This window comes from Shewanella morhuae, from assembly GCF_003028295.1.
GTDB lineage: Bacteria > Pseudomonadota > Gammaproteobacteria > Enterobacterales > Shewanellaceae > Shewanella > Shewanella morhuae.
Genome location: NZ_PYSG01000002.1, coordinates 749,731 through 1,211,103, shown reverse-complemented (window position 1 = coordinate 1,211,103; position 461,373 = coordinate 749,731). Strand labels below are relative to the sequence as shown.

378 protein-coding genes, 36 tRNA genes, 1 other RNA gene, 3 pseudogenes and 1 riboswitch (1 of these 419 only partly in view) are annotated in these 461,373 nt (G+C 43.6%); of the genes and pseudogenes, 153 read left to right on the top strand and 265 right to left on the bottom strand.

Annotated elements, in window-relative coordinates; translation table 11 throughout:
* Positions 1 to 11: 11 nt before the first annotated feature.
* The 6 genes and pseudogenes from fadD to tsaB all read right to left on the bottom strand — a co-directional run bounded on the left by fadD (position 12) and on the right by tsaB (position 5,638).
* A pseudogene (gene fadD, locus C9I43_RS05885) lies at positions 12 to 1,684 on the bottom strand (long-chain-fatty-acid--CoA ligase FadD).
* Between the two features lie 204 nt (positions 1,685 to 1,888).
* On the bottom strand, positions 1,889 to 2,752 hold the full coding sequence (locus C9I43_RS05880) for an alpha/beta hydrolase (RefSeq protein ID WP_076500214.1): 864 nt from the start codon (positions 2,750 to 2,752) through the stop codon (positions 1,889 to 1,891).
* A 21-nt stretch (positions 2,753 to 2,773) separates the two neighbouring features.
* Positions 2,774 to 3,586 (bottom strand): class I SAM-dependent methyltransferase, encoded by an 813-nt coding sequence (locus C9I43_RS05875; RefSeq protein ID WP_107882697.1) that lies wholly within the window; start codon positions 3,584 to 3,586, stop codon positions 2,774 to 2,776.
* A 211-nt stretch (positions 3,587 to 3,797) separates the two neighbouring features.
* Positions 3,798 to 4,523, bottom strand: coding sequence for a M50 family metallopeptidase (locus C9I43_RS05870; RefSeq protein WP_076500218.1), 726 nt, complete (start codon positions 4,521 to 4,523; stop codon positions 3,798 to 3,800).
* Positions 4,516 to 4,821: a hypothetical protein gene (locus C9I43_RS05865; RefSeq protein WP_107882695.1), complete on the bottom strand. Its 306-nt coding sequence runs from the start codon at positions 4,819 to 4,821 to the stop codon at positions 4,516 to 4,518. Before C9I43_RS05865 ends, C9I43_RS05870 begins: the two co-directional genes overlap by 8 nt.
* Before the next feature lie 103 nt (positions 4,822 to 4,924).
* Positions 4,925 to 5,638 (bottom strand): tRNA (adenosine(37)-N6)-threonylcarbamoyltransferase complex dimerization subunit type 1 TsaB, encoded by a 714-nt coding sequence (tsaB, locus tag C9I43_RS05860; RefSeq protein ID WP_107882693.1) that lies wholly within the window; start codon positions 5,636 to 5,638, stop codon positions 4,925 to 4,927.
* Between the two features lie 338 nt (positions 5,639 to 5,976).
* Between tsaB and hemB the strand changes: the two genes are divergently transcribed.
* Positions 5,977 to 6,960, top strand: a complete 984-nt coding sequence (gene hemB / locus C9I43_RS05855; protein WP_076500224.1) for a porphobilinogen synthase — start codon at positions 5,977 to 5,979, stop codon at positions 6,958 to 6,960.
* An 84-nt stretch (positions 6,961 to 7,044) separates the two neighbouring features.
* Here hemB and C9I43_RS05850 read toward each other — a convergent pair whose 3' ends face one another.
* Entirely contained in the window at positions 7,045 to 7,950 is a 906-nt protein-coding gene (locus tag C9I43_RS05850) for a bifunctional methionine sulfoxide reductase B/A protein (RefSeq protein ID WP_107882690.1), read from the bottom strand.
* A gap of 362 nt (positions 7,951 to 8,312) precedes the next feature.
* Here C9I43_RS05850 and C9I43_RS05845 point away from each other — a divergent pair, with 362 nt between their 5' ends.
* Together C9I43_RS05845 and ylqF are read left to right on the top strand one after the other, a co-directional pair.
* Positions 8,313 to 9,152: an isopenicillin N synthase family dioxygenase gene (locus tag C9I43_RS05845; protein WP_107882687.1), complete on the top strand. Its 840-nt coding sequence runs from the start codon at positions 8,313 to 8,315 to the stop codon at positions 9,150 to 9,152.
* Positions 9,153 to 9,300: 148 nt separating this feature from the next.
* Positions 9,301 to 10,239, top strand: a complete 939-nt coding sequence (ylqF, locus tag C9I43_RS05840) for a ribosome biogenesis GTPase YlqF (protein ID WP_076500230.1) — start codon at positions 9,301 to 9,303, stop codon at positions 10,237 to 10,239.
* Positions 10,240 to 10,381: 142 nt separating this feature from the next.
* On the opposite strand, the gene C9I43_RS05835 is transcribed toward ylqF, so the two are convergent.
* Together C9I43_RS05835 and C9I43_RS05830 are read right to left on the bottom strand one after the other, a co-directional pair.
* Positions 10,382 to 10,864: a low molecular weight protein-tyrosine-phosphatase gene (locus tag C9I43_RS05835; protein ID WP_107882685.1), complete on the bottom strand. Its 483-nt coding sequence runs from the start codon at positions 10,862 to 10,864 to the stop codon at positions 10,382 to 10,384.
* A 151-nt stretch (positions 10,865 to 11,015) separates the two neighbouring features.
* Positions 11,016 to 11,933 carry a DNA ligase gene (locus tag C9I43_RS05830; RefSeq protein WP_107882683.1) on the bottom strand — a complete coding sequence of 306 codons (918 nt, stop codon included), beginning with the start codon at positions 11,931 to 11,933 and terminating at the stop codon, positions 11,016 to 11,018.
* 278 nt (positions 11,934 to 12,211) lie between these two features.
* Here C9I43_RS05830 and C9I43_RS05825 point away from each other — a divergent pair, with 278 nt between their 5' ends.
* Positions 12,212 to 12,583 carry a diacylglycerol kinase gene (locus C9I43_RS05825; RefSeq protein ID WP_107882681.1) on the top strand — a complete coding sequence of 124 codons (372 nt, stop codon included), beginning with the start codon at positions 12,212 to 12,214 and terminating at the stop codon, positions 12,581 to 12,583.
* 21 nt (positions 12,584 to 12,604) lie between these two features.
* On the opposite strand, the gene hdfR is transcribed toward C9I43_RS05825, so the two are convergent.
* Positions 12,605 to 13,474 carry an HTH-type transcriptional regulator HdfR gene (gene hdfR / locus C9I43_RS05820; RefSeq protein ID WP_107882679.1) on the bottom strand — a complete coding sequence of 290 codons (870 nt, stop codon included), beginning with the start codon at positions 13,472 to 13,474 and terminating at the stop codon, positions 12,605 to 12,607.
* Between the two features lie 108 nt (positions 13,475 to 13,582).
* Here hdfR and C9I43_RS05815 point away from each other — a divergent pair, with 108 nt between their 5' ends.
* From C9I43_RS05815 to C9I43_RS05805, 3 genes are all read left to right on the top strand, one after another.
* A complete protein-coding gene (locus tag C9I43_RS05815; protein WP_107882677.1) occupies positions 13,583 to 14,038 on the top strand; it encodes a MaoP family protein in 456 nt (151 codons plus the stop codon).
* Positions 14,039 to 14,058: 20 nt separating this feature from the next.
* Entirely contained in the window at positions 14,059 to 15,054 is a 996-nt protein-coding gene (locus C9I43_RS05810; RefSeq protein WP_107882675.1) for an ATP-grasp domain-containing protein, read from the top strand.
* 430 nt (positions 15,055 to 15,484) lie between these two features.
* Positions 15,485 to 16,348: a hypothetical protein gene (locus C9I43_RS05805; protein WP_107882673.1), complete on the top strand. Its 864-nt coding sequence runs from the start codon at positions 15,485 to 15,487 to the stop codon at positions 16,346 to 16,348.
* A gap of 94 nt (positions 16,349 to 16,442) precedes the next feature.
* Here C9I43_RS05805 and C9I43_RS05800 read toward each other — a convergent pair whose 3' ends face one another.
* Positions 16,443 to 18,065 (bottom strand): M28 family metallopeptidase, encoded by a 1,623-nt coding sequence (locus C9I43_RS05800; RefSeq protein ID WP_181317854.1) that lies wholly within the window; start codon positions 18,063 to 18,065, stop codon positions 16,443 to 16,445.
* Positions 18,066 to 18,256: 191 nt separating this feature from the next.
* On the opposite strand from C9I43_RS05800, the gene C9I43_RS05795 reads away from it, so the two are divergent.
* Positions 18,257 to 19,282 carry a GGDEF domain-containing protein gene (locus C9I43_RS05795; protein ID WP_076500243.1) on the top strand — a complete coding sequence of 342 codons (1,026 nt, stop codon included), beginning with the start codon at positions 18,257 to 18,259 and terminating at the stop codon, positions 19,280 to 19,282.
* 58 nt (positions 19,283 to 19,340) lie between these two features.
* Here the strand turns inward: C9I43_RS05795 and C9I43_RS05790 are convergent, their stop codons facing one another.
* From C9I43_RS05790 to pdsO, 3 genes are all read right to left on the bottom strand, one after another.
* The gene (locus tag C9I43_RS05790) at positions 19,341 to 20,042 is read right to left on the bottom strand and encodes a class GN sortase (protein ID WP_107882669.1); all 702 of its coding nucleotides are present in this window, start codon (positions 20,040 to 20,042) and stop codon (positions 19,341 to 19,343) included.
* 10 nt (positions 20,043 to 20,052) lie between these two features.
* Positions 20,053 to 22,353: a marine proteobacterial sortase target protein gene (locus C9I43_RS05785; protein ID WP_107882667.1), complete on the bottom strand. Its 2,301-nt coding sequence runs from the start codon at positions 22,351 to 22,353 to the stop codon at positions 20,053 to 20,055.
* Between the two features lie 76 nt (positions 22,354 to 22,429).
* On the bottom strand, positions 22,430 to 23,260 hold the full coding sequence (pdsO, locus tag C9I43_RS05780; RefSeq protein ID WP_107882665.1) for a sortase-associated OmpA-like protein PdsO: 831 nt from the start codon (positions 23,258 to 23,260) through the stop codon (positions 22,430 to 22,432).
* Positions 23,261 to 23,515: 255 nt separating this feature from the next.
* Between pdsO and pdsR the strand changes: the two genes are divergently transcribed.
* The 3 genes from pdsR (at position 23,516) to C9I43_RS05765 (ending at position 27,995) form a co-directional block, all read left to right on the top strand.
* Positions 23,516 to 24,208, top strand: a complete 693-nt coding sequence (gene pdsR / locus C9I43_RS05775; RefSeq protein ID WP_076500247.1) for a proteobacterial dedicated sortase system response regulator — start codon at positions 23,516 to 23,518, stop codon at positions 24,206 to 24,208.
* A gap of 116 nt (positions 24,209 to 24,324) precedes the next feature.
* A complete protein-coding gene (gene pdsS / locus C9I43_RS05770) occupies positions 24,325 to 26,484 on the top strand; it encodes a proteobacterial dedicated sortase system histidine kinase (protein ID WP_076500272.1) in 2,160 nt (719 codons plus the stop codon).
* A gap of 311 nt (positions 26,485 to 26,795) precedes the next feature.
* Positions 26,796 to 27,995, top strand: a complete 1,200-nt coding sequence (locus C9I43_RS05765; RefSeq protein WP_076500248.1) for a cystathionine beta-lyase — start codon at positions 26,796 to 26,798, stop codon at positions 27,993 to 27,995.
* A 199-nt stretch (positions 27,996 to 28,194) separates the two neighbouring features.
* Here the strand turns inward: C9I43_RS05765 and C9I43_RS05760 are convergent, their stop codons facing one another.
* The gene (locus C9I43_RS05760) at positions 28,195 to 28,680 is read right to left on the bottom strand and encodes a CreA family protein (protein WP_076500249.1); all 486 of its coding nucleotides are present in this window, start codon (positions 28,678 to 28,680) and stop codon (positions 28,195 to 28,197) included.
* Positions 28,681 to 28,728: 48 nt separating this feature from the next.
* Positions 28,729 to 30,189 carry a molecular chaperone gene (gene yegD, locus C9I43_RS05755; protein WP_107882663.1) on the bottom strand — a complete coding sequence of 487 codons (1,461 nt, stop codon included), beginning with the start codon at positions 30,187 to 30,189 and terminating at the stop codon, positions 28,729 to 28,731.
* 226 nt (positions 30,190 to 30,415) lie between these two features.
* Here yegD and ppk1 point away from each other — a divergent pair, with 226 nt between their 5' ends.
* The 6 genes from ppk1 (at position 30,416) to atcC (ending at position 36,923) form a co-directional block, all read left to right on the top strand.
* On the top strand, positions 30,416 to 32,587 hold the full coding sequence (gene ppk1, locus C9I43_RS05750; protein ID WP_181317853.1) for a polyphosphate kinase 1: 2,172 nt from the start codon (positions 30,416 to 30,418) through the stop codon (positions 32,585 to 32,587).
* A 42-nt stretch (positions 32,588 to 32,629) separates the two neighbouring features.
* Positions 32,630 to 34,165, top strand: a complete 1,536-nt coding sequence (gene ppx, locus C9I43_RS05745) for an exopolyphosphatase (protein WP_373455338.1) — start codon at positions 32,630 to 32,632, stop codon at positions 34,163 to 34,165.
* Between the two features lie 257 nt (positions 34,166 to 34,422).
* Entirely contained in the window at positions 34,423 to 34,707 is a 285-nt protein-coding gene (gene atcJ / locus C9I43_RS05735; protein ID WP_076500256.1) for a cold adaptation protein ActJcold adaptation protein ActJ, read from the top strand.
* A gap of 22 nt (positions 34,708 to 34,729) precedes the next feature.
* Positions 34,730 to 35,257 carry a cold adaptation protein AtcA gene (gene atcA, locus C9I43_RS05730; RefSeq protein WP_107882661.1) on the top strand — a complete coding sequence of 176 codons (528 nt, stop codon included), beginning with the start codon at positions 34,730 to 34,732 and terminating at the stop codon, positions 35,255 to 35,257.
* Complete coding sequence (gene atcB / locus C9I43_RS05725; RefSeq protein ID WP_107882659.1) at positions 35,257 to 36,015, top strand: cold adaptation protein AtcB; 759 nt, start codon at positions 35,257 to 35,259, stop codon at positions 36,013 to 36,015. Before atcA ends, atcB begins: the two co-directional genes overlap by 1 nt.
* 11 nt (positions 36,016 to 36,026) lie before the next feature.
* Positions 36,027 to 36,923 carry a cold adaptation protein AtcC gene (atcC, locus tag C9I43_RS05720; RefSeq protein ID WP_107882657.1) on the top strand — a complete coding sequence of 299 codons (897 nt, stop codon included), beginning with the start codon at positions 36,027 to 36,029 and terminating at the stop codon, positions 36,921 to 36,923.
* Positions 36,924 to 37,816: 893 nt separating this feature from the next.
* Here atcC and C9I43_RS05715 read toward each other — a convergent pair.
* The 5 genes from C9I43_RS05715 to C9I43_RS05690 all read right to left on the bottom strand — a co-directional run bounded on the left by C9I43_RS05715 (position 37,817) and on the right by C9I43_RS05690 (position 46,921).
* A complete protein-coding gene (locus C9I43_RS05715) occupies positions 37,817 to 40,129 on the bottom strand; it encodes a sigma factor-like helix-turn-helix DNA-binding protein (RefSeq protein ID WP_181317852.1) in 2,313 nt (770 codons plus the stop codon).
* A 797-nt stretch (positions 40,130 to 40,926) separates the two neighbouring features.
* Entirely contained in the window at positions 40,927 to 43,761 is a 2,835-nt protein-coding gene (locus C9I43_RS05705; protein ID WP_107882653.1) for an ExeM/NucH family extracellular endonuclease, read from the bottom strand.
* Positions 43,762 to 44,113: 352 nt separating this feature from the next.
* Positions 44,114 to 44,629 (bottom strand): GDYXXLXY domain-containing protein, encoded by a 516-nt coding sequence (locus C9I43_RS05700; RefSeq protein WP_076501885.1) that lies wholly within the window; start codon positions 44,627 to 44,629, stop codon positions 44,114 to 44,116.
* Complete coding sequence (locus C9I43_RS05695) at positions 44,629 to 45,804, bottom strand: DUF4401 domain-containing protein (protein ID WP_107882651.1); 1,176 nt, start codon at positions 45,802 to 45,804, stop codon at positions 44,629 to 44,631. Before C9I43_RS05695 ends, C9I43_RS05700 begins: the two co-directional genes overlap by 1 nt.
* Complete coding sequence (locus C9I43_RS05690; protein ID WP_107882649.1) at positions 45,791 to 46,921, bottom strand: DUF2157 domain-containing protein; 1,131 nt, start codon at positions 46,919 to 46,921, stop codon at positions 45,791 to 45,793. The genes C9I43_RS05695 and C9I43_RS05690 overlap by 14 nt, the downstream gene beginning before the upstream one ends.
* A gap of 147 nt (positions 46,922 to 47,068) precedes the next feature.
* Here C9I43_RS05690 and C9I43_RS05685 point away from each other — a divergent pair, with 147 nt between their 5' ends.
* Complete coding sequence (locus C9I43_RS05685) at positions 47,069 to 47,893, top strand: substrate-binding periplasmic protein (protein ID WP_107882647.1); 825 nt, start codon at positions 47,069 to 47,071, stop codon at positions 47,891 to 47,893.
* A 262-nt stretch (positions 47,894 to 48,155) separates the two neighbouring features.
* Here C9I43_RS05685 and C9I43_RS05680 read toward each other — a convergent pair whose 3' ends face one another.
* The 11 genes and pseudogenes from C9I43_RS05680 to C9I43_RS05630 all read right to left on the bottom strand — a co-directional run bounded on the left by C9I43_RS05680 (position 48,156) and on the right by C9I43_RS05630 (position 57,612).
* On the bottom strand, positions 48,156 to 48,560 hold the full coding sequence (locus C9I43_RS05680) for a hypothetical protein (protein ID WP_107882645.1): 405 nt from the start codon (positions 48,558 to 48,560) through the stop codon (positions 48,156 to 48,158).
* Between the two features lie 33 nt (positions 48,561 to 48,593).
* Positions 48,594 to 49,057, bottom strand: a pseudogene (locus C9I43_RS05675) (GNAT family N-acetyltransferase).
* A 19-nt stretch (positions 49,058 to 49,076) separates the two neighbouring features.
* Positions 49,077 to 49,682, bottom strand: coding sequence for a GNAT family N-acetyltransferase (locus C9I43_RS05670; protein ID WP_107882641.1), 606 nt, complete (start codon positions 49,680 to 49,682; stop codon positions 49,077 to 49,079).
* A gap of 324 nt (positions 49,683 to 50,006) precedes the next feature.
* Positions 50,007 to 50,630: a 2OG-Fe(II) oxygenase gene (locus C9I43_RS05665; protein ID WP_107882639.1), complete on the bottom strand. Its 624-nt coding sequence runs from the start codon at positions 50,628 to 50,630 to the stop codon at positions 50,007 to 50,009.
* 195 nt (positions 50,631 to 50,825) lie between these two features.
* Positions 50,826 to 51,323 carry a GNAT family N-acetyltransferase gene (locus C9I43_RS05660; protein ID WP_107882637.1) on the bottom strand — a complete coding sequence of 166 codons (498 nt, stop codon included), beginning with the start codon at positions 51,321 to 51,323 and terminating at the stop codon, positions 50,826 to 50,828.
* Between the two features lie 34 nt (positions 51,324 to 51,357).
* Positions 51,358 to 51,906 (bottom strand): NAD(P)H nitroreductase, encoded by a 549-nt coding sequence (locus tag C9I43_RS05655; protein WP_107882635.1) that lies wholly within the window; start codon positions 51,904 to 51,906, stop codon positions 51,358 to 51,360.
* A gap of 201 nt (positions 51,907 to 52,107) precedes the next feature.
* On the bottom strand, positions 52,108 to 52,965 hold the full coding sequence (locus C9I43_RS05650) for a DUF6279 family lipoprotein (protein ID WP_107882633.1): 858 nt from the start codon (positions 52,963 to 52,965) through the stop codon (positions 52,108 to 52,110).
* A gap of 130 nt (positions 52,966 to 53,095) precedes the next feature.
* Complete coding sequence (locus C9I43_RS05645) at positions 53,096 to 54,298, bottom strand: phosphotransferase (protein WP_107882631.1); 1,203 nt, start codon at positions 54,296 to 54,298, stop codon at positions 53,096 to 53,098.
* Entirely contained in the window at positions 54,298 to 55,005 is a 708-nt protein-coding gene (gene pnuC, locus C9I43_RS05640) for a nicotinamide riboside transporter PnuC (protein WP_258191716.1), read from the bottom strand. Before pnuC ends, C9I43_RS05645 begins: the two co-directional genes overlap by 1 nt.
* 43 nt (positions 55,006 to 55,048) lie before the next feature.
* Positions 55,049 to 55,309: a hypothetical protein gene (locus C9I43_RS05635; RefSeq protein WP_076501862.1), complete on the bottom strand. Its 261-nt coding sequence runs from the start codon at positions 55,307 to 55,309 to the stop codon at positions 55,049 to 55,051.
* Positions 55,310 to 55,407: 98 nt separating this feature from the next.
* Complete coding sequence (locus tag C9I43_RS05630; protein WP_107882629.1) at positions 55,408 to 57,612, bottom strand: TonB-dependent receptor; 2,205 nt, start codon at positions 57,610 to 57,612, stop codon at positions 55,408 to 55,410.
* A 54-nt stretch (positions 57,613 to 57,666) separates the two neighbouring features.
* Positions 57,667 to 57,801: riboswitch (TPP riboswitch) on the bottom strand.
* A 196-nt stretch (positions 57,802 to 57,997) separates the two neighbouring features.
* On the opposite strand from C9I43_RS05630, the gene C9I43_RS05625 reads away from it, so the two are divergent.
* The gene (locus C9I43_RS05625) at positions 57,998 to 58,678 is read left to right on the top strand and encodes a Crp/Fnr family transcriptional regulator (RefSeq protein WP_076501858.1); all 681 of its coding nucleotides are present in this window, start codon (positions 57,998 to 58,000) and stop codon (positions 58,676 to 58,678) included.
* Between the two features lie 61 nt (positions 58,679 to 58,739).
* On the opposite strand, the gene tsgA is transcribed toward C9I43_RS05625, so the two are convergent.
* The 5 genes from tsgA to hinT all read right to left on the bottom strand — a co-directional run bounded on the left by tsgA (position 58,740) and on the right by hinT (position 62,855).
* Entirely contained in the window at positions 58,740 to 59,897 is a 1,158-nt protein-coding gene (tsgA, locus tag C9I43_RS05620) for an MFS transporter TsgA (RefSeq protein ID WP_076501856.1), read from the bottom strand.
* Positions 59,898 to 59,958: 61 nt separating this feature from the next.
* Positions 59,959 to 60,663, bottom strand: coding sequence for a purine-nucleoside phosphorylase (deoD, locus tag C9I43_RS05615; RefSeq protein ID WP_076501854.1), 705 nt, complete (start codon positions 60,661 to 60,663; stop codon positions 59,959 to 59,961).
* A gap of 255 nt (positions 60,664 to 60,918) precedes the next feature.
* Positions 60,919 to 61,314, bottom strand: coding sequence for a YcfL family putative periplasmic lipoprotein (locus C9I43_RS05610; protein WP_107882627.1), 396 nt, complete (start codon positions 61,312 to 61,314; stop codon positions 60,919 to 60,921).
* Positions 61,315 to 61,494: 180 nt separating this feature from the next.
* The gene (locus C9I43_RS19205) at positions 61,495 to 62,502 is read right to left on the bottom strand and encodes a PaaI family thioesterase (protein WP_107882625.1); all 1,008 of its coding nucleotides are present in this window, start codon (positions 62,500 to 62,502) and stop codon (positions 61,495 to 61,497) included.
* A complete protein-coding gene (hinT, locus tag C9I43_RS05600) occupies positions 62,502 to 62,855 on the bottom strand; it encodes a purine nucleoside phosphoramidase (protein WP_076501849.1) in 354 nt (117 codons plus the stop codon). The genes C9I43_RS19205 and hinT overlap by 1 nt, the downstream gene beginning before the upstream one ends.
* A gap of 277 nt (positions 62,856 to 63,132) precedes the next feature.
* On the opposite strand from hinT, the gene C9I43_RS05595 reads away from it, so the two are divergent.
* Complete coding sequence (locus C9I43_RS05595; RefSeq protein ID WP_107882623.1) at positions 63,133 to 64,899, top strand: M61 family metallopeptidase; 1,767 nt, start codon at positions 63,133 to 63,135, stop codon at positions 64,897 to 64,899.
* Between the two features lie 104 nt (positions 64,900 to 65,003).
* On the opposite strand, the gene C9I43_RS05590 is transcribed toward C9I43_RS05595, so the two are convergent.
* The gene (locus C9I43_RS05590) at positions 65,004 to 65,639 is read right to left on the bottom strand and encodes a LuxR C-terminal-related transcriptional regulator (RefSeq protein WP_107882621.1); all 636 of its coding nucleotides are present in this window, start codon (positions 65,637 to 65,639) and stop codon (positions 65,004 to 65,006) included.
* Positions 65,640 to 65,929: 290 nt separating this feature from the next.
* Between C9I43_RS05590 and C9I43_RS05585 the strand changes: the two genes are divergently transcribed.
* Entirely contained in the window at positions 65,930 to 66,676 is a 747-nt protein-coding gene (locus C9I43_RS05585; protein ID WP_107882619.1) for a cytochrome b/b6 domain-containing protein, read from the top strand.
* A gap of 106 nt (positions 66,677 to 66,782) precedes the next feature.
* On the opposite strand, the gene cctA is transcribed toward C9I43_RS05585, so the two are convergent.
* The 3 genes from cctA to C9I43_RS05570 form a co-directional block, all read right to left on the bottom strand.
* Positions 66,783 to 67,133: a tetraheme c-type cytochrome CctA gene (gene cctA, locus C9I43_RS05580; RefSeq protein WP_107882617.1), complete on the bottom strand. Its 351-nt coding sequence runs from the start codon at positions 67,131 to 67,133 to the stop codon at positions 66,783 to 66,785.
* 498 nt (positions 67,134 to 67,631) lie between these two features.
* Positions 67,632 to 68,717 carry an AI-2E family transporter gene (locus tag C9I43_RS05575; RefSeq protein ID WP_107882615.1) on the bottom strand — a complete coding sequence of 362 codons (1,086 nt, stop codon included), beginning with the start codon at positions 68,715 to 68,717 and terminating at the stop codon, positions 67,632 to 67,634.
* A 211-nt stretch (positions 68,718 to 68,928) separates the two neighbouring features.
* Complete coding sequence (locus tag C9I43_RS05570; protein WP_107882613.1) at positions 68,929 to 69,162, bottom strand: sulfurtransferase TusA family protein; 234 nt, start codon at positions 69,160 to 69,162, stop codon at positions 68,929 to 68,931.
* 116 nt (positions 69,163 to 69,278) lie between these two features.
* Between C9I43_RS05570 and bepA the strand changes: the two genes are divergently transcribed.
* The 4 genes from bepA (at position 69,279) to C9I43_RS05550 (ending at position 73,893) form a co-directional block, all read left to right on the top strand.
* Positions 69,279 to 70,748 (top strand): beta-barrel assembly-enhancing protease, encoded by a 1,470-nt coding sequence (bepA, locus tag C9I43_RS05565; RefSeq protein WP_107882611.1) that lies wholly within the window; start codon positions 69,279 to 69,281, stop codon positions 70,746 to 70,748.
* Positions 70,749 to 70,874: 126 nt separating this feature from the next.
* The gene (arsC, locus tag C9I43_RS05560; RefSeq protein ID WP_107882609.1) at positions 70,875 to 71,225 is read left to right on the top strand and encodes an arsenate reductase (glutaredoxin); all 351 of its coding nucleotides are present in this window, start codon (positions 70,875 to 70,877) and stop codon (positions 71,223 to 71,225) included.
* A gap of 35 nt (positions 71,226 to 71,260) precedes the next feature.
* Positions 71,261 to 71,635, top strand: a complete 375-nt coding sequence (locus tag C9I43_RS05555; RefSeq protein WP_076501829.1) for a DUF2069 domain-containing protein — start codon at positions 71,261 to 71,263, stop codon at positions 71,633 to 71,635.
* A 299-nt stretch (positions 71,636 to 71,934) separates the two neighbouring features.
* On the top strand, positions 71,935 to 73,893 hold the full coding sequence (locus tag C9I43_RS05550; protein ID WP_107882600.1) for a hypothetical protein: 1,959 nt from the start codon (positions 71,935 to 71,937) through the stop codon (positions 73,891 to 73,893).
* Positions 73,894 to 74,136: 243 nt separating this feature from the next.
* On the opposite strand, the gene htpX is transcribed toward C9I43_RS05550, so the two are convergent.
* A complete protein-coding gene (gene htpX / locus C9I43_RS05545) occupies positions 74,137 to 75,000 on the bottom strand; it encodes a protease HtpX (protein WP_107882598.1) in 864 nt (287 codons plus the stop codon).
* Positions 75,001 to 75,288: 288 nt separating this feature from the next.
* On the opposite strand from htpX, the gene pepE reads away from it, so the two are divergent.
* Positions 75,289 to 75,999 (top strand): dipeptidase PepE, encoded by a 711-nt coding sequence (pepE, locus tag C9I43_RS05540; protein WP_107882596.1) that lies wholly within the window; start codon positions 75,289 to 75,291, stop codon positions 75,997 to 75,999.
* Between the two features lie 358 nt (positions 76,000 to 76,357).
* On the top strand, positions 76,358 to 77,965 hold the full coding sequence (locus C9I43_RS05535) for a glucan biosynthesis protein G (protein ID WP_181317851.1): 1,608 nt from the start codon (positions 76,358 to 76,360) through the stop codon (positions 77,963 to 77,965).
* 723 nt (positions 77,966 to 78,688) lie between these two features.
* Here C9I43_RS05535 and C9I43_RS05525 read toward each other — a convergent pair.
* From C9I43_RS05525 to C9I43_RS05490, 8 genes are all read right to left on the bottom strand, one after another.
* A tRNA-Leu gene (locus C9I43_RS05525) sits at positions 78,689 to 78,774 on the bottom strand.
* 126 nt (positions 78,775 to 78,900) lie between these two features.
* A tRNA-Leu gene (locus C9I43_RS05520) sits at positions 78,901 to 78,986 on the bottom strand.
* Between the two features lie 49 nt (positions 78,987 to 79,035).
* Positions 79,036 to 79,109: transfer RNA gene (locus C9I43_RS05515), tRNA-Cys, on the bottom strand.
* Positions 79,110 to 79,150: 41 nt separating this feature from the next.
* Positions 79,151 to 79,226: transfer RNA gene (locus C9I43_RS05510), tRNA-Gly, on the bottom strand.
* A gap of 212 nt (positions 79,227 to 79,438) precedes the next feature.
* Complete coding sequence (pgsA, locus tag C9I43_RS05505; protein WP_076501816.1) at positions 79,439 to 79,987, bottom strand: CDP-diacylglycerol--glycerol-3-phosphate 3-phosphatidyltransferase; 549 nt, start codon at positions 79,985 to 79,987, stop codon at positions 79,439 to 79,441.
* A 47-nt stretch (positions 79,988 to 80,034) separates the two neighbouring features.
* A complete protein-coding gene (uvrC, locus tag C9I43_RS05500; protein ID WP_107882590.1) occupies positions 80,035 to 81,864 on the bottom strand; it encodes an excinuclease ABC subunit UvrC in 1,830 nt (609 codons plus the stop codon).
* Positions 81,865 to 81,941: 77 nt separating this feature from the next.
* Positions 81,942 to 82,586 carry a UvrY/SirA/GacA family response regulator transcription factor gene (gene uvrY / locus C9I43_RS05495; RefSeq protein WP_076501810.1) on the bottom strand — a complete coding sequence of 215 codons (645 nt, stop codon included), beginning with the start codon at positions 82,584 to 82,586 and terminating at the stop codon, positions 81,942 to 81,944.
* Positions 82,587 to 82,980: 394 nt separating this feature from the next.
* Positions 82,981 to 83,071, bottom strand: a tRNA-Ser gene (locus C9I43_RS05490).
* Between the two features lie 328 nt (positions 83,072 to 83,399).
* On the opposite strand from C9I43_RS05490, the gene C9I43_RS05485 reads away from it, so the two are divergent.
* The 3 genes from C9I43_RS05485 (at position 83,400) to norR (ending at position 86,246) form a co-directional block, all read left to right on the top strand.
* Positions 83,400 to 84,008 carry a cytochrome c oxidase subunit 3 family protein gene (locus tag C9I43_RS05485; RefSeq protein ID WP_076501807.1) on the top strand — a complete coding sequence of 203 codons (609 nt, stop codon included), beginning with the start codon at positions 83,400 to 83,402 and terminating at the stop codon, positions 84,006 to 84,008.
* A gap of 43 nt (positions 84,009 to 84,051) precedes the next feature.
* A complete protein-coding gene (locus C9I43_RS05480; RefSeq protein WP_076501804.1) occupies positions 84,052 to 84,366 on the top strand; it encodes a cytochrome C oxidase subunit IV family protein in 315 nt (104 codons plus the stop codon).
* Positions 84,367 to 84,560: 194 nt separating this feature from the next.
* The gene (gene norR / locus C9I43_RS05475) at positions 84,561 to 86,246 is read left to right on the top strand and encodes a nitric oxide reductase transcriptional regulator NorR (protein ID WP_107882586.1); all 1,686 of its coding nucleotides are present in this window, start codon (positions 84,561 to 84,563) and stop codon (positions 86,244 to 86,246) included.
* A 144-nt stretch (positions 86,247 to 86,390) separates the two neighbouring features.
* Here the strand turns inward: norR and C9I43_RS05470 are convergent, their stop codons facing one another.
* From C9I43_RS05470 to C9I43_RS05430, 9 genes are all read right to left on the bottom strand, one after another.
* Entirely contained in the window at positions 86,391 to 86,726 is a 336-nt protein-coding gene (locus C9I43_RS05470; protein WP_181317850.1) for a cytochrome C oxidase subunit IV family protein, read from the bottom strand.
* A gap of 114 nt (positions 86,727 to 86,840) precedes the next feature.
* The gene (locus tag C9I43_RS05465; protein WP_107882582.1) at positions 86,841 to 87,500 is read right to left on the bottom strand and encodes a cytochrome c oxidase subunit 3 family protein; all 660 of its coding nucleotides are present in this window, start codon (positions 87,498 to 87,500) and stop codon (positions 86,841 to 86,843) included.
* 9 nt (positions 87,501 to 87,509) lie between these two features.
* Positions 87,510 to 88,295, bottom strand: coding sequence for a CbbQ/NirQ/NorQ/GpvN family protein (locus C9I43_RS05460; RefSeq protein ID WP_107882580.1), 786 nt, complete (start codon positions 88,293 to 88,295; stop codon positions 87,510 to 87,512).
* Between the two features lie 47 nt (positions 88,296 to 88,342).
* Complete coding sequence (locus tag C9I43_RS05455; protein ID WP_107882578.1) at positions 88,343 to 90,277, bottom strand: nitric oxide reductase activation protein NorD; 1,935 nt, start codon at positions 90,275 to 90,277, stop codon at positions 88,343 to 88,345.
* 259 nt (positions 90,278 to 90,536) lie between these two features.
* Positions 90,537 to 91,949, bottom strand: coding sequence for a cbb3-type cytochrome c oxidase subunit I (locus C9I43_RS05450; protein ID WP_107882576.1), 1,413 nt, complete (start codon positions 91,947 to 91,949; stop codon positions 90,537 to 90,539).
* A 15-nt stretch (positions 91,950 to 91,964) separates the two neighbouring features.
* Positions 91,965 to 92,411, bottom strand: a complete 447-nt coding sequence (locus C9I43_RS05445) for a c-type cytochrome (RefSeq protein WP_076501789.1) — start codon at positions 92,409 to 92,411, stop codon at positions 91,965 to 91,967.
* 805 nt (positions 92,412 to 93,216) lie between these two features.
* Positions 93,217 to 96,351 (bottom strand): efflux RND transporter permease subunit, encoded by a 3,135-nt coding sequence (locus tag C9I43_RS05440; RefSeq protein ID WP_107882574.1) that lies wholly within the window; start codon positions 96,349 to 96,351, stop codon positions 93,217 to 93,219.
* Between the two features lie 11 nt (positions 96,352 to 96,362).
* Positions 96,363 to 97,376, bottom strand: a complete 1,014-nt coding sequence (locus tag C9I43_RS05435; protein ID WP_107882572.1) for an efflux RND transporter periplasmic adaptor subunit — start codon at positions 97,374 to 97,376, stop codon at positions 96,363 to 96,365.
* A gap of 46 nt (positions 97,377 to 97,422) precedes the next feature.
* Complete coding sequence (locus tag C9I43_RS05430) at positions 97,423 to 98,703, bottom strand: TolC family protein (RefSeq protein ID WP_107882570.1); 1,281 nt, start codon at positions 98,701 to 98,703, stop codon at positions 97,423 to 97,425.
* Between the two features lie 265 nt (positions 98,704 to 98,968).
* Between C9I43_RS05430 and C9I43_RS05425 the strand changes: the two genes are divergently transcribed.
* Positions 98,969 to 99,358, top strand: coding sequence for a MerR family transcriptional regulator (locus C9I43_RS05425; protein ID WP_076501777.1), 390 nt, complete (start codon positions 98,969 to 98,971; stop codon positions 99,356 to 99,358).
* On the opposite strand, the gene C9I43_RS05420 is transcribed toward C9I43_RS05425, so the two are convergent.
* Together C9I43_RS05420 and C9I43_RS05415 are read right to left on the bottom strand one after the other, a co-directional pair.
* Positions 99,328 to 100,599, bottom strand: a complete 1,272-nt coding sequence (locus C9I43_RS05420; RefSeq protein ID WP_107882568.1) for a tyrosine-type recombinase/integrase — start codon at positions 100,597 to 100,599, stop codon at positions 99,328 to 99,330. The two genes, C9I43_RS05425 and C9I43_RS05420, sit on opposite strands and share 31 nt — an antisense overlap.
* An 87-nt stretch (positions 100,600 to 100,686) precedes the next feature.
* Positions 100,687 to 100,777 (bottom strand) — tRNA-Ser (locus C9I43_RS05415).
* Between the two features lie 221 nt (positions 100,778 to 100,998).
* Here C9I43_RS05415 and C9I43_RS05410 point away from each other — a divergent pair.
* A complete protein-coding gene (locus C9I43_RS05410) occupies positions 100,999 to 102,732 on the top strand; it encodes an AAA family ATPase (protein WP_076502277.1) in 1,734 nt (577 codons plus the stop codon).
* Between the two features lie 74 nt (positions 102,733 to 102,806).
* A complete protein-coding gene (fabA, locus tag C9I43_RS05405; protein ID WP_076502275.1) occupies positions 102,807 to 103,322 on the top strand; it encodes a bifunctional 3-hydroxydecanoyl-ACP dehydratase/trans-2-decenoyl-ACP isomerase in 516 nt (171 codons plus the stop codon).
* 112 nt (positions 103,323 to 103,434) lie between these two features.
* Here fabA and rmf read toward each other — a convergent pair whose 3' ends face one another.
* From rmf to rlmKL, 5 genes are all read right to left on the bottom strand, one after another.
* Positions 103,435 to 103,611, bottom strand: a complete 177-nt coding sequence (rmf, locus tag C9I43_RS05400; RefSeq protein WP_006082074.1) for a ribosome modulation factor — start codon at positions 103,609 to 103,611, stop codon at positions 103,435 to 103,437.
* Positions 103,612 to 103,798: 187 nt separating this feature from the next.
* Positions 103,799 to 105,628 carry a DUF3466 family protein gene (locus C9I43_RS05395; protein WP_076502274.1) on the bottom strand — a complete coding sequence of 610 codons (1,830 nt, stop codon included), beginning with the start codon at positions 105,626 to 105,628 and terminating at the stop codon, positions 103,799 to 103,801.
* Between the two features lie 28 nt (positions 105,629 to 105,656).
* Positions 105,657 to 107,582 (bottom strand): ABC transporter ATP-binding protein, encoded by a 1,926-nt coding sequence (locus C9I43_RS05390; RefSeq protein ID WP_107882566.1) that lies wholly within the window; start codon positions 107,580 to 107,582, stop codon positions 105,657 to 105,659.
* A 1-nt stretch (position 107,583) separates the two neighbouring features.
* Positions 107,584 to 107,838 (bottom strand): glutaredoxin family protein, encoded by a 255-nt coding sequence (locus C9I43_RS05385; protein ID WP_107882564.1) that lies wholly within the window; start codon positions 107,836 to 107,838, stop codon positions 107,584 to 107,586.
* Positions 107,831 to 109,960, bottom strand: a complete 2,130-nt coding sequence (rlmKL, locus tag C9I43_RS05380; RefSeq protein WP_107882563.1) for a bifunctional 23S rRNA (guanine(2069)-N(7))-methyltransferase RlmK/23S rRNA (guanine(2445)-N(2))-methyltransferase RlmL — start codon at positions 109,958 to 109,960, stop codon at positions 107,831 to 107,833. The genes C9I43_RS05385 and rlmKL overlap by 8 nt, the downstream gene beginning before the upstream one ends.
* Positions 109,961 to 110,216: 256 nt before the next feature.
* Between rlmKL and C9I43_RS05375 the strand changes: the two genes are divergently transcribed.
* The 5 genes from C9I43_RS05375 (at position 110,217) to C9I43_RS05355 (ending at position 110,880) form a co-directional block, all read left to right on the top strand.
* A tRNA-Met gene (locus C9I43_RS05375) sits at positions 110,217 to 110,293 on the top strand.
* A gap of 40 nt (positions 110,294 to 110,333) precedes the next feature.
* A tRNA-Met gene (locus C9I43_RS05370) sits at positions 110,334 to 110,410 on the top strand.
* Positions 110,411 to 110,555: 145 nt separating this feature from the next.
* Positions 110,556 to 110,632: transfer RNA gene (locus C9I43_RS05365), tRNA-Met, on the top strand.
* A gap of 47 nt (positions 110,633 to 110,679) precedes the next feature.
* Positions 110,680 to 110,756, top strand: a tRNA-Met gene (locus C9I43_RS05360).
* A gap of 47 nt (positions 110,757 to 110,803) precedes the next feature.
* Positions 110,804 to 110,880: transfer RNA gene (locus C9I43_RS05355), tRNA-Met, on the top strand.
* An 884-nt stretch (positions 110,881 to 111,764) separates the two neighbouring features.
* Here C9I43_RS05355 and recR read toward each other — a convergent pair.
* The 9 genes from recR to C9I43_RS05310 all read right to left on the bottom strand — a co-directional run bounded on the left by recR (position 111,765) and on the right by C9I43_RS05310 (position 119,748).
* Positions 111,765 to 112,364, bottom strand: a complete 600-nt coding sequence (gene recR, locus C9I43_RS05350; protein WP_107882561.1) for a recombination mediator RecR — start codon at positions 112,362 to 112,364, stop codon at positions 111,765 to 111,767.
* Between the two features lie 12 nt (positions 112,365 to 112,376).
* Positions 112,377 to 112,706, bottom strand: coding sequence for a YbaB/EbfC family nucleoid-associated protein (locus tag C9I43_RS05345; protein WP_076498473.1), 330 nt, complete (start codon positions 112,704 to 112,706; stop codon positions 112,377 to 112,379).
* A gap of 213 nt (positions 112,707 to 112,919) precedes the next feature.
* Positions 112,920 to 116,006: a DNA polymerase III subunit gamma/tau gene (gene dnaX / locus C9I43_RS05340; protein WP_107882559.1), complete on the bottom strand. Its 3,087-nt coding sequence runs from the start codon at positions 116,004 to 116,006 to the stop codon at positions 112,920 to 112,922.
* A gap of 118 nt (positions 116,007 to 116,124) precedes the next feature.
* Positions 116,125 to 116,676: an adenine phosphoribosyltransferase gene (apt, locus tag C9I43_RS05335; protein WP_107882557.1), complete on the bottom strand. Its 552-nt coding sequence runs from the start codon at positions 116,674 to 116,676 to the stop codon at positions 116,125 to 116,127.
* Between the two features lie 259 nt (positions 116,677 to 116,935).
* Complete coding sequence (locus C9I43_RS05330; protein WP_076498500.1) at positions 116,936 to 117,301, bottom strand: YbaN family protein; 366 nt, start codon at positions 117,299 to 117,301, stop codon at positions 116,936 to 116,938.
* A 78-nt stretch (positions 117,302 to 117,379) separates the two neighbouring features.
* On the bottom strand, positions 117,380 to 117,502 hold the full coding sequence (locus C9I43_RS19010; protein WP_107882555.1) for a hypothetical protein: 123 nt from the start codon (positions 117,500 to 117,502) through the stop codon (positions 117,380 to 117,382).
* 154 nt (positions 117,503 to 117,656) lie between these two features.
* Entirely contained in the window at positions 117,657 to 118,403 is a 747-nt protein-coding gene (locus tag C9I43_RS05320) for an HvfC family RiPP maturation protein (RefSeq protein WP_107882553.1), read from the bottom strand.
* Entirely contained in the window at positions 118,403 to 119,272 is an 870-nt protein-coding gene (locus C9I43_RS05315; protein WP_107882552.1) for an HvfB family MNIO-type RiPP peptide maturase, read from the bottom strand. Before C9I43_RS05315 ends, C9I43_RS05320 begins: the two co-directional genes overlap by 1 nt.
* A gap of 110 nt (positions 119,273 to 119,382) precedes the next feature.
* On the bottom strand, positions 119,383 to 119,748 hold the full coding sequence (locus tag C9I43_RS05310; protein ID WP_107882550.1) for an HvfA family oxazolone/thioamide-modified RiPP metallophore: 366 nt from the start codon (positions 119,746 to 119,748) through the stop codon (positions 119,383 to 119,385).
* Between the two features lie 267 nt (positions 119,749 to 120,015).
* On the opposite strand from C9I43_RS05310, the gene C9I43_RS05305 reads away from it, so the two are divergent.
* The gene (locus C9I43_RS05305; protein ID WP_107882548.1) at positions 120,016 to 120,963 is read left to right on the top strand and encodes a tRNA-dihydrouridine synthase; all 948 of its coding nucleotides are present in this window, start codon (positions 120,016 to 120,018) and stop codon (positions 120,961 to 120,963) included.
* A gap of 220 nt (positions 120,964 to 121,183) precedes the next feature.
* Entirely contained in the window at positions 121,184 to 121,543 is a 360-nt protein-coding gene (locus C9I43_RS05300; RefSeq protein ID WP_076498456.1) for a TraR/DksA C4-type zinc finger protein, read from the top strand.
* A 301-nt stretch (positions 121,544 to 121,844) separates the two neighbouring features.
* On the opposite strand, the gene bioD is transcribed toward C9I43_RS05300, so the two are convergent.
* From bioD to bioB, 4 genes are all read right to left on the bottom strand, one after another.
* Positions 121,845 to 122,576 carry a dethiobiotin synthase gene (gene bioD, locus C9I43_RS05295; RefSeq protein WP_107882546.1) on the bottom strand — a complete coding sequence of 244 codons (732 nt, stop codon included), beginning with the start codon at positions 122,574 to 122,576 and terminating at the stop codon, positions 121,845 to 121,847.
* 106 nt (positions 122,577 to 122,682) lie between these two features.
* Positions 122,683 to 123,522 (bottom strand): methyltransferase domain-containing protein, encoded by an 840-nt coding sequence (locus C9I43_RS05290; protein WP_107882544.1) that lies wholly within the window; start codon positions 123,520 to 123,522, stop codon positions 122,683 to 122,685.
* A 61-nt stretch (positions 123,523 to 123,583) separates the two neighbouring features.
* Positions 123,584 to 124,819, bottom strand: coding sequence for an aminotransferase class I/II-fold pyridoxal phosphate-dependent enzyme (locus C9I43_RS05285; protein ID WP_107882542.1), 1,236 nt, complete (start codon positions 124,817 to 124,819; stop codon positions 123,584 to 123,586).
* Between the two features lie 133 nt (positions 124,820 to 124,952).
* Positions 124,953 to 126,005 carry a biotin synthase BioB gene (gene bioB / locus C9I43_RS05280; protein ID WP_107882540.1) on the bottom strand — a complete coding sequence of 351 codons (1,053 nt, stop codon included), beginning with the start codon at positions 126,003 to 126,005 and terminating at the stop codon, positions 124,953 to 124,955.
* A gap of 122 nt (positions 126,006 to 126,127) precedes the next feature.
* On the opposite strand from bioB, the gene bioA reads away from it, so the two are divergent.
* On the top strand, positions 126,128 to 127,468 hold the full coding sequence (gene bioA, locus C9I43_RS05275) for an adenosylmethionine--8-amino-7-oxononanoate transaminase (RefSeq protein ID WP_107882538.1): 1,341 nt from the start codon (positions 126,128 to 126,130) through the stop codon (positions 127,466 to 127,468).
* Between the two features lie 57 nt (positions 127,469 to 127,525).
* Here bioA and C9I43_RS05270 read toward each other — a convergent pair whose 3' ends face one another.
* Positions 127,526 to 130,966, bottom strand: coding sequence for a hybrid sensor histidine kinase/response regulator (locus C9I43_RS05270; protein ID WP_107882536.1), 3,441 nt, complete (start codon positions 130,964 to 130,966; stop codon positions 127,526 to 127,528).
* A 174-nt stretch (positions 130,967 to 131,140) separates the two neighbouring features.
* Between C9I43_RS05270 and acs the strand changes: the two genes are divergently transcribed.
* The 3 genes from acs to C9I43_RS05255 all read left to right on the top strand — a co-directional run bounded on the left by acs (position 131,141) and on the right by C9I43_RS05255 (position 135,395).
* On the top strand, positions 131,141 to 133,093 hold the full coding sequence (gene acs, locus C9I43_RS05265) for an acetate--CoA ligase (protein WP_107882534.1): 1,953 nt from the start codon (positions 131,141 to 131,143) through the stop codon (positions 133,091 to 133,093).
* 226 nt (positions 133,094 to 133,319) lie between these two features.
* A complete protein-coding gene (radD, locus tag C9I43_RS05260; RefSeq protein ID WP_107882532.1) occupies positions 133,320 to 135,074 on the top strand; it encodes a DNA repair helicase RadD in 1,755 nt (584 codons plus the stop codon).
* A gap of 60 nt (positions 135,075 to 135,134) precedes the next feature.
* Positions 135,135 to 135,395 carry a GrxA family glutaredoxin gene (locus C9I43_RS05255; RefSeq protein ID WP_076498438.1) on the top strand — a complete coding sequence of 87 codons (261 nt, stop codon included), beginning with the start codon at positions 135,135 to 135,137 and terminating at the stop codon, positions 135,393 to 135,395.
* Positions 135,396 to 135,818: 423 nt separating this feature from the next.
* Here the strand turns inward: C9I43_RS05255 and C9I43_RS05250 are convergent.
* The 16 genes from C9I43_RS05250 to motY form a co-directional block, all read right to left on the bottom strand.
* Positions 135,819 to 135,894: transfer RNA gene (locus C9I43_RS05250), tRNA-Lys, on the bottom strand.
* Positions 135,895 to 135,931: 37 nt separating this feature from the next.
* Positions 135,932 to 136,007 (bottom strand) — tRNA-Lys (locus C9I43_RS05245).
* Positions 136,008 to 136,065: 58 nt separating this feature from the next.
* A tRNA-Lys gene (locus tag C9I43_RS05240) sits at positions 136,066 to 136,141 on the bottom strand.
* A 58-nt stretch (positions 136,142 to 136,199) separates the two neighbouring features.
* Positions 136,200 to 136,275, bottom strand: a tRNA-Lys gene (locus C9I43_RS05235).
* Between the two features lie 58 nt (positions 136,276 to 136,333).
* Positions 136,334 to 136,409, bottom strand: a tRNA-Lys gene (locus C9I43_RS05230).
* A 56-nt stretch (positions 136,410 to 136,465) separates the two neighbouring features.
* Positions 136,466 to 136,541, bottom strand: a tRNA-Lys gene (locus tag C9I43_RS05225).
* A gap of 185 nt (positions 136,542 to 136,726) precedes the next feature.
* Positions 136,727 to 136,802: transfer RNA gene (locus C9I43_RS05220), tRNA-Lys, on the bottom strand.
* Positions 136,803 to 136,944: 142 nt separating this feature from the next.
* Complete coding sequence (ybgF, locus tag C9I43_RS05215) at positions 136,945 to 137,691, bottom strand: tol-pal system protein YbgF (RefSeq protein ID WP_076498437.1); 747 nt, start codon at positions 137,689 to 137,691, stop codon at positions 136,945 to 136,947.
* A 22-nt stretch (positions 137,692 to 137,713) separates the two neighbouring features.
* Positions 137,714 to 138,247, bottom strand: a complete 534-nt coding sequence (pal, locus tag C9I43_RS05210; RefSeq protein ID WP_076498436.1) for a peptidoglycan-associated lipoprotein Pal — start codon at positions 138,245 to 138,247, stop codon at positions 137,714 to 137,716.
* Between the two features lie 46 nt (positions 138,248 to 138,293).
* Complete coding sequence (gene tolB, locus C9I43_RS05205; RefSeq protein WP_076498435.1) at positions 138,294 to 139,622, bottom strand: Tol-Pal system beta propeller repeat protein TolB; 1,329 nt, start codon at positions 139,620 to 139,622, stop codon at positions 138,294 to 138,296.
* 13 nt (positions 139,623 to 139,635) lie between these two features.
* Complete coding sequence (gene tolA / locus C9I43_RS05200) at positions 139,636 to 140,670, bottom strand: cell envelope integrity protein TolA (RefSeq protein ID WP_107882530.1); 1,035 nt, start codon at positions 140,668 to 140,670, stop codon at positions 139,636 to 139,638.
* Entirely contained in the window at positions 140,671 to 141,105 is a 435-nt protein-coding gene (gene tolR / locus C9I43_RS05195) for a protein TolR (RefSeq protein WP_076498433.1), read from the bottom strand.
* Complete coding sequence (tolQ, locus tag C9I43_RS05190; protein WP_076498432.1) at positions 141,105 to 141,791, bottom strand: protein TolQ; 687 nt, start codon at positions 141,789 to 141,791, stop codon at positions 141,105 to 141,107. The genes tolR and tolQ overlap by 1 nt, the downstream gene beginning before the upstream one ends.
* Positions 141,781 to 142,182, bottom strand: a complete 402-nt coding sequence (gene ybgC / locus C9I43_RS05185) for a tol-pal system-associated acyl-CoA thioesterase (RefSeq protein ID WP_006081251.1) — start codon at positions 142,180 to 142,182, stop codon at positions 141,781 to 141,783. Before ybgC ends, tolQ begins: the two co-directional genes overlap by 11 nt.
* A gap of 192 nt (positions 142,183 to 142,374) precedes the next feature.
* Positions 142,375 to 144,558 carry a prolyl oligopeptidase family serine peptidase gene (locus C9I43_RS05180; protein WP_107882528.1) on the bottom strand — a complete coding sequence of 728 codons (2,184 nt, stop codon included), beginning with the start codon at positions 144,556 to 144,558 and terminating at the stop codon, positions 142,375 to 142,377.
* A gap of 938 nt (positions 144,559 to 145,496) precedes the next feature.
* Positions 145,497 to 146,366 (bottom strand): flagellar protein MotY, encoded by an 870-nt coding sequence (gene motY / locus C9I43_RS05175; protein WP_107882526.1) that lies wholly within the window; start codon positions 146,364 to 146,366, stop codon positions 145,497 to 145,499.
* Between the two features lie 141 nt (positions 146,367 to 146,507).
* Between motY and rnt the strand changes: the two genes are divergently transcribed.
* Complete coding sequence (gene rnt, locus C9I43_RS05170; protein ID WP_107882524.1) at positions 146,508 to 147,191, top strand: ribonuclease T; 684 nt, start codon at positions 146,508 to 146,510, stop codon at positions 147,189 to 147,191.
* Between the two features lie 104 nt (positions 147,192 to 147,295).
* Here rnt and C9I43_RS05165 read toward each other — a convergent pair whose 3' ends face one another.
* The gene (locus C9I43_RS05165) at positions 147,296 to 147,901 is read right to left on the bottom strand and encodes a peroxiredoxin C (protein WP_076498416.1); all 606 of its coding nucleotides are present in this window, start codon (positions 147,899 to 147,901) and stop codon (positions 147,296 to 147,298) included.
* Between the two features lie 387 nt (positions 147,902 to 148,288).
* Between C9I43_RS05165 and C9I43_RS05160 the strand changes: the two genes are divergently transcribed.
* Complete coding sequence (locus C9I43_RS05160) at positions 148,289 to 149,608, top strand: Na+/H+ antiporter family protein (protein ID WP_107882522.1); 1,320 nt, start codon at positions 148,289 to 148,291, stop codon at positions 149,606 to 149,608.
* Between the two features lie 177 nt (positions 149,609 to 149,785).
* On the opposite strand, the gene upp is transcribed toward C9I43_RS05160, so the two are convergent.
* A complete protein-coding gene (gene upp, locus C9I43_RS05155; RefSeq protein ID WP_011789711.1) occupies positions 149,786 to 150,412 on the bottom strand; it encodes a uracil phosphoribosyltransferase in 627 nt (208 codons plus the stop codon).
* A 331-nt stretch (positions 150,413 to 150,743) separates the two neighbouring features.
* On the opposite strand from upp, the gene purM reads away from it, so the two are divergent.
* The 5 genes from purM (at position 150,744) to asnB (ending at position 157,478) form a co-directional block, all read left to right on the top strand.
* Positions 150,744 to 151,781 carry a phosphoribosylformylglycinamidine cyclo-ligase gene (gene purM / locus C9I43_RS05150; protein ID WP_076498412.1) on the top strand — a complete coding sequence of 346 codons (1,038 nt, stop codon included), beginning with the start codon at positions 150,744 to 150,746 and terminating at the stop codon, positions 151,779 to 151,781.
* Positions 151,781 to 152,425 (top strand): phosphoribosylglycinamide formyltransferase, encoded by a 645-nt coding sequence (gene purN, locus C9I43_RS05145; RefSeq protein WP_076498411.1) that lies wholly within the window; start codon positions 151,781 to 151,783, stop codon positions 152,423 to 152,425. Before purM ends, purN begins: the two co-directional genes overlap by 1 nt.
* A 160-nt stretch (positions 152,426 to 152,585) precedes the next feature.
* Positions 152,586 to 153,332 carry an HAD-IIA family hydrolase gene (locus tag C9I43_RS05140; protein ID WP_076498409.1) on the top strand — a complete coding sequence of 249 codons (747 nt, stop codon included), beginning with the start codon at positions 152,586 to 152,588 and terminating at the stop codon, positions 153,330 to 153,332.
* 238 nt (positions 153,333 to 153,570) lie between these two features.
* Entirely contained in the window at positions 153,571 to 155,247 is a 1,677-nt protein-coding gene (locus tag C9I43_RS05135) for a M28 family metallopeptidase (protein ID WP_107882519.1), read from the top strand.
* A gap of 566 nt (positions 155,248 to 155,813) precedes the next feature.
* A complete protein-coding gene (gene asnB, locus C9I43_RS05130) occupies positions 155,814 to 157,478 on the top strand; it encodes an asparagine synthase B (protein WP_107882518.1) in 1,665 nt (554 codons plus the stop codon).
* A gap of 170 nt (positions 157,479 to 157,648) precedes the next feature.
* Here asnB and C9I43_RS05125 read toward each other — a convergent pair whose 3' ends face one another.
* Both C9I43_RS05125 and C9I43_RS05120 read right to left on the bottom strand, forming a co-directional pair.
* The gene (locus C9I43_RS05125) at positions 157,649 to 158,734 is read right to left on the bottom strand and encodes a patatin-like phospholipase family protein (protein ID WP_107882516.1); all 1,086 of its coding nucleotides are present in this window, start codon (positions 158,732 to 158,734) and stop codon (positions 157,649 to 157,651) included.
* Positions 158,735 to 158,971: 237 nt separating this feature from the next.
* Entirely contained in the window at positions 158,972 to 160,762 is a 1,791-nt protein-coding gene (locus tag C9I43_RS05120) for an acyl-CoA dehydrogenase C-terminal domain-containing protein (protein ID WP_107882514.1), read from the bottom strand.
* 230 nt (positions 160,763 to 160,992) lie between these two features.
* Between C9I43_RS05120 and C9I43_RS05115 the strand changes: the two genes are divergently transcribed.
* Positions 160,993 to 161,841 (top strand): D-hexose-6-phosphate mutarotase, encoded by an 849-nt coding sequence (locus C9I43_RS05115; protein WP_107882512.1) that lies wholly within the window; start codon positions 160,993 to 160,995, stop codon positions 161,839 to 161,841.
* A gap of 109 nt (positions 161,842 to 161,950) precedes the next feature.
* Here C9I43_RS05115 and C9I43_RS05110 read toward each other — a convergent pair whose 3' ends face one another.
* The 10 genes from C9I43_RS05110 to yceD form a co-directional block, all read right to left on the bottom strand.
* Positions 161,951 to 162,826: an NAD(P)-dependent oxidoreductase gene (locus tag C9I43_RS05110; protein WP_107882510.1), complete on the bottom strand. Its 876-nt coding sequence runs from the start codon at positions 162,824 to 162,826 to the stop codon at positions 161,951 to 161,953.
* 295 nt (positions 162,827 to 163,121) lie between these two features.
* Positions 163,122 to 163,601: an acyl-CoA thioesterase gene (locus C9I43_RS05105; protein ID WP_076498394.1), complete on the bottom strand. Its 480-nt coding sequence runs from the start codon at positions 163,599 to 163,601 to the stop codon at positions 163,122 to 163,124.
* 667 nt (positions 163,602 to 164,268) lie between these two features.
* Complete coding sequence (gene fabF / locus C9I43_RS05100) at positions 164,269 to 165,507, bottom strand: beta-ketoacyl-ACP synthase II (RefSeq protein ID WP_107882508.1); 1,239 nt, start codon at positions 165,505 to 165,507, stop codon at positions 164,269 to 164,271.
* 239 nt (positions 165,508 to 165,746) lie between these two features.
* Positions 165,747 to 165,980 (bottom strand): acyl carrier protein, encoded by a 234-nt coding sequence (gene acpP / locus C9I43_RS05095; RefSeq protein WP_006081231.1) that lies wholly within the window; start codon positions 165,978 to 165,980, stop codon positions 165,747 to 165,749.
* Between the two features lie 162 nt (positions 165,981 to 166,142).
* Positions 166,143 to 166,889 (bottom strand): 3-oxoacyl-ACP reductase FabG, encoded by a 747-nt coding sequence (gene fabG / locus C9I43_RS05090; protein ID WP_076498390.1) that lies wholly within the window; start codon positions 166,887 to 166,889, stop codon positions 166,143 to 166,145.
* Positions 166,890 to 166,898: 9 nt separating this feature from the next.
* The gene (fabD, locus tag C9I43_RS05085) at positions 166,899 to 167,825 is read right to left on the bottom strand and encodes an ACP S-malonyltransferase (protein ID WP_107882506.1); all 927 of its coding nucleotides are present in this window, start codon (positions 167,823 to 167,825) and stop codon (positions 166,899 to 166,901) included.
* A gap of 61 nt (positions 167,826 to 167,886) precedes the next feature.
* A complete protein-coding gene (locus tag C9I43_RS05080) occupies positions 167,887 to 168,846 on the bottom strand; it encodes a beta-ketoacyl-ACP synthase III (protein ID WP_006081228.1) in 960 nt (319 codons plus the stop codon).
* A 9-nt stretch (positions 168,847 to 168,855) separates the two neighbouring features.
* Positions 168,856 to 169,884 (bottom strand): phosphate acyltransferase PlsX, encoded by a 1,029-nt coding sequence (gene plsX / locus C9I43_RS05075; RefSeq protein WP_076498386.1) that lies wholly within the window; start codon positions 169,882 to 169,884, stop codon positions 168,856 to 168,858.
* A 15-nt stretch (positions 169,885 to 169,899) separates the two neighbouring features.
* Positions 169,900 to 170,070: a 50S ribosomal protein L32 gene (gene rpmF, locus C9I43_RS05070; protein ID WP_076498383.1), complete on the bottom strand. Its 171-nt coding sequence runs from the start codon at positions 170,068 to 170,070 to the stop codon at positions 169,900 to 169,902.
* Positions 170,071 to 170,086: 16 nt separating this feature from the next.
* The gene (gene yceD / locus C9I43_RS05065) at positions 170,087 to 170,611 is read right to left on the bottom strand and encodes a 23S rRNA accumulation protein YceD (RefSeq protein ID WP_076498380.1); all 525 of its coding nucleotides are present in this window, start codon (positions 170,609 to 170,611) and stop codon (positions 170,087 to 170,089) included.
* Positions 170,612 to 170,883: 272 nt separating this feature from the next.
* Between yceD and C9I43_RS05060 the strand changes: the two genes are divergently transcribed.
* Complete coding sequence (locus C9I43_RS05060; RefSeq protein WP_107882504.1) at positions 170,884 to 171,468, top strand: Maf family protein; 585 nt, start codon at positions 170,884 to 170,886, stop codon at positions 171,466 to 171,468.
* A gap of 162 nt (positions 171,469 to 171,630) precedes the next feature.
* On the opposite strand, the gene C9I43_RS05055 is transcribed toward C9I43_RS05060, so the two are convergent.
* Together C9I43_RS05055 and rluC are read right to left on the bottom strand one after the other, a co-directional pair.
* A complete protein-coding gene (locus C9I43_RS05055) occupies positions 171,631 to 172,347 on the bottom strand; it encodes an HAD family hydrolase (RefSeq protein WP_107882502.1) in 717 nt (238 codons plus the stop codon).
* A gap of 22 nt (positions 172,348 to 172,369) precedes the next feature.
* On the bottom strand, positions 172,370 to 173,329 hold the full coding sequence (gene rluC / locus C9I43_RS05050; protein WP_107882500.1) for a 23S rRNA pseudouridine(955/2504/2580) synthase RluC: 960 nt from the start codon (positions 173,327 to 173,329) through the stop codon (positions 172,370 to 172,372).
* 537 nt (positions 173,330 to 173,866) lie between these two features.
* Between rluC and rne the strand changes: the two genes are divergently transcribed.
* Both rne and C9I43_RS05040 read left to right on the top strand, forming a co-directional pair.
* The gene (gene rne, locus C9I43_RS05045; RefSeq protein ID WP_107882499.1) at positions 173,867 to 177,235 is read left to right on the top strand and encodes a ribonuclease E; all 3,369 of its coding nucleotides are present in this window, start codon (positions 173,867 to 173,869) and stop codon (positions 177,233 to 177,235) included.
* 188 nt (positions 177,236 to 177,423) lie between these two features.
* Positions 177,424 to 178,377: pseudogene (locus C9I43_RS05040) on the top strand (IS630 family transposase).
* Between the two features lie 305 nt (positions 178,378 to 178,682).
* On the opposite strand, the gene C9I43_RS05035 reads toward C9I43_RS05040, so the two are convergent.
* The 3 genes from C9I43_RS05035 to C9I43_RS05025 form a co-directional block, all read right to left on the bottom strand.
* On the bottom strand, positions 178,683 to 178,892 hold the full coding sequence (locus tag C9I43_RS05035; RefSeq protein WP_006081219.1) for a cold-shock protein: 210 nt from the start codon (positions 178,890 to 178,892) through the stop codon (positions 178,683 to 178,685).
* Between the two features lie 306 nt (positions 178,893 to 179,198).
* Complete coding sequence (gene rlmA / locus C9I43_RS05030) at positions 179,199 to 180,014, bottom strand: 23S rRNA (guanine(745)-N(1))-methyltransferase (protein WP_107882497.1); 816 nt, start codon at positions 180,012 to 180,014, stop codon at positions 179,199 to 179,201.
* Positions 180,015 to 180,054: 40 nt separating this feature from the next.
* Positions 180,055 to 180,882: a hypothetical protein gene (locus C9I43_RS05025; protein ID WP_107882495.1), complete on the bottom strand. Its 828-nt coding sequence runs from the start codon at positions 180,880 to 180,882 to the stop codon at positions 180,055 to 180,057.
* 180 nt (positions 180,883 to 181,062) lie between these two features.
* Between C9I43_RS05025 and sbcB the strand changes: the two genes are divergently transcribed.
* Both sbcB and cdd read left to right on the top strand, forming a co-directional pair.
* Entirely contained in the window at positions 181,063 to 182,475 is a 1,413-nt protein-coding gene (sbcB, locus tag C9I43_RS05020) for an exodeoxyribonuclease I (protein ID WP_107882493.1), read from the top strand.
* Between the two features lie 221 nt (positions 182,476 to 182,696).
* Positions 182,697 to 183,587, top strand: coding sequence for a cytidine deaminase (gene cdd, locus C9I43_RS05015; RefSeq protein WP_107882490.1), 891 nt, complete (start codon positions 182,697 to 182,699; stop codon positions 183,585 to 183,587).
* Positions 183,588 to 183,833: 246 nt separating this feature from the next.
* Here cdd and C9I43_RS05010 read toward each other — a convergent pair whose 3' ends face one another.
* The 3 genes from C9I43_RS05010 to C9I43_RS05000 form a co-directional block, all read right to left on the bottom strand.
* Positions 183,834 to 184,049, bottom strand: coding sequence for a DUF1289 domain-containing protein (locus C9I43_RS05010; protein WP_107882488.1), 216 nt, complete (start codon positions 184,047 to 184,049; stop codon positions 183,834 to 183,836).
* Positions 184,024 to 184,374, bottom strand: a complete 351-nt coding sequence (locus C9I43_RS05005; protein ID WP_107882486.1) for a VOC family protein — start codon at positions 184,372 to 184,374, stop codon at positions 184,024 to 184,026. The genes C9I43_RS05010 and C9I43_RS05005 overlap by 26 nt, the downstream gene beginning before the upstream one ends.
* 87 nt (positions 184,375 to 184,461) lie before the next feature.
* A complete protein-coding gene (locus C9I43_RS05000; protein WP_107882484.1) occupies positions 184,462 to 185,166 on the bottom strand; it encodes a DUF445 domain-containing protein in 705 nt (234 codons plus the stop codon).
* 565 nt (positions 185,167 to 185,731) lie between these two features.
* Here C9I43_RS05000 and C9I43_RS04995 point away from each other — a divergent pair.
* Positions 185,732 to 189,073, top strand: coding sequence for a DUF748 domain-containing protein (locus C9I43_RS04995; RefSeq protein WP_107882482.1), 3,342 nt, complete (start codon positions 185,732 to 185,734; stop codon positions 189,071 to 189,073).
* A 293-nt stretch (positions 189,074 to 189,366) separates the two neighbouring features.
* A complete protein-coding gene (locus tag C9I43_RS04990) occupies positions 189,367 to 189,723 on the top strand; it encodes a glutaredoxin family protein (protein ID WP_107882480.1) in 357 nt (118 codons plus the stop codon).
* Between the two features lie 107 nt (positions 189,724 to 189,830).
* Here the strand turns inward: C9I43_RS04990 and C9I43_RS04985 are convergent, their stop codons facing one another.
* Positions 189,831 to 190,520, bottom strand: a complete 690-nt coding sequence (locus C9I43_RS04985) for an energy-coupling factor ABC transporter permease (protein ID WP_076498333.1) — start codon at positions 190,518 to 190,520, stop codon at positions 189,831 to 189,833.
* Between the two features lie 178 nt (positions 190,521 to 190,698).
* Here C9I43_RS04985 and C9I43_RS04980 point away from each other — a divergent pair, with 178 nt between their 5' ends.
* Complete coding sequence (locus tag C9I43_RS04980) at positions 190,699 to 191,172, top strand: hypothetical protein (protein WP_076498330.1); 474 nt, start codon at positions 190,699 to 190,701, stop codon at positions 191,170 to 191,172.
* A 111-nt stretch (positions 191,173 to 191,283) separates the two neighbouring features.
* Here the strand turns inward: C9I43_RS04980 and C9I43_RS04975 are convergent, their stop codons facing one another.
* The 4 genes from C9I43_RS04975 to C9I43_RS04960 are packed head-to-tail and all read right to left on the bottom strand — an operon-like array spanning position 191,284 to position 196,617.
* Complete coding sequence (locus tag C9I43_RS04975; RefSeq protein WP_076498327.1) at positions 191,284 to 191,463, bottom strand: Trm112 family protein; 180 nt, start codon at positions 191,461 to 191,463, stop codon at positions 191,284 to 191,286.
* Positions 191,450 to 192,469: a tetraacyldisaccharide 4'-kinase gene (lpxK, locus tag C9I43_RS04970; RefSeq protein WP_107882478.1), complete on the bottom strand. Its 1,020-nt coding sequence runs from the start codon at positions 192,467 to 192,469 to the stop codon at positions 191,450 to 191,452. Before lpxK ends, C9I43_RS04975 begins: the two co-directional genes overlap by 14 nt.
* Positions 192,470 to 194,278, bottom strand: coding sequence for a lipid A export permease/ATP-binding protein MsbA (gene msbA / locus C9I43_RS04965; protein ID WP_107882476.1), 1,809 nt, complete (start codon positions 194,276 to 194,278; stop codon positions 192,470 to 192,472).
* 32 nt (positions 194,279 to 194,310) lie between these two features.
* On the bottom strand, positions 194,311 to 196,617 hold the full coding sequence (locus tag C9I43_RS04960; protein WP_107882473.1) for a DNA internalization-related competence protein ComEC/Rec2: 2,307 nt from the start codon (positions 196,615 to 196,617) through the stop codon (positions 194,311 to 194,313).
* Between the two features lie 32 nt (positions 196,618 to 196,649).
* On the opposite strand from C9I43_RS04960, the gene C9I43_RS04955 reads away from it, so the two are divergent.
* From C9I43_RS04955 to C9I43_RS04930, 6 genes are all read left to right on the top strand, one after another.
* Positions 196,650 to 197,159: a DUF2062 domain-containing protein gene (locus tag C9I43_RS04955; RefSeq protein ID WP_076498315.1), complete on the top strand. Its 510-nt coding sequence runs from the start codon at positions 196,650 to 196,652 to the stop codon at positions 197,157 to 197,159.
* Between the two features lie 370 nt (positions 197,160 to 197,529).
* On the top strand, positions 197,530 to 198,702 hold the full coding sequence (locus C9I43_RS04950) for an NnrS family protein (RefSeq protein ID WP_107882471.1): 1,173 nt from the start codon (positions 197,530 to 197,532) through the stop codon (positions 198,700 to 198,702).
* Between the two features lie 140 nt (positions 198,703 to 198,842).
* Positions 198,843 to 199,247, top strand: coding sequence for a phosphate-starvation-inducible protein PsiE (locus tag C9I43_RS04945; RefSeq protein WP_107882469.1), 405 nt, complete (start codon positions 198,843 to 198,845; stop codon positions 199,245 to 199,247).
* A gap of 157 nt (positions 199,248 to 199,404) precedes the next feature.
* Complete coding sequence (locus C9I43_RS04940; RefSeq protein WP_076498306.1) at positions 199,405 to 199,707, top strand: PilZ domain-containing protein; 303 nt, start codon at positions 199,405 to 199,407, stop codon at positions 199,705 to 199,707.
* A 75-nt stretch (positions 199,708 to 199,782) separates the two neighbouring features.
* On the top strand, positions 199,783 to 200,451 hold the full coding sequence (locus C9I43_RS04935; protein WP_076498304.1) for an AAA family ATPase: 669 nt from the start codon (positions 199,783 to 199,785) through the stop codon (positions 200,449 to 200,451).
* The gene (locus tag C9I43_RS04930; protein WP_107882467.1) at positions 200,438 to 200,782 is read left to right on the top strand and encodes a ribbon-helix-helix domain-containing protein; all 345 of its coding nucleotides are present in this window, start codon (positions 200,438 to 200,440) and stop codon (positions 200,780 to 200,782) included. Before C9I43_RS04935 ends, C9I43_RS04930 begins: the two co-directional genes overlap by 14 nt.
* A 57-nt stretch (positions 200,783 to 200,839) precedes the next feature.
* Here the strand turns inward: C9I43_RS04930 and C9I43_RS04925 are convergent, their stop codons facing one another.
* Positions 200,840 to 201,082 (bottom strand): YecH family metal-binding protein, encoded by a 243-nt coding sequence (locus C9I43_RS04925; protein WP_107882465.1) that lies wholly within the window; start codon positions 201,080 to 201,082, stop codon positions 200,840 to 200,842.
* A gap of 127 nt (positions 201,083 to 201,209) precedes the next feature.
* Between C9I43_RS04925 and C9I43_RS04920 the strand changes: the two genes are divergently transcribed.
* The 5 genes from C9I43_RS04920 (at position 201,210) to C9I43_RS04900 (ending at position 206,481) form a co-directional block, all read left to right on the top strand.
* Positions 201,210 to 202,907 carry a sensor histidine kinase gene (locus C9I43_RS04920; protein WP_107882463.1) on the top strand — a complete coding sequence of 566 codons (1,698 nt, stop codon included), beginning with the start codon at positions 201,210 to 201,212 and terminating at the stop codon, positions 202,905 to 202,907.
* A complete protein-coding gene (btsR, locus tag C9I43_RS04915; protein WP_076498295.1) occupies positions 202,904 to 203,614 on the top strand; it encodes a two-component system response regulator BtsR in 711 nt (236 codons plus the stop codon). The genes C9I43_RS04920 and btsR overlap by 4 nt, the downstream gene beginning before the upstream one ends.
* A gap of 209 nt (positions 203,615 to 203,823) precedes the next feature.
* Positions 203,824 to 205,284: a carbon starvation CstA family protein gene (locus tag C9I43_RS04910; protein ID WP_076498292.1), complete on the top strand. Its 1,461-nt coding sequence runs from the start codon at positions 203,824 to 203,826 to the stop codon at positions 205,282 to 205,284.
* A gap of 184 nt (positions 205,285 to 205,468) precedes the next feature.
* Positions 205,469 to 205,864 (top strand): VF530 family protein, encoded by a 396-nt coding sequence (locus C9I43_RS04905; protein ID WP_107884041.1) that lies wholly within the window; start codon positions 205,469 to 205,471, stop codon positions 205,862 to 205,864.
* Between the two features lie 164 nt (positions 205,865 to 206,028).
* Complete coding sequence (locus C9I43_RS04900; RefSeq protein ID WP_076498289.1) at positions 206,029 to 206,481, top strand: FlxA-like family protein; 453 nt, start codon at positions 206,029 to 206,031, stop codon at positions 206,479 to 206,481.
* A gap of 69 nt (positions 206,482 to 206,550) precedes the next feature.
* Here the strand turns inward: C9I43_RS04900 and C9I43_RS04895 are convergent, their stop codons facing one another.
* The 7 genes from C9I43_RS04895 to C9I43_RS04865 form a co-directional block, all read right to left on the bottom strand.
* Positions 206,551 to 207,429, bottom strand: a complete 879-nt coding sequence (locus C9I43_RS04895; protein ID WP_373455345.1) for a hypothetical protein — start codon at positions 207,427 to 207,429, stop codon at positions 206,551 to 206,553.
* A gap of 96 nt (positions 207,430 to 207,525) precedes the next feature.
* Positions 207,526 to 208,140, bottom strand: a complete 615-nt coding sequence (ribA, locus tag C9I43_RS04890; protein WP_107882459.1) for a GTP cyclohydrolase II — start codon at positions 208,138 to 208,140, stop codon at positions 207,526 to 207,528.
* A gap of 273 nt (positions 208,141 to 208,413) precedes the next feature.
* On the bottom strand, positions 208,414 to 208,770 hold the full coding sequence (locus C9I43_RS04885; RefSeq protein ID WP_076498282.1) for a YibL family ribosome-associated protein: 357 nt from the start codon (positions 208,768 to 208,770) through the stop codon (positions 208,414 to 208,416).
* 114 nt (positions 208,771 to 208,884) lie between these two features.
* Positions 208,885 to 209,346, bottom strand: a complete 462-nt coding sequence (gene nrdG / locus C9I43_RS04880) for an anaerobic ribonucleoside-triphosphate reductase-activating protein (protein WP_107882457.1) — start codon at positions 209,344 to 209,346, stop codon at positions 208,885 to 208,887.
* Positions 209,347 to 209,502: 156 nt separating this feature from the next.
* Positions 209,503 to 211,620, bottom strand: coding sequence for an anaerobic ribonucleoside-triphosphate reductase (gene nrdD / locus C9I43_RS04875; RefSeq protein ID WP_107882455.1), 2,118 nt, complete (start codon positions 211,618 to 211,620; stop codon positions 209,503 to 209,505).
* Positions 211,621 to 211,969: 349 nt separating this feature from the next.
* Positions 211,970 to 212,659 (bottom strand): hypothetical protein, encoded by a 690-nt coding sequence (locus tag C9I43_RS04870; RefSeq protein ID WP_107882453.1) that lies wholly within the window; start codon positions 212,657 to 212,659, stop codon positions 211,970 to 211,972.
* Positions 212,660 to 212,811: 152 nt separating this feature from the next.
* Entirely contained in the window at positions 212,812 to 213,264 is a 453-nt protein-coding gene (locus C9I43_RS04865; RefSeq protein ID WP_258191993.1) for a MarR family winged helix-turn-helix transcriptional regulator, read from the bottom strand.
* 178 nt (positions 213,265 to 213,442) lie between these two features.
* Here C9I43_RS04865 and C9I43_RS04860 point away from each other — a divergent pair, with 178 nt between their 5' ends.
* Positions 213,443 to 214,456: an NADP-dependent oxidoreductase gene (locus tag C9I43_RS04860; protein ID WP_107882451.1), complete on the top strand. Its 1,014-nt coding sequence runs from the start codon at positions 213,443 to 213,445 to the stop codon at positions 214,454 to 214,456.
* A 148-nt stretch (positions 214,457 to 214,604) separates the two neighbouring features.
* On the opposite strand, the gene rssA is transcribed toward C9I43_RS04860, so the two are convergent.
* Complete coding sequence (rssA, locus tag C9I43_RS04855; RefSeq protein ID WP_107882449.1) at positions 214,605 to 215,552, bottom strand: patatin-like phospholipase RssA; 948 nt, start codon at positions 215,550 to 215,552, stop codon at positions 214,605 to 214,607.
* 247 nt (positions 215,553 to 215,799) lie between these two features.
* On the opposite strand from rssA, the gene C9I43_RS04850 reads away from it, so the two are divergent.
* The 3 genes from C9I43_RS04850 (at position 215,800) to C9I43_RS04840 (ending at position 218,367) form a co-directional block, all read left to right on the top strand.
* Positions 215,800 to 217,155 carry a DEAD/DEAH box helicase gene (locus C9I43_RS04850; RefSeq protein WP_107882447.1) on the top strand — a complete coding sequence of 452 codons (1,356 nt, stop codon included), beginning with the start codon at positions 215,800 to 215,802 and terminating at the stop codon, positions 217,153 to 217,155.
* Positions 217,156 to 217,357: 202 nt separating this feature from the next.
* Positions 217,358 to 217,795, top strand: coding sequence for a DUF3010 family protein (locus tag C9I43_RS04845; protein ID WP_107882445.1), 438 nt, complete (start codon positions 217,358 to 217,360; stop codon positions 217,793 to 217,795).
* 47 nt (positions 217,796 to 217,842) lie between these two features.
* Positions 217,843 to 218,367 (top strand): M48 metallopeptidase family protein, encoded by a 525-nt coding sequence (locus tag C9I43_RS04840; protein ID WP_107882443.1) that lies wholly within the window; start codon positions 217,843 to 217,845, stop codon positions 218,365 to 218,367.
* A gap of 509 nt (positions 218,368 to 218,876) precedes the next feature.
* On the opposite strand, the gene C9I43_RS04835 is transcribed toward C9I43_RS04840, so the two are convergent.
* The 19 genes from C9I43_RS04835 to C9I43_RS04745 all read right to left on the bottom strand — a co-directional run bounded on the left by C9I43_RS04835 (position 218,877) and on the right by C9I43_RS04745 (position 243,431).
* Complete coding sequence (locus tag C9I43_RS04835) at positions 218,877 to 220,178, bottom strand: peptidoglycan DD-metalloendopeptidase family protein (RefSeq protein WP_107882441.1); 1,302 nt, start codon at positions 220,176 to 220,178, stop codon at positions 218,877 to 218,879.
* A gap of 264 nt (positions 220,179 to 220,442) precedes the next feature.
* On the bottom strand, positions 220,443 to 223,499 hold the full coding sequence (locus C9I43_RS04830; RefSeq protein ID WP_107882439.1) for an AAA family ATPase: 3,057 nt from the start codon (positions 223,497 to 223,499) through the stop codon (positions 220,443 to 220,445).
* On the bottom strand, positions 223,496 to 224,641 hold the full coding sequence (locus tag C9I43_RS04825) for an exonuclease SbcCD subunit D (protein ID WP_107882437.1): 1,146 nt from the start codon (positions 224,639 to 224,641) through the stop codon (positions 223,496 to 223,498). The genes C9I43_RS04830 and C9I43_RS04825 overlap by 4 nt, the downstream gene beginning before the upstream one ends.
* Positions 224,642 to 225,011: 370 nt before the next feature.
* The gene (locus tag C9I43_RS04820) at positions 225,012 to 225,782 is read right to left on the bottom strand and encodes a TSUP family transporter (RefSeq protein WP_076498496.1); all 771 of its coding nucleotides are present in this window, start codon (positions 225,780 to 225,782) and stop codon (positions 225,012 to 225,014) included.
* A gap of 491 nt (positions 225,783 to 226,273) precedes the next feature.
* On the bottom strand, positions 226,274 to 226,669 hold the full coding sequence (locus C9I43_RS04815; protein WP_107882435.1) for a ribonuclease E inhibitor RraB: 396 nt from the start codon (positions 226,667 to 226,669) through the stop codon (positions 226,274 to 226,276).
* Between the two features lie 22 nt (positions 226,670 to 226,691).
* The gene (locus tag C9I43_RS04810; RefSeq protein WP_107882433.1) at positions 226,692 to 226,922 is read right to left on the bottom strand and encodes an RNA-binding S4 domain-containing protein; all 231 of its coding nucleotides are present in this window, start codon (positions 226,920 to 226,922) and stop codon (positions 226,692 to 226,694) included.
* A 74-nt stretch (positions 226,923 to 226,996) separates the two neighbouring features.
* The gene (locus C9I43_RS04805) at positions 226,997 to 227,533 is read right to left on the bottom strand and encodes a GNAT family N-acetyltransferase (RefSeq protein ID WP_076498242.1); all 537 of its coding nucleotides are present in this window, start codon (positions 227,531 to 227,533) and stop codon (positions 226,997 to 226,999) included.
* 84 nt (positions 227,534 to 227,617) lie between these two features.
* A complete protein-coding gene (locus tag C9I43_RS04800; RefSeq protein ID WP_076498240.1) occupies positions 227,618 to 227,896 on the bottom strand; it encodes a peptidylprolyl isomerase in 279 nt (92 codons plus the stop codon).
* A 167-nt stretch (positions 227,897 to 228,063) separates the two neighbouring features.
* Complete coding sequence (locus C9I43_RS04795) at positions 228,064 to 229,896, bottom strand: DUF885 domain-containing protein (protein ID WP_107882431.1); 1,833 nt, start codon at positions 229,894 to 229,896, stop codon at positions 228,064 to 228,066.
* Positions 229,897 to 230,344: 448 nt separating this feature from the next.
* Positions 230,345 to 231,592 (bottom strand): tetratricopeptide repeat protein, encoded by a 1,248-nt coding sequence (locus tag C9I43_RS04790; protein ID WP_107882429.1) that lies wholly within the window; start codon positions 231,590 to 231,592, stop codon positions 230,345 to 230,347.
* A 2-nt stretch (positions 231,593 to 231,594) separates the two neighbouring features.
* Positions 231,595 to 232,215, bottom strand: coding sequence for an energy transducer TonB (locus C9I43_RS04785; protein ID WP_107882427.1), 621 nt, complete (start codon positions 232,213 to 232,215; stop codon positions 231,595 to 231,597).
* A 1-nt stretch (position 232,216) separates the two neighbouring features.
* Positions 232,217 to 232,621 (bottom strand): ExbD/TolR family protein, encoded by a 405-nt coding sequence (locus tag C9I43_RS04780; protein WP_012588012.1) that lies wholly within the window; start codon positions 232,619 to 232,621, stop codon positions 232,217 to 232,219.
* Positions 232,622 to 232,634: 13 nt separating this feature from the next.
* The gene (locus C9I43_RS04775) at positions 232,635 to 233,162 is read right to left on the bottom strand and encodes a MotA/TolQ/ExbB proton channel family protein (protein ID WP_076498234.1); all 528 of its coding nucleotides are present in this window, start codon (positions 233,160 to 233,162) and stop codon (positions 232,635 to 232,637) included.
* Positions 233,162 to 234,517 (bottom strand): MotA/TolQ/ExbB proton channel family protein, encoded by a 1,356-nt coding sequence (locus C9I43_RS04770; RefSeq protein WP_076498232.1) that lies wholly within the window; start codon positions 234,515 to 234,517, stop codon positions 233,162 to 233,164. The genes C9I43_RS04775 and C9I43_RS04770 overlap by 1 nt, the downstream gene beginning before the upstream one ends.
* On the bottom strand, positions 234,517 to 235,299 hold the full coding sequence (locus C9I43_RS04765; protein ID WP_076498230.1) for a DUF3450 domain-containing protein: 783 nt from the start codon (positions 235,297 to 235,299) through the stop codon (positions 234,517 to 234,519). The genes C9I43_RS04770 and C9I43_RS04765 overlap by 1 nt, the downstream gene beginning before the upstream one ends.
* 316 nt (positions 235,300 to 235,615) lie before the next feature.
* A complete protein-coding gene (locus tag C9I43_RS04760; protein ID WP_107882425.1) occupies positions 235,616 to 236,569 on the bottom strand; it encodes a class I SAM-dependent methyltransferase in 954 nt (317 codons plus the stop codon).
* A 102-nt stretch (positions 236,570 to 236,671) separates the two neighbouring features.
* Entirely contained in the window at positions 236,672 to 239,278 is a 2,607-nt protein-coding gene (locus C9I43_RS04755) for a TonB-dependent receptor (protein ID WP_107882423.1), read from the bottom strand.
* A 291-nt stretch (positions 239,279 to 239,569) separates the two neighbouring features.
* A complete protein-coding gene (locus C9I43_RS04750; RefSeq protein ID WP_107882421.1) occupies positions 239,570 to 240,781 on the bottom strand; it encodes a porin in 1,212 nt (403 codons plus the stop codon).
* A gap of 220 nt (positions 240,782 to 241,001) precedes the next feature.
* Positions 241,002 to 243,431: a DNA polymerase II gene (locus C9I43_RS04745; RefSeq protein ID WP_107882419.1), complete on the bottom strand. Its 2,430-nt coding sequence runs from the start codon at positions 243,429 to 243,431 to the stop codon at positions 241,002 to 241,004.
* 120 nt (positions 243,432 to 243,551) lie between these two features.
* On the opposite strand from C9I43_RS04745, the gene dinG reads away from it, so the two are divergent.
* The 5 genes from dinG (at position 243,552) to C9I43_RS04720 (ending at position 248,522) form a co-directional block, all read left to right on the top strand.
* On the top strand, positions 243,552 to 245,624 hold the full coding sequence (gene dinG / locus C9I43_RS04740; RefSeq protein ID WP_076498220.1) for an ATP-dependent DNA helicase DinG: 2,073 nt from the start codon (positions 243,552 to 243,554) through the stop codon (positions 245,622 to 245,624).
* Between the two features lie 9 nt (positions 245,625 to 245,633).
* Positions 245,634 to 246,407, top strand: a complete 774-nt coding sequence (locus tag C9I43_RS04735; protein WP_107882417.1) for a sulfite exporter TauE/SafE family protein — start codon at positions 245,634 to 245,636, stop codon at positions 246,405 to 246,407.
* A complete protein-coding gene (locus C9I43_RS04730) occupies positions 246,398 to 247,066 on the top strand; it encodes a primosomal replication protein (RefSeq protein ID WP_181317849.1) in 669 nt (222 codons plus the stop codon). The genes C9I43_RS04735 and C9I43_RS04730 overlap by 10 nt, the downstream gene beginning before the upstream one ends.
* Before the next feature lie 9 nt (positions 247,067 to 247,075).
* The gene (locus C9I43_RS04725; RefSeq protein ID WP_076498217.1) at positions 247,076 to 247,765 is read left to right on the top strand and encodes a DUF2057 domain-containing protein; all 690 of its coding nucleotides are present in this window, start codon (positions 247,076 to 247,078) and stop codon (positions 247,763 to 247,765) included.
* A 469-nt stretch (positions 247,766 to 248,234) separates the two neighbouring features.
* Positions 248,235 to 248,522 carry a late competence development ComFB family protein gene (locus C9I43_RS04720; RefSeq protein ID WP_076498492.1) on the top strand — a complete coding sequence of 96 codons (288 nt, stop codon included), beginning with the start codon at positions 248,235 to 248,237 and terminating at the stop codon, positions 248,520 to 248,522.
* A 277-nt stretch (positions 248,523 to 248,799) separates the two neighbouring features.
* Here C9I43_RS04720 and ffs read toward each other — a convergent pair.
* From ffs to pspA, 8 genes are all read right to left on the bottom strand, one after another.
* An RNA gene (gene ffs, locus C9I43_RS04715) (signal recognition particle sRNA small type) lies at positions 248,800 to 248,896 on the bottom strand.
* 258 nt (positions 248,897 to 249,154) lie between these two features.
* Positions 249,155 to 249,520 (bottom strand): ComEA family DNA-binding protein, encoded by a 366-nt coding sequence (locus C9I43_RS04710; RefSeq protein WP_107882415.1) that lies wholly within the window; start codon positions 249,518 to 249,520, stop codon positions 249,155 to 249,157.
* A gap of 170 nt (positions 249,521 to 249,690) precedes the next feature.
* Positions 249,691 to 250,884: a methionine gamma-lyase gene (gene megL / locus C9I43_RS04705; RefSeq protein ID WP_076498214.1), complete on the bottom strand. Its 1,194-nt coding sequence runs from the start codon at positions 250,882 to 250,884 to the stop codon at positions 249,691 to 249,693.
* Between the two features lie 622 nt (positions 250,885 to 251,506).
* Complete coding sequence (locus tag C9I43_RS04700) at positions 251,507 to 252,715, bottom strand: TIGR01620 family protein (protein ID WP_107882414.1); 1,209 nt, start codon at positions 252,713 to 252,715, stop codon at positions 251,507 to 251,509.
* Positions 252,712 to 254,172 (bottom strand): YcjX family GTP-binding protein, encoded by a 1,461-nt coding sequence (locus C9I43_RS04695; RefSeq protein WP_107882412.1) that lies wholly within the window; start codon positions 254,170 to 254,172, stop codon positions 252,712 to 252,714. The genes C9I43_RS04700 and C9I43_RS04695 overlap by 4 nt, the downstream gene beginning before the upstream one ends.
* Before the next feature lie 94 nt (positions 254,173 to 254,266).
* Positions 254,267 to 254,653 (bottom strand): envelope stress response membrane protein PspC, encoded by a 387-nt coding sequence (gene pspC, locus C9I43_RS04690; protein WP_076498210.1) that lies wholly within the window; start codon positions 254,651 to 254,653, stop codon positions 254,267 to 254,269.
* Complete coding sequence (gene pspB, locus C9I43_RS04685; RefSeq protein WP_107882410.1) at positions 254,640 to 254,879, bottom strand: envelope stress response membrane protein PspB; 240 nt, start codon at positions 254,877 to 254,879, stop codon at positions 254,640 to 254,642. The genes pspC and pspB overlap by 14 nt, the downstream gene beginning before the upstream one ends.
* Positions 254,880 to 254,896: 17 nt before the next feature.
* Positions 254,897 to 255,580 (bottom strand): phage shock protein PspA, encoded by a 684-nt coding sequence (pspA, locus tag C9I43_RS04680; RefSeq protein WP_107882407.1) that lies wholly within the window; start codon positions 255,578 to 255,580, stop codon positions 254,897 to 254,899.
* 178 nt (positions 255,581 to 255,758) lie between these two features.
* Here pspA and pspF point away from each other — a divergent pair, with 178 nt between their 5' ends.
* The 8 genes from pspF to C9I43_RS04640 all read left to right on the top strand — a co-directional run bounded on the left by pspF (position 255,759) and on the right by C9I43_RS04640 (position 264,005).
* On the top strand, positions 255,759 to 256,850 hold the full coding sequence (gene pspF / locus C9I43_RS04675; protein ID WP_107882405.1) for a phage shock protein operon transcriptional activator: 1,092 nt from the start codon (positions 255,759 to 255,761) through the stop codon (positions 256,848 to 256,850).
* Positions 256,851 to 256,919: 69 nt separating this feature from the next.
* Positions 256,920 to 258,545, top strand: coding sequence for an ABC transporter substrate-binding protein (locus tag C9I43_RS04670; RefSeq protein ID WP_107882403.1), 1,626 nt, complete (start codon positions 256,920 to 256,922; stop codon positions 258,543 to 258,545).
* Entirely contained in the window at positions 258,545 to 259,576 is a 1,032-nt protein-coding gene (locus tag C9I43_RS04665) for an ABC transporter permease (RefSeq protein ID WP_076498204.1), read from the top strand. The genes C9I43_RS04670 and C9I43_RS04665 overlap by 1 nt, the downstream gene beginning before the upstream one ends.
* Positions 259,563 to 260,453, top strand: coding sequence for an ABC transporter permease subunit (locus C9I43_RS04660; protein ID WP_076498202.1), 891 nt, complete (start codon positions 259,563 to 259,565; stop codon positions 260,451 to 260,453). Before C9I43_RS04665 ends, C9I43_RS04660 begins: the two co-directional genes overlap by 14 nt.
* A gap of 3 nt (positions 260,454 to 260,456) precedes the next feature.
* On the top strand, positions 260,457 to 261,464 hold the full coding sequence (locus C9I43_RS04655; RefSeq protein WP_107882401.1) for a peptide ABC transporter ATP-binding protein: 1,008 nt from the start codon (positions 260,457 to 260,459) through the stop codon (positions 261,462 to 261,464).
* The gene (locus tag C9I43_RS04650; RefSeq protein WP_107882399.1) at positions 261,445 to 262,230 is read left to right on the top strand and encodes a peptide ABC transporter ATP-binding protein; all 786 of its coding nucleotides are present in this window, start codon (positions 261,445 to 261,447) and stop codon (positions 262,228 to 262,230) included. The genes C9I43_RS04655 and C9I43_RS04650 overlap by 20 nt, the downstream gene beginning before the upstream one ends.
* A 105-nt stretch (positions 262,231 to 262,335) precedes the next feature.
* Entirely contained in the window at positions 262,336 to 263,538 is a 1,203-nt protein-coding gene (fabV, locus tag C9I43_RS04645) for an enoyl-ACP reductase FabV (protein ID WP_107882397.1), read from the top strand.
* 254 nt (positions 263,539 to 263,792) lie between these two features.
* Positions 263,793 to 264,005, top strand: coding sequence for a TOBE domain-containing protein (locus C9I43_RS04640; RefSeq protein WP_076498195.1), 213 nt, complete (start codon positions 263,793 to 263,795; stop codon positions 264,003 to 264,005).
* A gap of 179 nt (positions 264,006 to 264,184) precedes the next feature.
* On the opposite strand, the gene C9I43_RS04635 is transcribed toward C9I43_RS04640, so the two are convergent.
* From C9I43_RS04635 to C9I43_RS04595, 9 genes are all read right to left on the bottom strand, one after another.
* Positions 264,185 to 266,050: a SurA N-terminal domain-containing protein gene (locus C9I43_RS04635; RefSeq protein ID WP_076498194.1), complete on the bottom strand. Its 1,866-nt coding sequence runs from the start codon at positions 266,048 to 266,050 to the stop codon at positions 264,185 to 264,187.
* Positions 266,051 to 266,275: 225 nt separating this feature from the next.
* Entirely contained in the window at positions 266,276 to 266,548 is a 273-nt protein-coding gene (gene hupB / locus C9I43_RS04630) for a nucleoid-associated protein HU-beta (protein ID WP_006081127.1), read from the bottom strand.
* A gap of 259 nt (positions 266,549 to 266,807) precedes the next feature.
* Positions 266,808 to 269,165: an endopeptidase La gene (gene lon, locus C9I43_RS04625; protein WP_107882395.1), complete on the bottom strand. Its 2,358-nt coding sequence runs from the start codon at positions 269,163 to 269,165 to the stop codon at positions 266,808 to 266,810.
* Between the two features lie 135 nt (positions 269,166 to 269,300).
* Entirely contained in the window at positions 269,301 to 270,578 is a 1,278-nt protein-coding gene (gene clpX / locus C9I43_RS04620) for an ATP-dependent protease ATP-binding subunit ClpX (protein ID WP_076498191.1), read from the bottom strand.
* Positions 270,579 to 270,663: 85 nt separating this feature from the next.
* Complete coding sequence (clpP, locus tag C9I43_RS04615; protein ID WP_006081124.1) at positions 270,664 to 271,272, bottom strand: ATP-dependent Clp endopeptidase proteolytic subunit ClpP; 609 nt, start codon at positions 271,270 to 271,272, stop codon at positions 270,664 to 270,666.
* Positions 271,273 to 271,361: 89 nt separating this feature from the next.
* Positions 271,362 to 272,666 carry a trigger factor gene (gene tig / locus C9I43_RS04610; protein ID WP_076498189.1) on the bottom strand — a complete coding sequence of 435 codons (1,305 nt, stop codon included), beginning with the start codon at positions 272,664 to 272,666 and terminating at the stop codon, positions 271,362 to 271,364.
* A 263-nt stretch (positions 272,667 to 272,929) separates the two neighbouring features.
* Positions 272,930 to 273,005 (bottom strand) — tRNA-His (locus tag C9I43_RS04605).
* A 9-nt stretch (positions 273,006 to 273,014) separates the two neighbouring features.
* A tRNA-Arg gene (locus C9I43_RS04600) sits at positions 273,015 to 273,091 on the bottom strand.
* Positions 273,092 to 273,207: 116 nt separating this feature from the next.
* Positions 273,208 to 273,284 (bottom strand) — tRNA-Pro (locus tag C9I43_RS04595).
* Positions 273,285 to 273,550: 266 nt separating this feature from the next.
* Between C9I43_RS04595 and folD the strand changes: the two genes are divergently transcribed.
* Positions 273,551 to 274,405: a bifunctional methylenetetrahydrofolate dehydrogenase/methenyltetrahydrofolate cyclohydrolase FolD gene (folD, locus tag C9I43_RS04590; protein ID WP_107882393.1), complete on the top strand. Its 855-nt coding sequence runs from the start codon at positions 273,551 to 273,553 to the stop codon at positions 274,403 to 274,405.
* 134 nt (positions 274,406 to 274,539) lie between these two features.
* Here folD and cysS read toward each other — a convergent pair whose 3' ends face one another.
* Complete coding sequence (gene cysS / locus C9I43_RS04585) at positions 274,540 to 275,919, bottom strand: cysteine--tRNA ligase (protein WP_107882391.1); 1,380 nt, start codon at positions 275,917 to 275,919, stop codon at positions 274,540 to 274,542.
* A 140-nt stretch (positions 275,920 to 276,059) separates the two neighbouring features.
* Between cysS and C9I43_RS04580 the strand changes: the two genes are divergently transcribed.
* Both C9I43_RS04580 and C9I43_RS04575 read left to right on the top strand, forming a co-directional pair.
* Complete coding sequence (locus C9I43_RS04580) at positions 276,060 to 276,554, top strand: peptidylprolyl isomerase (protein ID WP_076498185.1); 495 nt, start codon at positions 276,060 to 276,062, stop codon at positions 276,552 to 276,554.
* 9 nt (positions 276,555 to 276,563) lie between these two features.
* The gene (locus tag C9I43_RS04575; protein ID WP_076498183.1) at positions 276,564 to 277,286 is read left to right on the top strand and encodes a UDP-2,3-diacylglucosamine diphosphatase; all 723 of its coding nucleotides are present in this window, start codon (positions 276,564 to 276,566) and stop codon (positions 277,284 to 277,286) included.
* A gap of 127 nt (positions 277,287 to 277,413) precedes the next feature.
* Here C9I43_RS04575 and miaE read toward each other — a convergent pair whose 3' ends face one another.
* Positions 277,414 to 278,184 (bottom strand): tRNA isopentenyl-2-thiomethyl-A-37 hydroxylase MiaE, encoded by a 771-nt coding sequence (gene miaE, locus C9I43_RS04570; protein WP_107882389.1) that lies wholly within the window; start codon positions 278,182 to 278,184, stop codon positions 277,414 to 277,416.
* A gap of 281 nt (positions 278,185 to 278,465) precedes the next feature.
* Between miaE and C9I43_RS04565 the strand changes: the two genes are divergently transcribed.
* Positions 278,466 to 279,062: a Yip1 family protein gene (locus C9I43_RS04565; protein ID WP_076498180.1), complete on the top strand. Its 597-nt coding sequence runs from the start codon at positions 278,466 to 278,468 to the stop codon at positions 279,060 to 279,062.
* 199 nt (positions 279,063 to 279,261) lie between these two features.
* Here the strand turns inward: C9I43_RS04565 and glnS are convergent, their stop codons facing one another.
* The 3 genes from glnS to C9I43_RS04550 form a co-directional block, all read right to left on the bottom strand.
* Positions 279,262 to 280,932: a glutamine--tRNA ligase gene (glnS, locus tag C9I43_RS04560; RefSeq protein WP_107882387.1), complete on the bottom strand. Its 1,671-nt coding sequence runs from the start codon at positions 280,930 to 280,932 to the stop codon at positions 279,262 to 279,264.
* 222 nt (positions 280,933 to 281,154) lie between these two features.
* Positions 281,155 to 283,449, bottom strand: a complete 2,295-nt coding sequence (gene feoB / locus C9I43_RS04555; protein ID WP_107882385.1) for a Fe(2+) transporter permease subunit FeoB — start codon at positions 283,447 to 283,449, stop codon at positions 281,155 to 281,157.
* A complete protein-coding gene (locus C9I43_RS04550; RefSeq protein ID WP_076498175.1) occupies positions 283,442 to 283,681 on the bottom strand; it encodes a FeoA family protein in 240 nt (79 codons plus the stop codon). The genes feoB and C9I43_RS04550 overlap by 8 nt, the downstream gene beginning before the upstream one ends.
* A 728-nt stretch (positions 283,682 to 284,409) precedes the next feature.
* Between C9I43_RS04550 and C9I43_RS04545 the strand changes: the two genes are divergently transcribed.
* The 11 genes from C9I43_RS04545 to panP all read left to right on the top strand — a co-directional run bounded on the left by C9I43_RS04545 (position 284,410) and on the right by panP (position 301,661).
* A complete protein-coding gene (locus C9I43_RS04545; RefSeq protein WP_107882383.1) occupies positions 284,410 to 286,899 on the top strand; it encodes an OmcA/MtrC family decaheme c-type cytochrome in 2,490 nt (829 codons plus the stop codon).
* A gap of 407 nt (positions 286,900 to 287,306) precedes the next feature.
* Positions 287,307 to 289,277, top strand: coding sequence for an OmcA/MtrC family decaheme c-type cytochrome (locus C9I43_RS04540; protein ID WP_107882381.1), 1,971 nt, complete (start codon positions 287,307 to 287,309; stop codon positions 289,275 to 289,277).
* A 68-nt stretch (positions 289,278 to 289,345) separates the two neighbouring features.
* The gene (mtrA, locus tag C9I43_RS04535) at positions 289,346 to 290,347 is read left to right on the top strand and encodes a decaheme c-type cytochrome MtrA (RefSeq protein ID WP_107882379.1); all 1,002 of its coding nucleotides are present in this window, start codon (positions 289,346 to 289,348) and stop codon (positions 290,345 to 290,347) included.
* A 12-nt stretch (positions 290,348 to 290,359) separates the two neighbouring features.
* Positions 290,360 to 292,447 carry an MtrB/PioB family decaheme-associated outer membrane protein gene (locus C9I43_RS04530; RefSeq protein WP_107882377.1) on the top strand — a complete coding sequence of 696 codons (2,088 nt, stop codon included), beginning with the start codon at positions 290,360 to 290,362 and terminating at the stop codon, positions 292,445 to 292,447.
* A gap of 238 nt (positions 292,448 to 292,685) precedes the next feature.
* Complete coding sequence (locus tag C9I43_RS04525; RefSeq protein WP_107882375.1) at positions 292,686 to 293,291, top strand: hypothetical protein; 606 nt, start codon at positions 292,686 to 292,688, stop codon at positions 293,289 to 293,291.
* 54 nt (positions 293,292 to 293,345) lie between these two features.
* Positions 293,346 to 293,999: a uracil-DNA glycosylase family protein gene (locus tag C9I43_RS04520; protein WP_107884035.1), complete on the top strand. Its 654-nt coding sequence runs from the start codon at positions 293,346 to 293,348 to the stop codon at positions 293,997 to 293,999.
* 19 nt (positions 294,000 to 294,018) lie between these two features.
* Positions 294,019 to 295,260: a sugar diacid recognition domain-containing protein gene (locus C9I43_RS04515; RefSeq protein WP_107882373.1), complete on the top strand. Its 1,242-nt coding sequence runs from the start codon at positions 294,019 to 294,021 to the stop codon at positions 295,258 to 295,260.
* A gap of 363 nt (positions 295,261 to 295,623) precedes the next feature.
* Positions 295,624 to 296,616: a catalase family peroxidase gene (locus C9I43_RS04510; RefSeq protein ID WP_107882371.1), complete on the top strand. Its 993-nt coding sequence runs from the start codon at positions 295,624 to 295,626 to the stop codon at positions 296,614 to 296,616.
* 306 nt (positions 296,617 to 296,922) lie between these two features.
* Positions 296,923 to 298,281 (top strand): GntP family permease, encoded by a 1,359-nt coding sequence (locus tag C9I43_RS04505; protein ID WP_107882369.1) that lies wholly within the window; start codon positions 296,923 to 296,925, stop codon positions 298,279 to 298,281.
* A gap of 282 nt (positions 298,282 to 298,563) precedes the next feature.
* Positions 298,564 to 299,757 (top strand): glycerate kinase, encoded by a 1,194-nt coding sequence (locus tag C9I43_RS04500; protein WP_107882367.1) that lies wholly within the window; start codon positions 298,564 to 298,566, stop codon positions 299,755 to 299,757.
* Between the two features lie 254 nt (positions 299,758 to 300,011).
* A complete protein-coding gene (gene panP / locus C9I43_RS04495; RefSeq protein WP_107882365.1) occupies positions 300,012 to 301,661 on the top strand; it encodes a pyridoxal-dependent aspartate 1-decarboxylase PanP in 1,650 nt (549 codons plus the stop codon).
* A gap of 1,034 nt (positions 301,662 to 302,695) precedes the next feature.
* Here panP and C9I43_RS04490 read toward each other — a convergent pair.
* Positions 302,696 to 304,786, bottom strand: coding sequence for a DNA topoisomerase III (locus C9I43_RS04490; RefSeq protein ID WP_107882363.1), 2,091 nt, complete (start codon positions 304,784 to 304,786; stop codon positions 302,696 to 302,698).
* Positions 304,787 to 304,951: 165 nt separating this feature from the next.
* On the opposite strand from C9I43_RS04490, the gene C9I43_RS04485 reads away from it, so the two are divergent.
* Entirely contained in the window at positions 304,952 to 305,239 is a 288-nt protein-coding gene (locus C9I43_RS04485; RefSeq protein WP_107882361.1) for a hypothetical protein, read from the top strand.
* An 81-nt stretch (positions 305,240 to 305,320) separates the two neighbouring features.
* Here the strand turns inward: C9I43_RS04485 and purF are convergent, their stop codons facing one another.
* From purF to fabB, 9 genes are all read right to left on the bottom strand, one after another.
* On the bottom strand, positions 305,321 to 306,835 hold the full coding sequence (purF, locus tag C9I43_RS04480) for an amidophosphoribosyltransferase (protein ID WP_076498150.1): 1,515 nt from the start codon (positions 306,833 to 306,835) through the stop codon (positions 305,321 to 305,323).
* Between the two features lie 266 nt (positions 306,836 to 307,101).
* Positions 307,102 to 307,590, bottom strand: coding sequence for a CvpA family protein (locus C9I43_RS04475; RefSeq protein WP_076498148.1), 489 nt, complete (start codon positions 307,588 to 307,590; stop codon positions 307,102 to 307,104).
* Between the two features lie 116 nt (positions 307,591 to 307,706).
* Complete coding sequence (gene dedD, locus C9I43_RS04470; RefSeq protein ID WP_107882359.1) at positions 307,707 to 308,459, bottom strand: cell division protein DedD; 753 nt, start codon at positions 308,457 to 308,459, stop codon at positions 307,707 to 307,709.
* Positions 308,452 to 309,723 (bottom strand): bifunctional tetrahydrofolate synthase/dihydrofolate synthase, encoded by a 1,272-nt coding sequence (gene folC, locus C9I43_RS04465; protein ID WP_107882357.1) that lies wholly within the window; start codon positions 309,721 to 309,723, stop codon positions 308,452 to 308,454. Before folC ends, dedD begins: the two co-directional genes overlap by 8 nt.
* Before the next feature lie 70 nt (positions 309,724 to 309,793).
* Positions 309,794 to 310,579, bottom strand: coding sequence for a tRNA pseudouridine(38-40) synthase TruA (gene truA / locus C9I43_RS04460; RefSeq protein WP_107882355.1), 786 nt, complete (start codon positions 310,577 to 310,579; stop codon positions 309,794 to 309,796).
* 109 nt (positions 310,580 to 310,688) lie between these two features.
* Positions 310,689 to 314,510 (bottom strand): FimV/HubP family polar landmark protein, encoded by a 3,822-nt coding sequence (locus C9I43_RS04455; RefSeq protein WP_107882353.1) that lies wholly within the window; start codon positions 314,508 to 314,510, stop codon positions 310,689 to 310,691.
* Positions 314,511 to 314,687: 177 nt separating this feature from the next.
* Positions 314,688 to 315,704: an aspartate-semialdehyde dehydrogenase gene (locus tag C9I43_RS04450; RefSeq protein WP_076498138.1), complete on the bottom strand. Its 1,017-nt coding sequence runs from the start codon at positions 315,702 to 315,704 to the stop codon at positions 314,688 to 314,690.
* Positions 315,705 to 315,706: 2 nt separating this feature from the next.
* Positions 315,707 to 316,837, bottom strand: coding sequence for a 4-phosphoerythronate dehydrogenase (locus C9I43_RS04445; protein WP_107882351.1), 1,131 nt, complete (start codon positions 316,835 to 316,837; stop codon positions 315,707 to 315,709).
* Positions 316,838 to 316,995: 158 nt separating this feature from the next.
* Positions 316,996 to 318,207: a beta-ketoacyl-ACP synthase I gene (gene fabB / locus C9I43_RS04440; protein ID WP_181317848.1), complete on the bottom strand. Its 1,212-nt coding sequence runs from the start codon at positions 318,205 to 318,207 to the stop codon at positions 316,996 to 316,998.
* 138 nt (positions 318,208 to 318,345) lie between these two features.
* On the opposite strand from fabB, the gene mnmC1 reads away from it, so the two are divergent.
* Positions 318,346 to 320,460 (top strand): FAD-dependent 5-carboxymethylaminomethyl-2-thiouridine(34) oxidoreductase MnmC1, encoded by a 2,115-nt coding sequence (gene mnmC1 / locus C9I43_RS04435; RefSeq protein WP_107882349.1) that lies wholly within the window; start codon positions 318,346 to 318,348, stop codon positions 320,458 to 320,460.
* A 109-nt stretch (positions 320,461 to 320,569) separates the two neighbouring features.
* Here the strand turns inward: mnmC1 and C9I43_RS04430 are convergent, their stop codons facing one another.
* The 6 genes from C9I43_RS04430 to prmB all read right to left on the bottom strand — a co-directional run bounded on the left by C9I43_RS04430 (position 320,570) and on the right by prmB (position 326,187).
* Complete coding sequence (locus tag C9I43_RS04430) at positions 320,570 to 321,232, bottom strand: RNA methyltransferase (RefSeq protein ID WP_107882347.1); 663 nt, start codon at positions 321,230 to 321,232, stop codon at positions 320,570 to 320,572.
* 5 nt (positions 321,233 to 321,237) lie between these two features.
* Complete coding sequence (locus tag C9I43_RS04425; protein ID WP_076498130.1) at positions 321,238 to 321,522, bottom strand: YfcL family protein; 285 nt, start codon at positions 321,520 to 321,522, stop codon at positions 321,238 to 321,240.
* Positions 321,523 to 321,527: 5 nt separating this feature from the next.
* Positions 321,528 to 322,706: an ATP-NAD kinase family protein gene (locus C9I43_RS04420; protein WP_107882345.1), complete on the bottom strand. Its 1,179-nt coding sequence runs from the start codon at positions 322,704 to 322,706 to the stop codon at positions 321,528 to 321,530.
* A gap of 77 nt (positions 322,707 to 322,783) precedes the next feature.
* Positions 322,784 to 323,956 (bottom strand): MFS transporter, encoded by a 1,173-nt coding sequence (locus C9I43_RS04415; RefSeq protein ID WP_107882343.1) that lies wholly within the window; start codon positions 323,954 to 323,956, stop codon positions 322,784 to 322,786.
* 67 nt (positions 323,957 to 324,023) lie between these two features.
* Positions 324,024 to 325,118: a chorismate synthase gene (gene aroC, locus C9I43_RS04410; protein WP_107882341.1), complete on the bottom strand. Its 1,095-nt coding sequence runs from the start codon at positions 325,116 to 325,118 to the stop codon at positions 324,024 to 324,026.
* A 124-nt stretch (positions 325,119 to 325,242) separates the two neighbouring features.
* Positions 325,243 to 326,187: a 50S ribosomal protein L3 N(5)-glutamine methyltransferase gene (prmB, locus tag C9I43_RS04405; protein WP_076498122.1), complete on the bottom strand. Its 945-nt coding sequence runs from the start codon at positions 326,185 to 326,187 to the stop codon at positions 325,243 to 325,245.
* Positions 326,188 to 326,268: 81 nt separating this feature from the next.
* On the opposite strand from prmB, the gene smrB reads away from it, so the two are divergent.
* Positions 326,269 to 326,799 (top strand): endonuclease SmrB, encoded by a 531-nt coding sequence (smrB, locus tag C9I43_RS04400; protein ID WP_076498120.1) that lies wholly within the window; start codon positions 326,269 to 326,271, stop codon positions 326,797 to 326,799.
* Between the two features lie 105 nt (positions 326,800 to 326,904).
* Here the strand turns inward: smrB and sixA are convergent, their stop codons facing one another.
* Complete coding sequence (sixA, locus tag C9I43_RS04395; RefSeq protein WP_076498118.1) at positions 326,905 to 327,375, bottom strand: phosphohistidine phosphatase SixA; 471 nt, start codon at positions 327,373 to 327,375, stop codon at positions 326,905 to 326,907.
* Between the two features lie 169 nt (positions 327,376 to 327,544).
* Here sixA and C9I43_RS04390 point away from each other — a divergent pair, with 169 nt between their 5' ends.
* The 3 genes from C9I43_RS04390 to C9I43_RS04380 all read left to right on the top strand — a co-directional run bounded on the left by C9I43_RS04390 (position 327,545) and on the right by C9I43_RS04380 (position 335,415).
* Entirely contained in the window at positions 327,545 to 330,334 is a 2,790-nt protein-coding gene (locus C9I43_RS04390) for an insulinase family protein (protein ID WP_107882340.1), read from the top strand.
* Positions 330,335 to 330,615: 281 nt separating this feature from the next.
* A complete protein-coding gene (locus C9I43_RS04385; protein WP_107882338.1) occupies positions 330,616 to 334,875 on the top strand; it encodes an EAL domain-containing protein in 4,260 nt (1,419 codons plus the stop codon).
* 108 nt (positions 334,876 to 334,983) lie between these two features.
* A complete protein-coding gene (locus C9I43_RS04380; RefSeq protein WP_107882336.1) occupies positions 334,984 to 335,415 on the top strand; it encodes a hypothetical protein in 432 nt (143 codons plus the stop codon).
* A gap of 607 nt (positions 335,416 to 336,022) precedes the next feature.
* Here C9I43_RS04380 and fadJ read toward each other — a convergent pair.
* Together fadJ and fadI are read right to left on the bottom strand one after the other, a co-directional pair.
* Positions 336,023 to 338,143: a fatty acid oxidation complex subunit alpha FadJ gene (fadJ, locus tag C9I43_RS04365; protein ID WP_107882330.1), complete on the bottom strand. Its 2,121-nt coding sequence runs from the start codon at positions 338,141 to 338,143 to the stop codon at positions 336,023 to 336,025.
* 5 nt (positions 338,144 to 338,148) lie between these two features.
* Positions 338,149 to 339,459, bottom strand: coding sequence for an acetyl-CoA C-acyltransferase FadI (fadI, locus tag C9I43_RS04360; protein WP_076498110.1), 1,311 nt, complete (start codon positions 339,457 to 339,459; stop codon positions 338,149 to 338,151).
* 262 nt (positions 339,460 to 339,721) lie between these two features.
* Here fadI and C9I43_RS04355 point away from each other — a divergent pair, with 262 nt between their 5' ends.
* The 15 genes from C9I43_RS04355 to C9I43_RS04285 all read left to right on the top strand — a co-directional run bounded on the left by C9I43_RS04355 (position 339,722) and on the right by C9I43_RS04285 (position 357,678).
* On the top strand, positions 339,722 to 340,678 hold the full coding sequence (locus C9I43_RS04355) for an AAA family ATPase (protein WP_076498109.1): 957 nt from the start codon (positions 339,722 to 339,724) through the stop codon (positions 340,676 to 340,678).
* A gap of 24 nt (positions 340,679 to 340,702) precedes the next feature.
* The gene (locus tag C9I43_RS04350; protein ID WP_107882328.1) at positions 340,703 to 341,656 is read left to right on the top strand and encodes a DUF58 domain-containing protein; all 954 of its coding nucleotides are present in this window, start codon (positions 340,703 to 340,705) and stop codon (positions 341,654 to 341,656) included.
* A 2-nt stretch (positions 341,657 to 341,658) separates the two neighbouring features.
* Entirely contained in the window at positions 341,659 to 342,267 is a 609-nt protein-coding gene (locus C9I43_RS04345) for a DUF4381 domain-containing protein (protein WP_107882326.1), read from the top strand.
* A complete protein-coding gene (locus C9I43_RS04340; protein WP_107882323.1) occupies positions 342,261 to 343,277 on the top strand; it encodes a vWA domain-containing protein in 1,017 nt (338 codons plus the stop codon). The genes C9I43_RS04345 and C9I43_RS04340 overlap by 7 nt, the downstream gene beginning before the upstream one ends.
* Positions 343,277 to 345,250 (top strand): vWA domain-containing protein, encoded by a 1,974-nt coding sequence (locus tag C9I43_RS04335; RefSeq protein ID WP_107882321.1) that lies wholly within the window; start codon positions 343,277 to 343,279, stop codon positions 345,248 to 345,250. Before C9I43_RS04340 ends, C9I43_RS04335 begins: the two co-directional genes overlap by 1 nt.
* On the top strand, positions 345,244 to 346,905 hold the full coding sequence (locus tag C9I43_RS04330; protein WP_107882319.1) for a BatD family protein: 1,662 nt from the start codon (positions 345,244 to 345,246) through the stop codon (positions 346,903 to 346,905). The genes C9I43_RS04335 and C9I43_RS04330 overlap by 7 nt, the downstream gene beginning before the upstream one ends.
* Before the next feature lie 108 nt (positions 346,906 to 347,013).
* Positions 347,014 to 347,577, top strand: a complete 564-nt coding sequence (locus C9I43_RS04325) for a sigma-70 family RNA polymerase sigma factor (RefSeq protein WP_107882317.1) — start codon at positions 347,014 to 347,016, stop codon at positions 347,575 to 347,577.
* Entirely contained in the window at positions 347,570 to 348,274 is a 705-nt protein-coding gene (locus C9I43_RS04320) for a DUF3379 domain-containing protein (RefSeq protein ID WP_107882316.1), read from the top strand. The genes C9I43_RS04325 and C9I43_RS04320 overlap by 8 nt, the downstream gene beginning before the upstream one ends.
* 146 nt (positions 348,275 to 348,420) lie before the next feature.
* The gene (gene putP / locus C9I43_RS04315; RefSeq protein ID WP_107882313.1) at positions 348,421 to 349,872 is read left to right on the top strand and encodes a sodium/proline symporter PutP; all 1,452 of its coding nucleotides are present in this window, start codon (positions 348,421 to 348,423) and stop codon (positions 349,870 to 349,872) included.
* A 353-nt stretch (positions 349,873 to 350,225) separates the two neighbouring features.
* The gene (locus tag C9I43_RS04310) at positions 350,226 to 351,530 is read left to right on the top strand and encodes an OmpP1/FadL family transporter (RefSeq protein WP_107882311.1); all 1,305 of its coding nucleotides are present in this window, start codon (positions 350,226 to 350,228) and stop codon (positions 351,528 to 351,530) included.
* 208 nt (positions 351,531 to 351,738) lie between these two features.
* Positions 351,739 to 352,455: an SIMPL domain-containing protein gene (locus C9I43_RS04305; RefSeq protein WP_107882308.1), complete on the top strand. Its 717-nt coding sequence runs from the start codon at positions 351,739 to 351,741 to the stop codon at positions 352,453 to 352,455.
* A 176-nt stretch (positions 352,456 to 352,631) separates the two neighbouring features.
* A complete protein-coding gene (locus tag C9I43_RS04300) occupies positions 352,632 to 353,645 on the top strand; it encodes an efflux RND transporter periplasmic adaptor subunit (protein ID WP_107884031.1) in 1,014 nt (337 codons plus the stop codon).
* Positions 353,646 to 353,680: 35 nt separating this feature from the next.
* Positions 353,681 to 356,911, top strand: coding sequence for an efflux RND transporter permease subunit (locus C9I43_RS04295; protein WP_107882306.1), 3,231 nt, complete (start codon positions 353,681 to 353,683; stop codon positions 356,909 to 356,911).
* Between the two features lie 60 nt (positions 356,912 to 356,971).
* Positions 356,972 to 357,184 (top strand): YgaP family membrane protein, encoded by a 213-nt coding sequence (locus C9I43_RS04290; protein WP_076498090.1) that lies wholly within the window; start codon positions 356,972 to 356,974, stop codon positions 357,182 to 357,184.
* A gap of 92 nt (positions 357,185 to 357,276) precedes the next feature.
* Entirely contained in the window at positions 357,277 to 357,678 is a 402-nt protein-coding gene (locus tag C9I43_RS04285) for a rhodanese-like domain-containing protein (RefSeq protein ID WP_107882304.1), read from the top strand.
* A 179-nt stretch (positions 357,679 to 357,857) separates the two neighbouring features.
* Here the strand turns inward: C9I43_RS04285 and C9I43_RS04280 are convergent, their stop codons facing one another.
* The 10 genes from C9I43_RS04280 to C9I43_RS04235 form a co-directional block, all read right to left on the bottom strand.
* Positions 357,858 to 358,400, bottom strand: coding sequence for a YaeQ family protein (locus tag C9I43_RS04280; protein WP_107882302.1), 543 nt, complete (start codon positions 358,398 to 358,400; stop codon positions 357,858 to 357,860).
* Positions 358,401 to 358,521: 121 nt separating this feature from the next.
* A complete protein-coding gene (locus C9I43_RS04275; RefSeq protein WP_076498085.1) occupies positions 358,522 to 359,433 on the bottom strand; it encodes a precorrin-2 dehydrogenase/sirohydrochlorin ferrochelatase family protein in 912 nt (303 codons plus the stop codon).
* A gap of 19 nt (positions 359,434 to 359,452) precedes the next feature.
* The gene (locus C9I43_RS04270; RefSeq protein WP_076498083.1) at positions 359,453 to 359,812 is read right to left on the bottom strand and encodes a rhodanese-like domain-containing protein; all 360 of its coding nucleotides are present in this window, start codon (positions 359,810 to 359,812) and stop codon (positions 359,453 to 359,455) included.
* Between the two features lie 168 nt (positions 359,813 to 359,980).
* On the bottom strand, positions 359,981 to 360,298 hold the full coding sequence (locus tag C9I43_RS04265; protein ID WP_076498082.1) for a putative signal transducing protein: 318 nt from the start codon (positions 360,296 to 360,298) through the stop codon (positions 359,981 to 359,983).
* A 227-nt stretch (positions 360,299 to 360,525) separates the two neighbouring features.
* Positions 360,526 to 361,473 carry a protein translocase subunit SecF gene (secF, locus tag C9I43_RS04260; protein WP_076498080.1) on the bottom strand — a complete coding sequence of 316 codons (948 nt, stop codon included), beginning with the start codon at positions 361,471 to 361,473 and terminating at the stop codon, positions 360,526 to 360,528.
* A gap of 12 nt (positions 361,474 to 361,485) precedes the next feature.
* Positions 361,486 to 363,336 (bottom strand): protein translocase subunit SecD, encoded by a 1,851-nt coding sequence (gene secD / locus C9I43_RS04255; protein ID WP_076498078.1) that lies wholly within the window; start codon positions 363,334 to 363,336, stop codon positions 361,486 to 361,488.
* Positions 363,337 to 363,353: 17 nt separating this feature from the next.
* Positions 363,354 to 363,686, bottom strand: a complete 333-nt coding sequence (gene yajC, locus C9I43_RS04250; RefSeq protein WP_076498077.1) for a preprotein translocase subunit YajC — start codon at positions 363,684 to 363,686, stop codon at positions 363,354 to 363,356.
* Between the two features lie 26 nt (positions 363,687 to 363,712).
* Complete coding sequence (gene tgt / locus C9I43_RS04245; RefSeq protein ID WP_107882300.1) at positions 363,713 to 364,837, bottom strand: tRNA guanosine(34) transglycosylase Tgt; 1,125 nt, start codon at positions 364,835 to 364,837, stop codon at positions 363,713 to 363,715.
* Positions 364,838 to 364,999: 162 nt separating this feature from the next.
* Positions 365,000 to 366,037 carry a tRNA preQ1(34) S-adenosylmethionine ribosyltransferase-isomerase QueA gene (queA, locus tag C9I43_RS04240; RefSeq protein WP_076498074.1) on the bottom strand — a complete coding sequence of 346 codons (1,038 nt, stop codon included), beginning with the start codon at positions 366,035 to 366,037 and terminating at the stop codon, positions 365,000 to 365,002.
* Positions 366,038 to 366,100: 63 nt separating this feature from the next.
* Positions 366,101 to 366,310 (bottom strand): hypothetical protein, encoded by a 210-nt coding sequence (locus C9I43_RS04235; RefSeq protein WP_076498072.1) that lies wholly within the window; start codon positions 366,308 to 366,310, stop codon positions 366,101 to 366,103.
* A gap of 106 nt (positions 366,311 to 366,416) precedes the next feature.
* Here C9I43_RS04235 and C9I43_RS04230 point away from each other — a divergent pair, with 106 nt between their 5' ends.
* Both C9I43_RS04230 and C9I43_RS04225 read left to right on the top strand, forming a co-directional pair.
* Entirely contained in the window at positions 366,417 to 367,040 is a 624-nt protein-coding gene (locus tag C9I43_RS04230) for an acyl carrier protein phosphodiesterase (RefSeq protein ID WP_076498071.1), read from the top strand.
* Between the two features lie 75 nt (positions 367,041 to 367,115).
* Positions 367,116 to 367,787 carry an RluA family pseudouridine synthase gene (locus tag C9I43_RS04225; RefSeq protein ID WP_107882298.1) on the top strand — a complete coding sequence of 224 codons (672 nt, stop codon included), beginning with the start codon at positions 367,116 to 367,118 and terminating at the stop codon, positions 367,785 to 367,787.
* A gap of 77 nt (positions 367,788 to 367,864) precedes the next feature.
* Here C9I43_RS04225 and C9I43_RS04220 read toward each other — a convergent pair whose 3' ends face one another.
* Positions 367,865 to 368,305: a hypothetical protein gene (locus C9I43_RS04220; protein WP_076498068.1), complete on the bottom strand. Its 441-nt coding sequence runs from the start codon at positions 368,303 to 368,305 to the stop codon at positions 367,865 to 367,867.
* A gap of 344 nt (positions 368,306 to 368,649) precedes the next feature.
* On the opposite strand from C9I43_RS04220, the gene C9I43_RS04215 reads away from it, so the two are divergent.
* On the top strand, positions 368,650 to 370,029 hold the full coding sequence (locus C9I43_RS04215) for a Gfo/Idh/MocA family oxidoreductase (protein WP_107882296.1): 1,380 nt from the start codon (positions 368,650 to 368,652) through the stop codon (positions 370,027 to 370,029).
* Positions 370,030 to 370,147: 118 nt separating this feature from the next.
* Here the strand turns inward: C9I43_RS04215 and C9I43_RS04210 are convergent, their stop codons facing one another.
* The 7 genes from C9I43_RS04210 to C9I43_RS04180 all read right to left on the bottom strand — a co-directional run bounded on the left by C9I43_RS04210 (position 370,148) and on the right by C9I43_RS04180 (position 377,387).
* Positions 370,148 to 370,672, bottom strand: coding sequence for a CIA30 family protein (locus tag C9I43_RS04210; RefSeq protein ID WP_107882294.1), 525 nt, complete (start codon positions 370,670 to 370,672; stop codon positions 370,148 to 370,150).
* 89 nt (positions 370,673 to 370,761) lie between these two features.
* On the bottom strand, positions 370,762 to 371,985 hold the full coding sequence (gene sstT, locus C9I43_RS04205; protein WP_107882292.1) for a serine/threonine transporter SstT: 1,224 nt from the start codon (positions 371,983 to 371,985) through the stop codon (positions 370,762 to 370,764).
* 175 nt (positions 371,986 to 372,160) lie between these two features.
* Positions 372,161 to 373,057 carry a chemotaxis protein gene (locus tag C9I43_RS04200; protein ID WP_107882290.1) on the bottom strand — a complete coding sequence of 299 codons (897 nt, stop codon included), beginning with the start codon at positions 373,055 to 373,057 and terminating at the stop codon, positions 372,161 to 372,163.
* A 139-nt stretch (positions 373,058 to 373,196) separates the two neighbouring features.
* Positions 373,197 to 373,667 (bottom strand): phosphatase domain-containing protein, encoded by a 471-nt coding sequence (locus tag C9I43_RS04195; RefSeq protein ID WP_076498062.1) that lies wholly within the window; start codon positions 373,665 to 373,667, stop codon positions 373,197 to 373,199.
* 72 nt (positions 373,668 to 373,739) lie between these two features.
* The gene (locus tag C9I43_RS04190; protein WP_107882289.1) at positions 373,740 to 375,023 is read right to left on the bottom strand and encodes a DEAD/DEAH box helicase; all 1,284 of its coding nucleotides are present in this window, start codon (positions 375,021 to 375,023) and stop codon (positions 373,740 to 373,742) included.
* Positions 375,024 to 375,070: 47 nt separating this feature from the next.
* The gene (locus C9I43_RS04185; protein ID WP_107882286.1) at positions 375,071 to 375,628 is read right to left on the bottom strand and encodes a methylated-DNA--[protein]-cysteine S-methyltransferase; all 558 of its coding nucleotides are present in this window, start codon (positions 375,626 to 375,628) and stop codon (positions 375,071 to 375,073) included.
* A gap of 67 nt (positions 375,629 to 375,695) precedes the next feature.
* Positions 375,696 to 377,387, bottom strand: coding sequence for an Ada metal-binding domain-containing protein (locus C9I43_RS04180; protein WP_181317907.1), 1,692 nt, complete (start codon positions 377,385 to 377,387; stop codon positions 375,696 to 375,698).
* A 226-nt stretch (positions 377,388 to 377,613) separates the two neighbouring features.
* On the opposite strand from C9I43_RS04180, the gene C9I43_RS04175 reads away from it, so the two are divergent.
* Entirely contained in the window at positions 377,614 to 379,443 is a 1,830-nt protein-coding gene (locus C9I43_RS04175) for an ABC transporter ATP-binding protein (protein ID WP_107882282.1), read from the top strand.
* A 597-nt stretch (positions 379,444 to 380,040) separates the two neighbouring features.
* Here C9I43_RS04175 and C9I43_RS04170 read toward each other — a convergent pair.
* The 10 genes from C9I43_RS04170 to gltX all read right to left on the bottom strand — a co-directional run bounded on the left by C9I43_RS04170 (position 380,041) and on the right by gltX (position 383,126).
* Positions 380,041 to 380,116, bottom strand: a tRNA-Glu gene (locus C9I43_RS04170).
* Positions 380,117 to 380,234: 118 nt separating this feature from the next.
* Positions 380,235 to 380,310: transfer RNA gene (locus tag C9I43_RS04165), tRNA-Glu, on the bottom strand.
* 118 nt (positions 380,311 to 380,428) lie between these two features.
* Positions 380,429 to 380,504, bottom strand: a tRNA-Glu gene (locus C9I43_RS04160).
* Positions 380,505 to 380,635: 131 nt separating this feature from the next.
* A tRNA-Glu gene (locus C9I43_RS04155) sits at positions 380,636 to 380,711 on the bottom strand.
* A 118-nt stretch (positions 380,712 to 380,829) separates the two neighbouring features.
* Positions 380,830 to 380,905: transfer RNA gene (locus C9I43_RS04150), tRNA-Glu, on the bottom strand.
* Between the two features lie 118 nt (positions 380,906 to 381,023).
* A tRNA-Glu gene (locus C9I43_RS04145) sits at positions 381,024 to 381,099 on the bottom strand.
* Between the two features lie 49 nt (positions 381,100 to 381,148).
* Positions 381,149 to 381,224 (bottom strand) — tRNA-Ala (locus C9I43_RS04140).
* A 103-nt stretch (positions 381,225 to 381,327) separates the two neighbouring features.
* Positions 381,328 to 381,403, bottom strand: a tRNA-Glu gene (locus C9I43_RS04135).
* A 132-nt stretch (positions 381,404 to 381,535) separates the two neighbouring features.
* Positions 381,536 to 381,611: transfer RNA gene (locus tag C9I43_RS04130), tRNA-Ala, on the bottom strand.
* Positions 381,612 to 381,716: 105 nt separating this feature from the next.
* Positions 381,717 to 383,126, bottom strand: coding sequence for a glutamate--tRNA ligase (gene gltX, locus C9I43_RS04125; protein WP_076496733.1), 1,410 nt, complete (start codon positions 383,124 to 383,126; stop codon positions 381,717 to 381,719).
* Between the two features lie 579 nt (positions 383,127 to 383,705).
* On the opposite strand from gltX, the gene C9I43_RS04120 reads away from it, so the two are divergent.
* From C9I43_RS04120 to C9I43_RS04065, 12 genes are all read left to right on the top strand, one after another.
* Positions 383,706 to 383,781: transfer RNA gene (locus C9I43_RS04120), tRNA-Val, on the top strand.
* Between the two features lie 48 nt (positions 383,782 to 383,829).
* Positions 383,830 to 383,905 (top strand) — tRNA-Val (locus C9I43_RS04115).
* 37 nt (positions 383,906 to 383,942) lie between these two features.
* Positions 383,943 to 384,018, top strand: a tRNA-Val gene (locus C9I43_RS04110).
* Positions 384,019 to 384,065: 47 nt separating this feature from the next.
* Positions 384,066 to 384,141 (top strand) — tRNA-Val (locus C9I43_RS04105).
* Between the two features lie 29 nt (positions 384,142 to 384,170).
* Positions 384,171 to 384,246 (top strand) — tRNA-Val (locus tag C9I43_RS04100).
* Between the two features lie 29 nt (positions 384,247 to 384,275).
* Positions 384,276 to 384,351, top strand: a tRNA-Val gene (locus tag C9I43_RS04095).
* A 940-nt stretch (positions 384,352 to 385,291) separates the two neighbouring features.
* Entirely contained in the window at positions 385,292 to 386,311 is a 1,020-nt protein-coding gene (locus C9I43_RS04090) for a TRAP transporter substrate-binding protein (protein ID WP_076496734.1), read from the top strand.
* A 57-nt stretch (positions 386,312 to 386,368) separates the two neighbouring features.
* Positions 386,369 to 387,025 carry a TRAP transporter small permease gene (locus C9I43_RS04085; RefSeq protein ID WP_076496735.1) on the top strand — a complete coding sequence of 219 codons (657 nt, stop codon included), beginning with the start codon at positions 386,369 to 386,371 and terminating at the stop codon, positions 387,023 to 387,025.
* Positions 387,025 to 388,422, top strand: a complete 1,398-nt coding sequence (locus tag C9I43_RS04080; RefSeq protein ID WP_107882280.1) for a TRAP transporter large permease — start codon at positions 387,025 to 387,027, stop codon at positions 388,420 to 388,422. The genes C9I43_RS04085 and C9I43_RS04080 overlap by 1 nt, the downstream gene beginning before the upstream one ends.
* 145 nt (positions 388,423 to 388,567) lie before the next feature.
* Positions 388,568 to 390,364 (top strand): sensor histidine kinase, encoded by a 1,797-nt coding sequence (locus tag C9I43_RS04075; RefSeq protein WP_107882278.1) that lies wholly within the window; start codon positions 388,568 to 388,570, stop codon positions 390,362 to 390,364.
* A gap of 4 nt (positions 390,365 to 390,368) precedes the next feature.
* The gene (locus C9I43_RS04070; protein ID WP_107882276.1) at positions 390,369 to 391,748 is read left to right on the top strand and encodes a sigma-54-dependent transcriptional regulator; all 1,380 of its coding nucleotides are present in this window, start codon (positions 390,369 to 390,371) and stop codon (positions 391,746 to 391,748) included.
* A 174-nt stretch (positions 391,749 to 391,922) separates the two neighbouring features.
* The gene (locus C9I43_RS04065) at positions 391,923 to 392,438 is read left to right on the top strand and encodes a lipocalin family protein (RefSeq protein WP_076496739.1); all 516 of its coding nucleotides are present in this window, start codon (positions 391,923 to 391,925) and stop codon (positions 392,436 to 392,438) included.
* Positions 392,439 to 392,542: 104 nt separating this feature from the next.
* Here the strand turns inward: C9I43_RS04065 and C9I43_RS04060 are convergent, their stop codons facing one another.
* Together C9I43_RS04060 and C9I43_RS04055 are read right to left on the bottom strand one after the other, a co-directional pair.
* A complete protein-coding gene (locus C9I43_RS04060) occupies positions 392,543 to 394,135 on the bottom strand; it encodes an ABC-F family ATPase (protein ID WP_076496740.1) in 1,593 nt (530 codons plus the stop codon).
* Positions 394,136 to 394,460: 325 nt separating this feature from the next.
* Positions 394,461 to 396,695, bottom strand: a complete 2,235-nt coding sequence (locus C9I43_RS04055) for a heavy metal translocating P-type ATPase (RefSeq protein WP_107882274.1) — start codon at positions 396,693 to 396,695, stop codon at positions 394,461 to 394,463.
* Positions 396,696 to 396,885: 190 nt separating this feature from the next.
* Between C9I43_RS04055 and C9I43_RS04050 the strand changes: the two genes are divergently transcribed.
* Complete coding sequence (locus C9I43_RS04050; RefSeq protein ID WP_107884027.1) at positions 396,886 to 397,335, top strand: MerR family DNA-binding protein; 450 nt, start codon at positions 396,886 to 396,888, stop codon at positions 397,333 to 397,335.
* A gap of 32 nt (positions 397,336 to 397,367) precedes the next feature.
* On the opposite strand, the gene C9I43_RS04045 is transcribed toward C9I43_RS04050, so the two are convergent.
* The 11 genes from C9I43_RS04045 to C9I43_RS03995 form a co-directional block, all read right to left on the bottom strand.
* Positions 397,368 to 399,416: a S9 family peptidase gene (locus tag C9I43_RS04045; RefSeq protein WP_107882272.1), complete on the bottom strand. Its 2,049-nt coding sequence runs from the start codon at positions 399,414 to 399,416 to the stop codon at positions 397,368 to 397,370.
* A gap of 65 nt (positions 399,417 to 399,481) precedes the next feature.
* The gene (locus C9I43_RS04040) at positions 399,482 to 399,736 is read right to left on the bottom strand and encodes a hypothetical protein (RefSeq protein WP_076496743.1); all 255 of its coding nucleotides are present in this window, start codon (positions 399,734 to 399,736) and stop codon (positions 399,482 to 399,484) included.
* 212 nt (positions 399,737 to 399,948) lie between these two features.
* Positions 399,949 to 400,707, bottom strand: coding sequence for an SDR family oxidoreductase (locus tag C9I43_RS04035; RefSeq protein ID WP_107882270.1), 759 nt, complete (start codon positions 400,705 to 400,707; stop codon positions 399,949 to 399,951).
* A 23-nt stretch (positions 400,708 to 400,730) separates the two neighbouring features.
* The gene (gene mmsB / locus C9I43_RS04030; protein ID WP_107882268.1) at positions 400,731 to 401,633 is read right to left on the bottom strand and encodes a 3-hydroxyisobutyrate dehydrogenase; all 903 of its coding nucleotides are present in this window, start codon (positions 401,631 to 401,633) and stop codon (positions 400,731 to 400,733) included.
* A 119-nt stretch (positions 401,634 to 401,752) separates the two neighbouring features.
* Positions 401,753 to 402,919, bottom strand: a complete 1,167-nt coding sequence (locus tag C9I43_RS04025) for an enoyl-CoA hydratase/isomerase family protein (RefSeq protein WP_107882266.1) — start codon at positions 402,917 to 402,919, stop codon at positions 401,753 to 401,755.
* Complete coding sequence (locus C9I43_RS04020) at positions 402,919 to 403,692, bottom strand: enoyl-CoA hydratase (protein WP_107882264.1); 774 nt, start codon at positions 403,690 to 403,692, stop codon at positions 402,919 to 402,921. Before C9I43_RS04020 ends, C9I43_RS04025 begins: the two co-directional genes overlap by 1 nt.
* 59 nt (positions 403,693 to 403,751) lie before the next feature.
* Positions 403,752 to 404,909 carry an acyl-CoA dehydrogenase family protein gene (locus C9I43_RS04015; RefSeq protein ID WP_107882262.1) on the bottom strand — a complete coding sequence of 386 codons (1,158 nt, stop codon included), beginning with the start codon at positions 404,907 to 404,909 and terminating at the stop codon, positions 403,752 to 403,754.
* A gap of 122 nt (positions 404,910 to 405,031) precedes the next feature.
* On the bottom strand, positions 405,032 to 406,531 hold the full coding sequence (locus C9I43_RS04010; protein WP_107882260.1) for a CoA-acylating methylmalonate-semialdehyde dehydrogenase: 1,500 nt from the start codon (positions 406,529 to 406,531) through the stop codon (positions 405,032 to 405,034).
* Between the two features lie 108 nt (positions 406,532 to 406,639).
* Positions 406,640 to 407,830: a thiolase family protein gene (locus C9I43_RS04005; RefSeq protein WP_107882258.1), complete on the bottom strand. Its 1,191-nt coding sequence runs from the start codon at positions 407,828 to 407,830 to the stop codon at positions 406,640 to 406,642.
* Positions 407,831 to 408,325: 495 nt separating this feature from the next.
* Positions 408,326 to 409,267 (bottom strand): homoserine O-acetyltransferase MetA, encoded by a 942-nt coding sequence (gene metA / locus C9I43_RS04000; protein ID WP_076496752.1) that lies wholly within the window; start codon positions 409,265 to 409,267, stop codon positions 408,326 to 408,328.
* Positions 409,268 to 409,336: 69 nt separating this feature from the next.
* Entirely contained in the window at positions 409,337 to 409,756 is a 420-nt protein-coding gene (locus tag C9I43_RS03995; RefSeq protein ID WP_107882256.1) for a YbaY family lipoprotein, read from the bottom strand.
* Positions 409,757 to 409,873: 117 nt separating this feature from the next.
* On the opposite strand from C9I43_RS03995, the gene C9I43_RS03990 reads away from it, so the two are divergent.
* Positions 409,874 to 410,614, top strand: a complete 741-nt coding sequence (locus tag C9I43_RS03990) for an SDR family NAD(P)-dependent oxidoreductase (protein ID WP_107882254.1) — start codon at positions 409,874 to 409,876, stop codon at positions 410,612 to 410,614.
* Positions 410,615 to 410,695: 81 nt separating this feature from the next.
* On the opposite strand, the gene ompW is transcribed toward C9I43_RS03990, so the two are convergent.
* The 7 genes from ompW to phhA form a co-directional block, all read right to left on the bottom strand.
* Positions 410,696 to 411,343 carry an outer membrane protein OmpW gene (ompW, locus tag C9I43_RS03985; protein ID WP_181317906.1) on the bottom strand — a complete coding sequence of 216 codons (648 nt, stop codon included), beginning with the start codon at positions 411,341 to 411,343 and terminating at the stop codon, positions 410,696 to 410,698.
* A 403-nt stretch (positions 411,344 to 411,746) separates the two neighbouring features.
* Entirely contained in the window at positions 411,747 to 412,412 is a 666-nt protein-coding gene (locus C9I43_RS03980) for a nucleotidyltransferase family protein (protein WP_107882250.1), read from the bottom strand.
* 32 nt (positions 412,413 to 412,444) lie between these two features.
* Positions 412,445 to 413,095, bottom strand: coding sequence for a maleylacetoacetate isomerase (gene maiA / locus C9I43_RS03975; RefSeq protein WP_107882248.1), 651 nt, complete (start codon positions 413,093 to 413,095; stop codon positions 412,445 to 412,447).
* 143 nt (positions 413,096 to 413,238) lie between these two features.
* Positions 413,239 to 414,225 carry a fumarylacetoacetate hydrolase family protein gene (locus C9I43_RS03970; RefSeq protein WP_107882246.1) on the bottom strand — a complete coding sequence of 329 codons (987 nt, stop codon included), beginning with the start codon at positions 414,223 to 414,225 and terminating at the stop codon, positions 413,239 to 413,241.
* Between the two features lie 355 nt (positions 414,226 to 414,580).
* Positions 414,581 to 416,119 (bottom strand): transcriptional regulator TyrR, encoded by a 1,539-nt coding sequence (tyrR, locus tag C9I43_RS03965; protein WP_107882244.1) that lies wholly within the window; start codon positions 416,117 to 416,119, stop codon positions 414,581 to 414,583.
* Between the two features lie 259 nt (positions 416,120 to 416,378).
* The gene (locus C9I43_RS03960; protein ID WP_076496760.1) at positions 416,379 to 416,717 is read right to left on the bottom strand and encodes a 4a-hydroxytetrahydrobiopterin dehydratase; all 339 of its coding nucleotides are present in this window, start codon (positions 416,715 to 416,717) and stop codon (positions 416,379 to 416,381) included.
* A gap of 121 nt (positions 416,718 to 416,838) precedes the next feature.
* Positions 416,839 to 417,651, bottom strand: a complete 813-nt coding sequence (gene phhA / locus C9I43_RS03955; protein ID WP_107882242.1) for a phenylalanine 4-monooxygenase — start codon at positions 417,649 to 417,651, stop codon at positions 416,839 to 416,841.
* A gap of 322 nt (positions 417,652 to 417,973) precedes the next feature.
* Here phhA and galU point away from each other — a divergent pair, with 322 nt between their 5' ends.
* The 6 genes from galU (at position 417,974) to C9I43_RS03925 (ending at position 425,143) form a co-directional block, all read left to right on the top strand.
* Positions 417,974 to 418,882 carry a UTP--glucose-1-phosphate uridylyltransferase GalU gene (gene galU, locus C9I43_RS03950; protein ID WP_076496762.1) on the top strand — a complete coding sequence of 303 codons (909 nt, stop codon included), beginning with the start codon at positions 417,974 to 417,976 and terminating at the stop codon, positions 418,880 to 418,882.
* Positions 418,882 to 419,895, top strand: a complete 1,014-nt coding sequence (gene galE / locus C9I43_RS03945) for a UDP-glucose 4-epimerase GalE (protein WP_107882240.1) — start codon at positions 418,882 to 418,884, stop codon at positions 419,893 to 419,895. Before galU ends, galE begins: the two co-directional genes overlap by 1 nt.
* Before the next feature lie 89 nt (positions 419,896 to 419,984).
* Positions 419,985 to 420,470 carry a ferredoxin-type protein NapF gene (gene napF, locus C9I43_RS03940; protein ID WP_107882238.1) on the top strand — a complete coding sequence of 162 codons (486 nt, stop codon included), beginning with the start codon at positions 419,985 to 419,987 and terminating at the stop codon, positions 420,468 to 420,470.
* Positions 420,471 to 420,558: 88 nt separating this feature from the next.
* Positions 420,559 to 421,008 carry a bactofilin family protein gene (locus tag C9I43_RS03935; RefSeq protein ID WP_076496765.1) on the top strand — a complete coding sequence of 150 codons (450 nt, stop codon included), beginning with the start codon at positions 420,559 to 420,561 and terminating at the stop codon, positions 421,006 to 421,008.
* A 379-nt stretch (positions 421,009 to 421,387) separates the two neighbouring features.
* A complete protein-coding gene (locus tag C9I43_RS03930; protein WP_107882236.1) occupies positions 421,388 to 422,374 on the top strand; it encodes a LysR family transcriptional regulator in 987 nt (328 codons plus the stop codon).
* A 477-nt stretch (positions 422,375 to 422,851) separates the two neighbouring features.
* Positions 422,852 to 425,143, top strand: coding sequence for an OmcA/MtrC family decaheme c-type cytochrome (locus C9I43_RS03925; protein WP_107882234.1), 2,292 nt, complete (start codon positions 422,852 to 422,854; stop codon positions 425,141 to 425,143).
* A 119-nt stretch (positions 425,144 to 425,262) separates the two neighbouring features.
* On the opposite strand, the gene C9I43_RS03920 is transcribed toward C9I43_RS03925, so the two are convergent.
* The 7 genes from C9I43_RS03920 to C9I43_RS03890 form a co-directional block, all read right to left on the bottom strand.
* Entirely contained in the window at positions 425,263 to 425,946 is a 684-nt protein-coding gene (locus C9I43_RS03920) for a DUF2982 domain-containing protein (RefSeq protein WP_076496768.1), read from the bottom strand.
* A 55-nt stretch (positions 425,947 to 426,001) separates the two neighbouring features.
* Entirely contained in the window at positions 426,002 to 426,703 is a 702-nt protein-coding gene (locus C9I43_RS03915; RefSeq protein ID WP_107884025.1) for a YdcF family protein, read from the bottom strand.
* Between the two features lie 217 nt (positions 426,704 to 426,920).
* Complete coding sequence (gene mak, locus C9I43_RS03910; protein WP_107882232.1) at positions 426,921 to 427,838, bottom strand: fructokinase; 918 nt, start codon at positions 427,836 to 427,838, stop codon at positions 426,921 to 426,923.
* A gap of 35 nt (positions 427,839 to 427,873) precedes the next feature.
* Entirely contained in the window at positions 427,874 to 428,704 is an 831-nt protein-coding gene (gene cysQ, locus C9I43_RS03905; protein WP_076496770.1) for a 3'(2'),5'-bisphosphate nucleotidase CysQ, read from the bottom strand.
* 266 nt (positions 428,705 to 428,970) lie between these two features.
* Positions 428,971 to 430,074: a dTDP-4-dehydrorhamnose reductase gene (gene rfbD, locus C9I43_RS03900; protein WP_107882230.1), complete on the bottom strand. Its 1,104-nt coding sequence runs from the start codon at positions 430,072 to 430,074 to the stop codon at positions 428,971 to 428,973.
* The gene (locus tag C9I43_RS03895; RefSeq protein WP_076496772.1) at positions 430,043 to 430,819 is read right to left on the bottom strand and encodes a phosphatase; all 777 of its coding nucleotides are present in this window, start codon (positions 430,817 to 430,819) and stop codon (positions 430,043 to 430,045) included. The genes rfbD and C9I43_RS03895 overlap by 32 nt, the downstream gene beginning before the upstream one ends.
* Before the next feature lie 53 nt (positions 430,820 to 430,872).
* Positions 430,873 to 434,094 carry a DEAD/DEAH box helicase gene (locus C9I43_RS03890; protein ID WP_107882228.1) on the bottom strand — a complete coding sequence of 1,074 codons (3,222 nt, stop codon included), beginning with the start codon at positions 434,092 to 434,094 and terminating at the stop codon, positions 430,873 to 430,875.
* Between the two features lie 703 nt (positions 434,095 to 434,797).
* Between C9I43_RS03890 and cspE the strand changes: the two genes are divergently transcribed.
* Entirely contained in the window at positions 434,798 to 435,007 is a 210-nt protein-coding gene (gene cspE, locus C9I43_RS03885) for a transcription antiterminator/RNA stability regulator CspE (RefSeq protein ID WP_006080998.1), read from the top strand.
* A gap of 675 nt (positions 435,008 to 435,682) precedes the next feature.
* Positions 435,683 to 436,573: a diguanylate cyclase DgcS gene (gene dgcS, locus C9I43_RS03880; RefSeq protein ID WP_107882226.1), complete on the top strand. Its 891-nt coding sequence runs from the start codon at positions 435,683 to 435,685 to the stop codon at positions 436,571 to 436,573.
* 126 nt (positions 436,574 to 436,699) lie between these two features.
* Here dgcS and tilS read toward each other — a convergent pair whose 3' ends face one another.
* The 17 genes from tilS to rpsB all read right to left on the bottom strand — a co-directional run bounded on the left by tilS (position 436,700) and on the right by rpsB (position 456,688).
* Positions 436,700 to 438,133: a tRNA lysidine(34) synthetase TilS gene (gene tilS / locus C9I43_RS03875; RefSeq protein WP_107882224.1), complete on the bottom strand. Its 1,434-nt coding sequence runs from the start codon at positions 438,131 to 438,133 to the stop codon at positions 436,700 to 436,702.
* 41 nt (positions 438,134 to 438,174) lie between these two features.
* The gene (gene dnaE, locus C9I43_RS03870; protein ID WP_076496776.1) at positions 438,175 to 441,648 is read right to left on the bottom strand and encodes a DNA polymerase III subunit alpha; all 3,474 of its coding nucleotides are present in this window, start codon (positions 441,646 to 441,648) and stop codon (positions 438,175 to 438,177) included.
* 118 nt (positions 441,649 to 441,766) lie between these two features.
* Entirely contained in the window at positions 441,767 to 442,399 is a 633-nt protein-coding gene (gene rnhB / locus C9I43_RS03865) for a ribonuclease HII (protein ID WP_107882222.1), read from the bottom strand.
* Positions 442,399 to 443,574, bottom strand: coding sequence for a lipid-A-disaccharide synthase (gene lpxB, locus C9I43_RS03860; protein WP_076496778.1), 1,176 nt, complete (start codon positions 443,572 to 443,574; stop codon positions 442,399 to 442,401). Before lpxB ends, rnhB begins: the two co-directional genes overlap by 1 nt.
* 271 nt (positions 443,575 to 443,845) lie before the next feature.
* The gene (gene lpxA / locus C9I43_RS03855; protein ID WP_076496779.1) at positions 443,846 to 444,616 is read right to left on the bottom strand and encodes an acyl-ACP--UDP-N-acetylglucosamine O-acyltransferase; all 771 of its coding nucleotides are present in this window, start codon (positions 444,614 to 444,616) and stop codon (positions 443,846 to 443,848) included.
* Positions 444,613 to 445,077, bottom strand: a complete 465-nt coding sequence (gene fabZ / locus C9I43_RS03850) for a 3-hydroxyacyl-ACP dehydratase FabZ (protein ID WP_076496780.1) — start codon at positions 445,075 to 445,077, stop codon at positions 444,613 to 444,615. Before fabZ ends, lpxA begins: the two co-directional genes overlap by 4 nt.
* 31 nt (positions 445,078 to 445,108) lie before the next feature.
* Entirely contained in the window at positions 445,109 to 446,134 is a 1,026-nt protein-coding gene (gene lpxD / locus C9I43_RS03845; RefSeq protein ID WP_107882220.1) for a UDP-3-O-(3-hydroxymyristoyl)glucosamine N-acyltransferase, read from the bottom strand.
* A 3-nt stretch (positions 446,135 to 446,137) separates the two neighbouring features.
* Positions 446,138 to 446,635: an OmpH/Skp family outer membrane protein gene (locus C9I43_RS03840; RefSeq protein WP_076496782.1), complete on the bottom strand. Its 498-nt coding sequence runs from the start codon at positions 446,633 to 446,635 to the stop codon at positions 446,138 to 446,140.
* A gap of 64 nt (positions 446,636 to 446,699) precedes the next feature.
* Entirely contained in the window at positions 446,700 to 449,180 is a 2,481-nt protein-coding gene (bamA, locus tag C9I43_RS03835; RefSeq protein WP_076496783.1) for an outer membrane protein assembly factor BamA, read from the bottom strand.
* A gap of 31 nt (positions 449,181 to 449,211) precedes the next feature.
* Positions 449,212 to 450,582 (bottom strand): sigma E protease regulator RseP, encoded by a 1,371-nt coding sequence (rseP, locus tag C9I43_RS03830; protein WP_107882216.1) that lies wholly within the window; start codon positions 450,580 to 450,582, stop codon positions 449,212 to 449,214.
* Between the two features lie 39 nt (positions 450,583 to 450,621).
* A complete protein-coding gene (gene ispC / locus C9I43_RS03825; protein WP_107882215.1) occupies positions 450,622 to 451,812 on the bottom strand; it encodes a 1-deoxy-D-xylulose-5-phosphate reductoisomerase in 1,191 nt (396 codons plus the stop codon).
* A gap of 4 nt (positions 451,813 to 451,816) precedes the next feature.
* A complete protein-coding gene (locus tag C9I43_RS03820) occupies positions 451,817 to 452,674 on the bottom strand; it encodes a phosphatidate cytidylyltransferase (protein ID WP_076496786.1) in 858 nt (285 codons plus the stop codon).
* A gap of 20 nt (positions 452,675 to 452,694) precedes the next feature.
* Positions 452,695 to 453,522, bottom strand: coding sequence for an undecaprenyl pyrophosphate synthase (uppS, locus tag C9I43_RS03815; RefSeq protein ID WP_076496787.1), 828 nt, complete (start codon positions 453,520 to 453,522; stop codon positions 452,695 to 452,697).
* Between the two features lie 81 nt (positions 453,523 to 453,603).
* The gene (gene frr / locus C9I43_RS03810) at positions 453,604 to 454,161 is read right to left on the bottom strand and encodes a ribosome recycling factor (RefSeq protein WP_076496788.1); all 558 of its coding nucleotides are present in this window, start codon (positions 454,159 to 454,161) and stop codon (positions 453,604 to 453,606) included.
* Between the two features lie 21 nt (positions 454,162 to 454,182).
* Positions 454,183 to 454,920, bottom strand: a complete 738-nt coding sequence (gene pyrH / locus C9I43_RS03805) for a UMP kinase (RefSeq protein ID WP_107882213.1) — start codon at positions 454,918 to 454,920, stop codon at positions 454,183 to 454,185.
* Positions 454,921 to 454,986: 66 nt separating this feature from the next.
* Positions 454,987 to 455,838, bottom strand: a complete 852-nt coding sequence (gene tsf, locus C9I43_RS03800) for a translation elongation factor Ts (protein ID WP_076496790.1) — start codon at positions 455,836 to 455,838, stop codon at positions 454,987 to 454,989.
* A gap of 121 nt (positions 455,839 to 455,959) precedes the next feature.
* Positions 455,960 to 456,688, bottom strand: a complete 729-nt coding sequence (gene rpsB / locus C9I43_RS03795) for a 30S ribosomal protein S2 (RefSeq protein ID WP_076496791.1) — start codon at positions 456,686 to 456,688, stop codon at positions 455,960 to 455,962.
* A 309-nt stretch (positions 456,689 to 456,997) separates the two neighbouring features.
* Between rpsB and map the strand changes: the two genes are divergently transcribed.
* From map to dapD, 3 genes are read left to right on the top strand one after another with little or no spacing between them, the layout of a single operon-like run.
* Positions 456,998 to 457,798: a type I methionyl aminopeptidase gene (gene map, locus C9I43_RS03790; RefSeq protein ID WP_107882211.1), complete on the top strand. Its 801-nt coding sequence runs from the start codon at positions 456,998 to 457,000 to the stop codon at positions 457,796 to 457,798.
* Between the two features lie 24 nt (positions 457,799 to 457,822).
* Positions 457,823 to 460,408 (top strand): bifunctional uridylyltransferase/uridylyl-removing protein GlnD, encoded by a 2,586-nt coding sequence (gene glnD / locus C9I43_RS03785; protein ID WP_107882209.1) that lies wholly within the window; start codon positions 457,823 to 457,825, stop codon positions 460,406 to 460,408.
* Between the two features lie 21 nt (positions 460,409 to 460,429).
* Positions 460,430 to 461,254 carry a 2,3,4,5-tetrahydropyridine-2,6-dicarboxylate N-succinyltransferase gene (dapD, locus tag C9I43_RS03780; protein WP_076496794.1) on the top strand — a complete coding sequence of 275 codons (825 nt, stop codon included), beginning with the start codon at positions 460,430 to 460,432 and terminating at the stop codon, positions 461,252 to 461,254.
* Between the two features lie 82 nt (positions 461,255 to 461,336).
* Here dapD and purU read toward each other — a convergent pair whose 3' ends face one another.
* Positions 461,337 to 461,373, bottom strand: partial view of a formyltetrahydrofolate deformylase gene (purU, locus tag C9I43_RS03775; protein WP_083948130.1) — the end only. The gene runs 830 nt beyond the window's last position; only the last 37 of its 867 coding nucleotides appear in the window; its start codon lies off the right edge, out of view; it ends in the stop codon at positions 461,337 to 461,339.

Sequence of the window (461,373 nt, the reverse complement as noted above, 5' to 3'; positions counted from 1 at the left end):
CGGCTTCAATCTTACGCGTGCTTAACTTCGTCTCTAAGCTCTCGTCGCAAGATTTTACCCACGTTAGTTTTAGGTAACTCGTCCCTAAATTCTACCAGCTTCGGCACTTTATATCCCGTTAAATGAATACGGCAGTGCTTAATGATGTCCTCTGCGGTTAAAGATTTATCTTTTGTCACCACAAATACCTTAACTAGCTCACCGCTGGCTTCATTTGGTACACCTACTGCGGCCACTTCGATCACTTTTGGATGCATAGCGACAACTTCTTCCACTTCATTTGGGAATACGTTAAAGCCTGAAACTAAAATCATGTCTTTTTTACGATCAACAATATAAAAGAAACCCTTTTCATCCATATAGCCGATATCACCCGTGGCTAACCAGCCATCAGCGTCTATCACTTTGGCCGTTTCTTCTGGACGTTGCCAATAGCCCTTCATTACCTGTGGGCCTTTACCAAACAGCTCACCTTTTTCGCCTTGTGCTAACACATTACCATTATCATCACGAATTTGAATGAGTGTTGAAGGCGCTGGAAAACCAATAGAACCGTTGTAGCCAGCTAAATTATAGGGGCAACACGTTAATAAGGGTGACGCTTCTGTCAAACCATAACCTTCGAGTAAACGGGTTTTAGTAAGAGCTTGCCACTTATCCGCCACCGCTTTTTGTACTGCCATACCGCCGCCGATAGACAGTTTTAAGCCCGAGAAATCTAGTTGAGCAAATTCCTCACTATTTACCAGCGCATTAAATAAGGTATTTACACCAGTCAATGCGGTGAAAGGATATTTTTTTAACTCGGCCACAAACCCTGGAATATCACGAGGATTGGTGATAAGTAAGTTCTGACTGCCTTTGTGCAAAAATAAGAGGCAATTCACAGTCAACGCGAAGATGTGATACAGCGGCAACGCCGTGACAACAAACTCGCTGCCATCGTCTAAAGCTGGAGAATAAGCACCATCAGCCTGCAGTACGTTAGCCACGATATTGCCATGGGTCAACATAGCGCCTTTAGAAACCCCAGTAGTGCCACCTGTGTATTGTAAAAAAGCTAAGTCGTCTTTAGTGACCTCCGGTTTGATGTACTGCATACGACGACCCCTTGATAGGGTATCGCGCATCGATAAAGCATGGGGTAAATCGTATTTTGGCACTAATTTTTTAATGTACTTCACTACAAAGTTCACTAAGGTGCGTTTAGGCGCACTTAATTGATCACCAAGACGGGTAATGATCACACTTTTTATTGGAGTTTGATCAACCACTTCTTCTAAGGTGCGGGCAAAGTTTGACACTACTACAATGGCTTTAGCACCTGAGTCAATCAACTGATGTTTTAGTTCACGGGGGTATAAAGCGGGTTAACGTTAACGACAACCATACCGGCACGCAATACACCAAATAATGCAATGGGATATTGCAATAGATTTGGCATCATCAAAGCAACACGATCGCCCTTTTCAAGTTTTAATTCATTTTGTAAATATGCAGCAAATGCGCGGCTACGTTCTTCCAATTTGCGATAGGTTAACGTGGCACCCATGTTGATAAATGCAGGTTGATCTTCATACTTAGCCACCGCAGTCTCAAACATATCGACGAGCGATGAGTATTGCTCAACATTTATTTCAGCAGGCACATCTTTTGGCAAATGATTAATCCAAGGCTGATCCACTACTCTCTCCTATATCTCCACAATTGTGGAAACGATGTCCATACAAGCGTCAATACTCGATAAATACCGAGTTAAAATACCGGCTTACATTTTATAGTTATTGATTTACTCGTCAAAAATCATACGAGCGTTTTAATTTTGATCATCATCACATAAAAAAAACAAAAAACCTAGTGCCTTTTTATGTGACTAAAAAGTGACGCATTAAACAAACTCTTGGATCAAGCGAGCAACGCCTGCTGCATTACCCATGTGTACGTGGTGATCGCCCTCAATAATATGTTCAGACAAATGCTTAAACCACGTTCGAGCCTTAGGTATTGCGCTCTGTAACTGGTTAAAACCCTGCGCTCCACAAACCAGCAAAGTCTCCACCAAGATATCCTGCATCAAGGCATCAACTTGGGCAAAGGTGATACGCTGGGGTGAATCAAACCTCAACCGTGGATCGCTACGCCAACTCACGCCCTCAACTTCTGATTGCATATTGCGCTCAACTAACAGACGACACCAAGGCTCAGCCAACCCAGTTAAGTGTGCCCTTGCCTTTATTGCAATGTCGATGCTGTCATAACGCTTTACTTGCAGATGCTGCTGCGTTAAATACTTCTCATGTTGGTAGAAGCTTTTTCTCAATCGAGCCTTAGCTTGCATTGCTGGCTCAGACAGTGGACTCAAAGCTTCAATTAATACCAGCTTATTGACCTTTTCAGGAAAGGTGGCAGTGTAAGCCGAGGCAATTATTCCCCCAAGTGAATGTCCGATTATCGCAATAGGCTTTTGTGGTAAAGCAGTTAATAGCACATCTAAATCATACAGATAATCAACCCAATGCAAGGGGTAATGACCCGGCCTATGTGCCGAAAAACCGTGTCCAGGCCAATCTATCGCGAGAATTTGGTACTCAAGTAAATATGCGGCTAAAGGCTCAAAACTGTTGGCATTGTCTAGCCAGCCATGCAAAGCAAGTAATAACGGTTTATCCTTCGGCCCCCATAATCGCCCCGAAAGCTTAATATGAGGTAATACAAATTCGATTTGATTTTTGGGGGCGAAAGATTGCCACATAATGCCTCTAATGTCAGCCGATTAAGATGATTTTTTGACGAATTTAAGCGTCATACGGTCACTTTCACCAATCGCTTGATATTTGTCTTTATCTGTATCACCCAAACCAAATGATGGGGGTAAAGCCCAAACACCTTTAGCGTAATCCTTAGTGTCTTTTGGATTAGCATTTATTTCTGAGGTTTCAACTAAGGTAAAACCGACTTTTTTAGCTAAATCAATCATACTGGTTTGATCCATATAACCAGTGCTGAGATTCATGCCTTCATTCGCTCGATGTTCTACTACACCAAAAATACCGCCATCCTTTAGTACTTTGTACGAGGCGACAAACACATCTTCTAGCTGATCAGCCGATGCCCAGTTGTGTAGATTACGGAAAGTTAATACCAGATCAGCACTGCTATCGGCGCCTAAATCCATCTTATATGGCGGATCAAACGTAATCATAGTGGCATTACCGAGAGTATCTTTATTCGCCGTCATCCACGCATTATATTTAGTGCCTGCATTAGCGCGATAACGATTTCCGGGAGTATCTGTTGCAGGTGCAGTTTCAAAACTGGCCGCAATATAATGACCTTCTTTAGCTAAATAAGGTCCTAATATTTCGCTATACCAACCATTACCTGGCCAAAGTTCAACCACTGTCTGTGTTGGTGTGATTCCAAAAAAGTGTAAGGTTTCTGCGGGGTGACGATAAACATCACGGCTAACATTTTTAGCCTGACGAAAATCGCTTTTTAAAACTTTATCTAAGCTTTCATCAGCGTAGGTTACGCTCGAACATAAACCAGCCATCAGTAAGCTGGCAACTAAGGTAACTTTTTTCATTATAATTCTCCATGGATACCGAAAGTCTAAGCTAGCAGTCAATAGCCAAAAATCCAAGGAATAGAAGTCGTAAAACCTAGGTTTAAGTGACACAAGTGGTTATGGCTCAAAGTGATGAGTCAATTAATCTTTATCTAAACCCACAAACCGCAAAACATAAAAATGCCTGAAGAAAGCACAATACGTTTGAGGTATTAAAAGATCTTATGAGTTATCGATTTGCAGCGTTATCGACACGGCGCCACGTCAAATACAAGGCGCAGGCACTGGTTAATAACCAAAGTCCTACCCAAATCCACGCGGGGATCCAAGAACGCTCCGCTAACATCACCGCATCACCTTGACCAAGTCCTAGCAACACCGTTGGACTTGCCAGCGCATTGAGCATGATCATCAAGCCAATAATACGTAAAAACTGGGTCAAGATTTTGTTTTGGCTAAGTTTTAGCGGTAATAACAAAATGATGGTCAACACGGCTAAAATCGCTAATGTGAGAAGATCTCTACCCCAAAGTAAGCCGCTTAGCACCACTAAAGCGCCCAGTAAGGCAAAGCTCACACGGATCCCCTTTGGCCAAGTCGCGAGTAAGTAGATTAAATATCCCCAGCAAGCCGCGCCGAAATACCCCGCAAAACCAATCAATAGCGGCGACCCCCCTTGGCTAAAGCAAAAGCCAGCACCATTAGGAAACAGCTGAATATGGCTGACAATGCCCGAACTTAAAATAGTCGCAATACCGTGGGATAATTCATGAAAATAACTTTCAAGCCATTTAAACGGCACGCTTAAATAGGGAATACGGGTGATCAATAAGGCAAAAACCAGTTCGATCATAAACAGGCCACGGCTAGGAACACCGCTGGCGGCAGTAGCGGTTAATTTAGAAGAGGAGAATAGTGAGGCAGAACGATGAGGCGTTTTTTGATCATCAAGCATATAAATCCACACCCACCATTTGCTGAATTTCATCGCGTTTGGCGGCATGTTGGGTTTGTAAATACTGGGCTATTGCCCCTTGGTGACCGCGGGTATCTTGTTCATACTCAAGATGTGCACCAAGTCTTGATTGTAAATTTCCCGCAGCGTTTTTAGGCTTATCTAAACTGACGGCTTCGACGGCATCTTGCTCAATCACTGGGCGTGACGATTCAGGCGCCGTTAGCCCCTGAGCAATAGCGGGCCTATTACTCGCTACGGCATTCGTCAAACTCGTTTGATTCACATTAATCTGCATCAAGAAGCCTTAAGTTTTATACCATGCATCGTTAATAACATTAGCGTTACGCGGCTAAAATTCTAACGCACCGATTAGCCCAAAAACAATCAAAAATCACGGTCTACTCACGACCTGGTAGTTTTTTCCATGTGACGGTATCACGTAAATATACCGGTTCAAGCGCATCTACAGTGGTTACCAAACCAGCTTTTATGCCTATTTCAGCCAGTATCAGCATAGCGCGTGCATCGGGATATTTCACGGAATTAAGCACTAAAATACCTTCACCGAGGGTGAGTAATTCTGGGTAAGCGTCAAAACCTGTGCCACAACCCACAATTGGCGCTTGAGTATCGAGCTGAAGTTGCACGTCAGCGGGCGCGCTAACCATTTCTTTACCGATTAAAGTGGCAATACCGTTGATGGCCACAAACTGCCCCCAATAAACTTCGCCCATGCGTGCATCAATAGTACATAACACTTGCTCAGCTTGATGTTCACGTATCGCCCTTTGTGCCATTGCGGCTAAGGTTGAAATACCAATGACAGGTATATCTAAACCCAGTGCCAAACCTTGAGTCATGCTGGTACAAATACGGATGCCCGTAAAGCTGCCGGGGCCTCGACCGTAGGCAATTGCAGCCACTTTATCTACGCTAATACCTGCTTGTTTAAGCACTGAATCGACCATAGGTAACAAACGCTGGCTGTGTTCACGTGGGGCGTCGGCAAGTTCAGCATAAATCTGACCTTGATATTGCAGTGCCGCGGAGCAAGATTCAGTACAAGTATCTAAGGCCAAAATACAAGCTGGGTGTTCGTGTGTTATTGTCATTTCAAAACCGGATAGCGGGCAAAATATCGCATCAAATTAACTGTTGTTGTATTTTGCGAATATGCCATGAGGAAACTGACGCAAATAATAACATCAAATCCCCGAAAACAAAGGCCTATACACGCAACTCAATTAAAATAACGCTCGGATAACATGCCGCTGCAAACGAGCACGAGAGTAATAAGTGTGATCTAAGTCAATGATTAATAAACCTGTTCCCCATTATCATTCTTTTAGGAAACTTTTTTCTCTTTGATTGTCAGAGCAGACAAGTATAAATTGAAGCCATCCCTTGCCATTGTACGATTGCATTAACCCGCCTTCGATAAGGAAAACCCATGTTAAACACTCCTCCATTACGTCGTCTAAGACGCTTACGTAGCTCAGAAGCCATGCGCGATCTGCTGCGCGAAACACATATTTCACTGAGCGATCTTATTCATCCCCTATTTATTGAAGAGCACATCACCCACGCAGTGCCCATTTCAACGCTTCCTGGTATTAGCCGTTTACCTGAAAGTGCACTGGCAGAAGAAGTTCGCGAACTATATGCACTTGGGATCCGCTATGTAATGCCCTTTGGTATATCCCATACTAAAGATGATAAAGGCAGTGACACGTGGAACGACGATGGTCTACTCGCCCGCATGGTGCGTACCATTAAAGCTGCCGTACCAGAGATGATGGTGATCCCCGATATTTGTTTTTGTGAATACACTGATCACGGTCATTGTGGCGTGGTACACAATAATGAAGTCTGTAACGATCTCACTGTTGAGAATTTAGTCAAACAATCAATCACCGCCGCTACAGCAGGCGCCGATATGCTAGCGCCATCAGCTATGATGGACGGCCAAGTTAAGGCGATTCGCCAAGGTCTCGATGCCGCAGGGTTTGAGCATGTGGCGATTCTAGCCCACTCGGCAAAATTCGCCTCTTCCTTCTATGGCCCTTTTAGAGCCGCAGTAGATTGTGAACTCAGCGGTAATCGCAAGGGATATCAGCTTGATTATGCTAACGGCCGCCAAGCCCTGTTAGAAGCCTCATTAGATGAAGCCGAAGGCGCCGATATTCTGATGGTTAAACCTGGTACACCTTATTTGGATGTACTTAGCCGCTTAAGACAAGAAACTCATCTGCCACTCGCGGCCTATCAAGTAGGCGGTGAATATGCCGGCATTAAGTTTGCCGCCCTTGCTGGTGCTTTAGATGAGCGCGCAGTGGTCACTGAAACCTTTATTGGTTTAAAGCGTGCTGGGGCGGATCTAATTGTTAGCTATTACACTAAACAATATGCCCAGTGGTTAGCTGAAAGCCGTTAATTACGTTTCTGATTAATAAAGCGCATAAAAAAATGCCACTTTAGCAGTGGCATTTTTTATTTAACATTTTATGCGCTAAATAGCTTACGCCTTTTGTAATTCCGCAAATAACGCTTTAATTTTCTCGACCTTAGGCCGCACGACCATTTGGCAATAAGGCTGCTCGCCGTGTAAGGCAAAGTAATCGTTATGATAATTTTCAGCAGGATAAAAAGTATCAAATGCTGACACTTGGGTCACTATTGGCGCATCAAACACTTTTGCCGCCTCCAACTGAGCCAGCATTGCAGTGATTTGATCTATCTGCTCAGCATTGTGGGTAAACACCACAGAACGATATTGTGGCCCCTTATCATTACCTTGGCGGTTAAGTGTGGTCGGATCGTGGCTCTCAAAAAAGACCTGCAACAAGGTTGTAAAATCAATTTCCTCTGGGTTGAACTCGATATGCACAACCTCTGCATGGCCAGTTTGGCCCGAGCAAACGGATTTATAGTCGGCATCATGGGCTTCACCGCCAGCATAACCTGAGGTGACATTTACTACGCCTTTCAAATTGTTAAAAATCGCTTCAACGCACCAGAAACAACCCGCACCAAAAGTTGCAAAGCTATTTGATGCTTGCTCAACAGCATCATCGATCCCTTTGAAAACCATAGAAACGGAGTTAACACAATGACGAATATTGTTAGGTGTTAACATCTCACCTTCAAATACATGGCCTAAGTGACCACCGCATTGGCTACAGACAATTTCGGTTCTGCGTCCGTCGGCGTCGATATTACGAGTCACTGCGCCGGCTATCTCATCATCAAAAGCTGGCCAGCCACAATGGGCATTAAATTTATGCTCGGAACGATACAGAGGCGCATGGCATTTTTTGCATAAATACAAACCCTTAGCATCATGCTCATAATACTCACCACTAAAGGGGCGCTCAGTGCCTTTCTCTTCGATAACATAGTGTTCAAAATCGGTCAGTTTATTCATATTAGTGCCCTTTCAACTCACGTCGTTGTCTATTTCGATACTCTTTGATTAAGGAGCAAATTCATTAGGAAGTTAAAAATAAGACCTACTCCAAGCAAGATTTATTGCAGTTGCCTTCAAAACGCTTATGTTAAGCGCGCCAATGGCAATAAATTCAATGCCCCATATTAACGGGTTTAGCGGCTAAAATCTTGCCGTTCAAGTAAGACCTAATATAAGTCTTGATGTCGTCGATTGTATAAGCGATGAAAAATACAGCAGTTGCTACCACTCACCCGCGCTGAGTATTTGCACCTACTCCAGCGCACGGCTACACTTGCTGCGGGTCAAATTATAACTATATATAATAAGTAGAAATTTAAATGAAATTAGAAACCATTGATTACCGCGCTGAAAATAGTGCTCAACAATTTGTTGAATCACTAAGGGAAACAGGCTTTGGTGTTTTATCGAATCATCCGATTGATAAACGCTTAGTTGAAGATATCTATACCGAGTGGCAAGCCTTCTTTAATTCAGACGCTAAACACGACTATATGTTTAAAAAAGAAACCCACGACGGTTTCTTTCCTGCGTCAATTTCTGAAACTGCCAAAGGCAACACAATCAAAGATATTAAAGAGTATTACCACGTGTATCCTTGGGGCCGAATTCCCGATTCGCTGCGCGCCAATATTATTGCCTATTACCAAAAAGCTAACGCGCTGGCCGCTGAATTATTAGAGTGGATTGAAACCTACTCACCAGACGATGTAAAAGCTAAGTTTTCGATACCATTGCCTGAGATGATTGCCAATAGCCAAAAAACCTTATTACGCATTCTGCACTACCCACCGATGACGGGCAGTGAAGAAATGGGCGCAATTCGCGCCGCGGCTCATGAGGATATTAACCTTATCACTATACTACCTGCAGCCAATGAGCCAGGGCTACAAGTGAAAGCTAAAGATGGTACTTGGTTAGATGTTCCCAGTGATTTTGGCAGCATTATTATCAATATCGGCGACATGCTACAAGAAGCCTCTGGCGGTTATTTCCCATCAACTTCACACCGCGTAATTAACCCAGAGGGCGCAGATAAAACCAAAGCACGGATTTCACTACCATTATTCTTGCATCCCAATCCTGCCGTTGTGCTGTCAGAGCGTTATACCGCCGACAGTTATCTGATGGAAAGACTGCGCGAACTCGGGGTTATCTAAGCCTTAAAAACGGCTATAAAACCTGAATTAATCCCAGAGACAGTCAAGGATTAAGCAATTGAAGCGCCCTCGGGCGCTTTTTTTATGATATTTGTCACCTTCAAGGTAGAATAGCCGCTCTTTAAGTTATTTAGGACAAGGCGTTATCATGGCAATTCAGTGGTATCCAGGGCATATGCACAAAGCACGCAAAGAGATTGAAGAGGCAATGCCTCAGGTCGATCTTGTTATCGAAGTGCTGGACGCGCGTATCCCCTACAGTAGCGAAAACCCCATGGTGACTCAGCTTAGAGGCGACAAACCTTGTATTAAACTGCTGAATAAATCTGATCTGGCTGATCCTGAGATCACCGCGCAATGGATTGAATACTTAGAGCGTGAGCAAGGCGTTAAGGCAACGGCAATCACTACACTGCAAGCGGCTATGGTAAAAAAAATCCCTGATATTTGCCGCAAGTTAGTGCCAAGTCGCGATAAAACTGAAAAAGATATTCGCACTATGATAATGGGCATTCCCAACGTAGGTAAATCCACCATCATCAACACCTTGGCTGGCCGTGTCATCGCTAAAACCGGTAACGAACCCGCAGTGACCAAAACCCAACAACGCATCAATTTGCGTAACGGTATCGTGCTATCGGACACCCCAGGTATTTTGTGGCCCAAAGTAGATAACGAAGCCAGTAGCTATCGCCTCGCCGTCACGGGTGCTATCAAAGATACCGCGATGGAATATGAAGATGTGGCCTTGTTCGCCGCGAAGTATTTCTTAACCGCCTATCCCAAAGAGATTTGTGAGCGCTACAATCTCAGCGAATTACCCAAAGATGATGTGGCTTTACTTGAAGCGATTGGCCGTAAACGTGGCGCCCTGCGTCCTGGTGGTCGTATTGATATGCACAAAGCATCTGAATTATTACTGCATGAATACCGCTCAGGCAAAATCGGTTTACTCTCATTAGAAACGCCTGCGATGGCCGAGATAGAGAAGATTGAAGTCGCCCGTGTTTTGGCCATAAAAGAAGCTGAGAAAGAGGCTAAACTGGCTAATGAGCGGCTTAAACGTTCAGGCAAACGCCACGATTAATCAATGAGCAGTTGAGCAGTTGAGCAGTTGAGCAGTTGAGCAGTTGAGCAGTTGAGCAGTTGAGCAGTAAGTAAGCCAGTATATTCAATGTGCTGGCTTTTTATTACGAGATATTTAGCAATATATAAGCGTTAACTCACCGTTATTTTGGTGTACTTGATACAAGATTATTAAGCAAGGTATCCATGCTCTGCTCTAATAAATCTAGCACTAATTCAAAACCTTCTGCACCACCGTAGTAAGGGTCCGGCACCTCACTGACTTGCGTATTACCGTAAGCAAGCATTAGCTGTAATTTATGCTGATACTCGAGCGGACAACGATACCGCAGATCCGCTAAATTGACCTTATCCGCCGCGAGAATTAAATCAAAATGCTCAAAATCAGCATCTACAATCTGCCGAGCCCGCATTCCTTCAAAACTAAAACCACGCATTTTGCCCGCGGCAATAGTACGACTATCGGGTTTATCGCCTTGGTGATAGCTCATAATACCAGCAGAATCCACCTCAATATTCAGCCTTCCCTGCGCAATCTTAGCGCGGCACACTGCTTCTGCAGTAGGTGAGCGACAGATATTGCCCATACACACCATTAATATGCGTTGCACTCTTGCTTGCTTCATTATCTTGTATACCTCTATCGTCAAAGCGCTTTTACAGTCATCATAAAGTGATGGGATGTCGTTTGAGCCTAGATTATCAATCTAAGACAACATAAAACTGACTTCATAAGTCATAATTTCGATAAATAGTCGCGAGTCAATCTATGCTCGACTATTGAATGTTATTTGTAGTCACATCACTGCGTATTCGTAAAAAACTCGCGAAACGGGGTAAGCCGTTCACTGTAAGGCCTAGATATTTGTAGGTAATAGTCACGCCTACCGCGGGGGGATGTTGACGCTGTGCAAGACTAAAACCAGTGCCAATACTAAAAACTCGCCCATCTGGTGTTTGTACTCGCAATGCGCCCATCTGCCCTGCAAATTGACCTTTACCCGGAATGTGGGCAATGACTAAAGCTTCAGCATCATAATAAGGTTTTAACTTCATCAAATTAGGGTTACGGCCAATCATATACATTGCAGAACTGCGATGGAGCATTAATCCTTCAGCGCCTTTAGCCACAAGGGTATCCAGTTTTTGATACAAAGCCTCAAGACTTGCTAATTGGAACTGCTTTATGACTTCAAGGTAATTCGATTTACCGCTCAGTTTAGCCTGCGCAAATTGATAACGACTATTAAAGTCACCACCCGCCTTTGGTACATCAAATATCATAAACCGTACCTTGCGCCAATCTTCCTCATTAGCAACACTTTGCCGGATTAAACTCGACATGGCTTCAAACTGACCTCGACCGAGCCATAATTCACCGTCTAAAGGATAATCCGGAAAATTCGCAGTAAACCAAATAGGCGCAGCAATAACATAACCTTGTCGAGTGAATAATGCCTTACCGTTCCAGTAACCTCGAACTCCGTCGAGTTTTTCACTGATCAAAAAATCTTTAATATTAATGTCTTGCTGTACTTTATCACCATCAAACACGGTTGCCAGTTGTATTGGTGGCGACACTTGTACAGCCGAAAAAGCAGGCAAACACTGAAACAAGCTAAATAGCAGAGTAAAGACATACCACCTAAGCGATGAGTAATATGTTAAATATTGTAACTTTTTCATGTGAGTCATTCCTTTGCTCGCTTCTAGTATTGCCCAACATCAAGCTTAGATCGAACAACTAAAATTGCATCCAAATAACCACAAAAACCACTAACCCACTAAGTTAACAAAGAATGTTAACCATCAATTTGCTCAGTTAAGTGTTTATACGCTTATGAACTCAGGCTATACTGCGGCGCAATTTATTAACTTGGTCAAATGTTACAAACGGGTATTTTTTGCTTGATTGCTCTTATTTGAACCAGCAAAGTCTCAGCGCTTTGGCGCTAATGTTAATTGGAAACATGATGAAACCAGCCAACAATCACGGCATTAAACGCATTGTCAGAGCTACAGGCTTTTCAATGAAGGGCTTAAAAGCGGCTTGGATACACGAAGCCGCCTTTAGACAAGAATTAATCTTAGCAATCGTGATGTTACCTGTGGCGCTGTGGGTCAATATCAGTACGATTGAACGCTTAATGCTGATTCTAACGTTATTTATCGTATTGATTGTAGAATTGCTCAACTCGGCGATTGAAGCCGTGGTTGATAGGGTTGGTAGCGAAATCCACCCACTCAGCGGCCAAGCCAAAGACATAGCATCGGCAGCCGTTTTTATGAGTCTTGCGCTGTGCGGGTTAACTTGGCTGGTCGTATTGACGCCTCTAGTGCTCTAACACCGATGTTTAGACCGATGTTTAGATAGTCGCATGAGCAAACACTGAGCCATCGTCTTTTAAAAAGCCGATGGCTTGTTTTATTTGAGCTAAGCGATCGTTTTCCGCCCAATAAGCCACATACACATTACGTGAAATCGCATTCGCGCCACTAACAAGATGTAATTCACCGCAGCGCAAAGCATGCTGTACTAGGTGCTCAGGCAAAAATGCACAGCCGCCATTATTTAAAATAAAATCTAAAGCAATACTCGCCGAACTGGTGTGGAGTGTAGGCACCGGCAATGAAGCATACTCCTGCGCATGGACAATATTAAACGCCGTTCCCCAATCTACTTTCACATACTGTCCCGCCACAACGGCATCGACGCTTTGATCGTTAATACTCGACACTAACAGCAGATTAATTTGTCCCAGTTGCTGTAATTCAAATTGTTCTAGTTTGGGGGGATCAAATGAAATCGCGATATCAAGAGTACGATCCATTAATTGGCGCGTCATCGCATTGGTCGGTAAGACTTCTGTGCGCAGTGCAACGCCAGGCAACCCCACATGCAATCCTTGTAAATAACCCTGCAGATAGGCGTCCCAAATATTCGGCCCTGCGCCAATAGCAAGCTGAGTCGATTGTAACTGACTCAAGGAAACATCTTGTTTAGCCCGCTCCCACGCCGTCAGTACCGCCTCAGCGTGGCCGAGCATACGCTCGCCCGCTGGCGTAGGTTGAATGTTATTGCGTTGACGCTCGAATAACGCGACACCCAAGATACTTTCAAGTTGCTTAACCCGAAAACTCACCGCACTGCGAGTCAAATAAAGGTTTTCTGCCGCTTTACCAAAATGGCGAGTACGGGAGACTTCAAGAAAGGTTTTTAGTAAATCAGTATCCATAAAAATTCTTGACCAACATAGACAAATTTTTTTGATTTATAAATCAATAATACTAGCCAATACTCCAGTTGCAAATCTTTGTGTATCAAAAACCAGAAGGTAACTGCCATGTCTGAACAGACTTTTCTAAGCGCTAACAAGGGTTCTGAGACGTTTAACGGCTCAGCTACTGTAAGTTTTAACTCTCAAAAACGTTTTTACGATGATGCTAATTTCCCCAAAGGCTTTAAACGCAGCGGTGATTTCACCAATAAAGAAGCTGAACTTCTTGAATTGTATGGACATGCGATGAAGAATTTAGCCGAAGGTAAAACCTTACCTTGTACCGCTGAAGAAGCCCAATTTGTCGAAGTCGCCAAAGGAAATATCGCGCCCAGTAGCTTGTTAGAACAGATCTGGGTAAAGTATCGCAGGCTCGCCATGGGGAAGCCCTTTTATGCCGTGGTTGGTACAGTGCATTTGCCTGCAACCAAGCCCGAAATAGAAATAGAACTCGAAGCCGATGCTGTATTTGATATTGAAGATGATGTTCAGGATGAACCTGAACCTGAGGATAAAGAATGATAATTAAGGTTTGCTACTAAATGCGTGGTTGGATTTTATATAAAGAAACTGCGACTCAGCTAAAACCTGAATGGTATGAAATTGATCGTTTACTGGCGTCAGCCAAAGCTGACAACATCGAGTTGACAGTTTACGCACCAGATGAATTTGATTTAACTGTCACCAGAGAAGATAACAAGAGTATTTTATTGAATGGGCAAGCCGTCGAGCTGCCTGATTTTATTATTCCGCGAATGGGCTCAGGTACGACTTACTTTGCTTTAGCCATTATTCGCCACTTAGAACGATTAGGCGTGTATTGCCTTAACCCTTCTAAAGCCATTGAAATTGTTAAAGACAAGCTATTCTCCCAGCAGTTGTTGGCCGAGAAAAATTTGCCAACGCCTAAAACCATGCTGGTTAAATTCCCTGTCGATATTAATCTGGTGGAACGTCACCTAGGTTTTCCTGTGGTGATTAAAACACTTTCTGGCTCACAGGGCAGCGGCGTATTTTTATCCCATAAGGCACGAGAATTCGATGATTTAATGCAATTAATTGAAGCGACCAACAAAAACGCTAACATTATTTTGCAAGAGTTTATTGCTAACAGTCATGGCCGCGATCTACGGGTATTTACGATTGGGGGTCGTGTTGCGGGTTGCTATGAAAGGCGCGGTCAGGAAGATAGCTTTAAAGCTAACGTGAGTGCGGGTGGCTCAGCGCGCCCATTTCAAATCACACCTGAAATTGAATGGTTAGCCACCCAAACAGCCAATATTCTCGATCTTGATGTTGCGGGTATCGATTTATTATTCGATAACGGCCATTATAAAATCTGTGAAGCGAATTCATCTCCAGGATTTGAAGGTTTGGAGTCTTGTTTAAATGTGGATATAGCGGCGCAAATTTTACACTTTATTCGTATCCGCTTAGGCATGTTTAATAAAGACGAGCCAAGTAGCCCTAAAATAGTGGCAGACGGTACATCAGCTAATATTGAAACTAATAATATGGCAACGCTGGCATCGAGCTAGCCTCTATCGACCTTTAAGACCGAAGAAAAATATTTAAATAAGCATAATATCTAGCGGTATCTGCCGCTAGATATTCTAAAGCTAATGACTCCCCTGCATTTATTTACCTTATCTTTCATCTTCATGAGTATCACTCAAATTGTTCCGCTACCCCTAGCAATAATAACTTCGATAATTTACCGCGAATATGTTGCTCATCTTTAAGCTTCAATCGAAAATGAATGTGATTTATCGCTCAAATTTCACACAGTCGCATAAAAGTTATACATAAACCATTTTTGATCACAAAAAAACAGCGTGTTGAAAACATTTTATTCACATTTTTATATTTGCTGTTAGACTGCCAATGTCGATTTTTTATCGAATATTTAACAACAGCAAAATCTAATCATTAAACATAATAAAAATAATGCTGGAGTCACTACTTAATATGTCGATCCGCTTGTTACCCCTAATCATAGCGTCACTCGTGAGCAATCAAGTGCAAGCCGATGATTTTACTATTGAGTTCGGTGGTTTCTATTCGCAATCAGATACAAATATGGAAGTTACAAACCCTATTTCAGGTAATAATTTTACCTTGGACTATGAGTCTGACCTACAGTTAGCCGAAAACGAGTTTTTACCTTTCATCGAGCTAAATTATCACTTTAACGAACGTCACAATATCTACCTAGACTGGAAGAAACTCCATAGAAACGCCGAAACCCAAGCATTATCTAAGCCCTTTCTGATCGAAATTAATGATAATATTTATGATATTAAAGCCGGTGGCAGACTGAATTCGACTTTAAATATTGATGTGCTGCGATTAGGTTATGGCTATGATGTGTTTCAAAGTAGTAACTATGACGTAGGTTTGTCGTTTGGACTGCATACCATGTTTATCAAAATGGGATTTGAAGGGGTAATCGGAGTTTGTTCCTCTTCAGAATTAGTGAATAATGTCTGTGGTAGCCAAGCTATTCCGCGCATTGTTGACGAAAGTGTCACCGCACCTCTGCCAGATGTTGGTATATATGGCCACTATGAGTTTATCCCCGGTTGGCAATTTACCGGCCATGCACAATATTTTTATGTAAAACTCAATGATGTAAAAGGTAACCTCGTTGATATTAAACTCGGTGTTGATGCACAAATCACTCCGAATTGGCGTATGAATGTGGCCTATAATTACTACGAAGTTGACGTTGATATCGCCCAAAACTCACCCACTAAAAACACGCAAATTGCGAACTATAATATCTATTACAGCTTTACTGGTCCTATGCTTTCAGTTAGCTATACCTTTTAATTAATAAGTATTCTTCTTTGTGTATTATTAAATATCTAAAACGGCACAACAAAATGGCGTCTACTCGACGCCATTTTACTTAAACGCGTTTCAACTATTTACGGCCATCTAGTTCACGTTTGGCTTTAAAGTCTGATGACTCAAGCCAGTGAGGCCAATCAGTGCCATTAGCTAACGTGGTAAGCATACTGGCGATTAAATCAAGATCTTGCCTCACGCCTTCCAATGACCAACTAGGATCATAGTCATCCGCGGCTTGGTGGTATTTATGGGTGATATAATCGGGATCGGTATCCCCAAGACTCATGAATAACAGTCCTGGGACACCTTGCTGGGCTAGCGCAAAGTGATCGGATCTGAACATCAAACCATTCTGCGGTCTTGGATCGGCTTTCACCGAGCGTTCTTGCACCTTAGCTGCTTTATCTAAGTATTGTTCTAACTCAGACACTCCCTCCCCATAACGCAAGACGTAATTCACGCCTTGATTCATATTCATGCCATCGATATTTAAAAAGGCGACAATATTTTTTGTTGGCACACTGGGGTGCTGAGCAAAATGCTGCGCGCCAATCAGACCGGTTTCCTCTGCCGTAAAAGCACTAAAAAGAATAGAACGTTCTAATGGCGCAGTACTCGCTTGCTGCTTAAAGTATCGAGCCAATGCTAGAACACCAGCCACACCGCTGGCATTATCGACCGCACCATTTAAAACCTCAGGTTTTCCGTTTTCAATCACAGTGCCAAGATGATCCCAGTGGGCGTGCATCATGACAACCTCATCAGGGCGAGTTTTACCTGGTAATAATGCTGCAACGTTATGGGACTGTGCGCGTTCAATTTGATTAATTAATGTAAGTTGTGCGGTGAGCTTAAGCGGTATTGCCTTAAAGGCTGGTTTTGCTGCTTGCTGTTTTAAAAGATCAAAATCTAACCCTGCTTTAGCAAAGATTTTTTGCACAGTTTCGTGCTGAACCCAGCCCATAATACCAACTTGTCCTTGGTTATTATTGGCATCAACCAATGTAAACTTAGTCCCCGTATTAGAGTTTTGCACCACGCCCCAACCATAGGCTGCCGGAGCTGTTTCGTGCACAATAAACACAGCCTCTGCGCCTTGACGCGCGGCTTCTTCATACTTATAAGTCCAGCGGCCGTAATAGGTCATGGCATTACCTTTGAACACTGCGGGATCTTGAGTAGCAAAGCCAGGATCATTGACGAGTACAATAACGGTTTTGCCTTTTACATCTACCCCTTGGTAATCATTCCAGCCATATTCCGGCGCATTAATACCGTAGCCAACAAACACTACGTCGCTATTATTTAAGCTGACTTTTTCGGAGACTCTTTGGGTTCTGGCAGTAAATTCACTGCCATTGGCAAACTTAAGACCACCGATATCAAGCTGCATATGTTGATCTGCGCTAATTTGCGCTAAAGGAACCGCTTGTAAGTAACTGTCACCAAATCCGGGTTTTAGACCCATATCTTTAAATGCTTTTACTAAATAGTCTAAAGTTAATGTCTCACCTTCAGATAAGGGCGCGCGTCCACCAAAGGCATCGCTCGCTAGCGTTTTAACATCGGTTCGGTATTGCGCGAGATCGAGGCTTTGCATAAATGTTGTGTCAGCAAAGGCAGGAAATGAGACCGTGGCCATCAGACTGGTGGCTAAGATGATATTTTTCACAACTTTCTCCCAAGTTATTATCATTATTTAATTTTAAGGATAAACTTTACCATATCATCTTCTATTTATGATGGCAGCCATGCGTAAACAGAATCACTACTGCTAGGTAAAAACAATAATAACACCTTTTACGTACCGATATTTTTATCGCTGAGGCGACGTAAATAGTAAAAAAATTTTAATATCCGTGCATTTTCATTGAGTAAGGTAACAATATGTCGTTAGAGTTATTACAAATTGCGGCACTCAATCTCAAAAAAGCAGTGCCTTTGATGCTCAAACATAAAATTCCGACTACACCGGTTAACTATGCACTTTGGTACACTTATGTTGGAGAGCAAAACCCTGAGTTAAATCGACAACTCGATACAGTGATTTCCCAGTACAACACCTGCCCTCCCGTTAGTAGTGAACTATTATATCGCCAATATGTTGCCGATCCGGTCGAGCTCGATGTAAGAGGAATGCGCCAGAGTTTAGATGCTATGGTGACTGAGTTATCCCAATCACTCAAAGATACTAATTTGGATGCTAATGACTTTCAGTCGCGTATTGATAGTAATTTTGAAAAACTCAATCGTATTGAAGATGAAGGCTATAGTGTCGAACAGGTACTTGATTTAGTACGCAGCTTAGTGAAAGAGTCCGACAATATTCGTTCTAGCACAGAGTTTTTTACGGGCCAATTGCAAAAAGCTCAAACCGAAATCGATGCCTTAAAGAAAAAACTCGAACAAACAGAAAAAGATGTACTCTACGATGCCCTAACAGGCTGTTTTAATCGCCGCGCTTTTGACATCGATTTTAGCGGTATGTTGGCGCAAGCCCCATTAGGCACCTGCGTGATTTTAGTCGATATTGACCATTTCAAACTATTTAACGACACCTATGGCCACCAGCTTGGCGATCAAGTATTGCGAGCTGTGGCTAAACGTTTGCAGGAATCTTGTCGTGATGGCGTGAAACTGTATCGTTTTGGCGGTGAAGAATTTGCGATTATTGTGCCTAAAAGTCAGTTACGTGTCGCTAGGCAACTAGCCGAAGGCATGCGCCGTGGTCTTGAAAAGCTTAGTTTGAAAGACAGACGCAAAGATGAACGTATCAATAATATCAGTGCTTCATTTGGCGTTGCCCAATGGCAAGATAAACAAACGGGTATGCAGTTGATTGAAGCGGCGGATAAATTGCTTTATGACGCCAAGCGTTTAGGCCGAAATCGAGTATTACCAATAAGTAGTTGATTGCTACCTTAGCCTAAATCGGATTCAAACTTAGGCTAAGGCTTACGTTATCTTTATATTAATGTGTAAAGCGGGACACACTGACAACATTTCCTTGCGACTCACTCTCTATTGCAGCGGGTATACCTTTACGACCCGTTTGCAGTAGCTCATCATCAACCGGTATGGCTTGCACCACAAACCGTAATTCAGCGCCACCTTGAAGCGCCTCAAAGGGATAACAGGTAATCAAGGTTAGACGATTATCATCGGACGGTGCCATAAATTGGGTTGCCGTTTCATGCACGACTTGAGTAGCAACTACTTCATAAATAATGTTATTTCCCTTGAGTGTTTGTAGTGATAAACGGCGACCTACCGCCATGCCATTGAGTATTGCAAAATGTGTGTCCCTGTGGCCGGCAATCACAGTGTTACCTATTTGTCCCGCTGGCGCACTGGATAACATCATACTTGGGCCAAAAGCCAAATTTCGTCCAGAAGCCCCCGCCAGGACATATAAACTGTCATCAAGCTCAGCCTCACTAGCCGTATTCTCCGCGGGCTGGCGGTAAATAGACAATTTTGCAACTGGGTAAGTATCCGCCCATGACCAAGGCTTATGGGATTTGCCATCCGCTAATGTTTTAGTCCATGCCTGTTCAATCAAATACTGGGCAAAGTGTGCTTTAGCCTGCATATAGAATCCCTTTCCTAATAATGTTGCGCCAATTAAACATAATCCCACCACTAAAAATCGCTGCGTTCTCGCTTTGCTCATAGCTCGTAACTCATTGTTCACAAGCCAATGTCATTAAGGCGGCCTTATCTTCTTGTCTTTGCCGCTGAATCGACCTTGCCAGCATTAAGGCTAGTAGCAAGGTAAACGCACCAAGCAGCATATCCAAACGACTTGAAGTGGCGGTTTGCGGTAATACGCCAAATGGCTGCCAGCCTAGAGGTAAGTGTTGACGCACCACAGCATCACGGCTGGTCGCAGTTGAATCGATTGGCGTTAAATCAACTGCCACTAAACTAGTGTAGGCGCTGACTAAGTGATAGTTCATCGATAGAGCCGTAACTTGCTGTTTGACCTTGTCATCATTGGCGCCATTTTTACTGAGCTCTAATGCGGCGATTTGTTTACGGGCCCAGAACAAATCTAACCCCGTGCTTTGATGGGTAATAAGGTCCGCGGCGTTATCCTGCAATGATAATGACTGTTGCCAATTTTTGTGACCTTGACGTCCTGAAATCACCAACTCCTGCGGCTCACGGGCACCGCGTTTAAGGCTAACGAGCACAGGCTCACCTCGATATAAATCAGCAATCGGTGACGGCCAATAATCGGGAACACTGCCATCGTCATACCGTACTTGAATATCAGTTAACACGGGATATTGAATTTTGCTCAGCAAAGTGCTGATTTTCTCATCGACCTCATCAACTTTACCAATATAAGTAAAAGTGCCACGACCGAGCTCAGCTGCTCTTTGCATAAAATGTGAATTTGGCGCTGAACCTATGCCAACAGTAAACAAACGGCTCTCACCTATTTGGTAGCGGATTAAGTCAAACAAGGCTTGTTCATTACCCACCGAGCCATCTGTCATAAAAATCACTTGGCGTAGAGGCTGCGATGATTTTGTCGCTTCATTAGCCATCGACTTGGGTAATGCAGCATCCAGTGCCAACGCCATCTCAGTGCCACCATCAGCTTGTAAACGGTTCACAAACTCACGAGCGCGGGACAAATTAGCCGAGGTCGCAGCTAATGGCGTTGCAGACAGCTGAGATAATTCTGAGTTAAATTCGATAATGTTGAAATAATCTTCTGGTTTAAGTCCCTTTAACGCGTACAACAGTGCATTTTTAGCTTGAACGATAGAATCTCCCGCCATCGAGCCCGACGTATCAATCACTAGAATTAGTTCACGGGGCAAACTCGGCTGGTTACTTTTTTCAACCTTAGGCGGTAGCACCATCACTAAGCTGTAGTTATCTTCACTTGCCTTCTTATCTTTGCTTGTGTCAAACGTATTTTGAGACACGGTATCGCTATTAGATTGATGAGTTTTACCTTGTTGATTAAATACCCAAGCAATAGGGCTTGTGCCTTGCTTTACACGCCACTGCAATACAAAGTCACGGTTTGTGGGCACACTTTGAGCCAGTGACACATCAACGGCGCCGCTATTAGCTTGATTAAGGTTGATGTCATGATAAAGACTCTCAATCGACGCTTCATCGACACCCTTTGCCAGCAACACTTGGATATTCGCATTAAGTACAGGATCGCGCCCACTTGCTGCATCTCGCACTGGCGCAATAATCCGGTCGGCATCAAATACCTGCGAGCTGGTCACTCGGCTCGATTGGCTTCCCTGTGCTATAGGATCACTTGAATCGCTACCACTTACGCCAGAGGTTAAGCCCGGAATATAACGAGGCGCGACCACCAGCGGAAAACGTAAACTAAACACACCATCTTCATATTTAATGGTCTCTTGGTAACTAATTTCTACTATCAATTCCTCTTGAGGTGCTAGATTTGCCACTTCAGTGGTGAACATATTCGGCCGTTCTTGGCTGACTAAGCTGGCACGTTTTCCCTCCGCTTTTGCCTGCTCAAAAATCTGCTTAGCCTCGGCCTTTGGGTGAATTTGTCCTTCAATCACTCGTTGGCCTATGTGTAATCGCAGCGAATCCACCGCAGCCTCATTGGGTAACGGAAACAAATATTGTCCATTCAACACAAACTCAGTGTTGTTACGAAAAACTTGTTTCACGCTGACGCGGTTACTTAATCCAGAGACTTGCATGACCACTTGGGTATCAAGTGGCAAGGATGGCACCCAAGCACCACTCTGTTGACGGTAAAGCAACGTGCCTTGGGTAATATCATCAAAATTAATGGCTTGCGGCTCTATAATATTTACCTGAGTCGAAGCTATATTTTGTGGCTCTGGCAGTGTGCCAGTGCTATTAGGTGAAGCTAATGCCACAAAGGGCAAACACCAACACACAGCAGCACTAATCAGCAGTATCACTATGGTTTCACTGACTTCTTTTACCCTTTTCCCTGTGACCATCACAAAGGCTTCCTTCTATTAAATAATATAAACTGACTAATATAAACGCTATAAAATAGATGACGTTACGAGGCCGCTACTCAGCTGTGCGCTGTGCCATCATGGTTATGTGTGGTTGCAGTGTTAAGGTTACGCGGCGATCAAATACATCCGATTCTTTATCTTGCAGGGCTTGCAATGGCGATAATGCGCCAAAGGCTTGGGTGGTCATGCGCGGTGCAGCAACGCCTTGCTGAATAAGGTAACTACGTACTTCCAGTAAACGCTGCTCAGAAAGTGCTTGGTTGTAGCTAACATCCCCTCGGCGGTCGGCATAGCCCTTAAGCTCTAAGTTAAGCTCTGGTGATAAATTCATCACCTCGGCCACATCGTCTAATTGAGGTAAAAAGTGTGCTTCGACCTCAGAGGAGCCCGTACGAAACTGCACATTAAGTCCTAATGCTAATTCGCTGAGTAATTGACGCTGTGCTGACAACAATTCATCAAGCTCTTGCTGCGCCATGGCATATTCGCTCGCCTGTTTTTCAGTTTTTTGCTGCTTTGCACTCAGCAAAGATAACTCGGACTGTTGCAGGTGGAGTTGTCGTTGCTGCACTTGCAACGTGTCAGTGTCGCCAACGGATTTACCAATCAAGGTACCGGTAAGAGCGCCAATAATTGCGCCAACAGGACCACCAACCAATACACCGACCAATGCCCCACCACCTAAGCCGATTAAGGTTTCAACTTCGTCATCTTCATGGCTGTATTCATTGTCTGTGGCCATATCGTTAACATTGGCAGCGTGCTCTAAGGTTTGATCTTGTCCAAGCGCTTGGTTTTTTAATGAAACCCGCGCAAAAACACTGGCTACGGGCGCACTTAATAGACTTAACACCAATAGATTAATTAGCGTTTTTTTCATCATCCATTCCTTTCTGATTATTCTCGATGCTGCACTCATCCCTGAAATCTCAAATTCAAAACCGCATCAGGTCAAACAGGTGCAAAACTAATAAGGCTATTAAACACAAATGGAATGGCATGAGCAGGGATAGAAAATGGCAATGCAACTATCAATTGTGGCAACAAAATGGCAATTGTATTTGTGGTCTTTTTTCTCGGGTAAAATCCTGTATAGTCACGAAAACTTAAGTCCCAAAGGCAATAGGAATATGGCTCTATGAAGCGTATCGCTATAGTGGAAGATGAAGCGGCCATTCGTGAGAATTACAAGGACGTGCTGCAACAACACGGTTATAGCGTGCAAACCTATGCCGACAGACCCTCGGCCATGTTAGCCTTTAACACCCGTTTACCAGATTTAGCCATTATTGATATTGGTTTAGGTAATGAAATTGACGGCGGTTTTATGCTATGTCAGTCGCTGCGTGCGATGTCTAGCACGCTGCCCATCATCTTTTTGACCGCCCGCGACAGTGACTTTGATACTGTGTGTGGTCTGCGTTTAGGCGCCGATGATTACTTAAGTAAAGAAGTGAGTTTTCCGCATTTGACTGCGCGTTTAGCCGCTTTATTTCGCCGCTCTGAGCTTGCCGCCAGCCAAACACCGCAAGAATATCTGCTTGAGCGAGGGCCACTGACAATTGATGCCAACCGCATGCAAGTCTATTGGAACCAGTTACCGATTGAACTTACCGTCACCGAATTTTGGATGGTGCATGCGTTAGCTAAACATCCTGGCCATGTACGCAGCCGGCATGAATTAATGCAAGAAGCTAAAATCTTTGTTGATGACAGCACGATCACCTCCCATGTGAAACGTATTCGCAAAAAATTTATCGCTAATGCGCCAGAGTTTGACTGTATTGATACTGTCTATGGCATGGGTTATCGCTGGGATAGTTTAGCCTAGACTCGTTTACCCTAGCCTAAGCGCAACAACAGGCTCCTTATACTATTTAGACCATTGATATAATGGGTAAAAATAGACAGACTATCTTTAATTCTATAAATGCTGATACCTAAATGATGATACGTTTCCCCTTTGGTCTTCGCACTAAAGTCATCGGCCTTAGCCTGTTTTTGCTCTGCCTACCTTGGCTGGGGTATCAATACGTGTGGGAAATGGAAAAATATCTACGCCACGGTCAAGAACGCACGTTAGAGGGCACAACTCAAGCACTGGCGACTGCACTACACGAGCGGCCTAAATTATTTGATGGACAGGCGAGTTTTTTAAAACAAGTAGAGAAAAGCCGTGATTTATATGCCTATCCATTAGCAGGAGCAATTTTACTCGATGGCAAACTCAACGAGTGGCAGGAGTATCAGCACCGATTTATACAATATGGTGAAGCGCATCAAATCATGCGCGCCAACCCAAATACACCGCTCACCTTAAGTTTTACCCACATGGTCGGCCAGTACGATGGTTATCTATATGCTTTTTTTCAGGTCATCGACCCAAGCGTCGTTTTTCGCGGGAAAAATGCCTTAAGTGTCGATAGAAACGATCATCTCTCGATTGCGACTCTGTCACCGGACAATAAATTCAAACGCTATATCATTACCACTACGCAACCGGGTTGGATTAGCGCATTTGAATTACCCGCTAACCCTAAACAAACGGTGCCCGTCACTCCAGAGGTACGTATTCAAGGCCAATGGGCGACTACCGATGTGGGTTACAATATCGAGCTGCGTATCCCTTTAAACATGGTCGGCAGCAAGCTTGGATTTGCCATTGCTGATGTTAACGACAGTAAATACCGCGATGTGGTTGCTGTAGTCGGAACCTCAGCCTTAGATACGGTAGATAACCTCGGTACAGTATTGGTACCGTCGCCTGAAATCGAAGGTATTATCAAGGGCATGAGCCATAACAGCTCACGTATATGGGTAGTCGATAAACATGGCCGCGTACTGGCTAAATCTGGCGATATTCGCGCAAATAATAGTGTGTGGACTCGCACTTTAGAGGATGAAAAAAGCACCACGTTATGGCAAACCTTCAAGCGCGATTACCTGCGTCCACTGTATTATAAAATCCTCACAAAACCGCCCAAAGATTTTATTGATGCCTTACAAGACTCGACTGAACTTGACGGTAGCCATATCCAAAAGGCGCTCGCGGGTCAGCAAGGTTCAACGTGGCGTTTAACTCCAGATAATAAAGCCGTCGTACTCACTGCCGCCAGTCCAATTTGGATTGATAACAATGTGATGGGCGCCGTTGTCGCCGAAGAAACCACCCACGGCATCCGTTCACTACGTAACCGTGCGCTAGAAAAACTGTTTAACGTGATTTTAACCATTATGAGTATGGGCACTTTAGCGCTATTTTTCTTCGCATCAAGTATTTCAAACCGTATTCGCAAACTGCGCGATGAAGCGGAAAATGCCATTGATAGCCAAGGTCGAGTACGCAATCACCTCAAGCCATCTAAAGCACGGGATGAAATTGGCGATTTATCACGCAGCTTTTCCAGCATCGTTGGACGTTTAGGCCAATACACACACTATTTAGAAAATATGTCATCACGCTTGTCCCATGAACTACGCACCCCCGTAGCCGTTGTGCGTTCATCTCTTGAGCATTTAAATCTGCAAACATTAGATAAAGACACGCAGAAATATGTCGACCGCGCCCAAGAAGGTGTCAGTCGTTTAAGCATGATTTTAAATAATATGAGCGAAGCAACCCGCTTAGAGCAGAGTTTAACTCAAGCTGACATCTGTAAATTCCCACTCTCCCAAGTGGTTAGTGGTTGTATGCAAGGTTATCAAATGACCTATCCAGAACAGCGCTTTAGTGTAAAAGTGCCTGAACAACCACTGATGATGCAAGGCGTGCCCGAATACATAGCGCAGTTGATGGACAAACTTATCGCCAACGCGATTGAGTTTTGCGATAAAGACAGCGCTATCGAAGTCACGCTCACCCAAGTCGGCAAGCAAGCCACATTGCTGATTAGTAATTTAGGGCCAGAACTCCCACTTAATATGTCGGAGCAGATTTTTGACTCCATGGTGTCGGTAAGGATAAATCAAGTCCAAGACAAACCCCATCTTGGTTTAGGGCTGTATATCGCCCGATTAGTTGCTGAGTTTCACCAGGGACAAATCCTCGCCCGTAATCGTAGTGAGCGTAATGGCGTAGATATTCTAGTGACGCTGCCTTTAAGCTAAAATGGCTGTGCATGGGTAAAAGTTAATATTGGCGCAGATAAACAGCCATTACGCTTACTCAGCAGCACGGGCGATTTTTATCTTAAAATCGCACATGCCGGAGGCAATAACATGAGTCAAACTCATCACCACGCCTCCTGTCATTTTGGCGTGCAAATGCTAAGATGGCCAATATAACAACAGATTACACTCTCTTGTCGCTGCTTTTGAAAGTAGCTTGTCTCAAAAGAATTAAGTGTTCTCTAAGCGTAAGTGTTTTTCAAAACTTGCCTAACTGATTTGTTCACCCTACATGCCAAGGTAATTCTCCAATGACAGATAAACCTCATCAAGCCACCCAAATTGTCAGCTTAGGTCGAGATAAAAAATGGACCAAAGGCGTAATCAATCCGCCCGTTTTTCGAGCTTCGACTATTGTGTTTGAAACGATGGAAGAAATGCGCCACGCCGCTAAAAACAAAACTAATGGCGAAATGTTTTATGGCCGCCGTGGTACTCCAACTCATTTTTCGTTTCAAGCGGCGATTGCCGAATTGGAAGGCGGCGTAGGCACGGCACTTTATCCTTCTGGCGCGGCGGCGATAAGCGCTGCATTACTATCATTTTTAAAAGCGGGCGATCACCTATTAATGGTTGATAGCGTGTATGAGCCAACGCGAGATTTGTGTACCCATATTCTCGGCGGTTTTGGTATTGAAACCACCTATTACAATCCGCTAATTGGCGCTGGAATTAGCGAGCTTATCCGCCCCAATACTAAGGTGTTATTTTTAGAGTCTCCCGGTTCTATCACCATGGAAGTGCAAGATGTGCCAACGTTATGCCGCATCGCCCACGAACATGGGCTGATTACTATGCTCGACAACACGTGGGCCTCACCCATCAATAGTAAGCCCTTTGAAATGGGCGTAGATATTTCGATTCAAGCGGCAACCAAATATATCGTTGGTCACTCGGATGTGATGATAGGCACCGCCACCGCCAATGAACAATACTGGCCACAATTACGTGAACACAGTTATTTAATGGGGCAAACCACCTCACCAGACGATGTGTATCTTGCCGCCCGCGGCCTGCGCACCTTAGGCGTGCGTATGGCGCAACATGAAAAAAATGCCCTACAAGTTGCCAACTGGTTGAAAACTCGGCCAGAAGTTGATCATCTACGGCATCCAGCCTTTGATACCTGCCCCGGCCACGAGTTTTTTAAACGCGACTTTAGTGCCTCAAACGGCTTGTTCTCTTTTGTATTAAAACAAGGCGACGCCGATGCAGTTACCGCACTGGTTGAAAATATGCATCACTTTAAAATGGGTTTCTCTTGGGGCGGCTACGAGAGTTTAATACTTGGTATTTTTGGCATTGATAAAATCCGCTCGGCAACGCAGTGGGATGCAAGTAAACCGTTAATTCGTGTGCATATTGGTTTAGAAGATCCCGCGGATTTAATTGCCGATCTCAGCGCAGGCTTTGAACGCTTTAATGCCGTGTTGGCGGCTAAAGCGAAGTAGCCATATTTCAACGTCGCTGTAATTACCTATTACCTATTACCTACAACCGACTAGGTGATTAGCTGAATAACGAAGCGGTTTAGTGGCAAGTGCTCGCATATAAAAAAAGGGGCGGAATCAATATTCCGCCCCTTTTTATTTCTGTTTACTGTAAATATTTAGGCTAATAAATAAAGCTAACTTATTCAATGAGCCTCGATTAATTCGCTTTACCCACCTTTAACGCAGGATCGATCCACGCCGCCGAGCCATAAAGCGGCACAGTTGAGAGTGCATGTTTATGGCTGCCATTAGTCTCTTTGGTCGAATAGGATAAATACAACAACGTCTGGTTTTGCGCATCATAAATTCGGCGCACTTTTAATGACTTAAACAAAATACTTAAGGATTCAGTAAAAATCACTTCACCGTGCTTGCCCATGTCAATCTTAGCGAGATCGGCTGCATTAATTGGCCCTGTTTGACGGCAACTGATGCTCATGTCGGAGGGATCGGCAAAATCTAAATTAGCCTCAATACGACTAATATGACAAGTTACGCCTGGGATTTTAGGATCTTGTTTCGCATCAATAATCACATCTTTGGTGGTAAAAAGCCCTAGGCTCACCTTACCCACATCGTCACCGCAGCCAGCGAGTAATAAACCCACCGTTACCGCAAACGCACACTTAAGTCGTGTTCTCATCCATACATCCTTTTACGTTAGTGCTGCTTATACATAAGTGCTTATATATTAGTGCTTAGCAAATATCTTTTGTGCCCAGCGGGTTAGCCCTGCCGTCACTGAGCCAAAATGGTCCCCCACCACTACTGGAATATCAGGATAAATACCGCTGATTTTAGCGTAAATAGCGGGGCTTCGCGCGGTACCACCGGTCACGTAAATGACATCGGGTTTACATTCTGGCTCAACATCTTCACTCGCAATATTTTCACTCAACACATGGTTAGCAACCAAAGTTTGTGCCGCTTGTGCGAGCGCTTGATGCATTAAGGCTTCCACTTTTGTCAGCGACGACTCAATGGCATTCTCAAACAATTCACGGCTCACATCAGCGTGCAGCGTTGCTTCAATAAAATCGAGGTTAATATCGGTATTTTCAGCATCAGACAACGCAATTTTAGCGCGCTCGGCTTGGCGAACTAACTGATAGCTTAACTGCTGCAGTTGCACTTTTAACAGTCGGCTCAATAACTGCGGCTGCTCGGCTTCTTTAATCAATTCATCAATCAATTTACGACTACTTAGCGTATTGAACTCTCGCTGGGCACTAATATCGTTGACCGCCACCGCATTCCAAAATGCTTTACTGGGCATAGGTTTGCCATTAGTCATGGGTGAACCTAAACCAAAGTGCGGCATAAAGGCATTCATTGCAAGGGCGATATCAAGGTCGTTACCACCGATACGCTGACCGCTATGGCCGAGAAAATCTTCACTGCGATCCGCTTTATGTTTATGAGCCGGCCCCATTTTGACCACTGAGCAGTCGGTCGTACCGCCGCCCACGTCAACAACCAATACGGTTTTGTTGTCGGTCAAGGTCGCTTCATAATCCATTCCTGCTGCTAACGGCTCAAACAAAAAATCAACGCCGATAAAACCCGCGCGTTTTGCCGCTAAGGTGAGAATGGTTTCTGCCTGACGGTTACTTTCTTCGCCGCCTATGCCTTGAAAGTTCACTGGCCGACCAATCACTGCATGGGTAATTGTCGCCTCTGCGCCGGGTTTAGCCAGACCCTTTTCAACCAATATCGATTCGGCGCGCACTTTAATATGCATCATCATCAGGGTAACAATATCTTCAAACAGGGCAACCTGTTCGGGTCTTAAACCCGTTGCACCTAAAAAAGATTTTGGCGAACGGACATAAAACCCTTCCTCCGGCATGTCTAAATAGGCGCTTACCGCTTGCTCACCAACAAAGACCGCTTGGGTGTTGGCATCGAGATCTAACTCGTGGCGCACCATACGGGCGCGACTTATTTGCGCGGCACGTTTATTAGCGTAATCGGCCTTAAATTCAGTAGGAAGACCGCGATAAACTGCCTCGGCGATGAGCTCTCTGTCCATCGCATATAAGGTCGAAGGTAAATAAGCTGATTGCTCTGACAAGGCCAATAACTGCACAGTATCACCCTGCATAATCCCTATGGCGCAGTTAGCACTTCCATAATCAAATCCAACAAACATACCTTTACTCCCGCGATAAAAAAGCCGAGCACAATAGCATAGTTTGCAATAATGCCCAAGGAGTTAACGTGCACCATTAGCCACGTTACACCATCAAGTTTCACCTAACAAAAGCTAGGAGCAACGTTAATACCACAACAAATTTAATCACCTAAAGCTGATTGCACAAACACGGATGAGTGTTATTGTATATCGCGCCATGACGCTTGCTTAAAGGAGCTGTGCAGTGTCCCCCAATACCGACAAACTTTCGATTGATAAAGAACTCTCTTGGCTATCTTTTAACGAGCGAGTGTTGCAAGAAGCCTGCGATCATAATGTACCGTTAGTGGAACGAGTGCGCTTTTTAGGCATATTTTCCAATAATATGGATGAGTTTTTCAGGGTGCGTGTCGCTTCGGTTAGGCGCTCAATGCTGCTTTCATCCCTACAGGAAGGTCGCAGTAACAGCCGCCATTTAATGGCTAAAATTCAATCTAAAGTGATGGCGCTGCAAGAAAGATTCGACGGCATATACACGGACTTAATGCGCGAGCTTGTACGGCGTAATATTCTATTAATCAATGAAAAACAGCTAAGCGAGTTTCACAGCGACTGGCTAAAAAAGCATTTTAGAGACCATTTAAAACGGCATATTGCCCCGCTTATTGTCAACAATAACCGCGGTTTAGTTAAACAAATCAACGATGATGCCACCTATCTGTGTGTCTGTTTATTTACTAAAGCGCGCCGCCAATATGCCCTAGTCGAAGTGCCCACTAAAAATGTACCGCGTTTTATCGAACTCCCGACTGAAAAGAGTAAAACAAAAAAGTATTTAATCTTACTCGACAATATTATTCGCCATTGCGTAGATGAGCTCTTTGGCCCCTTCTTCGAGTACGATGCCATTGAAGTATTTTCAATGAAATTAACCCGTGATGCCGATTTTGATATCACCGACGAGCTAGAGCAAACTCAGCTCGAAAAAATGACCAAAGGCCTTAAAAAACGTCTCACCGCCGAGCCGGTACGGTTAGTGTATGACAAAGAAATGCCCGAACATATGTTGGTCATGCTCAAAGATAATTTGAACATCAGCTCGACCGAATGCTTGATCCCTGGTGGGCGTTATCACAGTTTTAAAGACTTTATTGATTTTCCAAACCCAAGCCGAGATTATCTCGAAAATGAAAAGCTACCCGCACTCAATAGTGCAGGTTTTGGCCGCTGTGCCAACAGCTTCGATGCCATTCGGATGGGCGATATTATGCTTAACTATCCGTATCATAAGTTTTCGCACTTTACCGAAATGGTGCGCCAAGCGGCATATGATCCTGCGGTACGTTTTATTCGCATTAGCTTATATCGAGTAGCTAAAAAATCCCATGTGGTGCAATCGCTTGTCGATGCAGTGAGAAACGGTAAGCAGGTTACGGCGGTTATCGAGCTCAGAGCTAGATTTGATGAACAATCTAATATTGAGTGGACACGCATCTTGGCCGAAGCGGGCGTGAAGGTTCATCACGGAATTACCAGCTTAAAAGTGCATTCTAAATTGTGTTTAATTGGCCGCGAAGAACAAGGGGAAATTAAACTCTATTGTCACGTCGGCTCAGGCAACTTTAACGAGGGCACGGCGCGAGTGTATACCGACTTGTCGCTGTTTACCGCCAATCAAGAAATTGCCCAAGAGGTTGAACAAGTATTTGATCTCATTGAGCATCCATATCGCCGCGATAACTTCCAGCACTTAATCGTATCGCCCTACGATGCCAGACAAAAACTCAGCAGCTTGATTGATAATGAAATCATCAATGCTCAAAACCATATCAAAGCGGCGATCACCTTAAAATTAAATAACTTACTCGATGAGTCGTTGGTGCAAAAACTGTATGAAGCATCGGCGGCTGGGGTCAAAATCAAGCTACTGATTCGTGGTATGTGTTCGCTCATTCCTCAAATTCCGGGGATCAGCGATAATATCGAAATTTACAGTATTGTAGACCGATTCCTCGAGCATTCCCGCGTGATGTTATTCCATGCTGGCGGCGAAAATAAACTTTTTCTCTGCTCCGCGGATTGGATGAGCCGCAATATTGATAATCGTGTTGAAGTAAGTGTACCTATTTATGATCTGCGCTTAAAACAGATGGTCATGGATATTTTATCATTACAATTCAATGACAATACTAAAGCTCGCATCATCAATAAGGATCAAAGTAATCCTTATCGCAATCGTGGTAACAAGCGAAAAGTACGCTCTCAAATTGCCATTTATCAGTATTTGATTAATTATGAAAAGCGTCAACAGCAAGAATTCAATGCCTTACAACAGCAAACCCATGATGAGGATGCTCAGCAAGATGACTCTGCTGCGCCCGATATAAATCAACAGTTACAGGCCAACGTTGGCTAAATGCTGACTTTATTTCACTGCCATTGCTTAAGGATAATCTGATTGGGCGCTACTCATTCGCAAACACAGTCACCAATTAATATGTTGACACCATCAGCCTCGAACCATTTTGTCGCCATCGATATGGGGTCAAACAGTTTCCATCTTATTATTGCCCGCGAGCAAGATGGCAGCTTGCAAATTTTGCACAAAGAAAAACAACAGGTTCAGCTCGCAACGGGGCTCGATGCACACAATGTGCTTGACGATGCAGCCATTGAACGTGGCCTCAACTGCCTACGAGATTTTAATCAAAGATTTTCTAATCTCGACCAAGCCCAAGTACGCTTAGTCGCGACCCACACTCTGAGAATTGCCAAAAATCGCGAACAATTTATCCAAGCAGCGCTCGCTATTATGCCCTATCCGGTAGAAGTGATTTCGGGCCATGAAGAAGCGCGCTTAATTTATAATGGCATTGCCCAAAGCCAAGTGCTTGGAAAAAGTAATTTAGTCATAGATATAGGCGGCGGCTCTACCGAGGTTGTGATCGGTCATAAAAATACCCCAACACAATTATCGAGCCTGCGCTGCGGCTGCGTGAGTTTTAATGAACGTTTTTTTACCGATGGCCGTATTACCTCAGCTTCGTTTCGTGATGCACAAAGCGCGGCCGATAAACAGTTTGCCTCACTCTCAAAGGAATATTTTGCCGGCGGCTGGGAGCTCACCTTAGGCAGCTCAGGTACCGTCAAAGCCATCTGCGAAGCGATTCAAGAAGAACACGGCGATGAAACCATAACACTGTCACGGCTAAAAAAACTCAAGGTCAAGTTGATCAAGTGTGGCCATATTAACCAGATAGAATTTGCCCATGTTGATGATAAACGCACGCCTTTAGTGCCCGCCGGCCTAGCTATTTTAATCAGCTTTTTTAGGCGCTTACCGATACATAAACTGGAGTTTAGCACTGGCGCCCTTCGTGAAGGCGTACTCTATGAACTGGCAAAAATTGGCCAGTATCAAGATATTCGCCACCGCACCGTTGATAGTATTGCCCAGCTTTATCATATCGATATGGCCCACGCCACTAAGGTGCGCGATACCGCTATGGCGCTGTTTGAACAGGTGGCCCATGACTGGCAATTAAGGCCGCACGCGCGCCTACTCGCCTACAGCGCAACCTTACATGAAATTGGGCTACACATTAATTCAAAGTCTTTGCATAAACACGGTGGCTATATCATCAGTAACAGTGATTTGCCTGGGTTTAGCGAAGCATTACAATTAGATTTAGCACGGCTTATCAGCAACCATCGAAAAAAGCCCAATGCCTTGATGCTCACTGAGCTTGAGCCCAGCCATAAACTCACATTAAATCGACTACTGTGCCTACTACGGCTCGCAATATTACTTAATCTGGGTCGTATCGCCAAAACGCTGACCTTAGATCATATCAAGGTCATTCCTGATGGACTGATGCTAGTGCTACCAAGCCATAAGCGAAAAATCAGCTTATTTATGAAAGATTTACAGCGTGAGCAAAAACAAATGCTCACCCTTGGGATGAACCTACGTTTAGTGTCGAGCTTAAGTTAGCATTAGGTGTAATTCTGACTTGGATACAAGATTTAAGCGACATAACAGCGTGCTAACGTAATGAGTCGCAACAGATTAAAGTTAAAAGAATTTTTACCTGCCACTAAAGCATAAATTCCTGCTCGCGCGTTTGCCGCTGAGTAGGGATTTCTGCTATGATCCACGGCTGACTGATATAATTCCACGAATTTAAAGATGATCAGAGTCAAACCCTTTTTATCTTGCGATATCAGAACCATCGCCTTGTAGGTATAAGCATGATTAACCACTTTAGTGTGCTCGGCATAAAACCCAGTGCCAAAGAAGACGACATTAAAAAAGCCTATCGACGGCTGTCAAACAAATATCATCCCGACAAGTTGTTAGGCGCCTCAGAAGAGGAAAAGCAGCAAGCTGCCATACAACTTGAACGCGTTAAAAATGCTTATGATGTGTTATCAGATCCTAAGCGACGAAATGCGTTTATTAAAGATTTCAATAACGTAATAGTGACCGATCCAGCCAGCGCCATGCGCGAGCTGTGGGACCAATTTTATCCTTGAGCGTTTTCTAGAGTAGTGCCAAATGGTTAAAAAATTGAATATCTCACGCATTAATGAGCTAAAAAATAATGCCTACGACAATATCGAATCCTATGACGATCCTGATACACCTAAAGCGCTAGAGCAATTTACTAGCCAAATCAAAAAGGTGTTAGAAGCCGATCCTAAGATACTCGATACTGTGCCTGAATACCTGCCCGTTGCACTTTATGGTCGAATTAAGTTTCCCGCTGAAGCCAAGCTCAAGTGGGCACAGTGGATAAACACGGCAACTCAACCCGAGTGGGATGAATTCAAAGTCACTATTGGCTTTAACAATGCCGATTTACCTCTGGTGTTGGCCGTACGCGGTTACTCCGAAACCTTATTGATAGAAAGCTGCGCCGTATTGTATTTACTTGAAATTCAAGGTAAAGCTACACCAGCAGCAAAGCATCACGACGATGAAGATGATGACAACGACTATGTTGGCACGTCCGATAACGACGATGATGATGAAGGCGAAGAAGAAGATGGCTATTACGATCACTATGATGACGAGGACCGCTAATGAACACTAGTCTCATTGAGATTACCGTCGCTGAAATTAAGCAGTTAGCGGATGTAGAGCCAAAACAAGCCAGTAAACGCTTTGAAATCATCGCCAATACCATGAGCGACGCGCAATTAGTCGAAGTTATCGAACACATGGATATCGTCACGCTGACACAAATCAACAGTCACCATGATATCTCCTGCCCTTCGATCATGTCTGAACTCATGACGCCAGAACAAATTCGCGACATCGTCTGTCAGCAGCCTTTGTACTGGGAAGAAAAAATTAAAAACAATGCCGAAGAACTGATTCAGCATACCTTTGATTTTTTGACCTATTTAATTCGTATCCAGGATAGCGAACAAAAACAAACTGCCATTTTAGAATGTATCGCCGACGATCCTGCTGGCCTCTTTTACTTATCGATCCCGTTTATCGAAATGATGTTAGGCGAGAAGCATGAAGATGAAGACGGCTACACCGATCTCTATGATGACGAAGAAGACACTGAAACCATCGGCTACGACAGCCGCGTTGCCAGTGAAGATGCACACAGCCTCAGCATAGACGACCCACGCAGCCTAATGGCCTTAATCCACGAGCTCGCGCCCGATGTTGAAAAAGCCATCAAGAGTTTACTGCGTAACGAAAGCTCAGGTTGGGAAATGATCATCAGTAAGTTTGTTAACGAACTGGTAATTCAAGCCAAAGAGAAAAACCAAGTGACGGATGAATACGCTGAAGTCGATGATATGTTTAGCTTTTTGGATTAAGGAATTATTTGATGCAATTGGTACTGCGTGATGTAGATCAAGGGCCCTACCTGAGCAAGGTATTAGCCCAAGGCCAAGCAGACGACACGCTGAGCGATGAACAGCTGTCACAAATCAAATCCAAAGCTATTTTGATGAGCCTCAAACTGGCCGATAAATTTTACAACAAATACAAAATGCACCTGCTCGAACAAGCAGCGCACGATGTGATTGGCGTAGTCAGTCTTGGCTTGCTGGAGTTATCCAGCCAAAATCCGCAGCAAGCAATACGTTTATTGCTCAACGCCGATGGCGTAGTCAAATGCTTTCAAAAAGGCTGGAGCATGCTCAGCACTGTCAGCAAGCATAAACTCGTCAACGGCAAGTCACTGTACGGTGATGTTGACAAGTTCTTGCTTGAACAAGTGTCTAGCCCGCCAGATGCAGAAGAATGGTTAGGCTATGAAGCCTATCAAGATGCCCTACTTGAGCATCAGCGCCAACAGTCAATTGGAGCTCTATTCGCGCAATTTTACGCGCAATCGAGCTATGACCCGCTAGATTTTCTCAATCTAGAGAGTGTATTAGCCGAAGTGGTACTGTATCGATTATTGTTTGATGGCGCCAAAGTCAGGCAGGATTTGAAAAAGCGTATCGGCAAAATCACTCTAAAAGATGAGTGGTTTACCCGTGAGCATATTGAATTGGAAACCCAGAAAGCGTTAGCAGAATTACCCGCAGAACTCGCTGAAACCATCAGTAAAGATCTCGGTAAAAACTTTGCTCCCGCCCTGCTGCGTACTCTGCACTTTGCGAAAAGCTATCGCGAACTCTTACTCAGCGACGCCTCACCCGAGCGCTTAGAAAGATTCGAATACAAAGAAGGTCTTGTCGGCCTCCTCGGCTGGCCACTCTACATATCACTTTAATCATTAATAAATTTAGTAATTTGATTAATGATTGAATAGCTTAGAAATGAGTGCTTTATTGAAAAATAAAGCACTTTTTTATTGTCTTTTTTATACAAAATCCCAACAATCAGTCTTTCAGTTTCGAGTGGTTTTAGCGTAGGGCTTGATAACGCCTTGGGAACAGATACGTGTTGAAAAGTAGTGTTTGGGGATCAGTAATTTTAGTTGTGAGAAGTTTAGCGTTTACGGATATCCACTCACACAGGCTTGCCATGTCATTCACTCATCGACACTGTGAATAGAAACCTAGGGTTTCTGAGCTTATAAACGAGAGTCATGGACGCCGAACTGGCAGTTAAACACGGATGTTGTTCAAGTCCTTCCTTGGATGCTCCGACCGCCCCGTCTGATGTGAAAGGATTCACAAATGCCGCGATGGCATGGATGCCAAAAAGCGGCCATGGGACGGACGGTCGTCTCGACAATCATCATGGCTCACCTTTCGTGCATTCGCGTAATCTGTAGATTTAAAAGACATACGCAACATACTTTGGGACAGAAATGTGTTGAAAAGTAGTGTTTGGGGATCAGTAATTTCAGTTGTTAGCAGTTTAGCGTTTACGGGTATCCACTCGCACAGGCTTGCCATAGTATTTGCTCGTCGACTCGCAGCAAGTCCGTCCTTGGATGCTCGACCGCCCCGTCCATGGGGCGAACGGTCGTCTCGCCAATCACCATGGCTCACCTTTCTAGCACTGGCGTAGTCAGTAAGTTTTAAAGAAATAAAAAGCACGTTTTGGGACAAAAGCGTGTTAGACCCGTTGCTCTAACTTATCGGTTTCGGATTAAAATTTGTATGAATTAACGTCCCGAACATAGTGAAGTAAGAGAGCTTCGGATTGTTAGATTTTTTATCCATTATCACGGAAAAAACAGATGTACTTGACAAAAAGATCTGCGATATAGTGTGCTTTATTAAATAAGTCCTTCCTTTCCTGTATGCTCGGCGTCTTTCCGTGCGCCCTATTGTTTCTCTCTTCTCTTAGTGTATTCAAATGATGCCCTTTTGTAACAATACCTTCTCTCACCACGCAGTCAATCATGTTAACTAATTTTGCTATATCTTTTGAGTTTATATTTAACAATCCACTTTCATTTTTATTTTTCAAATAGTCTTTTATGCTTGTCTCAAATATTAGACCTAACTCAAATAATGCTATATCAACATTATCTATTGTTAAAAATGACAATGGTCTACCAAGTAAAGAAATAGTTTTACTGCAAGTTGTATATTTAGTTATATCAATCTCAATTTTTTCAACATCTTCATTGTGCATGTAAACCGCATAGAAATTATTTCCTTCTTTGAACTTTTGAATATCGCTCATTCTTTCTAGGTATTGATAAAACGTTGGTCGAATGCATTCAACGTTCTTTGTAACCAGCTTAAAAAGATCCCCTTTTTTCATGGGGATGTTCGGCTTTTCAAACAAAATAGATCTAATTTCTTGCTGAACTTGGTTTAGAAGAAGGGGCCGCTCCTCGAACTTTGAACTCAATTTTTCTGTGTCTTTACAATGAACTATTTTGTTTCTCCTACCGTTTTCTTGAGTTATTTGCAATGCCTTGGTAGTGCATATCCTCTGCCTAACACTTACCTCTGATAGACCGGTTGATATAGACACAGCTCTTATCAACTCAGAAAGCTCTACTGGGTTTTTAATACTAATAACAGCCTTAATGGACTCATTAAAATCAGAAACTGAAATCGATTCGCTTTTTTTGGATTTTTCTGCTGGTTGAAGTCTCCAGGCACTGAGAGCATATTCCCCTCTTCCAACTCTTGAAAATATCGATTGATCACTCAAATAGACTTTTAATGAGTTTAAGGAAGCATCTGGCCTTATTTTTTCTACGGCCAGTTTTATCTCGGTAAACTTAAGCGGCTTTCCTTCAGAATGCAAGACGTTCTCGATAGCTTGCATTATCGTTATATTGGTTACATTATTCCAATATGCCAGAGCCCATTCTCCGCTCTTTCCAATAGGAACAAATCTTTTATCAGCGACTAATTGATTCTTCAAGTTTGTTTCTTTAATTAAATCTGAATATATAGTCGATTTTGATAAAAAATTTATTTCCTGAGCAATCTTAGAAAAATGCATGGGTTTTCCTGACGATTCAAGCACGCGAAAAGCCTTGTCTGAAGCACTTCTAAGCCTTGAAAATTTTACAAGAATATGATCTTCTTGGAATTCAATATCTTTAGTGGCAGATAGCGCAATTTTTATCGAATCATTTGAAATATTTGATTTCTTCCCACTCTTTCTCTTGGCGCCGACTATTAAATCAAAAACTGGCAAAGAGTCAGCTCTATCATATATATGATCAAGAGCTTGAAAAACAGATTCGATTTCATGTTTTTCGTATTTTTCAGTAACACACCAAGCTTCCGATATTTCCCCTCTAAATCCGATAATGTTTTTAGGAAGTTTAGTGTATCCTGACACCTCCATAAACAATTCTAAATATACTTCACTCAGTTTATCTCCAAATTTATCTGCAAAAACATGCTCTATATCTTCTTTCAAAATCAGCCATTCATACTCTTTCAGACTCTCCAGGAAAGATGCGTAAGCTTTATATATTTTATGGGAGAGCTTCCAAGTGCATCTTTTTAATTCGTCTATTAATACCAGTCGTAATTCTTTAATAGACTTTGCTTCGACTTGCCTTATTCTTTCGCGCGTCACGTCATAAAATGCACCTAAATCCTCCAATGTATATTTTCTGTTTCCACTTAGACCAAAGCGCTTTTTGAGAACGTCAGTATCCCGCTTAATATTTGAGGATTTCTTTTTTGATAGATACAGTTCAACAATCGCTGGAAAAGCTTCGACAAGATTACCGTTTGTCGACGAGAGAAATTCTTCTCTCGGATCAATATAAAGTTTCATCTTCTCGTCTGAGGCTAATGCGACCTCATTTATGAACTTATAAACGGCAGACCTCGTTTCGGAGACCGTCTTAACACCAACTCCTGTCGATTCTGATAGCTCAGACAATGTTAACTGCACTGCTTCATAGCTATTTTTTGCTCCGAGAGATATTAGAACATTACGAGCGCGAGTTGGTAATCCAATAGCATCTATAGGAATTTGGGAGGCTCTTTCCTTAAATATTGGAGTTATTTCTTGTGATAATTCATTTTCCCCAAAATCCATAAGTATTTCCGACTCCATATTTGAAATCTAACGTCTTAGTATTTATGCGCTGCGCTGTTTGCAGGGCATAAATCGCTTGTTGGACTTGGCCGCTGCCACATCCGTCTAAATTGGTATGAATGATGCTATAGGAATTTGCTTTTTTGCGGTAGCTATTTTTTATACAGTTTTGAGGGTAATCACTTGATATCGTTTTAGCTTTCTCATTTTTCGCGCTTATTTTTTGCTGATGAATCGCTATCTAACAACTCAAAACTCCAAGGAATACACCTCCCCTCGGAGTTGCCGCAGGGCGAATAGGCAAATTGCGTGAGTTCGGTCATGGATGACCGACTAGCTTTCGCAGGTGCAGGGACGCATCCTTCGGAAGCGATAGCAAATTTGTCAATGAGCACAAGGGGCTTTCAACTCCGTTGGGGCGTCTTGGAGCATCCAAGGAGGATAGGACGAGCAGTCCTCCTTGGTCGGGTGTGGGGTGAAGCCCCACGACTTTGATTTTGATTAATGCATTCAAACTACGAAACACACTTTAGGGCAATAGCTTTTCAGCTAATCAAGCAGCGAGAGGGTTAGTTAAAATAGGTATTGTTGCACCAGTGACCTTCTAAAACAGGGATATTTTATTAGCGCCCTCTGGGGGGCTTCTTGTTAAATAAATAGACGGCGAGTCACAGAGGAAACAATGGCAATGAATACAGCACAACTGACGACAACGTTATCTTGCTTTTGGGCAAAAAGAAAAGCCCGCGGCTGCGGGCTTGATGTGACTTAAAAATCAACGGAATACAAAGACTGACTTAACGATACGTCAGCGTCGTAGTATCCGTTAACTTATCGTTATCTTTAACGGTCAGTTCAACTGTGTGTTGCCCACGGCGGGCAAGGCGTAATACCACTTGACCGTTAGCGCGGGTGCCATTGTCGAACGTCCATTTATGTTGCTTGATCACGCCATCGGTATCATAGCTAGTCGAGATAAACATATCGACTAGCAATAAATTGATACGCTGAATTTGCGCAACAGGCGGTTGTTTCACCTCTCCAACAACCACAGTCACCGCTTGCGACGTGCTATGGGTTAGGCCGTCATTATCCGTCACAGTTAGCGTGACCAGATACTCACCGCTTTGGCTGTAACTGTGAGTCACTACCTCACCCACTGCCACTGTGTTGTCACCAAAGCTCCACTGGGCTGATACAATCTGTCCATCGCTGTCGGTTGAAGTGGATGTCAGTTGCACCGCGGCGCCATTCACCACTTGAGTAAAACTGGCCACTGGCGCGATGTTTTCCGCTTCAAGCAAGAGTGAAATCACCACAGGATCGTGATCCGATGAGCGATATGCATCCGTGGCGAATAAGTCTTGGATTTGAGTCGGCGTCTTAAACTCTTCGTTGTAATCCAGTATGAGTGGTTCATCGGTATTGATATGCCACTGCGTCACATCCACCACTTTATCCAGCAGGGCGGCGTTTGCTAAAGCATGATCTAGCTGACCCGATTCAGCCGAGAACACATAGGAATAAGGGTTCGGCTTTTGAAGTTTGGCAAACAGCTCGCTAAAGCCTGCATTAGCTAATGCCGTTAATGGGTCTTCCTTCGCATAAGCGTTCAAATCACCAATTAGCAATACGCCTTGCTCTGGATATTGCTCGCTAATCCATTGGCCTGCTGCCGTTGCCGCGCGGGTACGGGTGATATTACAGTTACCTTGACCATCATTCAGATCAGGATCGCCCGCACATTCACTACCCTTAGATTTAAAGTGATTAACCGCAACAACCACACTTTCTTCGCTGCCGTTCACGCTAAAGGCTTGAGTTAACATAGGACGATTTTTACCATCATCAAACAGCGGTTGCTGGTCGTCATCTAATGGCGAATTGGCACTGGATAGAATGCGCGCCGCGCCCTGTGGCGTGACTTTATCGCTACGATAAATCAAGCCGACCGTGATGGCATCGGTGCCAATGGCATTCATGCCCGTTGGCGCGATATAAGCGTAACGCGCCTCACCGATTACAGTGTTTAAACCTGTGACTAAATCGGCAATGGCAGAATTGGCGCCAAAGCCATCGTTTTCGATTTCCATTAAGCCAAATACATCAGCACTAATACCTACCATCGCACTGATAATCTTTGCCTTTTGACGCTCAAACTCGCTCAAAGTATTGGCACCACGCGCAGTTGGGAACCCCGCACCTTGACCGTCACCGTTGAAGTAGTTGAGCACGTTAAAACTAGCGACGTTAAGGTTACCGCCCTCATTTAATGTAGGTGCGACAGGGCGTGGGTTTTCCGCCACAAAGTTAACCGTCTCTACTGGCATAATGCGATACAGATTAAAGCCATAATGCATCACACCGCTAAGCTGCGTCACTTTATCGCCCACCCGCACTGTGTTTGATGCGCTCAGACCCGGTGCAGGGAATTGCACCGGATCAGGATTTTGCGCCGTTAAACCATCATCCAATAAAATACTGTCGCGTTGGTTAGCCGCGCTCACCGCCAGCGCATCAGCGCCAGGTAAAGCCACTTGCGTACCAATAAAGTGACGTTGACTGCCTAATGTAATCTCGCCGTAACGACCAAGGTTGTAGACTTCGTTTACCACTAAATCTTGGCTAAAACGAACACGCATACCCTCAAATCGCTCAAAATCATCACTGCTGTTAATTGGTAAAGTCAGCACAGCCGCCGTTGGTAATGCTTGCCCTGTGGCGCAAAGCGTGTGTGCAGACAGAGTAGTTAACTCTGTTAGGCCTTGATATTCAGTCACTTTAGCTTGTAAACGAATACGATCGCCAGCCACATACGCGGTGGGCGCAGTACCGGTATACACAAATACGCCTTCGGAGGTTTGGGGATCGTTATCAGCTTCGTTATCGGCCATTTGTACAAAAATGCCCTTAAGGCCGGCTTCCTGATTACTGACAACAACCGCTTCAACCACTAAAGTTTGGCCGTTAAGTGGGCTTGCTGCGCCCGCGCCTTGAAGAGTATGAATTGCTGTGGCGTCTTCGCCGCACACTAAAGAACTCGGAGGTGGGTCGACCGGATCAGTTGGCGAACTTGGGCTAAATTTACCCAGATCAGAAATATCATCCTTAGCAAAACCTAGCCAAGTGCTAAAGCTGACCGCATCGTCGCTGATTGGATCGGCAATCAACTGCTCTGGATTACGGCGCAGGGTGTTGTCTTGCGTGGATAAATCACCACTGCCCCACTCGGTACCAGGATCAACACCGACTTGACCTAAACTATCAATCACTTGATTTTGATAAGTTAGTTCAATGGCATCATCACCATTAAAGAAACTCGCGCTACTTTGTTGATCTGTCACTGCAAGGATATCGGCAGAGGCATCATTATCGGCAACCACATACGTCGCCCCCGCCGCTAATGAGCCAGTGAGCGCAATGGTCGTGCCGACGTTGGTGCTGCCATTAAAATAGAAACGCAATTGGTATTGGCTTAAATCAATAACACCTGCGGTTGGGTTATACAGCTCGATGGCTTTATTGTTGCTGCTGCCTTCGACGTATTCTGAAATGATCAAATTATCCGCGCCATGGGCAAGCCCACAAACGCTGCCGATGGCTAACGCCAGTACAGTTTTAGTATTAAACATTAAGACCCCTAAATGTATTGTTTTAATATTTGATGTGAAATTGGTATCTGATTTATGTGCTTAGATGCTTCAAAGCGATCCCACTTCAAAGACTAACGATACTATAGACGATAAAGGTTACAGATTGGTTGCCATTAGGTTGCAACTAAAGATGGATATTATTCGTAGGATTTAGCAGCAAAGCTTAGTGAGCAGAGCTAGGAATAAAGCAGTATGCCAGCTGTTGACCGCCCTATATAAAGGCGGCCAGAGATAATAAATGTGATATTAAAAATGAATATGGTAAAGATAAATTGCTGTTAAAAATAAGCGGAGTAAATAACGCAAATGAATAACAGCAGTATGCTAGGGATTATAAGGGCTGAAGTTTTTCATCGAGTAATTTAACCAGTAACAACTCACCGTTGTCGTTCACCCTAAACTCACCGTATTTAGCGCTACTAAAATGATCGGCTTGCCCTTCTTCGAAGAAAAAGCTGTTCGATGCCAGTTTGATTTGATTACCTCGGGCACGAAACTGCACCCGCAGCTGATCTTTACCGAGCGCTTGGTCGGTATAAAAGTCTACAAAACGCGCCACTTTTTGCTCATCTACTGCCAACAATAACTGGCCTTGCATTTGCTGCGGCGTTAAGGCGCTGCTAACATCGCGGGCAATTGCATATTCCAGCGCCATGTAATCCCCCTGCATTAACGAGCGCGGATCCACGGGTGCTAATGCAAAGCGCACTACTTGCCCATGGTTAAGCAACTGTTCAAACTTGAAAATCCGCCAATTCACGCCCGTAAGAATCGCCACAGTGGTGAATAATACAATCCCAAGCGCCCACTTATGTGTAGCCGATAGCTTTGCCATCACATTTCCCATCACATAGCCTCCTTGGCATTTTCATTGGCATTTTTATTAGCAGGAAATAACCGCCACATTAACACTCTAGCCACCAGTAGTAGCGCACCTAAGCCCATCATATAGGCGGATTTGAGTAACAAAGTCGTCTCGAGGGAATAATAATATCCGCTGACAAAGAGTAATGCAGCGAAAATTCCCATGCTTTTTAGCCAAAATTCATTGCTATAATTACCGAGTAAAATCAAGAGGATGGCCGTAGATAACCCCTGCATAGGTAAAGATAAGCCACTCACTAAAACTAAACCGATAAAACAGCTGAGTGCCGACAACGAGTACAACGATTGCTGGCGCTCACGATAAATATTTATCAGTAAAAAACTGCCTATCACGAAAATGATCAATAGTTGCAACACACTAAACCACAGCGTTTGTTGTAAAGGATTGAATAACTCGTCAAAGAGATAATCCATGCTAAAAGCATGTGTTAGTTGAACATCCAACAACATCAATGCAAAACCATAAAGCAACATACGCGCGCGTTGATAATGTCGCCCTAAACGATTGAGGTTGAATAATAGCGAACTGACGATTAACACCAACACACTCGGGCAGAGATAGAATAAGTTAATCTGTGCCGCAATGCCGACAAAGCAAGCACTGACACAAAAGGCAAATACAAACTGAGCCAAACTATGGTTAATTAACCCCCAAAGTAGCAAAAGAATGCTCGCCATACACAGATACCAAGCCAGGCTAAAGTCGTACCCAAAAATATTATATAATCCCCAAGCAATGCCTAAGAGTCCACTCAAACAAATGGCAAAAGCAAACTGCTGCACAAAGATTTGCGGTTTGGCCAACAAGTAAAACCCAAGCCCTATGCCCAAATAAACGATTCCAACAACTAAAGCGATATCCTCTTCATTTTGATCAAACACCACGTTTAACAGTGAAGCCATAAACCCTAGTAGAAACAAGGCGGCTATCCAAGCGGCGAAAGCTTGCATAACGGCAATATACCAAGGCGTATCTTGCGTTTCAGGTGCATGAGGTGATTTGACTTTGCCTTGGGCATATAAGATTTGCCACAATGCGGCCAGTTCAGGCTCACTCGAACTGTCATTGGGCGCCGCGCTATTATTTAATGCGTAATTGAGCGGCTGACCTACTGATAAGTCTTTATTTTCGTCCATGAGTGTCTCCCACTGTTTCCTTATTGGTACTTAATATCGCGGGCGACGTTTTAAAAAGCCGGTTCAATTTTCTTAAGCCCATGCTTAATCCGCTGCTTGCTAAAATAATATAAAGACCAATAAAGAGAAAACCACCAATAGGATCGCTGTTTTCAAACATTAATTTAATCAGTAATGCCGCGCCCACAGCAATCAGGCTAAAGCCACCCAAGGCTAAGGGGTATATTCGCGGTAATACATAGCGAAACACAAAGAAGCTGAGGCCAAGGTGAGCAATATAGCCGCAGAAAATCCAAGAATTAAGCTCTCCGTGGTTAAAAGCATCATCAAAAATCAACCAACAGATTAATAACGTAAAGCAGCCCATAGCAAACATTGAAGTGGCGTACTCCACAAGCGGAGCATGCCAACGCCCCGCCACTTTTCGGTCTAAAAAAACAAAAGCATAATAAATGGCTAAATTTAAACAGATAAATATTAGTAGCAGTCGCTGCTCATCCCAGAAATCACCCCAAAAATGAGCAAAAGTATCAAAAATTAATCCTAAGCTAAGGTTAAACAGTGCCACCACGAGTAACCATAAAGCATCAAACCCTGCCACCCATGCAAAAGGTAAAATGAGCAGCGCCCATAGAGCAAATAGCTGCCAAGGATCAGCCCCCGTTTGATAGGTTTGTCCAACCAGTGCCAATAAACCGCCCACTAACACGCTTGCTGTAAGCAATACTGTATTAGCTGTTGTGGCACCAAATACCGTAGATTGAGTATTCGCTTGGTTCCCAGCATTAGCCTCAGTTTGAGCCTGATGGACTGAGCGAAACTGATGTGCGGTGCGATAATAGAGCCAAGCGAATACCGCTATAGCGAGCAGAATCGCAACTTCGATAAGAGCAAATTTGGCAAAACGCCCGAGGGATTGCCAATTGTAGGCAAAGAAAAAAATCAAACCACAGGCAGCACTCAGCGCACCAAACCACAGTAATAAGTGGGCAATTAGACCGCGCCAGCTCGATACATTAGGCCGCGAAGCCAGTTGTACATAAAGCGTACTTGCCTGTTCGGCGGTGATATGTCCCTGTTCCACCCAATTACACACTTGAGATGCTATTTTACTCAATGTGAGATCTCCCTAATCCGTTTTGCGCTAGCTTACTATGTTGAAGTTAAAATTCGTATGATATCCAAACGATTAAGCAAAAATAATGGTATATACTTGTAAAAGTGATGGGCAGACAGGCAACACTAGAAATAATTAGAGGTATACATGATATTTAACCCTTTATATCGTCAACTCTTTTTCCTTTGTTTAGCAGTAAGCTTTCATACTGCTGTTTTAGCTCAAGAGCCGGTACCACCTCAAAGGGCACACTCTATAAAACCGACAGAAAAACCGACGATTCGTGTCGGTGGTTATCAATTTGCTCCCTATGTGGATCTACATAATGGCCATTACACTGGCCTCACCCTCGACATTATCGATGCATTAAATCAAATACAACAAGAAGTGATATTTGAATTTACGATTACCAGCATAGAACACCGATATAAAGCCTACGCCTTAGGCCGCTTTGACATGCTTATATTTGAAAATCCCACTTGGGGATGGCACAACATTAATTATCATTTTATTCCATTACATATGTTAGATGGTGAAGTATTGATTGCACTTAACGCCAAAGCGCAGGATCAACATTATTTTAAAAATCTAACCGGCAAGTCTATTGCCATAGTGAAAGGCTATCACTATCAATTCGCTAATTTTAAAACTTCACCAGATACTCTCTCACTACAATTTAACCCTTTGTTTGTTAATAACAATAGCGCTTCAATACAGAGCGTTCTACGAGGACGCGCTGATATCGCTCCCGTCACCCATTCTTACTTACAATATTATTTAAAGATGAATCCACAGGACAAGCCGTTATTGTTAATCGCCGATAAATGGGATCAAGCCTATGACAATGGCATCTTGCTTAATCCCCAATCGATACTTGATGAAAAACAACTTTCCCACTGGATAAAGCTATTAATCAATAATGGTAAACTGAGCGAACTTGCCGCTGAATATGCTATTACATTAAAACAATAACTGTTTTATCTATTGATAAAATAAACGTTCAATCATCGAGTTCAATGGTTCGAGCACCGCAAAAATCGAAATAAGCAAAAAACCAAAGCAGATAACACAATTATCCGCATACGATTAGCGTGGACTTAATGTAGCAATGTAAAACTGTCAAATTGCAAAGGTTAATATCACATCACTAAGAATTATCTTTAACAATGCCCTTTAAAAATGCAAAAGGAGCCTGCAGGCTCCTTTCATTGACAATAATGACAACACGCAACGGTTACATAGTTGCCATGGTCCAATAATCTAAGCGTTTTTGTGGATCGGCTAAGAGGGTTTTACATTGTTCTTTATATTGACCCATTAACGCTCCTAAGCTGCTTGAACCGCCTAGACTTTTGATTTGGCGCGTTTTAGCATCGGCCACCGCTTGAGTGACTTCAGCCTCTGAATTGTATTTTTTAGCGAGATTTTCGGCTTCTACTTTAGAGTTTTTTAAACGTTCACCTACCGCCTGCATTTGCGGGGCATTCATTGCTGCTATCGCTTCGGAGCTAATTTGGTAATAAGCGGCGCATTCAATTAATTCTTCGCTCAATGCTTTTTCTGCTTCACCGGCCCAAGCAGCTGTACTGGCACTGAAAACTAAACCACCTAAGACTAACGTTTTTACCTGAGTTAACATGCTACTTTTCCTTTTGAATCGTTATACATAAACCTAACCAAGCTCTGGGTGGATCTCAAGCTCGTAGGTATAAAATCTTGATTGCGCACAAAGCCTAAACCTTCATATAAGCCTTGCGCGCGCTGGTTTTTTTGTTGTGTTTCTAACATCAAATAACTCATTTTATGCGTTTTGGCATAACAGACAGCCTGCAGCACTAACGCTCGCCCAATACCAACACAGCGAGCGTGTTGCGTTACATAAACATCATTAAGAATTAATATCGGCGCCAAACGTAGCGATGAAAAGCTGGGGTACATTTGAATAAAACCTAACCCAAGCCCTTGATTATCTTTGGCAATAAATATCACCGACGACTCATCTACCAATCTTGAACAAATAAACTGCTCGGCGGCCGCTAAATCATCTTGGCAATCGTAAAACTGTCGGTACTCATTAAATAACACTGCGACATCATGGGCATGAGTCACATCAGCTCGAGTTATAATGCTTGCCATGGACCTTTCCTTTTTATCGTTAGCGTATTAACGGTCGTTGTCGCAATCGAAATTGCAGACTGTTTTTCACCGCTGGCCACTCAGTATCAATAATGGAATACACCACAGTATCGCGGATTGTGCCGTCTTTAAGAATTTTGTGATTACGCAACACCCCGTCTTGCTTAGCACCGAGTCTGGCAATGGCTTGTCTGGAGGCTTGGTTATGCCAGTGAGTGCGAAACTCAACGGCAATGGCGTTTAAGGTTTCAAAGGCGAAGGTCAGCAATAGCAATTTAGATTCAGTATTAATCCCCGTACGCTGGGCACTTTTGGCATACCAAGTGTAGCCAATTTCAAGGCGACGATTGTCAGGCTCCCAGTGGCAAATTCGCGTGCATCCGACAATCTCACCAGATACTCTATCGCGCACCGCAAACGGAAAACTCTGACCCTGTGCTTTTTCATCGATGGCTTTAGTCACATAGAGCTTCATCTGCGCTGGCTCTGGTACGCTGGTATACCATAAACGCCAAAGTTGACCATCTGTAACGGCTAAACTCAATGCCGCCACATGGGACAAGGACAAAGGCTCAAGCACGATATGCTCACCCGTTAAACAACCTAAGTTATCTTCACTGCCCACTATACCGTCTCCGTTAAATGATAAAAACCGTGCTGCAGCGCACACTTTTATCTAGCCTAACATTAAACGAGAATAAAAAAACACTTCTATTTTCAGTATGATTGGACAAATTTATTATATTGTCAGTGGCTTGGATTATCTAAAAATTAAGATTGATAAAACGCTGGGCAGTGAGATATTTAGGAAGGTAGAGATAAAAGATGAATACACGACAACACATCACTATCGCTAATAGTGATCAACGGTAACGAATAACAATAAGCACTCGGCACGGCTAAACACCTAAACCTAGCCACAGCATTTAGGTGTTAACTATCCAGAAGATTAAAAACCATGCACGCTATTGCTGACCCTAAACCAGCCAGCAATACTATTACGCTGAGCTAGGGTTTGGGTTACTTCATGGGGAAAGCGTTCGCTAAGAAATATCACAAATTGGCCCATTTTAGGCGCGATGCGTTCAATCTCAATATTGGCTTCATCATAAATAATCAACTCACCGCAATCGGCGGCTTTCCAGTCGGGATTTAAAAAAAACACTGTCGTTAAAATACGATTTTGACTGCCTTTAAGTGCATCGACATGCTTCTTATAAAATGCGCCAGGCTGATACACGGCATAGTGACTTTCATAATCGAATAAGCCCATAAACAAGCGACGATTTAAGCCATTTTTGAGTTGCATCATTACATCCAAATACTGGCTATCGGGTTCATTAGACTCCTCTAACCATTGGATCCTGTCACGACGAATATCAGGGTTTAATTGTTGCTCTATGCCACGACCAATAGAGGCTGCTTTAAGCTCATGAGCTTGCGTCGATTGGATTCTTTCCAATAACACTTGGCTAATATGGGTAGGAATTAAGTCAGATAAAAAAATATAACCTTTATCGACTAGGGCATCAGCGATCACGTCCAGCATTGCTTCACTTAATTGCGAAACCATTATGCTACATCCAAAAATTGAGGCTACGCTTTTGCTGTACTCAAGGGCTCAAGGAAGGATTAAGTGAGCCTGATTTTCGAGGGGCGTCGAAAAAGATATGATTGCCATATCTCAATAGATAAATTCTGCAAGATTTTAGAGTAAAGAACACTGGATTACAACAAAATAAAAACATATAAAAACATATACTTACCATTATCCAAATAATTCAACAGGGGTATCGTTAGGGCTAAGCTGCAAACACTGTTCAAAGTGTAATCCCAGTTTATTCAGTAACGCTTTGGAGGCGCCATTTTGACGGTTAACAATTGCGACAATACGCTGTATGCCTAAGCGTTTTCCTAAATCTAAAGACGCTTTTGCGGCTTCAAATGTATAACCTTGGCCCCAGTATTGCGGTAATAAAGCATAACCGATATCAACATCATTCAGTTGTGGACGTTTGATTAAGCCGCAAATCCCAATGCAAAAGCCATTATTCGCTAATACTACGGCATATAACCCAAAACCGTGTTCGGCATAACTTTTCATCGGTCCATCGGTGATATAGCTTCTGGCTTGTGCAAGAGTACGTACGCCTTTGTCGCCGATGTTCTCAATAAAACCCTGGCTATTAAGTAGGACTAATATAAAAGATGCATCCGCAGCAGTTAGCTGGCGGAGGATCAATCGAGGTGTACGCGCAACTTGCATAGGATTTCTCCACTTTATGCTATAGAAATAACATTTATAAATAACGAGCGTATTGACTGCCATCCTTTTGCGATTTTTTAGGCGCTATCACCGCAGGCGAGCCAAGATATAAAAATCCAACGATTTGATCTTGTGGTGTAAGGCCCAATGCCTTATTTACATTAGCATCAAAGGCAAAATCCCCCGTGCGCCACACTGCGCCTAAGCCTAAGGCAAATGCCGCTTGTTGCATGGCCATCGTCGCGCAACCTGCTGCTATTTGTTGTTCGAGTAAGGGTACTTTGGTATGTGCTTGCGTTTTTGCCACAACAGTAATCACCATAGGCGCACGCATTGGCATACCTTTCGCTTTATTGACAAAATCTTCATCGGCGCCATTCTCTTTTGCCGCCGCAACAAAAATGTCAGCTAATCGCTCTAACCCTTTATCTGTCGCAATAATAAATTCCCATGGTGTTAAAGCACCATGATCGGGCACCCGAATAGCTGCATCCAAAATGATTTTTAATTGTTCAGCATCTGGAGCGGGCGTTGTTAATCTGGGAGTTGATTGACGGGTAAGCAAGAGTTCAATAGCGTCCACGTTATTATCCTAATTCGATATAAATTGCGCCCAAGCATAGCAAATTACAGACAAAGAGGCATAAAAAATCCCACTAATTCAGTGGGACTGATGTCATGCGTAAAGATTAAAAGTACACCCGATTATTGGATATCCTCAGCTTACCCAAGCTCATCTGCCAAATAAGCATCCTATTGTGGTAATAACATTTGGCTTTACTCGTTAGGCTTCTTTTGCAATCGCCTCTTGATTTAGCTCGGTGAGATCTTGAATAAGCTCGTCTAATTTTTTATAGAAATGCATAGATTGCTTTTCCGATAAACTCGCGTTTATTGCCAGTAATAAAGTGCCAAAGGCTTCAGTATTTTTACGTAAAAACACTTTATGTTGTTCTGACTTCAGTTCATCAGCTTGTGTCATCAACAACGTTAAACGTTCGGTTAACAGCGTTTTATCGGTGCGCTGCCAAAGGGCGATCTCAAATTGACGTAGCCACTCATGCCGGTACTCAAGCCACATATCTAAGGTTAATAAACGCTGTTGATTATACTGGTGGATAAGCAATTTTTGTGTGGCGCTCAGGCTACCAAGCCAATCGCTAAATTGTTGTTGAAGGTTTTTATTGGCATCTTTTTGCAATTGTTCGGCGGTCTTTCCGGCAAACTCTTTAACGAGTTTCCTCTCATCTTCGCGTAATTTAGCGAGGATTTGCTTCACTTGTTTATCGTTTAAAGACACAACGATAGGTAGCAGTTCCGGCAAGGCGAATTCAAATAATCGAAACCAATGTCGCTTAGCGATATCAACCTGCTCAACCCACAACTCAGGCGTTAATGTATTGGTTTTAAGTAAATTTTCGACTTGAGTTAATTGCGCTGCATATTGGGATAATTCCGTGGATTGATGCCACCGGACAAGTCTTTCGATGAGGGTATCAAATGCTTTTTGTTGGGATTTATCTAAGGTTACATAATCCTCTTGTTCCCAAGCGATAGCCCAGTCGAGAAAACGATAACTAAATTTTGTCGAGCAGGCACTTAAACCTAAAAAAAACACCAGTAGCATCACGCCTTTTTTCATCAGAATATTCCATCCTTGAATTATTTTTATCAAAGTAAGCCATTTAGTCACTTGCTTAGGTTATAGCATTATTTGATTAAAATCGGCTATTGAGGATAAACAATACCGCCAGACTCAGGTAGCCAATGCGTTAGTTATTGGGCGTTATCAGCGGCCAAAAACGATCAAACCAAGCAAGATAGTCAACACTGTGAGTGGACGGCTTTTGTGCCGCCATTAACAATGCCCAGTAACAGGCAAACACCCAATACATGTCAATGGCCGCAGGCACGGCTTGCACGGCATCGGCCGTCACATTAGGGTGCTGCTTTAGATATCCGTCAACTAATAATTTTTGTTGCTCTGGTGTTAATCTATGGGTAGCCAGCACCACTGCTAACTCGCACAGTGGGTGCGACGCACTGGCATACTCAAAATCAATACAATACAGACGGTTGTTTTTAAATAGGAGGTTATGTGGGTTTAAATCTCGATGGCAAAATTGTGGCTTGATTAAACAGGCGGCCAAACGATTAGACCAATTTTTGATATCCATCTGAATACCAAGTAGTTTAACCACTCGCTCATTCCAATTTTTATCATTGGTATATTTATCAATTACCTCATCACGCTGGCGTAACCTCGCGCGATTCTTTAACGCTGAAGATGCCTGATAGGCGAGCATTTGCTGGTGATAACTCTGCCACTGCTCAGTGACACTAATATGATAAGGCCCGGTGGGTGATGAGCGTAATTGTAGCAATAATTCCAGCAATAATTCCAACAATAAATCAGGGACTTGATTAGGATGATTATTATACTTTGCAGGGTCAAGCAGCGCCTGAGTGCCTGCATCGCTATGATTTAACTCATTATCATCTAAGCCGCTATTATGTAAGCCGCTATCATGTGAGCTGTGATAGAAAACGCTGGGGAGTAATGAGTCTAACTTAGATAGCCTCAGTTCAGCCTGGCCCTGAACAAAACCAGCTGCACTGGTTTGGCATTCTAATGCCGGCCAATGGATTAGATGGTCGCTTTCAATAAACTCGCTAAGATAATAACGTTTATCTTCACTCACCCACAGCAGTTGGGGCGCAAGTTTAATGTCTGCCAATTGTTGCCAGTAAAAACACTCTTGCTCACGATTGCACAAGTGGTTTGCAGCATCGGCATTAGCTCGCAGTACATAATTGGTCGTAGCAGTAACAATTTTATAATTGTGATTACTCAAACCGCCTGAAAGCTCCTGGATACTTAACACTTGCACAAGCCCTGCGCGCCTGAGTATCGGGTACAGTGCGTTGAGTGCGGAGTTTGATGAAAGCGGCATCGCAGTATTTATATCACTCATTAATTGAATAACTTTAACACATTCTTTTTATAAGTGTTTTTATTAAAATCGTTAGTATCACAGGCGTTATCATCATAGGTATTACGAGTATTAGCTAACGTGCTGCGCCACAGGAAATAGCCAACAACAGCAAGCACCACATAGAGCACAAATAACAATGAGGTGAGCATCAATCCTTTACTCAAATAAAGATAAATAGACACAAAATCAATCACGACCCAGTACAGCCAATTCTCCAATACTTTTTTTGCCACTAAATAGGTGGTCATCACCGCAAAACAGGTGGTCGCTGCATCTAAATAGGGAAACGCTGCTTGGGTATAGGTTGCCATACCATGCCCAACTAATAGCGATATCACACCCGTTGTTGCAATCAGCTTTAAATGAGTTTTGAGTGACCAAGTGGTGATTTTTATCCCCTGTTCTTTATCACCACCTTGGGTCCAGAGCCAATAACCGTAGAGCGCCATCGCCATGTAATAGATATTTAATACCGATTCCATTAACAATGACACTTTCCAGAATAACACCGTATAAATGGCGGTACTGGCAAACGCTGCTGCCCAGCACCATACATTAGCCTTCATTGCCAACAGCAAATACGCCATCGCCAGCAGCACCGCTAAGGCTTCCCATGCAGTCATCACATGGGTCTCACCAAACGCTGAATTAATGCTCTCGACTAAGGTTAGCCATAAATCCGTCATTGTATTGTGCTCACTTTCCGTTTAAAGCAAAGACTATAAAGCCCTATTCGCTGTGAGCTAAATCCAACTCACCGCCGATAAATTTACACACAAATACCGCCTTGCCCCATTTTTCATTAGCGGCTTTCATCTCGGTTGCAAGCATCGTCATCACATCTAAATATTCGCCACAAACTTGGGTTGCCATCGCATTGGTTACGCGTTCAATATTGGGGTAGCTATCCACGCGGCCGATAAACCATTTAATCGGGTCGATATAGTTTTCATTTAATGGATACATGCTAATTTCTGCTGTGAGTTTCATTTTGATTCCTTAAAACGTAAGTAGATTAAGAAAGCTGTAGCCTAAACGGTGGTACAGCCTTAGCGATTAAATAATTAACCTGGTCATTATACTTTTGATTACATGAACTTAACGTTAACCGTTACACCAAGCTGGCGCGGATCGCCGTAACGAATATATTGTTTTTCTGCCCAACCACTGTCGGGCTCGTTACCGAAATAAAAACCACGCACACCGTATTCTTCATCAAATAGATTGCGGCCCCACAAATAAGCAGACCATGTACTCGCTTCATATCCAACGCGAGCATTAACAATCGTGTATGGCTCTGAGCGGGAATCGTTACTGTCAGAATAGTAAAAATCGCTCTTACCACTCAGATTGAGGTTAGTAAACCAGCCTGAATTAGCCCGATAAGTGCCGCCAAGACTGTAAGTAAAATGCGGAGAATGGGCTAAATCACGGCCAGTTAAATCGACATCTGTGCCATATTTATCCTGATATTGATAATTACCATAGGCGGTTTCTAGCCAACCTAAGCTTGAGTAAAGTTGCAAATTATCAGTGGCATACCAAGTCGCATCGAGTTCAGCACCATAGTTATTTGAACTACCGGCATTTTCAGTGAATAGAATAAAACGCTGGGGTTTATTTGGATCTTGTAGCGATGCAGCCACCTGTTGATCTTGTCTGTCCATATAAAATAACGCCAGATTCGTATCGACAAGTCCTGCTAACCAATGGGATTTAAGACCGATTTCATAGTTGTACAATGTCTCAGTATCAAACTCTTTTTTATCATTCAGCTCAACCGGTAAGGTCATGTTAAACCCACCCGCTTTATAGCCCCGCGCTACACGCAGATAAGCATTATGCGAGTCGTTAAGCATTTTACTCAAGGCAATATGTCCGCCCCACATGGTTTCGCTTGGGTCGAAATCATCCTGGTTTGTATCAGAATAATGGCTGTTACGCTGCTCTAAACGTAAGCCCACAGACAAGGCATATTGGGAACCTAAATCGGTATCGAGCTGACCAAATAGTGCGTAGTTAGTTGCCTCATATTCAGAGTCTAAAACTTCATCGGCGAAAGTATTGTACTCAGAATACAATTGGTTATCTTCTTGTAGATTCATCGCATATACGCCGAGTAACCAGTCGGTACTTTCAGCAAAAATACGGCCTTGCTCAGTAGAGCTTAAACGAAACTCTTGCGATAGCGTTTTACGCTGGCCCGTTTTATCCCAGAAATAATCATACTGACACGATGAGAACTGAATACCATCATCAGTGCATTGTTTTGCCGCCCAATAAGCTGAATTAGACCAGTCGCCATCGTAACTATAATGGTGATCGGTATTAGCAAAGGAAGTTAGCGAGGTCAGCTCAAATAGTTCAGCGCCCGAATACGTGACCTTAAAACCCGCGCCAGTAGTACGCTGGCTATCGACACCGGGCTCATCTGAGGTCGTTTGTTTAGGAGAATTGGTTAAGCTCCATACATCGTAACCATTATCAAAATCAGCATGCAACACAGTCAAATCTAATTGCAGATCGTCAGTGGCGTACCAACGCAGCTTAACGCGGCCACTAAACTCATCACGATTATTGGTATCATCGCGGCCCAAAAACAGGTTGTCGCGGTAACCATTTTGCTGATGTTGCTGCAATGAAACGCGGTACAGCAGTTTACCTGAGTCCGTTACAGGCCCTGAACTAAAACCACTAAAAGTACGTAAATCATCATCCCCCAAGGACACTTCAGCGCCATGCTCAAACACATCCGTTGGGTCATTACTCTTTAAATAAATCAACCCCGCTAACGCATTAGCACCATAACGTGTGCCCTGAGGCCCACGCAGCACTTCAACCTGTTGTAAATCATACATGCTCGACACCATGCCGATACCGGATAAATCGATATCGTCAATGATGTAACCAACAGAAGAATTGGGCGCGCCTTGGTATTGTTCTTGTTCACCTACACCGCGAATTTGGAAGTATTTCGGCCGCGAACTGCCACCTGACCAGTTAACGTTAGCAATAGAGTTAAGTAAGTCTTCAAAATGTTGTGCGCTTTCATCTTGAATTTTTTGCGCATCGATAACTGTAATACTAGAAGGCATTTTCTCTAAACTGGCGCCGCGAAAATCTGCCGTTACCACCATGATTTCCATATCCTTATCGGGATCGGATTTATCAAGCGCCTCGGTTTGTGCAAATGCAGGTGTGCTCAACGCAACAGCAATAGCTAAAGCCAATGGTGCTCGCGTTAAAGATAGCGTGGGTGACGCGGTAAAATATGATGGTTTACTGTTAAACATAGGACCTCAAATATCTAGTTTGAGATCCGGCAACGAATAAGCGATTCAGAAGTGTGCTGTTGATTGGCCCATTCCTACGCCGGTATGAGCCGGATCAGGTTCTAAGGGTTTGTCGAAAGACATCTCAGTTTGCAGTCACTCATATTAATTATTAACATTAATTGACGACAAACACCCCTTGGCAGACATGAGTATACTGAGTAATGCCAGAGGATGACAGACATATCTATGTTTAAAAAAATCAACCATGTGGCTTAAGTTCACACATCAAATACGAACATTTATCCATTAATTGATTAACACTGTGGCTCATACCCTGTGAATTTAGCCGCCTTAAAGCATAATGCTGTAAACTCCCGCTATCGCAATAATTGAGAGATTGTTTATGCAGCTAAAACCACTGGCTAAAGGACGCTTTAACCAACGATGGGAACAAGATTATCCCTTAATTGAACGGGTCATTATGGAATGCGTCACCGAAACTAAAGCATTGAAAAAAGGTGTACACCTGATGACACAAGGGCAAGCTTTTTCATCGCTCGTGTTTGTGAAGCAAGGTCGCGTCTCCCTAGGCCATACCGCCAGAAATGGACGGAGCTTTCAACTAGGTACGATGAATTGTGACTCACAATTATTTGGCGAAATGGAGTTTTTTACCCAGTATCGTTGCCAGCTTGACATCATAGCGAATGAGCCTTTAGAGATTGCTATTATTAGTGGTGACAAACTGCAACTTTCGCTCACACAACATCCACAATTGGCGCTGTTTTTTGCCAGTGCCATGGCTATCGATTATCAGGATACTGTCGATATTTTTACTCGACGTATGCTGTATCCAATTAGCTATAACATTGCCTTTGATCTTTATCATCAGCACTTAAATGACTTACCTGTGGATGGGTTTACGAAACGTTATTTAGAGGCTGAACGTTTCGCTACCACCGATAGAGTTTACCGACGAGCAATAAAAAATCTTGAAGAGTTGGGTTTAATTGAGCGGGAAAAGGACAGTATTCGTATTTTGGATCTTAATGCTTTAAAAGCGTTCGTTGAAGAAGGTAAATAAGGGGATTGTTAAACTCTGCTCGATTTAACAATCACCCTGGTTAACATTTTAGATAAGCCACTTACGCACTTAAATGGGGTTTCATCCGGCTAGAAACAATCAACAAGCTTAAAATCACAGCATAAAATAATGGAATAACATACATGACTGTCTGTAATCCAATTATCTGCTCAAACATGGAGCTTATCGCAGGACTAAACATCGCCCCCGCACTACCGCTAATTAAGATGTAAGACACATTCTTACCGCTGGCTTTTTTAACAAAAGACACACCATAAGCAATAAATGCGTTATATAAGGCCGCACAGACGAAACCATAGCCATAGGTTAAATAACCGACCCATTCAATATTATCGGTAGTAACAATCGCCGCGGTAATCACCATAGCCAAAGTAATAATCGCTAATAAGAAGTGATTTATTTTAACGCGAGTTACTATAAGCGTTGAAATTAAGGCGCCAATTAAAGCAGCAGACCAATACTGGGTAATGATGTTACCTGCATCCTCAAAGGGAATATTAAACTTTTGTTTTACAAATAAAGGCGCCCAAGTTAAAAATGTATACAGGGCCAACATGCCTAAAAATAAGCCCACTCCACCGCTAATAATTCCTAGGTTCCATTCAGATTTTTGTTTATCTTCTGCCTGAGTGCCCTGCTCGCATAGTGCGAAATTAGTAAATAACGTAAGCATAACTGTGCCTAGTGCAACTAAACCTACGGCTAAATAACTGTAACTCCATGATAATGAGTGAGTCAGTGCATAAGTGGTAATTAAAGGAAAGATAACACCGGCGATATTAAACGTGGCATCTTGCACCACTAACATCGTACTTTGCAGTTTTTCTTGCCATACAGACACAACAATAGTACCGGCAATACATAATCCTATTCCCCCACAAAAGCCGATTAGCGTCATTGCGAACATCACCCATTGGAGTGATGTCGTGAAATGTAATACCACCGCACACAGTCCAATTAAGCTATAGCTTATGAGGGTAATTCTTTTAATACCTATTTTTTCAATAAAGAAAAAAGCCGCAATTGTTCCTGCTAAAGCCCCGCCATTGAGCAGTGAAAATATAGAAGCGACTTCGTTCACATTGGCGGAAAACTTCTCCGCAATGGGTTCAATCAACATACCGAATTGTGTCGCAAAGCCTGCCATAATAAAGTTGGCAAGAAAACTAATGGCCGTTAATGTTATTTTATTATTCATTTTGTCACTCCATGAGTGAAATTAGGGTACAAAAATTAAGCGCCAAAAAGCACCTAACTATTTAGTTAAGCGCCGTTGCTAATGCGAGCTCAATCATATTATTAAAGGATAGTTGACGTTCTTCAGCGGTCGTTTCTTCGCCGGTTAAACAGTGGTCAGAAACTGTTAAAATAGCCAGTGATTCGATGCCAAATTGATGTGATAAACCATAAAGACCTGCGACTTCCATATCAACACCGAGCACCCCAAAACGCTCTAAGGCGGGGATCATATCTTCATCTGGATCGTAATAAAGATCACCACTAAAAATATTACCGACCTTAACACTAATGCCCTTTTCATTCGCTTTGGTATACGCTTTATGTAGCAAGGAAAACGTCGCCGACGTGGCCATCTGATAACCGCTACTGCGTTTAGCATTAGTTGGAGAGTCAGTACCCGCTGCCTGCGCTAAAATCACATCGCGCATATGTACATGCTTTTGCGTCGCACCTAAACTGCCAATGCGAATAATACGTTTAACGCCAAAATAATTAATTAACTCATGTCCATAAAGCACCATCGATGAAATGCCCATACCATGGCCCATCACCGAAATACGTTGTCCCTGATAAAACCCCGTATAACCTAGCATATTACGCACATTGGTCACTTCAACAGCATCATCAAGATAAGTTTCTGCAATATATTTCGCCCGCAGAGGGTCGCCGGGCATAATTATTGTTTCTGCAAAATCATTGGGTTGAGCATTAATATGGGCTGTCATGTTTATATCCTCATGTTGAATACTCTGATAGTAGTATCCAATTAAAGAATGTTTTTAGGACTAATGTCCGGATTTAATACTCACATGCGTATTTAATGCCACGTTGATGATTGATTTTTACCCAATAAAAATGGCTTGCCTCAACTAAGAGCCAAGCCAAGAAAATATTATATTGGAAATGGGGCATTAATCGCAGGCTAAAACAACCGCCCTTCGTGATGCGGCATTAAAGCGATATGGCCAAAACTCAGATAATTAGTTTGAAAAGGTTTCGCGCACATACACATCAAATCGAACAGCTTGACTGTTTGGCGCCACTGCCGTGACTTGCAGTTGTTGCTTACCGTGCAACTTAACTGATTTCCAACTGGTCGCTTCATCTTCAATGGTAAAGCCACTGGCGTCGTACCAAGTAAACTTATACTGCACACGCATATCGGTTGACGACTTACTTACCACTAGCGCCGATGCTTGTATTACATCGGCAATACGGCGTGCATCAACACTTTCAACGGCGATATTACGAGCAAAGCTACTGTTGTCTACGCGTGTTTCGCCCTGAGAATTCACTGAAATACCCGCAGTATGCGAGGCGCAGGCGCCTAATGCTAGTGCGGCGGCCAATATTAATCCGCTATAAATTTGCTTCATTTCTCTCTCCTTGTCACGCCACAAAATACGCAGCCAATGCGCATCATTTTACAGTAAACCTACCGCTAATCGTACTCAACTAAACCCATGTTTTAACATTACGTTAAGCTTAAGCATTCATAGTTCATTGCTCAGACTTACCTTGTTAAGGCTCAATAATCATCAGCAATGGATTGAAGGTTAATCTATCAAAAAGTGCGCCCGCGCGGTAGCAATTAACTGTTTACGGTTTGTCTGCCAGCAACTAATGTTGACGTTGGCAACACGTCGCCCCTGACGGGTTATCCGACATTCTACAAAGCTATCCTTAAGCAAACCCGCACGCAAATAATCAATTGAGAAATCGACAACTTTAGGCACCTTTGCCGTTTGCATAAAGACCATTAATTGTACAATCGCTGACATTTCCATAAACCCAGCAATCACGCCGCCATGGATAGCGGGTAACACCGGATTGCCAATATTGTCATCTTTAGCCGGCAGTTTAAAAATCAGTTCATCACCAAAACGCTCAACCTTCATGCCAATAAATTTGGCATAAGGCACATGCTCGAGCAAATGCCCAAAGTCATTAAGCTCAGTAGCTCGCTTTACAATGCCTTGCACATCTATTGGAGCTGTAACAGGCATACTTTGTGATGGAGCTCCAGCCTCCAGTGGTAAGCGAGTTTTACTCACCGCGCCTATCGTTGTGTCAGTTTCGCCCATCAGTGCTTGCCTAAAGGCATCACCCACCATTTCAGGGCTTATGCGCATAAAAGACCCTACCGCGTGAGCAATAGGCTGATCAATGCTGTCTTGATAAGCAATAGCGCGGGTAAAGGCAATATTCGATGACAACCGATAGCACTCAGCAAAGCCATATACGGGTTTATGTGGCTGGGCGGGTTTCATATAATCCACCCGTAAATCTAACGTGGGTGAAATTTCTAATGATTGATATTTTTGATAAATGGCACTGACCACCGCACTACCACAAGCGGTATCCATCAAAGTAGTAATCACCCCACCGTGAATGACCCCCGTGTCAGGATAACCAATTAATTCAGTGCTGTAGGGCAGTTCAATCAGCACGTGGTGCTCGCTTGCCTCAAGTACGCTTAAACCAAGCCTGCGACACTGCGCCAGTTGATCCACAAATCGCTGCGCCATTTGTGTTAGTGGAAAAAAGTCGGTATTTAATTTCATTAACCTTGGCTCAACATAGGGCCCAAAGGTTCACCACCAACAAGGTGGATATGAATATGGTACACCTCTTGTCCACCATGTTGATTGCAGTTCATAATCAATCGGTAGCCATTTTCAGCTATCCCAGCCTCGGCTGCCAATTTAGCCGCCACTGTCATCATACGACCCAGCGCTAACTCATCTGAAGCTTTCATGTCGTTAGCCGTAGGGATTAAATGATTAGGTACTATCAGAATATGGGTCGGCGCCTTAGGCGAAATATCCCTAAACGCGGTGACTAATTCATCTTGATACAAAATATCTGCGGGAATTTCACGACGAATTATTTTGCTGAAAATCGTTTCTTCGGCCATGGGGCGTCCTCCTAGGGTTAATTACCTGTATCATATACTGAAGTCAGCGCGAAATGCGAGTTTAGCACTCACGATAATATCGACATTTGGCGCATGCGACTTCCCTTTTATATGAACATAATAAAAAATGCAGTATACAAAATAGATATAGTTTTAGGATTCTGGCCAGAGTCATTAAACGCTTTGTATTGATAGAGAATTACGCTTTTATTTGCCTGTTACGGGTATTTTTGGCAGCATGGCCACCATTAAAACATTTAGGTTTTGCAGGATAACTATGATCCACTATCAGATAATTCCACTTGATCCGAAAGCCCACTTATTTGCAGTGACAATGACACTGCGCCAACCAAAATCAGTACAGGTTTTTAGCCTTCCCGCGTGGTTACCTGGCAGTTATATGGTGCGTGATTTTGCAAAAAACATTATCGAGCTCAAAGCCCAAGATAAGCAGGGACAACCCCTTAAGCTCACACAATTAGATAAGCAAACTTGGTCGGTTGACAATAGTAGCCTTGAAATAACGCTAACTTATCAAGTGTATGCTTGGGATCTATCGGTGCGTACCGCGCATTTAGATATGACCCATGGATTCTTTAATGGCAGTAGCGTATTTTTAGCCGCCCACGGTGTTGAAGATAGTTCGCACACTGTCACTATATTGCCGCCAACGGAGTCATCATTAAGTGACTGGCGCCTTGCCACCAGCATGACCAGACTTAATGGCGATGATTTTGCTTTTGGCCAATTTTCGGCCGAGAGTTATGATGAGCTTATCGATCATCCCGTTGAAATGGGCTTATTTAGCCTTGCCAGTTTTGATGCCTGCGGTGTGCAACATGATATCGTGCTAAATGGTCGCCACCGCGCCTGCATGCCAAGACTTTGCCAAGACTTAAAAGCCATTTGCGAGTATCAAATTAACCTGTTTGGTACCCCTGCACCTTTTAAGCGTTATCTATTTATGACCACAGTACTAGACAACGGTTTTGGTGGCCTAGAACATAGGGCATCAACGGCATTAATGTGTTCACGTAAAGACTTACCGCTCACCCTAGATGCGCCTATTAATAATGATTACCGCACCTATTTATCGTTATGTAGTCACGAGTATTTTCACAGCTGGAATGTTAAACGCATTAAGCCAGAATGTTTTTTGCCTTATAAACTCGATGCCGAAACCTATACACCGCAGCTATGGGCCTATGAGGGGATCACCTCTTATTACGATGACTTTCTAACCTACCGGGCTGGACGTGTGAGTCAACAGGATTATCTGGATATGCTCAGCGAAACCTTTACCCGCGTGTATCGCAGCCAAGGTCGCTTTAAACAAACCATTAAAGACGCCAGTTTTAATGCCTGGACCAAGTTTTATAAGCAAGATGAAAATGCCCAAAATGCCATTATTAGCTATTACACGAAGGGCGCACTGTTCGCACTGTATTTGGATTTAATCCTGCGCAGTGAAACCCAAGGCCAATACAGCCTCGATGATGTAATGCGAATATTGTGGCAAGAATACGCACTACAAAATAAAGGCACCACAGACCAATGCCACCAAGCGATTGTTGAGCGGCTACTTAATCGTGATTGCCACGCTATCTTTGCCTATTTAGATAATACTGATGATATTCCTCTTGCGCCGCTACTAACTGAATTTGGCGTCGACTTTACCCTTCGCGCGAGTCAGGGCCCGCAAGATGTAGGTGGTACACAACATAAAGGTTATAAGATTGCTTTTGGCGCAAAAACTCAAGCTGCGCCAATGGGATTAAAAATCGTCAGCGTAGCCCAAGGTAGCCCAGCTCACTTTGCAGGCTTGAGCGCTGGAGATAACTTAATCGCCGCGGATAACTTACAAGTCAACGCGCAATTTGAGGCGCAGCTACAGCACTATTCTCTTGGAGAAGCGATAAACTTACATTGGTTTAGACGAGATGAGTTAATGACGGGTGAGTTAGTAATTACCGCTGCACCAAAAGATACCGTCGCCCTGTTGGTACGTGATAACAGCAAAATAGCCGCTTGGCTTGGTCGTTAATATCGGCCTTATTTAATACCACGGTAAAAACAATAAAAGGGTCATTGGCCCTTTTATTGTTTCACATACAGCATACTTAAACTTTAATGTCAGAGCATATCGCTTTAAACCAGCACATCATGTAAATGAGTCTGTGCCCAAGCAATGGCTTGGCCACGGCTTGACACGCCAATCTTACGAAAGACGCGGTACAAATGCGTTTTTATTGTACTTTCACTCACAAACAATTGATTCGCAATATCTAAGTTAGTACTTCCCGTCAATAAAGCTTGCAACACCTCACGTTCACGTATTGTCAGTGGCTCAGTATCTTCAAATAGACCAAAATCATCATTCACCCCATTAATTAGCTGAATGGGAAATACTCTATGGCCTCGTAAAATATTCGACAGTCCGAGGCTGATCTCTGCTAATCCGGTTTCGAGGGAAAATACCCCAGCAGTAGTGGTTGCTTGCATTAAAAAACGGGCATCGACTTGTTTGGGGAAATGTAAATAGACAACCCGCACACTGGGATGTTCGCGGGCCAGTAAACGCTGAAATTGATAGGCTTTTTGAAGTTCGACAGTGGCTAAATCAATCACGACCATGGAGGCGTGGTTATCCTTAACGTGCTCACATATTGCATCTGGGTTGACTTGAGTCAACTTAACAAGAAATTCCTGCGGCCAGTGTCCTGCTAATAGTTCGACTAATACTTGCGATCGTGACACTACAATCCAATGTAATATTTTGAACATCCTGCTCACTCCCTGTCTGACTAACGATTATTCATTCCGAGAACAGAAGCCCTCAATGTCATTTCACATCTGCCCAATAGACCTCCAAGTCTATATAAATAGAATAGTATCATTAGATAAAACAGATTAAAAAGACTTACAGAATAAATATTTACCGTACGCAAATTTAAAAAATTTGTGTTTGCATACACTACATTCTTAAACCGCAATCTTAATTTAAACTGAAAAAACTACTAAAATATTCAGATAAGAGCGTAAAATAAAGTCCATACACAACACAAGGAAAAGCCATGCCTAACAGTAACGTCACTCGCATAGAAATAAAATCCTATGCCGTATGGGATAAACCCACCCGCTTATTTCATTGGGTCAACGTCATGCTCGTACTCGCACTTGTTTTAGTGGGAGGCATCATGATGTATCGCTCTGAATTGGGTATAACGGAGCTAACAGGCAAGATTGGCTTAAAAACGTTACATGTATGCATAGGTTATGCATTTGCATTAAATCTTATTGTTCGCCTCGTGTGGGGTTTTGTCGGTAATAAATATGCGCGTTTTAGCCATATATTGCCTAATGCAAAAACAAAAAGTGACTTAATGCTCTACAAGTCCGAACTCGCAGCAGGTAAAAATCCGCAGTATTTAGGCCATAATCCAAAGGGGAAATTTGCTGTATTGGCGATTATGCTGTTATTAGTCACGATAATGCTAACGGGACTTTTTCGGGCTGGTACCGATATTTACTATCCACCATTAGGCGGTGCGATACAAAGCTATCTAGCGGAGTCGAATGTCGACCCTGCAAGTTTACAACCCTACGATGCAACTGGGGTTAATGTCGAAAAAGCCGCTACGATAAAAGCGTTCAAGGGATTGGCCGGTGAAGTTCACGTCTATGCAGTGTACTTACTATTACTGCTCATTTTATTACACATTTTCGCCGTGATTTATACTGAAGTTAAACGTCAACCTGGGATTATTTCAGCCATGTTTTCAGGTAAAAAAATGATTCAAGGCCAACCTAAAGACGAGTGATGTTATAACTAGCGGATAGTTGATACAAATAACGCCAGCAAATTGCTGGCGTTATTATATTGACTTGAAGGCATACACCAATGTATTTGGTATTGATTATTTCAAGTTATTTTTTCAGAGTAGACCCTGAAGTACGACCATCGTCGTGGCAGCTTTCACACGTAGGTTTATCACCCACGTTCATGTCATGAACCGCATGACAGTCAGCACAGACTAAATTACCGTCATGTGGCTTATGTACCGCATCCATTTCAGCAAGAGAACCATGACAGCTTTGGCACTGTTCAAATTCAAAGGCACCGTCCGCAGAAGGTGTACCATCTTTATGACAACTTTCACATCCACCTGATTCAGCATGAAAATCAGACAGTTTTTGATCTGCAGCAAATGCAGTTGGCGACAGCGCTAGCGCTGCGAGACTTGCACCGAAAAGCGCACTTAATAGTTTTTTGCTCACAATAGTATCCTCCAATGGCGATTGTCAGTGGAAATTCTTGTCAGGGTGACTTCCATCTCGCAACCAAAAGTAAATAGCACGACTCGATATAACTTAGTTAAGGATGCAAAAATAAGCAACCTATTACTAAGCCACATCAGTTTATCAATATGCTTAAGATTAAAATGTGCGCTATATCATGTAACCACATGCTTACATAAGGATTTTACACTTATACAACCTTATAACGTACAGAATGTAAACCCTTATTATGATTAAGGTTAAAATAAATACCGTCAATCCAAAAATAAAATTTGCCACAAGCGAAATGAAAACATGGAAGCACTAAAATGTAATGACGAGAAAATACACCTGCTGATGCTTGATGGGATATTTTAAAGCTCAACGATACAACTCTCCTTGGCACTGATTTTAAATGCCAAGGAGAGTTCAAAACCATATTTACTGAATTTATTTAGCTTGGACAAGAAAGTTAATAACGCTATCAATGGAGAGCTATTAATAACGGACACCCAATGGCTGATTCGTTTCAACTTCTGTTTTAGGCCAAGCGTTAATCACGGCTTTAACTAATGAGGCTAATGGAATTGCAAAAAATACTCCCCAAACGCCCCATAAACCACCAAAAACTAAAACGGCCGCTATGATGATCACCGGATGTAAATCCACCGCATCGGAAAATAAAAGAGGCACCAGTAAGTTACCGTCTAGCCCCTGAATAATGCCATAGCCCAACATTAAATAGCCAAATTCAGAACTAAAACCCCACTGAAAAAATGCCACTAAAGTGATAGGCAACGTCACCAATGTTGCACCAACGTAGGGGATCAATACCGATAAACCGGTTAACACACTTAATAAAACCGAATATCTCAGTCCCATTAAAGCAAACAGAATATAAGTTGCGACACCAACAACCACTATTTCAATCACTTTGCCACGGATGTAATTAAAGATTTGTTGATGCATCTCAAACCAAACTTTGCGCGCTAACTGGCGGTTGGCGGGGAAAAACCGTTTGCTACCATTGATTAATTGGTGTTTATCTTTTAAAAAGAAAAACACTAATAACGGCACTAAAATTGCGTATACCATCAACACTAATAAAGAGGCGGAGTAACCAATTAACTGCTTAGCAATATCTAATACATGCTGGGTATCGAGCAATTTTTTCAGCTCGCCCACCATCAGATTCAACTGTTCTGGATTGATAAATTGCGGATATTGATTGATCAGTGTTTGTATCGTCTGCATTCCTTTGTCTATCATGCTCGGTAAATCAGCAATTAAGCTCGCTCCCTGGCGCCACACACTCGGGATTAAACCAAACGTTAATAACACCACAATCCCTAAAAACAACACAATCACTAAAGAGGCCCCAGCGGTACGATTAATACCCAACTTAAGCATTTGGGTAACCGGCCAATCCAATAAAAAAGCCAACACCAGTGCAACTAATAAAGGTGCAAGTAAACCGGCGGCAAAATAAAGTACCAGCGCGAAACCCACAAGAATTGCCATTAAGGTCACCGCTTGAGGATCACTAAAGCGTTCTTTATACCAACGAGAAAAAACAGTAAACATGGAGGATTCCAATAGTGATAACGGGCTTAAGCTTCTTAAGCGCTCAAGAAAAGGGATTACAGTATTGTGTAAAGCTTTTTAAGCCTCACTATAACACCCCACTGCCTCATAATGACTAAGTACGCTAATAATGAATAAGGTTGTTTAAGTGATATTTTGCCACGTTAAGTACTGCATCAACGCGGATAAATTTAAACAACAAAGTTTAAATTTATCCTAGAGATGGATCAACTTTGATGATCATCAAGGCTAACAGACTCGCATCATTACGCAACTCTTCGACAACGTGACCTTGTTTTTTTAAATATTGGGGAACATCTCGCCGCGAACCTGAGTCAGAGAGTAAGATATGCAATTGCTCACCGTCTCGCATTGGCTTCAATGCCAGCTTGATTTTCACTAAAGGGACTGGGCAACGAAATAGTGTTAAATCAATAAAAATCATAATGAACTTGCTATAGATGAACTGGGGCTATTATCCTAAGTCGCCACTCAAACTACAAGCTCAGTGTAACCTCTTTGCCTTGTAGCAAAGATAATTAGAAAATATAAAGGATCCGCTTGCGTAACTTGACTTTTTTGACTCAATTAAAACCTTTTGTTGCAGGCGCACTTTCTTTGATGCTATTGACATTCGCCGCCAAAAGTTTTGCGAACAACGACTTACCAGACTTAGGCACAGCCGCCGTCAATACCTTCAGCCTTGAGAAAGAAATGGTTTACGGTGATGCCTATATGCGCGTCATTCGTTCCTCGGCGCCAATGTTAAACGATCCCGTATTGAGCCAATACCTTACCGAATTAGGTAACAAACTGGTCGCCCATGCCACGGGAGTGAAAACCCCCTTTTATTTCTTCTTGTTACAAAACGATGAAATCAACGCCTTTGCCTTTTTTGGCGGCCATGTAGCCGTTCACACGGGATTATTTCTCAATGCCGATAATGAAAGTGAACTGGCCTCAGTGTTGGGTCACGAAATTACCCACGTTACCCAACGCCATCTTGCCCGCTCGCTCGAAGCACAGCAGAAAAGTAATCCTGCGACGATTGCAGGTTTACTCGGCGCTATTTTATTAACCATCGCAGTACCACAAGCGGGTATGGCTGCGCTCGCAACAACACAAGCGATGTCGACACAATCAAGAATTAACTATACTCGTTTGCATGAAAAAGAAGCCGATCGTATCGGGATGCAAATTTTGGTAGATGCAGGTTTTGACCCCAATGCCTCTGCGGATTTTTTTGGTAAATTAGCCAGTCGTTATCGCTTTACCACGACCCCGCCGCAAATGCTGCTAACTCACCCATTACCAGAGTCACGGATCACCGAGGCCCGAAACCGCGCGGAACAATACTCTAAACGCTATGTCCCAGACCATCTTAACTTCCAATTGGCGAAAGCACGTATTCAAGTACGTTTTTCTAGCTACAGCGACGAAGCCGTATTGAGCATGTTTGAAAGGCAGTTGAACAAACAAACCTATAGCTTTAAAGAGGCCGCACTCTATGGCAAAGCACTGGCATTATTTAGATTAAAAAAGTTTGTTGAATCCGAGAAAATTATTGATAGTCTGTTAAAAATTGATAATAACAATCTGTTTTATATCGACACTAAATCTGACTTATTGACTGAACGTAAGGACTATAAGAACGCGATTACGATGCTCGAAGGCCAGCGCAGAATCAAGCCAACGTCTCAAGTTATTAACGCTAACTTAGCCAACATTTATATCGAAGCTGATCAGGCATCCAAAGCAATCCCTTTGCTGGAGGATATGATTTTCCTCGATAAACAGAATGAATTGCCTTACCAATTGTTGGCCACTGTCTATAAAAAAACCGGTAATCAAGCTTTGGAATATTTCTCTACTGCTGAGTTAATGGCATTAGGGGCAAACTACAAAGGTGCAATTGATCAATTGAATTTTGCTTATCGTGCATCTGAAAGTAATCCATTACAACTTGCGCGGATTGAAGCACGGATCCGCCAATTCAAAATTGCCGACAAACAGATGGATGCCCTTAAATAAGCCGTTATTTTTCACCGAGTAAAGCGGTGTTAATATAATCGACGCCCCGAACACACTGACGGGGCGTTGTTTTTTCTGTTATTATTCGCCCATTATTATTTCAGCCCGTATTGAGCCACTCCCACTATGACCCAAGCGACGATTTACCATAATCCACGTTGTTCAAAAAGCCGCGAAACCTTAGCCCTACTCGAGCAACAAGGTTGTGATATTAACGTGGTGGAGTATTTAAAAAATCCGCCAACGGCTAAAGAAATCAGCGATATTCTGACTAAATTGGGCCTCAGTGCACGTGAAATAATGCGTACTAAGGAGACTGAATATCAAACCTTAGGGCTTGCCGACACCTCGCTAACGGAAACGCAACTGATTGAAGCTATGGTGAACACGCCTAAACTGCTTGAGCGCCCTATTGTGCTCGCCAATCAACGCGCCGCGATTGGTCGCCCTCCTGAGAATGTGCTCGAGATTCTTTAACCCTTGCCGCTATTTTTAACCGTTAGGTAGACATAATGACGTCCAACGCTTTATTTACCCTCAGCCGTTTAGGTTACTTTGCATTAGTGCTGCTGTTAAGCGGCTGGTTTGTTGGCCAAGGAATGAGTGGCGAATACTCCTTACTCTTTAGCCTGTTATGGATAGTACCTTTATTACTGCCAGTAAAAGGGATTTTCCAAGGTAATCCTTATACCTTTGCATGGGCAAGTTTTGTACTGTGCCTATATATGTTACATGCGCTGACATTGCTTTATGTGACCACTGATGCCTTCGCTTTTGCCTTAATCGAAGCATTATTGATTGGTGTACTACTCATCGCATTTCCTTTCTACGCACGTATTCGTGGTCGTGAACTAGGCTTAGGCTTAAAGAAAAAATCTAAAGAATAACTCTTTAGCCTCAGTGTAATTTAGATGCCGTTCTACCTTTTAGGGTATAACGGTATTTTTATAGAACAACACCAAACGCCATCGACTAAGAACGATTTAAATATCTGTACCAGCACTGTACCCGCCTTATTGACAGCCTCCCCTTTAACCTAATAAAAAATTAACATTTAATATACTTGGTGTCACTTTTTGCAACTTATTGTCCATGCTATAGTCAGGTGCTCATCTTGAAGTACCCGTTTGTAAAGTGTCATCAGAAGTCTAATAACACTGCCGAGTTAACAATGGAGAATAGTGTCATGGGAATGTCGGTATCACAGAAAATGTTGGCATTAGTGGCCTGCTCTAGCCTACTCATATCATGCGGTGGGGGCGATGAGGATAGTAACAATCCTAATAATGGTGGGACAACGCCACCATCGGTTTCATTACTGCGTTGTACTGACAATATTGCGCCATTGATTATCACAACGTCCTCCTCCATCCGCTTTCAAACTGAGTCAACTTATACGGCGGGTCAATCCAGTGCCATTATTGCCAATATACCCAATCGGGATAGTCAGAGTTTAAGCTTCCTCTGGCAACAAATTGATGGTCAAAATATTGAATTAGTCAGCCAAAATAGCCCCGTATTAGCCTTTGATATTCCCGCAGCAGGTAGCTATCGTTTTAGCTTACATGTAACAGGTAATAATTTAGATGTAACCGGTGAAATTGATATCAATGCCGATGCGGCTATTGGGATGCTTAATGCCCGTCAAGATCACCAAGTGGTTGAAGGTAATAATGTTAGCTTAAGACTTGGTCAACAGTCAGGATTAAGTGCGGCGAATATCTCTTGGTGTGTAGCATCTGGCCCAGACTTGAATGTCGATATTAGCGATCCGTTTAGACCATTATTTACTGCGCCAGCGATCAGCCAAGATACGCTTACTCGTCTCAAAGTGAGTGCTAATATTAGTGGCAATCAGCACAAGGATGATGTTTTTGTCCTGACAACAGCGGCGCCTGCGATAAGTTCAAGCTATTTTGATACCCCAGTCGCGCGCACTTATGCTTATCGTCCATCTTCACCTTACGCTAATGTGTTAAGTCAGTGTGTTTACTCCAACCAGCTGAATGATAGCTGCACTATCAATCAGTTACCTTTAATCGGCCAAACATCAAACGATCTCAATCATGAGACCATTCTTGATCGTGTACTGGTTTCACATGATTGGATGGGTGATAACTTTGCCGCCTTTTTAACCCAGTTGGACCCTAACAGCGATTTTGCCCGCTTATTACAATCCGTTACTGCCATTGTGATTAGCTATGATATACGCCCTTCTTTCTATTGGGTCGTCACTGGAGCGATTTACCTCGACCCTAACGATTTATGGCTTACACCAATTCAACGTGACACTATCAATGAAGCGCCTGATTACCGTAGTAACTTTGGTAATGAACTCAATTTTATGATGCCTTGGCGTTATGTTAAAAATAATCAATATGCCTCACTTAGCGTCCCCGCTACCGCCAGAGCATACCGAACACTAGCGCAAATCAATCCCGATCTAGCCTCTTTGCTGTACCACGAACTCGCCCATGCCAATGATTTCTTTCCCCGCAGTGTACATACCTCACTGGCAGGGCCGAGATTATTAGATGATTATCGTCGACGTAATGCGAATAAGAGCCTGATTTCAGACAAGGTCAGTACAATCTATCCATTATCGAGCACTGAAATGACTGGGCTTGCTAATGTCAGTTTCCTCGGCGGCGCGGCTAATAATCTACAAAAAACCTACCAACCCTCAGATGTGAGCACTTTCTTTTCGACCGATATCGCTAGCGATTTCTATGCTTATTCCAGTACCCGTGAAGACACAGCCATGCTGTTTGAAGAAGCGATGATGAGTTATCGTTATCAAATATTGCGTGATGTTGCCGTCACCAATAAACCGGCAGTATTAACCGCTGATACGCTGCTGATTGATTGGGGGCAAAGAGGCAGAATTGCCGATGACAGCTTAGAAAACCGCGCGGCACTGGTGATTGATGAAATATTACCTGAACTTAATGGCATCAGCTTGATTGAAAGCCTACCCGAGCCTGTCGCGATGACACAAGGTCAAAGCTGGCGCCAAGCACTTGCAATATCACCAGCAAATAGGCAGCTTAAAAGCCTAAATAATACCGCCGTAAATGATAGTACACCACGTTTTGAGCCTGAACTTCGTTTAAGTGGCGACCGTCACCGTCATCCACAGCAATAAGTACTAACAAGGTGATAAATCCACACACGATTTTGATATTGGGCATTGAAACAGCACCAAGTAAAATACGTCAAAGTCGCTCTTATCTATGCATGTTGTGCCATCTAATGGCAACGAATCGCCCTTAGCATTAACCCAAAAAATAAGGCTCAAACAAATGTTTGAGCCTTATTTTCACACTAATAACTTAATCCTAAATTATCGACAATACCGTGACTTTGGCTGCCAAGTATTGCGCTTCGTTTAGATCGCCTTTAGTGCAGCAATACGTTTTTCCAATGGAGGATGACTCATCATTATTTCCGCCATTGAACGCTTTCCGTTAATACCAAAGGCAGACATTTGTGCAGGCATTGCTGTGCTTTCTGGACCTTGGCGTAAACGCTCAAGTGCAGCAATCATCTTACCTTTACCCGCTAAATGTGCCGCGCCTTCATCGGCTTTGTACTCACGAACACGTGAGAAGTAAGCAACAATAATGGAAGCCAAAATACCGAATAACATATCCAGTACGAAAACCACGGCCATGTAAGCGAACATACCCAGACCTTCGCCTTCTTCGTCACTGCTCGACACGAAGTTATTGATAATGCCAGCAACGACACGGGCTGCGAAGATTACGAAGGTATTCACCACACCTTGGATCAGTGTCAAGGTCACCATATCACCATTGGCAACATGACTTACTTCATGGGCCAGTACGCCTTCGATTTCATCTTGGCTCATGCCGTATAACAAACCCGTACTCACAGCCACTAATGAATTATCTTTACTTGGGCCGGTGGCGAACGCATTCATATCGGGTGATTGATAAATCGCCACTTCTGGCATTTTAATCCCCGCTTGTTTAGCTTGACGGGCAACCGTCTCTACTAACCAACGTTCGGTACTATCGCGTGGAGTCGTGATGACTTCACAACCCATAGTTTTTTTCGCCATCCATTTTGAAATGGCTAAGCTAATGAATGCCCCACCGAATCCAAAAATAGCAGCGAACACTAACAGCCCACCCATAGTCGACGTGTTCACGCCTAGAATAGACATCACAATTGAGGCGACTAACAACACGGCTAGGTTAGTCGCAATCAATAAAAATATACGCTTCATTTCAGCTCCTTTAGGGCAAGAATGTGCCATTTAACTTTGTTCAAAGACATAATATGTCCAAATAATTGAAATTCAAGTGCTAACAAATAAAAACTGTTAAAATTAGCCTACCTTACATTGATAAAGACAGTGCTTTTGGTGGTTTGTGAGTCTAGGGATATTTTATTAATCAAAACTTAAATCTAACGGCTATAAGGGTTACAGACGAATTTTGCTTTATTTCTCTATGTTTATCACGATTAATCTTTGTTAACATGTTCGTACACTTGAATCTTTGAAGATATACAAATGACCATTAATGCCCTACTGCTCAGTAGTTCTCGTGTCGGTGATACGCCTTATCTTGCGCACGCGATCCCTTTTATTAAACCGTTAACGACGCAAGCACAAAAGTGGATTTTTATCCCCTATGCAGGTGTCAGTATGAGTTATGACACTTACTTAACGTCTGTCGTTACGGGGTTAAGTGAACTTCAACTCGATATCAGTGGTATACATCAGCACCCAGATCCGCGTCAGGCGATAAAAAATGCTGATGGAATATTGGTAGGTGGCGGTAACACTTTTCATCTATTACACCAATTGTATCATCATGACCTAGTAGCGCTAATTAGTGATCAAGTCGCCCAAGGTAAACCTTATATCGGCTGGAGCGCTGGCACTAACGTCTCAGGACTGAGCATTAGAACCACCAATGACATGCCTATTATAGAGCCGCCTTCATTCAACGGGTTAAAAATTGTGCCGTTTCAATTAAACCCACATTATTCTAATTACCTTGCACCAGGCCATAATGGTGAAACCCGTGCCCAACGATTATTAGAGTTCACTAAAATCGATCCCATTACACCCGTCATAGGGCTCGTTGAAGGCTCAGCGCTGTGGCGCCAAGGAAACACATTATCATTATTAGGCGATAAGCCTGCGTATTTATTCTGTGGTGAGCAGCAAGAAATCCCCATACCCGTGGGCACTGATTTATCACATTTACTCAAATAATTTGTTTTACCGAGTCAACCACACAGTGGTTTATTAACGCGTAACACACCATTCACCAATAATGGCAATATACAAAATGAATAAGGCCAAAACCGTAGGGACATAAGGCAATGTACTAACTGGGTATGAGCCGTTGATACCATTGAGCACATATTTGATTGCTCAAAATAGCACTGTCGGTGATTTTTATTACAAATATCTGTATACACAGGTAAAATTGATTTTTAGCCTCAGCAAGTTGGCGCTCGCTACTGAGGTGAAAATAAAAGATAAGTTATTAATATTTATAGATTAGATAAGCAGAAGCCTATTATATAGTGCCTATGACTCAGCGTCATTTTAGTAAGGAGTTTCCATTTTGCGACTGAATCTTGTGATGAATTACCCTACCGGTTATCCGGCATTATTGAAAAAATTACCTTTTGTCATCCTGACAGCCTTTGTTACCGTTGTCGGGATAAATAACGTCAATGCCGCCGCCACACAGGCCGCACCTAACACAGAGAAAAAAACAGAGAAAAAGGTAGAGAAAAAAATAGAGACGTTCTCCCACGATACGGTTATCACTCTGGCAGAACAGCTCTCACAAACCCCCTTTAAAGAAGCTAAAAAGGCACCGAAGGAACTGATTGATCTAAATTTTGATACTTACAGTAAGATAAACTATCAAGAAAATGCCGCTATTTGGGGGGGCTCACCCACTAAGTTTTCAGTGCAATTGTTTGCGCCAGGTTTTCTTTATAAAAACCTCGTCGATATTGATGTGGTTGAAAACAGCAAGGCGATCCCGATTGAGCTAACAGAAGCTTCATTTAATGTGCCTAATGATGCTATCGAAAAGTTAATCACCCAAGTGGGACAATATGCCGGCGTTCGCTTGCATTACCCCATTAACGATGATGAAACGAAAGATGAATTTATCATGTTTCAAGGTGCGAGCTATTTTCGTGTCCTATCTAAAGGACAAACCTATGGTTTATCAAACCGTGGATTAGCGATAGATGTTGCGCAACCTAAGGGCGAAGAATATCCGTTGTTTAAACGTTTTTGGGTTGAACGGCCATCTAAATACCAAACCGCCATTGTGGTACACGCCCTACTCGATAGCCAAAGCGTGACTGGCGCCTATCGTTTTGGTATTTATCCAGGCTCACCGTCACGTGTTGAAGTTGAAGTGACTCTATTTCCTCGTCGTGATATCCCACATGCTGGCCTAGCACCTCTCACCTCTATGTTTCTCTATGGTGGCTTAGATTCCTCAGATAAGCCTGATTATCGTCCACAGGTTCATAACTCAGATGGACTACAGGTAGACCGAGGTAATGGTGAACGTTTATGGCGTCCGTTAAATAATCCCAATAAATTGCAAATCAGTGCATTTGGTGATGAAGATATCAAGGGATTTGGATTAATTCAGCGTCATCGTAAATTTGAAGACTACCAAGATCTTGATGCAAACTATCAACTTAAACCTTCAGCATGGATTGAGCCACTTAATGATTGGGGAAAAGGACAGCTTATATTACTAGAAATCCCCTCTAATGCTGAAACTAACGACAATATCGTGACCTATTGGGAGCCACAAGGCGGCTTGAAGAAAGATCAGCCCTACAAATACTCCTACCGGATGACGGCATCAAATGACAGTCCTTCAGCGGCGTCTAAAGCGCGTGTTGTTCGTAGCTCAAAGGGACAACTTGTTGCAAAAGGGAAAGAGTTACTGATCGACTACAGCAATATAAACGCACAAGATATTGATAAAATTCGTATTGATGCCAGTATTAGCAAAGGTAAAATTATCTCTTCACGAATAGTGGCACACCCTGATATCAACGGTGCAAGGGTATTCTTAAACTTTGAGCCAGAAAGTACCAATGTGGCAGAATTAAGAGTCCAACTGAATAAAGGCGATAAGCCACTGGCTGCCACTTGGTTATACCGTTGGAATAGTGACGATTGGCAATAGTAAAATTTAATGGTCGTGAAGTTTACGTGTATTTATACGTCTAAATACACGAACTGATACGACTAGCTGATATCCAATGAATAGATTAAAGCGTCAGTATGTACTGACGCTTTTTTATTATTTAATGTTATTGTTGGCTATTCATTAAGCTCTAGCTTAAGCACGTTATCTCCTCTACCAGCCGCCTAGACATAAACTCACGCCTATCAATCCAGCGCATATCCAAAGTATTTTTTATAAAATGGTGCATCAAAAAATTAACCGCATCCACCTATAATACCAATCGTATTAACTATCTGTTCATTCAGCGGGAGTTCAACGCGCTTTAGACAAGGCGAAGGCTTGAAGACATAGTGGTGCTCTGTCGAAAGACTTAAACGCAGTATAAAGCGCGTTGCCATGCAGTTAAATCGCCGCCCTTTGGGAGCCTCACTGGCATCCCACTCCCGTTGCATTGACTTAAAAGGGAATAACCATTTCTGCGTCAATGCGCCTCGGATTGAAATACCTGTGAGGCTCTGAACTGATTAGATAGTTAATGTGACTGGTATAATACTTCGGTGCTGTTTCTATATGAAAACCAGCCAGATTTAGGGTCGCACAAAAGGGTTTTGTCGGCCGACGCAAGCAATGTTAGCTATAGCAACAGGAAGCATTTACGGGACAAATGGAAGACACAGATGCAAAAAAGCCTCGATATAAATATCGAGGCTTTTTCTTTTTTGGTACCCGAGGCCAGACTTGAACTGGCACGCTTATTCAGCGAGGGATTTTAAATCCCTTGTGTCTACCGATTCCACCACTCGGGCAAACTCTTTATATTAATGAACGGAATCATGTCACTAATATATTAACTCTATATATTTAACACTAAAAAATGCAATAAAACCCTATTTAAAACTAGGACTCTATTTTTAATACCACTATCAAAATAATGGTACCCGAGGCCAGACTTGAACTGGCACGCTTATTCAGCGAGGGATTTTAAATCCCTTGTGTCTACCGATTCCACCACTCGGGCAAACTCTTTATATTAACAACGGGAATCATGTCATTAATACTTTATATTTTGGAGGCGCGACCCGGAGTCGAACCGAGATCGGCGGATTTGCAATCCGCAGCATAGCCATTCTGCCATCGCGCCATACTTGCTAACTCATTAAAACACTATGAGTCTTTAAATATTGGAGCGACATATCGGGTTCGAACCGATGACCTATACCTTGGCAAGGTATCGCTCTACCAACTGAGCTAATGTCGCATTTTGCTTTATCTTCAACTTTATTAAGGTATTTTACCTTAGTAAACTGAGTTGATGTCACGCTTCAATATTCTGTAGAGTTAAAACATTGTTTACACATAGTCTCTTGTCTACGGGGTGGCATTCTACCGATTTACCATCCTGTGTCAACCGCTGTTTTAACGATAACTCACTGCTTGCACACTAAATAATCTCTTTGATTTTTTATTGCACTATTCAGCGGTGAGATCTTTCCACGCGGCTAAAATGTAACTCATCATTGACCAGAAGGTTAATACAGCAGCGATATAGAGCAGCACAAATGCCGCAGTTGTCATTAACGGATTGTATTGCCAAATCAAGCCAATAATCGCCACCATTTGCGCCGCAGTCTTATATTTTCCAATCCAAGAAACCGCTACAGTGCCACGTTTACCGATTTCTGCCATCCATTCTCTCAGGGCTGAAATCACAATTTCGCGGCCGATCATAAACAGTGCTGGCATCGTCAGCCAAATATTGGTGTATTGGTCAACTAATAAGACTAACGCAGTGATGACCATCAACTTGTCCGCAACTGGATCGAGGAAGGCACCAAAACGAGTTAATTGCTTCAGTTTACGGGCAGCATAACCATCTAATGCATCCGTTAACGCCGCGAGCCAAAAGGTAAACGCAGCAACAAAAGGAGTCCAGTCATAGGGTAAATAAAACAGCACCACAAAAATGGGCAGTAAAAAAAGCCTGAAAAGAGTTAATGCTATAGGTACGTTAAACGGCATGATCAAACCAGTTAGTCAAAAGCAGCGCCAATCTTGCCTTAATTTTATCACCCTCGCAATGCATCATGAATGGTTTGTGCCATTTCTATGCTGATCCCCGGTACTTTGACTAATTCTGCCACACTTGCCCCTTTCACTTCCTGCAGTCCACCCAGATGTTGTAACAACGCTTTACGGCGTTTAGGGCCAATACCAGCAATAGATTCGAGCGTTGAGGTATTACGGGTCTTTTGGCGACGATTACGATGTCCTGCAATAGCGAATCGATGGGACTCATCACGAATATGCTGAATAAGATGTAGCGCTGGCGAATCACCTTCGAGGGAAAAACTGGTTTCAGTATCACCAAAAATTAACGTTTCAAGCCCAGGTTTACGGCCCTCACCTTTCGCCACACCAATCAATTGCGGTACTTTATCTAAATGGACAAACTTTTGATCCACAATTTTTTGCGCAATACGTAACTGCCCGAGTCCACCATCAATAAACAGAATATCGGGAATTTTACCGCCCGCTTCAATTTTATCAAAACGACGAGTGACCGCTTGCTTCATTGCGGCATAATCATCGCCTGGTGTAATTCCATCGATGTTATAACGGCGATACTCCGCTTTGTGCGGCCCCTCGCGATTAAACACCACACACGAGGCAACCGTACTCTCACCCATAGTATGGCTAATATCGAAGCATTCCATTCGCTGAATAGGCGTACTTAACTCTAAAATTTCTTCCAATAATACAAAGCGTTGCTCAACAGTATTTTTATGAGATAAACGCGTCATCACTGCATTAGTGGCATTGGTGATCGCCAAGCGTAAAAAGCTTGCTCTATCGGCACGCACATTGGTCTTAATTGAGAATTTTTTATCTAATGCCGTAGATACCGCCGCCTCGAGCTCGGGTAACTCTTCAAAATTATGGCTAATCACCACTTCCTTGGGGATAGTGCGCTGGATATCGGCGTTTAAATAAAACTGTAAAATAAAGGATCGTAGTACTTCATTTATATCCGTTTGTGCGGGTACTGAGGGATAATAACTGCGACTGCCAAAAATTTTACCCTCACGAATAAACAGTAAATGAAAACAGGCAATACCTGACGCATAATGCACGCCAATCACGTCCATATCACCTTTATTATTCGACACTTCTTGCTGCTCAGCCACTTTACGCAGTGCCATAATTTGGTCGCGAAACCGAGCGGCATGCTCATAGGCTTGGTTCTCGGCAGCCTGCTCCATTTTGTCAACTAGGGCTGTGATCACTTGTTGATCTTTACCTTTCAAAAACAAACTGGCTAATTTAACTTGTTCATCGTAATCAGCATGGCTGACTTTACCCACACAGGGCGCGCTGCAACGGGAGAGTTGATATTGTAAACAGGGACGTGAGCGAGATTTGTAGTAAAGGTCGTCACATTGGCGAATAGGAAATAGCTTCTGCATCAAATGCAAGCTTTCACGTACCGCACCACCATTAGGATAAGGCCCAAAATAGTGGCCTTTTTCTCGCTGAGGCCCGCGATGATACGCAAGCCTTGGGTGCTCATGTTGACTTAATAATATGTAGGGATAAGATTTGTCATCACGTAATAACACATTGTATTTAGGCATATATTGCTTGATATAATCGTTTTCAAGCAACAACGCATCGGTTTCACTGTGGGTTAACGTGACATCAATATGATGGATATGTGAGACTAAAGCTTGGGTTTTAACATTATCTAAATTTTTACGAAAATAGGATGAAAGACGTTTTTTAAGATCTTTGGCCTTACCCACATAAATGACGTCATTTTTGACGTCATACATACGATAAACACCAGCGGAGGATGAAACCGTTCGTAAAAAACTTGCGGCATTAAAATCACTCGACATTATTCACACCCACGGTTTTGCAGACTTAACACCAACCACATAAAATAATACGACCTACTCTTATAACCGACTGATAATTAAAAATGACCCGTATCCAACATCTTATAACGAATAGCTAACCGCGTGAGCTCCACATCGCCACTGATCCCCAATTTGGCAAATAAACGGTAACGGTAGCTGTTAACGGTTTTAGGGCTTAAATTGAGCTGCTCAGAAATGTCGCTCACTTTCTCACCATTAGTGATCATCAACATAATCTGCAATTCACGTTCAGACAATGTCTTAAATGGATTGTCATCTGCGGGATTAAACTGACTCAGGGCCATTTGTTGCGCAATCTCAGGCGATAAATAGCGTTGTCCACGGGAAACCTGTCGTATGGCCTGCAAAACTTCAGGGGGCGTCGCACCTTTAGTTAAGTAGCCCGAAGCGCCCGCTTGCATCACTTTGCTTGGAAACGGATCTTCAGTGTGCACTGTTAAGACAATAATTTTTGCATGTGGCTGATATCGTAAAATTTTGCGCGTTGCTTCTAAACCACCCATCCCCGGCATATTCATGTCCATTAAGATCACGTCGGCTTCATTTTGACGAGACCACTGCACCGCAGTTTCACCATCGGGAGCCTCGCCAATAACCTTGATCCCACGTTCATCTTCTAATATGCGGCGGATCCCAGTTCTTACAAGCTCATGATCATCAACTAGATATATCGATATCACTTTACATCCACCTCTACAATTTACAGAGCACACTGTGCATAAACAGCGAAATACAGCAAACGGCCACTGAATTCATATGGCTAATTTAGCCCAACCGCTCTATTTCGCAAAGCATAAAATGAACATTGTTAACTAGATGATATTTAAAGGAAGGATTTTAGACCGCATTAACGTATCGGGAGCATTTTTGCAGCAGAAAAATGCATACTCAGCTGAATATAAATTATTAACTCATGAGGGTAGATTAACTGATGATGTGCTCACTCAATATAACAAGGTACTAAACTTAAAATCATTAAATAAGCACACTAGCATTTAACTTAAATTAAGAAGCAAAGTTCAAATCGCGCAAACAAAAAAGGCCATCATTGCTGATAGCCTTTTCTGTAAAATATGGCGGAGGAGCAGGGATTTGAACCCTGGGTGGGCTATAAACCCACGCCGGTTTTCAAGACCGGTGCATTAAACCACTCTGCCACCCCTCCGAACGAGCGAGATAATAGCGATCTCTGTTGTCACTGTAAACTTAAATTTTTGAATAATCTTTCAAGTGGTGATTTAGTACTCTACTACGGTATATGTTTCTATTATTTCCATAAAACAATCGCGATAGTGTTCGGCTCAAATCGACTCATGGGTAAAAACGTGTCCATTTAACACACTCATAGTTAACCATCAATCTCCCGCAATCAAAAAACAAGATATTAGCCATATATTTCAATGGCATAAATAAATAAAAGTAAAAGCTCTATATCGGCATATATTTTGTATAGCTTAGTTATCAAACTGATTATGTTGACCTAAAGGTGGTATATGCAACAACTCGCCCTTATTGATGAACCCAGCCAACAACCATCCGAACTTTCACAAAGTAAATTACCCGGTGACATAGCTATGTGGCTAGTGATCATGATGGAGCTGACTGTATTTGCATTATTTTTTATCGGCTTTGCAGTAATGAAGCGTTTAGAACCAGATATGTTTCTACAAGGCCAACACACAATCCACATCACCATCGGCCTAGGTTGTACCTTGAGCCTATTGCTCAGTAGCTATTTAGTGGCCTTGGCACTTAATGAAGCAAAACGAGGCAATAACGTTAAAGTAGCTAAGTTACTCCGTGGCAGTTTATGTTTGGCTTTTGTTTACCTTATCGCTAAAAGTTATGAATACACCTTATTGATTAATGCTGGTTTTGATCTATCTACCAATGACTTTTTTACCTTGTATTTCTTGATCACTGCATTCCACTTTATGCATGTGATATTAGGTTGTGGCATTTTATTTTATTTACATCAACAAAGCCGCAAGCAATTTTATGGACCGAATGAACATCAAGGGTTTGAAGCCGCTGCTGCTTACTGGCATATGGTGGATTTAGTGTGGATTTTAGTTTTTTTCTTAATTTACATTGCCCACTAAGGGTAATCGTTATCCATTTATGATGATTAGAGGACAGAAACTTATGCCGTTATTTCACAAAAATATTAAGTCGATACACTTAGCTGCCATTATCTTAATTGGATTAACTTGCCTAACGACGGCAATCAGTTACTCCCCTGTCATTTTTAAGTTTGCCAGCCCACTCTCATTAACAGATATCAATCCTTCGGTACGATTGTTCAGCATCATTATTATTGTTTTAATGACCATGATTAAGGGCATAAAGATTGTTGATGTGTTTATGGAGATGCGAGATACGCCGAAACAATGGCGCCGATTCGCCTTAAGTTATCCCATTATCATCCCGCTTGTGCTTGCTTTAATCCTCTATCTTTAAAAGGCTAGCATAGGTTTGATATTCGAGATTTGAAAGATAAACTCAGTTTGCCGTTAAGTCGCTACACATATATTTGTGCAACTCATCACAGTTTATTCGGTACTAACAAGACAAAAACATCAATGTTGATATATTGACAACGTTAATTTGGCTTTTGCCTAATTTGTTGTCAATATTCCCCGTTGGAGCCTGTCATGTTAGAGCAAACTTTACTGGATATCGCCTTAGATCTCAGCCAAAGCATACCCAAAAAAGCCCTTTATCAACGCTTTATGACTGCTGTCAATCAAGTGATGCCCTGCGATGCTGTAGCGCTACTGGAATATCAAGGTAATGAATTAGTCCCTGTCGCCGTTGATGGGTTACTACCAGAAGTGCTCGGAATGGGTTTTGCTCCCCATGAACATCCTCGACTTGAGACTATTATGGGCTCAAGGCACCCTATTCGTTTTAATGCCGATTCAGAGCTTGCCGATCCCTATGATGGTTTCTTAGTGATTGACCCCAAAAGAGTGCTTGATGTCCATGCATGTATCGGTTGCAGCCTTTATGTAGAAGACACGCTAGTTGGGGTACTCACTTTAGATGCTCTCAACGTTGGCGCGTTTGATAACATTAGTGATATTAGTATTGCCACCTTAGCCGCCCTTGCCGCTGTCACGATACGTAATGTTAATTTACTTACCCAGCTAGCACACCAAGAAGAATATCGACTTAATGAAAGAGAGAGCTCTTTTAAACAAAAGCCATTAAAGAAGTCAGACTTTATTGGTGAAACGCCCTGTATGCTGGCTCTTAAAGATGATATTCGAATTGTCGCTAATTCAGACCTATGTGTACTAATCAGTGGTGAAACGGGGGTGGGTAAAGAAGTTGCCGCTCGCAGCCTGCACGCGCAATCTAAACGTAAGCAGCAAATTTTTGTACAATTAAACTGTGCAGCATTGCCTGAAACATTGGCAGAGAGTGAGCTATTTGGTCATATTAAAGGCGCCTTCACCGGAGCCACTAAAGACAGAATGGGCAAGTTTGAATTAGCCCATCAGGGCACACTATTTTTAGATGAAGTTGGGGAATTATCCCTCGGATTACAAGCTAAATTATTACGATTTATCCAAGAAGGCGAAATCCAACGCTTAGGGCTAGATCGAAATATCCATGTAGATGTGCGCATTATTGCTGCCAGTAATCGTAATTTACTGAATGCGGTTGATGAAGGACGTTTTCGTGAAGACTTGTATTATAGACTTTGTGTTTATCCACTCCATGTGCCGCCACTTCGCGAACGTCCAGATGACATTCCGCTACTTTGCGGTAATATTTTAACTCACTTTAAACACAAAATTGGCTTAAGCAATGCCAAAAGCATTCGCCTTAGTGCAGAAGCAATGCAAACTTTACTTGCCTATTCATGGCCAGGAAATGTCAGGGAACTACAGCATGTATTGATGCGTGCAGCGCTTAAAGCCAGCGCTGAAAGTAAAGGAGTTATCATTGTTCAACGTCATCATTTAAGTTTTGCAAGGGAGCGATTTAACCCAACAGCAACTTTCAATGCGGCATCGATGGTAACATTCAGCCCATCGCCACAAACATCTAATACCGATGTTCCGTTACCCTTAATAAGCTCACCTGATGAAGAGTCATCAACTGCTGCAAGTACAATATTAAATGCGGCATCATTCACTAACGAGGCGCAACCCTCACCACGTGTGGATACATCGCATTCCTTTAATGATTTGGTAGCCGATTTTCAACGCCAAGTCATACGCCAAAGTCTTGAGGATAATGATCAAGTCTGGGCTAAAGCCGCGCGGCAACTACAACTTGATAGGGGAAACTTACATCGTCAAGCGAAACGTCTAGGGCTAATCGTATAATGCACGGCGGTAACATAAATGCATGGCGGTAACGTAAATACACACTAACTCAATTTACATATAGTCTTTACTCAAATATAAATAAGTAAAGACTGTTAAATGGTCTAAATATTACCAATGACTAAACTACCAACAATCTATTTGTTAATAATAAAAACAACTCAGTGTAATCAGCCCAAGCATGAGCACTAAAAAGCCTTTCATTATTCTCACGGGCCAACCTTGGGTGTGCTTAAGTCCCATGAAATAATCGATAACTAAAGTCCCCTTGCTAAGCACTATTCCTGCCACCAGCAATACACTGAGTTGGTTGATATGCGCTAAGTGTTCACCCTCCACCTTTTGCTGTGGCCCTTCTGCCAGTAAAGTACTAAAAAGCGTTAATACCACCAAGGTCAACCACACCATTACAGGCCAATGGTTACCCTTAAAAACCGAGGCTAGTCGGAGATTAAGGCGCTTAATAAAGCGGTTTGCCATACAATTAGCCTCAAATGAACTCAAGATAATCAGTGTTGAATGAATACTGTTAATTACGCTGCTTATCCAAAACGCAGGTTGATTACATGGCATTTTTCTATCATCACTATGCTATCAATGTAAAACGTATAAGAGCGGAAAGATGACAATCCAGACTAAATCAATCATATGCCAGTAGGTCGCCGCACTTTCTAACCCCTCGTGATTATTTGCATCATAAAAACCCAGTGCGGTAAATATCGTCACCACACTTATGGTAGCCATACCAATCAATACATGTAGTAAATGATTGAAACCAATGTAATAGTAACCCGCAATAAAGTAATCATCCCTCGGATTAATACCGAGCGCGCCATTGCGGTGATACTCCCAAAATTTCACCGCACAATACAAGCCACCCGCGACTATGGTTAAAAGCAACCAATGAATAGTGCGCTTGATATTGCCTATTTTGATAGCCGCCATCGCTTTAACAATACATAAACTACTGCTGAGTAAAATAAGGGTATTACTAAGGCCAGCAAGAGTGCTGAGCTTTTGCGGCCCTTGGCTAAAATCCGCAGGAAAATAAGCTTTGGCAACCAAAAACAACACAAAAAACAAGCCAAACTCGGTTAGCTCTGCGTAAATAAATACCCATACCGCAAGCGAGCCAGGAGCCTTATGTTGGCTTGTGTGCGTCACTATTGAGTTTTGACTAACCTCAGCATCATGTTGATTAGCCAAACACTCGGATTCAACACTTAACTCAAATTTAGCCATAGTGTCAGTCATGCTATCGACTTAAAAATGTGCATTAACAAGCTTTGATAAAGCCTTAATTGTCTCAGGCTCATCAGTTAGTGGCTCGATAATACAATGCAAACAGGCTATTTGTGCATGGCATCCACTGGACATCATTTTTGCGGCATAAATCAATAACCGTGTGGATACCGCTGCCTTTAAATCAATATCACTTAAGCGACGAATATCAGCGCCTAATTTGACTAAAGTGTTCGCAAGTTCAAGCTTAATTCCGGCTTCATGCACCAGAATGTTTGCTTCGTTTTCTGGGCTTGGATAATCAAAAGACATAGCAACAAAACGCTGACGAGTGCTGGGTTTAAGCCCTTTCATCATATTTTGATAACCTGGGTTATAGGACACCACTAACATAAAATCTTTATGGGCTTTAATGACTTCTCCAGTGCGCTCAAGATGAAGTTCGCGGCGGTGATCCGATAGCGAATGCAGTACTACCGTGGTGTCTTTTCGGGCTTCAATAATTTCGTCTAAGTAACAAATTCCGCCGTGGCGTACTGCCCGCGTTAACGGGCCATCTTGCCAAAAAGTGCCATCAGAACTGACTAAATGACGCCCAAGTAAATCTGCTGCGGTTAAATCATCATGGCAAGATACGGTCACTAATTCACGGCCAAGGTTATGTGCCATATATTCCACAAAGCGGGTTTTACCGCAGCCGGTAGGCCCCTTGATGAGTACCGGTAAATTATGTGCTTTGGCAAAATTAAAAATCTCGACTTCGTTATCTTGAACTTGGTAGTAACAACTGTTGGTATCTTCGGTCATAACAGGCTCTCTTATCACGCAAAATAGATAAATAAACTCAAAGGGAATTAGTGCATCGCAGTAAGATGTAGATAAATTTTAGGTAGCACTCGCGGTAACTCACTGGCATTACTCACAATAGAAAATCCATGATGCCCAAAAAGATATGGGAGATAGTCATGGCCTTTTTTATCAATAGTGACGCAATAAGGCACTAAGCCTAAAAGTTTAGCTTCAACAATGGCTTGGCGAGTATCTTCAATACCATAACGACCTTCGTATTTGTCTAAATCGTTAGGTTTACCGTCTGTAATAATTAACAATATTTTATTGGCTCCGCCTCGTTCTGCTAGTAATTGGCTAGATTGCCGAATCGCGGCGCCCATACGGGTGTAGTAGCCAGGCTCGATACGGGCAATACGGCCTCGGACATGATCACTATGCGGCATATCGAAATTTTTAAGGATGTGATAACGCACATGTTGGCTACGCACTGATGAAAAACCATATAACGCAAACTCATCACCAAGGCGAGTCAGCGCCTCGCTAAAAACCATTAAGCTGTCACGGATAACATCAATCACCCGTTGCTTATCATCAATATAGGCTTCTGTGGATAGGGATAAATCAGCCAAAATCAAACAATTCACGTCTCGATTCTGTCGCTGGGTATCAATATAAAAAGCTTGTTTGCTGGTATCTTTTACAGGCAAAGCATAGTCATCTAGCCAAGCGTCGAGATCAATTTCATCACCACTTTTTTGAGCTTTTCTGCGGTGTGGCGTTAACCCTAAATGCGCAAAAAGCGCCAATATATCTTGGCTTAACTTTTGATATTCGCTAGATAACGCAATGGGTTCAACCTCATCACTAATCATAGTTTGCAGCACGCACGCGTCATCAACCAAGCGTTGCTGTTTATAGTCCCATTCGGGTAATAAAATACCTTCGCCTAAACGTAAATCATCTTGGGCGGCTGCGGGTAAATCTAAGTCAAAACGGATCCGGGCAGCACTCGCCTTACGGTGTCGCGATAAACTAATAATATCGAGATCTTTTGCAATTTCGGTAATATCGGTATCGTCATCCTCATCACTTTGACAACGATCTAGATTGATTTGCTCAGTCCACGTCATCAAAGCTTCAGCTTGAAAAATCAGTAGTCCATCGGTTTTACGATTATCATCAACATATTGTGCTTTTTTACGTTGATCAATTTCCTGCACTTCACCCGTTTTACGCTTGGGTTGGGTTTTATTTTTTTCATCCGCTGGCTCAAAATCCGCACCTGCGCCTTGAGTTATTAGCGGTGGATAAAGCCACAGTGGCACAGGCAACACATCTTTATGGCTATGGGGGTATTTATCCATAGCTCCGGGGATTTTGATTACTGTTGCAATGGCTTTTTCTGCTAGCGTTAACCCATCCTTTTGACTGAAAAAATCACGGTTAAAAAACTCAGTCGCTTTTGTTTTAGTCGCCTCTTTAGCAAGTAAAGTTTCAAGCTCAAGGTTTCGTAGCCCTAACACTTCATGAGCTAACTGACTGTATATACGCCTCAGTCCAGCGTATTGAGTAATTAAGTGGCGAGTGGCTTGTTGATTGTCATTAAACCAATCGGTCATGTCTTTATAAGACAGGCCACTGCGGCTCTGTTTATCTAACTGCGCAGCTAAAGCAGTTAGCCAAAAATATAATGATTGATTAAGATCTTTTTCAGCAAATAGCGCAATAAATGGCGGGAGTCTTACACTGCGTTCGTCTTGCCAACTTAAATAAAACTGTTTATGACTGCCGGCAATTTTCTGCATCGTACTGCGACGGATATTGAGATCACGCTTTTCGGCTATTTCAAGGCTTTTAGCTCCATCACCGCCCATAGCACGGTAATAAATTAATAGTTGAGTTTGTAATTCACTGAAATGGACCTTAGCAGCGACATGGTCGGTGGTCACTTGGGATGTTAACCATTTATCCCATATTTTGCCGACGACTTCTTCCATTGCTACCTCAATAATATAATGACGAATGCTGATATTTTTAATTAATTCGTTATCGATAAATAACGAAAATGTACACTCAGATTTAATAGTATTTTTACTATTCGATTATTAAGTAACATTTATTAAAATTGATATAAATGTAACCTAATAAATCAATATTAAGAGTCTGATAAACAATATTGATTGATATGAATAGCGTTAAATATTGATAAATGTGGCTGTAACCTAAAGGCCGCAGCCACATTAACTATCAAATCCTTTATTCAGCTAACGTCGCATTAGCATCAGGATATTGTTTGCCATTTTTATTGGCAACTACAAAGCTTGCAAAATAAGCAGCAACGCCCGCAGTAAAGAGTAAACCAAACCCAAGACGCACAATATAGAAAGGCTTAAGCACCTCTTGTGTTGCCATAAAGCTTAATGCTTTACCGGCTTCTGGGATGCGTTGTAATGCAACTTGCCAAATTCCCGCTGCGGTTAACGCAAAGGTAATACCTAGCATGCCGATACACATTAACCAAAAACCAATTCGCTCGACTTTTTGTGCCTGCACACTGTTGCCTTGTGGGCGACCGTTCATTACTGGCATAGAGTATGAAATCATACACATAACTACCATCGCGTAGGCGCCAAAGAAGGCTAAGTGACCGTGTGCAGCAGTAAGTTGTGAGCCATGTGTGTAGTAGTTAACAGGGGCTAGCGTATGCAAGAATCCCCATACACCCGCACCTAAGAAAGCCATAACCGCAGTGCCTTTAGCCCATGTGGTGGCGATCTTATTATTGTGTTCTCTACGGCGCTCTTTCACCATTTTAAAGGCAAATACCACCATCATAAAGAAAGGCACAGGTTCTAACGCGGAGAAGAAAGATCCCATCCATAACCAGTACTTAGGTGGGCCAACCCAAAAATAATGGTGCCCCATACCAATAAGCCCAGAGATCAGCGCCATCGCAATAATCACATAAAGCCATTTTTCAATGTGCTCGCGATCGACACCTGTGACTTTAATGAGTACGAAAGCTAATAGAGCACCTAAAATAAGCTCCCATACGCCTTCAACCCATAAATGCACCACAAACCACCAGAAATATTTATCTAATGTTAAGCTGTCAGGATTATAGAAAGAGAATAAATAGAAAACGGCTAAGCCAATAAGCCCCGTAATCAACACCATATTAATAACCGTCTTCCGGCCTCTCAATATGGTCATACCAATATTAAATACAAAGGACAAACAGACTAATACAATACCAACTTTGGTAATGGTGGGTTGTTCTAAAAACTCACGGCCCATTGTCGGAAATAGTTCATTTTTAGTGATCCGAGCCAGTTCAGCATAAGGGACGAGTAAGTAGCCTAAAATAGTTGCTACGCCCGCTACCACAAAAACCCAAAAAGTAATTTTAGCGAGTAATGGACTATACAGCTCCGTTTCAGCTTCTTCAGGGACTAAGAAATAACTTGCTCCCATGAATCCAAATAACATCCAAACAATCAGGAGATTGGTGTGTACCATTCGTGCTGCGTTAAAAGGAATATAAGGAAAACCGACATCACCATTGATGTACTGCAACCCCATTAATAAACCAAACAAAATTTGGCCGGCAAATAACATCATTGCAAAAACAAAATACGGTTTTGCAATTCGTTGAGATTCATACTTCATAATTCGCTCCTCTCCTTAACCTTCGATATTCGGTGGCCAATTGTTATCGTCGATCCTGGATGTCCAGATTAAAAAATCTGCCAAGTCATCGATTTCAGCATCGGTTAAGTTAAATTGCGGCATCTTACGACGTTCAGGAATAGCGAGAGGTTGAGCATTAACCCATCCACGTAGGTAACTTTTAAACGCAGCTTCGTTACCAGCACCACGGCGATCAAACACGTTAGCAAGCTCTGGAGCATAATACGCTCCCTCACCCATCAAACTGTGGCATCCGATACAGTTGTTGGTTTCCCATAAACCTTTACCGGCAATGACATGCTCTGTCAGCGCTTCCCTATGCTCTCGCTTTGGTAATTGACGGACAGTATCTACCGACAACCCCAACAGCAATAACAAAAAGAAAAAGCTGCCGCCGTAATAAATATTACGAGCCATACTTTTTGTAAATTTTTCAGCCATTAACGACTCCTTGATTTTTAATTTCCATTATTAAAAAAGCAATAGTCATGCCAATAGTTAAAGCAATGATTTATAAGAATTAATCTGGATGATTAATTAAACATTAATTTCAGCCAGTCAAATTGACTGCGATGATGTTGTTAATTAAACATCGTTAATCAATATCTAGTGTTAATAAGACAAGGCTAATTAATAGCCAAGCGGTTAAATTAAAAGCGATTTAACTGTGTATAAGAAAACGGTTAAAGTTTTGAGAGTTAACAGCGTTGACCATAATGGCGCCGATTGAAGTGAAAAGCGTACAATTAAATGATGTTAGTGATGCAGGCGGCAGCTTATCAAACAATGCTGGAAAACATAAATTGCGTGATGAGTTTTCGGTAAGCATGGCAACAAATACTCAACGGAACACAACCACATATTTAGTATAAAAAGACACAGAAACATACTCATTATCCATGACACATTTGGGAGACGTAACATGTCATCACTAAGAGGTAGTTGTTTTTATGGGTTGAAGCAATACAAAAAATAGCTAAATCGAGCGGTATTGGAATGCATTTGATAATACAGCGATTTCATAGATCAATTTTTTATAGATTGAGTTTTAACTGACAACTTTTAACAAATATACTGATTACTGATTACTGATTACTGATATAGGTTAATAGTATGACTATGGAATATGCCTCAATCGTGTAGATTTAGGCGAGTAAGCGCTATATATGATCTCCTCCAATACTGGATAAGATCATATACAGCGCATAATTGCTATCTTTATGATTCAGAAGCTAAATATCAATAATTAAGTTCTTGGCTCTCGCTGCTGAGGTGAAACGTCGCGTCTATGTATCCAAAGGTACAACACTGGCAACACCAGTAATGTCAGTAAGGTCGACGACATAATGCCGCCAATCACCACTGTCGCTAAAGGTCGCTGCACTTCTGCTCCCGTGCCGATATTGAGCGCCATTGGGATAAACCCAAGGCTGGCGACTAATGCCGTCATTAATACCGGCCTTAAGCGTAGCAGCGCACCATCAATAATCGCATTACGTAAATCACCGGTTTCAGACCATCGCTGGCGAATAAACTCCACCATCACCAAACCGTTAAGTACAGCAACACCAGACAGCGCGATAAAGCCGATACCCGCCGATAATGACAACGGCATGTCACGTAGCCATAACGACAATACGCCGCCGGTTAACGCTAAAGGAATACCGGTGAAAATGACCAGCGAATCTTTAAAAGATGAAAACACCATCATTAATAAGCCAAAAATAATGGCTAAGGTTACTGGCACAACAATAGAGAGCCGATTACTGGCCGATTCTAGTTGCTCAAAGGTGCCACCGTAATCTAACCAATAGCCACTTGGCACCTTAACGTCGCTGGCAATACGCTGCTTGACCTCCGCAACAAAGCTGCCGAGATCGCGGTCTCGCACGTTGGCAGTGACGACTATGCTACGTTTACCGTTTTCACGGCTGATTTGTGCTGGGGCAGGTTTATTTTCTAACGTGGCGACTTCATTTAAGGGCACATAACCGCCATTTGGCAGCGGCACAGGTAAATATTGTAGGTTTTCAATATCAAGGCGCAGTGCTTCTGGTAAACGAACCACTAACTCAAAACGACGATCGCCTTGATACACTTGCCCTACGGTCTCACCGCCAATACTGGTGGCGACTAAATCCTGTAGCATTTGTACGTTTAACCCATAACGCGAGAGTGCCATGCGTTTAGGAATGATCGATAACATCGGCAGACCCGTCACTTGCTCAACACTGGTATCAGCAGCGCCATCAATGCTATTGATCACTCCGCTGATGGCATTTGCGGTAGTGACTAATTGCTCAAGCGAGTCGCCAAATATTTTGATCCCTAAATCGGCGCGCACCCCTGAAATCAACTCGTTAAAACGCATTTGAATCGGCTGGGCAAACTCGTAGTTATTACCTGGCAATTCAAATAATGCGGCCTCGAGTTCTTCAACTAACACGTTTTTAGGTTTATTGGGGTTAGGCCATTGATCGCGAGGCTTTAAAATCACAAAACTATCGGCAATATTGGGTGGCATAGGATCTGTTGCTACATCGGGTGTGCCAATTTTAGCGAAGGTTTTTGCCACTTCAGGAAATTGTAATAAACGCAACTCAACCTGTGATTGCATCTCAATGGCTTGATCTATTCCCGTTCCTGGAATACGCATGGCATGTAAAGTGATATCGCCCTCATCAAGTTCGGGGACAAACTCTGAGCCCATTTGAGTCAATAACCAAATAGATACGCCCACCAACACCGCGGTAAAAGAAACCACAATCCAACGCCACTCAAGCACCCATTCTAATAACGGACGATACAAAGACTTAGCGCCTTTAATCACGATACTTTCTTTTTCACTAATTTTACCGCGCAAAAAAATCGCTACGGCAGCGGGCACTAAAGTGATCGAAAGTACCATGGCCGCCAATAATGCCATGATGACGGTAATCGCCATAGGGTGAAACATTTTGCCCTCAACACCCGACAAACTAAAAATCGGGATGTACACCACAGTGATAATAGCCACGCCAAATAAACTGGGGCGGATCACTTCCGTGGTTGCCTCATACACTAATTGTAAGCGTTGGCGTAAATCTAATAATCCACCGCCATGCTGCTGCGCGAAGGATAAACGCCGCACACAGTTATCGACGATGATCACAGCACCATCGACGATTAAACCAAAATCTAACGCGCCTAAACTCATCAAGTTAGCTGAAACACCAGTTTGCACCATGCCCGTAATCGTCACTAACATAGACAAAGGGATCACTGCGGCGGTAATCAAGGCGGCGCGAAAATTCCCCAGCAGTAAAAACAACACCACGACCACCAGTAAAGCGCCTTCTAACAGGTTGGTTTTAACGGTATCAATGGTTTTATCGACTAAGGTGGTGCGGTTATAAACCACATCAACGGTTACACCATCGGGCAGTGACGGCTTAATGGCTGCAAGTTTAGCGGCAGCAGCCTGCGAAACAGTGCGGGAGTTTTCCCCCATCAGCATCATCGCCATGCCAAGCACGCTTTCTTTACCGTCACGGGTCGCAGCGCCGGTGCGAAGCTCTTTGCCGATTGCCACTTCAGCTACATCGCGGATTAAAATAGGCTCGGAACCATTACGCCCGACAACAATCTGTTCGATATCTGTAATCGTTGCCAATTGCCCTGGTGAACGAACTAAAAGCTGTTGGCCGTTTTTTTCAATATAACCTGCGCCGCGGTTACTGTTGTTGGTTCGCAGGGCATCAGCCACTTGCTCCATTGAAATACCATATTGCAGCAACAATCTGGGGTCAGGTAATACATGGTATTGTTTGTTAAAGCCGCCAAAGGTATTCACCTCAACAATGCCAGAAACCTGTGCAAGCTGCGGCTTAATGATCCACTCTTGGATTTCACGTAAGGCGATAGCGTCCATCGGTGAGCCATCAGCCTGCGTAGCGCCCGGAAGGGCTTCCAATGTGTACATGAAAATTTCACTGAGGCCTGTTGCAATCGGCCCCATTATCGGTTCAAGCCCTTGAGGTAGTTGGGCTTTAATTGTCCCAAGGCGCTCATTAATCAGATTACGAGCAAAATAAATATCGGTGCCATCTTCAAAGACAACCGTGACTTGCGATAAACCATAGCGGGAAATAGAGCGTGTATAGCTAAGATGTGGCAAGCCATATAGCGCAGACTCGACCGGAAAAGTGATTCTTTGCTCGGTTTCTAACGGCGAGAACCCCGCAGCCTCAGTGTTAATTTGCACCTGTACATTGGTAATATCAGGTACAGCATCTATGGGTAAACGCTGGTAACTCCATAACCCGGCCGCAACCAGCAGCAAGACGAGACTCATCATCAAAAAGCGTCGCTCAATAGAGAAACGTACGATTTGTTCAAACATACTGCTTCTCCTTAGTGCTCGTGCGCTGCGCCAGATTTTTCAATATCGGCTTTAATCAAATAGCTGTTTTCAACCACATATTGTTCACCCACTTCAAGACCTGACAGTACTTGAGTGTGGCTATCATCGCGATAACCTAAGGTAACGGGTCTTAGCTCGTAACGATCGCCTTCTTTTACAAAAACAACGTCTTGATTACGCATACCGTGTAGCGCTTGATTTGCTACAACTAAAGGCACATCAAGATGGGCAATTTCAATATGGGCTGCCAGCATGTCGTTAGGGGCAAACTTATCTGTCACATTATCAACTCGCACCCGAGCCACCACCACCGCTTCACCATTAGCTGCGGGGAGTAAATGTGCAATTGTGCCTTGATATAAGATGTCGTTGGCTTTCAATGTAACCGCTTGTCCCACCTTTACTTGGGCGCGAGCAGAGGGGAATATCTGGACTTCAGCCCAAAGCATAGTGGTATTAGTGATCAGCAATAAAGGAGCATTACGAGTGGTTTCACCCACATTGACATATCGACCTTGTACCACACCGCTAATGGGCGCTGATAGGGTGTAAGTTTGTAGGCTGTCATTGGACTCGACCTGCGCTAAGCGCTGGCCCTTTTCAACCTTATCGCCAATATTGACGTAAAGGTTGGTCACCACGCCAGGAAAACGCGCAGTGATATTGGCGATATAATCTGCTGCCAGTGTCAATCTTCCATAGGCGCTAACGGTTTTGGCTATGGTGCCTGCTACCGCTTGCGTAGTTTTAATACCGACTTTTTGGGCTATTTCTGCCGCAATAGTCACATGATTAGTTTCATGCTCATCGTGTTCAGCATGTTTGTCATCATCGCCGTGCGCATCGTGTTTTTCATGTTCGTCATGCTTATCATGTTCAACATGGGTAGCTTGCTCATTGTGCTCAGTATGTTTTGGGGATGGCTCATGACCGTGATCGTCCGATGACCATGCTTGATTCGAAAAGGCAAAGAAAAGGCATAGAGGAAAAAGTAACTGTTTCATATTGATGAGATTTCCATTTTTATTCCATTAATGGCAAAGCATTGGATTAACGCTGCTGTAATGCTTGCGCAGTAAGTTGTTCAATCAAGGCTTGGTTTAATAACACGGACGTTGCGGCTTCAATTAACGCTAAACGGGCATCGAGGAGCTCTTGCTGAGCTGAGACCCAATCGGCATAACGATATGCGCCTTTTTCATAGGCTTTTTGCGTGTGGATAAGCGATTCAGACAAAATGGGGATTATCTCTTCCCGTAGATGTGCTACCGCCTCAAATTGCTGCTGCCGCGTTGAATAGGCTTTAAACAACCGTACTCGTAAAGCCAGTAAGGCTGCATCTTTTTGCGCGCCAGCCTGATTAATGGCCGCATTTGCTGCTTGTACATTGCCACTATTACGTTGCTCAGCAAACAACGGCATCGAAAAGCCTAATGTTAGTGCGTTATCGCCAGAAACTTCAAAGCGTTTAACGCCTATCTGCCAACGAATATCACTGCTGGACTGGCTACGAGCCAGCTGCCACTGTGCTTCTCGAACGCGCTGCTCATTTGTATACACTTCAATAGCTGGGGTTGTTTCAATGCGTTGATACAGTGTGTCAAAGGGCTCAACCGCGTTAAAGGCAAATAGATCGCCACTTAATGAATTGAAGGTTGGCTGATTTACGCCCCAATAACTCGCTAAAATCACTTTGCTGCTATTGTAGTTCGATGCTAATTCCGCTGCATTTAAACGTGCATTAGCCAGTGCCGCTTTTGCCCGCAGTGCATCCGCTTGAGACGCTGCACCTTGGCGGACCCGCTGATTAACCTGCTGATATGTGGCTTGTGCCAACGTAATGGCATTTTCAGCAAGTTGTTGTTTTTCTTGTAAAGAAAGGGTCGTGATAAATGTTTGCGTCACTTCACCTAATAAATCTAATGCTGCCGCTTTTTTCTGCGCTTCAACATAGGCAAAGCTAGTATCAACCACTGTGGTGCGCGCTAATCGCTTATCGCCCAGTTCAATAAATGACGACAAGGCTAATGTGAGCTCCACGGCATCAATACCTGAATATTCACCAGTTCCTAATACGTTTTCCGCTTCTAGACCCACCTCATACGAAGCAGATTGGTCGGCACTTATGCGTTGCCCCGCTAATGCTTGGCTGCGCCATTGGAACACTTGTAACTGAGGATGACGACTTAATGTTAGCTGGGCAGCACTTTCTAACGTGAGGTTTTCAGGTGCTTTGGCATAAACGTCACCAATTGTGGAAAACGTCAGCATAAATAATACGTTATACAAATAGCGTCTATGCCGCTGCGATGGATGATGACTGTTTAGCATGTATTTATAACCTTAAGTTGATACCCGCTTAACCTGCCGCTGCAGGCTTATTCAACGCGGATTGACCTCATAAACTTATCGCCTAATAGCAATATCAATCGCTATGGGCAGAATAACCATCACATTCTGTATAGATTAATAGCCAGAGTGGTAACAATTATAATCATTAACACCATGATTAATAGCTAAAAAATACAGATGTGCGAGCCATTTTATGTTATTTGTGCTAGTTTAATCCTTCCAGTAACAAGAAGGTCAATCTGAAATGAAGATCAATGATGCAGCTAAACGATCGAGCATTAATAGCAAAACCATTCGCTACTATGAAGAAGTGGGATTATTACCACCAACGAGCCGCAATGCCAATGGCTACCGAGAATACAGTGAGGTAGATATTGAAAGATTGATTTTTATTCGGCGTTGTCGTGAATTACAAATTCCAATAAAAGAGCTGATGATCCTCGTCGATGTGCAAATAGATCAGCAATCATCCTGCCTAGAAGTGGATGACATTATCCTCAAGCAACTTGAAAAAGTACGCGATAGAATTAAAGAACTGCAGCAACTAGAAAAAACGCTCAACAAACTGGCTCATTCTTGCCAATTTGATACCGTTTCTCAATGTCAGATTTTACAGAAACTAAGTGAAAAATAAATAATTAGCCCAGAACACACATTAATGTCTTTACCATAACGGCTGTAGGTGATGTTTGGATTCGCGTGGCCAACAAGCTGCGCCACGATATGCTCGCTAATATCTAATTGCTTCATGCTGTCGATAAAGGTGTGCCTGAATGAGTAGGCTGTAGGGCGTGCATTAGGTTTCATGCCTATCTTTGTTTGTAACGTTGAAAGCTGTTTACAGTATTGATATGACCAGTCTTCCGTCTGCCCGACTTGCTTATAACCAAACAGCTGACCATTTGTGTGTGCCCTGCTAGCAACAAAGGCCATAAAGCCGCGTTTCAATAAATTGGCGTGTATCGGCACTTCCCTCACCGCATTGATGTTTTTAAGGCGCTGACCTTGACCCCCTTCACTGATTGCAATATACGTTGAGTCATTTACCGATTTAATGTCGCTAATACGCAACTGGCACGCTTCTGACGGTCTTAAGCCACTATAGAGCATCAGCACCGTCACACACTTAAAGTCGTCGTCACTGGCGCGGTACTCTGCACTATCAAATAAGCGCTTAAGCTCCAGCGTTGACCATCTGTCCCTTGCATCGCTCGCCTTTGCTTTCGGCTTTTGCCCTATCGTCACACTTTCAAATGGGTTTTGAGTGCAATAGTTCATTAATTTGCACCACTTGAAGAATTGAAATGTGGCGGCTAAGTACTCTTTATTACTTTTATAGCTGCGACCTTGCGTTAATAACGTATCACGATACTGCATCGCATCGGCACTGGTGATGTGGGTGACCTGAGTAGCGGAAGTAAATGTGATGAAGTGTTCAATGCGTTGGGTCAGTTGCTTTACCGACAATAAACGAATGCCCGCCTTGTGTTTTGACGCGACAAACTGCGTGAGTGCCTCGTTGAAGCAGATTTGAGGTTTGAGCGGAATAACCTCAACCTCGCGCGCAGGCGTTAATTTGCTCTGCCGTTGAGGAATTAACGAGCTAGGACGGTCTATTTGCGCGAATTGCGTGCGTAGCTGATTAATCACCTCATCAACGTAACGAATAAAATCATTAATGCGTGTGTGCTCATCAATCGATTTAATCAGTTTTTTGAGGGTTCCAGCGACATCAATGTTACGAATAACCGCTTCAGAGCGGTCACGAGTTAATAATGAGACTTTAACGTCAAAGGGAAAGCCCTTGTCACGTAAGGATTTGGCTAAACAGATACGTGTGAAGTACACGTTGTTGGGGGCGCGATAAAGATACATTGTCTGAGTCAATCCTTATGGAGAGTCTCTCAAACGCCACAAACAAAAGAAGCCGTTGATAATCAACGGCTTCTTTCGTATTTAATATGGCGGAGGAGTAGGGATTTGAACCCTAGGTGGGCTATAAACCCACGCCGGTTTTCAAGACCGGTGCATTAAACCACTCTGCCACCCCTCCGAACGAGCGAAATAATATAAGTATCGGAGAGTATTGTAAACCTCAATTTAAAATTATTGAATCAAATGCTCATCTTATGCTCAGCTCGATGTTTTTTACGGCAAATTATTCACTAACTTTGGTGAATAATCGACAAAACAGGCACAAAAATATCTATACAGTGAGAGACTTGTCGTTTGGGTATGGTAAAATCAGACTAACTTTTCATGGTAAATGCTTATATGAATTCACTCTTGATACCCACGTCTTCACTCGCACCTGAATTTAGCCTGCCACCTCTTTCTGAAACGGCTGCCAATCTAAGCGCATTACTCTTAGGCCAAGAACGCGCTGTGGATGCGTTTAAACTGCACCATGCCATTATTGACCAGCAGCTTTACTTGGCCGATTATCCCGGCATTGACCGCCAGTTAATGATCCAAGCCTGCGTTAATAGTCTGACAGCCTTGCCTGCAACGTATCTAGTGGCACACAGCCAGATTGATAACTCGGTAAAATTTCAATGGCAATTAGATAAACCGCTAGATAATGAAAAAGTAATTACCGAAAAAACGATTAACTATCGTTATCTAAGCGGTAATATTCGTCGCGTTGATCTCATAGGCCGAATGCAACAAACAGGGACCACGAGTCAATATCAAGCAGGCGCTCTGGCACAGTGTCATTATGTGTTTATTTGTGCCGAATCGCTGTGGAAACGTGAAAGTTTGTGGGATTTAGTGATGCAAATTCTCACGCATAAACAATACCAAATCAGCAATACCTTAAGCCCTATTCCACTAAATTGTAAAATTGTCTTAGTGGGCGCAGGGATGATTTATAGTCAAGTAAGAACGGAAGATTGGCAATTTCAACGTCATTTTACGCTGTTAGCGGAACTCGCCAGTGAAATAGATTTGATCCGGTACAAGGAATCACAATACGTTGCATGGCTACAAGCTGTTGCCCAAAGTATTGATGTTACTTTAGAACAATCGAGTTTAGCGCCACTATTCAGTTACAGTACACGATTAACCGAGCACCAGCGTCGTCTCAGTTTGTCTATGCTCGAGTTTGCTCAACTGATGGCGCAGGCTAAGGCATATAGCGGCAAAACAAGTATCGATGCCAACAGTATTGAACACGCGTTAATCCAAGCCAACTATCGCCATAATAGTTCTGAAGAATATTCGGGCCAAAGCTTCGATGACAACTTCATCAATCTGCCAACGTCAGGGGCTATGGTGGGCCAAATTAATGGCCTGACCGTGATCGATGCTATCGATTACAGTTATGGTGAACCAGCGCGTATCACCGCTTCAGTCCACTATGGCGATGGCGAAGTGGCCGATATTGAAAGAAAATCTGAACTTGGCGGTAATATACATGCCAAAGGAATGATGATCCTCTCAGCCTGTTTGTACCGTATTTTTGGACGAGACGCACCATTACACCTAAATGCAAATATCGTTTTTGAGCAGTCCTATCAAGAAATTGATGGTGATAGCGCATCACTCGCTGAATACTGCTGTTTAATGTCTGCCATTGCCGAACAACCGATTATTCAGTCACTGGCGATTACCGGCGCATTGGATCAGTTTGGTAATGTACAAGCGATTGGTGGTATCAACGAGAAAATTGAAGGTTTCTTTAATCTGTGCGAAAGACGCGGTTTGACGGGCGAGCAAGGTGTAATTATGCCAAAATCGAACACATTACAGCTTAATCTTCATCCCAAAGTGATTACTGCTGTAGGTAAAGGCTTATTTCATATCTATGCTATTGAACATATGGATCAGGCGGTTGAACTTTTAATGCAAATGCCTGCGGGTGTCGCCGATGAAGATAATGATTTTCCACACGATTCATTATATGGCCTAGTGCAAGAACGATTAGATAAACTTGCAGGGAATGGTGAAGAGGAAATCGGCTTAATCACGAGATTACTCGCAAAATTAGGATTTTTTCGCCGCTAATTAGCTGATCGGAGTTGTTTAGCTTACACGTGTTCGCTAATCTTGGCCCCTCTTATTGCTGGAGTAGTAAAATAATGAATAAAGCAAACAGTTTCAATAAAGAAGAACTCATCGCCTGCGGCCATGGGAAATTATTTGGTCCAAACTCACCCCGTCTTCCTGTCGATAATATGCTGATGATAGATAGAATCGTCACCATCAATGATAATGGCGGTGAATTTGGCAAAGGTGAAATTGTCGCTGAACTCGATATTAATCCAGACTTATGGTTTTTTGACTGCCACTTTATTACCGATCCCGTTATGCCAGGTTGTTTAGGTCTAGATGCTATGTGGCAGTTAGTTGGTTTCTATTTAGGCTGGGAAGGAGCTGAAGGTAAAGGTCGTGCGCTCGGCGTAGGTGAAGTGAAGTTTACTGGACAAGTATTGCCTGGTGCAAAAAAAGTAACTTATAAGCTCAATATCAAGCGCACTATTCACCGTAAGTTGGTTATGGGTATAGCTGACGCGGTTCTCGAAGTCGATGGACGCCAGATTTATAGCGCTACAGATCTTAAAGTTGGTGTATTTAGCGACACTTCTACGTTTTAATCTTTTGTCTACTGTATCAGCTTTAATACAAATGAAATTGCCCTCAACTGAGGGCAATATGCTGCATTACTTTGCGTGTTCTGGACTATTTAATTAATGAGATTTGGCTCACTTATTTATTAAATAGCCCATTAACTCGGCCATCCACACCTTCACGCCAACCACCTAACCACTGCGATCGCGAATCAAGATTTGCATAAGGACAGAGCTCCTTAGAGCGCCCACCCACACCAGCTTGGAATCCTTTTGAAAAAGCTCTGTCTAAACGATCTCGTTTTTGTCTTTTCATGCAAGCGTCCTCTGTTCTACATAAAATAGAAGCAAAAGCTTCACCCATAGGAATAGTGCTTTTTGACGTTAAGATCAATCAAAAAATAGGCTATCGTGCTGACTATTTATTAAGCTACTGAGATCTTAGTGAAAAAAAATCGAGGCATTTTGCCTCGATTTTTTTAGTCTGAATTGAAACTTAAAAGTTAACGAGTTCGGCGACGGAACCATACTAAAGGTAATGCCAACAACCATGCTAAAGTTGCAGCGCCTTTACGCTCATAATTCCCCGTGTCGGTATTTTCTTTCACTGTGCAAGCCTCGCCACTTGTTGCAGGTTTAAGTACAACCATACGTGGGATATAGGCTGTTACCGGATCGCCATTTCCATTTAACTCAAACAACGGCAAGCCATTATCACCAATAATCACTTTACCATCTTTATCAAATTGATAAGCAGGTTTACGAATAAAAGCCGTACCGACAATCGTTCCTTCTTCGTTGATGCTAGCACCTTCAACAACGACGATATCGGCATTATATTGCAGCTGCTTCCCCGAACCGTCCTGTATTTCTACCTGATGACGAGTCCAATTTCCATCACTATTTTTCTCGTAACCCTTAGATTCACAGGTCAGTAATGTATTAAGGTTACTGAACTCATCTGTTGGCTTATCATACAAAAAGCCCGCTTTTGGACGCGGTTTTTCTTTGTCGTACGTGGTTTCAATATAACCAACCACTTGGCCTTTATTATTGATACTCTTTGCTTTACTTGAAAGATCACTGGTTTTTGCCGCAAAGTCGTTTGGCGTTACTATGACAGCATCTGCTTGAGTTGAGTCATAATAGAAGAACTTATCCCGTGCATAACCTTGTAGGTAACTACGATAGCTTCCCACCACGAGACCGTTATCATTAATAGCATAAGCTGTAGAACTTAATACTTCATTATCGCGCACTGGGATCCAGTGATATTGATATTCACCATTGGCGTCTTTAGCCCAATAAGCTGCATCTTGGCGTAAATTTTTTGTATCACCATAACGGTAAATGTGCGAGCGCCCAACGGCGACACCGGCATTATTTAACCCAACGGCTTGAGCGGTAAAGGTAAACGTATTATCTTTGTCAGGTGTTAATCCTAAAGGTAATTCAGTTCCTGTCGCGATATTATTATCAATTTGCCATACATAAGCACGGGTTTGATATTGAATATTACGTGTCCCTGAAGCATTAGGATATTGCTCACGTTGCACACAAACATCCAACGGCAAGGTATTATCTGTCCCTAAACAATAACTCACACGATCGCTGCCGTACTTGCTGATAGCAGTACTCGCATAACCCGCAACTAAATTATTGTTATTTACCGCAGATGCTGCTGACCAACCGCCAAGCTCAACCGTTTTATCATCCTTAACAAATTGCGTATAAGGAGGGATTAATGGAATTTCAGTGTCACCTAGTTTGGCAATACCGCGAAATTCATAGTCACGGTAATACCAGTAATCATCAGCCACATTCGTTGTCGCAGTATTTTCGACTTTCTTTTCAGGCGCAGTCATATTACCGACTTTGACGCCGGCATCATTGATACCATAGTAAAATGTATCAACCGAGTTAATGACTGCGGTATCACTTGGCGGTGTAGCGCCATTAATACTATCAAAAGTCGGTAACCAAGCTCCTGCTGCTCCATTTTGCGCGGCAGTAAAGACAAAGTTATTCGCAACTATTGCCTCGGTAATTGAATAGGTGATGGTTTCTTCGGGAGCGATGCCATCTTCAATATCAATGATACCATCTTCTACATCAGAAGTGCTGAGCTTTTTCTTACCCTTAGAAATACCGACTAATTCGTCATTGGCATTGACGCCTAAAGCATAACCATTACGCGTGCCTTCAAGAGTGCCGAGTAAATCATAGTTATCTAGGTTAACAATTTCATACACTGGTGCAGCATGGGCACTATTCAATACACCAAGGACACCTAAGGCTACCAAGGAAAGGGCTTTATCCAACTTTGACTTCATTAATTCTATTCCCATTTTTATTATTGGTTTACTTCAATGACTCAAGCTCTTCCCATCGCTCGAAGCAAACTTCCAATTGCTTTTCTTTATCAGCTAACTGGCTCAGCACTTGATTCACTTTATCCTGTGTCTGGCTATAGAAGTTTGCATGACCAATTGTGGTTTGCAGCGCGAGAATATCTGCTTCTAGCTGCTCCATCATACTGGGTAATGACTCTAACTCACGTTGTAACTTATATGACAATTTTTTTACTGCTGGAGCAGACTGAGTAAGCTTAACTTCTACTGGTTTTGTTTCAACCGTAGGAGCTTCGACCGCCTTTTGTGCACTAGGTTCCTCAGAATAAAATTTTGCCCCTTGGTTCACCGCATCTTGGTAGCCACCCACATACTCGCTCCAAGCGCCATTACCGGCATACCACCAACTACTGGTGACGGTGTTATCGATAAATGCCCTATCGTGGCTCACGAGTAAAAGCGTGCCTTGGTACTCAGTCAGCAATGATTCTAATAATTCTAGGGTCTCGATATCAAGATCGTTAGTTGGTTCGTCGAGTATGATTAAGTTTGCTGGACGAATTAATAATTTAGCCAACAACAGGCGGTTTTTCTCGCCACCCGACAGTGCTTTTACCGGAGTTCTAGCACGCATTGGTGAGAACAAAAAGTCCTGTAAATAACTTAAGATATGACGGTCTTGACCATTAATCGTGATGGTCTTTTTACCTTCACCAACGTTTTCTTCAACGGTTTGCTCAGGATCTAATGCCTCACGATATTGGTCGAAATAAGCGATATCTAACTTAGTTCCAACTTTAATCTCGCCAGATTGTGGCTGTAACTTCTCGATTAATAGTTTAATCAACGTCGATTTACCACAACCGTTCGGACCAATCAGCGCAATACGGTCACCACGGATCACTGTGGTATTGAAATTCTTAACTAGGTTTTTGTCCGGTAAATTGAAGTTTAGATCTTTAACATCAAATACTAACTTACCTGAACGCTCAGTATCCGACACCGCCATTTTAGCGTTACCTTGGCGATTCAAACGCTCACTACGCTCATCACGTAACGCTTTAAGCGCGCGTACCCGACCTTCGTTACGGGTACGGCGTGCTTTAACACCTTGACGGATCCATACTTCTTCATCGGCTAGGCGTTTGTCAAACAAAGCATTTTTTTCAGCTTCGACACGTAGCCATTCTTGCTTACCATCAAGATACGCTTGATAGTTGCCCGGCCATGACGTCACAACGCCACGGTCTAAATCGACAATACGTGTCGCCATACGGGCAATAAAGCCCCTATCATGGCTGATAAACACAATAGCACCTTGATAATCAAGTAAAAACTTTTCAAGCCACTCAATGGTATCTATGTCTAAATGGTTAGTCGGCTCATCGAGTAACAGTAAATCAGGCTCACTGACCAATGCTCTTGCTAAGGCCACCTTACGTTGCCAACCACCCGATAACTCACTTAATAATTTGTCGGGATCTAGACTTAATAACTCACAATTTTGTTGAATACGTGAATCTAACTGCCAACCGTTGTAGTGATCTAATGTCTCTTGCAGGCCTTGCATCTCATTAAGCATACGATCCATTTGCTCAGGCGAAGCATGGGCAACATCATGAGACAATTGATGATAACGCTCAAGCGCCTGTCCGACTTCTTTTAAGCCCGCAGCAATATAAGCGTATACAGTACCTTGCTCGGCTTTTGGGGGATCTTGCTGTAGGCGGCTAACAGTAACATTACCAGCGATGTTAAATTCGCCTTCATCCAGTAACACATCACCAGACAACACCTTTAATAAACTCGACTTGCCAGCACCATTACGGCCAACAATACACACGCGCTCACCGCGTTGAATAGTAAAATCCGCTTTTTGTAATAACGGAGTATAACCATAGGCTAAAGAGCCACTATTGATACGAACCAGACTCAAACTAAGCTCCTGTAAACTCTTGTAATTGCGTTGCGTTAAATGGCCACTGTAACTCGTTATCGTTCCAGGCTTTTAGCACAGGAATCGATACGCCATAACGCTGCGCGAGGTATGCATCATCACATATATCGATGGCATGATAGTTAATGTCGGCCGCGTCCAGTAACGCCGCGGCCAGTTCACACAGATGGCAACCGTCGGTGTGATATAGCAGATAAGGCCTGTTATCTAACTCTGTTTGAGTCAACTCAGGCATGGGTTAGCAACCAGGTGTTATGGATATGCGGGTTGCGTTTGTAATCCATCGGTAACGTGATGTCATCAATGTTAGTCACCTTGATATTCATCTTTGTCAGTGTCTCTATGTCCATCTTAAACTTGCGTTTATTGTTAGAGAACACTAACTCACCTGTTGGACTAAGCAGTTTGACTAAAGATGCCAGCAAATTCACATGATCGCGCTGTACATCAAAGGAGTCTTCCATCCTTTTAGAGTTAGAAAACGTCGGTGGATCGATAAAAATCAGATCGTATTGCTCACGACAATCTCTAATCCACTGCATGCAATCAGATTGCACAAACTCATATTGTTTGCCTTGCAAACCATTGAGTGCAAAGTTGTCCTTTGCCCATGCGATATAAGTATTTGACATATCGACGGTTGTTACTGATTTAGCACCGCCAAGCGCCGCATGCACAGAAGCAGAACCGGTATAAGAAAACAAATTAAGTACGCGGCGCCCCTTAGATTTTTGTCCCACTAAACGACGTGTTAAGCGGTGATCGAGGAACAAACCTGTATCCAAATAACCCGTTAAGTTCAATTTGAACTTAGCGCCATATTCAGTGGTAATGAGCTCTAATTTACGCTCATCCAACTTTTGATACTGACTTGCACCCTTTTGACGCTCACGAGTCTTCATGATCATCTTGTTCGGGTTGATGCCAATCGCCGACGGCAGTGCCAGTAATACATCGCTTAAGCGACGTTTAGTTACAGCTTCAGGTATGGTCGCTGGCGCCATATATTCTTGAATAATCACGTAATCTAGATATTTATCTACCGCGACATTATATTCAGGAATATCAGCATCATAAATACGATAGCTATCGATACCTTCTTTTTGAGCCCATTTTTCTAGTAGCTTGGCATTCTTTTTAATGCGGTTAGCAAACGCAGGGGCGATATCGGCAATGTCTACGCCATCGGGTAGCACAGGTGTGTCGCGACGCGTACTGTTGGCATGCAAGGTATAAATGTTAAATACGCATTCTAATGCGCCGTTGAACATCTTCATCTGTTTATCAGCTTTAAGCTTGAGTGATGAAATCAGTTCAATATCGCTACATAGCATGGCCACTTTCCAGCCGCCAAACTCTTTTTTAAACTTGTCACCGAGCTGATAGTACAATTGCAATAACTCAGACACATTACCTAAACGCTCACCATAAGGTGGGTTAGTGATCAAGTATCCCGTTGCGGCAGGAGGCTCTATCGTCAACGCATCGGCGACTTTAAAATCAATTAATTGCAGTACGCCAGCATTTTCAGCGTTACGTTTGGCAACGCCAATTAAATGCGCATCAACATCTGATCCATAAAATTTAATGCCACAACGTTCAAGGCCTACTGAAGCACGTGCTTTGGCTTCTTCAACCACGTTTTGCCACACGGCTTTATCATGGCGACGCCAGTGCTCAAAACCAAAACGACTGCGCTGTAAACCGGGGGCAATATCCGCTGCCATTAACGCCGCTTCAATTAGCACAGTACCGCTACCACAAAAAGGATCGAGCAACGTCGAAGGCGCTGCTTGCCAGCCACTGCGCACTAGCATATTGGCAGCTAAATTTTCCTTTAAGGGCGCCTCACCCGTAGTTGAACGATAACCACGTTGATGTAACGATGGACCTGAAAAGTTTATCGCGATGGTGATCACGCCATTACGGAAATGCGCATCAATCTTAAAGTCAGCGTCAACGCGTGACACGTTTGGACGTTCGATATCATCGTCACGAAAACGGTCAACCACCGCATCCTTAATCTTTAAAGCACCAAACTGGGTATTATTGATAAAGCCACCCGTACCATGAAAATCGATACTAAAAGTGCATTTATTCGAAAAATGTGCAGGCCAGTCGACACAATAGGCTGCGTTATAGAGTTGCTCTGCCGACTCGCAGCTACCTTTATAGATAACCAGCACAATACGGCTGGCTAAGCGTGTCCATAAAGTAATACGATACGCTAAAGCTAAAGGTGCGGTGAAATATACACCTGCAACACTCTCTTTTACTTCAGTCGCACCAAATTCTATCAGCTCTTGGGCTAAGCTATATTCAAAGCCCTTAGGGGCGGCAGCAAAAAAATTAAGCATGGGATATCAGTACGCAGTCAAAATCAAAGCGACATTATACCTGCTCGGATACATAAAAGATAAACAGTTATTAAGCAATGCCCCATTTAGTCACGGTCTTGACCCAAGATCATCGATGAAAAATCGCCAACTTATATTCAAATCGTATAAAAGCCCCCCACCTCGCTTTATATTTAAGCGTTCACCACCTTTTTCAATCTTCGTCCTTGCATTGCCAACGCTCTGCCGTTATAGTCTGCCCCGCTTTGAAGACGGACGCGGGATGGAGCAGCATGGTAGCTCGTCGGGCTCATAACCCGAAGGTCGTAGGTTCAAATCCTGCTCCCGCAACCATTTCAAAGCAAATAGTAAAGTAATACAGATAGATATCGGACGCGGGATGGAGCAGTATGGTAGCTCGTCGGGCTCATAACCCGAAGGTCGTCGGTTCAAATCCGGCTCCCGCAACCACTTTCTATATGTGTTTATAATGAGAAATAGCTTATCGGGCTCAACTCTTTATAAACAACAGGCGAAGGTAGCAGGTTTAAATCCAGCTTCCGTTACCTATTCTTAGATGACAGAATTAAAACAGTAATCAACAGCAATAATCGGACGCGGGATGGAGCAGTATGGTAGCTCGTCGGGCTCATAACCCGAAGGTCGTCGGTTCAAATCCGGCTCCCGCAACCAATTCTTAGATGACAGAATTAAAACAGTAATCAACAGCAACAATCGGACGCGGGATGGAGCAGTATGGTAGCTCGTCGGGCTCATAACCCGAAGGTCGTCGGTTCAAATCCGGCTCCCGCAACCAATTCTTAGATGACAGAATTAAAACAGTAATCAACAGCAACAATCGGACGCGGGATGGAGCAGTATGGTAGCTCGTCGGGCTCATAACCCGAAGGTCGTCGGTTCAAATCCGGCTCCCGCAACCAATTCTCTTTATAGAAGAGTCAATCAACCAGCATAAGCTGGTTTTTTTGTACCTCAAACCCGCAGAAAATACAGACTAGCGCAATATGTTAGCTCATCTGGCTCAACGCTTTATAAACAACTGGCGAAGGTCGTCGGTTCAAATCCGGCTCCCGCAACCAATTCTCTTTATAGAAGAGTCAATCAACCAGCATAAGCTGGTTTTTTTGTACCTCAAACCCGCAGAAAATACAGACTAGCGCAATATGTTAGCTCATCTGGCTCAACGCTTTATAAACAACTGGCGAAGGTCGTCGGTTCAAATCCGGCTCCCGCACAACCAATTCTCTTTATAGAAGAGTCAATCAACCAGCATAAGCTGGTTTTTTTGTACCTCAAACCCGCAGAAAATACAGACTAGCGCAACCCGCACAACCAATTCTCTTTATAGAAGAGTCAATCAACCAGCATAAGCTGGTTTTTTTGCACCTAAAATCCGCAGGGAATGCAGATTAGCGCAATATGCTAGATCATCGGGCTCAACGCTTTATTATTTGGCTCCGTGATGCCGCGATTAGCAATATACATAACGCTTCAATCCAAGCCCCATTGCGCTCACCTTCCACCAGCTAATATCTGCAAACAGAGCAGCCGCCTATTGAAGTAGAGGTGTTTTTTTGGATATCAAACTGACTATGAAACCAATTGTAGGCAACAGCATTAAATTAAATTGAGAGCCAAACCTTTCGACCAATATCGCTACGTTTATGTTGAAATATCAGGCAAATAAAAACCCGCTCAAGATCAGCTCTTGGCGGGCTTAGACGATCAACATTATCACTACCATTGAATTAGCCGCTTTAATCATTTTACTTTAACGATATCAAGTGACTATATTATTTAATGGTTAGAGCGGCAGTCGTCCATTAAATGACAGTGCTAAGGTAGTGCTATCCACATATTCAAGCTCACCCCCCACAGGGACGCCGTGAGCAATGCGACTAATTATAACCTTGTGGCGTCTGGCCATATCAGCAATAAAATGCGCTGTTGCCTCACCTTCTACTGTCGGATTGGTCGCCAAAATCAGTTCAGCCACATCGCCCGAGGCCAAATGGCGCTCCAGCAAAGCTAGACCTAACTCTTCTGGCCCTACACCATCGAGGGGTGATAAATGACCTAAAAGCACAAAGTAGCGACCGGTGAAATGTCCACCCGCCTCAATAGCTAACACGTCGGCTGGTGTTTCTACCACACAAATAGTGGCGGATATTCCGCGTTTATGGCTAGCACAAATTGGACAGAGGGTTTCTTCAGTGTAGGTTCGGCAAGACTGACAATGGCCAACGTCACTCATTGCGCTGGACAGTGCACTGGCTAATTTAAGCCCTGCTTTTCGGTCACGCTCGAGCAATTGAAACGCCATACGTTGCGCCGATTTAGGCCCAACCCCAGGTAAACAACGCAGCGACTGAATTAACTCATCTAACAGTGGACTAAATTTCATCGGCTATCTCAATTAAAATGGCATTTTCATGCCTGGTGGTAATTGCATACCGCCAGTAACTTCGGCCATTTTAGTTTTTTGGTTTTCTTCGATTCGACGGGCAGCATCATTGCAAGCCGCGGCAATCAAATCTTCCAGCATTTCTTTGTCGTCTTCCATTAGGCTTGGGTCAATTTCAACTTTACGCACGTTATGTGCGCCAGTCATGGTCACTTTAACCAAACCCGCACCTGATTCACCCACCATTTCCATACGAGCAATTTCTTCCTGCACTTTGGCCATTTTTTCTTGCATCATCTGGGCCTGTTTCATCAGATTACCCATACCGCCTTTTCCAAACATAGTCTTTTCTCTTCTATTAGGGTTAGTCGCAAGCATTAACGCGGCTAATCTTACTTAAATAAATGGGATTGGCAATCAATGCCGTTACCTTGTTAATAAACTTATGATCTCGGTGCTGAGTTTCTCAGCAGCCTGACTACAAACTTGCTGGTTTAGCTCAAATTTAAACCACTGCGTTACAAGTTATCGCGTTATAGGCCTAGTCGATAACCGTTAACTCGCGACTTCATTTAACTCAGGTAGTGCTTGTATTTGTTGACTGCGTAAATTCAACAACTCTGGCGGATACACCAAACTATCAGCATCAAGTTCGGCGCCCATACGTTGAATTAACCATTGCACATTGTCATCATGGAGCAATGATTGATGCGTCTGTTGCAGCAACTCTTGATGGAAACGCTTACGTAACTCCAAGGGCGTTTCCCGCTGCGCATCGATTCCTATGACCACTTGCACCCGTCTTGGGTTCCCGAGCACGGCACTTAATGCCTGCTCAAGCTGCACGATGGCACCATCGGCAGCAAGATGCTTCTGGTTCGGTTTAAGCAGTAGTAGTAAAGGATCGCTCTGTACTTGGTAAACAGAATTAACTGCAAGTTGCCGCACTCGCCCGCCGATATCTAGACTCGCCATTAGCTTGTACCAATGTAAATCTAATGGATGACCACTTATCGGCGAAGTCGTATTGAGCGCACCTTCCACTGCATGCGAAGTATGAGCAAGAGTAGCCGTGCTCATCGGTGTTACCGCTGGGACTGGAGATTGCGATTCACCTTGATGCTTTATTTGGGTTTGAAGCATTGCTGACGTTGGAGTCGTTTCCAGCGGCTGTTCAATATGCTGCCCTGCACTGACATCTCGCACATTATTTGATGCATCATTGATTAAATGAGTCGTATCTAAAGACGTTTGAGCACAATCAGTCTGAACACTATTCATAGCAGCGCTATTAATATCGACACTGTTAATATCAACAGTCTTCGTGTCAGCACTGTCAACATGAATGCTATCAACTTGAGTCGTTGGATTATCAGTTTCTGGCGCGGCTTCCCAAGGTGGACGATCATAGCCTGCGGTAGCTTTGACTGGTTCTGCAGCGACTAATCCAGATGAGCTTGCCATCGAAGGTGCAGCTTGATGCTCAGCGATAGGTTTAAGATCTAAGTCAAACTCATCATCAAAATCAAGGGAGTGAGCAAGGTCCACACCGGCATTTAAACCAAGAGCTAAATCAGGTGTTAAAGCAGTTTCCAAATCAATTGCCGGAGTAACAGATAACGTTGTACTCGCACGACTAGCCCCAAGTTTAGGCAAAGTCATCGTCGTCTTACTGTTTGGTGCCTTTAGTTTTGAGTCCAGTGGCGACTTTTTTTCATCACTGTCCTTAGCACTTAACGCATCAAGATCCGATAACAGTGAATCCCGAGCCGCTAATACTGCCGAGAGAATATCATCATCCGCTAATGGTACGCTGGCTGGTATTTCTGTCAAAGTAGATTCTTGAGCTACTGCTGCTAACTGATGGTCAACCGAACCTTGTACGCCTACCGCGGTTTGGATATAAGCCGTGTTTTGAACACTCTCTGCGTGTTGAACCTCATCATGCTCAGCTTGAGGCTCAAAGCTGTGATTAAAGTCATCGTCATTATATGAGCCGGATGAGAATCCAGCATAAGCATCTTGATAAGAATCGAGCGGCGCCGATTCTTGAGCATAATCCATTATTAGTGAAGATGAATGCTCAGTACCATTATCCTCAATACCAGCGGCAGAGATTGTGGTTGAAACAGAAAGTTCGTGGGCTGGTGCAGAAGCGCTTGTCGCTGACGATAATGCGTGAGGCTCTGCCTTTATATTAGCGCCGTCAACATTAAAGCCCTGGCTTTGAGCCTGACTTAAAATAACTGCCTGCTCGGCTATTAATGCCGCATCCGCCTCAATCTCTGCTGACTCCAACTCGTCATTGGCATCATCGATTACCATTTCCTGAGCACTTCTTACCGCATAAGCGCCCTTAGGTGTTACAGCGAGGGGACTTTCAGCTGAAGCGATTTCAAGCGAAGTTTCAGCCTGAAGGCTCGCTGCGGCTTGCTCAATTAACGCTGTTTTTTTTTCAGCCGTTGGTTGCTCTTGCGCTACCGTTTGCGGCGTATTTGATGTATTCCCTTCGGGTAAAATGACCTCTGCAACAATATCAGGCTGCCAACGTTTTACCGGTTTTTCTGGTACAAAAGCAACAGCACGTAATAGCGCCATCTCAAGCCCTGATTTAGGATCAGGGGCATGGGGCAAATCTTTACGACCCGTTAATAAAATTTGATAATAAAGCTGTACTTGCTCTGGCGTCAGCTGCTCAGAAAAAGCACTAATTTGCGTGCTGTACAAGGATTGCTGCGCGCAAGCAGGGGCAAACTGAGTCAAGGTGATTTGATGTAATAGCTCAAGTAAACTACGCAATACTTCTTGGGCATCGGCGCCGTACGCAAGCACTTGGGCACAGGTATGCATTAACGCGCCAATATCTGCATAGGTTAAAGCTTTAAGTAAGGCAACCACATGTTGTTCATCAATACTGCCCAGCATTGTTTGCACTTGAGTGAGCATCACATTACCGCCACCAAAGGCGATAGCTTGATCAGTCAGGCTCAGGGCATCACGCATACTGCCATTGGCGGCTTTAGCGAGTAAAGTTAATGCTTCAAACTCAAAGGGAAACTGCTCTTGGGTCAAGATATGGTTGAGCTGAGTAGCAATCTCGGTTTGAGTCAGGCTTTTTAAATTAAATTGCAAACAACGAGATAACACAGTTACGGGCAGTTTTTGCGGATCGGTGGTCGCCAAAAGAAATTTAACGTGTTCAGGAGGTTCTTCTAAGGTTTTAAGCAGTGCATTAAAGCTGCTGCGTGACAGCATGTGCACTTCGTCGATAAGATAAACCTTAAAACGGCCACGAGTCGGACGATACTGCACATTGTCTAGCAGCTCACGGGTATCATCGACCTTAGTGCGAGACGCGGCATCAACTTCAATCAAATCAACAAAACGGCCTTGGGCGATTTCCACGCAGCTGCCGCAAACGCCACAGGGAGTCGCTGTCACGCCTTGTTCGCAATTTAAGCCTTTGGCAAAGAGTCGCGCTAAGCTGGTTTTACCGACCCCACGCGTTCCCGTAAACAGGTAAGCATGATGTAAGCGCTGCTGGCTTAATGCATTGGTTAAAGCTTGTAAAACATGGCTTTGGCCAACCATTTGATCAAATGTGGCAGGGCGCCATTTTCTGGCTAACACCTGATATGACATGGGACTCCCCAGAGTATGTGATACAAAAGCGGGAGCATGCGCCCCAAGAACGTTGAAAGATAACATGTCATGATTTTACATGCTATCAAACTATCCTAAGGCGCCTTTAGCTGCAGATTTATTCGCCTTCAAACTCGCAAAGTTTAACCAACTCAAGCCCTAATGCGGTTAAACGTGCTTCACCGCCTAAATCGGGTAACGAGATCACAAAAGCGGCATGTTTTACTTCGCCGCCCAATTGGCGAATGAGTTTCACTGTCGCCTCGATAGTACCGCCAGTCGCAAGTAAATCGTCAACCACCAGCACTTTATCATTGGCATTAATCGCATCTGTATGAATTTCTAGGCAATCATGACCATATTCCAACTCATAGCTTTGGCTAATAGTTGCGCGTGGTAGTTTGCCAGGCTTACGCACAGGCACAAAACCCACAGCCAGTTCTAATGCTAGCGGCGCGCCAAATAAGAAACCACGAGCTTCTGTACCAACAATTTTGGTAAAACCTTGGCCGCGATAATGTTCAGCCAGCAAGTCGATGGTCGCTTTATAGGCTGCTGGGGTTTCAAGCAAACTGGTGACATCTCGAAATAAAATCCCTTCCTTAGGATAATTAGGAATTGTTTTAATGCTTTGTTTTATCAAGGATAAGGTTTCTGTATTCATAGCCATCATAGTTACTTAATAAGTTACTTAATTAATTCACCAACCCTGAGGTTGCGGTATAAAACAAAACGTCCACACTAGGTGGACGTTTTGTCAAAAGTCGGACAAAGTTTATGCCGCTTTAGTTTTAGTTGCAACAATCAAGACGCACTCATGGTAGATGAATCTACTATTTGTGTTTTAGATCAACCCCCAATAGGCATTGTAGTTCAACCCAACCTTAAGAATATTGCTTAACAAAAACTCGATCGAGCCGCCAATCTCATCACTCTATTTCGGGAATCGTTTTAAGATACCAGAGTAAAATCAATGCCATCACTATTAGTACGCCTTTCACCCATAAAATAGGAACTACGATAATACTAAAGCTAAAGCTGAGAATACTCACTAACATCGCTTTACGTTTTAGGCTTTTACGCATCGCGCCTTGTTGTTGCCATTGAGTTAACGTATCGGCAAACCAAGGATGTGTCATCAGCCACAAGTGCAAACGTTCACTCGAGCGAGCAAAGCAAAAAGCGGCAAGCAGAATAAAAGGTACTGTGGGTAGCAAAGGCAGCACAATGCCAAGTAAACCAAGCACTAATGCAATTAATCCTAATAGTAAAAATAACCCGCGTTTTATAACCATAATATAAAAAATGCCATTAAAAAATAAAGCCACTCGATAGAGTGGCTAATACTATACAAATTTAGCATTAATGCTGGATTAAACTAAACCAAAATGCTTTAACCACATCAAACTCGCTGGTAGCGTGGGTAGCAACAATACTAAAATAAAACCAGCAAAGTGCATAAAGTTAAATGGGTCTTTAAATGGCTCGCTACTCATTACAGCTCCTCGAGTATGGGTATAAAAGTATAAACGTCGCAGGAATGATACGGTGATTAAGATCACAGAACTGTGGATATTGTAGCGGTTTGTCAAATTAATGAAAACCCTTAAATAGTAAGGTTATTACATTTTCTCGCTAACGGATCTCATTTTATGAGCGACGGCCTAGCACAATGCCCTTGCTCACTAATTGCTCGAGTAATTGTATACAACCTTGCTCAATCATCTGAGGTTCCATTTGAGGGTAAATATTGGTTAACCAATTGATTATCTGTGTCAGTGTCACATTGCTTTGTGAGGTTAGTAATGCCATTACCTGTGCACTTAAAGGGGCTAACTGTAAAAAACAAACTTCTGCGTCAGCATCTTGATAGAGACAAAAAAATACTGGAGTATCCAGACGCCGCTGTGGGCGATAATCCTGACGAATATGTTGTACTTCAAAATGATACTGCGCCACCCTCGCCGTCTGCGACAGACATAATGTATGCAACGAAAGTTGCTCAGGGCTCAGTAGATACTCATCATCACGGCTTTGCGCCACTGCAACCACTAACTCAAGCCATTCGTAGTGAGCTAATTCAAGCATAAAAACCGGATCATTATCTGTAAGCTGGTATTGCTGCTGTAAGAAATGTAAAAACTCCCCCGCTATATCAATAAAAATCGGCGATTTGCAATCATGCTGACTAAAAAATCTCTGCACTAATGCCTGCCAATCCTCATCCGAGTACAAACTTTTCAGCACAGGAAAGCCATTCGATACAAAGCCCGTGACATTATTAAAAAATAACTCACGGTAAACCTGCATATGCCGCACATCGGTATTTACGGGTAATGGCAACGAAGGATCGCGGATATAATCAATAAAGGATTGTTGCACGAGTTTAAAATCCATCAGGCAATCCTCTTAACTGCATGACGGCTATTCTGGGCATTATAGCTAAGCGCCGCAGTGTGATAATTACGGATTTGATCTATCTCTAGCATGAGTTCTGCGGTTGTCGGTAAATTAAAATCACGCTCAAGCAAAGTCGATTTAATCCCATGCAAGGCATAGCAGCGTTGCAGTAATCTCCATACCGGATCGTTAATGGCTGCGCCGTGTGTATCAATAAGTAAATCTTCTGCTTGTTTATAGTGCCCAGCAATGTGCAAATACGCGATACGCTCCGTTGGCATTGCTTTTAAAAAGGCCTCTGCATCATATTGATGATTAACCGAATTCACATAGATGTTATTAACATCTAATAGCAGTTTGCAATCGGCCTCTTGCAGCACGGCATTGACAAATTCCAGCTCACTCATTTGTGCACCAGGAGCGGCATAAAAAGATACGTTTTCTAATATTAGCGGCCGCTCAAGTATGTCTTCCACTTGCTTAACCCGCGCCGCTACATGTTTCACCGCAGCGTCAGTAAAAGGAATAGGCATAAGATCGTATAAATGACCTTGGCCTGAGCAATAACTTAAATGTTCGGAATAGATTTGGATTTGGTGTAAGTCCATAAACGTTTTGATGTTTTTTATAAACGTCACATCTAGGGGCTCAGGGCCACCGATAGATAAACTCAAACCGTGGCAATAAAAAGTATGTTGCTCAGTCAGTTCACGAAATTGACGGCCAAACTTACCGCCTAAGGTCATCCAATTTTCGGGGGCGACTTCAAAAAAATCAATAGCGTCTGGAACCTGTGCACAAAACTCACTGAGCATTTCTCGCCTTAACCCCAGCCCGACCTGCGCCGCATCTTTCTGCTTATTCATAACACTTCACCAACGCGAATATTTTCAACTGAGATAAAAAACAGGCCAGCATAGGCTGACCTGAGCACACTCCATAAGCCCGATAATAAAGGGGATAATACCTACAGGCGTTATTGCACTTCTTTTTTAACGGCCTCGACTTTAGCATCAACTTTCTCGGTGGTTTTTGTCATATCAGCGCCGCATTTGGCTTCACCACATTTGCCTTCTTTTGCTTTTTCAGTAGCGGCTTTCTTCACATCGGCGCCACATTTGGCTTCACCACATTTGCCTTCTTTTGCTTTTTCAGCCGCGGCTTTCTTCATATCAGCGCCACATTTAGCCTCACCACACTTACCTTCTGAGCCGACGATTTGATAACCTGTGTCCATTGCTTCAAAACCAAATGGGTTCGTTTGTGCATTGACAACAAATGCTGAACTCATCACCACTGAACCTAACGCGACTGCCACTGCTGTTTTTTTAACTGAATTCATAACGTAATCCCTTCTTGTTTATTGAGTAATATTAACCAACAACAGAGTAAATCGCTGGCCTACAACAAAAGACCCGCCCTGTTTCAACTTTGTTACAAAAAATATCACTAAATCACAGAAATGGCCAAAATATTCTGTTAGAGCGATTATTTGATATGAATATGATGGGTTAATTCGTTTATTGATTTCCATTAACTGGGCCACTTTGTAACTTAGAACCAATAAGGTAGAATGCACGCCCTTTGCAATAGATATGGGTTTACTGCAGTGCGCGTGATTTTGGCTCCTATGGAAGGCGTTGTAGACGCTTTGATGCGTGACATTTTATCAACCATCAATCCCTACGATTTACTCGTCACCGAATTTGTGCGTGTGGTAGACCAACTGTTGCCAGATAAAGTGTTTTTAAAGCTGTGCCCTGAGTTACTCAATAACGGTAACACTCCTTCAGGTACGCCAGTGCGAGTGCAGTTACTCGGCCAAGAACCCCAATGCATGGGCGAAAATGCTCTACGCGCGATTGAGCTCGGCTCACACGGTGTTGATGCCAATTTTGGTTGTCCGGCAAAAATCGTTAACCGCAGTAAAGGTGGCGCGGTATTACTGCAATATCCAGAAAGTGTGCACGACATTGTTAAAGCAATGCGCCAGGCTGTCCCAAAAGAACACGCTGTAACCGCAAAAATTCGCTTAGGTTATGAAGATAAGTCACTGTTTATGGAAAATGCCATTGCGGTGTATGAAGCCGGAGCGACTGAACTTGCCATCCATGCGCGCAGCAAAGTCGATGGTTACAAGCCGCCAGCTTACTGGGAATACATTACAGAAGTACGCAAACGTTTGCCTATTCCGGTGATTGCCAACGGTGAAATTTGGAACCGTGATGATGCTAAGCGTTGTATCGAGGTCACAGGCTGCGACAGTATCATGATCGGCCGCGGGGCGATTTCGTTGCCCAATTTAGCCGATACCATCAAAACAGGCGCAACTCCTTATACGTGGGAACAAACCTTAGCGTTAATGCTCAGCTACACCCAAAGGGAATTAAATGGTCGTAAAAGCGACTATTACCCAGCCCGGATCAAGCAATGGTTTACCTATCTTAATCGTCAATATCCTGCAGCCGATACCTTGTTTAGGGAGCTGAGAGTCTATAAAACGACAGAAGAAATCGTCGCAGTATTAGAGGCGGCACAGCAAAACTTACACGATTAACCATCGCGGTTTAAAACCGAATCTCAATACGTAACTCTCTGTGTATGCCAATTAAAAAAGCTTTGTCATCACCAATATCATGCGGTAAAGATGAAGGATTTTATCGGTTTTAAAACCGTTAAAAATGAAAATATGGCAGATACTTGATCCTTATCATAGTCGTTGATAGCGGAACAATTAGACTGAACGCCTAGAGTCAAATGAATATAGGCAATTTTACGTGAGCATTACCCATATCAGACATGAATTGTCAGAACTTGAAGCTAATCTAAGGATAGAAATCGGGGCGCTCCCTTCGTTCATCGAGGCCATAGGAGAGTCTTCAGCTAACCAGAGCTTAACTGAACTCATCGATAAATTGGCTCAAACCCCATTGGCAGAACACCCGCTATTTAGTCAATTAAATAAACTCGATGCCGCTTTTTGTCAGCTCGATTTAGGTCTTTATGGTCTTTGTTCCGATTGCGAGGCCGAAATCGAAACAGTGCGATTAACTCAAGATCCCACCGAGCAGCGCTGTAACGCATGTGCTGATCATTATCAGCATGAGCATCGCCACGAGCTACGGCTCAATCATTGATAACACTCCCGCCTATTTAACCTAAACTTGTGATAATACATTGAGCTAACAGCTATCTACGTGTTTGGTTTTTCAGTCAAAATAAATTCTGCGCACTGCTGGTACTATGCGTAAGCGAATAGAAACATTTATAATATCTATGATTTTTAAGCGGTTTAATCCTAAATAGCACCAATGGATTAACCGATGAAACTCACAAACAGCAACTTGACACTCTATGCATCAACATCCAAATGCAACATCGCCATCGTCATCGTCATCGTCATCGTAACTGTGGCTCATAACACCGCTATTAAGTTAATTAATACGCTTTATCATGCAAAAGAGAAACATCGAGATGATCAGCGGCGTTCTCTGCGCTCGGTTCAGTGAGAAAAGGAATACTGCCAAGAAAAGGTGCTGACATCATTTCTTTAAGGCTGGCTAGGTTTTCGTCAAACATACTCATTTCAGGATCGACACGATTGGCCACCCAACCAGAAATCGTAAGACCATCAGCCAGTATCGCCTCTTGGGTAAGCAAAGCATGATTTAAGCAGCCGAGTTTCATTCCCACCACGAGTATGACCGGCAGCTCAAGTTTCTGTACCACTTCCGACAAATACCGGCCCTCACCTAAGGGCAAACGCCAGCCCCCCGCGCCTTCAATTAAGCAAAAATCCGCTTGGGAAAATGCCGTAAAATCTAAGCTATCGATAATCACTTCTGGCGTTAAACTCATACCCACTTGAGCCGCGGCAATGTGCGGTGCGATGGCGGGCTCAAAACTAAAAGGGTTAATCTGCGCATAGGCTAGTTTTAATGATGATGAGGTCATCAGCTGCAGAGCATCTGCATTTCGCAAACCTTCAGACGTTTGTGCGCATCCTGAAGCTATAGGCTTAATCCCTAACGTCAGCATAGTGTTCGCGGCGAGAATGCCTACGGCAGAATCTGCGCTAGCAATATGACCTAAACGATTCACTGCGGTTAATAATGCAGATGAGACTAAGGTTTTACCACTGTCGGTATCTGTGCCTGTTACAAAAAACATATTAGATCCTCATGTTTGTCTATCGCGGTTAGTTAACGCTGTTCAAATTATGATGTTACATATTAATTATCATATAGTTAAACCTAAACGCGGCACTCTTAATGCATTATTTATCAGTATTACGCCGCGCGCGAATTTGTACAATTTGATAGGTTAACGGTAAACCTTTCGGTAAACGTAACGCCTCTGCTTTGGCCTGCATTATCTGCCAATCTTGACGACCTCGTAGCTGCGGAGTTAAATCAGAAATAGCACTGGATGAGTGGGCAGATTGCACCGAAGCGCCCACCCCTTTGATTGAATAGATCAACGCTTTCAGCGTATCAAAATATACTGTCATCGGAATGAGCTGCACATCTAAGTGCTGCCATATACCGAGTTTAAATGCAGTTTTAAGTGCTACAAGCGATGAAAACTCATTCACTCTTAAGCCTAATTGGGCTAATTGATTAAGGCTCCCCTCTGCCACCAGCGTCACATGACACTCACCGTGTGGCCTTAATACCCGCGCCATTTCAGCCACAGCAGCAGGAAAATCCGCACACCACTGCAAAGCTAAATTAGAATAAATAACATCCATACTGTTATCGCTAAAGGGTAAATACTGCGCATCTGCGCATACCCCATGATAATTGGGATAAGACTGCTTTAACTTATGCAACATACCAAGGGCAATATCCACGGCAAATATAGCGCTAGACGGCTTATCCGTAAGGCTGTTGGGGTAACATGCTGAAAAATCAGTCCCAGGGCCCGCCCCAATGTCTAATAGATTACCTTTGACTAATAATCCGCTGAGCAAACTGGCGGCGCTCAGACGTTGTAATTTGTTATGGTCTTGATAGCTATGGGCCGCAGCGGAGAATCGTTGTGCAATCTTAGCCTCAGTTGTATGAGGCTTGATTCCAACAGGTTTGATTACTTCAGACTCTTTTAGGCTTGGCATTTTGGCTCACACTCATCACACAATTCAAATTCAAAAAACTCACCCAATTTATTAAACGCATTTATCTGTACTCATCCTCTGCACGGCACTCACTCACGCGAGGGATATTAACGCGCTTGAGCACTTGGGCTAATTGCGCAGCACAAGCTGCGATATCTTCAGCGCTATGCGCCGCGGTTAAGGTAATACGTAAACGCGCCGAGCCAACAGGCACTGTCGGTGGGCGAATCGCGCCAACCCAAATGCCTGCGATTTTTAACTCATCCGCCACTTGCAGGGTTTGCTGCGCGTCACCAATGATCAATGGCTGAATTGCAGTGTCTGAGTTTAAAAGAGGCACATTGGCATCAAGGCATAAGCGCTTAAACAGCGCAATATTCGCACGCAGTTTTTGCTGTAATTCAGGATGCGCCATGCTGTACTGAACAGCAGCTAACGCCAGTACGGCATTGGCAGGCGATAATGAGGTCGAATAGATATATTCTCGGGCATTACTGACTAAAAAATCGATCAGTGCTTGGCTTCCCAAGATGGCCGCGCCTTGGCAACCTAAGGCTTTACCAAACGTGACGACTTGCACATCGATAAGCTTGGCGGCTTTAGCATGTGCATTGCCATTTGCATCAGCAGCATTAAGCATGGCAAAACCATGGGCATCGTCGACAATGAGCCAAGTATGGTGTTGACGACAAAGTGCCGATAAGTCAGTAATCGGCGCACAATCGCCGTCCATACTAAACACGCTTTCAGTAATTAATGCCGATGCTTGATGTCGAACTAACAGCCGCTCAGCGCTCTCGAGGGAATTATGTAAAAAACGTTTCAGCTGCGCGCCGCTATCTTGCAAACCATCAATAATGGAGGCGTGTACAAGTTTATCGGCAATCACGGTATCTTGCTGATCAAATAAGGTTTTCATTAACGCAGTATTAGCACCAAAGCCTGAGCAAAATAGTAACGCCGCTTCATGCCCTGTTAGGGAGCAAAGTTGACGTTCAAGCGCGAAATGCGCCTCACTGTAACCTGTGACTAATGGCGAGGCGCCACTACCAACACCGTAAGTCTGCGCGCCAAGGTGCAGGGCGTCAGCAAGCTCTGGCACGCGGGATAAACCTAAATAATCATTACTACTGAAATTACTATAAGTGCGCCCTTCAAACACAAAGCGTGGGCTTGAAGTCGATGCGTTAGTATCAAGACTGTGCTCAATACTCATCACTTTGCGTTGCCGCAGTAATCCTTGCTCACGCAAAGCCTGCTGACGGGCGGAAATTTTAGTTTCGAGCAGAGAACTCATTTATTTGCTCTTAAGAAAGATAGTCTCAAACAGAGTTGCCTCAAACGTTATCGCATAGATGAGAATAACGGCATAAGATTAACAGCCACAACCGTTATAAGGTTGTGGCCTCAGGTCTAAATATTGATCAATATTACAACGCAGCCGCATCATAAAATGCTGCTGATGACCTATCTTGATACGCCGCCGCTTTAGCCAATACAGCCTTTTCTTCTTCCAGTTTTGCCGCCGGCCCCTGTTCTGGACGCAGGCCCAAACGACGGAATAACCCCATATCATCACTTTCTTCTGGGTTTGGCGTGGTTAGCAATTTACAACCGTAGAAAATCGAGTTGGCGCCAGCAAAGAAACACATGGCTTGCAGCTCATCACTCATATTTTCACGCCCCGCCGATAAACGCACACGGGAAAGTGGCATTAAGATACGCGCTACAGCGATAGTTCGCACAAATTCTAATGGATCGAGATCGTCCAGTTTCTCAAACGGCGTACCCGCCACTTTGACCAGCATATTGATCGGCACTGAATCCGGATGCTGCGGTAAATTAGCTAATTGTTGCAATAAGCCCGCACGATCCGTTGCCTTTTCACCCATACCAACAATCCCGCCAGAGCACACTTTCATGCCAGATGCGCGCACATTTGTCAGTGTATCCAACCGATTTTGATAGGTACGTGTGGTGATCACATCGCCGTAATATTCAGGCGAAGTATCTAAATTGTGATTGTAATAATCTAAACCAGCACCAGCGAGATCATTAGCCTGATCTTCTGACAGCATGCCGAGTGTCATACAGGTTTCCATGCCTAAGGCTTTGACTTCTTGTACCATTTGCTTAAGGTACGGCATGTCTTTTTCTTTCGGATTACGCCAAGCCGCGCCCATGCAGAAACGAGAAGCACCCGCGGCTTTAGCACTGCGCGCTTCGGTCAGCACAGTTTCCATTGCCAGCAAACGCTCTTTTTCAAGGCCAGTATCATAACGGGCGCTCTGCGGGCAGTATTTACAATCCTCTGGGCAAGCGCCAGTTTTAATTGAGAGCAAACGGCTAATTTGCACTTCATTAGGATCGTACACTTCACGGTGAATGCTGTGGGCTTTAAATAATAAATCATTCATCGGCAGCGCAAATAAGGCTTCGATTTCTTCCCGCTTCCAATCATGACGAACTTGCAACTGCGACATTAGACACCCTTTTTATTCTGTTTTTTATCTTGGCTAGGATAACCTCAGCCCTTAAACTGTCAACGCCAACCAGTAAAGCCAGTTGACTAACGACCACTTTTCAACCAACTCAGTGAGCATTTATGCGCAATTTACTCGATTTTGATTTTGATAGCGCCCATATTTGGCATCCTTACACCTCCATGACTCGATCTCTTCCTGTATATGGCGTACATAGCGCAAAGGGCTGCGAGCTCGAACTCGTCGATGGCCGAAAACTCATCGATGGCACTAGTTCATGGTGGGCCTGTGTGCACGGCTATGCACACCCTGAAATATTAACCGCGATGGAAAAACAGCTGCATCAGCTAAGTCATGTGATGTTTGGCGGCATTACCCATGAGCCTGCCATCGAATTATGTAAAAAACTGATTGCGATGACCTGTGAGCCACTGACTAAAGTTTTTTTATGCGACTCTGGCTCTATTGCAGTCGAAGTGGCGATTAAAATGGCGTTGCAATATTGGCAGGGGCAAAATGCACATGAAGGTTTACGCCCGTTAAAGCAACGCATTCTTACGGTTAAAAAGGGTTACCACGGTGATACCTTTGCCGCCATGAGCGTATGCGATCCAGAAGGCGGCATGCACACTATGTTTGGCGATGCTGTCACTAAACAATCTTTTGTGCCCGCACCGCAAACCACCTTTGGCGAAACCTTACAAGCCGATGATTTAACCGCAATGCGCAGTATCTTAAGCGCTCATCACAACGACATTGCTGCAGTAATCATAGAGCCGATAATGCAAGGCGCGGGCGGTATGCGTTTTTACAGTGCGGATTATTTAATCGGCCTTCGCGCGTTGTGCGATGAATTTAATGTGTTGTTGATTTTAGATGAAATAGCCACTGGCTTTGGCCGCACGGGTAAGCTGTTTGCCTATGAGCACGCTAATATCACCCCTGATATCTTATGTTTAGGTAAAGCCTTGACTGGGGGTTATATCAGCCTAGCGGCCACTTTATGTACTGATAAAGTGGCCAAAGGAATAAGCCAATCGCCAGCGGGCGTGTTTATGCATGGGCCGACATTTATGGGTAATCCGCTGGCCTGCGCTGCGGCGTGCGCAAGCTTAGACTTAATTAATCGCAATCAATGGCAAACGCAAGTCGCCACTATTGAGCAGCAAATGCGCCTAGAGCTTATGGATGCGATTGATTTACCTAGTGTAAAAGATGTGCGAGTGCTCGGCGCGGTCGGCGTATTAGAGATGCATGAGCCAGTTAATACCGCTGAACTACAGCAACAATTTGTTGATTTAGGCGTATGGGTTCGCCCCTTTGCGAATCTTATCTATATCATGCCGCCCTATGTCATTAGCACAGCGCAGTTAAGCCAACTCACCCGTGCGATGAAGCTTGTCGCAGCAGGTATTAGTGCAGCATCAATCCATTCAGCGCCACAACTTATCAGCCACGGTTAATCGTGGCTGATACCTTTATTAAACTGACCCCATATATCTGGGTTCAGTTTAATCAGCTTATTTTACTAAGCTAGAAATCAACGCCCGCAGCGCCGCAGGTTTTATCATTTTCGCCATATAGTGATAGCCGCGGCGTTGCACATCTTCCACCAGCTCTTTGCGGGTGTTGGCAGTAATCAAAATACCAGGTAAATCTTTACCATAAAGAGCGCGGATACCGTCCATCGCATCAACGCCATTCTGGCCATCATCCAAGTGATAATCAGCGAGTACGATATCGGGCGCAACGCCTTTAAGCCCAAGCTTTATGCGTGCATCGGATAAGTCTTTGGCACAAATAACCTCACATTGCCAACGACTTAATAAACTTTCTAAGCCAGCCAAAATCGCTTCTTCGTTATCGATACACAATACCTTAATACCCGATAACGGCTGTAATAATGAGGGTAATGCCTTTATTTGTGGTTGGCTCACGGTTTCTCCAAGTGGCACACAAATAGAGAACACCGAACCACTGCCTAATTGTGACGAGACTTGAATACCGTGTTCGAGTACTTTACTGATGCGATCGGCAATCGCCAGACCTAAACCTAACCCGCTGATATTGTTGCTTTTGGGGTTATTTAAGCGTTTGAACTCTTTAAAGATTTCTTGCGTTTCTTTCTCATCGATACCGCAGCCCGTATCTAGCACTTGAATTTCAAGATAATTTCCTCGATGACGACAACCAAATAACACTCTCCCCCCCCGAGCATAACGGTACGCATTAGTTAAAAAGTTTTGCAGAATACGGCGCAATAAAGAGGGATCTGAATTGACGGTTGCGCTGCATGGGATCATCTTAAAACGGATGTGACTATCGGCTGCCATTGCCTCAAACTCAACAGATAAGCCATTGATAAGCTCAGAAATAGCAAAATCACGGCGATTTACATCCACCATTCCTGAATCGAGTTTAGAAATATCGAGTAAGTCTGTGAGCAATTCACCCGCTATTTTTAATGAACTATTTACGTGGGATAACGTAGTACGAGCCTCTCGATCCAAATGAGGGTACTGGGATAGCGAGGCGGTAAATAGCCGCGCAGCGTTAAGCGGCTGCATTAAATCATGCCCAACGGCGGCCAAAAAGCGACTCTTAGAGGCATTCGCAATTTCTTCCTGCGCTTTGGCTTCTAATAGCTCACTGTTTAACATGGCTAATTCGTAGGTGCGTTCTTTAACTCGGCTTTCTAAGGTTTCATTAGCCTCAAGCAAGGCTCGTTCCTGCTTACGATATTGAGTAATATCGGTAAAGGTCATCACAAAGCCACCCGATGGCATAGGATTACCTTGAATTTTAATCACTTTGCCATCTTTACGATAACGCTCAGAAGTATGCGGCGTACCATTACGCATATGCTGCACTCGTTGCTCAACTTGTTGTTCTATCTCCCCTTCACCACAATAACCCCGCGCCGCATTAAAACGGATCACTTCACTAATAGGCATACCCTGCTGCAAAAAACCTTCAGGATATTGATATAGCTCGACATATTTGTAATTCCACGCCACTAAATTGAGATCATTATCAATGACGCTCATACCTTCATAGGCATGCTCAATGGCGCCACGTAGCATATCTTGGCTAAGCATAATTTTTGATGATGCTTCATCCACCAAACTAAACACTTCATCTAGTGCTAAATCGCGCCCTTGTAGCACAGAATCCATTACCAGCGCCGCACTTGATGCACCAAGCACGCCAGCCAATAAATGTTCAGTATGAGAAATCAGCTCAGCCGGCGCAGCTTTATGCCAACTGTCGCTTTTTACCGCATCAATCGAAAAGTGACTAAAACTTTCATAGGCCCGAGTTGGGCTGACAAAGCGACTCGCTAAAATCAGTAAATCCTGTTGAGAAATCGGACCATTTTTCTTATTCGCACCGCTTTTTAACTTGCCAGGGCTGACAAAAGCACTGGCTTGAATACGTTCGGCGACCCCTGCCCTAAACCAAATAGAGCCTAAAATATAACAGCCGATATTGGCTGAAAGTGCTGTCAATGCATCGCGCACATTGGGCGTAATGGCATCCAACAGACCGATTTCAGTGACGATACCAGACGCTAAATCAGATGAGATTTGCACATCTGTCATACCCTGCAGCATGATATAAAACCACAAACTAAAACCGACACTAAGCCCTAAAAAGACTCCGGCACGGTTGCCATGTTTCCAATAAAGCCCGCCGACTAAAGCGGGCGCAAGCTGGGCAAAAGCACCAAAGGACAACATGCCTAAATGCGACAATGAATCACTGTCTGCTAATGCCAGATAACTGCCATAACCCAAGCTCAAAATAATCACGATGGCAAAACGGCGAGCATTTAATAATAACTGTGAAAACTGGCTAAAATTCTTCTCGCGGATATGGCCTGTACGTAACATCACAGGCACTAGCCATTCGTTACTTACCATCACACTAATAGTCACTACCGCAACAATCACCATTCCCGTTGCGGCAGAAAGCGTGCCCAGCAGTGCAATGACCGCCAATAAAGGCTGATCTAAAGCCAGCGGCAAATTGATCACATAGGTATCGGCAGAAACTGAATCGCCGAGGATAATTTTTCCTGCTAGGGCAAGCGGTCCAACAAATAGACCGAATAATGCTAAATACAATGGAAATAACCAGCGGCCTTTAGATAATACTGACTCATCGGCACATTCCACCACCATCACGTGGAACTGTCTTGGCATACATAAAAAGGCTGCCATTCCGACTAATAACTCGGGCATTAAAGCTTCAATGCGCGGATTGGGGTTGTGGATCAACGATTGAGCGCTCGCTTGTTGCCAAATATCCCCAAAACCATCAAAAAAACCAAAACTGATGACAATACCAACTAACAAAAATGCTGCTAATTTAACCAGCGACTCAAAGGCAATCGCGAACATCATGCCCGGATTATGCTCAGTGGCATCGAGTTTACGGGTACCAAATAAAATGGCAAATATGGCTAATAACGCGGTAATCAGTAATGGAATGGTTACGCCATCAAGCGGATCGTCTACCGGTTGGAAGAGATTAAGACTAAATACCATAGCTTTCAGCTGCAGGGCAATATACGGCATGATGCCAAACAGGGCGATGAGCGTCACGATGGCCGCTAAGGTTTGCGATTTACCGTAACGGGCGGCAATAAAGTCGGCAACTGAGGTGATATTTTGTGCCTTTGACACTAATACGATTTTTCGTAACATGCCAAAACCTAAGGTAAAAATCAGAATAGGCCCGATAAAAATCGGTAAAAAAGACCAAAAATCATTTGCTGATTGGCCTACCGTACCCAAAAAACTCCACGACGAACAATACACAGCTAAGCTCAGTCCATAGATAGCGACCTGTAACTTTTTGGTGATCCGGCTAAACCACCGCTCCGCCCCCCACGCCAAGAGGAATAAAAGCGAGACATAACAGACGGCAATAACAGCAACGACTAAGGTTAAATTCATACTTTGCTCTTTTTTCTGATTATTGTGCGATAAAACCTGTCTAAAATCTAGCCTGACTTGTAGTGCAACAGCTTAAATATAAAGGAAATTTTAAAACTAGACCAAGGTCTAATGGAGTTGCCGTGGTCTTACATACCATACTCAGGCCACGCAATTTTTTAAAAGGGAAGCCCTATGAGCCCGCAGTCTCTTTACAAAGTCTCCGACGACATCGCAGCTAATGCACTTGTAAACAACGATAAATATAAAACAATGTACCAAGAGTCGATTGTTAATCCCGATGGTTTCTGGAGAGAGCACGGCAAGCGTATTGATTGGATTAAACCCTATACAAAAATTAAAAAAACCTCTTTCGATGATCACAATTTGTCAATTAACTGGTTTTATGATGGCACCCTCAATGCGTCAGCCAACTGTCTAGACCGCCACTTAGCCGAGCACAGTGATCGCGTGGCGATTATTTGGGAAGGCGACAACGCTAGCGAACAACGCAAAATCACCTATGGCGAATTACATGCTGACGTCTGTAAATTTGCAAACGCACTGCGTAGCCAAGGTGTATGCCGCGGTGACATAGTCACCATTTACATGCCCATGGTGCCAGAAGCAGCAGTCGCCATGCTCGCCTGTGCCCGTATTGGCGCAATCCATGCCGTCATATTTGGTGGCTTTTCGCCTGATTCAATTGCGACACGCGTAATTGACGGTAAATCTAAAGTCCTGATTACCTCAGATGAAGGTATGCGTGGTGGCCGAGCTATTCCATTAAAGCGTAACGTCGATGATGCATTAAAAAATCCTGATGTAACCACTATTGAAAAAGTCATTGTACTTAAACGCACTGGTGGCAAGGTTGACTGGCAAGAAGGCCGCGATATTTGGTGGCACTCGCTGATGGAAACAGCATCTGAGCATTGTCAGCCTGAAGAAATGGACGCTGAAGCACCATTATTCTTGCTATACACCTCAGGTTCAACCGGTAACCCTAAAGGCGTATTACATACCACTGGCGGCTACATGGTTTATGCGTCAATGACCCATGAATATGTGTTCGACTATAAAGCTGGTGAAGTGTATTGGTGCACCGCTGATGTGGGTTGGATTACTGGTCACTCCTACATGGTCTACGGCCCACTCGCCAATGGCGCGACGGTGCTTATTCATGAGGGTGTGCCTAATCATCCAAGCCCTGCCCGCTTAGGTGAAATGATTGACCGTCATAAGGTCAATATCCTTTATACCGCGCCCACTTTGATTCGTGCATTGATGGCAGAAGGCAAACAACACTTCGATAAGTTTGATGGTAGCAGCTTGAGAATTATGGGGTCTGTCGGTGAGCCAATAAACCCTGAAGCATGGCGTTGGTACCATGAGGTAATTGGCCATGAGCATTGCCCTATCGTCGATACGTGGTGGCAAACTGAAACGGGTGGCATTTTAATTGCTCCACTGCCAGGCGCTACTGATACTAAACCTGGCTCAGCAACGCGTCCTTTCTTTGGCGTGCAACCTGCTTTAGTCGATAACATGGGTAATATTTTAGACGGTGAAAATGAAGGTAACTTAGTATTACTGGACTCTTGGCCTGGGCAAATGCGCACGATTTATGGCGATCATGAGCGCTTTGTACTGACCTACTTTAAAACCTTCCGTGGCATGTATTTTACCGGTGACGGTGCCCGTCGCGATGAAGATGGTTATTACTGGATCACGGGCCGCGTCGACGATGTGATCAACGTATCAGGCCATCGATTAGGTACCGCTGAAGTTGAAAGTGCGCTGGTATCACACGAACTTGTCGCAGAAGCCGCAGTGGTGGGTTACCCACATGATATTAAAGGCCAAGGCATTTATGCCTACGTCACCTTAACTCGTGGCACCGAAGAAACAGAAGAACTACGCCAAGAGCTGCGTCAATGGGTGCGTAAAGAAATTGGTGCGCTGGCAACCCCAGATTTAATTCAATGGGCTACCGGCTTGCCTAAAACGCGTTCAGGTAAAATTATGCGCCGCTTCCTGCGTAAGATTGCCGCTAACGAAGTGACTAATTTAGGTGATTCATCCACTTTGGCAGATCCTGCCGTGATCGAAACCTTAATTGAAGCACGCTTGAATCGTACTGAGTAATCACCGTATCAAGAATAAAGTCCACAGAGTTTAGCCTATACCCAATAGGCTAAACGTTACCTGAAGTCTCCCTTTCTAAACCTCAGGTAAAAGTGACCCTGTTGAGAGAGTATGATTGCTCCTTTCTCTAGTTTGCCCCTCCAACCAGGGGCATTTTTTTGGCCACTTTTGGTCGCTATGTTAAGCTTATTACCTCACTTTTATTCAATATAGATTTTTCATCAACGTGCTAGTTAAACTCCGAGACTATCAACAGCAAGCAGTTGATGCGGCTATTGCTCATTTTAAGCAAAGCCATGCTTCTGCTGTACTCGTATTGCCTACAGGTGCAGGTAAAAGCATCGTCATCGCCGAATTAGCGCGCATTGCAAAAGGTAGAGTCTTAGTGCTCACCCATGTAAAAGAATTAGTCGCGCAAAATGCACAAAAAGTCGGCTTACTCACGGCCAAAGCGAGTATTTATGCTGCAGGACTTAATCAAAAACACACCGATGGCAAAACCGTTGTGGCCAGTATCCAATCGGCGGCGCGGGGACTAAGCCAATTTGATCAACCTTTTTCACTGGTGATTATTGATGAATGCCACAGAGTCAGTCTGGCTAAAACCAGCCAATACCAGCAAGTGCTCACCCATTTACGAACTAAAAACCCTCAGCTGAGATTACTTGGGCTCACTGCTACACCCTATCGCCTTGGCACGGGCTGGATTTATCAGCAGCACTACCATGGTAAAGTGGGCTCACCCGAACATGCCGTATTCGAACATTGCGTGTTTGAACTACCACTAAGACCGCTTATCAAACAAGGTTACCTCACAGCACCACTACTGTTTGATGGCTTAAGTGCCCAATATGATTTTAGCCAACTCAAACCAAACGACAATGGTGAATACATTGAGTCTGAAGTTAACGATTTACTGGGGCATTACGGCCGCGCAACCACCGCAATAGTAAAACAGCTTATTGAACTGAGCCAGCATAGAAAAGGTATCATCATCTTTGCGGCGACGGTGCGCCACGCTAATGAAATTTTTGGGCTACTTAATCAAACTTATGAAGCGCAGAGCGCCATTATTACGGCACAAACGCACGACCATGAACGTGACGAAACGATTGAACGCTTTAAAGCACAAGAGCTCAAGTTTTTAGTCAACGTAGCAGTGTTGACCACAGGCTTCGACGCGCCCCATGTTGATTTGATTGCCATCTTGCGCCCTACCGCCTCAGTGAGTCTGTTTCAACAAATGATTGGCCGGGGATTAAGAATTGCCGAAGGTAAAAAAGATTGTCTAGTTATAGACTATGCCGCCAACGGCTATGATTTGTATTTCCCTGAAGTTGGCCAAGCTAAACCCAACAGTAAGTCGGTTCCCGTGCAAGTTCACTGCCCCGTATGTGATTTTGCCAATATTTTTTGGGGACTAACGGACGACGATGGCGATATCATCGAGCACTTTGGTCGTCGCTGCCAAGGCATAGTCGAACAGCAAAGTAAAAAGCAACAATGCGATTTTCGATTTAGATCGAAATCTTGCCCAGATTGCGGTGAAGAAAATGATATTGCCGCGCGTATTTGCCAGCACTGCCAATCAACGCTTATTGATCCTGATAAACGCCTGCGCCAAGTACTCAGCCAGCAGCATCATCATTTATTTCGCTGCCAGCATATGACGCTTATTGACGATGGCAGCAATCTAAAAGTGCAGTATCTTGATATCGATGGTAATGAATTTAATCAATTTTTTAAGTTACAAACTCCAGCCCAGTGGCGCGCACTATATGCACTATTTATTTTCCCCCATAGCCGCACTCCGGGACTAAAACCGAAAAAGTACACTAAGGTAGCTGATTTAATTAATGATGTGGATAAATTCCGAATGCCTAATCTCTTGCTGCTGAAGAAACATAAAAAGGGTTGGGATCTACTCGAAAGCTATTTTGATTATCAGGGCCGTTATCAAACTGAAAATAAATACCGCTGACATTACCAATTCACTTATGCCTATGGTATAAAACGGCTAGAGTAATCCTAAGGAGTTATTATGTTCGTTGTTATTTTTGGCCGTCCAGGCTGTCCTTATTGCGTTCGTGCAGTGCAATTATCTGAACAACTCGTTGAAAAGCGTGATGACTTCAAGTTCAGATATATTGATATTCATGCGGAAGGCATTTCTAAAGCAGATCTCGAAAAAACTGTCGGCAAGCCTGTTGAAACAGTTCCGCAGATCTTTATCGATGAGAAACACATCGGTGGCTGTACCGATTTCGAACAATACGTTCGTGAGAATAAGTTGCTAGATTAATCTCTACGCCTATATTCTCGGCTTAACAAAAAAGGAGACCCTAGGTCTCCTTTTTTTATCACACGATACCGAGTATTAAAATGTCACACGCATAAATAGAGTCACGGCAAATGACGTACGCTACGAATGTTACATGGTTTTTATTTTGGTACGTAACCGGGCATAACATCAGTTATTTTTGATTGATGATGACAGGAGTAAAACTTAAGAAATATCGATATGACGGATATGAATCAACATAATAGCGGGTAGTAATGTGGTAACACTGCAAGATAATAATTTGGCAGAGTAATAAGTGGTTTGCGAGGAAGGATTAGAATTATTCGATTGATTGCTTGGTTAAAGCCAGCTTCACTAGCCTTATAAATAAGTAACTAAGCTAACGACACCGGATATTCGCTGATGTTGGCACTTTCTGTATAGTGGTGGGTCGTGAAGGATTCGAACCTTCGACCAATTGGTTAAAAGCCAACTGCTCTACCGACTGAGCTAACGACCCATCTAGTATTGCGCTGATTTAAACACTTTCAGTAAAGTGGTGGGTCGTGAAGGATTCGAACCTTCGACCAATTGGTTAAAAGCCAACTGCTCTACCGACTGAGCTAACGACCCATCTAGGTATTACGATAAAACGATGTACGTATTTTATATGCACTATTCATATAAAAAGTGGTGGGTCGTGAAGGATTCGAACCTTCGACCAATTGGTTAAAAGCCAACTGCTCTACCGACTGAGCTAACGACCCATCTAGATATTACGATAAAACGATGTACGTATTTTATATGCACTATTCATATAAAAAGTGGTGGGTCGTGAAGGATTCGAACCTTCGACCAATTGGTTAAAAGCCAACTGCTCTACCGACTGAGCTAACGACCCATCTAGGTATTGCGATAAAACGATGTACATATTTTATATGAACTATTCATATAAAAAGTGGTGGGTCGTGAAGGATTCGAACCTTCGACCAATTGGTTAAAAGCCAACTGCTCTACCGACTGAGCTAACGACCCATCTAGGTATTACGATAAACAATCTACATATTTTATATAAATCATATATATAAAATTGGTGGGTCGTGAAGGATTCGAACCTTCGACCAATTGGTTAAAAGCCAACTGCTCTACCGACTGAGCTAACGACCCATTAGATATTGCGCTGATTTAGGCACTTTCAGTAAAGTGGTGTGCCGCGAAAGATTAGAACCATTCGACTGATTGGTTAAAAGCAAACTGCCCTAGTTATATAAAAAAACAACTAAGTTAACGACTCACAATATTGAACATTATTACATGAAAACCACTAACCCACTCTATTAGCTAATAATAAGTGGTGGGTCGTGAAGGATTCGAACCTTCGACCAATTGGTTAAAAGCCAACTGCTCTACCGACTGAGCTAACGACCCATTTACTGGTATTTCACGCCCCGAACGACCTCGCCGCTCTGAGGGCGCCTATAATACCTTTTTCATTTTCTCATGCAAGCGCAAATTCCCAATTTTTTGTCGTTTGCATGAAAAACAGACTAAGAGTATGTTTTTTAGTTAATTACGCTTTAAGTGCGGCTAGCTGTTGCTGTGCAATGCGTGCTGCTGCGCTGTTTGCGTAATCTTTAACAACTTGTTGGTAATATTGCGTAGCTCCCGTTTTGTCACCGGTTTTCTCTGCAATCATACCCAACTTAACTAAACTATCACCGCGCTTATTAGAATCACTAAAGCGTGTAACAACTGTATTAAAAGCTTGTTTTGCTTCTGCAAACTCACTTTTATTAAATAAAAGCTGGCCTAACCAATAGTTAGCATTTGCGGCATACACTGAATCAGGATACTGCTTGATAAAAGCACGGAAAGCAGGAATGGCTTCGTCATACTTACGCTCTTTTAGAACTAAGTTAACGGCCCCTTCATAGCTTGCTGTTTCACTTAAACTGCTTGCGGCAGCATTCGTGGCTATAGCAGGTGTGGATGCGGCCGCCACAGCGGCTGGCGCGGCAGAAGCTTTGGAGGATGCATTAGCCAGCTCATCATATAACTGACGCTGACGCTGCTGCATCTGCTCAATCTGATAATTTTGTTGTTCGGTTAAACCACGTAAATCCAGGACTTCTTGTTGCAGAGTGTCAAGCCGACGTTGCATGTCGAGCTCACTTTGCTGTCTCGATTTAATAATACGCTCAATACGAGCAAGCCTGTCATCACTTGAACCACCAGCAATATCTTCCACAGGAGCAGGCGCTGCAACTGCAGCACCCGCACCAAGGAACATTGCCGTAATTAAGACGGCACGTTTCATTGTCACTCTCCGAGATTCAATTTTAGTAAACTAAAACTGCACGACGGTTTTTGGCAAAACCTTCATCAGTACGAGAAAAATCTAATGGTTTTTCTTCGCCATAGCTCACTACGCTCATTTGGCTTGGCTGTACGCCCATACCTTGTAGATATTTAGCAACGGCTTTAGCACGACGTTCGCCTAGTGCGATGTTGTACTCAGGCGTACCACGTTCGTCAGCATGACCTTCGATCAATACACGTACACTTGGGTGTTCAACTAAGTAAGTACCATGGGCTTCTAAGATGGCGGCAAATTCAGTTTGAACTTCACTACGGTCAAAATCGAAGTAAATGATTTGTTGTTTTCTCAAATCATCTAACTGTTGACGTTGTTGTTCTTCAGCCGACAACATACCGCCCACACCGCCTGTTTGAACGCCACCATTCAGTTCACTACCAGAACCGTTTGTTGAGCCCATTGCATCAGTTTCTGATTCTGAAGTTGAGCTACATGCACTAATAGCCATAATTGGAAGTGCTACCAACATAGCTTTTAACAACTTGTTCAGATCCATTACGTATTCCTTATAAAATTAAATGTGAATAAATCGGGGTATAACATTAGAGAAACGGTGACCAAGAAGGTGATTTCACCTCACCTTGACCTACCGGTAATCTTGCCTTAAAGCGTCCATCCGTAGAAACTGCTGCTAATACTTGCTTACCTTGGTACGTGGTGCCATAGATCACCATAGTACCGTTAGGAGCCACACTTGGAGATTCATCCAAACGTGTCGATGTCAGCACTTGCATAAACCGCGTATTGAGATCCATACGCGCAATATTAAACTTACCATTGGTACGATTAACAAAAATCATACTACGACCATCAGGAGCAATTGATCCCCCTAGATTCCATTCACCTTCAAAGGTTTCACGGTTAACTTTACCTGAGTTCAACTCTACGCGATAAATTTGTGGACGACCACCGCGCTCTGAGGTGAAAATCAATGACTTTCCATCAGGATACCATGACGGCTCAGTATCAATAGCATAGTGATTGGTAATACGCTTAATCGCTTTAGTCGCAATATCGATAACGTAAATCTCAGGCTGACCATCTTTAGATAAAGTCACTGCCAATGATTTGCCATCGGGCGAAAAAGCCGGTGCACCATTAATGCCAGGGAAAGAGCTCACCTTAGTACGCACTTGGGTGTAAAGGTCTTGTACAAAAATCTCAGCTTTTTTGTTCTCAAAGCTAACATACGCTAAACGACGACCATCTGGTGACCAAGTTGGTGACATTAATGGTTCTGGCGAACGCAACAACATTTGTTCATTGACGCCATCATAGTCAGCCACCATCAATTGATAAGGGGCTTTTTGAGTATGATTAACAACCACATAAGAAATGCGTGTTAAGAATGCGCCACGAATACCGGTTAGTTTTTCATAAACGATATCGCTAATCCTGTGCCCATATTGGCGAAATTGCGCCGCTGAAATCACAGTTTGACGGCTGTCCATCAAAAATTCTGTTGCGCTTACCGGGCCTTTCAATGCTTGGTTTTGTGCTTTAACCAAATCGATTAAATCAAAACTCACCAAATATTGGTCAGTGCCATAAGGCTTAACAGTGCCTAGCACTAACGCCTCTGCACCGACGCTCGTCCAAGCATTAGCTTGAAACTGCGCTAACGTACCGATATTACGTTGTGGTAAACCCAACTCATCTAAGGGTTTAAAAGTGCCGCTACGTATTAGATCAGACATCACCACATCTGCAATCGCTTGTGGCGCTGCGCCAGGGCCTTGCCAGACAAAAGGCATCACAGCTATCGGACGCGCTGCATCGACACCTTCAGTAATCACAATATCCAATGCCGCTTTTGCGGGGGTGGTGCACAGCAGAACCGCCAGTGCTAACCATTTTGCCAATATTTTCATGGGACTCCTTTAATTAAAACGTTGGTTCAACGATTAAGTTAATTTCTTTCATCAAGTTATAAACAGCAGGGTCCGGAGACACTGGCAATTTACCCGCTTTCAAAATAGCCGCTTTTGCTGCACGACAAACATTAGGATCGCCACCTTGAGTTTGACTGCTGATCACAAAACCATCGCTGGCTAAACGTACAGAGACAGTACAGGTTTTACCACGCATTGACTCATCTACCACCAAGTTACGTTGGATAGTCGATTTTATCATTGCCTGATATTTGCCCATTTCACTCTGCACTTGCTTACTCATGGTTTGCGATAATGCTGTTTGCTCAGCGGCTAAAGCATCTGCCATTTCCTGCTCTTGCTGGGCGCGAGCTTTAGCTTCTGCATCCGCTTTTTGCTTACGGGCAGCCTCAGCTTTTTGTTTACGCTCGGCTTCGTCCTTCAATTTATTAGCTGCGTCTTCCTTTTGCTTACGTTCAGCTTCCGCTTTTTTCTTACGCTCGGCATCTTCCTTCAACTTACGGTCTGTTTCAGCCTTGGCTGCTGCAGCTTCCGCTACTTGACGTTTTTCTACCGCTTTTTGCGCAGCTTCTTCAGAGACCTTACGTTCCTGTTCCTTCAGTTTACGATCGGTTTCAGCTTGAACCGCCTTGGCCTTTTCCTGCTGCTGTTTGACCTGCGCAAGTTTGGTGGCTTCATTGGCTTTTTGGGTTTCAACTTCTTGCTGCTTACGTTCTTGCTCTAGCTGTTTAATTTGCGCTTGTTCACGCTCGCGAGCTTTGGTCGCTTCTTGCGCTTTACGCTCAAGTTCAGCTTGGCGTTCATGCTCACGACGTTCAGTATCACGTTTTTCTTGCTTTAGCTTTTCAACTTGGTTAGCCACTTTTTGCTGATCAACCATAACGGCTTGAACCGCTGGCGCACTCACTTGTTGCATTGGCTCAGGTTTATGAGAAAAATCGCCCCCTAATGCCAGAATAACTATTACGCCAATATGAATACCCGCTGAAATTGACAGAGGCAATGTTACATCAGTGTTATCTGCCACCTATTTCTCCTTGGGTGAGTCCGTCATCAAACCGACCGATGGCACGCCCGCACCTTGCAGTGTCACCATCAACTGAATCACTTTATCGTAAGGAATATTTCTATCGGCTTTGACCACTACTGGTCGTTCAGGTTCTGTCACCATAAGTGCAGCGACTTCTGTCGCGAGTTCTTCCAACTCCATTGGCACATTGGTCGAACCGCCCTTATTAAGGTAATAATCACCATCGCCATCAATAGAAGCCACTACTGGCGGTTTACTGTCGGCAGGTAACACTTCTGCAGCGCCTTGAGGCAGTTCAACTTTTACCCCTTGGGTCACTATGGGCGCTGTTACCATAAAAATAATTAACAGCACGAGCATGACGTCGATATAAGGCACCACGTTGATTTCAGCAACGGGGCGACGACGTTTGCGCTGATAAGCTGGTTGCATTATGCCCCTTCCTTCTCACTGTATGCTTGGCGATGCAAAATACTGGAGAACTCTTCCATAAAGTTTGCGTAGGCCATTTCTAATTTATCAACTTGAGTCGAGAAACGGTTATAGGCAATAACCGCAGGAATTGCTGCAAATAAACCCATCGCTGTGGCAATCAACGCCTCAGCAATACCGGGAGCAACCATCGCTAAGGTGGCGTTTTCCATCGAGCCGATAGCAATAAAAGAATTCATAATTCCCCATACCGTACCAAATAAACCGATATAAGGGCTAGTCGAACCTATTGTCGCTAATAACGGTAAATTCGCTTCTAACTTTTCCATTTCGCGAGAAAGTGTCACACGCATAGCCCTTGATGTACCATCCATCACGGCATCAGGCACTTTGCTATTTAATTTATTTAGGCGTGAATATTCCTTAAAGCCTGTCACAAATAATGACTCTAAACCGCTATTATCTGGGCGTGATAATAATTCTTTGTAAAGACGGTTTAAATCAACACCTGACCAAAATTTATCTTCAAACTTAGCCGATTTACTTTTTGCTGCAGACAGTAAGCTACGGCGTTGTAAAATCACCGTCCAAGACATTACGGATAAGCAAAGTAAAGTGAACATCACAAATTTTACTAATAAACTGGCTTGTAAAAATAACCCAACAATCGACATATCAGCTTGCACTGTCAAACTCCTGCACAATATTTAAGGGAATCGCTCGGGGACGCATCCGTGACAGCGCAACACAAACTACCAGCACTGTGCCTTCACAATAACAGTCTCCTTGCTTATCGACCAAGCGTTGATGAAAAATCAACGAGGCCTTTTTCAACTCTATGACCTTAGTTTCTACAATAAGGTTCTGTTCAAAACGTGCCGCTTTGCGAAAATCTAATTCCGCACGCTTTACCACAAAGGCGGTATCGTCAGCTAATAGCGCAGTCTGACTCACACCAAGGGCTTTTAGCCACTCGGTTCTCGCTCGCTCAAAAAAGTTGAGATAGTTTGAATGATAGACAACGCCGCCAGCGTCGGTGTCTTCGTAATAGACTGAAATAGGCCAATGAAACATCATTTGAAAATAAGCAGTTTTGGTTGAAAAATTGACGCTTACTATACCTAGGGAAACAAGACTTGTGAATCACCCGATGAAGATATAGATAGGAATAGCAGGGGTTTCAGCTGAATGGGTATAATTGTAAAAAACAATGGGGCTAAACGGCCCCATTTCATTAACATAGTTGATTATTTTACGATAGATAGTTTGTTATTTTTCGATAGTTTGCGGCAACGTCAACCCAAAACTCTGCCACAAGAAACTGTAGATATCGGCAAACTCATCAATCTTCATCGCCGTAGGTTTACCGGCTCCATGACCCGCATTGGACTCAATACGCATAATCACAGGTTCGGCGCCTTGCTGCTTATCTTGTAACATGGCGGCAAACTTAAAGCTGTGTAATGGCACCACGCGGTCATCATGATCAGCTGTCATCACCATAGTCGCAGGATAAGCTTGCGCTTTGACATTGTGATAAGGCGAGTAAGCCAGTAGCGCAGGGAACTGTTCGGCGTTATCAGCACTACCATATTCACTCGTCCATGCCCAACCAATAGTGAACTTGTGGAAACGCAGCATATCTAGCACTCCTACAGCCGGTAATACTGCTGCAAATAGCTCTGGCCGTTGAGTTACCGCCGCTCCCATAAGCAAGCCACCGTTACTACGGCCATAGGCACCTAATTTAGTACTGTTGGTGTATTTCTCACTTACTAAATATTCAGCAGCGGCAAAATAGTCATCAAACACATTTTGTTTTTTATCGAACATTCCCGCCTGATGCCAGCTTTCACCGTACTCGGCGCCACCACGCAGGCTCGGCACAGCATAAATACCGCCCATATCTAACCAAGCAATATTAGCGGGGCTAAAACGTGGTGTCATCGAAATCGCAAAACCGCCATAGGCATACAATAGCGTTGGATTTTGACCATTTTTCACTAAACCTTTTTTATAGGACAACATCATAGGCACACGCGTACCGTCTTTGCTGTTATAAAAGACTTGCTCAGAGACATAGTCACCTGGGTTAAACGACACTTTAGGTTTAGCAATCACACTTGACTGAGCAGTTTTAAAATCAAATTTATAGGTGGTTTCTGGCTGAATATAGCTATTAAACACGTAATAGAAATAGTCTTTGCTTGCCTTACCAAAAGGTCCCGTCACATTACCTTGACCGGGCAACGCCACATCTTGGCGCTTTTGCCCGCCCATACTGTAAATTGATAATTGACCTAAGACATCGTGTAAATAACTCACCACTAAATGATCATTAATAATTGCGACGTTATTAATTGGATCCTTAGATTCTGGAATAATGGTTAGCCATTGGGATTTATCACTATTACGAGTATCAATTGCAATAATTTTACCATTAGGCGCATCTAAGTCGGTTTTAAAATAAAACACTGATCCATCATTGCCAAGAAACTCATATTCAGCTTCTAAACTAAGGATCAACTCCACCACTTGTGATTTAGGCTCAAATAACGATTTATAGAAAAAACGATTACGTTTATCCGTGCCTTGTGAAATGGACAGTAATAGATATTCGCCTTTATCGGAAACATCAATACCAAAGCCCCAATCTTTATTCTGCGGGCGCTCATAAATCAATAAATCTTGGCGCTGATCTGTACCTAATTTATGGTAATACACTTTTTGGTTGAAATTGACGTCGGCCAATACATCCCCACCCGCAGGGGCATCATAACGGGCATAAAACACGCCTTGGTTTTCTTTATCCCAAACAGCATTCGAAAATTTAATCCATTTCAGCTCATCAGCGAGTTTTTTACCGCTTGCGATATCAACAAACTGCCATTGCTGCCAGTCTGAGCCTGAATTTGATACGCCATAAGCTAAAATTTTACCATCATTACTTACCGCCACGCCTGATAAAGCAACTGTACCGTCTGCAGACAGCTTATTCGGATCGAGAACTGGCTTTTCAACGCCATCTAAGCCCTTAACATATAAAACAGATTGTGCCTGCAGCCCATCATTACGGTAGTAAAATTGATTGTCACCGTTCTCAAACGGAGCAGACACCTTTTCGTAATTCCACAGTTCAGTAATGCGTTTGACTACAGCTGATTTATTGGGGATCTTGGCTAAATAAGCCTGACCGAAGGCTTGCTGTTCTTTCACCCAAGCTTCAGTTTCTGGCGTATTGGCTTCTAAGTGACGGTATGGATCCGCAACCTTTACACCATGGATAGTTTCAATGAGGTCATCTTTTTGAGTCACTGGGTAAACCAATTTATTTGTACTTACCTGTTCAGCTGAATGTTGCTCAGGCGTATTGCCACTTTGGCAGGCACCGAGTGCCACCCCTAATGTTGCGACGAACAAACCTTGCTTCGCAAGACGAAATCTTAATGCCATCTTCTTATTATCCTTTCTTGTGGTTTTGAGCCTAAAGCTTTTCAACAAGTACTATACAAGCAAAAAATCTCATGGCAATGCTGTAACTAAAGATGAAGCACCAAGGGTTATCTCGCAGATTTAACAAATCTGTATCAAGGATAAGCTTATTAAAGTGTATTATTATGCACAAATAATGAGTTATAAGTTATTAATCAACATAAATAGTGACTTAAGTGACGTACATCACCTTTTAATCATTAGAATTGCTAATGATTTATGGCAATTTTTCTCGTTTGTTTTATGGCAGAGTTAACCATAGAATGTACTTGTTTTCAGGATATAACTGCTTGCAGTTATTGAAAACCAAGAACTCTTAAACTGATGTGTTCCCAACGCTTCAGTTTCATCCCTGGTTCTTATGCTTGACTTCCTTCCTTCAATTTGTTGATTGTAAATGCATTATTTTTGCGGCCCGCTTAGTTTAAGCGGGCTTTTTTTTACCAGTTTTTTATCAAACTATCATTTACAAAAAACATCGCTCAATAACTTGAACTAGGGATAATGACTGTATCAACTGACGAATCTTATTACTCCAGCTAAAAGATTAATGCTAAAGAGAAAATTTTCTTTATCCACATAAGGTTACGTACCTAAATAGTGAGCTATTAGTGAGTCGCACAGTTAACGCAGATAAGAGAAAAACCAGCAGAAACACAGAGCTTATCCTTAAGCTCAAGGTAAATAGCTCAGGCTAGATCGCTCACTCATACCGTTAGACTTAATCTTGCAAGCAGTATGGTCAATAAATCGTTCACATCATATGCGATAAAATTAACTAATCTGATCAATATTGACCGTTGTTATCATCACTAACGAGATGCAAAAATAATAAAGCCAAGTCAGAAGCTTGGCTTTATTGCTAACTCAAATATTTAAACACTCAAATTGAGACTGTACTACAGAGGCTTACTAATCCGGACTACAACGCGGCGGTTACGTGCCCTCTCGTCCATATCATCATTAGAGGCTACATGACGACGTTCACCGTGCCCCACAGTAACAATACGATCCTGAGGAATACCACTGGAAACAAAGAACTCTTTTACTGATTCAGCGCGTTGATCCGATACTTTTTGATTTACAGCGCGGCCGCCATAACTGTCGGTATATGCATCAACTAACACTAACTCCACGAGCGGATCATAAGCTAGGTATTCTTGGACTCGCGACAGTTGTTGCTGTGAAAAATGGGTTAAATCAGTACCGCCCTCATTATAATTTAATACAGTAAAAGCAATATCATCAAAGCTATAGGGTAATAAGTGCGCGAGGCAAGCTTTAAACTCTGTGTATTTGCGGCCAAAGTTAGCTGAAGATAAACCCACAGCAATTTTATTCGACTCATTGTACCAATCAGCATAGTAAAATGTCGGTTCCATACCGCGACTTAACTCCGCCAGCATGGACCACGCCGCGCGTTTAGGCACCTCACCATTAAAATATTTTTGATAATGCAGCGAAGTGATCTCTTTGGATACCACTCCTGGACGCCATTTCGGCGCCTTACTCATTAGCTTAGCTTGAGTCACTTGGTCCGGTTTTACCCACATATCTAAGGTAAAATTCATATTTTGCTGTTTACCCGCCTCACTGGTAAAAATGGCTTTACCGTAAGCAGGAATATCATGTTCTAAGCGGCATACGATGGGAGAATTCTCACTCATCCGCCACTGGGAATCACTTAAGGTGGCCACATAATGGCGCAACTCTGCTGTTGCAGTTGCTGGAACGCATAAAATTGACACTAAGATCAGTTTTCGCCACATAGCCTTTACTCTTAATTAATCGGGTACATGGCTTTATCGGCAAACTATTTAGTTCCTTTAGCCTATAAAACCATCAATCAAGCATGACACACCCGAACACATTTAGCATAATAGCGCCCTGTGAATTTTCTTGAGTACTTTATGAGTGACATTTGCGACGCGAACAAATTGAAATACCGATTTCGAGGCTACTTTCCCGTAGTCATTGATGTCGAAACTGCGGGCTTCAACTCTCAAACCGATGCGTTGCTAGAAATTGCTGTCACATTATTGAAAATGGACAGTGAGGGCGTGATAGGAATCGATAAAACCTTACACTTCCACATTGAGCCCTTTGAAGGCGCAAATTTAGAACCCGCGGCCTTAGCATTCAATGGAATAGATCCAACCAATCCGTTACGGGGAGCGGTGAGCGAGAAAGAAGCCTTTTTAGAAATTTTTAAAGCAGTGAAAAAAGCCCAAAAAGCCTCTGACTGCCATCGCAGCATAATTGTGGCGCACAATGCTGCTTTTGATCATGCTTTTGTCAGTAAAGCGATTGAACGCTGTGATTTAAAACGTTCACCATTTCATCCTTTTGCGACTTTCGATACAGCCACATTGGCGGGGCTTGCCATTGGCCATACCGTACTGGCTAAAGCCTGCATTATGGCTGGGATCCCCTTTGATAATAATGAGGCCCATTCAGCCTTATACGATACTGAACGCACCGCTGAGTTATTTTGCCTTATCGTTAACCGCTGGAAAACATTAGGTGGCTGGCCATTACTTACCGCCGATGAGCTGGATATTGGGGATAAGATTGAAGATAAGACTGAAGAATAAACTGAGCCATTAATGCTCATGTTTAGGCCTGCAATAACCAATAAAAAAGCTGCCATAAGGCAGCTTTTTTTATTTAACACACAGCACTAATTAGAACATGCTAATTACAGTGAACTTGCGTTTTCAGAAAGGTAAGCAGCAACACCTTCAGTGCTTGCATTCATACCTTTGTCGCCTTTTTCCCAGCCAGCAGGACATACATCGCCATGCTCTTCGTGGAATTGTAATGCATCGATCATACGCAGCATTTCATCAACGTTACGGCCTAATGGCAGATCGTTAACTACTTGATGACGAACCATGCCTTCTTTGTCAATTAAGAACGAACCACGGAAAGCCACACCCGCTTCTGGATGCTCAACATCGTATGCTTTACAGATTTCGTGCTTAACGTCAGCGACTAAGGTGTACTTAACTTGGCCAATACCACCTTTATCAACTGGGGTGTTACGCCATGCATTGTGAGTAAACTGAGAATCGATTGAAACACCAATCACTTCTACGCCACGCTTAGTGAACTCTTCCATGCGGTGATCAAATGCGATCAACTCTGATGGACAAACGAAAGTGAAGTCAAGTGGATAGAAGAATACGACTGCGGGTTTACCTTTGATGGCTGCAGTCAAGTTGAAGCTATCAACGATTTCGCCAGAACCTAATACAGCTGCAGCAGTAAAATCAGGAGCCTGACGGCCTACTAATACGCTCATTTTATATCTCCATCTATGAGTTGAACTAAGTGTAAAGTAAGTGCCTTAATAAGTAGAATATCTCCCCCAACCTAGGCCGAGTTAAATCTTTACTAATAAAAAGGCGTTCTTACCAATCAAATCTTTAGGCATTATAAGTCGTGTGCTGTGCCTTACAACCTATTTAAGACCAATATCACATTTTTCAAGAGCATTTAAATTTTCTCTGCCTAAAGATAGAGCAATTTATGGTTCCTGAGTGTGCAACATTCCACATTTGCCTAACACACAACAACTTGCCTGTTCACATTTTCAGATATTTTTCAGATAAGGTGTTAGCAAACTGGACAACGACCACCTTTGCAGTCAAAAATAGCACCTTTGACTTAAGAATTAAGAAATTTGACTATGAATGCAGTCGTGATTGCAGTGTGCTTAATGTTGGCACTCAGTTTAGCTAGGGTGAATGTGGTTATTGCGCTAACCGTGAGCGCGCTTGTAGCGGGACTCGTGGGCGGGATGGATATGCACCAAACCATCAATGCCTTTAATACTGGCTTAGGTGGTGGCGCACAAATTGCGCTCAGCTATGCGTTATTAGGGGCTTTTGCCGTCGCGCTATCGCATTCGGGTTTAACAACATTAATTTCTAGAAGTATCATTAATAGCCTTGGACAAGATCCTAACCCGACCAATACCAACTGGGTCCGCTGGTTACTGCTAATATCGCTATTGGTCATGTCGATGGCCTCACAGAATATTTTACCTATTCACATTGCCTTCATCCCGATTTTAGTACCGCCACTACTACATGTAATAACCAAGCTCAATATCGATCGTCGTATTGTTGCCTGTGTGCTGACCTTCGGTTTAGTCACAACCTATATGATTTTACCGATTGGATTTGGTGGCATTTTCTTAAATGATATTCTGCTATCAAACTTAACCAGCAATGGTTTAGCCGCAGTGCGCGAGCAAATTCCATCAGCTATGTTGATTCCTGCCGCGGGCATGGTGGTCGGCTTACTCACAGCGGTGTTCATCAGTTACCGTAAGCCTCGTATCTATGACGAGACAAAAGTGCTGGTAGCTGAGCCAGAAGAAGCCCTCAATAAACGCAATATTAATATTGCCGCAGTCGCGATATTAGCGACTCTGATTGTACAACTTGAAACCGACTCAATGATTTTTGGCGCCTTAGTTGGCTTTATGATTTTTAGTTTTTCGGGCGCATTAAAACATGTCGCTGATCAAGATATTTTCAATCAAGGCGTGCGCATGATGGCCAACATTGGTTTTATCATGATTTCAGCCGCAGGTTTTGCCGCCGTAGTGAAAGAAACTGGTGAAGTCGGTACGCTTGTGGCCTCACTGAGCAACATCATTGGTGATAATAAAGCGCTCGCCGCCTTTTTGATGTTACTGGTTGGCCTATTGATCACTATGGGAATCGGCTCGTCATTCTCTACCATTCCGATTATCGCGACAATTTATGTGCCACTGGCGTTGAGTTTTGGTTTTTCAGTCACGGCAACGATAGCGTTAGTTGGCACAGCTGCCGCACTCGGTGATGCGGGTTCGCCCGCATCTGACTCCACTTTAGGCCCAACAGCAGGTTTAAACGTCGATGGCCAGCACGATCATATTCGCGACAGCGTGATCCCGACGTTTATTCACTACAATATTCCCCTATTAGTGTTTGGCTGGATTGCGGCTATGGTGTTGTAACCCTGTACTGTAATCATTAATGCCTAAGCATATAAAACAAAAAGGCCGAGTCGCATTGCGATTCGGCCTTTTTTATCAAACACCTTAAACATTAACAAATAATATTAACCAGTGCAGGAGCGCTGACTTAACTTAGATAGCAGACCCAATAACCTATAGAGCCGCTCCAAGTTCAGATTACTTAGTCCCAAATATTTTATCACCAGCATCACCTAAACCAGGCAGGATATAACCTTTCTCGTTTAGGCATCTATCAATAGCGGCAGTATATAATTCAATATCTGGGTGCGCCGCTTCTAACGCTTTAATCCCTTCAGGAGCCGCCACTAAGACTAAGGCTTTGATTGAAGTACAACCGCGTTTCTTCAATAAATCTACGGTCGCAATCATAGAGCCACCCGTGGCTAACATAGGGTCAACAACTAAAGCGATACGCTCGTTCATGTCGCTGGCAAGCTTTTCAAAATAAGGCACTGGCTCAAGGGTTTCTTCGTCGCGATAAATACCGACAACTGAGATACGCGCGCTTGGAATATGTTCCAGTACACCGTCCATCATACCCAATCCCGCACGTAAAATTGGCACCACAGTGACTTTTTTACCTTTGATTTGGTCAACTTCAACCGGACCATTCCAGCCTTCAATCGTCACCGTTTCAGTTTCGAAATCTGCGGTAGCTTCATAGGTTAATAAACTACCGACTTCAGCGGCTAGCTCACGGAAACGTTTAGTGCTAATGTCGCCTTCGCGCATTAAACCAATTTTGTGACGCACTAAAGGATGTTTAACCTCGACAACTTTCATTTTTCTCTCCTACTTTATTTTTCGGCGTATTATTTCAGGCAAATTTTTCAGATTCTAGTTGATTTGTTTATGAGGTAAAACATAAAGTTTTGCCATTCGGTCTAATCGTGAGCTATATCCCAAGAATAATCCTCAATCGCTTAAGATACGTACCCTAATTTACTATTTTATGACCGATTCAAAAATCTCAACCCGTAAAATGCCCTCTTATCTTAGCCAAAAATATAATGCCGGCGGGATAAATCTAAATCATGGCTTTCGACCCCTAACACAAGCTGGTAGAATACCGCCGCATAAAATCCAATAACGATGTACCCGAGAGGATCCCTCCGTGAGCACACCTACCCCACTGAGCTATAAAGATGCCGGCGTTGATATTGATGCAGGTAATGCACTGGTTACTAACATAAAAGCAGCTGTTAAACGTACCCGTCGTCCAGAAGTTATGGGCAACTTAGGTGGTTTTGGCGCATTGTGTGAAATCCCTACTAAATATAAACAACCTGTACTCGTGTCTGGCACTGATGGTGTTGGAACTAAACTACGTTTAGCCATCGACTATAAAAAGCATGACACCGTCGGTATCGACTTAGTCGCTATGTGCGTGAACGACTTAATCGTTCAAGGTGCTGAGCCACTGTTTTTCCTCGATTACTATGCAACGGGTAAGCTAGATGTTGAAACAGCGACTTCTGTCGTCAACGGCATAGCCGAAGGTTGTTTCCAATCTGGTTGTGCATTAGTTGGCGGTGAAACCGCTGAAATGCCAGGTATGTATGAAGGTGATGATTACGATCTAGCCGGTTTCTGCGTCGGCGTCGTTGAAAAAGCCGATATCATTGACGGAAGCAAAGTTGCTGCGGGAGATGCACTTATCGCATTGGCTTCAAGTGGCCCGCATTCAAATGGTTACTCTTTAGTCCGTAAGGTATTAGAAGTAAGCCAAGCAGATCCTCAACAAGCTCTTAATGGCAAACCCTTGATTGAGCATTTGCTTGAACCAACCAAAATTTACGTGAAATCATTGCTGAAACTGATCGAAGCATCAGATGTACATGCAATGGTACATATTACTGGCGGCGGCTTCTGGGAAAACATCCCTCGCGTACTGCCAGATAACTTAAAAACCGTTATCCAAGGTGATTCTTGGCAGTGGCCAGCGGTATTTAGCTGGTTGATGGAAAACGGTAATATTGCAGAGTACGAAATGTACCGCACCTTCAACTGTGGCGTTGGTATGTTGGTCGTACTGCCTGCCGATAAAGTCGATGCTGCACTGGCATTATTAGCAGCTGAAGGCGAACAAGCATGGCTTATCGGTGCTATCGCCAATCGTGAAGGCAATGAAGAGCAAGTGGAGATCCTGTAATGCCCCAGAGCTGTCGTGTAGTTGTATTAATTTCCGGAAATGGCAGTAACCTGCAAGCGATTATCGACGGTTGTGATGATAATCTGCAGGCCGAAGTTGTCGGAGTCATCAGTAATAAACCCGATGCCTATGGCCTAGTGCGCGCCCATCATGGCGAAATTGATACCAGCTGTGTGATAGCTCACCAAGGTGAATCTCGCTCTGAATACGATGCACGTTTAATGGCAGTGATTGAGCAATACCAGCCCGATTTAATTGTGCTGGCAGGATTTATGCGTATTTTAAGTGATGATTTCGTTAATCATTATCTAGGTCGCATGATCAACATTCATCCGTCACTGTTACCTAAATATACCGGTTTGAATACCCACCAACGTGCTATTGATGCCAACGACAGTGAGCATGGCGCTAGCGTGCATTTTGTCACGCCAGAGCTAGATTCAGGCCCAGTGATTTTACAGGCTAACGTGCCTGTTTATGAAGATGATAGCGCTGATATGCTTGCCGCACGCGTACATGAGCAAGAGCATGCCATTTATCCACTGGTGGTGAAATGGTTTAGTCAGCAGCGACTTAACATGCAAAATGGCCAAGCCTATCTTGATGGCACTCTTATCGGTCAGAGCGGTTACGCGCCCGATTAAAGTAGCTTTCAGCGTTAGTAGAAGCGAAATCACAAATAGAGACCTTAGCGTCTCTATTTTTTTAATTATTTTCTACAAAAGCATTGTTTTCTCGGGTAATGTGGCATTAGATAACTGAATGATAAGTGATTTTTTGCTCGGCATAAAAAGAGACTATTAGATGAAAAATATTATCTGCGATATCGATGGTGTACTACTGCACGACAATAAATTGATCCCCGGCAGCGATAAATTTATCAAACGCATTTTAGAGCAAGGCAATCCGTTAGTCGTATTAACAAATTACCCCGTACAAACAGGTAAGGATTTGCAAAACCGTTTAAGCGCAGCCGGTATTGATATTCCTGAAGAATGCTTTTATACCTCCGCCATGGCAACCGCTGACTTTTTAAAACACCAAGAAGGCAGCAAAGCCTATGTTATAGGTGAAGGAGCCCTCACCCATGAGCTCTATAAAGCGGGCTTTACCATCACCGATATCAACCCCGACTTTGTGATTGTCGGTGAAACCCGCTCTTACAATTGGGATATGATCCATAAAGCCGCTGGTTTTGTTGCCCGTGGCGCCCGCTTTATTGCCACTAATCCCGATACTCACGGCCCAGCTTACAGCCCTGCTTGTGGCGCATTGTGTGCACCTATCGTACGGATTACTGGTAAAAAGCCTTTTTATGTTGGTAAACCAAGCGCATGGATTATTCGCTCGGCGCTTAATCATATGGATGGACACTCGGAAGATACCGTGATTATCGGCGACAATATGCGTACCGATATTTTAGCGGGCTTCCAAGCGGGGCTTGAAACCATTCTGGTCACCAGTGGCGTGAGTAAGCTTGAAGATATCGACAAAGAACCCTTCCGCCCAAATCATGTGTTTGCCTGCGCGGGCGATATTGATGTTGTTTAACAGTACATCGGACGAATTTTGCTTTATTACGCCATCCCTCATCATTTAACTTAAGTGCTTGCCGATGCAATAAGCTTTCTTTAAAGGCGTATTGCATCAAGCAAGGCAACATTAAGTAACACATTCACCTGCCGCTCAGCCTTGTAGCTCGCAGCGGCTTGCTTCATGATAAGTCTCGCTTCTAATTGATGAACAGAAATCTAAAATTTCTTAATTAAAACAACAGTAGGATTAACCTATGCTACGTCTGTATCCACTCTGTGCATTAGCTATGCTCAGCGCCTGTAGTCCCAATGCATCTGTACCCGATGGCACCAGCGCTTTAGCTGAACTCAAACCAGTGCAGTTTAATGAAGCACGTTTTAGAAATGATATTAAAACGCTATCATCCGATGAATTTGAAGGCCGTGCGCCAACCACTCATGGTGAAAAACTCACCTTGGATTATTTGACCAAAGCCTTTACCGATATGGGGCTTAAAGGCGCATACCAAGGCAGCTTTTTACAACCTGTGCCTATGGTCAGCTATACCGCAGATGAAGCGCAGCAAGTGACACTGGCAGGGTTACCCTTTAAATATCGTCAAGATCTGGTGCTCAGCAGCCGTCACGATAACGGTGGCGTTAATATTGAAAATGCACCATTAGTCTTTGTGGGCTATGGGGTGAACGCACCCGAATATGCTTGGAATGATTACCAAGATCTCGACATGAAAGGCAAAATCGCGGTGATCTTAGTTAACGATCCCGGCTTTGCCCGCCCTGACTCGGGTAAGTTCAATGGTAAAGCCATGACCTATTACGGCCGCTGGAGCTATAAGTTTGAAGAGGCCAGCCGTCAAGGTGCACTTGGCGCACTGATCATCCATGATACTCAACCCGCTTCTTACCCTTGGTCAGTGGTGGAAAATAGCTGGACAGGCGCGCAGCAAGATCTGGTGCTGAGTAAAGCCGAGCAAAATAGCCGAATTCAAGTCGAAGGTTGGCTCGCCTTAGATACCGCAACCCAACTTTTTGAGAAAGCAGGTTTATCACTACCAAACCTCATGGCGCGCGCCGCCGATAGCCCGATAAATTTACCCCTTGAGCAAACGGCCAGCATCGCCTTTAAGAATAAAGCCGAATATGCAAATAGTTACAACGTGGTCGCCACGCTCACGGGTAGCACACAAGCCGATGAACAAATTCTCTATATCGCCCATTGGGATCACATAGGTAAAGATGAAACAAAAGAAGGCGATCAAATTTATAACGGTGCGATGGACAATGCCTCGGGCACTGCCGGCATTCTCGAAATCGCCAGACAATTAGCCGACAATGCAAAACAGGGTCACGGTTTAGCGCGATCGGTCACCTTTATTGCTACCACAGGTGAAGAACAAGGTTTACTCGGCTCGCGTTATTATGCCGCTAATCCACTTTATCCTATTGATAAAACGGTCGCGGTACTGAACCTTGATAGCACCAATATCTATGGTAAAACCAAGGATTACACCATCGTCGGCAAAGGGAAGTCGGAGTTAGAAAACTACCTTATCGAGGCGGCTACACAACAAAACCGCATTTCAATGGGTGAAAAAAATCCCGCTTCGGGCGGTTTCTTCCGTTCAGATCACTTCAGCTTTGCCAAACTGGGTATCCCTGCGGTATTTGCCGGTGGCGGTAATGAAGCAATTGATGACGCCACTGCTGCCTATAAAACCCAGATGCAAGCCACGATGAAAGGCTGTTATCACAATGTTTGCGATGAATACCATGAAAACTGGGATTTAAGCGGCGCACTGCAAGACTTGCAAGTGTATTACCAAGCCACTCGTGCACTAGGTAATAGCCAAGATTGGCCAGGATACTATCAAGGTACCGAGTTCAATAGCCTGCGACCAGCCAAAAAACAGCTCGTGACAGATACGAAATAATCGGTGCTATTGAATAGGGTTGAGTAAAAGGCTTTCGGTATAAAGCGCTAACTCGGTGAGCACCGATGAGACAAAGCACTCGATAAGATTTAAAAGCACGTGATCCCATCACGTGCTTTTTTGTTTTTAGCCCACTAAACATGTTGAGTTGATTGAATACTAGCCGCTTAATTTCGCTGCATAATATGGTTACGCACCAGCTTATGCTATTGGTTAATGCCAGATAACTGAGGGTGAATTGATTAATAATAAAACACTGACATTTTTACACTCGCCATTTACGCTATTTTTGATAATTTTTTTGCAATCGGCACATTGCTTAAAAGCATTATGAATTCACCAAAACCTCTCACCCTAAACAACACAATAAAAACAAATCATCAAAAATAACCGCATTTAAATGATTTATCATCAACAAAACAAACCAAAAGCAAAGATCTAAATCAACAAAAACACCAATAAACAGATGAATCATCAAAAATAGTGTTTGGCAAATCCCCTAATTGCTGGCACATTAACACTCAATTGAGACATCCTCAAATGACAGACAGTGTGGGAGTTGTACTATGTGTTCAATCTTTTCGATTTTAGATATCCAATCTGATGCCAAAGAACTGCGCCAAGTTGCGCTAGAAATGTCTAAGCTAATGCGCCACCGTGGCCCTGACTGGTCAGGTATTTATGCCAGTGATAAAGCCATTCTTGCCCACGAACGTTTAGCGATTGTTGACATTGAACACGGTGCTCAGCCACTGCTAACAGAAGATGGCAGCTTGATCCTCGCGGTCAACGGTGAAATCTATAACCACAAAGAATTGAAAGCCCAGCTAGGCGATAAGTACAGTTATCAAACCAACTCTGACTGCGAAGTGATTCTGGCGTTGTATCAAGAATACGGTCCTGATTTCCTTGATAAGCTAAACGGTATTTTCGCCTTTGTGTTATATGACAAAGCTCAAGATAGATACCTTATCGGCCGCGATCACATGGGTATTATTCCGCTATATACAGGCCGTGACGCTGCGGGTAACTTCTATGTTGCCTCAGAAATGAAAGCACTAATGCCAGTATGTAAAACGGTAGAAGAATTTTTACCCGGTCAATATTTATACTCAAGCGATGCAGCCGCAGTGAAATACTACACTCGCGATTGGCAGAGCTACGATGCGGTTAAAGATAACCCAGCAAGCAAAGAAGAATTACGTGACGCATTAGAAGCCGCGGTAAAACGCCAATTAATGTCAGATGTGCCCTATGGTGTGTTGCTATCAGGTGGCTTAGATTCATCAATCATTTCCGCCGTGACACAAACCTTTGCTAAACGCCGCATTGAAGACGATGGTGAAACTAACGCTTGGTGGCCACAATTGCATTCTTTTGCCGTTGGTCTTGAAGGCGCACCAGATTTAATCGCCGCCAAAAAGGTCGCCGATGCCATTGGTACAATTCACCATGAGATCCATTTCACCTTCCAAGAAGGCTTAGATGCGATTAAAGAAGTGATCTATCACTTAGAAACCTATGATGTCACGACGATTCGTGCTGCCACTCCAATGTATTTAATGGCGCGTAAAATCAAAGCTATGGGTATTAAAATGGTGTTGTCTGGTGAAGGTGCTGATGAGCTATTTGGCGGTTATTTATACTTCCATAAAGCGCCAAACGCACAGGCATTCCACGAGGAATTAGTCCGCAAACTCGATAAGCTGCATCTGTTCGATTGTCTGCGTGCCAACAAAGCTATGGCCGCATGGGGATTAGAAGCCCGTGTGCCCTTCCTTGATAAAGAGTTTATGGATGTGGCGATGCGCATCAACCCTGAAGCAAAAATGTCTAAGGATGGCCGCATCGAGAAACACATTCTGCGCCAAGCCTTTGAGCACAAATTGCCAAAAGAAGTGGCATGGCGTCAAAAGGAGCAATTTAGTGATGGCGTGGGCTACTCATGGATTGACGGTTTGAAAGAACAAGCGGCAGCGCGCGTGGATGATTTACAACTGGCAAACGCGAAATTCCGTTTCCCATATAACACGCCAGAAACTAAAGAAGCCTATTTCTATCGTTGCTTCTTTGAGGAGCATTACCCACTGAGCGGTGCTGCTGAAACGGTTCCTGGTGGTAAATCTGTTGCCTGTTCAACGCCAGAAGCACTGGCTTGGGACGAAAGCTTACGCGGTATTATCGACCCATCGGGCAGAGCAGTACGCTCTGTACACACCTCAAGCTATTAATTGGGTTGAAACAATTAACTTAAGTATATTAGATAAATAAAAAATGATAGCCAAGCAAAGCAGCTGGTTTTATTAGCGTCGTAAAAGCCACCCACCTTAGGGTGGTTTTTGCATTTAGATGAAGCTGACATTAATACTATTTTTCCGTTCGGGGTTTCAATCTCCATAAACTAAGCCGACAACGCATTGATTGGCTGCATTTTGGCGGGCGTGTGCCCCTGGACTTGCGTGTGAGAGTCAGTGTCAGCTTGACGGTGAAAGTAAACATTATTTTGTGCCAACGCCATCGGATCTTGGGCTAAAAAAAACTGACCCGCCGCGATGCCCGCATGATAATCATGTCGCAAATCGGCATCGGTACTGCCTAGTAATTTACTTTGCAAATTTTCAGCGGCAAAAATTTGCACGATTTCTACATCCTCGGGGGGATTGGCGATAAAATCCAGTTCATCCTGATAGGCTTGTTCGTGCTGCACTAAATAATCGATGGTTTTAGGACAAAAGCCAGAAACACAAATCCAAGATTTTAATTTATAAATCCAAGCCGATTGCGCTTGAAAATCCTCACTCACAGTGCGGATCACCACGATTTTACGGGCACCGCGGCGATAAGCTTCACGCACAGGTAAAGGTGCCGCTAAACCACCATCGAGGTAAAAATCACCGCTAATATCAGCGGTTAATGCTGCGCTGTGATTAGAGGCACCGTTATTAGAAGCGTTGTCATCAAGCCAAGGCGTGAGTTTCACCCCTTGTTTATACAAAAATGGTAATGCACTGGAGGCTTTAAGTAGTTCACGCCATTGGTTTTTACTATTTGGACTTAAAAAGTAGCCTTTACGATCATTGGCATTGGTGGTGGTGATCAGTAATTGCCGGTTGCCGAGTGAAGCCGTCGCTGCGTTAAGATTTAGCTTGAACGTCCCTTGGCGAGTCTGCTCAAAATACCAGTCTAAATCGACCACATTACCACCCACTAACCCTCGGCCGAGTCGATAAAATCGTTTATGACGCGATAAACCACGGATCAATCGTTTCGCATATCCCTTCTGACGAGATAAAAAACTACTGAGGTTTTGTGAGCCAGCAGAGGTACCAATAAATAAATCGAAGGGATCAAATCCGCCATCAAGCCATGCATCCAGTACACCAGCAGTAAAAATACCTCGCTGGCCGCCACCCTCAGCAATCAAGGCGACCTTGGGGCTCGCTGTGGGTAAAGATTCTGTTGTGGATGAATGATTAACGAAATGCATGGAAAACCTTATCGAGAAATATCTATAAGGTCATTCTAAACAAGCTTAAGCGCCAAGGATAACGGATAGAAACTATTAGCTTAACAGGAAAAGACGGTTAAGCTATTTGAAGTACATTAACATTTTATGGTTGATTTTTCAGAAATTAGATTTGCAGAGAACATGAAAAAACCAGCGACTGTGCGCTGGTTTAGGTTGTTTTGAGCTGAGTTAGCCCAGCATCATTAAGGTAAGCGCTTAAAAAATAGCTTCATCCAATTGCGTGAGCATTTCACTCGCCTGCTCGATTTGCTTACGCAGACTGCGACCTTGCACCGCCCAGTAAGCCATATAAAAATCGGCAGTTTTGAGTTTAGCCTGATAAAATGCGGTTTCTTCACTGCCCTGCTCCAATGCCGCTAATGCAACGGCGGCGCTTCTGGCCCACATCCACGCCAGCGCAGTCACACCAAACAATTCTAGATAAGCCATAGAGGCCGCGCCGATAATGTCAGGATTGGTCGCCGCTTGCGAGGCTAAATAACCACTGGCTTTTTGCAAATCGCCAGCACAATCCATCAAACCGCTCACATAAGGCTGCATTGCGGCATTGTTGCTGTATGATTTAATAAACTCAGTGACTAAAGCCGACCACTGCTGCATCGCCGCGCCGCGATCTGCCAGTAATTTACGTCCGACTAAATCCAATGCCTGAATACCGTTAGTCCCCTCATAAATCATGGCTATACGGCTATCTCGTACAAACTGTTCCATACCCCACTCATGAATATAGCCATGTCCACCAAAGACTTGCTGCGCATCAACACAAGCATTAAAACCTCTATTCGTGATAAAACCTTTCACTACTGGTGTAAATAATGCGGCTAATTGAGAGGCGACTTTAGCTTTGGCAGGATCACTATGACGCTCAGCTTCATCAAGCCATAGGGCTTGCTGGCCAACGAGTGCACGCGCACCTTCATTAAATGCTTTTTGCGATAACAACATACGGCGCACATCACCGTGAACCAAAATCGGATCGGCGGCTTTTTCAGGGGCTTTCGCGCCGCTTAACGCACGGCTCTGTAAACGATCTTTAGCGTAGGCTAACGCATTTTGATAAGCTATTTCAGACACACCAAGACCTTGCACGCCCACGCCTAAACGCGCTTGGTTCATCATGGTAAACATGGCGCGCAGTCCTTGATGTGCATCGCCCACTAGCTCGCCCAGCGCGCCATCAAACACCATCACGCAGGTTGAGTTACCATGAATACCCATTTTGTGTTCAAGACCGCTGGCATACAAAGTATTCGGCGCCCCTAAACTGCCATCGCTATTAACTAACACTTTAGGTACGGCAAATAACGAAATCCCTTTAACGCCTTCAGGTGCATCAGGCAAACGAGCAAGTACTAAATGCACTATATTGTCGGTGAGCTGGTGATCGCCAGATGAGATAAAGATTTTCTCACCCGTAATGGCAAAAATACCTTCAGATACGGGAACCGCTTTGGTACGTAATAATGCTAAGTCAGTGCCAGCATGAGACTCAGTTAAGTTCATGGTTCCAGTCCACTCACCGCTAACCAATTTGCTCAAATATTTTTGCTTTAATGCATCACTACCATGGGCGTGAATAGCGGCATACGCACCGTGGGTTAACCCAGGATACATGGCAAAGGCCATATTGGTTGCCGTTTGCATTTCAGCTGCAAAAATACCAACGACTTCAGGTAAACCTTGACCGCCAAACTCAGGATCACAGGTCAGTGTTGCCCAGCCATTAGCAACAAACTGTTGGTAAGCATCATGAAATCCATCTGGCGTAATCACTTTTCCGTCGACCAGTTTACATCCCTGCACATCACCCACACTGTTTAGGGGTAACATGACCTCAGTTGAAAAATCAGCCATGCCTTGTAAAACCGCATTGACTAATTCAGGGTCAATTTCATCAAACCCTTTAAGTGCATCTTGCTGATAGATGTGTAACATTTCATCGAGGATAAATTGATAGTCGCGCAGCGGCGCTTGATAAACTGGCATAGTCGGTTCCCTTTTTTAGTTAGACGCAATTCTACTAAGTGCTCCGACCACTTTAACGACATTTGCCAAAAAGGGAAGATCCCCTCAGCATGAGTTTTGGCTTTTGTTTACACATACAAACAGCAAAACTGTAAATTGATCGCAACAAAGCCTTATACTGAGTCGCAAAAGTTTGTAAGCTAAGCATCTGTATTTTTTGCTACATCATCCGAGTTGAGGATATTTTTACTATGGGTTCTGTCACTACCAAAAAGCACGCCAATGGCCTCGATTATGTCGAAGTGAACTCGGCGCTATGTCAGGCAAGAATTTTTTTACAGGGCGCACAAATCGACTATTTCCAACCCGTAGGCAAACCACCTTTACTGTGGGTTTCTTCGGCTGACGATTATCAACCCGGTAATGGTATCCGTGGCGGTGTACCTGTATGTTGGCCTTGGTTTGGCATGAGTTGCGAGCCTAATTTTCCTCAGCATGGTTTCGCCCGTACGCGTATTTGGGCGCTTGAGTCGGTTGAAATGCGTGATCAGTTAGTGCATTTACGTTTCAGCTTAAAAATTAGTGAGCAAGATAAAATCTATTGGCCACACAATACTCAAGTGAGTGTGTTATTTACACTAGGCGAGACATTAAGTATTAGTCTGGTCAATACCAACTTAGGCGATAAAGCAGTCACCCTAACTCAAGCACTGCACAGCTATTTTCCAATTGAAGATATTCACCAACTCAAAGCGAGCGGTTTTAATGGCTCAAAATATATCGAATTTGGCGAAGGACCTTATCCTCAAACCACTGATGAAGTGCACTTTGATCGTGAAACCGACCGAGTTTATACCGAGCTTGGCCCAGTACAGCGATTGCATACGCCGCAAGGGATTATCAAAGTCAGTCGTGAGAACAGCCGGTCTGCCGTGTTGTGGAACCCTTGGATAGATAAATCTCAACGGCTAGGTCGTTTTAATGCAGAGGATTATCTCACTATGGTCTGCTTAGAAGCCGCCAATGTGTTAGAAGATAAACTGGTACTCGCCCCAGGTGAAAGCCATAGTTTAGTCACCTACATTTGCTGGCAAGATTAAGCATTTCAATCAAATACTTGACCAAAAAAGATTTTAAAAAAATGCCCAGACTCATAAGCCTGGGCATTTTTATTATCGCTAACATTTAACGTAAAACTTAAGACAAGACTTACTTAGCTGACTTCTCTAAGCGCGCCAACAAGCTAGAGGTATCCCAGCGATTTCCGCCCATGCTCTGCACTTCGGAATAGAATTGATCCACCAACGCGGTTAATGGCAAGTGTGATCCATTACGACGGGCTTCTTCTAAGGCAATACCTAAATCCTTACGCATCCAATCGACTGCAAAACCAAAATCATAGTTTTGGCCCCACATCGTCTTGTAGCGATTCTCCATTTGCCAGCTCTGCGCCGCGCCCTTGCTAATGACTTCAATCACTTTTTCACCGTCAAGACCCGCGTTACGGGCAAACTGCAGTGCCTCAGCCAAACCTTGGACCACGCCGGCAATACAGATTTGGTTCACCATCTTAGTCAACTGGCCAGCACCGACATCACCGAGACGCTCGGCGCAACGAGCAAAAGCTTCAATAATCGGTTTAGCGCGGGTAAATATGACTTCATCGCCGCCGACCATCACAGTTAATAGTCCATTTTCAGCGCCCGCTTGACCACCAGACACTGGCGCATCCAGAAAGTGGACGCCCTTTGGGGCTAACACTTGATAGAGCTCACGCGCTACATCGGCTGAAGCTGTTGTATGGTCAACTAATACCGCACCTTTTTCGATACCATGAATAACGCCATCCTTACCTAACACGACTTCACGCAAGTCGTTATCATTGCCGACACAGGTGAACACAAATTCTTGCCCTTGAGCCGCCTCTTTGGGTGTGGCGCAGCAGCGACCACCATAGGTTTCAACCCAAGCTTGCGCCTTGGCAAAAGTGCGATTATAAACAGTGACCTCATGGCCTTTGTTGAGTAAATGTCTCGCCATGGGGTATCCCATTACGCCTAAACCAATAAATGCAACTTTTGCCATGAAGCGATCCTCAAATAGGTAAACAAGATGAATTAATTAGAACTTGCGGAGTCTGGTTCTGTACCCTCTACCCAATATATTACCGCTAAATCTTCAGTAACAAACACGAGAAATGCTAGCAAGTGTTTCAATCTATAGATTTCTTTGCGGTAATAAGCGGGAGGGGAAATAAGAATGCAGTTTAACATCCTGCCAGTATAACGCGTCAGGGATAAATCAAACTGAGTGGCAAACGCACTTTTCGGTACAAACAACAAAGGCGCTAGAAGCACCTTTGTTGATATAATTTATCACGTTATTTTACTACGTGAGCTTCCATCTCGGCGCCAATCTTTTTACGCATTTCCATCAGGCGCAATGCTGAATCTCGCAAATGGATATCATGATCCGTTTGTGGTAGCCACTCAGGTACTGGCGTGGGTTGACCCTGTTCATCTACAGCCACCATAATGACAATACAGTGGGTAGTAAGGTGACGCTCAGACACTTTAGGATCCCCCGCCCGCACATCAATACCGATATGCATAGATGTCTTGCCGGTATAAATAACTTTAGCGCTGACTTCAACGATATTACCCACCAAAATCGGCTGTACAAAACGAATACCACCAGCATAGGCGGTAATACAATATTTACCGCTCCAACCCGCAGCGCAAGCATAGGCCGCGAGATCGATCCACTTCATCACCGCGCCGCCGTGAACTTTACCGCCAAAATTGACATCCGCAGGCTCGGATAAAAATCTCAAGGTACTTTGTCTATCGATACCAGCCATATAACCTCAACTTATTCAGCCACTATGGCTTAATGTTCTCACGCAATAAGTTGAGTTTACGATAGAAAGCTTAAGTTAGGTAAAGATAATTACAATTGGCCTTATCAAAGAATTCGATTTAACCAAAGTGACTAATATGTACGCAGCATGCAGTAAATTAGATACAGCTAAATGACAAGGCTATAACGGTAGTGCGCAGCTAACAAACGCGTGGCTTTTCCAACGGAATAAATACCTAAAAATAACATGCTTGCAAGCCTTACAGCATCTGACTATCAATGCCAACGCTAATTACCATCACCAGCAATGCAAATCAGCCCACCACACACAATATAAGTGTTAAGGTAAAAATCCCTATTTCAGATATACCAAACTTCTCATTCACCGCAGATTAACTCGGTCAAATTTGCAGTTAGTGCAGCGCTAATAGGAATAAGCTAATTAATCGCAGGGTTTAATATTAAATAGCCCATTAAGGTTGGATATGTTTGTCATTATCAATGGATAAAAACAAACAAGCTTTATGAGAAAAGGTTAATGATGAAGGTATCAGATAGTTATGATGCAACTTTACTAAAAATTATTAAAAATCAACCTGATAAATATAGATTATTAATTTTAGTCATAAAAAATGCGCCCTCAGACGCATTTCTTCACGGCCATATTGTTAGGCTTTTTTAAACAACAATGAACCGTTAGTTCCACCAAAGCCAAACGAGTTGCACAGTGCATAATCCATCTTCACATCACGGGCAGTATGAGCAACAAAATCTAAGTCACAACCTTCATCAGGATTATCTAAGTTGATAGTTGGCGGCACAATTTGATCGCGTAGTGCGAGTAAGGTAAAAATAGCCTCAACTGCACCAGCAGCACCTAATAGGTGACCCGTCATCGATTTAGTTGAACTCACTAATACTCTACTAGCTTGGTTGCCAAACACGGATTTAACCGCTGCAACTTCGGCTTTATCTCCCGCAGGAGTCGATGTACCGTGGGCATTGATATAACCGATTTGTTCAAGTGATAACTTAGCGTCATTAATAGCATTGACCATCGCAGCCGCCGCACCAGCACCATCGCTTGGAGGCGATGTCATGTGAAAAGCATCACCACTCATACCAAAGCCGACTAACTCGCCGTAAATGGTCGCTCCGCGCGCTTTTGCATGTTCATATTCTTCAAGCACCATCACGCCAGCACCATCGCCTATAACAAAACCATCACGGTCTTTATCCCATGGCCGACTTGCTGCCATTGGATCGTCGTTGCGAGTAGATAATGCTTTCGCCGCGCTAAAACCTGCTACGCCCAAAGGAGAGGTGACATCTTCGGCGCCGCCAGCGACCATAACATCTGCATCACCATAGGCAATCGTGCGCGCCGCAAAGCCAATATTGTGCACACCCGTAGTACAAGCGGTGGTGACAGCAAAGTTAGGTCCTTGCATACCAAACATGATCGACAAGTTACCCGAAATCATATTGATAATAGTACTCGGCACGAAAAAAGGAGAAACTTTACGTGGGCCGCCATTGATGAGCGCGCTGTGGCCTTGCTCAATCAGCCACATTCCGCCCATACCTGAGCCAATAGCGGTGCCGACTCGACCGGGATTTTCTTTGCTCATATCCAGACCTGAGTCGTGGATAGCTTGAATGCCTGCCGCCATACCATATTGAATAAAGAGATCCATCTTGCGGGCCTCTTTTTTCGTGACATATTGTTCAATATCAAAATCTTTTACTGAACCACTGAAACGGGTAGAAAATTCACTGGCATCAAATTTGGTTATTGGTGCAATACCACTTTTACCTGAAAGCAAGGCTTTCCAAGTAGTATCCACAGTATTACCCACTGGAGTTACTAACCCCAAACCGGTTACCACTACACGACGTTTAGACACGGCAGTCACCTTTAAATGCTAAATTTGTTAGTTTTGATAGATAAACACGGTTTTCTATCATTAGACAATTCTTTCGTAACGATTTATTTAAGAAAGAAGTCGCCAATCTGCGGCGAGCATCCCGTGGATAACACAATAAAATACGATCCAGAGATGATTGAGTAGTACAGAAGCAGAATTTGACGGGGCTAAAACAAAAACAGGCGGCAAAAATGCCGCCTGTCTTCAAGAATTCAGAATTACTGATTCTTAGAAACGTAGTCGATCGCTGCTTGAACAGTAGTGATCTTTTCAGCTTCTTCATCAGGGATCTCGGTATCAAACTCTTCTTCTAGAGCCATAACCAACTCAACAGTGTCCAGAGAATCTGCACCCAGATCGTCAACGAAAGATGCCGCTGGCTTAACGTCTTCTTCTTTAACGCCCAGTTGCTCTACAATGATTTTCTTTACACGTTCTTCGATGTTGCTCATTAGTTTCTTTCCTATTCAAATTACGCACTTGCGTAAGATTGCGAGTAGTTTATTAGATTTGGCTGACAATGCAAGCTTAGTTTTCGTGGTCTAACCACGAAATTTCACCATCAATTGATACAGATCACTACTCAGTTACGACAGAATCCCTGCCATTCGCCCTTAAACCATGTACATGCCGCCATTCACATGCAATGTTTCGCCTGTGATGTAAGCAGCTGAGTCCGAGGCCAAAAAGAGCACAGCGTTAGCAATTTCTTGCGCTTGCCCTAATCGTTCCATCGGAACCTGTGACATAATAGCTTTTTGCTGATCTTCGGTCAGCTCATCTGTCATATCGGTCTGAATAAATCCAGGAGCGATAGCATTAACGGTAATTTGACGAGATGCAACCTCTCTTGCAAGAGATTTTGTAAACCCAATCAAACCCGCCTTTGCTGCCGAGTAGTTAACTTGACCTGCATTGCCCATGGTACCTACCACTGAACCAATATTGATGATTCGGCCAAAACGCTTTTTCATCATGGTACGCATCACAGGTTTTGATAGTCTAAATAATGATGTCAGATTAGTGTCGATAGTATCTTGCCATTCATCATCTTTCATCCGCATCAGCAGATTATCACGAGTAATACCCGCATTGTTAACTAGAATATCAACATCACCTACTTTTTCTTTAATCGATGCGAATAAATTGGTAACAGATTCACTATCTGTGACATTAAGCACTAAACCAAAACCTTTGTCACCCAGATATTCTTGAATGGCCGCAGCGCCTTTATCACTGGTGGCAGTGCCAATGACCACAGCACCCGCTTCGACAAGCGTCTCAGCAATCGCACGGCCAATACCACGGCTCGCGCCAGTTACCAAAGCCACTTTACCCGCTAAATTCAGATTAAAACTCATACAAACTCCTTACTCAGTTAATGCTACTAATGAAGCAACGTCATTAACCGCTTGGGCTGAAAGTGATTTATTAATTCGTTTTGTTAAGCCTGTTAATACTTTACCCGGGCCGCATTCTATCAAGTGTGTAATGCCTTTCTGAGCCATTAGTTCAACGGTCTCACTCCAACGCACAGGACAATATAACTGACGCACTAAGGCATCTTTAATTTCATCCGCCGCTGCGGGATAGGCAACATCGACGTTATTAATAACAACGATATTAGGTGCATTAAACTTGATATCGTTCAATGCAATTGCGAGTTTATCTGCGGCAGGTTTCATTAGCGCACAATGCGATGGCACACTGACAGGTAATGCTACCGCCATTTTGGCGCCTGCTGCTTTACAAGCCACTGCCGCGCGCTCAACCGCCTCTTTTTGTCCCGCTATAACCACTTGGCCAGGACTATTGAAGTTAACTGGGCTCACCACTTCACCTTGAGCCGCTTCAACGCAAGTCTTGGCAATTGTGTCATTATCTAAACCGATAATGGCATACATGGCGCCTGTGCCAGCAGGAACCGCTTGCTGCATCAATTGACCACGAAGTTCCACTAACTTTATCGCGTCTTTAAAACCTATCACACCCGCGCACACTAAAGCAGAGTATTCGCCTAGACTATGGCCAGCTAACATGGCTGGCATAGGCTTGCCTGAAGCTACATAGGCACGCCAAATAGCAACACTTGCCGCTAATAGGGCGGGTTGGGTTTTATCTGTTTCATTTAAGCTTTCAACAGGACCTTGCTGAACCAATGCCCACAGATCATAACCTAAGACGTCACTCGCCTCGGCAAAGGTCTGCCCTACTACTGCGTGTGATTGTGCAAGCTCGGCTAACATGCCTAGGGCTTGTGAACCTTGACCTGGAAATACAAAAGCAACATTTTCCATATTCAAATTACCTATGGCTAACTTAATTTATTGAAAAATCATGTGAAAACACATGTAGAACTTAGAAACGAATGAGCGCACTACCCCACGCAAACCCTGCACCGAATGCCTCAAGCAGCAGTAGTTGTCCACGTTGAATGCGGCCATCACGTACTGCTTCATCTAACGCGATAGGCACAGATGCAGCTGAGGTATTACCATGTTTAGCTAAGGTTAAGACCACTTTATCGAGACTCATATCGAGTTTTTTGGCGGTAGCATTGATAATACGGAAATTAGCTTGATGCGGTACCAACCAATCAATTTCTGACTTATCAATATTGTTGATACGTAGCGTCTCAGTCACAACATGGGACAATTGAGTTACAGCCACTTTAAAGACATCATTCCCCTTCATGGTCATAAAACCGACCGCTTCAGAGGTTTCGCCTTGCCGTGGTGGGAAAGCGCATTTCAATAAATCGCCTTGGCGACCATCGGCATAGATATGAGTCGAAATGATCCCTGGCGTTTCAGATGCACCAATCACAACGGCGCCAGCACCATCACCAAACAAAATAATCGTTGAGCGATCTTCTGGCTCACATAAACGAGACAGCACATCGGCCCCAATTACTAATACTTTTTTAGCAGCGCCCGTTTTTACAAATTGGTCGGCAACAGATAAAGCATAAACAAAGCCAGAACAAGCCGCTGCGATGTCGAATGCTGGAATGGTATGCACGCCAAGCATAGCTTGAATTTCACAGGCGGCAGCCGGAAAAGCATTGGGAGCACTGGTGGTGCCGCAAACTATCATGTCTAAATCTGATGCTTCTATGCCAGCCATTTCCAGCGCTTTGAGTGCAGCTTGGTAGCCCATAGTTGAAACGGTTTCATCGAAGGCCGCAATACGACGTTCTGATATGCCTGTACGTTCCACAATCCATTGGTCAGTGGTTTCTACCATCTTTTCCAAATCTTGATTGCTGCGTACCTGCACGGGTAGATAACTACCAGTTCCGAGAATTTTTGTATGCATAAGGAGGGATCAGTTATTTATATCTAAAAGAATCGACTCCAAACGATCTTTTATCATTTCAGGGAGTCGACGTTGAGCTTCCGTTACTGCCAAGTTGATTGCTTGTAGATAGGCAGTTTCGTCAGCGTTTCCATGGCTTTTTACCACTATTCCTCGCAATCCTATCAGACTTGCGCCGTTATAGTGGTCGGGGTTCATCTGGCTCAGCACCGCTTGAATACGTGGGGCGATAAGTTTAGCCAGAAAACGAACAAATAAACCTTGGGTTAATCCCCGTTTTAACTGATGTACCAATAACTTGGCAATACCTTCTGAGGTTTTTAGCGTGATGTTGCCCACAAAGCCATCACAAACAATCACATCCACATTTCCAGAGTAGATTTCATTACCTTCAATAAAACCGGTGTAATTGATTTGCTCTGTTTGTTGTAGTAATTGTGCAGCTTGCTGAACCTGATCGTTACCTTTAATTTCTTCAATGCCCACATTGAGCAAGGCAACTTTTGGCCGAGATTTTTTATCAATCGTTTCGCACAAAACAGAACCCATCACGGCAAATTGAAATAAGGTTTCTGAATCACAGGAAACATTAGCGCCCAAATCCAGTAAATAAACTGGTTTTTGAGTCACCGCAGGTAAGCAGCTGACTAATGCGGGTCGATCAACGCCTGGCAAAGTTTTGAGCAATACTTTTGCCATCGCCATTAGTGCACCGGTGTTACCAGCACTCACACATGCTTGCGCACGTTCATCACGCACTAATTCAATTGCTAAGCGCATTGAGCTGTTTTTACGTGTGCGTAATGCATGTACAGGTCTATCAGACATACTCACGACTTCGTCGGTATGAATGATTTCTATACGTGAAAGTAAACTCGCTTCAGCTTGGTGTAAATAGACATCAATTTCAGTCTTGTCACCGACCAAAAAGATTTTTAGAAAAGAATGTAATTGTAGTGCCCGCAAGGCTGCAGGCACTGTGACGTGGGGGCCATAATCGCCCCCCATTACATCTAACGCAAGCGCCAGATTCGTCATTAGGAAACCAACAAATTACTTGTTGATTACCTTTTTACCGCGATAAAAACCATCTGCAGTCACATTGTGACGCATATGAGTTTCACCACTGGTAGCGTCTACAGACAGCTGAGCAGTGCTCAGTGCGTCATGTGAACGGCGCATTCCGCGCTTTGAACGTGATTTTTTGTTCTGTTGTACAGCCATTGGCCTGTCTCCTAGATTACTTGCTCTTCAGTTTTTCTAACACTGCAAACGGATTTGGACGCTCCTCATGAGCGGGTTCGATCTCGCCTACAACTATGTCTTTAGATCCGGCACTACAATCAATCTCTTGATGCATTGGGATTATCGGCATAGCGACTATCAATTCATCTTCGATTAATTGATGTAGACGCACTTCGCCAACTTCATTGCACTCAATTGGGTCATACGCATCCGGGAGCTCATCGATTTCTGCCTTAGTCCGGCATGGACCGAAACAAAACTCGACCGTAACCTCTGTGGTAAATAGCGTCATGCAACGTTGACATACTAGAGTGAGCTCCGTCACAGCCTTCCCTTTCAGGTAGACTATCCCCTGTAAATCTACACCACATTCAAGCGACACTGCCACATCGGAACAGTCGCCGGCACATAACTCAGTTAATCTTTTCAATTGCACGCCAGGAACTGTGCCGTGATAAACTTGGCGGCTCGTGGCGGCGCGAAATGGATCAATTGAAACCGGTATCTTTACTGTTTGCATAAGGCGCGCATATTATAGTTTGGAAACGCTAGAGTCAAAGAAAAAATACTAACTTAAGTCCCAGTTTGCAACTTAAGCCTTTCTCCAGCCCCAACATTGAAATTGACGTGGGCGAAATAGTACCCAAGCATGAGGCCGCATACAAGCATAAGCCGCCTAAAATAGCCGCATTTAGCCGTATTCGCTGAAAAGAAAGCGTAAAAAACGAAATAGTTGTGCACTCTCGCTCAAATTGGTCACAATATAGCTCAATTTTTTACGGAAATTCATTTATGCCACCCCCGTTAATCTTAGCCTCGACGTCTATCTACCGACAATCGCTACTACAAAAACTCGGTTTAGCCTTCGAGTGCTGTAATCCTGATATCGACGAAACAGCACATAGTAATGAATCGGCCCCAGCATTAGTCCTTAGACTCGCCAAAGCAAAGGCATTTGCTGGTGCAACACAATTTGTAGATGGATTGATTATAGGTTCTGATCAAGTCGCTGTTATTGATGGCCAGATTATCGGTAAACCCCATCATTTTGACAACGCTGTTGCGCAGCTTACCCAAGCCTCAGGTAAAGCCATCACCTTTTATACCGGACTCGCACTTTATAATACCGCAACGGGGATGATGAACGCCGAAGTTGAACCTTTTACCGTGCATTTCAGGCAACTCAGCCATGCACAGATCGTGGCTTATGTAAAAAAGGAAGAGCCCTATTACTGTGCAGGTAGCTTTAAAAGTGAAGGTTTAGGGATCGCTTTATTTACGCAGCTCGAAGGTCGAGATCCTAATACCTTGGTTGGTTTACCACTAATACTATTAACTGAGATGCTGTTAGCCCAAGGTGTAGACGTTTTGGCATAATTCACTTTGGTTTTAGTTTGATATGCATCGATTTTACTGAGCGAGCTTTGTTTATTAAATAAAGCGCGCAAACTTTAATCCGCCAAAGGATAAGGTATATACCGTAATAAGGAAGGTTGTACCAAGATAGCGTTTATCATCACGCCTGCATAAAAAGTATAGTTAAAGGTGTTGCAGTAATTGCTCTGGCGAATCAATCAAGGCAATAGGTTTTGCCCGCAATAACTTTTTGGCGTTGTGGGCACCATAAGTCACACCGATGCTATCAATCCCAGCATTGGCCGCCATGGTCAGATCCAATAAAGAATCACCCACCATCAAAGCTCGTTCAGGCGCAATATTCAATTCGTGAAGCAAGCTTGAAATCATTTCAGGATGGGGTTTACTGCTCACTTCATCTGCGCAGCGTGACGCAACAAAGTACTTTCCAAGTCCAGTTTGTTCAAAAACGCGTTCAAGACCTGCGCGGGCTTTACCTGTTGCAACGGCTAATTGATAGCCTTGGGTGTGCAAGTGACTAATTAAGGCAGGCGCTTGTGCAAAGAGCGGCGTTGGCGTGGTGTCTAAATGTAAATATTGTGTTTTAAACTCAGCGCGCATGTGTAGGTAGCCATCCTCTAACCTTTGGCTAGATTCATTTTTAGAGAACGGATGTAGAAAATCTGCTGAAGAATCACTTCGACTGAGTCCTTGCGGGAAAAGAACTCGCAGCGCCTCAGTCATAGATAAACCGATAATATCACGAATGTCATTTTCAGTTGGGATAGGCAGGTGCAATGCTTTAGCCATGTTTTCAATGCAGATGATAATTTTACCGATGGAATCCATCAGCGTGCCATCCCAATCAAAAATCACTAAATCATATTGCTTGATCTTCATCCTTGAATCCTACCCCTACTTGTTACACACGCTTTAACTTGTCCAATAATTGTGACAAATTATGATCTAAAGGTGCAGAAACCCGCATCACTTCATCATTTTCAGGATGAATAAACATGAGTTCTGCCGCATGTAAAAATAGTCGCGCTAAACCTAACGCACGCATGCTATCGTCAAACTTTTGCTCGCTATACTTATCATCACAGGCGATAGGATGACCAGCAAACTGGCAATGCACACGAATTTGATGAGTACGGCCAGTAACTGGGCTGGCCTTAACTAAAGTACAACCTTGGTAACGCTGCATAATTTTAAAGCGCGTTTCTGACGGTTTACCTTCAGCGTTGACGCGCACGATACGCTCACCAGATTTAAGGGTGATTTTTAATAAGGGCTGCTTAACCGCTTTATCTTGAGCAGACCATTCACCTTTCACTAAGGCTAAATAATCTTTTTGCATCTTTTTATGTCTAAGCTGATCATGCAGATGTTTGAGCGCGCTTCGCTTTTTAGCGATCAATAAAACACCGGAGGTATCCTTATCGAGACGATGTACTAACTCTAAAAACTTCTGCTGAGGACGCAGTGAACGCAGCGCTTCAATCACGCCGTAATCAACACCGCTACCGCCATGCACCGCTATTCCAGCAGGTTTATTTAACACGATCAGATGATTATCTTCATGCAAGATACGATCTTCAAGCTGCGACACTTTACTTAAGTTGGCCGATGGTGCAGTACGATTGTCTGGCTCTGCGACTCTAACAGGCGGAATACGCACTATATCGCCAATCTGTAACTTGTACTCAGGTTTAATGCGCTTCTTATTAACTCGAACCTCGCCCTTGCGGACAATGCGATAGATCATGCTTTTCGGCACGCCCTTCAGCTTGGTCATTAAGTAGTTATCGATACGCTGTTCGAAGTGATCTTCATCAATCGTGATCAACTGAACCTGTTGTGGGGTGGATTCTGTATTCATGATGCGCCATCTAATTATTGCAGCGTTCATTGTACAACAACTAAGAAGAATTGTGCCTTCCCATTGCTGAATTTTTTGATTGTTGCTATATTTCACCTGCGATTAGGGATAACCAGTGGATAAAGTGTTCACAAGCTCCCTTTCCCAAGCGAAAAATCTCATGGATAAAAAAATATTTTCTTGATAGCAATTCATTGATTTGCAAGTCGTAGATTAAGTAAAAATACCACAAATGCGTTTTTACGATTAAATCGAGAAAATCACCTTAAATTAATAAGGTTTCCTGGAATTTTTCTCCCAGATTTCGAAACATATTTTAACTTGTCGTCAGACAAACCGATTCGACTTGGGCATTACCGGAACGAAACTAAAGAATTTATGGGGTTGGTTGATGTTTTACAACGAATTCCTTGTTTTTGTAATCATTAAAAAATAAGCCATAAATAGGATGCGACACGCAGCGACTGCGTCTAACAGTAATGCGCACCTTGCCTAGCCACAAGCCGTGAGGCTTTGTTGACCACAGCTAGGCCCGTAATGCAGCGAAACGCGATGTTTGATGACCTCTATTTAAAGAAGAATGACGTCATCATGAAACGTATGTTAATCAATGCGACTCAATCAGAAGAGTTGCGTGTTGCCCTTGTTGATGGGCAACAACTGTATGATCTAGATATTGAAAGTCCAGGTCACGAGCAAAAAAAATCAAATATTTACAAAGGTAAAATTACCCGCGTAGAACCCTCTCTAGAAGCCGCATTCGTTGACTATGGCGCCGATCGTCATGGCTTTTTGCCGCTAAAAGAAATTGCTAGAGAATATTTTCCTAAAGGATATTCTTTCCAAGGTCGCCCAAATATCAAAGAAGTCGTCAGTGAAGGACAAGAAGTTATTGTTCAAATTGATAAAGAAGAACGTGGCAATAAAGGTGCGGCATTAACCACCTTTATTAGCTTAGCGGGCTCTTATTTAGTGTTAATGCCAAACAACCCACGTGCGGGCGGGATTTCTCGTCGTATTGAAGGTGATGAGCGTACTGAGTTAAAAGAAGCACTGGCCGATTTAGAAGTACCTGCCGGCATGGGTCTTATTGTCCGCACTGCTGGTGTAGGCAAAGAATCTGCAGAATTAAAGTGGGACTTAAAAGTTCTACAGCACCACTGGACTGCGATCACCGAAGCTGCACAAGTAAAAGGCGCTCCTTTCTTAATTCACCAAGAAAGTAACGTCATTGTTCGCGCTATTCGTGACTATTTACGCCGTGATGTTGGCGAAATTCTCATCGACCATCCACGTATTTTCGAAGAAGCTAAGCAACATATTGCTTTAGTTCGTCCTGATTTCGTTGAGCGCGTAAAACTTTACGAAGCTGAAGTGCCATTATTTACACACTTCCAAATCGAATCACAAATTGAATCGGCCTTCCAACGTGAAGTGCGTCTACCTTCTGGCGGATCAATCGTAATTGACCCAACAGAAGCCTTAACCTCAATCGATATCAACTCTGCCAGAGCGACTAAAGGCGGAGACATTGAAGAGACGGCGCTAAATACTAACCTTGAAGCTGCTGATGAAATTGCCCGCCAATTACGTTTACGCGATTTGGGCGGTTTAGTCGTTATCGACTTCATCGACATGACACCAGTACGCCATCAACGCGAAGTTGAAAATCGCTTACGTGATGCGGTGCACCATGATCGTGCTCGTGTGCAATTAGGCCGTATTTCACGCTTTGGTTTGATGGAAATGTCACGCCAACGTTTACGCCCATCTTTAGAAGAATCAGCTGCACATATTTGCCCACGCTGCCATGGCCAAGGCACTATTCGTAGTACTGAATCATTAGCCTTGTCGATTCTTCGTTTGATGGAAGAAGAAGCAATCAAAGAAAATACATCACAAATTGAAGCCGTTGTGCCTGTCGATGTAGCAGCGTTCTTGTTAAACGAGAAACGTAAAGCTATCCGAATTACAGAACAACGTCATAATGTTGAAGTATATATCATCCCTGATGCACACATGATGACACCTGATTATCGTGTTATTCGCCATCGTAGTGATGATGAAATCAGCGAATCAAGCTACAAGCGCATTGAGCAGCCAGAAGCTAAGTTGTATGAGCCCCGCAAATTGGAGCGTACAACCGCAGCTGCGCCAGCTTTAAAAGGTTATGCTGCACCACAAAAAGTGGAACAAGCACCATCACCAACGGTAAAAGAACAACCATCACAGCCTGGTTTCTTCAGTAAGCTAGTGAGTGCGATAAGTGCGATGTTGGCACCAAGCGAAAAAGCTGAGCCAGTAAAAGCGCCTGAAACTAAAACTGCTGATAGCAGCGCAGCTAACGCAAACCGTCGTAATCGTCGTAATGACACTCGACGCCCACGTAGCGCCCAAGATGCAGACAAGACAAAAGAAGGCACTCGCGAACCACGTAGTCGTAATCCAAGAAAACCTGCGGATGCGATAGCAACGTCACAAGAACGCCCTACTCAAGATAAAGACGAAGCGACAAAACGTCCGATAAAAGCGGAATCTAAGCCACGAGTTCAAGCACCAAAAGACGTTATTGCGGATATTGATACTGACACCGATACTCCGAAGCAAGAAGTTGCTCGTGAGCGTCGTCAACGTCGTAATATGCGCCGTAAAGTACGTATCGATAATGGTCATAATACGCCAGATAATGCGATACCTATTTCTCCTGAAGAAGTTGTTGAAGTATTGACAGAGATTGCAGCTGTAAATGCTGCCGCTGTCACTATCGAAGTGAAAACTGCGGTAATCACTGAAACAACGGCAGAAACGAGAACACCAAGAACACGTCGCCAGCCTCGTAAAGATGCATCACTAGCTCAAGACTCGATAAAAAGTGAAGCTTTAGACAACGAAGTTTTAGAGCATAACGTTGCCGAAACTACCACTAAAGAAGCACCAACCATAGCTGTTATCGAAGCGGAAGTCACAACAACAGAAATAACAGAAAGCACCGCGCCAGTAGATGTACTATCGAAAGATAACGACATTGAAAGCACTGATGATGAAAATGCTGACAGTCAGTCAAAACAAGAGCCAAGAGAAGGTCAACGTCGTAGCCGTCGTAGCCCACGCCATCTTCGCGCAGCGGGTCAGCGCCGTCGCCGTGATGAAGATGACCAAGGTACATCAACGCCAGCACAGTTTGTTCCTAATGACGAGTTAGGTGTTGACCAAGAGTACCCACGAGAAGTCGCTAGTGTTCGTGTTGAAGCACCGGTAGCAGCGGTACCTACTCAGTTAGAAGCCGCTATTACAGAGAACGTAACAACCGAAATCGAGCACACTCAAACAATTGCAGCACCGATGGCTAAAATCCCTGCTGAAGTCAAAACTGAAACTCTAGTTGAAACGACTAAAGAGAGCGAAGTTGAGGCAGCAGAACCTAAGTCACCAGTAGAAACTAAATCTGCTGAAATCGATGCACAAGCAAAAGCAGTTGAAGCGAACGTTAACTTTGCATCAGTAACCGAAGCCCCCGCAACGGCTACCGAGTCAAATAAGCAAGTTGAGCTGGTGATTCAAACAGAGTCTACGGTGGAATCAAATGTTGTTTCAAAAGAAGCAGTTAAAGCAACATCTTCGGCGCCGACGGCCAAACCCGCATCCATTGCAAAACCTCAATTAGCGCCTCAAGTTGCATCTACTGTAACAACAAAGCCTGTGATTGATGTTGTGGCCAACAAACCAAAAGCTGCGAGTCGTTTTGGCTCTATGGTGTCCTCTGACATGACTAAACCAGTGGTTGAAGTGAGAGAGCAAGTTGCAGTGCCTAAGGGACGCGAGTATGAAAATACTACGACTGAAGAGACTTCTAGCGCTAAAATCAAATTGGTGAACGGTGCAGAATCGGATATGACTCGTCCATAATCACTTTGGTTCGATAGATAGCTAAATGCCGCTCACTTAAGGTGAGCGGCATTTTTATTAGTAAGTTTTAAACATAGCTTAACTGCTTACGGAAATACTTATTATGCCAATAGTCTTAATTGTGTAATCAAATTAGTCGCCACTTTGTAACCTTACAAAGTATGAACAAGCCCAATATCCTAACCTGAATGAAATCAGACGCACGTAAACGTATGCATTATATTACAGCACTTCACTAAGAAGCCGCTATTGCCAGTATGCAGAAAAACAGTAGAACCTGTGTTAATAAGCGGGTTACCACTGACCTTCCCCAAGGGCTGCCAGGTCTAAATGACAAGCTTAATTCACTTAGCACAGCAAGCTAGTCTCAAAGCGCTTATACAGCAACCAAGCCTCTCTAGGCAAGGGGTAGACTGATGGCAGAGGATCTCCATCATTTTATTCAACCTGAATTTTGGGTGACATTCAAACAAGCTAATATCTACCGTCTACTACATCAATTGGGCTTTCATGGATCACCACTCGCTCTCGCCACCCGAAAAATCGGAGGCTGTGCAAGCAACTTTTAAAAAACTTTCTGATGATAACGATCCCGTAACACCCCGGGCCATGTTGCACTCTATCGCATTGATGTTTGGTTGCAAGATGAAGCCAGATTTGGTCAACAAATACTACCACCCGTATTTGGGCCAAGAAAGGGATACTCCACGCGCAGTAAGGCAGCAACCGTTTGAATCGGCATATTTATATGGCGCAATGTGTCCTGCAACTGGCGCAACAGAAGCGATTATTGCCCCACATGCTAACAGCGAATACATGTACCAACATTTGAAGTTAATTTCTGCTGCAACGTCATTTGGGCGCTACGCCCTGATCATCATGGACGGCGCTGGCTGGCATCAACAAGCGTTAGCCGACGACTTTGATAATCTGACCGTCCTCAAGCTGCCTCCTTACTCACCCGAACTCACCCCCATAGAGCAAGTCTGGCAATGGCTACGCCAAAATGTGTTGGCCAATCGCTGTTTTAGTGGTTATGACGACATTGTTGAACAGTGTTCCATCGCATGGAATAGCTTCATCGAGAATAAAGAAAGGGTGAGCAAATTGTGCTTAGACGATGGGCGACACTGACCAGTTAATTAATATAAATGGTATAATATGGGCAAAAATAATACGGATTGGTATGAGTTTGATTTCGGCTATAAGAATAGGCCAAAACTAATTCAGGTGCAGAGGCATGTTTTATTTTATTGCCGATTAGTGACAGTTTAGAGATGGAATGATGAATAAATAATTGAGCTAAAAGTTTTCACTCACAAATAAGGAGCTAAATACTTTGACGAATATCGATAACTTTAAACCTTACACAAATAAAAAGAGCCATGGAATTAACCATAGCTCTTTGATCCATTGCTCTTAGCTCTAAGCTAACAGCACTGAAACATTAACCAACGATAGTTACGTTTTCAGCTTGTGGACCTTTTTGACCTTGAGTCACAGTGAAAGACACTTTCTGACCTTCATCAAGGGTTTTGAAACCGTCAGAGTTGATCGCACGGAAATGTACGAAAACATCTGGACCAGATTCTTGCTCAATGAATCCGAAACCTTTGTCAGAGTTGAACCATTTAACAACACCAGTAACTTGAGACATAATATAAATCCTGTAAATAAAAAATTAAAGCCTTAACGGCGGTGGAGCTGGAAAATGCCGGTATTACTTATGTTTACAGGACGAACTGGTCGTATTGAACACATAAATATAAGCCCAACCTTCAAGCTAACAAGACTATAAACCATTCTAAAGATAAGTCAACATACTGCGACACTTTGGATTATTTATTTTGCCTACGTCTACTTTATGATTTTGCAACCGGCTAGCTGAACACTAAGTCCATGCTGTTTCACAGGTATAGTAAAGCACTTTAAATATTTTATTTCAATCGCTTAATCTATGTTATCACCTTGAAATGCGATGTACTTCAATTTGGAAATCCAGCTCACAATTTAGCCCTTGTGAGGCAAGTAATTGTTTTTGAACATCGGTAAACTTCCAAGCGTAGGGAGTCATTTCTAAGAAATGAGCAATATGTTCTCTATGAATTAATTTGAGCTGGGATTGCAACCGTTCTTGATGTAAACATTCGAATCCTAAAATATGCGTCGTGGACTCGGCATGCAGTCTAGGCTCGGCATAAATCTGTTTTTTTAATGCCAAATGGTGCAAAGGGCCAGGTGAAACAGTGATTAACACACCGCCATTGGCCATAATCCTGTGTAGTTCTTCAATTTTTGAAGGCGCATAAATACGAATAGCCAAGTCGACACTTTGAGCTGCAATAGGCATTTCATAAGCACTTGCGACGCAGAACTGTAGATGAGGATAACGCTTCGCTGCATACTTAATTGCTGACTTAGAAATATCAATGCCTTGTAACTCACACTGATGATGCTGATTCAACACATCGAATAAACGCTGACTGTAGTACCCTTCCCCACAGCCTATATCGAGTATTTGCTTTGCTTCAGGCGCAAACTTAAGTGCAAGTTCATTAACTCTATCACTCAAGCCTTGATAGTAACCAGCGGTTAAAAACTCACGCCGAGCAAACATCATCTGTTTGTTATCGCCAGGATCTTTTGAATTTTTCTTCTGTACAGGTAATAAGTTGACGTAACCCTCTTTGGCTACATCAAACTTGTGTTGCTGTGAACAACCCCAAGTTCGCTCTGTTAACGCCAGAGGTGCGGCGCACAGAGGACATAAATAGTGCATAGTGGACTCTTATCGTTTACTAAATTGGAGTAACAACCATTTAAGTGTCGTCTTCCATTAATCGGCCAACCATCTGAACCAGTTCAGGTGGCGCTAGTAACTCATAACACTCTAGTTTTCGTAATAATTTATCAGTGTTATCCGTATCATTAGCCGAGCGATTATAATTGGGACGTTCAAATATATGGGTATAGGTTCTAAATAACCACTGCTGTTTCTGCATTAACAATGGGGTAAGCCTTAATGCTTCATCGGCAAGGCCAGCGTGACACAGACCCAAGTCGCCACGTACAAACGTTTGTAATTCTAACCTAACCTGCTCGATTTCTGCCATGTCAATGGCAATCAATTCGGATGATGCTGCATAGTCGTATTGTCTTGCTAGCAGGGCTTTAGCGACCAATAATACTTTTGGCTCATGTAAAACACGTAAATCAGTTTCTAAAGGGACTAATTCAAATTTGGAATCAGCTTGTAAGGCAAAAGTTAAGCAATTATCCAAGTTTTGGCAGTTAGCCATATCTAAGGAAAAAGAAACTCCTCGCCTCAATTCTGCCGCGCAAAACTTTGCTGCTGTTCCCATACGCGTATAAAGCCGAAAACCTTGGCCAATACAACGAGTGACTGGTGTATTAAAAGCCTGAGAACTTTTTGATAGCGATTCGACCTTTAAGCCCATAAATGGTTGAAAGCGAACTGTAATATTTTTCAGCGCATCGGCATTCGCTATAACGATGATCTCTAGCAATGGCGCACTTATCGCCTGTAATACCATAAAATCACTAATGTCGTCGGGTAATCGCAACGTCAGTATCGATGTTTTTTCGGCATCAAGCACTATGAGTTCATTTAGAAAATGATGATACATGAGACACTCTTCCCCCCCTATTTAAGTGCAATTGTACCGTCTAATCTCTATTAAAATCACCTAGTAAACCATTATATTCCTAAGTTAATGACTTAGTTTTAACCATGCCGTAAATGTTCATTCCGAGTGTTTAGGTGTTAAGATGTGACTATTCAACAAACTGTCATTTGAATCTAATTTATGTCTAATCATTCCCAGCCAAGTATATTCTGGCACGACTACGAAACATTTGGTGCAAACCCTGCAAAAGACAGACCCTCGCAATTTGCTGGTATTCGCACGGATTTAAATCTCAATATTATCGGCGAACCTGAGACGTTTTATTGCAAACAAGCCACTGATTACCTGCCGTCGCCGGAAGCGATATTGATCACAGGGATCACACCGCAGTTAGCTAATTTAAAAGGCATCCCTGAAACTGAGTTTATGGGACGTATTCAGGTCTTATTTAGCCAACCCAACACCTGCGTTGCCGGTTATAACTCACTGCGTTTTGACGATGAGGTGACCCGTTATGGCTTTTATCGCAACTTTATCGATCCCTATGCTCGCGAATGGCAAAATGGAAACTCCCGCTGGGATATCATCGATTTAGTTCGCGCTTGTTACGCCTTTAGACCTGAAGGAATCAATTGGCCGACAAAAGAAGATGGCTCGCCTAGCTTTAAGCTAGAGCACCTGACTCAAGCGAATGGTTTAAGCCACGAGAAAGCCCATGATGCAATGTCAGATGTATATGCGACGATTGCAATGGCTAAGCTTATTCGCGAAAAACAACCTAAGTTATATCAGTACTATTTTGATTTGCGTCGCAAACAAGCGGTTAGCGATCAAATCGATGTACTTAATATGCAGCCACTTGTTCACGTCAGTTCAAAAATTAGTGCACGTAATGGTTGTACCACCTTGATTTCACCTGTAGCGCACCATCCAACCAATAAAAATGCCGTTATTTGCGTTAATTTAGCGATGGATTTAACGCCGTTATTTGAGCTCGATATTGAGCAAATTAAAACGCGCATGTATACGTCAAGAGCCGATCTGGCCGAAGATGAATTGCCTATCCCTGTCAAACAAATTCATTTAAATAAATGCCCATTTATCACCTCAGCAAAAATTCTCAGCGATGAACATGCCGCTCGTTTAGGTATAGATAAAGAATTTGCCAGAGCACAATATAAAAGCTTGAAACAACACCCCGAACTGCGCGAGAAATTAGCACTATTGTTTGAGCACGATGAGAGCAGAGCCACGACAGATCCCGACTTAATGTTGTATTCCGGTGGTTTTTTTAGTCAAGCGGATAAAGCGAAAATGGAAATCATCCGTCATACCCTACCGCAAAATTTAGCTGCGTTAGATTTGCAATTTGATGATCCACGCATTCCTGAAATGTTGTTCCGTTACCGTGCCAGAAACTACCCAGAGTTACTTGATTATGAAGAATCACTGCGCTGGCGTGAATTCTGTCAAAGTCGTTTAGCCGATCAAGACTATGTACTTAAATTAGAAAACTTACTACAAGATACGCAAGCAGATGAGAATAAACAAAAATTACTTACCGCGCTTTGCCATTATTTGCGCGAGCTTTAAATTTTTGTAAGGTCATAATCTTATCTCTTGTATTTAAAAGCTTTAAACAAAGCTTTAGACTCAACCATATACTGGCAATATATTTAAACAGACTCAGTATAGATTAATAACAATCAATACATTAATGTTCACAGCGTATAAACGCGAGCTAACTCGCATTTATACTGTAACAAAATTACTAGAATGTTCTTTCATGAACTTAACAAATAAGGAATCGGGAAATGCAAGATAGATTCAATCACAGCATAACCCTACTGCCAACGCCGTTAGCAGATGCACTCATTCCCATGTTAAACCAACACTTTGCGGGGCACCTCAATGCACAACAACTTGCTACGCTAACAAGTGCAAGTAAAATGAGTGAAGCTGAAGTGTTATTAGCATTACTGCCAATAGCCGCAGCACTGGCTAAACCGCCTATCAGTGAGTTTTATGTTGGCGCGATTGCCAAAGGCAAAAGTGGTGATATTTACATGGGCGCGAATATAGAATTGCCCGGTGAAGCGTTATTTCACTCAGTCCATGCGGAACAAAGTGCTATTAGCCACGCTTGGCTAAGCGGTGAAAGCCAAATCGTTGATATCATAGTCAATGCCAGCCCTTGTGGCCATTGCCGTCAATTCATGAATGAATTGGTGGAAGGTAGCAAGATTTGTATTCATCTACCAGCACAGGAAAGTCATCCTCTCGCGTATTATTTACCCTATGCTTTTGGGCCTAAAGACTTAAATGTCACCTCCCCCTTAATGGCTAAGCAATACACTGAATTTGCGTTAGATAGTGCCGATCCTATGATCATCGAGGGCTTAGAACATGCAGGTTTAAGCTATGCGCCTTACACTCAAAGTTTTGCTGCCGTAGTATTAGAAACCCACGATGGCGCAACCTATTGTGGTCGATACGCCGAGAACGCAGCGTTTAATCCTTCTATGCTCCCCATGCAGATGGCATTATCGAATCTAACTCGCCATAACCGTGAGTTTAGTGATATCAGTCGTGCAGTATTAATTGAGTCGTCTCAAGGAAAAATTAGTCTAGTAGGCGCGACGATGGATGCACTGCATACCGTTGCAGCTATCGAACTTGAGCACATAGTGATAGAACCAGTATAAGCAGTGTTTCAAAATATCAATGGTGACATACGTTAATGCGTATTTCACCATTGATTTATCAACTGAGATATTCACACTTGTGTTTAAAATTTGATATCAATGTAGGTAAATTTATTGATGTGGGTCGATCAAAGATCGTTAGGATTAAGGTCATAAGCACGACTAAACTGCATTCTGAAAATGATTAATGGCCTCAAGTCTTTTTACTCTTTGCTTACTCAACAACGACAGAATCAATCATTATCGCTACACAGCCCCGCCGCTTAATTTAGCCAGGTGAGCACATTTACGCTGTCTCATTTTGGTATAACACGCTTGTTGTTCCGCTTCTGACATTACACGCCATGCTAAAATCTCGTCGAGATGCCTAAAACAACCTAAGCAAATATCTTGCTGATCTAAACAACAATTACGAATACAAGGAATTACGTGAGAATTATTCTGACCAGACGGCATATTCATTGCCACAGGGTTCTGTAAAATGGAATCGGCGCCCACCAGGGAAGTTAAATATATCAGCCGTAATAGCGCCACCAGCTTCAACAACAGATACCAGAGTTAATGCTAAATTTTGACTATATATCACAATCAATGGGCAACCTCGCGTCAGAGTAAAATTGATATCAGCTTGATAGAATCCTCCAGTGATACCTGCATCCACAAAGCAGCTATATTCAGGGCCATAATCAACATAATCCCAACCAAAGACCTGGTTAAAAAAGGCCTTCGAGCTCGCAATATCTCGACTCGGTATTTCTAAATAATTGATACTGTGGTGAGGGTTCATAGACAGCCTTGTTATTTGATATTCACGCCTACGTTGTAAGTAAAAAGGAAGCCAAAGCTCCCATTCTATTCGCGGCTTTAACTCAGGTTAGCCTTGTATTAAAGCGGCGACAAGTCCAATCAGACCGCCAAATACACCGCCCCAAATCACTAGCCATCCCAAATGCGTTTGGATCATATCCTGTACGATTTTTTTCACCATTTGCGGTGTAAGCTCACTTAATCTTTGTTCTACTATATTGGCAATCTTTGCTTGTAAATCGGCCATTACATTTGGTTGTTCAATTTCTTGCTGCAATAGCTCATGGAATGCGTCACTTTGGGCCATTTCAACCAAAGATGCCTTCATTTTCACAATAAATGGCTCTTTTAACGGCAATAATGCATCAGTGCCACCGAACATCGACAGCATGCCACCAAAGGAAGATTGCGCGACCGTACTGATTAGAGCATCAAATGAAGGCGCTAAATCAACCTTTCCAATCACAGGCGCCAAATCTATTTTACTAAACCCTTGTTTTTCAGATAAAAATCGCTCGATATTCTCGGTAGTAAAAAACTGTTTCATCATTAAGTGAGCGATACCCGCTTTAAATTCTTCAAAGCGCGAAGGCACAACGCCTGAGCCATAAAGTCCAGGGACTTTCTCAAACAACATGTATATCGCAACCCAATTGGTAATTGCGCCAGATAAAGCAAACAACCCCACACTCAGTACCATTGCCGAATCAATAACATATCCCACCACGACCAAGGCAGCCGCTAATAAATTGGTCACTAAACTCTTATTCAATCTCGTATCCCCTAAGATAGCATCGATAAAATGTAAAACTGGCTTATATTAACAAGCTAACAGGACTTAGGTCTAACAATGAAATCCACTTTTCAATTAAGCACTTTGTTATATATGTTCAGTTTTAATACTGCTCTAAACCTTATCTTGATAACGCATTAACAACGGCTGAGTTCAAACATAAACAAGGCTTATCCAAGGAAGCCTTGATGCAGTCTGAGCCAACATCAACAAAAAAAGGGTGAGTAATATGCCATTTAAGTAAAAGATTTTTAACGAAGATATTTTAATTGGATAAAAAACATCAAGGTGCCATTATCATCTTGATTAACTCACTAAAAATCTTATCGCGGCCTAAAAAATAGCATTAAAACTGACTATTCAGCCATACTGTTAAGATAGTGCACACCCACCTAAACTAAGCTAAACACGGAATGTTAATCGACAATAATAAAAGTTAACAAATAATAACCTTAACTAATTCTGGCAACACTAGCGTTATTCGCTAGAATGTCCGTACTTATGCCAGTTTTACACTGACTTATGCATTGGAGCCTTAATATTAATGCTGACCCAGCTATCGAAATTTAACCAACTTTTTTTTGCCCTGCCAAGGTATCTTCGAGTGATTTTTTACCTTGTGCTTATCTATCTTGGGTATATCTGCGCATTAGGCATATTACTTCCCTATGCGATTACGACTCAGGCGCCAGAGAAGTTGTCATCTTTATTGGGGCGTCAAGTTACCCTCGGTGACGTTCGCATTAACCCTTTTAATTTCAAAGTCGAAATTGATCAATTTGCCATTAAAGAAAAAGATGAGAAGCCATTTGCTGGCGTAGCACAAGTTCAATTTGAAGTGAACTTTTGGCAATCGGTGTTTAAGCGTATTGCAGTTATCGAACACATACACATACAAGCGCCCTACGCACACATCATCCGTGTGGACAGAAAAAATAAAATAGGATTCAACTTCGACGACATTCTATTGACCTTAAACAAACATTCATCCACAAGCCCTAATACCACACCTGCAGATGTTAGCGCGCCCGTTCGCGTTCTACTGAGCCAATTTGTATTAGATGCTGGGCAAGTCAGCTTTGATGATAAAATCACGAATGCTCAAGTCAATTATCCCAATATCAATCTGAAACTCAGTCACCTCGATACTGAATATTTGATGACCGCAGTGACTGAATCCATTGCGCCAGCCATAAAAGCGAACAAAGCAGAGGTAAGCACTGCAAATACCCAAACGATATCGAAATCTACAGTTGTACCCATCAAGCATAACCATTATGCAATGCACCTACGTGACGATCATGCCGGCGAAATCAGCTTGCAAGGACAATTCCAACTGTTCCCGTTAAAAATCACTGGTGATGTGCAATTTGCTAAGCTTAAGCTGACACCGCTGTGGCGATTTATCGACGATCAATTTATCCCAATCCTTACCGATGGCGAAATTAGTGCCAAAACGCAGTATCAAGTGGATTTAACCGATAATGGCGAGTTACAAATCACCAGTAATCATGGCCAATTCATTGTCGAAAAACTCAATTTTAACGACCAAAAACGCACTGTGGTTAAGCTGCCACTCTTTGCCCTTGACGGTATTTCAGTGAATTTGCAGCAACAGAAAGTGCATATTAATAAACTGCACAGTGATGGCTTAATAATTAATGCAATGTTGAGTCAAGATGGTCTCGATCTAGCCAACTTGTTTACGCCTAAATCATCAGCCCCTGCAGCAAGTTCAACCCAAACGGTTGCAAAACCAATAGAGACTCAGCTTGCAGAAAACGTACAAGCCCCATTAGTTGAAGAAAAGCCTCAAATAGTTAAGGTTTCAACTGATGTAAGCAATACAACGCCCCCCCCGACTGAAAGTCAATTAGCTGCGACTAACGACAAGGATAGTGCTGTACTCAACAATGACATCGCCGCAAACGCTGCTACTACGACTAAAAAAGCTACGGCTACAGTCCCGGCTGAAAAATCGACTTGGTTAGTGCAACTCGATGAACTACATGTTGAAAACTATGATATTAATTTATCAGAACAAAAACTCACCGCAACGCCGCAGCAATGGCGTGTCTATCCACTTAATTTTTCAACCAAAACCATAACAAGCACGTTAGCGACTCCGATTGAATACGAACTACAACTCAGCATTAATGACAAAGGAAGTTTTAGCTCTCAAGGCCAAGTAGATATTACTGGCGAAGCCATAGATGCCAATATCCAACTCGATAAATTGGCGTTAATCCAGTTTCAACCTTACCTGGCGCCTTATATTAATATCCAGCTCAAAAGTGGTCTATTAAGCTCTACAGGCAAACTCACTGCCGATGCAAAGGGTAAAGCTATTTATGCTGGCAATGTTGATCTAGATGATTTAGCTATTAATGACACATTACGTCATTCCCCGCTGGTCAAATGGCAAAAAATGAATATCAATCAACTGGATTTTGACCAACAAAAAAATCAAATCAAAATTGATCATTTAGCCTTTATTCAACCCTACGCCAAAGTGGTGATTGCCAAAGATAGAACGACCAATATCAGCGACCTTATCGTTGATACTCCTGTGTCGACAGCTAATAGCAAGCCCGTTCCAACTACAGAAAGTGCTGCAGCGCCACCTACACATTCGCAAACAGCAAGCAAAACGGTAACACCAGAATTAACGCTCGATATCCAAAAAATTAGCTTTAACCAAGGTTCGGCTTACTTTGCAGATAATTCACTGACACCAAATTTTGCCTCGGGCATTGAGCAACTCGAAGGTAATATCACGCATTTATCTTCAATACCAGGGACTAAAGCCTCGGTTGATATTAAGGGTAAAATAGATAAGTATGCGCCCGTCACCTTAAAAGGTGATATTAACCCCTTATTAGATATGCCATATTTAGATCTTGATTTAGTCTTTAAGAATGTTGAGTTAACTTCGGTCAATCCCTACTCAGGTACCTATGCAGGTTACTACATCGATAAAGGCCAATTATCACTTTCACTAAACTACAAACTGGATAAAAATAAACTCAAAGGTAACAATCATTTAGTGATTAATCAACTAAAGCTCGGTAAACCAAGTAATAGCGAACTAGCCACTAGCTTGCCCATCACGCTTGCAATAGCACTATTACAGGATCGTAACGGGGTAATTGATTTAGGCATGGAAGTCTCTGGCGATTTAGATTCACCCAGTTTTAGCGTCGGCAGCATTATCATGACGGCGCTAAAGAATGTCATTACCAAGGCCGTTACAGCGCCTTTCACTTTCTTAGCGGGATTGATTGGTTCTGACGAGACCTTAGATAAAGTCAGCTTTGCGGCAGGACAATTCAGCCTTAGTGAAAAAGAGCAGCAAAGTTTAGATAAACTCGCCAGTGCATTACTCGACAGACCAATGCTCAAGCTCAGCGTTGAAGGGGAAGTCGATGCTATCAATGACAGCCAAGCCATTGCTGAGCGCATCATGAAGCGTAAATTAGCTAAGTTAGCCAATATCGAGTTCAGTGCGTTACCTGATGGTTTAAGTCCGAGCCAATTTCCGATCCAAGGGCCGCTTGCCGATGCGTTAGTGAAACTCTATGAGCAAGAAATAAAAGCGGATCCTTCTCAAGTAAAAGACACGGTTATCTCGGAAGCAAAAGATACCTCACTTTCAGACTACGAAATCACCACGCGTTGGCATATCGCCTTATATAATCTGTCAGTTAAAGCACAGAGTGTTAATGATGACATGTTAGGTAATTTAGCCCAAGAAAGAGCAAAAACGGTGAAAACATACCTTGTTGACGTTAAGAATATTGCGCCGGAGCGGATTTTCTTACTCGAAAGCCGTATCAATTTAAATCAAAATGCGGCGCAAGTGAGCCTAACAATTGATGCACAATAACTCAGTCAATCAATAATTAGCTATGTAACATAAGCCCGCTAAAGGTTAACTTCAGCGGGCTTTATTTTGTAATTAAGTGCAAAGATATTCCCTTATATAATCAAACCTTTTGTAAGCAGTCCCCCAATTAAAACGTTGGCCGCGCTTTGTGTCATAGGTTACACTCTGCGGCATTTGTGTAACAAGGTATCGCATTAATCACTGAATACCTCAGACTGGTGGTTGCGTCATTGCCGCATCGCTATTTATACACAAATGTGAATACCCACTCCTATATCATTGAGGTCAATTACATGTTTATCGTTCGCTGGATCCTAGGCAGAATTATTCTGTTATTAAACTTTATCTTTACCCCTAAGAAACGCCAACGGCCACAGGATGAGCAACAAAAAATTGATTTTCAAACCCAAACATTGACACTATATCAATATCCTGCATGCCCATTTTGTGTAAAAGTCCGCCGAGCGATTCGCCGTCAAGGACTCAACATCAAAACACTTGATGCAAAAAAATCGCCCCATAAAGATGAACTCACCGTTCAAGGTGGTAAGCAACAAGTGCCTTGTCTGCGTATTGAAGACAATGGCCAAGTACAATGGTTGTATGAGTCAAAAGAAATTATCAGTTACTTAGACCAACGCTTCGCCTAACTCGGGCGTAATCGTCTCAGCGTCATTTAAAAATGCGCCCAATAATCTTTCCGGAGAATGTAGGGACTACGGGCGCAATAATTATCTGAACTCAGATGTTATGCACTTTATTTACGCCATAGATATTCGCGATCAGAATAATCAAACAACCACTGCGGTTGATACACCACGAGTAATGTCACCGCCATACCATTGAGTAATGCCTCAGGAAACGCCAATAAAGGGATTAACATTAAGTAATTATCAAATAACACGTTCCAGTCATAATCTGCTGCAGCCCACAACCACATCGCCCAACTCAGTTGATGAAATACCATAGAAAAGCCGGAGTTAATAAAACCGCCAACAAAAATAAACACAAAGATGTGCTTAGGAAATAAATGGTAACTACGGCTGTATAACATAAAACATAAAAACAGTGGCATAGCTATCGCAAACAGGCTAAAAGCACCAAAATCAGCAGGCTGCTTTAATACAAAAAGACTAAAAAAAGCGCTCGGTAACAGTAAGGCCAACGTCGCAAGGCGCCAACCAAACATAAGCATACAAGTCACAATGCCTAAAAAATGCAGATGCAGCCCGGTTTGAATACTGGCATTTAACGACCAAAGCGCATTAATCCCCACTAACACTAGTAATAAGCGCCATTGCAGATTTTTATCCCGACGTATTTGTGCTAATTCATCTTTGGGCCAAATTGCGTATACCCATAGCACCAAAAGCACAAGGCATATGCCTTGAGTTAAGCCCAAACCCCACTCAATTTGTGCCCATTTATTCGACCAAAACGCCAACATTGATAGCCCATCCTTATAACCCATTACGCCTATACCCACAGTGTACTTGCCACTCTTAACCCCTGATATGTCGATATAGAGCCACACTCAGTCGATGGAGATACCATAAATCCATGAACTTTATAGCCATAGTAAGGTATTCTTCTATTAGTTAATAACCTTAGAGCTAAATTTTATTATGCCACTTCGATATTTCAGCATTGCCATATTAAGTTGTTTATCGCTCATCGCTTGCAGCAGTGCCCCTATCGATCCAAGTGAACTAGCGGGAAAATTACGCGATAAGTTAGCTACTGATATTAAAGCCGACGGCCTTAAGCTTTTTATCTATAAAGCACGTTTAGTTGATGATAAGTCGGCTTTTAATGACGTTGAGCGTCCCTTATCAAATGAGACATATCGACGCAATACACAAGATCCACGTGAACAACGTCGCGCGATGCAAGATTTGCAAGACTCATTAGAGATATGGGGACGACAAGTAGAATTAGGGCTAACAAAAACTCTTGAAATGACCGGTTACTGCCGTGAAGGTTACATTGAGTTGAGCCGAATTATTGAGCCGAGTCGAGGTGAAATCCGCGGAGAGTGCCAAGAAGGAGCAAGCGATGCCGATAAACAAAAATTTGTGAATGATCAAACTAAACGCTAAATAACCATCCATCTTGCAGCTGTACAAAACCTTAAATCAGCTAAACATAACAAAAATAATAAATCTAAAGTCTAAATATGCGCGTATAGATAATACGCGCATTAACATATTCTAGACGGTTTCAGTCAGTGGTTCGGCACGATTTTCCAGTAACACAGGAATACCTTCTGTGATTGGATAAGCTAACTTATCTGCTTTACAAACCAGTTTTTGTGCCACTTTATCGTACTCAAGTTTCCCTTTACACACAGGGCAAGCCACTATATCTAACAATTTTTTATCGAATGCCATGGAAGTTTCCTTGTTTAGCGGCAGCCACCTCGCGAAGGCGTGCGAGCAACTGCTGATCAAATTGTGATGGTAGCTTGGCATCGACTGCCAAATACCACCAGTTTTCTTGTGCAAAATCGCGACATTTAACCGCATCTTTTTCTGTCATCAACAACGGTAAGTCTTTAGCTAAGTCACATAACTGGGCTTTATCATAAGCCTGATGATCATCAAACCCATGGCTTAATGCCAGTTGATAGCCTTGAGCGCGTAATGCTTCAAAGAAACGCGCAGGATTACCTATGCCCGCCATCGCAACCAGCGGCTGCGATTGATCAAAGGTGTAATCATTGGGATTAGCATCGTATTTGACCGGTTTTACTGCTGTAGGAACTAATTGCATTTCAAACTGCCCTTTCGCAGCGGGGCCACCATTGCTCAGCACAAAATCCACTGACTCAAGACGCCACGCAGCTTCACGCAGCGGACCTGCGGGTAACAGCAGTCCATTACCTAAACCACGCTGACCATCAATCACCACCAATTCAATATCGCGCGCCAGTGCATAATGCTGCAAGCCATCGTCACAAATAATGACATCAACACCAAACTCGGCAATGAGCGTATTGGCCGTATCGACTCGTTTCGCGCCAACGACCATAGGCACTTGAGTGCGCGCGACTATCATGGCAGGCTCGTCACCTACCTCTGCTGCACTTGCATCTAAGTTAACCGTTTTAACGCCTTGAATATCAACGCCGTAACCACGACTAATTACGCCAGGTTTAAAACCGTGCTGGCGCAATAACTCAATCAAATAAATCACGGTAGGCGTCTTACCGCTGCCACCTACGGTAATATTCCCGACGATAATCACTGGGATGGGCATTACAGTTTGCGATATTATCCCGAGACGAAATAATGTACGGCGTACACACGTAATACCCGCAAATAGCCACGATAAAGGCAGTAAGAGCCATCGCAATGGATGACCCTGATACCAAATTTTATTCACTAAGGCCTGCATCTAGCTACCAAATTGCATTTGATACAATTTGGCGTACATGCCATTCAATTCCAGTAATGACTGGTGCGTACCGCGTTCAACGATACGTCCCTGATCGACCACTAAAATTTGATCGGCACTCTCGATGGTCGATAGCCTATGGGCGATCACCACTGAAGTGCGATTTTGCCTGAGATTATCTAAGCCTTTTTGTATCGCTTTTTCTGACTCAGTATCCAGTGCAGAGGTCGCTTCATCGAGGATCAATACAGGAGCATCACGTAGCATTGCGCGCGCAATGGCAATACGTTGTCTTTGGCCGCCAGACAATAACACGCCATTTTCACCGACTTGGGTATCAAGGCCTTGGGGCAACTGATCAATAAACTCCATCGCATAGGCTAAGGTGGCCGCTTCAACAATCTGTTCACGCGTGGCTTCACCGGGATAGGCGTAGGCGATATTATTAGCAATAGTGTCGTTAAATAAGGTCACTTGCTGGGAAACTAATGCCACTTGGTTACGAAGCGACTTTAACGAGTAATCGTAAATACTCACGTCGTCGAGCAGAATATCACCTGATTCAAGACCGGTATAAAAACGGGTCACGAGACTTGCTATCGTTGATTTACCTGAACCAGAACGGCCCACTAATGCTAAGGTTTGCCCCGGTTTAACTTCAAAGTCCACATGTTCCAGTGCCCGACGGTCTTGGCTGTCATAACTAAAACATACGTTATCAAAGCGTAGGTGACCGTTAGCACGCTCAACACTGTAGGTTCCGGTATCGGATTCAGGCTGCGTATCGAGTAACTCAAACACTGTCGTACACGCCGCAATACCCCGTTGGAATTCGGCATTGACTCGCGTTAAGCTTTTAATGGGCTGTAACATCGCCATCATAGCGGCCAAAATCGTCGCAAAAGTACCCGCTGTAAGGTCGGCTTTCATGCTGTCTAAACTGGCGGCATACAGCACGAAGGCTAAACCAAACGAGCCGATAATCATGATTAATGGTTGGCTAATCGCCTGCGCAACGGCTAATTTCATATTTTGATGGCGGTTTTGGTCGTTAATTCTAGCAAAACGCGTAGCTTCTGTTTCTTGTCCACCAAAGGCTAATACGTTTTTGTGACCCTTAATCATTTGTTCTGTTGAGGCGCTAACGCTACCCATAGCCGTTTGAATCTGTTTAGAGACTTTACGGAAACGACGACTAACAATCGTAATGACTAACCCCATAACAGGGCCGATGACTAAGATACACAGCGATAATTTCCACGAGTTGTAGAACATCAACGCCAACATGCCGAGCACGGTTACACTGTCACGAACGATAGAAATCAAGGCGCTACCCGATGCCCTAGCAATTTGCTCAGTGTCGAAGGTGACTTTTGAAATCAAGTTACCGGTATTTTCCTTGTCCATATAACTGACAGGCAGGCGCAGATAATGCTCAAATACTTGCTGGCGCATATCCATAATTAATTTAGCGCTCATGTATGAAATGCCGTATGTCGAGACAAAGTTAGCAAATCCACGCAGGGAAAACATTAGGATAACCACGAGCGGTGCCATCATCAGCACATCGTTGTTCGCATGGAAACCTTCATTTGTTGGCAAAGCGATACCGCTGGTGACAGCCGCTGGTGCGCCGCCAGAGAAACCCTTATCAATAAAGGGGCCGATGAAAGCAATAAAGGCGGCATCAACGAGACCATAAGTAATTAAGCCCGCAACTGAAAGTATCAGCATGCCTTTCATCTGTTTGATATAGCCCAGTAATCGTTTGAAAACTGTCCACATTTCGTCTTTAGGAGATGTTGTCATAGATAACACTAAATTATGGCAAAGTGGGCATTCTACTCTGGATTAATAAAGTCACCAAATCTAAACAAAGAGTTGTACCAAAATGGCGCTAAATCACCACGATAAGTCTTTACCTCACGCTCAGACTGCTGAAAAATCACACTAATCTGCCCTTCTATTCCTGTAGTGAAGTGCATAATATCTCGCTGCTGATAACGTCCTACCACGATAGGTTTAGGCAAACCATAGCGATTGGCCAAACCTGCTGAAAATAAAACTAATTTAGGCGCAACGGCATCGATAAAGGCCTCTGTTGATGACGTTTTACTGCCATGGTGCGGCGCCACGAGAACTTCGCTTTGTAATATATATTCACTCCTTAATAGTGCGGCTTCAGTTTGTTTTTCAATATCTCCCGTCAGTAGCAGGCTTTGCCAATCATCATTAATGCGCACCACACAAGAACCGTTATTACCAGCTTGCACTTGAGGTGGTGAGAGTAAATTCACATTTAAGCCTTGCCATTTAATATGCCTTGGCCGACAGTTTTGCCCATTAAGCCCAACCACATCGGTAATTAACTGCGCAGCAGGATAAGCATCGATTAAGATTGCAGCGCCACCAGCATGATCGTTATCACCATGGCTAATTACTATATAGTCAATAGTTTGAATACCCTTTGCTTTTAAAAATGGCAATATCACTCGCTCTGCATAACTAAAGTCATCACCAAAAGCGGCGCCCGTATCGTAGATAAATCCTCTGCCATTCTTTTCAATCACCACAGCTAAACCTTGGCCCACATCAAGTAAATGCATAGCCCATCGGTTGGAGTGAACACTAGGCCACAAGGTCATACAAGCAAGTAGGATGGGGATAAACAGTAAGCTCAGCATGCTTAACCATGGGAGATAATGCTTATTTTTAGGTACATAACGCCACAATATCCCACCAATAAAAGTAGATAATATTAAGGCTAATGTTGAGTCTGAAAGCGTTAACCAATGGGCTGGTAATTGCGGGCTTATATCTAACAGCCATGCATAGGGCGATAAACTCCAATCACTCAGGCGCAGTAACACCAACCAAGATAATCCAAACGCAGTCCCAAGCCACCAGCAAATAAATCCCGCCATAGCTAACGGGATCACCACAAAGCTAAACCAAGGTACTGCTAAAATATTCATCCACAAGCTATGTAAACTCACGCCGCCAAATAGTGCGGCTTGCAGTAATCCAAGCCCAAGACTTAAGCGCCACTGAATGGCCCAAAACTGCATTAATCCTGTGTATACACGCGTCCTTCGTGTTGAGATTGAGGTGAATTCTTTAGGTTGAATTTCTAAGGTGTATAAGATGATGCCTAAAGCACAAAACGACAGCCAAAATCCAGCACTTAAACAAGCCAATGGATCAAGCAGTAATACCATAAACAGAGCAAACAACAAGCGCTCCCACGCCGAGGAGAATCGCTTTAGTAAACTTAACAACATTAATAATAAAATCATCACTAAAGCACGTTGAGTCGAGATCCCAAAACCGGCCAAATAAGCATAAAAAGCGGCACTGATTCCGGCAGTGACTAACGCAAGAGTGATATTACGCCGACTCTGATGTGGCATAAAACGACTTAAACCGAACAACAGGCAAGTGTATATCCATGCTGTAACCACCGAGAGATGTAACCCAGAAATCGCCACTAAATGGCCCGTCCCTGTTTGCCTTAAAGCTTGCCAACGCTCTTTTGAAATCAATTGCTTATCACCTAAAAGTAACGCCAGTAAAATATCCCCTTGGGGCAATAAGGTTAATTCGGGTTTTAACGAGCTGATAAGGTCATTACGCAGTGAAGATGAAACCTCAAGCAATTGCGCATCAATAACTCGCCCTCTACCAACAAGATGTTGGCTGATAAATTGTTTTTGCTCGTTATAACCCCCTTGATTTAACACGCTCGCTATACTCTTTGGCGCTAAGGTGAATTGCCACACTTGACCAACATCGACTTCTGGCGGATTTTTCCACGATAGACGCAATTTTGCATTTGGCACGAAGATTAAATTTGGTTTAATGAAGGATATATCCAAACTTAGCCAGTCGCTGTTTCGACTAACTAGTGATATGATTTCGCCTCTTACCTGTATAGGTTGTTGTAACATCGGAAGATCCTGCCTAGATAAGCCTAAGCAAAAAATAGTTAGCCATGCAATTGAAAAGAGTCCACCTGCGCAAATAGGGATTTTTCGATGTATGATTAACGCCCCAGCAACAAGGTAGGGTAAATAATTGACTGGCGGCAGCGAAGGCCACAACATCGCTGATAACAAAATGGCACTAAAGCCAAACATGAATCGATTCATAGTGAATTAAGTTAAGACAGTAATTTCAGCCTATGCCAAAAAAATTTATCAAAAGATTTATGCCTAAGCCTGAAACCTTGCGTGAGCATAAACACTTACGCATGTTCGGACGCTTGTTACATAATCCCAATCTGTGGGCACTTAATCGCAAATCGGCTCCTGGCGCATTCGCAGTAGGATTATTTGTTGCTTGGATCCCAATGCCATTTCAGATGGTCGTGGCTGCTGCTTTTGCTATTCTATTTAACGTTAATATCCCCGTTTCTGTTGCATTAGTATGGATAACTAACCCGTTAACCATGCCGGTGATGTTTTATGGTGCCTATTTGCTCGGAGCTAAAATACTCGGCCATGCTCCACAAGATTTTACCTTTGAAGCAAGCTGGCAATGGATTGAAGCATCGCTTGCCACCATAGGTCCGCCCTTCTTACTTGGCTGTTTGGTACTCGGCATCGTTTTTGCTGCTGTGGGTTATTTGCTAATTAATAATCTATGGAAATATTCGATTATGTTTAAATGGCAAAAACGTAAAAATAAATAATCTTTCAGCCCTTGCAGCTTATGTTGTGTAATCTCCCCAGTGCACAACATAAGCGATAATATATCAACGCCAATCAATAACTGAACGCTTCATCAGTCACTATCCTCTACTTAGCCGCAATCAACTACTCTCTCGCTAACCGTACAAATAACCTTTTATTGTAAATTAAAATTTATGCATAAAAATCAACTTAGTTACGTTAAATATGTGCTTGCCATCACGTAAAAAGTTTGAATTTAATTTAGCCCAGTAAAGGGATATTTATCTTTAATCAACTTAAAGAATGTATACTCATATTGATATATATACATTCATTTTATTTGAACCTTATAATGCCTGACAAATTTAGTCAGATACTCAAGAGTGACTTATGTTGAACATTGATGATCCCGCGCATTTGCAGCCTCCAATAGCTTTATTTAGATTAGGTTTCAGACCATTTTTCCTGTTTGCCAGCTTATTTAGCGTACTCGCTTTAGGAATATGGGGAGGATTTCTATCAGGAATTAGCCTCTTACCCGTTTCACTTAATCCTCTTTGGTGGCATGGACACGAAATGATCTTTGGTTTCGTTTGTGCTGTCGTAGCCGGTTTTTTATTAACGGCGGTACAAAATTGGACAGGCCAGCCTGGAGCAAAAGGACCAGTGTTAATCGGGTTATTTGTCGTATGGTTGTTACCTCGGCTGTTATTCCTTGTGCCAGCAGCAGTGCCGTTTAAACTGATTATGTTTATCGACTTGTTATTTTTACCCCTCACCGCAGCGCTAATCGCTCGCTCAGTAATCCGTGTTCGTCAATGGCGTAACTTTGTATTCATCCCTATCTTTACTTTACTGACCCTAATGAATGCGCTGAGTTATTACGGCGTACTGACAAATCAATTTAACTGGGTAAACATTGGTTTATACGGCGCGGTTATTCTAATGAGCACCATAGTGGCTCTTTTAGGTGGTCGAGTTATTCCCTTTTTCACAGAAAAAGCCACACAATGGCAACGTCAGAGTTCTATTCCGGCACTCGAATGGCTAAGTTTTATCAGTCTTGCTGCACTTGTCTTGAGTATCGTCCTGCAAGAGGACATCTTCATTCGCAGCATTGCGGGCATTGCGAGCTTAGTTTTGCTGTTACGCTGGCATCGTTGGGGTTGGCATGCAAGCTGGCGTGTTCCACTACTGTGGTCCCTGCATCTCAGTTATGTTTGCATCCCGCTTGGTCTAGCACTGATCGCTTTGGGGTTTCCTCTGTCTGTCGGTATGCACGCAATTACCGTTGGTGGTTTAGGCGGAATGATTTTAGCCATGATGGCTAGGGTCTCGTTAGGTCATACCGGTAAAGCATTGCAACCACCGCGTTTAATGCCATATTGCTTTGGATTAATGCTACTGGCAGTGTTACTCAGAGTGCTAGCGGGAATACTCCCCCTTTGGTCGTCACTGCTATTGCTCAGCACGATTATCTGTTGGCTAGTCGCCTTCGGTTGTTTCTGCCTTTATTATGGCCCGATGTTATGTCAAGCCAGAACCGATGGTCGTCCCGGTTAAACATCACTTAAGACGGGCTTTGTAGTAAAGCCTACGATCATACATATCTGTGAATTAAGTCACGGATATTTAGCTAGGTTTTCCCTGCTAATTATTTTTTTACTGTTAGTATTTATACAAACATTTAGTAGGGAACTTCCATGCCATTTTATCGCCAATATGGTTCTAAAAGCCTTAAAGCCGTAGAACACTTAGTCTTATTTCTCATCGCTATTGCCACTATCGTCGCCATCGGCCAAGAAATTGTTCATATTATTTCTGTACGTATGGTGATGCTAGCTGACTTACTCTTACTCTTTATTTACTTAGAAGTTCTAGCCATGGTGGCGAGTTATTTCGAATCAGGTAAATTACCCGTGCGTATGCCGCTTTATATTGCAATTGTGGCATTAGCGCGTTATTTGATATTAGATATGAAAAGTATGGATGACTGGCGTATCGTAGCGATATCAGCATCTACGCTTGTTTTAGCAGCGACCGTTATAGTGATCCGTTGGGGACAATTAAAAATGCCTTACCCGAAAAACCAAGAATACGATAATTAATCAGCAACTAAATGGGTGCTATTGCTGCCTTAATGAGTGACATTAATTGTCTTGATATTAAGGTGGCACTTAAAGACCTCGCATTCACATTGGTATTCTGCCCAAAAGCCATTATGCTAGTTTTACTAAGATAAACCACTGACGGAGTAATTAAGTTATGGGCAGTCATTCTATTGGTTTCGAAGAAAAACGTACGTCATTACGTGTAGACATGGAAGCAGAACGGATAGTGTTAAATTGGGTCGATGCCCAAGGTGAAACACAAACCGACGAAGGCGTATGTATCGACTTAGCAAGACGTGGGCTTTTATTCGATTATAAAAAACCTTTTGCATTAGGTGAGCTAATTGAAGTGACCTTTAATGCCAATACTAGACAACAAAATACCATAAAGGGGCAAGTATGCCGTTGTGCTAAATGCCATGAGCACAGCTACCATATCGCCATACAACTCCTTTAATTAAACTTAAATTTCGCAGGTTTAGTGTGTCTGTTCTACACTCAATTCATTGCTAGGTTCATTAAGGGGCGTAACATGATTTTGTTGGTAGGAGGCGAAAAAGGAGGGAGCGGGAAAAGTTGTTTAGCTCAAAACCTTGCGGTGTATATTCAGCAAAAATTTCAAGCCAATGTTCTCATGGTCGATTGCGATCCCCAGCGCACCACTTCAGATTGGATCCAAGCAAGAAACAATGATCCCAGCCTGCCAAGCATTAATTGCATTCAACTTTATGGCAAAATCCGTAACGATTTATTGAGCCTCAATGACCGATTTGATTACGTAATTGTAGACTGCGGGGGGCAGGATAACTTAGCCATGCGCGCTGCAATGTCAGTTGCGACCTATGTTGTGATCCCTTTAAGACCAAAGAGACGTGATCTAAAAACCTTACCTCACATGGAAGACATGCTAAGTACCTGCAAGATGGTCAACCCCAAAATGATATCTACAATAGTTTTGACCCAATGCCCTGCTCTGCCCACGCAATTTAAACGTATTTTAGAAGCGAAAGATGTGGTGAAATCCTTCGGATTAAGAGTGCTAAACTCGGTCACGTTTTGTCGAAATATTTATGACGACAGTGAAGAAAAAGGCTCCTCAGTGGTCGAAGTCGAACCCGATGGTAAGGCTGCCGATGAAATCCGCGCTATAGCGGATGAATTATTCGCAATACCATCAGAAAATAGCTATGAGCTTAACTGATCTTAAACGTAAGCGACCTAAGCAGCCCATCAAGTCAGTCTCTGTCGAGGATTTTATTGAAGATGCTAATAACTATGCCTTTGGTAAAAAAAGTTTATTAACCGCACCTACAACGTCGGCCTTTATTAAAGGGTTAGATAAAAAATCGACAAAAATTTATCGTCATGCAACCTTTACCCTCACTGAAAATAGTATCTCTCAGCTTAATACACTCTCAAAATCGACTGGTATCGCAAAGTCTCGATTACTGCGTATTCTAATCAATGAATTTAGCCAACTGACGCCCATACAACAAGAAATCATTGCCAACAAACGTCATAGCGAAACCTAACCTTTAGCCAGAGTCATTGATTGGAAGTAGGCAGCTTCTGGTTATATTACTCTTTAATCAATGATCACATTGTTTGCCCGCGGCGAGTTCAATACCTTGGGGCGTGTCGAGTAATTTTCCTTTGTGCGTCAATAACTGTAACAATGCTTCAGCGCTAAGATCAACGGCACTACACGTATGATATCGCGCCGATAAGCCAAACTGTTGTCCCATTAAAGAAATTAATTCAGGCTTTATAATCGCGGCCCCTTGAGCTACCATCAGCGCTATAACATCATGACCGTGAACAGAATTGGACATATGTCCTCCTAAAGATGCAATATGCTGCTCTTTATATCTTAACGGTTGAATTTGAACTCTGATCTCGCGCATACAATTTCAATTTGATACTACTGCGCCGACATCTGTGACAATAATGTGAGCCATTATGTCCTTAATTCTCTTGTTGACCCAACAGATGTCGCTGTATTTAGTGATTGTTTACTTGGTCAGTAAAACGCCGCTGTTTAAACTGTTTGCCGAAACATCCCCCCGTCTGCCACATAAAATTTTTATGTATCTGATTTTTTCAAGTTTCTGCGTTATGGCAACCTATTTTGGCGAACAAACCTCTGGAGCGATTGCCAATACGCGCGCAATGGGTGCGGTATTAGGGGGATTATTGGGCGGGCCAGTGACTGGTTTTCTGGTCGGACTCACTGGTGGGCTTCACCGCTATAGCATGGGCGGTTTTACCGACTTAGCCTGCGCGATTTCAACCACGTTAGAAGGACTCACGGCGGGGATGATAAGCTTTTACTTAAGGCGTGCGGGTAAAAGTGAGCTTATCTATAATCCATTACTCGTTTGCCTCGTAACCCTTTATGCCGAGATGATGCAAATGAGCATTATCCTTCTGGTCGCCCATCCTTTTGATGATGCCTGGGCATTGGTCCGTCAAATTGCACCGCCCATGTTGTTGGTCAACTCCATCGGTGCAGCGCTGTTTATGAGTATGATCCGTGACCAAAAGGCCATGTTTGACAAACTGTCCTCTAGTTTTTCGACTAAGGCATTAAAAATAGCCGAACGCAGTGTTGGGCTATTGTCAAAAGGATTTAACGAGCAGAGCAGCAGCCTCGTCGCTCAGATTGTTATTGAAGAAACCAACGTTGGCGCGGTCGCGATTACAGACAGAGACAAGCTATTAGCTTTTATCGGTATCGGCGCCGATCACCATCTTCCAGGCACCCCAATTTCATCTAAAATCACCTTAGAAGCCATCAATCAAAATAAGGTGATGTTTGCCGATGGCGTTGAAATGCCCTATGCCTGCTCTATTTCAACTCACTGTCGCCTTGGTTCTAGCCTCGTTATCCCGCTACGCAGTGACACAGAAGTGATTGGCACTATTAAACTTTACGAGCCTAAAAATAAACTTTTTTTGAATATTAACCGTACCTTAGGTGAAGGTATTGCCCGTTTATTATCAAACCAAATACTTTATGGCCGTTTTGAACAACAACAAAATTTACTCACTCAAGCCGAACTTAAATTACTGCAGGCACAGGTTAATCCACATTTTTTGTTTAATGCCCTTAATACCATTAGCGCGATTATCAAGCGCGATCCCGATATGTCGAAACAGTTACTGCAGCAATTATCTCAATTTTTACGCATCAATTTAAAACGAACTACAGGTTTAGTGACGTTAGGTGATGAGCTAGATCACATCGCTTCTTATCTCACCATTGAAAAAGCACGTTTTATTGATAAATTACATGTCAGTATCGCGATACCTGAATCACTCTATCACTGTAAGGTACCAGCTTTTACCCTGCAGCCTATTATCGAAAATGCGGTGAAACACGGCACTTCACACATGATTGAGCAAGGGAAAATTAAAGTGACGGGGAAACTAGAAAATAATGTATTGGAATTAGAAGTCATAGACAATGCTGGCTTATATCACCCCATTGAAGGCTCAGAGGGGCTTGGGATGAACTTAGTACATAAGCGCATTCAGAATCTTTTTGGCGAACAATATGGTGTCACAGTAACGTGCGATCCCGATGAATTAACCCGTGTCACCATTCGATTACCAATAGAATCTCCTGAAACATCAACGATGGGAATCGGCACGTGATTACTTGTTTAATTGTCGACGATGAACTGTTTGCTCGCGAAGAATTAGCCGACCTTTTAGGGCAAGAGCCCGATATGCATATCATAGGTCAATGTACCAACGCCATTGAAGCATTGCATATGATCTCAAAGGAAAAACCTCAACTGGTTTTTCTCGATATCCAAATGCCGCGGATTTCAGGTATGGAACTTATCGCCATGCTCGATCCTGACACTATGCCCAAAATCGTGTTTGTTACTGCCTACGACGAGTTTGCTGTCAAAGCCTTTGATAATCATGCCTTCGATTATTTGCTCAAACCGATAGATGCACAAAGATTCAGTAAAACACTCACTCGTGTGCGTAAAAACCTCGCACCGCAGTTAATGGACGCTATTACCCCTAAAAATCTTGAACATATTCCGTGCTATAGCGGTAATAAGCTCAAAGTGATTGCCATCCAAGACGTAGAATATGTGTTTAGCGATTTAAGCGGCATTCATGTGGCCAGCACTAAAGGTAAAGTGCATACTCAATTAACCTTAAAAATATTTGAAGAAAAGACTCCACTGGTGCGCTGCCATCGTCAGTATTTGATCTCACCGAAAGCTATTGCTGAAATTGAACTATTAGATACCGGCGCACAAGTCACCACGCATATGGGTGATAAAGTGCCCGTATCACGCCGCTATCTTAAGAGTCTAAAACAGCTTTTCGGCTTTCAATAGGCAGCATCCAAACCCGATTAACGGCATGTTATTGGTCATGCTGTTCGCCATCAAATGTCGGACAACACCTGCTGTTAACATAAAGGCGCAACCACTCAATCTCACCTATTACCGCTCAGACTGCATTTTCGACCACTGACTGATATTGCTCAGTTTTATATAAACAACGTGTTTACACTCGCCAGAACTCAAATGGGGAGATAACAAAAATGATGTGGTTCCTACTCTGTGTCGGTCTGCTGATCGGCGGCTACTTTATCTATGGCGCCTTTGTCGAAAAAGTCTTCGGCATTAACGCTAACCGTCAAACACCGGCTTTCACTCAGGCTGATGGCGTCGACTTTGTACCTATGTCTAAAGGCAAAGTTTATTTGATTCAATTGTTAAACATCGCAGGCGTAGGCCCAATCTTTGGCCCTATCCTGGGTGCACTTTATGGCCCTGCGGCCATGCTGTGGATTGTAATCGGCTGCATTTTTGCAGGTGCTGTACATGACTATTTTTCTGGCATGCTATCTGTACGTAACGGTGGCCAATCGGTGCCAAACCTTGCGGGTAAATATTTAGGCAAGAGCGCCAAACACTTTATGAACGTGTTTGCCATCGTGCTGTTACTGCTAGTCGGTGTGGTGTTTATCTCTGCGCCTGCGGGTTTACTTGGTAAATTAACCGGTTGGGACGTCAGTATCTTTGTAGGTATTATTTTTATCTACTATCTTATTGCCACTGTGGTGCCCGTCGATAAAATTATCGGTCGTCTATACCCTTTCTTTGGCGCTTTATTGTTCTTCATGTCATTTGGTTTAGCTATCGCGATTATGTTATCAAGCGAGCACACCTTACTGCCTAACGTGCAAGCGGGCGATTTCTTCCAAAACTTAAATCCAAATGACATGCCACTCTGGCCTGCCCTATTTATCACTATCGCCTGTGGTGCGGTGTCGGGTTTCCATGCCACACAATCACCTTTAATGGCACGCTGCGTTGAAAATGAGACTAATGGTCGCTTCGTCTTCTTTGGTGCCATGATTGGCGAAGGTGTCATCGCCCTGCTTTGGTGCGCCATTGCACTGTCTTATTTTGGTGGCGTTGAAGGGTTAAGCGCGGGGATGTCTGGTAACCCAGCAAACGTAGTATATGAAGCTTCTACTGGTCTATTAGGTGCTGTTGGTGGCTTTATGGCTATCTTAGGCGTAATTATCCTGCCGATTACCTCAGGTGATACCGCTTTTCGTTCTGCACGTTTGATTTTGGCTGAATTTTTCAACATGCCACAAATCTCACTGCCAAAACGGTTAGTGTTAGCTATCCCACTATTTGTTATCGGCGGCATGTTAACTCAGGTGGACTTCGGCATCATTTGGCGCTATTTCGGTGTGGCGAACCAAACCACTGCAGTGTTAATGCTGTGGACTGCATCGGCTTATCTACTACGCCATAACAAGCTGCATTGGATTGCGACAATCCCTGCAATGTTTATGACTACTGTGGTAATTGCATTCCTACTGAACTCATCGACCTTAGGCGCAGGTTTGCCGATGACGGTATCAACCATAGCGGGTGTAATCACCACCTTAGTGATTACTGCGTTATTGATTGTAAAAACGAAAGGTAAAGGCGAAATTGACTCACACATTGAAACTGAGCTAAAAGAGACGGTTAACGATTAATCTCATCATTAAATTGGAATATTATAAAACAGGCGCTTAATTGCGCCTGTTTTCATCACCACCTCACAGATTACCCGCAAAGCTCATTTTATTCGGCACTGACTCTCCATTTATTCGATAAGAGCCACGCACTGTATCAGTAATACAAAAATGCTATACTCGCGCCATAGCACACTGCACCATGATGCATAATATGAATCAATCGAATGACCCGCTGCACGGCCTCAAACTAGAAACTATTATTACTCATTTAGTCGAGCGATACGGCTGGGAGAATTTAGGCGAGAGAATTAATATTCGCTGTTTTACCCACGATCCCAGTATTAAGTCCAGCTTACAGTTTTTGCGCAAAAATGACTGGGCGCGTGATAAGGTCGAATATCTCTATTTGAGGGCCAATAAATTACCTTTACCACCAACACAAGCGGAAACCAAGCAAGCGGGCAAAAAGCCTACTGCTAAACCTAAGGCAAAAGTCGCCAACCATAAAGTGGCTCAAGCGGCGCCAAATAAATCAGCTACCAGCGATAAACCGAGCGTAGATGGCAAAGTAAATAAACATATTTGGGGTAAGAGTTAATATTCTAGACTTAGTAATGCTTAAACAGCTCTGAGATAAGGGCTGTATTGTCATTAATACCGAACTCTACTTTTTAGTTAAAAAACGACCTTGGCTTTAGTTTTCACATGAATGGCCGATAATGTTTTGAGAATTAACCTAGTTTGTGCCTAATGGAGCATTTAATGAACATCAATGGAATAAATAGCACCACAACAGGTTCAGCTTTTACGCCAGTATCAAACGCATATATCGCAGCGACACCAACCACAAAAGCGGCGAATACTGAGCCAACAACAGACTCTCCGGATGCTCAAGATACCGTCTCCATTTCTAATGCTGGCCGTGTGGCACTATCCATAGATGTCGGCTCGACCTTAAGAGATAAAGCTTCTGCCCAAAAGGAACAATTAGACACTGCCACCTCAGAAGAACCAAAGTCAATAATTGATGCGCAAGTCCAAAAGATAAAAGAGCAGATAAAAGCTTTACAGGAAATGCTGGCTAAACTGAAGGGCGATGACTCAGACGCCGCAGATCAGCAGCGTAAGCTTATCCAAGAACAAATCATGCAACTGAGTGGTCAAATAGCAACTTTAATGGATCAAAAGATACGCGATGCAAAGGAGTCAGCTTAACGTAAACGACTTTACGCAAAGCCTTTACCATATTATTAATCCATATCCAACGAAATGAATTCAACTAATCTAGATAGGAAAACTGAACATTAAGCGCCAAATATCTAAGCCATCACCACGGCGGTAGCTTAATCCTATGCGGTCAATATCGAGTAATTTTCCTCCAAGGGACTTAGAGAAGGCGAGAGAAAATCCTGCTTCATAACTACCTGAAACGATAGTATCTTGTTCGATTTCACTGATAAATCTGAGCTCATTAAAATACCAATAACCCACTGCAAATACTCTCGGTTGAACCTGAAAGCTCCACCACTGCCAGCGCGGCGCTAATCCCACATCGACACCGGTTTGTAACACAGCAAATTGGTCAGCAAACTTACCATAGTGCTCACTGTAACCAGCAAAGTGTAATCTGGACACCCATACAGCATCTTGTCCCGCGAGGCTAAAGTCATACAAGCTACTGATGCCTGATGCAATAATGGCAACGTTATCGCCTTTATCAAAATTAGTACCAAACCCGATATCCAGATACGCTTCCATTCGAGTATTTTCGCTAGCCTGCCAATGGTGCTCAACACCAGGGGTCACTGTCATAGTGCCGATTGATGATGGCAACTCACCTTCGGTAATATCTTGGGCTAAATAATCAAAAAAGCCAAAGGAGATAGGTAAGCGTAACCAAGTCTGGCTATCACTGTCCTTTTTTAAATCGAAACTTAATGGGATACTCACAACAGTCGCATTTTGGTTTGCGGCGCGATAAACACCTGTGCCTAAATAACTACCAAATGCATAAACTGAATTAGGATTATCGCTCGTCTCTATCGGATTACTGTCATTAGCATCAACGGTGGGCTCATTGGTTTGGGGCAAAGATGGAATAACTTTTACAGCAGAAAATGAATTAGCGCAGGTGATAGGTGTAACCCCCATTGCCCAGCACATTACAAACAATAATAACAACCGACTGAAAAAATGGCTCAATTAACTTAAACCTTCCTCATCACTGACCCAATCGGTCGAATCATCATAAATACAAAACTACTTATTTTCATCCATAAAATGATATTCAGACATCAGATGTCCAAGCTCAGTAGATTTGGTTTTTAAGTAGGCTTCGTTGTAACGATTTTTACCGACTTGCAACGGCACACGTTCAACGACTTCGATACCACACTCTTGCATTGCTTTAACTTTACGCGGGTTATTGGTCATCAAACGCACATGTTCAACACCTATCTGTTCTAGCATAGGTTTAATCATATCGTATTTGCGCATATCGGCTTCAAAACCCAGTTGCTCGTTAGCTTCAACGGTATTGGCACCTTTGTCTTGCAACTCGTAAGCGCGAATTTTATTTAACAAACCAATGCCACGGCCTTCTTGGCGTAAATAGAGGATAAAGCCACTGCCCGTTTCGGCAATATTTTGCATCGCCGTTTGCAACTGAAAACCACAGTCACAACGCAAACTAAATAAGGCATCGCCGGTTAGACACTCGGAATGAATACGACCCAACACAGGTTCATCCGTACTGAACGTACCAAATGTCAGCGCAACATGCTCTTTACCTGATTCCGTATCTTCAAAACCATGCATGGCAAACACGCCCCAAGGAGTGGGTAACTTTGACGTTGCGACAAATTTTATCGACATATTTAACCTTTAACGACAACTCTCATTCCATGAGACAAATAAAATCCCTAGAAACAACTGAGGATTAGGCACTTAGCCAACTAAGCGCAGCATTCTAAAGTGTTTTTGAACATTCAGAAATACTTTAGTGTTTTAATCAACTAAACCAAGCATGAGTGTCACTTTTAGATGGTCAGCACGAAAGAGTGGATTAAAACGAAGCAGTGCATAAAGTCAAAGGCCACAAGCTCAGGACCGACACTCGATCTGGTACTTGTGGCATCCGATCACACATTAAAATTTTTCGGGTGCGTATCCAGTGACTTCAGTCAGTCTCATCTCACGGCCGATAGCCGTCATAGGATGGATAACTACCAACCCTTTTACAGACTTTTTCAGTTTACCCATGTCCGCTTGCTCTGCTTTTGTCAAAGCACGGTGGAAAGGTAAATCCTTGATATCTGAACCTTGCTTATTCAATAAGCGAGTTTGCTGTCCTTTCACACTGGCAATTTGCTTAGTGACGGCAGCGATTTCACGTTTGAACTGGGCAATAACCACGTCATCGCCTCTTTGTTCAGCCGCAGCAAGTTTACGACGAAATTTATCGACTTTATCGTTAAGTTGCTGCAGTTCTTGCTTTAAATTCATTCTGTTACCTTAAATTACCTAAGTTAGCCACAGTAAAATCTTAGCCTGATTATGCTAGCATCTGTGTCAAGGCCTCAGATTATAGCAGTAAGTTGCAGATCCTCGTTACCGCTTTTATAACAAACGAATGATCTGATTGCTGCTGCCGCGAAACATCAAACTCGGATCGGCAAGATTTTGCTCAAATTTTCCATCCACCAGCACATCAATATAGGGTAATACCGCGCGTTGTTTATCACTTAACTCATCAAATACATAGCCCGTCCATAACCATATATCTTTACTCGGACACTCAGTTTTAACGCGTTTGACCAGTGCCAAAATAGTATCAAGATTAGCGGGCAACAAAGGATCGCCCCCCGAGAGGGATAAACCGCGGCGCACTATTCGTTGATCACTGAGATCAGCAATAATCCTATCTACCATCACGCTATCAAATAAATGCCCTGAGCGGACATCCCAAGTACTTTGATTATAACAACCGCGGCATTGGTGCTCACAACCAGATACAAATAGGGTCACGCGCGTACCAGGGCCATTCACTACATCGATAGGAAAATACTGATGATAATTCATAGCTTATAGTTCATAGTGCAATGCCATTTTAATATTAAGACTTATGTCATCGCACCATTGATACCATGAAATAAGCCTAACAAGCAGAATAAGGTCAATTCCCAAACGACCTGAAAATACCAGTTTTAGTATCTCCAGGTTGTTTAGATATAAGTATTACAAGTGTTTGATTCTACGTTTAACTTCTTCTTGTTTACCATGATTAAATGGCCGAGCATCAGGGCTGCCCAAGTAACCGCAAACCCGGCGCGTTACCGACACACGGCTAGGTTCGTGATTACCGCATTTAGGACACGTAAAGCCTTTACTGGTGCAGCTAAATTCGCCGGTAAAACCGCAGTCATAGCATTCATCAATTGGGGTGTTAGTGCCATAATAAGGCACACGGCTGTAACTATAATCCCAGACGTTTTCTAACGCTTCAAGGTTATGCTGCATGTTGGGATACTCGCCATAGCAAATAAATCCACCGCTGGTTATCGCAGGATATGGCTGCTCAAAATCAATTTTATCGTATGGATTGACGTGCTTTTCAACATCAAGATGGAAACTATTGGTGTAATAGCCTTTATCCGTCACTCCAGCAACGAGACCAAATTGTTTGGCATCTAGTTTACAAAAGCGACTGCAAAGATTCTCACTTGGCGTGCTATATAAACTAAAGCCATAACCCGTCTCAACTCTCCAAGCATCAGTAGCGGCTTTTAGATAAGCAACAATGGCAACGGCCTTTTCCCTTAATAGTGCATTATCAAATACATGGGTTTGGGTGCCATAAAGTGCATTAATGGTTTCATGTAAACCAATGTAACCGAGTGAAATTGACGCACGACCATTTTTAAAGATTTGCGACACATCATCATCTGCTCGTAAACGTACGCCACAGGCACCTTCCATATACAAAATAGGTGCAACACGGGCTTTTACGCCGTTTAGTCGCTCAATGCGAGTATCCAGAGCTTTACGAGCTAAAACTAATCGATTATCCAAAATACGGTAAAACTCGGCTTCGTTGCCCTGTGCTTCTAAGGCAATCCGCGGCAGATTTAAACTGACCACCCCAAGATTATTACGCCCTTCATGCACGAGTTCGCCATTTTCTTCATAGGTGCCTAAAAAGCTTCGACAACCCATTGGAGTTTTAAACGAACCAGTGACTTTTTCAACTTGTTCATAATTAAGAATATCGGGATACATACGCATAGTTGCGCATTTGAGCGCCATTTGTTTGACATCATAATTGCAATCGCCAGCCTTGTGATTGATGCCATCACGAATAGCAAATACGAGCTTAGGAAATACTGCTGTTTTACGGTTTTTGCCTAAACCTGCCATGCGCACTTTGAGCATAGATTGCTGAATTAAGCGTGATTCCCACGAAGTACCTAAACCAAAGCCAAAGGTTACAAATGGTGTTTGTCCATTGGCGGTATGCAAGGTATTTACTTCGTATTCGAGTGATTGAAACGCATCGTGACACTCTTTTTCAGTTTGCGCAGTGGCAAAAGCTTTGGCGTCGGTGATCTTCCAATTTAATGCGGTTTGATAGTGCTTGTCATAACTCTTGGCGACAAATGGCGCTAACACTTCGTCGATACGGTTAATGGTCGTGCCACCATAGATATGGCTCGCCACTTGGGCAATGATTTGCGCGGTGACCGCCGTTGCTGTAGAAATCGATTTTGGCGTTTCAATCTCAGCATTGCCCATTTTAAAGCCGTGAGTCAACATGCCTGCCAAATCAATTAGCATGCAGTTAAACATAGGGAAAAACGGCGAATAATCTAAGTCGTGGTAGTGGATCTCACCCGCTTCATGGGCAGCAACCACATCCTTTGGCAAAATATGACTTTTGGCATAATGTTTTGCCACTATGCCCGCGAGTAAATCCCGCTGAGTCGGGATCACTTTGGAATCTTTATTGGCATTCTCATTAAGCAATGCCGCATTACTCTGCTCAACTAAACCACGGATCTCAAGGTTGAGTTTACTGGTCGCATCACGACATATATCTCTATCGTGACGGTATTCGATGTACACCCGTGCCAGCGACTTGTACGGGCCTTCCATCAGTAAGTTTTCAACGACATCCTGCAGATAATGGATATCCACTTCGGTTAATGTCGCCACTTGCAGCCTCACACTGGCAGCAACTGTTGCAGCATAATCAGTATCTTCAATACCTGCCGAGTTTGCAGCGGCTATAACCGCATCTCTTATTCTTGTTTCATCAAAAAGTGTGCGGCAACCATCCCGCTTAATCACGACTGGCATTAGTGAGTCCTTCTCCATTTAGACCGAATCAAACACCACATGTAGTAACCAATGATTCAGCAAACACAATATGTAGCGTATTAGGCGGCATCGACATTAAAGTTTCTATGATCCAGATCATGGTTTTCAAGATAGGAGAAAAGAACAAAGCAGAAGTGTTGTAATAGCCGATGATCCACACTTAGAGCCTTGACCTTCGTCATAAAGCAAGATAGATGGAGGATAAAATAGGTAGGTAGAAAATAAATAGATGGGAGATAAAATAGGTGTGATTTTATAACAATTAGCACAAAGCCATTTTCAATAAATAAAAAATGGCTTTGATATTAACAAAATATACGTCGGCATATTAACGTTTAGCAAGTGCCAGATAACTGCTTAACTGACCCGATGCAGACTGATGCGCCCCCATCGATGAGGCCAATTGCATCATTGATTTAAGCCCCTGCCATTGCTGTTTTTGTGTATCGGTTAACGCTGGTTCTGAATTCAAATAATCAGTTAACTGTCCGAGTGTCTTAGTGGCTTTTTGCGCCAATACTGGCGAATGCGCATCATCCATATTATTTAAAACACTTTTAGCATCTATCAAGGTATTAACCAGCGGATTATTTGGCGAGTTTTTAGCGAGTGATTTAAGTTCATCATCGACAAAATCTTGTAGCGACTGCTTGCTTGGCTCTGTCGTACTGGGAACTGTTATACCATTTTTGGATAAACGTTCGAGTTGCATGTCCGATAAAATCCCGTCTTTTTGTAAACGTGACACTAACGCAGGGATCTTCGCGACACCAAATTGGCCATCGGCAAAGAAATCCTTCGCCATCGACTGAATTTTCTGTGCTCGCTGCGCCCTAGGTGACAGTGCGATTTCATCCGCTTTTGTCGCGTCTGTTTTAGTCGTATCTGGCTGAGGTTTGGTTGACGTAATAGTGCTATCTGTTTTAGCCGTATTGGTTTTTTGGCTATTGGCACCATAAGCATCGGCGACACTGGTACTACTACGAGTAAGATTGAAGCTATTTGCAATAGAATTCATTGTCAATAATTCGGCGTCTAAGACTAATTGGTAGTTTTAAAGCAAAAATTAAGCCAATCAAGTATGAATCTATGCCTAGCTAGAATTAAGGCCTTCACACAGCTATCCCTGCACATCACTATCCCATCACAGGATATTAGGTAGACTTATGCCTAGGACTGTAAGTCCTCAATCAGAGCAAGACATTGGCGGCGCAATAAATCGAGTGCCTCAGCATCCAGCTGCACTTTATCGAGCAGCGTTTGCTTTAAGGCTAACGCCTCATGCTTAATATCTTCTCCCTGACTGGTCAGCGTCACCCGTTTTTTCCGTTCATCATCCACACAAACTAAACGCGTGATCAGCCCTTTCACCTCAAGTCGCTTAACGATAGGCGTTAAAGTGCCCATATCGAGCTTAGTTGCCGCGGATAACTGCGTTTGACTACAACCGTTTTGACGCCACAGGGTTTGCATCACTAAATATTGGGGGAAGGTTAACCCGTATGCTTCGAGCAACGGCCGATAAGCGCGCACCAGCGCATTACTCGCAGAATAAAGTGCAAAGCAGACATTATCAGATAAACACAGTTTATCTATCGCCTCTTCAGTATGAGTCGAAATGATTGCATCTCTTTTCGGTTTGGCTGGAATATGTGTCACGTTTAGGCATTTGTCATTCAAACATACTGCATCTTACTCTATCCACTTTAGCGCATCTAGTTTGTGCGCAAAGTATTTGCATTTAATCCTTAACCCACGTAAAGTTATTGCAATTAGTTTGCGCACAAACAAAAGGTCATTTATGAATAATCCTATTACACAAACCCGTGAAATCCATTTAGCCAGTCGCCCAGAAGGCATGCCATCTGTTGATAATTTTGCTTTGGTAAATAAATCCTTAGCGCCACTTGCTGACGGACAAGTGCTGATTAAAAACCTGTGGATGTCTGTTGACCCTTACATGCGTGGTCGCATGGTTGATCGCAAGAGTTATATTGCGCCCTTCGCGTTAAATCAAGTACTAGAAGGTGGCGCTATTGGTGAAGTTATCGCTTCTAAAAACAATGAGTTTCCTGTGGGAACGAAAGTCAGCAGCATGTTAGGTTGGCGCGAACATGCCGTAACTGATACCGATGGACTGACAGCTTTGCCACAAACTGAATTAGATAGCTCACATTTTTTAGGCGTACTGGGTATGCCCGGCATGACAGCATGGACGGGGCTGACACGTATTGCTAACTTAAAAGCGGGTGAAACGCTGTTTGTCTCAGCCGCATCTGGCGCAGTAGGCAGTGTCGCTTGTCAGCTTGGTAAGTTGATGGGCGCTCGAGTAGTTGCCTCGGTTGGCTCAGATGAAAAAGCTCAATTATTACAAAGTTATGGTGTCGATAGCATCATCAACTACAAAACCTGTGGCGATCTGACTCAAGCCTTAGCAAAAGCCGCACCAGAGGGTGTGGACGTATATTTTGAGAACGTTGGGGGTGAACATCTAGCCGCAGCACTGAGTAATATGAAAGATCACGGGCGAATTGCCGTCTGCGGCATGATTTCACTCTATAACGAATCCACTCCTACCGCTGGTCCAGATAATTTATCCCTGATTGTGATGCGAAAATTAAAACTCGAAGGTTTTATCGTATTTGAACATTGGGACCACTATCCTGAATTTGCAGCAAAAATGGCGCAATGGTTAGCTGAAGGTAAAGTGCAAGCTGAGCAAACTATTTATCAGGGAATAGAACAAGCACCCGATGCATTTATTGGCCTATTTGAAGGTAAAAATCGCGGTAAAATGCTAGTAAAGCTGGCTTAAGGACAACTAATGTTAAGCTAAACAGTTAGCTTAACATTACAGCTAAGAAAATATTAAGTCGGTATAGCGAGACGAATGCCGACTTTTATTATTTGATATCAATCGCCTGCCTTGCTTAGCTGCCCTGTTTATTCTGGGGCGACTGTTATTAACCTTTCCAGAGTGCGGCTTCAATCAAATGAGCCACTTTTTCTACGGCAGCTTCACCCGCAGCAATAGCTTCATCGGCACGATGAAACTCCATCGTCCCAATATTACCCACTTCAGGCACAATACAAATATCAGGTGGATCGCCCATTAATCGTGCTCTTTTATGTCTTTGTTCTAAAATCCCCATCGACTGCGACATTACCGCTATCATTCCTGGATTTGATTTAGTGCCCAGAGAAAACTTATCCGTCAAATTACTCACATAATCTCGACCGCGGGCAAATAAATCCATAAAACCCGTTTCTTGTCGTGCGGGTATCTCAACACTTGCTGCAGGTATTTTTTGACTGGACATATTAACAGGCAATGCTTGGACACGCCCTGAATGATAGCCATATAAATCAACTGCAATCACCACATCAACACCCATGGCACGGCTCATTGAAACAGGCACAGGATTAACCACTGCGCCATCGACTAACCAACGTTCCCCTTGACGTACAGGGGCTAAAATCCCTGGCATAGAACAAGAAGCTCGCACCGCTTGACGTAAATCTCCTTCAGTAAACCAAATCTCTTGACCCGAGTATAAATCAGTCGCAACCGCGGCAAAGGGACGGTTAAGTTTCTCAATATCCACATCTCCTATGCGGGCATGCAGCACATCAAATACTTTATCGCCGCCAATAAGGCCACCTTTGCGCCATCGAATATCCATCAAACCCAGTACATCCCAACTAGAGAAACCACGTACCCATTGTTCCAATTCTGGTAAATGTTCATGGGCATAAGCGGCGCCTACCAATGCCCCTATTGAGCATCCAGCAACTTTATCAGGTTTAACTCCCATTGCGGCTAAACCATTTAATACGCCAATGTGTGCCCAACCTTTCGCAGCGCCGCTGCCAAGCGCAATACCCACAGTGGGAGTTGTTCCACTAGCCATAAATTATTCTCCAATTACATACTGCATAACACGATAGCGTAAAACACGCTCACATCCACAGCTTATCAATAAAATTTGTATGATTAATTTTGTAACTTCAATGTAAACAAAAACAGTAATGTAAGTTTGAATCACACCATCACAACATCATTCAAGCGCTAGAGTGCAGATAATCATCAATGTGGATGGCTGAGTAAGGGGGATTAAGGCTATAATCTGCCCTTACTAAGATTTAGGGGGTATACCTTTGCAATTTACTGATTTTTCTCTGGACCAGCGTCTGCTACAAAGCATAAAACACATGGGCATTACTGAGCCCACAGCCATCCAGGAACAAGCACTGCCTATCGCATTGGCAGGTAAAGATTTAATGGCGTCATCAAAAACGGGCTCAGGTAAAACCTTAGCGTTTTTGTTACCCGCATTGCAAAGAGTTATTTCGACCCGCTCACTGTCAAAGCGCGATCCTAGAGTCTTAATTTTATTACCTACTCGTGAGTTAGCACATCAAGTTTATAGCCAACTTCGTCTGCTTGTCGCCAACACTCAATACAAAGCGATCAGCGTATTAGGGGGGGAGAACTTTAACGACCAAGCTAAAGCACTCGCAAAAGAGCCACATTTTATTGTGGCGACCCCAGGTCGTATCGTTGATCATTTAGAGCAAAAAAACCTATTCCTAAATGGTTTAGAGTTATTAGTGCTCGATGAAGCCGACCGCATGTTAGATTTAGGCTTTGCTCCACAACTGAAAGCAATCAACGAAGCTGCCGACCATAAACGTCGTCAAACATTGATGTTTTCGGCAACCTTAGATCATGACGAAATCAATGATATCGCAGCAACCTTGTTAAAAAATCCTGCGCATGTCGCCATTGGCGCTGCTCACTCAGAACATAACGATATCCATCAGCGCATCTTTTTATGTGACCACTTAGACCATAAAGAAGCGTTGTTAGCTCGTTTGCTCAAAGACGAAACTCATAAGCAAGTCATCATTTTTACCGCCACTCGCCCTGATACTGAGCGCTTAGCGGCTAAATTAACCGCCCAAGGTTTTGCAACCTCAGCCCTAAGTGGCGATTTAAAGCAATCGGCACGAAACCAAATCATGGACCAATTTGCTCGTGGCCAACAACAAGTGCTAGTAACAACCGATGTTGCTTCGCGCGGTTTGGACTTACTGAATGTGTCTTTAGTGATTAACTTCGACATGCCTAAATTTGCCGAGGAATACGTGCATCGTATTGGTCGTACTGGTCGTGCTGGCGCGAAAGGCGATGCGGTATCACTCGTTGGGCCAAAGGATTGGGATAACTTCAAAAAAGTGCAAGTTTTCCTCAGAAAGACTTTTGATATCAGCACTATTTTAGGTCTAGAAGCTAAGTTTAGTGGGCTACAAAGTAAGGCGAAACAGACGCCAGTAAAACGCTTAGCGAAAGCAGACGTGACGAAAGGTAAGAGCAAAAGAGTAAAAGCAGCCACACCTGCACCATCACGGGATAAGCGTTTCATCACAGGCGTTGATATCGGTGATGCACCTATGCGTAAAAAACCTGCTGCGGCAAAATTACTACAAGATAATGATACCGAAGAAGTTTAAAAAAATTACAGAATAAATACCCATGGATTTAACATCAGATGTTATCTCTGATATAAAACACATTGGCATGATCTAATACTGGAAATTGACGCACTATGTGCATCAGTCTGTCACCAAGCGAACCAAAAGCGCATGGTAAACACTGACCCTTAAGTCATTTCCAGCTACAATAGCGCTATTATCGATATTTTGAAGGTGTAACATGAGAGTTTGTGGTGTTGAATTAAAAGGTGGCGAAGCCATTATCAGTTTATTGAGCTATGAAGGTGAAACCTTCAATGTGCCAGATTGTCGCAAGGTCTCTTTCACCGTTTCCCAATCGGCAACCACAGAAGCTATCCGTGAATTTCATTTCGCTTTCCATAAGCTTATGCAGGATTATCATGTTGATGAAGTCGTTATCATTGAGCGTGAGCAAAAGGGCAAACTAGCAGGCTCTGCAACAAGTTTTAAACTGGAAGCCGCCATTCAACTAGGTGAATTACCAGTGAACTTACTGTCTCCAGTAACCATAAAAGAGCAAAATAAGCGTAATCCACCACAAGTCGATTTTGATAGCTTAGACCTTAAAAAGGTACAACAGCTTGCTTTTGAAGCCGCCTACGCCCAGCAAAATCGCCATATTTTTGGCAAGATATAAGTAGTGTGATGACTTAGGCTCCGAAGTTATTCGGAGCTAAATACCTTATGAATTCATTAAAATACCTAAGCGGCTATAGCCCTGAGATCCAGCAGCAAGTACAGCAACATCTGGATGCGGGTACTTTATCCAAGCTACTGTTGAAACGTCATCCTGTCATACACAGTGTTCGCAGCGATAAAGCGCTGTACGATTATACCCAAACGATTAAAAATCAATTTTTACGCCAGTCATCCCCACTATCCAAAGTGATCTTTGATGATAAAATTAGCATGAGTCATCATGCACTTGGGTTACATTCTTATGTAGCACGAGTTCAAGGCAATAAAATCAAAGCAAAGAACGAAATCCGTATATCTTCACGTTTAAAGCGCGTACCAGAACCTTTACTACGGATGGTTGTTGTACACGAACTTGCCCATTTAAAAGAAAAAGATCACAACAAGGCTTTCTATAATTTGTGTATCCATATGGAGCCAGATTATCATCAATTTGAGTTTGATTTGCGTCTATTATTAACCTGCATCGATGCCAATATATCCCCTTATTCGACCAATACGGTCGACGCCTAAATAATAATATTCCTCATTTAAAATGAAGCGATGCTGGTTGCTAAAGTAAATGGTCCAGTATTCAAAGGCAGATAATGTCTGTGTGCGCTAAAAAATAATTCAAAGACCTCAAACCAGTTAATAGACGATGATCTAAATAATTGCTCTCAATCACTGTATCCCAATTATTCAATGGGACACTCGAACGCTAAGTTCTGCCATTAAGCTCTCTCAACTACACATATACTCACGACAATCACTAAGCCTTTACTGCGCTCTTATCTTATTCTGATACATTCATTACCGATAAGTTTGAATAAAATTTAAGCTAATTTTGTGATAAGAAAAATGCTTATAGAATGCAGAGACTATTATGGTGTAAATAACATAGCCTTGAGATAAGTGACATAACGGATATAAAAATACCGATGACACTTAAGTGTTATCGGTATTTTTATATCTCTAGTAATGTGGTTATTATGGATTATTCAGGTTTTAATCAACTCTAATTCATCGTCTAAGCCAATTACTTAGCCTAAGTTCATCATCGCTTGGCGACTCTCGACTAAGTTAGTAAATATCTGTAAGTCTTGGTTGGCTAACTGACTAGACATTGGAATATCTGCTTTTAACGGATCAACTGGTTTACCGTTAATATGGAATTCATAATGTAAATGTGGCCCTGTCGAACGCCCAGTATTACCCGATAAAGCAATAACTTGTCCGCGAGTAACACGTTGGCCTTTACGCACAAGTGCTTTAGATAAATGTAAATAACGAGTACGGTACTTACCACCATGCTCAATCACAATATATTTACCGGCAAACTGGTGGTCTGTCACTAAACTTACGATACCGTCCCCAGGTGCAATAACTTTAGTGCCGATAGGAACGGAAAAGTCAGTACCGTTATGTGGTGAAATACGGCCAGTAATAGGATGTTTACGATATGCGTTAAAACGAGAGCTCATGCGCGGTTGCTTAGCTAACGGATAACGCTGGAATGCGCGAACTAAACTTTGCCCTTTAGCATCATAATAACTACCATCAGAATATTGGAATGCACTAATTTCAGACCGACCCGTTTTAATTGTCACCCCTAAAATTTGGCTACTTCCTGTGGCTTCGCCTTCAACATATTGATCATTTACCAAAACAGAAAATTGATCACCAGCATGTAAATCACGGGCGAAATTTAACTTTTCTTTGAGTAAATCTTCAATGCGCTGAATGTCGGCGGCCGCTAAACCCATTTTTTGTGCCGAAACATAAAAAGAGCCTTTAATATCCCCACTAATAATACGATTTTGCCAAACACCTTCTACGTTAACTTCCTCAACATTAAAACTACCATCTTCATAACGAGTAAAAACAACTTGGCGGGCAGTGTTAAAATAAAGTTCTAATTTCTGTAGTTGGCCTTCGTTATCTAACCAAAATTGAATTCTGTTGCCGGGTAATAAAGTATCAAGTGCGAGGATATTTAAATCAGCTTCTAACACCTTATACATAGTCTGTTGATCAACGCCCGCTTTTGAAAACAACCCACTCAATGTATCACCAGAGGCAATAACGCGTTCGAAATGAGGGATATTACTGATGAATGCACTATTTTCGGTTTCTTGAGACTCAGAAACTTGAGGTAGTATATTTTCGATATCGAGGGTAATAGGGATCCGCTGTGCAGTAGGCATGATATTGCTACTATTAGGCATTAGCATAGCAGCGCCAATCAACAGGCCACCCATTAATAGAATGTTCTTCTGTTTTGATGATAAGTTCTGCAAACGGGATTGCGATAAGTTGATAAAGTTGGGTTTGCCTGTTTGCAACGCTTCTCACCTTTCGTTAACTTTGTACTCTATTTTTGAACCAGCCCCTTAAAGGGAAGCTCTAATTTTTTCCAACTTATCCCAAAAAAACGATTATGACAATCGCTATTTCGCACTTTTAGCCCGATATTAACAAGAAACATGCGCTAGTTCGCACTTCAAATTAATTCCCCTTATATTTCCCAATGTTAAACACGAAAAAATCACAACAAATAACAGATTAAAAACAAATGTTTAAATGCGACTTCTGTAGAAAGTAAGCGGCTAAAGTAAAACAACCACCATTTCACTCCCATGTGAGGTTTTATGGATATCGATGCGGGTATTTATCTGCTCTTTCATCTCTGAGACGTGCGATATTACCCCTATCATACGGCCTGATGATTGCAGATCCATCAGGGTTCGAATGGCCAATTCTAATGAATCTTGGTCCAAACTACCAAAGCCTTCATCAATAAATAAGGTGTCGAGTTTGATGCCACCTGCATAGGCTTGCACCACATCGGATAACCCTAATGCCATTGATAATGCCGCCATAAAACTCTCACCGCCACTTAAGGTCGCCACCGGACGTACTTTTGAGGTGTAGGCATCTTCGACTTCTAACTCTAGGCCTGAAGCCTTGTTACCTTTTGCTCTATCTTCCTTACGCAATAAGCGATAACGCCCTTTACTCATCAAATGCAGCCTATGACTGGCTTCAAGTAACACATCATCAAGCAACACACTTAAGACAAAACGCTGCAAGCTAATTTTATTGCCCGTATTACCATTAGCAACGTCGGCGAGCGTGCCAATAACCGCATACTCATCTTCTAAACTCTTAGCTTTCGTATCGGCAATATTCAGCTGGGTTTGTGTTTGAAGCAGAAGCGCAGCTCGAGTGTGGAGCTGTTGCCATGTGTGTTCGGCAGTGTGTAATGCTTGCTGCGCCATCTCAAGCTCTGCCGCAAGCTTGGTGCTATCGGGCGGTACTTTATCTTTAAGCTTAAGTGTCAGTTGCTCACTCTGGGCTTGAATTAACGCACATTGCTGCTGGTACGCTTCAATCTCACTTGCTAGTAGATGTAGTTGCTGCTCATCCAACATGGCCTCAAGCAAAGCTTGTTGATCGGTAAAACCGGCAGCTAATAACTGTTGACTGAGCTGCTGCTGTGCTCGAGTTAACTGCGTTAGTGCGGTCTCAGCGGTGTTCTCTGCTCCATTTAACGCAGCTTTAGCGGCGACAAAAGCCTGCCCAGTTTGTAGTTGAAGCTCGCGAATGCTGGCAATCTGTTGTTTAACATGATTAATATCTTGTTGGTTTTGTGCTATTGCAGCGTTTAATACCTCGAGCGTAGCCAGCTCCTTCGGTACATTTTGCTGCATTTGCGCTAGCTGCCCTTGCAATACATCAACCTTTGATTGCGAGGTATTTTCTTGCGCGTGTCCTTGCTCCAGCTTTTGCTGTAATTGCGTTTCTTGCATCTGTAGCAGCACGATATCTTGCTGCAGCTGCTGCAAACTTAAGTGGGCTTGTTCGGCTGTTGTAAGTGAAGAAGCCAATTGCGCCAAAGTATGCGTATGTTCATCTAAAGAAATATCAACTGCAACGCCTAATTGTGCTGCGAGATCCTGCGATTGTTGCTGCAAGGTTTCTAACTGCGTTTGAAAGCCCCGATATTCAGCTCTTGCCTTACTCAACATATCTTGGGCATAGGCTTCTGCATCTTGGGCTAATTGCAGCGCTTCATCACTGGGCAGCGCTTCTTGGCTCTGCGCTGGCTGTGGGTGAATTGTGCTACCGCATACAGGGCAAGGTTCATCTTGCTGTAATTGCCGAGCTAAAATAGCCGCCTGCCCTTGATGCCAAGTCAACAATAGGGTTTTATGCGCTATCTGTGCTTGTTGATGTTGAGTATTAAGCAGTTGGCCTTGCGCCTTAGCCTTGTCAAGTTTAGCCAGTGTTGAAGCAACTCTGACCGCCACCTGTTGCCATTGCTGATAAGCAGATAATAACTGCTGTTGCTGCTGGTGCGATTGCTGTAATGACAGACGAGTCTCACTGCTAGCTTGTAATGGTGGCAGAGTTGATTCCAGTTCACGGCGTTTTTGGCTAACGGCGCTTAATTCATTTTTGCTAGCCAGAAACTGCGCTTTAGCCTTAGTTAACAGCTGTTGTTCTTGCTCGACTGTCTTAGTGAGTTTATCGAGTTCCCTAAGCTGAGGTCCTAATGCATTCAGTTGCGGTTTAGCTTGCTCCTTTTCAAGTAACTGCGCTTCCAACACGGGTAACCCTGTTGCTTTTAGTTCAGCACTTTCAAAAGCTTGCTTAGTATTTAATAAGGCTGTTTTTGTGTGGTTAAGGTTAAGGTTTGCTGATTTAGATTCTTGCTCACGGGACAAAAACACTTCAACGATTGGCCCTAAACGCTGCGCTTGCTTAGCAAGTTCCACTGCGTGACTTTTAGCCTTAATATTATTTTGCTGCGCACTAAGCTCTGCAGCAGTTCGAGTTAACACATCCAGCTGAGTAAAATCGGCCAGTAAATGCTGCGCAGCGTCGCCCCGCTTGATGATAAGTTGCTGTTGTTGTAATGCCTGCTCTTTCGCGCTTTGGGCCACTTCAAGTTCTGGTGCGAGCTTAGCTAATTCATTATTCAGTTCATCATCGGATGCAACAGCCGCACTTTGTAAGATGCCATCGCGACGACTACGCTGGTCTTTTACTAAGGCGCGAATATCCGCTGCCTTACTTTTTAAGGAATCTTCAATGCGGCGATAAATATGAGTTTGAAATAATTGACTAAATATCTGCTCACGCGCCTTAGAATCTGCCATTAATAATTCACGGAACTTGCCCTGTGGCAATACCATGACTTGGCGAAATTGCTCCACATCGAGCCCTGTTAAGGCTTCAATTTCAGCAGTTGCCTCAGAGACTTTACTCGCCACAAGCAAGCTTTCATTGCCATCAGCGTCAATTTTATAGAGCTGAGCTTCAGGCTTTTGTACCGTTGAGCCATCGCCGCTTTTTTTTACTCTATCTTGCTCTGGCACGCGCCGAATACGATAGTGATTACTGCCAAGCTGAAAGCTAAATGTGACCTCAGTGAGCAAGTTATCATCGGCCATATCGCAACGCATCTGACTGCCTTCACGCTCGTTACCCGTAGTTTTGCCGTAAAGCGCAAAACAAATACCGTCGAGCAAGGTCGTTTTACCCGCACCTGTTGGCCCATTAATTAAAAATAATGGATTAGTGCCAAGCGCTGTAAAATCAAGTGATTGAGTTGATGCAAAGGGGCCAAAGGCTGACATTGAAAGGCTAAGGGGTCTCATGCTTGACGCTCCTCATTGTGCAACTTAGTCAAGAGGTCGTCCATCACAGTTTGCTGTGCCTGCGTTAATGGCTCGCCAGACACCTGAGAGAAAAAGTCGCAGAACATATCCATTTCGCCTTTTTTGATATGATCGCGGCTTAAAGCGACTTGCTGCTGCCCCGCCATCAAGCCTGTGCGCTCTAAATGCAGTACATTAGGGTAAACGGCTCTGAGTTTGCCCATAGCATCTAAAATGGCATGTTTATCCAGTAGTCTCACCATCAGGTAATCTTCACGCTTTATATCCGTTTTGCCTTGAGCGAGTAATGTTTCTAATTCCCCCTCTAAGATGCGCACATCACGCATTGACGTTAATGGTAATAAACGAATATTTAGCGGCGTTTGCGCGCCAAGTTCAACTAAGGTTACCGACTTGTGTTGATGTTGTTCGCTAAAGGAATATTTTAAAATCGAACCTGAATAGCGCACATGTTCGGCGCCTTTGTATTGCGGCCCGTGCAAATGGCCTAACGCAACATAATCAAATTCAGTAAATAGCTTTGGCGATATTTTGTCGGCGCCGCCAATACTGAGCGGTCGCTCTGATTCTGACTCACTGCCACCATCCAAAAAGCAGTGACTGATCACCACTTTGGGTAAGCCTTGACTATCGTGCTGACGCACTTGCTCAAGCAAAATATCCATAGCCATTTCGTGGCTCGCAGCCTCGCACTCAAATACGTGGCGCACGGTGGCTGGATCAGCATAAGGCAGGGGATAAAAAACCACATCACCGCTTAAACTCGACAAAGTAATAGGATGAATATTAACGCTCAGTGGCCCAATAATATGTAACCCACTTGCCGCCATTTGTTTTGCTGCAAAACCCAAACGCTCGTGGCCGTCATGGTTTCCAGCAATCATAATCACTTGCAAGCCTAAACCATGTACCAAACGATTAAGCACATCATCTAATAACGCAACCGCATTAGCTGGCGGAATCGAACGGTCATAAATATCCCCCGCAACAATCACAGCATCGACCTTATGCTCACTTGCCATAGCAATAATTTGCTCGAGCACAAAGGCTTGATCATCTAGTAATGACTGATTGTGTAACTGGCGGCCAATATGCCAGTCTGAGGTATGGATAAATTTCATAATCGCTCTTTTAACAAAGTGATGGCGCCAAAGCTAAGCGCTCGTATCGCCCATTAACGCAAAATAAGGTAAACAATTTACGTATTCAAATCTAATTAAATCCTAATAAGTAAAACATAGTGTTAAAATACACATAGAAAAATAAGAACACAAAAAGTGTATTAAAAAGGACAGGATATACTATTCAAAAACCTTGAAATAGTACACCTATTGCCAAAATAGGAGGTGGGATTTTTGATAGTATTGGAAGGTTCTACACTGCGATATCATCCTCGACTTAACTGTTAAGCCAAGGTTGACATCATTCAGATAAAATAGCGCACTAAGATAAGCTAACGCGCCGTTTAAGGCTGCGCCTATTGATTGTCTATTAGAATAACTGGTACTGCGTTGCGAGCAGTTTAAAGCTCATCGCAAGGGACATAGTCACCACGAGTGGCTTAATGATCTTAGTGCCTTTAGTCACCACTAGACGAGAACCTAAGGTTGCGCCAATGGCTTGTCCGGCCAGCATTACTAACCCCAATAACCAAATCACTTTCCCGCCTAAGGCGAAAAAGATCAACGAGGCGATATTGGTCGAAAAATTTAGCAGCTTCGCGTGAGCTGTAGCCTTTGCCAAACCAAAACCAGCTAGTGATACAAAAGCTAATGCAAAAAAACTGCCGGTACCTGGACCAAAAAAACCATCGTACAAGCCAACGCCTAAAGCCGCAGTGAACGCAAACGCGGTCGGTGTGAGCACTTGATGTTTATCGTCCTCAGATATCTTTTTCGAAAACAAAAAGTAACAACCAATGGCCAATATTAAAAATGGCAACATCAATTCGAGCACTTTAGTATCAACAAGTTGAACTAAAACAGTCCCTAATGCGGCGCCGATAAACGCACAAATTAAAGCTAACTTAACCGACTTAAGATCAACCAGCCCCTTGCGCACAAAGTACCAGCTCGCAAAAAAACTACCGCCACAAGCCTGTAACTTATTGGTCCCTAAGGCAACCGTAGGCGGTAATCCAGCCCACATGAGTGCCGGAATTGTTAATAAACCACCGCCACCGGCAATTGAATCAATAAAACCTGCCACCAGTGCCACGGCAAAAAGTATTGCTGCGATTTGTAGAGTTAATTCAAATTCCATAATTTTTATTATTCTGTTGATAAAAAGAGAGTCATTGCCGAGCATTAGACTGCGTTTGCCAACTAAATGCAAAGGAGTTATTACCGCCTTTACATCAAATATAGTGACGTAAGAGTGAGATATTCCGGCTCCAACACCCGCCATAGGAAATAATATGCTCACCGGTTTATAACCACTTAACGTCATCAAAAATAACTGATACATAACATTGCAATCAAACCATAAATCTCAATACTTATGTCCCACCTTTATAATTTATTCACGCCGACATCCCCTTACCGACCACTAGAAACCTAGCCTTTATCGCTTGGTTACTGGAGATTTATCCTTTGATTGTTAGAGATTGATGTTTCTTAGTGATATTAAGTATTTTGGCAAGGGATTGAGCATAGATAAGACTTTAGCATTAACACATCCAATAGCAGAAAATGAGTAATAAAAAACCACCCTCGGGTGGTTTTCGTTTAAATTTAACAACTAACAGGATAGCATTAATGGCTACAGTTTGGACCATGTACATGCCCATGGTCGTCTTCGTCTATAAACTCATCGTCACCGTCTTGATGTTGCATTACACCCCAACCGTCACTCGTACCACCAAACTCGGCAGCAAAATCATTAAGCATGACCTCTTGCTCAACTAAAGTGTCGTACTCAGGTACCATATTTAGGCAAACAATAATTTCCCACTTGCCAAGCTCATCATTCAGATTGAGCTCAATCTCGCCTTGCAAGTCAGAATTAGTTAACTCTTCTAACGCTGTCTCAGCATCGCGTTGATCATCAAATACTAAAAAGAAATCAACATCTAACGCTTTAGTTAAATCGATTCCCGATTCAGCCATTGCTGCCAGCATTTTACCATTGTCATCATCTGGAAATTGCATATATTGCTCCACTGTTGCAGGCTTATTCTGCCGCAATGATTTGAACTGATTCACCGTTAAAGCTGACGATATCGCCCGCCACGATCTTTTTACGTTTACGAGTTTCAACTTCACCGTTAACAGTGACTTGACCTTCGTCAATAAAATGCTTAGCTTCACCGCCAGCACTGCTCATGCCTTGGACTTTTAATACCTTGTACAATTCAATGAAATCTTCGTCAGAATGCAAAGCTAATTGATTAATTTGCGTCACTTAGTACACGCCTTCTAAAAATAAACCTGTGGCATTATACCAGCACCGCGCCAAATACGCTGAAGATAATTAGGCTAGAGGCGTCTTTCATCAGCGAGTAAACCATAGGCACATTCATCAAGCCAATTTTCCCCGATTTTGAATTGCTGTCTGAGCAAACCCTCAAGCCGAAAACCACATTTCTCAAGGACACGTGCTGATGCATGATTATCTTTGGCACAATGACCAACAAATTTATGAAGATTAAAACTTAAGCAGGCCCAATCAATGACCGCCCTTAAGCTCTCAGTTGCATAACCTTTGCCGTGGCCTTCTGCTGCCAGCAAGTAACCGACTTCAGCCCGCTGCTCATCAAGGCTTTGACAATAGAGGCCTGTTAACCCGATAAATTGCCCTGTATCAACGGTCTCAATCACTAAGGTCAGCCAATCGCCAGAACCATAAAACCAAGTGTCAGAACGCTGATCAAATTTACTGCGAAGAGCTACTTGCGACTCAGGAACTCGCACATAGCGATTAATCTCAGGATCACTGTGCAATGCATAAAAATGTTCCCAGTCGCTATCTTGTAAGCTCCGGAGTTTCAATCTATCGGTATAGAGTTCCAGCATAATAACTCCGTGATGAGTAGATAAAACAAAAACGGCAGCCACCGCTGCCGTTTCAAACACCTTGCATGAAACAAACCGTAAAACTTATGCGCGGCTGGTCACTTCAAGTAAATGAAAACCAAATTGAGTTTTAACAGGGCCTTGCACTTCATTCAATGGTGCACTAAATACCACTTCGTCAAACTCTTTGACCATCATACCTGGGCCAAATGAACCTAATTCGCCACCTTGTGCACCTGATGGACAAGATGAATGCGCACGAGCAATCTCGGCAAAATCTGCTCCGTCTACTATTTGTTGTTTCAGCGTTTGGCATTGATCTTCACTGCTGACTAACAAATGTCTTGCTGTTGCCTGGACCATAATAAAACTCCTATTTGGATCATGAGACATTTGCCTCAAATATCATCAACGTCCCATTATCATTCGATCTAATGGGCTGGGTTCAACAGTATAAAAACTTTCTGTTGAATAAAAAAGTTTTTAAATACCGTTACTCCTATCAATCTCGAGTAACGGCATATTGAGTACTAAACTTGTTTAGCCGCTATCCAACGGTCGATTTTTTGTTCCATCACTGCCATAGGAAGTGAACCTGAAGTGAGGATTTGATCGTGGAATGCTTTTAAATCAAACTTATCACCCAGGGCTTTTTCAGCGCGAGCGCGTAAGGCAATAATTTTTAACTGGCCCACTTTGTAGGACAAAGCTTGGCCTGGGATCGCCATATAACGCTCAACTTCTGCGACAATATCGCTTTCAGCCATTGGCGAGTTATCTTTCATGTACTGAATTGCTTGCTCACGGCTCCAGCCTTTAGCATGAAGGCCAGTGTCAACGACTAAGCGCATTGCGCGCAGCATTTCATCTGAAAGCTTACCAAAATACTGGTAAGGATCGGTAAACAAGCCCATTTCAACGCCTAAATATTCAGCATAAAGTGCCCACCCCTCTTCAAAGGCGGTATAACCACTAAAGCGTTGGAACTCAGGCACGCCCGTTAATTCTTGTTTAATTGCAATTTGGAAGTGATGCCCTGGTGCAGCTTCATGTAAAGACAGCGTCGTCATACCCCACTTTGGCTGTGCTTTAAGATTATAAGTATTAATATAAAATACACCTGGGCGACTACCATCAACGGCTGGCGCTTCATAAGAGGCTCCGGCTGCAGACTGTTCTCTGAAGTTTTCAACCGGTTTCACTACATAATCAGCCTTTGGCATCACATTAAAGTAGTTAGGTAAAACCTTATTGATGTTATCTTTTAGTACCATATAGCCATCAATCAAGCCTTGACGATCATCATAAAAATACTGCGGTTCAGAAGATAATGCCGCAAAAAATGCCTTTAAATCCCCTTTAAAACCCACTTGAGCACGCACCTTATCCATTTCTGATAAAATTCTTGCCACCTCAGTTAGGCCAATTTGATGGATTTCATCGACTGACATAGTGGTGGTCGTGTGAAAGTTGGCCAAATGCTGATACCAAGCTTTACCATTAGGCAAGCCAGACCAGCCATCTGTTGCACGCGACTTAGGCAAATAAGTTTGTTTAAAGTAATCTCGTAAACTCGTTAAAGCGGGTAAAATACGCTCAGTAATCATGGCTTGATAACGCGCAGTTAATTCCGCTTTATCTTGTTCAGAAAAACTTTCAGGAAAATGCAGGATAGGTGAGTAGAAAATACTCTGGGTAACATCCGTGGTTAACATGGCGTCTAACTGTGGAATAATACGCTCTACCAGTACTCTTGGTAGCACGACTTTACTTTCAATACCTTCATCCATCCGATTTTCAGCTAATGATACCCACTTGATAAAACCATCAACTCTTTGCTCCCAATTTCGATAATCTTGCACGCTATTAAAAGGTTGTGCACTTTCACCACTACCTAACTGCACCATAGTGATCACGGTACTATAGAACTGGCTTATCGGCATAAAGCGTGACGGATACGTTTCATCAACTAAAGCCATATCACGGTCGTAGACAAACAAGTCATAACTCAACTGGAGATCTGCAGGTAGCTGCTTAGGATTAATCGCGCGCACCTGTTCTAAATAACGCGTATTAAGATCATGACGAGCTTTAAGATAATCTTCAGTTAAATCACCACCAAAATCAGCGTTATAATCATTAACACCGACAAAAGTGGCGTAAATAGGCTCTAATTTCAAATAATCTTTAAAATAAGCATCAACAAGTGCTAAGTAACGCTGTTCTGCCGTCTGCGTTTCGCCCTGCTCTGCAGCCGCAGTATTAGCTGTGCTATTTTCTTGAACTGCGGTAACTTCAGGCTTAGAACAACCTTGAAGAGTTAAGATTAATGCGATTGAACCCGCTAATAAACCCAATTTCATTTTAATATTTCTCCTATTTAGTTCGTCATTACTGACTTCTTTTAATTCTTTTGTCAAAATCTACTGTCGAATGAATTGATCATATCGATATTACACAGTGAAGATTCGTTGTTAACCCCCAAAACACTAGGGCTGAAATCTTATAGCGGGTAAGAGATGCAGGTTAAACATACTGGCATGATTACACATTTAAACCGCACCTCTTAGTTTGGGGCTGCTGTGAAATAGATAAAATAGTCCCGTGAATGTATTAAAGCGATTAAACCAACAAACGCCTGACTTTAATCAAGAATATGGTAAAAAACACAAGCTGGCAATCTGCGGTAAACTGACTATTACTATTTGCTACACCCACACAAGACCAACAAAAGTAAGCTCAGCCCTCTCTCCCAAAGAAAAAGCCCCTTTCGGGGCTTTCAAACTAAAACATTAACAAACTGCGAAGTGATTACAGTGCGACATCATGCATACGTGCTTTCTCTTTAATATAAGAGATATAGCTTTTTGCACTCTTCTCAGTCTTCTTATCGTTAGCAGCTAATACCGCACGGTTATAAGCAGACTTGTACTGTTTCAAACTTAAATGAGCCAAAGCTAATTCAAAGTTTGCTTCTCCAGGATGATCAACGCCTACTGAGATGGCTTTTTCAAGCACTGGGATCGCAGCAGAATATTGTCCATCTAAGCTTAACAAACGACCTTGCTTGAGATAAGTCTTACCATCATTATTGATAGCAGCAGATTTACCATAATACTCAGCGGCTTGTTTAAACTCTTTCGCATTTTGGAAAAATCCTGCCAAAATATCGAACGACTTAGCATCCTCAGCGATCATGCCTGACTTTATATGCTTCTGGTAGATTTTAGCCGCTTGATATGGAGCACCTTTCTGTGCCATCAATTGTGCTAAACGCGTGATATTACCCGCGCTATCTAAGAAACCATTTCTGTAGGCTAAATCGTAAGTTGCCAGAGATTTGTCGTAGTCTTCAACCATCAAATAAAACTGTGCTAATTGAACCCATAATCTGCCATCAGATGGAAATAAAGGCACCATGACTTCTAACACACCAACCGCTTTCTTATACTTCTTTTGATTGAAGTAAGCAGTCAGTTTCATTTGATACAGACCTTTATCAGGAGCTTCAGCTAATGAAAGACCTTTATCGGCCACTTCAATCACTTTATCCCACTGTTTAAGCTCTGAATGTGCAATACCAATACGGCGATACATTTGAGAATCTGCTTTACAAGTAAAATCCATCCACTTGTAATAATAAGGAATCGCTTCCTTAAACTTTTTCTCTTGTAACAGCAAATCCGCATAAAGACGCATTGTCGCAGCGTGATCCGTTCCACCTAAAATATCAGCTTCTACAGCCTGTTTCAGGTACTTGATCGCAGTATCCATTTTGCCTTTTTCGGCATAAAAGTTACCTAGCATACGTGCAACATAAGCTTTATCGAAATCGTTCTTCGCATTCGCCTCAAGCAAAATAGTAATAGCTTCATCTATTTTGCCATTAGTATAAGCTTCAAATGATTTCTGAACTTTTTTCGCTGCGCCTTCGCCTACCGCTTTAGATTGACGTTTATCGATGGCACACTTCTCTTCAGCCATAGCTGGAGACAATGTTAACGTACCACCACAAACAGAAAGCAATAATAGCACTGCGATTTTATTAACATTACGCATAATTATTTGCCTCCCTTATCTAAGGTAAAGTCTAGTTGGACAGTCATACCCGGCTGTTTCAGTGGTTTGCCATCTACAATCTTTGGCTTGTATTTCCACTTCTTCAATGCACGAATCGCTTCTTTATCAAATAAACGCTTTGGTTCTGCTTGAATAACTTCGACATCGTCAATACCACCGAGTTCGTTAATGGTAAAACGAAGTTGTACCCAACCTTCTTTACCATCGCGAGCCGCAGCAATTGGATACTGAGGTTCGATACGAACGATAGGCGTAGCATCGCCGTCACGAGTCATCATATTACCTAATTTAAAGCCGGTGCTTGGACCGCCAGCTTCTACACCACCCATATTGAACGACATTGATGTGTCAATATTGCTTGAGGAGTCTGGTGGTGTTACATCAGGCTTCTGCGGCTGTTCTGGTGGTGGTGGTGGCTTAGGCACAACCCTTGGCTTATTCTGTGCTTTTGAATCTTGTCTATCCATTGTGATTTCAATTACAGGGGTCTCGGCCGATGTATCACCGCGCTGTGCGCCGCCACCGACCAAGAACGCCATAAAAGCGAACAGACCAAAAGTCACAGCAGCACCAATAATGATCGATACTAGTGCTCTTAGCATATTAATCGTTCCCCGCAGATACCGAAATTTTATCTATACCAGCCGCTTTCACTTGGTCTAGAACTTTAACAACTAAGCCGTGTAATGCATCTTTATCAGCCTGAATTAATACAGCAGCTTCAGGTGCTTCAGCCAGCATACGCTCAACGTTTGCCGTTACACGTTCGATATCAACCTGACGGTTTTCCATCATAATGACACCAGTCTTACTGACGCCAATAAAGATGTTCGCCGAAGGCTTTGAAGTCGCTTGTGAAGCTTTTGGTTTGTTATAGTCCAAACCAGATGGTTTCACGAATGACGTTGTTACAATGAAGAAGATTAGCATAATGAACACGATGTCGAGCATCGGTGTCATATCAATTTGCGCTTCCTCATCTATACTGGAATGCTTTTTACGTGCCATGTTCAATCTCTCTCTAGTGGTGCGGCATGCTGTCTTTTAGCTTTTCTAAACTGATTTTCATTTTTGCATCAAGACGAGTACTAAAAAATACTCCTGATAATGCTGCAACCATACCAGCCATAGTCGGCATGGTCGCCATTGAAATACCAGCCGCCATCAAACGAGCATTACTCGTCCCCTGAACTGCCATCACATCGAACACTGAAATCATACCGGTTACGGTACCTAATAAACCTATCATTGGGCAAATTGCCACTAAGGTTTTAATGATCAGCATACGTGCATTCAAATCTTGCTTCGCTTGGGACATCCAAGCTTCACGGATACGGTGCGCATACCAAGAGGTTGTTTCCTCTCTGGCGTCCCATGCAGTTATGATTGCTTTATGGTGCTTTGGTGATATCCAATTAAGATACCAATAACGCTCCAGCATCAATACCCACATTAAGAACAGTACAGCCGCTACAAGCCAGAGGACGTTGCCCCCGGAGGCCATGAAGCCCCTGACGGAATCCCAAATATCCATCAGGTATATCATCATTAGTCAGCCCTCTTCTCAGCATGTGCTGCGATGATGCCAGCGCTTTGCTCTTCAAGGATCTGTACAATTGACTTACTACGCGCAACAACAATTGCATGCATTAACATTAATGGCAGAGCCGCAACCAGACCTTGTACTGTTGTTACCAACGCCATCGAAATACCGCCAGCCATCAGCTTTGGATCGCCAGTACCGAATAATTGAATACTTTGGAAAGTTGCAATCATACCCGTTACTGTACCTAACAGACCCATCATAGGTGCGATAGCAGCTAGAACTTTAATGATTGAAATACGTGCTTCTAATGCTGGTGTTTCTTTCAAAATAGCTTCGTCAAGTTTCAACTCTAATGTTTCAACATCAACATCTTTGTTCTCTTGGTAAACTTTTAAGATACGACCTAAAGCATTATTACCAGGCTTATCAACGTTTTTACGTTGGCTGTTAACACGAGCACCGATAATAGTCATAGTCACTAAACGCTCGATAGAAATCAGCATACCTAGCGCGAGTAATATCATGATGATATAACCGATTGTGCCGCCAGATTCTATACGATCTTCCATACTCGCTTTGTTAGTAAAGATGTTTAACAGTACACCACGAGCTGGGTCAACGTAGAAAGGTGCAGTACCTGAAGTGGTTTCTTCCCATTTAGCAACAGCGCGGACTTGATAGCCTTCTGGTTGCTGAGACAACTGCTGAATTAACCGTAAGTCTGGGTTATAGACAACATATTTACCATCAGCGGTAAGGTTATATGCTCCAACACGATAGATAGTCGTTGTTTTAACACTACCGTCGATACCTGTAACAGAACCTTCGAACTTAACAACTTTGCCAGATTGCGCCATTTCAAATAGCTGCTCTTGCCAGAATTGCTCTAGTTCTTCGATTTTAGGTAATTGTTTGCGAGAACCTAAATCAGCGATAAACTTGTCACGATTTGGAAATTGGGCACTGGTATTTGAACTTGCTAATTTACCAGCAAAATCACCCGCTTCACCTTTAACCACACCAAACATCTCACCCAAGTCACCTTGAGCAGTTTTCAAGTCTTCTTCTAACTGAGCGATTTTGCGCTCATTATCTAAAAACGCTTGGTTTAAATCTTTACCGCGTTGTTTCTCAGCCGCTAAAGCATCTTTTTCACGCTTTAACAATGCAGCTTTATCACCACGTTCGGCTTGGAACTCTTGTTCGCGTTTGCTGTTGATTTTGCCTTCTGCAGCGCGTTCAGATTTAACTTGTTGCAACAATTGGTCAATAGATTTAGGCGCATCAGCAGCGCTTACCATGCCAACAGTTAAAGAGAGACTTGCAGCCAACACTGCTGTAGTAATTAACTTCTTCATTATTGTGCAGTCTCCGCAGCAGGAATTGGTAATGCGAATAGGTCTAGAGCGCCTTGTTTACGGGCAATGCGGATACCTTTAGTCAGTTCACGCAAATAGCTGTCATCCAACTTATCCCAACCCTTAGATTCGGAGTTATACATCCAGCCAGTCTTTTGATCTAAACTCTGTGCATAAAGAGCCACACGGCCTAGGTTAAAGAAGTCAACTAACACTTCTTTTCCATCTAGGTTTAACTTACCTTGGTTTACTGCAACTGCACTGCCATATTCACGTTCGATACTATAAGCATCAAGGATTAAGCGGTATTTTTCTGCCAGTGTTACTTCAGCAGTGTTCAACAGTGTTTTTAATTCTGCTACGCGATTAGTACGTACTTCAGAGTTAAAAGGTAAATCTAATTGAACAAACTGTTCTAATGAGTCAACCATTTTGAACATTAATGGCACAACGCCCTGGCGAAGTTTATCAACACCATTAATGTCAACTTGCACAGAATCCATCGTCTTTTGCTGGTCAGCGACCAAACTTGCGACATAATCGTTATATGACTTCAGTGATTCGCGCTCATCAGCAACAGAACCATACTCAAAGAGCATGTCTTGTGCTTGATCAAAATACTTATCAACGTTCTTCTGCGACGCAGCAGCATCAGCATGGATTTGACCATCTGCTTTCTGTACGTCGGTAAGAGGATCTGCAACCACGAAGTTACTGCTCGCTAATGCCAGCACGCCAACAAGTGCAGTAGCGATTTTTGTTCTATTGCTTACCTTGGACATAGTTCCCAACCAATTTGAAGTGAATAAAAAAGGTTTAACTTACACTTAACAATGTTTATATTTTTAACAAATTAAGACAAATTAATGTAAGTATCTCTTTATCTTGTGATTGTTTATTTTTTTCTTCCCTTTCCTACACTATTAAAGCGTAGACCCGCTGGCATCATTCCATAAAATGTTGACCGGTGTCAACATTTGAGATTGCTGAAAAGTTGCTAATTAGGGTGCTTTTAAACAGATAACCTACTAATGGCCAATTTGTGTACATATATAGTGCAAAACCCTTTACATTCGTTGCGAGTAAAGAATGCTATATTCACTTTAATGCCTTTTGAAAAATAAAATGCCAAGCAAGTAATTGTGCATCAGTTGATTTTAAGGTTGTAGCGGATACGAACTCAACACGCTCATTCGATAGAATTTTTAGCATTGAAGCTAACTTAGTTTCGTCAATTGCCGCGCATACTAACTCTTCAAGTCTAAGCGCTAAATCACTTAATTGTTTTTGAACAAATTTAAGATAATCATTTTTCTTATCTACAGACCAATAAAGCCCTTGTTTGAAAAAAGTCGTCACATAATTCAATATTTCTGAATCCATTAATGCGGCTTCATTAGATTCATATAATTCACCAATTAATTGATTAATGTCATTACGCAACACTTCACAAACTTGATCGTTTTTTATTCTATTTATATCAACTTTAGTTGTGACTTGCCCCATTGAGTCTGCGAGCGAATATAATTTCTCTATCAGTTTTTTTGTTGTGACGCTTTGTATAAGCAATAAAACTTGTTTATTCCTACTAATAATCATCGAGTTATGATGATGACAGACAAGAGACAATCTCCCTCCTGTTTTTAAAATATTTGCGACGGTTTTTAATGATGCTGATAGATTAGAATACTCAATTCCGAATTGAGAAGTCACTAGATCGACAGGATCACTGAAGGGCAAGGATTCACAGTTAACTTCACCAATCAGTTCTATCTTAATTGAGTTGTCAGCATCAAATTTTATAGGCTGTATCTTCGCAATATCTACACCACGGACACGGCCATTTATATTGGATTCATCAAAATAGTTTTTAAGTAATAAAGGTAAAGCACCATTACCGGTTGCAATATCTAACACTTCAAAATTTGGCCTTAATTCTTTAAATATTGGAAGCCAAATATCTTTTAGTATTCCAGCATAATTACTGCTGAAATCTGTCCCAAACGAAGTTAAATGGCCTTGTTCCCAATACTCACTCCAATGTTGACTCATGCAATCTCCTACGAAATTGAAATATCACCGCTTTTAGATGTTCGAAATATAACAAAAAGGCCAGCAATTTGCTGGCCTTGTCATCAGTATTCTAACGGTTTATTAGAACTTTAGAGTATAGCTTGCACGATATTCACGACCATAGTTGTTATACAACTCTGGGTTGTCGTACGAACCAGAAGAACTCAGTACAGGATCTTCATTAGTCAGGTTATTAACACCTAACAATACTTTGCCATAACTACCGATATCGTAGCTGTAGCTGATATTGTGGATTAACCAAGAATCTAACTTACCTTCTTCTTTATCTTCATTTGTTGAGCTGGTGTAGTTCATGTTCCACGAGAAAGCGTTATCACCAATTTTATATACTGTAGTAAATACAGATCTATAGTCTGGCTGACCATTCCATCCCGCGGTATCAACTGAACCTGCGCCACCTTCAACTTCTTCATCATATTTAAGTATGAAACTGTTAGTCCAGTTTACTGAAAAGTCACCAAACTCTGTTTCAAGGTTGCCATTAAGTGCAACGTCAATGCCTTGAATTTGTAACTTATCGCCGTTGCTATAGCCAGTACCTACTTCATAGGCCTTACCTAAGGCCCCACCAGTACCTGGTGCACGTAGCACATAGAAAGTATCATCAGGTGCCAAAGAACCAGAAGCAATACCTTCCATTACGTTAGTAATACTACGCTGACTGATTACGTTATCAATGTTTAAATCGAAGTAGTCAACCTTAATACCAAAGTTATCAACAACATCCCAAGCAACGCCTAAGTTGATATATTCAGAAGTTTCAGGACCTAACCCGCTGTTTGCAGAGATAAATGTATCGTACTGTGCCTCTAAACACTGAGTATCGCTAATGCCATTAGAACGACAATAAGCATAATCAGTACCTCTTTCTGCACTAAACGTAGTAGCCGCATTTAATTCATCTAGGCCTGGAGCACGGAATGCTTCTGAGTATGATGCACGTACAACAACGTTATCCAGCGCTTGCCAACGAACAGAAGCTTTAGGCGCAACGTTATCACCAAAATCGCTATAATCGTCATAACGAGCAGCAAGGTTTACTTCAATTGTTTCTGTAATAGGCAAGGCTGCTTCATAAAACGCTGCCCATACTTGACGATCGCCGCCAGCAGAGTTACCCGCGCTACCACCAACTAAACCCGCTTCAGATTGTGCATCATAGACTGATGTAAAGTTCTGATCGAAGTATTCCATACCAAAATAATGCGCAATAGCACCAGCTGGTAGGCTGAATGCGTCAAAACCGATACCGGCGTTCCATTGCTTAAACGTTGCACGGTCTTGCGTTAACGTAGTAGCTTTCATGTTATTAACGCCAGCTTCAGAGCCGAGATCAATACCATTAGCTTCGTTGTATGCTAAGCCTGAATAACTAAGATAATACTCACCGATAGATTTGTTATCAGCGATATTGTGGTGATAATAGACTTCCCAAGTGGCATCATTCCACGCACTAATACTACCGCGCAGTCCTGTTAAGTAATCTTGGTTATAATCATTAACGTTACCGTCGCGATTACCAATATCTACCCAACGAAATGATCCTATAGCACCATCGACACCATAAGGATTATGTGGATTATCGGCAGACATGTTATTCCAAGCTGCTGCAGGTGGCGCATAGCGACCAAAAGAACTGTTTTGAGTAAACATGACACGGCCAAACCACTCTACATCTTCAGCAACTTCATAATTAGAATCAACATAGACAGTATTGCGATCTACAGAGGCTTTGTTATAAGAAACGTTAGCCGGAGCAAACGCACAATAAGTATGCCCAGGGCCTGATACGTTGTCAGCTTTAATCGTTCGGAATTTGTCAGAACCATACTTAGCTTCTAAATCATCACAAAGTGGTGAAGCTTGTGTCATCGATCTATCGGGGTTACTAACCGTTGCGCCGTATTGACTCCATCCGATAGCTTCTTCGAACTGAATTTCTCCGTCACCGTTTAAATCGTTCAAGCTAGGAGCAGTGTAAGAGCGATCTGCATCTCTAATACCTTCACGGTCCTGATGATCAAACGCAAAGGTCAGGTTACCTTTATCCATCTGATAACCAGCAACAACAGAAAACTCTTTACTTGTCATGCCTTCATCTTGCTCACGAGCACCCGCGCCAACGTTAAACTCGATACCTTGATAGTTCTTTTTCATGATGATGTTAACAACACCAGCAATGGCATCTGAACCATAAGTAGAAGAAGCACCATCGGTTAGAATTTCAATGCGCTCTACTGCCGCCATAGGAATAGCGTTTAAGTTGGCAGATGAACCGCCTAACGTTGGAGAACCAGGAAAGCGTTTGCCATCGATTAACACAAGCGTACGGTTTGAGCCGGCACCACGTAAATTAATAGTCGCTTGTGACTGAGCTGAACTACCGGAACGTTCAGAAAATGAACCAAATGAGTTTAAGTTACTATTTCGTAAAGCGTCCGCAACGGTAAAGTTACCTTCAACCTTCATGTCTTCAGTCGTAATAGTTGTAACTGGTGAAGCACCTTCTAGGTCAGTACGTTTAATTCGTGAACCTGTAACTTCAATACGCTCGACTTTCGCCCCATCTTCAGCCGCCACAGCAACTGGAGCCGTAAAAGCAGCAACAGCTACGCCGCTAATCAAAGCTAAGCGTACAGAATTAGCAAGTAAATTATGTTTTAGCATTGTCAATCTCCCTGGAAATATTATGTCTTTATTATAATCCGCTTATTTAATAAACGGTTTCAAACAGAGGTGTCTTCGACCCTCGCTTGAAACAATAAAATCACATATAAAACCTTTAAGCAACAATAAATACACAAACACCTCATTTGGGCGACATTTTGCACATTATGTGTACATATTAGCTAAAAGAAAGACTTTGAAACCACAAAAAAAATACCAGTCATTTCTGACTGGTATTTTTACAAAGAGAGTTCGGTATTAACTCAATTTATGTTTTAAAGAATGAAACGACTAGAGTGAGTATCGAATACCAATTGCAACACCGTCATCTTCAGAAAGTGCCATTCTGGCCTCTTGATCTTTATCTGCACTCGTAAAGTCGCTGTAATCTTTACGTGCTTCTACGTAAAGAACGGTGTTCGGGTCCCAAACAAAATGCAACCCCACCACCACAAACTGACGCTTAAACACGTCTTTTGGATCTGCATTAAAGTTAGGCTGGATTACGTAGTCATCACCTGCGTCTAATATGTTGTACGATATAAATGGACGTAGTCCATTATCAAACTTATAAGAGGCTAATGATTCAATACCATAAGCATCTTTAATTAAGCGGCCAATGTTATCTGTATCGTGATTTTCTTGTTTATTGATGTTTGCTGCTGCGTATAAACCATCATTGTCGAAATTGCCCCAAGTAATACCAGCACCATAGATAAGATCAACCGCAGTAGATTGCGTGCCATTGCCAAAACTTACATCAAACTCACCACGGTTAGCACCTGCAGTTAATGTCAGCATGTCAGTCGCTTTATAGGTCAGCGCGCCACCATAGGTGTAGTTATATTCGACTTTCTGCGCCGCTTTATCGCCACTTTCCCAGTTTATTTGGCACTGACTTTGAGAGATCTCAGCGGTTGTGTCACAGGTGTAAAAACTGTCGTTTTTTAACTGAGCTTGAATAGCGAAGCTTAAATCGCCAAAAGCGTTACGATACTGAACCGTTTTATCACCACGACCCACACCGTTTACTGCGCCATCATCTTTGTTAAAAGTATAAACACCGGCAGTATTACCATCCCATACAAAACCGTAGTTTGTGCTGTAAACAACATCGTACCAAGCACCCCACTGCTTGCCGATAGTTAAGGTACCGTATTTATCGTGGGATAAACCTGCATAACCTAAACGATTATAAAAGAATTCTTCTTGTACCGATTCAAAGCGATTATTGTACACAATATCGCTATTACCCACTGGATTGACACCCCATTCTAGTTTTGCAAATGCTTCCCAGCCATCGGTCAACTCACGGTTAAAACCGAAATTAATCCGTGAAGCACCATTAACAACCTCTGTTTCATCTTGAGTGTTGATCACGCGAGCATCGATAAAACCACCGATTTCTACGGCATTTTTATTATCTTTGTAGATCTCGATAGCACTGACAGAGGGGGCTATAAATATTACTGCCAGCGCAGTGGCTACTAACGTCTTGTTCATTTGGGGTTTAACCTTTTTGTTTATGTTTTACCAACGTCATTTCGTTGTTACATTTCCTTACAGTTTCAGCTTAAAGAGTAGCAAACTTTCAATATCTCCTCAAAGCGAAACCTAAAAAATATGCATCGCAGCATCACAAAAACAAAATTATTAACAGTATAAAACCTATATATCCTCTACAGCCATCACGGAATAAAACACAATAAAAACAGCTAACACACTATATTAACAACAGTTGTTTTGATGCAATACTCATGTAGTTTAGTTTCATTATTGAAAACACAGGCTCGGCAATAGGGCCTATTTGCTTGTCTATGTAGTATTGATAGTCAATTTTAGACGTTCTGTACTCAACAGACTCAGGACCGTTTACAGTGATTAGGTAATCTATTTGTGCGCCTCGCTTGCCAAAAGCCGCATTATCTGTCGCATCACATAATTGCTGTGCAACCTTTACATGTGGAGAAGACTTAGCCGTATAATCTTCAATATTGCGCCGCATACGTTTACGAAAGACCAAATCATCATCTAATTGCCCATCGAGCAGTTTTTCAAACACACTGGTTAAATAAATACTGATATCCCTTTGGTTAAACATACGCTCATAGAGTGACGCTTGAACTTTACGTGCTAAAGGACTCCAATCACTACGCACTTGCTCCATGCCTTTAAAAATAAGCTCAAGTTCATCGCTCGCATTACGCCAAGCTCCCACATAACGCTTCTTACTGCCTTCTAATGACCCTCTTAGCGTTGGCATAAAGAACTGCTCGTAATGCCGCTCAAACTGTAACTCGAGAAAACTCTCAACTTGGTGTTCTTCAGTAATCTTAGCGTGCCATTTTGCGTTGATATCGTCGGCAAGTGTCTGACCTAAGGCGCTTATATCGGTGAGATCGGGCTCGCTGCCAAGCCAGACAAAGGTGGAATCCGTATCGCCGTAAATCACTTGATAGCCCATTTCTTCTATCCAGGCGCGGGTTTGCTTCATAATTTGATGACTACGCATGGTGATAGAACTTGCCAACTTAGCATCATGAAAAACACAGCCTTGGGAGCCTAAAACCCCATAAAGGGAGTTCATGATAATTTTTATCGCTTGGGATAACGGCGCATTATGTTCACGTTTAGACTTTTCGCGCTGCTCTGATAAGGTTTGAATAAGCTTAGGTAAAATAGGCTGCTGCCGGCTAAATCGGCCACCTAAAAAACCTGCGACACACTCAGACTCAGGTAACTGTAAACCTTCAATCAAACCTTTAGGATCGATCAAAAAGGTGCGAATAATGGAGGGATACAGACTTTTAAAATCAAACACTAAAATATGTTTATAAAGACCCGGCACAGAATCCATCACGTAGCCGCCAGGACTTTCAATGCCTTGACTCACAGGCTCAGCAGGAGCGACATAACCCGCTCGATGTAAATGTGGTAAATACAAATGATTAAACGCCGCCACCGAAGCCCCTACTCGCCCCAGTTCTAAGCCAGTCAGTTCGGCCCGCGCGAGGGCAAAATCCCACAATTGAGTGTGAGTAAAAATATCCCACACTAAGCGGCTATCGGTAAGATTATAATGCGCTAAGGCTTGTTTATTGGTCTTAAACAGCAGGTCAATTTCTTCAACGCGGTTGTCCACGTTATGAATGGCCTTGCCTTCCCCTAATAGTTGCCGCGACACAAATTCCAACGAGAAACGCTCAAAGTGATAAAAAGCAGCTTTAAGCCAATCGATACCATCGAGTACTACACGGCCCGGTAAAACTAAAGTTTCTGGGCGAAACTTATTTTCAACTTTCCAATCGAGCTTGGCGCCGCCGCGGCCAATCGTTAGCGGAATACGGTGTAATTGCGCGCGACGTGATAGCAATGCAAGATCAAAACTCACCACTGACCAACCGATAATAAAGTCAGGATCAAACTCATGGAACCAAGCGATTAATCGATGAATAAGCGCGGATTCATCGGCCACCCATTCGATATAATCGGGGGAGTTTGATTCAGCTTCACCCACCATAATGACTTTTTCATAAGTCTGCTTGAGGCTAGCTTGACCATTAGATTGGCCACCGTCTTGACCATATAGCGCCACCGAATAGAGCAAACCCTCAAAGCTACATTCAAAATCCAGTGAGATACAACGTAAATGCACAGCCGTTAAAGGAACAATACTCTTAGCTCGCTCGGCGATAAACACGGGGAGCAAATTAGTCTCAGGATTATCAACACCCTGCTCAAGATAAGATCCTAAAAAAGCCACATCAAGTGCCACAAAACGCTCAAATAAATAACGTTGCTCTGGGCGAATATCAGCTTCAAATAAAGGAATATCAGCATCTTTAGCAATACGTTGTAAAGTACGTAAGCTACTGCTGGATTTAGCATAAATACCACTGACTGCGCCGCTTTTAAAGCTCTTAAGCGCTAATGGCACAAAACGCAGTGCTTGACCCGGTGTCTGTAATTGTAACGAGGCGACATCTGTTTGATGACAAAAACAAATATGTTCAGTGTCTTGCACCTCCACCAGTACTGGGCCTTTCTCGGTGGCTAAATAATACTGCAACACTAAACTCCCATGACGATGAATCGCATGGCGTGTTATGACTCGACCTTGTACACTAACGGCCGCGGTTGCCTCAGGCTTCATCGCATTGGTTCCCAAATCGCATCGCTACTCAATTTAAATGCCGCCAAATGGCAGAAAAGTTTCTTAGGCTATGCAATCACTGTTATTATGTACAGCATTAATTCGATAAAGTAGTGACGCATGTTACCTGACAATGTAAAAACCCAGATCCGCGCCATCTATAAAGATATTGCTACCGCCTTGCCTAATTTTAGGCCGCGCCGTGAACAAAATTATATGGTGGCAGAAATATCTAAGACCCTCGCCGGCGACTATGACAAAGATAGACGCATTATTGTGGTCGAAGCGGGGACGGGTATCGGTAAATCATTGTCTTATATTCTTGGTACCATTCCACTGGCATTATCGAGTAAGAAAAAAGTTTGTATTGCCACCGCTACCGTGGCATTACAAGAGCAACTGCTGCATAAAGACTTACCGTTTTTCTTTGAACAATCTGGTTTAAATTTCCGTTTTGGCCTAGTAAAAGGTCGACAACGTTATGTGTGTTTATCAAAACTGGCGATGCTCATCGGTGATGACGACAGTACACAAATGGCCATGTGGCAAACTAAGCCAGACAATAGCCAAGTGGCGATGATGCACGGCCTGTTAAAAGACTATAACGAAGGTCGCTGGAACGGTGAAATTGATACCTTAGACGTGCCATTACCAGATCACTTGTGGCAACAAATCGCCTGTGACAAACACAGCTGCCATCGCCAAGTTGCCAGCCATAGAAATTGTCCGTTCCATAAGGCCCGTGAAGATATCGACACATGGGACGTGCTCATCGTCAACCACAGCTTATTATTTGCCGACTTAGAACTGGGTGGGGGGGTAATTTTACCCGATCCTGAAGATGTGTTTTACGTTATCGATGAGGCGCATCATTTACCGATTGTGGCACGGGACTTTTCCAGTGCACAGGCCACGCTAAGAGGCGCTGGCGACTGGCTCGAAAAAATTGGCAAGACTTGCGCTAAGTTACAAAATCAAATAAAGAGCAACAATATCATTGCACCTGCACAGGCGATGCAAGATCATTTAGGCGATTTGATCACTCAGCTTAATCAAGTTGCTCAATATTGCGACTCCCAGACCAAGCACTTTGCCAACCCGGAAAACCGTTTACGTTTTGAGCACGGAAAACTGCCCGAGTCACTGCTTATTCTTGCCGAAAACCTTGCTGTTACCTCTAATCTCGCTCTGAAGCAATTTAATAAAATGCTGTCACTATTGGCCGAAGCAATAAAAGATGGTGATATTCCTAAACATCAATCCGAAGCGCTACTGGCTGAAACCGGATTTATGTTGCAAAGGCTCGAAAATCTACAGAAATTGTGGAAGATGATGGCTAAGGAAGATAAACACAAAGGTGCCCCTATGGCGCGCTGGGTTGAACTTATCACCGGTAAACAAGCAGATTACCTCTTTAGTGCCTCGCCTATCGAAGTCGGCTTTATGCTGGAATCTATGTTGTGGCAAAAGGCTGCGGGCGTGGTCTTATGTAGTGCCACGCTGCGCGCACTGAATAATTTTGACCATTTCGTGCATCAAGTCGGTTTATCTCTTAATGATGGCAGCCGTTATTTAGCCTTACAATCCCCCTTCGATTACCCGAATAATGCGACACTGTATTTACCCAAAATGCGTACTGAGCCGACTGACGATGCCTATACGGCAGAGCTTGCCGAACAAATCATCACGCTTATTGATGGTGAAATGGCCACCTTAGTGCTATTTGCTTCTTATTGGCAGATGGAAAAAGTGGTTGAATTACTTGAAGGTAAACTCACCACTGAGCTGCTTATTCAAGGCAATGCTCCGCGACAGCAGTTGCTCGAAAATCATAAAGCCAAGTGCGATAAAGGTGAACCGAGCATATTATTCGGCACCGGCAGTTTCTCTGAAGGTCTCGATTTACCCGGCGATTATCTCACTAATTTAATCGTCACTAAACTGCCCTTTGCCGTGCCAACCTCGCCCGTTGAGCAAGCCCATGCAGAATATGTCAAAGTGAAAGGTGGTAACCCCTTCTTACAATTAACCATCCCCGATGCCTCACGTAAGCTAATTCAAAGTTGTGGTAGATTACTGCGTAAAGAGCAAGATTATGGCAGAGTCACCATTCTAGATAGACGATTAGTAACTAAGCGTTATGGCAAATCTTTGTTAGATGCCTTACCGCCCTTTAGACGAGTTATAGAGTAGGATTAAAATTTGGAATTGTTACTCGAGCCTAGTCATTGGGCCCTGTTGGCAGTTATTGGCCTTATCGCTGGATTTATTGATGCCGTTGTGGGTGGTGGTGGCTTATTGTCGATCCCAGCACTATTAGCTTTAGGCATGCCGCCGCATATGGTATTAGGCACCAATAAGTTAGCGGCAAGTTTTGGATCATCTATGGCGGCTTGGACCTATTATCGCCAACATCTTTTTACTCCTTCGTTTTGGTACATGGCTTTTATCGCTACATTTATTGGCGCAATCTTGGGCAGTTTTTTAGTCTATTTAGTCGATACACAGTGGCTTGAAAAAGCCTTACCACTACTCATCATTGGCATTGCTATTTACAGTTTAGTCAGCCCCAATGCGATATCCGATATCAACAGCCAAACCCCAACTGTTAAACCTCCCGCTAAAAAACAGTGGCTTCAGGGATTAGCTTTAGGCACTTACGATGGTTTTGCAGGCCCTGGCATTGGTGCATTTTGGACGGTAACATCAGGCTCTTTGTACAAGCTGCCTTTATTGCACTGCTGTGGCCTAGCCCGAGCAATGACCTTTACCAGCAATTTAACCGCATTAGCTATTTTTGGCTGGCTTGGACAAGTACAGTGGCAAATAGGTTTAGGAATGGGATTGTGCATGATGTTAGGCTCATTTATTGGCGCTCGCTGCGCGATTAAATTTGGCATGCCTTTTATCCGCCCGCTATTTATTTTAATTGTGTTAATGATTGCAGCGAATTTGGCATGGAGTGCATGGTTGTGAACACCCCAAAACTACTGACTATAATGAGAAATCAGTTGCAAACACTAGAACAAGAAGTGTTGCAACACGATAACCGGCTTGCACCACCGCAACGTAAGCTATTACAAGAAACAGAGCGCTTTAACCATTCGTTATTTGTTCAGCACGGCGCTTTACTTAGTCCTTGTATCGAACAAATCCGTAGCAGTATTATTCAGCTCGAAAAACAAATTAAGCTAAAACTTGCCCCACAAACTATCGCACTGAGCTGTGAGCGGATCCAAGACAGATTCACCGCGGTTAAACGTGCCTTGCTAACAACCTCTATTGATATCAAGTCTAAAACTCAGCAACGTGCCAGTAGTCGTGCTCGCTTTACCCAACGCCAGAATCAATCTCATCAAGCCAGTGGTTTTGAATGGATTGCCAATAATGTGATGCAAAATAGTCATGAAATTTACGCAGAATTGAACAAACATTTAAATTGGGCGAAAAAATTTGAACAAAAAATTGAAGAAATGGAATCAAAACTTGAAAACTGTCATAGTGCTGACAAAATACAATTGCAAAATGACATCCTTTTGATGCATCGTCGTTTAGGAAAATGCAGGCAAGCTATTAGTTATATAGAAAATCGCATTCAAATATTCGAACGCCCGTATCAGAGTAATAATCGTTAAGGAATAATAATGAAATCACTTTTGCCAATTAGCAGCCTGCTCGTATTACTTAGTTCTGCCTCAGTGTTCGCAGCAGACCTAACCATTCCTATGTCGTTTGAATATATTGCCCTTGACGGTAAAAAAGTGGAGTCCAGTCTATTCAATCATAAAAGCAGCTTAACCTTGGCACCCGGCACTCACAAAATTGCTCTTCGTTACCATGAAATGGTAGAAGATGATTATAGTGACAGCCAAACCTTCGTTAAATCAGCTCCTTTTATCGTGACGTTAAACGTGGATGGCGACTATCAATACCACCTTGAGGCCGCCGAAGGAGAAGTTGTTAAAAAGCCCAAAATCTATGCTAAAAATCCGCAAGTTAAATTAACCCGTAGTGACAAAGGCGACGTCAATTACCAAGTCACTAATACTGATTTAGAAGAAGAAAGCTTTGTTTCTCGTTTGTTCACGGGTAATCAAACTGATGATGTATCTGGTAGTGCCACTGCAGCTACTGCCGCAGCGGGTGCTGTTGTCGCTGTTACCCCTACGGCAACATCCGCTCAAACGGCGATTAGCGCAACCTCGTTAACTGCTCCTGTTGATACATCTAAAGCCGCTGGTGCTCATCCACAGCAAATGTTGCAATACTGGTGGCTACAAGCAGATGAAAAAACACGCAAAGAGTTTATGAGTTGGGCAATTTCACAGTTATAACTATTGGCTATTAGTCGATATTGACTATCGAGCTAACAGACTATTGCGCCAGCATAACTAAGCTGGCGCTCCCTCTCAAATCAGAGTTTAACGCCAACATAGATGTTCACTTAGCGATAAAATACTGCCTAATAAAAACTCATAAAATGATGATGTTAAAATAGTATCAATAGCCAAATCACTACTAAATTAATGGGTTAAAGCTGACTAACACAAAATCAAGTCATCTTCATGATGCGAAGACAACATGGAGCTATTGTTTTACCGTCAATTAGCGAATAAGGACAAGGAGTCTTTAAAATGGCTATTGGTAGTGATTACAACAACAGCTGAAAACTCATTAATAGACCCAATTAGCGGCAATGTTAAAGCCGTCACACTACAATATAAGCTAAAGATTCGACCAAATTTTGATTGTGATAAACTATTTGTAGTAGCAAACTCAATAAAACAGTCATGGAGTATCAAAATGCAACTTGAAATCCGTAATTACTATGAAGTGCTTTTAATGGAAATATTGTCCGACGAAGGACTGATGGATGAGCTTCCCGAAGATTATCTCGCAGATCTTTGCTGCGTCACCTTAAACCAACTCCCTGTACGTTACGTTCGTCATCTTGTCGATACCTACTTTTTTGAGGATTACAACGAACTACAACAATTAAAACGCGAGATCCAAACAGCACTAGAAAAGTCGCGAGCCTTTCTTAAACAAAATCTGCAAAAAAGATTACAAGAGGTTGAAGCAAGCAATTAATATTGACTAAGTATCGCATTCGGACTGAATTAACAATTGCCGAGGAATAATCAGGTAAAAATCATCAAACACAACTTTCAAACCTCAGATGATACTAATAATACATATAATTAGATGGAAGAGTGCAATAGATAAATTTGACGTTTAATCTAAACGTATTCGAATGCTGATAATCGTTATTAAGCGTATTTTAGATAAAAACCAAACAAAAAATACGATAAAAAAGACATGATGGAGAAAGGGGGATAATAAAATAGCAGATTAAAAATTGGAGGTTCCCCTAGAGCCACACCCCGGCACACGAGTCACTTGCTGCGGTTGCTCCCTTCCAGGCCTGGCCGAGTTCACAAGTTATCATTGCGGGGGGACCCTAGGGTCACCATAACTTCGAGCATTCTCTTGTGATTAGATAAACCAAAGAGCTTGCTAGAACGCGAAGGATTATCCCCTATGGGCACTACGGGATCAAGCGCTAATCAACAAGATCTGCTAATATCCTAGTCAACTGCACAATCTATAAGCAAATTAAGTGATTAAAATAATAAAAGCCTAACTATGTAGGCTTTTATTTAGATGTTACTGAACATTGTTATCCCAAACTTAGCATTGCTAAACACTGAATATCTTAAAGATTATAACTTGATGATATGACGGTTCTGTTCAATCAATTTAGTTCCAACACCCGACACATTGGCTAAATCATCTATTGTACTGAACTTGCCATTTTTAGTGCGGTAATCAACAATTGCTTGAGCTTTAGCAGCGCCAATTCCTTTCAGCGTTTGTAACTGTTCAACCGAAGCCGTGTTTATGTTGACTTGGGCGGCATCTGGCATCGCCTTTTTCGCAGTAGCAGTCATCTCACTGGTCTCAGATTTAACCTGAGTCTGCATTTTTTCGGCGGCTTTTTTTGTTTCTGTGGCACTCACTGGTGTTGTTAATAACAAGGTTAATGCCATGACACTCATAATAACGGGTATACGATTTGTGGTTTTCATAACGATTCCTCTGCTCCATGAAATTCGGCCTCTCGTCCTACTTCCGTGGCCTTCAATCAAAAATAGACTAAGGGATCCTAAAATACCAAATCGATACTGAAAAATATTCTAAATAACTTAACTGCCCCCTAAAATAACCAAGCAGGCCTAATCTTAGTAGGATTAACTTGCTACATGATGCGCATCAAAGCTTGCTTTAAGTCGGCGATAATATCATCACAATCCTCTAAGCCAATTGAAATACGCAGTAAATTATCACTAATTCCCGCCGCGGCTCTGGCTTTTACGGTATAAGGCGAATGTGTCATCGATGCCGGATGTTGAATAAGGGATTCAGCGTCCCCTAAACTTACCGCTATGGAAAACAGCGTTAGATAACCTACAAATGCCATGGTCTCATCTAAATTTGCGGCTAATTCAAAAGCAATTACACCACCAGCACGTTTCATCTGTTTACCGATAAACCTATGGCCCGGGTGGCATTTAAGCCCAGGGTAGTACACTCGAGTGACCGCGGGATGCTCAGATAAAAACTCAGCTACACACTCGGCGCTATCGCAATGACGCTGTAAACGCACATCTAGGGTTTTAAGCCCACGTAAAATCAACCATGCATCGTGCGGCGATATGACCGCGCCGATATCTTTTAAGATTTCATACTTCACTTTATGGATCTGTTCTTCGCTACCGCACACAATGCCTGCAATCACATCACCGTGACCATTTAAATATTTAGTGGCACTATGAACTACTATATCAATCCCCAAATCCAGTGGTCGCTGCAGCAAGGGCGTCATAAAGGTATTGTCGACAATACTAACCAGTTGATGCCGTTTAGCGATATTGGCAATAGCCGTTAAATCAAATACCTGTAAATGAGGATTCACCGGCGTTTCACAGAAAATCACTTTGGTATTAGGTTTTATCGCCGCTTCAACTTCCGCTACAACTGAAAAGTCGACTAACGACACTTCAATACCAAAACGAGCCAATTGAGTGGTCATTAAGGCAAATGTGCAACCATAAACCGCATTAGATGCGACCAAGTGATCGCCCATTTCTAAATTAGCCAGTAGTGCGCCAGAAACGGCGCCCATACCAGATGCTGTCGCAGCAGCGGCCTCAGCCCCCTCTAAAATCGCCATTTTACGCTCAAGTTCAGCAGTGGTGGGATTACCTAAACGAGTGTAAATATAACCCGGTTCATTACCCGCAAATCGCTCACCACCTTGTTTTGCCGACTCAAATACAAATGTTGCACTTTGATAAAGCGGCGTCACTAAAGCGCCAAAAGCCTCTCGCGTATGTCCTGCATGAATAACCTGTGTTGCCGCTTGCCACGCTTTAGCTGACTTATCTTGCATACCTAGCTCCTTGTCATTAGCTTTGAGCTCTTCCTGCTCTTTATGGTTGTTAGTTGTTGGGTTAGAAAGCTTAATATCTGCATTATGTGGCGATGCTATAGAAAGGATTCGTCCCATCGAATAAGTTCTACCATACCTTGACTAAACACTTAAGCTAGTAACATGGCGAAAAAACCCACGGTCAAACTGTAACTAACTTGTTACGTAGAGATTGTTGCAAAGTACTTGCTATACCAATCGTATTAACTATCTGTTCATTCAGCGGGAATTCAACGCGCTTTAGACAAGGCGAAGGATTGAAGACATAGTGGTGCTCTGTCGAAAGCCTTAAACGCAGTATAAAGCGCGTTGCCATGCAGTTAAATCAGCCGCCCTTTGGGAGCCTCACAGGCATCCCACTCCCGTGTTGCATTGACTTAAAAGGGAATAACCATTTCTGCGTCAATGCGCCTCGGATTGAAATACCCGTGAGGCTCTGAACTGATTAGATAGTTAATGTGATTGGTGTTAATAGCTATTTACGGGCAAAAATCTCCACCATAAGCGATAAAAAATGCGCTAAGGAGCAAGTCCATTAGCGCATTTCCGGCAGTTTAACGCTCTATTTGATAGAGAGTATTTTTTACTCTTTAGACGGTCGATAATCCTTGTCATCTACATCAGCAAATTGGCCTTTTAGTGCATCGCGGCCTTCCTTGGTAAACAGTTTGCCTGAAAACTGCTTAAGCTCGATTAATAATTCCTGATGCACTTTTGATAATTTAGGCCTTTGATCTTCCCTAAACACTATCGGACGACACAGCGCCATCGCTTGATACCCAAGGCGTGCGGTTAACATGCCGCCGCCTAAGCCTTGAGCCAAGCGAGCTGACAATTTACCGGTCATTTCAACCGATAATAACTGTGTGCCTAAATCGGTGACTAACTCACTCGTCCCCGCATAGATAATATTAATAATGATACTGCGGATAAGTTTAATCCGGCTCCAATAGCCTAATTCAATACCATAACAGCGGGCTACATCGCGCAGCATGCGTTGATTACGCCATAGGATAATCGCCATATCGAGCACAGCTAAAGGGCTAGCGGCCAACAACACGGCTGATTCTGCCGCATATCTTCGCACCACTTTTTTCGCCAGTTCATCTCGCTCAGTTAGCACTAAATCTTCGAATAGCATGACTTTCTCGGCATCATTATGCTCATCTTTTAATGAGCGGCGAAGTTGCTGTAGCCCTTGGCTGTTTTCATAATGACAAACGATATTATCGATAAAACTGTCAGCTTCACCCATTTGCATGCTCTGCGCTAATCTTGCTCCCGTTTCTTGAGTATCTGCGACATGTTTTAGTCGCTTAAGTTTGCGGTACTCACTGATAGCTCCCGCCAATGCCCACGCACTGACGACCCCAAGCACCACAGCATAAAAACTAAACAACCAAGGGCTTTCAAGCCATGCATCCCTTAGTCCTAATCCTGTTTGAACCACAACGAGCAGCAATAGACTCAACGCCGCAAAACGAGCGAGCCAAGACCAACGGCGCGATTTAACCAGTTGAGGCGATACCGATTTAGCATCAATCATTTTAGGATGGGCTAACAATGTCTCGTCCATTAACGCCTCAACATCGGCGGTAACGTCTTGCACTGGTGTAGTGGGCTCAAAGGCTTTCGCTGCTTTGAGTTCCTCTTTAGTAGGGTTAAGTTCTACGCTTTGTGAGTCAAACAGCTGCTGTTTTTTCAGTGGTTTATTCTCAATCAATTGTCCTGCCGCGTTTACAGCGGAATTGGAGGTTTGCTCATTGGGTTTATCCGATAGCTTTAACGTCATTCCAACTTATCTCCTAATAAATACTGCAGCAGATGATCAAGTCGAATATGCTCAAAATGCACTTGGGATGGGTCGACATTGGCATTACTTGGCGGTGCAAAGCCGATAAAGTTAAACCCTTGGTTACGCCAAAAATCAGGATCAGGTAAGCGAGTAGGTACTTCGCCGGGAAACAAGGTGAGAGGTTTACCGTTAAGTCCGATGCCCTGCACCACTTCGACCTCACCCTCTTGTGTTTTCACCATGCCATGACGAGTCGCTTTGATAGCACTAATCGCCATGGTTTCTACTTTGCAACCATCGAAACTGGCAAAATGTTGGCTGTGTTTGAGCATATCGGTTAACAGCGACAATACATGGCTTTGTTGATCGCGGGTGACATGGTCAACCTTGCTCGCAGCAAATAGTAAACGATCAATTCGCGGAGCAAATAACCGTCGTAAATAACTCGATTGACCAAACTGAAAGCTTTCCATAATGGCATTGAGCGCCGCGCCCATATCCTCAAATTGCTTTTTACCGCGATTCAACGCACTAAAACAGTCAACGAGTACTAACTGCCGGTCAAAACTAGCAAAATGATGTTTATAAAAAGGTTTAACAACTTTAGCAACATATTCTTGATAGCGTTTTTCAAGCACATGAAAAGCACTGTGCTTATGACTTTGCTGTAACTTGGTAAACTCTTCACTTGTTATCAATAACAAGGGGAAAAATGCTAATAAAGGCGCGTCCTGCCATTCGCCCGGCAATAACATACGCCCAGGTTGCGCTTGGTAATAGCCTTGCACATGCACTAAATCATTGAGTAACTGCTGGTATTGATCGGCAATCAGCTTTAACTGCTGCTCGTCGGCATTGGCCGCTAAATCTAATGCCTTTAAAGATTGCTCAAACTGGGCATATAAGGGTGAACTTTTAAGATTATCAATACGCACTTGCTGGGCACTGCACCAAGTTACAAAATCTTGGCGCAGCATAGGTAAATCAAGTAACCACTCACCGGGGTAATCAACGATATCTAAATAGAGCGTGGCGGTATCAGAAAACTTAGCCAGTAACCCTTTTTTGGGCTGGTATTTAATCGCCAGTCGCAATTCAGAAATGGTACGAGTGGAAGCAGGCCAAGTCGCAGGATTGGCAGTAAGCGCTAACATAGCGCCTTGATAATCAAAACTGGCAATTTCAAGATCCGGCTGCATGGCACGCTTTACGCCGAGCAATCGCTGATCGCGGCTCACTTTCCACAGGGGTAACGCATTATTATTGTGGGCATGGGGTAACGTAGACACGGGGCCTGCATTGAGCAGCTGATTGACTAACCCAGTAATAAACGCAGTTTTCCCTGCACCAGAAAGCCCAGTCACGGCCAAGCGTAAATGCCGGTCTGCGGTTCGATGTAATAGAGATTGACCCTTTTGAGTTAATTTATGGAGTGAAGCATCAAGCATTCCCATTAGAGACTTCCCTTATGTCGAATGATGTTAACTATACACTAGAATCAAAAAGAAATTAAACAACAAGGGCGGACATAGCCGCCCTTTAGAAGGGTTATAAACTGTTGATTTGTCTTTTTAAATCAAAGTTGTCAGAGGTGACGTGACGTTCTAAATTTTGTAGTCTGATTTCTAAACTTCTAAATTGACGATTCACGTCACTCAGCGCTTGCTTTGCAGGTTCTCCTGATTGCCACGGCTTCTTCTTTAGCTCGATATCGTCTCTATCGTAATGCTTTTGTGGCTTGATATCTAAAATCACCCACAAAGCGACATAAATGATAAATACAACACCTGAACCGCCAAGTAAGAAGATAGACGCTGCTAACACTCGTACTAGCCAGGTTTCTATCGCAAAGTAATCAGCAATCCCAGCACATACACCCGCTATTTTTCCTGACTGGGGAATGCGGTACAAAGTACGGCCATTAGATCCTCTCATGTTTCCCCCTCCATTCAGGCGATTCTGTATCCAGAATGGCCTCTAAGGTCTCGATACGCGCCGCCATTTTATCGGCCTTAGATATCAAGTCATTGAGTTGTGAAAACTCTTCTTCTGTGAGTCCCTGGCTCACTTGTCGCTTACTGCGATAATGAAGAACTAACCATATAGGCGCGACTATCACCATAAAAATAATAATCGGCGCCATTAGCATGTCCATATCCATAACTCACCTCTGAATTGTTATTCTTTTGACTTAGTGGGTGCTTTACTTTTTATCTTGGCTTTTAGTGCTGCCAGTTCTGCATTCACAGAATCTTCTGCTTCTAACGCAGCAAACTCATCGACTAAGGTCTTTTTACTGCCAAGATCATAGGATTCAACTTGGGCTTCTAAACCTTCGACACGACGCTCATATTGCTCAAATTTGAGCATAGCGTTGTCAATCTTGCTTGAATCTAACTGCTTTTTCACTTCTAAGCGTGATGACGCGGTTTGCGTACGCAAAATAATGGTCTTTTGACGCGCTTTAGCATCGAGCAGCTTTTCTTGTAACATGCCCACTTCATCTTTCAAGCGTGCAATATGTTCCTCTATAACGACTAATTCTTGATTCAGCGTGTCAGCTAAACCGGTCGCTTTTTGCTTTTCAACTAAAGCGGCTTTAGCTAAATCTTCACGGTCTTTCGACAGTGCCAGTTCAGCCTTATCTTGCCAATCTTGCACTTGCTCTAACACACGGTTGATACGACGTTGCAGCTCTTTCTTCTCTGCTAACACTTTAGCTGAGGTAGAACGCACTTCAACGAGTGTATCTTCCATTTCTTGGATAATCAGTCGAACCATTTTTTCTGGGTCTTCAGCTTTATCCAGCAATGCACTGATATTAGAGTTAATGATATCGGCGAAACGAGAGAAAATTCCCATAATCTTATCCTCAAATTGATGTTGGTCTCGCAGAAGGTATTACACTAACCGTGCCAACTTTAAATTTAATACTGCATACAGCCACTTAAACAAAATTTTAACTTTTTACTTCCTTTTACGCTTCAAGCCACCTATTATCATTTTCACCAAATTTTAGCGTGAAAGACTAAAAAATACCGTGGATAATAAATTTCAGCAAGACAACCTAATCGGTCAATCTAACGCCCTACTCGAAGTGCTAGAACATGTGTCGCAACTTGCACCACTGTCTAAACCCGTGCTGATTATTGGTGAACGTGGCACAGGTAAAGAGCTTATTGCTGAACGCTTACATTATCTATCTAAGCGCTGGGATCAAAGTTTTATTAAGCTAAACTGTTCATCATTGAGTGAGAATTTACTCGAGAGTGAATTATTTGGCCACGAATCCGGCGCTTTTACCGGCGCAAAAGGTAAACACGAAGGTCGGTTTGAGCGCGCCGACGGCGGTACGTTATTCCTTGACGAACTCGCCAACACCTCTGGACTTATCCAAGAAAAATTACTGCGCGTGATTGAATATGGTGAATTTGAACGAGTAGGCGGCAGTAAAACCGTACAGGCCGATGTTCGTTTAATCTGCGCTGCCAACGAAGATTTACCATCACTTGCTGAGGCAGGCGAATTTCGTGCCGATTTGTTAGATAGACTCGCGTTTGATGTCATCACGCTGCCGCCGCTGCGTTGTCGTCCCGAAGATATTATGACGCTGGCAGAATACTTCGCTATCGGCATGGCGCGGCAATTAAAACTACAGCTTTTTAGTGGTTTTAGCCCCTATGCTATCGAGCAGTTAATGACCTACGATTGGCCGGGTAACATCCGCGAGCTTAAAAACGTCGTTGAGCGCAGCGTGTATCGTAATGGCGGTGAAAATAGTCCTATTGAGCATATTACCCTCGATCCTTTTGCTTCGCCCTATCGCCCTAAAACGCGAATGAAAACACGCGAACGTCAAATAGCCTCAGTTACACCCACCACTGTGATAAATACGCCACAAACTACACCAATAGCTGAGGTTGAAGTCCAAACCCTTTCAGGTTCACCAGCCAATAGCTTTAATTTTCCATTGGACTTTAAAGAGCAAACCGAGAAATATGAGATGGACCTAATTCAACAGGCACTATCAAGCAGCCAATACAACCAAAAGAAGACCGCAGACATGCTCGGATTAAGTTATCACCAACTACGTGGTATCCTCAAAAAATACAATTTACTTGATAAAGCATAAGCAGATTGCCCACGGGGGAGATGCACTGCTAAAATGGGCATTCATAGTCGATAAAATAATGATTTATAAATGAGTATGCAAATTAGACGCTGGTGCCTAACAACTGCAGTAATCTGCATGAGTGGGTTGTTGGTCGCGTGTAGTCCTCAACAACTCCCTTCTGGTTTGGTATATTGCTCCGAAGGGAATCCTGAGTCATTTAATCCACAATTGGTGACCTCAGGCACCACAATTGATGCCACCTCACATCAGATTTACAGTCGACTCATAGATTATGATACTCAGTCAGGTAAACTTGTCCCTGCTTTAGCTACGAGTTGGGCCATGTCCGATGATGGTTTAAGCTATCGATTCACCCTCAGAGAAAATGTACAGTTTCAGCATTCAAGCCGTTTTATCCCGAGTCGTTACTTTAATGCCGATGATGTGTTGTTCTCCTTTAATCGCATTATCGATGCTCAACACCCTTACCATTTTGTCTCCCGCACTGGTTATCCTTTTTTCCAAAGTATTGGCTTTTCGGAACAAGTTAAAAAGATAGAAAAAATAAACGAGCATGAAGTGGTGTTTTATTTAAACCGTAAAGATGCGTCGTTTCTATCAAACCTAGCAACTGACTTTGCCATTATTTTGTCCGATGAATACGCACAGCAACAATTAGCGCTAGGCCAGCCAGAAAATGTAGACCATTTTGCGATTGGCACGGGTCCGTTCACCTTAGTTCAATACGCTAAAAATGAATATATTCGCTATCGACGTAACCCTGATTATTGGGGAGAACCCGCAAACGTTGAAATGCTAGTATTTGATATCACGCTAAAAAGTACCACTCGACTCGCTAAACTCATTACTGGTGACTGCAGTGTATCTGCCCTGCCTAAAGCCGGTGAGCTAGCCGTTATCAAACAACATGAAGAATTAAATATTGAATCTCAACCAGGGCTCAATGTGGCATTTTGGGCTTTTAACACACAAAAACCTCCTTTGAATGACGTCAGAGTACGCCGCGCCCTTGCCTACGCTGTTGATAAGCAAGATATCTTGCGAGCGGTTTATCAAAATACTGCCATCGAAGCTACAGGTGTTCTGCCGCCGGCTTCTTGGGCTTATGAAAACAATAAAAGAATTGATGACTATAATCCGCAAAAGGCGCGTGATTTACTGAAAGAAGCTGGCGTAGCCAATCTCAGTATCGATATTTGGGCTATGCCTGTCGCCCGTGCTTATAACCCTAATACGATGAAAACGGCTGAGTTAATCCAGTCAGATTTAGCCAATATAGGCGTAAAAGTTAATATCATCAGTTACGATTGGAGCGTGTTTACTCAAAGGCTTAGTCGTGATGAATATGATTCTGTACTCATTGGTTGGAATGCTGATAACAGCGATCCAGATAACTTCTTTACGCCAATATTGAGCTGTTCAGCCATGCAATCGAATAATAATCGGTCTCGTTGGTGTAACCCAGAGTTTGATGCTCTGTTAGATAGCGCCAGAGAAATAGCTGATCAAGCCGAACGTAAAGTCATTTACCAACAAGCTGAAGCTTTTTTAGCCGATCAAGTCCCTCTGCTTAGTTTTGCCCACGCCAAACGCGTTATTTTAACACGACATGATATCAGTAATATGCAAGTAACCCCCTTTGGCGGGATCTCCTTCGCGCGCACAAGCCAAGTCCACTCGGAGGCGAATTAATGTTTGCATATCTATTACGCCGCCTTAATTTGTTCCTTGCGACCTCATTAGTGATGATCGGGGTCTTATTTTATGCCACTGGATTATTTCCAGTTGAACGTACCTATGCACTAACGGGGATCCATGCGCCTACGACTAGCCAGCTAATTCAAATCGAACAAGACTATAAGCTAGATAAGCACTCTGGGTGGCAATTTATCGCTTATCTGCAACAGCGGCTCAGCGGCAATTTAGGCATTTCGGTGACTTCGCACCAACAAGTCGCTGAAGAATTACGTTCTGTTTTACCCGCCTCTTTTGAATTAGCCACTATGGCGGCAATTATCGCCATTTGTCTCGGAGTCCCTATAGGCGTTTTGGCCTCTCAAAGTCAGCATAAACTCACCCAAAATACCATCATGGCCATCACCTTAACTGGCTACTCTGTCCCGGTATTTTGGCTAGGATTATATCTTTCACTGTGGTTTGGGGTCGATTTGGGTTGGTTACCCATTTCAGGTCAAATCAACCTACTGTATGAAATTAAGCCCATTACTGGCTTTATGCTGGTTGATACTTTGCTATCAAAATCTGAATACGGTATGTCTGCATTTAAAGATGCACTGCTGCATATTATTTTACCGGCGATGACTCTAGCAGTTTTACCCTTTACCGTTGTCGTTCGTAGCACCCGCTCAGCCATGATGAATGTGATGGATCAAACTTATATTCGCGCTGCAGAAGCACGAGGTATGCATACAAGCACTATCATACTGCGTCACGCCTTGCCTAATGCGCTCATTCCTGTACTTAAACATTTAGGCCTAATGCTGGGTTCATTTGCCAGCTATGCTATTGTCGTTGAAATGATTTTCTCTTGGCCAGGTGTAGGCTCCTGGCTGGTTTCAGGTATTTACCAACGAGATTATACCGTTATCCAAGGAGGAATTCTGGCCGTGGCCCTACTGATCATCTTCCTAAGTATCTTGATTGAAGTGCTACACACAGTCTTTAATCCACTGAGCAGAAAAGACCTTTATGCAACCCGTTAAAGTTTATCAAGAAGACCGTATTGCTTCTCCGGCAAAGCGAGTTTGGATAACATTTTCTGCCAACCCCTTTGCGTTAGCAGGCCTGTGGTCGATTTCATTATTGCTCTTACTCACCTTATTTGGCCCGATGATCGCGCCCTTTGCGCCAGAAACTCAAGATCCTAGAGCTTTGCTATTACCGCCCTCTTGGGATCCTTCAGGTACGGTGACGCATTTTTTAGGCACTGACGATCTTGGTCGCGATATTTTTAGTCGATTACTATACGGTGCCCATCTTACTTTTGGCATGGCGTTATTAATCGTCATCACGGCACTCATTATAGGATTTATTATCGGCTCGTTATCGGGCATGATGCGCGGGTTAAAATCCAGTATTCTTGCCCATTTACTCGATTCGCTTCTATCCATCCCATCATTATTAATGGCTATTTTAGTGGTCGCCGTGATGGGGCCTGGGTTAGAAAACGTTTTTTGGGCAGTTGGTATCGCGTTAACCCCGCAATTTGTACGATCAATTCATCATTCTGTACATGAAGAACTACAAAAAGAATACGTTACTGCCGCGCGTTTAGATGGTGCGAATTCTCTGCAAGTTTTTTGGTATGTAATCATGCCAAACGTCTGGGAAGTCGTTATTATTCAAACGACGCTAGCTATTTCAGCGGCAATTTTAGACATTGCAGCCCTCGGCTTTTTAAACTTAGGCGCACAAGCGCCAAGCCCTGAATGGGGCGCGATGGTGGCACAAGGCATGGACAATCTATTAACTGCGCCTTGGGCAGTCACCATTCCGGGTTTAGCGATTCTCTTTAGTGTGCTGGCCATTAACTTGGTTGGTGATGGCTTACGGTCGGCGCTCGCGCCCATCAGAAACTAACTTATGCCTTTACTCGACGTACGAAATCTAACGATTGAGCTCGATACTCCCCATGGCAGAGTGCGGGCACTTGAGAATGTCAGCTTAACCCTCAATGCCGGTGAGATTCATGGTCTAGTCGGCGAGTCTGGTTCTGGTCGTAGTTTATTAGCAAGGGCTATCTTGGGAATACCGGGACCTAGCTGGACGGTTACCGCTGACCGCATGATGTGGGATGGTAATAACCTGATGGCGATGAGTTCAAAAGAGCGTCGCAATCTGATGGGCTCAGATATCGCGATGATTTTTCAAGATCCCTCGGGTAGTTTAGATCCCACTCAAACCATCGGCCGCCAATTAATGCCTGCAATGCCCAAAAATCCAAATATTTACTTTTGGAAACGGCGTAAATATGCACGGCTTACGGCACAAAAATGGTTACATAAAGTGGGCATTAAAAACCCTCAACAAGTCATGTCTAGCTATGCATGGCAGTTGTCCGAAGGTGAGTGCCAAAAGGTTATGATTGCCATGGCAGTTGCTAACCAACCTCGCCTGTTAATTGCTGACGAACCAACAAGCTCAATGGAGCTCAGTACTCAAGCACAAATATTCAGATTATTATCGCAATTAAATCAGTTACAAAACGTATCTATTTTATTAATAAGCCATGAGCTTGAAACCTTGGCTCAATGGTGCGATCACTTATCAGTGCTCTATTGTGGCCAAGTGATGGAGTCAGGGCCGACAGATGATGTAATCAAGCAGCCCTATCATCCCTACACCAAGGCATTACTGGATAATATGCCCGGCTATTCAGGTATTATTGGCCATAAAGCGATTATGCCGACATTACCGGGCTCAGCCCCTGCATTGCAGCATTTACCTATTGGTTGCCGTTTAGGGCCTCGTTGCCCTGAAGCACAGAAAAAATGCGTTTATCAGCCAAAGTTAAGTCATATAAAAGACCGCTATTTTGCCTGTCATTTCCCTTATCACGGTGACACTCCAAATGACGACTCCACTGCTTAAAGTTAACGATCTTTATAAAAGATACGATATGGGCTACAAAGGCTTTTCGCGTCAGTACAAGGACGCACTAGCCCCTATTTCCTTTGAGTTAAAGCGCGGTGAAACCTTAGCGATTGTTGGCGAAACGGGTTCGGGTAAAAGTACACTCGCACGGATTTTAGTTGGCGCGGAGTCTCGTAGCGGCGGTGAAATATTTTTTGAAGGAGAGGCACTAGACAGTCGCAATCTTAAACAAAGATGCCGCTTAATTAGGATGATTTTCCAAGATCCTAACACCTCACTTAACCCGCGACTAACAATAGGGCAGTTGCTCGATGAGCCCTTAAAGTTTAATACGCAATTGTCATCGCACTTACGTCATACACAAGTAGTTGATACTTTAAAAAAAGTGGGATTATTACCCGAGCATGCCGATTTTTATCCGCATATGATTTCTGAAGGCCAAAAACAACGAGTTGCGGTTGCACGAGCTTTAATGTTAAATCCTAAAATCATTATTGCCGACGAGGCATTAACCGCTCTGGACCTTTCGGTACGCTCGCAAATTTTGAATTTACTGCTCAAATTACAAAAAGATCTCGGTTTGTCCTATATCTTCGTATCTCATAATCTCAATATTATTCGCCATGTCAGCGATAAAATAATGGTGCTCAACAAAGGCGTTATGGTTGAAAAAGCATCGACAGAACAGATATTTAGCTCACCTCAACATGAATATACCCAGAGGTTGATTCAAGAGCAAAGTGTGTTTGTCCACAAACGTTAAACTGCTCCAACCACTTAACTAATCAGGGGAATTGGTTAAAAATAGGTGCCATTTACCCGTCGATATATTTATCCTATTGGTCATTTTGATAGAAGAAGCTTAAACATGATTATCAAACCAAAAATTCGTGGATTCATTTGTACCACTACACATCCAGTTGGTTGTGAAGCAAACGTTAAAGAACAAATCACCTTTACTAAAGCAAAAGGTAAAATTGCTAATGGCCCTAAAAAGGTATTAGTAGTGGGTTCATCAAGCGGTTATGGCCTATCCTCACGTATTGCAGCAGCATTCGGTAGCGATGCAGCCACCATTGGTGTGTTCTTTGAAAAACCGGGAACTGAAACCAAGCCCGGCACTGCAGGTTGGTACAACACTGCTGCTTTTGATAAGTTTGCTAAAGCCGAAGGCTTATATTCTAAAAGTGTCAATGGCGATGCATTTAGTCACGAAGCAAAACAAAAAGTTATCGAGTTAATTAAGCAAGATCTCGGTGAAATCGATATGGTCGTTTACTCACTGGCCTCGCCTGTACGTAAACTGCCAGATTCTGGTGAGTTAATTCGCTCAGCTTTAAAACCAATTGGCGAAACTTACACCGCAACTGCCGTTGATACCAATAAAGACTGCATTATTGAAGCCACTGTAGAACCTGCAACTGAACAAGAGATTGCCGATACAGTGACGGTAATGGGCGGTGAAGATTGGGAACTGTGGATTAAAGCCTTATCTGACGCAGGTGTTTTAGCCGATAACTGTAAAACAGTTGCCTATAGCTACATTGGTACTGAACTAACTTGGCCTATCTACTGGCACGGCGCCCTTGGCAAGGCCAAGATGGATCTCGATCGTGCGGCAAAAGCCTTAAATGAGCAACTGTCTCGCACGGGTGGCAGTGCCAATGTCGCAGTGCTTAAAAGCGTAGTGACTCAAGCAAGTTCAGCTATCCCTGTGATGCCATTATATATTGCTATGGTATTCAAAAAGATGCGCCAAGAAGGTCTGCATGAAGGCTGTATGGAGCAAATTTATCGTCTATTTACCGAACGTCTATTCCGCGCTGACGGCGCTAAACCCGTAACAGACAGCGACAATCGTTTACGCTTAGATGACTGGGAACTGCGTGAAGATATTCAGCAGCACTGCCGTAATTTGTGGCCACAAGTGACCACTGAAAACCTATCAGAACTGACTGATTACCGCGAATATAAAGCTGAATTCATTAAGTTATTTGGCTTTGGTATCGAAGGCATTGATTATGATGCCGACGTTAACCCCTATGTTGAGTTTGACGTTATTGAGCTTTAATTAACGCTGATAATAGAGAGCGTTCACAAAACATAAAACGCCACTTTTAAGTGGCGTTTTTATTTATAACGCTCTGATTAAAATGGTTATACTATCTTTGTTAATTTATAAAAAATATTTATCATGTCCAGCGCTTTTCAGTCGATAAGCTCATACATGCTGCATTAGATAAACTAAATAGTCATCCGTCAGAGCGACACTGAACTGATTGAATGTTAATACTCTTAGTTTGAAATACTCTATAAGGAAATATAATGAAAATTAGCGCAAGAAACACACTCAGCGGCACAATAAAATCCATCGAAATGGGCGCTGTTAATAATGAAATAACTATCGAGCTTGCACCAGGCGTAGTATTAACGTCAGTTGTCACTAAAGCATCCTGCGAGCGTCTAGGCCTTAAAGTGGGTGATTCTGCCTACGCACTCATCAAAGCCAGTAGCGTGATGATAGGCGTTGACGACTAAACCCGAATCATTAGTACTGAGTAATGGGCTCTTCTTATATTAATAGATAAATAAAACAGCTCCTTTTTTAAAAATAAAAAGAATTAGAAAACAAAAAAAGGCCAAGTAAAATTACTTGGCCTTTTTAATTAACATTTATCAGTAGCATGGCAGGTTTACCCCGCCACCTTATACTTGGACTACTCAGCTACAGGGTAAAGCACCTTAGCGTTAGCCTTTAACGAATCAATCAGCCCACGGTAGTCTGCTTCACTGTATTGTGCGTTCAAGCGTTGTTTAAGCGCATTAACCAACTCATCGCTAACGCCTTCTGCAGCATTAACTTTATCGAGTGCAATAACTGCATAACCATTAGCTAAACCAACAATGTCTACAACTGCAGTTGTGCTAGGCGTTGGCATTTGGAACGCCTTACCTATAATTGCGGCATCAACATCCTGTGCATCACGAGCGAGCTTAACCTTAGACACAAATGCCAAATCAGTTGCACCGGCTTTCACTTGTGCCATTAACTCTTGCGCTTTGGCGCGTGCGGCATCATTGGCTTGCTCTTGCTTTAAACGTTCAACAATGCTGTCTTTTACTTCAGCTAACGCCATTGTACCCGCATCGTGGTGCTCTTTTACGCGGATAACCACAACATGGTTAGGCTCTAGCTCAATTACTTCACTGTTTAAACCTTTCAGCATTACCGTTTCAGAGAAAGCGGCTTTGACTAAGTCTGGTTTGTTTAGCGCAGCAGGAACATTATCGCGAGAAAACAGAGCTGTTGTCTTAATATCAACGCCGACAGCTTTAGCCGTTTCAGATAGTGTATCTGGCACTTCGTAACTAGTATCAGCTAGTTTGCTTTGTAAACTGTAGAACTGATCAACGGCTTTTTTATCTTGCAGTTGAGCAATAATTTTAGCTTTCACATCATCAAATGGCACAGTGGCACCGGCTTGCACATCTAATAACTTAATAACGTGGAAACCAAAGTCAGTTTTAACGACTGCTGAATATTGACCTTTATTTAAGGCGAACAATGCCGCATCAAAAGACGGTTCCATTACGCCAGGCTCAAACCAATCCAGCTTGCCGCCCTGCTCAGCACTCAGAGTGTCATCTGAATTTGCTTTAGCTAATGCAGCAAAATCAGCACCGTTATCTAATTGCTTAACAATATCTTCTGCTTTAGTTTTTGCCGCAACTTCATCGCTACCTGGCATGACCAGAATATGTGCTGCTAAACGCTTTTCATTAGAGACGTACTGCGCTTTATGTTCTTCATAATAAGCTCGTGCTTCATCATCTGAAACTGGGCTATTTTTAGCAAAATCGGTAGCATTTAACTCAACATATTCTAAGCTCACCATTTCAGGGCTAATAAACTGCCCTTGGTTAGCATCGTAATAATTTTTGACTTGTTCATCGCTGACAACTGCTGTTGCGAAGAAAGGTGCGGAATCTACAAGCAAATAACGCACATCGCGAGTTTGACCTTGCAGTTCTGCCAATTGCTTAGCTTCCCCAGGTAAAACAAACTCAGTGCCAATAAGCGCTGCAGTTAACTGACGACGGGTCATATCGACACGCATCATATCTCTGAAAGCTTGAGGCTGATAACCTAACTGGCGCAAAATAGCTTGATAACGATCATTATCAAATCTGCCATCCGTTTGGAATGCCGGCTCAGTTTTAACTGCATTAATAATCTGTTCGTCAGAAACGCGCAGACCCATAGCTTTAGCCGCTTGGTCAATTAATTTATCAGCAACTAAGCGCTCTAATACACTTTGTTTAATGCTTTCTAGGTATCTTTCGTCTGCCGATAATGCGGCAAACATTTCACCGAGTTGTTGCTCCATACGAGAGCGCTCGCTCTGGTAGGCTTGTTCTAACTCTGCTTTAGTGATCATGTCACCATTAACTTCTGCAGCGGGTTCATCAGTGGTTGAGCCTAAGTAGCTACTGACACCTGCGAATGCAAAAGATAAAATCACAAGTACGAGAATGCCTTTAGCAATCACGCCTTGCGAACCGTCGCGGATCTTTTCTAACATCAGATTTCTCGCTTGTTGCGATTAACAAAATAAAAAGGCGCATCAGTTCGAGATGCGCCTTTCTGTAATTTATGGGGATGGTTCAGACGCTACCACAGGTAAATTCTAACACCCCGAGTAATGGTAGAAACTAAGCTTCATATTCCATTACTTTCAATTCGTAAAAAGCACTGATAAACAGTGCTTGTAATTACGAACGCCTTACAAAGGCTACGATATTAATGATTAGTTAACAGCGTCTTTCAGTGCTTTACCGGCTTTGAATGCTGGAATTTTAGCTGCTGCGATTTTGATCTCTTCACCCGTTTGTGGGTTGCGACCAGTACGCTCAGCGCGTTCACGCACTTCAAAAGTACCAAAACCAACAAGAGAAATTTTATCGCCTTCTTTCAGACCTTCAGTCACAGCAGCGATAAAAGAATCCAGTGCGCGGCCAGCAGCGGCTTTAGAAATGTCAGCACCAGATGCGATTTTCTCGATTAGTTCAGATTTGTTCATGTCATCCCCTTGAATGTAATTTTTTTTGCGCCGCAACCAAATCCATGTCTAGAGCGGTCTGCGGAGGCTTTTATAACAAGCTTGAATTCAAAGTTCAAGCTGAGTTCGAAAACCAAAGAATTAAAACTGGATACAGCTCAAAGCCAGTTGCGCCAAGGGCTTGGAGCAGCTGGCTCTCCACAGACCTAGGCTACCACAGGTCTGCGCTTTGTTAAGCCCTTTTTTCACTTTTTTTAGCGTGATAGCGCAATTTCTTGCGTTATGCCAAGTTTTTAACCACTTCAAAGCCTTCTACCGGTCTTTCTAGTGCCAGTTTCAGTACTTCATCGACCCAACGCACAGGACGAATTTCTAAATCAGCGATCACATTGGCTGGAATTTCTTCCAAATCACGCTCATTTTCCTTTGGAATCAATACTAACTTAATGCCGCCACGGTGAGCTGCCAGCAGTTTCTCTTTTAAACCACCAATAGGTAATACTTCACCCCGTAAGGTAATTTCACCTGTCATGGCTACATCACTACGCACTGGGTTACCCGTTAGGCTTGATACTAAAGCGGTACACATAGCCGCACCCGCAGATGGGCCATCTTTTGGCGTAGCACCTTCTGGCACATGCACGTGGATATCACGCTTCTCGTAGAAATCAGCATTAATACCTAATTGTTCCGCACGGGCACGAACGACTGTCATTGCCGCTTGAATCGACTCTTGCATCACATCACCAAGAGAACCGGTATAAGTTAACTTGCCTTTACCGGGTACCGATGTTGCTTCAATCGTCAGTAAATCACCGCCGACTTGTGTCCAGGCTAAGCCTGTCACTTGACCGATTTGGTTTTTAGACTCAGCTTTACCATAATCAAAACGCTGCACGCCAAGGAACGATTTAAGATTATCTTGATTAACCGTCACAGACTTAACTGACTTATCAAGCAAAATCATCTTCACGACTTTACGGCAAATTTTAGATAATTCACGCTCAAGCGATCGCACGCCAGCTTCACGGGTGTAATAACGGATGATGCCGACTATCGCACTATCATCCACATGAATTTCACTCGCTTTTAAGCCATTACGCTCAATTTGTTTATTCAGCAAATGTTGTTTGGCGATATTCAGCTTTTCATCTTCGGTGTAACCCGATAAACGGATCACTTCCATACGGTCAAGTAGCGGCCCTGGAATATCCATCGAGTTCGACGTTGCCACGAACATTACATCGGATAAGTCATAATCGACTTCCAAATAATGATCGTTAAACGTTGAGTTTTGCTCAGGATCTAACACTTCTAATAGTGCTGATGCTGGGTCGCCACGCATGTCCGAACTCATTTTATCGATTTCATCGAGCAAGAATAATGGGTTTTTAACGCCCACTTTAGCCATTTTTTGAATGACTTTACCCGGCATAGAACCAATATAAGTACGGCGATGACCACGGATTTCCGCTTCATCACGCACGCCGCCCAAAGCAACACGCACATATTTACGGCCCGTCGCTTTAGCGATTGATTGCCCCAGCGAAGTTTTACCTACACCTGGTGGCCCAACTAAACACAGAATAGGCCCTTTAAGCTGGCGAACTCGGCTTTGTACGGCCAAATATTCCAAGATACGTTCTTTCACTTTTTCAAGGCCAAAATGATCGGAGTCGAGCACCTCTTTGGCTTTCGCTAAATCACGCTTAATTTTAGAACGTTGGCTCCAAGGCACGGCTGTCATCCAATCGACATAGCTGCGTACGACAGTAGCCTCAGCTGACATAGGTGACATCATGCGTAACTTGTTCAGCTCGGCGAGGGCCTTTTCTTTTGCATCGCTTGGCATATTGGCGTCTTCAATCTTACGATTTAAGACGTCAAATTCGTCATGACCTTCGTCTAAATCACCCAGTTCTTTTTGGATGGCTTTCATCTGTTCGTTGAGATAATACTCGCGCTGGCTCTTTTCCATCTGTTTTTTAACACGAGTACGGATACGTTTCTCAACCTGTAATAGGTCGATTTCCGATTCCATCATCGCCATTAAATATTCTAGACGCTCGCCGACATTGACCATCTCAAGCACAGATTGCTTATCTTCAAGCTTAAGCGGCATGTGAGCAGCCATAGTATCTGCCAGACGCGCCGCTTCATCGATTCCCGATAAAGAGGTCAAGACTTCTGGCGGGATCTTTTTGTTCAGTTTGATATAACCTTCAAACTGACCAATAGCGCTGCGCACTAACACTTCTTCTTCTTTGTCTTCCAGCGGCTCTGATTCCAGATACTCAGCCTTGGCAACAAAGAACTCTGTTTCTTGGGTATAAGCGGTAATACGGGCACGACGGCCGCCTTCAACCAGTACTTTCACAGTGCCATCTGGCAGTTTAAGTAACTGTAAAATAGAGGCCACCGTACCCACTTCGAAGATGTCATCTTTTGATGGTTCGTCGAGCTCGGCATCACGCTGTGCCACTAAAATAATTTGCTTATCCTGCGCCATTGCGGTTTCGAGACATCGAATAGATTTTTCTCGTCCGACAAATAACGGAATTACCATATGGGGATAGACCACCACATCTCGCAGTGGCAGCACGGGGAGTTCGATATGCGCTTCACGCTCTTGGGTCATAGCTCGATTCCGTTTTGGTGAAATGGATTAATACTGGAGTATATTGGGACGCTTTCTTAAGTTTCAATGGCTAATACGAAAAAAGGAGCCCATTGGACTCCTTGTTTTTCAGTTTATTCGTAATCAGTACGATTATTACTCACCAGAGGCGGTTTGAGTCTCATTTGGCTCATAAATCAGGATAGGTGCAGATTCACCCTTCACGACCGATTCATCCACAACGGCTTTCACAACACCATCTACAGAAGGAATATCGTACATAGTATCCAGTAGAATACTTTCAACGATTGAGCGTAAACCGCGGGCACCTGTCTTACGTGACATCGCTTTATGTGCAATCGCTTTGAGTGCATCTTCGCGGAACTCAAGTTCTACACCTTCCATCTCAAATAACGCACTGTATTGCTTAGTGAGCGCATTTTTAGGTTGAGACAAAATTTGAACTAGGGCTTCTTCATCTAACTCAGTTAACGTTGCGACTACAGGCAAACGGCCAATAAACTCTGGGATCAGACCATATTTGACTAAGTCGCCCGGCTCAACTTGAGCGAGGGTTTCAGAAATAGAGGCCTTTTCTTTTTCACCTTTCACTTGCGCACCGAAACCGATACCCGAGCCAACGTGTGCACGTTGTTCGATGACCTTTTCAAGCCCCGCAAATGCACCACCACAGATAAACAGGATCTTAGAGGTATCAACCTGTAAGAACTCTTGTTGTGGATGCTTACGGCCGCCTTGTGGTGGAACCGCGGCAACAGTACCTTCAATCAGTTTAAGCAGTGCTTGCTGCACGCCTTCACCCGATACGTCACGGGTAATTGATGGATTGTCAGACTTGCGACTGATTTTATCAATTTCATCAATATAAACGATACCGCGCTGTGCTTTCTCAACATCGTAGTCGCACTTTTGCAGCAACTTTTGAATGATGTTTTCAACGTCTTCACCCACATATCCCGCTTCGGTCAATGTAGTGGCATCCGCCATAGTGAAAGGCACATTCAGTGAGCGAGCCAAAGTTTCAGCTAATAGCGTTTTACCACTACCGGTTGGACCGATCAGCAAAATGTTACTCTTACCCAGCTCAATGCCATCTTTAGGTGAGGCATTTTTTAAACGCTTATAGTGATTATACACTGCCACAGCAAGCACTTTTTTTGCTCTGTCTTGGCCAATGACGTAATCATCTAAATGCGCACGTAACTCGTGCGGTGTAGGCAATTTATCGCTATCGCGCTTTGGAGAGATTTCTTTAATCTCTTCACGAATGATGTCATTACACAGCTCAACACATTCGTCGCATACATACACTGATGGGCCAGCAATGAGTTTTCTGACTTCATGCTGGCTCTTACCGCAAAAAGAGCAGTACAGCAATTTGCCACTGTCACCATTATTTTTGTTGTCGCCCATTAATTACCTCATTTTGCAGTCTGCTATACTGCCTGTCTTAAATTTGCTTAACTTTTACAGAGCATAGCTCAGTCAAAAGCAAAAATCAGCCGCGTTTAGTCATCACTGAATCAACTAACCCGTATTCAACGGCTTGAGTGGCGCTCATAAAATTATCACGATCGGTATCGCGTTCTACCACTTCAAGTGGTTGGCCGGTATGTTCTGCCAGCATCTGATTAAGCTTATTTTTAATGCCTAATATTTCTTTAGCATGAATAGCAATATCAGAAGCCTGGCCTTGAAAACCGCCCAGCGGCTGATGGATCATCACGCGAGAATTTGGTAAACAGTGACGTTTGCCCTTCTCACCACCAGCTAATAAGAAAGCACCCATGCTGGCCGCTTGGCCGATACAGACAGTGCTCACGTTTGGCTTAATAAACTGCATAGTATCATAAATAGCCATACCTGCTGTAACTGAGCCACCTGGAGAGTTAATGTATAAAAAGATATCTTTATCTGGGCTTTCTGATTCTAAGAATAATAATTGCGCCACGATAAGGTTTGCCATGTGTTCTTCAACTTGACCAACCAAAAAGATAATACGCTCTTTCAACAAACGAGAATAAATATCGTATGAGCGTTCACCCTTAGCGGTCTGTTCGATCACCATCGGCACTAAAGCACTTTGTATGTCTGACGCATTATGCATTATTCACTTCCCTAAATAAAAATGGCTCGCATGAGGAGCCTCATACGAGCCATTATAAATGGCGAACAGCTAATCAAGTCAAGCTTAGCTTATGCGCGACCAGTAGCCTTGTTCATAAATTCTTCAAAAGCGACCTGTTTTTCAGTTACTTTTGCAGATTTTAACAGTGCTTCAACCGCTTGCTCTTCTAAAGCAACGTTGCGCATGTTTTGCATCATTTCTTTGTTGCTATTGTAATAAGCAACAACTTCACTTGGATCTTCATAGGCAGAAGCCATAGAAGCGATCAAGCCTTGTACACGTTCGTCTTCAGCTTTTAGCTCGTTAGTCTTGATAACTTCGCCTAATAGCAAACCGATTTTAACGCGACGAGCAGCTTGTTCAGTGAACAATTCTGCAGGTAGCTCTGGCATGTTAGCCGTTTGGCCACCAAAACGTTGCATAGCTTGCTGACGCAGTACGTTAACTTCGGCATCGATTAATGCTTTTGGCAACGTGATATCGTTGTTAGCTAACAGACCTTCGATCACTTGCTCTTTAACGTTAGCTTTTAACGCTTGATCAAGCTCACGGTTCATGTTTTTACGGATTTCAGCTTTTAGGGCTTCTAAACCACCTTCGCTAATACCAAACAATGAAGCAAACTCATCGTTAACTTCTGGTAGGTTAGCAGCTTGAACTTCAGTCAAAGTAATCGCGAACTTAGCGGCTTTACCTTTCAGGTTTTCAGCGTGATATTCTTCTGGGAAGTTCACGTCGATAACAAATTCTTCACCTGCTTTGTGACCTAAGATACCCGCTTCAAAACCTGGGATCATACGGCCGCTGCCTAATTGCAGTTCGAAATCGTCAGCTTTTCCGCCTTCAAATTCTTCACCATCAACAGAGCCGATAAAGTTCATTTTCACTTTATCGCCATCTGCAGCAGCGCGGTCAACAACTGCAAATGTTGCATGTTGCTTGCGAAGTGTTTCGATCATGGTGTCAACGTCAGCGTCAGTGACTTCAGCTTTTGGTTGTTCTACTTCGATTGCATCTAAGCCTTTAAGCTCAACTTCTGGGTAGACTTCAAACGTAGCGATAAATTCAAATTTATCGCCATCAGTTGAACCAGGCACGAAAGTCGGTGCACCCGCTGGGTTTAACTTCTCAGCAATAATTGCATCGATGAAGTTACGCTGCATTACTTCGCCCATGATATCTTGACGAATAGCCGCACCATAACGCTTATTAATCACTGTTACAGGCACTTTACCAGGACGAAAACCTGGAATACGAGCACGCTTAGCTTCACGTTGTAGACTGTCTTTAACCAGCTTTTCAATTTGTTCCGCAGGAACAGAAATGGTCAGGCGACGCTCTAGGCCTTGAGTTGCTTCAACAGAAACTTGCATTGTTTTACCTCGAAATTTGTCTAACGTCCTTTTTAATAGCCGAGTTGTCAACTATTCAGGTATTCGTTTCTTGATCATTAAATTTGACTACCATGCCTACCACTACTGGCTTTAGGCACAAGTCGCTCATCATATTTGATATCTATCAAGACGCGACATTATAGCCACCGTTTTCTGCAGAGTCGAGCCTCTATAGCCGAATCTGAGGTATAAAAAAAGCGACCTAGGTCGCTTTTTTTATTTTGTACTCAAAGTACTAAAAATGGGGTGACTGATGGGGCTCGAACCCACGACAACCGGAATCACAATCCGGGACTCTACCAACTGAGCTACAATCACCATTAAAACTGGTACGCCCGGCAGGATTCGAACCTGCGACCACCCGCTTAGAAGGCGGGTGCTCTATCCAACTGAGCTACGGGCGCATGGTTCTACAGAATAGTCTGTATCCTAACCGATTCGGAAAGCATTTATGCTAACCCTATCATTCGCTATTTGAATTTAAAAAGTATCAATTCAACGATTGCAAATGACCTTAAAATGGTCGGTGATAGAGGATTCGAACCTCTGACCCTCTGGTCCCAAACCAGATGCGCTACCGGGCTGCGCTAATCACCGAAAGTCTTACTGTATAACAAAAACAAGGTTGACAGACGACATCAACACATGTGCCTGAGAACGGAGCGCATCTTATCGCCTCACTTTGCACCCGTCAACGATTTTTTTAATGATTGACTCTAGGTGCTGAATTATCAGGCTAATATCGCTTTTTAAATCCATTTGTAATCAGCTTTAGCACGACACAGTAGCCGTGCCCTGTTAAAATAGTGGCGATTGCCAATCTCTGTTTTAACCATCGCCCATATAAAGGATATCCTACACCCATGACAGCCCAAATAATCGACGGCAAGGCGATTGCTCAATCCATCCGTACTCAACTACGTAAAAAAGTCACCGCCCGCAAAGAGGCTGGACAACGCATACCAGGTTTAGCCGTGATATTAGTGGGGGCCGATCCGGCATCTCAAGTTTATGTTGGAAGTAAACGTAAAGCCTGTGAAGAAGTTGGCTTTATTTCTCGCTCATACGATTTAGAAACAAACTGTAGCGAAGATGAGTTATTAGGCCTTATTGATAATTTAAATAATGATCCGACTATCGATGGCATACTTGTGCAACTTCCCTTACCTGCCCATATCGAAGATTCAAAAGTTATCGAGCGTATTCGTCCTGATAAAGATGTTGATGGCTTTCACCCATACAACGTTGGCCGCTTAGCCCAACGTATCCCAGTGCTGCGCTCATGCACCCCCATGGGTATCATGACGCTGATCAAATCAACTGGCATCGATACCTATGGTTTAGATGCTGTGGTGGTTGGCGCGTCTAATATTGTTGGTCGCCCTATGACCTTAGAATTACTGCTGGCGGGTTGTACCACGACCACTTGTCATCGTTTCACTAAAAATCTTGAGCAAAAAATCCGCCTCGCTGATTTAGTTGTTGTCGCGGTAGGTAAACCAGGCTTTATTCCTGGTGAATGGATCAAACCTGGCGCAATTGTCATTGATGTAGGTATTAACCGTTTAGATAACGGCAACTTAGTCGGTGATGTGCAATATGAAGTGGCCGCGCAACATGCCAGTTTTATTACTCCTGTACCTGGCGGCGTTGGCCCTATGACCATAGCAAGCCTCTTAGAAAACACCTTGTACGCTGCTGAGCAGTATCACGACTAGGTTCTAGGTTCTAGGTTCTAGGTTCTAGGTTCTAGGTTCTAGGTTCTAGGTTCTGTAAGCATAAAAAAACCTGCGTAATGCAGGTTTTTTTATGTCAGGCGATTAACCAATATTGAAGATAACAGCTAATAAGCTTATTTCTTACGCCAAGTAGTGCCACCAGGGCCATCTTCGAGCTCAACCCCTAACTCATTTAAGCGATTACGCGCCACATCGGCAGCAGACCAATCCTTTTCAGTACGAGCACGGTTACGTTCAACAATTAAGGCTTCAATTTCGGCCACTTCATCGTCACTACCACCACCTTGAAAGAAAGTCTCTGGCGATTGGCTTAATAAGCCTAAAACATCCGCTAACTGCTTTAATGTGACCGCTAACGCAGATGCTTGCACCATATTGGTTAGCTTTAAACGATTAACCTCACGCACCATATCAAATAGCACTGAATAGGCTTCTGGCGTATTAAAGTCATCGTCCATGGCCGCATTAAATCTTGCGACAAACTCTTCTGCGGGTGCGGCTATAGCAGTTAAATCGACATCTTTTAACGCAGTATATAAACGCTCTAATGCTGAACGAGCTTGTTTTAAGTTATCTTCCGAATAGTTCAGTTGGCTACGATAATGGCCAGACAATAGGAAATAGCGCACCGTTTCAGCATCATAATGGCCAAGTACGTCACGAATTGTGAAGAAGTTGCCTAAAGATTTAGACATTTTTTCACGGTCGACCATCACCATGCCAGTGTGCATCCAATAGTTCACGTAGGGCGTGTCGTGGGCACAGCAGGACTGAGCTATTTCGTTCTCATGGTGTGGGAACTGTAAGTCTGAACCCCCACCATGAATATCAAAATGCAGACCTAAATGTTTGCTGTTCATGGCGGAACATTCAATATGCCAGCCTGGACGACCTGGTCCCCATGGTGATTCCCACGTTGGTTCACCTGGCTTAGACATTTTCCACAGTACAAAATCCATCGGATTTTGTTTAGTTTGATCCACTTCTACCCGAGCACCAGCTTGCAGTTGATCTAAATTCTGCCCCGACAAACGGCCGTAATCAGGATAAGAGGCCACGCTGAAAAGTACATCACCATCGCTCGCCACGTAGGCATGACCACGAGCGAGTAATAACTCGACCATATCAATAATTTCTTCGATATGCAGTGTTGCGCGCGGTTCAAAGTCAGGGCGAAGCATATTCAAAGCATCAAAGTCTTGATGCATTTCACCAATAAGACGCTCAGTTAAGGCTTCACAGCTTTCGTTATTCTCGTTGGCACGCTTAATGATTTTGTCGTCAACATCTGTAATATTGCGTTGAAAATTCACTTCATAACCCGCATAACGCAGGTAGCGCACTATCATGTCAAAGGAAACAAAAGTACGCCCGTGACCAATGTGACAGAGATCGTATATGGTCACACCACACACATACATCCCGATTTTTCCGGGAGTAATTGGCTTAAATTCCTGTTTTTGGCGGGTAATACTGTTGTAAATCTTCAACATCGACATTCTCTTTAATGATACATTCAGGTGTAAAATCAATGAGTCAGTCTACCACGGCAAGCCCGCTTTTGAATACTGCACTTTGCGCGCAATCCTAGATAAGTTAGAATCGCGCCACTATTTATGGAGAGTATGAAAACATGATCACATTACACACCAATTTTGGCGACATTAAACTGCAACTGAATGCTGAGAAAGCACCGTTAACAGTAGCAAACTTCATGAAATATGTTGACGAAGGTTTCTTCGACGGCACTATCTTCCACCGTGTGATTGACGGTTTCATGATCCAAGGTGGTGGCTTTAATGAAGATATGAGCCAAAAGCGTAGCGGCGAGCCCGTGAAAAACGAAGCGAACAATGGCTTATCAAATCGCACTGGTACTGTGGCTATGGCACGTACCTCTGATCCACATTCAGCCACTGCACAATTTTTTATTAACATTAATGACAACACTTTCTTAGACTTTAAAGCAGAGAACAACCAAGGTTGGGGCTACTGCGTATTTGGTGAAGTCGTTGAAGGTATGGATATTGTCGAAAAAATCAAAGCGGTTAGCACAGGTAATAAAGGCATGCATCAAGATGTACCTTTAGAAGCCGTGGTGATTGAAAAAGTCAGCGTTGCGGCATAATCGCGCCTAATGCGAACTCTATTTATAGGCGATCTGCACCTGAGTGCAGATCGCCTTGATATCACCCAAGCGTTCACTCATTTTCTCGATACACAACTCGATAATGCTGACGCCCTCTATATCCTCGGTGATTTGTTTGAAGTCTGGGTTGGCGATGATATCGCCTTGCCTTTTGCTCTAGAACTCGCCAAAAAACTCAAACAAGTATCACAAAAGCTGCCAGTGTATTTCATCCACGGCAATCGTGATTTTATGCTAGGTAAGCAATTTGCGCACGCCGCAGGTATGCAAATCTTACCCGAAGTGACTTGCCTGAATTTATACGGTGTAGAAACGGTTATTTTACACGGCGACAGCTTATGTACGTTAGATAAGGCTTACCAACGTTTTAGAAAGTTGCGCAGTTTTGCACTAGCAAGATGGTTATACGGTTGCTTATCGAGAAAAACTCGCCAAGGTATTGCTAATAAAATTCGTAATAAGAGTAAGAGTAGCAATCAGCAAAAAAGCTATACCATCATGGATGTGGAGCCCAATGCGGTCGAGGCATTATTTGCCCAGACGCATACTCAGCAGATGATCCACGGTCACACCCATAGACCCGCGATTCATCAACTCGATAATGGCTGCAGACGCATTGTAGTGGGTGATTGGTATGAACAAGGAAGTGTACTGAGTGTAAGCGCTGAAGGGATTAATTTAGAATCGTTACCTTTTGAGCCGACAACTTAAGTTTGGTTACTTTTATTGACGTTATTTGAGCCTAAAGATGCTTTATATTAACGGTTCGCTCGAACCGTTAATCGTTTCAGTAAGTTCGAGCTAACCCTGCAAGGCTTAAATTTAAAAATCTTTAAAGTCAAATTGATAGTGGCGACCCACTGTGGAAACGAAACTCATCATCGGGTGCTAAAATCAACTGCGCCTCGACCTCACCAAAGTACTTTACTCGCTCACTAATATCCTCTGGTGAAACCAACTGTGCTAACGCAAGATAGTCTTGATAATGACGCGCTTCAGAGCGCAGCAATGACACATAAAATTTACTCAGTTCGCTGTCTAAATAAGGCGCCAACTTAGCAAACCGCTCACAGGAACGAGCTTCAATATAAGCACCTACAATCAGTTTATCCCGCAGGATATCTTTCTCATGGGTGGTCACATAACTCATCATGCCCTTGGCATAACGGCCCGCGCGAATATTACGGTAATCGATACCACGATTATGCATTAGCTCCAATACTTGCTCAAAATGATGAAACTCTTCTTTAATCAAGCGGATCAAAGGTGAAACCAGATTAGCGGCAAACTTAAAATTAGGCTTAGGCATAAGTTCAGCCACCAGCTCATTCTTTTTCACATCGCGGGCCAGAAAACTCACCACATCGTGATCTTGCGAATAAATAAACTCTTCATAGGGTTTAGCCCACGCCAACAGGGTTCGACCGCTATCTTTATCTAACGCATATTTTCGTAGCAAAAATATCGCGGTCTGAGCCGCTTTCAACTCACAGTTACAATGGTCAATCAGCAGCTCATCCAAGGAATCTGATTTTATCGCGATATCAATCCAAGTTTGCGGCGTATCACAGCGAAGAAAGGCGTGGATGGGGGCAAGAAGTTGCTGCATGGAGTCACTCAAGATCATTCTCAGTATTAGGCTATTTTACGCATATTTACCTATAAGCTACAGCACTAGGGCTTAGTAAACTTGACGTACAAGATTTTTTGTTCAATAAATGTTCTACACTCTATAGAACTGAGATATTGATCACGCTGTATCTCGGTTTGTTTGTGTAACCAATCGAGAGTTAAAAAACAAGATAATGTTTTAACCTCGATTGTGGAGCTGTTATCAGCTCGTCTGACGTTTGGCGAGCCACTTATCAATGCTGAACAAGGATAATTATAATGATACTGAATCACTTAATGGGGCTCTACATCCATCCTAAGCAAGAATGGCAAACAATTGAAAAAAATCATGAGGCACTAAAAAGTAGTTTAAGTCATGTGATGCTTATCGCCTTAATACCGGCAGTTTGCAGCTATATAGCTACGGCTTATATTGGTTGGAATCCTGGCGCTGGCGATCCAATTTACCTCACTCCACAAAGCGCCTTATTTATGTCAGCAGGCATGTACCTAGGCCTTATTGCGGGCGTCTTCGCCCTCGCCTATTTAGCCTATTGGATGGCAAAAACCTTCGATGCAAATCCAACCTACACTCAAGCATTAGAGCTTGCATCCTATACGGCAACACCGTTGTTTATGGTCGGTCTAGCCGCATTATATCCAGTACTGTGGTTTATCATGATAGTGGGATTGATTGGTTTGGCTTACTCAGTATATTTACTGTACGCGGGTGTACCCATAATTATGAATATCCCTGAAGAGAAAGGCTTTATTTATGCCAGTTCGATGGTGACCGCTGGTTTAGTGCTGTTAGTAGCGTTAATGGCAACCAGCGTTATTCTATGGAGCCTAGGCTTTGGTCCTATGTATCAATAACAACTTAAATTAACTGCAACTCACACAAGTCCATAGCTCTTTCACTAATTCCAAAAATAAAAAAGAAGGCCTAAAAGGCCTTCTTTTTTAGTCGAATTAATTGTTTGAACAACTTAGCTTCGTTTAATTGAGTGCTTAATTGAGTTGAGCTATTTGTCTCATATCATTAAACGCACTCAATCAAACCAACACTATCAAATCATTCGAAAGAATCACGCAGTGCTACGGTTAAGTTAAACACTAAATTATCTGGTGATGAATCTTTGCTGTCTGCGCAAAAATAACCTTCACGTTCAAACTGATACGCTTTTTCGGCGGGTGCATTGACTAGACTTGCTTCAGCAAAGCCTTGCACAACAATCAGTGACTCTGGGTTTAATACTTCGTCCACAGTCTCAGCTGCTGCTGGATTAGGATCGGTAAATAAACGCTGATAGAGACGGAACTGCGCAGGTTTAGCCGTTGATGCCTCAACCCAATGGATAACGCCTTTAACTTTACGGCCATCAGCTGGGTTTTTACCTAATGTCTCAGGATCATAAGTACAGTAAACTGTAGTGATATTACCATCACTGTCTTTATCGCAACGCTCAGCTTTAATCACATAAGCATTACGTAAACGTACTTCTTTACCGGTAACCAGACGTTTGTATTGTTTGTTACCTTCTTCTTTAAAGTCAGCGATATCAATTAAAATTTCACGGCCAAAGGCTAATTCACGCGTGCCCATGTTCTCATCATTTGGATGAGCGGCTGCTTGAATGAACTCAAGTTTACCTTCTACATAGTTTTCAATAATCACTTTTAATGGACGCAATACGGCCATTGCACGCGGTGCATGTTCGTTTAGTTCTTCACGAATACACGCATCTAACATGCCGACTTCAATCATATTTTCTTGCTTAGTCACACCAATACGTTGGCAGAACTCGCGAATTGATGCAGGTGTATAACCACGGCGACGTAAGCCAGCAATCGTTGGCATACGTGGGTCATCCCAACCTGATACGAGTTTACGCGCCACAAGGTCGTTCAGCTTACGCTTAGACATCAAGGTATATTCGAGATTTAAGCGTGAAAATTCGTATTGACGCGTACGATTCGGCGCTTGAAAATCATTTAAATTATCTAATACCCAATCGTATAAACGACGGTTATCTTGGAATTCTAATGTACATAAAGAATGGGTAATATGCTCTAACGCATCAGAAATACAGTGAGTAAAGTCGTACATTGGATAAATGCACCACTTGTCACCCGTTTGATGATGATGGGCAAAACGAATACGGTAGATGATTGGGTCACGCATGCACATGAATGGTGAGGCCATATCAATCTTAGCACGCAGCGCACACTCACCTTCTTTAAAACCACCGTCGCGCATCTTAGCAAATAGAGCGAGGTTTTCTTCAACTGAAGTATCGCGGAAAGGGCTGTTTTTACCTGGCTCTTTTAACGTACCACGGTACTCACGAGTTTCATCGGCATTTAAAAAACAGACGTAGGCCAAACCTTTATTAATCAGCTCAACCGCATATTGGTGCAACTGATCAAAGTAGTTTGATGAATAGCGCACATCGCCATCCCATTGGAATCCAAGCCAACGTACATCCGCCTGAATAGAATTAACATAATCAATGTCTTCTTTTTCAGGATTGGTATCGTCAAAACGTAAATTACATAGACCGTTATAGTCTCGCGCTATGCCAAAATTTAAGCAGATAGACTTAGCATGACCGATATGAAGATAGCCATTGGGTTCTGGCGGGAAACGAGTTTGTACACTCTTGTGTTTACCAGTTTTTAAATCTTCATCTATGATATTACGAATAAAGTTACTCGGACGTACTTCAGTGTCCACATGACTCATGGAATTCCTCTTTGCGAACAATGGCAATTTTAATAAAGCCAGCATGATCCTACAGATCACTACTAGTTACAATGCCTAGTGATAAAACTATCGGTTATGGCCGCGATAGTAAAACAATAAAAGCAGCTACGAAAGCTGCTTTTATCTTTACTCTTACTAAGCTGACATTTATTGCTCAGTCAGGCTTATGCAGCAAACCCGACCAGTGGCTTACTCAGTCACCTATTCAGTAATGATGCGGATCCCAGGAATGATTTGCTGAGTTCTTCTACCCTTACGTTTTAACCACAGATAAAAAGCAGCCAATGCAAATAAGAAGAAGCCAATCCACAGGCTTGATTGTAGTGGATGCTCGTTAAACGTTGTAGCTTGATACACCACAGTTGCAGTGCCATAAGCAAGTGCAAAAGTCCATGTACCGGCAAACGTTGCCCAGCGAGAACCAAACTCATGTACTAAAGCGCCCATCGCTGCAACACAAGGAGTGTAGAGCAAGATAAATAGCAAGTAAGAAAATGCCGCTATCTTAGTCGTAAATCCAGCCTGTAATGCACTAAATGTCGATGTGGCCACGCCTTGAGATTCTGCTGCAGCACTGGTGCTAGAGACATCACCAACAGATAATTTCAACGGATCCTCTAAATCTAAACCAAATAAATTAGCGGGGATCGTAGCCAACGCGGCATTAAAACTATCTGCCAACGGAGTTAACTCTGCATCATCTGCACCAGCATTGCTATAAAGACTGTTTAACGTACCCACAACAGCTTCTTTTGCAAAAATACCGGTAATAATACCCACAGTTGCGGGCCAGTTTTCTTGTTCAATCCCCATCGGCGCAAAGATTGGCGTCACTTTTTGGCTCGCAACACTGAGTAATGATGCTTGGCTCTCTTCATGGCCAAATGTGCCGTCAACACCAATAGCGTTAATAAAATTTAAAAAGGTAACGACTAAAACAATGGTTTTACCAGCACCAAAAATAAAGCTTTTAGTCCGTTTACTCGTGCGAACCATCACGGCTTTAAGTTTAGGCATCTCATAGCTTGGCAGCTCCATTACGACCGCACTACTGGTACCGGGTAACAATGTATTTCTGAGTAATAAACCGGTACCGATTGCAGCTAATATCCCAATAACATAAAGCAAGAATACTAAATTTTGCCCTGAGTCAGGGAAAAACGCTGCAGCAAATAAAGCATATACAGGTAAACGCGCGCCACATGACATAAATGGCGCCATCATACCGGTGACGATACGTTCACGCTCACTGCCTAAGGTTCGCGTCGCCATGATCGCAGGTACTGAACAGCCAAAACCCACAATCATTGGCACAAAAGCTTTGCCAGGAAGGCCAATACGACGCATCAAACCATCAACCACAAATGCCGCTCGTGCCATATAACCCGAACTTTCTAATACCGACAAGGCAAGGAATAACGCTGCAATAACCGGGATAAAGGTTGAAACAGTTTGAATACCTTGGCCAACACCACCGGCTAAAATAGTCACCAGCCAAGTTGGTGAGCCCATACTGGTTAAAAACGCTCCAAAATGGTCTACCAGTAATGCGCCAGCAAACACATCAAAGAAATCGATAAAGGCACTACCAATATTAATGCTGAACATAAACATCAAATACATCACCAATAAGAACACCGGAATACCTAACACCGGATGCAATATCAGCTTATCGAGTTTGTCACTTAATGTAAGAAAACCATCAGCTTTAACTGAACCTTGAAATACCCTTTCAACAAAGTTAAAACGAGTCGTGGCCAGCATAATTTCAATATCATGGCCTTGCTGAGAGGTATTCTGAGTACAAGTATTAATTTCACTCTGTAATTCAGCCCCTTGACTGCTACTACAACCGGCTCGATTACCTAGCAGCGCTAAAGCACGACCACGGCTTAATTCCACATCTTGATTGCAAAGTAACTTCACGCTCGTTTCAATTTGAGCGTCGTAATTAAGCATTAATGGCGCTTCAGACACTCGCCCTTGCAGTAAATCCAATACTTGCGCTTGCACTTTTTCTACATCAGCAAGATCGCGCGAACACACGCCAATTACAGGGCAACCGAGTTCTTGACTCATTTTCTTTAAGTCGACTTTTATCCCATGCTTTATCGCGACATCGATTTTATTCAATACAACGACCATAGGTACAGCAAGTTCACGCAACTGAACCGTGAGGTATAAGTGGCGCTCAATATTGGTCGCATCAACTAAATTGATAATGCCATCGACGCGTTGCTCTGCCAGATACTGCTGCGCGATTTGCTCATCTAAAGAGCAGTCACAACTATTACCCGCGGGAAGAAGATCGTAAATACCGGGTAAGTCAGTCAGATAGATATCAGCACCATTTAGGGTGAAATGGCCCGTCTTTTTCTCAACCGTCACACCAGACCAGTTGCCGACTTGTTGATTCGCGCCAGTTAGCGCGTTAAAGAGTGTCGATTTGCCCGCGTTAGGGTTACCAACGGTGACGCAATGAAACTGCTTAGCCATTCGCCTTTTCCACCTCAATGATGTCTGCCAAGTCTTTGCGCATACAAAGTTTACTACCACGAATATCCAACTCTAAACCTGAGCCCATTGGTGCGTATCGGATCAATAAAAAACGCGTATTGGGTGTTATCCCCATAGATAACAACTTGCGCTTTACGGTTTGCGGCAGATCTAAGCGCCCGACTTCAGAAATAACACCGCGATCACCGGGGCTGAGTTCGCTTAACTTCATTACGTATCCTACCTTTGCAACAGGTCCAGTTCGAAAAACTGTGCTCATTGTAACTGAGCAATGACCCTAATAACTTTACCTAGATCAAGATTTTTGATTGGTAACGATAATAGTTTTCAATTGTGTTGGCTATTATGTGACAAAAAACCTCATGAATAAACGGTCTACTGAAAATAAAAAAAACGAGTAGCAATCATTACCTCTAAGACAACTAATTTACTAACGGTCAATCTTCAACTCAAAACACTGACGCAGGCTTAATGTGTCACATAAATAGCCTCGCTAGAGCGAGTTTACTGACGTCGATGGCAAACCATTACCACAGTTTATTCATACAACTGATATTACGATATAGTCAGCCATAACATCAAAAACCTAAGCACCTGCTTTTATTAAAAAACATTGTAAAACTACCGAAGTTGAAATCGTAATCTTCTGCCACAAATAAGACTTAAGTGATTCGTGAACTACGCGTCCACCCATTTCTAATTTAAGCTTAAAAAAGTCAGTAACAACAGATATTAGAGACGCGCTTACGATGCGGCCAACTACTCCAAAAGAAATAGTCAGATCTCAGTCACATTACCCACTTAAAATAACTGATTAATCGCTGTGACTTCGCTAGCCTTACAGATGGAAACTAATTCCACACATCCTATGTGGGTAATGAGATTTATTACCATTTACCCAGTATTCGATGATGATTACAATTATTGCAGGGAAATATCATGATGAAACGGTTCAATTTCAATAGCGCAACAAAAGCGATGTTGGGTGCCGGTTTACTTTCACTACTGCTCACCGCTTGCGGTGGGAGTGATGGTAAAGATGGTGAAGATGGAAAACCAGGTCCTGTTGGCTTAGATGTCGGCCAAGCGACCACACTAAAGGCAAGTCTTGAAGGTGTAAAAATTGATAACGGCATCGTCAGTGTTGACATAGTGCTAACCAATGCTAATGGCGTTCCAGTTACTGGCTTAGAACAATATGCACAAGTCAATTCGCTAGGATTAGGGATTGCTAAGCTCAGCCCAGAAAGTGGTAAAGGCTACAAAACACCACAATGGACGAGTTATATTAACACTGTGCAAGCCGTTAATCCTGCTCGCAGCTTAACAAATTATACTTATACCGTTGGTGGCGTTGCTAAAGACGTTAAATTTACGCCCGGTGATGCAATTCAAGCCAATATTGAATCAAGCTGTAAAACAGCTTGTTTAACTGTGGTTGATGCTGGTGTTTATCGATACACATTTAAAGCCAACTTAAGCGCATTAAACCCTATAGATGGTCTAGATTTAACCTACGATCCAGCATTAGTGCACCGCATTACGTTAGAGCTTCAAACTGATGGTAGTAAAGACGCTAAATTAGTGAATAGTCATATCGACTTTTTACCTAGTGATAACTTTAAAGAAGCCGCTGCAACAGATACACGTACAGTGGTCGATTTAGAAGCAAACTGTATTAAGTGTCACAACACAAATTACAGTGATACCTCTTCGACTGCTAAACCGCTAGCACTTCACGGTGGTAAGCGTATCGCGATTGCTAACTGTCAGGTTTGTCATAATAGTTACAGTAAAGACCCTGAAACAGGCGCATCTTTAGATATGGGCGCTATGGTTCATGCTATCCACAAAGGCACCTATACCATGGTGGGCTATGGCGGAACCATTTATGACTTTAGTGGCACAATACCTAAAGCGGAATACCCATTATTCCGTGAAGGCAAAGACGTTTCTGAACGTGTTACATTACCTGTTTCTATCGGTACCTGTGAATCTTGCCACAGTACTGATGGCAAAGGGCCTGTTGATGCTGATAACTTCAAACATCACAGAGGATTAGCCTGCGCATCGTGCCATATGACAGGTTTCAACCCTGTTGATAACAGTGAATGGTTAACACCACCTGAAGGCCAAAAGGACCGTGGTTTTGTAGGTAACTACTTCCACTACTACGCCACACCTGAGATTGATGGCATTCCAGGTGCAGACCTCGTTAATGTTTTCCAAAACGGAGGTTGCGCAGCATGTCACGCAGCTGAGGGCGAAGAAGGCAGTGCTAAATATCACTTAGCGAAAACGGTAGTCACTAAGAGTATTCGTGACGAATATGCTTATAAATTAGGTAATGGTACGTTTGATGCGTCAGGCAACAAACTCACATTCACCGTTCAGTGGCATAACGATACCGCACCTAACGCCGATACATCAGTAAAAGCATTGTGGTTAGTTGCAGCAGCTCTGGATAAGGAATACCAAATTGGCTATAAAGCCTCAACATTTGGTACCCACCCAGGACGTTTTTCAGTCAATCTGGTAAAAGAGTATCCAGCTATCACCATGGCACAAACGGGTAATACGCTCACTTACACCATTGCTGGCATCACACAACCTGACATGATTGCTTTGAAAAAAGGAACGCTATCAGCCAAGCTATTTGTCTGTGCAGACCAATCAGAAACTAAAGCCGTCGATTGTTCAGATACCACTATCACTCATAAAACTGAAGTGATTATTGCTGCAAACCAAGCCAATTTTGCGGGCATTAGTGCAGGCGACTCACCTTTTGTTGCTCGCAATGTGGTTGCCTCAGAAGCTAAATGCGCTAACTGTCATGGTAAGCAGGCTGATTTCTCTGTTGCACACTCACGTGTCAGGCCAACGGGTTCACCAGATAGTGGCTGTAGTAGTTGCCATACTTCAGAGCCTAACACTGCCGTTGCATTAACTGATGGCAGCTGTGTCACTTGTCACAACAACTCACTCACTGCAGTAAATAGTACCGGCCATAGTGCGGGTCGAGCTAAAGATTTCAGTCGTGGGTTTGATTTTAAAGTCATGGTTCACCAAATACACGCTAACACGCGTAGTGGACGTTTTGGTAGCTATACAACAGATGTCACCTTCCCTGAAAATCCAGCTAACTGCGCCGTGTGCCACGACAAGGGGCAACTAAACTTAGCGACACTTGGCGATAAACCTGTGTTTATTGCAAGCACTGGGGAGTACTCACCAACGGTTGCAGCCTGTGCATCTTGCCATGCCCCAACCGCTGAAGGTAATAGTGCTGTGATTGGCCACTTTGAGACTAACGGTGGTGTGTATAACGGTGCTGCTGGCACTTATACCCCAGGTAGCGAAACCTGTGCTACCTGTCACGGCGAAGGTAAATCATCGGGCGTGGATAAAGTTCATCCAGTGAAATACTAATATGAACCAGAACCACGAATAGTCATCACTGATGGTCTAATATTCGTGACTCACATTAGGTTTAGTAAATCCCCCGCTCTGCGGGGGATTTTTTTATACCTCACCAAGGATTAAGTTCTTGGTTTTATAGCACAAAGATTATTGATACAACGCTGATAAAAACTGCTGTTTTTTCGTTCTAAAATCATTTTTTGCCCTCGCTTTAAATACCCCTTTAGAAATAGAAAGATCCAAGTCACACATTAGCAAAGGCCTTGGAGATTTTAAGGTCATGTTAGGTTAGCCTTTCCTTGGGGAATTCTATTTCCAGCATCCACTTAATACTTCTACTGGCCAAAAATACAGACATAGATCTGTTGGCTTTAGAACATAACGTTTAAGTAATGCCAAACCTATGCAGGGAAAAAATGATGAACACACATAAAACTAAAATCGCACTGTTGCTCGCAGCAAGTGCAGTGACTATGGCCTTAACGGGTTGTGGTGGCAGCGATGGTAATTCTGGTGAACCGGGTGAACCTGGCGGTGAACCCGCAGGCGCTATTAAAACGCTTAATTTCACGTTCGAAAAAGCAATAATAACTGATGGTCTACCTCGTGTTGATTTTCGCGTTACTAACGAAGATGACATGCCAGTTGTCGGCTTACAGTATTTCAAATTTTATGCCGAACAACTGGTACCACAAGGTGCAACAGGGGCGGGTAATGCCTCCCAGTGGCAATATCTTATTGACGAGACCTGTGATTTAACGCCTCAAGTTAAAAAATGCGCCGGCAGCTTAGTTGATAACAAAAATGGCAGCTACAGCTATAGCTTCAGCACTAACCTCAACTCAAGCACTCGTGCAGCCTATAACAGTGAATTAGCACAACGTATTGTGCTAAACAACTATATCCGTGGCACAACCCCAGCGCCACTACCAGATGGCACTACGCTGCCCGTATTTACCGGCATATTTGATTACGTTGCAGACACTGGCGCAGAAGCAACCTATAGCCGTAAAATCGTCACTACTGCCAGCTGTAATACTTGCCACGAAGATGTCATCAACGCTAAACACTACACCAGCGATGTCAACTTCTGCGCCAGTTGCCATACCGAAGGTAAAGCAAAACCTGGCAATGAGTTCAATGTTTTGGTTCACGCAAAACACAAAGACTTAACCTTAGGCTCATTAGACAGCTGTCAAAGCTGCCACACAGCCAGTGATGCGGCGCCAGATTGGGGTAATTGGTCACGTATTCCAACGGCTGCCACCTGCGGAAGCTGTCATAGCAATATCGATTTCGCAGCGGGTAAAGGTCACTCACAACAGCTAGATAACTCTAATTGTATTGCCTGCCATAACAGTAATTGGACTGCTGAAATACACACTGGCAAGACTGCCGATAAGAAAGCGGTTATTGCGCAGTTAGGTATGTCAGCAGTATTAGCCGCTCAAGCTGATGATGCTGCGGTATTAACAGTCTCTATCTTAGATAAAGACGGTAACGCTATTGATGCTGCCACAGTTCAAGACAAAATCAAACGCTTAGAAACAGCAACGAACGTTGGCCCTAATTTCCCAATCATGGGTTACAACCCAAGCCCAGGTAGTGGAAAAGCCAAAATAGCTAAAGATTTAATTTTGGATGGTGCACTGCAAGCAGATGTAAGCATCGTTGACGGTAAACTGGTATTCACAACACCTGCCCTACCTTTCGGTGCTGGCGACACAGATACTGCCTTTACCTTTATCGGCTTAGAAATGTGTAACACTGGCACAACTTTAACAGCATGTACCACTGACAGCGCCACAACCAGTATGAAGTCTGCACTAGCCTTTGGTACTAAGTCAGGAAAAGCACCTAGCATGCGCCATGTTAACTCTGTTGAGTTTAGCACTTGCCAAGGCTGTCACAGTGATACCTTCGAAATCCACAAAGGCCATCACTCAGGTTTTGTGATGACAGAACAAGTATCACATGCCAAAGATGCTAACGGTAAAGCGATCATTGGTGTTGATGCTTGTGTCGCTTGTCATACACCTGATGGTACTTATGCCTCTGGCGCAAACAAAGGTGCATTTGAGATGAAACTGCACGTGGTTCACGGCAAACAGGGTGTCATTAAAGAATGTACTCAATGTCATAACGACTTCAACCTAGATGCATTCAAGGTCAAAGGCGCATTGGCAACATCTGCAGGTAAGTACACCACGCCAATCACTGCAACTTGTACTTCATGCCATACGCCAGAGTCTATTGGCCATGGCTTAGAGAATATGGGCGCGATAGTGAACGGCGATTATGTTCAAGCTAACCAAGCGGCGCAGTCAGAAACCTGTTTCTACTGTCACAAACCCACACCAACAGATCACACTCAGGTGAAAATGTAATTTGCCCAAGCAGGGGGAGCTCTATCCCCCTTTCTTGAATATTGTTGGGACAAATTGGGAAGCCTATTATGAAAAACAACTTAAAAATTAAAAACCTACTGCCGGTACTGGTCATCTCTTTGACCATGTCAGCGGTGATGTCATTATGCATAACACCGAGCGCTTACGCCTCAAAGTGGGATGAAAAAATGACTCCTGAGCAAGTTGAAGCCACATTGGATAAAAAGTTCGCCGAAGGCAACTATTCCCCCAAAGGTGCTGATTCTTGTTTAATGTGCCATAAAAAATCTGAAAAAGTGATGGACCTTTTCAAAGGTGTCCATGGTGCAATCGACTCATCGAAAAGCCCAATGGCTGGCCTACAATGTGAAGCCTGTCATGGTCCTTTAGGTCAACACAACAAAGGCGGCAATGAGCCGATGATCACTTTTGGGAAGTTATCGACCTTAAGTGCAGACAAGCAAAACAGTGTGTGTATGAGCTGTCACCTAGACGATAAACGTATGTCTTGGAACGCGGATCACCATGACAATGCCGATGTTGCTTGTGCCTCTTGCCACCAAGTGCATGTGGCAAAAGATCCTGTGTTATCAAAAAATACTGAAATGGAAGTCTGTACTAGCTGCCACACTAAGCAAAAAGCAGACATGAACAAGCGCTCAAGTCACCCACTGAAATGGGCTCAAATGACCTGTAGCGATTGCCATAATCCCCATGGGAGCATGACGGATTCCGATCTTAACAAGCCTACCATCAACGAAACTTGTTATTCCTGCCACGCCGAAAAACGCGGTCCAAAATTGTGGGAACATGCTCCCGTTACGGAGAATTGTGTTACATGCCACAATCCTCACGGCAGCGTGAACGATGCCATGTTGAAAACCCGCGCACCGCAGCTGTGTCAGCAATGTCACGCTAGCGATGGCCACGCCAGCAATGCTTATTTAGGTAATACAGGGTTAGGCTCAAATGTCGGTGACAATGCCTTTACGGGTGGAAAGAGCTGTTTAAATTGCCACAGTCAGATCCATGGTTCAAACCATCCATCTGGCAAGCTATTACAGCGCTAAGGAGACGAGAAAATGAAATTTAAACTCAATTTGATCACTCTGGCGTTACTAGCAAACACAGGTTTTGCAATAGCGGCCGATGGGTATGGTTTGGCCAATGCCAATACTGAAAAAGTCAAAATGTCCGCTTGGAGCTGTAAAGGCTGCCTTGTTGAAACCGGAACATCAGGCACAGTAGGCGTAGGGATTGGTTACAACAACGAAGCTGATATTCGCTCAGCGAATGCCTTTGGCACTTCAAATGAAGTCGCGGGTAAGTTTGATGCAGACTTAGCCTTTCGCGGTGAAAAAGGTTATCGCGCCAGCGTTGAAGCTTATCAGCTGGGGATGGATGGCGGCCGCTTAGATGTGAACGCCGGCAAACCAGGCCAATATAATGTCAATGTTAACTATCGCCAGATTGCCACGTACAACAGCAATAGTGCCTTAACGCCCTACTCCGGCATGGGTGGTAACCACTTAACCCTACCAGACAACTGGATAACGGCGGGTTCAAGCAGCCAAATGCCTTTGTTATTGGATAACCTCAATGCCTTAGAACTGTCGCTTAAACGTGAACGCACAGGTTTAGGGTTTGATTATCAAGGTGAATCGCTGTGGAGCACACATGTGAGCTACATGCGTGAAGAAAAAACCGGTTTGAAAAAAACATCAGGTGGATTCTTCAACCAATCGATGATGCTCGCTGAGCCTGTGGATTACACCACTGACTCCATCGAAGCTGGCATCAAGCTTAAAGGCGATCGTTGGTTTACTGCACTTAACTACAACGGCTCGATTTTTAAGAACGAGTACAACCAGTTAAACTTCGACAGCGCTTTCAATCCTACTTTTGGCGCACAAACCTCGGGTACTCTCGCCCTTGACCCAGATAATCAGGCACATACAGTGTCGTTAGTGGGTCAATATAACGACAGTACCCATGTATTCACTGGCCGTTTACTTGCCGGGCAGATGAGTCAAGACCAAGCGTTAGTGACTTCAGGTTATGGTTATCAAGTGCCAACTGAAGCTGTTGATGCCAAAGTTGACCTTATCGGTTTAAACTTAAAAGTGGTCAGCAAAGTGACTAACTCACTGCGTTTAAGTGGTAGCTACGACTATAACGACCGTGATAACAATACGCAGATTGAACAGTGGACCCAAGTCAGCATCAACAATGTCAACGGTAAGGTGGCCTATAACACGCCTTACGATAACACCAGCCAACGCGTCAAAGTGGCGGCGGATTATCGTATTACCAACGGCATGAAGCTTGATGGCGGCTATGATTTCAAACGTGACGAACGTAATTATCAAGACCGTGAAACTACGGATGAAAACACTGTCTGGGCACGTTTTCGAGTTAATAGTTTCGAGATGTGGGATATGTGGGTAAAGGGCAGCTACGGTCAACGTGATGGCTCGCAATACCAAGCCTCTGAATGGACATCGTCTGAAACCAACAGCCTGTTACGTAAGTATAATCTGGCTAATCGTGACAGAACCCAAGTCGAAGCTCGTGTTACTCACTCGCCTATCGAAAGCCTGACGATTGATTTAGGTGCTCGCTATGCCCTTGATGACTACAGCGATACTGTGATTGGTTTAACTGAGTCAAAAGACACCAGTTATGATGCTAACATCAGCTACATGATCACCGATGACATACTGGCAACGGCATTTTACAATTATCAAACGATTAAATCTGAACAAGCTGGTAGCAGTAATTACAGCACACCAACCTGGACTGGATTAATTGAAGATCAGATTGATGTTGTTGGCGCAGGCCTAAGTTACAACAACCTATTCGAAAATAAGTTACGTCTAGGGCTGGATTATACTTACTCAGACTCCGACAGTAACACTCAAGTCAGACAAGGTATCACCGGTGACTATGGCGATTATTTTGCCAAAGTACACAACGTTAACCTATACGCTCAATATCAAGCCAGCGAGAAAATGGCGCTACGCTTTGATTACAAAATTGAGAATTATGAGGATAATGATGCCGCCAATGATATCGCCGTTGATGGGATTTGGAACGTTGTAGGCTTTGGCAGTAATAGCCATGATTACACGGCGCAGATGATCATGCTGAGCATGAGCTACAAAATCTAATCAATAGCTATACTCATATTCAAAATCAGCATTTAAAATTAGCATCTAAAACCCGCATTTTGCGGGTTTTTTTCTCGTAATATCCCCCACTAAAGTCAGTAAATCACGGTAGATGATATGAGAATCTTGAATAAGATCAGACTCTGGCACTAAAGTTAGCCTATAAAAACCTTATTCCTTGAGTTTTGGTTCACTTTAGCGGATCTTAATTCAATCTTTTGGTTAATCTTCTGAGCTCATGCGTATTTATTCTCCAGTCACCCAATATCAATGGCTATCATCAACTCCTGCCTTATTAGGGTTGAGCCTGCTGCCTATGCCCGTTATGGCATTTGACCCATCTGGCGGCACTGCTAGCCTGTTTATCATTCTCGGCCTTGGCGGATTTACCTTAATCAACCTGCTTTTACAGGGCTTATTCTTTTTCGCGGGAAAGTATCGCAATGCCACATTTGCCAAACGTCACGTATTAAGCGCACTGATTATCCCCTTAATGGCGATTGCATTAGCCATTTATGACCACAGAGGTTGGAGTGATTTGGCCCTTAACTTAGGCATTATTTGTGTGGGTATTGGGTTGATTCTATTACCGCTACAGCTTTGCCAAATTGAAAAAGTGGCGAATCATAATGCTGACTGGATAATCAGCGTGGGTGCATTATTTATCTTAGCCCTAAGCTACGTGATTGCGCCATTCGCCTTTTTTACCATTGTGTTAGCCCACATCTGCTTGGCCTCTTCACCCAGTAAAGCACCTAAACGATTAAGTTATCTAGGCTTAGCGCTTGGTTATGCGCTTTTTGGCTACTGGGTATACCAAACTATAATGATGCTGCAATCTTAATCGCCTATGAATACATTAACTAAAGTGCCGCCTCACCCATCCTCTTCTGCGCCCATGGATGAGCTATTGATAAAAATTAGAGCCTGCACACTATGTCAGGCCTATTTACCCTTAGCGCCCAAACCGATATTACAGGCCAGTAGCCAAGCGAGGATTTTAATTGCTGGCCAAGCACCGGGCGTTAAAACCCATCACAAAGGTATTCCCTTTGATGATGCCAGCGGCGAGCGTTTACGTACTTGGTTAGATGTCACGCGAGAACAATTTTACGATCCGACTCTTTTTGCTATTGTGCCGATGGGATTTTGTTTTCCCGGTAGTATTGAGAAAAATGGCAAAAAACAAGGCGATAAACCTCCTCGACCCGAATGCGCTGCCACCTGGCATCAACAGTTACTCGCCTTAATGCCACATATTGAGTTAATCGTAATCCTCGGACAGTATGCGATTGATTACCACCTGCCCCGCGAGCCTATTGATCTACTCAGTACAACAGCACAGGCTAGCAAGACGCACTCAAAAAGCATTAAAGTAAAATCAATCACAGTGACGCAAGCAACTGTGCAGTGGCAGCAATATTGGCCTAAATACATTGTGTTGCCCCACCCAAGCCCTCGCAATAATCTCTGGCTGAAGCGCAATCCCGAATTTGAGCGCGATATGCTACCCAAACTCAAAATGCGCATTGCGTCGCTATTACACCCTTAACAATATACTGGGCACTTGTATGTATCTGCTTGATTCTGCTATTGCTAAACAGATTGTGAGCCGCACAATGAAAATCATCGGCCACAATATTAATGTGATGAACGGCCAAGGAGTGATTTTAGGCTCTGGCGATCCTAAACGCATTGGTTCAATCCATGAGGGCGCACTGCTAGCGATTGCACAAAACCGTAATGTAGAAATCAATCAACAAGTTGCCTCTGGGCTACATGGCGTAAAACCCGGTATCAATTTACCCTTACATTATCAAGGGCAAATCGTTGGTGTGGTGGGTATTACAGGCGAACCAAGTGAGTTAACTCATTACGGTGAATTGCTCAAAATGACCGCTGAAATAATTGTCGAACAAGCGAATCTTCAAGATAAATTACAGTGGGAGAACCGCCAACGGGAAGAGTTTATTCTGCAGCTAATCAAAGCTGAGAATAACGATGATGAGCAGTTGCAACGCTGGGCGAAACAACTTGAGATTGATATTAATCTTCCACGAGTCGCCGCGATTATTGAAATCAGTGAGATCGATTCACCGCGACATCTCTCAAAAAATAATGTGCCGACACCCATCATAAACCTAAGCCAAAAAAATCGTCAGCCCAATGATGAACACAATCCCAGAGTCAGTGAAACACTGAAGCAAGTGCTACATTTGTTGCAATATCCCGATCGAGGTAACTTAATTGCCATGACCTCAATGTCGCAACTGGTTATCTTAAAACCAGCCTTTTTAGATGGTAAACAATGGGATCCTGAGCTTGAAAATCAGCGTATCGACAAACTGCTACAACGCTTACCGGCACAAATGGATTTACACTTTAAAATTGCCCTTGGGCATTTTTTCCCTGAAAAAGGAGGCATCACGCGCTCCTATCAAACAGCGCAAGAAACCTTAACCTTAGGTAAGCAACTTAACCCTGAAGCTAATAAGTACTTGTTCGAAACCTATTCACTACAAGTGCTGCTTGCAGGGCTTAAACATGATTGGCGCGGTCAAGCCCTAGCATCACCTTATCAGCAACTGGCTAAGGCCGATAAAAATGGACAGTTACGTAAAACCTTAGCGGCGTATATCACTCACTTTGGTGATGCGCAGCAATGTGCTAATGCACTGTTTATTCACCGTAATACCTTAAGATACCGCCTCGATAAAATTCAACAGATTACTCAAGCTGATATTCAATCACTACATGGATTGTTAAGCCTGTATTTAGGACAATTAATCGATACTTCCACCCGTTCGCTTTAATCCGTCGATAAACATAAACGCGGCGGTCAAGCCTGTTTTTTTAACGGTTAAATAACCTGATCTCGGGATAAGCTCTGCGTCTCTACAGGTTATTTTTCCCTTTATCTGCGTTAACTTTGCTACTAATAGCCCACTATTAGGTACGCAAACTTGCCTTGATAACGGAAAAACTACCTCTGTAGAGTTAATTTTTCGAATAAGGTAATAAGATTAATTCGTTACCACAGCCACTATCCCGAGTTCAGGTTAAATAATCTTTCTGATTTATTAAAAGATCAATTGAAAGATTTTTACCGTATTGCCTTTCTAATACTGCAATCAATGCTAAACATTATTTGACTCAACCCATTGAAAGGAATTGCAATGAACCCAATAAAACTCACTTTACTCGCTAAAGCATGCCTTATTACTGGCTTTGCTCTAACTTCCCCTACATTAATTGCTGCCGAAAAAACGATTCCAGAATTGGTTGATGCCGTTAATGGCACGCCCGATGCGGCAAGTCGAGAAGCGGGTAAAAAAGTCAAACTGCGTAATCACACTAAAGGGTTTTGCACCTCCGGTAGCTTTAAGCCCAATCCAAAACTACAAGACACGCTAACGATTCCATTTTTTAATCAAGATACGATTAAAGTAACGGCACGTTTCTCCCTCGGCGGCGCTAACCCAAAGATTTCAGACAAAACCCCGGGGCGCTTTATGTCGCTTAAGATTGATGGCGATAAAGAAAACCTGAATTTTGTGACGACCAATATTCCTGTATTCTTTGCCAGCAATCTTGACGAGTTTTTTACCTTTCAAACAAAAAGTAAACAAGGTGCAGAAGGTAAACAATGGCTTATTGATAATCAGCCACACGCCAAAGCCTTCTTCGATTTTGTTAAACAGTTGCCTCCTAGCCCAAGTTTTGCCAATAGCCCCTATTACGGTGTAAACAGTTTTCTATTTACGGCTAAAAATGGCGAGATCCAACCGGGACGTTGGATTTTTGAACCTGTTGCAGGCACAGCTGCACTAAGCACAGAAGAACTGGCCAATCTTAGCGATAATTTTTTACAAGCTGAATTACTCAAGCGTATTCAAACCCAGCCCGCACAATGGAATCTTTATATCCAGCTCGCCGAAAAAGGCGATGTGATTGATGATCCAATGGCTATCTGGCCACAAACCCGTCAACGCTTACTCGTCGGTCAAGTGATTATTAACGGCGAACGAGACAGCGATCCTCAAGTTCAGCAATGCGATAAAGGTATATTTAACCCAGTGTTACTGCCAAAAGGTATTACACCTTCGGCCGATCCCATTCTCAATGCGCGCACTCCCGCCTACGTAGAATCCCTTATTCGTCGCCTATAAGTACCAATAACCCTAAATCCCGATATTGAAGATTGGCAAATAAAAATATTTGCTAATCTTCTTCAACAAAATAAAATCAATTCCCTCCCAAATCCCCCCTCACTTTTGTGCATAAGCACAAAAATAAGTGATAATACAGCCGCAATTCCGTGGTTTTAGCCAAAGCTATTCAACAATACCTGCACAATAATAGGATGACTTTAAAGCAGCCCTTATTGGACTCAAGCCCAAATAAAAGCTGCGCCCTACAATATCGGTCAAGAAACTCACTCAAGAACTTCAGCCCAGAACTGAACGGGACATAATATGAACTTAGTGCTTATTCTCATCGGCGTGATTGCATTTATTGTTATCGCGACCTCAAAATTTAAACTACATCCTTTTTTAACCTTAATTCTAGCGGCTTTTATCGCCGCCTTTGCCTATGGTCTACCGAGTGGAGAGATTGCTAAAACCATTACTACCGGTTTTGGCGGAATCTTAGGTTATATTGGCCTAGTGATCGTCTTAGGGACGATTATTGGTATCATTCTAGAAAAAAGCGGCGCCGCCATCACCATGGCTGATGTGGTAATCAAAGTATTGGGTAAACGCTTCCCGACATTAACTATGTCGGTCATCGGCTACCTCGTCTCCATTCCAGTATTTTGTGACTCGGGTTTTGTTATTTTAAACTCACTGAAACAATCAATGGCGAACCGCATGAAGGTTTCTAGCGTCTCGATGAGCGTAGCCTTAGCCACAGGTCTGTACGCAACTCATACCTTTGTACCGCCAACGCCAGGCCCTATCGCAGCTGCAGGTAACTTAGGTCTAGAGTCTAATTTAGGCTTAGTGATTGGTGTCGGTCTATTTGTGGCCGCAGTAGCTACATTAGCAGGCATGTTATGGGCTAACCGGTTTGCTGGTGTTGAACCCGATGGTGAAGGGGCTGAGGAGCTAAAGGCGCAGGCAAGCGACTATGAAACCCTCAAAAAAAGCTACGGAACACTGCCAAGCCCAGTAAAAGCGTTTGCACCGATATTTATCCCTATTATATTGATTTGTTTAGGGTCTATCGCTAACTTCCCCTCAGCACCGCTAGGTAAAGAAGGCTTGTTTGATGCGTTAGTGTTCCTCGGTCAGCCGGTTAACGCTTTGATGATAGGCCTATTTTTATCGCTGTCGTTATTAAAAGGCGATAATAAAATCAGTGAATTTAGCGAGCGTATTAGCCAAGGCCTAGTAACCGCTGCACCGATTATTTTAATCACTGGTGCGGGCGGTGCCTTTGGCGCGGTATTAAAAGCGACCCCTATTGGTGATTTTTTAGGTACATCACTGTCGGCACTGGGCGTTGGTATCTTTATGCCCTTTATCGTTGCCGCAGCACTTAAATCAGCCCAAGGTTCATCGACTGTAGCATTGGTTGCAACCTCAGCATTAGTCGCGCCTATGCTCGGCGATATTGGCCTTGGCAGCGAGATGGGCCGAGTCTTAACAGTAATGGCCATTGGTGCAGGCGCCATGACGGTATCCCACGCCAACGACAGCTTCTTTTGGGTTGTCGCCCAGTTTAGCCGCATGAGTGTAAAACAAGCTTATAAAGCGCAAACTATGGCAACGCTTATCCAGGGTGTGACCGCCATGGTGACAGTGTATCTGTTAAGCCTAGTGCTGCTCTAATATGCTGTATTCTTTATTTAATACAATGTGATATTGATTTAATTGTATCCCTTGGGCGTAGACCGCGCCCAAGATATCTGTGTGTTATACGCCCTAATCATTGCAACACATTCATGCGCCACCGCTTTATATAAATCTATTTTATATAAATCTATTTTATATAAATCTATTTTATATAAACCTATGTTGGCACAGGGATGTTGTTGCCCCAAAAGTAAGTGGTATTGGGTAAAATGTTCAACATTAAGCCCTGCTTTATCCCATTTAGCTGTAGGATTTTTAATGAAAATAGTTATCGCCCCCGACTCATTTAAAGAAAGCTTAAGCGCGCTCGACGTAGCCAATGCTATTGAACAAGGCTTAAGACAAGTAATCCCAAACTGCGATATCATCAAAATTCCCGTTGCCGATGGCGGCGAAGGCACGGTGCAATCTATGGTTGATGCCACGGGTGGCAGCATTATTAGCCTAGAAGTCATGGGCCCACTTGGGCTAAAAGTACAGGCGCACTATGGCATTCTCGGTGATGCTTTAAATACCGGTTCAGCTTCTAGTACAAACTCGACTAACAAGTCGCATCATCATGGCGCGATTGCCGTGATTGAAATGGCCTCAGCGTCTGGCTTACATCATGTGCCAAGAGATCAACGTAATCCGCTGCTCACCACCAGTTATGGGACGGGTGAACTGATTTGTGATGCGCTTAATCGGGGGATAAAGCACATTATTTTAGGGCTTGGTGGCAGCGCCACCAACGATGGCGGCGCGGGAATGGCCCAAGCGCTGGATATTTTATTACTCGATAATCAAGGTAAAACCCTGCCTTCTGGCGGTGCAGCATTGGTAAATCTTGCAAAAATTGACGCTTCAAACGCACACCCACTACTACGTGAATGCAGCTTCGAAGTCGCTTGTGATGTTGATAATCCGCTGTGCGGCGAACGTGGTGCTTCGGCGATTTTTGGCCCGCAAAAAGGCGCAACCCCAGAAATGGTTAAGCAGCTCGATACCGCGCTCGCCCATTATGCCGATGTGATTGCCCGCAACGGCATGACAGATCACCGTGAACATGCCGGTGCTGGTGCTGCTGGCGGTATGGGCCTTGGCGTGATGGCTTTTTTACATGCCGAGCTTAAACCCGGCGTTGAAATTGTGATGCGAACCGTGGGGCTTGCCGATAAAATTCGCGGCGCCGATTTAGTCATCACAGGTGAAGGGCGTATTGATGGCCAAACTGTGTTTGGTAAAACGCCGATGGGCGTGTTAAAGCAAGCTAAACTTCAGGGCATTCCCACTATCGGCATTGCGGGTTGTCTAGGAGAAAATGCCAATGCCGTATTGGAACACGGTATGACAGCTATCTTCCCGATTATCCCGCACTTAAGCCCGCTTGATAATGTACTCGCCAATGCCAAACTAAACCTTTGTAATACTGCCCGCAATATTGGTGCGATACTGATGTTAGGACAGCGCTAATACTTGGGCTAATGCTTAAATTATTCCCTCATTTTGATGATTTAAATAATGGCGCCAATACGGCGCCTTTGCTTATGTTAAGCGGCAACTCTTTGGCTGCACAAAATTTTATTACTTGATGCCTAAAAGGCCTTGCAGTAAAGTGAGCTCCCTTTTTAGTATTCCGCTAGATTAATATGTTGAGAGTCACTAATTCGTTATACTCTTCAAGCAAATTTACGGTTTCACTATAAAAATCAATAGACGACAAGCCCATGACCCAAAAACTCCCTCGCCAAGCCACCGCATCTGAAGCAAGCCTGCTGCGCATTTTTACTGCGCCAGAAGATGCAGGATCAACGCTAAGTATTATCGAGCAGAAGCTTTCCGAGGACTTAGCCGGCTTTTTGGGTGACAGTATCGCCGCACTCGAAAAACCCTTGTCGGAAATTGAGACCGATTTTCAAGCTTTTGAAATTCCGAGTCAGCCACGTTTTGTATCCGATTACACCGACGAAATCATGCAAAATTTAGTGGCGCATTCAGTGCATACTGCAGCGCCAAGCTTTATCGGCCACATGACTTCAGCACTGCCCTACTTTGTATTACCACTGTCAAAAATGATGGTCGGACTCAATCAAAATCTGGTCAAAATCGAAACCTCTAAGGCATTTACGCCGCTTGAGCGCCAAGTGCTTGGCATGATGCACCATTTGATTTACGACCAAGATACGGATTTTTATCAAAGCTGGATGCACAGCGCCAATCATTCCCTCGGGGCATTTTGCTCCGGCGGCACAGTGGCCAACATCACTGCACTGTGGATTGCCCGCAATCAGTTACTGAAGGCCGATGGTGAGTTTAAAGGTGTCAGCCGCGAAGGTTTACTTAAAGCACTGCGCCATTATGGCTACGATGATTTAGCGATTTTAGTCTCGGAGCGAGGTCACTATTCGCTGGGAAAAGCCGTCGATCTACTTGGCATCGGCCGCGACAACATCATCAGCATTCCCACGGGCAGCGATAACAAGGTCGATGTAGCAAAAATGCGCCAAGCGGCCCTTGAACTTGCCAATAAAAACATCAAAGTGCTTGCCATTGTAGGTGTTGCTGGCACCACAGAAACCGGTAATGTTGACCCACTGACAGAGTTAGCAGAGCTAGCAAAAGAATTAAATTGCCATTTCCATGTAGATGCTGCTTGGGGCGGCGCAAGTTTATTATCTAATAAATACCGCCACTTACTCGCAGGCATTGAACTAGCTGACTCAGTCACCATTGATGCCCACAAACAAATGTACGTGCCCATGGGCGCAGGTATGGTGTTATTTAAAGACCCCGAGTTTGCCCATGCCATTGCCCATCATGCCGAATACATTCTGCGCCGTGGTTCAAAGGATCTCGGCAGCCAAACGCTGGAAGGTTCACGCCCCGGCATGGCGATGTTAGTGCACGCTTGCTTGCAAATCATCGGTCGTGATGGTTATGAAATTTTAATCAACAACAGCCTCGAAAAGGCCCGCTATTTTGCAGAACAAATCAAAGCTCGCGAGGATTTTGAGCTCGTCACAGAGCCAGAACTGTGTCTGCTGACCTATCGTTATGTCCCCGCCAGCATCCAAGCCGCCATGCAGCTAGCTTGCGAGCAAGCAGACACAACTAAACTCGCCCGCTTTAACGAGCTACTTGATGGCCTGACCCAGTTTATTCAAAAGCACCAACGCGAACAGGGTAAGTCCTTCGTCTCCCGCACCCGCATTCAGCCAGCACGCTATTTTAGACAAGCGACCGTGGTGTTTCGCGTAGTACTCGCAAACCCACTCACCAGCCATGACATACTCAATCAAGTGCTGGTTGAGCAAAGTGAAATCGCCACATTAGATAACGAGTTTCTACCCGCACTCTTGGCGATGGTTACCCAATAGCGAGTAGTGTAAAGTGAGTTTCAAAAAGCAAAAATAACGGTCCATTACATAACTGGGATGATTAACACTTGGCAACCGATATACGATTAAACACTTAACCTGTAACTCGTTTATACGCCCGAATTCAGCAACTTCAGTGTCATGCCGTGAAGCCATTCACGGCGGCTCTTCGATGACAGATATAAGCCCCGATTAATGGATACAATATGAAGAGTAAATCGATAAATATTGGAGGGATTACTGGCTTTAAAAAAGCTATCTATTTATTTTGATGACCATATGCACCTTATGCCACTCGTATTAAAGATCTGTTCATTCAGCGGGTGTTCAACGCGCTTTAGACAAGGCGAAAGCTGAAGACATATAGTGGTGATCGGTCAAAAGCCTTAAACGCAGTATAAAGCGTGTTGCCATGCCGTTAACATCAGCCGCCCTGCTGGAGCCACACAAGCATCTGAACTGATTAGATAGTTAATGTGATTGGTGCTGCCTGTGGGCGAATGGCATCAGGAAGCGACTATCCTTGAGAGTATTACTCATCCATTTTTAGCTAACAGTACACATATTCTTAAACAGAGTGTTTAAGTCGGCAAAGAGCCTTCAAAGCAATAATCAAAGGCGATAATGAACAAATACAGTCGAGTGTCGAAATTGCAGTCTTTGATCCAGAAAAAATTTTAAGTATTAGAGGATTACATCAATATGCTGATAATTACCTTTATCATATTTAAGTGTTAATTAAGATAGCACTGGCATGATGTGCTGGCTCTACACCAATTGAGTGATTTTGCCATTTTTACAGCAACTTATTTCCGTAAGAGTAAACCGTATTGGTTTACTCTTTTTTTGCCTATTATTAACGACTTTAAATAGTTAATTTTATGAGTTAATCGATAAACCCAAGCCACTTTGTATCTTACTATCAATGCAATACACTAACATTAATCGAATACACTAGCCTACATTACCCATTAATTATCAGCCGTTTACATGGATGGTTACTCTTGTATTATAACAAGTGACAATAATTAAGCTTATATGGCAAGCGGTTTGCGGGCACGGCTTTTAGTGCCTGAGTTTTTAGTCACTGAATTTTTAGCACCACTGGCTTTAGTTGCAGTTGTTTTTAACCCATTTGACGCTTTACGGTAAGTCGACTTGCGATAACCAGATTTACCACTCGTAGATTTACCATAACCTTGGCCCTTTAAGCCATTAAGCGCGGTAGGCAGCTGTGCCCCTGCATTTTGGATAAGGGTAAATAGTGTGTCGAGTAGTGGCTGCATAAAGGCTTGATAGGATGTTTCTTTACGGCAAATACTGTTCAAACTCGCCTCCCATAGTGCTGTCATATCAGGTGACGTTGCGCTGACGGGCAAACTGTTTATCAACCCTTTACCCACTTCAGTTGATACGATAGATTTGCCCAAACGTTGTAAAAAGCTGCGTTTAAACAGTAATTCAATAATACCCGCACGGGTGGCCTCTGTGCCTAAGCCATCGGTTTCTTTGAGAATTTTACGAATATTCGCATCGGTCACATAACGATTAATGCCTGTCATCGCGCCAAGTAAAGTTGCATCGGTAAAGGCTTTAGGCGGCTGAGTATTTTTCTCCAGCAGTTCACCTTGAGTGCAATGCAACACTTGTCCTAATGTTAAGGGCGGCAACTGACCGCTAAACTCATCATTGTCAGCATCGTCTGTGCTAGTGCTTTCATCCGCTGGCTTTTTTTCTATAGACTTATTGCCATGAGATTCTTGGCGGGCAAAGAGTTGCTTCCAACCTAACGATTTATCCTGCCGTGCTTTGGTATTAAATAATCCGCCCTCTATAGTGACTTGCACTGTAGTTTCACCGTAACAATAAGCGGGGTAAAACTGTGCTAGATATTGACGAGCAACGTGCAGATATAGCTGTTTTTCCCGCAGACTTAAACTCGATAAGTTAGCCGTTTTCTCTGTTGGCACTATCGCATGGTGAGCATCGACTTTTTTATCATCCCATGCTTTGGATTTAAGGCGATGATCTGGCGCGTCAACCTGTTGTAATAATTCAGCAGCTCCGCCACTAACCGCTTTTAATACTAAGGGGGCAAGGCTGTGTTGCTCTACGGGCAAATAACGGCTGTCGGAGCGCGGATAAGTGATCAGTTTATGGCGTTCATACAGACTCTGGCAGGTATCAAGTACATCCTTAGCGCTCATACCAAAACGTTTTGCAGCATCAATTTGTAACGCCGACAAACTATAAGGTAACGGTGGATATTGTTTTTTATCCTTAGACACTAGTTGCGTAATGACAGCAGACTTATCGTTAATCCGACTCACTACATTTTGCGCTAACCCTCTGGCTAACACTCGGCCTTCTTCATCCATATAAGGCAAACAAGCTTCACTGGGCCGCCATTTTGCGCTAAAGGTTTCTTGTTTTTGTGTCGCCAAATGCGCCAATACTTCATAAAAAGGTTTAGATTGAAAATTGGCTATCTCTTCATCGCGGCGCACCACCAACCCAAGCAAAGGAGTTTGTACTCGGCCAACAGATAACACCCCCTGATAACCGACCTTTTTACCTTGAATAGTGTAGGCGCGCGTCATGTTCATCCCATAGAGCCAGTCGGCACGGCTACGGGCAAGTGCTGAAGTCGATAACGGAATAAATTCACGGTTGCTGCGTAATTGTGTCAGTGCACGCTTTACTGCTTGTGGGTTTAAATCACTGATAAGTAGACGCTGGGTTTGATGCAATTTATCGCCCGTCACCCCAAGATAGGCAATTACTTCATCCACAAGTAACTGCCCCTCGCGGTCAGGATCGCCAGCATTAACTAGCGTATTGGCTTGTTTAACTAATCGTTTAAGCACTGTGAGCTGGCTACGAGTTGTGGCCTTAGGTTTCAATTGCCATTTATCGGGCACTATTGGTAAATGTTCGAATTTCCAAGATTTAAATTCAGGATTGTAGGCATCGGGCTCGGCTTGTTCTAGCAAGTGCCCCACGCACCAAGACACACAATCGCCATTGGCAGCTTCGATAAATCCATCGCCTTTTTTATGGGGTTTAGGCAATACATCGGCAATGGCCCGCCCTAGGCTAGGTTTCTCTGCGATATAAAGGATCATATAAACACCAAACACTGGATATAATTACAGTGTAATTTAGCCCAAACAGTCGCTAAGTGCAAATATCTATCCAACTCGCTCATTAAAAAGCCGGTTCAACTGTAAATTCAATTGCGAATAGTTCTCAATAGCAGCTAAGGTACAATGAATAAAATGGGAGTGATTATGAGACAGTTTGCTATACACGCACGAGAAAAGATAACGTTTAGCCCTACATTAACGTTAAGATTCAACCAACTACTGTTATTTCACAGTTTAATGTTACTCGCGATTAGCCTATTTGCTAGTCGATGGTTTGGACAGGTTAGCATTATCGATTTACCACTAGCATGGGGATTAATGTTACTGCTACCGATTGTGCTGGTTTTGTCGCTACTGCTAAGGCATCAAGTGACGCGTTATAGCTTGAACTACTTATTTGGTGTGTGGATGCTGCTATGGGTATTGGGATGAGAGTCATAAAAAAGCCAGTGAAATATCACTGGCTCCTGCTCTTTATACGCTAACGGTTCGCGCTCAAACGCTTATCTTTCTTTATGGATGACAGACGTTATGCAACTCTAAGTTAGTGCCCACATCCTTATTGCGATCCACTTTAGCATCATCATTACGCAAATGTGTTAAGTGATCTAAATACGCTTGATCAACATCATTAGTAATGTAATGGCCATCAAATACTGAGGTTTCAAAACGCTTAATCGCTGGATTTTCCATTCTTACTGCTTCAATTAAGTCAGGTAAATCCTGGAAAATAATGCCATCGGCACCGATTAATTTAGCAATTTCATCAACATCACGCCCATGGGCGATTAACTCATTTGATGTTGGCATGTCGATGCCGTAAACATTAGGGAAGCGAATTTCTGGAGCCGCAGAGGCGAAATACACTTTCTTAGCACCCGCTTCACGAGCCATTTCAATGATTTGCTCTGAGGTTGTGCCACGCACAATAGAGTCATCTACTAGCAGCACATTTTTACCGTAAAACTCGGTATTAATGGCATTGAGCTTACGGCGCACAGACTTCTTACGCTCCTGCTGACCCGGCATGATGAAAGTACGGCCAATATAACGGTTTTTTACAAATCCTTGGCGATACGGTAAACCCATGCAACGGGCAATTTCAAGGGCGGTATCACAAGAGGTTTCAGGAATAGGGATTACCACATCGATATCGTGATCGCACCATTCCTTCTTAATTTTCTCGCCAAGCTTAGCGCCCATATTAACGCGACTGGCATATACCGATACTTTGTCGATGGTCGAATCTGGACGGGCAAAATAAACAAACTCAAAGATACAAGGCGCATAGCTCGGATTAGCCGCACATTGACGAGTATAAAGCTCGCCATCAATAGACACATAAATCGCTTCACCCGGCGCCACATCACGCATCACTTCAAAGCCAACAGCATCGAGAGCAACACTTTCAGAGGCGACCATGTATTCGGTACCTGTTGGCGTTTCGTGCTTGCCTAACACCAAAGGACGAATACCGAATGGGTCACGAAACGCGACAAGGCCTTGGCCAATGATCATCGCCACTACCGCATAGGCACCACGAGCTTGCTGGTGCACGTTAGCAACCGCATCAAATACTTCTTCTGAGGTCAGGGTTAAGCTAGTGGTTTTTTGTAATTCATCAGCCAACAGGTTTAATAACACTTCAGAGTCTGAGGTGGTATTCACATGGCGACGTTTTTTGATCAGCCCTTCGGCTAATTCAACCGTGTTAGTTAAGTTGCCGTTGTGGGCTAAAGAGATCCCAAATGGCGAGTTAACATAAAAAGGCTGCGCCTCTGACGCACTTGAACTGCCCGCCGTTGGATAGCGCACATGGCCAATACCTGCATTACCTTGTAGGCGTTGCATGTGTTTGACTTCAAAAACGTCTTTGACTAAACCATTGGCTTTACGCAGCCTGAAAGCACCACGATCAATGGTCACAATACCTGCCGCATCCTGACCTCTGTGCTGCAGCACTGTCAGTGCATCATAAATGGTTTGATTAACCGATGATTGGCCAACTATTCCGACGATACCACACATGGATAAGCTTCCTCATTGTAAGATGTTCTATGCCTTTTATGCTGAAATATAAGCAGGTTATAAGATCATACTTTTACCTTTCGGTTTAAATACGACGTTATTTATCACTCAGGTATTCGGTCACGTTTCTGCTTATTCAAATAACAACATCGAGGTCATTATCTAAATGGCGTGTGTATGTAATAGGCATCAGCCCTTAAACATGCGTAACATAAATTCCCAAGCGACAGCGTTTTTCAGCATTTAGGATTAATTAATTTTATTTCTTATAGTTTGGGTACAAAGCTGGAGGTGTTTTCCAAATAGTTAAAAAACCATTGAATAACCACGCCAAATTCGGGCACTAGCACAGAGTCCTTCCACCACTGAGTGTTGGGTGAGCCTGTAAAAGCATCCATAAAAAACAGTAAAGCACTCACAATCAAGGCGCCGCGAATGGCACCGAAACAAAGGCCTAAAAGCCTGTCAGTGCCAGATAATCCGGTTTTAACAACCAGTTGTCCAAGAATGTAGTTAACTAGAGCGCCGAGCACTAAGGTAGTAATAAACAGAATGGCAATGGAAACGCCATTGCGCAGCATCTCATCACTCATTTGCGTTAAATGAACGGCAAGATCGAGGTAAAATTGGCTGGCAATAAAGAAAGCTGCAAACCATACCACTAACGACATGGCTTCTTTGGCAAATCCTCGGATCAGACTGATGAGAGTCGATAATCCGATGACGAATATGATAGCGTAATCAATCCAAACCATTGAGATGGCTTTCCGACATGGGCTTTAAGACGGCGCGATTCTACCAGAGACTGAAACGATTCTCACCCCCTAGTGAGGTAAATAAATCATTTTCAGTCTCGGGCGTGGTATCGCCATTAAGACTCTAAGGGGTTAAAAGGTATTATCCAGCCCTTAAGCCGTGTGAGGGTTTCGACCTCAATTTGTATTTTTTTCAGTTTTGCTTCGGACACATCTGGCCCAACAAAAACTTTAGTCAATACGCCATCCTTAGGTGTTGCTGGAATGGTGTAAGCTTTAAAACCATTCTTACGCAGTTGTGCGACTAAGGTTTTAACGTTAGCGGCATTATTAAAACCACCTAACTGTAAGGTAAAACCGCTTTTTATATTGTCACGACTAACAGTTTTAACTTCAGCCTCTTTTACCGTATTGACTTTAGGCGCTGCAACTTTTGGTTTTTCAACTTTAGCTTTTTCAACCTTTGCCACTGCGACCGGTTTGCTCTCAGACTTTTTAATCACTTCAGCTTTAACGGTTGCCTTAGGCGGCTCTTTTTTGACGTCAGCCTTTTTTATCTCGGGCTGGATTTCAGCCTTAGCATCTGGCTTAGAGGACTCTTTGACTGCAACCTCAAGCTGATTATCCGCATTAGCTTGAGCATCAGCTGCTAACGCAGGTTCATTTGAGCTAAGTTCACCATCAACTGATAAAACCTCAAACATATCGTCGGCTTTTTGCTGTTCAATTACAGTCGGACGTAAAGGGATCTCTGAAAATTGCTCTTCTTGATGATCTTTTTTACCATCTAAAATATCCGGCAAAAAAAGCACACCAAGCGCAACCAGCACCACAGTGCCAACTAAACGATTATGAAACTGGCTAGACAAAACGCACTTCCTGCTTAAATTGAGACTTAAAACCTGCCACAGTGTAAAAGGAGCCAAACACAATTACCACATCATCTGGGGTTATTTGCACTTTTAATGCAGACCAGGCAGCATCTATGTCTTCAAACTCAATCGCTTTGCTATCTGCTGCTAAGGTTTGACGCAACTGAGCCGCACTTGCACCGCGCTCACCTTTCAGACTCACTAAGCACCATGTGTCAACCAAAGGTTCAATCACCGACAGCACGCCAGCAATATCTTTATCTTTAAGCATGCCGCATAGCGCAAATACGCGCTTCCCTGCAACTATCGGCTGTAACTGTTGCACTAAAAATCGAGCCGCATGGGGATTATGGGCGACATCAAGCAGCACTAAAGGTTGTTCACTCACTCGCTCTAATCGACCGGTTAAACGAGCCGTACTAATACCTTTATCGATAATATCCGCCGTAATATAAGGCCAACCATGTTCAATCACCGCCAGTACCGTTGCCGCATTAGGCAAGGGTAAGGTCGGTAATGTTAGGTGATTAAGCTGCCTTATTTGCCCCGAAAACTCCCATGAGTCACCATGATTTTGATAACTAAATTCATGACCAACACGGTATAAATGTGCGCCGACTTCGTTAGCAACATCATTAACGCTGCATGGCAGGTTGGGTTCACCTACGATAGCGGGTTTACCAGCGCGGAAAATCCCCGCCTTTTCACGGCCCACAAGTTCACGGGTATTACCAAGATAACCTTCGTGATCTAAATCCACTGAAGTGACCACACTAATATCGGCATCAATAATGTTAGTGGCATCTAAACGTCCTCCTAAACCCACTTCTAGAATCACTACATCAAGCTTTGCGGCTTTAAAAAGGATTAATCCCGCCAGCGTAGCGTATTCAAAAAAGGTCAGAGAGATCTCGGCGCGCGCCGCTTCAATTTGCTCAAAGGCCGCAACAAAAGCACGGTCTTGCGCATCTTCGCCATTGATACGCACTCGCTCGTTATACTTGAGCATATGCGGTGAGCTGTACACACCCACAGTCAAACCCGATAAGCGCAAAATTTGTTCTAACATAGCGCAAGTGGTGCCTTTACCATTTGTACCAGCCACAGTAACCACTTTAGTTTGGCCAAGTGTCAGTAGATCTAAGCGGCGCGCCACTTGTGAAACACGGCTTAACCCCATGTCTATTTCAGTGGGATGAATGGATAACAAATAGTCAAGCCACTGATTAATCTCTGCATTTGACGCTGGTACTGTTAGCATATCGGTACATCCTCGTATTCGATGTCTTACAATCTATTGAAATAAAGCCTGAGTATTATAAACGGTAATTTTAGTCCAACATAAACAGCGGCCCAAGAGCCAATTTGGGTAACTGGTACTGCTCTGGATACGTCACATCAACTAAATAAAGCCCGTTGGGTTTTGCCGTTGCTGCCGCTTGTTTTCTATCCTTTAGCGCTAACAGCTCTGTCATCCACGTTAAAGGCTGATTACCTAAACCAATTTCTAATAACGAACCCACAATGTTACGCACCATGTGGTGCAAAAAGGCATTAGCAGCAATATCAACAATCACATACATACCTTGGCGAGTCACATTTACGCAATGCACATTGCGAAATGGCGTTTTAGATTGACACTGCATAGCACGGAAACTGGTAAAATCATGTTCACCGAGTAATAACTGCGCCGCTTGATGCATTTTGTTAGCATCGATATCACCGTGATAATGACTGACGCCGTGACGTAAAATTCCTGGGCGAAATTGATGATTATAAATTACATAACGGTAGCGACGAGCCGTGGCGGAAAAACGAGCATGGAAGCTATCATCCACCTCTTTCACCCAGCGCACAGCAATATCATCAGGCAGATTAGCATTCACCCCGAGGGTCCATGCGCTTTCGTTACGAATTGCATTTGTTTCAAAATGCACCACTTGGCCAGTGGCATGAACCCCCGCATCGGTACGACCAGCACAAAGTACGCCAATGGGCTCGTTGGCCACTATCGATAACGCACGTTCTAATTGCGTTTGTACTGAATCGACGTCTATTTGGCGTTGCCAGCCAAAATAGCCCTTACCGTCATATTCAATACCTAATGCAATCCGCATTCACTTATCCTCACTTGTGACTATTATTTAGCGGCGCATTTTATCACAGCATTAACTAAAAAAAACGGCGCTGTTAGCGCCGTTTAATCAAAACTGAAAGGTGACCGCTTTAGCTGATATTCTTCAGTAAGCGTTGCGCTTCTTCTTGCTGACGCGCATTACCATCAATATTGACTTCTTTTAGCAAGGCTTTGGCGCTATCACTATCGTCAATTTCAATATATGCACGGGCTAAATCAAGTTTGGCATTGACTGAATTTTCCTCGTCATCAACATCAATCATCGCCGCATCACCGATTAAAGCATTTACGTCACTCATTTCAACGTCAATTTCTGAATACTGATCGGTATCACCCTCTTCATTGGCATCATTTAACAACTTATCGATATCAATAAAACCATTTTCATTTTGGAAGTGAGTTAAATCGTGCTCAGGCACAAACCTCTGCTGTGCTTTACGCGACTCTTGGGCATCAAGCGCAGCCAAGGCTTCATCAACGGTGAGATTATGATCATCAATGAGAGAAAAGCTGTCTTCCGACGTCAATACGTCTTCATCTTCATCAAAATCTGCATTAGCAGTAAAGGCGGCGAGCACATTATCGTCACTTAAATCAAACCCTTGCTCAAAATCTAGTTCATCCACATCTTCTTGAGTATCGAGTTTAACATCTTCACTAAAATCAAGATCGTTCCGTGTCGCCTTGATGGGTTTATCTTGAGCTGCATGAATGAAATCGGTGTTAGGCTCAACATTATTGCCATCAGTTGCGGTGCTAGTTTGAGGCGTGATAGGGTTTGCTTTAGGGGCAAAATCAAGCTCTGAATCCCAATCGAGTACATGGGGATCTGCGCTCTTATTGGCTTTTAAATCATTAAAAAATGATGATTCTTTCTCTTTGGTGCTTAATGCTGCGGCCGTTGCTGCTGCCACCCCAGCCGTTGTTAAATTGACTTGAGGTTCATCATCAAGCTCAAACGTATCGTCAGTACCATTTGGGTCGTGACCTGCACCAACACCTTTAAGTAAATCATTAGCATCATCGGTGTCAGTAGACTCTATTGCTGCGGTTTCGATATCAAAATTAATTTCGTCGGCATCGGCCTCTGACTGTTCAGGTAAATCAAACTGAGCTAAAAGCGCATCTAAATCTTCTTCATTGGTTAAGTCTTCTGGCAACGAAGCTTGCAACTCTGCAGTAATGGCTGCATTGATGTCGCTACCAGTACTATCTTGTGAATCATTTTGAGGTTCTGCAGTGGCATCAAGCTCAACCTCAGGTTTTGTCTCAAAACTGGCCAATAAGGAGTCAATGTCATCGGTATCGTCAACACCTAGCTCATCAATGTCTGCGTCTAACTCAGCGGCAATTTCAGCGCTAATATTGGGTTCTGCGACTTCGGGTTCAGATCCTGATACAGATGTTGGTTTGTCAAAATCTGCCAACAAAGCATCAATATCATCACTATTACCAACGTCTAAGTCATCAAACTCTGCGTCTAACTCAGCAGCAATTTCGGCGCTAAGATCGGATTCTACGACTGCGGCTGTAGATTCAGAAGCGGGCGCCGGTTTATCGAAACCTGCCAATAAAGCATCAATATCATCGCTATTATCAACGTCTAAGTCATCAAGCTCAGCATCTAACTCAGCGGCAATTTCGGCGCTAAGATCGGATTCTACGACTGTGGCTGTAGATTCAGAAGCGGGCGCCGGTTTATCGAAACTTGCCAATAAGGCATCAATATCAGCGCTATTATCAACGTCTAAGTCATCAAGCTCAGCGTCTAACTCAGCGGCAATTTCAGCGCTAAGATCAGGTCTTGTAACTTCTGGTCCAGATTCTGGTGCAGGTGTCGGTTTATCAAAATCTGCCAATAAGGCATCGATATCATCATTATTATCAATGTCTAAGTTATCAAGCTCTGCGTCTAACTCGGCAGCAATTTCGGCGCTAAGATCAGGTTCTGCGACTTCAGCTGTAGATTCAGAAGCGGGTGTAGGTTTATCAAAACCTGCCAACAAGGCATCAATATCATCAACGTCTAAGCCATCAACGTCTAAGTCATCAAGCTCGGCGTCTAACTCATCGGCAATTTCGGCGCTAAGATCGGGCTCAGTAACTGCTGATTCAGATTCTGGTGCAGGTGTCGGTTTATCAAAACCTGCGAGTAGAGCAGCGATATCGTCATTAGAATCCGTAATCGCATCATCTAATTCAACCGATTCAACTGATGAATCAGATAATGCGTCGCTAAGATCATCAGCCGCCACAGATTCGGGAGTAGTTTTTGCTACTGGCGCACTAAACTCGGCAAGCAAAGCATCAAGATCGTCAGTATCTGCTGTCGACGCCTTGGCAGGTTCAGCCGCATCAATCTCAACAGCGTTGTTTTTCTCAAAGCCAACGTCATTCGTTTGCGCCAAATCATTGCCAAAGTTACGCTCTAACTCACTAAAATCGTCATTCTCATTTGAGGTTTCTTCAAAATCTAGACCGGCTAATAGCGCATCAAGATCAGCTTCCTCAATGATATTGTCAGATTTAGGCTTATTCTCTGGGATACCTTCTTCCTGATCCCCCATGGCTTCTGCCCATAGATCATCTAAAGATTGGCCTTCTTCCTCAACATCAGATCCAACAGCAACACTCTGATCAATAAACATCTCAGAGGCCATATCCATTTGGTCACTCGCATCAGAGAGATCGTGTTCTGGTTGTAAATCTACACTTCCCATATCGAGTAAACTGTCGATAGAATCAATAGGATCACGGTCTAAATGAACCGCCATATCACCTAAATCGTCATTATCCATACTCAGAGTCGTAGCCGTAGCCGTAGCACCAGCAGCCATAGTCGCTTGCTGCGCCTGCATCTCGCGACGTTCTTTATTCCGTTTGCGACGTAATAACCAAAACACTCCTAGCAATAAAAACAAAGCAGGTATAACCGCCGCCGCAACCATTAACATCGGGTTATTAAGGAAGTTACGCCACAGGTCGTCAGGCTCTGCCGCTGTATCTGTATCAGCTTCTGTGGTTATTGGCTCGGATATTTGAGTCGCTTCAATCTCTGTTTTTAACGCTTGGTTTTGTAATTTACTGGCTTGTAGCGTTTCTTCTAGTACAGCAATGCGTTGATTTAACTCTTCAACTTTCACTTTTAATGCTTCTACATCAGCAGTGCGTACAGAGAGTTGATCTTGCGTTCTGGCTAATTCATCGGTTAAGGACAGGTTTTTACTCTCAGCTGCCTCTAACCGTGTAGTGATATCGGAACTCACCATTTCAGGCGTAGATTGAGTCTGTGTATTAGTCACAGCTGCTGACGTAGTGGCTTTATCGGCTGCAGGTACTGATGCTACGGCAGTTTCAATTGGTGCCACTGCTGGTGCTTCTACCGCAGGAGCTGGAGGTGTCGATGCTTTTTCTGCGAGCACTGTGGATGCTACTGCCGGCGCGATTACAGGCACTTGAGGCGTCATCTTCGGTGTCGGTTTCGCAGTATTTTTTGCCGCGCTGCGGGAAGGTTTATCGCTTTGTTCAGCTCTAGCTATCGCAATACGATTAGGAATAGATTGCATGACATCTTTAGACGGAACGAGCAAGATCATGCCGCGTTCTAAACTGTTGTAACTAGCAGAATTAAAAGCATGGGGGTTGGCATCGTATAACGCGGCCATTACTTGGTAAATACTGACACTGGCATCTGGGCGGACTTTTTGCGCTATGCTCCAAAAAGTGTCTTTAGATGTCGTAGGGCCGTATTGATGATTAACTTGACGAATTTGTCCATCTGGACCCATTATTTTTAAAGGTTTTAATCTTGGTGTGTCTGCTGCAATGGCGGGATCAACAAAATAAGTAATGGAAGAAACGGCTAAAACAGTGGCAACTAGACCCACAAGATACGAAGTGCGAAATGTCATCAATCCTTCCCTTTGAAGCGCTATAAAGTTATCTCTCTGATAACAGGCTTTAGGCAATTGTATTTATTGAGATTACTATAAACCAGAAATCCCTGCCCTGCTACTGTTCACAATTGTAAAACAAAAAAAGCCTGCTGACTGCAGGCTTTTTCAATGGGCATCATTACTTTATCAAACTTAGTAGTAATCTCTCACTAAGATCTCGGCAATTTGCACACTATTTAAGGCTGCGCCCTTACGAATATTGTCAGACACCACCCACAGGTTAATACCGTGAGAATGGGAAATATCCTTACGAATACGGCCAACATAAACGGGATCAGTGCCAGCACCATCAGTCACGGCCGTAGGATAATCGTCATCAGACTCAAACAATACCACGCCATCGGCATTACGCAGTAACGCTTTAACGTCTTCTGCATCGACAGGTTGGCGTGTTTCGATATTAATCGCTTCAGAGTGACCATAAAATACCGGAACACGTACAGCGGTCGCATTGACTAATATCTCATCGTCGCCGAAAATCTTTTGGGTTTCCCAAACCATTTTCATTTCTTCTTTGGTATAGCCATTATCCATAAATTTATCGATTTGTGGCAATACGTTAAAAGCAATTTGCTTAGGATAAACCTCCGCTTCCGCTGGTAAGCCTTGCAATAGTTTAGTGCACTGATGTACTAGTTCTTCAATCGCTTTTTTGCCCGTACCAGATACCGACTGGTAAGTAGCTACGTTGATGCGCGTAATACCATAAGCATCATAAATCGGTTTCAGCGCCACCAGCATTTGGATGGTCGAACAATTGGGATTGGCGATAATATTGCGATTACGGAAATCGGCAATCGCGTGCGGGTTAACTTCGGGTATGACTAAAGGAACATCGATGTCGTATCTAAAGTGTGAAGTGTTATCAATCACAACACAGCCAGCTTCGGCAGCAATCGGTGCCCATTTGGCAGAAACATCACCGCCTGCTGAGAAAAAACCAATTTGGGCTTGGGTCCAATCGAAGGTTTCTACGTCGAGAATGGTAATTTGTTTGCCATGAAAACTGACCGTTTCACCAGCGCTGCGGCTACTAGCTAAAGGGTACAAATTAGCAATCGGGAAATTACGCTCTTCGAGGATCTCAATCATAGTTTGACCCACTGCGCCCGATGCACCTAAAACGACAACATTAAATTCCTGTGACATGGTTACTTACCGACTCCTGAAAAACCTAAATTGGACAACCAATCTACATCAGATAGGTTGTTATAAGCCAGTGCCAACGCACTAAATTCGCGTCTATGTAGGTGATTTTTTCTCATAGTGTCAAAGCCATTCTGATTTAAGAATGTATTTCTGAAGATTTGGTCGTCGTCGCGCAAATCATAAACAAAGCGCGCAAGTTGCAATAGCGCTTTTTCATTCGGCGCAGTCATAAACTCGACTTCTTTAATATTAAATGTCGGTAATAAATCTAAAAGGTTTTTATCCGCGGGAAGATTAAGTAACTGACACAGTTTTTGATAAAGCATAAAAGTACCGCGCGCCTTACCCTCTAAGCTATAGCCGGCAATATGCGGTGTGGCGAACTCTGCAAGCGCTACCAGCTCTGGCAAGGGTTTGGGTTCCCCTTCCCACACATCGAGCACTAACTTAAGGTCAGCACGTTTTTGCTTAACCTTAATCAGCGCTTGATTATCAATCACATCACCACGGCAGCAGTTGATTAGCCACGTATTTTGCTTGAGCGCGCTTAAACGTGCCTCGTCAAATAAATGCTTAGTCTTATGCTCACCCGTGCGCGTAATGGGCACATGTAAACTGATAATGTCAGCCTGCGCCATGATGGTATCTAAACTAACAAAACTGCGTGAGTCACCCTCAGCGGCTTTAATGGGGTCATTAAGTAACACTTTAATACCATAGGCTTGCAAACATTTTGCCGTTGCAGTGCCGGTATTACCCGCACCGACGATACCGACCACTTTCCCTTTCAGTGGTGAGTTAACACGTTGCGCTAATTCCAACATAGCGATAAACGCAAACTCTCCGACCGCGGTGGCATTACAACCCGGCGCATTAGAAAAGGGAATATTGTGCTTTGCAAGGTAAGCTAAATCGACATGATCAGTGCCTATGGTGGCACTACCCACAAATTTAAGTCGATGATTACCCGCAAGTAACTCCGCATTAACGTTAGTTATCGAGCGCACTAGCAACACATCGGCATCGTGTACTTGCGCAGACGTTAAACTGCGACCATTGAACGGAATAACCTCACCCATATCGCTAAAGAGCGGTATAACATAGGGCATATTTTCATCGACTAAAATATTCATAGGCACCTGATTTTAAAAATGTGGAAAAGAAGGCATCAAGATGCTCGGCATTCTAACAAGACTTAAGCGATAAATCCTTGTCGGTGCAATAGGTTCGCGAAAAACACCAACAAAAAAGGAAGCCGAAGCTTCCTTTTTATACTGCTTGATAAACAAACTTATTTAAATTTGCGCATCACTAACGTGGCGTTTGTACCGCCAAAACCAAAACTGTTACTCATTACGGTGGTCAACTCAGCATCGCGATATTCTCTAACAATTGGCATACCTTTCGCCGCTTCGTCAAGATTATCGATATTGATACTTGGAGCAATAAAGCTGTTTTCCATCATCAGTAAACTATAGATAGCTTCATGTACACCAGCAGCACCTAATGCATGGCCTGTCATCGACTTAGTCGATGCGATAGGCGGGCACTGGTCTTTGAATACTTCACGTAATGCTTCTAGCTCACGCATATCACCGACAGGCGTTGAAGTGCCGTGAGTGTTGATGTAATCAATCGGGGTATCGACATCAGCCATGGCTAATCTCATGCAACGAACCGCACCTTCGCCCGATGGAGCCACCATGTCATAACCGTCAGATGACGCGCCGTAACCAATCACTTCTGCGTAAATTTTTGCGCCGCGAGCCAGAGCATGCTCTAACTCTTCAACCACAACAATACCGCCGCCGCCTGAAATCACAAACCCATCACGGTCTGCATCATAGGTGCGTGAGGCTTTTTCTGGCGTGGCATTGTATTTAGTAGACAGCGCGCCCATAGCATCAAAGCCCATGGTGAGTGTCCAATCGACTTCCTCTGCACCACCGGCAAATACCATATCTTGCTTACCCATTTGGATAAGTTCTACAGCATGACCAATACAATGCGCGCTGGTGGCACAAGCAGAACTGATTGAATAGTTCATGCCTTTTATTTTAAACGGCGTGGCTAAACAAGCGCTGGCGGTGCTCGACATAATACGTGGCACAATATACGGGCCAACACGTTTAACGCCTTTTTCACGCAGTGTGTCTGCAGATTGTACTTGGTTAGACGATGATGCACCGCCAGTACCAACAATCAAACCTACGCGCGGATCTGAATACTGCTCTTCCGTTAAATTGGCATCGCTAATCGCTTCTTGCATTGCAATGTAAGCATAAGCAGCGGCATCGCCCATGAAGCGCAATGCTTTACGATCGATATGCTCAGCAGGGTTTAATTTGATATCTCCCCATACATGGCTACGTAATTGCATTTCTTCAAACTGAGCGGAATGCGTAATACCACTGCGGCCCGCTTTCAGTGACTCGGTTACTTCTTGCTTGTTATTACCGATGCTTGAAACAACACCCATTCCGGTGATCACGACTCTTTTCATTTTATTGCTACCCATTGTGTACATATCAGTACCTACTTTTTGCTGAGCCAATAATATCTGTTTTGACTCAATTAAGTGGTCAGCTTTCCATAAAGATGCGTAAAATAATGCCTATTATGAGACCGAGAGTAAATTTCTTTGATTACAGAGCTCGATAAACCTTGCCAAATTAAGCGTGATTACCAGCAATTAATCAACCTTTATCCCGCAACAGCTCACACTGATGCACACTATGCCAGCAAACTGCGCGTTTATCAGCAGCAGATAGTTAAGGCTAATGCACAGCAAAAGTTACTCGTACTAGGACAAATAGGCCTAGGTGACGGGCTTGAAATGTTATCTTGGTGGCACGCACAAGCCAATCTTAACCAGCGTTTATTGCTTAAAGTATTCGAGCCCAACCCTATTAATAGGTACGAACTTACATTACTTTGGGATCAATCACGCACTTCAATGGCTGAACCCGCCAGTGAATTAAAGCTTGATTCAGCCTTCACATTCAAGTTTGGCACTAAGCTTAACCCATTAGCGCAAACCTTACTCTATGCTGCGCCTGCCGCTATTATAGGCTGTCAAAGATTTATTTTTGATGATGGTCGTATCACCATTGATTTGCACTTTGGTGATATTCACACTCAACTCTCTTCATTCATCCATACGCCACAGCATCCCATTTGCCACTGGCTAGTGCTGCCCCATCTGCAAAAGCTGCTACATTCGCAAATCTATTGGCAGATGGCCAAACTCAGTAACGATAATACAAAGATTGCCGGTGTGGAATTAACCGAAACGACACGTAATAGCATGAAAACCTGCGGTTTTGCAGTGAATGACATCAATGATTACAGTAGCAGTGATTATAGTAATCGTGATGATATAAGCTTCGCCGAAAAGTCGATTAACCACCAGCGCGATGCCGTACTATTACACGAGCGCCATGTATTGCGTCAGCAAGACGCTCAAGCCTACGGCTTTAATCCTACACAGGGAGTTTCACCCTCAGATATCACCTCCCCGATTGCCATTATTGGCGGTGGATTAGCCTCGGCGCATTTAGCCTTGTCTTTAGCTGAACGTGGCCAAGGCACGCAACTATTTTGTAAAGATATCCAGCTAGGCCAAGGCGCATCGGGTAACCGTCAGGGGGCGATTTATCCGTTACTCACGCCCGAAAATGATGAATTGAGCGTTTTTTTCCAGCAAGCATTTTTATTTAGCCGACGCCGAGTGCAAGCTCTAACGGCTGCCAGCGCCGAAAATCAAACATCTATTTCCCATGATTTTTGCGGTGTATTGCAAACCGCCCACGATGAACGCAGCCAATTAAGACTGAATAAAATAATAAAAAGCCAAGATTGGCCACCGGAAATTGCCTATGCCGTCAATGCAAATAAAGCCAATGCCATTGCCAAGATTAATCTTGATAAACCCGGCTTTTTTTATCCTTTAGGTGGCTGGGTTTGTCCATTTGAATATGCCGAGGCCGCCATACAAAAAGCGATGCAACTTACCGAGGTCAAACTCAATCTCAATACTGACATCCTTAACATTGAGCGCCAAACCGATGGCTGGTATTTATTAACTGACAATCATCGTTTTGGCCCCTTTGCTCAGCTAGTGCTCGCTAATGGCGCAGAGCTCACGCAATTTGATGCCAGTAATCAATTACAAATCAGCCCTTTTCGCGGCCAAGTTAGCCATGTGCCGGCTCAATTTGAATTGAGTCAACTTGCGACAGTGCTGTGTGCTAATGGTTATTTAACACCGAGCCATGAAGGGCTCCATTGCCTTGGTGCCAGTTACGTTAAAGATCCCGCACATCTGGACTTTTGTCCGCAGGAACAGCAAGACAATCTTGCAAAAATGCATGAGAGTTATCCTAACCAGAGTTGGCTTGAAAATATTGATATGAGTGACAACAATGCCCGCATAGGGGTGAGAATGGTGACACGGGATCATTTCCCTATGATGGGCTGCGCCCCAGATGTAGCAAAAATTTTTAACGATTATCTGCAACATCAACTCACTAAAGAGAGTCGACACTACTGGCAAATAACGCCAGCGCCGGTGCATCAAGGGCTGTATATTCTCGGTGGCTTAGGCTCAAGGGGATTAAGTTCAGGGCCACTAGCTGCCGAATGCCTTGCAGCGCAGCTTTGCGGCGAGCCAATACCGCTCGACAAAGAAACCTTATGTAAACTTAACCCTAATCGTATGTGGCTGCGTAAGTTACTCAAGGGCAAAGCCCTTTAGTTGGCAAGTGGCTTAAAAAGGCACAAGTCACTTAAAAAAGAACGTCTTGTAACAAAAAAGGAATTAAGCCAAGGCTTAATTCCTTTTTTGTATATTATCTGTAAACCATTTAAGCAGCGGTAATTACGATAGATGTATCGATACTGCTTGGTTCAACATGTCGAGGTTTTCGTGGTGCTCGAGGCACTTTTACCCGAGTACGATTATTGTTATCGCGGCTCTGACGAATGAGCGCATCACCAGCTAAATTCAATGACAGGTTTGCAGCCTCACGATGGGATTTAGCCAATCTGTCATATAGCAACACATTGACCGATGCCGCCAGATTCATACAACCAACCGTAGGCACATACACTACGGCATCGGCTTTATCGATAATGTCTTGGCCAATAGTGCCATCTTCAGGGCCAAACACATAAAAGGCTTTCGGTGGATGGACAAAATCGGGCAGCGGCGTTGCGCCAACGACTAAATCTACACAAATCAGTTTAGTATCTGCCGGAATTGATTCTAATAATGAGTTAACACCCATGAGCGGAATATGCTCGCCCGCGTCTTTAGTATCAACATGATATTGCGCCGCGCCTGAACGCGCTGCGAGCTCGTAACGTCTGCCGGTATAGAATACGCCGTTAACGCCATAACAACCCGATGCGCGCATAATGCCGCCAACATTGACTGGCGTTTTAGGGTTTACTAAACCGATAAATACCGAGCTAGCATCTTGTAAATCATCACTTATTGCCACTTGTAGCGGTTCTGAAATCAACATCGTATTTAGGCTACATCCAGCTCACTGATAATCTTGGCGTGTAACTGTGCCCATGCTTGCTCAACTAAGGCGTAGTCGGCATCGTTTAATTCTTGGCGCGCCAGTGCTAAACAATCGGTCATTTTCAACATAAGGGCATCGATATCGGTTTCACCCTGCGCTTCAAGTTGTGACAACACCACGGCCACATGGCCCTGTAAATAACCACAGGCAAACAAAGCATCGTCATCACCATGGCTGACTACGCTGGCGATCCACTGTTCTAATGCGTCTTCGTAATGCTCTAACATTGACTCTAATTCTCCATTGATACTGAATTTACGGGCGCATTGGCTGCGGCCAATAAATCTGGATTAGCCACCTGATACATCACGTAATCATGGTAACCGGTAATCACTTTGTAATAGCCGCCAAGCTCGCGATCTAATTTAGGGTCGCCACTATCCACAATTAGTGGTCGTCCTTCAAGTGCTTTTAACTTAGTTTTTGTAGCAAGGATAATAATATTGTCTTTTCCGATACGCCTAATAAGCGCAGGCGACAACTGTTGATTACCACGCCCTAAAATATGCCCCTGACCACCAATCAAGGTGATCACTAATTTAGTCGGCTTATCTTGGGTAAGCTTAAGTAACTCATTGGCGGTTAAATCACTACCAATAAGTTTTTTATGCTGAATAAGATCAACACCTAACAAGGTATTATCGAGCTTTAATTCTTCCATCATAAAGGCAACGGTACTACCAGAACCTATAATGTAAAGCTCATCTTCCATTTGATTAATCACATCGGCGGCAATATCTGCCAATACAAGTTCATCGACTTCTTTACCGCCCATTTTAACCGCTTGCACATAACGCGGCTCGGCAGGCACTAAAAGTTCACCAAATCGTTTGGCGCGCACTGTGCCTTGACGAAAAGCCACTTCGTCGATATCCATTACATCTGCGGACATTAAGCTAACAAGCTCGCCATCGAGTAACATTTTCACCACCATGCCTGACGCATGGGGCGTAATACCATAAACGCCAGAATGGATTTTAACGCCCGCTGGCACGCCCAGCACGGGTAATTTGTCATCAATGTCGGCTTGTTCAAACACAGAATAAACATCGCGAGCGGTACCATCACCACCGGCAAAAAGGAGTAAATCTAGCGGTTCATCCAGCAATGCGCGCGCAACGGCTTGGGTATCTCGTGCTTGGGTTTTTTCAGGAGTGTGGTACACCACTCGCGTGGTAAACCCCAGCGCTTTAGCGACATCTTCTCCCATACTACCTGAGGCAGTAATAACTTCGATTTCATCACGATAATCACGGATCACCTCAAGCGCTTGCATCATGCGCATCGCAGCTTTCGGCTCTGCCCCTAAAGCCAGAGCCTCTGCTGCCACACCATCACTACCTTTAAGACCAACACTGCCACCAAGGCCGGCTAATGGGTTGATAACTAAGCCTAAACGAAATCGAATCACTTCTTACCTCACTCAGCACAATCTTGTTATTATTTTTAGTTTATTATTTTTAAATTCTGTTCAAAAAATGGCTTATTTTACACTGCAGCAGTAACACTAGACTTATCTTTAGGGATAAATAATACGGCCAACATCGCAGCAAAAGCGCACGCAGCGGCAAATATCCACGACCACACAGCGCCGCTACCATCGTCCCAAATATAACCACAAATCCACGTTCCGAGCGCGCCGCCAACCCCAAAACTTAAGCTGGCGTACAGCGCTTGGCCTTGGCTTCGATGACTAGCATCAAAGTGCCTGTGCACAAATTGAATCGATGCCGCGTGGGTTAATCCAAAGGTAAAGGCATGTAAGAGTTGGCTAAAGCCTAGCCACAACACGCTGTCCACTCCAAAGGCGACCAACAACCAGCGCAGGCAAGTCATACCAATACTGACAATCAATAAGGTATTAACGCCATAGCGGCCAAGTAAACGCGGCGCAAACATAAACATGACGATTTCGGCCATCGCGCCAAGGGCGACAAACATGCCCGCAGAGGATTCAGAATAGCCTGCTTGCTTTAAATATAAGACGAAGAACCCGTAAAAAGGCCCCGCACTCATTTGCAACAACATCGCCGAGATCAAGAACCAAATAATCGCCTTATTCCATTGTAACGGTACTCGGCTTTGATGGGTGTCGCGCACTAAACGATTGGCAGGTAATGGCAGCGCACAAACTAACATACCAATAAATAATGATAGGCCGATATAGGGCAGCACTTCTGTGCCCCACTGGCCAATCGCAAAGCCAGCACTCACCACCAAGCAAATATAACCGACACTGCCCCAACTGCGTATTTGGCCGTAACGGCTGGCATTCTCACCTAAAGTTTCTAAGGTAATCACTTCAAGCTGGGCGAGAATGGCATTCCAAAAGAATGTATATAAGGCCAAACTGAGCGCCATATACACAAATCCGCCGTGGTAGAAAAAGCTCAAATAAGCGAGTGCAGCGGCCCCTGCGCCCATTTTAATTAGCTCAGCGCGCATACCTGTTCGGTCAGCTACTTTAGCCCACACATTGGGTGCAACAATGCGCGTCGCCATAAGAATGGCGAGTAAAAAACCAATTTCTTGAGGGTTAAATCCGCGGTTTTCAAAAAAGACCCCAAGATAAGGGATCATAGTACCGAGAATAGAAAAGAAGAAAAAATAACAGGCACAAAGCCAGCGTAATTGCTGGTTTGTGCTAGAAGATACTGACATTAATACATTCCGTTTATCTCATGCCATCCATAGCATTTGTTATCGCATAGCGTCTATTTGATACCGACTATCTCATGCCAAGAATGGGCGTTTGGCTACATACATTTTGGTTTTGCGCCCTGTGCCTTAGCAAGTGGTCCATCAGCACTATGGCAAGCATGGCCTCGGCAATCGGTACAGCGCGGATACCCACACAAGGATCGTGACGACCTTTAGTGATAACTTCGGCCATTTCACCTTGCGCCGTCATACTTTGACCCGGTACGCTAATGCTTGACGTAGGTTTTAATGCAATATGGGCAATGATCGGCTGACCCGATGAAATTCCACCGAGCACGCCACCCGCATGGTTTGACTCAAAACCCAGTGGTGACATTAAGTCGCGGCCTTCGGAGCCTTTTTGCGTGACAACGCCAAAACCAGCACCGATCTCAACGCCTTTCACCGCATTAATCCCCATCAAAGCGTGGGCGATATCGGCATCTAATCTGTCAAACACTGGCTCCCCTAAGCCCACAGGTACGCCTGTAGCAACAACGGAGATTTTTGCGCCAATTGAGTCACCGGACTTTTTAAGCTCGCGCATATAGTCATCAAGCGCTTCAAGTTTGCTGGCATCGGGAAAGAAAAAGGCATTTTGTTCAATCTGGCTAAAATCAAGCGTCTCGGCAAAAATAGGCCCCAGTTGCGACATATAGCCGTGGATCTGAATACCATGAATTTGTTTTAAATATTTTTTCGCTACCGCACCTGCCGCCACCCGCATTGCGGTTTCGCGAGCTGACGAGCGGCCACCGCCACGGTAATCGCGCATACCGTACTTTTGTTGGTAGGTATAATCGGCGTGCCCTGGACGGAATAAATCTTTGATATTCGAGTAATCTTGGCTGCGTTGATCGGTATTTTCAATCAAGAGTCCAATTGAGGTGCCCGTAGTTTTACCTTCAAAGACGCCAGATAAAATACGCACTTCGTCAGGCTCACGGCGAGCCGTGGTGTATCGTGATGTACCTGGGCGACGGCGGTCAAGATCGTGCTGCATATCGGCTTCGGTTAATTCAAGCCCGGGAGGGCAACCATCAATAATGCAACCGAGCGCTACACCGTGGCTCTCACCAAACGTCGTCACTACAAAGTTTTGACCAATACTGTTTCCAGACATCCGCGTTGTACACCTTAAATTATTTGTTTATCGCTCCGTGTCCAGCGACCACTGGACCATTTATTTTCCCACTGCAAGCCTAACTGGCAGCGGGAAAAGTCTCAACCTAATTTGCTATCTTAAGTTATTGCGCGTCGCGATAAATACCAAACACTGATTGATTCTCAACCAGTTGATCACGCGTTAATACAAATACACCGTCACCCCCATTTTCAAAGGTAATCCAAGTAAATGGCACTTCAGGGAATTGCTCAATCAAATGCACCATAGAATTGCCCACTTCGACTACGAGTAGACCCGTTGGCGTGAGGTACTGTGCGGCGTTGGCCAGTATGCGTTTAGTTAAATCTAAGCCGTCACGACCCGATGCTAAACCAATGGCAGGCTCGTGATGATATTCATCAGGCATATCGCCAATATCTTCGGCGTCTACATAAGGCGGATTTGAGACAATCAAATCATATTGCGGCCCTTCTGGAATGGCTGAGAATAAGTCCGACTGCATCGGGAACACTCTGTCCATGACCCCTAAGGTTTCAATATTAATTTGCGCCACATCTAACGCATCTTGACTGATATCCAGCGCATCAACCTCAGCGTCTTCAAATTCATAGGCACAGGCAATCGCGATACAAGCGCTACCAGTGCATAAATCTAAAATACGCGTGACCGGTTTACCGTATAACCAAGGGCTAAAACGATTGGCGATCATTTCGGCAATCGGTGAGCGCGGCACTAACACGCGTTCATCGACGTAAAACTCAAGCCCTGCAAAACGCGCTTTATTGGTCAGATAAGGTACCGGTAAGCGCTCCCTTACACGGCGAATAATCAACTCGACAATTTTATGTTTTTCACTGCTGGTCAAGTTGCTTAAAATCACTTGCTGGCCGATTTCTTCGGGTAAGTGTAAAGCATGGAAAACTAAGGCAATGGCTTCATCCCATGCGTTATCAGTGCCATGACCATAATACACATTGGCATCGTTAAAACGGCTTACAGCCCAACGCAACATATCGCCAATGGTGCGCAACTCTGTCACGGCTTCATCTACAAAGATCTTATCCAAAACGTGCTCCTGCTAATTTGTTCGCAAAACATTGTAACTGAACTCTATTCAGAAACCATAGGATTCAATAGAATACCCGCCATGAATAAAGACGATGACAATGAAGGTTTGGCGATGTTTTCAAAGCTTATTGATGGGATTAAGCCTATCAGCCAAAATAAGCGACACTTCGGCACGCCCTTAAAAACCAAACAAGAAATCGAACTGAAAGAGCAGCAACTGCATGCTAACAGTTATTTCTCAGATACTTATCAACCATTACTGCCAGTACATGGACCGATGCGTTGGCTAGAAGATGGTGTTGATAGCATAGAACTCAAACGCCTTAGACGTGGGGACTACCAACCAGATTTACTGCTGGACTTACATGGCTATCGCCAATCAGAAGCCAAACTTGAATTAGCGGCCCTGATCCAAGCCTGCGTAAAACAGCAAAGCTTGTGTTGCTGCATTATGCATGGTTACGGCAGCGGCATATTGAAACAGCAAGTCCCCATGTGGTTAGTACAGCATCCTATGGTAAAAGCTTTCCACCAAGCCCCTAAAGAATGGGGCGGCGACGCAGCGCTATTAGTGCTGATAGATATTGGGGAACTGCCGCATCGACGGTAACTTGCTATCGGCTTTAGATATCAACGTTGCAGGTTTAGGGGGTTAGCAAAAACAAACGGCCCCATTAAGTGGACCGTTTTTTTGTGATAGAGACATAAATCTAGACTAGCTAATACTGTGGGGCGCATGCTGCCAAACGATTGAAGCTTGCTCAGCATGTTTATCAATAAGCGTAATACCCGATGTCGCAAATAAAGGCGGTTCCACACCGGCGACTAACTCACTGACTAAGTAGCCCAATAACGGCATGTGAGCAATCACTAGCACCTTATCGGCCTTGTATAACTCAGCGTAGGCAACCACCAAAGCGGCCACATTAGCAGGATCGCCAGCAGGGACAAGGTCGTCAGCGACTAACCATTTACGCGGCTCAGGAAAATGCTGACTTAGCTCCTGCCAAGTTTGCTGTGCACGTAAGTAAGGACTCACTAAAACAAGATCGAAATCGGTCACACTGCGCGCTAACCAGTTACTCATCAAAACGGTGTGGTGCCTACCTACGTCGGTTAGCGTTCTGTCTCTATCAGACTGCGCATTAAATCCAGCGTCACCATGTCTCATCAAAAATAGCTGCATACTTATCTCGCGACTCACATGTGTTTTTGTTTTATCCCAATTGTAGCCCTAAAACTCATTTCAACAAACCATGTAAGACTTAATCTTTAGTCGATAAATACAAGAGATATTTGCTAAAAACCGTTAAGGCTATCAATATATATCAAGCTATCGTTATCGGAGTGTCTCTTTGCAAGCCTCTCAGTCCATTTATAAAAGTCCTAATGATCATCGTCAGTACCGTTATCTCGTGTTAGATAACGCGCTTAGGGTGCTATTAGTTGAAGATCAAGATGCTAGCCAAGCAGCGGCGTCCATGGCTGTAGGCGTAGGTCATTTCGATGATCCCGCAGATAGACCCGGCATGGCGCACTTTTTAGAGCATATGCTCTTTCTTGGCACAGAGAAGTTCCCCGACTCAGGCGAGTATCACGCCTTTATCAATCAGCATGGCGGCAGTAATAATGCTTGGACAGGCACTGAACACACTAACTTTTTTTTCACCATCAATGAAGATGTGTTTGCCGATTCTTTAGACAGATTTAGCCAGTTTTTTATCGCACCTAAATTTGATTTAGAATTAGTGGATAGAGAGCGCCAAGCCATTGAATCTGAATTTAGTTTAAAGCTCAAAGATGATATCCGCCGAACCTATCAAGTGCTAAAAGAAACCGTTAACCCGCTCCACCCTTTTTCAAAATTCTCCGTAGGGAATTTAGTCACCTTAGGCGGTGAACAAGCGCAAGTTCGTAGCGAATTACTCAACTTTTACCAAAGCCATTACAGTGCCAACTTAATGACACTGTGCTTAGTCGCGCCACTTTCTCTTGATGAATTACAACACTTAGCAAACCATTACTTTAGTGGCATACAGAACCTAGACTTAGTTAAAAACTATCCTCAAGTACCTATTTTTTCTGAAAAAGAACTATTAACACAAATCAACATTGTGCCGCTTAAAGAACAAAAACGCTTAAGTATCAGTTTTAATTTCCCTGGGATTGACCACTACTACAAACGTAAACCTTTGACTTATATCAGCCATATTTTAGGTAATGAGAGCCAAGGTAGTCTGTTGTCCTATCTTAAAGAGCAAGGACTGGTGAATAACTTGTCTGCGGGTGGTGGCGTAAACGGGTATAACTTTAAAGATTACAGTATCGGCTTGCAGTTAACCGATAAGGGACTGGCGAATCTTGATGAGATTATCAGTTGTTGTTTTGAGTACATTGAACTCATCAAAACCCAAGGGTTAGATGAGTGGCGTTATTTAGAACGCGCAAATTTACTTAAAATGGCATTTCGTTATCAAGAACAAGTAAAATCACTCGATTTAGCCAGCCATCTCAGCATCAATATGCATCATTATGACGTTGAAGATTTAGTCTTTGGTGACTACCGCATGGATGGACTCGATATCCCCGAGACTATCGAGTTACTTGAGTTAATGACGCCATCGAACATGCGTCTACAGCTTATCGCGCAATCGGTTAAGACAGATCGTAAAGCGAACTGGTATCACACACCTTATAAAGTCAGCACAATTGCTGCACAATCTCTTGCTCGCTGGCAAGTTAAGCATATTCGTCATGAATTACAACTTCCTACGCCTAACCCTTTTATCGTAGCAGACTCGATTCCCAGGCCAGATAAGAGCGATGTAGATGTTCCTGTGATCGTCGCAGAATCGACTGGATACCGTATTTGGCATAAGAAAGATGATGAGTTTAATGTGCCGAAAGGTCACATGTATTTATCACTGGATTCAGAACAAGCGAGTAAAACACCAAAGCATGCCGCCCTCACCCGCTTATATGTTGAAATGCTGCTAGATTATTTGACCGAGCCAACCTATCAGGCTGAGGTAGCAGGCTTAAGTTACAATATTTATCCGCATCAAGGCGGGATCACACTGCATTTATCTGGTTTTACGGGCAATCAAGAAACTCTACTAACTTTGTTAATTGATAAAGCAAGGGAGCGTAATTTTACTGAAGATCGTTTTGCGCTGATTAAATCTCAATTACTGCGCAGCTGGCAGAATATGGCCCAAGCTAAACCCATTTCACAATTGTTTACGAGTCTCACTGTCACGCTACAAAAAAGCAGTTATGAGCCAGCTCGCATGGCACAAATGCTAGAAGACATTAGCCTTGAAGATTTACATGACCATGTACGTGCCTTTTACGAAAAAATTTACCTCGAAGGTTTAGTCTATGGAGATTGGTTAGTTTCTGAAGCTCAAGCACTCGGCAAACGTTTAGAGCACATTTTATCCTTAGTTTCGACGCCAAGCGCTGAGTCCACTAGAGAATTAGTAAATTTAACCGGCCAAGGCACATTGCTAAGGGAGCTCAGCATAGATCATCAAGATAGCGCAATCATAGTGTATTACCAATCGGCCGTGGCAACGCCAGATAAAATGGCGCTATTTAGCTTACTTAATCACACTATGTCATCCACTTTTTTTCATGAACTGCGTACTGAAAAGCAATTAGGTTATATGGTCGGGACAGGTTATCTGCCACTCAATCGTCATCCTGGACTCATTTTTTATATACAGTCACCCACAACAGGTCCATTGCATTTATTAGAAGCAATCGATGAGTTTATTGCCGACTTTAATTATGCGGTGATGCAAATCACCAACGAAGAATGGGAAAGCACTAAAGTAGGTTTAATCAGCCAGATAATGGAGCATGATGCAAATCTAAAAACGCGTAGTCAGCGTTATTGGGTCAGTGTCGGCAATAGAGATTATCAATTTAACCAAAGAGAAATTGTTGTCGATGAGATAGCTAAACTCACCCGTACCGATTTGCTGAAATTTATGATGCGTAGAATGCGCACTAAACACAGTGACCGCTTAGTCTTATTTAGCACTGGTGAAGAACATAAAACCCAGGCACCACTGCTATCAGAAAAAATGATTACCGATCTCAAGACTTTCAAGCAAATAGCGGAAAAGTTTAATTTTTAAACAAATTACTTTTACCCACATATTTGTTCACTATTTTAAATAAACAAACAAAACCGCTACTAATCAGCCCAACGATAGTCGTATCTATCACTGTTGGGCATAATACTGATGTAAAACGTGGTTAACCCATGTTTTATCACATATTAATTGAACAATTTTACCGCATCCACGTGCTATTAAAGAATTTTATGCAAACTGCACTTTGACAAAACCCTCACTTTCTGGAAAAGTGATGTAACACAATTGTTTCATGGCATCATCGGATAATAAGAACAAATACTATGCCTAAAGCACTCTTTAAAATCGTCTTGCTCGCTTTCTTTGGCTTGCATGCATTCGAAGACGTAAACGCATCTCCCTTTTCTGACAAATCCCCAATTATTCTCCAATCACAATCTTTTGGTGTCCCGCAAGGGCTTTCCCAAAGCACTGTTACGTCTATCGTCCAGGACCATGATGGCTATATATGGATAGGAACATTTAATGGACTTAATCGATTTGATGGGAAAAACTTTAAGCATTTTTATGCTAATGATACCAGAACAGGCCTTCCCAGTTCTTTTATAAGAAGTTTGCTAGTTGACGATAAAGGAGCTTTATATGTGGGAACCGATAATGGACTCGTTGTATATGACAAACGCCAAGAATCATTCACTAGTTATGGTTTATCAGTAAAAGATACTCCTATTTGGAGTCTTAACTCAAGTGGGAAAAGTTTAATTGTTGGAACCAATAAAGCAATTATAGATATTAGTGATAAAGAGTACTACTTTGAACTCTCAAAGAAAGGCCTAGGTGAAATTAAAAAAACGATAAAAGTAGGCGATGATTATTATATCAGAGACTATGCAGGTACATTATTTAAGCTAACAAAAAATGAATTAAAGGAGATAGCTCAGAAAACAATGGATTTTGAGCAAAAGAATGATACGACAATGCTAATATCATTCAGTAATGGATTATATGAATACAAAGGCAATGAAATAGTAAAAGTCGATAATCGAGCGTTTTCATTACTTACAAAATACAAAAAAAACATATATGGCTTCACAAATGAAAATATTGTTGACATTTCCAATGAATTTACTATTGGACTTTTATCTCCAGATAGACCTGACAAAACGTCTTCATTTTTTGCAACCGAAGATATGTTTGTATTAGGAAGTATTGATCAAGGCATTACTATTGTAAAAAAAGTAAATAATTTAGTACAGAAAACCAACTTAACGATAGATAGCACATGGCATCTTACAAAAAGCACCAAAGGTTTTCTGGTTTCATCTGACTCTGAAAAAATAAAATTTTTTGATGATAATTTAAACCTAATAAAAAGTTTCAACACTCATACTCAAGGATACAAATATGCAGTTCTAAGTGACGATGGGCTTTATTTTGGTACTAATACAGGGTTGTTTTTACAGAAAGATGATTCATCCAAGTTGATTAGCAAAAATATAATATCATCACTCTCTATTAATGAAAATAGTTTGACAATTGCTGCTGGAACACCTGATGGTAAAGTTTTAATCATTAAAAATGGTGAAATTACTAACAGCATTGATACAAAAAAGAATGAGCCAATTTTTGACGTAGAGTTAACATCTGACAACCTAATATATATAGCTGGACAAGATGGACTAAAAAAATATGAAAATGGATTATTAGAAAACTTAAGTAATGAAATAACTTACAGCATCGAAAAAAGTGATAATGGCATTTACTTCGGAACATCAACATCACTAATGTTTTATAATGATACCAATAAAAAAATTTCGAGAATACTTTCTAACAATAAAGAGATCTACGCCATTGTAGATAATGATAGTTTTATAACAGCTTCATCACTAAGTGAAGTCATTATTTTTGAAAAAAACAGTAAAGCATCTTATACCTTAAAAACATCAAATGGGAGTCAATATGAGTACAATGCTCCCAATGGCATCAATATAAACGGTAACACTCTACTTGCGGGGATTAGTGGAATTAGTCTAGTATCACCTAAAGATGTTGTAAGTTATGTAAAGAAAAAAAAGGTAAATAAAACAGAAATATCAGATTTCTTAGTATTTAATATAGTTCAAAATAAAGAAAGCAACTATCTAGTACAATCAATCGCAGCATCTAATGAAATATCATTGAAATACTCTGACTATCCATTTTCGTTCAACTTTATATCTCCCATGTCAGACGACTCATCAACTAACTACTACTATAGAATGTTCGGTCTTTCTGATATATGGATACCTGCAAATGGAACAAACTCAGCAACATATACAAACCTATCTCCAGGAAATTATACTTTTCAAGTTTATGCTGTTAATTCACTTTCCGGTGAAAAAGCAGCAACAAAAGAGCTTACTGTCATTATAACACCTCCTTGGTGGTCATCATTTCAAGCAAAATCTATTTATGCTGCTATTGTATTATTTATTTCCTACCTTGTGACAAAAGCCATATTACGTCGTAGAGAAACACAAAGACAGATTGTACTCAGTGAAGAACGATTAAAACTATCACTATGGGGAAGTGGTGATGAAATGTGGGACTGGGATATAGAAACCGGTAATATTTTTCGCTCAAATATATGGGGAGCACTTGAATTTCCCCGTGATGGACATCGTTCTGGTAAATCAGATGAAGAGAGTAATATACATCCAATGGATCAAGAGCGTGTTCGAGAAGCGCTCAATAAGCATTTTTATGGTGAAACAGATCATTTCGAAGCCGCATACCGAGTAAAAGGTAAAGACGACAATTGGGTATGGATCTTAGACCGCGCCAAAATTGTAGAACGTGATGACAAAGATAATGCCCTGCGAATGACTGGAACGATTAAGAATATTAGTCAATTTAAACAAAAAGAAGAGCAACTAAAACTCTTTGAAAAGGCTATTGAAAATATTTCGGAAGGTATGTTTATACTCGATAGCGAATACCACTTTGTTGAAGTTAATGAAGCTTGCTGCAAGATTTCATTACGCAATCGTACTGATTTCATGGGGAAATTACTCACATTTGATTTATATCCAGAAACCTTTTCCACTCAAATCAGAACAATATTAAAACAGCAAGGTCGATGGACAAATGAAGTCGAAGCAATAAGAGGAGACAAAAGTCGCTTTAATATGGAACTCACTATCGACGCCATCTATGATGAACAAGGTGAATTATCACACTATGTTGGCATTTTTTCCGATATATCGAGACGAAAACAACAAGAAGAAGAACTTAGAAAACTAACAAATAATGATGTATTGACAGGACTCCCAAATCGTTCAAATTTACAAGTCACCTTAAGTAACTTAGTCAATAAAGAAATAGCCCATGCTCTAATGGTACTCGACCTTGATAATTTCAAACGTATTAATGACTCCTTAGGTCATCAGGTTGGAGATACATTACTACAACAGGTTTCAGTGCGTATAAAATCATTACTGCCTAAAAATACTAGCATTTACCGATTAGGTGGAGATGAGTTTGCAATTGTACTCGATAAAATTTCAGATATAAATGCCAGTGCAGCAATCGCAAGTCGTATTATAGAAGGACTAAAACCAGCCTTTGAAATTAATCATGAACTGTTAGTCTTAGGGTTAAGTATTGGTATCGTATTATTTCCGGAGGATGAGCAAAACGAGCAAGCATTATTGAGAAAAGCTGATATCGCGATGTACCATGCTAAATCAGCAGGAGGTAATTGTTATCAATTTTATTCAGAGCCATTAAACCAACATGCTATTCGTCAATTAGAGGTGGAAACATTAATTCGTGAAGGTTTAAAGGAAGATTTATTCGAAGTCTATTATCAACCTAAAATTGATCTTAAATGCGGTAAAATTACTGGTATGGAGGCTTTAGTTAGATTAAATCATCCAATACATGGTTTAATTCCACCGAATGATTTTATTCCTCTAGCCGAAGAAAATGGTTTAATTGTTGAAATTGGTGAAATTGTATTACGTAAAGCCTGTTTCGCCGCACAGAATTGGCGGGAACAAGGAATATTTAGCGGCAGGGTTGCTGTCAATTTATCGTCACGTCAATTTGCCCTCCCCGATCTTCAACAGCGAATTGAATCAATTTTAAGACTTACTAAACTGCCAGCTTGTCACCTAGAATTAGAAATTACTGAAGGTACCGTCATTAAACAGCCGGAAACAGCAATTATTGTCATGCAACAACTTGCTAAAATGGGCGTGAGTCTAGCACTCGATGATTTTGGTACTGGATACTCGTCACTCTCATACTTAAAGCGCTTCCCAATTCATACTTTGAAGATTGATAAAGCGTTTGTTGACGATATTGATAAGTCTGATCGCGATCTAAAAATGGTCGATTCTATTATCACTATCGCCCATAACATGGGGCTATCAGTGGTAGGTGAAGGCGTAGAGCAGACTGCACAATTAAATATTTTACGGGCGCTCAACTGCGAAGAAATTCAAGGCTATATTTTTAGTAAGGCCATAAAAGAAAATGAGTTTACTCTGCTACTCCAAGAAAACATAGCCAAACCCAATATGGATAGACACATTATATAATCATTTAACTCTCAATTTTATTGCATTTTACACATTGGCACAACACATGCATTAGTACTGCTAGTGTCAATAATAAATCAATATCAACTACCCTGAGAGAGAATTAGAATGATTAAAGGAATCCTAGTAACCGTTACTTTATTATCTTCAATTGGCTTTGCAGCAAATTCTTCAGCACTTGAAAATACTAAAAATATTATCTCCTTAATACCGCTAGCTGCCACTGAAGCAACTACAGTAAAAGTAGAACCTATTGAAGTTGCTGGACATCCTTATGTAAAATTTAAGCCTTTTGAAATAGCTGGGCATCCTTACGTCAAATTCAAATCTTTTGAAATAGCTGGACATCCTTACGTCAAATTTAAACCTTTTGAAATAGCTGGACATCCTTACGTTAAATTTAAGCCATTTGAAATAGCTGGACATCCTTATGTCAAATTTAAACCTTTTGAAATAGCTGGGCATCCTTATGTCAAATTTAAACCTTTTGAAATAGCTGGACATCCTTATGTCAAGTTCATTAACTCTGAAGTTGCATAATATTAACCAGGTTAAGGAGCATAACTATGCTAAATTCAATTAAAAAAGCACTCGGTTTATCTAAGCCAGCACGTAAAAAGGTTAAGTTACCTGATGGTTTAAACCAACTTGAAGTGATTTCAGCAAAGGGTTGGTGGAACTAGATTTAAGCCTTAAGTAATGAGTCTAATGAAGAAATAGCAATAAGAAATTAGATGACATTAGGCACAGTTTAAAAACTAAAGGGAGCATAGCTCCCTTTAGTTTTTAATATTTATTAAAAGCCACATCTTTAAAAATAACTAAAAATCATCACGCTCGGAATTTTACTCCTCATCAAAATACAATCGCTTGTGAGCCATTCAAATTAATACCCATGTTGATCTTCGTTCAAATATTAGACTAAGCGTTCTATGCGTACCCGCTATCAACATCTTTCACTAAACACTGAACTAACGCATCTAACTCAAGGGAATAAAATTAAAGTCAACTTCAACCATTTAAGGGCGCTGCTCATACAAGAATCACATCAGCATTGTGATTGTTTTTTAGGCAAAACCATGCCTTGTGGCAATAAAAAAGCGGCAATATTATGCCGCTTTTTTGTTCAATATAGAATGGTGAAGACTTAGAAGAAGCGCGAGTTTTCTTGAGCCATCGTTTTTAAACGTTCGCAAGGTTCGAATCTGCTACCTAATTGACTTTGATAGCCCTCAAGAATTCGCACTAAGTTAGCTGCACCTAAAGTATCAATATAATGGAATGGACCACCGAGGAATGGCGGGAAACCAATGCCGAAAATAGCACCAATATCCCCATCTCTTGGCGATGCGATAATACCATCATCTAAACAACGTACCGCTTCGTTAAGCATTTGCACGACGCAGCGCTCAGCAACCGCTTTGGCGTCTTTATTAGTGCCTGGCTTAATGCCTAACACGCCATAAACACTCTCATCGACAGCTTTGGCTTTCTTGCTCGATGCGCCATATTGGTAGAAACCTTTGCCATTTTTACGACCTTTTCGATCGTCAGCCAAAAGCCTTTCAAATGCCGCAGGTGCTCTAAAACGCTCGCCCAATTCTTTCTCAAGAATTGGTGAAATCTTAGCGCCCACATCGATACCCACTTCGTCCAGTAAAGTAATAGGTCCAACAGGGAAACCAAACTTCACTAAGGCTTTATCTAAATGTTCAACACTTTGGCCTTCAAGTAATAATTGCGCGGCCTCGTTCATGTAGAGCGCTAGAATTCGGTTCACATAAAAACCTGCGCCATCCTGCACCACTATCGGCGTTTTACCTTGCTTACGAGCAAATGCGACCGTGGTTGCAATAGTTTCTGCCGATGTTTTAGCGTGGGCAATGACTTCCACCAGCGGCATTTTCTCTACTGGCGAGAAATAATGTAGACCAATAACGTTCTCAGGACGCGTCGCCGCCTCGGCGATTTGACTAATCGGTAATGATGAAGTGTTTGAGGCAAAAATAGTATGCTCGCCGCATTCACGCTCAATGTCTTTTACCATTTGGTGTTTAAGCGCTAAGTCTTCAAATACCGCTTCCACGACGATATCGGCATCTTTTACGCCTTTATACTCTGTGGTTGTAGTCATCAGTGCCATTAAATTGTCACGGGCAGCAGGCGTCATGTGGCGACGTTTTACGCCTTTATCCAATAACTTATAAGCGTAGGCTAGCGCATTGCTTAAACCTTTTTCACTGATATCTTTGACGCGAACGGGGATCTTAGCCTTGGTCGTTGTCACCGATGCAATACCACCGCCCATTAAACCGCCACCTAAGATCACGGCTTTTTTCACTTTGCGGGGAATCGCACCCACGGCGCCGGTTTCTTTCTTCATTTCTGTAGTCGCGAAGAAAATACTGCGCAGCGCAGCAGATTCTTTTGAAACCACTAATTCAGCAAAATGGCTGGCTTCGACGTCTAATCCCTTTTGCATGCCCTTAGCAATCCCTTGGCGCACGCAGTCAATTATTTTGGCGGGTGCGGGATAATTGCCTTGGGTTTTCTTTTCGACTTGTTTAGTCGCTTGGCTAAAAATAATGTTACGGCCAAAGCTTGTGCCTTCAAGGATTTGATTAACAAGTGATTTTTTAACCAATTTCGGCGTACGCTTGCCCGCAAGCGCCATATCGACGGCGGTTTGTAACAAAATCGTCTGCGGCACAACATCATTTACTAAGCCCATTTTCAAGGCTTGTTTAGGTCGAATTTGTTTACCGGTCAACATCATGTCTAAAGCAGTCGTAATACCAACTAAACGTGGCAAACGTTGAGTACCGCCACCACCTGGCAATAAACCCAGTTGCACTTCAGGTACGCCGAGCATAGTCTTGCCATCGTCACTGCATACCCTTTGATGACAAGCTAATGCTAACTCTAAACCGCCACCTAAACAGGCGCCATGGATAGCCGCAACCACCGGAATTTTTAACGCTTCTAACTCATTAAAAACCACATGACCTTGCTGAGATAAGGCTTTGGCGTCGCCCGCAGTTTTACAGGCATCGAGCATGGAAATATCAGCGCCTGCAACAAAAGAATCTTTTTTACCCGAAATAAGCACTAAACCACGAATATTCGGATCACTCTTGATTTCGGCCAGAATTTCACTGATTTCAGGGCCAAATTGTGTTTTTAAGGTGTTCATGGTTTCGCCAGGAACATCCATTGTCAAAATGGCAATACCGTCGTCGCGGCGGGTTAAATTAAAGGTCTTTTCCATGCCGATTACTCCACTTCTACTATCATAGCCACACCTAAACCACCGGCTGCACAAGCCGTAGTTAGGCCAGTTCCACCACCGCGGCGTTTCAGTTCACGACACACTTGCGTGATCAAACGAGTTCCCGTTGCAGCAAAAGGATGACCATAGGCCAGCGAGCCGCCGAGCACGTTAAACTTACTCATGTCGATTTCACCAATGGCGCGGTTACGGCCGAGTTTTTCTTCAGCAAATTTTTTCGAAGCAAACATCTGCATATTGGCTAATGTCTGCGCTGCAAAAGCCTCGTGCATTTCAATTAGCGTGAGGTCTTCTAACTCCATTCCAGCCCGTTTCAGTGCCAGTGGCGTCGCGTAAGACGGCCCCATCAACATGTCTTGCCACACATCAATGGCGCTAAAGGCGTAACTCTTAATGTAACCAATAGGCTGATAACCTAAAGCTTTGGCTCGGCCTTCGCTCATCAAAATAATGGCCGATGCACCGTCCGTCAGTGGCGTACTATTGGCCGCAGTCACAGTGCCATGCTGCCGATCAAAAGCCGGACGCAACTTAGCGTATGACTCAAGTACCGAGTTGTCGCGGATATTGTTATCACGATCGATAAACTGCTTATATGGTGGCACATGGGCAACCATCACTTCATCGCGAAGTTTGCCAGCGGCCCAAGTTTCACTCGCTAACGTGTGCGAGCGGTGTGCTAACGCATCTTGGTCGGCACGGCTAATATTGTAGGTTTTTGCCATTTGCTCAGCGGTTTGCCCCATAGACAAGCCCGTTGAATACTCAGCTACCGCAGGCGGCACTGGAAATAAATCTTTAATGCCTAAACGGCGGAATATTTGTAATTTTTGCCCAAAGCTACGGGCTTTATTCAAATCGACTAACGCATGGGCTAACTTTTTTGACACACCGATAGGCAATACAGAGGATGAATCAGCGCCGCCGGCAATACCGATTTCGATATTACCCGTCATGATAGATTCAGCTACGTTTACGGCAGATTGAAAGCTCGTCGCACAAGCGCGAGTGACACTATAGGCATCGGTCGATACATTCATGCCAGTACCAAGTACGATTTCACGAGCAATGTTAGGTGCAGCAGGCATTTGCACGACTTGTCCATAGACCAGCTGTTCAATCAGCTTAGGGTCAAGTTCAGAGCGCGCCAATAATTCATTGACCACCATTTTGCCCATATCGAGCGCCGACACACCGTGAAATGCGGTGGCTTGCTTTGCGAATGGCGTTCTTAAACCCGCTACAATGGCGATACGTTCGCCCTTGGCGTTCGTAACCTGTTGTCTATCACTCATTTGTCACCCTCTTTATGTGCGCAATCGCTGAGAGATTTCAGGCGGCGCTATCGATTTCCGTGTTTGACCCATTGATTTGCGGCGAAAATCGCCCAATAACAGGTCTGACCATTAAAGTGTGATCTGATTCTAACTTCTTGTCAGCAAGTTTTAAACACCTGTTTGTTTTTTTAACACTAGCCAAACCCTAAGGGAATTCTTTACCATAGCTGTTGTCTATAGCCCACATACGTATTTTCAACATAATAAAACGAGTAGCATCATGCCTTTGAGTCGCTTCCATGCATTACGCACTTACCTCAATAAGGTTGTTTTAGGGCAACCAGTATTGACCGAAAATCTGCTCATTGCCTTAATTGCCAATGGCCACTTATTAGTTGAAGGGCCGCCAGGACTTGCTAAGACCCGAGCGGTGAAAGCCTTATGTGACGGGGTTGAGGGCGATTTTCACCGCATTCAATTCACCCCTGATTTGTTACCTGCTGACTTAACTGGTACTGATATTTATCGCTCGCAAACTGGTACTTTCGAATTTGAAGCCGGACCGATTTTTCACAATTTAATCTTAGCCGACGAAATTAACCGCGCTCCAGCCAAAGTACAATCGGCCTTATTAGAAGCCATGGCCGAAGGTCAAGTTACCGTCGGTAAGCACAGTTATAAGCTTCCGCCGCTGTTTTTAGTAATGGCAACCCAGAACCCGTTAGAAAACGAAGGCACTTATCCTCTGCCCGAAGCACAGCTTGACCGTTTTTTAATGCATTTAAATCTTGATTACCCAAGCGGCGAAACTGAAATCGAAATTCTGCGCCAATCGCGTAAAGAAGCATTAACCCACGAGTTGCCAACAATGGAGCCAATTGCGCAGGCGGATGTGTTTGCCGCCCGTGATGAAGCCATGGAAATCTATCTTGCCGAACCGCTCGAAAAGTACATAGTCGAAATCGTGATGGCGACCCGCGAGCCTTCACGTTACAGCGAAGACTTAGCGAAATGGCTTGAGTACGGTGTCAGCCCGCGCGCAACGATTTCGTTAGAACGCTGCGCCCGCGCCCGCGCTTGGCTGCACGAACGAGACTTTGTTTCACCAGAAGACATTCAAGCCGTAGCGCCCAATGTATTAAGACACAGATTATTACTGAGCTACCAAGCGCAGGCTGAAGGCGTGAGCCGCGATCACGTGATCAACCACATCTTGAGTCAAGTTGCAGTACCTTAACGGTGAAGATAAGGGTGAAATAAGATGAGTGACACTGCGCAACTTTCAGCCTCGGCCGATGGCTTGCCGCTGTTTGCCGATGGTTTGCACTTAACGGAGCAAGAACTGCTGGCGTGCCAAAATATTGCCCGCGCTATGCCCGAGCGTTACAGTCGTGCCCGCGCCAATTTAGCCGGCCATCGCAGCAGCTTAATCAAAGGCCGCGGGATGGAGTTTGCCGAGGTGCGCCACTATCAACAGGGCGATGATGTGCGCACCATTGATTGGCGCGTTACTGCTCGCACAGGCAAAACCCATACTAAGTTATTTGTCGAAGAACGTGAGCGCCCTATTTTACTATTAATCGACTTGAGCCAAAGCCTCTATTTTGGCTCGCGTTTATTACTGCAATCGGTGCAAGCCGGTCACCTTGCGACCACTTTAGGTTGGAATGCCATTAACCATGGCGATAGGCTCGGTGCCTTGATTGCCAGCGAGTCCGAACATGTCGAGCTCAAACCCCGCAGTCGTCGTCAGGGCATATTGCAGTTAATATCAGAGCTGCGCCGCGTGCACGAAAATCAGCTTAATCGTGTTGGCAGTGCTCAGCGCGATCCCGATCATATTTTGCGCGCCTGTCAGCGATTACAACGTATCGCCAAACCCGGTTCCTTAATTTGGATAGTGACAGATGGCAGCCATTTTACGCCCCAGTGTATTGCACCATTAACGGAGCTAAAGCGTCATTGTGATGTTGGCGCCTATCTGATTACCGATCCCCTGCGCCAAGGCACTTTGCCGTTACCGCACAACTTTAGTTTACCGGTACGCGATGGCGATGAAGATTTAGTGCTCACCCGCCACAGTTATCAGGCTTGGCTCGACATGCAGCAGCGTCAGCAACAAAGGTTTATCAGCATGATGCAGCAATTGCGTGTGCGTACTCAGCTAATAGATGCGGGTATTCCTTTAGCTAATCAATTGGAATTATTGCGTTAACAATGAGTGCAGAAATAGTGAATTCACACATAGCGACTCCTGAAATAGCAAATCTACCGGCTGCACCGATGATGTCTGCCGTGCCAAATCCTGCACTTGCAGAGCTGCAGGATATTATACATCCCGATCCAATCGGTGCTTGGCCTTGGGCCATCGGTTATTGGTTAGTTTTAGCAATAGTGATTAGCCTCATTACACTGTTAGTTATTTGGCTAAGAAAACGTGCCCGTTACTTCGCGCCAAGAAGAGCCGCAAAACAGTTACTCAATCAGCTTGATAGACAAGCGCCCTCTTATGTCTCTGACGTCAATAGCATCCTAAAGCGCACCGCCATGAGTTACCTCAGTAGAGAAGCGATAGCGTCATTAGATGGAAAGGCATGGGCAACCTGGCTAGACAGCTATTTACCCGCGCATAAACGCCAACGTATCGGTCCCTTGCTAACCAAACGCCATCAAGCAACGCCGCTAACATTGGATGAAGCCAATGAGTTACACGCGCTGACACAGGCTTGGTTAGCATCAAAAGCCAAACTCAACGCCCCTGAACTTAGTCAAATTAACGCTCAAGTTATGCCTGTTGATAGTCAAAAATCGGAGGCACAATGTTAACTATTGCATGGCCTTGGCTATTGATATTACTGCCGTTACCTTTGATTTTTTGGCGCCAACAAACCATACAAGTAGAGGGTGGCCGACTGCAATTACCGGGAATGAGCCAAACAGGTAAACAAAGCTTAGCCACCAACACACGCCAGAGCCGTAAACGCTACTGGCTGATGTGGTGCTTGTTAGTGCTTGCTATCGCTCGTCCGCAATGGCTTGGGGAACCCATCGAGTTGCCAAGCCAAGGCCGCGATCTGATGATGGCAGTAGATTTATCCGGCAGTATGCAGATTGAAGATATGGTGGTAAATGGTAAAACCGTCGACCGCTTTACTTTGATACAACACGTCGTCAGTGATTTTATTGAACGCCGCAAAGGCGACCGTATCGGCTTGATTCTATTTGCCGATCACGCTTATTTACAGGCACCGCTCACCCAAGATAGACGTTCAGTGGCGCAATTTTTAAAAGAAGCGCAAATCGGCTTAGTCGGTAAACAAACCGCCATAGGTGAAGCCATAGCCCTAGCGGTAAAGCGTTTTGATAAAATGGACGAGAGTAATAGAGTGCTGATTTTATTGACCGATGGCTCCAATAATGCGGGCAATATCGAGCCAGAACAAGCAGCGCAGATTGCCGCTAATCGTAAAGTCACCATTTACACTGTGGGTGTCGGAGCTGATGTGATGGAGCGGCGCACACTCTTTGGCCGCGAACGGGTTAACCCCTCGATGGATCTAGATGAAAACCAGCTTAAGCATATCGCTGAAGTCACCCACGGCCGTTATTTTCGCGCCCGTAACAGCCAAGAACTGGATCAAATTTACCAAGAAATCGACAAACTCGAGCCAGTGAGTCGCGACCAATTGAGCTATCGTCCACAGGCAGACCTGTTCTATTGGCCGCTGGCTTTGGCTTTACTGACAAGCCTGTGGATTGCCTTAGGTCAATTACCATTTTTTGCTACGCGCCGAGTTAAACTCGCTGCAACGAGTTCACGGAGGAACATAAAATAATGAGCCTACATTTTATTCGTCCCGAATGGCTACTCGCCCTAGTGCCGCTGGCCTTAGTGTTACTCAGTTTATGGCGACAACACCAGAGTCACAGCGCATGGAACCGTTATATTGCGCCGCACTTAGCCAAAATATTAGTCACCCAAGGCGATAAAAAATCCCGCCATCCGCTGCATTTATTAGCCTTCACTTGGCTGATCGCGACGATTGCCCTTGCTGGGCCTGCCGTTAATAAACAATCCTTACCCGTGTTTGCCACCGAACAAGGCCGTGTATTAGTGATGGATATGTCGGTATCTATGTTTGCAACCGATGTGACGCCAAATCGCTTAACCCAAGCCAAATTTAGGGCAACAGACTTACTACGTAATCTAAAAGAAGGTGAAACAGGTTTAGTCGCTTTTGCTGGTGATGCTTTTACTATCAGTCCATTAACGCGTGATACCGGCACACTACTCAATTTACTGCCCACATTAAGCCCTGAGATCATGCCAGTGCGCGGCTCAAACTTAGCTGCGGCGCTTACTCAAGCTAAAGCTCTATTGGCGCAAGGTGGCCATATTCACGGCGATATCATTGTCATGACCGATGGCATTACTACCGCACAATTTGATGAGGCAAACTCGGCATTAAGTGGCACGCAATATCGTCTTGCCATAATGGCTTTTGGCACCAGCCAAGGCGCGCCAATCCGTCTACCCGATGGACAATTACAACGAGACAATAGCAATGAAGTTGTGGTTGCTGCGGTAAATTTTGGCTTACTGCAAAAGCTGGTTGCAAACAATAAAGGCATCTTGATTCAGAACCGCGCCGATGGTAACGATCTCGACCAATTACAAGGTTGGTTAAGTGATGCTGGCGATGCTAAAGCAACAGAGCTTGACGGCGAAACCTGGCAAGATCTCGGCCCTTATCTGGCACTATTATTGCTGCTTCCCGCGCTGTTCAGTTTTAGGCAAGGCATCATTGCGGGTATCGGTGGCGGGTTTGTTGCCTTATTGAGCGGCCTACTATTAGCGGCTGCGCCGCAATCTGCCCATGCCAATATATGGGAAGATTTATGGCAAACCGCCGATCAACAAGCAATGCAAGCCTATCAATCACAAGATTATGCTAACGCCGCTAAGCAGTTTGAGTCACCCCAATGGCGTGCTAGTGCTCAGTATAAAGCCGGTGATTATGAGCAAGCGCTCAAAACCTTCGAGCAAGATAACTCAGCCCAAGGCCTTTACAATCAGGGCAATGCGTTGATGCAACTCGGTAAACCTGATAAAGCGAAAGAACGCTATCAAGCCGCGCTTGAAAAACAGGCCGATTTCCCTGCGGCAAAAGCCAATCTTGAACTTGCTGAAAAACAATTGAAAGAACAGCAAAAACAGCAAGGTAATAACGGCCAACAGAGTAAAGAGCAAGATCAAAAAGAAGATCCGCAATCTGGTCAAGATAACGATCAACAGAATGGTTCTGAGCAAAATAAGCAAGATCAAGCAGGGCAAGAATCCAAGGAGCAGCAGGATGATACCAATGCTGAACAAGATCATAAGCAAAGCCCTGAACAGCAAAAAGCAGATGAACAACCATCAGAACAAGATAAACAAAATAGCAATGATCAAAGTAATAAGGATAAACCTCAACCTGATAGCCAAGAAAATAAGCCAGTAGATAATGAGGCTAACATGCAGGCGCAGGCTAAAGCTGATGCAAATAACAAACAAATGCCTGAGCAAGAAAAACAAAACGTTAGTGCTAAAGATACTCCAGAGCAAGATGTTCAAGATAAACAAAACATTGCTATGGATGAATCTATCGAAGCGCCGCCAACAAACAGTGAGCCGCTTCCACCCGAAATGCAACGCGCACTGCGGGGCGTGAGCGAAGACCCTCAAGTATTACTGCGTAACAAAATGCAGTTGGAATATCAAAAACGCCGCCAAAATGGCCAAATATCAAAGGATAACGAACAGTGGTAATCAGACAATTTTTTATCCTGCTACTCCTTGCTATCGGAGTGGTTAATCCCGCTTTTGCACTCACTAAGATTGAGGCAACTGTTGATCGCAACCCCGTGATGTTGGGCGAATACTTTGTGCTTAATATCAGTGTTGATGATGAAATCGATACCGGCAAACTCGACACCTCAGCCCTACTGAGGGACTTTATTGTTGGTCGCACCAGCGTAAGTCGCAGTACACAAATCATGAATTTTGATGCGGTTAAAGAAACTCGCTGGCAAGTGCTGCTTGCACCAAAACAAAAAGGTCAATTGACTATTCCAGCCTTTAGTATTGACGGCATAAACTCGGCGCCAATTCCACTGCAAGTGGTCGAAAGCGGTGGTCAACCCGCACAAATGAAAAACCTATTTATCGACGCAAAAGTGTCAACCGACGAAGCCTATGTCGGCCAATTAATTACCTATAAAGTAAAACTCTATCTCGCGGTAGAATTACAGCGAGGTGTGTTGAGCGCACCGGTGATTGAGGGCGGGCAAATCAAACAAGTCGGTGAAGATAAAGATGGCTCTGAAATTGTCGATGGGCGTCGTTATCGCGTAATTGAGCGTACCTATGGCATTATTCCCGACTTACCGGGCCAAATTAATATTAAGGGAGCCACCTTTGCCGGCGATGTATTGGTTGAATCCCAACGCCGTGGCGGTATGTTTGGCTTTAATGAAAGTCGCCCAATGCAAGCGGGAGCGCCATCGCTCACAGTACAAGTCAATCCTGCTCCCGCCAGTTTTCTAGGTCAGTGGTTAGTTGCCGATCTGGTAGTGTTAAAAGAAACGTTTCCGGAGGATATTACAGAGTTTACCGTCGGCAGCCCCATCACTCGCACGATAACGCTTTTAGCCTCAAACGCTGATGAAAATAGTTTGCCAGATATCAACCAGACGCTTCCTGATGAGCTGAAGTTATATCCTGAAAAACCCCAGCGACAGACCTTTGTGCGTGAAGCGCAAATCGTGTCTCAGTACAGTATTTCGTCGGCTATTGTCCCCAGTAAAGCGGGAACGTTTACTTTGCCCGAAATCAACATACCTTGGTGGAACCCGCACCTTAAACGAGAAGAAACAGCAACACTACCAGCACGTACTATCGTGGTGAAAGGTGGCGCTATCACGGATACGCCCACAGCCCCCGCTTGGCAAGCTAACTCAACGGCTGATAACAATAACTCTTGGATGGTTAAGGCATTTGCTGCGCTATGGTTGATCACTTTAGTGGTTTGGATTATCACTTTAATTGCTTGGCGCCGTGCTTTAAAAAATCAAGTAACGGCACCGATTGCGCTCAACTCGGCTCCAGCAGCAACGATATCGGGTTTACACAGCTTAGAAAAAGCCTGTGCCAGTGGCGATGTGGGCCACATAATGTTGCAATTACAGCGCTATTTTAGCGAGTTAGAACAAACACCAATGACACTCGATAAGATTGCCGAGCAGTCTTTACCACTGGCTGAAGCGATACAACAACTGCAATTAGCCGCCTATAGTGCTAATGCTAATAATGCAAATCCACACTTAAGTGCCCAGTGCGCCGCGTTACTTAACGCGGTCAAAACCTATCAACGTCAGCACTCAAAACCAAAATCAGTAGCATTAAGCCCACTAAATCCTCGATAAACCCTTAACTAATAATAGGTTTAATGACTAGGTTTAATGACTAGGTTTAATGACAAAAAAGCGAGCTCAACATGTTAAATATCCAGCGAAAAAACCAACAGGTAAAAAATGTTTACTAATTGGCGCAAGAAATCAGCAGAGCCTGCGGTCTCTTCTGACATGTTAAGCAAACAACGACGATATAACAGCCTAGTCAAGGCGCTACATGCCGATATCTTCCGTTATGCCTATTGGTTATCTGGCGATAAACACGTGGCTGAGGACATTACTCAAGAAACATTTTTACGGGCATGGAAAGCATTAGATTCCCTCAAAGATGATAAAGCCGCTAAAGCATGGCTTATCACTATTTTGAGACGGGAAAATGCGCGGCGTTTTGAGCGTAAACAGTTTGATTACTCCGATGTCGAGCAAGATACGTTAGAGGACAATATCTCTAATAGCAGTGAAGATCAGACCGATCAATATCTGATCCGTCGGCAAATTAGTCGGCTGGACATTGAATACCGTGAACCACTTTTACTGCAACTGATTGGTGGTTTTAACGGTGATGAAATCGCCGAGCTAATGGAGCTTAATCGTAACACTGTGATGACACGTTTATTTCGGGCGAGAAACCAATTGAAAGTATTACTTGAAAAATCAGAGGTGAGAGGTCAGTCCAATGGATGAGCTTAAATTTAGACGTCAAGCCTATGAGAACCCTTACAATCAAGACGCTGATTTTCTGCAGCAGATAAAAGCTAAACCAGAAAACCAAGCGCTTGTGAATGAACTTAAAAATCTCGATGCAAAACTGTGCAGTGCATTAAAAATTAGTGTGCCTGAAGATTTAGCCGATAAGCTAATTCTGCGCCAGCAATTGCAGCAACATCACAAACAGCGACGCCGTACAGGTTTTCTAATGGCAATGGCAGCTTCCATAGCCTTTGCTGTGGGAATAAGCTTTAGTTTACTGCGCCTTGGCCCCATCGATTTAGCAGAGCATGCTCTAGCCCATGTCAATCATGAGAGTGTCGCTTTACACTTGGACCAAAATGTCGACTTTAAACAAGTAAATGCTCGACTGGCTTCACTGAAAAACTTTGGTAATGCCAAGTTTATCCAACAGCCCGGTAAAGTATATTTCAGCTCTTATTGCGATTTTCAAGGTGTAAAAAGCTTGCATCTCGTGCTTCAAGGCGAGCAAGGTAAAGTCACTCTATTTATCGTGCCGTTGGAAAAACGTATGGTGCTAGATCAAACGTTTGCCGACAGCCAATATCAAGGTATCGGTTTTGAAACTGCTGACGCTTTTATTCTGATCGTTGGTGAAGATAAATCTGATCTTAACTATGTAAAAGACGAAATAAGCAATATCTTCATCTAAACCGATCATTTTTAAATCTAACCTTCGATAAAAACTCGTATCGCAGGTTAGATTTTAGTCACATATTTACCTGCTAATGGGCGATTGCTCAAACATCTGGTAGCATGCTTGCCACTTTTAATAATAAAAAGATGGGAAGAAACAAGATGACGATTGAAACCCCAATTTTAATCACATTTGTTAGCTATTTAGTATTGATGATGGGCATAGGTTTTTGGGCTTATCGTGCTACCGATACTGTTGATGATTATATTTTAGGTGGCCGAAAAATGGGCCCCGCCGTGACTGCACTTAGCGTGGGTGCATCAGATATGTCTGGTTGGTTATTACTGGGTTTACCCGGCGCGGTTTACTTAGGTGGTTTAGGCGAAGCATGGATTGGCATAGGCTTAATTTTTGGTGCTTGGTTAAACTGGTTATTTGTAGCAAAACGCCTACGTATTTACACTCAACTGGCTGATAACGCACTGACGTTGCCCGATTTTTTTGAGAAGCGTTTCCACGATACTCAAGGTTACCTCAAACTTGTTTCCGCCATCACTATTCTAGTATTTTTCACCTTCTACGCCTCTTCAGGCATGGTAGGCGGCGCGATTTTGTTTGAAAAAGTCTTTGGCCTTGATTACACCGTTGCTCTGGTTATTGGCTCAGCCATCATAGTCGGTTATACCTTTATAGGCGGTTTCTTTGCAGTGTGTTGGACTGACTTTTTTCAAGGTTGTTTAATGCTTATCGCACTATTAATTGTGCCGTTTGCGGTGTTTTCCAACCCTGAAAGTCAGGCCGGAATGGAATCGATTGATCCGGCGATGTTGGCACTCGTTAGCGATAACACCACTGTGATTGGCATGCTGTCTTTGCTCGCGTGGGGATTAGGCTATTTTGGTCAACCGCATATTTTATCGCGCTTTATGGCGATAAGCAGCGCCGATGCCCTGCCCTTATCGCGCCGTATTGCGATGAGCTGGATGATACTATCTTTGGTAGGTGCGCTGGCAACAGGGATTGCTGGATCTGTCTATTTTGCAAAAATGCCACTTGCAAATCCTGAAACCGTATTTATCCATTTAGCCCAAGCGGCCTTTAACCCATGGATTGGTGGTCTACTCATCGCGGCGATTTTATCGGCAATTATGAGCACTATCGATTCGCAACTATTAGTTTGCTCAAGCGTTATCACCGAAGATTTCTACCGTAAATGGCTGCGACCTAAAGCTGATGATCGCGAGTTGATGATGGTTGGTCGTTTAGGCGTACTGGCAATTGCAGTGATTGCAGGCGTAGTGGCACTTAATCCTGACAGCAGCGTACTGAGTTTAGTGAGCTACGCATGGGCAGGTTTTGGCGCCGCATTTGGCCCAGTGGTACTGTTGTCGTTATTTTGGAAGCAATATAGTCGTAATGGCGCGATTGCCACCATCATAGTGGGTGCGTTAACCGTGGTCATTTGGAAACAATTATCGGGTGGGATTTTTGAATTATATGAAATACTGCCAGGTTTTGTATTTGCATCCATTGCCGGTATTTTAGTCAGTAAATTATCTGCGCCGAGTCAACAAGTGACAACAGAGTTCGAACAATTTAAATCTGCATTGTAATCTCTGCCCTCATCCATAATGTAAAAAGGCATACACTTGTACGCCTTTTTACATTTTGTATCGTTTTAACTTTTCTACGCAGCGTTACAAATCGTTAACGTTAATTAAAACTCTTCATCGCATCCAAAGCCCATGACATCAGGCAACTGGCCAGACCATTCAATCGCCACTTAAAAAACACTCTGTTTGAAATGCCTTTAATTAACTGAAAATTAACATATTTAACATCTGGTCGGACTTGTTGGCAGTACATTCAATCCATAAGATGCAAAAGACAAAAAAGGATTTCGACACGGTACTGGGGAGTTCGGTCGAATAAAAATCCAATATTTATAAAAATAGAGAGAATAATAATGAAAAAATTCAACAAGACACTCATTGCCATTTCGGTCGCATTAGCCAGTACACAAACCTTAGCCGCTGGTTTCCAACTCAACAGCCAATCAGCCACAGGCATAGGCCGTGCATTCTCTGGTGATGCCGTTATCGCCGATAACGCGTCGGTAATATCTCGTAACCCTGCAGCTATGGCGTTATTTGATAAGGATTCACTTTCTGTTGGTTTAACTTACGTCGATGTTTCAGTTGATGTCAAAGATGTTAACTTTGCTGGCGGAGCCGTCGATTTAGGCAGTATCGATGATGCAGGCAGCACTAAGGCCATTCCTAATATTTACTATATCCATCCCATCGATGACAAATTTGCCGTAGGTTTTGCCGCTTTTTCTAATTTTGGTACAGGTACCGATTCAGCCACATTGTCTAAAAATGTTGCTGCAGCCCCCTTTGATCTATTAGGTAAAACAGAAGTCACCACAATTAACTTTAATACTAGCCTTTCATACCGCATCAATGACATGTTCAGCATAGGTGCTGGTATTGATGCGGTTTACGGTGAAGGACGCTTGACCCGTGATGCTGGCTCAACACCGCTGGTTAATGTTGATGCCGATGGCTGGGCATTTGGCGGTATCCTTGGCGCAACGATTGAGTTAAATCAGGATAACCGTTTTGGTTTAAGCTACCGCTTTAGCCCAACGGTTAATGTTGAAGGCGATATCAATACTATCTCTACTGCGAATTTAGGATTGGGCGGCCCAACAACACTAGCCACCAGCTTTGATAGCTTAGATGTACCGCTAGCGGATATCTTCCAAGTAGCAGGTTTCCATCAGCTGACGTCTCAATTTGCGGTACATTACACCGCCCAGTTCACCAAATGGGGCGATTTTGAGCAAATTACTGCTAAAGATGGCGTAGCCACCATTTTACCAGGCCAAGCTGGCGCTGGCAGTACTGTAAATGCAGGTGATGTTGCTCTAAAAAAATACCAATGGAAAGATTCATGGTTATTTAGCTTAGGTGGTACTTACACGATTAACGAACAATTTACCGTTCGCGCAGGTTACATGCATGACATGGGTGTGGTTGATGATATTAGCTCAATCTCGATCCCAGATTCAGACCGTAACTGGTTTACTGCGGGCATGAGCTACCATGTTAATCCACAGAACAGCATCGATTTTGGTATCGCCTATGTTAAAGGTGAAGAAGTTCACTTAATTGAAAATAGCGCAACACCTGGTGTAGGTCCGGTTAATGCGATTACTGAGTCAAGTGCCATGTACTACTCGGTGCAATATAGCTACCAGTTCTAAGATAAGCGCTACATCCCCAAAGCCGCATTGATTGCGGCTTTTTTGTAGTATTAATTTACAATTTATGGTTTAACAATAATTCAAACTGATGCTTTCCATCCTTTCATCCCACAGGTTTTAAGCGGCGGCAATACCGAATAAACCCAGTGCATAACCTCCAGTAATTGCGTATCGTAGGCTTAGTTTATTTAATTAAGAGATTATTTTCATGGTAAAAAATAATACCCTTCCAGCCCTTTTACTCGGCGGCTTCCTCTGCGCAGGCCTAGTATATGTCGGCCAAACCGCAAGCTCAGCTTTATTACAAATGAAAGCGATGGATCGTACTGTTACGGTAAAGGGCTTAGCCGAAAAAGAAGTTAAAGCGAATGTGGCTATCTGGCCAATCAATTTCACCGAGGTCGATAACAATCTGCCCAAGCTCTATGAAACGGTTCAACAAAAAACGGACCGCGTGGTGGCATTCTTAAAAGAACAGGGCTTTAACGATAGCGAAATCACCGTCTCTTTACCTTCTATTGAAGACCGTCAAGCCCAAGGTTATGTCGATCCAAACGTGAAATATCGCTACTCCGCAAAAATTAATTTATCGGTTTATACTCCACAAATCGACCTAATGCTTAATGCCCGTAAGCAAATGATTAGTTTAGTGAAAGAAGGCATAGCAATCGCCAGCCAAGACTATGGTAACAGCGCTGAGTTCCTCTTCACCGACCTCAACTCAGTCAAACCTTTAATGGTGCAAGAAGCGACGCAAAATGGCCGTGAAGTGGCAGAAAAATTTGCCAAAGACTCAGATTCTCGCCTCGGTAAAATTAAAACCGCCAGTCAAGGCCAGTTCACGATTTCAGATCGCGACAGCAGCACACCTTATATTAAACAAATTCGTATCGTCTCCACTCTGAGCTATTATTTAAACGATTAGGGATATTGGTTTATCGGTTGGTAACCTATTAATAATTTGGGAATAAGAGGCATATTGGTCTTATTCCTAAATTAGCCAACAGCATTACATTAAATTTTTCTAATAAATAGTGATTGCCTATTCAACCCAACTCCATTAGAATTTTCTCATGAATAACATCTGGGATAATTTTAATGCTGACGTCTATTTTTCGCACTCTGTTATTACTACTGCTATTTTCTAGTGCTCAAGCTCAAGCAGCTTCAGTCGACACTATCGACGTTTTAAATAAACCCTATGCTAATTGGGTTACCTTAGATGCCACCATTGAAGCGGTCAAAGCGGCAACGGTGTCAGCACAAACCTCTGGCCGTATCGTCAAGCTCAACTACGATGTTAACGATATTGTCCCCGAAGGCGCTGCCCTACTTGAAATCACCAGTAAAGAACAAGGCGCTGAACTTGCGAGCGTTGAGGCCGACTTAGCCAAAGCAAAAGCCTTAAATGTTGAAGCACAGGCACAATACCAACGTTATAAAGAGTTATTTCCCCAAGGCGCTATCTCACAGGGAGCGATGGATGAAGCCACTGCCAATGCTAAGGCAACCGCGCAAGCCGTCAGTGCAGCACAAGCGCGAGTCATTAAAGCCAGCGAATCCTTAAAATACACGGTTGTTTCGGCACCATTTAGTGGCGTAGTCACTGAGCGTTTTGTCGAACTTGGCGAAACCGTTAGCCCAGGACAAGCGCTGCTGTCAGGGTTTTCAGCAAGCCAAATGCGCGCCATTACCCAAGTGCCACAGCGTTATATCAATCAACTGAAAAATGCCCCCGAATTTATCGTGCGTTTAAGTGATGGCCGCGAGTTGACCTCGAGGGATCTCACAATTTTTAGTTTTGCCGATCCCATCAGCCACAGTTACCAAGTGCGCATTAACCTGCCTGAGAATGAAGCCAATCTCCAACCCGGCACTTGGGCAAAGGCATCTTTTAAAAATGGCGAGCGTGAAATAATTCAACTGCCACTATCAGCGCTACTCACAATGAACGAACTGAGCAGTGTTTATTTAAAACAGGGGGATGGCTTTGTACTCGTCCAAGTCCGTGTGACTAAACCCTTAAATGGCGAGGTCGAAGTGCTCTCGGGTCTTAAGTCAGGTGACACGGTTGCCGTTGATGCTTACCAAGTATTGCTCAGCAAGAAGCAATAATTTTTTAGCGACGTTAGCTTTGTTGAGGTTGTTTTATGAAACATGCGCCAGCACCACAAACCACACTTGGGATTTCCGGTCGAATCGCCGCAGCCTTCCAAAATAGCGCCATCACGCCACTTTTAGCGCTTCTCGGGCTCTTACTCGGTTTATTCGCGATTTTGGTAACGCCAAAGGAAGAAGAACCGCAAATTGACGTCACCTTTGCCGACGTGTTTATCCCTTTTCCCGGTGCAACGCCTACTGAAGTTGAAAGTTTAGTCACACTGCCAGCAGAGCAGGTAATCTCCGAAATCAAAGGTATAGATACCCTATATTCATTCTCACAGCCCGATGGCGCGATGATCATCGTCATCTTTAAGGTCGGCGTGGCGCGCAATGATGCCATCGTCAGCCTGTACAACCAGATTTATTCCAATATGGATAAATTGCCAAGAGACGCTGGTGTTGGCGAACCGCTAATAAAACCCCGCGGCATCGATGATGTGCCTATTGTGAGTTTAACCTTGTGGTCTAAGGACAGGCAGGTTTCTGCCGAGCAGCTGACCCATGTCGCCCTTGGATTAGAAACTGAAATTAAGCGTATTGCAGGCACCCGCGAAATCTACACCGTTGGCCAACACGAAATAGTGGCCAACATACGCATCGATCCCGCCAAGATGAACAGCTTTAATCTGACCTACGACAAGTTAAGACAAAGCCTGAATGACAATAATATGGTCTCTATGCCTGCATCCTTAGTGCAAGGTAATCAAGAGATTAAAGTTCAGGCTGGGCAGTTTTTACAATCTATTGATGATCTTAAGCAATTAGTCGTTAGTGTCTATCAAGATAAACAAGGTAAACCTATCCCCATTTATCTGGCAGATATTGCTGAAATCAGTTTAAAGAGTGATATCCCTAAGCAGAGCGTTTGGCATGCAGATAAAAACGATATTTATCCAGCTGTTACTATCGCAATTGGTAAACAAGCGGGCCAAAATGCCGTCGATATCGCCGACAGTGTGATTGAGCGGATTGCTAAGGTCGACAATGTATTGATCCCCGCTAATATTGAAGTCACTGTGTCGCGTAACTATGGCGAAACCGCGGCGGATAAATCTAACACCCTTATTTTAAAACTAATTTTTGCCACCAGCGCCGTTGTCGTACTGGTCTTTTTAACCATGGGGGCCCGCGAATCCTTAGTTGTGGGTGTGGCTATTATTATCACACTAGCGATCACCCTTTTCGCCTCTTGGGCGTGGGGATTTACCCTAAACCGCGTGTCCTTATTCGCCCTGATTTTTTCCATCGGTATTTTGGTCGACGATGCCATCGTCGTGGTTGAAAACATCCACAGGCATATGGCGCTCGGCAAAAAATCTTTTAGTGAGCTTATCCCTGTGGCGGTTGATGAAGTCGGTGGGCCGACGATTCTGGCGACGTTCACCGTTATTGCGGCACTGCTACCGATGGCTTTTGTGTCGGGCTTAATGGGGCCTTACATGAGCCCGATTCCCATCAACGCCAGTATGGGCATGTTGATTTCCTTGGTGGTTGCCTTTGTCGTAACCCCTTGGCTCAGTCGTAAACTGCTTAAACACAATGACAAGCACGATAGCGCCCAAGCATCGCACGAGGATGAAGCCGAAACGAAGATGGTGCGCCTCTTCACCCACTTAATTGGCCCTTTCCTGCTGGGTAAAAATGCCCGTAAGGCAAGAATGGGACTGGCTGCTGGCGTATTTGTATTAATTGGCATCGCTGTCGCGCTCCCCATTGGTCAGCTCGTGGTACTGAAAATGCTGCCCTTTGATAACAAGTCCGAGTTTCAAGTGATGGTGGACATGCCAGAAGGCACGCCCGTAGAGCAAACACAAAGAGTGCTACAGGATTTGAGTCGCTACCTGACTACCGTCCCCGAGGTCGAACACCTGCAATTGTATGCCGGCACTAACGCGCCAATGAACTTTAACGGCTTAGTGCGCCACTATTTTTTACGTAACAGCCAAGAACTTGGCGATATTCAAGTGAATCTGGTAGATAAAAAACACCGTAAGCGCGACAGCCATAGCATTGCGGTATCAGTACGGGAAGATTTGCAAAAAATTGGCGAGCAATATCAAGCCAATATCAAAGTAGTTGAAGTACCACCTGGGCCACCAGTATGGTCGCCGCTGGTGGCCGAAGTTTATGGCCCAAGCCCCGCTATTCGCGAACAAGCCGCTTATGAAATGCAGGCACTGTTCCATGAAACCAAAGATGTAGTCGATATCGATATTTTCTTGCCCGCAGCCCAGCAAAAATGGCAAGTGATGATCGACCGCAGTAAAGCCAGCCTGATGGCCGTACCTTATAGCAATATTGTCGATTTGATTGCCACTTCCGTTGGCGGCAAAGACGTGAGTTATTTACACCAAGCGCAGCAAAAAAAACCTGTACCGATTCGTTTGCAATTAGAAGAAGGCGCAAAAATTGATTTAGAGCAAGTGCTGAATATGAAGTTGCTCAGCCAGACAGGTCAATCTGTACCTATTTCTGAGTTAGTAACCATCAAACGCGGCACCATTGATGCACCGATTATCCATAAAAATATGGTCCCGATGATCATGGTCGTCGCTGATATGTCAGGTCCACTGGACAGCCCGCTCTACGGTATGTTCGATATGGCAGACAACATCGATGGCAAGGATGGTTTAGGGTTTGAACAACATTATATTCACCAACCCACAGGGCTCGATTCTATCGCCGTGCTTTGGGATGGCGAATGGAAAATCACCTACGAAACCTTCAGAGACATGGGCATAGCCTACGCTGTCGGCATGATCGCGATTTATCTTTTGGTGGTGGTGCAGTTTAGATCGTATCTGGTGCCGCTCATCATCATGGCGCCTATCCCACTTACGGTGATTGGGGTGATGCCAGGCCATGCACTACTCGGTGCCCAATTCACTGCCACATCTATGATAGGCATGATAGCGCTAGCGGGGATTATTGTGCGTAACTCAATATTATTGGTCGATTTTATCAATCAAGAAACCGCATCCGGCGTGCCCTTTGAGCGAGCAGTGATCCACTCTGGCGCCGTAAGGGCAAAACCCATTATGCTGACCGCTTTTGCAGCCATGATAGGCGCCTTGTTCATCCTTGATGACCCTATTTTCAATGGCTTAGCGATTAGTCTGATCTTTGGTATTTTTATCTCAACCATACTGACGTTAATCGTTATTCCAGTGCTGTATTACACAACAATGAAAAATCGTATGACCCTAAATCAACCCTAAACTAACCACAAAACTAACCACAACAAAGGCCGCTACCCAGACGGTCTCAAGGAGTAAAGTATGTCAATAGAACGCAGCATTATGGCTTTTGCCGGATTGATGGTGTTATTGTCACTAGTGCTAACCGCGTATGTGCACCACAATTTTATATGGTTAACCGCATTTATTGGCGCTAACCTATTACAAAGTGCTTTTACAGGTTTTTGCCCTGCGGCCATGGTTTTACGTAAATTAGGTGTAAAATCAGAGGCTCAAATTGCCAAGCAAAGCTAACCAATACCAAGTCAGTACATAATAGTAAGGTTAGCGAATACCAGCTTGGCTACACCAAGCTGGTCTAAAACAAGTCTTCAAGGAGAGATAAAGTGATCCACAACCTTATTACACGTGGCCAAAACCTAATGCGCTTAGCGCTGTTAAGCCTATCCTCACTAATGCTAATGCCGATGATGTCAAATGCCGCCGATCAAAATCCAGCCATTGCGTGGGATAAAATTGCGACAGGCGCTATGGTGCTTGATGTTAGAACACCAGAGGAGTTTGCTGAAGGGCATATCGCCAATGCCGTCAATATTCCCTTTGAGCAAGTGGCTGAGGAATTTGCTAAGCGTGGCATCGCCAAAGACGCCCCTGTTGTGCTGTATTGTCACAGCGGCCGCCGTAGCAGCATTGCAACCAAAGCCTTAGTCACTGCTGGATACACGCAAACCTATGATGGTGGCGGTTATTCAAGCTTAGTTGAAGCGCAAGAAGCGCCAGCTAAATAATCAGCTCCATAACGTGAATCCTGACGCGCTAAGCTGATATTTAAAAAGAAGTTTTACTCAGTTAATTGCTTTTACCCAGCCGATTGTTAACAGACTAATAAACTAACAGCGCCGATAGTTAATGCCGCATACTTTTAAGTGAAGGCATTCGCTATCGGCACTTTTTATAAAATGCGTGATTAAATATCTTTAAGAATTTCAGGTTCGATCAGCACACTGTTTTCGCTATCAGATAACCAAATTTGGCCTTCACTAATAGAAACCTGTAATGCCATATTACGGCCAACAAAGATTTCCATCGCGGCGACTGACTCTTCAGCAATATTCCATACTTTAAGGTTTTGATAACGATCTAACGTTTGCTGATTTTGCTTCCACCAAATAGGCACGCTGCGGCCACCATAGGTAAATAACTGCACTACTTTGGCACGGCCACTGGCCTTTCTCAGCCATTTTTCATCGGCTTGACCAAACTCAACCCAAAGATCAATTTCACCGGATAAAGTTTTATCCCACAATTCAGGCTCGTCCTCAACGCACATGCCTTTACTAAAACTTAAGCTTTCACTGGCATTAATAATAAACGCCAATAAACGTACCATCATGCGACCATCGGTTTCTGAAGGATGCTGGGCCAATGTTAGTTGATGATCTTGGTAATAATGTCGATCCATATCGGCAATCTGTAAATTGACCTTAAACACGGTCGCTTTGGGGGCCATAATCATCCTAAGTGCAGAGTAAGTACTGAGTGAAATCCTGAAAAAGCGAAATCCTAAAATAAGGTCGCTGAGTCTACCTGAGACTCAGTGTTAGCTCAAACGAACAATGGCACATTGAGTATTAAAGTGCGCCTTGGCGTAAATGTTTGGCCATAGGGAAATGTGCTTTCAACTGATTGATTTTTTGCGTATCAGCCACTAGCAACATCCGAGCGCCTTGCTCGTACTGTTGACTCAATTCACTAAGCGCAGGTAAAGAACCACGATTAGCATCACGACGCACGAGTTCAGTCAGTGCATCACTCACCTCATCTTGGCTATATATCCAATCGAGCCGTTGTAATAGCGGTATCGCCGCGAGCGGTAATAAATCAATTTGAGTAGCATCATCAATTAGCAATATTTCACCACGACTGACTAAACTATCAAACGCATTGTAATAATGTTCGGCAGTACGATTATCAAAACGGTCGCCATTGGTATCGAAAAAGCGTTCCCAAAATAAGCGACGTTTTGATGTTGAATCGAGTTTATCTTGCACTTCTACACGTCTATCGGCGACAAAATCAAATAAAGGCTTAAGTGATTGCGGCAAGCTGGTCTCTAAACGTGAGCGAATGGTACGCGCAAATACCGGCGCGGCGCCCGCAGTGCTTATGGCCACCACTAAACGGCCACGATCGACAATGGATGGGGTAATAAAACGGCAAAATGCAGGATTATCAACAGCGTTAACCCAAATACCCCGCGCGGTTGCTAGGGTCGCTAACTCGGCATTTAAACTATCATTAGCGGTGGCTAAATAGACTAAATCATAGTTTTGAATATCAGCGTGGACCACATTACGTTCAGAAATAAGAATACGGCCTGCATCCGCATAACCCCGCACTTCAGGATTAATCTCTGGGGCTATCACGTGAATATTAGCCTCGGTACGTGTTAATAGTGCTAACTTACGGCTGGCCACATCGCCTGCCCCCACCAGCAAGACATTCAAATTAACTGTATCGATAAATAAGGGGAAATATTGCATTGAAATGGGTCCTAGACGCTTAATCCTGTACAACAGGTAATTGTCGCTGTATCCAGCCCTTATAACCACCCACCATAGAGGCAACGCGGGTATAACCCATGAGTTGCAGATTATGGGCCGCCAAGGCTGATCGCGCACCACCGGCGCAGTAGAGCAAAATGGGAGTATTTTTATCGGGGAAACGTGTTTCAATATCACGCTCTAAAATACCGCGACTTAAATGTTGAGCTTGGGGTAAATGATCCTGTAGCCACTCGCGATCCTCACGCACATCAATTAAATGCCAGCTGTCATCTAATTGATAAGCTTCTATGGTCACTTCGGTTATTTTTGGCAAAATAGCATTAACAAGAGCAGAAAAGGCATTGGGGGACTGCATCGCAGACTCCTAGGTAAGATATTGAATGATGAGGTGAAGTTAGCTTATAAGCAAAGTCAGTTTATCAACAAAGTGTAATGCGCTCATCTGGCTCAAACAATCTTTTTACGGCACCATTAATAAAGAATTAACCTTAATAGCACTACATGTTTAGATAACGTACTTAGATTAATTGTGGCTTTCGCTACGCTCCGAGCTGCATTGCCAACAAAGCTCAAAACTACCTTCATTGGTTTCATGGCACAACACACATTGCCATTGTGGACTTTCAACATCCAGGGCTTCTAACTGAATTTGTGCAGGCCCATGTTGGGACTCTCGCACCCATAACTCCACATTTTGCATTCCGGTAGGGAGTTCACCAACACCACCTAACAACGCTTCACCTCTGAGCTCAACGTGAATACCACAAGTTTCTAATAAACCTTTCCATGTATGGGCTTGTAATAGATTACCACCTGCAACTAATACCTTACGTTCTTCCATGGGACATCCTACGGCTACAAGTCTCTAGAATTTGGGTTGCCGTCATCCTACTGCTAAATAGCCAAGTCTGTCGAGTGCTGTTTTTTACATCATTCATTAATAACATTAACAACGACATTTTACGCAGCAAACCATAGTGAGCAGGGAATTTGGCAAGCAACATGTGTCACCCATTCTTATATGCAAAAAAAAACCACCCGAGGGTGGTTTTTACGCCAACGTAGCAGTTAAGGCATCATTGGAGGTTGGTCTGCACCTTCTTTTTCTATCTCAACTGGCATCATATGTTCACGATTGATGCCCAGTTTAATGGCCAAGAAACTCGCCACATAAATAGATGAATAGGTACCCACAAAAATACCCATCAGCAATGCAGTCGCAAAGCCATGGATCATTGTGCCGCCCTTAAGGAACAAAGCTATGACCGTCACTAAAGTCGTACCTGTAGTGATAATCGTCCGGCTCATGGTTTGAGTGATAGAAACGTTGACGATTTCTTCAGGGTCACTCTTACGCATCTTAAGGAAATTTTCACGGATACGGTCAAATACCACGATAGTATCGTTGAGAGAATACCCCACAACCGTCAATAGACCCGCTAAAACGGTCAAATCAAATTCCAATTGGAATACCGAAAAGACCCCTAACGTCACAATCACGTCGTGTGCCAGAGCTGCCACTGAACCAAAAGCTAAGCGCCATTCAAAACGAAATGACACGTAAATCATGATACAGATCAGTGCCACTAATACAGCTAAAGCGCCTTGTTCAGCCAGTTCTTTACCCACTTGTGGACCAACAAACTCAACCCGCTTTTGCTGTACTTGTGGATCAACTTTCTGCGCTGCTTCCATGACGGATTTAACTTGCACATCACTTTTAACGCCTTCTTTAACCTGTAAACGTACTAAGACGTCACGGCTAGAACCAAAGTTTTGTACGATGGCACCTTCAGAATCTGGCGTTGTCAATTGCACTCGCAGCGCGTTTAAATCAACTGGCTGAGTAAACTCCATTTCAACGACGGTACCGCCAGTAAAATCAAGCCCCCAATTAATACCATTGACGCCTAGTGATACTAGCGATGCCAGCACCAACACTGCTGACATAATACTGATTGGCAGAGCATGACGGAGGAAGTTTACCGTATGTTTAAAAGATAAAATTTCAATCATTATCACTTCCCCTTAGATAGACAGAGTCTTCACGCGCTTACCACCCCAAACCGCGTTAACGATTGAGCGAGTACCCACGATAGCGGTGAACATGGAAGTTGCAATACCTATCATTAAGGTCACGGCAAAACCTTTAATCGCCCCCGTACCTACGGCAAATAAAATTAGCGCCGTAATGAAGGTGGTGATGTTAGCATCCGCAATCGTTGAGAATGCATTACCATAGCCTTCATGGATAGCTTGCTGCACACTACGACCTGCGCGTAATTCTTCACGGATACGCTCATAAATCAGTACGTTACCGTCAACTGCCATACCTACAGTCAATACCATACCGGCAATACCCGGTAGCGTTAACACCGCGCCAGGGATCATCGACATCACGCCAACAACCATGACTAAGTTTGCGGTTAACGCAAGGTTGGCGATCAGACCAAAAGCGCGGTAGTAAATCAGCATAAAGAGTAAGACAGTTGCCATTCCCCACATCATGGCTTGCACACCGCTTTGAATGTTTTCAGCACCTAAGCTTGGACCAATGGTACGTTCTTCAACGATAGACACCGGTGCAATCAGGGCACCCGCACGCAGCAATAGCGCGAGGTTTTGTGCTTCACCATGGCTTAAGCCAGTGATCACAAAATTACGTCCTAAACGAGCTTGGATAGTTGCAACAGAAATCACTTCTTGAATTTTGCGCATCTTGACGCTGCCATCGGCATTGCGCTCACCACTGTCTTTATATTCAATGAACAAAGTGGCCATAGGCTTGCCTATGTTGTCTTTGGTCACGTCAGAGAAAATGGTACCGCCTTTCGCGTCTAAGTTAATGCTCACCTGTGGGCGACTGTATTGGTCAAAGCTAGGCTGCGCGCCAGTGATATGATCACCCGTCAGCATCACTTCTTTCTTCAATATAACAGTGCCACCTTCACGGCGCTGATACACTTCAGAACCTGCAGATACCCGACCAGATTGCGCAGCATTCGGATCAGCTTTGTCATCCACCATATGGAATTCAATCGATGCCGTAGCACCGAGAATTTCCTTAGCACGAGCGGTATCTTGCACCCCTGGTAGTTCAACGATAATGCGCTCAGCGCCTTGACGTTGTACCACTGGTTCCGCCACACCTAATTCGTTAACACGATTACGAATAGTGGTAATGTTTTGCTGCAGTGCCTCTTCTTTAACTTGCTTAATATAGGTATCGCTCATGACCGCTTGCAGGGCGAAATTTTCACCACGGCTCACATCACTAAAAACCATATCGTTACTGCGAGTCTTAAGGAAACGTTCAGCACTGGCTAAGCTTTCAGCATCACGAAACTTAATTTCGATACCTGCACCATTATTACGAATGCCGGCATAACGAATTTTTTCATCACGTAATTGCGAACGAAAATCGGCAACTTTAGCCTCTTCCATCTTACGAATGGCTTCGCCCATGTCCACTTCCATTAGGAAATGCACACCGCCACGAAGATCGAGCCCGAGTTTCATTGGGCTACCGCCCATTGACTCGAGCCATTTAGGCGTTGCAGGGGCTAAGTTTAGCGCCACTGTAAAATTGTCACCGAGGCTATCGGCAATCACTTCTTTAGCCAGTAGTTGTTGCTCCGGATTTTGCACTCGGACCAACAACTGACCTTTTTCAAGCTCAGAGCGCTTTACCGCAATGCCCTTGCTGGCTAACAGCTCGTTCACACTGGCTTGGGTAGATGCGGTTACTTCAGCACCCCGAGTCGCCACAACTTGCACCGCGTGATCTTCACCAAAAAGGTTCGGTACGGCATAGAAACAACCTATAGCGATGACAAGCACCACCATAATGTTTTTCCACATTGGGTATTTATTTAACACGCCTGAGCCCTCTTGGCTTACAACGACTGGATAGAGCCCTTAGGCAATACAGCTGCAATATAGTCTTTTTTTATCGTGATTTGAGTCGTGTCGTTTAAGCTCAGTAACACGTAATCGCTTTCATCGCTGATTTTTGCAACCTTACCTAAAATTCCGCCACTGGTTAGCACTTCATCGCCTTTACCAATCGCTGACATAAGGTTTTTGTGCTCTTTAACGCGTTTTGACTGCGGACGGAAAATCATGAAGTAGAAAATCAGGCCGAAAATCGCCAGCATGAAAATCAGTTCCATCGTGCCGCCACCTTGTGGTGCGCCGGCAGCGCTTGCGTATGCATTTGAAATAAACATAGTTTTCTCTTCTTATTAGTAAAAAATCAATCAACAAACTCTGGTACTTCGCGACCTTGATTGGTATAGAAGTCCTTTACAAAGGCGTCTAATGTACCCGTCTCAATCGCACCGCGCAAACCTTCCATTAACATTTGATAGTATCTCAAATTGTGCATGGTGTTTAAACGCGCACCCAGAATCTCATTACAACGATCTAAGTGATAAAGGTATGCCCGTGAATAGTTTTTACAGGTATAACAATCACACTTAGCATCAAGTGGTGATGTGTCATCTCGATGACGCGCATTGCGTATTTTGATCACACCTTCACTCGTAAACAGATGACCATTTCGAGCATTACGGGTTGGCATGACACAGTCAAACATGTCAACACCGCGACGTACGCCTTCAACGAGATCTTCTGGTTTACCGACCCCCATCAGATAGCGAGGTTTGTCAGCAGGAATTTGCGGGCAAATATGCTCAAGAATGCGATGCATATCTGCTTTGGGCTCACCTACGGCCAAACCACCGACGGCATAACCGTCAAAACCAATATCCACTAAGCCTTTTAAGCTTTCGTCACGTAAATCTTCATACACACCGCCCTGAATAATACCGAACAGAGAGTTAGGGTTCTCTAAACGGTCAAATTCATCGCGTGAACGCTTCGCCCAACGTAAAGACATTTGCATTGATTTGCGCGCTTCATCTTCAGTGGCGGGATACGGGGTACATTCGTCAAAAATCATCACCACATCACTGCCCAACGCATCTTGAATTTGCATTGATTTTTCAGGATCTAAGAAGATTTTCTCACCATTTATAGGCGAGCGAAAATGTACTCCTTCTTCGGTGATCTTACGGATATCACCGAGACTAAATACTTGGAAACCACCCGAATCAGTTAAGATAGGACGTTGCCAGTTCATAAAATCATGCAAGTCACCGTGCTTACGCATGATTTCTTCGCCTGGACGCAACCATAAATGGAAGGTGTTACCGAGCAGAATGTCAGCGCCAGTGGCACGTACTTCCTCTGGCGTCATACCTTTAACCGTGCCGTAAGTTCCCACGGGCATAAAGGCTGGAGTTTCTACTGTACCTCGATCAAAAATCAACCGACCACGGCGCGCGCGGCCGTCAGTAGTATCTAATTCAAATTTCATAATTTACCTCGCCAGAAAAACAGTCTGACTACATTTTTAATGGCCAATGCCATTTTGATTAACAATAGAGATGGGGACAATGCAAAAAGGTTCAACCTTTTGATAAAATAAATTTGCCCCCATTACTCACTGTGGGCGGCTATTTTAAAGCAAAATCATACTCTAGTGGGCTTTTTTCGTCACAAACATGGCATCACCATAACTAAAAAAGCGATATTTTTGTGCGATTGCATGTTGATACGCCGCCATAACATGATCAAAACCCGCAAAGGCAGACACTAACATGATTAAGGTAGATTCTGGCAAATGGAAGTTAGTCACCATAGCATCAACAACTTGGAACTGATAACCGGGATAAATAAAGATGTCGGTATCACCGCTAAAAGCTTTGAGCTCACCCCCACCTGCGCGCGCAGCACTTTCGAGTGAACGCACTGATGTTGTGCCAACGGCAACCACACGTTTACCTGCCGCTTTAGTTCGCGCGATTAAATCGACCACATCCTGCGGTACATTAGCCCACTCTGAATGCATCTTGTGCTCAAGAATTGTGTCAACGCGTACGGGCTGGAAAGTTCCTGCACCGACATGCAAGGTCACAAAGGCAATATTCACGCCCTTAGCCTTTAATGCTTCAAGCATCGCATCGTCAAAATGTAAACCAGCCGTCGGCGCTGCAACCGCGCCAGGGTTTAGGTTATACACAGTTTGATAGCGCTCTTTATCGGCATCTTCATCGGGTCTATCGATATAAGGCGGTAGCGGCATATGCCCTACGGCTTCGAGTACTTCTAAAATGGTCAACTCAGCTAACAGTTCGAGTTCAAATAAAGTATCGTGGCGCGCCACCATCTTCATTTGATAGCCACCATCAAGGTGGATTAATGAATCGACTTTAGGAGATTTAGAGCTGCGAACATGGGCGAGAATACGCTTATCATCGAGCATACGCTCAACTAAAATTTCTAACTTACCACCACTGGCTTTTTGGCCAAACATACGCGCGGGGATCACTCGGGTATTATTGAATACCATTAAATCACCGGGATTAATCATCCCCAGTAGATCGGTAAATTGTTTATCACCTAACGCGCCAGAGTTGCCATCTAAAGTGAGTAGGCGTGATGCATTACGCTGCGCCATAGGATAACGAGCGATCAGCTCATCAGGGAGATCGAAACAAAAGTCAGCAACGCGCATAGTGGCCTCAAGATAGCGTTAAACGGCGGCTAGTCTATAGGGTAGAGGCCAATAAGATCAAGATTACTTATTGCCAGTGTCTATTTCTTGCTCAAGACACTGTGGATTGGCTCCTTCAGAGGATACATTCTCATCGGCAGCATATTTAAGCCGTGCGGGGCTAAAATCATCCAAGCTAAAAGGGTGTTGTTCAAAGGGGATTTCAACTAATATTTTTTTGCGCTTAGGCCGCTCGTCTTTACCGAGCATTTTAGTAAACCAGTTCCACATCATCCATGATCCTAAAAAAGTGAAAAAAAACTACATTTTTACCTTGGGCGCTTTCCTAAGCGCACTACTGCATGCTACCGTGAACCGACGTGGTTAACCAAGCATATATATGAACTTTCTTACACACTTACATCTTGCCGATATCAGTAAAACTCATCTTGCCGCTAATGTGGCGGGTAACTATATTCAAGCACCAATAGCGCAAGCGCCTATGGAATTACGGCAAGCTTTATGGCTCAACCAAGAAATTAACACTCTGTGCGCTAGCCACGAACTCACTATCGAACTAATGGAAGCCTTTCCTGTAGCCTTAAAAAGCATAGCAGCAGAGCTGATGGCGGTGAGTTTTGATCATTACTTGGCTTACTATTGGGAAGAATATCATCCAGAACCACTCGATGCATTTAGCCAGAAGGCGTATGGCGCCCTAGCGTCTTTCGCAGCCCAAGGCCATGATCAATATCATCCTCAATCTCTGTTAACGCTCATTCCACCCATGCGCAGCGAAGACTGGCTAGGCAGTTACACTAACGAGCAAGGGCTACGTCGCGCTTTAGCACAAGTGGCAAAACAGCACCCACAAGCTGCGCTATTTAAAGACAGTCATAAAATTATCGATAAAATGCAGATCGAAATTGAAACGGCGTTTCGCACTTTTTACCCGCAATTAATGGCTTATAGTCGTATTTGGAGTCGTAAGACGCCAGCCGAATTTTTACCCTCTCCCCTCTAAACATTAGCAAGCATAAAATTATGCAGTTGGCCTAGGTAAATTTTGTTAATATGGCCGCGAGAAAATGAGGATAAGATGCAGATATTTGATTACCACCCCCCCGCAGTTCCTTGGCTAGACATACGCTATAAAGATAGAGACCTGATTATCATCAATAAACCTTCGGGATTATTGTCCAATCCCGGTCGAGCAGCACACACCTTCGATTGCGCGCTAACCCGTTTGCAAAGCCTCTATCCAGAAACAATTTTAGTGCATCGGCTCGACTGCGCGACCTCGGGCATTATGGTGTTCGCCCGTAATAAAAAAGCCGAGTCACATTTAAAAACGCAGTTTCAAGATAGGCAGAGTAAGAAAGTTTATATCGCCGAAGTAATGGGAGATGTGACGCAGGAACAGGGCGTTATTGACTTCGCGATAGCGCCAGACTCAGAGCATCCGCCCTATCAAAAGACGTTACAAAAGGGAGCGACTGGCGGTAAAAGCGCCCTCACCCACTACCGTGTACTAGAGCGCCGAGAAAACAGCACCTTAATCGAGCTTTCGCCAGAAACAGGCCGCACTCATCAATTACGTGTGCATATGCTTGCCCTAGGCCATGCGATTTTAGGTGATGAGTTTTACGGTGATGCCGAAGTTATCAAAGCCAAACCGCGTTTATGCTTACATGCACAAAGCTTAAGTCTGTCTCATCCGTATTCGAATAAGCCATTATTTTTTAGTAGCAAACATCCCTTTAACGGCTAACCGTCTACACATAAACTAGATAAAATCAAAAGGTCGCTAATGCGACCTTTTGATATATTAAAATATTGAACATGCATTTACGCGACGCGCATACTTTGCACCGGATGTGCATCGGCCGCTAATTTGTCTACTTGGAAATAACAGCCTTGTTCATTACAAAATTGTAATTGCTTTGACTGAGTCACAATAAAGAATTCACCAAAAAAATTACCACCGACATCTTCTAGCTTATGGCCCTCGGATGTTTGCGTCATATAGACTTCATCTAAACTATGGCACCCATCGCTAAACCAGGTTTCTAAAAAATATTTATCGTTTTCTTTATAGAGGGTAATTTTATCACCCAATAAAGGACGTTCATCTAACCAACGGCCTATAATTTCGCGATTTTGCATATCGGTCTCCCGCCAATGAAGGCGACGGCGTTTTTCGATTCCTGACATCCTGATATCCTTATGCAATACCCAATCACCTGAGGTGAAAGCCAGTTGTGGCAGTACATTAAGCATAGAACCCATTTGACTCTTTACTCCTTATAGCAACACATTACTTTAAATAACTTATATGATGTGATCATTTTGTTAATTAATGTTTGCTAACTATTTAAATAATAAGATAAATGCTCTTGATTAATTAATCGGCAGTGTAGCCCAATTAACAAATTAAAACGTGATCAAGATCACTCTTTACCGATTGCTAAAATAAAGGTAGCTAAAAGACTTATTTATCGGGCGAATGTACTGTTACATCTTTTCTTGCCAATTTGAATAGGGTTTCTGATATAACCAATAGGTGAGTTATCGCACTAATAAAACCAAGCGATATTTCAATATCTTCAGGTAAAAATAAAGCAGGAAGCCTTATGCATAATATTCATCGTCGCAATTTTCTTAAAGCTGCAGGTGCCGCTACCGCAGGACTCGTCACCGCCAATATAGCCCTTAATACCAACGCCAGTACTGTTGCACCTAAACCGCAAGCGGGTAAATCCGTTATTGGACTTGTGGCGCCTAAAATGGATGTGGTTAGAGTCGGCTTTATCGGTGTCGGCGAGCGAGGTTTTAGCCATGTCGAGCAATTCTGTCATTTAGAAGGTGTTGAACTTAAAGCTATTTGTGACACCCACCAAGCGGTACTCGACAGAGCCGCAGATCATATCGTTAAACAAAATCGGCCAAAACCTACTGTCTATACTGGTAATGACCTGAGCTATCGCGATCTATTAAGCCGCGATGATATTGATATTGTGATTATTTCGACTCCGTGGGAATGGCACGCGCCTATGGCGATTGAAACCATGGAGAGTGGCAAACATGCCTTTGTCGAAGTACCAATGGCACTCACTGTAGAGGAGTGCTGGCAAGTTGTTGATACCGCAGAGCGCACTCAGAAAAACTGCATGATGATGGAGAACGTCAACTACGGCCGCGAAGAACTTATGGTACTCAACATGGTACGCCAAGGCGTGTTTGGCGAGTTACTCCACGGCGAAGCCGCTTATATCCATGAGCTACGCTGGCAGATGAAGGAAATCGACCATAAAACGGGCTCATGGCGTACTTATTGGCATACCAAACGTAACGGTAACTTGTATCCAACCCACGGTTTAGGCCCAGTTTCACAGTACATGAACATTAACCGTGGTGACAGATTCGATTACTTAACCTCAATGAGTTCTCCCGCCCTTGGCCGCGCACTTTACGCTAAACGCGAATTTCCTGCCGATCATGAGCGTAACCAGCTCAAGTACATCAATGGCGATATCAACACCAGCTTGATTAAAACCGTTAAGGGCCGAACCATCATGGTGCAACATGATACTACGACCCCAAGACCTTACAGTCGCCACAATTTAATCCAAGGAACTAATGGCGTATTTGCTGGTTTCCCGAATCGTATCGCCCTAGAAAATGGCAGCTTGGGTAACAGTTACCACGAATGGGATATGGACATGCAAAAGTGGTACGACAAATATGATCATCCATTGTGGCAACGTATAGGTAAAGAGGCTGAAATCAACGGCGGCCACGGCGGTATGGACTTTGTAATGCTATGGCGCATGATTTATTGCCTACGCAATGGCGAAGCCTTAGATCAGGATGTGTACGATGGTGCGTCTTGGTCGGTGGTGAATATCTTAAGCGAACAGTCAGTCAATGATCGCAGTAACTCAGTCACCTTCCCTGATTTTACTCGCGGGGCGTGGAAAACGGCCAAACCGTTAGGGATTGTCGGCGCTTAAGCTAACACATTAGTCAAACTCACCAAAAGGATAAGCGCCTCGGCCTTATCCTTTTTCTATTTATTTTATCAAGCTGCTGAATAATAAACTCATCCGTTATAAAAAATAGCAGCAGAAGTTAGTAATAACCTATTTCTTTGATTTTCAGTGCAAAGTCACCACTTTGCTGGGCACCAATCACCAGCCCTAAGCTACAGAGTTGGCTTAACGCAATACTCGGACGGGAAATAGCTTTGCCTCGACATTGTGGCTGAAAATCGCTGAAAGGAATATCGATGCGCTGCCAATTTACTATTCTTGTACAGCTTGCACTAATCGCTTGATGACTTGGCACAGGCATTGGTGCTTGATATACCGTGCTTTGAGGGGTGTAAACATCCTTTAAATTCACTTTATAGTGTTTATCTTGTTCGCTATCAAGTTCAAGATAAATCCCCGTAAAGCCACTCACATCTATAGGATTAAACTCACAACGCACCGAGGCAAAACCACCGCCATTAGCAAGTGAAACATGGCCACTGAACTCGGCATAACCTAAAGGCGAAACCGTCATTTTACTGCGGGACAAACCGCCCATCACAGTATCATTTATACCATACCAAGGCTTTGCCGCATCTAACGCTTTAAAATCACAAAAGATCATAACGACTCCTATAAAAAAGCAGCCACCAAAGTGACTGCTTTAATTGCTTATAAAACGAATAACCGTGCTAATTAACTTACGTGCTTAACTTAACTCAACTTAGTTTTATTTTCAGCGGCTTCACAAGCGGCAGCGGTAAAGATAACGTCCGTTGAACTATTTAATGCGGTTTCAGCGGCATCTTGAACCACGCCAATAATAAAGCCCACGGCAACCACTTGCATGGCAACATCGTTAGAAATACCAAACAAGCTACAAGCCAGTGGAATCAGTAGTAATGAACCGCCAGCAACGCCAGATGCACCGCAAGCTGAAACAGCAGCGACAACGCTCAGTAACAATGCTGTTAGTAGATCAACTTGAATACCTAAGGTATGAGCCGCGGCTAAAGTCAATACTGTAATGGTGATAGCTGCGCCACCCATGTTAATGGTGGCACCTAAAGGAATAGAAACAGAATACGTGTCTTCATGCAGATTTAATTTTTCACATAGCGCCATATTCACGGGAATATTTGCCGCACTCGAGCGAGTAAAAAATGCGGTAACGCCGCTTTCACGCAAACATTGAAATACCAACGGGTACGGATTACGTCTAATCTTCACATATACAATCAATGGATTAACGATTAAAGCGATAATCGCCATTGCACCTAATAACACTGCCAATAGCTGTGCATAACCTGCAATTGCCGCAAAACCGGTTTCGGCAAATGTCGCCGCAACTAAACCAAAAATACCGATAGGCGCTAAACGAATAATAAAGCGCACCATTTGTGAAATACCATGGCTCATGTCGGCAAACACTTGTTTAGTCGAATCGGTAGCGTGATGTAAAGCTAAACCTAAACCCACACCCCAAGCGAGAATACCAATATAGTTTCCCGTCATTAACGCATTAACTGGGTTATCGACCAATTTGAATAATAAGGTATGAATGACTTCGCCAATGCCTTGTGGCGGACTGGTGCCTTCCACGCCAGCCACCAGTACTAAATCCGTCGGGAAAATTGAACTTAAAATCACTGCGGTTAATGCTGCGGCAAACGTCCCTAATAGATACAAAATCACAATAGGGCGCATATTCGTTTGAGTATTTTTCTTTTGATTGGCAATCGATGACGCCACTAAGATGAATACTAATATTGGCGCTATCGCTTTTAATGCACCCACAAATAAGCTACCTAAAAAAGCGATATCTTTTGCGCTGTCAGGTGACAAAGTGGCTAAAATCACACCCGCGATGATGCCTAATAAGATTTGTAATACCAGACTGCCATTAGCCAATTTAGCTAATAATGATTTTTGTTTCATGATTTAACCTATCGTTATTATATTTTGGTTGAGATCCCCAACGCACGCCTTCGAAAATGAGGCCATTAGGTTTTTATAGGATGTGACTGGACTTGTCTAGTCTTACCAAGAAATAAGCGAGCAAAATCCCCCTCTTGCCCGCCTAAAGCTCACAAAAACCGCACACGTTACTTGATTAGTGCTTATTGATAGCTAAATCAGCACCACGCAACATGGCATCAATCAACTCGTGGGCATCAAATTTTGTTAGCGCTTCATTTGCCCCTACTTGATGAGCTTGGCTCACGCTAATTTCGCTGGATAAAGATGTATGCAAGATAATATAAGCATTAGCAGTTAACGAATTATCACGCACCTCAAATGCCAATTCATAACCATCAAGCCCAGGCATTTCGATATCACTCACTAAAATATCAATCGGATGATGATCCAGTGCCGCTTGCTCCATAATCGCTAAGGCTTCTTTACCATCTGCGGTCACCCGATAAGGTATGTTGATCATATCTAGTGCGTCAGATAATTGCTTACGAGCAACTTTAGAATCATCAACCAATAGAATATTCATCGGCTTCAGTTTTTCACGCTGCACATCGGTCAAAATAGCGCGGTTAGCTTGTGGGTTATCGGGGAAAATTTTTGATAATAACAGCTCAACATCGAGCAGCTGCACCAATTGATCTTGAAAACGGGTAACGCCAGTCAAATAGGCATTTTTACCTAAGTTGGCAGAAGGAGCTTCAATATCACGCCAGTTACACTCGATAATTTTATCGATACCACGCACTAAAAAGCCAATAATCATCCGTTGGCAATCAGTGATAATGATATAACACTTCTCTAATTCCTCGGCTGTAATTGGCCTATAGCCAATCGCGGCCGCCATATCAATAATGGGGATCGTATGACCCCGAATGGTCGCCGCACCAAGAATTGTCGGGTGCGATTGAGGAATTTTACTTAATGGCGTATAAGGCACTAGTTCACGAATTTTCAACGTGCCTAAAGCAAACACTTGGGTCTGTGATAACTTAAACAGCAGTAATCCCTGCGACTGACTTGCTTTGCTTTTCATAATGATATGGGTAACTCACTAAAATTAACCTAGGGGTAGCTTAACCTTAAAATCATAAAAATTTGATGATGAAGGTCAAACACATGAAAATCACTACCTATTAATTAGTCGATTTAACGACCAAATGGCTTTTAAAGACTTAGTCTTGTAATGCGTATAAGACGTCGAAGGCAAATTGATCCCAACCTTCTGCAGTAAAAGCAATATCACGAATATTGCGTACTTGGCTCACAGCATGTAATGGTGCAGCACCATTAACCATCAGATAATACGCCATAATTAAACCCGTGCGATCTTTACCCGACCGACAATGAATAACCACAGGAACATCATCAGCTTCACATTGCTGAATAAACGCTAAAGCCTTAGGTAACTGAGCCACACAAATCGCCACATCGCCATTTTGGGGTGGCACATTACGCGACAACGGAATGCATTCGTAACGTAAATCGAGCTGTTTAAACGCACTTGGTTCGCAGCCTTCACCGCCATTAACTGACAAAACGGCACCAATGCCAGCGTCTTTGAGCGTTTGTAAATCCCAAGAATCTTTATTGGGACCACTACGCCCTGCGACTTTACCTTCAACTAACCAAAATAAGTGCTGCATAAACCTTACCTACGACAAGTGAGATGACAAGGAACATTGGAGATAAGCTAACAATAGCTTATCTCCAATGACTTAAGATTGCTTACCCCAAAATTCAGTATTGGCTGGCGGTAACTGCTTACGTTTTTTTTTGCCCGTACCTTCAGGCTTAGCGACAGGCTTTTCTTGCTCTAACAGTTCGGCTGGTATTTCATCATCGGCTTCAAAACCCACAATTTGTTCACGCACGAGCTTAAGCTTATTCTTTTTTTCTATAATGCCAAAGTGGTGATAATCCTCATGGGAAATCAAAGTCACGGCTAAGCCAGCTTCACCCGCGCGGCCACTACGACCAATACGATGCATATAATCTGCTGGGCTTCTAGGTAAATCAAAGTTGATCACCACAGGCAGTTTATCGATATCGATACCACGAGCTGCAATATCAGTAGCAATTAACACACTGATCTCACCATTTTTAAAACCATCGAGCACCCGCGTACGCGCACCTTGAGCTTTATCGCCATGAAAGACTTCGGCACTGATACCGCGTTTAGATAATTTTTGCGCTAAGTGATTACAAGTGTTCTTGGCACTGACAAAAATTAGCACCTGTGACCACTGGTGCTCTTTTATCAAATGCGCTAATAATGCGGTTTTCATCGGGCGGTTAACGGTAATCACCCGCTGATGAATCGTGCTTTCTTGCTCACTTTGTAATTGATACTCAAGCGGATTATTAAGCAGTTTTGTCGTTAATTCACGCACTTCTTCAGGAAAGGTCGCTGAGAATAACAATGTTTGTTTTTTCGCTGGTAAAGCATCAAGTACTTGGGCTAATTCGTCTGTAAAACCAAGACTTAGCATACGGTCGGCTTCATCAAGCACTAAGACACTAACGCGGTTCAATTTAATCGCATTACTGGATAATAGATCTAATAAACGACCAGGGGTTGCCACTAACACATCAGCGCCAGCACGTAAACTTTGCATTTGGGCATTAACGGACACACCACCAAATGCGGCAACAATTTTCAGTTGGCCATTTAAATGCGAAGCATAGGACAAAAAGCTATCAGCAACTTGCTGCGCTAACTCACGGGTTGGCACTAAGACCAAACAACGAACATAAGCGCCACTTTTATCATCGGTTTTAGCTTCAACGAGTTGCTGCAACACTGGTATGGCAAAGGCTGCCGTTTTACCCGAGCCTGTATTGGCGCCAGCTAACACATCGCGCCCGGCGAGCACAGCAGGAATTGTCGCCGCCTGAACCGGTGTGGGCAAAACATAGGCTAATTCGGTTAATCGATTTAGCAATGGTGCAATAATGCCGAGTTGGGCAAAGTTTGCCGCAGAGGAAGAAGCCTGAGTCATAGAAAGTTTAACTGCTCACCAATATCTTAATAGGACGCTATTCTAGCTTAAATATTGATACTGTGCTTGTCAGTTTCCAGCGTGAGTAGCTGTTGTTTCATCTCAAGTCCGTAAGCATAACCGGTGAGTTTACCATTTTTGCCTATCACTCTATGGCAAGGCACAATAATGGCGATAGGATTTGCGCCATTGGCTGCGCCTACCGCGCGTACCGCTTTGGGACGACCTATTTGCTCAGCAATCTCTCCATAACAGCAGCTCTGGCCGTAATCTAAATTAAGCAAAGCTTGCCAGACTTCACGTTGAAATAGTGTGCCCTTGGGCGCGAGCTTTACATCAAACTCAGCACGTTTACCCGCAAAGTAATCCGTGAGCTGTGCCTGAGTTTCGCGAATATGCACTGTGGCTTGATTGAGCGTATCCGCACTCACCTTAGCAAGGATAATCTCAGTACGATCTGAGCCAATAACCGTTAAATGGCTCAGTCCGTAGGCGTTAGCATGTAATTGCAACAGACCAACAGGACTCATAAAAGTATCTACGGCGCAGGGCTGATACGCTGCAACGTTTGGAGCTTGGTTCAATTGACGAATAGGATGCTTCATTATCTGTCTCTTCATTTAATGTAAACGATGTTCTACATTGTCAGTTTAATTTGGAACTGTTTGACGGTTATTGGTGCCAGAGCTGGAAGGTTAAATAACTGCCCCAAGGCGCGATGCTTTGGCTAAGCTGCTGACATAAATCAGGATAACTTATCGTAGTAGCAGATTCATTCTGCGGATGTGTTGTAGCATATAAGGCCAATAAATGCTTTTTGACGATTAAATCTGAATCTAAAAACACATTTGGATCGCCCAAGCCACGAAGCTTGGCATAGGCTATTGTCCAAGGACCAATACCCTTAACACTAAGCCACTCATCAACGCTTGCCTCTGGATAATCGCAGATAAATGCAGCCAGAGCATTAAGCGCCGATTTACGTGCCCCCGGCATTTTAAGTTCAGTAAGACTGGCTTTGCGAATGATCTCAGGTGTCGGGAATAACCGATACTCTCGGCCATTGAGGTAAAAGCGCTCACCATAGGCTTCAACCAATAGATTCAATAATTTAGTTGCCTGTACGACCGTCACTTGTTGGCCCAAAATTGCGCGGCACACCGCCTCAAATAACGATCCTGCGCCAGGGATACGCAAGCCTGCCAAAGGCGTTAATTCTACATGGGATAGTGTACTTAAGCTTTGTTCAATCTGTTGCATATCCGCATCAAGATCTAAAATCCGCCGTATCAGCGTCACTAATTGCTGTAATTCATCCACGGTAGAGTCTTCGGTCAACGCAATAGACAGCTTGAATCGATTTAGCTTAGGCTCATGGGACATTTGCACTGTGCCGCGCATGTTACCTAATGCAAAACAACGACCATATTCGAGCCCGTTATCGTCAAATTTAGCTTCCGCGGCAAGGTGTGCTTCATCTGCAACTTGAACGGCATCACTCGCTTGTGGATGACTCACTTGCGACGTGAACCATTCCATCCCCGTCACCGCACGTAAGCGATAAAATGCCAGCTGCGATGACCAATCCAATGGTGGTCGATAGTATTGATATAGTGTTAATCCATAGTGCGGTACAAATTCACCCATAGCATCGATTTCGCTTAATCCTGTTGATGGATCAATAACGTGCTCCTTCGCCGCCTTGATTAATGCGGTCTTTCTTAATTGAGTTGGCGTTAATTGCAAGTTTTGCTTAAACGCTTCATTAAAACGACGAATACTATTGAAACCCGCCGCCAACGCCACTTGAGTGATAGGTAACTGGGTTTGATGTAATAATTGTTTCGCAAACAGTAACTGTCGGTATAAGGCATATTGTTTTGGCGAAGTGCCAAAACCTTCGGTAAATAGCTTATTCAGATAACGACTGCTGATGCCTAATCGGTCAGCAAATTGTGTTACAGTTAAAGCCGCTTCTCCCGATGATCTCCCTGCCAATGCGCCTGCTTCAATCAAACTAATGGCCCTTGCTAAAGTCGTGCCTGTGCCCTTCCACGGATTTGATCCTGGTGCACTGTCGGGTCGACAGCGTAAACAAGGCCGTAACCCCGCCTGCGCCGCTTTAACAGCTGAATCAAAATAACGCACATTTTGCTCTTTTGGCGCAACTGCCGGGCAAACGGTGCGGCAATAAATGCCCGTGGTTAACACGCCAACAAAAAACTTACCATCAAAACGCACATCGCGGCTCATCCTCGCCTCTCGACAAACCGTTGCTGAAAGTAGTCCATCACTGATCAACATATCAGCCGAACGATTACTCTCTTTTTTTATCAAAACCACAGACATGTTACTCGTCTTCATCATTTATTAGGCCCGACAATATCCGCTCACAATTTATGTCTTGTTGATTACTTTACGTAAAACTAACATGTAGCACTAGCGGAAAACGGAACTCAATCATTTCCATGCTGTTAATGCATGAAATCCTATATGCTATACCCAAGCTACCTGAGGATACGAGTTTCAACAGCAGCTGGTTATTTAGGTATAAATACGACTATTTTTTATCTCAACATAGAGTTAATTCATGTTTAAACGATTTGAATCTTGGGTTGAAGCCCTCCCCGATGACGAACCCACTAAGCCACCTACTGGGGTTTATGCTTTTTGTCGTCACTATACTAAAGGCTACGAGCTGCCATTAATCCTAATGTCTATTCTGACCGCAATGCTGGCCATGCTTGAGGTGTCATTGTTCGGATTTATGGGCCAGTTAGTTGATTGGCTTGTGAAAAAAGATCCACAGACCTTATTTCAAGATGAAGGGACAACCTTAATACTCATGGGCGTGATGATGCTGATTGTCATGCCTGTGTTGGTATTACTGCATGCGCTTATCATGCATCAAACCTTACTCGGCAATTATCCTATGTCGATCCGTTGGCTCGCACATCGTTATTTGCTGAAGCAAAGTGTGTCATTTTATCAAAATGATTTTGCGGGGCGAATCGCGACTAAAGTGATGCAAACCTCCTTAGCCGTGCGCGAAACTGTGATGAAATTGCTCGATGTACTGGTATACATTTTAGTGTATTTCACCTCTATGCTAGTGATGATCGCCAGCGCCGATGTGCGTCTCGTACTCCCCATGTTAGTGTGGCTCGCATTGTATGTTGGGCTGCAATGGTATTTTGTACCTAAGTTAAAAAGTGTCTCTACTGAGCAAGCCGATGCACGCTCAACCATGACAGGCCGTATCGTCGACAGCTACACCAACATCACCACAGTAAAATTATTCGCTCACACACAAAAAGAGGCTGAATACGCTAAATCCAGTATGCAAATATTTTTAGATACTGTGTATCGTCAGATGCGTTTAGTGACTGGCATTAGTGTTAGCGTGCAGATTATTAACTACATGTTGGCCTTTAGTATTGCAGCGGTATCGATTGCCTTATGGACCGATAGCGCTATTACCGTCGGTTCCATTGCCATAGCGGTGAGTTTAGCACTGCGTTTAAACGGCATGTCACAGTGGATAATGTGGGAAATCAGTTCATTATTTGAAAATATTGGCACCGTCATCGATGGGATGAACACGCTATCAAAAACAACAATAATCCAAGACGAACCTAACGCAAAACCGCTTATCGTTAATCAAGGTAAGATTGATTTCAAACATGTGTGTTTCCATTACGGTGAACAGACTGGCGTGATTGAAGATCTGAATCTGCATATTAAAGCGGGTGAGAAAGTCGGTCTTGTTGGCCGTTCTGGCGCGGGTAAATCGACCCTAGTCAATTTACTCATGCGTTTTTATGATGTTGAAAAAGGTCAGATTAATATTGATGACCAAGACATCAAAACGGTAACGCAAGATTCACTGCGTTCGCAAATAGGCATGGTCACGCAAGATACATCACTTTTGCATCGCACTATCCGCGAGAATATTCTTTACGGTAATCCAAGTGCCAGTGAAGAACAGCTCGACAGCGCCATTAAGCAAGCTCAAGCCTATGACTTTATTCAAAGCTTAAGCGATCCTAACGGTAACCATGGCTTAGATGCTCAAGTCGGTGAGCGGGGTGTAAAACTCTCTGGCGGACAAAGACAACGTATCGCCATCGCACGGGTTTTATTAAAAAATGCACCGATTTTACTACTTGATGAGGCCACCTCTGCGCTAGATTCAGAAGTTGAAGCGGCAATACAAGAAAGCTTATATGAATTAATGCAAGGTAAGACAGTGATCGCCATTGCCCATCGACTTTCAACCATTGCCGCAATGGATAGGCTAATCGTGTTAGATCAAGGCCGAGTCGTCGAACAAGGCACACACCAAGAACTTATCGCCGCTGGCGGTATTTATGCCCAACTATGGGCGCACCAAACCGGTGGATTCTTAGGTGTAGATTAAGCCAAAAGTTAGATGACGAAAGGCGACACTCAGTAATGAATGTCGCCTTTTTTATCTCTATAGGTTTCCGCCTAATTCTCCCTCTTCCCGCAAAGCTTCACTCTTATACTTATACTCGCTCTCATATTCCCTAAAATTACGAGCCAGTTTAACGCAATATTCCTGAAAAATAGGTGTTGTGACAACGGACTACTTCAAATTGCACTCGTTGAGTGATTGGAAACATGGATAAATCGCGATTAACGGTTCCAAGTATCAGCGTTGAGAGTGACAGCATTCAAAGTGCCAACATTGAATAATCCCAAAAGTGAGTTTTTGTATTGGTTTAGAACAGGATTAGGTTAGAAGACGCCTCAACAAGCTTTAATACGTGATTGAACAAAGTTACGTCACCAAGCAAGGTAAGCCTATCTAAGCATTATTGTTTTTATTTGGTAATTTGGAATTGTGGGTAAGTCTAATGAATAACTTGGTGCGTATGAATCGCAACTAAATCGGGCGACTCTCAATTAAGCACTCAAAATGTAGAGACAAAAAAACCACCTTAAAGGTGGTTTATTGTCTTTAACCAAAGTTTCGATAAACCTTGATTAAAATTGGTATCCCCTAGGGGATTCGAACCCCTGTTACCGCCGTGAAAGGGCGGTGTCCTAGGCCTCTAGACGAAGGGGACCCGGACTTATGATTTAACTCGTAACCGAGCGGTGTAACACACTTACTTCAGTAGGCTAGGAAGTAAATGCTTTGTTCTTACCAAATAACACGTTAGTTATTTGCTAGGAACCAAAATGTGGTATCCCCTAGGGGATTCGAACCCCTGTTACCGCCGTGAAAGGGCGGTGTCCTAGGCCTCTAGACGAAGGGGACCCGGACTTATGATTTAACTCGTAACCGAGCGGTGTAACACATTTACTTCAATAGGCTAGGAAGCAAATGCTTTGTTCTTACCAAACAACACGTTAGTTATTTGTTAGGAACCAAAATGTGGTATCCCCTAGGGGATTCGAACCCCTGTTACCGCCGTGAAAGGGCGGTGTCCTAGGCCTCTAGACGAAGGGGACCCGGACTTATGATTTAACTCGTAACCGAGCGGTGTAACACATTTACTTCAGTAGGCTAGGAAGTAAATGCTTTGTTCTTACCAAACAACACGTTAGTTATTTGCTAGGAACCACTCTCTATAAAAAATAGATGGTATCCCCTAGGGGATTCGAACCCCTGTTACCGCCGTGAAAGGGCGGTGTCCTAGGCCTCTAGACGAAGGGGACCCGGACTTATGATTTAACTCGTAACCGAGCGGTGTAACACATTTACTTCAATAGGCTAGGAAGCAAATGCTTTGTTCTTACCAAACAACACGTTAGTTATTTGCTAGGAACCCAAATGTGGTATCCCCTAGGGGATTCGAACCCCTGTTACCGCCGTGAAAGGGCGGTGTCCTAGGCCTCTAGACGAAGGGGACCCGGATTTATGATTTAACTCGTAACCGAGCGGTGTAACACATTTACTTCAATAGGCTAGGAAGCAAATGTTTTGCTCTTACCAAACAACACGTTAGTTATTTGCTAGGAACCAAAATGTGGTATCCCCTAGGGGATTCGAACCCCTGTTACCGCCGTGAAAGGGCGGTGTCCTAGGCCTCTAGACGAAGGGGACCCGGGATTATTAATTTAAACTATCGTTTCAGCTTAATAAGACTGTAAATTGGTGGAGCTACACGGGATCGAACCGTGGACCTCTTGCATGCCATGCAAGCGCTCTCCCAGCTGAGCTATAGCCCCAAATTTTTGTCAATACAATAGACTTTAGCAGCCAATATATCAGCATAAATTTAGATTTTGTTCTTATCAAACAACACGCTGTCATTTGCTAGGAACCAATATTTGGTATCCCCTAGGGGATTCGAACCCCTGTTACCGCCGTGAAAGGGCGGTGTCCTAGGCCTCTAGACGAAGGGGACCCGGACATATTAATTTGAACTTAACGTTCCCGTTTAACATCTACGGTGTCCTAGGCACTCTCATCTAAAAACGAAGGGGCTAGGACATATTAATTTGAACTTAACGTTCTTGCTTAATATCTGCAGTAAGTTTGGTGGAGCTACACGGGATCGAACCGTGGACCTCTTGCATGCCATGCAAGCGCTCTCCCAGCTGAGCTATAACCCCAAACTTATTTAACGGCATTTAAGTGCACTGCAAGCATTTGCTCGGCCGTGTCTCAACTGCGTGGCGCATTCTATGCAGCACACTTAAAAGTGTCAACTCGTTTTTTTAGGAATTTATTCTATCTGCTACAAATTCAATCGCTTTGGATATTCTTTGTTCAGAACGATTTCTTCCGATTAAACATAGTGTGATATCTAAGCCAGGAGACTGCCCTGCCCCTGTTACTGCAACACGTAAAGGCATGCCAACCTTACCCATACCCACATCTAATTCAGTAGCGGTATCTTCAATTGCCTGATGAATAGCTTCGGCTGTCCATTCCGTTAATGCCGCTAATTTTTGTTGCACCAGTTGCAATGGTTCTAACGCAACACCACGTAAATGCTTTTTCGCTTGGGCTTCATCAAACTCTGTAAAGTCTTCATAGAAATAGCGACTAGAAGCAGCTAACTCTTTTAGTGTTTTAGCTCGCTCTGCTAATGCAGTGACGACTTCGGCTAATGCAGGACCGTTTGACAGATCAATTTTTTGATCGTCCATATGCCATTGTAAGTGTGTCGCCACATATTCTGGGGCAAGACTCTTTATATAGTGTTGATTAAGCCACACTAGTTTATCGGTATTAAAAGCCGAAGCGGCTTTGTTGATATCGCCCAATTTAAAATATTGCTTCATTTCTTCTAATGAGAAAATTTCTTGATCGCCATGTGACCAGCCTAAACGTACTAAGTAGTTCAACAGCGCTTCAGGCAAATAACCATCGTCACGATATTGCATAACGCTCACGGCGCCATGACGCTTAGATAATTTCGCGCCGTCATCCCCTAAAATCATCGATACATGCGCGTATTCAGGGATCGGAGCCCCTAATGCTTTAAGGATATTAATTTGACGCGGCGTATTGTTGATATGATCCTCACCACGCACGACACATGTAATGCCCATATCCCAATCATCAACCACCACACAGAAATTATAGGTTGGCACGCCATCGGTACGGGCGATAATTAAATCATCTAATGCGTCATTAGAAAATTCTATACGGCCACGAACGTGGTCATCAAATACCACTGAGCCACCAATAGGGTTTTTAAAACGCACCACAAATGGTTCATCTGTGTCTCGGGCAGGTAAATCACGGCAGCAACCATCGTACTTTTGCGCTTCACCGTTAGCAGCTTGTGTTTCTCTTAAGGCATCAATTCGCTCGCGTGAGCAATAGCACTTATAGGCAGTGCCCTTTGCTAACATTTGCGCAATGATCTCGTTATAACGATCAAAACGCTTAGTTTGGTAATACGGGCCCTCGTCCCATGTCAGACCTAACCAGTTCATGCCTTCTAAAATCGCATCACAAGCGGCTTGAGTCGAACGCTCAATATCAGTGTCTTCAATACGCAGTACAAATTCACCGTTATTTGCACGAGCTTGTAACCAAGAATAAAGTGCAGTACGGGCACCACCAACATGCAAGAAACCAGTAGGACTGGGGGCAAAACGCGTCTTAGTTGTCATAATGGGACACTAACCTATATAAAGTCGTCTAGATAAAGACAATCACGGTAAAAAGTGGGCTTATTCTAACAGCCAAAGCGAGTGCTGCAAATGGGACAAGCAGGGCCAGCTCATTTATCGTATAAAAATCACGGTTCTAAATGTTAAATAATCCTGTTTAGATAACGTTGGCTACAGAAGGCCCTAACATATCAGTACAAAAGGCACCTATAAAAATGCGCCAGCTAAATAGCCACTGAATTTTTACATTCATTAGCATAAAACTGATGGGCAATTTCTCTCTATATATCAATAACCGTTGTTATCTACTGATTAAACTTAAGCGGCGTTGAACTTAGCTAATCACTAAAGGCTTAAGTAATGCCATTAAGCAACTTGATGAACCATGTCGATTTACACAGTCCTCGCCAATTAAGCATCAATAATTGACTAATTAAATTGACTAATTAACTAACACTTTGATCAGCGGGATGAATAGCATTAAGTCAATACGAACAAAAATGCCGCGACCAATGGTTTTTTCACTAAAAAGCGTTGACACTCGATCGAACCTCCCTATAATACGGCTCCACACAGCGAGGTCGATTAGCTCAGCTGGGAGAGCACCTCCCTTACAAGGAGGGGGTCACTGGTTCGAGCCCAGTATCGACCACCATATTTTTTGCAAAGAATTTATGGTTGTACAACAAGTAGTTATATCCCAGGTCGCTTAGCTCAGCTGGGAGAGCACCTCCCTTACAAGGAGGGGGTCACTGGTTCGAGCCCAGTAGCGACCACCATATAACTTGATGAACAAAAGTGTGAAAGTCATTCCCAGGTCGCTTAGCTCAGCTGGGAGAGCACCTCCCTTACAAGGAGGGGGTCACTGGTTCGAGCCCAGTAGCGACCACCATTCTTTAATGAATAATGACTTAAAAATTGTGTCAATTAGAATTCCCAGGTCGCTTAGCTCAGCTGGGAGAGCACCTCCCTTACAAGGAGGGGGTCACTGGTTCGAGCCCAGTAGCGACCACCATATTATGCAATACACAGGTTTTATCCCCAGGTCGCTTAGCTCAGCTGGGAGAGCACCTCCCTTACAAGGAGGGGGTCACTGGTTCGAGCCCAGTAGCGACCACCATATTCTGCAATACACAGGTTTTACCCCCAGGTCGCTTAGCTCAGCTGGGAGAGCACCTCCCTTACAAGGAGGGGGTCACTGGTTCGAGCCCAGTAGCGACCACCATATTCACCTCGTTATAAATTTACTAACTAAACTATATTGACTACAAATAACTTAATGAATTGGATTGCATATTTCCTTTGAGGCATTCCAGAGCATGTTATCGCTGTACTAATCAACCTGTCCCTTTCTGTAGCACAACCGCTGAGTTAAAACTTCCACGCAGGTAATGAGTAAGGTCATTTAAGAGCTATTATCTAGCGATTACCTTAGGTATGTATGCTTAAGGTGTCATACGATATAATCGATATTAGAATATATAAATCGTTACGCTAAATAACCTGAACTCTGGATAACGAGTGTCGAAAAATCTACATTTAACAAACTAGATCAATGCTATAAATAATTAGTTTGAAACGAGAAATCTATTTTCTGACTGAATGCGCAGATTTTTGCGCATATCAAGGCGCTCTGTAGTACGCCATAGCGAGCTATGGTTAGACAGAGCAACGCAAAGAGGCCTATTCAGCGGCTCTGCTTATCTCGAGCTCAAGTTAAATAGTCTGTAAGCTCACGATAATAACAGTTAGCAACTCATTATTAGCCTTTTCACTCTCCTCCCATAAAGCTACGCTCCTCAGGTTCAGCCGGCATCTTAGTACAATTTATTCGCATATTTTGATCTCTAAATAACAGCTTTTGCTGAATTAGTCGGCATCTTAAAATACGCTAAAGTAATGATGAATATTTGTTTTGGGTGGTTTTCCACCCAAAATACGCCTCGCTGTGAGCGAGATCTCACCCAGTAAACAAAAAGTGTGACAAACATCAAATGAACTACACTTTAGCAACCAAACACTTACAGATTTTAGTGTAAGTTGGCGTGGTACTTGCTTTTAGTAAGACAGACCTCAGGGAAATCAAGGCTGTATTCCGACTCAAACTTGGTAACAAACTAACCAAGACTGAGGATAAATCCTAACAATAGAAAAAGGAACTCAAGATGACATTGAATCAACACACTGAATTCACTCGCCCACTTAAAACCCTCGTTAAGATGCTCGCCGTTGCTTCTGTATTCGCCAGTAGCTTTAACGTACTTGCTGCACCAGTTGAAATTAAGTTTTCGCATGTTGTTGCAGAAAATACTCCTAAAGGCCAAATGGCACTTAAATTTAAAGAACTCGTTGAACAACGCTTGCCGGGAGAATACACAGTAAACGTATTCCCTAACTCACAGTTATTTGGGGATAACAATGAGTTAGCAGCACTTCTACTAAATGATGTGCAATTTGTCGCACCGTCACTCTCAAAATTCGAACGTTACACCAAACGTTTGCAAGTATTTGATTTACCTTTTTTATTCAATGATATGGACGCTGTAAACCGTTTTCAACAAGGTGAAGCGGGTCAAACACTTCTAAACTCGATGACACGTAAAGGTGTCGTGGGTCTAGGTTATTTGCACAATGGTATGAAGCAGTTCTCTGCCAATACACCACTTAAAAACCCTTCTGATGCGAAAGGCTTAAAATTTCGCGTAATGGCATCAGATGTTCTAGCGGCTCAGTTTGATGCTGTTGGCGCCATTCCAGTGAAAAAGCCTTTCTCAGAAGTATTTACCCTGCTTCAAACCCGCGCTATCGATGGTCAAGAAAACACTTGGTCAAATACGTACTCACAGAAATTTTATGAAGTACAAAGCCAGATTACTGAAAGTAATCACGGTGTACTCGATTATATGGTCGTGACCTCAGATACTTTCTGGAAAGGTTTACCGGCTGACAAACGTAAGATCATCAAAGAATCTTTAGATGAATCTATCGCATTAGGTAACAAGATTGCCGCTGAGAAAGATGATCAAGATAAGCAGTTAATTCTTGATTCTAAACGTTCACAATTAGTGACGCTATCTCCCGCTGATCGCCAAAAGTGGATTGATGTAATGAAGCCTGTTTGGGCTAAGTTTGAAGACCAAATCGGTAAAGATGTGATTGATGCCGCTGTAGCTGCAAATAAATAATAATAACAAGCCGCTTAAACTTATTTGGGTTTAAGCGGTTATTTCAGTGAGGAAGTTATGGCTGTGATATCGCGAATATTTGGTTATTTTGAAGAGGGTGTACTGAATCTACTGATCACCTTGATGACATTGTTAGTATTTTCAGAAGTAATCGCACGATTTTTCTTTAATACGGGGTTTCTGTGGATCCAAGAGCTCACGTTAACCCTTTGCGGTTGGTTTGTGCTGTTTGGTATGTCCTACGGCGTAAAAGTCGGTGCACACATTGGAGTGGATGCCTTTGTTAAAAACTTAGCACCTCGAGCAAAAAAAATAACCGCTTTAATTACCGCCTCGGTCTGTATTATTTATTGTGGGCTGTTTTTAAAAGGCAGTTGGGATTATTTAAGCCAGATGTACCAAATTGGCGTGCCGATGGAAGATATTAATTTCCCGCAGTTTTTACTAAAAAGTCTCGATCCGGATTTTGCTTGGAACACTTTACGAATTGACGTAGAAGATGGCGCTGTGCCTATTTGGTTATCTCAAAGCATTCTGATTATTGGATTTATAATGTTGACGTGGCGTTTCGTCGAACTGTTTATTGGTATTTTACGTAACCAAATATCTGGCCTCCAATTTGCCGATGAAGCGAAAGAAAGTATGCATTTAATTGATGAAAGCGTTAAACAAGCCAATACCACTGTTATCTCTGACGAAAAGGAGATTAAATAATGGCTATTGCAACCCTATTCACCGCCCTATTTGTGTGTATGTTCCTCGGGATGCCCATCGCTATCGCGTTAGGTTTTTCTAGTATGCTCACGATATTATTTTTCTCTAATGACTCTTTAGCTTCAGTGGCACTTAAATTATATGAGTCTTCATCAGAGCATTACACTTTACTCGCGATCCCCTTTTTCATTTTATCATCCGCTTTTTTATCAACTGGTGGCGTAGCAAGACGAATTATTGATTTTGCAATGGACAGTATCGGACATGTCCGCGGTGGCTTAGCTATGGCATCCGTTATGGCGTGTATGCTGTTTGCCGCCGTATCGGGCTCATCTCCAGCCACAGTTGCCGCTATCGGTTCTATCGTGATAGTGGGCATGGTTAAAGCCGGTTACCCTGAAAAGTTTGCCGCTGGGGTTATCACTACCTCGGGCACACTCGGTATCTTAATTCCACCATCAATTGTCATGTTGGTATATGCGGCAGCGACAGAAGTGTCGGCAGCAAGAATGTTTATGGCAGGTTTAATCCCAGGCTTAATGATGGGATTTATACTGATGGTTGTTATCTACATAGTCGCACGTTTCAAAAACTTGCCTTCACGCCCTTTCCCTGGTTTTAAACAATTAGGTATTTCAAGTATTAAAGCCTTGGGTGGATTAGCACTCATCTTTATTGTATTAGGCTCTATCTATGGTGGCGTTGCGAGCCCTACAGAAGCATCGGCAGTAGCCTGTATGTATGCGTACTTTATTGCGGTGTTTGGTTATCGCGATATCGGCCCATTAAAAGATGTAGCTTGGCGTAATGAAGGTGAAAATATCCTTAGCGCTAGCATGCGTAATTTAGGTTATATGGCCTTAGGTCTTATCAAAACGCCTATTAACAAAGATATACGTAACGTTGTTCGCGATGGCGCTAAGGTCAGTATCATGCTGCTGTTTATCATCGCTAACGCGATGCTGTTCGCGCATGTGTTAACGACGGAGCGCATCCCACATATCATTGCTGAGCATATTGTTAACATGGGTTTACCCGCTTGGGGATTCCTAATTATCGTTAACTTGCTGCTGCTTGCTGCCGGTAACTTTATGGAACCCTCTGCAATTGTGTTGATTATGGCGCCGATCCTCTTCCCTATCGCGACTCAGTTAGGCATAGATCCTATTCACTTAGGTATCATCATGGTGGTCAACATGGAGATAGGTATGCTCACGCCGCCAGTGGGACTCAACCTCTTTGTGACGGCGGGCATAACCGGACACAGTATTGGTTGGGTAATTAAATCGGTTCTGCCGTGGTTAGTATTGATGCTGGCTTTCTTGATTCTTATCACCTATGTGCCGCAAATTTCGCTTTTCTTACCTGAATGGCTCGATTCAATGCGTGGTTATTAGCCTACCGTTCAAGGGTTATGACATTAACCCTTGATTACAGATAATTTTTAAGCGAGCCTAAACGGGCTCGCTTTCTTTTTAAAGCAAACCGTATCCGATATTATGCCAATCGTATTAATGCCCATGTTTTACCAGGATAGCCACCATGTTACCTATGACCTCTAAGGCTAAAAAACGCCTCTTTTTGACTGTAGTCCTGCTCGTTGGCTTATTTTTAACGCTAAAACTGACCTATTGGGTACATTTACATCAAGGTAAAATTGATATTCAAGCTCAATCAGAAAAACAACTGAAGGAGTTAATTAGCTTTCTTGACGGTGCATTGTCCCGCTACGAAAGTATTCCCCATGTACTGTCGACTAATCCTATGTTGGCTAGTGTTCTAAACGACCCAAAAAACTCTAGCAAGGTGCAAGATCTCAATCTATATCTAGAAGAAATTCAACATGTCACCGAAGCATCGGATATTTATCTTATCGATGAGCAAGGGGTCGCGATTGCCGCCAGCAACTGGCAACAGAGTTTCTCGTTCATCGGTAAGGACTATTCCTTTAGACCTTATTACACCGATGCAATTTCAGGTAATTTAGGCCGTTATTATGCCGTGGGTACCAGCTCTGATAAGCGCGGGTTTTACTTTTCCTATCCGATTTATCAGCAAGGTGGTAAAGGCATACTGGGCGCGATAATCGTTAAAGTGGATATTAGCGGTATCGAGCAACAAAGCACGAGTATTGCCATCGCGGGTCAATACCAATTTATGATCAGTGATCCCGAAGATATTGTGTTTATCTCCAGCATCGATGAATGGCGTTTAAAATCACTGACGCCACTCACCAAAATCAAACAACAAACTATAGATACGTCAAAACGTTACGCTGAACGTCCTATTGGCGAGCTATTAATAAAGCCAGCCTATGAGAGTGATCGTCAAGCCATAATCTATCAACTGCAAACGGGCAAAGATCGTGAGCAATACATGGACAATCACCAACAAATGTCCAAAGCGGGTTGGCGAGTACACATATTTGCACCGATTAAGCCTTTAATGACATCTTTGCCAGCACTGATGCTACTTTCAGCCAGTATTTATCTGCTATTGGCATTAAGTATTTTATTTAGCGCCGAGCGTCGTCGTAACTTACACCGTATGAAATTGGCGCAGAGCCTATTAGAACAAAGAGTTGAAGAGCGTACTCAAGACTTACTGCAGGCTAACCATCAACTCAAAGACACTCAAGACGAGCTAATCCAAGCAGCAAAACTCACTGTAATAGGTAGCTTAGCTGCCAGTATCAACCATGAACTAAACCAACCTCTGGCGGCTATTCGCAGTTACGCCCAAAATACCCAAACCTTTCTAACCCGCAACATGCAAGATAAAGCTTTGGATAATATAAAAATTATTATTGAGCTAACCGACAGGCTGGCTGATATTGTGGGACAATTTAAAAGTTTTACCCGTAAAAGCCAAGGCACAGATAGCGCCACCGATATTAGCCGTTGTCTTAAACAAGCGCTGACCATAGTTCAGCCCGCAATAGACAAGCAAGGTGTAGAGTTAGACGTGCAGTTACCCAACAGTCAGTATCAGGTTTGGGGCGATAAGGTCAGACTACAACAAGTATTTGTCAATATTATGAGCAACGCCATTGTCGCGATGCAACAATCAGTTAAACGCCATTTGATCATTCGAGTGACCTGCGAAGACAAGTTCTGTATCAGCATTCAAGACACAGGTCCTGGCGTGCGTGAAAGCCAAATCGAAAAAATATTTGAGCCCTACTTTACCACCAGTGAACGTCACGGCCTTGGCTTGGGTTTATCGATTTCACAGCGTATTATCGAATCCATGCAAGGCCAGATTAACGTGGCTAATGCCGAGGATGGCGGTGCCATTTTCCAGATTATTTTACCTATTTATTTGCTCGAGGAACGTTAGTCTCATGAGTGTGCTCAATTCGATCCAAGATTATTCTGTTCTCATCGTTGACGATGAGCCACACATCGGCACTGTTCTTGTTCAATTATTTGAACTCGAAGGCATCAAAGCAATTGCGACCACTGAACCTAAAGGTATCGCTAAGCTTTTGCATAAAGATTGGGCTGGCATGGTGATATCAGATGTCAACATGCCACACTTAGATGGCATCAGTTTAATGCAGCAAATCCGTCTACAAGACCCCGACTTGCCCGTTGTACTACTCACAGGCTTTGGTGATATCGCTATGGCGGTTAATGCGTTAAAGCAAGGTGCCTATGATTTTCTTGAAAAACCCTTTAATAACGAACATATCCTCGACGTGGTAAAACGCGCACTAGATAAACGTAGCTTGACCTTAGAAAACCGTAAACTCAAAAAGGATCTCCAGAGCCAGAGCGTGCCGGGGCCACGGATTTTAGGCAACAGTGTCGGCATTAACCGTATGCGCCATATTATTACTCAAGTGATAGACACCCCAGCCGACGTGTTAATTGAAGGTGAAACCGGTACAGGTAAAGAGCTCGTTGCCCGCTATTTACACGATCATAGTAGCCGTAACCAAGCTAACTTTGTTGCTATCAACTGTGGCGCTATCCCTGAAAACCTGATTGAAAGTGAACTTTTTGGCGCTGAAGCAGGCGCATTTACCGGTGTAGATAAGATGCGCATTGGTAAGTTTGAATATGCCAATGGCGGCACATTATTTTTAGATGAGATCGAAAGTACGCCACTGTCACTGCAAGTCAAACTACTACGAGTACTTGAGGATCGTAAGGTTGAGCGCTTAGGTTCAAATAAAAGCATCAATCTGGATATTCGCGTGATAGCGGCCACAAAAGTGGATTTAAAAAGCCTGTGTGATACGGGGGAATTTCGTCAGGATTTATTGTATCGCTTAAATCTCGTGACAGTACCTATTCCGCCACTAAGAGATCGCCGTGAAGATATTCCATTGCTATTTCTGCATTTTGCCCGTGTTGCGTCAGCGCGCTATCACAAGGCGCTCATCGCCCTAAATGCCGAACAAAACGCCATACTCACCTCCCACGACTGGCCGGGCAATGTACGTGAGTTACGTAACCTAGCAGAACGCTTTGTACTATTAGGCGGAGAAGCGGCTTTTGCCGGCACCTTGGGTAATACACCCAGTTTGCACTCCAGCATGTCCTTACTTCAAAGAGTCGAGTTTTTTGAGCGCGTATTGATTGAAGAAGCACTCAGCCATAATAAAGGCAGCATTAAACTGACGATGGAACAACTTGAGCTACCGCGTAAAACGCTCTATGACAAAATGCGAAAATACGATTTAGACCGCAAGCAATACATTAATTCAGATGATTAAGCCAAGGCGTGTTTTGTATTATGTTTAATATCCATGATTACGTTACAGTACAAGGGTGTTAATCGATTGTTTATCGAGAAAAATAGTTTTTAGAAATGCGTCTAAACTCAGCGCAGCTGACGACTAAAAACATGACAGAAAGCGGCCTGGAACACTTTATACAGGGAGGCGAAATTGAGAAAATTATTATTAGTCATCAGTGTCTTTTTACTGAGCGGTTGCTTAGGCATGCCCAAATATGTTGAACCCGTAAATAATTTTGAGCTGAATCGATATCTGGGTAAATGGTACGAGATAGCACGATTAGATCATTCATTTGAAAGAGGGTTAAGCCAAGTTAGCGCCGAATATAGCCTAAAAGATGATGGCGGCGTGATGGTGATTAACCGTGGTTTTTCAACCGAAAAAAATGCATGGAAAGAAGCCGAAGGTAAAGCCTATTTTGTTAATGGCGATAACGAAGGCTATTTAAAAGTCTCCTTCTTTGGGCCATTTTATGGCTCCTATGTGGTCTTTGAATTAGATCATGAAAACTACCAATATGCTTTTATATCGGGGCCAGACACAGATTATTTGTGGTTACTAGCCAAAACACCGACTGTGCCAGCAGAGGTGCTTAACAAGTTTGTTGAGATGTCAAAAGCGCGTGGGTTTAATACTGATGACTTAATTTACGTACAACAAAAATAATGCTGACTCATAACGAAAATTAAACAGAAAACAGAGACAAAAACGCCGCAATTTATTGCGGCGTTTTTAGTTTAGCTCCGTGTATTATCACAGGCTAACAAGTTTTATAATTCAATCCCTTTACTGGCAAGGAACTCATCGTAATTACCTCTGAAATCATTCACGCCTTTGTGAGTCACTTCAAGAATACGGTTCGCCAGTGACGATACAAATGCACGGTCATGACTGACGAAAATCAATGTGCCTTCGTACATTTCTAACGCGTTGTTCAATGACTCAATCGATTCCATATCCATGTGGTTGGTCGGTTCATCGAGTACCAGAATGTTAGCTTTTTGCATGATGAGCTTGCCAAATAACATGCGGCCCTTCTCACCACCCGATAACACTTTGACTGACTTTTTAATGTCGTCAGATCCAAACAACATACGGCCTAAAATAGCACGTACTGATTGGTCGTCATCTTCAGGTTTGCGCCATTGGCTCATCCACTCGAACAAGGTCATTTCGTTTTCGAAATCAGACTCATGGTCCTGCGCATAATAACCAATATTTGCGTTTTCAGACCATTGAATCGTACCGCTATCCTGTGGGATATCATGGATCAAAGTTCGTAACAGCGTTGTTTTACCGACACCGTTTTCACCCAATACCGCAATGCGCTCACCCACTTCAACAATCAAGTTTAAGTCTTTGAATAGTGGCGTATCGTAGCCTTTAGTTAATTGCTCAACCACTAAGGCATTACGGAATAATTTCTTTTCTTGCTCAAAACGAATGAACGGGTTCACACGGCTAGAGGCTTTAATATCATCTAACTTAATTTTGTCGATTTGACGGGCACGTGATGTAGCCTGTTTCGCCTTAGATGCGTTCGCAGAGAAGCGCGCTACGAAGGTTTGCAGCTCAGAAATCTGGGCTTTTTTCTTAGCATTATCCGACAATAAACGCTCGCGAGCTTGAGTGGCAGCCTGCATGTATTCGTCGTAGTTACCAGGATAAACGCGCAGCTCGCCGTAATCTAAATCAGCCATATGGGTACAAACTGAGTTTAAGAAATATCTATCGTGCGAAATGATCACCATAGTGCTATTACGTTGATTCAGCATGTCCTGTAACCAACGAATAGTGTCGATATCCAAGTTGTTGGTAGGTTCGTCAAGTAGCAGCACATCAGGATCAGAGAACAACGCCTGCGCTAACAATACTCGTAGTTTCAAACCTGGAGCGATTTCTGACATCAAACCAAAATGGGTTTCTATGCTAATACCCACACCCAGCAGCAATTCGCCCGCACGAGATTCGGCGGTATAACCGTCCATCTCAGCAAAGTCCATCTCAAGGTTAGCCACGGTAATGCCGTCTTCTTCACTCATTTCAGGTAAAGAATAAATACGGTCACGCTCTTGCTTGACCTTCCACAGTTCGCGGTGGCCCATGATCACAGTATCAATCAGGTTGAATTCTTCATAACCAAACTGGTTCTGGCTTAATTTACCCAAACGCTCATTGACATCTAACGAGACGTTACCGCTGCTAGGGTCTAGATCACCACACAGGATCTTCATGAAGGTCGATTTACCACAGCCATTCGCGCCGATAAGACCGTAACGGTTACCTCCGCCAAATTTAACTGAGATGTTTTCAAACAGTGGCTTAGCGCCGAACTGCATGGTGATATTTGCTGTTGTGATCAAAATGAACTTCCAAATCGAGTAATGTTGGCCTAGCCAGCTGACGCCGCTTTAAATAAGCATAAACCTAATAACGCTATGCCGAAGGGGTAAAAATAAACGTGGCACTATAGCAGTTTGGGCTAAATTATCAACTACCAAGGCAGTATTAGCCTTTAACGCCAATACTGCCATTGCCGCTTAACATCGATATTAAGCAACTGAATACACTTAATCGATTAGCTTAACTTTCAATAATTTAGTTCGGGTTGTCTATAGTAAGACTCAGGCTAGTATCGCTTGGCGTCGAGAATAATGCTAACGCCAAGACTGAACATTAATCGCCCGCTTATAACTTCTGTCGTCTTAAGCGATTAGCGTTAGTCACGACGGTTAACGAAGACAACGCCATAGCCGCCCCCGCGATCACAGGGCTCAATAACATACCGGTTAGCGGATAAAGCACACCTGCAGCAATGGGAATGCCTAAACTGTTATACACAAAGGCGCCAAATAGGTTTTGTTTAATATTGGTAATCGTTGCCCTCGACAGTGCCAATATGTGAGCAATCACGATTAACTGTGGTGATAACAAGGTCATATCCGCACTTTCTATCGCCACTTCAGTGCCAGAGCCCATCGCGATGCCCACATCGGCACTCATTAAAGCTGGCGCATCGTTAATGCCATCACCTACCATAGCAACTACATGCCCTTGCTTTTGCAAATCCTGCACATGCTGTTGTTTTTGTTCTGGTAGTACACCGGCTATCACTTCACTAATCCCCACTTGGCTTGCCACGGCTTGCGCTGTTTGTGGGTTATCTCCGGTCAATAACACCACGCGAATACCACTTTGTAACATAGCTGCTATCGCCGCTTCTGCATCGGGTTTAATTGGATCGGCCAGTGCGATAGTGGCCACTAACGTACCTGCCCTTGCAACGTAAATGGGGGTTTTGCCTTGGTTAGCAAAACTCAAGGTTGCTTGCGGGTCTAACGCACTGCCATCGGGATTAACAATGTCTAATTCCGTCATCAAGGCAAGATTACCAATAGCAAAGTGAACACTATCAACTTCGCCAGTAATACCTTTACCTTGATGGTTAATAAAACTTTGGGTATCAGGTAATTGCGATAGCGATTCCTTGGCGTAATTGACAATAGCACTGGCCAATGGGTGCTCTGAATGTTGTTCAAGACTCGCAATCGCACCGAGTAATTGCGCTTGTTCCGCATTATCTAGTGTTTGAACTAAGGTAAAGTCCGTCACTTGCGGTTTGCCTAACGTCACAGTGCCTGTTTTATCAAGCACAACGCAATCGACCTTACTTGCTGTTTGCAGCGCCTCACCATTTTTGACTAAGACGCCCATTTGAGCTGCGCGGCCAACGGCCACCATAATCGACATGGGGGTTGCCAGTCCAAGCGCACAAGGACAAGCAATAATCAGCACACTGGTCAATACCACTAGCGCATGACTCAAAGCTGGCGCTGGGCCCACAAAATACCAAATCGCGGCGGCAAGAAGGGCGATGATAACGACCGTAGGTACAAATACGGCTGAAACTTTATCGGCCAACCGACCTATGGGTAACTTAGAGGTTTGCGCCTGTTGTACCAGCGCAATAATTTTGGCAAGTCTAGTATCCTGCTGGCCAGCTGTTACTCGATAAACTAAGCTGCCGTTCCCATTTACTGTACCTGCACTCAAGTTATCTCCGCGATTTTTAAGCACGGGAATAGGCTCGCCCGTCAACATGGCTTCATCTAATAGGGATTGCCCAGTTTCAACAACGCCATCGAGCGCCACTCTATCCCCAGGACGTAAGCGCAACTTATCGCCAAGTTTAAGCTGACTTATTTCAACCTGTTCATCGCCTTTGTCGCTGATACGGATAGCCGTAGTCGATTGTAATCCGAGTAATCTCTGTACTGCCTCGCTCGTTTTGCCGCGCGCTTTGAGCTCAAATCCGTGGCCTAAGTTAATCAATCCTAAAATCATCACGCTGGCTTCAAAATACACATGGCGAGTCTCGATGGGAAAAGCACTTGGCATAATCACCACCAGCATAGAATACGCCCATGCCGTAGTGGTACCGAGCACGATTAGGGTGTCCATATTAGTCGTTTTGGCTTTGAGTGCCCGCCACATACCTTGATAAAAATGCCCACCCGTCGTCACCAGTAAAGCCAACGTTACCAGTCCCATTATGCCCCAGCCAAGTTGCATACTCGGGCTATTGATCATCATTTCACCGCCCAGTAACCCCCATAACATCATAGGCATACCGACAGCGAGCGCCGCTATCGCTTGGCGCATTCGCAACCGATACTCAGCGGCATCTGCGATGCGTTTTTCTTCGGCGGCGGCCTTAGCATCAACCACCACCTGTGCAGGAAATCCCGCATTAGCCATCACAGCTAACGCGGTATCAACATTCATGTTGCCGTCTACCGTCACTTGTTTATCCGCGAGGTTAACGCGCGCCTCGACGCCCTCTTGAGCGGCAAGTGCTTTTTCAATTTTAGCAACGCAACCTGCACAATTCATATTGGCAACATAGAGCCTGATCTGAGCCATAAAATATTCCTTAGTTGAACTTTTACGCGATAGGCTTAAGATAAAGTCTCCCATTAAGGGAGAGTCAAGCTTAAGTTGGCCGAATGTGACAGCACTAACAATTTACCATCAAAAGATCAGTAAAACGCTGTGTTAGCCCATCCTAGTGCTTAACGTCATGGCCGTAGTCATAGTTAAAATCGAGGTAGAAATGAAGATAGGTGAAGTGGCAAAACAAACGGGCTTAAGCGTTAAAAGTATCCGTTATTATCATGATATTGGTTTAGTCTGCGCCGAGCGAAATCAGGCAGGCTATCGGGTTTATCGCCATTCAGATATTGAGGCCCTTAAGTTTGTGCACCAATGCCGCGACTTAGGTTTTAGCTTAGAGGATTGCAAGTCATTACTGGGTCTTAAGGGCAACGAAAGTCGTAATGCAGAAGATGTAAAACAGCTTACCCGTACTCATCTTGCTTATGTCGAGCAGCAAATTAGCAAGTTGCAGCAACTTAGGGCGCAATTACAACATATGGTGACCCAATGCCAAGGTGGCGAACAACCCCACTGCGCCATTATTGATAGCCTAAGTCATACGCCACAAAAGGAAGAGAGCTTACAAGATATAACCTCTTCGTGTTGCCATAAAAGCCCCGCAGAATAACAACGGCCAGTATCAACCACTGCAATTCTGGGTTATTGATGACTGACACTGCTTGGCTTTAACGCCGCAGCATTATCAAGCAGCAAACTAGGTAATGTACCCGCAGGCGTAAAATGAAACACTTGGCCATAAAATGCCAATTCAGTGTCTAAACTCGCCGCTTTATGCTCGGGTGTCCAGCCATCATGCGTCTGGTCTTCATAACTTATATAGGCTGTCGGCACCCCTTTGGCTTTTAAGGCGGCATAAATTTGTTGCGATTGTTGTGACGGTACAATTTGCCCCCTCAAACCTTGAATAATAAGTAAAGGTTCGTTTAATCCCTCAAGATGATAAAAAGGCGATCGCTCTCGATAACGCGCTTTATTCTCAGCATAGGGACCGATAAGTTGATCTAAATAGCCAGTCTCAAACTTATGAGTATTATTAACAAGCTGCTCAAAATCACTGATCCCTGCGTAACTCACGCCCGCTTGAAATACATCGTAAAAGGCTAAAGACGACATAACCGTTAGCCCCCCCGCGCTAATACCGCGAATCGCTAACTTTTGCGCATCGACCCAACCTTTAGCGACCACATATTGAGCCGCATTGATGACATCCTCCACGTCGGCTTGGCCCCACTTTCCATAGATACTTTGGCGATAGGCACGGCCAAAACCACTACTTCCACGAAAATTAACATCAAGTACCGCAAAACCACGGCTAGTCCAGAACTGGATGTCACTACGATAAGCCAGACTCGCGCGCGCAGTCGGGCCGCCGTGCAACATCACAATTAATGGCGGTCGAGTATCATGGGGGGCGATATAATTGGGGTTAACGGGCCCATAAAAATAACCGTAGGCTTGCTGATGATTACCGGTTTCAAAGGTAATGTTTTTCGCCCGTGAAATGAAATTAGGATCAAGCTTGGCTAAGTTGGGGCTATAAACCAACTCTGTGCCGCGGCCAATCACTTTATAAATGCCCTTCTCAGGGGTAGCCTTAGCGCCGACAAAATAAACGCCATCTTCCCCCTTTGTAACTTGGGTTATTTCACCAAAGTCGACGGCTAAAGATTCAACCAAGCCAGAATCCAAATGCAACCGAATTAACGCCGCCTGACTCCCCAACATATAGCTGGCAATAATCGTGTTTTCGGATTCAAAGGCATAGTTATGATTACCTAAATACCAATCAGCCACTGCAAATTCGGCACTTTTGCTCAGTACAGGGGCTAAGGTATTTTTCGGCGTAACACGATAGATATTCCACCAATCGCTCATATCCGAGACGACATAGAGTTGCCCATCTGGACTGAATAATGGTTGAGATACAGAAGAATCTGTCGGCGTATTGATCTTACGGATATTGCGTAACTGACCTTTACGGTCAAGATCTCCAAGCCAGAGAACGCTGTTATCCCATGGCATGTAGGGGTGTTCCCATGTGATCCATGCAAGCTTCGAGTTATCGGGCGAAATGGCTGGCGCTGAGATAAAATCATGGCCCGAGACAAGCGTGTCACCTTCTTTGGCAAAATTGAGGTTAATGGTCACTAAACTGGCTTTAGGTTCACCCGCTTGACGATGATCTTCACGCACACAGATAATTCGCGAACCCTTAGGATAAGCAACACAGTCGGCATGGCGAGTACCATTTGGGGTTAACGCTAATGACGGTTGGTTAGGCGCAAAACGATAAAATAATTGATCGTTCGCCTTCGTGACAAATAAACTCTGGCCAATGCCTAAAAAGGCGGCTCCGCCATATTCATGTACGGTAGATTTAACATTAAAACTCGAAGGCACCACCTCAATGATATTACCTTGCTTATTGAGCTGCTTAATGCCAACTTGCCCCTGCTGTTCGCCATTGGATTCTGCAAAATACAGCGTGCCTGCCACGCTTTGCAATTCAATCACGCTATCGGACTGTTGAAATACATTCGCCGCCGATAAAGGAGAAGCCCAGCTGCCATAAGGGGCGATGATCGGCGTGTCATTATCACTAGGGCGTGACACCTGCTCATTAGAAGGCTCGCATCCGCTCAAACATAACAAGCCAGCCAAGAGGTATAAGTATCGATATAACCCCATTGTTTCTCTCCAATGTTTGCTTACAGCGCAAACCGAAACAAAAAATATAAACGTGCAAAAACAGATTATTTTTTAAATGGATTTTTACATTTTTTAAAAAACCAATGCACGACTTGCGCTTGCTGTGTCTGAGTCAAACCAAAATAAATGCATATCCAAGGTGAGAGTAGGAAAAACCAAGGAATGACTGCCACAGAACGGCCACTGAAAAGCAAAAAAAAGAACCCACAATAAATCACAATAAGCCCTAAAATACCGACAATCAGCATCATGCGTTTCGTTATCTTCTCAAGCCAGAGGGCTTTATGCTGCCAAGACATGCGGATGTTAAGCTCCATTACATACAATAAACTAGTTTATTGTATGGTGTAAAAAGTGGATGGCGATTGTTTAAGGTTAACCAGTAAATGTCAACTCTAACAACAGGGAACAACCCGCTGCGATAGTCACTATTATCTTGGCTTTACACATAAAAAACCGAGCTTAGGCTCGGTTTTTATTCATCTCGATGAGATATGAATCATCAATATGCTTACAGGCGAATACCGCCATCAATTTCAAATACACGACCATTCACATAATCGTTTTCAATAATAAAACGCACGGTTGAAGCGATTTCTTCAGCATGACCAAGGCGACCAACGGGGATTAACTTCTCTAAACGCTCTAACGCTTCGGGTTTCATCGCAGCGGTCATTTCGGTTGCAATCACGCCTGGCGCAACGGCAGCGCTACGAATATTGTGACGTGCCAGCTCTTTTGCCCAGCCAACCGACATAGCCGCAACGCCCGCTTTAGAGGCCGCATAGTTTGATTGCCCCATATTACCCGCTTTAGCTAAGCTAGAGATATTCACTATTACCCCTGCTTGGCCGGATTCAATCATTGCGGCGGCGGCTTCACGACCACACAAGAAACTGCCCGTCAAATTAACATTGATAACCGATTGGAACTGCTCCAGTGACATACGGTCAGTGACTTTACCGTCTTTGGCTTTGACCAACATACCATCACGTAAAATCCCGGCATTATTGACCAGTACGTTAACTTGGCCAAAGTCTTCTAAAATATAGGCGAACCCTGCAACCACATCTTCTTCATCAGTAATATCTAAGGCATAACCTTGGACTTCAGTGTCTGAACCTAGCTCAGCACAAGCTCGCTCGAGTTTGTCTTGATCCACATCGATAAGTGCTATTTTAGCGCCTGCCTGTGCAAAATTTTGTGCCATTGCTAGGCCTAAACCACCCGCGCCGCCAGTAATGACGACAACCTTATCTTTTAAATCCATCTGGTTATCCCTTGTTCTAATGTTTATTTTTTAAGTGGTGCAAATTGTTCAAAAATACTGGAGAAATCTCGACGACCATTACCTTGTCTTGCATGATTAACATACAAGCTGCGGGCTAAGGCGCCCATTGGCGTACTAGAATTGCTCAGTAATGCCGCTTCTTGCGATAGACCGAGATCTTTAACCATCAAATCTACCATAAAGCCGCCCTCATAGCCCTTAGAAGAAGGTACCGTTTCCATCACACCTGGGCAGGGATTGTACTTCTCTAACGTCCAATTACCACCACTACTGACCTTCATGATGTCCGATAACACCTTAGGATCCAGACCATGGTCAACGCCCATTTGCAACGCTTCAGACGTGCCAACCATCAACACGGATAACAGCATGTTATTGCAAATTTTAGCGACTTGACCCGCACCCGCACCGCCGGCATGGAATATATTCATCCCCATGGCTTTTAATACGGGCTGCGCGCGCTCAAACGCCGCCTCGGAGCCGCCACAAATGAAAGTTAAACTGCCAGCTGCTGCACCTGCTGTGCCGCCAGAAACCGGCGCATCCATAAATTCGATACCACTTTTTGCCGCCTCAGCCGCGACTAATTGCGCACTTTGCGCATCGATGGTGGAGCAATCGATCAGTAAAGTATCGCCAGCAACCACGTCAAGCAGACCTTTGTCTGAACCATTGCCTAAATATAAATTTTTCACATGCTTACCCGCAGGTAACATAGTGATTACTACGCTTGCGCCCGCTGCAGCACCGCAAGCCGTACTCGATACAAAAGCCCCTTGGTCAGCAAGACTTTTCATCGCTTCGGGGACTAAATCGAATACACGAACGGTCATGCCCGCTTTTAATAAATTGGCCGCCATTGGGCCGCCCATATTGCCAAGACCGATAAATGCGACTGTACTCATGCTGACACTCCTGTGTGCTGTTCTTTTTTATATGGTGGTAATGTTGTCACTACCACAGAGTAAAACGCGCATGGCTGAGTTTAATTTGTATAAACTCAGCTATTAAATCAATTCAACGCTTAGCTTAATTGATTGAAGGGATGCGACTCGCCCCACGGTGACGTTAATATTTGCTCAATGACGGCGGCAGGCACAGAATCAACATCCTTAAAGCGCCACTGGGGTTGCTTGTCTTTATCTATCAACAATGCCCGCACGCCTTCACAGAAATCACCGTGAGCACACACATTGACGCTGGCGGTTAATTCCCATTTAAAACACTGGGCTAGGCTTAACTTAGTGCCAAGTTGCGCTTGGCTATAAGCCAAATGCCAGCTAATAGGGCTGCCCGCAAGGAAAGTATCTCTCGCCTTCATTAACCAAGTATCATCAGATACCAGAGTCGACATTCGCGTGACGATATCCGCTAAACTGCCCGCCATGAGTCTATCGATAATGTCTTGGCTGTCAGCCAATATGCTATCGCCCTTAGGAATATCGACTTGATTAGATAACTCATTGATCATGCTGTCTAAACGTTGATGGTTGAGCGCCGGTGTATCGCTCCAATCTAAGGTTGCCATGGCATCAAACATTAGCTCTTTGTCGTCACGATTCAAATAATGATCTGCAAGGCCAACATAACAGGCATCGGCAGCCTTCATGTTATAGGCGGTGAGCCCTAAAAATAGCCCCATTTTACCTGGCATGCGGTTAAGAAAATAACTGCCGCCCACATCGGGATAGAGCCCAATCGACACTTCAGGCATAGCAATCCGCGATGTTTCAGTAACAACTCTGTGGCTGCCTCCGGCCATCAAACCGAGTCCGCCACCCATCACAATGCCATCGCCCCACACCAATACGGGTTTGCCATAGGTATGTAGTAGATAATCGAGGCGATATTCCTCCTCGAAAAAAACTTTCGCTTCTTCAGTCACTTCTCCCTTAGTGGCAATGGAAGCGTGGTATAGCGCACGCACATCGCCACCAGCACAAAAGGCCTTCTCACCGCTACCATCCAACACAATACAGGCGATAAGCGCGTCTTTCTTCCACAGACTAAGCTGCGCCGTCATTGCGCGCACCATGTCTAAATCTAAGGCGTTGAGGGCTTTCTCTACATTGAGTGTGACCACCCCAACCAACTTGCCTGAGGCGGTGGCTAAGGTTTGGAACACCACGTTTTGCGTGGTCGTGGCCGGATGTGCGGCACTGCTTGATGCGTTATCTACTACATTAGTCATTAGCGGTTCTTCCAATCAGCTTTACGTTTACCCAAAAACGCGTTTACGCCTTCGGCCTGATCTTCGGTATCAAATAACCCGACAAATAATTCACGTTCAATTGGCAACGCTTGATTGCGTGGCATAGTACGACCGGCTTGAATCAGTGTCTTGCACGCTGTTACGCTGCTTGGGCTTTGATTAGCCACTTTAGCGGCTAACGCTATCGCAGCATTAAGTGCCTCGCCAGTTTCGACTACTTCTTCGACTAAACGTAAACCCAATGCTTTGGTCGCATCAATACGCTCACCGCATAAAATCATCCGCTTAGCCCAACCTTCACCGACTAATGCGGTCAAATTTTGGGTACCGCCCGCACAGGGTAATAAGCCAACGGTCGCCTCAGGTAATGCCATAACAGCTTGGGTTTCAGCGATACGAATATCGCAAGCCAATGCCACTTCTAAGCCGCCGCCCATGGCGTAACCGTTAATGGCTGCAATCGACACACCGCGAAATTGACTTAAGGTTTCAAAGGCTTCACCAAAATGCTTAGCCATAGCCGCGGCATTGTCTTTATTTCCGTCGCTAAATAGCTTTAAGTCAGCACCAGCAGAAAAGAACTTTTGCCCTTGCCCTGTTAACACTAAAGCATAAATGTCTTTATTGGCATTGAGCGCCAGCACTTTGGCTTTAAGCGCCTGCAAACTCTCAGCGGTCCAAGTGTTTGCCGGTGGATTATTCATCGTCAGTATGGCCGTATGGCCTTCGATGCGTTCAACTAAATATTCCATCTGTTTAGACTCCTTTTATGTTATCGCCTACCGGTAACCCATGCATCTTGCGAGCTTATTTACAGAATTTGCCCTGCATTTTCATCGAGTAAACGACGGGCGATAATCAAGCGCATAATTTCGTTGGTGCCTTCTAAAATCTGGTGTACACGCACATCACGGAAATGACGTTCTAGTGGGTACTCCCTTATATAACCATATCCGCCATGAATTTGCAGCGCTGCATCGCAAACCTGAAAACCCACATCGGTGGCAAAACGTTTCGCCATGGCGCAATAAGCCGTGGCTTCTGGATCGCCACTATCTAATTTAAAAGCAGCAAGACGCACAATTTGGCGCGCTGCAACTAGTTCAGTGGCCATATCGGCGAGCTTGAATTGCAAGGCTTGGAAAGCTGCTAACGGCTTACCGAATTGCTGGCGCTCATTCATATATTGAGTAGCACGCTCTAGTGCAGCTTGCGCTGTGCCCACTGAACAGGTTGCAATATTAATGCGACCGCCATCTAAGCCTTTCATTGCAAAGGTAAAGCCTTGGCCTTCTTCGCCAAGTAAATTAGCCACTGGTACGCGCACGTTTTCAAAGGTAATTTGGCGCGTAGGCTGGGCATTCCAACCCATTTTATCTTCTGCTTTACCATAAATAACGCCTGCGGCGTCGGCTGGAATGGCAATGGCAGATATTCCCTTTGGCCCCGCTTGTCCTGTGCGACACATCACCACGAGTAACTCTGTGGCGCCTGCTCCAGAGATAAACACTTTAGAGCCAGAAATCACATATTCATCACCGTCACGCACAGCTTTAGTTTGTAATGAGGCGGCGTCCGATCCTGCGCCCGGCTCAGTCAAGCAATATGACGCTAACATTTGCCCTGTGGTCAACGGTTCAGACCATGTCTGACGCAGGGTTGCAGTCCCCCAAGTCGTCACCATCCAAGTGGCCATATTGTGAATGGTCAGCATGGCAGTCGTCGCCGTGCAGCCTTTGGCGAGCTCTTCAAAAATAATCGACGCATCGAGGCGCGATAATCCCATACCGCCTTCAGATTCAGGCGAATAGAGCGAGCAAAAACCGAGTTCGCCGGCTTTTTGGATCACATCTTTCGGAAAATGATGTTCTTCATCCCATTTGGCAGCAAACGGGGTTAACTCTTCTGCGGCAAACTGGCGCGCAAGTTCAGCAAATTGACGTTGGTCATCGTTGAAATTAAAGTCCATTTGGTTCTCCTATGACTCTGTGGCCACTTATTTTATTTAATAGACTGGCGCCTTAAGGGCGCCGTCTAGTCAGTAAGAGAGTTGAATAAACAACCGCTAATGTAATGTTTCTACATCTATTTTTAACGTAAGTTAATACTCATATTGGGTGCGGTAGCGATGGCAATATCAGACTCATACCAACGGGAAGTAATGGTCTTAGTCTCAGTATAAAAACGCACCGCTTGCTTACCATAAGCATGTTGATCGCCATAGAAACTGCCCTTCCAACCAGTGAATGAGAAGAAGGGTAATGGCACTGGAATCGGCACGTTAATCCCCACTTGGCCTACTTCCACTTCATGCTGATATTTGCGCGCCGCAGCACCGCTGGCAGTAAAAATAGAGGTGCCGTTACCGTAGGGACTTGCATTAACTAGCTCAATGGCTTCATCTAAAGAGTCCGATTCCATACAACATAATACTGGGCCGAAGATTTCTTCTTTGTAGATGCTCATGTCGGTTGTGACTTTAGTGAACATGGTTGGGCCAACCCAGTTCCCCTCTTCATAGCCTTTAACCGTAAAATGACTGCCGTCAAGCACGCACTCTGCCCCCTCTTCTTTACCTTGAGCAATCAGCTTAAGCACACGCGCTTTGGCAGCTGGGCTAATAACAGGACCATAGCCGGCTTCTTTGTCATCCCATAAACCTGGGCGAACCTTAGCTAGCGCATCTTTAAGTTCTGGGATCCACTCTTTAGCCGCACCGACAAATATCGCTACCGATAGCGCCATACAACGCTGACCCGCCGCGCCGACAGAAGCGCCAACTAAATTGTTAATCACTTGCTGTTTGTTAGCATCAGGCATAATAACGCAGTGGTTTTTCGCGCCCGCAAACGCCTGTACACGTTTTAAGTTATCGGTACCGGTTTTATAAATATATTGTCCAACAGCGACTGACCCGACGAAAGAAATGGCTTTAATGGCTGGGTCGGCAAGTAAAATATCAACCGCTGTTTTGTCGCCATGCACTAACTGTAATACGCCCTTAGGCGCACCAGCTTCAACAAACAGCTCAACTAAACGCTGCGGCGTCATTGGATCTTGTTCTGACGGTTTTAAAATAAAGGTATTACCGCAGGCAATCGCTAATGGGAACATCCATAACGGGATCATTGCAGGGAAGTTAAACGGCGTAATACCCGCACACACGCCCAGCGGCTGAGTGTAGCTGTAGGTATCGATTGAGCGCGCGACGTTTTCAACGGTTTCGCCCATCAATAATGACGCCACGTTACAAGCGTGTTCTACCACTTCAATACCGCGCCACACGTCGCCCTTAGCATCTTCAAAGGTTTTACCGGTTTCCTTTGCAAGAATGGTCGCCAGCTCATCGTGGTGTTCTTTTAATAAATGCTGATAACGCAACATGACTCGCGCACGCTCAGACACCGGCACTTCTTTCCAGGTTTTAAATGCCGCTTTAGCACTCGCAATAGCCGCATGGACTTCAGCGCTTGTGGCCGCATTGATTACTGCGATAGGCTGATTATTTGCCGGATTAGTGACTGTAATCTGTGATGTACCCGTACCATGGGTAAACTCACCGTCAATGTAATGCTTTACTTGTATGGTCATGTTGCAATCCTTTCTTTGTAGAGTGATGAGCTGGCGGTGCGATATTATAATTATCCTCAAGGGAAGTGATTGCCCTTGCCAGCCGTCTTTTTGATTTAAAACGATAACTTATATTTCGATGGCCATCGCAGTTGCTTCGCCGCCGCCAATACATAACGAAGCCACGCCGCGCTTAAGGCCGCGGGCTTTTAATGCATAGATTAAGGTCACCAACAAACGTGAGCCCGAGCAACCAATCGGATGACCTAAGGCGCAGGCGCCGCCATTAACGTTAACTTTAGCGTTATCTAAGCCTAATTCAGATACGGCGAGCATAGTCACCATCGCGAAGGCTTCATTAATTTCAAATAAATCAACGTCATCCTTTGACCAGCCGACATTAGCCAGTAATTTTGTCATTGCGCCAACGGGCGCAGTGGTAAAGAGTGCAGGCTCTTGAGCGTGCGTGGTGTGGCCTTTAATGGTAGCTAACACAGTTAAACCTAAACGCTCAGCTTCGCCGCGCGAGGTCAACATAAGCGCCGCCGCACCATCGGAAATTGAGCTAGAGTTTGCTGCGGTAATGGTGCCATCTTGAGTAAAAGCTGGGCGCAACGTAGGGATTTTTTCAGGACGAGCATTACCGGGCTGTTCGTCGGTATCAATAGTCACATCACCACGACGATCACTGATGGTAACTGGCGAAATTTCGGCTTTAAAGGCTCCAGAGTTAATAGCAGCATTGGCTTTTTCTAACGAACTGAGAGCAAAAGCGTCCATCTGCTCGCGGGTGATGCCAAATTCATCGGCAGTTTTCTGGGCAAAGGTGCCCATAGCACCACCGGTGTAGGCATCTTCTAACCCATCTAAAAACATATGATCAAGCACTTTACCATGGCCCATACGCATGCCGCCGCGGGCTTTATCCAGCAAATACGGTGCTTGGCTCATACTCTCCATGCCACCAGCAATTACTACTTTTGCGCTGCCTGCTTTAATTAAATCGTGAGCTAACATCACCGTTTTCATGCCTGAACCACAAACTTTATTCACTGTTGTTGCGCCAACAGACAAAGGCAAACCTGCGCCTAAAGTCGCTTGACGCGCGGGTGCTTGGCCCAAACCTGCGGGTAATACGCAGCCCATCAAGACCTCATCAACATGTTCACCCGCCAATTGCGTATCTGCTAACAAGCCTTTAATAGCAGTCGCGGCTAATATGGGGGATGCAACGGATGATAAACTACCTTGAAACCCACCCATTGGGGTGCGTTTTGCGGCAACGATGACGATATCTTGATTTAACTGTTCAGTACTCATTGAAACTCCAACCGATAATGCCAAGCACGTCAAAACATGCTCATAGCGAATAAAATAATCACAATAAAACCACTCTGACGTTTACGCTAACGTAAAGCAAGTATTCCTTGGTCTAATATGCAGATTTTATCAGGTGAAAATGTCAGTAAGAATTTACAGTAAAGTGGGATTAAGAATAAGAAAGGACAAGTATCGATAAAGTAGTAAGAATGATGACTTAGCTATAAAAGTATGCGCAGTAATGGCTAATCCGTTTGGACTAAAAAGCGTTAAAATTCAAAATTAATGACAAAAAACCATCAAACTCACCCGCCATTATGCAGCAGAAATAACCTTACTTAGCACCATGACTTTCAGTAGATGATATCTAGGCTCGCATTAGTTATAAGATTAACCATTAGCAATAAACCACAACAAGCTGAGTGCATTAATCCCGAAGGAGGACTAAAGCACTCAGCGCAATAGCCTGACAAATTTAGTCTGATGCATAATGATTTAACGCGATTCCCACGGGGTCATCGCCGTCATATCGTTTAAGTCATAGGGGGTTAACTGGTAGACGTAATAGTTAAGCCAATTACTCACCAGTAAACTGCCGTGGCTATGCCAACGAGCAATCGCCTCAGCTTCAGGATTGTCATTGCGATAATAGTTTTGTGGTACATCGGGATTTAAGTTTTGGGCTAAGTCTCGATGATACTCATCATTTAACGTCGATTTTTGATACTCAGGATGACCCATCACAAACAAGTTGCGGTTATTACGGCTTAATACTAAATAAGCCCCTGCCTCATCGGATTCAGCTAATACTTGCAGCTGCGGATGTTGTTTAATGTCTTCAAGATTCATTTCAGCAAAACGGGAATGGGGCGCAAAAAACTCATCATCAAAACCGCGTAGCAATGGAAAATGCTGACAAGTACGACGATGTACAAATACGCCTGAACGCTTCTGTGGCAAAATTTGTCGATTTAAACCATAGAGATGATACAAACCCGCATGGGCTGCCCAACATAAAAACAGCACTGAGGTGACATGCTCTTGCGACCAGTCAATAATTTCACGTATATGATCCCAGTAGACCACGTCTTCAAAATCAATTTGCCCCAGCGGCGCGCCCGTAATGATCAACCCGTCATAGTTTTTGTGGCGCACGTCTTCAAAATCACGATAAAAGGTATTCATGTGATCAATCGAGGTATGTTTGGACTCTTTATCATGAATACGCAGTAAATCAACATCGACTTGCAGTGGCGTATTTCCCAGTAAACGCAATAACTGGGTTTCGGTCTCGATTTTGTTCGGCATCAAGTTCAACATCAGCACCTTCATCGGTCTGATATCTTGATTAGCCGCCCGAGTTTCGGACATCACAAAAATGTTTTCGGACTCTAATACCCCTGCCGCGGGCAGATGGTCTGGAATTCTAACCGGCATACAGCGCCTCTTCTGTTCGTAAATATCAACGGATTCGGCGCGTATGTTAGCTCACCTTTAGTGAGCTAATTAATCACCGACTTTTTCCAGCAGTATGGTCATAGGTTCAGTGGCGTTGAGGTCAATAGGATAAGCATGGGTGTTAATAAACAATAACTTATCACCGAGCATTATCCGTGCACCTATAGCATAACTGTGACCAGGTTGAAATTGATCACTGCCCATCGCAAAACTAAATGGCGCGGGAATCGCAGCCCCTTGTTGCACACGTTCAGCCATCACTATGGCTGGCACATCCATTTTTGAAACATCAAGCAGTTGCACTATAACCTTGGCATCGGCAGGCAGTGCAATGCGTTCGCGATATAAGGCCTGGCCCTTAATCTCAACGAGAGCATTGGGCGTTGCACAACCAGATAACACCCCCATGACGGCCATTAATACTAAGGCTGTTAATCTCAACGCACTTAAACGCAATCCTGTGTTCATTTTATTTCTCCTAATCATACATAAAGACTTCTAGATGTCCATACGCCCGAGCTATAAATCTTGTCTTGCCGCGTATATCTTTCTATCATAAGCCACCATTTCGTTGTCGAAAAACCTATGACTCAAGCAACTGCAATCATTGTGGGAGCTAGCTCACAATTAAGTCGTGAACTTGCAAAGCAATTGGCAGATCAACAGGTTGAATTAGCCTTATTCGCCCAAGATCCAGAATCACTTCACGATTTTGCCCTATCCTTGCCAACAAAAGTACAAGTATTTGCACTTCAAATTGAACAGCCTCAAGCAATTATTAATCAACTCGAATTCGTCTGGCAGAGACTTGGCGGCGCGCACTTAGTCTTAGTCAATACTGGTCTCAATAGCTATGATCCTGAGCTGCCTTGGTTACCTGAGCAAGATATTATCGATGTCAATGTGCGAGGCTTTGCCGCTATCTGTAATACGGCATTTAGACTATTTCGCGAGCAAGGTTATGGACAACTGGCGGCAATAAACTCGATAGCGGGTCTACGCGGTGGGCCAAGCGTGGCTTACCATGCCTCAAAGGCATTTGGACAGAATTATCTTGAGGGCCTAAGCATGCATGCACAGCGCCTCAAGTTACCAATTACTATTACCGATATTCAACTCGGTTTACTTGATAAAGCCGCAATGCAGCAAAGTGCAATGTGGCTTGCGCCATTACCACAGGTCGCAGCGCAAATTATCAAGGCGATGAAACAAGGTAAACGCCGCGTTTATGTGACTAAACGCTGGCGCCTTGTTGCTTGGCTTACCGTGTTATTACCCGAGTTTATCTACAACACGCGCCACTGGAAGGCTAAAAAACCAAAATAGTAAGCCGACAAATATCGTGTTAAAAGTGCAAAACGAAAAAGGAGCCCAAGGCTCCTTTTTTACGCTTATCTACTCAATAGATTAGAAAGTGTAACCTACGCTTACCATATACACCCAAGGGTCGATATCGGTTTCAATCTTCACTGGAGCCTCTGCTAAATTAAACTTCACGTCGGTACTAATTTGCATATACCACACTGATGCGTTAACTAACCAATTTTTACTTAATTGATAATCTAAGCCAACCTGCCCAGCAACACCCCAAGAATTACTCAAGCTAAGATCCGTTAAAGCGCCGTTTAAGTCATTGGTGAATTCACTATCATAAAAGTTAGTGTAATTAACACCAACGCCAATGTAAGGGCGTAGAGCAGATTGAGCATCACCAAAATAGTACTGAGCCACTAATGTAGGAGGCAGTTGCTTAGTGTCAGCAATTTTTCCTACGCCCTTTAAAGAAACATCATGGCTAAAAGGCGTTGCCGCTAATAATTCGATGCCCAGGTTATCAGTCAGCATATAGCCGAAGTTGAGCCCTAATTGAGTATTGTTGTTAATAATAAACTCACCGTTTCCAGCGACATCTTGGCTCGACTCATTCGGTGCCACCACAGCCCCCCCCGCACGAACAATAATATCGCCCGCTTGGTGAGCCGATACCGAAGCTGAAAAACCAATAGCGAGAAGAGAGGCAGCGACTACAGCAGATACAGTATTTTTACGCATCATCATACTCCATGTATATAACATAAATGATTGTTTGTGATTACATCCATAACGATTTGAGCTCACACTGCCAGAGAAATGACGTGGCTTTATTGATCCAAATCAAATGCGCGCACCAATACCTACTTAGGAGTATTTGCAGCGAGATACCGCTCACAAAACCTAAACATTTATCGACAATACTCCTTTAATTATCGTGAGTTAGCGCATATATGCGTAAATACAAATGTACATCTTTAGTTGTAGTTCGCTTAAGTGTCGTTAACATTTCAGCTACGTGCGTTCGCAGAATATTGAGCTAATTGGCGATGGGATTTAGCGGATAGTTAACGAGTAGAGCGGTGAGAGAGCCAAGTTAGATAACGACAGCGTAGGTTACGCTATCGGTAGGTTATGCTATCGAAAGTTAACTCATTAGTTTGAGTAAAGGATATTGACGTAACCAGCCCTTTGCAGACACTCTTTGCTCAAATATCAGTAAGCTACGTCGAGGGTTTGCACGCAAGGTAAGATTAAACAGTGCATAAAGACCAAAAGGTGCCACCAATTCATAAGATGTTGCACACTGGCTGGATAAGGACTGCTCAGCAGTAACCTGAGTATTTTTGTCGTACTCGCCAACATCAGAGACATAAATACCAATAGCAGTTTCAAACTCAGGCCAATAGGTCATAGCATCGGCACAGGAAGTATAAGCAGGGTCTTGATTTTTTAAGTGCATACGCGCTTGATTTTTCACCGACCAAGGTAAATCGGGCGCCAATTGTTTAAGGTAAGCTTCAATCGCAGCATCTCGCTCAGGGCGAATATCTAAGGGGCAAAAATAAATCAGATCAATATCGTTAAGCGGGCTCAACTCAAATCCGTGTAAACGATCCCATACCAAATTACGCACAAATCCAGCCGCAATACACCACTGTGGTATGGGATATTGTTTGGCGCACCGTTGAACAATATCAAGCGCCCTCACCCGCTCGTTGTCTTGGCTTATCCACTCCAGTAATCGTGAACGCAACTCAAGCTCTGTTTTTGTTAAAGATGCCAAGTTCACATCAGAATGACTCTGCGCCACCTTAACTGCCCAGCCATAAGTACTCAAATACGTTAAATAGCATCTGCTTGGCGCTCTGGCGCGGCATCGGCAAAGGCATCAAGCTGATTACATTCAGCCCATACACGCATAATATTGGGGTAAGGCGTTACGTCCACATTAAAACGCTGGGCGTTATATACCTGCGGCACTAAACACAAGTCGGCTAATGTCACTGTATTGCCAAAGCTGTAACGGCCGCTATGTCTGGCTAATAGGACTTCTAAGGCCGCAAAGCCACTCGCTACCCAGTGTTGATACCAAGTGTTTTTAGCCGCCTCATCAATACCTAAGGTTTGGGTTAAATATTGTAATACTCGCAGGTTATTTAACGGATGAATTTCACAGGCTATGGTTAGTGCCATTGCGCGCACGTGAGCACGCTCAAGCGCTGAGGCGGGCAATAATGGCGCTTGAGGATAGATTTCATCAAGATATTCAATAATGGCTAAAGATTGCGACAATGCCTCAGTATCTAGCTCATCGTCCACCACTAAGGTTGGCACTAATTCTAGGGGATTAAGGTCAATATATGGCGCTTGGTGTTGCTCACCACCATCACGTACCAGATGTACTGAGAACTGCTCGGCTGAAATTCCCTTAAGATTGAGCGCAATGCGAACACGATATGCAGCACTTGAGCGCCAATAACCATACAGTTTCATATTTTTATCTCCTTATCCATTGAACTTGCCAGCCAAACCATTTTATCAATAAACCTTGATATTTTAAGCTGGTTTGGCGATACATTAACGGGGCCATTTAGCCCCGTGAATGTTAATCGATGCTGGCAATAATCAATGCCGTGTTAAGCTTTATATTCAACCACTTTTTGATCGATACAACCAAAAATCGTGACATCGTTATCATCCAGCATTTCGATACGCACAGTGTCACCAAAACGCATAAATGGCGTCGTAGCTTTACCGTCAGCAATCACTTCTAACATGCGTTTTTCCGCTAAACAGCTCGAACCCGCGCTACGGTCATAATTAGAAATGGTGCCAGAACCAATAATTGCGCCAGCGCTCAATGGGCGAGTTTTGGCAACATGTGAAACGAGTTGACTGAAATTAAACGTCATATCAACGCCCGCATTAGGGCGGCCAAATAACTCACCGTTTAAGTAGGTGATTAACGGTAAATGCACTTTAGAATCTTCCCAGCGTGCGCCTAATTCATCGGGCGTTACCGCCACAGGCGAAAAACTGCTCGATGGCTTAGATTGGAAGAAACCAAAACCTTTCGCCAGCTCTCCTGGGATTAAATTACGCAGTGAGACATCATTCACGAGCATCAACAACTTAATATGTTGAGCCGCATTATCACTACTCACGCCCATAGGAACATCATCGGTAATTACCGCGATTTCAGACTCGAAATCGATACCCCAGTCTTCATTGGCCATTTCAATATCGGCTTTAGGGGCGATAAAACTATCGGAGCCCCCTTGGTACACTAAAGGATCTGTCCAGAAGGTTTCTGGCATTTCAGCGCCGCGAGCTTTACGCACTAACTCAACGTGGTTTACATAGGCGCTACCATCAGCCCATTGATAAGCACGAGGTAATGGCGATAAACACTTAGCTTCATCAAAAGCTTGGACATTATCAAACATACCTTCATTCAGCGCATCGTATAGTTCTTGTAATTGTGGCTTGAGTAAATCCCAACCATCGAGTAATTGCTGCATGGTGTGGGCAATGGCAGGCACGGCAACCGTTTTAGTCAGGTCACGACTCACTAACATTAACTGACCATCTCGGCGACCATTGTTATAACTTGCAAGTTTCATATTGGCTCCAGTACTTTTTTAGCTAGGCGTACAATTTTGGACTACGGGAAAACGCACTGCGCCACCCAACTTAAATTCGACGATTATCATTGACTCATGCTGAACGTTTTGGGCTAACAAAATGTCCGTAATTGTTTACGCTAACGTATTTGCTGCGCGTAGAAATACCCGATACCGGCGAAGATTCCTATAGCGTGAACAAAATCACATTCAAATCAATTATTTTACATTTTGTAAACTAATAATTACGCTTATAAACGCCTTACCGTTTTTCAATAGCTAGCCAACGGATATGCCTAAAAAGCCAGCTACTTAGTGGAACGATACGGTTACATTCAGCGATTAAATCACATCACTAACGACGTTTAGCTATCTGGTATTCACGCAGTTTATTGGCAATTGCGGTATGCGACACACCGAGCTTTTTAGCCAACTGGCGAGTACTTGGATACGCAGGATACAAACGACGTAACAAGTTACCCTCAAATTGCTTCATTGCATCATCGAGATTGCCTTCGAACTCATCATCAAAATAACCAAACCCTTCGGCATAAGAGGGAAGTTTTAGCTGCTCTACCGTCAATTCTGCCGAACCATCCCACATAGATACCGCTCTGAATACGGCATTTTTTAACTGGCGCACATTACCCGGCCAAGCATAAGTGAGTAAATGTTCACGGCACTGAGCCGAAATCCGCCTAACTGGACTCGATAATTGCTGGCTGTAATGTTCGAGGAACATTTCAGTCAATGGAATGATATCAATTTTACGCTCACGTAATGAGGGGATGTGGTAACTCAGCACATGGATGCGATAGTACAAATCTTCCCTAAACTCACCGGTTTGGCATAGCTCAGCGAGATTTTTTTGGGTCGAGCAGATAATACGCACATCTGCACGCACTTCGTCATCGCCACCTATGCGTCTGAAGCTGCCGTCTTGCAGTAAACGTAATAACTTAACTTGGGCAGCCTTTGACATTTCGGCCACTTCATCGAGGAATATCGTTCCCCCTTTGGCCTCTTCAAAAAAGCCACGTTTGATCACTTTACCTTGGCTGACATAACCAAATAATTCTTCTTCGGCGGCGCTGTCCGGTAAAGCCGCACAGTTAATAGCGATAAAGGGTTTTTCACGGCGCATACTGGCATCGTGGCTGGCTCTGGCCATGAGCTCTTTGCCAGTACCGGTTTCACCGGTGATCAATAAAGGCGCATCAAGCTGAGCCATCCGCTGCGCTTGCTTAAGCACCTCTTTCATTTTGTCACTGCTAGCTAATACATTCTCAAAGCCAGTCGTTTGATTCTGCAACGCATTGAACTGTTTACCGACTCGTGCGGGAGATTTGAGCGACACCACTGCCCCCACTAAAATGCTTTTTTCATCCTCATCGGGCAGATAAATGGGTAGCATTTCAGCCAAATATTCATTGGGACCAATTTGTACTCGTGCCGCTTGCGGTAACACTTGGCCTTCACTCAACCAACGGCTGAAGTTAAAGCCTTGTACCCAATGGTTGAGCGATTCTTCGAGCACCTCATGCTCGCCCATACCGATATTGAGCAAGGCAGACTCGTTAACAATACGAATACGGCCTTTGGCATCAATGGAGAACACGGAATCAGGTAAGGTTTTTAACAAGGTCTTGAGCGCGTAATGCTCTTGCTCTGAGGGCATAAACGAAACCGTGCGCACATCATGCACACTTTCCACCTTACGAATTTGCGGCATTAACGCACTTAAGGTTTCAAAACCAATTTCGGCAAATTGTAGGTATAAAAAACCTTGATTACTGGCATCAATGGCAATTAAATTAATACCATACTGTTCTAACACAACTAATATATCTTTCGCTAAACCCACGCGATCTTGACAGCTGACTTCCAAGCGCATAATGACTGATATTCCCATTTTTTGATTCGAATTTTGGGGAGAAACCGTGCAGAGCTATTTTTTACGCTCGCCAATAGAACGCATATTGGCTTAGAAAACCAGCTTTACGCAAACGTAAGCGGCAAATTAATAGCAGGGCGTGTATACGTTAAAAGGTTAAATCAAAAGTGGCAAGTCTAGTTTACAGTACGAGCGGAGTTGGAGTAACTAAATCAGCGCCGAAAAATACTTAACGAGCTGATTTAGTTATTTAAAAATATTAATCAAATAACTGGTCCGTCTTGGCGGCCATGATGAAATCGTTCTTATGTAGTCCTTTTATTGAGTGTGACCACCAAGTTACCGTCACTTTGCCCCACTCAGTAAAAATACCTGGATGATGAAATTCGGCTTCAGCCAAATCTGCCAGCTTATTGGTAAACACCATCGCCAGTTTAAAGTTTTTAAACTTATAGACTCGTTCAAGTTGCATTACGCCATCACGCACTTGTACGCCCCAATCTGGGATCATACGCACCAGTTCTGCCAACTCTTCATCGGTCACTTTCGGGGCATCGGCTTGGCACGCTTCACATTTCATATTCGATAACGCTGTCATACATACTCCTATTGGCAACATCAATAAGGTCAATCCGTTGCACTTTACGTATTACTGATTGAGTTACTCAACCATAAAAAATCAACTCAGTTCACTATATCGGCACTAAATCACTATCTGGCTAAATCACTATCTCGCTCACTTTAACTTTGGGTAAATATTTAGGGGCAAATAAGCCTAACTGGCGCGCCTTAGCCACATAACTCATGATGTCCATTTTGGCGATTTCATCTAGCATATCAATATGGTCAATAACATAATAAATCGGCTGCATGATATCGATACGGTAAGGAGTTCGTAGCACATCGAGTAAATCGAACGGTTGACGTTCTGCTACTGCACTTTCCATTGCATATAAGGTTTCACCGGGTGAACTTAAAATACCTCCACCATAAATACACAAAGGGCCGCCTTTAGGTTGTAGTAAACCAAATTCAACCGTAAACCAATACAAACGCGCCAGAAATACTCGCTCCTCCTTACTGGCATGCAAACCTAACTGGCCATACATATGCGAGAAATTAGCAAATGAAGGGTTAGTCAATAAAGGGCAATGGCCAAAAATCTCGTGAAAAATATCGGGCTCTTGTAGATAGTCAAATTCTTCCTTGCGACGAATAAACGTTGCCACTGGAAACTCTTTATTCGCGAGTAATTCAAAAAAACGGCCAAAGGAAATCAGTGCAGGCACCGCTGCTGTTTTCCAGCCAGTCGTTACTTGCAGTACTGCATCAATTTCAGCGAGTTGCGGAATACGATCCTTAGGCATAGCTAACGCATCAAGACCTTGCAGATATTCCTTGCAAGCTCGTCCGGGGAGATTCACCGCTTGACGGGCGTACAATTGGCTCCATATGTCATGCTCTGCTTGTGGGTATTGAATAAACCCAGTCTTATCGGCTGTGTGAGCGATGTACGCTGTTCCTTTCGTCATAGTCTTCACTTCATGGCTAACACTGATGGCTCCATAGTGATCTAAGCCTTGAATTTTGTTAACTCCCTCACACTTTATTGTTGATCCGCAGTTGTGGTAAAAACGTAAAGTAAGTATTACAAAAACATTAAAAACGCACTAAAAACACATATCAACCATGATGTATTAGATTCACTATGCTAACGTGGTTAAAATTCTGCATAAATTTACCGTTGAAATACCGAAAAAACCCTGATATTTCAGCGTTTGAGAATAGCTTTTCTGTGTAGGTCATTTACAATATTGGCCATTAATCGTATCTCTTTAATCTAAAAGGTTCGCAATGACACAACATCAAATTCGTAAAGCTGTTATTCCTGTCGCAGGCCTTGGCACTCGTATGCTTCCAGCGACTAAAGCCATTCCAAAAGAAATGTTACCTGTTGTCGATAAACCGTTGATCCAATATGTAGTAAGCGAAGCCATTGCCGCAGGAATTAAAGAAATTGTACTGGTGACCCATGCCAGTAAAAACTCTATCGAAAACCATTTCGATACCAGTTTCGAATTAGAAGCCCAACTTGAACGCCGCGTTAAGCGTCAGTTACTCGAAGCAGTACAATCTATTTGCCCTAAAGATGTCACTATCATCAGTGTGCGTCAGTCTCAAGCTAAAGGCTTAGGCCATGCGATTTTATGTGCAAAATCTGTGGTAGGTGATGCGCCATTTGCCGTATTACTGCCTGATGTGATTATCGATGAGTCGAGCTGCAATTTACGCACTGATAACTTAGCTGCCATGGTTTCCCTATTTGATCAAACCCAAGTGGGTCAAATCATGGTAGAAGGTGTGCCACATAATGTCGTCAACCAATATGGTATTGCCGATGTAAATGGCCATGATTTACAACCTGGTGAGTCAGAACCATTAGCCGAGCTCGTTGAAAAGCCATCTGTAGATGAAGCACCATCAAACTTAGCCGTTGTAGGCCGTTATGTGTTACCCGCCAGCATTTGGCCGCTACTGGCAAAAACACCAGCCGGTGCCGGTGATGAAATTCAATTAACCGATGCTATCGCCATGTTGATGAAGCAAGAAACCGTGAATGCTTATTATATGCAAGGTAAAAGTCACGATTGCGGTAACAAACAAGGCTACATGCGTGCCAACGTAGAATATGCTCTGCGCCATAGCGAAATTGGTGAAGACTTTGCACAATATTTAAAAACCGTCGTAAAGGGAATGAAGTAATGACGATTTTAGTGACTGGTGGGGCGGGTTATATTGGTACCCACACTGTAGTAGAACTGCTCAATGCAGGCAATAACGTGATTGTATTGGATAACTTGTCTAATTCAAGCATAGAAGCCTTACACAGAGTCGAGCGGATCACAGGTAAAACAGTCACTTTTTATCAAGGCGATATTCTCAATAAGGCTTTATTACAAAAAGTATTTAGCGACCATGCAATTGATTCGGTTATCCACTTTGCCGGATTAAAAGCTGTGGGTGAATCGGTTGCTAAACCACTCAAGTATTATGAGAATAACGTCACTGGTACCCTTATTCTCTGCCAAGTGATGGCAGAGAATAAGGTAAAAAATCTCGTTTTCAGCTCATCAGCTACCGTGTATGGCGATCCTGCAAGTTTACCTATCACCGAAGACTTCCCAACGGGGGCAACTAATCCCTATGGTCAGTCTAAGTTAATGGTTGAGCATATTCTTGCGGATGTACACAATGCCGATCCGAGCTGGAATATCGCACGTTTACGCTATTTTAATCCCGTTGGTGCCCATGCCAGTGGTTTAATCGGCGAAGACCCTAACGATATCCCGAATAACTTGATGCCATTTATTGCGCAAGTTGCCGTAGGTAAACGTACCGCCTTAAGTGTGTTTGGTGATGATTATCCGACTCACGATGGTACGGGTGTGCGTGACTATATCCATGTCGTCGATTTAGCTAATGGTCATTTAAAAGCACTCACCAAACTAGCGACAAAACCTGGTTTAGTCACGTATAACTTAGGTACGGGTATAGGTTATAGCGTGTTAGATATGGTCAAGGCTTTTGAAAAAGCCTGTGGTCGCACTATTGCTTACCAGATTGCGCCACGTCGTCCCGGTGATATTGCCGCTTGTTACGCCGATCCAACCCATGCAAGGGAAGATTTAGGCTGGCAAGCCACGCATACCTTAGAGGATATGGCCAATAGTAGTTGGCATTGGCAATCGACAAATCCCACAGGTTATAGCGGCTAATCCTATTAATGGCTTGTTGAAATATCTCACTAAGCCATTTCTTTATCTCTTTGCCTAAGAATACCGCTTGAAATGATCCATGGAGCAACATGACTCAAAGTATTAATCACAGTCGTCGCAGCCTCTTTAGTCGTCGTAAAAGTAACGCAATAAGGCCACCTTGGGTACGTGAGGATATCGAATTTACCGATATGTGTACTCGCTGCTCGGCTTGTATTACGGCCTGTGAAACCAAGATTATTATTAAAGGCGACGCTGGATTTCCAGAAGTGTCCTTCACTAACAATGAATGTACTTTTTGTACTCTGTGCGCCAAAAGCTGTCCTGAGAACATTTTTGATTTAACCCAACCCGCTTGGCATTATAAAGCCTATGTGCAAGAGACTTGTTTAACAAACCATGGGATCTGGTGCCAAAGTTGTAAGGATGCCTGCGAGCCCCGAGCCATCAACTTTGTATTCAGCATTGGCCAAGCTCCTAGCCCTCATATTGATGTTGATTTATGTAACGGTTGCGGTGCCTGTGTCGCGCCTTGCCCTAGCCAAGCCATACATATAAAACTGCCCACTGAATAAACCAATAATCCTAGCGGTGAGTAAAGCGTTACTAGGTTTGTTCTCTATTTTCGGCTATTATCGCGCGCCGATTGAACTGAGTTAATTTATGATGACCTTTATTAAAAAACTATTTTCCCCGACTCAAAAAAGTACCTCGTTGAGTTTTATTTCCCGTGGCACAAAACTCACGGGTAATATTGAATTAACCGGGGATGTACTTATCGGTGGCGATATTCAAGGTCAACTTCTGTCCCAAGCGAATGTCAGCATAGAGCAAGGCGGTACCATTCATGGCGAAGTAAAGTGTCAAGAATGTATTGTTGATGGATATTTTAAAGGTAGACTCATTTGTGAACGTTTAGTCATTCAACGTAATGGCGTTGTCGATGGCGAAGTCGCTAGCACTTCAATGCAAATCCTTGAAGGTGGCCAATTCATCGGTATGCGAATTAAAGAAGATGCGCCAACTATTTATTCCCATGCCATCGGCCACACACCTGCGATAGACTCACGTAACCTGCCTTTAGCACAAAGCGATGTAATAGAATCTCGCTAAATCTTTATCAGTACATCATTAATATATGCTCGCAATGCAAAGTGAGCATTTTTAAACGTTCATTGTGACCGCAAGCATGACTCACACTCCCAAGATTTCCCCCCATAACGTCCCCTTTCCCAATTAAAATCGTTAATAGATTGTTGCCTTATCAAGAAAGATCACAGTTTATCTGCAAAAGTCGTGTTAATTTACTGCCAAATTGGCATCTTATTTGACAGCAGTTCATTCAATGTAAGCTAAAAGTCCTCAAGGCAAATTTGTATGCCTAATAGTGACCTATAAGTAACAAACTTAACGCAGATAAAGAGACAGACACCCTGTAGCTACCCGCGCACAGTAATGACTATATGCAAACCAATACAAGGCTGAATACAAAATGAGTAATTTGTTATTAAAACAAATCTGTGAGCTCGATGTTTTTACCTTGCTTGTTTTTAAAAGTATTTTCGATACTGGGCATGCAAATAGCGCAGCTAAAGCACTGAATGTTTCTGCGCCAAAAATTAGCCGTTGTCTCAATGCATTACGTTTTACCTTTAACGATGAACTGTTCTACCGTCGTCAACAGGGACTCAAACCAACGCCATTAGCAGAAAGTCTTTATGTTGCTATATGCCAGTTTACTGAAGCGGTTCATCACCTTGAACAATCTGCAACACAAATACAAAACGCTTCGACTCACAGTGATCTCCCCTTGCACATTGCGGCCAGTAATGGGCTGCTAAGCTTTTTGGCACCGCAATTAAGCACTCCCGAAATCGCCCAAAAGTTAGGTAAAATATACTTACATAAGTGGCAGGAAAATAGCGCTGAATTGATCCATGCAGGTGTACTGGATTTTGGTATTACCCTAGAAAGTGCTGAAAATAAAGAATTAAGCTATACCAAACTTGGCTCAGTTAATGGCGTTTATATTGTAGCGGACAAACAACATCCGCTCTGGCAGATTGAGACCAACATAACCCTAGAGCACATTTGCCGCCACCCATTTCTATTTCAAGAATTCAAGGGTTTTAACAGTAAAATTGATCCTTTAGAATTATTTTGTCAACGCCAAGGTATCTTATTACCAGCAGTAGAAAAAGTGTTCGATAGAGAAGAATGGCATGCCCATTTATTAACCATGAAGAGCGTGGCCTTTTGCTCCACCATTGATATGCACACGGTAAAACATATGCCAGGATTACACCTAGAACGCCTTAGTGATACTGAGCTCAGTAGATTGCACGACACTATGATGGCACCCCATTATTACCTCATTCAAAAGCCAGTAATTCATCGGCGATACAGCCAAAACCAATGTGATCTGGTGGTGTGCTCCTTACTTGCCACATTAGATACAGAGTATTCGTGCGAGACGTAAGTTAAGCCAACTCATTAATACCAAGTCTATTAAACCTTGTTGACATTATTGATGTGAATCGATGCTAAACGGGTTTGTCGCGTTATGACTCAACGTCCAAAAAAGCACAATTTAATAGTCTTAAATACGACTCATACGCTAACTTTAGACAACTTTCTCCTATCACTTTCATATTAAAAATATTAAATCCACACTTAAGATATAGGCTATTTAAGTCTCGTTCATTTTACTTAACCGAAAATGAATTATCCCTAGACGTCTAAGTTGAAATATAACAATTGTGAAACCCACCATAAAAACAGAGCTTAATTTGAATATGTAAAATAGCAAAATTCAAATTTTGCAATTGCCATTCTCGGCGGTTAAATCACCGTTCACATAATAGATACAAACTTACAAAAACCACTTTATAAGTAGGTGAATACTCCTATATTGGTGGCACTGCACACGCAGTCTTATAGATAGAAAAAGGACGCGATGATGAAAAACTATAATAAATCTCTACTGGCGCTGGCTCTCGTCAGTAGCTTAAGTCTTACCGCCTGCGGGGACGGAAGTGATGGTGAAAATGGCACTCCCGGAACACCGGGTACGCCCGGCACTCCTGGAGCTCCCGGAATACCAGGAACCCCTGCGGGATCCTTTGCAACAACAGCGCAATCCATCACAGATCTTTCATTCACTTTAAGCCCCGCCGACATTAAAGTAACCAGTAGTGAAGGTTTTAGTATTAAATTTATGCTTACCGGTAAAAATGCAAATAAAGATGTCCCCTTCACCGGACTAAACAAGATTGCTATTTATTCATTAACGGCTAATGAAAATACTTCAGGAACTGGCGCACCTATTCAATGGCAAAATAATGTCACTGCAAATGCGGCAGGTAGTTCATTTACTTGTACTTTAGATGGCCTTGACGCGACTAAAAATGCTTGTACGTTAACCGAAGATATTGCAACACCAGGCACTTATACTGCAACTTGGACACATGAAGGCGCTGCGCCCATTATCAATCCAAATGATAATCCCAATGCAGTACACAGAATATTTTTACGGGCTTATAACATCGCCGATAGCACTGGTGTCGTCCTATCTGACAAGATTTTATCAGTGCCCGTTGACTTCATTCCAGCCACTGACGAACTGGCGACATCAGGTAAAGATACCGTGAGTGATGCAGCCTGTGAAAAATGTCACGGTGAAGCGAATGGTCATATCGCCAATATTTCTGCGCACCATAACTACCAAGGTGTTAAAAACTGTGTCACCTGCCATAACCCAGATCAACTACCAAGCGATGCTGATTTAGCTGCAGGTTTAATATTTGACTTTGCGCCCATGATTCACAGGATCCACTCAGGTGCAGAAAACGCAGCAAACTTTGATGTTAGTAATAAAACAGCGAAAGAATGGAGCGAGATTGGCTTTCCATCTGCGCTGAAAGAATGTACCGCTTGCCACACGACAGACCAACCAAGCTATAACACCATTTATGCTCAAGCTTGTGTAGGCTGCCATATGACAGTCAACTTTGCGACTGGTGAAAACCACTCAGAATTTGCCCTAGCCCAAGCGGATGATACTCAATGTAACTCTTGCCACGGCAGCGGAAACCTGTCACCTGCTGTGGTTCACAGCGTGGGTAAACGTGCAGAGTATGCATCTTTATTTAAAATTGATTTTACCAGCGCCACAACAGTGCCTTCTGCAACGCTGGGCATGAAAACACTTACCATAAAAGCCAACGTTAGTTTAAATGGTGCGCCAATTGCTGATGGCACATCACTAACAACTTACGATGTAACCAGTAATCCTACGGCTATGTTCGTCACCAACGGCCTGCTGATTGGCAATGTAACTGCTGATGGCACTGTGTACTCATGGGGATTTACTCAACCTACAATCAGCATAAAACTCAATAACGGTACGCTTGCTGGCGGTGTGCTCACTATTGTAAAAGATATTCCTGATGCACAAGCGACGGGCACTATCTATCTAGGTTCAGAAGCTAATTTCTGTGCTAAAGCAGGTAAAGTGGTTAGTTGTAATACTGCGGGGATAGAGTTTGGTCCAACGAGCCCTATCGGTAATGATGCAGCAGTTAAATTCTATAGCCTTGATAGTGGCGCAGTCACTAAAGCACGCATGACAGATCCCACTCGCATCACTGTCGAAGAAGCCAAATGTAATGCTTGCCATGGCACTTTAGATTACGCCAAAGGTCCAAAACACGGTACTTATACCTTTGACCAATGTATGCACTGCCATAATGACACCACGGGAGGTTCTTATCATTCAGCTACAGGTTACAAAGGTGAGGACGGTGTTTTAGTTAGCGATCCTAACGTTACGTTTAAAAATAGAGACTTATTCACTGTGTCTCACCGTTTCCACAGCGGTAATTTTGGTGAAGTCGAAGGGATTTTCCGCGATGCGACAGGTGGCTTGGTTGGTTATCCCGCGCCAGAAACAGATTGTGCGATTTGTCATAAAGACAATGCTAAACTGTTTGCAACTGACGGTGGCCTAACCTCAGGCAAGCGTTCAATCAAAGTTGGTAACTACTACATTAGCCCAGTTGCCGAGTCATGCCGTACTTGTCACGCTCACTCTGATGCGGCGGCTGTCGCTCACTTTAGAAGTAACGGCGCGGTCGTTGAAGCCGATGCAATGACAGATCCTAACCTACCAGTAGAATCTTGCGCGACCTGTCATGCTGAAGGTAAAACCTATGGCGTAGATAAGGTACACGCAGAGGTAGCACACTAGTACCTTAGGGCTGCCCTGCACAGCCCCAATTTCATCTCTGCAACTCATTGGGGGCCTTTGGTCCCCTTTTTTATTGTCGATAAATTTCAGATGAATATTCAAATCAGTGCGGTAAAAACTTAGTCTGCTAAGCGATGGTATTGCGCGATACGTTGCCTAAGTAACGTGATAAAGTCCTTAGGTTCTCTATCTAAACTGTCTTGGGGAATATACAAGTGATAACCCAAACGCGTATCTAACATCACGCAGCGATGACCAAACATCGCCAACACGCCACGATAACGGTCGCCTTCTATCACTAACGGACCAAACTCAGCGCCAAGGTAGGTTTCCAAGGTCGCTAAGTCTTCATCTTGAGAGGCTGCTGTCACCAGTAAAGGCCGTTGCTCGGTTAATAAGCCCGTCGCTAGACGCAGGGAAATATTATCGAGAATAGGATTTAAGTGCTTCAGTTTAATGCCTAAATAGGATAATTCTATCGTATCTAAGCCATTGGTTACCCGCGGGATATCGACCCGCTGAATATTATCCCAAGCGATGGACACTTTGCCGCGGCGATGAAAATAAGTCAGCCCTTTCTCATCTAATGCTAACGTTGTTTCTGGCTCATAAACTTTGGCTAAACCAAGAATTAATGCAATGGCGCCAAAACTAAAAAAAACTAACCCCACAGCAAACAGGGCTGGCATTGAGATAAATAGCCAAAACCCCAGCACAAGACCTATCCCACCCAACCAAGTTAAGGTTAAACCATTTCGTTTTGATAAAGGCCGTACTGACACCACTTCGGACTCAATTGTCATTATTATTCCTGTTAACACTTAATATATTCATAGCCAAGTTCGCAAACTATCACCTTTAACTTAACGTTTTTAGCCATAACCACAAGCGGCCGATATATTCATGAATCGCCCGCTGAGACGCCACTAAATTATCAGCGCTTAAACGCCAGCCAAAATCAGCCCGCCCAATAAAATCTGTTGGCGCGGCATCAGCATATAAACCTTTAGCAGCGAAAATAGTCATGGCCCTTGGCATATGCGTCGCCGAGGTGACTAAACGAAAAGAGACTTGGCCTAACGTCGATTGCAAATATTGCGCTTCTTCTAGGGTATCTCGCGCCAGTGGAAATTGGATAATTCGATGTTTATCCACACCCAACTCAATCGCAGCATTCGCCATCATTTCAGCGTGGGAAATATGGGTAAGTTCGCCGCCCCAACCGCTAACAATCAATTGACATTCTTGACCTAAGTTAAGTTGCCGTATCCCTTCTGTAAGCCTTGCAAGCGCCACAGTCGATAAAGATTGCACCGCAGTCGCGCCTTGAATATCAGAATGCGCTGAGCCTAAAACCATCACAAAACAAGGGCCAGTAATGGTGGTAGAATTGATAGGGTAAACAGATTCTAATGGCCGCACTAGGGTATTGACACTTAGTTGACTGCTTAAAAAAAACAACAGCAAGAAGGCGCATGTAACTAAGTATTTCGCCATACTCCGGCGGCGCCATACTAAAAAAGAAAGCAGTAAAAGCAATAGGATAAAGGGAATAGGCATCATCCCCTGTGAAACAACTTTCTTAACCCAAAACATGATGTTCATGCCAAACAACCCAAAAGAGCGCAATCATAGCATCAAAATACGGCGAAACGCATCGCAGATAACATTAGCCCAGCGTTTCGCTGGGCTAATGTTTACCAAACGCATAGGCCATTAAACATTGATTTCAAAGCCTAATAAACTCACTCAATGAGTACATATATCCAAGCGAAGATTACTTTTCCCACAACCAAGCGGCGCCGCGCACACCCGATGAGCAACCGTAAAGATTTTGTAGCACAGGTGTATGGCACTCACTCCCCAAAACATAATGGGCCAGTAATGCCGGTAACCTTGGATAAATTGCCGCAACATTAGACATACCGCCGCCTAGGACTATAGCATCGGGGTCAAGCATATTGATCACATGGGCGAGTGAGCGGGCAAGCCTATCGATATAACGCTCAAACGCAGCGAGTGCAATAGCATCGGCCTCATCGACTAATAACATAATATCGACACCTGATTTTGCAGCAGCGCGCAATGTACCTGATGCTGCCAACGCCACATTGTAATCACGCACAAAGCCAGCGCCTGAAATAAAAGTCTCGATACAATCAGGGTTACCACAAAAACAACGGGTGGTATTAAATTCCTCCTTCGTCATCCAAGGCAGAGGATTATGGCCCCATTCACCGCCGATACCATTACCACCGCCGTGCACTTTGCCGTTAATTGCCACGCCAGCGCCGCAACCAGTACCGATAATCACGCCAAATACCACAGATTTACCTGCAGCAGCACCATCCATCGCCTCTGATACCGCAAAACAGTTTGCATCATTGGCAACCCGCACTTCGCGCTGCAACATTTCACCTAAATGCACGTTGAGGGGATGGCCATTAATCCACGTTGAGTTAGCATTTTTGACTAAACCTGAATAGGGCGATATCACACCAGGAATGCCCACGCCAACAGTGCCTTTTTCGCCGAGTGTGGTTTCTGCTTCTTCAACCAAATCAACCACGGCAGCAAGTGTGCCTCGATAGTCGCGCGGCGTAGTCACACGTTTGCGAAATAGCTCATTGCCTTCATCACTCAGTGCGACTAATTCTATTTTTGTTCCACCTAAATCGACGCCTATTCGCATCATGAATTACGACTCCAATGTTTAGCACGCCATTTAGATCAATAAGCATCAATGCTAGGTTGTTGTTTTACCCAATCTGGGGCAGTGGCAATAAAATAAGGGTTTAAAATGTCAGATTTTTGGTTATAAGTTAATGGTTCACCTGAGTCATAACAGACAACTGTGCCACCAGCACTTTCGAGCACAGCCTGCGCCGCTGCGGTATCCCACTCGCTGGTAGGGCCAAGCCTTGGGTATAAATCTGCACTGCCCTCAGCCAACATACAAAACTTAAGCGAGCTACCGACGCTTAAGATGTCATGCTTGCCAAACTGTTGTAAATATTGCGCCATATCTGGACTTAAGTGAGAGCGACTACCAACAATAATCGGTATTTCTCGTGGTGTTTTTGCGCCTAATAATGGACTTTCTTGGCCTGCTTGTTGACGCCATGCACCTAAATGCTTAGCGCCATAATAATACGTATCGAGCACAGGCGCATATACTACACCCGCGACAGCAACCCCTTGATGAATAAGCGCAATATTAACGGTGAACTCGCCATTGCGCTTAATAAACTCTTTAGTACCATCTAAAGGGTCAATCAACCAATAGGTGTGCCATTGACGGCGCACGTCCCACGCAATATCCGCCGCTTCCTCAGACATAATAGGAATACCAACAAACTGCTGCGCCAATGCCGCCACTATCACATGATGCGCGGCTAAATCGGCGGCGGTCACAGGGCTATCGTCAGCCTTATGGTTAACTGAAAAGTCATCTTGACCATAAACCATCATAATGGCATCGCCGGCCGCTTTAGCAATCGCCACCACTTGCAGCAGATCTTGTTTCGTCAATGTCTGCGCTGTTGTCGTGTTATCTGTCACTCGGATTTCCTTAATGCGTTAAATATCTTGGTATTATGCCATTGTCATCGAAACAGAATTAAGAACAAATTCATCATACATCAAGCAAAATAAACTAAGACTTACTGCTTAAAATGTCCACTGTAAAGCCACAAACACACAAAGTGCTGACGATACTCAGGCAAGTCATCGAGGCACAGAAGAGATTTTAGACTAGCTGCATTGGATATTTACCGTCTTTGTTTTCATGTAGCGAGTCTACATCAATGCTATAAATCTCATCGTTATCAAGATAACTGCCGCAGCATCTGATTCAGTTGCTGACGCCAATCTTGCCACTCAATGTTATCAAACATTGAGTGCCTTGCATGAGTAGCCAGAGTGAATTGTAATTTGTCACTATTTAACACACTATAACTCGGCCTTTTTGCCACATTCACGCCGCGCGTTAATGCTTGCTTAGCATAGGCAGTGCTAGAAATAGGCAGGATAACCACTGGTTGATTTAACAAATTGAGCACTAAGGCTTGTTGCTGAATTTCAACAGCAAACTCATGCCAACTGCATTGGCCCTTAGCACTGTAATGAAATAACCCCGAGCACTGCGCCGCCACTAATTGCCACATCACCCGCGCAAGTGCATCACTCCATGTTGGGCAACCAATTTGATCGTCAATCACCTGTAAACTAGGCTGAGTTTGCATTAATTTCAGCATGGTTTTGACAAAATTATGCCCATCTTGGCCGTAAAGCCATGAGGTGCGCACAACCGTGGCACGATCCCCAAAAACCGCAAATACCTTTTGTTCGCCAAGTAACTTACTCTTAGCGTATTCAGAAAGCGGCTTTGGATGATCAAGTTCAACGCAGGGAGATGCTAAATAATGTGGTTTGGCAGCGGGGTCAATAACACCTTCACTCACATTCTCAGCATTGTGGTCAATATCGTGAGCTGCATTGCCACCAAACACATAATCACTCGACACATGCAGTAAGCGCGCGCCCGACTGCAAACATTGCTGCGCTAGTAACTCGGGGCCGAGCGCATTCACGCGATGGGCTTTAACGATATCGTTTTCAGCCGCATCAACCGCGTTATAGGCGGCGCAGTTGATCACCCAATTAGGTCGATATTGAGAAAATACAGCGGCAATATTGGCGGCATTGGTGATATCTAATTGGCTGCGGTTTAACGCACAAAGCTTAAATGGTATACCCGTGTTCGAGAATAGATAACCCACTTCGGCAGCAACTCGCAGTAACGCTTGCGCCAGCTGGCTATTAGCGCCGGTTATTAATACAACGTCAGGGAAGTTAGCTTCTATAATCGTCGATGTTTCACATGGGGCTGGTGTCGTTTTAGTTATTTGCGCCATCGCCAATATCATCATCGTTAAATAAAGCGATTAAGTCGCTAACGGTTTCATGACCACGCGCGGCTAAAAATGCCAATAATGCCGAGGGGCTACGATTGAGTAACCGTGATGGCGGATAAGCCACTTCATCGATAATCGCTTGCGCGCGCGCAAAGCCGCCCAAACTAAAGGCTACATGGGAATCAGAACCCATGACTAAAATCGTACCAAACTCCTTAGCCGCCTGAGCAATGGCTGTGCAATTAGCTTCACTGCCTTTACGGGAGACTTCAAAGGAAGAATTATTGATTTCAAGCGCAACACCATACTCGGCCGCAGCGCGGGAAACGGCTTCAATATCAATTGGATAAGCAGGGTTTCCTGGGTGGGTAATAATATCAACATTGCCACTTTTAATAGCGTTAATCATAGCTTTGGTGTGAGTAGCCTTATCTGACGGTGGATAAACTGGCTCATGAAATCCCGCGAGTACAATATCCAGCTGCTTTAAATAATCACCAAAGAAATCAATCTCGCCATCGATATTTTTAATATTGGCTTCAATACCCCGCAAAATGCCGACACCATCGACCATACGCGGCAATACTCGTAAATTCACAAAATGCCAAAAATGCGGCGCATCAGCCATATCGGGTCCATGGTCAGTATTGGCAAAAAGACGAATACCCTTCTGCTTTGCCACAGCGATATAGTCATGAATCGTGCTATAAGCGTGACTTGAAGCCACGGTATGAGTATGAGTGTCGACTTGGTACTGCATAGTTCACCTCAGTCAAATGATGCGATCAATTAAGAAAATAGCCATTAATTTAATTAGCTAAAAAGCGATAACAGTTCATCGGCACTACCTTGCCATGTGCCCTTACCTTTACCTTCAAGAATACTATCTGCTAAACTTTGCTTATGCTGTTGCATTTCTTGAATTTTCTCTTCTACTGTGCCTTCGGCAATCAACTTATACACAAACACCGACTTATCTTGGCCAATACGATGGGCCCTATCTGTAGCCTGTTTTTCTACAGCTGGATTCCACCAAGGATCATAATGGATAACGGTATCTGCTGCCGTGAGGTTTAGCCCAGTACCACCGGCTTTTAAGCTAATTAAAAACACGGGGGTATCACCCTCTTGAAACTTATCAATTTGCGCTTGGCGCAGACGAGTTTGTCCGGTGAGCTTACTGTAATTAAGTCCTAAGTCTACCAGCTCGGCTTCAATCAAGGACAACATGCTAGTGAACTGACTAAAGATCAAAATCTTACGCCCTTCTTGTACCATCTCAGGTAAGTTCTGCTTAAGCCAATCTAACTTTGCATTACTCTTTACTTTCTGCGCTTGCTCTAATTTCACTAAGCGCGGATCACAGCAAGCTTGGCGCAATTTAAGTAAGGCATCGAGAAATTCGATATGACTGCTGCCAACGCCTTGAGTAGCAAATAAATCCCGTAGTTTTTTCTCCATCGCCAATCGAATACTCTCATAGAGATTCCGCTGATCTTTCTCTAACGCTAAGGTCTGGAATATTTCAGTTTTAGGCGGTAATTCACCGAGCACTTCATCTTTAGTGCGGCGTAGCACAAAAGGCGCAATGCGTTGACTCAATACTTGCGCTTGTTCTATATCGCCGTAACGCTCAATTTTGTGCCTGAAAGACTTATTAAAAAAGGCATTGGTTCCGAGTAATCCTGGCAAGCTAAAATCCAGTAACGATTTAAGTTCACCGAGGTGATTTTCAAGCGGGGTGCCAGACAAGCACAATCTAAACGGCGCTTTAATCACTTTAATCACTTGAGTCACTTTCGCCTGCGCATTTTTAATCTGCTGCGCTTCATCAAGCACAATATGCTCGAACACATACCCTTGATAATATTCACTATCCCGCACTATCAGCGGATAGGTCGTCACGACAATATCAAACTCAGCTAAGCGTTCAAGCAACGGCTTGCGTAATGCGCCATGAATAATCACAAGCTTTAATGAAGGCGCAAATTTTGCCGCTTCTTTCGCCCAGTTACCCACTAAGCTAGTCGGGCAAATAATCAGACTCGGTGCACTACTCGCCCCCACAGGAGCTAATTCTCGCTGCTTGAGTAAAAAGGCCAAGGTTTGAATGGTTTTACCCAGTCCCATATCATCGGCCAGAATACCGCCAAGCTGATATTCCTTTAAAAAACAAAGCCAATTTAATCCTTGTTGTTGATACTGACGTAGCTCAGCATTGAGGCTACTAGGCACTGTGACGTCCACCACGCCGTTAAAACTGTCGAGCTTAGTTGCTAAACTGCGTACTCGCTCACCATTGAGCAAACGAATGTCACTGTCGGCAAAATCATTTAATAAATGTGCGCGGTATTTAGGCAAAGACACGCTATTACCTTTATTGCCATCAAATAGCTCTAAGATAATGCTAATCAGCGGCTTAATTGCACTGGCTTTAACTTTTAACCAATCACCATTAGGGCTTGGCAATAATAATTCAGCATCGTCAGCAGGTTCACCATACTGTTTAAGCCAAGTGGCAATTAACGGTAGCATTGGCACGATTTGGCCATCAATATCAGCATTAAGTGATAGGGAAAACCAACCCGCCTCAGTATCATCCAGCTCAATCGCCAGCGGAGTATCAATAACATTTAAATTAAAATTGGCGGCAAAATGCATCTGGTAGCCCAAGGTTTCTAATTTCGGGATTTCCTGTTGAATAAACTGCAACCAAGCGTCAATCGCTTCAGGCAGTGAACCTAAACCCCAAATGCTGACATAGCTGCCGCTATTAGGCATAAAAGAAGGAGCTAGCTCGACAAAATCCAATGTCATCAAACGATTAATGACATCCCTTTCTGCCGCTAACTGGCGCGTAACTTGATAGGTTTTTCCCTGTTGAGTGACTAAAGATAACGGCTCGATTGGATATTGACCGCCAAGCACCACGTCCTGATAAACAAACTCCAGCAGCACCAATGGCTGCGCCATGGCAAACTCGGGTAAATCTTGCGAGGTGACTGTCAACCTAATTTGCAGTGGCTCCGCTAGTTCAACAAAATCGATAGCCAGTGGTGTGGGTACCGTTTTGAGTGAAAAATGCTTAATTAACCTATGACTCACCAACTCAATTTGTGAACTTGGCACTGGTGGCATCTGGCTGAGTAATAACATTTTTTCAACACTGATTTCGGTCTCTAATGCTCCCACCGTAAAATAATCTAAATCAATATAACTTGGTGGCTCAATAGGAATCAGCTCCCAATTATCTTTATTGGGTAGCGAGAGCTGCATTTGTTTATGTTCAACATCTTTATCAAGCCAAATAAATTCAGGTTTTATCGGCGCGCCACGGGTGAGCGGTAAACGGCTCTCTTCCCAAAAACATCGCTCAGACAGCAGCATTTTATCCAGCGCCATAGCGCCTAGCTGGGCTTTTAGGTATAAACGTGAGGCGCCGTGGCGGCGAGTAGACATAATAAGGTTGATGATCAGCACGTCTTCGGCGCCAATCCAAGCCGGCATATAGTATTGCACGTCCGATAACGCGATTTTTGAGCCTTTGTTATAGTCGCCTTTCTTTGCCAACTTGCCTTTTCTTAACTCAAGATAAACTCCATTATCGTCTTTAGATAATACGTACAGCACGCGGTCATCATAAAGTAAATCGACGTTAGATAATGTGAGGTCATCACTTTCATCCAGGAGATGTAACCACTGGGCGATACGTTGATCTTCGACCGTTTTATCACTGAGCAAACTATAAAGGACTGCGGCAAGATGCTTACAATGCCCTGTAGCAGGACATGAACAGAAGCCATTCATAATGAGCTTATGGTTGACACTCACCAGACGAATATCTTGCCGATAAGGCTGGGACTCAGCTCCCATTACGCGACCTTCAATATGACGAAAATCAGCATTCGCTTTAGCGCTTAATACCCGTTTTTTCATCACGTAATCACGGGCACGCATTAAGGTTGGCGCCGTGAATAATGACTCAATGCTGGTTCGAGTCAATTGAATAGGATCTTGGGGGGACAAGCGATTCATCTAAAAGCCTTGAAACTAAAAATATCAAATACAGGCAATAACAACCATTGCCTTGCGAAATTTATCAATGAGTTGTATGAGATTGTATTGAAAGCCTTAGCCGAAAGCCAGAATGATAACCATCATAAACAACCTCACCAAGATACAGCCACAAACTTATCTACAGACATGACACATTTTTTACTATTGTAAAGCGGATAAAAATTAGTTTTCAGCAATTAGTGATAAAGTTTTGATTTTGATACCCACATCTAGCCGTAGCACAGTCGTATTTTCGATACTACGTTCGACTTTTATAGGCTGCGTATTCAGCATTAAATGTATACTGCAAATAAATCTAGGTTCACACATAAAATAATTTTAAATTTAAAGACACGCAACAAATGACTGCAACGTGCTGAAAAATAAAAAATATTATTTTACAAAACTCCATTATTACACTTAAAAAGTATTGTCATTGAGACGATATTTAAAAATAAAACTATACAAACCCCTAGAGTGTGTTAATCTTCAATCCGGCCTGTGATTCAGACCTATTTATAAGCAATATTATGTATTTGAAAACCTTCGCTACGCCTGTAATATTTTTTTTGCTGTCATGAAGCTTTCCACTCATAACTTATCATCAATGTAAATAATTCTATTTCTGGCTAACATACCGCATAATTGCGAATTATTTGTTTGAAAAATTTTGGAGACATTCATGTCTAAAACTACTGGTGTAGTTAAATGGTTTAACGAAGATAAAGGTTTTGGTTTTATTTCTCCTGACAATGGTGGCGCTGACGCATTCGTTCATTTCCGCGCAATCGTTTCAGAAGGCTTTAAAACTCTTGCTGAAGGTCAAAAGGTTTCTTTTGATATCGAACAAGGCCAAAAAGGTCCTCAAGCTGCGAACGTAGTTATTCTGTAATTAGACTTTGTCTAATTTAAGTTAACGAGTTCCAGACAAAAATGCCGACTTATGTCGGCATTTTTATATCTACAATTTGGCTTATTTTCATCTGCTATTAAAAATAGCTCTATTCATTAGCTTTGTATGTGTGAAATTTGAGTGTCTGTTTTATCTGACCGCTTCAAAACTCTCGACACCAACAAAATACTGTTCCAGATATCCTACTTCGGCTGCATCACTACGCATTGTCTTTAACTCTAGCGTTAATGCACCCACAACATACTGTTATCATTACCTAATTGCATCAGCACACTAACAACCTTTCATTACGTATCCCAAAAGTAATCTTTTTATCGATTACACAACTTACAAACATCATCAATGTGCTATTCGCCTATAAATCAGTGACTATTATCCGTGGCTAAAACATCATTCAAAGCAAAGCTCAAATCCCTTCAGGGAAGCGGATTAGATGTCGTCCCCAAGGATTTGTTTGAAAAGTAATATGCTTATTGTGCTCGACAGCGTCTGTCAAAATACTGCCATGTCAAAATATAACTCGTGATTCAAAATAGAGTGGAGCCTTAACTCAATGACTATCAAGGACTAGTTACAGTAGTGAACATTGCGGCACAATATTTGCTGTGGATCATTTAAAGGTGTATCGCACTGACATTAACGGGAGTGATGATGATGGATTTTGGCCTAGCCACCGAGCTATATCCAGACGAATATCGCTATCAAATAGCGAATTATAGTTCCAACAATAACCCATTGGACTTAATACAAACGATCCAACAACTGCACGCTAGTTTAGATCCAAGGACAGTCTTTGCCTGCTATGGCAATATACTGGGACAACATTTGCCGATCCAAGGTGCGCGCTTAACCTATGGCCAATATAAATTAAGCTGGGGTAAACGTTATGGTATTACCGTTAAGCGCCAACTGATTCTTGCAGGTCAAACATTGCATATTCAGTATCAGTTACTGACACCGCTCACGCCGTCACAAACCTCTGATATGCAAGAAATGGAGCCGCTGTTATTACAGCCGTTATTAAATGCCATGCAATATGAGGAAATGTCGAAACAAGCCATGTTTGATTCGTTAACCGGCTTAGGGAATCGGCACTACTACAGCCAAAGTTTAACAACGGCGATTGCAAGAGCCCATAGAAAACAAGGCCCTGTTGCACTCATAGTGTTAGATTTGGATAACTTTAAGCAACTTAATGATAGGTTTGGCCATAAGTGTGGTGATTATATTCTAAAGGAGTTTGGCAATATTATTCAGTCGACTATTCGCAATACGGATCAAGCCTTTCGTATCGGTGGAGACGAGTTTGTCATTATTGTGCAAGGGGATATTCATGCCACTAGCTTATTGTGTGAACGGATTGTTGTGACCATTAATCAACATCCTAGTTTCAATCAATTTGGGGTTAGTTGCAGTTTAGGCGCCGCAGAATCACACGATACCATCGAGGCTGAACAGCTTTATGAACTCGCTGATAAAGCACTGTATCAAGCCAAAGCAGCAGGACGCAATTGCTTTAAACTCAGCCAAAATCAACTCGTTTAATACGCGCAGGGATGCCAAATGAGATGCGAAAATTCACTCGCAGCGCGTAACAGTAAAGCTTTATATCAAACTGACGCGCTGTCATTCATCTTTTTACTCGCTTTACCTCATTACTAACAGATTTGATTAAACCAATATTTCCCTATCTACCTGCAAGCCAAGCTCATTTGACTCCACACTGAAATTCTTTTCTACCCATAGCCCAATCGCCATCACGAGTTCCTCACCATAAAACACGAAACCTATCTTTTCACGCATCCAAGGTGGAACAGCAAATTCTTGCCATAATTTTTTTAATTCGCGGCCTTTATCACGCAAATGGGGATGGCAACGAAACTGCCCCGCAAGTTGATAGCGCACGCTGACCACTTCATCTGGTAGAGGTAACCGAGCTCTAGGCCCTTGACTTGTAATACTGAACCGAATGTTAGCATCATAAAATCCCCCTTTGGGAGTTACCACTAACTCAGTGCGCTCTTGTTGCAATAACGGCACGAGAACATCGTCAGAAAGCACCCAATTTAATGGCATATTGCAATGCTTGTAGCTCTGATATTTAAATAAATACACTTGATTGGCAAAACGGCGTATTACACACTCGCCCACACGCAGATGTACTTTAGCATCATCCTTTGCGGTAAGAAGCTGAACGATAATCTGATTAAGTTGCACCTTTGAGGGCAAAGCAAAACCTTGGGATTGAATAAAGCCGCGTAAAAGTAACGCCTGCCAATCCACTGATTGTTCGGCAAAGCTATCAAGTTTAAATACGGTTTGTGCATGGTAAGGAGCCACAGTTAACCACATAGGTAAACGTTCACTCACCTGCAAATCCAGCGTGGCCTGTTGCTCAGCGCACAATGCAGCACTGCGACTTGCGGTCGTAGCGATACTCGGCCAACGTGCTTTTAAGCGCGGAATAATTTCTAAACGTAAAAAATTACGATCGAATTTATCATCTTGATTACTTTCATCTTCGATATGCACTAAACCTTGCTGTTTGGCATAGGCCTCAATGTGCTCGCGACTGATATCCAGTAAAGGTCGCAACTGCTTGCCCTGCACTAACGCTTGCACTTGTCCCATGGCCGCTAAACCTTTAGGGCCCTGCCCACGTTTGAGCGCTAATAAGATAGTTTCGAGCTGATCGTCTTCGTGATGCGCAGTCAACAACACATCATTTGCAGTTAAATGCTGCTCAATGGCTTGATAACGTACTTTACGCGCTTCGGCTTCAAGGCTTAACCTTGGGCCACGATTGACGCTTACGCGCTCAACGATTACAGGCAAGCCATAATGCTGCCCACGCGCAATACAATGCTGCGCCCAAATGTCTGCATTATCACTTAGGCCATGGTGCACATATATCAGCTGATAATTAAACTCGGGATGTTGCTGTGCAAACTGACTTAAACCATAGGCTAAGACTTCAGAATCTACCCCACCACTGTAAGCCAGCACTAACTTGCAGTCAGGCGCTAACGACTGCGCCGTCAAAAAGGCGCTAATATGCGCGCTAAGATCAACCGCTAGCAATGGAGCATCAAACTGAGTCGGCATAGGTTAACTTCATCTGTATTTACTTAAGATATTTGACCGCATTAGAATAATATTCTTACCTTGTTCGGCCCAAGGAGCGATTCAAGCGATAGCATCAAGTCATCGGTCGGGTTCACCCGCCAAGTATCAGCGAGTCTAAACTGACCTTTGGCTTGGGCTTGAGTGTAGTTGATCACCACAGGGACAGCACCGTTACGCCACGGGCTTAAGGCTTGCTCGAAGATATCAAGAGCTGATGGGGTTAACTCACTGCCATCCATATCAATTTCTAGCGCCTTGGCAAAGTGGCTGCGCGCCTCACTGATATCTATAATATTACGCGCCGTCATACGGTTGCCGCCGGCGAAATCATCAAAGCTCACTTCTCCTTCACAAATCAGGATGCGATCTTTTTCTAGCAGATGATTAAACTTCTCAAACGCCTCGGTAAACAACATAATTTCAAGACGAGCGCTTTTATCATCAAGCGTCAACAGCCCCATTTTCGAGCCACGCTTGGTCAACATAACTCGCGTTGCCACCACTAAACCCGCCGCTTTAGCCGTTTTACCTCGCTCTGTGGGATGCACGTCTTTCAAACGGCCAGAGGTGTAATGCTTAAGCTCTTTTAAATATTGATTGATCGGATGACCCGTCAAATACAAACCTAAGGTTTCACGCTCACCTTCAAGCCAAATTTTATCTGGCCAAGGTGCACATTCAACAAACTGTTGCTTACTGTCTTCGGGTTCGCTATTGAGCAAACCAAACATATCGTGTTGACCAATGGCCTCGGCTTTCGCATGTTGATCGGCGGCGCGAATCGCTTCGGGTAAGGTTGCCATCATAGAGGCGCGGTGCGGTCCAAGGGAGTCTAAAGCACCGGCGCAGATCAGCTTTTCAATCACGCGTTTGTTGAGTTTTTTCAAATCGATACGGGCACAAAAATCGAATAAATCAATAAAAGGACCGTCTTTACGCCCTTCTAAAATCGATTCAACCGGACCTTCACCTACGCCTTTAATTGCACCGATACCATATACTATGCGCAGATCATCATCGACGGTGAATTTAAATAAGCCTTTGTTCACATCAGGCGGAATTAACGGTAAACCCATGCGTTCACATTCATCGACCAAGGTGACAATTTTATCGGTATTGTCCATATCGGCCGACATTACTGCCGCCATAAACTGCGAAGGATAGTGAGTTTTAAGCCATAAAGTTTGATAAGAAACCAGTGCATAAGCGGCAGAGTGAGATTTGTTAAAACCGTAGCCAGCAAATTTTTCTACTAAGTCGAAAATCTTCATCGACAAGTCGCCGTCGACACCGTTATTGATCGCACCTTCTTTGAAGGTACCACGCTGCTTAGCCATTTCTTCGGGCTTTTTCTTACCCATAGCGCGGCGGAGCATATCAGCGCCGCCAAGGGTATAACCCGATAGCACCTGCGCTATCTGCATAACCTGTTCTTGATACAGAATAATGCCGTAGGTCGGCGATAACAGCTCTTTAAGTGACTCGTGTTGATACTCAGCATCGGGGTAAGAGACTTTCTCGCGGCCATGCTTACGTTCGATAAAGTTATCAACCATGCCCGATTGCAACGGCCCTGGACGAAATAGTGCTACGAGGGCAATCATGTCTTCAAAACAGTCGGGCTGTAAACGTTTAATCAAATCCTTCATCCCACGGGATTCAAGCTGAAATACCGCAGTCGTTTCATATTTTTTTAACAGACGAAAACATGCCTGATCCGTGAGTGGAATCGCTTCGATACGCACAGGTGGTCGACCATTTTTCACTTCGACCTTGTTCACCATCTCTAGTGCCCAGTCGATAATTGTCAGGGTTCTTAATCCCAAGAAGTCAAACTTAACTAATCCTGCGGTTTCAACGTCATTTTTATCAAATTGGGTGACAGGGTTTTTGCCTTCTGCATCGCAATAAAGTGGCGCGAAATCAGTGATTTTAGTCGGAGCTATCACCACGCCGCCCGCGTGTTTACCCGCGTTACGAGTTACGCCCTCAAGCTTACGACACATGTCGATAAGATCTTTTACATCTTCATCGCCATCATAAGATTCTTGTAGCGCTGGCTCAACCTCAAAGGCTTTGGCGAGTGTCATCCCGGGCTCAGGGGGAATTAATTTTGAAATCCGATCAACAAAACCATAAGGATGGCCGAGCACACGGCCCACATCGCGGATAACTGCTTTTGCCGCCATAGTCCCAAAGGTGATGATTTGCGATACCGCTTCGCGGCCGTACAACTCGGCCACGTGATCAATCACTTCATCACGTCTATCCATGCAAAAATCGACGTCAAAATCGGGCATTGATACCCGCTCTGGGTTGAGAAATCGCTCGAACAACAAATCAAATTCAAGTGGGTCTAAGTCAGTGATTTTAAGCGCATAGGCCACGAGTGAGCCCGCGCCTGAACCACGACCTGGCCCAACAGGGATGCCGTTATCTTTACCCCATTGGATGAACTCCATTACGATCAAGAAGTAACCAGGGAACCCCATCTGGTTAATCACTTTGAGCTCAATGTCCAGCCGCTCATCGTACTCACCCCGTTTTTCGACGCGTACCTGCGGTTCTGGGAATAAAAACTCGAGTCGTTCTTCAAGGCCCTTTCTCGAACAGTCGACCAGAAAGTCTTCGATAGACATATCGCCCGTTGGAAAATTAGGCAAAAAATATTCGTATAAACGGATCGTTACATTGCAACGCTTAGCAATTTCAACACTGTTCGCCAGCGCCATTGGAATATCGGCAAATAGCGCGCACATTTCTTCTTCGCTACGTAAGTACTGCTGTTCACTATACTTTTTAGGACGACGCGGATCGGCAAGGGTAAAACCATCGTGGATTGCAACGCGAATTTCATGGGCGTCAAAATCTTCAGGTTTAAGGAACACCACCTGATTGGTTGCTACCACGGGGATGCCCTTCTCCTGTGCTAAACCCACCGCCATGTGTAAATAACGCTCTTCATCGGCGCGACCGGTACGGATAAGCTCAAGAAAATAGCGATCGGTGAAATGAGTCTGGTAAAACGTACATAAAGATTCAACTTGCGTACTATTACCCTTGAGTAGCGCTTTGCCAACATCCCCCTCTTTTGCGCCCGATAACAGTAAAATACCTTCGTTATAAGTGAGTAACCACTCTTGGTCGATCACCACTCGCCCCGCCACTTGACCTCGTAAATAAGCCTGACTAATTATTTGGGTCAAATTCTGATAACCAACATTATTCATCGCAATAATGGTCAAGGCACACAATTCGCCTTCAAATCCGGGTACCTGCATCCAAAAGTCGGCGCCGATAATTGGTTTTATCCCCGAGCCATGGCAACCACTGTAAAACTTCACTAAACCACAAAAGTTGTTTTGGTCTGTCAAAGCAACAGCAGCCATGCCATGCGCTTCTACCTGCGCCAAAATAGGCTTGACCTTGGCCACGCCATCGGTCATGGAGTAATCACTGTGGACACGTAGATGTACAAAACGAGGATCGGACATAATTAGGATTATCTTTGAATAGCAGGTTAACGATAACTAAAAAGCAGACTAGCAAAGTCACGCAGCCAGAGCCAGTGACTTTGCTTGATAACAGAGGCTATCGCGTTAAAAGCACACGCTAGCGATCTAATATTGCCTTAACGGGTTTAAAACTTTTACGGTATTGGTCAAACACGCCATGTTCAGCGATAGCCTCAAAATGCGCCTTGGTCGGGTACCCTTTATGCTTAGCAAAGCCGTATTGTGGATAAGCGGCGTCAAGCAGGTCCATCTCGCGATCCCGCGTCACTTTGGCGATGATTGAAGCCGCGCTGATACTGGCAATTAAGCCATCACCTTTAATAATGCTATGACTAGTGAGCCCTGCACCATTATGGGCCAAAAATACAGGGCTGCGATTACCATCCACAAGTACAAGCTCAGGCGCTATATTGAGGCCAGCGACTGCGCGCTGCATCGCCAGCATGGTGGCGTGTAGAATATTAAGCTCATCGATTTCAGCAGGACTGGCACGTCCAACGTTATAACACAGCGCTTTAGTGCAAATCTCATCAAATAGGACCTCGCGGCGCTTCTCAGTGAGTTTTTTCGAATCATTCAGTCCAACAATGGGCCGATATGGATCCAAAATCACCGCAGCAGTGACGACATCACCAACTAAGGGGCCACGGCCGACTTCATCCACTCCGGCAATTAATCCGGTTGAAAAGGCTAATAAATCAGCTTCAGTTAAACTTTTAAACGTTGCCACTAATTAACCTCATGCGATTTAACCGCAGGCTTTATCTCAACCAATGCCATGACAGCCTCAGCGGCTTTTAAGCTCGCATCGCAACGTAACATTTGATGCATAGCTTCAAACTCGGCCTTTAGTGGCCCAAAATCGCGATTTAACTCAAGGGTGACCGCTGCAGCAATTTTCTCTGGCGTGCAATTTTCTTGAATTAACTCTGGTACAAGCTCTTTTCCAGCGAGTAAGTTGGGTAAAGAGAAACGTTCGACCTGCATCATACGTTTAGCAATAGCATAAGTTATCGGGCTGACGCGATAAGCCACCACCATAGGACGTTTAACCAGCATAGCCTCTAAAGTCGCAGTGCCAGAGGCCAATAAAATTCCATCAGCGGCGGCCATGACTTCGCGCGATTGACCTTCAATCATATGGATTTCAAGATCTGGGGCAAAATCCTTCAGCGCTTGCTCAAATTGCTCACGACGCTTTTGATTCACCAACGGCGTGACAAAACGTATGTCAGGGAAATTTTGTCTAATTAACAAAGCTGCTTTCACAAAAGGTTCTGCCAATTGCTTTAGCTCACCACCGCGGGAACCGGGCAGTATCGCTAAATACTCAGCATCGGCATCAAGCCCGAGCAATGCACGAGCAGCCGCTTTATCGCTTTGCAGTGGAATATCGTCAGCTAAGGTGTGGCCGACAAAGGTACAGGGCACCTGATGCTGATCGTAAAAAGCTTTTTCAAAGGGCAACAGCGACAACACCATGTTAGTGGCCTTGGCGATTTTGAAGATACGTTTTGGGCGCCATGCCCATACTGACGGGCTCACATAATGAACGGTCTTAATGCCACGTACTTTAAGTTTAAGTTCTAAACCAATATTAAAATCGGGCGCATCAATACCAATAAAACAAGCAGGCTTAAGTGCCGTGATGTCTTTTATCAGTGATGCCCTAATTTTTAATAAACGAGGTAAGCACGACAGAACTTCAACAATCCCCATCACTGCGAGTTCTTCCATCGCGAACAAAGATTGAAAGCCAAGGGCTTCCATACGCGGACCACCAATACCAACAAAGCGTGCATCGGGGTGTATCTTTTGTAGTGCAGTAATTAAACCAGCACCTAAAATATCGCCCGAAAGCTCTCCGGCGACCATAGCAAACACTAATGGAGTTTTATTGCTCATAAACCAATCATGTCTCATAAAGTAATGATATCGGATGATTATCGGTATTTAGCCTACGACGCCTCATCCAAGCCCACGTTTACCCCTATATAATTGAATAATAACGGGGTAAATTCGCCATGGTTAAGCTCATTAATTGATAAGTGCATTTTGATTGAGCATAACTAGATATGAGTACATCTCAAGATACACATTTCTTACCATAAAAAAGCTTAAGCTTATAATACAAAAGGGCATTAAATGCCCTTTTGTTTGCGATGCAATCGTCAAGTTAGCGAATAATGCCGCGACCCGAGGATTTTACAAATTCAACGAACAATTTCACTTGCTCATCGTTCTGTGCATCTTCCGTTAACGCATCAATCGCCTCTTCAACAGTTAAACTGCTGCGATATAAGGTTTTATAAGCACGGCGCACTGCCAATTGGCTCTCTTTAGAAAAACCACGACGCTTCATGCCTTCGCTATTTAAACCACGCGGAATAGTCGGTTGACCCGCAGCCATCACAAAAGGAGGTACATCTTGCAGCACTAAAGAACAACCTGCAGTAAACGCATGGGCACCAATATGCACAAACTGATGCACGCCAGTCATACCGCCTAAAATAGCCCAGTCACCCACATGTACGTGACCTGCGATAGAAGCGTTATTAGACATAATCACATTGTCCCCGACCACACAGTCATGGGCAATATGTACATAGTTCATGAACAGATTATTCGAGCCGATACGAGTCTCACTGTTATCTTGCACGGTTCCGCGATGGATGGTTACATGTTCACGGATGACGTTATTGTCACCCATGATCAATCGTGTAGGTTCGCCGGCGTACTTTTTGTCTTGGCATTCTTCGCCCACTGAAGCGAATTGGAAAATACGATTTCCTTTACCAATAACCGTTGGGCCTTTAACAACCACATGCGAGCTTAACCAGCAATCATCACCGATTTCAACACCTGCACCTATGTAGGTCCAAGGACCAATCGTGACATTATTACCAATTTTCGCATCGGGATGAACAAACGCTAATGTATCTATCACTGACTAATCTCTCTGCGGGCACACATAATTTCAGCGGAGCACACTACTTCACCATCGACTTTAGCTTCACCATGAAAAACACCTATACCACGGCGCTCTTTAATCATTTTCACTTCAAAATGAATTTGATCACCAGGTTCAACTACGCGTCTAAAACGCGCATTGTCGATGCCGGCAAAGTAATACAAAACACCAGGAGGTGGTACATCATCACTCATGGTTTTAAACGCAAGTAACCCTGTTGCTTGCGCCATCGCTTCTAAAATAAGCACGCCGGGCATTACCGGTTGTACGGGGAAGTGTCCCTGAAAAAACGGCTCATTGATTGAAACATTTTTAATCGCATGCAGACTGACACCTGGGGTGTAATCTAGCACACGATCAATCAATAAAAATGGATATCTATGGGGTAGATATTGAAGAATTTCTTTAATATCCATAGTGTTCATTTGATTAGACACGAACCGAGTTCCTCAAATTGCTCTGGAGCAATTAATCTGGTGTTTTTAAATTTTTTTCCAACGTTTTAACACGTTGAAACAGTTCATCTAACTGACGGAAACGAACTGTGTTTTTACGCCAAAGTTTATTGTCCATAGCCACAGTAGCAGAAGAGTATAACCCCGGCTCACGCATGGTACTGGTAATATTAGTCGCACCAGATACATGCACGCCATCGGCAATGCTCAAATGACCTGCGATGGCACTACTACCACCAATAATACAATATTTACCTATGGTGACACTGCCTGCAATCGTGGTACAGCCTGCGATTGCGGTATTTTCGCCAATAATGACGTTATGGGCAACTTGTACTAGGTTATCAATGATCACACCATTGTGTATCTCTGTATTACCTAATGCACCGCGATCTACCGCTGAATTAGCACCAATCTCAACCCGATCGCCGATACGAACGCCGCCTATCTGCGGAATTTTAATCCACTGACCACGTTCATTGGCATAACCAAAACCATCTGAGCCCAATACCGTGCCAGAATGGATAATACAATCTTGTCCTAGCTGCACATCATGGTAGACAGTGACATTGGCCCATAAACGAGTTTCAGAACCAATAACGACATCTTGACCGACTACGCAGCCAGCACCAATTTGCACATTTTCACCAAGAATTACATTGGCCCCAATCACCGCATTCGCACCAATAGCAACGCCTTCACCTAAATGGGCTGACGAGTCAATTTGTGCTGATGCATGAATACCCTCCGCCGCGTTAGGCGTGGTATCTAAATATTGAGCTACACGGGCAAAAGCCACATAGGGATCTTTTACAATTAACGCAGTACCTTGGAAATCCTGCGCATCTTTAGCTGACAATAACACCACTCCCGCTTGAGTCATCTCAAGCTGAGAGCGATATTTACTGTTGGCTAAAAAAGAGATTTGATCCGGCTTGGCATGTTCCAAAGTCGCTACGCTATTAAAAAACAACGTTTCGTCACCTTGAATATCACCATCAAGTAGCAGACTTAGCTCTTTTAAAGTCACACTTTTCATCTATTACTTGCCTTTGCTTAAGGCTTCAACCACTTTGCTACTGATGTCAGCGTTAGACTTGACATAAATAACAGCACCACGTTGCAATACCAAATCATATTGGTCTTTTTCAGCGATAATGTTGATGGCTTTCTGAACCTTTTCTAACAGTTTATTTTGCTCTTCACCCTGGCGATGACGTAAATCTTCGTCCAATGCTTTGCCTTTTAACTGATACTCTGATTTTAGCGATTCCATTTTACGAACCAGTTCCGTTTTTTGCGCATCATTCATCAATGCACCGTCACGTTGCTGCTTCTCCATGAGAGAACGCATTTCTTCTTGCATTTTCTGCACACTAGCCATGCGATCGCCAAACTCTTTCTTCAGAGATTGAGAGATCTGTTCACGTTGTGGAAGCTGTTCAAACACAGCGCCCATATCCACTACAGCAATTTTCTCAGCATGTGCCACTAATGGCGCGCCTAGCAAAATTAACGTCATCAGCGCGCGATTTACCATCTTTTTCAAAATAAACTCCTTGTTACCTTGTTATTATCAGCAAAACCTGCCGAGTGTATGCTTTTTAAAAAGTTTTGCCAATATTGAAAGAGAAGATCTCTGTCTGATCGCCTTCATATTCTTTAAGCGGCCAGGCTAAGCTAAACACCATAGGTCCCATAGGTGACAACCACTGTACACTAAGGCCCCATGATGCACGCAGACGCTCTGGATCGCTGTAATCTTGCAACTTAGCAAACTCTTCAGCAGGAAGCGTTTGATACTGATCTAAATCAAACTCGGTATCCCAAACGTTACCCGCATCCAAGAAGAGACTGGTACGTACAGAGTTCGAGTAAGCTTCATCTAAGAATGGTGTAGGTACAATCAACTCCATGCTCGCAGTTGCAATTGCGTTACCACCAATAGAACGGCCAGAACTTACGCTAATACTGTTAGGATCGCCCGGTAAGCTACAACCATCGCCTGATGGATCCGGTGCACATGGTTCACTACCTCGATAGAGATAGAATGAACGTGGTCCAACTGAGTTAGACTTAAAGCCACGCAGTGAGCTGCTACCGCCTGAGTAATAGTTTTCCCAGAACGGTAATATTTGGTCGTTGTCATTATACTGACCATAGCCATTAGCATAGCCTAAGCGACCACGAGCCAAGAGCACAAAGCTATGACTACGGTTAACAGGGAAATAGTAGTTAGTGTCAAAATCGGTCTTAAAGTACTGTAAATCCGATCCAGGCACTGTCATCTTGCCATTCAAACGCTGTGATGAACCATCTGTTGGGAAAGTTCCACGGTTTAACGTACTACGGGACCAACCTAAACTCAGTTCAAAGTTATCAAAACTTAAGTCAGCATCAGGATCATCAGCGCGATAAATATTATAAAAACGCAATGCTTGCTCATAGGCTGATATTTCTGAAATCGTGTTATGACGATAACCTATGCCACCATTAATACGGTTGTATTCATTGATGGGGAAACCCGAGTTCAGCGCAACGCCGTAAGAACTGTTTTTATAACGTTCTAAGTTGGCTTCATTGGCGTCAAATTCACTCCAATAAACACTCCCACCTAAACTAACGCCATCTTTGGTCCAGTACGGATCGGTATAAGACAAGTTAACGTTTTTAGAGTACTTGTTAGTACTCATGCTAATACCCGCTTGATTGCCTGTGCCTAAGAAGTTGCTCTGCTGTACACCAAACTGCAAGCTAAGTCCTGACTCAGTACCATATCCTACACCCGCGTTAAAGGAGCCTGATGGTTGCTCTTTTACTTTAACCGCGATATCAACTAAATCATCCGTGCCTGGCACTTGAATCGTTTCAGTATCAACGGTTTCAAAAAAGCCTAAACGATTTAATCGTGCTTTCGATTGCTCAACTTGCGCGGAGTTTAACCAAGCCCCTTCCATTTGGCGCAATTCACGACGCATCACTTCATCTTTAGTAACGGTATTACCAGTGAAGTTAATGGCGCGAACATAAACACGCTTACCGGGTTTAATGTTGATGTTTAAGGTGACTTCTTTCGTCTTATCATCAATTTCAGGGTAAGTTTTAACTTCTGGGTAGGCATAACCGAAACGGCCTAGATATTTGCTGTACATTTCTTCGGTAAACGTAACATCACCGCCGTTGTACATATCACCAGTCTTGATTGGCAGAATTGATTGCATCAACTCTTCACGGCCCATCAAATCGCCAGTCAAGTTGACAGCTTTAACTTTATATTTTTCACCTTCATTCACGTTGATAGTGATATAAAGACCTTTTCGATCAGGTGTCATCGCTACTTGAGTCGAGGTGACCTCAAAGCGGATATAACCTTTGTTATGATAGTAGGTTTTGATGGTCTCAAGATCAGCCTGCAATTTTTGCTTCTGATAACGACGCTCACCAAACAAATCCCACCAAGCCACGTAATCTTTAAGTTCTAGCATGCCAATCAGCTCGGCATCAGTGAACTCATGATTACCGACCACGTTAATTTGGCGAATTTCGGCCGCTAAACCTTCGGTGAACTTAAATTTAAGCTCTACCCGATTACGCGGTAAATTGATCACTTGTGCTTCTACTTTCGCGCCGTATTTACCCACGCCATAGTAGAAATCCTGCAGACCTTTTTCAATACCGGTCAACATAGTGCGATCGAGTGATTCACCGACTTTAACGCCAGAACCATCCAGACTTTCTTGTAACTGTTCGTCTTTAATGTCTTTGTTGCCATCAAATGTCACTGCGCTAATCGTGGGACGTTCAGTGACTTTCACCACTAATACGCCGCCATCTCGGCTCACAGTCACATTTTCAAAGTTAGTCGAGGCATACAAGCTTTTAATGGCTTGTTGCACTCTTAACTGGTCAACAGTGTCACCTACTTTTACTGGTAAGCTTAATAGGGCAGCACCGAGTGCAACTCGCTGCAAACCTTCAACTTGGATGTCGGTCACTTCAAACGGTTGGAAAGTATCAGCCAACACAGTCCCTGAAAACGACGCACCGACGAATAACATCGAGGCAAAAAGTTTATTCAATCTCATAGAGCACTTCTAATTATTAGTCTGTCCTTGCTCAGAGTCGGGCAAAATCATTGAAAAGCGCAATGCTCATCAACATCAGCAATATCGCTGCCCCAAACCTGAATCCTATTTCCTGCACCTTTTCAGATACAGGTTTACCAGTTATTACTTCAATAAAGTAATACAGCAAGTGTCCCCCATCGAGCACAGGTAAAGGCAGCAAATTAATGATGCCTAAATTGACGCTGATGAGCGCGAGGAACCCGAGAAAATAGACCAAGCCATAGTTTGCACTACTGCCCGCACCCTGTGCGATTGAAATAGGTCCACTCAGGTTTTTCACCGACACATCGCCGGTAAATAATTTGCCAATCATCTTAAAGCTCACAGCAACGAGTTGCCATGTTTTATCCGCTGCAATGCCAAAAGAATCGATTGGTCCATATTCAAGTTGTAAACGCATATTGTCTGGCCATTGTGCTTGTGTTGGGCTCACACCAAGCACGCCGATTTGTTGACCATTCGCATTTTTACTGCTTAACGGTGTCACTGTTAGGTTAAATTGTTCACCATTACGACGCACAGTTAAACTCACAGGCACATTGGCAGAATGTTGAATAATGTCAACAAAAGCCTGCCAATCGGTATAATTTTCACCATTTATCGCGACTAAGGTATCCCCCACTTTTAGCTCGCTATTTGCAGCAGCGCTATCAGGACTAATTGCCGCAACGGTAGGCACAATTTCGGGACGATAAATACCTAAGCCTAAAGCCGTTATTGGGGATTCTTTCTCTGGGTCAAAATGCCAATTACGCGTATCGAGTTGATAGGTTTTATCATTAGAATCAAGTCCCTGCAAACCGTTTAAAGGCGTCAACGATACGCTCACGCTATCATCGCCGATGTGTCCTACTAAGGCTAAATTGACTTCCTCCCAATTACGCACGGCTTGACCCGAAATCGCGGTAATTAGCATAGGCTCTGTAACTTGAATTTGCGCGGCAGACGTTTCAGGTATTGTCGATGTAATAACGGGCTTAAGCGACGGCACACCTATTAAATACATCAAATATAAAGCAGCAATAGCAAAAATAAAATTCGCTATTGGTCCCGCGGCCACAATCGCAATGCGCTGCCATACTGTTTTGCGATTAAATGCTTGGTGTTTTAATTCCTCAGGAACCTCTTCAACACGCTCATCGAGCATTTTAACATAACCACCTAGCGGGATCATGGCTAACACATACTCAGTACCGTCTTTACCAACCCGACGCCAAATCGCCTTACCAAAGCCAATGGAGAAACGTTCGACTTTAACGCCGCAACGACGTGCAACGTAGAAGTGGCCATACTCGTGGGCGGTAATGAGCAAACCCAATGCAACGATGAAAGAACCCAAGTTCCATAAAAAATCTAACATCCCACTCCTTACATCCTTGATTAAATCACTCAGCTATAGCTAAGTTATGCTTGTTAATGTTTCACGTGCATAAACGCGGGTTTGAGCGTCTAGTGCTAAAATATCTTCTATGCTCGCCATTGGCCGTTTAGGCACTGTCACCAAACACGCTTCATTCACTTTGGCAATTTGCGTAAAACCTATTTGTCCCTGCAAAAAAGCCTCAACTGCTATTTCATTGGCCGCATTTAATACGGTTGTTGCCTCTTGGCCTTGGACGCATGCCTCCATGGCCAATGCTAAACAGGGAAAACGATTAAAGTCAGGTTCACAAAAGCTTAACTGTCCGACTTTGAAAAAATCTAAAGGTTCAACACCGGAGTGAATTCTTTGCGGATAAGCCATACAGTGGGCAATGGGTGTACGCATATCGGGGTTCCCCATCTGAGCAATGACTGACCCATCGCGGTATTGCACCATAGAATGGATAACGCTTTGCGGATGAATAACGACTTTAAGTTGCTCAGTCCCAGTATTAAACAACCAGCGCGCCTCAATAAACTCTAAGCCCTTATTCATCATAGTGGCAGAATCGACAGATATTTTAGGTCCCATCGACCAATTAGGATGTTTACACGCTTGAGCTGGCGTCATAGCCCCAAGCGTTGCAAGATCTGAATGCAAAAACGGACCACCAGAGCCCGTTAATAAAATATGTGAGATACCTGATGCAGTTAAATCACAACGACCTAAATTAGCCTGAACTTCTTGGGGTAAACACTGAAAAATAGCATTATGCTCACTATCAACAGGTAAGAGCACTGCACCAGAACGCTTGGTCGCCTCGATAAATAACTCACCCGACATCACCAAAGCTTCTTTGTTGGCCAATAATATCCGTTTGCCCGCTTTAACGGCTTCTAGCGTGGGCACTAGTCCCACCGCGCCAACAATCGCGGCCATCACAGTATCGACTTCAGCCGCCGTGACTAAACCGAGTAAATCGTTCATGCCAGTGGTGACTTTGATATTAAGCGCAGACGGTAAAGCAGCACGTAACTGCTTTGCAGCTGCCTCATCCATCATATGTGCTACTTTCGGCCGATGTGCCACGCACAAAGCGAGCATCTTATCTACGCTAGTATTAGCCACTAATCCATAAACACAATAAGCCGATGGATTAACCGAAATCACGCTTAAGGTACTGGCTCCAATAGAACCGGTAGCCCCTAATATCACCATATTTTGCATAGCGTTACATCCAGAATACAATGTAGATCAAGGTAAACACTGGCAAAGCTGCTGTTAGACTGTCGATGCGGTCGAGCACACCACCATGACCGGGTAAAATAGTGCCAGAATCTTTAATGCAAGCCGCACGCTTAAACATACTCTCAGATAAATCACCGAGTGCTGAAACTAAGGCAACAAATAAGGTCACAGCAACCACTAAGCCGAGTTCTTGTTCTGGAGAGTAATACATCACGCCAGCAACCACTAGCATAGTCGTCACTAAACCTCCAAGTAAGCCCTCAAGGGTCTTCGCGGGACTTACCGCCGGCATCAGTTTAGTTTTACCTATCGCTTTACCAACAAAATAAGCACCAGAATCAGCGGCCCATACAACCAACATAACCAGCAGTACTAAAATGGGACCGAAATACGCTGAGGCTTGCGAACTAATAGACTTAAGCGCTATTAGTGCGACAAAACAAGGCACTAATGTTAACTGGCCAAACATCGACTTAAACATCGGATTTTTTTGCCAAAACGCCGCGCTTTTAGGATAAGTCACCACTAAAAACAATGAGACGACCCACCACAATGCACCAATATAAAGGATCGCCAAATAAATAGGATGTAACTGATTGCTCAGCCAAACTGCTTCGGTTGGAACAATGAGATTGATGGCAATCAACAGGATTCCGATTGTGCAGGTAAAGCTCCATTGGGTGACGTCACACTGACTATCAATAATTCTTCCCCATTCTTTTGCTGCAATGAGGAACACGGCAACTAATGCCCAAGCAAAATAATTCGGTGGGAGGATAAATATCGCACCCAAGACTAATGGAATTAACCAAACTGCTGTTATTATTCGTTGTTTTAGCAAAAAAAATCCCTCATGCGATTTTACAATGCGCGCATTTCATCTATCTGACTTCCAGTCAAACCAAAGCGACGCTGACGACTTGCAAAAATGGCAATCGCCTCATGAAAAGCCTGTTCATCAAAATCAGGCCAAAGGGTGTCGGTAAACACCAATTCAGCATAAGCTGCCTGCCACAGTAAAAAATTACTAATGCGGCAGTCCCCGCCAGTGCGGATCATTAAATCAACTTCACTCTGATTTTGCATGCACAAATGTTCACTTAAGGCTTCTTCGGTGAACTGACTGCTGTTCATTTCACCAGTTTCGACCTTTTGTGCTAATTTTTGTGCCGCTTGAAGTATGTCCCAACGGCCACCATAGTTAGCTGCAACATTTAGAATCAAGCCAGTATTGCCGGATGTTTTCTCTTGAGCAGTAGCGATTTGTTTTTGTAGGCGCACAGAAAAACGGCTAATATCGCCAATAATATTGAGCTTAACTTGGTTGTTATGCAGCAACTTAATTTCACGCTGCAGCACAGTAAAAAACAACTCCATCAACAAGCTAACTTCTTTGTCAGGTCGACGCCAATTCTCGCTAGAAAATGCAAACAAGGTTAGCGATTCAATTCCTAGTAGGCTTGCCGTACTGACGGCTCGTCTCACGGCCTTAACACCGGCCTTATGTCCCATGACGCGTGGTTTACCTTGGAGTTGAGCCCAGCGTCCATTGCCATCCATAATAATGGCAACGTGTTTGGGTAACAACTGGTTAACCAGTTCGGGCAATTGTCCAGGCAAGGTCGTTTGAGTGCATAAATTGCTCTCATTTGATCTAGGGTACGGATCAAGTTCCACTGTGGATGACATTTAATACAGCCCTTTAAAATAGACAAACGCCGTGTAGTATACCCCTACACGGCGCATCAACTCTAGCTTCTCGAACTGAGATTAGACTTCCATCAACTCAATTTCTTTGGCCGCTAAAATTTCATCAATCTTTTTAATGTGAGCATCGGTGAATTTTTGCACTTCTTCTTCGCTGCGGCGAACATCATCTTCAGTACACGCTTTAGCTTTCTCAAGTTTTTTAACTTCAGAAATTGCATCACGACGCACGTTACGAATGGCAACACGACCGTTTTCAGCTTCGTTACGTACCACTTTAATGAAATCTTTACGACGTTCTTCAGTCAGAGAAGGCAATGGAATACGTAAAGTGGCCCCTGCTGACATAGGGTTCAAACCTAAATCTGAGCTCATAATCGCTTTTTCAACGGCTTGAATAGCGCTACGGTCAAACACGGTTACCGATAGCGTACGAGAATCTTCAATACCCACGTTTGCCACTTGGTTTAGCGGTGTCATCGTGCCGTAGTAAGACACTTGAATAGAATCAAGCAGGCTTGGATGAGCACGACCCGTACGCACTTTCGCCATTTGATTTTTAGTCGCGTCTACACATTTACCCATGCGTTCTTGCGCATCTTTCTTAATGTTCTCAATCACGTTAAATGTCCTTCTTGGTCATTAAATAACTTTTTTCGCTCTGATCAATGTGCCTTCTTCTTCACCCATAATAACGCGGCGTAGCGCGCCTGGCTTATTCATGTTGAAGACTAAAATAGGCATGTCATGATCTCGCGCCATAGTAAAGGCCGCTAAGTCCATTACTTTTAATTCTTTTTCCAGAATCTCTGTGTAAGTCATTTCATCATACTTAACAGCATCTGGATTCTTCATTGGGTCTTCGGAGTATACACCATCGACTTTTGTGCCTTTCAGCACAACTTCAGCTTCGATTTCAATGCCGCGTAAACAGGCCGCTGAGTCGGTGGTGCAAAATGGATTCCCCGTACCGGCAGCAAAAATAACCACTCTGCCAGATTTTAGCAAGCTTATTGCTTCAGCCCAGTTATAGTCGTCACACACACCCTTTAATGGGATAGCTGACATCAGACGAGCATTAACATAGGCACGGTGTAAGGCGTCACGCATGGCTAAGCCGTTCATAACCGTTGCCAGCATACCCATGTGATCGCCCACCACACGGTTCATACCCGCTTTTGCCAGGCCTTCACCGCGAAACAGATTACCACCACCAATAACTACGCCCACCTGAATACCCAGTTCAACCAGCTCTTTTACTTCTTGAGCCATGCGATCTAACACTTTAGGGTCGATGCCGAAGCCTTCGTCGCCCATCAGCGCTTCGCCACTTAATTTGAGAAGAATGCGTCTAAATGCGGGTTTTGGATTGGTGCTCATAATTTTTATCCTGGTATAACAAGACCGCAGCTATTGCCGCGGTCTTGGGGTATTTAGCGTAGGCTATTAAGCCTTTTTAGAAGCAGCGATTTGAGCAGCAACTTCAGCTGCGAAATCTTCTTCTTTTTTCTCAATACCTTCACCGACTTCTAAACGAACGAAGTTAGTGATTGTAGCGCCTTTCTCTTTCAAGAATTCGCCAACAGTTTTCTTTGGTTCCATGATGTAAGCTTGGCCAGTAAGAGAAATCTCACCAGTAAACTTCTTCATACGACCAGCAACCATCTTTTCAGCGATCTCAGCAGATTTGCCTTCGTTCATTGAAATTTCGATTTGCAGAGTACGCTCTCTTGCCACTAAATCTGCAGGAACATCTTCTGGATTAACGAATTCAGGCTTAGAAGCCGCAACGTGCATTGCGATATGCTTTAATGTTTCTTCGTCAGCATTACCAGCAACAACAACACCAATACGCTCACCGTGACGGTAAGAAGAAAGGTTAGCACCATCGATATATTCAACACGACGAATGTTGATGTTTTCACCGATTTTAGTCACTAATGCAACACGGGCATCTTCAAACTGTGCTTTTAAGTCTTCGATAGTCACTTTAGACGCTGCAGCAACATCTAATACTGCATTAGCAAAACCTAAGAAGTTTGAATCTTTAGCTACGAAATCTGTTTGGCAGTTAACTTCTAACAGTGCAGCGAAACCTTCGCCATTCTTAATTAGAATTGTGCCGTCAGCCGCGATATTACCGGCCTTTTTAGCAGCCTTGGCAGCACCAGACTTACGCATGTTGTCAATTGCTAACTCCATGTCGCCGTCAGTTTCTGTCAGTGCGTTTTTACAATCCATCATGCCTGCGCCAGTACGGTCGCGCAGTTCTTTAACTTGGGCAGCAGTAATTGCCATTGTTAAATCCTCTATAAAAAAATCGACTAATTTGCAGATATAAAACAGGGGCACAATGGCCCCTGTTAACCAATCAAAAAACTTGGTTAATAAGGGTGATGATAATCATCGCGCCTTATTATTATTCGGCTTCTACGAAACCGTCTTGCTCAGCTTGAACAGCCAAATCTTGACCACGGCCAGCTTTCGCAGCAGCAGCAACAGAAGAAGTGTACAGACGGATAGCACGCATAGCGTCGTCGTTACCAGGAACGATGTAATTAACACCATCTGGCGCAGAGTTAGTATCAACAACTGCAACAACAGGGATACCCAGGTTGTTAGCTTCTTTAATCGCGATATGCTCATGGTCAGCACCGATGACGAATAATACGTCTGGCAGGCCGCCCATGTTCTTAATACCACCTAAAGATTTTTCTAGCTTTTCAAGCTCACGAGTACGCATCAGCGCTTCTTTCTTGGTCAGCTTGTCGAAAGTACCGTCTACTGACTGTACTTCCAGCTCTTTCAGACGTTTGATTGACTGACGAACTGTTTTCCAGTTAGTCAGCATGCCGCCTAACCAACGGTGATCAACATAAAACTGATCACAAGACAAAGCAGATTCTTTGATCGCTTCGCCAGCAGCACGCTTAGTACCAACGAATAATACTTTACCTTTCTTTGAAGCTACGTTGCTGATGAAAGCAAGGGCTTCATTGAACATTGGCACTGTATGCTCAAGGTTGATAATGTGAACACCGTTGCGAGCACCGAAAATGAATGGCTTCATTTTTGGGTTCCAGTAACGGGTTTGGTGACCAAAGTGGACACCGGCCTGAAGCATATCGCGCATTGAAACTGTAGTCATTTCTATTACCTTAAAATTTAGGGGGTTAGACCTCCACGCATCCCATGTCTTCGACCCCTTATATAACCACTTAGGGCACCCCGAAGAATGTGTCGATACGTGTGTGATTTAGTATTTAGACAAATTGCCATGTATAATGGCCGCAATATTTAGTCTTGCTACCATCCAAAGCTGAGCATAAAGCTGGCGAGGACAATCCATCAAGACTTAAACATAACGGCGCGCTTTATACCATAAATAGCTCTAAAGCACAAATTTTTGCGTTAGATTGCGCCGCCACCGAACATTTAAGACAGAAGAGAAAACGCAATGAGTATCGTCATTAAGACAGCTGAAGAAATTGAGAAAATGCGGGCTGCGGGTAAACTGGCTGCCGACGTATTGGAAATGATCGCCCCTTATGTAAAACCTGGCGTAACCACCAACGAACTCAATGATATTTGCGCCCAATATACGCAAGAACAAGGCGCCATTTCTGCGCCACTTAATTACCATGGATTTCCTAAATCTATCTGTACTTCGGTCAATAATGTTATTTGCCACGGTATTCCCAACGATAATCCGCCATTGAAAGAAGGCGATATTCTTAATATCGATATCACTGTCATTAAAGACGGTTACCACGGCGACACCTCAAAAATGTTTCTTATTGGTGAAGTCAGTCCAAAAGATAAGCGTTTATGTCGTATTGCCCAAGAAAGCCTGTACTTAGCAATTCGTAAGGTTCGTCCGGGCCTAAAACTGGGCGAAATTGGCAATACTATCGAAAAATTCATCAAAGCCAGCAAAACAGGCCTTGAGAAATACTCTATCGTGCAAGATTATTGTGGCCATGGTATTGGATCGGGGTTTCATGAAGAACCGCAGGTCATGCATTATCGCAATGGTGATAACACGATTTTACGTCCTGGCATGTGTTTCACCATTGAACCAATGATCAATGCGGGTCGGCACACCACCATACTCGATCGTGAGGATAAGTGGACGGTAACAACCTCTGATGGTAAAAACTCTGCCCAGTGGGAACACACTTTACTGGTAACAGACAAAGGCGTTGAAGTGCTCACACTGCGTAATGAAGAAGATTTTCCACGAATTATCAACCATTAATACATGGCAATAACAAGGGACTAAATGAACACAGCGCTACTGGCTAAACAAGCACTTATCGAACAAAACCAAGCCTTGCTCGCCCGTTTTCAAGCAAAGGCTCCAATTGTTGAACTGGTCTTGCAGCGCTGTCAGTTTGTCGATTCCCTTGTCAAGCACGTTTGGGCCCAACTTGGGCTCAATAAATTTGATATCGCGCTGATTGCAGTAGGTGGGTATGGTCGCGGCGAATTACACCCTCATTCAGATATCGATTTACTCTTCCTTTACGATAACAGCTTATGTGCAGATGCTGAAAATGCCCTCAGTCAATTCATCGCCTTTTTATGGGATGCAAACCTTGAGATTGGCCACAGTGTTCGCACCTTAGAAGACACACTTAGCTTAGGACGAGTCGATGTCACGATTGCCACTAATTTACTTGAAGCCCGCTTTTTAACTGGTACTGAATCCCTGTTTGACAGACTTTATGATGCCATTCGCCAAGGTGACTTTTGGACATCGAGTGACTTTTTTATCGCTAAACGTGATGAGCAAAATGCCCGTCATGCCAGAGCCAGTGCCTTCGACCTTGAGCCCAATATCAAAAGTTGCCCCGGTGGCCTGCGGGATATCCAAACGATAGCTTGGGTGGCTATGCGCCATTTTGGTGCCGCGCGTCTTGAAGAATTAGTCCAATACGACTTTTTAGAGCCCGCTGAACTAGAAGAGCTGCTCGAATGCCAGTCCTTTTTATGGACCCTACGTTTTGCCCTGCACATGACAGCAGGTCGCGATGAAAATCGCCTACTGTTTGATGTACAACGTCAAGTAGCAGAGCTTATGGGTTATGAAGATGCGACTCAGCTTGCCGTCGAACAAATGATGAAACGCTACTATCGCACGGTTCGCCGAGTGATGGAGCTAAACGAAATGCTGTTGCAGCTATTTAAGCGCGCCACATTAGGCCAAACAAAAGCACTTGAAATCCAATCAATAGACAAACACTACCAACGCCGTGGCACCTTCATTGAAGCCTTAAGCGACGATCTATTCGATAGTAGTGAAGAAATTGTTAGACTGTTTTTATTAGTAGCTAAAAACTCCAACATCAAGAGTATTTACGCGCCAACGCTACGTTCACTGCGCCGTGCTAGACGCGCCCAGCCACAGGCATTACAGGAAAATCCTCTTTGTCGCCAAGCCTTTATGGAGATTTTACGCCATCCTCGCGGCATAGTAGCCTTATCCTTAATGCATAAGCATGGTGTGTTATCGGCCTATTTACCGGCATGGCGCAATATTGAAGGTCAAATGCAGTTTGACCTATTTCATGCTTATACTGTCGATGAACATACCCACAGATTACTGCTCAATATTGAACGATTTTCACAAGCGGAACAAAAGGAAGAATTTCCCTTAGGCTCTGTGCTTATCAACCAATTACCCAAGAAAGGTTTACTCGTGTTAGGCGCTATCTTTCACGATATCGCCAAAGGCCGCGGCGGTGATCATAGCAAGCTGGGCAGCGTTGATGCCCTCGCCTTTTGTAAACTGCATGGTTTGAACGATCATGATGGCCGCTTAGTCGCTTGGTTAGTTGAAAACCATCTGGTGATGTCAATTACCGCCCAGCGCCGTGATATTTCTGATCCCGATGTGGTTGCCGACTTTGCGAACAAAGTACGCGATGCCGTACATTTAAGTTATTTATACTGCTTAACCGTAGCCGATATCTGCGCCACCAACGAAAAAACCTGGAATAGCTGGAAAGGCTCGCTGCTGCGAGATTTATATTTTTCGACCCAAAGAGTACTCGCTCGCGGTAAAGAAAAGCCGGTCGACATTAGAGCCCGGGTGCGCGAATCCCAAGCGAAGGCAAAAAAAGAATTACTACGCCGTGGATTCAAAGAAAAAGATCTGGATATTTTATGGCAGCGCTTTAAAGCCGATTACTTTTTACGCCACCAGCCAAATCAACTGGCTTGGCACGGTGAAGCCATTTTAAAACACAAACAATTCGACGAACCTTTAGTGCTCGTTTCAAAACATGCCACTCGCGGCGGTACCGAATTATTTGTTTATTGCCAAGATAGGCCTAAATTGTTCGCCACTGTGATGGCGGTACTCGACAATAAAAACATTACTGTCCATGATGCTAACATCATGACCTCAAAAGACAATTACGCACTCGATACCTTTGTTATTTTAGAGCAAAATGGTGAGCCTGTTAGTCAGCTATCGCGTATTCAAAGTGTGCGTAAAGCCCTTGAAAAAGCGCTGACAAGTGATAGTCCAAAATTGCCACGTTTTAGAAAACTATCACGTAAAATGAAGCCGTTTCATGTTCCAACACAAGTAAGCTTCCTTAAAAGTAGCCGTCAAGGAACCAGTATGATGGAGCTTATTGCCTTAGATAGCCCAGGATTACTGGCTAAAGTCGGTGATATCTTTTACCGTTGCAATACAACATTGCTCGCGGCCAAGATCACCACTATTGGTGAACGTGCCGAAGATTTTTTTATGCTGCAGACTAATGAAGGTTTACAGCTCAATGAACATCAAGAAAACACCCTCAGGGAAGCGTTAATCAGCGCCCTGGATGTAAAAAATATCGAATCCGTTAATTAACGAAACCAGTGGGAGAAATAAATGGAGGCTTTACGCCAACGTATTGAAGCAGCGTTTGAAGCGCGCGCCGATATCACACCAAGCACAGTCGATGCCAGCATTCGCAACGATGTGCAAAATGTTATCAATATGCTCGACAGAGGCGAAGTGCGTGTTGCCGAAAAAATCGACGGACAATGGCATGTACATCAATGGCTAAAGAAAGCCGTGTTACTGTCATTCCGTATTTTTGACAACGTGGTCATTGATGGTGCTGAAACCAAATACTTCGACAAAGTGCCATTAAAATTTGCCGAATATGACGAAGCACGTTTTAAAGCAGAAGCCATTCGCGTAGTCCCATCTGCTACTGTGCGTAAAGGATCGTTTATCGGTAAAAATACCGTATTGATGCCATCTTATGTGAACTTAGGCGCCTATGTTGATGAAGGCACTATGGTTGATACGTGGGCGACTGTCGGTTCATGTGCACAAATTGGTAAGAACGTACATTTATCCGGTGGTGTTGGCATTGGTGGTGTATTAGAGCCATTACAAGCTGGCCCAACGATTATCGAAGATAACTGCTTTATCGGTGCGCGCTCTGAGATTGTTGAAGGCGTTGTGGTTGAAGAAGGATCAGTGATTTCAATGGGCGTGTATATTGGCCAAAGTACGCGTATTTATGATCGCGAAACGGGTGAAGTCCATTACGGCCGCGTCCCTGCTGGCTCTGTCGTTGTGTCGGGCAACCTGCCGTCAGCCTGTGGTAAATACAGTCTTTATGCTGCCATTATTGTTAAAAAAGTGGATGCAAAAACACGCAGTAAAGTTGGTATTAACGAGTTACTACGTATCGTTGATTAATGATTGAACTGCTCACGCTTAACTTATTATAAATTTAAGTGTAAATGCCAAGATTTTGTCTTGGCATTTTTTATTTACCGCTTTAAAACACAACTGTCTTATTACCGTATACAACCACT

Coding starts and splice junctions, on each gene's coding strand:
- C9I43_RS04020 (WP_107882264.1), bottom strand. CDS start 403,692: ATGGAATATTTAGTTGAACGCATCGAAGGCCATACGGCCATACTGACG.
- napF (WP_107882238.1), top strand. CDS start 419,985: ATGACTCAAAGTATTAATCACAGTCGTCGCAGCCTCTTTAGTCGTCGT.
- C9I43_RS04085 (WP_076496735.1), top strand. CDS start 386,369: ATGGCTGTGATATCGCGAATATTTGGTTATTTTGAAGAGGGTGTACTG.
- C9I43_RS04815 (WP_107882435.1), bottom strand. CDS start 226,669: ATGCAATTTCCAGATGATGACAATGGTAAAATGCTGGCAGCAATGGCT.
- msbA (WP_107882476.1), bottom strand. CDS start 194,278: ATGACAACATCTCCTAAAGACGAAATGTGGACAGTTTTCAAACGATTA.
- rpsB (WP_076496791.1), bottom strand. CDS start 456,688: ATGACTACAGTTTCAATGCGCGATATGCTTCAGGCCGGTGTCCACTTT.
- C9I43_RS04640 (WP_076498195.1), top strand. CDS start 263,793: ATGAAAATTAGCGCAAGAAACACACTCAGCGGCACAATAAAATCCATC.
- C9I43_RS05470 (WP_181317850.1), bottom strand. CDS start 86,726: ATGGCAAACCGCTTTATTAAGCGCCTTAATCTCCGACTAGCCTCGGTT.
- C9I43_RS05625 (WP_076501858.1), top strand. CDS start 57,998: ATGCAGCTAAAACCACTGGCTAAAGGACGCTTTAACCAACGATGGGAA.
- C9I43_RS04005 (WP_107882258.1), bottom strand. CDS start 407,830: ATGAGTACTGAACAGTTAAATCAAGATATCGTCATCGTTGCCGCAAAA.
- rluC (WP_107882500.1), bottom strand. CDS start 173,329: ATGAATACAGAATCCACCCCACAACAGGTTCAGTTGATCACGATTGAT.
- C9I43_RS04335 (WP_107882321.1), top strand. CDS start 343,277: ATGAGCCTACATTTTATTCGTCCCGAATGGCTACTCGCCCTAGTGCCG.
- pgsA (WP_076501816.1), bottom strand. CDS start 79,987: ATGCCGTTTAACGTACCTATAGCATTAACTCTTTTCAGGCTTTTTTTA.
- atcJ (WP_076500256.1), top strand. CDS start 34,423: ATGATTAACCACTTTAGTGTGCTCGGCATAAAACCCAGTGCCAAAGAA.
- C9I43_RS04270 (WP_076498083.1), bottom strand. CDS start 359,812: ATGCAGTCCCCCAATGCCTTTTCTGCTCTTGTTAATGCTATTTTGCCA.
- C9I43_RS04070 (WP_107882276.1), top strand. CDS start 390,369: ATGAGTGTGCTCAATTCGATCCAAGATTATTCTGTTCTCATCGTTGAC.
- tolB (WP_076498435.1), bottom strand. CDS start 139,622: ATGAAAATATTGGCAAAATGGTTAGCACTGGCGGTTCTGCTGTGCACC.
- metA (WP_076496752.1), bottom strand. CDS start 409,267: ATGCCGGTTAGAATTCCAGACCATCTGCCCGCGGCAGGGGTATTAGAG.
- acpP (WP_006081231.1), bottom strand. CDS start 165,980: ATGAGCAACATCGAAGAACGTGTAAAGAAAATCATTGTAGAGCAACTG.
- ribA (WP_107882459.1), bottom strand. CDS start 208,140: ATGTCGATAAAATTTGTCGCAACGTCAAAGTTACCCACTCCTTGGGGC.
- sixA (WP_076498118.1), bottom strand. CDS start 327,375: ATGCAGCTATTTTTGATGAGACATGGTGACGCTGGATTTAATGCGCAG.
- C9I43_RS04760 (WP_107882425.1), bottom strand. CDS start 236,569: ATGAGTCAACATTGGAGTGAGTATTGGGAACAAGGCCATTTAACTTCG.
- C9I43_RS04265 (WP_076498082.1), bottom strand. CDS start 360,298: ATGGAAGAACGTAAGGTATTAGTTGCAGGTGGTAATCTATTACAAGCC.
- C9I43_RS04305 (WP_107882308.1), top strand. CDS start 351,739: ATGGTAAAAAATAATACCCTTCCAGCCCTTTTACTCGGCGGCTTCCTC.
- miaE (WP_107882389.1), bottom strand. CDS start 278,184: ATGCAGCAACTTCTTGCCCCCATCCACGCCTTTCTTCGCTGTGATACG.
- gltX (WP_076496733.1), bottom strand. CDS start 383,126: ATGACAACTAAGACGCGTTTTGCCCCCAGTCCTACTGGTTTCTTGCAT.
- C9I43_RS05425 (WP_076501777.1), top strand. CDS start 98,969: ATGAAGATCAATGATGCAGCTAAACGATCGAGCATTAATAGCAAAACC.
- pdsO (WP_107882665.1), bottom strand. CDS start 23,260: ATGATGAAAAAAACGCTAATTAATCTATTGGTGTTAAGTCTATTAAGT.
- panP (WP_107882365.1), top strand. CDS start 300,012: ATGACCCAAAAACTCCCTCGCCAAGCCACCGCATCTGAAGCAAGCCTG.
- C9I43_RS04720 (WP_076498492.1), top strand. CDS start 248,235: ATGCAACTTGAAATCCGTAATTACTATGAAGTGCTTTTAATGGAAATA.
- C9I43_RS04230 (WP_076498071.1), top strand. CDS start 366,417: ATGAACTTTCTTACACACTTACATCTTGCCGATATCAGTAAAACTCAT.
- C9I43_RS04195 (WP_076498062.1), bottom strand. CDS start 373,667: ATGCAGCACTTATTTTGGTTAGTTGAAGGTAAAGTCGCAGGGCGTAGT.
- C9I43_RS05800 (WP_181317854.1), bottom strand. CDS start 18,065: ATGATAATAACTTGGGAGAAAGTTGTGAAAAATATCATCTTAGCCACC.
- yajC (WP_076498077.1), bottom strand. CDS start 363,686: ATGTTTATTTCAAATGCATACGCAAGCGCTGCCGGCGCACCACAAGGT.
- C9I43_RS03935 (WP_076496765.1), top strand. CDS start 420,559: ATGATGACCTTTATTAAAAAACTATTTTCCCCGACTCAAAAAAGTACC.
- C9I43_RS05080 (WP_006081228.1), bottom strand. CDS start 168,846: ATGCATACAAAAATTCTCGGAACTGGTAGTTATCTACCCGTGCAGGTA.
- C9I43_RS04275 (WP_076498085.1), bottom strand. CDS start 359,433: ATGCAATATTTCCCCTTATTTATCGATACAGTTAATTTGAATGTCTTG.
- C9I43_RS05845 (WP_107882687.1), top strand. CDS start 8,313: ATGAAATTAGAAACCATTGATTACCGCGCTGAAAATAGTGCTCAACAA.
- C9I43_RS05255 (WP_076498438.1), top strand. CDS start 135,135: ATGTTCGTTGTTATTTTTGGCCGTCCAGGCTGTCCTTATTGCGTTCGT.
- pnuC (WP_258191716.1), bottom strand. CDS start 55,005: ATGACGGATTTATGGCTAACCTTAGTCGAGAGCATTAATTCAGCGTTT.
- C9I43_RS04845 (WP_107882445.1), top strand. CDS start 217,358: ATGAGAGTTTGTGGTGTTGAATTAAAAGGTGGCGAAGCCATTATCAGT.
- map (WP_107882211.1), top strand. CDS start 456,998: ATGAGTATCGTCATTAAGACAGCTGAAGAAATTGAGAAAATGCGGGCT.
- C9I43_RS04990 (WP_107882480.1), top strand. CDS start 189,367: ATGTTTATCGTTCGCTGGATCCTAGGCAGAATTATTCTGTTATTAAAC.
- upp (WP_011789711.1), bottom strand. CDS start 150,412: ATGAAAGTTGTCGAGGTTAAACATCCTTTAGTGCGTCACAAAATTGGT.
- C9I43_RS05165 (WP_076498416.1), bottom strand. CDS start 147,901: ATGAGCGTATTAGTAGGCCGTCAGGCTCCTGATTTTACTGCTGCAGCT.
- C9I43_RS04475 (WP_076498148.1), bottom strand. CDS start 307,590: ATGGTTTGGATTGATTACGCTATCATATTCGTCATCGGATTATCGACT.
- C9I43_RS05115 (WP_107882512.1), top strand. CDS start 160,993: ATGGGTTCTGTCACTACCAAAAAGCACGCCAATGGCCTCGATTATGTC.
- tyrR (WP_107882244.1), bottom strand. CDS start 416,119: ATGCGCTTGGAAGTCAGCTGTCAAGATCGCGTGGGTTTAGCGAAAGAT.
- C9I43_RS05385 (WP_107882564.1), bottom strand. CDS start 107,838: ATGCCTGAGTTGACTCAAACAGAGTTAGATAACAGGCCTTATCTGCTA.
- C9I43_RS04215 (WP_107882296.1), top strand. CDS start 368,650: ATGCATAATATTCATCGTCGCAATTTTCTTAAAGCTGCAGGTGCCGCT.
- phhA (WP_107882242.1), bottom strand. CDS start 417,651: ATGACGAAAGGAACAGCGTACATCGCTCACACAGCCGATAAGACTGGG.
- C9I43_RS04580 (WP_076498185.1), top strand. CDS start 276,060: ATGATCACATTACACACCAATTTTGGCGACATTAAACTGCAACTGAAT.
- C9I43_RS05430 (WP_107882570.1), bottom strand. CDS start 98,703: ATGCTAAACAGTCATCATCCATCGCAGCGGCATAGACGCTATTTGTAT.
- C9I43_RS05870 (WP_076500218.1), bottom strand. CDS start 4,523: ATGCTTGATGATCAAAAAACGCCTCATCGTTCTGCCTCACTATTCTCC.
- C9I43_RS04515 (WP_107882373.1), top strand. CDS start 294,019: ATGTATCTGCTTGATTCTGCTATTGCTAAACAGATTGTGAGCCGCACA.
- C9I43_RS04975 (WP_076498327.1), bottom strand. CDS start 191,463: ATGGCATTCGATAAAAAATTGTTAGATATAGTGGCTTGCCCTGTGTGT.
- galE (WP_107882240.1), top strand. CDS start 418,882: ATGACGATTTTAGTGACTGGTGGGGCGGGTTATATTGGTACCCACACT.
- C9I43_RS05795 (WP_076500243.1), top strand. CDS start 18,257: ATGTCGTTAGAGTTATTACAAATTGCGGCACTCAATCTCAAAAAAGCA.
- rnt (WP_107882524.1), top strand. CDS start 146,508: ATGAGTGACATTTGCGACGCGAACAAATTGAAATACCGATTTCGAGGC.
- C9I43_RS04635 (WP_076498194.1), bottom strand. CDS start 266,050: ATGTTAGAAAAGATCCGCGACGGTTCGCAAGGCGTGATTGCTAAAGGC.
- C9I43_RS04325 (WP_107882317.1), top strand. CDS start 347,014: ATGTTTACTAATTGGCGCAAGAAATCAGCAGAGCCTGCGGTCTCTTCT.
- C9I43_RS04310 (WP_107882311.1), top strand. CDS start 350,226: ATGAAAAAATTCAACAAGACACTCATTGCCATTTCGGTCGCATTAGCC.
- C9I43_RS04775 (WP_076498234.1), bottom strand. CDS start 233,162: ATGATGATATACCTGATGGATATTTGGGATTCCGTCAGGGGCTTCATG.
- C9I43_RS04295 (WP_107882306.1), top strand. CDS start 353,681: ATGAAACATGCGCCAGCACCACAAACCACACTTGGGATTTCCGGTCGA.
- C9I43_RS04860 (WP_107882451.1), top strand. CDS start 213,443: ATGAATAATCCTATTACACAAACCCGTGAAATCCATTTAGCCAGTCGC.
- rssA (WP_107882449.1), bottom strand. CDS start 215,552: ATGGCTAGTGGAACAACTCCCACTGTGGGTATTGCGCTTGGCAGCGGC.
- truA (WP_107882355.1), bottom strand. CDS start 310,579: ATGCGGATTGCATTAGGTATTGAATATGACGGTAAGGGCTATTTTGGC.
- C9I43_RS04055 (WP_107882274.1), bottom strand. CDS start 396,695: ATGGCTCAGATCAGGCTCTATGTTGCCAATATGAATTGTGCAGGTTGC.
- C9I43_RS05160 (WP_107882522.1), top strand. CDS start 148,289: ATGAATGCAGTCGTGATTGCAGTGTGCTTAATGTTGGCACTCAGTTTA.
- deoD (WP_076501854.1), bottom strand. CDS start 60,663: ATGACAGCCCATATTAATGCTCAACCCAATGATTTTGCAGAAACAATA.
- fabA (WP_076502275.1), top strand. CDS start 102,807: ATGAATAAAGCAAACAGTTTCAATAAAGAAGAACTCATCGCCTGCGGC.
- fabB (WP_181317848.1), bottom strand. CDS start 318,207: ATGAAAAGAGTCGTGATCACCGGAATGGGTGTTGTTTCAAGCATCGGT.
- C9I43_RS05140 (WP_076498409.1), top strand. CDS start 152,586: ATGAAAAATATTATCTGCGATATCGATGGTGTACTACTGCACGACAAT.
- C9I43_RS04200 (WP_107882290.1), bottom strand. CDS start 373,057: ATGAAAAGCAAAGCAAGTCAGTCGCAGGGATTACTGCTGTTTAAGTTA.
- C9I43_RS05585 (WP_107882619.1), top strand. CDS start 65,930: ATGCCTAACAGTAACGTCACTCGCATAGAAATAAAATCCTATGCCGTA.
- C9I43_RS04870 (WP_107882453.1), bottom strand. CDS start 212,659: ATGAATTCTATTGCAAATAGCTTCAATCTTACTCGTAGTAGTACCAGT.
- hupB (WP_006081127.1), bottom strand. CDS start 266,548: ATGAACAAATCTGAACTAATCGAGAAAATCGCATCTGGTGCTGACATT.
- C9I43_RS04280 (WP_107882302.1), bottom strand. CDS start 358,400: ATGGCCCCCAAAGCGACCGTGTTTAAGGTCAATTTACAGATTGCCGAT.
- tsgA (WP_076501856.1), bottom strand. CDS start 59,897: ATGAATAATAAAATAACATTAACGGCCATTAGTTTTCTTGCCAACTTT.
- smrB (WP_076498120.1), top strand. CDS start 326,269: ATGAATAAAGACGATGACAATGAAGGTTTGGCGATGTTTTCAAAGCTT.
- C9I43_RS04025 (WP_107882266.1), bottom strand. CDS start 402,919: ATGACTAATGTAGTAGATAACGCATCAAGCAGTGCCGCACATCCGGCC.
- C9I43_RS05790 (WP_107882669.1), bottom strand. CDS start 20,042: ATGAGCAAAGCGAGAACGCAGCGATTTTTAGTGGTGGGATTATGTTTA.
- maiA (WP_107882248.1), bottom strand. CDS start 413,095: ATGAAACTGTATGGTTATTGGCGCTCAAGTGCTGCATATCGTGTTCGC.
- C9I43_RS05865 (WP_107882695.1), bottom strand. CDS start 4,821: ATGCAGATTAATGTGAATCAAACGAGTTTGACGAATGCCGTAGCGAGT.
- C9I43_RS03995 (WP_107882256.1), bottom strand. CDS start 409,756: ATGAACACAGGATTGCGTTTAAGTGCGTTGAGATTAACAGCCTTAGTA.
- C9I43_RS05320 (WP_107882553.1), bottom strand. CDS start 118,403: ATGGATTTTAAACTCGTGCAACAATCCTTTATTGATTATATCCGCGAT.
- C9I43_RS04450 (WP_076498138.1), bottom strand. CDS start 315,704: ATGTCACAGGAATTTAATGTTGTCGTTTTAGGTGCATCGGGCGCAGTG.
- C9I43_RS05450 (WP_107882576.1), bottom strand. CDS start 91,949: ATGAAGTATGAATCTCAACGAATTGCAAAACCGTATTTTGTTTTTGCA.
- C9I43_RS04415 (WP_107882343.1), bottom strand. CDS start 323,956: ATGTCAGTATCTTCTAGCACAAACCAGCAATTACGCTGGCTTTGTGCC.
- C9I43_RS04520 (WP_107884035.1), top strand. CDS start 293,346: ATGGATGAGCTATTGATAAAAATTAGAGCCTGCACACTATGTCAGGCC.
- C9I43_RS03915 (WP_107884025.1), bottom strand. CDS start 426,703: ATGCCTATTCCCTTTATCCTATTGCTTTTACTGCTTTCTTTTTTAGTA.
- C9I43_RS04575 (WP_076498183.1), top strand. CDS start 276,564: ATGCGAACTCTATTTATAGGCGATCTGCACCTGAGTGCAGATCGCCTT.
- htpX (WP_107882598.1), bottom strand. CDS start 75,000: ATGAAGCGTATATTTTTATTGATTGCGACTAACCTAGCCGTGTTGTTA.
- bioB (WP_107882540.1), bottom strand. CDS start 126,005: ATGTCGCAGTTGCAAGTTCGTCATGATTGGAAGCGGGAAGAAATCGAA.
- sbcB (WP_107882493.1), top strand. CDS start 181,063: ATGTCTAATCATTCCCAGCCAAGTATATTCTGGCACGACTACGAAACA.
- C9I43_RS05635 (WP_076501862.1), bottom strand. CDS start 55,309: ATGAAACTCACAGCAGAAATTAGCATGTATCCATTAAATGAAAACTAT.
- cysS (WP_107882391.1), bottom strand. CDS start 275,919: ATGTTGAAGATTTACAACAGTATTACCCGCCAAAAACAGGAATTTAAG.
- C9I43_RS04210 (WP_107882294.1), bottom strand. CDS start 370,672: ATGATCTTTTGTGATTTTAAAGCGTTAGATGCGGCAAAGCCTTGGTAT.
- motY (WP_107882526.1), bottom strand. CDS start 146,366: ATGTGGCGAAAACTGATCTTAGTGTCAATTTTATGCGTTCCAGCAACT.
- C9I43_RS04800 (WP_076498240.1), bottom strand. CDS start 227,896: ATGGTCCAGGCAACAGCAAGACATTTGTTAGTCAGCAGTGAAGATCAA.
- C9I43_RS05680 (WP_107882645.1), bottom strand. CDS start 48,560: ATGTTAACTCAGGTAAAAACGTTAGTCTTAGGTGGTTTAGTTTTCAGT.
- C9I43_RS04525 (WP_107882375.1), top strand. CDS start 292,686: ATGCGTATTTATTCTCCAGTCACCCAATATCAATGGCTATCATCAACT.
- C9I43_RS05345 (WP_076498473.1), bottom strand. CDS start 112,706: ATGTTTGGAAAAGGCGGTATGGGTAATCTGATGAAACAGGCCCAGATG.
- C9I43_RS04040 (WP_076496743.1), bottom strand. CDS start 399,736: ATGTCTTGGCAGCATAAAGCCCTCTGGCTTGAGAAGATAACGAAACGC.
- atcA (WP_107882661.1), top strand. CDS start 34,730: ATGGTTAAAAAATTGAATATCTCACGCATTAATGAGCTAAAAAATAAT.
- plsX (WP_076498386.1), bottom strand. CDS start 169,884: ATGACGAATCTGGCGCTTGCGTTAGATGTAATGGGGGGCGATTATGGC.
- apt (WP_107882557.1), bottom strand. CDS start 116,676: ATGGCTATGAATACAGAAACCTTATCCTTGATAAAACAAAGCATTAAA.
- fabG (WP_076498390.1), bottom strand. CDS start 166,889: ATGAGTTTTAATCTGAATTTAGCGGGTAAAGTGGCTTTGGTAACTGGC.
- C9I43_RS04430 (WP_107882347.1), bottom strand. CDS start 321,232: ATGTTGATTTCAGAACCGCTACAAGTGGCAATAAGTGATGATTTACAA.
- lpxK (WP_107882478.1), bottom strand. CDS start 192,469: ATGCAGGCCTTAGTGAATAAAATTTGGTATCAGGGTCATCCATTGCGA.
- C9I43_RS05660 (WP_107882637.1), bottom strand. CDS start 51,323: ATGCAAGTTGCGCGTACACCTCGATTGATCCTCCGCCAGCTAACTGCT.
- C9I43_RS04665 (WP_076498204.1), top strand. CDS start 258,545: ATGTTTGCATATCTATTACGCCGCCTTAATTTGTTCCTTGCGACCTCA.
- C9I43_RS05290 (WP_107882544.1), bottom strand. CDS start 123,522: ATGCCAAGCCTAAAAGAGTCTGAAGTAATCAAACCTGTTGGAATCAAG.
- C9I43_RS05440 (WP_107882574.1), bottom strand. CDS start 96,351: ATGTTTGAACAAATCGTACGTTTCTCTATTGAGCGACGCTTTTTGATG.
- C9I43_RS04650 (WP_107882399.1), top strand. CDS start 261,445: ATGACGACTCCACTGCTTAAAGTTAACGATCTTTATAAAAGATACGAT.
- C9I43_RS04930 (WP_107882467.1), top strand. CDS start 200,438: ATGAGCTTAACTGATCTTAAACGTAAGCGACCTAAGCAGCCCATCAAG.
- hdfR (WP_107882679.1), bottom strand. CDS start 13,474: ATGGATACTGATTTACTAAAAACCTTTCTTGAAGTCTCCCGTACTCGC.
- C9I43_RS04765 (WP_076498230.1), bottom strand. CDS start 235,299: ATGTCCAAGGTAAGCAATAGAACAAAAATCGCTACTGCACTTGTTGGC.
- arsC (WP_107882609.1), top strand. CDS start 70,875: ATGACCCAAGCGACGATTTACCATAATCCACGTTGTTCAAAAAGCCGC.
- C9I43_RS04955 (WP_076498315.1), top strand. CDS start 196,650: ATGCCAAAAAAATTTATCAAAAGATTTATGCCTAAGCCTGAAACCTTG.
- bioD (WP_107882546.1), bottom strand. CDS start 122,576: ATGTTTTTTGTAACAGGCACAGATACCGACAGTGGTAAAACCTTAGTC.
- C9I43_RS03925 (WP_107882234.1), top strand. CDS start 422,852: ATGATGAAAAACTATAATAAATCTCTACTGGCGCTGGCTCTCGTCAGT.
- bamA (WP_076496783.1), bottom strand. CDS start 449,180: ATGAGATTGAATAAACTTTTTGCCTCGATGTTATTCGTCGGTGCGTCG.
- C9I43_RS05435 (WP_107882572.1), bottom strand. CDS start 97,376: ATGAAACAGTTACTTTTTCCTCTATGCCTTTTCTTTGCCTTTTCGAAT.
- C9I43_RS05060 (WP_107882504.1), top strand. CDS start 170,884: ATGCCACCCCCGTTAATCTTAGCCTCGACGTCTATCTACCGACAATCG.
- C9I43_RS04825 (WP_107882437.1), bottom strand. CDS start 224,641: ATGAAATTTATCCATACCTCAGACTGGCATATTGGCCGCCAGTTACAC.
- dgcS (WP_107882226.1), top strand. CDS start 435,683: ATGGATTTTGGCCTAGCCACCGAGCTATATCCAGACGAATATCGCTAT.
- C9I43_RS05665 (WP_107882639.1), bottom strand. CDS start 50,630: ATGGTTTCGCAATTAAGTGAAGCAATGCTGGACGTGATCGCTGATGCC.
- C9I43_RS05650 (WP_107882633.1), bottom strand. CDS start 52,965: ATGAAAAAAGGCGTGATGCTACTGGTGTTTTTTTTAGGTTTAAGTGCC.
- C9I43_RS05555 (WP_076501829.1), top strand. CDS start 71,261: ATGACGTCCAACGCTTTATTTACCCTCAGCCGTTTAGGTTACTTTGCA.
- nrdG (WP_107882457.1), bottom strand. CDS start 209,346: ATGAATTATCATCAGTATTTTCCTATCGATGTAGTGAATGGCCCTGGT.
- C9I43_RS05120 (WP_107882514.1), bottom strand. CDS start 160,762: ATGCCAGTTTATCAAGCGCCGCTGCGCGACTATCAATTTATCCTCGAT.
- C9I43_RS04490 (WP_107882363.1), bottom strand. CDS start 304,786: ATGATCCTTTATATCGCAGAGAAACCTAGCCTAGGGCGGGCCATTGCC.
- atcB (WP_107882659.1), top strand. CDS start 35,257: ATGAACACTAGTCTCATTGAGATTACCGTCGCTGAAATTAAGCAGTTA.
- C9I43_RS04950 (WP_107882471.1), top strand. CDS start 197,530: ATGTTGAACATTGATGATCCCGCGCATTTGCAGCCTCCAATAGCTTTA.
- C9I43_RS03895 (WP_076496772.1), bottom strand. CDS start 430,819: ATGCAGTACCAAGTCGACACTCATACTCATACCGTGGCTTCAAGTCAC.
- C9I43_RS05010 (WP_107882488.1), bottom strand. CDS start 184,049: ATGAATATGCCGTCTGGTCAGAATAATTCTCACGTAATTCCTTGTATT.
- tsaB (WP_107882693.1), bottom strand. CDS start 5,638: ATGACAATAACACACGAACACCCAGCTTGTATTTTGGCCTTAGATACT.
- C9I43_RS04220 (WP_076498068.1), bottom strand. CDS start 368,305: ATGGGTTCTATGCTTAATGTACTGCCACAACTGGCTTTCACCTCAGGT.
- yegD (WP_107882663.1), bottom strand. CDS start 30,189: ATGTTTGTTGGATTTGATTATGGAAGTGCTAACTGCGCCATAGGGATT.
- C9I43_RS05610 (WP_107882627.1), bottom strand. CDS start 61,314: ATGAAGCAAATTTATAGCGGATTAATATTGGCCGCCGCACTAGCATTA.
- norR (WP_107882586.1), top strand. CDS start 84,561: ATGTTAGAGCAAACTTTACTGGATATCGCCTTAGATCTCAGCCAAAGC.
- C9I43_RS04180 (WP_181317907.1), bottom strand. CDS start 377,387: ATGAAGACGAGTAACATGTCTGTGGTTTTGATAAAAAAAGAGAGTAAT.
- lon (WP_107882395.1), bottom strand. CDS start 269,165: ATGACCCAAGAGCGTGAAGCGCATATCGAACTCCCCGTGCTGCCACTG.
- C9I43_RS05645 (WP_107882631.1), bottom strand. CDS start 54,298: ATGAGTGATATAAATACTGCGATGCCGCTTTCATCAAACTCCGCACTC.
- C9I43_RS04730 (WP_181317849.1), top strand. CDS start 246,398: ATGGTTGTGAACACCCCAAAACTACTGACTATAATGAGAAATCAGTTG.
- C9I43_RS04540 (WP_107882381.1), top strand. CDS start 287,307: ATGATGAACACACATAAAACTAAAATCGCACTGTTGCTCGCAGCAAGT.
- C9I43_RS05685 (WP_107882647.1), top strand. CDS start 47,069: ATGATATTTAACCCTTTATATCGTCAACTCTTTTTCCTTTGTTTAGCA.
- C9I43_RS05765 (WP_076500248.1), top strand. CDS start 26,796: ATGACAGATAAACCTCATCAAGCCACCCAAATTGTCAGCTTAGGTCGA.
- pal (WP_076498436.1), bottom strand. CDS start 138,247: ATGGATCTGAACAAGTTGTTAAAAGCTATGTTGGTAGCACTTCCAATT.
- uppS (WP_076496787.1), bottom strand. CDS start 453,522: ATGTCATCCACAGTGGAACTTGATCCGTACCCTAGATCAAATGAGAGC.
- C9I43_RS05595 (WP_107882623.1), top strand. CDS start 63,133: ATGATCCACTATCAGATAATTCCACTTGATCCGAAAGCCCACTTATTT.
- fadJ (WP_107882330.1), bottom strand. CDS start 338,143: ATGGAAAAGACCTTTAATTTAACCCGCCGCGACGACGGTATTGCCATT.
- C9I43_RS05815 (WP_107882677.1), top strand. CDS start 13,583: ATGTCTGAACAGACTTTTCTAAGCGCTAACAAGGGTTCTGAGACGTTT.
- rseP (WP_107882216.1), bottom strand. CDS start 450,582: ATGTTAGATTTTTTATGGAACTTGGGTTCTTTCATCGTTGCATTGGGT.
- C9I43_RS04805 (WP_076498242.1), bottom strand. CDS start 227,533: ATGCTGGAACTCTATACCGATAGATTGAAACTCCGGAGCTTACAAGAT.
- C9I43_RS03970 (WP_107882246.1), bottom strand. CDS start 414,225: ATGAAACTTGCAAGTTATAACAATGGTCGCCGAGATGGTCAGTTAATG.
- bioA (WP_107882538.1), top strand. CDS start 126,128: ATGCGCAATTTACTCGATTTTGATTTTGATAGCGCCCATATTTGGCAT.
- C9I43_RS05285 (WP_107882542.1), bottom strand. CDS start 124,819: ATGAGTTCTCTGCTCGAAACTAAAATTTCCGCCCGTCAGCAGGCTTTG.
- ybgC (WP_006081251.1), bottom strand. CDS start 142,182: ATGATGTTTCATTGGCCTATTTCAGTCTATTACGAAGACACCGACGCT.
- C9I43_RS04185 (WP_107882286.1), bottom strand. CDS start 375,628: ATGAAGCATCCTATTCGTCAATTGAACCAAGCTCCAAACGTTGCAGCG.
- C9I43_RS04780 (WP_012588012.1), bottom strand. CDS start 232,621: ATGGCACGTAAAAAGCATTCCAGTATAGATGAGGAAGCGCAAATTGAT.
- C9I43_RS04700 (WP_107882414.1), bottom strand. CDS start 252,715: ATGACGTTAAAGCTATCGGATAAACCCAATGAGCAAACCTCCAATTCC.
- C9I43_RS04090 (WP_076496734.1), top strand. CDS start 385,292: ATGACATTGAATCAACACACTGAATTCACTCGCCCACTTAAAACCCTC.
- dapD (WP_076496794.1), top strand. CDS start 460,430: ATGGAGGCTTTACGCCAACGTATTGAAGCAGCGTTTGAAGCGCGCGCC.
- rlmKL (WP_107882563.1), bottom strand. CDS start 109,960: ATGCTTAATTTTTTTGCTGCCGCCCCTAAGGGCTTTGAATATAGCTTA.
- C9I43_RS04445 (WP_107882351.1), bottom strand. CDS start 316,837: ATGAATATTTTAGTCGATGAAAATATGCCCTATGTTATACCGCTCTTT.
- rne (WP_107882499.1), top strand. CDS start 173,867: ATGCAGCGAAACGCGATGTTTGATGACCTCTATTTAAAGAAGAATGAC.
- C9I43_RS04750 (WP_107882421.1), bottom strand. CDS start 240,781: ATGAACAAGACGTTAGTAGCCACTGCGCTGGCAGTAATATTTATAGCC.
- C9I43_RS04670 (WP_107882403.1), top strand. CDS start 256,920: ATGAGTATGCAAATTAGACGCTGGTGCCTAACAACTGCAGTAATCTGC.
- C9I43_RS04905 (WP_107884041.1), top strand. CDS start 205,469: ATGCATAATATGAATCAATCGAATGACCCGCTGCACGGCCTCAAACTA.
- C9I43_RS04075 (WP_107882278.1), top strand. CDS start 388,568: ATGTTACCTATGACCTCTAAGGCTAAAAAACGCCTCTTTTTGACTGTA.
- C9I43_RS05630 (WP_107882629.1), bottom strand. CDS start 57,612: ATGTTTAACAGTAAACCATCATATTTTACCGCGTCACCCACGCTATCT.
- C9I43_RS05785 (WP_107882667.1), bottom strand. CDS start 22,353: ATGGTCACAGGGAAAAGGGTAAAAGAAGTCAGTGAAACCATAGTGATA.
- C9I43_RS04795 (WP_107882431.1), bottom strand. CDS start 229,896: ATGAAATTGGGTTTATTAGCGGGTTCAATCGCATTAATCTTAACTCTT.
- C9I43_RS05035 (WP_006081219.1), bottom strand. CDS start 178,892: ATGTCTCAAGTTACTGGTGTTGTTAAATGGTTCAACTCTGACAAAGGT.
- C9I43_RS04695 (WP_107882412.1), bottom strand. CDS start 254,172: ATGGGAATGCTTGATGCTTCACTCCATAAATTAACTCAAAAGGGTCAA.
- asnB (WP_107882518.1), top strand. CDS start 155,814: ATGTGTTCAATCTTTTCGATTTTAGATATCCAATCTGATGCCAAAGAA.
- ispC (WP_107882215.1), bottom strand. CDS start 451,812: ATGCAAAATATGGTGATATTAGGGGCTACCGGTTCTATTGGAGCCAGT.
- C9I43_RS04545 (WP_107882383.1), top strand. CDS start 284,410: ATGATGAAACGGTTCAATTTCAATAGCGCAACAAAAGCGATGTTGGGT.
- C9I43_RS04925 (WP_107882465.1), bottom strand. CDS start 201,082: ATGTCCAATTCTGTTCACGGTCATGATGTTATAGCGCTGATGGTAGCT.
- rlmA (WP_107882497.1), bottom strand. CDS start 180,014: ATGCACTATTTATGTCCTCTGTGCGCCGCACCTCTGGCGTTAACAGAG.
- recR (WP_107882561.1), bottom strand. CDS start 112,364: ATGAAATTTAGTCCACTGTTAGATGAGTTAATTCAGTCGCTGCGTTGT.
- folC (WP_107882357.1), bottom strand. CDS start 309,723: ATGCTAACAGTACCAGCGTCAAATGCAGAGATTAATCAGTGGCTTGAC.
- C9I43_RS04010 (WP_107882260.1), bottom strand. CDS start 406,531: ATGACCATACAAGTAAAGCATTACATTGACGGTGAGTTTACCCATGGT.
- megL (WP_076498214.1), bottom strand. CDS start 250,884: ATGCAAGATAAGTCAGCTAAAGCGTGGCAAGCGGCAACACAGGTTATT.
- C9I43_RS04940 (WP_076498306.1), top strand. CDS start 199,405: ATGGGCAGTCATTCTATTGGTTTCGAAGAAAAACGTACGTCATTACGT.
- C9I43_RS04785 (WP_107882427.1), bottom strand. CDS start 232,215: ATGCTAAGAGCACTAGTATCGATCATTATTGGTGCTGCTGTGACTTTT.
- mmsB (WP_107882268.1), bottom strand. CDS start 401,633: ATGAGTACAGTCGCATTTATCGGTCTTGGCAATATGGGCGGCCCAATG.
- fadI (WP_076498110.1), bottom strand. CDS start 339,459: ATGAGTGATAGACAACAGGTTACGAACGCCAAGGGCGAACGTATCGCC.
- C9I43_RS05715 (WP_181317852.1), bottom strand. CDS start 40,129: ATGGATTTTGGGGAAAATGAATTATCACAAGAAATAACTCCAATATTT.
- rpmF (WP_076498383.1), bottom strand. CDS start 170,070: ATGGCTGTACAACAGAACAAAAAATCACGTTCAAAGCGCGGAATGCGC.
- C9I43_RS04350 (WP_107882328.1), top strand. CDS start 340,703: ATGAGTGACACTGCGCAACTTTCAGCCTCGGCCGATGGCTTGCCGCTG.
- dnaX (WP_107882559.1), bottom strand. CDS start 116,006: ATGTCATATCAGGTGTTAGCCAGAAAATGGCGCCCTGCCACATTTGAT.
- pyrH (WP_107882213.1), bottom strand. CDS start 454,920: ATGAGCACCAATCCAAAACCCGCATTTAGACGCATTCTTCTCAAATTA.
- C9I43_RS04175 (WP_107882282.1), top strand. CDS start 377,614: ATGTTTAAACGATTTGAATCTTGGGTTGAAGCCCTCCCCGATGACGAA.
- C9I43_RS04225 (WP_107882298.1), top strand. CDS start 367,116: ATGCAGATATTTGATTACCACCCCCCCGCAGTTCCTTGGCTAGACATA.
- tolR (WP_076498433.1), bottom strand. CDS start 141,105: ATGCAACCAGCTTATCAGCGCAAACGTCGTCGCCCCGTTGCTGAAATC.
- mtrA (WP_107882379.1), top strand. CDS start 289,346: ATGAAAAACAACTTAAAAATTAAAAACCTACTGCCGGTACTGGTCATC.
- C9I43_RS04340 (WP_107882323.1), top strand. CDS start 342,261: ATGTTAACTATTGCATGGCCTTGGCTATTGATATTACTGCCGTTACCT.
- C9I43_RS03890 (WP_107882228.1), bottom strand. CDS start 434,094: ATGAATCGCTTGTCCCCCCAAGATCCTATTCAATTGACTCGAACCAGC.
- C9I43_RS04725 (WP_076498217.1), top strand. CDS start 247,076: ATGAAATCACTTTTGCCAATTAGCAGCCTGCTCGTATTACTTAGTTCT.
- C9I43_RS05455 (WP_107882578.1), bottom strand. CDS start 90,277: ATGGAAGAAGTCGTCGGCAAAATATGGGATAAATGGTTAACATCCCAA.
- hinT (WP_076501849.1), bottom strand. CDS start 62,855: ATGGCCGAAGAAACGATTTTCAGCAAAATAATTCGTCGTGAAATTCCC.
- queA (WP_076498074.1), bottom strand. CDS start 366,037: ATGCGCGTTGCTGACTTTTGTTTCGATCTCCCTGATGAGCTGATCGCT.
- hemB (WP_076500224.1), top strand. CDS start 5,977: ATGTTAAACACTCCTCCATTACGTCGTCTAAGACGCTTACGTAGCTCA.
- pspC (WP_076498210.1), bottom strand. CDS start 254,653: ATGAGAGGATCTAATGGCCGTACTTTGTACCGCATTCCCCAGTCAGGA.
- C9I43_RS05055 (WP_107882502.1), bottom strand. CDS start 172,347: ATGAAGATCAAGCAATATGATTTAGTGATTTTTGATTGGGATGGCACG.
- glnS (WP_107882387.1), bottom strand. CDS start 280,932: ATGAGTCATGTGGACACTGAAGTACGTCCGAGTAACTTTATTCGTAAT.
- C9I43_RS04820 (WP_076498496.1), bottom strand. CDS start 225,782: ATGGAATTTGAATTAACTCTACAAATCGCAGCAATACTTTTTGCCGTG.
- C9I43_RS04910 (WP_076498292.1), top strand. CDS start 203,824: ATGATGTGGTTCCTACTCTGTGTCGGTCTGCTGATCGGCGGCTACTTT.
- yceD (WP_076498380.1), bottom strand. CDS start 170,611: ATGCAAACAGTAAAGATACCGGTTTCAATTGATCCATTTCGCGCCGCC.
- acs (WP_107882534.1), top strand. CDS start 131,141: ATGAGCCCGCAGTCTCTTTACAAAGTCTCCGACGACATCGCAGCTAAT.
- C9I43_RS04830 (WP_107882439.1), bottom strand. CDS start 223,499: ATGAGACCCCTTAGCCTTTCAATGTCAGCCTTTGGCCCCTTTGCATCA.
- C9I43_RS04945 (WP_107882469.1), top strand. CDS start 198,843: ATGCCATTTTATCGCCAATATGGTTCTAAAAGCCTTAAAGCCGTAGAA.
- tgt (WP_107882300.1), bottom strand. CDS start 364,837: ATGAAATTTGAATTAGATACTACTGACGGCCGCGCGCGCCGTGGTCGG.
- C9I43_RS03990 (WP_107882254.1), top strand. CDS start 409,874: ATGACTCAAGCAACTGCAATCATTGTGGGAGCTAGCTCACAATTAAGT.
- C9I43_RS04385 (WP_107882338.1), top strand. CDS start 330,616: ATGCCTAAAGCACTCTTTAAAATCGTCTTGCTCGCTTTCTTTGGCTTG.
- glnD (WP_107882209.1), top strand. CDS start 457,823: ATGAACACAGCGCTACTGGCTAAACAAGCACTTATCGAACAAAACCAA.
- C9I43_RS04935 (WP_076498304.1), top strand. CDS start 199,783: ATGATTTTGTTGGTAGGAGGCGAAAAAGGAGGGAGCGGGAAAAGTTGT.
- C9I43_RS04840 (WP_107882443.1), top strand. CDS start 217,843: ATGAATTCATTAAAATACCTAAGCGGCTATAGCCCTGAGATCCAGCAG.
- C9I43_RS05695 (WP_107882651.1), bottom strand. CDS start 45,804: ATGGACGAAAATAAAGACTTATCAGTAGGTCAGCCGCTCAATTACGCA.
- C9I43_RS04045 (WP_107882272.1), bottom strand. CDS start 399,416: ATGGGGTTATATCGATACTTATACCTCTTGGCTGGCTTGTTATGTTTG.
- C9I43_RS04015 (WP_107882262.1), bottom strand. CDS start 404,909: ATGGACTTTAATTTCAACGATGACCAACGTCAATTTGCTGAACTTGCG.
- C9I43_RS04235 (WP_076498072.1), bottom strand. CDS start 366,310: ATGATGTGGAACTGGTTTACTAAAATGCTCGGTAAAGACGAGCGGCCT.
- cspE (WP_006080998.1), top strand. CDS start 434,798: ATGTCTAAAACTACTGGTGTAGTTAAATGGTTTAACGAAGATAAAGGT.
- C9I43_RS05410 (WP_076502277.1), top strand. CDS start 100,999: ATGAATTCACTCTTGATACCCACGTCTTCACTCGCACCTGAATTTAGC.
- C9I43_RS05480 (WP_076501804.1), top strand. CDS start 84,052: ATGCCGTTATTTCACAAAAATATTAAGTCGATACACTTAGCTGCCATT.
- secF (WP_076498080.1), bottom strand. CDS start 361,473: ATGATTGAAATTTTATCTTTTAAACATACGGTAAACTTCCTCCGTCAT.
- C9I43_RS04755 (WP_107882423.1), bottom strand. CDS start 239,278: ATGCTAAAACATAATTTACTTGCTAATTCTGTACGCTTAGCTTTGATT.
- C9I43_RS05590 (WP_107882621.1), bottom strand. CDS start 65,639: ATGTTCAAAATATTACATTGGATTGTAGTGTCACGATCGCAAGTATTA.
- clpP (WP_006081124.1), bottom strand. CDS start 271,272: ATGCATAATGCGTCAGACATACAAAGTGCTTTAGTGCCGATGGTGATC.
- clpX (WP_076498191.1), bottom strand. CDS start 270,578: ATGGGCGACAACAAAAATAATGGTGACAGTGGCAAATTGCTGTACTGC.
- C9I43_RS04660 (WP_076498202.1), top strand. CDS start 259,563: ATGCAACCCGTTAAAGTTTATCAAGAAGACCGTATTGCTTCTCCGGCA.
- purF (WP_076498150.1), bottom strand. CDS start 306,835: ATGTGTGGTATCGTCGGAATAGTTGGCCAATCATCGGTTAATCAAACC.
- C9I43_RS04920 (WP_107882463.1), top strand. CDS start 201,210: ATGTCCTTAATTCTCTTGTTGACCCAACAGATGTCGCTGTATTTAGTG.
- C9I43_RS05700 (WP_076501885.1), bottom strand. CDS start 44,629: ATGGGAAATGTGATGGCAAAGCTATCGGCTACACATAAGTGGGCGCTT.
- C9I43_RS05105 (WP_076498394.1), bottom strand. CDS start 163,601: ATGGCTGGTATCGATAGACAAAGTACCTTGAGATTTTTATCCGAGCCT.
- tilS (WP_107882224.1), bottom strand. CDS start 438,133: ATGCCGACTCAGTTTGATGCTCCATTGCTAGCGGTTGATCTTAGCGCG.
- C9I43_RS05445 (WP_076501789.1), bottom strand. CDS start 92,411: ATGGCTGAAAAATTTACAAAAAGTATGGCTCGTAATATTTATTACGGC.
- rmf (WP_006082074.1), bottom strand. CDS start 103,611: ATGAAAAGACAAAAACGAGATCGTTTAGACAGAGCTTTTTCAAAAGGA.
- tig (WP_076498189.1), bottom strand. CDS start 272,666: ATGCAAGTTTCTGTTGAAGCAACTCAAGGCCTAGAGCGTCGCCTGACC.
- C9I43_RS04080 (WP_107882280.1), top strand. CDS start 387,025: ATGGCTATTGCAACCCTATTCACCGCCCTATTTGTGTGTATGTTCCTC.
- C9I43_RS05315 (WP_107882552.1), bottom strand. CDS start 119,272: ATGAATAAGCAGAAAGATGCGGCGCAGGTCGGGCTGGGGTTAAGGCGA.
- C9I43_RS05760 (WP_076500249.1), bottom strand. CDS start 28,680: ATGAGAACACGACTTAAGTGTGCGTTTGCGGTAACGGTGGGTTTATTA.
- C9I43_RS05125 (WP_107882516.1), bottom strand. CDS start 158,734: ATGCATTTCGTTAATCATTCATCCACAACAGAATCTTTACCCACAGCG.
- C9I43_RS03960 (WP_076496760.1), bottom strand. CDS start 416,717: ATGACAGCGTTATCGAATATGAAATGTGAAGCGTGCCAAGCCGATGCC.
- C9I43_RS04885 (WP_076498282.1), bottom strand. CDS start 208,770: ATGAATTTAAAGCAAGAACTGCAGCAACTTAACGATAAAGTCGATAAA.
- C9I43_RS04290 (WP_076498090.1), top strand. CDS start 356,972: ATGTCAATAGAACGCAGCATTATGGCTTTTGCCGGATTGATGGTGTTA.
- C9I43_RS04505 (WP_107882369.1), top strand. CDS start 296,923: ATGAACTTAGTGCTTATTCTCATCGGCGTGATTGCATTTATTGTTATC.
- C9I43_RS05835 (WP_107882685.1), bottom strand. CDS start 10,864: ATGAAGCAAGCAAGAGTGCAACGCATATTAATGGTGTGTATGGGCAAT.
- pdsR (WP_076500247.1), top strand. CDS start 23,516: ATGAAGCGTATCGCTATAGTGGAAGATGAAGCGGCCATTCGTGAGAAT.
- C9I43_RS05420 (WP_107882568.1), bottom strand. CDS start 100,599: ATGTATCTTTATCGCGCCCCCAACAACGTGTACTTCACACGTATCTGT.
- ybgF (WP_076498437.1), bottom strand. CDS start 137,691: ATGAAACGTGCCGTCTTAATTACGGCAATGTTCCTTGGTGCGGGTGCT.
- C9I43_RS05310 (WP_107882550.1), bottom strand. CDS start 119,748: ATGAATTCAGTTAAAAAAACAGCAGTGGCAGTCGCGTTAGGTTCAGTG.
- C9I43_RS04900 (WP_076498289.1), top strand. CDS start 206,029: ATGAACATCAATGGAATAAATAGCACCACAACAGGTTCAGCTTTTACG.
- C9I43_RS04455 (WP_107882353.1), bottom strand. CDS start 314,510: ATGACATTTCGCACTTCGTATCTTGTGGGTCTAGTTGCCACTGTTTTA.
- C9I43_RS05810 (WP_107882675.1), top strand. CDS start 14,059: ATGCGTGGTTGGATTTTATATAAAGAAACTGCGACTCAGCTAAAACCT.
- pepE (WP_107882596.1), top strand. CDS start 75,289: ATGACCATTAATGCCCTACTGCTCAGTAGTTCTCGTGTCGGTGATACG.
- C9I43_RS04770 (WP_076498232.1), bottom strand. CDS start 234,517: ATGAAGAAGTTAATTACTACAGCAGTGTTGGCTGCAAGTCTCTCTTTA.
- C9I43_RS04565 (WP_076498180.1), top strand. CDS start 278,466: ATGATACTGAATCACTTAATGGGGCTCTACATCCATCCTAAGCAAGAA.
- C9I43_RS19205 (WP_107882625.1), bottom strand. CDS start 62,502: ATGAAATTAAATACCGACTTTTTTCCACTAACACAAATGGCGCAGCGA.
- fabD (WP_107882506.1), bottom strand. CDS start 167,825: ATGGAAAATGTTGCTTTTGTATTTCCAGGTCAAGGTTCACAAGCCCTA.
- C9I43_RS04745 (WP_107882419.1), bottom strand. CDS start 243,431: ATGAAGCCTGAGGCAACCGCGGCCGTTAGTGTACAAGGTCGAGTCATA.
- C9I43_RS04530 (WP_107882377.1), top strand. CDS start 290,360: ATGAAATTTAAACTCAATTTGATCACTCTGGCGTTACTAGCAAACACA.
- fabV (WP_107882397.1), top strand. CDS start 262,336: ATGATTATCAAACCAAAAATTCGTGGATTCATTTGTACCACTACACAT.
- C9I43_RS03930 (WP_107882236.1), top strand. CDS start 421,388: ATGAGTAATTTGTTATTAAAACAAATCTGTGAGCTCGATGTTTTTACC.
- C9I43_RS05180 (WP_107882528.1), bottom strand. CDS start 144,558: ATGGCATTAAGATTTCGTCTTGCGAAGCAAGGTTTGTTCGTCGCAACA.
- C9I43_RS03840 (WP_076496782.1), bottom strand. CDS start 446,635: ATGGTAAATCGCGCGCTGATGACGTTAATTTTGCTAGGCGCGCCATTA.
- C9I43_RS05705 (WP_107882653.1), bottom strand. CDS start 43,761: ATGTTTAATACTAAAACTGTACTGGCGTTAGCCATCGGCAGCGTTTGT.
- cdd (WP_107882490.1), top strand. CDS start 182,697: ATGCAAGATAGATTCAATCACAGCATAACCCTACTGCCAACGCCGTTA.
- C9I43_RS04500 (WP_107882367.1), top strand. CDS start 298,564: ATGAAAATAGTTATCGCCCCCGACTCATTTAAAGAAAGCTTAAGCGCG.
- C9I43_RS05850 (WP_107882690.1), bottom strand. CDS start 7,950: ATGAATAAACTGACCGATTTTGAACACTATGTTATCGAAGAGAAAGGC.
- nrdD (WP_107882455.1), bottom strand. CDS start 211,620: ATGCCAGTCGTGATTAAGCGGGATGGTTGCCGCACACTTTTTGATGAA.
- uvrC (WP_107882590.1), bottom strand. CDS start 81,864: ATGTCGAGTGATTTTAATGCCGCAAGTTTTTTACGAACGGTTTCATCC.
- C9I43_RS04895 (WP_373455345.1), bottom strand. CDS start 207,429: ATGTGCTGGGCAATGGGGGTTACACCTATCACCTGCGCTAATTCATTT.
- C9I43_RS03920 (WP_076496768.1), bottom strand. CDS start 425,946: ATGACAATTGAGTCCGAAGTGGTGTCAGTACGGCCTTTATCAAAACGA.
- dnaE (WP_076496776.1), bottom strand. CDS start 441,648: ATGTCCGATCCTCGTTTTGTACATCTACGTGTCCACAGTGATTACTCC.
- C9I43_RS05460 (WP_107882580.1), bottom strand. CDS start 88,295: ATGACCGAAGATACCAACAGTTGTTACTACCAAGTTCAAGATAACGAA.
- C9I43_RS04345 (WP_107882326.1), top strand. CDS start 341,659: ATGAGTGCAGAAATAGTGAATTCACACATAGCGACTCCTGAAATAGCA.
- pdsS (WP_076500272.1), top strand. CDS start 24,325: ATGATACGTTTCCCCTTTGGTCTTCGCACTAAAGTCATCGGCCTTAGC.
- pspB (WP_107882410.1), bottom strand. CDS start 254,879: ATGGATATGGACATGCTAATGGCGCCGATTATTATTTTTATGGTGATA.
- C9I43_RS04710 (WP_107882415.1), bottom strand. CDS start 249,520: ATGAAAACCACAAATCGTATACCCGTTATTATGAGTGTCATGGCATTA.
- C9I43_RS05465 (WP_107882582.1), bottom strand. CDS start 87,500: ATGACTGACACTATGGCTAAATTTGAGTTAAGTGTTGAATCCGAGTGT.
- C9I43_RS04790 (WP_107882429.1), bottom strand. CDS start 231,592: ATGCGTAATGTTAATAAAATCGCAGTGCTATTATTGCTTTCTGTTTGT.
- C9I43_RS05875 (WP_107882697.1), bottom strand. CDS start 3,586: ATGAAAAAAGTTACCTTAGTTGCCAGCTTACTGATGGCTGGTTTATGT.
- C9I43_RS04960 (WP_107882473.1), bottom strand. CDS start 196,617: ATGAATCGATTCATGTTTGGCTTTAGTGCCATTTTGTTATCAGCGATG.
- aroC (WP_107882341.1), bottom strand. CDS start 325,118: ATGTCTGGAAACAGTATTGGTCAAAACTTTGTAGTGACGACGTTTGGT.
- C9I43_RS04980 (WP_076498330.1), top strand. CDS start 190,699: ATGCCACTTCGATATTTCAGCATTGCCATATTAAGTTGTTTATCGCTC.
- feoB (WP_107882385.1), bottom strand. CDS start 283,449: ATGGCTAAGCAGTTTCATTGCGTCACCGTTGGTAACCCTAACGCGGGC.
- C9I43_RS04425 (WP_076498130.1), bottom strand. CDS start 321,522: ATGTTAGAGCATTACGAAGACGCATTAGAACAGTGGATCGCCAGCGTA.
- C9I43_RS05880 (WP_076500214.1), bottom strand. CDS start 2,752: ATGTGGCAATCTTTCGCCCCCAAAAATCAAATCGAATTTGTATTACCT.
- C9I43_RS04550 (WP_076498175.1), bottom strand. CDS start 283,681: ATGAAGTTAAGCGAACTCAGCCCCGGTGATCGCGGTGTTATTTCTGAA.
- atcC (WP_107882657.1), top strand. CDS start 36,027: ATGCAATTGGTACTGCGTGATGTAGATCAAGGGCCCTACCTGAGCAAG.
- C9I43_RS04380 (WP_107882336.1), top strand. CDS start 334,984: ATGATTAAAGGAATCCTAGTAACCGTTACTTTATTATCTTCAATTGGC.
- mak (WP_107882232.1), bottom strand. CDS start 427,838: ATGATGCGAATAGGCGTCGATTTAGGTGGAACAAAAATAGAATTAGTC.
- ylqF (WP_076500230.1), top strand. CDS start 9,301: ATGGCAATTCAGTGGTATCCAGGGCATATGCACAAAGCACGCAAAGAG.
- C9I43_RS04995 (WP_107882482.1), top strand. CDS start 185,732: ATGCTGACCCAGCTATCGAAATTTAACCAACTTTTTTTTGCCCTGCCA.
- C9I43_RS05330 (WP_076498500.1), bottom strand. CDS start 117,301: ATGGTTATAAAACGCGGGTTATTTTTACTATTAGGATTAATTGCATTA.
- C9I43_RS05110 (WP_107882510.1), bottom strand. CDS start 162,826: ATGGCAAAAGTTGCATTTATTGGTTTAGGCGTAATGGGATACCCCATG.
- folD (WP_107882393.1), top strand. CDS start 273,551: ATGACAGCCCAAATAATCGACGGCAAGGCGATTGCTCAATCCATCCGT.
- C9I43_RS05550 (WP_107882600.1), top strand. CDS start 71,935: ATGGGAATGTCGGTATCACAGAAAATGTTGGCATTAGTGGCCTGCTCT.
- C9I43_RS05570 (WP_107882613.1), bottom strand. CDS start 69,162: ATGATTTTTATTGATTTAACACTATTTCGTTGCCCAGTCCCTTTAGTG.
- C9I43_RS05830 (WP_107882683.1), bottom strand. CDS start 11,933: ATGACTCACATGAAAAAGTTACAATATTTAACATATTACTCATCGCTT.
- putP (WP_107882313.1), top strand. CDS start 348,421: ATGACGATTGAAACCCCAATTTTAATCACATTTGTTAGCTATTTAGTA.
- C9I43_RS04510 (WP_107882371.1), top strand. CDS start 295,624: ATGAACCCAATAAAACTCACTTTACTCGCTAAAGCATGCCTTATTACT.
- dinG (WP_076498220.1), top strand. CDS start 243,552: ATGTTACCTGACAATGTAAAAACCCAGATCCGCGCCATCTATAAAGAT.
- C9I43_RS04355 (WP_076498109.1), top strand. CDS start 339,722: ATGCCTTTGAGTCGCTTCCATGCATTACGCACTTACCTCAATAAGGTT.
- tsf (WP_076496790.1), bottom strand. CDS start 455,838: ATGGCAATTACTGCTGCCCAAGTTAAAGAACTGCGCGACCGTACTGGC.
- C9I43_RS05805 (WP_107882673.1), top strand. CDS start 15,485: ATGTCGATCCGCTTGTTACCCCTAATCATAGCGTCACTCGTGAGCAAT.
- C9I43_RS05575 (WP_107882615.1), bottom strand. CDS start 68,717: ATGTTTACTGTTTTTTCTCGTTGGTATAAAGAACGCTTTAGTGATCCT.
- C9I43_RS05485 (WP_076501807.1), top strand. CDS start 83,400: ATGCAACAACTCGCCCTTATTGATGAACCCAGCCAACAACCATCCGAA.
- lpxB (WP_076496778.1), bottom strand. CDS start 443,574: ATGAGCAATAAAACTCCATTAGTGTTTGCTATGGTCGCCGGAGAGCTT.
- C9I43_RS04985 (WP_076498333.1), bottom strand. CDS start 190,520: ATGTTGGCGTTTTGGTCGAATAAATGGGCACAAATTGAGTGGGGTTTG.
- C9I43_RS05025 (WP_107882495.1), bottom strand. CDS start 180,882: ATGTATCATCATTTTCTAAATGAACTCATAGTGCTTGATGCCGAAAAA.
- C9I43_RS04485 (WP_107882361.1), top strand. CDS start 304,952: ATGAGACAGTTTGCTATACACGCACGAGAAAAGATAACGTTTAGCCCT.
- C9I43_RS05135 (WP_107882519.1), top strand. CDS start 153,571: ATGCTACGTCTGTATCCACTCTGTGCATTAGCTATGCTCAGCGCCTGT.
- lpxD (WP_107882220.1), bottom strand. CDS start 446,134: ATGAAAAGTGTGACTTTAAAAGAGCTAAGTCTGCTACTTGATGGTGAT.
- C9I43_RS04050 (WP_107884027.1), top strand. CDS start 396,886: ATGAAGATAGGTGAAGTGGCAAAACAAACGGGCTTAAGCGTTAAAAGT.
- C9I43_RS19010 (WP_107882555.1), bottom strand. CDS start 117,502: ATGAGTAGCGAGCCATTTAAAGACCCATTTAACTTTATGCACTTTGCT.
- pspA (WP_107882407.1), bottom strand. CDS start 255,580: ATGGGAATTTTCTCTCGTTTCGCCGATATCATTAACTCTAATATCAGT.
- C9I43_RS04320 (WP_107882316.1), top strand. CDS start 347,570: ATGGATGAGCTTAAATTTAGACGTCAAGCCTATGAGAACCCTTACAAT.
- C9I43_RS05005 (WP_107882486.1), bottom strand. CDS start 184,374: ATGAACCCTCACCACAGTATCAATTATTTAGAAATACCGAGTCGAGAT.
- C9I43_RS05825 (WP_107882681.1), top strand. CDS start 12,212: ATGAAACCAGCCAACAATCACGGCATTAAACGCATTGTCAGAGCTACA.
- rfbD (WP_107882230.1), bottom strand. CDS start 430,074: ATGATGATATTGGCGATGGCGCAAATAACTAAAACGACACCAGCCCCA.
- sstT (WP_107882292.1), bottom strand. CDS start 371,985: ATGAAACAAAAATCATTATTAGCTAAATTGGCTAATGGCAGTCTGGTA.
- purN (WP_076498411.1), top strand. CDS start 151,781: ATGCCCCAGAGCTGTCGTGTAGTTGTATTAATTTCCGGAAATGGCAGT.
- ompW (WP_181317906.1), bottom strand. CDS start 411,343: ATGATGCGTAAAAATACTGTATCTGCTGTAGTCGCTGCCTCTCTTCTC.
- C9I43_RS05270 (WP_107882536.1), bottom strand. CDS start 130,966: ATGAATTTAACCTTAGTCGTTGCTGTTATTGCCGTCTGTTATGTCTCG.
- C9I43_RS04190 (WP_107882289.1), bottom strand. CDS start 375,023: ATGACTCAGGCTTCTTCCTCTGCGGCAAACTTTGCCCAACTCGGCATT.
- C9I43_RS05395 (WP_076502274.1), bottom strand. CDS start 105,628: ATGAAGTCAAAGTTGGATAAAGCCCTTTCCTTGGTAGCCTTAGGTGTC.
- galU (WP_076496762.1), top strand. CDS start 417,974: ATGACACAACATCAAATTCGTAAAGCTGTTATTCCTGTCGCAGGCCTT.
- C9I43_RS04655 (WP_107882401.1), top strand. CDS start 260,457: ATGCCTTTACTCGACGTACGAAATCTAACGATTGAGCTCGATACTCCC.
- C9I43_RS04035 (WP_107882270.1), bottom strand. CDS start 400,707: ATGGATTTAAAAGATAAGGTTGTCGTCATTACTGGCGGCGCGGGTGGT.